The 461373-nt window shown below is 62.8% G+C and carries 390 protein-coding genes, 15 tRNA genes, 1 other RNA gene and 9 pseudogenes (1 of these 415 only partly in view); 226 read left to right on the plus strand and 189 right to left on the minus strand.

Features of this window, described 5'->3' with window-relative positions; all coding sequences use genetic code 11:
* Positions 1–72: 72 nt before the first annotated feature.
* The 4 genes from BM337_RS08335 to BM337_RS08345 form a co-directional block, all read right to left on the minus strand.
* Positions 73–555 carry a hypothetical protein gene (locus tag BM337_RS08335; RefSeq protein WP_089815915.1) on the minus strand — a complete coding sequence of 161 codons (483 nt, stop codon included), beginning with the start codon at positions 553–555 and terminating at the stop codon, positions 73–75.
* Positions 556–557: 2 nt separating this feature from the next.
* Positions 558–2588: an AAA family ATPase gene (locus tag BM337_RS08340; protein ID WP_089815917.1), complete on the minus strand. Its 2031-nt coding sequence runs from the start codon at positions 2586–2588 to the stop codon at positions 558–560.
* A complete protein-coding gene (locus tag BM337_RS21060; RefSeq protein ID WP_177227344.1) occupies positions 2588–2743 on the minus strand; it encodes a hypothetical protein in 156 nt (51 codons plus the stop codon). Before BM337_RS21060 ends, BM337_RS08340 begins: the two co-directional genes overlap by 1 nt.
* 102 nt (positions 2744–2845) lie before the next feature.
* The gene (locus BM337_RS08345) at positions 2846–4252 is read right to left on the minus strand and encodes a DEAD/DEAH box helicase family protein (RefSeq protein WP_089815919.1); all 1407 of its coding nucleotides are present in this window, start codon (positions 4250–4252) and stop codon (positions 2846–2848) included.
* A 134-nt stretch (positions 4253–4386) separates the two neighbouring features.
* Here BM337_RS08345 and BM337_RS08350 point away from each other — a divergent pair, with 134 nt between their 5' ends.
* Positions 4387–5910 (plus strand): hypothetical protein, encoded by a 1524-nt coding sequence (locus tag BM337_RS08350; protein WP_143117664.1) that lies wholly within the window; start codon positions 4387–4389, stop codon positions 5908–5910.
* A gap of 25 nt (positions 5911–5935) precedes the next feature.
* Here BM337_RS08350 and BM337_RS08355 read toward each other — a convergent pair whose 3' ends face one another.
* Positions 5936–6400, minus strand: coding sequence for a hypothetical protein (locus BM337_RS08355; protein ID WP_245778627.1), 465 nt, complete (start codon positions 6398–6400; stop codon positions 5936–5938).
* A 185-nt stretch (positions 6401–6585) separates the two neighbouring features.
* Here BM337_RS08355 and BM337_RS08360 point away from each other — a divergent pair, with 185 nt between their 5' ends.
* The 11 genes from BM337_RS08360 to BM337_RS08410 all read left to right on the plus strand — a co-directional run bounded on the left by BM337_RS08360 (position 6586) and on the right by BM337_RS08410 (position 25097).
* Positions 6586–7044 carry a 6-pyruvoyl trahydropterin synthase family protein gene (locus tag BM337_RS08360; RefSeq protein ID WP_089815926.1) on the plus strand — a complete coding sequence of 153 codons (459 nt, stop codon included), beginning with the start codon at positions 6586–6588 and terminating at the stop codon, positions 7042–7044.
* Between the two features lies 1 nt (position 7045).
* Positions 7046–7819: a 7-carboxy-7-deazaguanine synthase QueE gene (locus BM337_RS08365; RefSeq protein ID WP_089815929.1), complete on the plus strand. Its 774-nt coding sequence runs from the start codon at positions 7046–7048 to the stop codon at positions 7817–7819.
* A gap of 4 nt (positions 7820–7823) precedes the next feature.
* The gene (folE, locus tag BM337_RS08370) at positions 7824–8444 is read left to right on the plus strand and encodes a GTP cyclohydrolase I (protein WP_089815931.1); all 621 of its coding nucleotides are present in this window, start codon (positions 7824–7826) and stop codon (positions 8442–8444) included.
* An 8-nt stretch (positions 8445–8452) separates the two neighbouring features.
* Positions 8453–9151: a 7-cyano-7-deazaguanine synthase QueC gene (queC, locus tag BM337_RS08375; RefSeq protein ID WP_089815933.1), complete on the plus strand. Its 699-nt coding sequence runs from the start codon at positions 8453–8455 to the stop codon at positions 9149–9151.
* 284 nt (positions 9152–9435) lie between these two features.
* Entirely contained in the window at positions 9436–12612 is a 3177-nt protein-coding gene (locus BM337_RS08380; RefSeq protein ID WP_089815935.1) for a DEAD/DEAH box helicase, read from the plus strand.
* Between the two features lie 80 nt (positions 12613–12692).
* Entirely contained in the window at positions 12693–14699 is a 2007-nt protein-coding gene (locus tag BM337_RS08385) for a DUF5591 domain-containing protein (protein WP_177227347.1), read from the plus strand.
* Between the two features lie 257 nt (positions 14700–14956).
* Positions 14957–19741 (plus strand): DEAD/DEAH box helicase, encoded by a 4785-nt coding sequence (locus BM337_RS08390; protein WP_218155535.1) that lies wholly within the window; start codon positions 14957–14959, stop codon positions 19739–19741.
* Positions 19738–20655 (plus strand): hypothetical protein, encoded by a 918-nt coding sequence (locus BM337_RS08395; protein ID WP_218155536.1) that lies wholly within the window; start codon positions 19738–19740, stop codon positions 20653–20655. The genes BM337_RS08390 and BM337_RS08395 overlap by 4 nt, the downstream gene beginning before the upstream one ends.
* 5 nt (positions 20656–20660) lie before the next feature.
* A complete protein-coding gene (locus tag BM337_RS08400; RefSeq protein ID WP_089815937.1) occupies positions 20661–21494 on the plus strand; it encodes a hypothetical protein in 834 nt (277 codons plus the stop codon).
* Positions 21491–24406, plus strand: a complete 2916-nt coding sequence (locus BM337_RS08405; protein WP_218155537.1) for a hypothetical protein — start codon at positions 21491–21493, stop codon at positions 24404–24406. Before BM337_RS08400 ends, BM337_RS08405 begins: the two co-directional genes overlap by 4 nt.
* A gap of 49 nt (positions 24407–24455) precedes the next feature.
* On the plus strand, positions 24456–25097 hold the full coding sequence (locus tag BM337_RS08410; protein WP_089815939.1) for a hypothetical protein: 642 nt from the start codon (positions 24456–24458) through the stop codon (positions 25095–25097).
* Between the two features lies 1 nt (position 25098).
* Here BM337_RS08410 and BM337_RS08415 read toward each other — a convergent pair whose 3' ends face one another.
* The 3 genes from BM337_RS08415 to BM337_RS08425 are packed head-to-tail and all read right to left on the minus strand — an operon-like array spanning position 25099 to position 28354.
* Positions 25099–26658 (minus strand): ATP-binding protein, encoded by a 1560-nt coding sequence (locus tag BM337_RS08415; protein WP_089815940.1) that lies wholly within the window; start codon positions 26656–26658, stop codon positions 25099–25101.
* A complete protein-coding gene (locus BM337_RS08420) occupies positions 26658–27899 on the minus strand; it encodes a tRNA-guanine transglycosylase (RefSeq protein WP_218155538.1) in 1242 nt (413 codons plus the stop codon). Before BM337_RS08420 ends, BM337_RS08415 begins: the two co-directional genes overlap by 1 nt.
* A complete protein-coding gene (locus tag BM337_RS08425; RefSeq protein ID WP_089815942.1) occupies positions 27899–28354 on the minus strand; it encodes a DUF6884 domain-containing protein in 456 nt (151 codons plus the stop codon). Before BM337_RS08425 ends, BM337_RS08420 begins: the two co-directional genes overlap by 1 nt.
* Before the next feature lie 226 nt (positions 28355–28580).
* On the opposite strand from BM337_RS08425, the gene BM337_RS08430 reads away from it, so the two are divergent.
* Together BM337_RS08430 and BM337_RS08435 are read left to right on the plus strand one after the other, a co-directional pair.
* Positions 28581–32591: a DEAD/DEAH box helicase gene (locus tag BM337_RS08430; RefSeq protein ID WP_177227349.1), complete on the plus strand. Its 4011-nt coding sequence runs from the start codon at positions 28581–28583 to the stop codon at positions 32589–32591.
* The gene (locus tag BM337_RS08435) at positions 32581–33021 is read left to right on the plus strand and encodes a phospholipase D-like domain-containing protein (protein ID WP_089815946.1); all 441 of its coding nucleotides are present in this window, start codon (positions 32581–32583) and stop codon (positions 33019–33021) included. The genes BM337_RS08430 and BM337_RS08435 overlap by 11 nt, the downstream gene beginning before the upstream one ends.
* Before the next feature lie 377 nt (positions 33022–33398).
* On the opposite strand, the gene BM337_RS08440 is transcribed toward BM337_RS08435, so the two are convergent.
* Together BM337_RS08440 and BM337_RS08445 are read right to left on the minus strand one after the other, a co-directional pair.
* Positions 33399–34091, minus strand: coding sequence for a DUF8169 family protein (locus BM337_RS08440; RefSeq protein ID WP_143117666.1), 693 nt, complete (start codon positions 34089–34091; stop codon positions 33399–33401).
* A complete protein-coding gene (locus BM337_RS08445) occupies positions 34088–35203 on the minus strand; it encodes a DUF8098 family protein (RefSeq protein ID WP_089815950.1) in 1116 nt (371 codons plus the stop codon). Before BM337_RS08445 ends, BM337_RS08440 begins: the two co-directional genes overlap by 4 nt.
* Before the next feature lie 137 nt (positions 35204–35340).
* On the opposite strand from BM337_RS08445, the gene BM337_RS08450 reads away from it, so the two are divergent.
* Together BM337_RS08450 and BM337_RS08455 are read left to right on the plus strand one after the other, a co-directional pair.
* Positions 35341–35997 carry a hypothetical protein gene (locus BM337_RS08450; RefSeq protein WP_089815952.1) on the plus strand — a complete coding sequence of 219 codons (657 nt, stop codon included), beginning with the start codon at positions 35341–35343 and terminating at the stop codon, positions 35995–35997.
* Positions 35998–36308: 311 nt separating this feature from the next.
* Positions 36309–37244 (plus strand): transcription initiation factor IIB, encoded by a 936-nt coding sequence (locus tag BM337_RS08455; RefSeq protein WP_089815954.1) that lies wholly within the window; start codon positions 36309–36311, stop codon positions 37242–37244.
* Between the two features lie 53 nt (positions 37245–37297).
* On the opposite strand, the gene BM337_RS21820 is transcribed toward BM337_RS08455, so the two are convergent.
* The gene (locus BM337_RS21820) at positions 37298–40900 is read right to left on the minus strand and encodes an outer membrane protein assembly factor BamB family protein (protein ID WP_177227351.1); all 3603 of its coding nucleotides are present in this window, start codon (positions 40898–40900) and stop codon (positions 37298–37300) included.
* Positions 40901–41308: 408 nt separating this feature from the next.
* On the opposite strand from BM337_RS21820, the gene BM337_RS08465 reads away from it, so the two are divergent.
* Entirely contained in the window at positions 41309–41944 is a 636-nt protein-coding gene (locus tag BM337_RS08465; RefSeq protein WP_089815958.1) for a vWA domain-containing protein, read from the plus strand.
* Between the two features lie 539 nt (positions 41945–42483).
* The gene (locus BM337_RS08475; RefSeq protein ID WP_177227354.1) at positions 42484–47475 is read left to right on the plus strand and encodes a hypothetical protein; all 4992 of its coding nucleotides are present in this window, start codon (positions 42484–42486) and stop codon (positions 47473–47475) included.
* A gap of 11 nt (positions 47476–47486) precedes the next feature.
* On the opposite strand, the gene BM337_RS08480 is transcribed toward BM337_RS08475, so the two are convergent.
* Positions 47487–48767: a beta-alanine-activating enzyme beta-propeller domain-containing protein gene (locus tag BM337_RS08480; protein WP_089815964.1), complete on the minus strand. Its 1281-nt coding sequence runs from the start codon at positions 48765–48767 to the stop codon at positions 47487–47489.
* Between the two features lie 30 nt (positions 48768–48797).
* Positions 48798–49106, minus strand: a complete 309-nt coding sequence (locus BM337_RS21730) for a hypothetical protein (RefSeq protein WP_281244892.1) — start codon at positions 49104–49106, stop codon at positions 48798–48800.
* Between the two features lie 814 nt (positions 49107–49920).
* On the opposite strand from BM337_RS21730, the gene BM337_RS20510 reads away from it, so the two are divergent.
* The 4 genes and pseudogenes from BM337_RS20510 (at position 49921) to BM337_RS08500 (ending at position 53953) form a co-directional block, all read left to right on the plus strand.
* Complete coding sequence (locus BM337_RS20510; RefSeq protein WP_143117668.1) at positions 49921–50397, plus strand: hypothetical protein; 477 nt, start codon at positions 49921–49923, stop codon at positions 50395–50397.
* A 252-nt stretch (positions 50398–50649) separates the two neighbouring features.
* Positions 50650–51711, plus strand: a complete 1062-nt coding sequence (locus BM337_RS08495; RefSeq protein WP_089815970.1) for an outer membrane protein assembly factor BamB family protein — start codon at positions 50650–50652, stop codon at positions 51709–51711.
* A gap of 973 nt (positions 51712–52684) precedes the next feature.
* A pseudogene (locus tag BM337_RS21870) lies at positions 52685–52996 on the plus strand (hypothetical protein); the annotation flags it as partial.
* A 9-nt stretch (positions 52997–53005) separates the two neighbouring features.
* Complete coding sequence (locus BM337_RS08500; RefSeq protein ID WP_245778628.1) at positions 53006–53953, plus strand: outer membrane protein assembly factor BamB family protein; 948 nt, start codon at positions 53006–53008, stop codon at positions 53951–53953.
* 130 nt (positions 53954–54083) lie between these two features.
* On the opposite strand, the gene BM337_RS20515 is transcribed toward BM337_RS08500, so the two are convergent.
* Positions 54084–54821, minus strand: coding sequence for a DNA polymerase domain-containing protein (locus BM337_RS20515; protein WP_177227356.1), 738 nt, complete (start codon positions 54819–54821; stop codon positions 54084–54086).
* Positions 54822–55142: 321 nt separating this feature from the next.
* On the opposite strand from BM337_RS20515, the gene BM337_RS21550 reads away from it, so the two are divergent.
* Entirely contained in the window at positions 55143–56570 is a 1428-nt protein-coding gene (locus tag BM337_RS21550; protein WP_143117670.1) for a hypothetical protein, read from the plus strand.
* A gap of 128 nt (positions 56571–56698) precedes the next feature.
* Here BM337_RS21550 and BM337_RS08515 read toward each other — a convergent pair whose 3' ends face one another.
* On the minus strand, positions 56699–57283 hold the full coding sequence (locus BM337_RS08515) for a YdeI/OmpD-associated family protein (RefSeq protein ID WP_177227358.1): 585 nt from the start codon (positions 57281–57283) through the stop codon (positions 56699–56701).
* 483 nt (positions 57284–57766) lie between these two features.
* Between BM337_RS08515 and BM337_RS08520 the strand changes: the two genes are divergently transcribed.
* Positions 57767–58615, plus strand: coding sequence for a carbohydrate ABC transporter permease (locus BM337_RS08520; RefSeq protein ID WP_177227361.1), 849 nt, complete (start codon positions 57767–57769; stop codon positions 58613–58615).
* A 740-nt stretch (positions 58616–59355) separates the two neighbouring features.
* Here BM337_RS08520 and BM337_RS08525 read toward each other — a convergent pair.
* The 3 genes from BM337_RS08525 to BM337_RS08535 all read right to left on the minus strand — a co-directional run bounded on the left by BM337_RS08525 (position 59356) and on the right by BM337_RS08535 (position 62780).
* Positions 59356–60543, minus strand: a complete 1188-nt coding sequence (locus BM337_RS08525) for an AGE family epimerase/isomerase (RefSeq protein WP_218155539.1) — start codon at positions 60541–60543, stop codon at positions 59356–59358.
* A gap of 108 nt (positions 60544–60651) precedes the next feature.
* Positions 60652–61536, minus strand: coding sequence for an NAD-dependent epimerase/dehydratase family protein (locus BM337_RS08530; RefSeq protein WP_089815981.1), 885 nt, complete (start codon positions 61534–61536; stop codon positions 60652–60654).
* Between the two features lie 56 nt (positions 61537–61592).
* Positions 61593–62780 (minus strand): alpha/beta hydrolase, encoded by a 1188-nt coding sequence (locus tag BM337_RS08535; protein WP_218155540.1) that lies wholly within the window; start codon positions 62778–62780, stop codon positions 61593–61595.
* A 100-nt stretch (positions 62781–62880) separates the two neighbouring features.
* Here BM337_RS08535 and BM337_RS08540 point away from each other — a divergent pair, with 100 nt between their 5' ends.
* Complete coding sequence (locus BM337_RS08540; RefSeq protein ID WP_143117671.1) at positions 62881–64158, plus strand: glycoside hydrolase family 68 protein; 1278 nt, start codon at positions 62881–62883, stop codon at positions 64156–64158.
* Between the two features lie 60 nt (positions 64159–64218).
* On the opposite strand, the gene BM337_RS08545 is transcribed toward BM337_RS08540, so the two are convergent.
* Genes BM337_RS08545 through BM337_RS08560 form a run of 4 tightly spaced genes read right to left on the minus strand, consistent with a single transcriptional unit; the run spans position 64219 to position 68003 of the window.
* The gene (locus BM337_RS08545; protein WP_089815985.1) at positions 64219–64830 is read right to left on the minus strand and encodes a hypothetical protein; all 612 of its coding nucleotides are present in this window, start codon (positions 64828–64830) and stop codon (positions 64219–64221) included.
* Positions 64830–65690: a carbohydrate ABC transporter permease gene (locus BM337_RS08550; protein ID WP_089815987.1), complete on the minus strand. Its 861-nt coding sequence runs from the start codon at positions 65688–65690 to the stop codon at positions 64830–64832. The genes BM337_RS08545 and BM337_RS08550 overlap by 1 nt, the downstream gene beginning before the upstream one ends.
* Positions 65687–66592: a carbohydrate ABC transporter permease gene (locus BM337_RS08555; protein WP_089815989.1), complete on the minus strand. Its 906-nt coding sequence runs from the start codon at positions 66590–66592 to the stop codon at positions 65687–65689. The genes BM337_RS08550 and BM337_RS08555 overlap by 4 nt, the downstream gene beginning before the upstream one ends.
* A gap of 28 nt (positions 66593–66620) precedes the next feature.
* A complete protein-coding gene (locus tag BM337_RS08560; protein WP_177227363.1) occupies positions 66621–68003 on the minus strand; it encodes an extracellular solute-binding protein in 1383 nt (460 codons plus the stop codon).
* Between the two features lie 136 nt (positions 68004–68139).
* Here BM337_RS08560 and BM337_RS08565 point away from each other — a divergent pair, with 136 nt between their 5' ends.
* Complete coding sequence (locus BM337_RS08565) at positions 68140–69273, plus strand: ABC transporter ATP-binding protein (protein ID WP_089815993.1); 1134 nt, start codon at positions 68140–68142, stop codon at positions 69271–69273.
* Between the two features lie 79 nt (positions 69274–69352).
* Here the strand turns inward: BM337_RS08565 and BM337_RS08570 are convergent, their stop codons facing one another.
* Complete coding sequence (locus BM337_RS08570) at positions 69353–70420, minus strand: TrmB family transcriptional regulator (RefSeq protein WP_089815995.1); 1068 nt, start codon at positions 70418–70420, stop codon at positions 69353–69355.
* Between the two features lie 116 nt (positions 70421–70536).
* On the opposite strand from BM337_RS08570, the gene BM337_RS08575 reads away from it, so the two are divergent.
* A complete protein-coding gene (locus BM337_RS08575; protein ID WP_089815998.1) occupies positions 70537–71271 on the plus strand; it encodes an IclR family transcriptional regulator in 735 nt (244 codons plus the stop codon).
* A 1140-nt stretch (positions 71272–72411) separates the two neighbouring features.
* On the opposite strand, the gene BM337_RS08580 is transcribed toward BM337_RS08575, so the two are convergent.
* Positions 72412–72897, minus strand: a complete 486-nt coding sequence (locus BM337_RS08580; protein ID WP_089816000.1) for an ATP-binding protein — start codon at positions 72895–72897, stop codon at positions 72412–72414.
* A 383-nt stretch (positions 72898–73280) separates the two neighbouring features.
* On the opposite strand from BM337_RS08580, the gene BM337_RS08585 reads away from it, so the two are divergent.
* A complete protein-coding gene (locus BM337_RS08585) occupies positions 73281–74129 on the plus strand; it encodes an HFX_2341 family transcriptional regulator domain-containing protein (RefSeq protein WP_089816002.1) in 849 nt (282 codons plus the stop codon).
* 371 nt (positions 74130–74500) lie between these two features.
* Here BM337_RS08585 and BM337_RS08590 read toward each other — a convergent pair whose 3' ends face one another.
* The 7 genes from BM337_RS08590 to BM337_RS08620 all read right to left on the minus strand — a co-directional run bounded on the left by BM337_RS08590 (position 74501) and on the right by BM337_RS08620 (position 79317).
* Complete coding sequence (locus tag BM337_RS08590) at positions 74501–74704, minus strand: hypothetical protein (protein ID WP_089816004.1); 204 nt, start codon at positions 74702–74704, stop codon at positions 74501–74503.
* Between the two features lie 121 nt (positions 74705–74825).
* On the minus strand, positions 74826–75281 hold the full coding sequence (locus BM337_RS08595; RefSeq protein ID WP_089816005.1) for an SWIM zinc finger family protein: 456 nt from the start codon (positions 75279–75281) through the stop codon (positions 74826–74828).
* Between the two features lie 176 nt (positions 75282–75457).
* Positions 75458–76693 carry an MFS transporter gene (locus tag BM337_RS08600; RefSeq protein ID WP_089816007.1) on the minus strand — a complete coding sequence of 412 codons (1236 nt, stop codon included), beginning with the start codon at positions 76691–76693 and terminating at the stop codon, positions 75458–75460.
* 102 nt (positions 76694–76795) lie between these two features.
* Entirely contained in the window at positions 76796–77023 is a 228-nt protein-coding gene (locus tag BM337_RS08605; RefSeq protein ID WP_089817151.1) for a hypothetical protein, read from the minus strand.
* A 127-nt stretch (positions 77024–77150) separates the two neighbouring features.
* On the minus strand, positions 77151–77480 hold the full coding sequence (locus tag BM337_RS08610; protein WP_089816010.1) for a DUF7437 domain-containing protein: 330 nt from the start codon (positions 77478–77480) through the stop codon (positions 77151–77153).
* A 755-nt stretch (positions 77481–78235) separates the two neighbouring features.
* Positions 78236–78547 (minus strand): DUF7344 domain-containing protein, encoded by a 312-nt coding sequence (locus BM337_RS20520; protein ID WP_143117672.1) that lies wholly within the window; start codon positions 78545–78547, stop codon positions 78236–78238.
* Between the two features lie 107 nt (positions 78548–78654).
* Positions 78655–79317: a helix-turn-helix domain-containing protein gene (locus tag BM337_RS08620; protein WP_089816015.1), complete on the minus strand. Its 663-nt coding sequence runs from the start codon at positions 79315–79317 to the stop codon at positions 78655–78657.
* Positions 79318–79801: 484 nt separating this feature from the next.
* On the opposite strand from BM337_RS08620, the gene BM337_RS08625 reads away from it, so the two are divergent.
* Entirely contained in the window at positions 79802–81040 is a 1239-nt protein-coding gene (locus BM337_RS08625) for an alpha/beta hydrolase (RefSeq protein WP_177227366.1), read from the plus strand.
* A gap of 372 nt (positions 81041–81412) precedes the next feature.
* On the opposite strand, the gene BM337_RS08630 is transcribed toward BM337_RS08625, so the two are convergent.
* From BM337_RS08630 to BM337_RS08635, 3 genes are all read right to left on the minus strand, one after another.
* Complete coding sequence (locus BM337_RS08630) at positions 81413–81847, minus strand: DUF5518 domain-containing protein (protein WP_089816019.1); 435 nt, start codon at positions 81845–81847, stop codon at positions 81413–81415.
* Positions 81848–81948: 101 nt separating this feature from the next.
* Complete coding sequence (locus BM337_RS21825; protein WP_342713960.1) at positions 81949–82119, minus strand: DUF6735 family protein; 171 nt, start codon at positions 82117–82119, stop codon at positions 81949–81951.
* Positions 82120–82215: 96 nt separating this feature from the next.
* Positions 82216–83346 carry a sensor histidine kinase gene (locus BM337_RS08635; protein ID WP_089816021.1) on the minus strand — a complete coding sequence of 377 codons (1131 nt, stop codon included), beginning with the start codon at positions 83344–83346 and terminating at the stop codon, positions 82216–82218.
* A gap of 244 nt (positions 83347–83590) precedes the next feature.
* Between BM337_RS08635 and BM337_RS08640 the strand changes: the two genes are divergently transcribed.
* The 4 genes from BM337_RS08640 (at position 83591) to BM337_RS21065 (ending at position 85364) form a co-directional block, all read left to right on the plus strand.
* On the plus strand, positions 83591–83914 hold the full coding sequence (locus BM337_RS08640) for a hypothetical protein (protein ID WP_245778629.1): 324 nt from the start codon (positions 83591–83593) through the stop codon (positions 83912–83914).
* Positions 83907–84032 (plus strand): hypothetical protein, encoded by a 126-nt coding sequence (locus BM337_RS21735; RefSeq protein ID WP_281244893.1) that lies wholly within the window; start codon positions 83907–83909, stop codon positions 84030–84032. Before BM337_RS08640 ends, BM337_RS21735 begins: the two co-directional genes overlap by 8 nt.
* A gap of 9 nt (positions 84033–84041) precedes the next feature.
* Entirely contained in the window at positions 84042–84218 is a 177-nt protein-coding gene (locus BM337_RS08645; RefSeq protein WP_177227331.1) for a hypothetical protein, read from the plus strand.
* A gap of 1059 nt (positions 84219–85277) precedes the next feature.
* Positions 85278–85364 (plus strand) — tRNA-Ser (locus BM337_RS21065).
* A gap of 40 nt (positions 85365–85404) precedes the next feature.
* Here the strand turns inward: BM337_RS21065 and BM337_RS21875 are convergent.
* Positions 85405–85785, minus strand: coding sequence for a transposase (locus BM337_RS21875; RefSeq protein WP_394327763.1), 381 nt, complete (start codon positions 85783–85785; stop codon positions 85405–85407).
* Positions 85700–86470 carry an IS630 family transposase gene (locus tag BM337_RS08660; protein WP_089816030.1) on the minus strand — a complete coding sequence of 257 codons (771 nt, stop codon included), beginning with the start codon at positions 86468–86470 and terminating at the stop codon, positions 85700–85702. The genes BM337_RS21875 and BM337_RS08660 overlap by 86 nt, the downstream gene beginning before the upstream one ends.
* A 128-nt stretch (positions 86471–86598) precedes the next feature.
* Here BM337_RS08660 and BM337_RS21070 point away from each other — a divergent pair.
* The 15 genes from BM337_RS21070 to BM337_RS08730 all read left to right on the plus strand — a co-directional run bounded on the left by BM337_RS21070 (position 86599) and on the right by BM337_RS08730 (position 91283).
* Positions 86599–86680: transfer RNA gene (locus BM337_RS21070), tRNA-Ser, on the plus strand.
* A gap of 2 nt (positions 86681–86682) precedes the next feature.
* Positions 86683–86769 (plus strand) — tRNA-Ser (locus tag BM337_RS08665).
* 2 nt (positions 86770–86771) lie between these two features.
* Positions 86772–86853 (plus strand) — tRNA-Leu (locus BM337_RS08670).
* A 4-nt stretch (positions 86854–86857) separates the two neighbouring features.
* Positions 86858–86941: transfer RNA gene (locus BM337_RS08675), tRNA-Leu, on the plus strand.
* A 96-nt stretch (positions 86942–87037) separates the two neighbouring features.
* A tRNA-Leu gene (locus BM337_RS08680) sits at positions 87038–87120 on the plus strand.
* Between the two features lie 292 nt (positions 87121–87412).
* A tRNA-Tyr gene (locus BM337_RS08685) sits at positions 87413–87484 on the plus strand.
* 122 nt (positions 87485–87606) lie between these two features.
* Positions 87607–87679 (plus strand) — tRNA-Glu (locus BM337_RS08690).
* 3 nt (positions 87680–87682) lie between these two features.
* Positions 87683–87755 (plus strand) — tRNA-Val (locus BM337_RS21075).
* 79 nt (positions 87756–87834) lie between these two features.
* Positions 87835–87905, plus strand: a tRNA-Val gene (locus tag BM337_RS08695).
* Between the two features lie 148 nt (positions 87906–88053).
* A tRNA-Lys gene (locus BM337_RS08705) sits at positions 88054–88126 on the plus strand.
* 65 nt (positions 88127–88191) lie between these two features.
* Positions 88192–88264, plus strand: a tRNA-Glu gene (locus BM337_RS08710).
* A gap of 723 nt (positions 88265–88987) precedes the next feature.
* A tRNA-Arg gene (locus tag BM337_RS08715) sits at positions 88988–89062 on the plus strand.
* 251 nt (positions 89063–89313) lie between these two features.
* Positions 89314–90837, plus strand: a complete 1524-nt coding sequence (locus BM337_RS08720; RefSeq protein ID WP_089816032.1) for a TROVE domain-containing protein — start codon at positions 89314–89316, stop codon at positions 90835–90837.
* Positions 90838–90864: 27 nt separating this feature from the next.
* A tRNA-Gly gene (locus BM337_RS08725) sits at positions 90865–90939 on the plus strand.
* Positions 90940–90998: 59 nt separating this feature from the next.
* Positions 90999–91283 carry a hypothetical protein gene (locus tag BM337_RS08730; protein ID WP_089816034.1) on the plus strand — a complete coding sequence of 95 codons (285 nt, stop codon included), beginning with the start codon at positions 90999–91001 and terminating at the stop codon, positions 91281–91283.
* Positions 91284–91641: 358 nt separating this feature from the next.
* Here the strand turns inward: BM337_RS08730 and BM337_RS08735 are convergent, their stop codons facing one another.
* The gene (locus BM337_RS08735) at positions 91642–91944 is read right to left on the minus strand and encodes a DUF8065 family protein (RefSeq protein ID WP_218155541.1); all 303 of its coding nucleotides are present in this window, start codon (positions 91942–91944) and stop codon (positions 91642–91644) included.
* A gap of 427 nt (positions 91945–92371) precedes the next feature.
* Between BM337_RS08735 and BM337_RS08740 the strand changes: the two genes are divergently transcribed.
* The 8 genes from BM337_RS08740 to BM337_RS08775 all read left to right on the plus strand — a co-directional run bounded on the left by BM337_RS08740 (position 92372) and on the right by BM337_RS08775 (position 102708).
* Positions 92372–93265 carry a DUF8172 family protein gene (locus BM337_RS08740; RefSeq protein ID WP_089816037.1) on the plus strand — a complete coding sequence of 298 codons (894 nt, stop codon included), beginning with the start codon at positions 92372–92374 and terminating at the stop codon, positions 93263–93265.
* Positions 93266–93759: 494 nt separating this feature from the next.
* Positions 93760–94782 carry a DUF7961 domain-containing protein gene (locus BM337_RS08745; RefSeq protein ID WP_089816039.1) on the plus strand — a complete coding sequence of 341 codons (1023 nt, stop codon included), beginning with the start codon at positions 93760–93762 and terminating at the stop codon, positions 94780–94782.
* A 679-nt stretch (positions 94783–95461) separates the two neighbouring features.
* The gene (locus BM337_RS08750; protein ID WP_089817152.1) at positions 95462–95869 is read left to right on the plus strand and encodes a DUF7985 family protein; all 408 of its coding nucleotides are present in this window, start codon (positions 95462–95464) and stop codon (positions 95867–95869) included.
* Between the two features lie 322 nt (positions 95870–96191).
* Positions 96192–97607, plus strand: a complete 1416-nt coding sequence (locus tag BM337_RS08755) for a DUF8186 domain-containing protein (protein WP_218155543.1) — start codon at positions 96192–96194, stop codon at positions 97605–97607.
* Positions 97604–98416: a hypothetical protein gene (locus BM337_RS08760; protein ID WP_089816041.1), complete on the plus strand. Its 813-nt coding sequence runs from the start codon at positions 97604–97606 to the stop codon at positions 98414–98416. Before BM337_RS08755 ends, BM337_RS08760 begins: the two co-directional genes overlap by 4 nt.
* On the plus strand, positions 98413–99555 hold the full coding sequence (locus tag BM337_RS08765; protein WP_218155544.1) for a TrbL/VirB6 family protein: 1143 nt from the start codon (positions 98413–98415) through the stop codon (positions 99553–99555). The genes BM337_RS08760 and BM337_RS08765 overlap by 4 nt, the downstream gene beginning before the upstream one ends.
* Positions 99556–99557: 2 nt before the next feature.
* Positions 99558–100676, plus strand: a complete 1119-nt coding sequence (locus tag BM337_RS08770) for a TraC-like domain-containing protein (RefSeq protein WP_089816042.1) — start codon at positions 99558–99560, stop codon at positions 100674–100676.
* Positions 100669–102708, plus strand: coding sequence for a VirB4 family type IV secretion system protein (locus BM337_RS08775; RefSeq protein ID WP_218155545.1), 2040 nt, complete (start codon positions 100669–100671; stop codon positions 102706–102708). Before BM337_RS08770 ends, BM337_RS08775 begins: the two co-directional genes overlap by 8 nt.
* A 64-nt stretch (positions 102709–102772) precedes the next feature.
* Here BM337_RS08775 and BM337_RS20525 read toward each other — a convergent pair whose 3' ends face one another.
* Positions 102773–103963 carry a homing endonuclease associated repeat-containing protein gene (locus tag BM337_RS20525; RefSeq protein ID WP_143117673.1) on the minus strand — a complete coding sequence of 397 codons (1191 nt, stop codon included), beginning with the start codon at positions 103961–103963 and terminating at the stop codon, positions 102773–102775.
* A gap of 42 nt (positions 103964–104005) precedes the next feature.
* On the opposite strand from BM337_RS20525, the gene BM337_RS20530 reads away from it, so the two are divergent.
* Complete coding sequence (locus tag BM337_RS20530) at positions 104006–104443, plus strand: hypothetical protein (protein WP_143117674.1); 438 nt, start codon at positions 104006–104008, stop codon at positions 104441–104443.
* Between the two features lie 52 nt (positions 104444–104495).
* Here the strand turns inward: BM337_RS20530 and BM337_RS08785 are convergent, their stop codons facing one another.
* Positions 104496–105317, minus strand: a complete 822-nt coding sequence (locus BM337_RS08785; protein ID WP_089816047.1) for an IS5 family transposase — start codon at positions 105315–105317, stop codon at positions 104496–104498.
* Positions 105318–105321: 4 nt separating this feature from the next.
* Complete coding sequence (locus tag BM337_RS20535) at positions 105322–105753, minus strand: homing endonuclease associated repeat-containing protein (RefSeq protein WP_143117675.1); 432 nt, start codon at positions 105751–105753, stop codon at positions 105322–105324.
* Positions 105754–105865: 112 nt separating this feature from the next.
* Here BM337_RS20535 and BM337_RS08790 point away from each other — a divergent pair.
* From BM337_RS08790 to BM337_RS20540, 6 genes and pseudogenes are all read left to right on the plus strand, one after another.
* Positions 105866–106225 (plus strand): annotated as a pseudogene (locus BM337_RS08790) (VirB4 family type IV secretion system protein); the annotation flags it as partial.
* A gap of 203 nt (positions 106226–106428) precedes the next feature.
* Positions 106429–112824: a hypothetical protein gene (locus BM337_RS08795; protein ID WP_177227367.1), complete on the plus strand. Its 6396-nt coding sequence runs from the start codon at positions 106429–106431 to the stop codon at positions 112822–112824.
* On the plus strand, positions 112821–113156 hold the full coding sequence (locus BM337_RS21080; protein WP_177227369.1) for a DUF7957 family protein: 336 nt from the start codon (positions 112821–112823) through the stop codon (positions 113154–113156). Before BM337_RS08795 ends, BM337_RS21080 begins: the two co-directional genes overlap by 4 nt.
* 56 nt (positions 113157–113212) lie before the next feature.
* Entirely contained in the window at positions 113213–113569 is a 357-nt protein-coding gene (locus BM337_RS08800; RefSeq protein ID WP_089816051.1) for a hypothetical protein, read from the plus strand.
* A gap of 159 nt (positions 113570–113728) precedes the next feature.
* The gene (locus tag BM337_RS08805; RefSeq protein WP_089816053.1) at positions 113729–114679 is read left to right on the plus strand and encodes a hypothetical protein; all 951 of its coding nucleotides are present in this window, start codon (positions 113729–113731) and stop codon (positions 114677–114679) included.
* Positions 114676–115197 (plus strand): hypothetical protein, encoded by a 522-nt coding sequence (locus BM337_RS20540; protein ID WP_143117677.1) that lies wholly within the window; start codon positions 114676–114678, stop codon positions 115195–115197. The genes BM337_RS08805 and BM337_RS20540 overlap by 4 nt, the downstream gene beginning before the upstream one ends.
* 120 nt (positions 115198–115317) lie before the next feature.
* Here the strand turns inward: BM337_RS20540 and BM337_RS08810 are convergent, their stop codons facing one another.
* The 11 genes from BM337_RS08810 to BM337_RS08860 all read right to left on the minus strand — a co-directional run bounded on the left by BM337_RS08810 (position 115318) and on the right by BM337_RS08860 (position 125892).
* On the minus strand, positions 115318–117423 hold the full coding sequence (locus BM337_RS08810; protein WP_089816055.1) for a type B DNA-directed DNA polymerase: 2106 nt from the start codon (positions 117421–117423) through the stop codon (positions 115318–115320).
* 693 nt (positions 117424–118116) lie between these two features.
* Positions 118117–118905: an FxLYD domain-containing protein gene (locus tag BM337_RS08815; protein ID WP_089816057.1), complete on the minus strand. Its 789-nt coding sequence runs from the start codon at positions 118903–118905 to the stop codon at positions 118117–118119.
* A gap of 331 nt (positions 118906–119236) precedes the next feature.
* Positions 119237–120166: a transcription initiation factor IIB gene (locus tag BM337_RS08820; RefSeq protein ID WP_089816059.1), complete on the minus strand. Its 930-nt coding sequence runs from the start codon at positions 120164–120166 to the stop codon at positions 119237–119239.
* A gap of 118 nt (positions 120167–120284) precedes the next feature.
* Positions 120285–120743 carry an SWIM zinc finger family protein gene (locus BM337_RS08825; protein ID WP_089816061.1) on the minus strand — a complete coding sequence of 153 codons (459 nt, stop codon included), beginning with the start codon at positions 120741–120743 and terminating at the stop codon, positions 120285–120287.
* A gap of 388 nt (positions 120744–121131) precedes the next feature.
* Entirely contained in the window at positions 121132–122478 is a 1347-nt protein-coding gene (locus tag BM337_RS08830) for an RNA-guided endonuclease InsQ/TnpB family protein (protein WP_089816063.1), read from the minus strand.
* A 136-nt stretch (positions 122479–122614) separates the two neighbouring features.
* Entirely contained in the window at positions 122615–122860 is a 246-nt protein-coding gene (locus tag BM337_RS08835; RefSeq protein ID WP_089816065.1) for a hypothetical protein, read from the minus strand.
* A gap of 3 nt (positions 122861–122863) precedes the next feature.
* Positions 122864–123361 carry a DUF7342 family protein gene (locus tag BM337_RS08840; protein WP_089816067.1) on the minus strand — a complete coding sequence of 166 codons (498 nt, stop codon included), beginning with the start codon at positions 123359–123361 and terminating at the stop codon, positions 122864–122866.
* 47 nt (positions 123362–123408) lie between these two features.
* A complete protein-coding gene (locus tag BM337_RS08845) occupies positions 123409–123675 on the minus strand; it encodes a hypothetical protein (protein WP_089816069.1) in 267 nt (88 codons plus the stop codon).
* A gap of 138 nt (positions 123676–123813) precedes the next feature.
* Entirely contained in the window at positions 123814–124170 is a 357-nt protein-coding gene (locus BM337_RS08850; protein ID WP_089816071.1) for a MarR family transcriptional regulator, read from the minus strand.
* A 46-nt stretch (positions 124171–124216) separates the two neighbouring features.
* Positions 124217–125158: an ImmA/IrrE family metallo-endopeptidase gene (locus tag BM337_RS08855; protein WP_089816073.1), complete on the minus strand. Its 942-nt coding sequence runs from the start codon at positions 125156–125158 to the stop codon at positions 124217–124219.
* A 509-nt stretch (positions 125159–125667) separates the two neighbouring features.
* On the minus strand, positions 125668–125892 hold the full coding sequence (locus BM337_RS08860) for a hypothetical protein (RefSeq protein ID WP_089816075.1): 225 nt from the start codon (positions 125890–125892) through the stop codon (positions 125668–125670).
* A 429-nt stretch (positions 125893–126321) separates the two neighbouring features.
* On the opposite strand from BM337_RS08860, the gene BM337_RS08865 reads away from it, so the two are divergent.
* Positions 126322–127155, plus strand: a complete 834-nt coding sequence (locus tag BM337_RS08865; protein ID WP_089816077.1) for a hypothetical protein — start codon at positions 126322–126324, stop codon at positions 127153–127155.
* A gap of 9 nt (positions 127156–127164) precedes the next feature.
* On the opposite strand, the gene BM337_RS08870 is transcribed toward BM337_RS08865, so the two are convergent.
* The gene (locus BM337_RS08870) at positions 127165–127791 is read right to left on the minus strand and encodes a DUF6735 family protein (protein WP_089816079.1); all 627 of its coding nucleotides are present in this window, start codon (positions 127789–127791) and stop codon (positions 127165–127167) included.
* A gap of 485 nt (positions 127792–128276) precedes the next feature.
* On the opposite strand from BM337_RS08870, the gene BM337_RS20545 reads away from it, so the two are divergent.
* Positions 128277–129431: a hypothetical protein gene (locus tag BM337_RS20545; RefSeq protein ID WP_143117678.1), complete on the plus strand. Its 1155-nt coding sequence runs from the start codon at positions 128277–128279 to the stop codon at positions 129429–129431.
* Between the two features lie 338 nt (positions 129432–129769).
* Here the strand turns inward: BM337_RS20545 and BM337_RS08880 are convergent, their stop codons facing one another.
* On the minus strand, positions 129770–131008 hold the full coding sequence (locus tag BM337_RS08880) for a metallophosphoesterase family protein (protein WP_089816085.1): 1239 nt from the start codon (positions 131006–131008) through the stop codon (positions 129770–129772).
* Positions 131009–131189: 181 nt separating this feature from the next.
* Here BM337_RS08880 and BM337_RS08890 point away from each other — a divergent pair, with 181 nt between their 5' ends.
* The 7 genes from BM337_RS08890 (at position 131190) to BM337_RS08915 (ending at position 142177) form a co-directional block, all read left to right on the plus strand.
* The gene (locus BM337_RS08890) at positions 131190–131801 is read left to right on the plus strand and encodes a helix-turn-helix domain-containing protein (RefSeq protein ID WP_245778632.1); all 612 of its coding nucleotides are present in this window, start codon (positions 131190–131192) and stop codon (positions 131799–131801) included.
* A 765-nt stretch (positions 131802–132566) separates the two neighbouring features.
* Entirely contained in the window at positions 132567–132944 is a 378-nt protein-coding gene (locus BM337_RS21880; RefSeq protein ID WP_218155560.1) for a hypothetical protein, read from the plus strand.
* Positions 132945–133592: 648 nt separating this feature from the next.
* Positions 133593–134906, plus strand: coding sequence for a hypothetical protein (locus BM337_RS20550; protein ID WP_143117679.1), 1314 nt, complete (start codon positions 133593–133595; stop codon positions 134904–134906).
* 266 nt (positions 134907–135172) lie between these two features.
* On the plus strand, positions 135173–135958 hold the full coding sequence (locus BM337_RS08900; RefSeq protein ID WP_089816087.1) for an HhH-GPD family protein: 786 nt from the start codon (positions 135173–135175) through the stop codon (positions 135956–135958).
* A gap of 125 nt (positions 135959–136083) precedes the next feature.
* Complete coding sequence (locus BM337_RS08905) at positions 136084–139530, plus strand: helicase-related protein (protein WP_177227371.1); 3447 nt, start codon at positions 136084–136086, stop codon at positions 139528–139530.
* Positions 139527–141320 (plus strand): hypothetical protein, encoded by a 1794-nt coding sequence (locus BM337_RS08910; RefSeq protein ID WP_089816091.1) that lies wholly within the window; start codon positions 139527–139529, stop codon positions 141318–141320. The genes BM337_RS08905 and BM337_RS08910 overlap by 4 nt, the downstream gene beginning before the upstream one ends.
* Complete coding sequence (locus BM337_RS08915; protein WP_089816093.1) at positions 141320–142177, plus strand: phospholipase D-like domain-containing protein; 858 nt, start codon at positions 141320–141322, stop codon at positions 142175–142177. Before BM337_RS08910 ends, BM337_RS08915 begins: the two co-directional genes overlap by 1 nt.
* An 83-nt stretch (positions 142178–142260) precedes the next feature.
* Here the strand turns inward: BM337_RS08915 and BM337_RS08920 are convergent, their stop codons facing one another.
* The 3 genes from BM337_RS08920 to BM337_RS08930 are packed head-to-tail and all read right to left on the minus strand — an operon-like array spanning position 142261 to position 147151.
* The gene (locus tag BM337_RS08920) at positions 142261–143778 is read right to left on the minus strand and encodes a V-type ATP synthase subunit I (RefSeq protein ID WP_089816094.1); all 1518 of its coding nucleotides are present in this window, start codon (positions 143776–143778) and stop codon (positions 142261–142263) included.
* On the minus strand, positions 143775–145478 hold the full coding sequence (locus BM337_RS08925; protein WP_089816096.1) for a hypothetical protein: 1704 nt from the start codon (positions 145476–145478) through the stop codon (positions 143775–143777). Before BM337_RS08925 ends, BM337_RS08920 begins: the two co-directional genes overlap by 4 nt.
* Positions 145475–147151, minus strand: a complete 1677-nt coding sequence (locus tag BM337_RS08930) for a hypothetical protein (RefSeq protein WP_089816098.1) — start codon at positions 147149–147151, stop codon at positions 145475–145477. The genes BM337_RS08925 and BM337_RS08930 overlap by 4 nt, the downstream gene beginning before the upstream one ends.
* Positions 147152–147400: 249 nt before the next feature.
* On the opposite strand from BM337_RS08930, the gene BM337_RS08935 reads away from it, so the two are divergent.
* Both BM337_RS08935 and BM337_RS08940 read left to right on the plus strand, forming a co-directional pair.
* Positions 147401–151069, plus strand: a complete 3669-nt coding sequence (locus tag BM337_RS08935) for a hypothetical protein (RefSeq protein WP_089816100.1) — start codon at positions 147401–147403, stop codon at positions 151067–151069.
* A 146-nt stretch (positions 151070–151215) separates the two neighbouring features.
* Positions 151216–153444 (plus strand): DNA cytosine methyltransferase, encoded by a 2229-nt coding sequence (locus BM337_RS08940; RefSeq protein ID WP_089816103.1) that lies wholly within the window; start codon positions 151216–151218, stop codon positions 153442–153444.
* Between the two features lie 4 nt (positions 153445–153448).
* Here the strand turns inward: BM337_RS08940 and BM337_RS08945 are convergent, their stop codons facing one another.
* On the minus strand, positions 153449–154822 hold the full coding sequence (locus BM337_RS08945; RefSeq protein ID WP_089816105.1) for a DNA cytosine methyltransferase: 1374 nt from the start codon (positions 154820–154822) through the stop codon (positions 153449–153451).
* Between the two features lie 756 nt (positions 154823–155578).
* Between BM337_RS08945 and BM337_RS08950 the strand changes: the two genes are divergently transcribed.
* Genes BM337_RS08950 through BM337_RS21085 form a run of 3 tightly spaced genes read left to right on the plus strand, consistent with a single transcriptional unit; the run spans position 155579 to position 156898 of the window.
* Positions 155579–155824 (plus strand): hypothetical protein, encoded by a 246-nt coding sequence (locus BM337_RS08950; protein ID WP_089816107.1) that lies wholly within the window; start codon positions 155579–155581, stop codon positions 155822–155824.
* 22 nt (positions 155825–155846) lie between these two features.
* The gene (locus tag BM337_RS08955) at positions 155847–156737 is read left to right on the plus strand and encodes a tyrosine-type recombinase/integrase (RefSeq protein ID WP_089816110.1); all 891 of its coding nucleotides are present in this window, start codon (positions 155847–155849) and stop codon (positions 156735–156737) included.
* Positions 156734–156898, plus strand: coding sequence for a hypothetical protein (locus BM337_RS21085; RefSeq protein ID WP_177227373.1), 165 nt, complete (start codon positions 156734–156736; stop codon positions 156896–156898). Before BM337_RS08955 ends, BM337_RS21085 begins: the two co-directional genes overlap by 4 nt.
* Positions 156899–157260: 362 nt before the next feature.
* Here the strand turns inward: BM337_RS21085 and BM337_RS08960 are convergent, their stop codons facing one another.
* Entirely contained in the window at positions 157261–163938 is a 6678-nt protein-coding gene (locus BM337_RS08960; protein ID WP_143117680.1) for a sacsin N-terminal ATP-binding-like domain-containing protein, read from the minus strand.
* A gap of 48 nt (positions 163939–163986) precedes the next feature.
* On the opposite strand from BM337_RS08960, the gene BM337_RS08965 reads away from it, so the two are divergent.
* Together BM337_RS08965 and BM337_RS08970 are read left to right on the plus strand one after the other, a co-directional pair.
* Positions 163987–164454: a hypothetical protein gene (locus BM337_RS08965; protein ID WP_089816114.1), complete on the plus strand. Its 468-nt coding sequence runs from the start codon at positions 163987–163989 to the stop codon at positions 164452–164454.
* A gap of 428 nt (positions 164455–164882) precedes the next feature.
* Positions 164883–167456, plus strand: coding sequence for a DUF262 domain-containing protein (locus tag BM337_RS08970; RefSeq protein WP_089816116.1), 2574 nt, complete (start codon positions 164883–164885; stop codon positions 167454–167456).
* A gap of 252 nt (positions 167457–167708) precedes the next feature.
* Here the strand turns inward: BM337_RS08970 and BM337_RS08975 are convergent, their stop codons facing one another.
* On the minus strand, positions 167709–168707 hold the full coding sequence (locus BM337_RS08975) for a tyrosine-type recombinase/integrase (RefSeq protein WP_089816118.1): 999 nt from the start codon (positions 168705–168707) through the stop codon (positions 167709–167711).
* A 235-nt stretch (positions 168708–168942) separates the two neighbouring features.
* Positions 168943–169401: a hypothetical protein gene (locus BM337_RS21555; RefSeq protein WP_245778633.1), complete on the minus strand. Its 459-nt coding sequence runs from the start codon at positions 169399–169401 to the stop codon at positions 168943–168945.
* 123 nt (positions 169402–169524) lie between these two features.
* Between BM337_RS21555 and BM337_RS21560 the strand changes: the two genes are divergently transcribed.
* Positions 169525–169863 carry a hypothetical protein gene (locus tag BM337_RS21560; protein ID WP_245778634.1) on the plus strand — a complete coding sequence of 113 codons (339 nt, stop codon included), beginning with the start codon at positions 169525–169527 and terminating at the stop codon, positions 169861–169863.
* A 24-nt stretch (positions 169864–169887) separates the two neighbouring features.
* Here the strand turns inward: BM337_RS21560 and BM337_RS21885 are convergent.
* The 4 genes and pseudogenes from BM337_RS21885 to BM337_RS08990 form a co-directional block, all read right to left on the minus strand.
* Positions 169888–170094 (minus strand): annotated as a pseudogene (locus BM337_RS21885) (HNH endonuclease); the annotation flags it as partial.
* Positions 170095–170328: 234 nt separating this feature from the next.
* Positions 170329–170439 (minus strand): annotated as a pseudogene (locus BM337_RS21565) (DNA-binding protein); the annotation flags it as partial.
* 133 nt (positions 170440–170572) lie between these two features.
* Positions 170573–171538 (minus strand): homing endonuclease associated repeat-containing protein, encoded by a 966-nt coding sequence (locus BM337_RS21890; RefSeq protein WP_089816122.1) that lies wholly within the window; start codon positions 171536–171538, stop codon positions 170573–170575.
* A 201-nt stretch (positions 171539–171739) separates the two neighbouring features.
* Positions 171740–172579 (minus strand): DNA-binding protein, encoded by an 840-nt coding sequence (locus BM337_RS08990; RefSeq protein WP_089816123.1) that lies wholly within the window; start codon positions 172577–172579, stop codon positions 171740–171742.
* A gap of 721 nt (positions 172580–173300) precedes the next feature.
* Here BM337_RS08990 and prf1 point away from each other — a divergent pair.
* Positions 173301–174377, plus strand: a complete 1077-nt coding sequence (gene prf1 / locus BM337_RS08995) for a peptide chain release factor aRF-1 (protein WP_089816126.1) — start codon at positions 173301–173303, stop codon at positions 174375–174377.
* Between the two features lie 340 nt (positions 174378–174717).
* Here prf1 and BM337_RS09000 read toward each other — a convergent pair whose 3' ends face one another.
* Together BM337_RS09000 and tnpA are read right to left on the minus strand one after the other, a co-directional pair.
* The gene (locus BM337_RS09000; RefSeq protein WP_089816128.1) at positions 174718–175524 is read right to left on the minus strand and encodes a DUF1801 domain-containing protein; all 807 of its coding nucleotides are present in this window, start codon (positions 175522–175524) and stop codon (positions 174718–174720) included.
* Positions 175525–176729: 1205 nt separating this feature from the next.
* Positions 176730–177124, minus strand: a pseudogene (gene tnpA, locus BM337_RS09005) (IS200/IS605 family transposase); the annotation flags it as partial.
* 56 nt (positions 177125–177180) lie between these two features.
* Here tnpA and BM337_RS09010 point away from each other — a divergent pair.
* From BM337_RS09010 to BM337_RS09035, 6 genes are all read left to right on the plus strand, one after another.
* On the plus strand, positions 177181–177318 hold the full coding sequence (locus BM337_RS09010; RefSeq protein WP_083258760.1) for a plasmid partition protein ParG: 138 nt from the start codon (positions 177181–177183) through the stop codon (positions 177316–177318).
* Entirely contained in the window at positions 177315–178592 is a 1278-nt protein-coding gene (locus tag BM337_RS09015) for an RNA-guided endonuclease InsQ/TnpB family protein (RefSeq protein WP_089816130.1), read from the plus strand. Before BM337_RS09010 ends, BM337_RS09015 begins: the two co-directional genes overlap by 4 nt.
* 40 nt (positions 178593–178632) lie before the next feature.
* On the plus strand, positions 178633–179343 hold the full coding sequence (locus tag BM337_RS09020) for a DUF8172 family protein (RefSeq protein ID WP_089816132.1): 711 nt from the start codon (positions 178633–178635) through the stop codon (positions 179341–179343).
* 256 nt (positions 179344–179599) lie between these two features.
* Positions 179600–180826: an exodeoxyribonuclease VII large subunit gene (xseA, locus tag BM337_RS09025; protein WP_089816134.1), complete on the plus strand. Its 1227-nt coding sequence runs from the start codon at positions 179600–179602 to the stop codon at positions 180824–180826.
* Positions 180827–180834: 8 nt separating this feature from the next.
* Complete coding sequence (gene xseB, locus BM337_RS09030) at positions 180835–181017, plus strand: exodeoxyribonuclease VII small subunit (RefSeq protein WP_089816137.1); 183 nt, start codon at positions 180835–180837, stop codon at positions 181015–181017.
* A 90-nt stretch (positions 181018–181107) separates the two neighbouring features.
* Positions 181108–181611, plus strand: a complete 504-nt coding sequence (locus tag BM337_RS09035; protein WP_143117681.1) for a hypothetical protein — start codon at positions 181108–181110, stop codon at positions 181609–181611.
* An 85-nt stretch (positions 181612–181696) separates the two neighbouring features.
* Here BM337_RS09035 and BM337_RS09040 read toward each other — a convergent pair whose 3' ends face one another.
* Together BM337_RS09040 and BM337_RS09045 are read right to left on the minus strand one after the other, a co-directional pair.
* Positions 181697–182449 (minus strand): DUF429 domain-containing protein, encoded by a 753-nt coding sequence (locus BM337_RS09040; RefSeq protein ID WP_089816141.1) that lies wholly within the window; start codon positions 182447–182449, stop codon positions 181697–181699.
* Positions 182450–182542: 93 nt separating this feature from the next.
* On the minus strand, positions 182543–183235 hold the full coding sequence (locus BM337_RS09045) for an SOS response-associated peptidase (RefSeq protein ID WP_089816143.1): 693 nt from the start codon (positions 183233–183235) through the stop codon (positions 182543–182545).
* A 134-nt stretch (positions 183236–183369) separates the two neighbouring features.
* Here BM337_RS09045 and BM337_RS21895 point away from each other — a divergent pair, with 134 nt between their 5' ends.
* The 6 genes and pseudogenes from BM337_RS21895 (at position 183370) to BM337_RS09070 (ending at position 194596) form a co-directional block, all read left to right on the plus strand.
* The gene (locus BM337_RS21895) at positions 183370–184608 is read left to right on the plus strand and encodes a CAP domain-containing protein (RefSeq protein ID WP_089816145.1); all 1239 of its coding nucleotides are present in this window, start codon (positions 183370–183372) and stop codon (positions 184606–184608) included.
* A gap of 225 nt (positions 184609–184833) precedes the next feature.
* Positions 184834–188451, plus strand: a complete 3618-nt coding sequence (locus tag BM337_RS21575) for a type IV secretory system conjugative DNA transfer family protein (protein WP_089816148.1) — start codon at positions 184834–184836, stop codon at positions 188449–188451.
* Positions 188452–189412: 961 nt separating this feature from the next.
* Positions 189413–190534 (plus strand): hypothetical protein, encoded by a 1122-nt coding sequence (locus BM337_RS09060; RefSeq protein WP_089816150.1) that lies wholly within the window; start codon positions 189413–189415, stop codon positions 190532–190534.
* Between the two features lie 99 nt (positions 190535–190633).
* A complete protein-coding gene (locus BM337_RS09065; protein ID WP_143117682.1) occupies positions 190634–191851 on the plus strand; it encodes a hypothetical protein in 1218 nt (405 codons plus the stop codon).
* Positions 191852–192121: 270 nt separating this feature from the next.
* Positions 192122–192232, plus strand: a pseudogene (locus BM337_RS21900) (hypothetical protein); the annotation flags it as partial.
* A gap of 465 nt (positions 192233–192697) precedes the next feature.
* Entirely contained in the window at positions 192698–194596 is a 1899-nt protein-coding gene (locus BM337_RS09070) for an ABC transporter ATP-binding protein (RefSeq protein WP_089816154.1), read from the plus strand.
* A gap of 146 nt (positions 194597–194742) precedes the next feature.
* Here the strand turns inward: BM337_RS09070 and BM337_RS09075 are convergent, their stop codons facing one another.
* Positions 194743–195069, minus strand: a complete 327-nt coding sequence (locus BM337_RS09075) for a hypothetical protein (RefSeq protein WP_089816156.1) — start codon at positions 195067–195069, stop codon at positions 194743–194745.
* Between the two features lie 686 nt (positions 195070–195755).
* Between BM337_RS09075 and BM337_RS09080 the strand changes: the two genes are divergently transcribed.
* Entirely contained in the window at positions 195756–196091 is a 336-nt protein-coding gene (locus BM337_RS09080) for a hypothetical protein (protein WP_089816158.1), read from the plus strand.
* 113 nt (positions 196092–196204) lie between these two features.
* Here BM337_RS09080 and BM337_RS20560 read toward each other — a convergent pair whose 3' ends face one another.
* Complete coding sequence (locus BM337_RS20560) at positions 196205–196735, minus strand: hypothetical protein (protein WP_143117683.1); 531 nt, start codon at positions 196733–196735, stop codon at positions 196205–196207.
* A 127-nt stretch (positions 196736–196862) separates the two neighbouring features.
* On the minus strand, positions 196863–197654 hold the full coding sequence (locus tag BM337_RS09085) for an alpha/beta fold hydrolase (RefSeq protein WP_089816160.1): 792 nt from the start codon (positions 197652–197654) through the stop codon (positions 196863–196865).
* A 139-nt stretch (positions 197655–197793) separates the two neighbouring features.
* On the opposite strand from BM337_RS09085, the gene BM337_RS09090 reads away from it, so the two are divergent.
* The 4 genes and pseudogenes from BM337_RS09090 to BM337_RS21580 form a co-directional block, all read left to right on the plus strand.
* Complete coding sequence (locus tag BM337_RS09090) at positions 197794–198519, plus strand: helix-turn-helix domain-containing protein (RefSeq protein ID WP_089816162.1); 726 nt, start codon at positions 197794–197796, stop codon at positions 198517–198519.
* Positions 198520–198592: 73 nt separating this feature from the next.
* Entirely contained in the window at positions 198593–199393 is an 801-nt protein-coding gene (locus BM337_RS09095) for a DUF429 domain-containing protein (RefSeq protein WP_089816164.1), read from the plus strand.
* Between the two features lie 231 nt (positions 199394–199624).
* Positions 199625–201028: an outer membrane protein assembly factor BamB family protein gene (locus BM337_RS09100; RefSeq protein WP_089816166.1), complete on the plus strand. Its 1404-nt coding sequence runs from the start codon at positions 199625–199627 to the stop codon at positions 201026–201028.
* A 544-nt stretch (positions 201029–201572) separates the two neighbouring features.
* Positions 201573–201722, plus strand: a pseudogene (locus tag BM337_RS21580) (IS5/IS1182 family transposase); the annotation flags it as partial.
* Positions 201723–201762: 40 nt separating this feature from the next.
* Here BM337_RS21580 and BM337_RS09110 read toward each other — a convergent pair.
* Positions 201763–202761, minus strand: coding sequence for a zinc-binding dehydrogenase (locus tag BM337_RS09110; RefSeq protein ID WP_089816168.1), 999 nt, complete (start codon positions 202759–202761; stop codon positions 201763–201765).
* Between the two features lie 1884 nt (positions 202762–204645).
* On the opposite strand from BM337_RS09110, the gene BM337_RS21585 reads away from it, so the two are divergent.
* Entirely contained in the window at positions 204646–207081 is a 2436-nt protein-coding gene (locus BM337_RS21585) for a response regulator (RefSeq protein WP_245778636.1), read from the plus strand.
* A gap of 199 nt (positions 207082–207280) precedes the next feature.
* A complete protein-coding gene (locus BM337_RS21905) occupies positions 207281–207580 on the plus strand; it encodes a homing endonuclease associated repeat-containing protein (protein ID WP_394327764.1) in 300 nt (99 codons plus the stop codon).
* Between the two features lie 2 nt (positions 207581–207582).
* On the opposite strand, the gene BM337_RS09120 is transcribed toward BM337_RS21905, so the two are convergent.
* The 3 genes from BM337_RS09120 to BM337_RS09135 form a co-directional block, all read right to left on the minus strand.
* Positions 207583–207969 (minus strand): hypothetical protein, encoded by a 387-nt coding sequence (locus BM337_RS09120; protein WP_089816172.1) that lies wholly within the window; start codon positions 207967–207969, stop codon positions 207583–207585.
* Between the two features lie 237 nt (positions 207970–208206).
* A complete protein-coding gene (locus BM337_RS09125) occupies positions 208207–209424 on the minus strand; it encodes an MFS transporter (RefSeq protein ID WP_089816175.1) in 1218 nt (405 codons plus the stop codon).
* 337 nt (positions 209425–209761) lie between these two features.
* Positions 209762–211192, minus strand: a complete 1431-nt coding sequence (locus tag BM337_RS09135) for an FAD-binding oxidoreductase (protein WP_394327769.1) — start codon at positions 211190–211192, stop codon at positions 209762–209764.
* 563 nt (positions 211193–211755) lie between these two features.
* Here BM337_RS09135 and BM337_RS09140 point away from each other — a divergent pair.
* Entirely contained in the window at positions 211756–212127 is a 372-nt protein-coding gene (locus BM337_RS09140) for a hypothetical protein (RefSeq protein WP_089816181.1), read from the plus strand.
* A gap of 94 nt (positions 212128–212221) precedes the next feature.
* Here BM337_RS09140 and BM337_RS09145 read toward each other — a convergent pair whose 3' ends face one another.
* The gene (locus BM337_RS09145) at positions 212222–212785 is read right to left on the minus strand and encodes a DUF8130 domain-containing protein (RefSeq protein WP_089816183.1); all 564 of its coding nucleotides are present in this window, start codon (positions 212783–212785) and stop codon (positions 212222–212224) included.
* 249 nt (positions 212786–213034) lie between these two features.
* Here BM337_RS09145 and BM337_RS09150 point away from each other — a divergent pair, with 249 nt between their 5' ends.
* The 3 genes from BM337_RS09150 to BM337_RS09160 all read left to right on the plus strand — a co-directional run bounded on the left by BM337_RS09150 (position 213035) and on the right by BM337_RS09160 (position 215109).
* Positions 213035–213436, plus strand: coding sequence for a hypothetical protein (locus tag BM337_RS09150; RefSeq protein ID WP_089816185.1), 402 nt, complete (start codon positions 213035–213037; stop codon positions 213434–213436).
* A 132-nt stretch (positions 213437–213568) separates the two neighbouring features.
* Positions 213569–213880, plus strand: coding sequence for a hypothetical protein (locus BM337_RS09155; protein ID WP_089816187.1), 312 nt, complete (start codon positions 213569–213571; stop codon positions 213878–213880).
* A gap of 401 nt (positions 213881–214281) precedes the next feature.
* The gene (locus BM337_RS09160) at positions 214282–215109 is read left to right on the plus strand and encodes a DUF7979 domain-containing protein (RefSeq protein ID WP_089816189.1); all 828 of its coding nucleotides are present in this window, start codon (positions 214282–214284) and stop codon (positions 215107–215109) included.
* Between the two features lie 141 nt (positions 215110–215250).
* Here BM337_RS09160 and BM337_RS09165 read toward each other — a convergent pair whose 3' ends face one another.
* On the minus strand, positions 215251–216099 hold the full coding sequence (locus tag BM337_RS09165; RefSeq protein WP_245778637.1) for a hypothetical protein: 849 nt from the start codon (positions 216097–216099) through the stop codon (positions 215251–215253).
* A 107-nt stretch (positions 216100–216206) separates the two neighbouring features.
* Between BM337_RS09165 and BM337_RS21090 the strand changes: the two genes are divergently transcribed.
* The 11 genes from BM337_RS21090 (at position 216207) to BM337_RS21595 (ending at position 229370) form a co-directional block, all read left to right on the plus strand.
* Entirely contained in the window at positions 216207–221378 is a 5172-nt protein-coding gene (locus BM337_RS21090; protein WP_177227376.1) for a hypothetical protein, read from the plus strand.
* Positions 221375–221710, plus strand: coding sequence for a DUF7957 family protein (locus tag BM337_RS20565; RefSeq protein ID WP_143117684.1), 336 nt, complete (start codon positions 221375–221377; stop codon positions 221708–221710). The genes BM337_RS21090 and BM337_RS20565 overlap by 4 nt, the downstream gene beginning before the upstream one ends.
* A gap of 288 nt (positions 221711–221998) precedes the next feature.
* Positions 221999–222310 carry a hypothetical protein gene (locus BM337_RS09175; protein ID WP_177227378.1) on the plus strand — a complete coding sequence of 104 codons (312 nt, stop codon included), beginning with the start codon at positions 221999–222001 and terminating at the stop codon, positions 222308–222310.
* A gap of 320 nt (positions 222311–222630) precedes the next feature.
* Entirely contained in the window at positions 222631–223254 is a 624-nt protein-coding gene (locus BM337_RS09180; RefSeq protein WP_177227380.1) for a hypothetical protein, read from the plus strand.
* A complete protein-coding gene (locus tag BM337_RS09185) occupies positions 223251–224465 on the plus strand; it encodes a hypothetical protein (protein ID WP_218155547.1) in 1215 nt (404 codons plus the stop codon). Before BM337_RS09180 ends, BM337_RS09185 begins: the two co-directional genes overlap by 4 nt.
* A gap of 399 nt (positions 224466–224864) precedes the next feature.
* Positions 224865–225260 (plus strand): hypothetical protein, encoded by a 396-nt coding sequence (locus BM337_RS09190; RefSeq protein ID WP_089816195.1) that lies wholly within the window; start codon positions 224865–224867, stop codon positions 225258–225260.
* Entirely contained in the window at positions 225257–226135 is an 879-nt protein-coding gene (locus tag BM337_RS09195) for a hypothetical protein (protein WP_089816197.1), read from the plus strand. The genes BM337_RS09190 and BM337_RS09195 overlap by 4 nt, the downstream gene beginning before the upstream one ends.
* A gap of 13 nt (positions 226136–226148) precedes the next feature.
* Complete coding sequence (locus BM337_RS21590; RefSeq protein ID WP_245778638.1) at positions 226149–226886, plus strand: hypothetical protein; 738 nt, start codon at positions 226149–226151, stop codon at positions 226884–226886.
* Between the two features lie 130 nt (positions 226887–227016).
* Positions 227017–227958 carry a hypothetical protein gene (locus BM337_RS09205; RefSeq protein ID WP_089816199.1) on the plus strand — a complete coding sequence of 314 codons (942 nt, stop codon included), beginning with the start codon at positions 227017–227019 and terminating at the stop codon, positions 227956–227958.
* 49 nt (positions 227959–228007) lie between these two features.
* Complete coding sequence (locus BM337_RS21095; RefSeq protein WP_177227382.1) at positions 228008–228175, plus strand: hypothetical protein; 168 nt, start codon at positions 228008–228010, stop codon at positions 228173–228175.
* Position 228176: 1 nt separating this feature from the next.
* Positions 228177–229370 carry a hypothetical protein gene (locus BM337_RS21595; RefSeq protein WP_245778639.1) on the plus strand — a complete coding sequence of 398 codons (1194 nt, stop codon included), beginning with the start codon at positions 228177–228179 and terminating at the stop codon, positions 229368–229370.
* Positions 229371–229534: 164 nt separating this feature from the next.
* Here BM337_RS21595 and BM337_RS09215 read toward each other — a convergent pair whose 3' ends face one another.
* Together BM337_RS09215 and BM337_RS09220 are read right to left on the minus strand one after the other, a co-directional pair.
* A complete protein-coding gene (locus BM337_RS09215) occupies positions 229535–232192 on the minus strand; it encodes a heavy metal translocating P-type ATPase (protein WP_089816201.1) in 2658 nt (885 codons plus the stop codon).
* 86 nt (positions 232193–232278) lie between these two features.
* Positions 232279–232863, minus strand: coding sequence for an AsnC family transcriptional regulator (locus tag BM337_RS09220; RefSeq protein WP_089816203.1), 585 nt, complete (start codon positions 232861–232863; stop codon positions 232279–232281).
* 128 nt (positions 232864–232991) lie between these two features.
* Here BM337_RS09220 and BM337_RS09225 point away from each other — a divergent pair, with 128 nt between their 5' ends.
* Positions 232992–233189 (plus strand): heavy-metal-associated domain-containing protein, encoded by a 198-nt coding sequence (locus BM337_RS09225; protein ID WP_089816205.1) that lies wholly within the window; start codon positions 232992–232994, stop codon positions 233187–233189.
* A 133-nt stretch (positions 233190–233322) separates the two neighbouring features.
* Here the strand turns inward: BM337_RS09225 and BM337_RS09230 are convergent, their stop codons facing one another.
* From BM337_RS09230 to BM337_RS09240, 3 genes are read right to left on the minus strand one after another with little or no spacing between them, the layout of a single operon-like run.
* Complete coding sequence (locus BM337_RS09230) at positions 233323–233820, minus strand: hypothetical protein (protein WP_089816207.1); 498 nt, start codon at positions 233818–233820, stop codon at positions 233323–233325.
* Entirely contained in the window at positions 233817–235040 is a 1224-nt protein-coding gene (locus BM337_RS09235; protein ID WP_089816208.1) for a cell wall-binding repeat-containing protein, read from the minus strand. Before BM337_RS09235 ends, BM337_RS09230 begins: the two co-directional genes overlap by 4 nt.
* On the minus strand, positions 235037–236821 hold the full coding sequence (locus BM337_RS09240; RefSeq protein WP_143117685.1) for a DUF4396 domain-containing protein: 1785 nt from the start codon (positions 236819–236821) through the stop codon (positions 235037–235039). Before BM337_RS09240 ends, BM337_RS09235 begins: the two co-directional genes overlap by 4 nt.
* Before the next feature lie 359 nt (positions 236822–237180).
* Here BM337_RS09240 and BM337_RS09245 point away from each other — a divergent pair, with 359 nt between their 5' ends.
* Both BM337_RS09245 and BM337_RS09250 read left to right on the plus strand, forming a co-directional pair.
* The gene (locus BM337_RS09245; RefSeq protein ID WP_089816211.1) at positions 237181–237486 is read left to right on the plus strand and encodes a hypothetical protein; all 306 of its coding nucleotides are present in this window, start codon (positions 237181–237183) and stop codon (positions 237484–237486) included.
* Positions 237487–237488: 2 nt separating this feature from the next.
* A complete protein-coding gene (locus BM337_RS09250) occupies positions 237489–238097 on the plus strand; it encodes a hypothetical protein (RefSeq protein ID WP_089816213.1) in 609 nt (202 codons plus the stop codon).
* 32 nt (positions 238098–238129) lie between these two features.
* Here the strand turns inward: BM337_RS09250 and BM337_RS09255 are convergent, their stop codons facing one another.
* Entirely contained in the window at positions 238130–239206 is a 1077-nt protein-coding gene (locus tag BM337_RS09255; RefSeq protein ID WP_089816216.1) for a saccharopine dehydrogenase family protein, read from the minus strand.
* Between the two features lie 152 nt (positions 239207–239358).
* Here BM337_RS09255 and BM337_RS09260 point away from each other — a divergent pair, with 152 nt between their 5' ends.
* The 6 genes from BM337_RS09260 to BM337_RS09285 all read left to right on the plus strand — a co-directional run bounded on the left by BM337_RS09260 (position 239359) and on the right by BM337_RS09285 (position 248923).
* Positions 239359–240903 (plus strand): hypothetical protein, encoded by a 1545-nt coding sequence (locus BM337_RS09260; RefSeq protein WP_089816218.1) that lies wholly within the window; start codon positions 239359–239361, stop codon positions 240901–240903.
* A 97-nt stretch (positions 240904–241000) separates the two neighbouring features.
* The gene (locus BM337_RS09265; protein WP_089816220.1) at positions 241001–242161 is read left to right on the plus strand and encodes a DUF4382 domain-containing protein; all 1161 of its coding nucleotides are present in this window, start codon (positions 241001–241003) and stop codon (positions 242159–242161) included.
* A 97-nt stretch (positions 242162–242258) separates the two neighbouring features.
* On the plus strand, positions 242259–243500 hold the full coding sequence (locus tag BM337_RS09270) for a cation:proton antiporter domain-containing protein (protein WP_089816221.1): 1242 nt from the start codon (positions 242259–242261) through the stop codon (positions 243498–243500).
* Positions 243501–243588: 88 nt separating this feature from the next.
* Complete coding sequence (mutL, locus tag BM337_RS09275) at positions 243589–245775, plus strand: DNA mismatch repair endonuclease MutL (protein ID WP_089816224.1); 2187 nt, start codon at positions 243589–243591, stop codon at positions 245773–245775.
* 883 nt (positions 245776–246658) lie between these two features.
* Positions 246659–247612 (plus strand): sugar kinase, encoded by a 954-nt coding sequence (locus tag BM337_RS09280; protein ID WP_089816226.1) that lies wholly within the window; start codon positions 246659–246661, stop codon positions 247610–247612.
* Positions 247613–247711: 99 nt separating this feature from the next.
* Positions 247712–248923: a PGF-CTERM sorting domain-containing protein gene (locus tag BM337_RS09285; protein WP_089816228.1), complete on the plus strand. Its 1212-nt coding sequence runs from the start codon at positions 247712–247714 to the stop codon at positions 248921–248923.
* 372 nt (positions 248924–249295) lie between these two features.
* Here the strand turns inward: BM337_RS09285 and BM337_RS09290 are convergent, their stop codons facing one another.
* The 4 genes from BM337_RS09290 to BM337_RS09305 form a co-directional block, all read right to left on the minus strand.
* Positions 249296–249832: a PIN domain-containing protein gene (locus BM337_RS09290; RefSeq protein WP_089816230.1), complete on the minus strand. Its 537-nt coding sequence runs from the start codon at positions 249830–249832 to the stop codon at positions 249296–249298.
* The gene (locus BM337_RS09295; protein WP_245778640.1) at positions 249825–250454 is read right to left on the minus strand and encodes a DUF7437 domain-containing protein; all 630 of its coding nucleotides are present in this window, start codon (positions 250452–250454) and stop codon (positions 249825–249827) included. Before BM337_RS09295 ends, BM337_RS09290 begins: the two co-directional genes overlap by 8 nt.
* 137 nt (positions 250455–250591) lie before the next feature.
* Entirely contained in the window at positions 250592–251059 is a 468-nt protein-coding gene (locus BM337_RS09300; protein WP_089816232.1) for a GNAT family N-acetyltransferase, read from the minus strand.
* Between the two features lie 90 nt (positions 251060–251149).
* Positions 251150–251347, minus strand: a complete 198-nt coding sequence (locus tag BM337_RS09305) for a hypothetical protein (protein WP_089816234.1) — start codon at positions 251345–251347, stop codon at positions 251150–251152.
* Positions 251348–251473: 126 nt separating this feature from the next.
* Here BM337_RS09305 and ygfZ point away from each other — a divergent pair, with 126 nt between their 5' ends.
* Both ygfZ and BM337_RS09315 read left to right on the plus strand, forming a co-directional pair.
* Positions 251474–252559 carry a CAF17-like 4Fe-4S cluster assembly/insertion protein YgfZ gene (gene ygfZ / locus BM337_RS09310; protein ID WP_089816236.1) on the plus strand — a complete coding sequence of 362 codons (1086 nt, stop codon included), beginning with the start codon at positions 251474–251476 and terminating at the stop codon, positions 252557–252559.
* A 164-nt stretch (positions 252560–252723) separates the two neighbouring features.
* Positions 252724–253656 carry a phosphotransferase family protein gene (locus BM337_RS09315; RefSeq protein WP_089816238.1) on the plus strand — a complete coding sequence of 311 codons (933 nt, stop codon included), beginning with the start codon at positions 252724–252726 and terminating at the stop codon, positions 253654–253656.
* A 60-nt stretch (positions 253657–253716) separates the two neighbouring features.
* On the opposite strand, the gene BM337_RS09320 is transcribed toward BM337_RS09315, so the two are convergent.
* The 3 genes from BM337_RS09320 to BM337_RS09330 form a co-directional block, all read right to left on the minus strand.
* The gene (locus BM337_RS09320) at positions 253717–254163 is read right to left on the minus strand and encodes a DUF8100 family protein (RefSeq protein WP_089816240.1); all 447 of its coding nucleotides are present in this window, start codon (positions 254161–254163) and stop codon (positions 253717–253719) included.
* A gap of 180 nt (positions 254164–254343) precedes the next feature.
* Positions 254344–254661, minus strand: a complete 318-nt coding sequence (locus BM337_RS09325) for an AzlD family protein (RefSeq protein WP_089816242.1) — start codon at positions 254659–254661, stop codon at positions 254344–254346.
* Complete coding sequence (locus tag BM337_RS09330) at positions 254654–255406, minus strand: AzlC family ABC transporter permease (RefSeq protein ID WP_089816244.1); 753 nt, start codon at positions 255404–255406, stop codon at positions 254654–254656. Before BM337_RS09330 ends, BM337_RS09325 begins: the two co-directional genes overlap by 8 nt.
* A 356-nt stretch (positions 255407–255762) precedes the next feature.
* Here BM337_RS09330 and BM337_RS09335 point away from each other — a divergent pair, with 356 nt between their 5' ends.
* The 3 genes from BM337_RS09335 to BM337_RS09345 all read left to right on the plus strand — a co-directional run bounded on the left by BM337_RS09335 (position 255763) and on the right by BM337_RS09345 (position 258021).
* Positions 255763–256971 carry an outer membrane lipoprotein-sorting protein gene (locus BM337_RS09335; RefSeq protein ID WP_089817160.1) on the plus strand — a complete coding sequence of 403 codons (1209 nt, stop codon included), beginning with the start codon at positions 255763–255765 and terminating at the stop codon, positions 256969–256971.
* Positions 256972–257336: 365 nt separating this feature from the next.
* Positions 257337–257708 (plus strand): winged helix-turn-helix domain-containing protein, encoded by a 372-nt coding sequence (locus BM337_RS09340; RefSeq protein ID WP_089816246.1) that lies wholly within the window; start codon positions 257337–257339, stop codon positions 257706–257708.
* A gap of 1 nt (position 257709) precedes the next feature.
* Positions 257710–258021, plus strand: a complete 312-nt coding sequence (locus BM337_RS09345) for a DUF7521 family protein (RefSeq protein WP_089816248.1) — start codon at positions 257710–257712, stop codon at positions 258019–258021.
* 941 nt (positions 258022–258962) lie between these two features.
* On the opposite strand, the gene BM337_RS09350 is transcribed toward BM337_RS09345, so the two are convergent.
* From BM337_RS09350 to uvrA, 3 genes are all read right to left on the minus strand, one after another.
* On the minus strand, positions 258963–260048 hold the full coding sequence (locus tag BM337_RS09350; protein WP_089816250.1) for a geranylgeranyl reductase family protein: 1086 nt from the start codon (positions 260046–260048) through the stop codon (positions 258963–258965).
* 94 nt (positions 260049–260142) lie between these two features.
* Positions 260143–261189 (minus strand): WD40/YVTN/BNR-like repeat-containing protein, encoded by a 1047-nt coding sequence (locus BM337_RS09355; RefSeq protein WP_089816252.1) that lies wholly within the window; start codon positions 261187–261189, stop codon positions 260143–260145.
* Between the two features lie 210 nt (positions 261190–261399).
* Positions 261400–264387 (minus strand): excinuclease ABC subunit UvrA, encoded by a 2988-nt coding sequence (gene uvrA / locus BM337_RS09360; protein WP_089816254.1) that lies wholly within the window; start codon positions 264385–264387, stop codon positions 261400–261402.
* Positions 264388–264681: 294 nt separating this feature from the next.
* Here uvrA and BM337_RS09365 point away from each other — a divergent pair, with 294 nt between their 5' ends.
* Positions 264682–265275, plus strand: a complete 594-nt coding sequence (locus tag BM337_RS09365) for an LURP-one-related/scramblase family protein (protein WP_089816256.1) — start codon at positions 264682–264684, stop codon at positions 265273–265275.
* Between the two features lie 3 nt (positions 265276–265278).
* Here the strand turns inward: BM337_RS09365 and BM337_RS09370 are convergent, their stop codons facing one another.
* On the minus strand, positions 265279–266646 hold the full coding sequence (locus tag BM337_RS09370; RefSeq protein ID WP_089816258.1) for an APC family permease: 1368 nt from the start codon (positions 266644–266646) through the stop codon (positions 265279–265281).
* 114 nt (positions 266647–266760) lie between these two features.
* Here BM337_RS09370 and BM337_RS09375 point away from each other — a divergent pair, with 114 nt between their 5' ends.
* Positions 266761–266961 carry a hypothetical protein gene (locus tag BM337_RS09375; RefSeq protein WP_089816260.1) on the plus strand — a complete coding sequence of 67 codons (201 nt, stop codon included), beginning with the start codon at positions 266761–266763 and terminating at the stop codon, positions 266959–266961.
* Between the two features lie 28 nt (positions 266962–266989).
* Here the strand turns inward: BM337_RS09375 and BM337_RS09380 are convergent, their stop codons facing one another.
* Entirely contained in the window at positions 266990–267727 is a 738-nt protein-coding gene (locus BM337_RS09380; protein WP_089816262.1) for an SDR family NAD(P)-dependent oxidoreductase, read from the minus strand.
* 190 nt (positions 267728–267917) lie between these two features.
* Here BM337_RS09380 and BM337_RS09385 point away from each other — a divergent pair, with 190 nt between their 5' ends.
* The 8 genes from BM337_RS09385 (at position 267918) to BM337_RS09425 (ending at position 278785) form a co-directional block, all read left to right on the plus strand.
* Positions 267918–268310, plus strand: coding sequence for a ribonuclease HI family protein (locus BM337_RS09385; RefSeq protein WP_089816264.1), 393 nt, complete (start codon positions 267918–267920; stop codon positions 268308–268310).
* Between the two features lie 322 nt (positions 268311–268632).
* On the plus strand, positions 268633–274011 hold the full coding sequence (locus BM337_RS09390) for a vWA domain-containing protein (protein ID WP_089816267.1): 5379 nt from the start codon (positions 268633–268635) through the stop codon (positions 274009–274011).
* Between the two features lie 509 nt (positions 274012–274520).
* A complete protein-coding gene (locus tag BM337_RS20570) occupies positions 274521–275168 on the plus strand; it encodes a hypothetical protein (RefSeq protein ID WP_143117686.1) in 648 nt (215 codons plus the stop codon).
* Between the two features lie 195 nt (positions 275169–275363).
* Positions 275364–275819 (plus strand): hypothetical protein, encoded by a 456-nt coding sequence (locus BM337_RS09405; protein ID WP_177227386.1) that lies wholly within the window; start codon positions 275364–275366, stop codon positions 275817–275819.
* Between the two features lie 46 nt (positions 275820–275865).
* Entirely contained in the window at positions 275866–276507 is a 642-nt protein-coding gene (locus BM337_RS21600; protein ID WP_245778641.1) for a hypothetical protein, read from the plus strand.
* 252 nt (positions 276508–276759) lie between these two features.
* Entirely contained in the window at positions 276760–277290 is a 531-nt protein-coding gene (locus tag BM337_RS09415) for a hypothetical protein (RefSeq protein WP_089816274.1), read from the plus strand.
* Positions 277287–278465: an Imm49 family immunity protein gene (locus tag BM337_RS09420; protein WP_089816276.1), complete on the plus strand. Its 1179-nt coding sequence runs from the start codon at positions 277287–277289 to the stop codon at positions 278463–278465. Before BM337_RS09415 ends, BM337_RS09420 begins: the two co-directional genes overlap by 4 nt.
* Positions 278466–278572: 107 nt before the next feature.
* Positions 278573–278785 (plus strand): hypothetical protein, encoded by a 213-nt coding sequence (locus BM337_RS09425; protein WP_089816278.1) that lies wholly within the window; start codon positions 278573–278575, stop codon positions 278783–278785.
* 86 nt (positions 278786–278871) lie between these two features.
* Here the strand turns inward: BM337_RS09425 and BM337_RS09430 are convergent, their stop codons facing one another.
* The 3 genes from BM337_RS09430 to BM337_RS09455 all read right to left on the minus strand — a co-directional run bounded on the left by BM337_RS09430 (position 278872) and on the right by BM337_RS09455 (position 283487).
* Positions 278872–279588, minus strand: coding sequence for a ferredoxin--NADP reductase (locus BM337_RS09430; protein WP_089816280.1), 717 nt, complete (start codon positions 279586–279588; stop codon positions 278872–278874).
* A 125-nt stretch (positions 279589–279713) separates the two neighbouring features.
* A complete protein-coding gene (locus BM337_RS21100; protein ID WP_177227388.1) occupies positions 279714–282257 on the minus strand; it encodes a G8 domain-containing protein in 2544 nt (847 codons plus the stop codon).
* Positions 282258–282752: 495 nt separating this feature from the next.
* Positions 282753–283487, minus strand: coding sequence for a helix-turn-helix domain-containing protein (locus tag BM337_RS09455; protein WP_089816282.1), 735 nt, complete (start codon positions 283485–283487; stop codon positions 282753–282755).
* 89 nt (positions 283488–283576) lie between these two features.
* On the opposite strand from BM337_RS09455, the gene BM337_RS09460 reads away from it, so the two are divergent.
* Positions 283577–284689, plus strand: coding sequence for an MBL fold metallo-hydrolase (locus BM337_RS09460; protein WP_089816284.1), 1113 nt, complete (start codon positions 283577–283579; stop codon positions 284687–284689).
* Between the two features lie 3 nt (positions 284690–284692).
* Positions 284693–285982, plus strand: coding sequence for an MFS transporter (locus BM337_RS09465; protein WP_089816285.1), 1290 nt, complete (start codon positions 284693–284695; stop codon positions 285980–285982).
* Positions 285983–286710: 728 nt separating this feature from the next.
* Here BM337_RS09465 and BM337_RS20580 read toward each other — a convergent pair.
* Both BM337_RS20580 and BM337_RS09470 read right to left on the minus strand, forming a co-directional pair.
* Positions 286711–286914, minus strand: a complete 204-nt coding sequence (locus tag BM337_RS20580) for a hypothetical protein (RefSeq protein WP_143117687.1) — start codon at positions 286912–286914, stop codon at positions 286711–286713.
* Positions 286915–286998: 84 nt separating this feature from the next.
* Positions 286999–287892 (minus strand): outer membrane protein assembly factor BamB family protein, encoded by an 894-nt coding sequence (locus BM337_RS09470; protein WP_177227390.1) that lies wholly within the window; start codon positions 287890–287892, stop codon positions 286999–287001.
* A gap of 615 nt (positions 287893–288507) precedes the next feature.
* Between BM337_RS09470 and BM337_RS20585 the strand changes: the two genes are divergently transcribed.
* Positions 288508–288894, plus strand: coding sequence for a hypothetical protein (locus tag BM337_RS20585; RefSeq protein WP_143117688.1), 387 nt, complete (start codon positions 288508–288510; stop codon positions 288892–288894).
* A gap of 126 nt (positions 288895–289020) precedes the next feature.
* Here the strand turns inward: BM337_RS20585 and BM337_RS20590 are convergent, their stop codons facing one another.
* On the minus strand, positions 289021–289656 hold the full coding sequence (locus BM337_RS20590) for a hypothetical protein (protein WP_143117689.1): 636 nt from the start codon (positions 289654–289656) through the stop codon (positions 289021–289023).
* A 1579-nt stretch (positions 289657–291235) separates the two neighbouring features.
* Positions 291236–292174: a hypothetical protein gene (locus BM337_RS09475; RefSeq protein ID WP_089816289.1), complete on the minus strand. Its 939-nt coding sequence runs from the start codon at positions 292172–292174 to the stop codon at positions 291236–291238.
* A gap of 260 nt (positions 292175–292434) precedes the next feature.
* Here BM337_RS09475 and BM337_RS09480 point away from each other — a divergent pair, with 260 nt between their 5' ends.
* From BM337_RS09480 to BM337_RS09505, 6 genes are all read left to right on the plus strand, one after another.
* Positions 292435–292842, plus strand: a complete 408-nt coding sequence (locus tag BM337_RS09480; protein ID WP_089816291.1) for a hypothetical protein — start codon at positions 292435–292437, stop codon at positions 292840–292842.
* A 499-nt stretch (positions 292843–293341) separates the two neighbouring features.
* The gene (locus BM337_RS09485) at positions 293342–293929 is read left to right on the plus strand and encodes a hypothetical protein (RefSeq protein ID WP_089816293.1); all 588 of its coding nucleotides are present in this window, start codon (positions 293342–293344) and stop codon (positions 293927–293929) included.
* 18 nt (positions 293930–293947) lie between these two features.
* Positions 293948–294130: a hypothetical protein gene (locus BM337_RS09490; protein ID WP_089816295.1), complete on the plus strand. Its 183-nt coding sequence runs from the start codon at positions 293948–293950 to the stop codon at positions 294128–294130.
* Positions 294131–294427: 297 nt separating this feature from the next.
* Entirely contained in the window at positions 294428–295108 is a 681-nt protein-coding gene (locus BM337_RS09495; RefSeq protein ID WP_089816297.1) for a nucleotidyltransferase domain-containing protein, read from the plus strand.
* Complete coding sequence (locus BM337_RS09500) at positions 295101–295598, plus strand: DUF8154 family protein (protein ID WP_089816299.1); 498 nt, start codon at positions 295101–295103, stop codon at positions 295596–295598. Before BM337_RS09495 ends, BM337_RS09500 begins: the two co-directional genes overlap by 8 nt.
* A gap of 244 nt (positions 295599–295842) precedes the next feature.
* On the plus strand, positions 295843–296235 hold the full coding sequence (locus BM337_RS09505; RefSeq protein ID WP_089816301.1) for a hypothetical protein: 393 nt from the start codon (positions 295843–295845) through the stop codon (positions 296233–296235).
* Between the two features lie 556 nt (positions 296236–296791).
* Here the strand turns inward: BM337_RS09505 and BM337_RS20595 are convergent.
* The 9 genes from BM337_RS20595 to BM337_RS09545 form a co-directional block, all read right to left on the minus strand.
* A complete protein-coding gene (locus tag BM337_RS20595) occupies positions 296792–297826 on the minus strand; it encodes a hypothetical protein (RefSeq protein ID WP_143117690.1) in 1035 nt (344 codons plus the stop codon).
* A 264-nt stretch (positions 297827–298090) separates the two neighbouring features.
* Complete coding sequence (locus BM337_RS21615) at positions 298091–298327, minus strand: hypothetical protein (RefSeq protein ID WP_245778642.1); 237 nt, start codon at positions 298325–298327, stop codon at positions 298091–298093.
* Entirely contained in the window at positions 298324–299118 is a 795-nt protein-coding gene (locus BM337_RS09515) for a DUF7845 domain-containing protein (RefSeq protein WP_245778643.1), read from the minus strand. Before BM337_RS09515 ends, BM337_RS21615 begins: the two co-directional genes overlap by 4 nt.
* Before the next feature lie 374 nt (positions 299119–299492).
* Positions 299493–299564: transfer RNA gene (locus BM337_RS09520), tRNA-Ala, on the minus strand.
* Positions 299565–299703: 139 nt separating this feature from the next.
* A complete protein-coding gene (gene rpsJ, locus BM337_RS09525) occupies positions 299704–300015 on the minus strand; it encodes a 30S ribosomal protein S10 (protein WP_089816305.1) in 312 nt (103 codons plus the stop codon).
* The gene (gene tuf / locus BM337_RS09530) at positions 300015–301280 is read right to left on the minus strand and encodes a translation elongation factor EF-1 subunit alpha (protein WP_089816308.1); all 1266 of its coding nucleotides are present in this window, start codon (positions 301278–301280) and stop codon (positions 300015–300017) included. The genes rpsJ and tuf overlap by 1 nt, the downstream gene beginning before the upstream one ends.
* Before the next feature lie 167 nt (positions 301281–301447).
* Positions 301448–302077, minus strand: coding sequence for a class I SAM-dependent methyltransferase (locus tag BM337_RS09535; RefSeq protein WP_089816310.1), 630 nt, complete (start codon positions 302075–302077; stop codon positions 301448–301450).
* Positions 302078–302160: 83 nt separating this feature from the next.
* The gene (locus BM337_RS09540) at positions 302161–303114 is read right to left on the minus strand and encodes a homoserine dehydrogenase (RefSeq protein WP_089816312.1); all 954 of its coding nucleotides are present in this window, start codon (positions 303112–303114) and stop codon (positions 302161–302163) included.
* Complete coding sequence (locus BM337_RS09545; RefSeq protein ID WP_089816315.1) at positions 303111–303644, minus strand: amino acid-binding protein; 534 nt, start codon at positions 303642–303644, stop codon at positions 303111–303113. The genes BM337_RS09540 and BM337_RS09545 overlap by 4 nt, the downstream gene beginning before the upstream one ends.
* Before the next feature lie 218 nt (positions 303645–303862).
* Here BM337_RS09545 and BM337_RS09550 point away from each other — a divergent pair, with 218 nt between their 5' ends.
* Positions 303863–305965 (plus strand): CARDB domain-containing protein, encoded by a 2103-nt coding sequence (locus BM337_RS09550; protein ID WP_089816317.1) that lies wholly within the window; start codon positions 303863–303865, stop codon positions 305963–305965.
* A gap of 51 nt (positions 305966–306016) precedes the next feature.
* On the opposite strand, the gene katG is transcribed toward BM337_RS09550, so the two are convergent.
* Positions 306017–308164, minus strand: a complete 2148-nt coding sequence (gene katG, locus BM337_RS09555) for a catalase/peroxidase HPI (protein ID WP_089816319.1) — start codon at positions 308162–308164, stop codon at positions 306017–306019.
* Positions 308165–308428: 264 nt separating this feature from the next.
* Between katG and BM337_RS09560 the strand changes: the two genes are divergently transcribed.
* Entirely contained in the window at positions 308429–310207 is a 1779-nt protein-coding gene (locus BM337_RS09560; protein WP_089816321.1) for an EF-hand domain-containing protein, read from the plus strand.
* Between the two features lie 145 nt (positions 310208–310352).
* Here BM337_RS09560 and BM337_RS20600 read toward each other — a convergent pair whose 3' ends face one another.
* The 6 genes from BM337_RS20600 to BM337_RS09590 all read right to left on the minus strand — a co-directional run bounded on the left by BM337_RS20600 (position 310353) and on the right by BM337_RS09590 (position 317855).
* A complete protein-coding gene (locus BM337_RS20600) occupies positions 310353–312884 on the minus strand; it encodes a hypothetical protein (RefSeq protein WP_143117691.1) in 2532 nt (843 codons plus the stop codon).
* 162 nt (positions 312885–313046) lie between these two features.
* Entirely contained in the window at positions 313047–315233 is a 2187-nt protein-coding gene (locus BM337_RS09570) for an elongation factor EF-2 (protein ID WP_089816325.1), read from the minus strand.
* A gap of 331 nt (positions 315234–315564) precedes the next feature.
* The gene (locus BM337_RS09575; RefSeq protein WP_089816326.1) at positions 315565–315822 is read right to left on the minus strand and encodes a hypothetical protein; all 258 of its coding nucleotides are present in this window, start codon (positions 315820–315822) and stop codon (positions 315565–315567) included.
* A gap of 96 nt (positions 315823–315918) precedes the next feature.
* Positions 315919–316329, minus strand: a complete 411-nt coding sequence (locus BM337_RS09580) for a DUF4870 domain-containing protein (protein WP_177227393.1) — start codon at positions 316327–316329, stop codon at positions 315919–315921.
* Positions 316330–316617: 288 nt separating this feature from the next.
* Positions 316618–317388 (minus strand): creatininase family protein, encoded by a 771-nt coding sequence (locus BM337_RS09585; RefSeq protein ID WP_089816329.1) that lies wholly within the window; start codon positions 317386–317388, stop codon positions 316618–316620.
* A 128-nt stretch (positions 317389–317516) separates the two neighbouring features.
* Positions 317517–317855, minus strand: coding sequence for a DUF7853 family protein (locus BM337_RS09590; protein WP_089816331.1), 339 nt, complete (start codon positions 317853–317855; stop codon positions 317517–317519).
* Positions 317856–318202: 347 nt separating this feature from the next.
* On the opposite strand from BM337_RS09590, the gene BM337_RS09595 reads away from it, so the two are divergent.
* Positions 318203–318541, plus strand: a complete 339-nt coding sequence (locus BM337_RS09595) for an ArsR/SmtB family transcription factor (RefSeq protein WP_089816334.1) — start codon at positions 318203–318205, stop codon at positions 318539–318541.
* Positions 318538–319038 carry an SRPBCC domain-containing protein gene (locus BM337_RS09600; RefSeq protein WP_089816336.1) on the plus strand — a complete coding sequence of 167 codons (501 nt, stop codon included), beginning with the start codon at positions 318538–318540 and terminating at the stop codon, positions 319036–319038. Before BM337_RS09595 ends, BM337_RS09600 begins: the two co-directional genes overlap by 4 nt.
* An 89-nt stretch (positions 319039–319127) precedes the next feature.
* Here BM337_RS09600 and BM337_RS09605 read toward each other — a convergent pair whose 3' ends face one another.
* Both BM337_RS09605 and BM337_RS09610 read right to left on the minus strand, forming a co-directional pair.
* Positions 319128–319826 (minus strand): class I SAM-dependent methyltransferase, encoded by a 699-nt coding sequence (locus BM337_RS09605; RefSeq protein ID WP_089816338.1) that lies wholly within the window; start codon positions 319824–319826, stop codon positions 319128–319130.
* 156 nt (positions 319827–319982) lie between these two features.
* Complete coding sequence (locus tag BM337_RS09610; protein WP_218155550.1) at positions 319983–322064, minus strand: RecQ family ATP-dependent DNA helicase; 2082 nt, start codon at positions 322062–322064, stop codon at positions 319983–319985.
* A gap of 194 nt (positions 322065–322258) precedes the next feature.
* Between BM337_RS09610 and BM337_RS09615 the strand changes: the two genes are divergently transcribed.
* From BM337_RS09615 to BM337_RS09625, 4 genes are all read left to right on the plus strand, one after another.
* Complete coding sequence (locus tag BM337_RS09615) at positions 322259–322927, plus strand: ribonuclease HI family protein (RefSeq protein WP_089816340.1); 669 nt, start codon at positions 322259–322261, stop codon at positions 322925–322927.
* A gap of 135 nt (positions 322928–323062) precedes the next feature.
* A complete protein-coding gene (locus tag BM337_RS09620; protein ID WP_089816342.1) occupies positions 323063–323299 on the plus strand; it encodes a DdfA family disk-determining factor in 237 nt (78 codons plus the stop codon).
* Between the two features lie 179 nt (positions 323300–323478).
* Positions 323479–324033: a hypothetical protein gene (locus BM337_RS20605; RefSeq protein WP_143117693.1), complete on the plus strand. Its 555-nt coding sequence runs from the start codon at positions 323479–323481 to the stop codon at positions 324031–324033.
* A gap of 133 nt (positions 324034–324166) precedes the next feature.
* On the plus strand, positions 324167–324715 hold the full coding sequence (locus BM337_RS09625) for a hypothetical protein (RefSeq protein WP_143117694.1): 549 nt from the start codon (positions 324167–324169) through the stop codon (positions 324713–324715).
* A gap of 31 nt (positions 324716–324746) precedes the next feature.
* Here BM337_RS09625 and mutS (BM337_RS09630) read toward each other — a convergent pair whose 3' ends face one another.
* On the minus strand, positions 324747–327491 hold the full coding sequence (gene mutS / locus BM337_RS09630) for a DNA mismatch repair protein MutS (RefSeq protein WP_089816346.1): 2745 nt from the start codon (positions 327489–327491) through the stop codon (positions 324747–324749).
* A 186-nt stretch (positions 327492–327677) separates the two neighbouring features.
* Between mutS (BM337_RS09630) and BM337_RS09635 the strand changes: the two genes are divergently transcribed.
* Entirely contained in the window at positions 327678–329819 is a 2142-nt protein-coding gene (locus BM337_RS09635; RefSeq protein ID WP_089816348.1) for a hypothetical protein, read from the plus strand.
* 105 nt (positions 329820–329924) lie between these two features.
* On the opposite strand, the gene thiD is transcribed toward BM337_RS09635, so the two are convergent.
* Positions 329925–331277: a bifunctional hydroxymethylpyrimidine kinase/phosphomethylpyrimidine kinase gene (thiD, locus tag BM337_RS09640; protein WP_089816350.1), complete on the minus strand. Its 1353-nt coding sequence runs from the start codon at positions 331275–331277 to the stop codon at positions 329925–329927.
* A gap of 126 nt (positions 331278–331403) precedes the next feature.
* On the opposite strand from thiD, the gene BM337_RS21105 reads away from it, so the two are divergent.
* On the plus strand, positions 331404–331562 hold the full coding sequence (locus BM337_RS21105) for a DUF7331 family protein (RefSeq protein WP_177227395.1): 159 nt from the start codon (positions 331404–331406) through the stop codon (positions 331560–331562).
* 84 nt (positions 331563–331646) lie between these two features.
* On the opposite strand, the gene BM337_RS09645 is transcribed toward BM337_RS21105, so the two are convergent.
* Entirely contained in the window at positions 331647–332588 is a 942-nt protein-coding gene (locus tag BM337_RS09645) for a DMT family transporter (RefSeq protein ID WP_089816352.1), read from the minus strand.
* A 393-nt stretch (positions 332589–332981) separates the two neighbouring features.
* On the opposite strand from BM337_RS09645, the gene BM337_RS09650 reads away from it, so the two are divergent.
* Positions 332982–335264: a glycoside hydrolase family 3 N-terminal domain-containing protein gene (locus tag BM337_RS09650; RefSeq protein ID WP_089817164.1), complete on the plus strand. Its 2283-nt coding sequence runs from the start codon at positions 332982–332984 to the stop codon at positions 335262–335264.
* Between the two features lie 244 nt (positions 335265–335508).
* Here the strand turns inward: BM337_RS09650 and BM337_RS09655 are convergent, their stop codons facing one another.
* The 3 genes from BM337_RS09655 to BM337_RS09665 form a co-directional block, all read right to left on the minus strand.
* Positions 335509–336141: a DsbA family oxidoreductase gene (locus BM337_RS09655; RefSeq protein ID WP_089816354.1), complete on the minus strand. Its 633-nt coding sequence runs from the start codon at positions 336139–336141 to the stop codon at positions 335509–335511.
* 404 nt (positions 336142–336545) lie between these two features.
* Positions 336546–336878, minus strand: a complete 333-nt coding sequence (locus tag BM337_RS09660; protein ID WP_089816356.1) for a thioredoxin family protein — start codon at positions 336876–336878, stop codon at positions 336546–336548.
* A gap of 36 nt (positions 336879–336914) precedes the next feature.
* Complete coding sequence (locus BM337_RS09665) at positions 336915–337697, minus strand: DUF7847 domain-containing protein (protein ID WP_089816358.1); 783 nt, start codon at positions 337695–337697, stop codon at positions 336915–336917.
* Positions 337698–337842: 145 nt separating this feature from the next.
* Between BM337_RS09665 and mutS (BM337_RS09670) the strand changes: the two genes are divergently transcribed.
* Entirely contained in the window at positions 337843–340557 is a 2715-nt protein-coding gene (gene mutS / locus BM337_RS09670) for a DNA mismatch repair protein MutS (protein WP_089816360.1), read from the plus strand.
* A gap of 37 nt (positions 340558–340594) precedes the next feature.
* Here mutS (BM337_RS09670) and nucS read toward each other — a convergent pair whose 3' ends face one another.
* The 3 genes from nucS to BM337_RS09685 form a co-directional block, all read right to left on the minus strand.
* Positions 340595–341335 carry an endonuclease NucS gene (gene nucS / locus BM337_RS09675; RefSeq protein ID WP_089816362.1) on the minus strand — a complete coding sequence of 247 codons (741 nt, stop codon included), beginning with the start codon at positions 341333–341335 and terminating at the stop codon, positions 340595–340597.
* A 12-nt stretch (positions 341336–341347) separates the two neighbouring features.
* Positions 341348–341899 (minus strand): DUF6735 family protein, encoded by a 552-nt coding sequence (locus BM337_RS09680; protein ID WP_089816364.1) that lies wholly within the window; start codon positions 341897–341899, stop codon positions 341348–341350.
* A gap of 96 nt (positions 341900–341995) precedes the next feature.
* Positions 341996–342760 carry a hypothetical protein gene (locus BM337_RS09685; RefSeq protein ID WP_089816366.1) on the minus strand — a complete coding sequence of 255 codons (765 nt, stop codon included), beginning with the start codon at positions 342758–342760 and terminating at the stop codon, positions 341996–341998.
* A 97-nt stretch (positions 342761–342857) separates the two neighbouring features.
* Here BM337_RS09685 and BM337_RS09690 point away from each other — a divergent pair, with 97 nt between their 5' ends.
* The 5 genes from BM337_RS09690 (at position 342858) to BM337_RS09710 (ending at position 346293) form a co-directional block, all read left to right on the plus strand.
* Positions 342858–343967 (plus strand): aminopeptidase, encoded by a 1110-nt coding sequence (locus tag BM337_RS09690; RefSeq protein WP_089816368.1) that lies wholly within the window; start codon positions 342858–342860, stop codon positions 343965–343967.
* A gap of 43 nt (positions 343968–344010) precedes the next feature.
* Positions 344011–344427 carry a dCTP deaminase/dUTPase family protein gene (locus BM337_RS09695; protein WP_089816370.1) on the plus strand — a complete coding sequence of 139 codons (417 nt, stop codon included), beginning with the start codon at positions 344011–344013 and terminating at the stop codon, positions 344425–344427.
* A 74-nt stretch (positions 344428–344501) separates the two neighbouring features.
* Positions 344502–344891: a 30S ribosomal protein S6e gene (locus BM337_RS09700; protein ID WP_089816372.1), complete on the plus strand. Its 390-nt coding sequence runs from the start codon at positions 344502–344504 to the stop codon at positions 344889–344891.
* Position 344892: 1 nt separating this feature from the next.
* Positions 344893–345321, plus strand: a complete 429-nt coding sequence (locus tag BM337_RS09705) for a DUF7112 family protein (protein WP_089816374.1) — start codon at positions 344893–344895, stop codon at positions 345319–345321.
* 93 nt (positions 345322–345414) lie between these two features.
* Positions 345415–346293, plus strand: a complete 879-nt coding sequence (locus BM337_RS09710) for a CheF family chemotaxis protein (protein WP_089816376.1) — start codon at positions 345415–345417, stop codon at positions 346291–346293.
* A gap of 282 nt (positions 346294–346575) precedes the next feature.
* Here the strand turns inward: BM337_RS09710 and BM337_RS09715 are convergent, their stop codons facing one another.
* Complete coding sequence (locus BM337_RS09715) at positions 346576–347331, minus strand: class I SAM-dependent methyltransferase (RefSeq protein WP_089816378.1); 756 nt, start codon at positions 347329–347331, stop codon at positions 346576–346578.
* A 138-nt stretch (positions 347332–347469) separates the two neighbouring features.
* On the opposite strand from BM337_RS09715, the gene BM337_RS21110 reads away from it, so the two are divergent.
* Positions 347470–347628 carry a hypothetical protein gene (locus BM337_RS21110; protein ID WP_177227397.1) on the plus strand — a complete coding sequence of 53 codons (159 nt, stop codon included), beginning with the start codon at positions 347470–347472 and terminating at the stop codon, positions 347626–347628.
* 3 nt (positions 347629–347631) lie between these two features.
* Here BM337_RS21110 and BM337_RS09725 read toward each other — a convergent pair whose 3' ends face one another.
* Genes BM337_RS09725 through BM337_RS09745 form a run of 5 tightly spaced genes read right to left on the minus strand, consistent with a single transcriptional unit; the run spans position 347632 to position 353591 of the window.
* On the minus strand, positions 347632–348495 hold the full coding sequence (locus BM337_RS09725; protein WP_089816382.1) for a CheF family chemotaxis protein: 864 nt from the start codon (positions 348493–348495) through the stop codon (positions 347632–347634).
* Positions 348492–349718 carry a HEAT repeat domain-containing protein gene (locus tag BM337_RS09730; protein WP_089816385.1) on the minus strand — a complete coding sequence of 409 codons (1227 nt, stop codon included), beginning with the start codon at positions 349716–349718 and terminating at the stop codon, positions 348492–348494. The genes BM337_RS09725 and BM337_RS09730 overlap by 4 nt, the downstream gene beginning before the upstream one ends.
* On the minus strand, positions 349715–350524 hold the full coding sequence (locus tag BM337_RS09735) for a CheR family methyltransferase (protein WP_089816387.1): 810 nt from the start codon (positions 350522–350524) through the stop codon (positions 349715–349717). Before BM337_RS09735 ends, BM337_RS09730 begins: the two co-directional genes overlap by 4 nt.
* Positions 350521–352533, minus strand: a complete 2013-nt coding sequence (gene cheA, locus BM337_RS09740) for a chemotaxis protein CheA (RefSeq protein ID WP_089816390.1) — start codon at positions 352531–352533, stop codon at positions 350521–350523. Before cheA ends, BM337_RS09735 begins: the two co-directional genes overlap by 4 nt.
* Positions 352534–352535: 2 nt before the next feature.
* The gene (locus BM337_RS09745; RefSeq protein ID WP_089816392.1) at positions 352536–353591 is read right to left on the minus strand and encodes a protein-glutamate methylesterase/protein-glutamine glutaminase; all 1056 of its coding nucleotides are present in this window, start codon (positions 353589–353591) and stop codon (positions 352536–352538) included.
* A 188-nt stretch (positions 353592–353779) separates the two neighbouring features.
* Here BM337_RS09745 and BM337_RS09750 point away from each other — a divergent pair, with 188 nt between their 5' ends.
* The 17 genes from BM337_RS09750 (at position 353780) to flaJ (ending at position 369404) form a co-directional block, all read left to right on the plus strand.
* A complete protein-coding gene (locus BM337_RS09750) occupies positions 353780–354205 on the plus strand; it encodes a chemotaxis protein CheW (protein ID WP_089816395.1) in 426 nt (141 codons plus the stop codon).
* A 209-nt stretch (positions 354206–354414) separates the two neighbouring features.
* Positions 354415–355140 (plus strand): RAD55 family ATPase, encoded by a 726-nt coding sequence (locus BM337_RS09755; protein ID WP_089816397.1) that lies wholly within the window; start codon positions 354415–354417, stop codon positions 355138–355140.
* A 153-nt stretch (positions 355141–355293) separates the two neighbouring features.
* The gene (locus BM337_RS09760; protein WP_089816399.1) at positions 355294–355629 is read left to right on the plus strand and encodes an ArsR/SmtB family transcription factor; all 336 of its coding nucleotides are present in this window, start codon (positions 355294–355296) and stop codon (positions 355627–355629) included.
* A gap of 283 nt (positions 355630–355912) precedes the next feature.
* Positions 355913–356188, plus strand: a complete 276-nt coding sequence (locus tag BM337_RS09765; protein WP_089817165.1) for a DUF7521 family protein — start codon at positions 355913–355915, stop codon at positions 356186–356188.
* 267 nt (positions 356189–356455) lie between these two features.
* Complete coding sequence (locus tag BM337_RS09770; RefSeq protein ID WP_089816401.1) at positions 356456–357073, plus strand: archaellin/type IV pilin N-terminal domain-containing protein; 618 nt, start codon at positions 356456–356458, stop codon at positions 357071–357073.
* Between the two features lie 105 nt (positions 357074–357178).
* Entirely contained in the window at positions 357179–357739 is a 561-nt protein-coding gene (locus BM337_RS09775; RefSeq protein ID WP_089816404.1) for a DUF7500 family protein, read from the plus strand.
* Positions 357740–357787: 48 nt separating this feature from the next.
* Entirely contained in the window at positions 357788–358291 is a 504-nt protein-coding gene (locus BM337_RS09780) for a hypothetical protein (protein ID WP_089816407.1), read from the plus strand.
* A gap of 22 nt (positions 358292–358313) precedes the next feature.
* Positions 358314–360359: a hypothetical protein gene (locus BM337_RS21115; RefSeq protein ID WP_089816409.1), complete on the plus strand. Its 2046-nt coding sequence runs from the start codon at positions 358314–358316 to the stop codon at positions 360357–360359.
* A gap of 107 nt (positions 360360–360466) precedes the next feature.
* Complete coding sequence (cheY, locus tag BM337_RS09790) at positions 360467–360826, plus strand: chemotaxis protein CheY (protein WP_089816411.1); 360 nt, start codon at positions 360467–360469, stop codon at positions 360824–360826.
* Between the two features lies 1 nt (position 360827).
* Positions 360828–362042, plus strand: a complete 1215-nt coding sequence (locus tag BM337_RS09795) for a chemotaxis protein CheC (RefSeq protein ID WP_089816413.1) — start codon at positions 360828–360830, stop codon at positions 362040–362042.
* Entirely contained in the window at positions 362042–362560 is a 519-nt protein-coding gene (locus BM337_RS09800; RefSeq protein WP_089816415.1) for a chemotaxis protein CheD, read from the plus strand. The genes BM337_RS09795 and BM337_RS09800 overlap by 1 nt, the downstream gene beginning before the upstream one ends.
* Before the next feature lie 272 nt (positions 362561–362832).
* Positions 362833–364347 (plus strand): FlaD/FlaE family flagellar protein, encoded by a 1515-nt coding sequence (locus BM337_RS09805; RefSeq protein WP_089816416.1) that lies wholly within the window; start codon positions 362833–362835, stop codon positions 364345–364347.
* Positions 364331–364771, plus strand: a complete 441-nt coding sequence (locus tag BM337_RS09810; RefSeq protein ID WP_089816418.1) for an archaellum stator protein ArlF — start codon at positions 364331–364333, stop codon at positions 364769–364771. Before BM337_RS09805 ends, BM337_RS09810 begins: the two co-directional genes overlap by 17 nt.
* Position 364772: 1 nt before the next feature.
* The gene (locus BM337_RS09815; RefSeq protein WP_089816420.1) at positions 364773–365222 is read left to right on the plus strand and encodes an archaellum stator protein ArlG; all 450 of its coding nucleotides are present in this window, start codon (positions 364773–364775) and stop codon (positions 365220–365222) included.
* Positions 365219–365980, plus strand: a complete 762-nt coding sequence (locus BM337_RS09820; protein ID WP_089816422.1) for an archaellum protein ArlH — start codon at positions 365219–365221, stop codon at positions 365978–365980. Before BM337_RS09815 ends, BM337_RS09820 begins: the two co-directional genes overlap by 4 nt.
* Entirely contained in the window at positions 365980–367653 is a 1674-nt protein-coding gene (locus BM337_RS09825) for a type II/IV secretion system ATPase subunit (protein WP_089816423.1), read from the plus strand. Before BM337_RS09820 ends, BM337_RS09825 begins: the two co-directional genes overlap by 1 nt.
* 2 nt (positions 367654–367655) lie before the next feature.
* Positions 367656–369404, plus strand: coding sequence for an archaellar assembly protein FlaJ (gene flaJ, locus BM337_RS09830; RefSeq protein ID WP_089816426.1), 1749 nt, complete (start codon positions 367656–367658; stop codon positions 369402–369404).
* Between the two features lie 615 nt (positions 369405–370019).
* Here flaJ and BM337_RS09835 read toward each other — a convergent pair.
* Both BM337_RS09835 and BM337_RS09840 read right to left on the minus strand, forming a co-directional pair.
* Entirely contained in the window at positions 370020–370250 is a 231-nt protein-coding gene (locus BM337_RS09835) for a hypothetical protein (RefSeq protein ID WP_089816427.1), read from the minus strand.
* A 154-nt stretch (positions 370251–370404) separates the two neighbouring features.
* Positions 370405–370734: a nucleoside triphosphate pyrophosphohydrolase gene (locus BM337_RS09840; protein ID WP_089816429.1), complete on the minus strand. Its 330-nt coding sequence runs from the start codon at positions 370732–370734 to the stop codon at positions 370405–370407.
* 91 nt (positions 370735–370825) lie between these two features.
* On the opposite strand from BM337_RS09840, the gene BM337_RS09845 reads away from it, so the two are divergent.
* The 3 genes from BM337_RS09845 to BM337_RS09855 all read left to right on the plus strand — a co-directional run bounded on the left by BM337_RS09845 (position 370826) and on the right by BM337_RS09855 (position 374282).
* Positions 370826–372061 (plus strand): LEA/WHy family protein, encoded by a 1236-nt coding sequence (locus tag BM337_RS09845; protein WP_218155551.1) that lies wholly within the window; start codon positions 370826–370828, stop codon positions 372059–372061.
* A gap of 135 nt (positions 372062–372196) precedes the next feature.
* A complete protein-coding gene (locus BM337_RS09850) occupies positions 372197–372631 on the plus strand; it encodes a DUF5807 family protein (RefSeq protein ID WP_089816431.1) in 435 nt (144 codons plus the stop codon).
* 139 nt (positions 372632–372770) lie between these two features.
* Positions 372771–374282 (plus strand): hypothetical protein, encoded by a 1512-nt coding sequence (locus BM337_RS09855; protein WP_089816433.1) that lies wholly within the window; start codon positions 372771–372773, stop codon positions 374280–374282.
* Between the two features lie 35 nt (positions 374283–374317).
* On the opposite strand, the gene BM337_RS09860 is transcribed toward BM337_RS09855, so the two are convergent.
* The 6 genes from BM337_RS09860 to BM337_RS09890 form a co-directional block, all read right to left on the minus strand.
* Positions 374318–375511 carry a tubulin/FtsZ family protein gene (locus BM337_RS09860; protein ID WP_089816435.1) on the minus strand — a complete coding sequence of 398 codons (1194 nt, stop codon included), beginning with the start codon at positions 375509–375511 and terminating at the stop codon, positions 374318–374320.
* Between the two features lie 269 nt (positions 375512–375780).
* Positions 375781–376998 (minus strand): lipase family protein, encoded by a 1218-nt coding sequence (locus tag BM337_RS09865; protein WP_218155552.1) that lies wholly within the window; start codon positions 376996–376998, stop codon positions 375781–375783.
* 359 nt (positions 376999–377357) lie between these two features.
* On the minus strand, positions 377358–378449 hold the full coding sequence (locus BM337_RS09875; protein ID WP_089816439.1) for a DHH family phosphoesterase: 1092 nt from the start codon (positions 378447–378449) through the stop codon (positions 377358–377360).
* 61 nt (positions 378450–378510) lie between these two features.
* Positions 378511–378966 carry a universal stress protein gene (locus BM337_RS09880; protein ID WP_089816441.1) on the minus strand — a complete coding sequence of 152 codons (456 nt, stop codon included), beginning with the start codon at positions 378964–378966 and terminating at the stop codon, positions 378511–378513.
* A gap of 668 nt (positions 378967–379634) precedes the next feature.
* Positions 379635–380018, minus strand: coding sequence for a hypothetical protein (locus BM337_RS09885; RefSeq protein ID WP_089816443.1), 384 nt, complete (start codon positions 380016–380018; stop codon positions 379635–379637).
* Between the two features lie 67 nt (positions 380019–380085).
* Positions 380086–380994 carry an AEC family transporter gene (locus tag BM337_RS09890; protein ID WP_089816445.1) on the minus strand — a complete coding sequence of 303 codons (909 nt, stop codon included), beginning with the start codon at positions 380992–380994 and terminating at the stop codon, positions 380086–380088.
* A 118-nt stretch (positions 380995–381112) separates the two neighbouring features.
* Between BM337_RS09890 and BM337_RS09895 the strand changes: the two genes are divergently transcribed.
* Together BM337_RS09895 and thiE are read left to right on the plus strand one after the other, a co-directional pair.
* Positions 381113–381322, plus strand: a complete 210-nt coding sequence (locus BM337_RS09895) for a hypothetical protein (protein WP_089816447.1) — start codon at positions 381113–381115, stop codon at positions 381320–381322.
* 67 nt (positions 381323–381389) lie between these two features.
* Entirely contained in the window at positions 381390–382034 is a 645-nt protein-coding gene (gene thiE / locus BM337_RS09900) for a thiamine phosphate synthase (RefSeq protein WP_089816449.1), read from the plus strand.
* Between the two features lie 47 nt (positions 382035–382081).
* Here the strand turns inward: thiE and BM337_RS09905 are convergent, their stop codons facing one another.
* Positions 382082–382438 carry a MarR family transcriptional regulator gene (locus BM337_RS09905; RefSeq protein ID WP_089816451.1) on the minus strand — a complete coding sequence of 119 codons (357 nt, stop codon included), beginning with the start codon at positions 382436–382438 and terminating at the stop codon, positions 382082–382084.
* A gap of 212 nt (positions 382439–382650) precedes the next feature.
* Here BM337_RS09905 and BM337_RS09910 point away from each other — a divergent pair, with 212 nt between their 5' ends.
* The gene (locus tag BM337_RS09910; RefSeq protein ID WP_089816453.1) at positions 382651–383790 is read left to right on the plus strand and encodes a Fic family protein; all 1140 of its coding nucleotides are present in this window, start codon (positions 382651–382653) and stop codon (positions 383788–383790) included.
* A gap of 28 nt (positions 383791–383818) precedes the next feature.
* On the opposite strand, the gene BM337_RS09915 is transcribed toward BM337_RS09910, so the two are convergent.
* Genes BM337_RS09915 through BM337_RS09925 form a run of 3 tightly spaced genes read right to left on the minus strand, consistent with a single transcriptional unit; the run spans position 383819 to position 386144 of the window.
* Entirely contained in the window at positions 383819–384427 is a 609-nt protein-coding gene (locus BM337_RS09915) for a DUF8130 domain-containing protein (protein WP_089816455.1), read from the minus strand.
* Positions 384427–385221: an ABC transporter ATP-binding protein gene (locus BM337_RS09920; protein WP_089816456.1), complete on the minus strand. Its 795-nt coding sequence runs from the start codon at positions 385219–385221 to the stop codon at positions 384427–384429. The genes BM337_RS09915 and BM337_RS09920 overlap by 1 nt, the downstream gene beginning before the upstream one ends.
* The gene (locus BM337_RS09925) at positions 385218–386144 is read right to left on the minus strand and encodes an ABC transporter permease (protein ID WP_089816458.1); all 927 of its coding nucleotides are present in this window, start codon (positions 386142–386144) and stop codon (positions 385218–385220) included. The genes BM337_RS09920 and BM337_RS09925 overlap by 4 nt, the downstream gene beginning before the upstream one ends.
* Positions 386145–386335: 191 nt before the next feature.
* Here BM337_RS09925 and BM337_RS09930 point away from each other — a divergent pair, with 191 nt between their 5' ends.
* Positions 386336–388282 carry an ABC transporter ATP-binding protein gene (locus BM337_RS09930; RefSeq protein WP_089816460.1) on the plus strand — a complete coding sequence of 649 codons (1947 nt, stop codon included), beginning with the start codon at positions 386336–386338 and terminating at the stop codon, positions 388280–388282.
* 37 nt (positions 388283–388319) lie between these two features.
* On the opposite strand, the gene BM337_RS09935 is transcribed toward BM337_RS09930, so the two are convergent.
* A complete protein-coding gene (locus BM337_RS09935; protein WP_089816461.1) occupies positions 388320–388847 on the minus strand; it encodes a hypothetical protein in 528 nt (175 codons plus the stop codon).
* A 105-nt stretch (positions 388848–388952) separates the two neighbouring features.
* Here BM337_RS09935 and BM337_RS09940 point away from each other — a divergent pair, with 105 nt between their 5' ends.
* Positions 388953–389891 (plus strand): oxidoreductase, encoded by a 939-nt coding sequence (locus BM337_RS09940; protein WP_089816462.1) that lies wholly within the window; start codon positions 388953–388955, stop codon positions 389889–389891.
* 28 nt (positions 389892–389919) lie between these two features.
* Here the strand turns inward: BM337_RS09940 and BM337_RS09945 are convergent, their stop codons facing one another.
* Positions 389920–390225 carry a cupin domain-containing protein gene (locus tag BM337_RS09945; RefSeq protein WP_089816463.1) on the minus strand — a complete coding sequence of 102 codons (306 nt, stop codon included), beginning with the start codon at positions 390223–390225 and terminating at the stop codon, positions 389920–389922.
* A gap of 125 nt (positions 390226–390350) precedes the next feature.
* On the opposite strand from BM337_RS09945, the gene BM337_RS09950 reads away from it, so the two are divergent.
* Positions 390351–390830, plus strand: coding sequence for a metal-dependent hydrolase (locus BM337_RS09950; protein WP_089816464.1), 480 nt, complete (start codon positions 390351–390353; stop codon positions 390828–390830).
* A gap of 173 nt (positions 390831–391003) precedes the next feature.
* Here BM337_RS09950 and BM337_RS09955 read toward each other — a convergent pair whose 3' ends face one another.
* The 3 genes from BM337_RS09955 to BM337_RS09965 all read right to left on the minus strand — a co-directional run bounded on the left by BM337_RS09955 (position 391004) and on the right by BM337_RS09965 (position 394342).
* Positions 391004–392206, minus strand: a complete 1203-nt coding sequence (locus BM337_RS09955) for an ABC transporter substrate-binding protein (RefSeq protein WP_089816465.1) — start codon at positions 392204–392206, stop codon at positions 391004–391006.
* Positions 392207–392324: 118 nt separating this feature from the next.
* Entirely contained in the window at positions 392325–393188 is an 864-nt protein-coding gene (locus tag BM337_RS09960; protein ID WP_089816466.1) for an ABC transporter ATP-binding protein, read from the minus strand.
* Complete coding sequence (locus tag BM337_RS09965; protein ID WP_089816467.1) at positions 393188–394342, minus strand: FecCD family ABC transporter permease; 1155 nt, start codon at positions 394340–394342, stop codon at positions 393188–393190. Before BM337_RS09965 ends, BM337_RS09960 begins: the two co-directional genes overlap by 1 nt.
* 118 nt (positions 394343–394460) lie before the next feature.
* On the opposite strand from BM337_RS09965, the gene BM337_RS09970 reads away from it, so the two are divergent.
* Both BM337_RS09970 and BM337_RS09975 read left to right on the plus strand, forming a co-directional pair.
* The gene (locus tag BM337_RS09970) at positions 394461–395702 is read left to right on the plus strand and encodes an ABC transporter substrate-binding protein (protein ID WP_089816468.1); all 1242 of its coding nucleotides are present in this window, start codon (positions 394461–394463) and stop codon (positions 395700–395702) included.
* Entirely contained in the window at positions 395699–396928 is a 1230-nt protein-coding gene (locus BM337_RS09975) for an ABC transporter substrate-binding protein (RefSeq protein WP_089816469.1), read from the plus strand. The genes BM337_RS09970 and BM337_RS09975 overlap by 4 nt, the downstream gene beginning before the upstream one ends.
* A 30-nt stretch (positions 396929–396958) precedes the next feature.
* On the opposite strand, the gene BM337_RS09980 is transcribed toward BM337_RS09975, so the two are convergent.
* On the minus strand, positions 396959–397768 hold the full coding sequence (locus tag BM337_RS09980; protein ID WP_177227400.1) for a TrmB family transcriptional regulator: 810 nt from the start codon (positions 397766–397768) through the stop codon (positions 396959–396961).
* Positions 397769–397887: 119 nt separating this feature from the next.
* On the opposite strand from BM337_RS09980, the gene BM337_RS09985 reads away from it, so the two are divergent.
* Positions 397888–398226, plus strand: coding sequence for a DMT family transporter (locus tag BM337_RS09985; RefSeq protein ID WP_089816471.1), 339 nt, complete (start codon positions 397888–397890; stop codon positions 398224–398226).
* A 75-nt stretch (positions 398227–398301) separates the two neighbouring features.
* On the opposite strand, the gene BM337_RS21965 is transcribed toward BM337_RS09985, so the two are convergent.
* Positions 398302–398595: a DUF7837 family putative zinc-binding protein gene (locus BM337_RS21965; RefSeq protein ID WP_449271695.1), complete on the minus strand. Its 294-nt coding sequence runs from the start codon at positions 398593–398595 to the stop codon at positions 398302–398304.
* Between the two features lie 107 nt (positions 398596–398702).
* Between BM337_RS21965 and BM337_RS09995 the strand changes: the two genes are divergently transcribed.
* Both BM337_RS09995 and BM337_RS10000 read left to right on the plus strand, forming a co-directional pair.
* Positions 398703–399566 (plus strand): hypothetical protein, encoded by an 864-nt coding sequence (locus BM337_RS09995; RefSeq protein ID WP_143117695.1) that lies wholly within the window; start codon positions 398703–398705, stop codon positions 399564–399566.
* Between the two features lie 104 nt (positions 399567–399670).
* Positions 399671–400870 (plus strand): hypothetical protein, encoded by a 1200-nt coding sequence (locus tag BM337_RS10000; RefSeq protein WP_089816474.1) that lies wholly within the window; start codon positions 399671–399673, stop codon positions 400868–400870.
* Between the two features lie 33 nt (positions 400871–400903).
* On the opposite strand, the gene BM337_RS10005 is transcribed toward BM337_RS10000, so the two are convergent.
* Together BM337_RS10005 and BM337_RS10010 are read right to left on the minus strand one after the other, a co-directional pair.
* Positions 400904–401674, minus strand: coding sequence for an HAD-IIA family hydrolase (locus BM337_RS10005; RefSeq protein ID WP_089816475.1), 771 nt, complete (start codon positions 401672–401674; stop codon positions 400904–400906).
* 69 nt (positions 401675–401743) lie between these two features.
* Positions 401744–402985: an MBL fold metallo-hydrolase gene (locus BM337_RS10010; RefSeq protein ID WP_089816476.1), complete on the minus strand. Its 1242-nt coding sequence runs from the start codon at positions 402983–402985 to the stop codon at positions 401744–401746.
* 227 nt (positions 402986–403212) lie between these two features.
* Here BM337_RS10010 and BM337_RS10015 point away from each other — a divergent pair, with 227 nt between their 5' ends.
* The gene (locus BM337_RS10015) at positions 403213–404025 is read left to right on the plus strand and encodes an aldo/keto reductase (protein ID WP_089816477.1); all 813 of its coding nucleotides are present in this window, start codon (positions 403213–403215) and stop codon (positions 404023–404025) included.
* A gap of 32 nt (positions 404026–404057) precedes the next feature.
* Here the strand turns inward: BM337_RS10015 and BM337_RS10020 are convergent, their stop codons facing one another.
* Together BM337_RS10020 and BM337_RS10025 are read right to left on the minus strand one after the other, a co-directional pair.
* Positions 404058–405371 carry a hypothetical protein gene (locus BM337_RS10020; RefSeq protein ID WP_089816478.1) on the minus strand — a complete coding sequence of 438 codons (1314 nt, stop codon included), beginning with the start codon at positions 405369–405371 and terminating at the stop codon, positions 404058–404060.
* A complete protein-coding gene (locus BM337_RS10025; protein ID WP_089816479.1) occupies positions 405368–405979 on the minus strand; it encodes a hypothetical protein in 612 nt (203 codons plus the stop codon). The genes BM337_RS10020 and BM337_RS10025 overlap by 4 nt, the downstream gene beginning before the upstream one ends.
* Positions 405980–406133: 154 nt before the next feature.
* On the opposite strand from BM337_RS10025, the gene BM337_RS10030 reads away from it, so the two are divergent.
* From BM337_RS10030 to BM337_RS10050, 5 genes are all read left to right on the plus strand, one after another.
* A complete protein-coding gene (locus BM337_RS10030) occupies positions 406134–407570 on the plus strand; it encodes an MATE family efflux transporter (protein WP_089816480.1) in 1437 nt (478 codons plus the stop codon).
* Between the two features lie 96 nt (positions 407571–407666).
* Positions 407667–408182, plus strand: a complete 516-nt coding sequence (locus BM337_RS10035) for an LUD domain-containing protein (RefSeq protein WP_089816481.1) — start codon at positions 407667–407669, stop codon at positions 408180–408182.
* The gene (locus tag BM337_RS10040) at positions 408179–410422 is read left to right on the plus strand and encodes an LUD domain-containing protein (protein ID WP_245778644.1); all 2244 of its coding nucleotides are present in this window, start codon (positions 408179–408181) and stop codon (positions 410420–410422) included. Before BM337_RS10035 ends, BM337_RS10040 begins: the two co-directional genes overlap by 4 nt.
* A gap of 85 nt (positions 410423–410507) precedes the next feature.
* Positions 410508–410711, plus strand: a complete 204-nt coding sequence (locus tag BM337_RS10045; protein ID WP_089816482.1) for a hypothetical protein — start codon at positions 410508–410510, stop codon at positions 410709–410711.
* A gap of 56 nt (positions 410712–410767) precedes the next feature.
* Complete coding sequence (locus BM337_RS10050) at positions 410768–411616, plus strand: aldo/keto reductase (RefSeq protein WP_089816483.1); 849 nt, start codon at positions 410768–410770, stop codon at positions 411614–411616.
* A gap of 450 nt (positions 411617–412066) precedes the next feature.
* Here the strand turns inward: BM337_RS10050 and BM337_RS10055 are convergent, their stop codons facing one another.
* Positions 412067–412345: a WNWW family protein gene (locus BM337_RS10055; protein ID WP_089816484.1), complete on the minus strand. Its 279-nt coding sequence runs from the start codon at positions 412343–412345 to the stop codon at positions 412067–412069.
* Positions 412346–412514: 169 nt separating this feature from the next.
* Between BM337_RS10055 and BM337_RS10060 the strand changes: the two genes are divergently transcribed.
* Complete coding sequence (locus BM337_RS10060; protein ID WP_177227404.1) at positions 412515–413045, plus strand: VOC family protein; 531 nt, start codon at positions 412515–412517, stop codon at positions 413043–413045.
* A 75-nt stretch (positions 413046–413120) separates the two neighbouring features.
* Here the strand turns inward: BM337_RS10060 and rnpB are convergent.
* Positions 413121–413486: RNase P RNA component (gene rnpB, locus BM337_RS10065), an RNA gene on the minus strand.
* A 58-nt stretch (positions 413487–413544) separates the two neighbouring features.
* Positions 413545–413823, minus strand: a complete 279-nt coding sequence (locus BM337_RS10070) for a glutathione S-transferase N-terminal domain-containing protein (RefSeq protein ID WP_089816486.1) — start codon at positions 413821–413823, stop codon at positions 413545–413547.
* 254 nt (positions 413824–414077) lie between these two features.
* On the opposite strand from BM337_RS10070, the gene BM337_RS10075 reads away from it, so the two are divergent.
* Positions 414078–414902, plus strand: coding sequence for a hypothetical protein (locus tag BM337_RS10075; RefSeq protein ID WP_089816487.1), 825 nt, complete (start codon positions 414078–414080; stop codon positions 414900–414902).
* 29 nt (positions 414903–414931) lie between these two features.
* On the opposite strand, the gene BM337_RS10080 is transcribed toward BM337_RS10075, so the two are convergent.
* From BM337_RS10080 to BM337_RS10095, 4 genes are all read right to left on the minus strand, one after another.
* Entirely contained in the window at positions 414932–416089 is a 1158-nt protein-coding gene (locus tag BM337_RS10080; RefSeq protein WP_089816488.1) for a nicotinate phosphoribosyltransferase, read from the minus strand.
* A 55-nt stretch (positions 416090–416144) separates the two neighbouring features.
* Positions 416145–417581: an Hvo_1808 family surface protein gene (locus BM337_RS10085; RefSeq protein ID WP_089816489.1), complete on the minus strand. Its 1437-nt coding sequence runs from the start codon at positions 417579–417581 to the stop codon at positions 416145–416147.
* A gap of 73 nt (positions 417582–417654) precedes the next feature.
* Positions 417655–419007: an Hvo_1808 family surface protein gene (locus tag BM337_RS10090; RefSeq protein ID WP_089816490.1), complete on the minus strand. Its 1353-nt coding sequence runs from the start codon at positions 419005–419007 to the stop codon at positions 417655–417657.
* A complete protein-coding gene (locus BM337_RS10095) occupies positions 419000–420523 on the minus strand; it encodes an Hvo_1808 family surface protein (RefSeq protein WP_089816491.1) in 1524 nt (507 codons plus the stop codon). Before BM337_RS10095 ends, BM337_RS10090 begins: the two co-directional genes overlap by 8 nt.
* 128 nt (positions 420524–420651) lie before the next feature.
* Here BM337_RS10095 and BM337_RS10100 point away from each other — a divergent pair, with 128 nt between their 5' ends.
* Positions 420652–421245: a cysteine hydrolase family protein gene (locus BM337_RS10100; RefSeq protein WP_089816492.1), complete on the plus strand. Its 594-nt coding sequence runs from the start codon at positions 420652–420654 to the stop codon at positions 421243–421245.
* The gene (locus tag BM337_RS10105) at positions 421242–421721 is read left to right on the plus strand and encodes a DUF4385 family protein (RefSeq protein ID WP_089816493.1); all 480 of its coding nucleotides are present in this window, start codon (positions 421242–421244) and stop codon (positions 421719–421721) included. Before BM337_RS10100 ends, BM337_RS10105 begins: the two co-directional genes overlap by 4 nt.
* On the opposite strand, the gene BM337_RS10110 is transcribed toward BM337_RS10105, so the two are convergent.
* The gene (locus BM337_RS10110; protein WP_089816494.1) at positions 421706–422560 is read right to left on the minus strand and encodes a DUF8155 domain-containing protein; all 855 of its coding nucleotides are present in this window, start codon (positions 422558–422560) and stop codon (positions 421706–421708) included. The two genes, BM337_RS10105 and BM337_RS10110, sit on opposite strands and share 16 nt — an antisense overlap.
* Positions 422561–422753: 193 nt before the next feature.
* Between BM337_RS10110 and BM337_RS10115 the strand changes: the two genes are divergently transcribed.
* Positions 422754–423443: a lipoyl protein ligase domain-containing protein gene (locus tag BM337_RS10115; protein WP_089816495.1), complete on the plus strand. Its 690-nt coding sequence runs from the start codon at positions 422754–422756 to the stop codon at positions 423441–423443.
* A 129-nt stretch (positions 423444–423572) separates the two neighbouring features.
* Here BM337_RS10115 and BM337_RS10120 read toward each other — a convergent pair whose 3' ends face one another.
* A complete protein-coding gene (locus BM337_RS10120; protein ID WP_089816496.1) occupies positions 423573–423752 on the minus strand; it encodes a hypothetical protein in 180 nt (59 codons plus the stop codon).
* A 15-nt stretch (positions 423753–423767) separates the two neighbouring features.
* Complete coding sequence (locus BM337_RS10125) at positions 423768–424052, minus strand: DUF7123 family protein (RefSeq protein ID WP_089816497.1); 285 nt, start codon at positions 424050–424052, stop codon at positions 423768–423770.
* A 374-nt stretch (positions 424053–424426) separates the two neighbouring features.
* On the opposite strand from BM337_RS10125, the gene BM337_RS10130 reads away from it, so the two are divergent.
* On the plus strand, positions 424427–425716 hold the full coding sequence (locus tag BM337_RS10130; RefSeq protein WP_089816498.1) for a dihydroorotase: 1290 nt from the start codon (positions 424427–424429) through the stop codon (positions 425714–425716).
* 403 nt (positions 425717–426119) lie between these two features.
* Here BM337_RS10130 and BM337_RS10135 read toward each other — a convergent pair whose 3' ends face one another.
* A complete protein-coding gene (locus BM337_RS10135) occupies positions 426120–426617 on the minus strand; it encodes a hypothetical protein (RefSeq protein WP_177227407.1) in 498 nt (165 codons plus the stop codon).
* 124 nt (positions 426618–426741) lie between these two features.
* Here BM337_RS10135 and BM337_RS10140 point away from each other — a divergent pair, with 124 nt between their 5' ends.
* On the plus strand, positions 426742–428130 hold the full coding sequence (locus tag BM337_RS10140; protein ID WP_089816499.1) for an LVIVD repeat-containing protein: 1389 nt from the start codon (positions 426742–426744) through the stop codon (positions 428128–428130).
* Between the two features lie 62 nt (positions 428131–428192).
* Here the strand turns inward: BM337_RS10140 and BM337_RS10145 are convergent, their stop codons facing one another.
* From BM337_RS10145 to BM337_RS10160, 4 genes are all read right to left on the minus strand, one after another.
* Positions 428193–429041 (minus strand): DUF7504 family protein, encoded by an 849-nt coding sequence (locus tag BM337_RS10145; protein ID WP_089816500.1) that lies wholly within the window; start codon positions 429039–429041, stop codon positions 428193–428195.
* 261 nt (positions 429042–429302) lie between these two features.
* Positions 429303–430736 (minus strand): ribonuclease FAU-1 family protein, encoded by a 1434-nt coding sequence (locus BM337_RS10150; RefSeq protein WP_089816501.1) that lies wholly within the window; start codon positions 430734–430736, stop codon positions 429303–429305.
* On the minus strand, positions 430733–431107 hold the full coding sequence (locus tag BM337_RS10155; RefSeq protein ID WP_089816502.1) for a DUF7532 family protein: 375 nt from the start codon (positions 431105–431107) through the stop codon (positions 430733–430735). The genes BM337_RS10150 and BM337_RS10155 overlap by 4 nt, the downstream gene beginning before the upstream one ends.
* An 87-nt stretch (positions 431108–431194) precedes the next feature.
* Positions 431195–431350 (minus strand): preprotein translocase subunit Sec61beta, encoded by a 156-nt coding sequence (locus BM337_RS10160; RefSeq protein WP_089816503.1) that lies wholly within the window; start codon positions 431348–431350, stop codon positions 431195–431197.
* 223 nt (positions 431351–431573) lie between these two features.
* Between BM337_RS10160 and BM337_RS10165 the strand changes: the two genes are divergently transcribed.
* A complete protein-coding gene (locus tag BM337_RS10165; RefSeq protein WP_089816504.1) occupies positions 431574–431840 on the plus strand; it encodes a thioredoxin family protein in 267 nt (88 codons plus the stop codon).
* Positions 431841–431911: 71 nt separating this feature from the next.
* Here the strand turns inward: BM337_RS10165 and npdG are convergent, their stop codons facing one another.
* Positions 431912–432580, minus strand: a complete 669-nt coding sequence (npdG, locus tag BM337_RS10170) for an NADPH-dependent F420 reductase (protein WP_089816505.1) — start codon at positions 432578–432580, stop codon at positions 431912–431914.
* Positions 432581–432673: 93 nt separating this feature from the next.
* Between npdG and BM337_RS10175 the strand changes: the two genes are divergently transcribed.
* The gene (locus tag BM337_RS10175) at positions 432674–433588 is read left to right on the plus strand and encodes a winged helix-turn-helix domain-containing protein (protein ID WP_089816506.1); all 915 of its coding nucleotides are present in this window, start codon (positions 432674–432676) and stop codon (positions 433586–433588) included.
* Positions 433589–433727: 139 nt separating this feature from the next.
* The gene (locus tag BM337_RS10180) at positions 433728–433958 is read left to right on the plus strand and encodes a hypothetical protein (RefSeq protein WP_143117696.1); all 231 of its coding nucleotides are present in this window, start codon (positions 433728–433730) and stop codon (positions 433956–433958) included.
* 33 nt (positions 433959–433991) lie between these two features.
* Here BM337_RS10180 and BM337_RS10185 read toward each other — a convergent pair whose 3' ends face one another.
* Both BM337_RS10185 and BM337_RS10190 read right to left on the minus strand, forming a co-directional pair.
* Complete coding sequence (locus tag BM337_RS10185; RefSeq protein ID WP_089816508.1) at positions 433992–434858, minus strand: TIGR01548 family HAD-type hydrolase; 867 nt, start codon at positions 434856–434858, stop codon at positions 433992–433994.
* 732 nt (positions 434859–435590) lie between these two features.
* Positions 435591–436004: a UPF0146 family protein gene (locus BM337_RS10190; protein WP_089816509.1), complete on the minus strand. Its 414-nt coding sequence runs from the start codon at positions 436002–436004 to the stop codon at positions 435591–435593.
* 39 nt (positions 436005–436043) lie between these two features.
* Here BM337_RS10190 and BM337_RS10195 point away from each other — a divergent pair, with 39 nt between their 5' ends.
* Together BM337_RS10195 and BM337_RS10200 are read left to right on the plus strand one after the other, a co-directional pair.
* Complete coding sequence (locus tag BM337_RS10195) at positions 436044–436565, plus strand: archaemetzincin family Zn-dependent metalloprotease (RefSeq protein WP_089816510.1); 522 nt, start codon at positions 436044–436046, stop codon at positions 436563–436565.
* A 77-nt stretch (positions 436566–436642) separates the two neighbouring features.
* The gene (locus BM337_RS10200; RefSeq protein WP_089816511.1) at positions 436643–436849 is read left to right on the plus strand and encodes a hypothetical protein; all 207 of its coding nucleotides are present in this window, start codon (positions 436643–436645) and stop codon (positions 436847–436849) included.
* A 185-nt stretch (positions 436850–437034) separates the two neighbouring features.
* Here the strand turns inward: BM337_RS10200 and BM337_RS21120 are convergent, their stop codons facing one another.
* The 3 genes from BM337_RS21120 to BM337_RS10210 all read right to left on the minus strand — a co-directional run bounded on the left by BM337_RS21120 (position 437035) and on the right by BM337_RS10210 (position 439786).
* Positions 437035–437193, minus strand: coding sequence for a hypothetical protein (locus BM337_RS21120; RefSeq protein ID WP_177227409.1), 159 nt, complete (start codon positions 437191–437193; stop codon positions 437035–437037).
* A 462-nt stretch (positions 437194–437655) separates the two neighbouring features.
* Positions 437656–439485: a ribosome biogenesis/translation initiation ATPase RLI gene (locus BM337_RS10205; RefSeq protein WP_089816512.1), complete on the minus strand. Its 1830-nt coding sequence runs from the start codon at positions 439483–439485 to the stop codon at positions 437656–437658.
* A gap of 1 nt (position 439486) precedes the next feature.
* Positions 439487–439786 (minus strand): EMC6-like membrane protein, encoded by a 300-nt coding sequence (locus tag BM337_RS10210; protein WP_089816513.1) that lies wholly within the window; start codon positions 439784–439786, stop codon positions 439487–439489.
* A 187-nt stretch (positions 439787–439973) separates the two neighbouring features.
* Between BM337_RS10210 and BM337_RS10215 the strand changes: the two genes are divergently transcribed.
* The gene (locus tag BM337_RS10215) at positions 439974–440243 is read left to right on the plus strand and encodes a BglG family transcription antiterminator (protein ID WP_089817168.1); all 270 of its coding nucleotides are present in this window, start codon (positions 439974–439976) and stop codon (positions 440241–440243) included.
* Between the two features lie 13 nt (positions 440244–440256).
* Here the strand turns inward: BM337_RS10215 and BM337_RS10220 are convergent, their stop codons facing one another.
* Complete coding sequence (locus BM337_RS10220) at positions 440257–440766, minus strand: universal stress protein (RefSeq protein WP_089816514.1); 510 nt, start codon at positions 440764–440766, stop codon at positions 440257–440259.
* A gap of 163 nt (positions 440767–440929) precedes the next feature.
* On the opposite strand from BM337_RS10220, the gene BM337_RS10225 reads away from it, so the two are divergent.
* A complete protein-coding gene (locus tag BM337_RS10225) occupies positions 440930–441904 on the plus strand; it encodes an aldo/keto reductase (RefSeq protein ID WP_089816515.1) in 975 nt (324 codons plus the stop codon).
* Positions 441905–442085: 181 nt separating this feature from the next.
* Here the strand turns inward: BM337_RS10225 and BM337_RS20615 are convergent.
* Positions 442086–442446, minus strand: a pseudogene (locus tag BM337_RS20615) (ATPase); the annotation flags it as partial.
* A 732-nt stretch (positions 442447–443178) separates the two neighbouring features.
* Here BM337_RS20615 and BM337_RS10240 point away from each other — a divergent pair.
* Positions 443179–443373: a hypothetical protein gene (locus BM337_RS10240; protein ID WP_089816518.1), complete on the plus strand. Its 195-nt coding sequence runs from the start codon at positions 443179–443181 to the stop codon at positions 443371–443373.
* A 315-nt stretch (positions 443374–443688) separates the two neighbouring features.
* Here BM337_RS10240 and BM337_RS10245 read toward each other — a convergent pair.
* The 3 genes and pseudogenes from BM337_RS10245 to BM337_RS10255 form a co-directional block, all read right to left on the minus strand.
* Positions 443689–445604: pseudogene (locus tag BM337_RS10245) on the minus strand (ATPase, T2SS/T4P/T4SS family).
* Positions 445605–445726: 122 nt separating this feature from the next.
* Complete coding sequence (locus BM337_RS10250; RefSeq protein ID WP_218155553.1) at positions 445727–448360, minus strand: 5'-nucleotidase C-terminal domain-containing protein; 2634 nt, start codon at positions 448358–448360, stop codon at positions 445727–445729.
* 167 nt (positions 448361–448527) lie between these two features.
* A complete protein-coding gene (locus BM337_RS10255; RefSeq protein ID WP_089816519.1) occupies positions 448528–449535 on the minus strand; it encodes a DUF368 domain-containing protein in 1008 nt (335 codons plus the stop codon).
* 108 nt (positions 449536–449643) lie between these two features.
* Between BM337_RS10255 and BM337_RS10260 the strand changes: the two genes are divergently transcribed.
* Together BM337_RS10260 and BM337_RS10265 are read left to right on the plus strand one after the other, a co-directional pair.
* Positions 449644–450723 carry a M20 family metallopeptidase gene (locus BM337_RS10260; RefSeq protein ID WP_089816520.1) on the plus strand — a complete coding sequence of 360 codons (1080 nt, stop codon included), beginning with the start codon at positions 449644–449646 and terminating at the stop codon, positions 450721–450723.
* 24 nt (positions 450724–450747) lie between these two features.
* The gene (locus BM337_RS10265) at positions 450748–451305 is read left to right on the plus strand and encodes a hypothetical protein (protein WP_089816521.1); all 558 of its coding nucleotides are present in this window, start codon (positions 450748–450750) and stop codon (positions 451303–451305) included.
* A gap of 24 nt (positions 451306–451329) precedes the next feature.
* On the opposite strand, the gene BM337_RS10270 is transcribed toward BM337_RS10265, so the two are convergent.
* Complete coding sequence (locus BM337_RS10270) at positions 451330–451719, minus strand: RidA family protein (RefSeq protein WP_089816522.1); 390 nt, start codon at positions 451717–451719, stop codon at positions 451330–451332.
* 698 nt (positions 451720–452417) lie between these two features.
* On the opposite strand from BM337_RS10270, the gene BM337_RS10275 reads away from it, so the two are divergent.
* Positions 452418–453941: a carboxypeptidase M32 gene (locus tag BM337_RS10275; protein ID WP_089816523.1), complete on the plus strand. Its 1524-nt coding sequence runs from the start codon at positions 452418–452420 to the stop codon at positions 453939–453941.
* Between the two features lie 45 nt (positions 453942–453986).
* Here the strand turns inward: BM337_RS10275 and BM337_RS10280 are convergent, their stop codons facing one another.
* Positions 453987–454526 (minus strand): DUF21 domain-containing protein, encoded by a 540-nt coding sequence (locus BM337_RS10280; protein WP_089816524.1) that lies wholly within the window; start codon positions 454524–454526, stop codon positions 453987–453989.
* Between the two features lie 93 nt (positions 454527–454619).
* On the opposite strand from BM337_RS10280, the gene BM337_RS10285 reads away from it, so the two are divergent.
* The gene (locus BM337_RS10285) at positions 454620–455060 is read left to right on the plus strand and encodes a metal-dependent hydrolase (RefSeq protein WP_089816525.1); all 441 of its coding nucleotides are present in this window, start codon (positions 454620–454622) and stop codon (positions 455058–455060) included.
* Positions 455061–455093: 33 nt separating this feature from the next.
* Here the strand turns inward: BM337_RS10285 and BM337_RS10290 are convergent, their stop codons facing one another.
* Both BM337_RS10290 and BM337_RS10295 read right to left on the minus strand, forming a co-directional pair.
* Positions 455094–455408: a HalOD1 output domain-containing protein gene (locus BM337_RS10290; RefSeq protein WP_177227411.1), complete on the minus strand. Its 315-nt coding sequence runs from the start codon at positions 455406–455408 to the stop codon at positions 455094–455096.
* A 61-nt stretch (positions 455409–455469) separates the two neighbouring features.
* Positions 455470–456132 (minus strand): helix-turn-helix domain-containing protein, encoded by a 663-nt coding sequence (locus tag BM337_RS10295; protein WP_177227413.1) that lies wholly within the window; start codon positions 456130–456132, stop codon positions 455470–455472.
* A 124-nt stretch (positions 456133–456256) separates the two neighbouring features.
* On the opposite strand from BM337_RS10295, the gene ubaA reads away from it, so the two are divergent.
* Positions 456257–457066 (plus strand): SAMP-activating enzyme E1, encoded by an 810-nt coding sequence (gene ubaA, locus BM337_RS10300; protein ID WP_089816527.1) that lies wholly within the window; start codon positions 456257–456259, stop codon positions 457064–457066.
* Between the two features lie 30 nt (positions 457067–457096).
* On the opposite strand, the gene BM337_RS10305 is transcribed toward ubaA, so the two are convergent.
* Positions 457097–458020, minus strand: coding sequence for an ABC transporter substrate-binding protein (locus tag BM337_RS10305; RefSeq protein WP_089816528.1), 924 nt, complete (start codon positions 458018–458020; stop codon positions 457097–457099).
* A gap of 117 nt (positions 458021–458137) precedes the next feature.
* On the opposite strand from BM337_RS10305, the gene BM337_RS10310 reads away from it, so the two are divergent.
* From BM337_RS10310 to BM337_RS10320, 3 genes are all read left to right on the plus strand, one after another.
* The gene (locus BM337_RS10310; RefSeq protein WP_089816529.1) at positions 458138–459592 is read left to right on the plus strand and encodes an ABC transporter permease family protein; all 1455 of its coding nucleotides are present in this window, start codon (positions 458138–458140) and stop codon (positions 459590–459592) included.
* A gap of 86 nt (positions 459593–459678) precedes the next feature.
* A complete protein-coding gene (locus tag BM337_RS10315) occupies positions 459679–460464 on the plus strand; it encodes an ABC transporter ATP-binding protein (protein WP_089816530.1) in 786 nt (261 codons plus the stop codon).
* Positions 460461–461373, plus strand: partial view of a hypothetical protein gene (locus tag BM337_RS10320; RefSeq protein WP_143117697.1) — the 5' portion only. 710 nt of this gene lie beyond the right edge of the window; the window shows 913 of its 1623 coding nt (coding positions 1–913); the start codon lies at positions 460461–460463; the stop codon falls past the right edge of the window. The genes BM337_RS10315 and BM337_RS10320 overlap by 4 nt, the downstream gene beginning before the upstream one ends.

The raw sequence follows: 461373 nt of genomic DNA on the forward strand, positions 1-461373 counted from the left end.
AACGTCGCATTGCGGACGCCTGGCCGAACGTTGGTCTCTGTGACAGGCGGGTGCGTCTCCGGATGACTCTCCCTATTCATAGCCCATCATCTCGTCGTCGAACGAGTCGACGATGCTCTGGAGTTCGGTCTCGATTTCGTCTTCCTCGTCGTCCTCCTCCTTGGACTTGATGTAGTCGACGATCGCATCTGTCGGGTCGCCGGCGTTCTGACCGAACTTTTTCCTGGCGACTTCGAGCCCGCCAGCGGCGTACTGGGCGATGACGCGCTTGTGTTCGTCCGGATCCACGAGTGCCTCTGGCTCGCCCGTGTCCTGGTACGCGAGACAGGCTGCGATAGTGTGGTAGAGGTCGCGAGAATGGATGTTTTGCAGCCCGGCTTCGCTCTGGGTCTCGTCCGGGATTCCCTTGTAGTTCTCGCGCTTCACGTTCCCCTCGCGATATCCGAGGACAGCGAGGAACACGAGGACTTCGTAGTAGTGTTCGAACACCGCGTGTTCGTCGACGAGTTGTTCGTACAGTTCGCCCTGTTCGTACTGGATATTCGTCTTTGCCATCGTCAGTCACCTGCCTGAGCGGCCTGCTCGCCCTTGATTTGCGTCTGCGGACTCTTGTTCGTCCCCTCTCCATCGTCGAAGTCGAGCCAGTACTGCTCCCCGGCGATGTCGCTCATCTCCTCCTCGACGGGACCCTCCCACTGCGAGTCAGTGGCGAAGACGACGACTTGCGACGCCAGGGTCGGGAGGATACGACTCACTTCTCGTCGGTGGTCTTTGTCGAGTGCACCGAACGGCGAGTCCATGACGAGCGGGTAGATACCACCGGTGAAATACTCCGATTCGGAGCCCGCTTCGTAGCGCTTCTTGGCGATTTTGACCAGGCTTCCGACGAACGCCAGACTCGCGATCTGGCGTTCACCCGTCGACTTGTCGACTTCGACTTGCTGGTCTTCGACGGATTGCTGGATCTTCAGTTCGAACTCCTCCGTAATTTCGGCTTCGAGGTTCTTGCTCGCAATCTTGCCGAATGTATCGTTCACTTCCTGATTCGACCACGTTCGAACTTTATCCTTGAGTGCCTCGAAGTTGTTCGCGAGGTCGGTCTCGACGAGTTCTGCTGCACGCTGTCTGCGCCGTGCGAGCTGGGTCTCCGCCTGTTCGTCCTTCTGCTCGGCGATATCCGCTTCGAGCTCTTCGACGTCGGCTTCCTTCGAGGAAATCTGCTCTTCGATGCCTCCCCTGTCTGCGATGAGTTGCTCCTTTTCTTGCTGCTTGTTCTCTCGATCGGTTTCGAGGTCACTGATCGACTGCCCGCCGGGGGTGGTGGCGTCGAGTCCCTTGAGTTCGGAGCTGATCGACGAGATGCGTTCTTCGAGCCTGTCGATCTGTTCGTGTTTCTCCTGCCGGCGTTCGATAAGTTCGTCGACGTCGTCGAAGAACTCCGTGCGGCCATCGGTGAACTGCCTGAGGTGACCGACGACTCGGAGCGCGCCCTGCTCGACGCCGTCAGACGCAACCTCACCACGGAGGGAGGCGACGTGGTCGTACGGCTCTGAGTCGTGCTCGAGATCTCGACCACAGAGACACTGCTTGGCTTCGAGCAGTGAATTGAGGAAGTCGTCGCTCAGTTCCGAGGGGATGACGCCGTCTTTCCGGAGCTGGTCGATTTCCTGTGCAGATTCCCGGATCAGGGGCATCGCGAGCGGGATGAATCCGTTCTCCGTGATCGCCGCTTTGATCTGGGCGTTGATCTCGTCGACATCGTCTTCGAGACCGGTCACGTCTTCCCGGTACGCCTCTCGATTCTCCTGTAGCTGCGCGCTCTCGTCGAGACGTTCGAGCTTCTGGTCGATATCCGAGATTTCCGTTCCGACGCGTTCGATCGCGCGTTCCTTGTCCTTCTTTTTCCGCTGGAGGTCCTCGATGTCGGTTTCTGTCGCCTGCTTTTCGTCGATCAGCTCCCGGAGTTCTTCGCTGGCACTATCCTGAACCTGGGACTCGAATCGGTCGGCGACATCTCCGAGGTGTCGGGTGGCCCGTTCCAGAATCGTCAGCCCCATGATGTTCTGGATGGCCTCCTGGATACGGTCCTGGTTGTCGATTCCGGCCAGCTCGTCGATGTCCTCCCCATCGAAGAAGAACAGTTCGCTGAGTCGCTCCGGGATGATCTGGCTGAGGACCTCGCCGGGATTCTCCGGTCGATTGACGCCGCTGCCGTCGTCGTACTCGACGACGAGAGTCGGTTCGTTCAGGATGCCGTCGAAATCTGTCGGCGACTGCTTTTCGTACGTGGCCGTTCGCGTGGCGGTGTAGTCGGCGTCGTCGTGCGAGAACTCGAGTGTGACCGAGACGGTCACTTCGTCGCCAGGATCCGCCGCAGCCATCGCACCTTCGCTCGCGAGCCGTTCGGGACGTGTATCGAAATCGACCTCCTCGTAGAGGAGCCAGGTGAACGCATTCAGCAGCGTGGTCTTCCCTGAACCGTTCGACCCGTGAATGACCGTCACGTTCCGCGTCTCGCCGCGTGCGAACGAGATTTCCTCGTCGCGAAACTGCCGGAAATTCTGGAGTGAAAGTGTGTCTAACTTCATCAGTAGACTTCTTCTTCGACTATCTCCTCGATTTGATTGACAACACCGCGCGGATTATCGAGATTGAGTTTCTTCTTCTCGGCTGATAGGACCCGGTCGGTAATGCGGGCTATCGTTTCGTCCGGAATGGAGATGTCATCGTTGCTGTCCGTCATCACCCCACCCAGACGCTGTGCGTATTTATATCTTGTAACGCACCACCCGTTTACAGGTTGTCTCCGGTTTGTTCTGCGATTGATCAGCAGTTCCTGTAATTATCAACTGCCAAGCAGATCGTACTGTCGCTTGAGCCGTTGCAGAGATCCGTCAGTCGTCGGGACACCGTCCACTTCGGCGTCGGGATGATTGCGTGCGGCATCGGCGAACGTCGAGACGCGCTCGAGCTCCTTCTCCAGGAGGCGACGTTCGACGTCGAACTCACTGCCGGAGAGGAACGCAGGCTGGCCGTTGACGCTCGGGACGGTGATGAAATCGTGGATGACGGCGAAGTCCTTGCCCGGGTGAGTGCGGAGGATGCGTCCCCGGCGCTGGACGAACTGCCGTGGATTGCTGGTACTGGCCAGGATGTAGGCCGTCCGTGTCGCGGGGACGTCGACGCCCTCGTCGAGACAGCGAATCGAGGTGAGAACGTCGATACTGCCGTCGTCGAACCGGTCGAGCAGTCGTTCTCGATCTGCCTGCGACTCGCGGGCAGTGAATCGGTCGACGGTGAGGTCACTTTCCGATCGGATACGGTCCGTCGTCGCGTCGACGTGGCGCTGTCCCTCCCCTGATTCGATTCCCATCGATCCATCGCTACAATAGACGAGCGTGTGGTCGACCTCGCGCTCTCGTTCGAGGAGATCGACGAGCACGTCGAGTTTCTGCCGGGCAGTTCCCACCAGACGGGCGCGTTTAAATAGTGCTTGCTGGAGTGCGGGATTGTCCTCGAGAGCGACGTCGGACTGACCACCCGATAGTCGACCGATCTTCGCCGTGAGTCGTCTGTACTCCTCGAGCTCTTCGGCGTCGAACTCGACGATGTGTGGGATGTAGTAGTACTCACAAAGCGCCCCAGCCTCGATCGCCGCTGTGAGTCCGTACTCGAACACTGTCTCACCGAAGTACCGTTCGAGTACGCGCGTCCCCTCGTCGTCGTACCAGCGTTCTGGCGTCGCAGACAGGCCCAGTCGGAAGTCGAACGCCTGGGAGAGTCCCGTACGCATCTGTTCTGCGCCGAGGTGATGGACTTCGTCGGCGATCAGCATCATCGGTCCCCGACCCCTGCCGATGGTCTGCTGGGCAGGCTCCATCGAGAGCGTTCGATGCGTCGTTACGACGAAGCACAGCGACCGGGAGCCGTGATTGTATTCGAGCAGTTCGCGTTCGAGACGAGGCTGCCAGTTCTTTCGCGACTGATACGCCCGGACGGGCGTGATGCCGAATTCGTTCAGTTCCTCGGCCCACTGGTCGACGAGATGCTGGTACGGGACTGTGACGACGAGAAAGAGCCCTCGATCTATCGATTCGGCGACTCGTGACGCCGCGAGCAGTGCCGTGATGGTCTTCCCCGTCCCCGTCGCCATGTGGAGAATCCCCTGGCCGTCAGCGTTGACCCACTCCCTGATTGCTGTCCGCTGGTACTCTCGCGGTTCGATCCAGTCGGGTGGTTGGAGTTGGGGCATATTTCGTGGTCACCTGTGAGGGAAAGTCGCGTTCAGTCGCATCCAGGAACTCCAGAGACAACGCCGGATTTGATGCTACAATTCGGTTTTGCGACAGCTTTCATCTGGAGCAGGCTGCTCGGTTGATACACGTAGTGGCATTCCACTACTTGAATGTGCTTCTCCATCAGGGGTATCTCGATTCTGTCACAGCAAATACGGAACTCACGACGGTACCACTGACTCGTGCCGTTCTGTCGTTGATCAGTTTACAGAACGTGAGCGGGCCACAGACTCTATATACGAAGTCAGGAAACTCTCAACGAATGAGTTCGGATTCGGGGTTCCCGGTTTCGTTGCTCCTCGATGGGCCGCTGTTTCTGGACGAACTCGAGACCCAGCCGCAGCATTTTCGGCAGGAACACGATATCGATTCACTCAGGCTCGTACCCGCCAAGTCCGCCGCGACTGGTGTTCACACGGTCTACTTCAAACCGGAACACCGCCAGTGGGCGCTGGTCAGATTGCTGAAGCGGTATCGATGGCTCTTCGAGATACTGCTCCAGCGCGGTCTCTCCGGGGAGCACATGCTGCTACGACAGGGGTTCTCGACGGACGATCTTGATTTCTTTTACGACATTGTCCCTCAGCCTCCGGCCGAGTACAATCCCATCGTGTACGACATGCTCTGGCTCGTCGCGACCCACGATGAGTATCTCGCTCTCACCGAGGCCATGGCAGACCGCACGCGGTTCGTCCCGGAACGGCTCCTCCGTGAGACGTCCGGGATTTCGGCCGACGACAGTGGCTACTTCAGTCGGTTTCTCCGGAGCCACCTCATTAGCCGAACCGTGGATACGTCCCGGCCCGTAGACGAGCGAGCCGACCACACTGAAGGAGGGACTGCCGTCACTCCGGATGCGACGTACGAGGTGACTCCCGAGGGACGTGACGCGCTGGCAGGAATCCTCGCGGAGTACGAGCGGATCTTCGAACAGCGGGAGTTCGAGCCGTTGCTCATCAACCCGGAGCTCGATCCACACGAACATCTCAGGGAGTACGATCCCGGACCGGATGCACAGGCCCCGGACGTGTCGTTCGACGAAATGCAGGAAGAGGAGGGTATCCTCGGCGAGATTGCCGGTTCGTTCGCGCCGCTCGACGAGGAGTTCGGCTCGCCGGCCGAATCGACGGTGGACGAACCGGACGACGTAGCGCCAGAACCGGAACCAGTGGGCGACGATCGAGGTACCACCGCTGGTGGCCAAAGCGACACCTCGGGGAGGATGGTCGAACCAAGTCCCGAGAGACAAACCGGGACGTCTCGCGGACGGCAGGCGAATCAGACGGCCGAGTCCCCTGACGAAGATAGCCCCAGTAAGGCTGACGAGGTGGACAGGCAGGCGCTCGACGAACAGGTTCCGGATGAGACGTTCGTGGGCGAGTACACCCGGGAGGAGGTTCTGCGTGCCGCCGTGGCCGCTGCCAGGGAAATCCACGCTGGCGGACTCGTTCGAACCTCGGCGGTGAAATCGGCCGTCTGGGAAGCCGTCGAGACCGAGGGACGGAGCCGGACCGTCCTCTGGGAAGCTGTTCGTGACATCCTCATCACGATGGACGCGACACACGGGCGAGGCGGTGGCCACGTCTGGGCGTCGAACAGCACCACCGCCGAGTGAGAAGTGACACTCCCCCTCGACTGGGCTACGATTCCGGCTCGTCGTCCGAGATCAAGTTACTGATTCGCACCGCCGTCTCGTCAGCGATTTCCTCCCAGTTTTCCGGCCGGTCCGCACCACGTTTCGGTGGATCGAGCTCGAACTCGACTGGCCGGTAGGTGAGCTGGTCGATGGTCTCCGTCGCGATTCGACCGACGAACTCCGCGTTCTTTCGCTTCGACGAGACGCCGCCACGGGCCAACTGGTAGTACTCCGTAAAAATCTGGAACAGGACCACTGTCGTCCCCTCGACCGTCTCCTCGTCGAGGTGGCGGAAGAGCTTTGCAGCGTTGTCCGCCGGGTCGGCCCGGCGCCACTCCAGTTCCAGAAGGTACAGGTGAGAATCTGTCGTGCCTGCGACGTCGACTGGTGTCCCCGCAATGTGATATTCGGTTTCCCACTCGAGCTCGGGGTGCCGAACCGCAAGCTGGTCGCGGAGAGACGCTTGCACGGACGTCGCGAACGAGCCCATGAGCGGTTCCCGTCTAACACTCACAGTATTGGCCTTAGCAATTGGGGTCTCTAGCCCTAACCGGAGGCATCGTCGGCAGTTACTCTCCTCCCTGACCGTCTGTTCTGCTCCGAGGTCCCGTGGAACTGGGATAGCTTTATATCCTATCCAAGTAATGCCCGAATATGCCTATAGGAACACTCGAAGAATATGATGGGGGTGTGATCGCGGATTCAGGTGAGCGTGAACTGGTCGTCGGCGGTGACCGCCCGATACGGATCAGCGCAGGCCACCGGATTCAACACCACGACGGAAAGTGCAGTCGCCCCCACGGCCACAATTACGAGATATCCGTTCGCATCAGTGGAGAGCTAACGGAGGAAGGATGGATCGTCGACAAAGGTGATATTACCGACGTACTCTCCGAGTGGGACCACCGGTTCCTCCTCGAGGCAGGTGACCCGCTGATCGAGGCGATGGAAGCGAGCGGCGACGAGGATGCAGTGGTCGTGATCGATGCACCGCCGACGGCCGAAGTCATGGCAGTGACGCTCGAACGGGAACTGGAACGCCGCCTCCCCGAGACCGTCTCCGACGTCGGTGTGACAGTCAAGGAAACGAGCGAGCTCTGCGCCGGGCCCTAACATGCCGGTGAATGCAGACGCCACCGTCCCGGCAAACGAAGCGGAAGTCCAGGATGGGCTACCGATCAACGAGCTGTTCTACTCACTCCAGGGAGAGGGACGACTGGCTGGCGTCCCGTCCGTCTTCGTTCGGACCAGTGGCTGTAATCTGCGGTGCTGGTTCTGCGATTCCTACCACACCTCCTGGGAACCGACGCACGCCTGGATGGATATAGACGACGTGCTGGCGGAGGTTCGAAACCACGCCCAGGCGAACCACGTCGTGCTGACGGGCGGTGAGCCGATGATGCACGACCACAGTGTCGAGCTTCTCGAACGGCTCGACGAAGCGGGCTATCACACCACCGTCGAGACGAACGGAACGATCTACCGGGAGGCACCGATCGACCTCGCGAGTATCAGCCCGAAGCTCGCCTCGAGCACGCCGACCCCCGAACGGGACCCGAAGGGGGACGGTGCGTGGGAGGAACGACACGAGGACCGCCGGATCGACATCGAGGCACTCTCCCGGCTGGTCGAGACGTACGACTTCCAGCTGAAGTTCGTCGTGACCGACAGCACGGACATGCCGGAGATCGACGAGCTCGTCGAGCGCATCGACGACGCGACGGGCACGACAGTCCGGTCGACGGACGTCCTCCTCATGCCGGAAGGAGCGACCCGCGACCGCCTCGAAGAGACGCGTGAGACCGTCGCCGAACTGGCGATGGAACGTGGCTACCAGTTCACGCCGCGACTGCACGTCACGCTGTGGAACGACGCACCGGGGACCTGAATCCATGCGTGAGCACGTGACACCAGACGTCGACGAGCCACGACGGACAGAGAATCACCCATCAGAGACGGCCATCGACTGGGAACAGGCACAGGAAGGCGTGCGCCTCCTCCTCGACGCCGTCGGCGAGGACACCACGGAGGAGACGCTGATCGAGACGTGGTCCCGGCGCGTGCCTGCGGCGTTCGAAACCCTGACCGAGGGCGGCCGCGAGGCGGCGAAACCGTCGATGCAGACGTTCGAGACGGCCAGTGACGACTTCGTCGTGAAGACGGGGATTCCACTCTACAGTCTCTGTGAACACCACCTCCTCCCGTATTACGGGGAAGCGCACGTCGGCTACCGACCGGGGGATGCCGTCGTCGGTCTCTCGAAACTCTCCCGGTACGTCCGGTGGCAGTCACGAGAACTGACGATCCAGGAGGGTCTCACCAGCGACATCGCGACCGGCCTCGCCGAGGAAATCGGCGCAGAAGGCGTCGTCGTCGAACTCCACGCCACGCACCTCTGTGAGGCGATGCGCGGCGTCGAGACGGCGACGGAGACGGTGACCCGGTCCACTGTCGGCGCTCTGACCGACGACGAACAGCGACGATTCGACCAGCACGTCCGTACGACCGACTGAATCCGACGATGACACAGAACACCCGCGCTGTCGTCCTCGCATCTGGCGGGATGGACAGCGCCACGGCAGCCTACGAGGCACAGGCACAGGGCTACGACGAGCTATTTCTCCTCCACACGAGTTACGGCCAGCAGACGGAGGCCAGGGAACACGACTGCGCACAGGCGCTGGCAGCCCACGTCGAGGCGGCGGATTTCCTGCACATCGAGACGAGCCACCTGAGCGAGATCGGTGCCTCCTCACTGACGGACCAGGAGATGGAGGTCACTGACGCGGACATGGACAGCGACGAGATTCCGTCCTCGTACGTGCCGTTCCGGAACGCGAACCTCCTCTCGATGGCCGTCTCCTACGCCGAGGCCAACGAGTGCAGCGCCGTCTTCATCGGCGCACACTCGGAGGACTTCGCCGGGTATCCCGACTGTCGACCGGCGTTCTTCGACGCCTTCCAGCAGGTCGTCGACGTCGGGACGAAGCCAGCGACGTCGATTACGATGGAAGCGCCGTTCGTCGAGTGGTCGAAGACGGACATCGCCGAACGGGGACTCGAACTCGACGTTCCCTACGAGGACACCTGGAGTTGCTACCGTGCGGAAGCACCAGCCTGTGGCACCTGTGATTCGTGTGCCTTCCGACTCAGGGCGTTCCAGGAACTCGATGCACGCGACCCGATCGAGTACGCCGAGCGGCCGTCGTACGTGGAATAGAGCCTTCTACGATACCCATCTGGCCCCATACTATCTGGGGCTGAAATCACCCAAAACCGTCTGGCCCCCCGTTCACAATCAATCTCCAGCAGCGGACTGAGAAACCGGAATGAGCGTCATTGGCCACCGCGGTCCGCGTGAAACAGCCTCCGAGAGAAAGCATCTTTGTTCGCACATATCACCGTCTGTACTGACGCGAATCTATTTGTGAGGTCATAGGTAACAAGCGTCCATCACCCGTGTCAATCGCCCCCACAACTGAGCGACGCTTCGCCTCCTAACACATGGCAAACAGTAACAATATCGACATCGACGCCATCGTCAGTGGCAAGCAGGCGTTCAAAGCGGACCTGCTCAGTGACTTCGACAAGTCCCAGTGGCCGGACCGGATCGATTACGTCGCCCGCAAACTCACCGATGGGGAATACATCGTCAACCCGCAGGCGCAGAACCCCCGGTTTCTGACTGGCGGTGCCGACCTCGACAAAGCTGCGCGTGACTACTACCTCCGTGGCATTGGCGCGCTCACCGGAGATATCTCGCGCTCGACGGCGCTCCCGGACACGTTCGCTCTGGGCACTCTTCTCGTCGAATTCGCCGGGTTGCAAGCGGGGCTCGAGCACGTCGACCGACGTGACGTCCCGCCCGGTGAGATACTCTCGCGACTGATCACCCGCAATATACAGCGCCAGACGCGGGATCAGTCGGCGCAACTCGCACGCCAGCTGCGTGCCGACGCTGAAACGCCCCGTGAACTCGTCGCGGAACTCACCTCGGTTCCGGAAGTCGCACCGGTCGTCGAACAGGCGCTGCCTGACCCGGACGATGCCGACACGCTCACGACGCAGCTGGCAGAGCTGGACCTGACGACCGAGCTGTGGGACCACCAGCTGGAGAGCCTCGCGCTCTGGTTGCACCACGACACGAACGCGTACGTAGATATGGCCACGGCGACGGGAAAGACGGTGCTCGGACTCGCCGCCGTCGCACACGCCGTCGACTCGGGGTCGCTCCACCCTGCGGACCAGCAACGCCTCTCGGACATTTTCGACGGCGACCTCCCGGACCCACACCGTGACCGCCCGAACGACGTCCTCATCGTCACCACGGACGACTTGCTCGGCGTCCAGTGGGCGCGGCTGTTCCAGGACCACTGTCACACGCCGGCCGCGTTCACGCAGGTACGGGAGTCCGGTATCCGGCTGCCATGGGGCCACATCGACATCCGGTCGGCGCGGAACATGGAAGACGTCGACCCGAGCGACTACCGGCTGGCGATTTTCGACGAGGTGCACAACTACTCGACACGGGGTGGGTGGGGTGACCATCTGGTTTCGTTCATCGAGTCTTCGTGTCCCGTCCTCGCGATGACCGGCAGCGTCACCGAGCAACTCGAGTCGCTCGTCCAGCGGGCCGACCGGTCGTTCCCTCTGGTCTATCGCTACACGCACCAGCTCGCGCTCGCCGACGGCGTGATCCCAGACTTCGAGTGGACGCTGTCGTTCACCGAAGTGACCGACTCCGACTCGCTTTCGCAGTTCCGGGAGACGGCCAGCCATTTCGACGACGTCGTCGAGTACGACGCTGGGACGTACCACCTCGAGAACGACGCCCTGGCTGAAGCAGCGCCGGAACTTCCGAACGCCACCGTCGACGAGGTGGCTGGCGACTACGTCTCGGGGTCGGCACTCGCTGCCGGACTTCGCGACCACGGCGATGACGACATAGCGCCAACGAAGCAACTCGAGACACTCGCGAGTGGCATCGGCAACCGGACGATCCATCGGCTCAACCTCGACGCCGACCTCGCGGCAGTCGTCGAACTGGCAGAACAGGCACTTTCGGACGGCCGACCGGTACTCGTGCTGACCCGGTCCTACCGCGAGGCGAAGGAAATCTGGCAGGAACTGTACGACCAGCACGGCGATCGCGTCGTCCGACGACTCGACGCGGATCAGGACGCGGCGAAACAGGACTCTATCATCAGGTCGTTCGACGAGGCCGAAACCGACGAGAAAGCACTGATCGGTCCCGGGAAACGTATCGGACAGGGGAACGACATCAGGTCCGTCGAAGTCGGCATCAACATCGCCCGCCCGGGCAGTGGTGTGAACACGTCCCTCGTCCAGCGACTCGGTCGCCTGCTCCGTGACGCGGGCGGCAAGGAGACGGTCTCGTTCTATCACCTCGTCGGGGTACCGCCGGCCGACGCCACGATCGAACCCGACGGTGAATCGTTCGTCCGGACCATCGCGGAGTTCTTCGGCCAGGTGCTCGAACCCGACACCGACGGCATCCTCAAACAGCCTTCAGTGTCGATCGAGGACGACGTGGCGTCGGATATCGTCACGCTGGAACAACTCGGCGCGCCGAATGTCCGCGACGACCCGCGGGCAACCGCCATCGAGACGGCGTACGCGACAGCGATCGACGACCATCCTGACACCCCCACAGTCGCGACAGACTGGTTCGCCGCAGCCTTCGGCGATCAGACCGATCCCTCCAGGGTCACCGACGCGAGCACGGGGCGTGTCCGCCGGGAACCAGACGACGACTCCGGGTCCGGGCAACAGGAACCACCCGAGGGTGCCAGTTCGAGCGATGACGAGACGGATGACTCGTCGACGGGGCCCGAGTCAGGCGATGGTTCGGACGAGGTGGACGAGAGTGATGACGACGAGACGAATCTAACTGTCGAGGACAATCCATCGCCTCTGGCCGAGCACTACGACGCGTTCCGGAGTCTGGGTATCATCCACCGAGCGATCCGTGAATCGGCCAGGACTACCTTCCCCGAGACGGATCCCCAGCAGCGGTGGATGGACGATGCCCGTTCGATCATCACCGAACAGGGATGGGGCGACCAGGACACTGGCTACGGGAGACAGCAGATGGAACGGAGCCCGTTCAAAATCTCGGAGTACCGGGAAGCGTACGGCACGGAAGACCGGATCACTACGTTCGAGACGGTCGGGACTCAGACACTCTCGCCGGCGATAACGGCACTGCTGGACGAATCACTCGCCGAACTCGAGTCGTGGGTCGTCCCCGTCGCCCCGGAGAGTGGGGTGCCACTGCCAGTACTCGTCGAGTCCGAAGCGGAATTAGCGCAGGCGCGGGCCTTACTCGACGAATTCCCCGCGGAGCCTCCCGTCACTCTCGAGGATGCCTCGAACGATGAGACTACCAGTGGTAGTAGTGACGAGTCGGGTGAGGAGACGGACGGTAGCGATACGACTGGTGGACCGGAAGTCGGCTCCGAAGACGATACATCGACACCAGTCGAAGACGTGCGCGGCGTACCCGCCGCGGCGACGGAGGCGTTGCACGCTGCAGGCTACGATCAACTCGACGACCTCCGGAGAGCGACCGACGACGAACTCACCGCGATAGACGGGATTTCAGCACAGCGCGTCACGATGATTCGAGCAGCAGTCGGTCGGCAGCAGGACGATTCGTGACCCGCGAGAGGGTGATCATCCGGACTGCATCCCGGAGGCGAAGGACCTATCTGGGCCAATCGAGTACCGGTGTCTGATCTATGGCAGACTTCCGGGTGACGTCAGTCGGCGACGACGGCTATGGCCGGCTTGGAGAACTCGACGTTCCCCACGGACCGGTCGATACGCCGGCGCTCTTTCCCGTGGTCAGCCTTATCGGTGGCTCGACGACGAACTCGGGTGGCATCTGGTCCCGACTTCGCGAGAACCTCTTTGCGAACGACGAGCTGCAGGGGGTCATGTTCCAGGCGATGAGTTTCACGGACTTCGGCGTTTCTCCGAAGAACCTCAACGAACACTGGCGAACACAGCCGTTCCAGGAGTGGTACCCAGACCTCGATGCGCCGGTGTTCATCGACTCGGGGGGGTTCAAGCTGATGAACTCGAACACGTTCAGCGACGCCCCGACCGAAGGTGGCGACGAGAACGACTGGGGGCTCTACACCAACCCGGCGAGCATTCTTGGGCTCCAGCTCGATTTCGGTGCCGACATCATCGCGACGCTCGACTATCCGATTCCGCCAGACCTCAAAGAGGAAGAGAAGATGGAGCGGATGGAGCAGAGCATCGAGAGCGCCGTGGAGTGTCTGCGGATCATCGACGACCCATCCCTGTTGACCGCGGACAACAACGACAACGAGCGCGCGAGAGAACACCTCGAACGCCGCAAAGCCGAGGGGAACGAGCCCGGCGTGTACGTCGCCCTCCACGGCACCGACTTCGAGACGGTCAGCTGGTACGTCGGGAACTTCATCGAGGCAGTGGACGAGGCTGGTCTCAACCACGCCTTCGAGGGATTCGCTCTCGGGTCGCTCGTCCCCCTCCGGAGCAGTATGGACGTACTGGTCAAACTCATCCAGGGGGCGAAAGCGGCGATCCCGGAGGCACGTGCGGACGAGATTGGACTGCACGTCTTCGGAATCGGTGGCAAGCAGGTCTCCCTGCTGGCGCTCCTCGGCGTCGACTCGTTCGACTGTTCGAGCCACGTTCAGGCTGCGAAGTACAGGAAGTACGTCGTCCCCGGCGAGTGGGAGAACGTCGCGTTGGAGGACCTCCCGGCGTACATCGACGACGACGGCAACTTCCCCTGTGACATGCCCAACTGCACGCTCTGTGGCCCCGAGAGCGACGTCGCGAGTTACGAGGAGATGATGCACGTCCTGAACAGCGACATGGGCTACGACGAGCGCGAGGAGCGGAAAGCCAACGGCGAGTTCATCAAGAGCGACTACTACGCGCACCTGGCACGGCACAACTTCGAGGTGTACAACCAGGAACTGATGCGTGTGCGGGAGCAGATTCGGCAGGGAACGCTCCTGGACTACGTCGTCGAGGAGGCCAGGAAGGACGACGACATCAAAAAGGGTCTCAAGGAAGCGCAGTTGCACGACGACCGCGGACTGCAAGCAGACCTCGAGGAACGCGGTGCGTACGACCTCGTCGCGGGGATGGACCTCACGAGTGACCAGGCGAAGCTCTCGACGTTCGACGCCGGCGTCGACGAGGCGACCGAGAGTCGGACGATTTCGCTCAAACACAGTCCGCACGACTTCGACGTCCTGGCCCGCGAGTACGCACCACCGTCGGAGACAGACGTCCTCCTCGTCGTCCCGTGCAGTCAGCAAAAGCCCTACTCCGAATCGCGAACACACTCCGTGCTCTCGAAGAAATTAGGCGGACACCGGGAGAATACCCACAAGGTCACCGTCTCGGGGATGTACGGGCCCGTTCCGAAGGATTTCGAGGAGGAACAGCCGGTCCTCGAGTACGAGTACGTGCTCGCGAAAGAGGATGATGCCCAGATGGAACTCGTCACCGACCGACTCGTCGAGTTCCTCGACCGTTACGGCGACCAGTTCGACGAAATCGTCGGGTACGTGACGAGCAAGACCTATCGTGAAGTCATCGAAACTGCGTTCGACACGTACGGCCGCGGGACCGTCTTCCCCCGTGACCCCGAAGCGCTCCAGCTGACGGAGTTTTTCCGTTCGAGCAATATGCAGGAACTTCGTGAACACCTGGACCACGAACTCGCGACTGGGTCCTGAGAACCAGGTGTTAATTCTGTCGACGAGTTTCGTCGTTTCTGCAGACGGTTTACAATTTAAGTAGGTGAGGCGTCCTCAAGTGAGTGAGAGTTGCCCCACGGCTGTTCTCAGATACCAATGTTGGCTGTGGAACCACGAGGGACGATCGACCGGCCAGTCTGTTTCAGACGGATCTCCCGGTTCAGCACGCCGCCGCTGTGCCGGCCACGAGAACTAACTACCGGGGCAGTAGTACCATTTTCAACTCACCAAGCACGATGAACACACCAAGGGACCGGCTCGACAGGGCCGTCGACAGAGCGGCCGAAGTAACGTGGTGGAACCGGAATCTGACGAAGCTCACGGACGTCGACGGGATCGCGAACTCCCAGTCGTTCGTCGAAGACGACCTCGTCGAACGAAAGGGCCCGTACGTGGAGTACGTCGACGCCCCGGCGTTCCACGACCAGACTGCAGCCGAGTTCCTCTCCGATCTCGGCTATCATCAGGACATCGTCGCGGCGATCACGGCGAAGCTGTTCGGTGGCGACACCGACGGCTCGCTCTACCAGCACCAGGCCGAGACGATCGCGACGATCGACGCCAACGACGACGACAACATCCTCGCCGTGCCGACGGCGACGGGGAAGACGGAGTCGTTCTTCCTGCCGATCCTCGACCACTGTCTGTCGACCGACGAGGAAGGGCTGAAGGCGATCGTCCTGTACCCGATGAAGACGCTCGGCGTCGACCAGCTCAACCGGTTCGTCTCGTATCTCGACGAGATCAACCGCCGACGCGATCCGGAAGACCGGATCACGATCGGTATCTGGGACTCCGACACGCCCTCGCGGGTCGGGACGCGCGACCACGAAATCGAAGTCGGGTCGTACGTCCGGGGACTCGAGTGTCCACGCGAGGACGACAAGCTGAAAGTCCTCGGCGAGATGAACGTCGGGACCGACGACCACTCGTACCCGTGGCTTCGCGTGACTCGCGAGAGTATCCGCCAGGGTGTCGACATCCTCCTGACCGGGCCGGAGGCGCTGGACTACATGTTCGTCAGCGACAACCAGGAGACCCGGGGTATTCTGGGTGAACAGCCCGGAGACGTACCACTCAAGCACGTCGTCTTCGACGAGGCCCACGTCTGGAGTGGTATCCAGGGCGCAGCGGTTTCGCTGCTCTCCCAGCGTCTCAAGGCCTACTACGCGGACCGGGACCCACAGATCACGATGGTTTCCGCGACCGTCGACAATCCGACGGAACTGGCTGCGGACCTGACGGGGGCTGACGAGACAGCTATCAACACCGTCGAGTTCCGGGCGCGAGAGTTCGCGGCCCAGGGGACGCCCGACTTCGAGCGGCTGGCGCCGTGTACCATCGACGACCTCGTGACGACGCTCGCGCTCGTGCACGTCCTCGACGTCGACGCGGGAACGCTCTCGACGGAGTATGGCCTTGGAAATGCGGTGGAGACACTACAGACCGTGGGGCTGCTCACCCGGTCGTCGCCGCTATCACTGGGGAACGCGGCCGGCGACTGGGTGACAGGACCGATCGACCAGGCAGTGGCCCGGGCGACGGATTCGGACCCCGAGCGGTTCCCCGACGCCGAAGCCGTCGTCACGACAGACCGTGGCCAGACGCGCGTCGTCGACGCGGTGGTCGAAGCCAGTGGAATCCAGTCCGGCTGGTTCGAGTACGCCATGGCCAACGTCCCGGAGGTGGCCCGGTTCGCCGACTGGTTCGACGAGGAGACGACGGGCGTCGTGGGGTTCAAACACTACGACGCCCTCGTCGACCAGGTCGCCGAAACTGGCGTCGACGACCCGGAAGGAGTGCTCCAGTCTGTACTGGCGTTCGGCCGCCTCGCGGGCGTCGTCACCGAGAAGTACCACACCTTCCTCAAGCCGCCGTACAAGGTGTACTGGTGTCGCGACTGCGAGCGAGTGGCGCGGGACAGCCGGTGTCCCGACTGCGGTAGTGACCTGCTGGAGATGCAGTTCTGTCGACGGTGCCACCAGCCGTACGTCGAAATCGGGGCTGACGGGACTGTCGGAGACGGTGGCGTCTCTGGGCGCGACGCGTCGGCGGACTCGTCGTTCATCCCGGTCGGTGCTGACGCGAGTGGCGTCCCGTCGGGAGGTGACCGGTGTCCGGGCTGCAAGGGAACTCCCCAGCTCTCCGACGTCGGCGTCCCGACGCCGTCGTTGCTCTCGTACATGTTGACCGAGCTCTGCCGGGTCTCTCCGTCGAAGAAGACCCTGGTGTTCTCCGATTCGCGGAGTACGGCGGAGTCGGTCGGCGACCGAATCATCGACACGGAGTACGGGCTGATGGCCGAGACGCTCTACGTCGACGAACTCATCGACAGGGGCGGGCGGGCGGACAACTACGACCTCTTCCGAGCCGTCTCCGACCGACTCCGCGAAGAGTACTGGGACCCGCTCATCCAGAACGACGTCAACGAGGACGGGACGGCCTACAACTTCCTCCGGACGTTGCTCGACGACATCGAGGCCCACGCCATGCTGTCCAACTGTGATCACCTGCTGGACAGCGCCCTCGTCACGGCCGCGCCGGTGTACGAAACAGAGAATCTAGAAGCACTGCAGGTCGGTCACGCCCTGTACAAGCTGTTCGCGGGATCGTCGGCTCCTTCCTTCTCCAAGCAGCGGATGCAGTTCGCTGGCCTGACACGCGAAAAGGCCCTCGACCGGCTGGACTCTCGACTGGGCTACGACCGCTCGCTGATAGACCGGCATCTCGATTCGCAGCTGCGGACGTTGCTCGACGTCGGTGTCATCAGCGAACTGTCCTGGGACGAAGCCAGAGAGACCATCCAGTCGTCGTCGCAGTCCGAGGCCGTCAAACACGAGGTGTTCGACTTCATCGAGGCGGCCAGAGAGGAAGTCGTCGAGCGCGATCTGACTCCCGAGCCGGAGAGCGGTGTGTACACGCGCACGCCCAAGCGCGACGATAGTGACCTCGTCTTGCTACCACAGGCGGCGTTCTGTGCGGGGTGTTACCGTTCGTATCCCGTTACTGCCGATGGCGACGCTCCGACGACGTGTCTCCACTGCGACGCGGCGCTGGAAACGTATCAGCGGTTCCGTGAATCCGACGAGGGATTCGTCGCCGATCCGGGATACGCGACCGCCGCCAGCGACTGGGAATACGCGGTCGATCACTGGGCCTACGACATCACCCGGTTCATCCGGGATGGGGCGATTCCGGAGTACATCTCCGTCGGGATCCACAAAGGAAACATTCCGCATACCCTCCGCGGAGCGATCGAGGAAGGGTTCCGGAAGGACGACCCGGACGTGAACATCGTCAGCGCGACGCCGACCATGGAACTCGGCGTCGACATCGGCACACTGGACACGGTCGCCCAGGTGGGGATCCCACCGACGCTGACGAACTACGTCCAGCGGAGCGGGCGAACGGGACGAACCCGGGGAAGTTCCTCACTCGTGGTCACGGCCATCCGTGGCAATCATCCGGTCGATAGCCACTACTACGGGAATCTGGAGACGTTCCTCGGTGAGTTCGAACCGGTCCGGGTCCCGGATCCCTACGAGTTCGACGAGCTCCTCGCCAGCCACGTGGTCACGGAGACGTTCGCCTACCTCGCCCGGAACCCCCACGAGAGTAACGTCTTCCAGAAGATGTACCGCATCGACGAGCGCAAGGAGAATCTGGTCAACTTCATCAACTCGGTGACCAACCAGCTCGACATCCTCCGTGAGTTCATGCTCGACGAGCGGCGCGATGCCGTCGTTCGGCATATCGAGGACATCTTCGGCGAACGCGGCGTCGAACTGTTCGAGCAGGTGTTCGAGGGCGACGGCCCGCTCTCCCTCGACGACCGGATGGACAAGACGTTCTCGAAGCTGACCAGTATGTCCGGGGAGGGGGAGATGAACAAGTCGTTCACCGAGCAGAACGGCCGTCTGGACGGCTGGCTCAGCCGCCTCGGCTACCTGGCCAACTACCGGTCGTTCGGCCAGCAGTTCCCCGTCCGGTTCACCGGGGCCAACGACGGCATCCAGTTCGAAGGGTCGGGCCGGCTGTACGATATGTTCCCCGGCGAGGAGAACGACCTCGGATCGGTGCTCACGCTCCACGGGACGGACTACATCGTCGACGACGTCCACGGGACCGAGACGCCGTTGACGACCGTCACCGTCTGTGCGAACGACGAGTGCGAACGGCCTTTCCAGAGCTACGACGCCGACGGTACGACCTGTCCCCACTGCGAGGAGGAGATGGTCGAAACACCTGTCCACGGCGTGAGCTCCGTCGAGTGCAAGGCTGCCAAAGGAGGCCAGAAAGGCTACACCACACGCGGGCTCCGGTCGACGTTCATCGAGGAACCGACCGACGATGCAGCAATCAGGGTGGACGAGCGCCGGTCGGTCTTCGGGCTTGACGCGCGCCTCACCTACGGACAGCTCGAGGTGACCGACTTCGTCTACGCCTTCGAGCGGTGGCACACCAGGGGAAGCGACAAGGAAATTCTCCGATCTGAGGCCGTCATCGAGCGTGACGAGGCCGGCGGGTCGACAGGCAGTTCCTGGCAGGAACGCATGGCGGACGTCGAGGAGGAGATCTACCGCCCGGTGGGCCAGCAGTACTTCACGCAGGGGCTGACGATGCGTTTCGACGAAGCAGCCGTCCGAGAGCGCTACCAGGCCCTGGCTCACGATACCGTCTCCTGGCCCCAGGCGCTCGTCAGCCTCGAACAGGCCATGGAGAAGGCAATCGCCATCGTCGCCGAGTGCGACCGCGACGACTTCCGCGTGAAGGCGACGACCACGGGAACGGACGTCGTCGTGCACGTCGTCGACTCACGCCAGGGCGGCAACGGCATCACGTGGCAGGTCCTGGACCGACTCCAGGCCGTCGAACGCCGTGTCCGGGAGGTCGCCGACTGCGACCGGTGTAGCGATTACTGCGACGAGTGCCTCCTCCTGGCCCGGACGCCCGCGTACTACCTCGACAACGACCTGCTCGACAGGCGGACGCTGAGCGCCGTCGTCGGGGGCAGCCAGTGATTCGCGACCAGCTCCTCAACGAGGTCCAGGACGCCGCCATCGCGTGCCTGTACGACCCGAGAGAGAACTCGCGCTGGGGACTGCTCCGCGGGCTGCCAGCCCTCCACTACCTCGGCGTGGACGATTTCACCTACCCCACGTCGTGGTGCCAGTTCGGGCGCGGGGGCCGCCACCACGAACTCGACTACGACTACCACGTCGTCAGCAACGGCCTCGACATCCCCGACGACAATCCCGACTTCGGCGTCGTCACCAACCGGCACTACGAACACGAGACGCCGTACACGATCAAGTACCTCATCAACCGGTATTCGACGACCGATTCGATACTGTTCGTGCTCACGGACGACCGCCGGTTCCAGCCACAGGACTCGCTTCGACCGCTGTTCCAGGAACCGTTCGTCGATATGCTCGGCACCTACGCGTCCGTGTACGAGACGTTCGAGTCGGCATACGAAGACGCCGGGTGGCGGTTCCCGCTCTCCGACACGAAGAACGTCTTCGTGCAGGACAACGCTTCACTCTACACCGTCGTGACTGGCGAATCGCTCGCCGACACGACGGAACTGTTCGAGGTGCTGCCCGACGCCCCGTACCTGCCGCTGTATGATGCACTGAGCGACATCTTCGCTCGCCCGAGCGAGTACGGGTCGGTTCCTCTGGACGGTGACGGCGGGGTCCCGGAGCTAGTGCGATGGCTCAGGCGGCGCATCGAGTGGGACCGGGACACCGCAAGGGAGGTGGCGAACAACCTCAACGACGCCGTCGTCGCGGACGGCAGTACGTTCGACCCCGCGGCGGCCCGTCGGTCACCTGCGGTCCGCGAGGCGAAGACTGCCGCGAACGACCTCGAGCCGGCAAACTCGGCGATCGACCGTCGCTACGTGAACTGGCTCACGCGCTACGACCTTTGATACACATGAGTGAAGGATACATCCTCAACGCGTTGCAGACGCCGGCGCTGCTACGGCCGGTGTACGAAGCAGTACAGAACGGAAACGAAACTCAGTCGACGATCACAGCGGAAACTGGCCTCGACGACGACGCAGTCCAGCAGGCGACGACCGGCCTCCGGTACGTTCGGCTACTGGGCCAGGAGGACGGTGACTACTACGTCGTCGACCCGCCGTGGGCCATCGATGACCCGTCGCTTTCGTTTCGGATGGCCATCCTCCACAACCTCACCCAGGAGTGTACTCCTGGTGACTGGGGAACCCAGGCCGTCGTCCTCCTGAACTACCAGTACCTCCTCCAGCACGACGTCCAGTACTTCGTCACCGACGACGAGGTGCTCTACGATTCGATCAACGACTGGCACCGGACGGAGAAGAACTACGTCCCGACGTCGCAGAACGGGGAAATCGACCTCAACAAGAACAAGTTCGTCAACTGGGCACGCATCGTCTCGTACCTCGGACTGGTCCACAAGGCGCGCGGTCGCGAACACACGGTCTACCCCGACCCAGCCATCGTGGCGACCTCGATCGAGCTAGCTGTCGACGAGCTCGGCGCCGACGGCCGGGTCGGTATCACCGACTATCTCGGCTGGCTTCGGTCGAACCTCTTCCCGGTGGAACAGACGGCAGACGGTGACGTGCCCGCACCGCTGGCCCGTGTCCTGTACGAACTCGTCCGTGACGGTCGACTCCGGCTGGTTGAGTTCGGCGACGCCGGCACGGTCTCACTCGCCCGGACGCCGCGGCGTGATGGCATCGCCCCCGAGGCGAACACGATCGAGGTGGTGGCGGAATGAGCAACGCCGTCCAGCCACCTTCTGTTGACAGTCTGTGCCCGCATCTGGTGGACGTCGACGACCGGACGCTCCAGCAGCTCTTCAGCAAGGTCGCGGCAGTCCGTTCGCAGAACCGGGAGCTCTTCGACTTCACCCATCGCCGCATCGACGTCTATCGACGGACAGCAGGTCAGATGGAGGTCGTCTCGGAGGACGACGTCTACGACGAGTTCGAGGACGGTCGGATGAAGAACTTCGCCGTCGTCATCGAAGGCGAAGTCGGAACCGGGAAATCGGAGCTGTGTGCCTACCTGGCCCATCGGCTCCGGGACGACGGCCGACCGTTGCTTCACGTGGACAAGGAAGACGACCTGATGTCGTTGCTCAGCGAACGGATTCCCGAGTTCTACGAGGACCAGTTCGGGGAGGAGATGCCGGGCGCGGCGGACTTCAAACAGCTCCGGGACGACATCGCGTCCATCCCGCAGGTGGTCGCGACGAGCGCCGTCTCCAACACGATTCTCAACCTCGGGCAGCGCGGGTACGACGTCTCCATCACGGACGACCAGGCCGACGATATCGCGGAGTTCATCCGCGACAAGCTACAGCTGCTGGTCGAGGGTGGCCAGTACGCCACGGAGGTGACGTTCGTCACTGAACCGGAGTATCGACAGCACGAGTTCCTGCAGATATTCTCCGAGACACCGGTGGAAGAGGCGGTCGAGACGTACAACGAAGAGCTCTGGCGAGTCGTCCGCGACCGGTACGACACGGCGTCGCTCTCTGACGTCCTCAAGCGCGTCGGTGGGGAGTTCACCGACACGCGCCCGGTCATCGTCTTCGAAGACTTCTCGATTACGGCGATGGAGGCCGCGAAACTGTCCAGATTCATCGAGAGCGACTCGACGGAGAACACCTGGGACTTCATCGTCGCCGGGACGCGCGATTCCACCGGCCCGCTCCACACGCAGACCGCCGAAGACCGCTACGAGTTCTACCAGACCAACGAGACCAATTCCCAGAGCGTCCTCTTCCTGGACGAGGAAAGCGCGGTCGACTTCGCCAGACCGTACCTCGGGTACTTCAAGTCCTTCGACGATAGCGTCCGGTACGACCCCGAGACCGACCCGGGAACGTTCGACCTGCTCCCTGCTCCAGAGGGATCACGGTGTGCAAATTGCGGATTCTGCGACGAGGGCTTTCGCGACCTCTTCCCGTTCAACGAGCCGTTCCTCCGCCGGGTGTACCTCGGACTCGACGAAGAACGCCGCTCTCCGCGGGAGTACATCATGACCGTCTTCGACGTCCTGAGTGACTACTACTCGGGCAAGATTTCGGCCCCGTCGGACGCCGACGCGCTCAAGCCACTGGTGAACCGCATCTCCGTCGCCGACGTCGTTTACGAGGAGGCAGAAGCGTTCTCGCACCTCGCCCGGTGGTACGGTCGTCTCGACGACGCCGACGACACGATCGAAATCGACAGACCGTTCGCGGAAGCGTTCGGACTCGTCGGGACCGGAGATGGAACCGCGGAACTTCCCGGTCCTATCGAAGCGACCACCGACACCATCGTCGTCCCGTCGTCGGACGTCGCCGGCCACGGTAGGACGACTGGACGAGGCGGTGACGGTGGGGACGGTGGAGACGACGGTGGAGATGGAGGAACAGGCGGGTCTCCCACACAGACAGACCCGGTCGATGACGAGTTCGACGACAAGGCACCACTCCTGGAGTCGTGGCTGAACGCACCAGGGAAGTTCGCGGAGATAACCGTCTACCTGAAGCGGGGACTGGAAGACGCGATCGAACGACTGACCGACGGACACGCACTGTACGAGGGGACAGACCTCGAGTACAACCTCAGCAGCCAGAAACGACCGTTCGTGTTCTCGATCACCGAAGAACAGCCCGACGAGGACCAGATCAGCATCGACCCCGCCGAGTTCAGGCTCTCCGACCTGCGCAGTGTCCTCCGGTTCGGGATCGAACGCGAGGAAACGCCCCGGAGTGCCGACTACGAGGGACTGCTCGAAGCCTGTGGGACCCAGCTCACTGGGTATGCCCGTGCCTGGCGAACCAAGGTCCGACAGCGAAACCTGGAGGGTGAGAACATCCTCTACAAGAAACGGGCGAGGCACGACTTCGCGGACTTCGTCCTCGCGACGTACAGCTACGTCGTCCTGCTCGACTCGCCCTGGCGCTTCGTCACGGCCGAGTCAGTCGCTGACAGGTTTGGCGACGGCGAGTACGCCGTCGACGACGGAATCGATGCCTGGCTCCAGGAGAACCTCGACCACGAGGAGTACGGCGCCCTCTGTGATATCGTGGACGCCGGCGCCGAGTTCGAAGCGATGGTCGGTGAACTGTTCGGTATCAGCGGATCGGACCTCGACCGCCTCCGGGTCCGCCGCTGGTTCGACCGCCATTCTCCACGAGCCGTGCTTCGCTTACTCGGCCGGGGACAGATAGGCAACATCAGTTCCCGGGTGCGATTCAGCCGTGGAGCGAAACTCCGCATGCTGGCGAACACGGCGTACGATACCCGGAGTGCACTCGACGAACTCGAGCACCGGTACCAGCGCGACGTCGTCGACGACGTCACCGAGAACCTCGCCGACGTCCAGATCGAAGACGTGCGAGACACAGTCTCAAAGCTGGATACGTACGACGTGAGTCCGGACCTGATGGAGCCGCTCAAGCAGTTCGTACAACTGGAGCAGGCGGCGCTCGACGAGATGACGGCCGCGGCGGACACCGCATCGGACGTGTACGGGCGAGAGGCGTTCAACGCGATACAGGGGACTGTGGCGAGCATCAAGATCGCGAATGCGACGCCCTACGAACGGTATCAGGCCATTCAGCTCGATACCGGTGATGGGCCGGGAAGTATCGGCGAGGCGTTCACGGAGGTGGCAACCCACTATGTCGAGTAACTCATCGGAGAAAGGGGGAGCGGAACGATTCGAAGACCGGCTTTCGGCCATGTACGACCGTTACCGGCGCCAGCACCTCGAAGACGAACTCGACGAACTCGCCGCGACGATGGAGGCATCCCTGCTCCAGCAGGAACTCGCCGAGAGCTTCTTCGACGAATCCATCGACATCGACGCGGACATCAAGGCTGCTGTCGAGTCGACGGTGGACAAGCTCGACGACGAGCAGTACGACGCCGTCGCGGCCGATCTCGACGACCTCGCCGCACAGATCCAGCGTGCGGAGACACAGATCGCCAACCGGATCCAGCAACTCCGGATCGAGCGCCAGGATACGGCGACGGCGATGCGACGGCTGAACGAGCGAGTCGAACGAACCGACGGGGCGCAACTGGAGGCGCTGGAGTCCTTACTTCAGGACTGGAACTGGAAAGCGGAAATCTACGACGACTCCCACGAGTCGTTCGAAGCTCGGCGCCAGGCGGCTGCCGAGTACGGCGACAATATGAAGTTCATCTTCGAATCGCTCAAAGACGAGTTGTTCGGGGTGTACGAGGACACCGAACTCCGGCCGCTCGTCGACAAACTGCTCGACGACGACCGGTTAGACCTGGGCGCCCTGTCGACAGAAGAACGCCGCCAGCTCGCCGAATCCGACCTCGCCGATTACATCGAGTTGAAGCTCTCGTAGGTCAGTCGTCCGCGACGACGGCCTGTTTCTCCTGGAGCAACTCCTTCACTTCCAGAATCTCGATGTAGTGGCTTCCGTCCTTCACGTACGTCAGTGCGTCGTCGTCGAGTGCGAGTTCTACCTCACCGCCGATGTAGCCCGATCGAGCGAATTCCTCGAGGACCGTCGGGTCGCCGACGTCCCAGCAGAGGAGCAAGTCGACGTTCGACAGGGGAATCTCCTCCTCGAAGTGCTCGGTCGCCTGGAGATGGACCGCGGCATTCCGTAGTTTCCCGGACTGGCGCACGATCGCGTGGACGTCGGAGTTCGGCTCGAAGTCCTCGACGGTGACATCGAGTGCGCGGTCACCACTGGCAACCCGCTGGAGGGTGAGCAGCAGTTCGGCCCGGTTCGACGGGGTGGGGATATCCCGACTGTCGACGGTTTCACGCCGGTCCGTGAGCGTCGATTGCTGTGACTCCGCGCGTCGCTGTAACTCCCCCTCGCGCCGTGTTACCAGGTAGTCTTTGAACCACGGGTCCTGGGTCACTTTCGAGAGGTAGAACTCGACTTCCTCGGCGATCGCCCGATAGACGGGACTGGCCTTGTTCCGGATCGTCTCGCGGTTGGCCGAGAGTTCGAAGTCCTGGCAGTTGACCACGAAGAAGAAGTGGATGAACTCGTTGTCGTGGGAGATCGCTTCGTTGAGACGCTCGACTTTGATGTGGTCCTTGGCGAACCAGACGCCGAACTGGGCAGAGTGTCGACCATAGGTGGGGAACTCGTTTCGGGTCTCCTTACCGCCAACGACGCCGACGATCTGAATCGTCGTCGACCCCCCGTCGTAGTCGACTTCGAGTTCTCGTGCCGGGTAGTGCTTGCACATCCGTGCAGCCGGGAACTCACCGTCACTGGGCTCGCGTTGTTCGCTCGGCAGTTCCAGTTTGTTCGTCGTTGTCAGCTGATCCATCGAGTCGTCGATTTCCTCGTCCAGGTCGACCGTGATGTCCATCTCCTGGAAGTCGTCGTCGAAGAGGTACGCCGTCGACCCGGCGATGGTCTTCCACTTCAGGTAGTGTTCGATCTTGTTGTAGGTGAGCGACTCCGGGTCGAAGCCTTGCCCGGACCTGAAGTTCTGGATCTTGATGAGCGTACCAGGATTCTCGGCGCGGGTCGGCTGCTCGGTCAGCTCGTACTCCGGGAGTTCTCGCCGATTCAGCTTTGCCCACGGCGACTCCATCACCGCTCGCCGGTTGGTCCCGTCCTTGGCGGTGTTGACCTCGATCGCGTCGCTCTTGTAGAAAATCTTCGTACCGTGGCCCTTGTAGCCGATCGAGTCCGTCTTTCGTGAGTTGCCCAGATCGAAGAAAGACTCCAGGTCTCGTTCGTTCATCCCGTCGCCGTCGTCCTCGATGACGATGTCCGACCCGTGTGGTCGCGTTCGGATGCGGATGTCGACGGTTGTCGCGTTGGCGTCGTACGCGTTGGACAGCGATTCACGGATGACTTCGAGCGGGTCCTCGAAGTCGCTGGCGATCTCGAGAAACTCGTTTACCTTGTTGACTTTTGGTTCCTTTCTCATTAGAAGTACCCTCCGAGCGCGTCGTTGACGACCTGGTGTGCGTACTGGCGAATCCGTTTGTCACGGGCGACGTTCGATTCGATGTACTCGATCAGCGGTTCGGTCCGTCCCGTCTGGATACAGCGACGGATCTCACGCACCTCCCGCATATGGATGATGAGGTTGTGCATGGCGACCGGTCCGATCTCGTCCTTCCGGTACTCGGTTCCTTCCTTCCGCATCATTCCGACGAGCGTGTCGTTGTTACAGACCGGACAGTCACACGTCGAGAAGTCGACGTCGTCGACCGGTTCCGCCTCCATGAGCGACCGGCTGTACTTGCCGTTGATCGCGTGATACATGTACGTCATCGAATCGAACGAGTCGGCGCCGAGCGCGGCGAGCAACGGAATCGCTCGGCTGGAGATTCCGAGGACGTGGAGTGGCCGCCCCTCGAATCCCCAGTCTCGCATTATCTGTCGGCAGTCGGTGACGGCCGTGATGAGCGCGTCACGGTTGTCCTTCTTCGGGACGAGGCTGCCGAGGGCCACGCCGTCGAACGTCTCCTGGAGGACCTCGAGTGGGACGGCGTCCGTGATTTCGTCGAGGAAGGCGTCCATCATCGAGTAGTTGTACCCGTGGAGTGTGAGGTACCGGGCTCCCCCGAAGTCGGACGAAAGATCGACGAACTCGGCGATGTTGGCCCCGGTCTTGCGTGCCTTCTCGATTCGCGTGTCGTAGTCGTCGTCGGGTGCGATCGGGTGGTCGAGATTGACGATGATGTCCGCGCCCATCTTCTGTTGCATCTCGTAGATCGTTCGCTGGTCGATCTCGACCTCGAAGTCGCTCCCGTCGATTTCGTCGCTGTTGAGGAACTTGAACCCGCCCGAGTCGAGAAACAGCATTGCGGAGAGAGGCTCGAAGATATCACGCTCCTTGATCGGGACGGAGAGGTAGTCCTCGTAGCGCTCCCGGGAGATGTTGTAATCGGTCAGGGAGGCCACGGACGTCATGACGCCGTCGAAGTACTCGCTGTACTCCTCCCCGCCGACTCGATCTGCACCGATGAGGCACTCTTTGACGGTCCGGTGGACGCCGCCACCGAACACGCTCCGTTCCATCCCGCCCGCGTAGAAGTTCAACACCGGGAACAGCGTCGGCGTCTCGACCGTCGCGTTCGGTGTCGTCAACCGACCAGCGCGTGCCTGCCCGGCAGTCGCATTGACCGTATAGGTTACCTGGTTAGTAGTCGCTGGTTGCATTAGCTCCCCTCGATTCGGGCCGCGTCCTTTCCTCTGACAAATCGCTTCAGGGCCTGTCCCTTCTTGCCGAGGCCGTCGCCATCAATATACTGAACCGGGATGGGGATGGACTCGTCCTCGATGGCCTGCTGGTAGGTCTTTCCGGCGTTGACGACGATGGTGTCGTACCCCCCGGTAGCGACGCGTTCAGCCAGCGCATCGGTCACTTCCGGACGGAGTTCGGCAGCGCGGGCACGGTCCATTCGCCGGTCGTACACCTCGATTTCCTCGTTCCTGTCGAGAATCCCATACTTCGCGGACAGAATACAGACGTCGAGCCAGTCGACGAACGCCCCGTCATCTATCGCCTTCTTGAGTATTTTGTAGTAGTACCCGGAGTAGATATCGAACGCAGGGCCAGGGCTACGAGCCTGGTTTTTGGACTTTGAACAGGACTGTACGAGCAGCGTCGACATAGGCCTCCGTAGTCCCCCCGAGACCTTTAATGTTCGGACTATCGAAATTCACTCCCCAACTGGGGACGCGATAGCAGCAACAACTGTATTCATCACTGGCAAGACAAGGGTTAAGGCGTCCCATCAGATACCATATAGCAATCGCTACGCTTCTCGAATGAGATATATTGATCGGAATACTGATAGAAAACGCGTTCCCGACGACGTGGGCCCGCTTCTCCGGGGGATGCTAGCTAATCGACAGATCAGGTACGAGGGCCAGGACGAACCGCCGTTCGTGACGGACGCGCTCAAGTACGAGCGGGAACCGCAGGCCAGACGCCAGACGAGCGAGTACACGGACGGGAACCCGTTCGTCGAGTCGATTATCGACGTGTTCGGATTCGACCCGCTCGACTTCCAGGTCAACAGCTGGGAGACGGTCGATTACCTCGACGAGCAACGCCACGCTGACGGTGAGAGCAAGGCGGCCGTGTTCTCGGCACCGACGGGGTTCGGCAAGACCGAAGCCTTCCTCGGTCCGCTCTATCAGCTGCTCCGCGAGGATCGACAGGAATCCATCGCGATCGTCTATCCACGCCGGGCGCTGCTACAGGACCAGCTCGGGCGAATCCTCGAACACATCCACACCATCAAGACGGACCACGACGACACGCTCTCGGTCGGTTGCTACGTGGGGAACATGCCCTGGGAACGGTCGGACGTGGGGAACAAGGGCTTCTTCGAATCGACGGGTGGGAGACCCCGGTTCACGCTCTGTAACTGCTGGTGTGGGGAGGACGGGGAGTCCCACTCGTTCCGTCTCCACGGGACCAGCGAGTCCTACGTCCTCCGCTGTGAGAACGACCCCTCCCACGAGTTCACCGACCGCGAGCTGATCCTGTCACGGAAAGACCTCGCCCTGAACGGGAACGCGGACATCGTCCTCACCACGCTGGAATCCCTCGAGAACTTCGCCCACAAGCCACACTACTCGCTCGTCGACCGCTTCGACACGATCGTCCTCGACGAGGTCCACCTCTACACCGGCCTCCGTGGCGCACACGCGGCGAAGGTCATCCAGAACGTCGACGACATTTCCGACGACCCGCTGCTGTGGCTCGGGTCGAGCGCGACCATCGACGACCCCAAGCGCTTCGGCGGACAGATATTCGGCCGGTCTCCGGCAGACGTCGAGACGACGAGCCCGCCGCCGTCCGACTACGACGACGACCACGACGACTTCGAGCACTACTACTTCATGCTCGCTCCCGAGGACGGGCCCGGCGTCTCCTCGATGGCGCTCCAGCAATCGATGCTCCTGGGGCACACGATGCTCGAAGACGGGGAGGGACGACGGAGCAAACAACTCTCCTTCATCGACAGCATCTCCCAGATCAACCAGCAACGGGTCCAGCTCGACGACGCCGACCGCAAGAACGAGCTGTGGCAGTTCCACCGCGACAACGACGAGGAGGACTGGGACGGCGTCGCGTCGGACATGGACCACCGGTTCATCGACGAACCACTGTCGCTCATGTCGGTGTATTCTGAACAGGGGTTCGACAGCGAGACGGCCGCGAACAGCGATATCCTCCTCTCGACGAACTTCCTCGAGGTGGGCATCGACGTCGGGGACATCAAGATCATCACGCAACACCGGACGCCGTGGAACCTGTCGTCGTTCCTGCAGCGCGCCGGCCGGGCAGCCCGGAAACCGGGAATGGATTCACACATCGCGGTGTACCTGTCGAACCTCACCGGCGACGCAAACATGTTCTACCGGGCCGACCGGTTCCTCGGCTCCGACATCCGGACCCCGCTCAACACGGACAACCGCGTCGTCGAGTGGATGCACGACCGGTTCAATCGGTACTACGACCACGTCTCGTGGCTCGACGACCAGTTTATCCGGTTCGACGAACACAGGACGTTCCTCGAACGGTACCTGCAGACGGATCTGGGATACGACAGCTTCTACGAGATGCTCGTGGACCCACGATCCTTCTTCGAGGAGGAGTTCGGGATCGACGTCCCGAGTGAACCCATGCTCTCGAAGCCAGTCGTCGCCGACGTGCAGGACGCACTCGACTCGTACCTCGAGGCCCAGCACGAGACCGTGGCAGACGTCGAGGAGTACTTCGGAATGGAAGACGGGGAGATCGTCCGCGGGACTGACGCCGTCGGCCAGTACGTCCTCGAAGTCCAGGAACAGACGCTCCTCGTCATCAAGACCTTCGACGGACAGGTCTCCGGCTACGAACAACGGCTAGCGTCACGGGGTGGCAGTGGCTACGAGGACCTCGTCCAGGAACTGAACCAGCAGCTGGCCGAGGCGAAGAACCGCGCCCAGGTCGTTCCCTCCGGCGGGACGCACGACGTCGTCACCCACTTCTCGTCGCTACTGGCCGACCTGTTCGGTCTCACTGGGAAGCTGATGCAGTTGCGCAACCGGGTGAACAGCGTCGTCGACGAGGCGATCGCCCCGGTCAACCAGGGCCGTCTCGCGGACCTGAACGACGCCGTCACCCAGCTCGAAACGCTCAGCGAAGACGAGCGCATCGAGGACTACTATCGCCTCGAAAAGCAGGTCCACTACGTCCGGGAGACGCTCGACCAGTACGCCTCGTATCTCGACGGCAGCGACAAACCGTACAACTCGCTGTACAAGATCAAGGACCTCCTGCGGGCTGCCTACTACTTCGACCTCTACCTGCAGACCGAGGGCCGCCAGCTCGACGACGAAGTGTGGTTCGTCCCGCCGAGCTACTTCGACAGCTCCGGACAGTTCGTCTCCGTCTTCCGCGAAGACCAGCAGACGGACCGCCCGGAGGAGTCGATCGATTCGGTCGTGACGACCTACGCTCCGTACCGGTCGGAGTACCAGTCGCAGTCCGGGGTGATGCACGCGTTCCTGCCGAAGACGACCGTGACCGACGACGGCGTTGTCATGGACTACAAGGCCGACGTCACCGGCGAGAAGCACGAGGACGTCCTCGTGCCTGACACCCTCCAGCTCTCGGAGATGACGGACATCTCGGAGGAGAAGGCCCTCGAGATGGTCCAGTACTGTCCGGTGTGTTTCCAGGTTATCCCGGGCAATCTGGATCGGTGCCTCCGTCACGAGGAGCGCGAGTACGGGAAGATCCACTCCGAACCACACGTCGACACGTCGGTCATCGAGCGGACGCCAGTCGAATCGACGGGCGACCTGACGCTCGCCGACCTCGAAGCGAAGGTGTCACTGGAGAGCGTGACCCTGGAGATTACGCCTGGGAAATTCTACGGTCCCGACATCGGCGTCTCCTATGACAAGGACCAGGACCGGTTCACCCAGGAACTGGAGAGCCCCGAGATGCCGCTCGGGTTCACGACGCGAACACGCGGACTCGTCTACGATCTCACCCCGTTTCTCGACGGACTCGAGGAGAACGTCGGCGAGTACGTGCGACGATACAAGGACCTCGAAACGGGCGACCTCGAACATCTCGCCTACCACACGGCAGCCCACTTCTTCCTCCAGCTGGTCGCGGACATCAGTAGCGTCAACAGCCAGCGCGTCTTCTACGGCTTCGACCAGGACGAGGGTGAAGTGTACGTCTTCGAGCGGACAGAGGGCGGCCAGGGAATCGTCGACCTCGTCTACGACGAACTCGACACCGATCCGGGCAGCGTCCTGGAGTCGATAAACCGGCTGGCCTACAACGAGCAGGTGATCAGCGAACGCCTCTGGGCGTCCAGTGAATTCGTGGCCGATTTGCCGACCGCTACCACCGACACCGAGTCCATCCGGCCGATCATCGAGTCACATCTCGGAGTTCCCTTCGAGACAGTCGTCGACCGAGTGACCGAGGAGATTATCTCGACCATCGACCGTGCCCAGCAGTTCGCCACCGACGAGGATATCTCGACTGGCGACGCGTACAGCCTCAAGCACGTCGTCGCGAGTGCACAGGTCGCCGGTGAGGAGTTCCCGGCAGACGCAATCGCCACCCACGAGACGTCGCTCTCCGACGTCGACCGGGTCGAAACGGCGTTCCACTCGCCGGACATCGACGGTTGCGTCGAGAACCTGCACCTCACGGAGTGCATCGAAGCCGGTGACCAGAGTGAGACGCTCAGCTACGTCGTGCTCGAGGCCCTCCGGGCGCACCTGACGGAGTCCGTTCCCACTGAGGAGGCCACCGAAACGATGTTCGACCGCGAACGACCGCCAGGGGGTGAGATCGATGGTACGAGCGTTTTCCTTGACTTCTGACAGCCTGGGGTACTTCATCGGGTACACGCTCTTGCACGCCCGACGGGTCGTCATCGTCTCGCCGTGGCTGGGCAACGTCGACCTGCGGTTTCCGGTGAACGACCACCTCGAGAGCCGCCACACGAGTATGCTCGACGCGATCGACGCGCTGCCCGACACGGAGGTGACGCTCGTCATCCGCGAAGGGGAGCAGTACAACGACTTCGTACGCGACCGCTTGCCGGACGAGGTGACGCTCATCGAACTCGACGACCTCCACGCCAAGGTTGTCGTCTGCGACGAGTTCGCCTACCTGGGCTCCGCGAACATCACGAGGGGCGGGCTGACCGTCAACCGGGAGGTGTGCGAGATAATCGAGAACGAGTACGACGACGCCTTCGACTACGTGAGTGCGGAGCTCGACATCTCGGTACCCCGGTCGGATTCCTGATCCCGCTCCGTCTTCGTAGCGCCAGCCCAGGACCGTCTCACCACCCACGTACAGACGATCCATCGAACAGCGCCACTCGCCCCTCGAAAACCGGGCCGGGAGCGGCAACTATCCACCACCCAGACTCCGGCGCTTCCCCGCCCCGGTTACGCACCCGCCGACGTGCGTCGTGAGTCAGACGCCGCCGCGGGCGAGTCGTTTTCGCTTCTCGCGGTCCTCGTCGGAACTGTCGTTCCGGGAGTCGGCTTCGAGCTGTTCACCGCTACGGTCGCGCTTGATTTTCGCCATCTGTGGATCAACCCTGGTTCGCCCTCGCCGGGAGGGCACTGCACCCAGAGAACCGATCCCCCTTAAATCGATAATATCGACCGGTCCGCTCAGTCGCCCTGACCCGCTGGTGTCGTTCCCGCGAGCACGTGCTCCGGGAGCTGAATCTGCAGAGTCCACGCGGGGCCCTGCTCCTCGGTGAGCAACTCGTTGATCCGTGCCTCGTTCTGGATGATGTGGTCGCTGTCCCGGGTGACGAGGACACCGGAGCCGCCGTCGGCAGTCCAGGCGGCGGCGTCCGTGACGATTTTCGTGTCCGCGTCGTGGTTCAGGACGCCGTCCATGGCGAATCGCAGTTCGAGGGGCGGGATGGGATCAATCGTCTGGTCGGCGAGCAGTGATTCGAGGTACTCGACGCGACGCCCTGCCGCCCGGACGAAGGTCCGAAGGTCACGGAGAATCTCGCGTCGGTCACCCCGACCAGCGAGGTCCATCTGCAGGTTCCGGACGTGCTTCGCGTCGTTCCGCGCGAAGTAGACGTGCCTGTCGCCCGGGTCGTACTCTTCGATGTCGGCGTCCAGTTCCACGAGGTAGTCGACCATGTCCTCGTAGATGTCGCGGCGCCGCTCGGAGACCGCCCGCAGCTCATCGACGACGGACTCACTGACGACGACCGTCACCGACTCCGATTCGATCAGTTCGGTCTCGTCGGTACGTTCCCACTCGCGTTGAACGAAAGAGAGCAGGATACACGTGTCGGCGAACACCTCGCGTGCTGCCGGGGGACTGTGATCCGTGCTCATTCGATGTAATTGTCTGCGAGCGAGGTGATCGTCTCGGTCACGTCGTCGTCCGGCGGGCTGTAATCGGTGTAGTCGGGTATCAGTCCGGCCTGTGCGAGTTCTCGTTCGAACCGGTCGGCCTCCTGTTGCAGTTCGTCCTCGAAGTCTGCGAGTCGGTCCGTTCGCTCCGCTCGGAGCGACTCAACCGACGGCCCCGTCGCGGTCTCGCGAGAGATGTGGAGACACGGGAATCGCCAGACGTAGTAGAAGAAGAAGTCCTGCATCGACTGCACGGTGGCCACGTGCCCGGGTTCGAGGTCATCCGGTGAGCGGGTGGCCAGCATCAACAGTCCGTCCTCGATGAGGTCGGTTCCACGGACGAAGCCATCGAACGTCGACTGGAGTTCCTCAGAGGACTGGATAGAACAGTGAAGGTCCGAGATGTCGAGGCCGACATCGTCGACGAGTTCGTCGAGTGACTGCGTGGGTTGCTCGCCCTCGGTAATGGCTTTCACGACCGTTTCGACGTCGTGCAACCGCGTCCGGAGGTGCGTACTCTGGACGTAGAGGTCGCGATAGGCCGCGGGCGCGTGTTCGAGATAGAAGTTCTGGAGGAATCGCATCGTACGCTGGTACCACACGTCCGGGAGCGTCGCCTCGTAAAAATCGACAACGTCCGCGCGCCGGTCGCCGAGCCGGTCCGGTGACGGGTCAGTCTCGCCGGCGCTCTCGGGGGAGAAGAGTATCGGATCGAGAGTCTCGTCGTCCGCGGGGGAAGCCACTGAGTCGAGAAGGTCGTCGAAGCCGTCAGTCGCTGCCGCCGCCGAATCCGTGTCGCTGGGCGCTGCCGACTCGTCCGCATCGAGAGATGGCCCCGACGGTCCCGTGACGTCGTCGAACGAGGACCGCAGTCCAGCCGGCGTCGCCCCGTCGCCGGGCACGACCGCTCCGGCCAGGTACCAGCTGTGGGTGACCGGGAGGTCGAACTCGTCGATCGCGAGGTAGAGCAGCTTCTGTAGCTTGGTCTTGCTCGCGTAGGCAGGGTCGACGTCGTCCTGCCGACGCATCGCCTCGGCGATGCAGTCCAGCAGCTCGTCGACGAGCGCGCGTTCGGCGGCCGAGAGGTGTCCCATCTATTCGAGCCTCGGGGGAGTGTTAGGTCTAGAAGGACCGCTCGACGTTATATATCTTCATGGCTGTCGAGGTCAGGTAGTCGGTACGAAGCGAGGATATCAGTACGATTCAAGGCGACCCACGCGGACGTGTCGGTGTGTCCCCACCGATCAACGTCGCGTTCTGGACGACGTTCTACGAGACTGCCGAAGACCCCGACCGGACGTATCACGACGTCCTCGCCGGGACGGACGACGTCGTCGAGCGTGCGGCCCAGCTCTGGGACTGGAAGGACCTCAGCCGAGGTGTGGACTTCTCGGGTGTTCGGCCAGTGCTGGAATCTGGAGTTCTCGAACCGCTCCTCGAAGAAGAACCCGCGGACGCTGTCGAGACGCTCGGCAGTGAACTCGTCGACGCGGGGGCGCTCTCGAACGCGACAGTAGTGACGCCAGCGTTCCTCCTTCATCTCGCGGCGAGCGACCCCGATGCGTACTCGGCCAGCTTCCCCCTCTTCGACGTCCGGGTCTGGACGGCCTTCGTCTTCCTCACGGGTCGACGGTCGGGGACGGACACGCTTCCAGTGGGTGCGACCACGTCGGCGACGAAGTTCGGCGAGTACGTCGCGTTCTTCGAGCGCACGCTTCCCGATGGAATGGCAGGACGACGATACGAACGGGCACTGTTCCGGTTCGGGTCCTACATCAGCGGCCTCCCGGAAGAACAGGTAGGAGAGATCGCCGCACATCTCGACGACCTCGAGGGCGCGATCGACGGATACGCCCGCGATACAGACCGGTATCTCACGTCTCACTGACTGTGGTGCTATCGTAGTCCGTGGCCATCAGTCGAGTTATCGATTTAAGTGGGGACATCTCTCTGGACGCGTGAACGTCGGAATCGCCCATGCTCACCGATTGCACCACCGGAACAGCTAACATGGATCCGTGATATAGATCAGGTAGCTACGACCCGGCGGGAGACCGCTGGCCCGGATTGTTGGCACCGCCGTCAAAACTAACTCGCGTTCGCGTGGCCGTTCCTCGGCTGCTGTCCAGTACCGACAGGTCTCGGACAGCCCAGTCGGACTCGTCCGAGCAGCTGCGCGACGCACAGTTTTCCCAATCCATGTCCTCAGGCCAACAGTCCGTAGCGTGGCGTGTCGCATCCGAACGCACTTCGACCGACGAGCCGTCGGTCGTCGACGGCGAGGAGTCGTCGGCGAACGACTTCGATACCACGGCCGCCTGTGCCGAATGTGGTGCGCAGTCGTTCGCCCGGAGTGCCGCCAGCGAGTGGTACTGTGAAGCGTGTGGCGCCGTCCACACCGGGGCCGAAATCGAGTTCAGTGAACCCGGCTGGAAACCCCAGGAGGACCGCCGTACCGGCCCAGCCGTGTCCGTCTCGCGGGTAAGCGTCGGCACCAGGATTGGGGATGGTAGTGGCGCAGGAACCGGGTTCTGGGCCCGGTTCAACAACCGTCTCGACCACGCCGACGAGACACTCCGCCACGGGCTCCGTGAACTGCGGGCGCTTGCGACGTCGCTCGAAGCCACCGACTCCCTCGTCGATCAGGCAGCCTACCTGTTCCGCCAGGTCGCCGACGACGGCTTGCTCGTCGGCCACTCCATCGAGGCCATGGCCGCCGCCTGCGTCCACGTGACGGCGCGCGAGGACTACAACCCGTTCCCGCTGAAACAGATCGCCGACGCCTCACCGGTGGCGCTCGACGCTATCAGGAGCGCCGTGAGCAAACTCGTCCGCGAATACGACCGCCAGGTCGCGCCACCGCTCCCGAGTGCCTTCATCGCGCGATTTGCGTCGGAGACGTCGCTCCCGACGGCGGTCCGTCAGCGAGCGTCCGAACTCGCCGACGCAGTGATCGACGACGGCGCCCACGTCGGCCAGAGTCCGACGGGAATCGCTGCCGCCATTCTGTACGGCGCCGCACGGGAACACGGCGTCGAGGTGACCCAGTCGGAGCTGGCCGACGTCGCGTACGTGAGCGTGGTGACGCTCTCGCGTCACTGGCAGACGGTGCAAACCTACATCGAGGACGAGTAACTCCAGTCCGAACTTCCGTCCTCGGCCGGTCTCTGGCTGGTGAGTATGCGAATCTACATCAGTTCGTTATCGAACTCGGAAACGATCTCGTCCAGCACGGTCTCCCCTCCATCCGGTTCGTCTTCGCTCTCGTCGTTTGCATCCGCTTCCTCGTCCTCTTCCACCGCATCATCGAACTCGTCTTCTGGCTTCGTCTCGTCTTCGCTTCCTTCGGAGGACTCGTCATCTGGCGTCTCAATCATCTTCTCGTCTACAGCAGGGGCATCCGCCGAGAGCGGAGTAACCGTCGTGTCCCGTGAACTTGAGAGAGTAAGCATTGTCTCGCCGTTTCGTTCCCACTTGCGGAGACGCACTTCCGACAGCACGTACCACTCCCCAACGGCCCAGTCGAACTCGCAGTCGTGTTTCGCCCAGACATTGAACGTCGCCGCCGTCCCGGTGACGTCCTGTACAGAGAGTCGCGCGTCTTTCGTCTCGTCTGGGTTGTGGCGTTCAGTGACGTACACTGCTGTTTCACCGTGGAATCGACTTTCGTTGGGTAGTTCAGCGAGCGTGAAATAGCCGTCCAGAACGTCCTCGTGACTCGCCGTCTCCCCATCTGACCGGTCGTTTGCCTCTTGCTCCCCGGGCGTCGATTTCGAGTGTTCGCGAGAATCGTCCGAGTGGAGATCAGCAGCCTCGACGGCGGCTGCCCACGAACCGAAGTACGTCGAGTACTTCCCCGCGTTGTACGCTCCCTCACGGTTCATATCGCTGGATGTCGGTTCACCGTCGACGGCCTCGGCAACGTGTTCGAGTTCACTCAGGAGTTCGGCCTCGACACTGATGCCCGCCGCTTCGAGTGCGCCCTGCCAGGACTCGAACTCGGCAGTGACGTCACCCTGGTCCCAGTCCGTCCGGTCGAGGAACTCGTTTCGCTTCGGCATCCGTCCGAGTTCTGTTGCGACGTCGTCGATTGCCTCGAAAATTCGCTCCCGCTTGCTACGCTCGGTACCGACATCACTGTCAGGTGCTCGCTCTCGTTGCCACGCCTGCCGACGTTCGAGGTGGCCCCTCCCGGTCTCGGTGAGTCGATAGCCGTTGGATCGCTCGTCGAGTTCGAACTTGTCGACGAGCTCTTTCTCGGCGAGCGTATCGAGATTGGGGTACAGTCGACCGTGATTGATATCCTCGTCGTAGTACGTCTCCAGTTCGTCCCTGATCGCCAGTCCTTTGGCGTCCTCGTGACCAGCGATGACGACCAGCAGGTCGCGCTGGAACGCCGTGAGAACGGCGAATTCGGCCGTCGAGTGACTGTCGTCTCGCTGGTCATCTGTGGTATCGTCCATCTGTGGCTGGGTCTCGCGAGTTGCTTCCTGTCGCGATTGTTCGTAGGCGGTTACACGGGAGTCGAGCTCGGCAACTCGCCCGTCAAACGTCGCCGTCGCGATGCTCGATGCGGAGAGATGGTCACGAGCGTCGTCGAGCTTCGATTCGACCGTCTCACGAACGCCGTCCGGGTTTTCTGATCCCTCGATCGCTTCGTCGAGGAATGTCTCGCACTCATCGAGGAGCGACTCTATCCGCTGGGTAGCGTACTCCCTGTTCGCCGTTGCCTGGAGTTCGTCGATCCGGTTTTCCTGATGCTGTATCGAATCGGTCGAGAGATACGGGACGTCTCGGTCCATGAGTGTCTCGGACCGATCTCGTGCTTCGTCCAGTTTCGCGAGCGCGGGCTGCCACCGCTCGGCGTCGACGTCCTCCCGGGCCGCCTGGATCGAATCGTCGAGCTCGTCACGAGCCCCTAACCATTCGCGTACCTGTTCGATGTCGTCTCGCCGTGTGTCAATTCGATCTTGCAGTGATTCGATGCGCTCGGAGGGCAGCGAGTCGGATGGTGGCGCTAATCGATCCATCGCTTCCTGGATCTCTTGCTCTGCATCATCGAGCGCTTCTTCCGCATCGTCGACGTTCCCGTGGGAGAGATAGCCGTTTACACTTGCCAGGGATCGCTCGACTGCCTCACAGGATTCTTCGAGCGACAATTCGCGGGCCCGACGGATGGCCCCTTCGAGTGATTCCTGTTCGTCTCGTACCTTCTCCTGTAGCGGCTGAACTCTAGACGACGGTACTGGTTCGGGTACGGTACCGAGCTTCCCCATCAGCCGTTCCAGTTCCTGGTTTGCCCTTGCTCTCGCCTGCTCGGCGTTGTCTCGCTCGCCCGCTACCACCAGTTCCGTAATTTCGTCCTGCAATTCGTCGACTCGCTCCAGCGCCGATTCGACCTCGGCTTCGAGCGCCTGGATCTGTTCGTCTTCAGCACCCTCTCGTTCGGCGTTCTTCGGTCCCTTTTCGCTCGGTTCCTCTTCGTTTGGCTCTGTTTCCCGCTCGACCGTGACCCGAGGCCTACTAGTGCTACTGTCGTCTGGAGACTCGTCACTTCCCCGCAACAGGAGATACCCGACCAGAATTCCCCCGAGCCCCAGGCCAATGCCAAGGTCACCGACCGGGAGTATGTCGCCATCCACTCGCTGTCCAGATTCGTCAGCACCGGCATTTCCACGTGACTCGGCGTCCTGAAGTGGGACCGGAGACGAGCCGGGCGACGTAATCGCGTACACTCCCCCGTCGTCACTCCCGACGTACACCAACCCGCTCACGGCAGTTGGTGTCGAGACGATACTGTCGGCCGATTCGAATCGCCATCGCTCAGTCCCATTCTCCGCGTCCAGGGCGTACAGATACCCGTCCTCGCTCCCGACGTATACCGTCTGTCCGGCCACGATCGGAGACGCCTCGATCCCTGGACCCCAGAACGCGAACTGCCACGAACTGTTCGCGTCGAAGCGCCACTTCTCGATTCCAGAATCTGCGTAAAGTGCGATGACGTCACCGTTCTCCGCACCGACGTACACCAACTCCGTCGTCACTGCTGGTGACGTCACAATCCACGGTGTCGTCGTAAATTGCCACTGCGTACTTCCGGTGACAGGATCGAGGGCGTACACACGCCCCTGTGCCGTCTCGCCAGGGTCTGTTCCGGCTACGTAGACGGTATCGTTGGCGACGGTCACCGCAGGCACCCTGTCGATGACCCTGTCGACGCGCCACCGCTCCGGCCTGTCGAATCCGGTGGTGTCATCAGTGAGGTCGAAGGCGTAGATCGACCCGTCGTCACTGCCGACGTAGACGCTGGTGTCCGTTACCGCGGGCTGCGACAGCTCATCCCCGGACAGCGACGCTTCGGCCGAACGACGACCGTCGTCATCGAACGACAGGAGAGAGGTTCCACTCGTCGTGTAAATGTAATCCTGCCAGATGACCGGTGGCGAAACTGAGTCGCCGTCGAGGGGTGCCGACCACTGCTCCGTGCCTGACGTTGCATCGATGGCAACGAGCCTTCCGGCAGTCGTCGTCACGTAGACGGTCCCTTCGGCGACTACCGGCGAGGTCGGTGTTCCGTCCGCAAACTCGAAGGTCCAGTGCACTTCACCGGTGATTGCATCGAGAGCGACCAACTGCCTACCCTCCGTTCCAACGTAGACCCGATTGTCGACGACGACCGGTGACGTGCGGACGTTCGCGCCAGTCCGATGCTGCCAGAGTGCGGCCGGGTCTGCGGTCGGTCCGCTCTGGTCTGCCGCGAAGCCAGTGTTCGCCGCGTCGTACTGCACCATCGGAGAGCCACTGACGACGGGCGTTTCTGTGGCGTCCTCCTCCACCGACCCACTGACAGTACTGACACCGAGGCTGGTGCCTCCCGAGAACCCGAATAAACCAGCGCAACGAAGGATGTCACGCCGGGATTGTTCCGCCATTCGGGTAAGTCACTATCAGTATCCCATTTATATCCATTTCTTCCGAGAATACACGTAGCCATTTATTTCAAATGGTTTGGGGCGTGTCACAAGTCTACGATCTGTATTCACGGAAAATCCCGGCGCCTTGCTGCGACTGGACCCGATGTCCAGGGTCGCCTTGATCACACCGCTCCAGGTAGAGTCGGCATCTCGGCGACCGCAATAGAGGCGTTCTCCCGATCGGTTTCACATTCATAAGGGAACCCCGTCCTGAGCGGGTGGACCATGAAGACCCACGTCACCTTCGTTCTCGACTCCTCGGGCTCGATGTCGACCATCCGCGAAGACACCATCGGCGGCTACAACACGTTCCTCGAGGACCAGCGGGACGAGGAGGGCACGGCGACCGTCTCACTGTACGATTTCAACACGCACGTCAACCTCGTGTACGAGACCTGCCCGATCGAGGATGCTCCGGAGCTGGGTAGCGACAACTACACGCCTTCGGGGCAGACTGCGCTGCACGACGCGATATACCAGGCAATCACCGAAACAGCGGACCACTTCGCGTCCATGGGCGTCGAAGAGCGTCCGGACAACACCATCGTCGTCATCCTCACCGACGGGAAGGAGAACGCGTCCGAAACCCCGCAGCCACGGGTGCGAGAACAGATCGAGTACCGCCAGTCGGAGTTCGACTGGGAGTTCCTCTTCATCGGCGCGAATCAGGATGCGGCGCTCACCGCGGGCGGGATGGGCATCCATGGAGAGTACACACTGGACATGGCACACAGCGGCGACGGGGCAGAGGCTGCGTATGAATCTACGTCTGACCGAATCAGCAACGCACGGGAGGAAGGGTCAACTGGTGGGTTCGAGGCAGTGGATCGGGAACGGCAGGACGACGCGCGGGATTCGTAGAGGCCGACTAGCTCGATTCCGGGCCACTCTTCGAGATAATCCTCGAATTTCCGAACTTCGTCGGTACCAACAGCCCTGTGAGCTAGGTAGACGAGAAGCTCATATCCACTTCGGGGACGTGACCTATGCCCCCATCGGGGTCGCTCACTAGCCAACGTTTCGTGTCGCTGCTCGCGAGCCCGTCGGCGTCGACGGTGAATGGCGCCGCACCGAGATCAGTGCGTTGCCGACTGAGAAAGAGGTTATCGACTGCGGTCTGGGTCCACCAGTAGTGGATCCGCCACTGACGAATCAATCACGACACCTTCGGATCGGTTCCGAAACGATGGTGGGCATACGTAGGTGTATTCGCTGGGAACACGTCCTGAAATCGGGCGGACTACAGTCTCAAAACGAGCTTCAATCTGACGCATCGATATAGCTCAGTTGGAATCAGACCGATCACGCAAACCCGCGCTCCCACGTAACTGTTCCGCATTCACTAATCGCAATGCTCCGAATGGTTAAATAATGACCAGCTGAGCGTAACTTCAGCAACAATGGGTGGGCAATGGCGGAAGGTGGTAGCAGTAGCGCTTTCGATACTCGTCCTGACTGCGACGGCCGCTGGGCCGGCCGTTGGGTCGTTACAGACCCAGACCGGGACGGAATCGGTAGGGAACGCACCAACGATAGACGACAATCTGTCGCCGTTCGAGAAGAAACAGCGCGCGCTTGAGCTGACGAGGAATCTCGATCCAGAGCCGGGGATCCAGCAGGAATCGGCGGAGCGAGCACGACAGCATCTCCGGAACAGCAGTGCGAGTTACGAGTATCACGACCCCGTCCGGGTGAAAGACCCGATGACCTTCGAGCGGGACGCGAAAGTCGTCCGCAACCTCGCGAAGTTCGAGGGAACGAACTCAGCAGACACCGCTCACCGGTCCGCGAGGTTCGTCGTCGCTGCTGACGACGAATCGGCCGAACAGGCGATCGAAGATGCCCGGCGGGCGTACGAGGCGCGCAAGGACACGATGTCCAAGGGCGAGCGTCAGAGCACGAAAGCTCATATCAGTAACGCCGAGCGCGCCCTCGAAAAATCTCGCGCCGCCCAGGAACGTGCTTCACAGGGATCCCAGCAGTCACTCTCGTTCGCCGGGATCTCTCTCGACAGTGCGCTCTCGACGCTCTCCGTGCAGCAAGCGCCGAAGGCCAAGAAGGGTGGCAAGAACCCGGGGAAGGCCAAGGGCAAGAAAAAGAGCAACGGCAAGGACAAGACCAGCAAGAAAAACGACAGGGCCGAGAAGAAGAACGGGAACGGCGAGAAGAAGGGGAAGGCCAGGGGCACGCAGAAAGGTAAGGACAAAAAGAAGGGGAAGGACAAGCAGAAAGGCAAGGACAAAGCCGGTCCTGAGACACCGACCGAGTCCGAGACGACGCCAAGCCCCACGGCCACTGCGACGAGTACGCCGTCCGCGACGGAAGCAAACGACACCGCGACCGCTACCCCTCCTGCGTCCGAGGCGACCGCCACTGCGACCACAACCGCGACGGAGACACCTCGGAAGAACGTCCGCGGAAAGCAGGCGTTCAAGCACCGGGCCAACGCGCTCGTCAAGCTGAAGATCGCTCTGAAGCAGGCGAACCTGGCCCTCGAACGCATCGACGGGGCGAGCGAACCCCGTGTCGCCATCGAGTCCGAGATCGATCCGGTGTGGCAGGACGGCCAGCCCGACACGTACTACCTGACGGGGAACTACACCGACGTCGTCGTCGGGGAACCGGAACCCGTCACGGTCACCATCGGCAACCGGAGTCGGACGGTCGAAGTCATCTCGGCCTCGGACTCGTCGATGGCCAACCAGACGTTCCTCGTTGAGCTCAATCGGACCGAACGCGTCACCGAAATCGAGGTCCGAGCACCCGACGCCGAGAACGACCTGAACGGGACGGAATCGCTGTTACTCGACGGTGACGGATTACCCGAGCACGTCGAGCGGGAGGTAGGCTCGGATCCACTCGATCCAGACAGCGACGTCCGCGAACTTGACGGCGACCAGGCCGACGACGGCGTCCACGACGGTGCGGCTGTCGCGCGCAGCGACAAATTAGGCGGTATCGTCGAGAACGGGACGTTCCTGAAGCCCACGCCGATCGTCCTCGGCAAGGACACCGACGGTGACGGAATTAGCGACGAGCGAGAGCGCGAACTCGGACTCAACGCCTCGAACAACGACACCGACGGCGACGGAATCTCTGACCGCTACGAGACGAACGGCGGCGCCCACGTCGATACCGATGGGGACGGAGTACTGGACGCGCGCGATAACGACAGCGACGGCGACAATCTTCCCGATCATTTTGAGGAGCGCAACGACACGGACAGCGACCTGTTACACGACTATCGAGACAAGGACGATGACGACGATGGAATCCCGACGGCGACGGAATACAACGACTCGCGTGAGTTCCGGTACGACGTGGACTTCGATGGGGTGTACAACTGGCTCGAAGCCGACGCAGACAACGACTCCGTCGCAGACGGCGTCGAGGGGCGAACCGACGGGGACGGTGATGGTATCCCCGACTACCTCGACAACGACAGGGACATCGATGGGCTTCCTGACTGGTACGAACGGACAGTGACGGGCACCGACCCGGCTAACAATGACAGTGACGCCCAGTGGACTGCGCGCAATGAATCGGGGAATGAGATACTCGACGGTGCGGAGGACTTCGACCAGGACGGCGTGAACGCGTTCACGGAGTATCGGCTCGGTCTCGATCCACGGAACAACGACACCGACGGCGATGGGCTGGAGGATGGCTACGAGCGATCGCAACGGCTCCTCGACCCACGAGTCGCCGACACAGATGGTGATGGTGTCCCCGACGGTCAGGAAGACTTCGACGACGACGGGCTACGCAACATCCGAGAGCAGGCCCACAATACCTCGGTCGTCCGAAACGACACGGACGGTGACGGTCTCGACGACGGCGTCGAGGTCGATACCCATGGATCGGATCCGAGGGATCCTGACTCGGACGCCGACGGCCTGACTGATGGCGACGAGATAACCGTCGGGACCGATCCCCTCGATCCGGATACTGATGGTGATGGTGTCCTCGACGGAAACGAGACATTCACGACCGAGATGTCCGACGAGGAAACCGGCGCTTCCGTTACCATCACTGGCGACGGAAACGCTGCTCGCGGCGTTTCGATATCGTCGGCGTCGAACGAGTCGACGGGAAAGATGGGGACGAATCGCTCGGAACCTGTACGGAAGTCCGAGATAATCCACCTGCAGAACCGGACGAGTTTCGACGAAGCGAATGTGACGATACCGATCGCGGATTCGGTCAACGTCTCCGAAGCGGAGAATTTGACCGTCTACAAGTGGGATGCCGGGAGCGGGCGGATGCCCCAGCCCGTACCGACGACGATCGACGAGGAAAATCGGACCGCGACCGCGACGGTCCAGAACTTCTCGCACGTTCAGGTCGTGGACGGCCACGTCGCTGAGCAACTGTTCACTGTCGACCTCGATCCCAGTGATCTACCGTTCTACGACGACTTCGACAGGCTATGGGAGTGGGAGAAGTCCGGTGACGTTTCAAAGGGGTCGGTGAACGGCGTCTCTGGAGCGGTTCTCGTCAGTACGAACGACAAGGACGATGACGGGGCCGTGAACGAGAACGACAACTGTCCATCGACGGCGAATTCGGATCAGACCGATACCGACGGTGACGGCGACGGAGACGCCTGTGATCCCGACGACGATGGTGATGGCGTTTCTGATGGCGAGGACGCGGCACCGAAGGACCCAGACGTCGGCGATGGGGACGAGGGCAACGATGGCGACGACGGCGACGATAGCGGGAGTTGCTACCCACATCCCTCTAACTGCGTCGGCGACGACGACGGTGACGACTCGGACGACGGTGACGACTCGGACGACGGTGACGACTCGGACGACGGCGATGGTGGCGACGATAGCGGAAGCTGCTACCCATTACCCTCGAACTGCGTGGGCACGTCTTCGCTAACCGTCGCGAGTACCACGAACGTGATGAGTACGGTGACTGCGTCCGAGTCCTCGATAGAGCGAGAGGTTCAGGTCCCCGACGGCCAGACTGCGACGCTGCATACGCGAATCGCGGCGGAGTTAGACAGTTCGGATGCTCGCGTCGAAGTTGCCGTCGTCGACGATGGCCAGACCGAGGTGCTGCATAGCTGGAGCGGTGACAGGACCTTGGACGACGTGACGGTCACGGGGGAACTCTCCGAGTACGCCGGCGAATCGGTGACGGTCAAAGTGCGGATCGAGGGAGAATCGAGGGTCGCTATCGGTGATATCGCGACCACTAGATCCGATGACGATGATGGGCTGAGTACGTGGGAAGAAAGGGAACTCAGTGAACATAGTGCGCAATATCGCAAACCGAACGGCGATATTGCCACCAAAGACATCGCCCTCGATCCGACGGACCCGGATTCCGATGACGACGGTCTAGTTGACGGAAAAGAGATCGATCTCGTGGAAGACTGCCTCTTCCTCGGGATATATTGTAAGAACGTGCCAGATGTGTATGCTCATCCGAACGTAGAAAACAGTGATGGCGTCGGATATAACGATTCCCAAGAGTATGAAAACGGGAGTGAGGCTAGCGAGCCCGAGATCATTACAGCTGGCTTCTCCGTTCCGACGTTAACTGACCCGAACGACGGTACGACGAAACCGAAGACAGTCGATCAGCTTGAAGAGTGTTGTGGGATCGTCCGCAGATACGAAGGAGAAGGGAGGGGGAACGATCTAGTCTATAGTGCGAGTAAGAGCACGTTGGGTGGGTACTCTACGGAGAACTACCTCGTCGAGCAAATCCCGGTCATGATCTACGCGTCTGCAAACGAAGGGGCGCAAGAGAACTTCGACCTGTCCGAGATGGAGGTCGAACTCCACTGGGACAACGATTACGTCGAAAACGGGCACGTCTCCCTCGTTGGGACCCCGGATTACCAGCTAAGGCCGGGGGAATCAAAGGTGATTACAGTTAAGGTAGCTGTCCCGCAAACTAATCGGCAAGCCCTCGAGCCCGAGACGGTACAGAAGGCGCTGAATTTGTCTGTTTCGGTCGAAGGACTGGACGATACGCCAGCCGCACGCGGAGAGGGCAACGGAGAAAGTGCTTCGGTCGAGTACTCCACGCGCGGGAGCTATATTCTCGATGGAACGGCAACGACGATCAATGAGGTGAAGAACAAGTACGAAGAGGGGATCGAGATCTCGTTAGCGGTTGAAGGTGGCTTCGCGAAAGCAAAATCGAAAGGAGGCGGTATTGGGACCGTGGTGAGGTTTGCGGTCTACGAATATCTAGAAGGAAAGATCCGTGGAAAGCTCAACATGGAGAAACCGGATTCAAAGGATCTAGTACTGAAAGCGTCAGTGAAAGGGATGAGCTCATTCGCCGAAAAGATAGGTGAATACAAGGACGAACAGGTAACCGTAGAAGTACGGATGACGGGCCCGACTTTCATTCGGGCAAACTAGCGTGTTTCGAGTCACGTCCCTGACGTTCCGAATGCGTACACTTCGTCTCCACCGACGTAAACCGTTCTGTCGGTGACCGCAGGAGTCGTTACGACCCGTTCCATCCCGAGTCTCCATCGTTCAGTTCCAGAAGAAGCGTTCAACACGTGGAGGGAGCCGTCGTTGGTACCGACGGAGATGGCCTCGTCGGTGGCTAGCGGCGCCGAGTTGATCGAACTCTCGAACTGGTGTTCCCACTTTGTCTCTCCGGTCCCAGGGTGCAGGGCGTACATCCGGTTACCGGAGGGAGTTACGAAGACGGTATCGTCCGTCGCTGCCGGCGGAACGTACACGCCGTAGTCGACCGAAATCGCCCACTGACGCCGGCCGGAGAACCGATCCAGACAGTAAAAGCCGCCGTCGGTGTCCCCGACGTACATCACGTCGTCGGCGATTACCGGGGTGGTAGAAACCGGAGTACCAGTGCCGAACCGCCACGCAACGTCCCCAGTCGCAGTATCGATCGCGTACAGGTATCCGTCACCGCTACCGACGTAGACTCCGTTTCCGGCAAGTGCTGGTGAGCTATGAACGACACCGTCGGTGCGGTAGGCCCATCGCTGGTCGCCGGTGTCTGCTTCGAGGCAGTAGAGCCGGGTATCGTGGGAGCCGACGTAGAGCGCGTCTGAACCCACGATCGGTGAGGACAGGATCATGTCTTCGGTCGAGAACGCCCACCGTTTCGTCCCCGAGTCCGCATCGATGGCGTACACCGTCCCTCCTCTGCTCCCGACGTAGACGGTCCCTTCGTGAACCACAGGTGAGGACGTCACGGTCGCGTCCGTCGGATAGTGCCACTGGACCCCACCGTCCGATACGTCGATGGCCAGGACCCCGTCGTTCCCGATGAAGAGCGTTCCATCGACTATTGCAGGGGTGGATTCGAACAGTCCCGAGGAATCACGGGACCACTGCCGAGTCGGTTTCGTCTCCGGGAACGTGGCGTCGGGATTGTATCCCGTCCGCCGCCGATCGACGCGGTACGCGGGCTGGATCCCCTCGAGTGCAGGCAACGCCTTCGAAGCAGGTTCGATGGGTCTCGAAAGCTCTCGCCCCGTCTGCGTGGTTTCTGACTTCGAACCCCCACCATTCCTATCGGAGAGAAAACAACCCGAGAGGGACGTCGTCAACCCCAGAACGCCGCCGTAGATGGCTTCCCTTCGGGTAACGACTTCGAACATACCCAACGAGTGATTACCATACTCAAAGTATTTTCGTATGGGTACCCGGCGGAAGATCGGTCGTGGAAACATACAGGGCCCGTGAGCCCTGCTCTTCGGGCGTCACTCGTTGACGACGGCGCCCGCGAAGTAGTGGCGGATCCGGCCCTCGGTGGAGTCGGCGACTTTCACGAACTCGACGACGCGCTCGCCGGCGTCGAACTCGTCGCGTTCCACCACGACGGTCAGGGACTGCGCCCGGAGGTGGCCGAGGAACGCCTCGATCGGTCCGGGCGGGCCCCGGACCATCTGTCGCTCGCCGACCGTCTCGCTGTTCGGCGACCTCGCGGATGGTGTCGACGAACTGGAGCAGGATGGACTCGCCGAGGTCGTGAATGAGGAATGGACATGAGTACACCGTCCTTGGAGCAACTGTATCGCGAGAAGTGCCTAAGTTACTGTAAAGGACTGAGCAGATATATGAATCAGGAACCGAATTGGCTGCCCGTCACGCCACGGATCCAGCCAGTACAAAATAGGTTAATACGCAATAATAACTGTGTATATGACCGGATCCAGGGACTATGATAATCCACTTCATACGGAGGACATGGTAGAACATTCCGTTCAAAGAGAACTAGTAGCTTCTCGATCAAGTCCAGAGAGAAGGACGGGACCTGGCCAAGTATGGGCACATGAATATGACTGGGCCATCTGTAACCGTATCAAACTGAGCCCGATGTTCAGGTCTCACCCGAAAGTCGTAATCGGCGTCGTGCTCTTGGGAACTGCCCTGACAGTCGCCGCTGTACGAGTGATCGACGGATCGCCGAAAGAAGTCCCTGTGGAGCGCTTCGATGTAGCCTACGAAATCAAGACTAAAGAGACAAATAGCGACCTACGTGGTTATGAGAAGCCTGGAATTACAGGACCAAAGATTACCGTCTCTGGGTAAGTATCCATGAAACGAAGCCAATATGGCTGGGTTCTAGTGCTGGTCCTCTTTGTCGCGGTATCAGTAGTCGCAGTTATTCAAGTCGCTGCGGACTCTCCTGCCGAAACGGGGCCTGACTCACAGTTGCAGAATGACTTGGATCCGAGCGACACCGTCACGCACGCACTCGAGCGGACAGATGCGACGAGTCGAACTGAGCGCATCCGAATCGACAAGTACAGTCATTCGGGCGAAAACTCGATCTCGTTCTACCGAGTTGCCCGGTACGATCGGACACCACGACGCTACTCGATGACCCAACCGTACCACGGCGAGCTTCCCGCCGACCCCTCTCTAAGTACCTATATACAGGGCGAAACTGCGTGGCTCAAACAGGGCCGCGGCGGTGACTGGCGTAACCCGATCCAGGCACCGGTGTCGCAGGTACACCGATATCGAGGCGGGAACCTCTCGAATCAGTCCGTGAGCGTCGTCTCCCGAAATCGAACTCACGCCACGTACAACGTCAGCGGCCCACAGGCTGTGGAGATGGTCTATATTCGCGGGGTGAAGCACGTCTGCTGTCGGGACAATCCGGCGCAGATGACTGTTGACACGGAGACCGGACGACTGGAGAGACTGGTTATCTACAATGAGTTGGGGACCGAAGTGACGATCAGGTATTCGGGCTACGGGCGGACTGACGTTGAGCGGCCCCGAGACATTCCAGATGATCCGGTTCGGGTTTTCATCGCCGATTTCAGACGCGGCCCACTATTTCGAATGTGAAGGTGATCATCGCGACAATCACGTGTCATTGTCGGCCGTTCGAGCCATTAACTGTCTACGGGAGGACCAGAGATATCGAACGTCGGTGCGATTATCTTCTGAGGGGACGTCTTCTGTTTCTCGTGCCTATCTTGCTTCTCAGAACGAGATTCTAGATAGAATCCCAGAAGCTTTTGACGATGCCGAGAATGCACGGAGAGACACGAACCGAACTAGACGAGATGGACACCGATATGACAATCTACGGGTGACATGAATCGGCGAGAGTTCCTCAGTACGGCGGCGCTGGCGACGACACTCACAGCCGGCTGTTCGCGTGTCACTGGAGACGGTGATCGCGGTATCGAGTGGAAGATTGAGGTCGGCGACGCCCTTCCCGCCCAGATAGTCGGTAGCGACGACTCGGTGTACGTGGGGGCGGATTCGAAGATATACAGATTATCCGCCGCCACTGGGGAACCAAAGTGGATTTACGATGGTGCAGGGGATTCTTATCTTCGAGTGCACCTGCACGACGAAACCGTTTACGGCGGCTGGTTCCGGGACGGTGTCGTCGCTGTCGATGCTGAGTCGGGGAACCACCGATGGAGCGTCCAACCGTTGGACTCCGCCTCGGGGGTCACTGGACTTGGGTCCCATCCAGGCACTGACGCTATCTACTACAACGATCTCGACGGCGTCGCAGTGGCACTCGATCCGACAGATGGCGAACTCTTGTGGTACTATGATACCGGTGGGACGCTACGCGATGGGCCGGTAGTAACGCGCGACTCCGTATACGTTGCGAGTGAAGATGGTGTCCTGTACGCACTGGCCGCGGACACCGGTGAGAAGCGATGGCAGTACGACACCGGTAGCAAAAACGTGCTGGCCCCGACTGTCGCGAACGGCACGGTCTACGTGGGCCCCCAAGACGCCACACTGTACGCGGTCGATTCGAAAGATGGAACGGAGCGCTGGCAGTACTCGACCACCACGGAAAAGTGGCTTGCCCCGACGGTCGACGGCGACGTCGCGTACCTGGCGACGTTCGACGGCGACGTCGAGAAGATCGACTTGCAAACCCGTGAACGCATCTGGCACAACGGCGGGCAAGGCCGCTCTGTCGTGCCACCCGGTGTCGGTCCGGACAACGTCTACATCGGCGGCCCAAATAGGCTAGTCGGCATATCGAAATCGACCGGTGAGACGGTTTCCGTGGTAAAGACCGGGGAGATCGAACACTCGAGCTTCCACCAGACGCCTCTCGTGAGTACCGACCGAGTGATATCTGGGAATACCGGGGGATTCGTCTTTGCGACCCCACGGACCTAGCCAGGGTTACAATCCCACGTAACAACTGCCGAGGAGTAGCGCTGATAGATTCAGAGACAAAACCTCACTCGAAACGGCAATAGTAACGAACCAGTCACAAAACAAGATATTTTAGAACGACTATGTTCACAAAATCACACTCACGACGATACCTACTTTTGGCTCTCTTGCTCCTCCTTACAGCCGTGGCTGGTGTACGAATAGCAGATGTGGCCGATTCACATTCGGTTCCGGCGAAAACCGCGAGCAGTTCGACGGAGGCTGAAGCGCTTTCGGCGATTCATCGAACGGCCAACATGGATCACACTGTAAAAGGGCGGACGAGCGATAGCGCGAGCCCCACGGTAACGGAACATAAACTGCGCATTGATAATAGCCGAGAGAGGTATCTCATGGTGTTACAGGAGGTCAATTCGACCGGGAGTATTCAGTGGGCATCCGCTCAATTCGGAACAGAAGGGAGCGGGTGGACGAACGAAAACTACTCCGGCAGCGGGAACTGGCACGAAGCCCATTCGCTTCGATATACGGGCCCGATGTCGATCGTCGCACCAGCGCCCATCCGGCAAACTGAGCTATCTGTACTTTCCTCGAATCAGACGACGCTCGTGCTACAAGCCGGAAACGACACAGCAGTGAACTCAGCGGTGACCGGTGTGAGTGCTTTCGATCTCCCACAGTCATACAATTCCACGCTGACGATCGTCATCGACCGTCAGAACCAGACCCTCTCTCGGATTGCGGTCGACTCAGTTGGGGAAAAACAGAATAGATCGTTCAGGCTGGTGTATCGATACGTCGATGTCGGTGAAACACGCGTTGAAAGACCTCGCGGTACGCAATTCTCCATGAAGGAGATAATCGGAGATATTGTATATGGTTAAAACGGAACGAACCTTTTCTTTCGGGTGGGGATGCACTGCAACTACAGACGGACTATAGTACAGAATAACCAGTCACGAGGCAACTCTAAATGACAAAATGCCGGCGTAGAGCGTTCCTGGCAGCACTTGGCGGTACCGCGCTCGTCGCGCGGACAGTCGAGGCTGCGCCGTTGACGAGATCGTGGCCCGCTCCGTTAGCCGACCGCCAGAATTCCGGACATGCTTCGGTAGCCGCACCAGAGGGCACGCTCGGTGTCAATTGGCGCCAGTCGTTCGATTCACGTCCATATGTCGCCCCGGTTCCCTACGGGAGTAACTGCTACGTATCGACAGAGGATGGCCGCGTCGTAGCTCTCGAAACGGCGACAGGTACCGAACAGTGGTCGACGTCTCTCGGTGAGACGCCGTTCTTGTTCATCAATCCCACCGACCAGCGGCTGTTCTTTCCGACAGAACAGGGATCTATTTACTGTCTGGACAGAGCAACCGGAGAGCAAATCTGGCGCCGCGACATCGGCGGACCGATAGAGACGCCGTTACAGTTCGACGGGTCGCAGCTCTTCTTCGGAACGACAGCTACCGACGGCCCGGGAACAGTCCTGGCCCTCAATGCTGTGGACGGGACGCCTCGATGGGAATCGGCACTCCCGACGCTAACTAAGTCAGCTCCCGTTCTCTTCGGTGATTCGGTAATTGTGCGAGACCAATCTGGAGACGTGCTCGCTTTCGACCAGGAGACGGGAGACCAGCAATGGGACCGGACCTTCGAGACACATAGTCTTGGCTGGAGTTTCCAAGGACCGCTCGTGAAAAACGAACGCGTCTATACCTACGGCGTGGACACCACTGCGTCGCAGGACAACAGGCTCATCGCACTCGAGGCGACAGATGGAACGACCGCATGGCAACGGGAGATATCGGCCCCTGTCTCGATGCTGGCTTCCTCGCCAGATCATCTCTTCAGTGTGCACAGAGAGAGTCTCCACGCGGTCGCCCCGAGGGACGGCACGATTCGCTGGCGGCGAAAACTGACGGGGCAGTCCAACGTGCTCAGTGTGAACGGTGCTGTTTACGTCACGAACGCTAATTCAGTCACGGTGTACGACACAGAAGACGGGCGTGAAGTGAACCAATTCAAATTAGACGGACTGCTCCAGGGCTACGTCCCTAGGGGGAGGGGCGAGGAGTCCTTCGTCGGTAGACAACGCCCCGTACCCGGCGGGCTACTGGGGATGACAGAAGAAGCGATCTACGCACTCGGTGGAGGTCAGGGTGGACAGGATTCGCTCGGTCTGGCAGGTGGTTTTGGCGTCGCCGGTCTGTGTTTGTACGCGCTGCATCGCTGGCGTGATAGATAGTCAAGACAAAGCCACGAGAAGAATAGCTACACGGACATCCTCTCTGGCCGATTCGACGTTCACAAACAGTGATGATCGCCGGAGAGTATGTTATGGCGTAATTGACCCTACCGAACACCCAATCAAAGGATTACGAATAACTCGTCAATCGCGCGTTCTGTGTCTCTCGGAGGTAGCGTTTGATCCGTTCACGGTCCCAGTCCAGTGGTGAGAGAACACTCTCGGCCGCCCGGAAGAGCAGATCGACGTAGAACGCTTGGTCGTATTCGTCTGCTTCGAACGGAAGTCGGACTCGCTCACGACTTCGCTTCTCGTCGTCGACGACGACGTACTTGACGTCCTGGCCAGGTGAGCGCTCCATCCCGTGGTCCTGGTATCGCTGCAGGGCGTCGACGGTCCGATTCTGTTGCTGGTAGGCGTCGAGGGGTTTCGAAATGCGCGTCTGGATCGTTAGCTTCTCCGGGTCGACCGACCCACTTCGGACGTCGTTCAGGTGCCGAGCCAGTCGGTCGACGACTGGCTCCGGCTCGCGGTGCTCGTGGAGCGAATCGATGAGGTCACGCTGGACGTTTGCGATGTATTCGGGCGTCGAACGCTGGCGAAGCTCGATACCGCGGTACTTGTACTCGTCGCGGTCGGCGAACTTTCCGAAGTACTTCGTGAGGGCGCCACGCTGGCCGTCTTTGGTCGGGACAAAGCAGACCCACTCGAAGTCGTCCTCGTGTTCCAGGTCGATCTTTTGCTCACGAGAGATGACGTCATTCGTGTAGACGAGGGCTGTCCGGTCCGCGGTGAGGGCGTCGTCACGACCACGCTCGACGACGCCGAGCGCCTCGTCGCCGACCTTCGCTATGAAGCAGAGTCTCACGGCTACTACTCCGACGTCGAACTCAGGATCAGCGGTGAAGGGGAAAGCGAGACCATCCAGCTCGGAACCACGGGCGGTCGGACCACGACCGAACGCGTCGACGTCTCCGAGTACGCCGGCGAGACGGTCACGTTCCGCTTCGAGACCAGGGGTGCAAAGGCGTCCATCGACTCCTTCGACGTCCAGGCCGACACGGACGGCGACGGGATCTGGGACCACGTCGAGGACCAGACCTGGTACCACCCCAAGACCGGGAACCGGTTCACGACTGACGCCTACAGCGTCGACTCCGACGGCGACGGTCTCGACGACGACGAAGAGGTGCAGTTCGCCAAGCGCGGTGGTACGTGGGAAATCGTCGACTCTACGTCGGACCCCTCCAGGGTCGACTCCGACGGCGACGGACTAACGGACCGAGAGGAAGTGAACGGCTGGGAAATCCACATCATCGACGACCACGAGGATGCGAAGGAGTTCGTCGAAGCAGTCGGTGACGACTCGGCCGACCACACGGACTTCGTCAAAACGCCGACTGTCACGTCGGATCCGACCCAGCGACACTCAGACAATGACGGACTAAGTGACGCGATGGAGCAAGAACTGGGGACTGACCCAGACGAACCGAACACCGATGGCGATAATCTGGGCGACGGACAGGAACAGTCGGTCAACGCCGACCCCACGATGTTCGACGTCAACCCGCCGAAGCTGAATGTCATTTCGAAAAACATCTACCAGCCGTCCGCAGTAGATGGCGACGCCGAGAATCTCGGAAACGATTACGTTGGGAAGACGTTCTACGGCGTTCGATTTAGCACACAGGACTATTTCGGCTTGTCGAGTGCAAGGCTCACGCACAACGGAAAGGTCACGTGGGAGCGCACGCCAGAAGACCGGGAAGGCCACAGTTACGCCGCGTCCTATACGACCAACCAGATACAGACTGGCATCGATAGCTTGACCGGCGCGGCGACGCGCGTTGTCCTCGAAGACGCCCACGGCAACACGCGTTCGAAGGTCGTCTACGAGCGACAGACGGCCTACGTCCACATGGCCGAACAGGCCGGCTGGGAGAAGGATTCCGTCCGCATGGCCATCGCCCTGGGGATGGTGACCGGCTTCGGTGCTGGTGCCGGCCAGATGGCTGGCGCGGTCAAAGCAATGACCGACGACTTCGAGGCGTACGCGAAGTCTGTCGCACAGATCGTCGTGGTGCTCAAACAACGCGGTGTCGGTGGGACGCTCGAAGCGATGGCCGATGGCATGGAACGCCAGATGAAGCTCGCGAACCCCTACGACTTCAACGACCAGCGAGCGCTCTACGAGCACTTCCGGACGAACTACTACCTGGGGATGATCGCCTTCGAGGCGACGCTCACGCTCGCGGGGACTGCTGCCGTCAGTGCCGGGAAGAACAGCGCACGAGTTGCACAACTCGCAGACAAAGCGTCTGACACGCGCATCGCCGCCGCAGCGCCGTTCGCCTACAACGGCTACCGGACGGCGACGGCGCCAACTCGCTGGATGAAAGGAGCCATCGCTGGAGGACTCTCGAAAGGTGCAGGACTGACGATTCGGGGTGCGAACCGCGTCATCGATAGCTCGACCATCGGGAAGGCGCTGAAGAAAGAGGTCCTGTACCGACAGCTGGATGTCGATACGAGCGACCTGAGCAAGGTCGAGCAGGACGCGCTCAACAACTATCTCGACGAGACCGGTCGCGACGGCGTCTGGCTAGCAAACGAGTAAGAGATACAGGGCACGTACTGCACCACCATCTCCGGTGAGCAAAGTCGTAACGTAGTCCTCAACTGTGACGCGATGGAACACGAGAAGAAGAGGTTTGTTGAAGGACGGTTGCCTCCAAAAAGGCCCCATCACAGCCGCCGCTTGTTGTTCTCGTCGTACGCTCGGCGGTTCTGTGCCGCGAGTTCGACCGTTCGTTCGATGCGCCTTTGCTTGGTGTCGTCCGTCTTCGCCTCCTCGACGGCCGCGATGAAAGCGTGCTGGTCAGTGTTCGAGAAGTGCTGGAAGTTCTCCCAGGCGGTCTCGTTCTCACGCAGCGCTGCCTCGAGTTCGGCCGGGATTTCGTGGTCGTCGGCGAGCCGATAGGCAGCCGCCCACTCGCCCGACTCCTTCGCCGCTTCGACGAGTGCCATTCCGGCCGGGGTCATCTTCCCCGCCTCGACCATTGCCTCGACCCGCTCCGTGTTCGCCTTCGACCACTTGCTGTCGGGGTTCCTGGGCGTGAACCGACGGGTGTACGTCTCGTCGTCGATGCCCTTGATCAGGCCGTCGATCCACCCGAAGCAGAGCGCTTCCTCGACCGACTCGCCGTAGCCGATACCGGATCGCTCGGCGTCGGCCTTGTAGTAGCCGACCCACAACTCCTCGGCCGTGTCGTGGTGCGCTTCCAGCCAGGTACGGAACTCGTTGCGAGATGCGAAGAATAGTGGGTTCATAGTTCACGAGAGACACTGTGTGTCTATAATCCTACTCCGAACGTGAGCGCCAGTGGAAATCCTCAGAGGGGCCGGAGAACGCTCAGCTGGCCGAAAAGTGAGTCCCGAAAAGCCAGCCGTGAACGGTGATGGCCTCGACGACTGGCCTTCGTCGGTTGCCGGAAGGGTCACCAGCACCGTCCGGCATCTCCACTACTTCGTTTCGAACGGGTAACGTCACCACCATCCTGGTTAGGGTTGCTAACCAACTGTCTCGAAAAGCCCCGGCGCGATAGTAGGGGGGTCAAGGGGGATGGCTATCGATGGCCGGGGCATCCCATGCCAGTACTTGTGCCGGTACTAGCGTGAGAATGGTTCGTTTCGGTGTATATATCTCCTGCGGGCCAATTATCAGTTCGATCACTTCGAAGGCAGACGCGACCGACTCCCGTTCCACCCGATCGAACCAGTATGCTCTTGGTCGTCACGCCGCCGTTTACAGTCGTGAGCCGGACCGGAGGTACAGCGGACGCGACGGCCGGGATTCGCCAGCGCCTCGGTCCCGTCGCATTCCACTGTGTCGTCTGGTCGCTCGTCCTCGTCGTCCTCCTCCCCATCGTCTGGCCGGTGATGCTGTCGCTCAACGAGGTCCGCCCCGAGACGTTCTTCGACCGGGGACTCCGCTGGTGGCTCGACGGCGTCAGTTTCGGCGCGTTCCTGTACACGCTGTTTGGTACGGACGTCCCACGATATCTCTGGAACAGCGTCCTCGTGGCGACTGTCACCGGCGTCCTCAGTGCCGGCTTCGCCGTGACCGCCGCGTACGGCTACGACCGCTTCGACTTCGTCGGTCGTCGCGCTGCCATCGGGGCGCTCCTCCTCTTTCCGATGGTGCCGCCGACCATCGTCGCCATCCCGATCTACCTCCGCTTTCTCGACACGCCCCTCTTCGACACCCACGCCGGACTCGTCGTCGCCTACGTCGCGTTCACGCTCCCGTTCACGACGTGGCTCCTGATCCCCTACGTCTCTCAGATCCCCGAGTGGCTGGAGGAGGCGGCGATGGTCGACGGGTCGACCCGGGTCGGTGCGTTCGGGAGGGTATTCCTGCCGGTCGCCAAACCGGGACTCGCGGCGGCGTTCGTGCTCGCCTGGATGCTCGCGTACAACGAGTTCCTGTTCGCCGTGTTGCTCATCGACACCCCGGCCAGGCGCACCCTCCCGGTGGGGCTCACCTTCGAAGCCGTCCCGCCCGGCGTCGTCTCGGTAGTCGCCTCGATCCCGATGCTCGTGATCTTCGCCGTCCTCTGGTGGTTCTTCCTCCGTGGCGAGGTCAGACAGTACGGCAAGTGACGAGTTGACACTTCGTTCGACGCTCCACGTCCACGCATGGTCTTTTGCCGTGTGATCGTACCGGCCTCAGAAACGTACACGACGGCAAACGCGAACACACCCGTTCGCCGCTCGTAAAGCCGTCCGGAGTACCGAACGCAGCAACGTCCAGTCTAGTATCAGATTTCATGGCTATTTCGACATCTCCCTAACATTCTATATATTGTGGCTCGCACCGATCTGTTTGCACACGAACGCGAGACCGCCTCACTAGCTGCGGTGACTCGCTCACCGAAACGCCGTCGCTGGAAACGACAATCCGCGGTCCGACGCGGATACGACGGCCGCGAAGAATGGGTGGCCGTGTCCATGCACGGCCGCAAAAACGCATCTCGGTTTGCCGCATCAACGACACCTGGCCACTATTCACGAAACGACGCGTATTGCCCGAATATCTGACCTGGAGACGGCTCACTGATCGACTCCAGCACTGTCCGTACGCGGGTGCAACTCCTCAAAATCTCACTAGCAACGAAAGCACTGTAGATCCCATCGCAGGGCGTCGATATTGCGCCAGATTGCTGGATTGCCCATTCAGAGCGGTGAAACCGACCCCACCAAGAGAATCTGCATTCATTACAAATTTCGTATATAGATTGTATTCTGATAAATACGCGCAACGCAGTCCCCGGATCTCCGTGTCGTCAGCTGTTGGGGTCTCGTTTTTCGCCCACAGTATCGCCGTCGCCCACCCGGTGGCCCTAGCGAAGGACGTCGTAACACGCTCCGAGAGGGTGGTACCCAGTCTTCACTTCCGGCGTCGCATCGATCGCCTCGTTCTCGACCTGCCCATCGCGAGTCAGCTGGAAATACCAGTTGCCGTACTTCTGGTTGACGACTTTGTTCCACGCATAGTCCCAGATCCGGTCGTACCAGTCCCAGTACTGGTCGTCACCCGTACAGTCGGCGAGGCGAGCAGCGCCGGCAAAACCCTCGGCCAGCGGCCAGTAGTACTTGTCCCAGACGAGTGGCTCCCCCTCGCGGTCGAAGTTGTAGACGAACCCGCCGTACTCGTCGTCCCAGCCGTTCTCGACGGCGGCGTCGAAGAAGTGCCGGGCACGGTCTACGAGCCAGGCGTCGTCTCGGTGTTCAGAGAGGTGACACAGTAGCTTCGTCCACTCCAGCAGGTGTCCCGGCTGGTAGCCCCACGGTCGGAAGAGGTGCGCCGGTTCGTCGCGGTTGTAGTCCCAGTCGTGTGTCCAGTACTCGGTGTAATGCTCCCACAGCAGGCCGTCTCCTTCGTCTGTCAGTTCGAGCGCGAGGCGCTCTGCGATGCTGTAGGCCCGGTCTATGTACCGCTCGTCGCCGGTTGCCTCGTACGCGGCGATCAACGCTTCACACATGTGCATGTTGGCGTTCTGTCCGCGGTACGATTCGACCTCGTTCCACTCAGAATCGAGTTTCCCCTTGCAGAGGCTGTGCTGGTTCTCCCAGAAGTGCTCGTCGATGGTCTGGAACGTCGCCTCGAGGTGGTCCCCAGCGCGCGGAATCTCTGCTTTCGCAGCCGTCGACAGCGCGAACAGGACGAACGCGTGGCCGTAGGCAGTTCGCTGTGGGTCGTCGACTTCGCGGCCCGACAGGAGCCAGGGGTAGCCGCCGTCGTCCTGGCGGTGGGTTTCCAGCAGGAAGTCGACACCGTGATGGGCGGCCGAGTGACACCAGTCCGGGCCGTCGAGCATCTTTCCGACGCTGAAGTTGAAGACGAACCGGCACGTCGAGACGAGCAGCTTCGATTTCCCGTCGTAGACGTGGCCGTCGACGTCGCTCAACTGGGATACGTAGCCGCCGAAGCGGTGGTCGATACACGTCGGGTAGTAGAAGTTCAACAGGCCCCCGACGTGCTGTCTGAGCCACTTCTCGTCGCGGAATGTCGTCTGATACGATGGCACGTGAATACCCTCCGCATCGGCCTACAAAAGCATATCCCAGCCTGGTTTCTGGCAGCGACTCCTCGCCGGTTCGGGAGCCGACCAGGCGATCACCTGCCACGGAGGTGCTCAGTAGTCGCGCCAGCTCCGTTCCGGTGCCCAGTCCAGTAATTCGTCGGCCTTCGAGAGGTCGAACAGCGTCTCGTGACCCTCGAGGGGCTGCCGGATCTCCGCGTCCGGGTAGAACTCGTCGACGACGTCTTCGGTCGCTTCGTCGGCGGTGGTGTCTCCGGCGACGGCCCAGAACGACTCGTGGCCGACGTAGTCCGCCTCGACGGCCTTCCGGGCAATGGCGCAGGCGTCGTCGATGTGGACGTAGGAGAACATCACCTGTTCGTTCGACCACGGGTCGTCGTCGCGGAGTGTCTCCATCGAGCGGTCGGGTTCGGCGAAGTACTCGACCACTTCCTCCTCGTTCGGGACCCACGGATAGCGCAGGGTAGCGATGGTCGTCTCGCAGGTGGGACGACGGCCGAATCCGGCGGCGGTCACCTCCATGGCGTGCTTCGCGATGCCGTAACTATCGTCCGGCGTTCGGGGGTGGTCCGCATCGATAGGGAGGTACTCGACCTGGGGATCCCGTTGCTGGTGTTCGGCGCCCATCACGTTGATACTGGAGGCCAGACAGCAGGATTCGAGACCGAGCGACTCGCTGGCTTCGAGCACGTGCGTGGCCGACATGACGTTGCTCTCGTACGTGCGGAAGTCGGGGTTGCCGTAGGGATCCGGGATCGTTCCCATGTGGATGACGGCGTCCGCGTCGGCCTTCGCGAGGGCGCCGTAGGTCTCACCCGCGTCGAGCAGGTCCGTCGTGATATAGGTGTCCGAGACCTCCTCCCGTTGCTTTCCGCGGGCGATGTTCACCGTCTCGTACTCGTGGTCGTTGAGGTGCGCGAGGATCGCCCGGCCGATCTTCCCGTTGCCGCCGGTAACCGCTATCGTCGAGAGTGGCACGTCTATGCAACGCCGGGACTGGAACAAAACACTGACTATGACCGATTCGAGTCGTCTCAGTCGAACTGGTCCTGCAATCTCGTCGCGATCGCTTCGTATGCCTCGTGAGCGGGGTCCACCGCCACCGGATCCCCTATCATCGCGAAGAACCCGTGAACCATGGCTGGATAGTTGGTGAACGAGACCGGGACGTCGGCCTCCAGCAACTGTTCGGCGTACAGCGCTCCCGTGTCCCGAAGCGGATCGAACCCCGCCGTGAGAATCGTCGCTGGCGGGAGGCCGGAGAGGTCCGCCGCTTTTCGCGGCCAGGCGTAGTAATTCGCGTCGTCGATATCCGACTCCGTGTAACGGTCGTAGATAACGTCCATGATCTCCGCGGTCAGGCCGTACCCGTCCGAATTCTCCGTGTATGCCGGCGTAGTCTGGGCCGCTCCCATCGCAGGGTAGATCAGTACCTGATGCGCGATCGCTGGACCACCGCGGTCCCGGGCTACCAGTGCAGTCGCTGCGGCGAGATTGCCGCCGGCGCTGTCGCCCATAACGACTAGTCGTTCGGGATCTATCCCGGGGACGGTGGCTGTATCCGATACCCAGTTCAGCACGGCGTAGCAATCCTGGAGGCCGGCAGGAAACGGGTGTTCCGGTGCCAGTCGATACCCGACGCTGACGACGGGGTACCCTGTCTTCGTCGTCAGTGTCCGGCAGATCCGGTTGTGTGTCTCGATGCTTCCGGATATCCACCCACCGCCGTGGAGATACACGATCACCGGATCCGTCCCCGAGCGGTCGGTCCGTGAATCGTAGAGTCTGACTGGAATCTCCCCGTTCGGACCGGATACGGTTCGGTCTTCCACGTGTTCGACGGGAATATCGAGGTCTTTGCTCAGGGGACTCGTTTCGTCCATCTCGCGTATCTCTTCGAGCGACAGGTCCCGGTAGGACGGCCCGTCTTCGACGGACGTGTCCGCCAGGTAGTCCGCAATTGCGGGATGTACGGTATCGGCTCTCGATGCGTCGACCGCGTCGGAAGTTGGTGCTGGCGCCATGGATGTCTGTCCGTTGGGTCCGGTTCGCGTGCGCAGGTTCCGTTCGGGGCGTAAAATAATTTCGTACTCCGTGCACGGCCAGTTGGTCGGCTCCTGACCTCGTCTGGCTACTGTCGACGGATGTGCTCTCACCCCCGACTCTGTTCCGGTCTGCCGAAGGCATGTGCTGGAGAGCGAGCAACTGGCGATCCCAGTCACCGTCCGCCTGGAACTACCGTTCCGGCGATTTCCCAGAGTCGGGTATTTCCCAGAGTCGGGTAACGCAACACTTTACATAGGTTGGACTGGACTGAATCGTATGGTTGACCGCCCGTTGGGCGATGAGCGGGGCGTCCAGGGAGATCGCTCCTGTTCGTACTGGACACGCGAGCAGACGGAGTCGATTACCCGGGAAGCGACGAACGTCGCTCCGATCATCGATCCACCGCAGACGCGACTGGACGAGGATCTTCACATCTGGGACACGTGGCTACTGCGGGACCGGTACGGCGAGGTTACCACCGTCGACGGATGGCAGGTGGCGTTCTCGCTGACTGCCCCCGCGGATATGTTGCCGAGCGACCGCCACGACGTCGCGTCTATCCGGTACTTCTACTCACGCGACGGGAAGCAGTGGGAGTGTGGCGGTGAGTTGTTCGACGACGACGCCTATGGCCAGCGCCAGTGGTCTGGCTGCGCGCTGTACGACGATGGCGACCTGTACGTCTTCTACACCGCTGTCGGTCACAGCGACGACGTCGAAACGACAGACACGCAGCGAATCGCCGGGGCGACGACCGCCTCGGTCACGGCCGGGTCAGCGGAGGTAGTGATCGACGGACCGTGGACCCACGAAATTCTGCTGGAGCCCGACGGCAACTGGTACGAGACGGAAGACCAGTCCGGGGGACTGACCTACACGTTCAGAGATCCGTGGTTCTACGAGGACCCCGAGACGGGTGAACCCTGCCTGCTGTTCGAAGCGAACGCTCCCGTCACCGACGAGACGCCGGTCTGCGGCGACGATACAGCGGGCCGACAGTACAACGGCTGTGTCGGAGTCGCCGTCTCGCCGACGGGAGACCCCCTGGAGTGGGAACTCCGTGCGCCGCTCCTCGTTGGGGCCTGCGTCAACCACGAGCTCGAACGTCCACACGTCGTCCACCACGACGGCCACTACTACCTCTTCATCTCCACGCACAAACACAGGTTTGCGCCGGGGATACAGGGGTACGATGGGCTCTACGGATGGGTTGCAGCGTCACTCCACGGCCCGTACCGGCCGCTCAACGACTCTGGGCTCGTCGTGACGAATCCAGCGGACGCCCCGTTTCAGCTGTACTCGTGGATGGTCTACTCCCACGACGAGGAGTTGCTCGTCCACTCGTTCCTCAATTACCTCGACTTCGAGGGCGAGTCACTCGAAGCGATCGCCGAGCTCCCCGAGACTGAACAGACCCAGCGATTCGGCGGAACGCTCGGGCAGACGCTACGGGTTGGTGTCGACGGCGACCGTACCGAGATCCTGGGGACGCTCGACCACTGGCACCTGCCCACTGGCGACGAGTCACTGCCGGAACCCGTCGAAGATACCTGATTTTAGCTCGACGTGAGGCCAGCGGTTCGCCGTACTTCCTGACGAGAGCTCGGCCAGTGCCTACGATTCGGCGATCTCGTCTACAATTCTCACGTGGACCGAAAACGCGGTCCCGGCGAACAGGAGAACGAACGCGACCGTGAACGCGAGGGAGACGAGGAGAATCCCGAACGTCACGATTCCCATCGTCATCGCGACGGTTGGGTTCGCGGCGACCCAGTGGACGCCCGTTCGAAGCGCTGCTTCCCCATGCTGGCCGGTAGATAACGCGACGAACGTCGGTATCATCACCAGCGAGAGGTACAGCCCGACGTACAGCGTCACCAGGGCCAATCCGAGTTTGAGGGCTGTAAACCCGCCAGCGAGCGAGTAGAAGTACCCGGCCGAGAACCCGAGGAACAGCGGCGGCAGCAGGCCAAACACGGTCGCAGGAACGAACTGGCGTCTGACGACGCCGAGCACTCGACGGGGCTCGACGCGGTTTCGGTCCGAATCCAGGTTGCGGATCGCGGCGTAGACACCCAGCGTAACCGGACCGATGGTGACGACGAACAGGGACCCGATCGTCCAGCAGAGACTGAGTACGACGAGCCAGTAGATGTTGTCGTAGATGAACGCGCCCGTCCCTGACAGCCCGTTTTCGAGCCGGCTGGTGGACGCGTTCTCGACCATTATCCGGTCCCCGCCTGCATCTGGACGCTCGAGATGAGCTTGTCCTGGAAGAGCAGGAACACGACGAACAGGGGCAGCGAGATCACTGCCAGGCCCGCCATCAGGCGGTTCGCATCGTCAGCGTAGACACTCTGGAGCGTGGTCGCTCCGACGGGCAGCGTGTACGCCACGTCGTTGTTGAGGACGATCAGTGGCCAGAGGTACTGATTCCAGCTCCAGACGAACATGAAGAGAGCCAGAGCCGTGATCACCGACAGCGACAGTGGCAGGATGATCTGTGCGTAGATCCTGAACGTGGAGAAGCCGTCCATTCTGGCGGACTCTTCCAGTTCCTCCGGGATATCGCGGAAGAACTGTACCAGGAGGAAGACTCCCAGCGGCGTCGCGGTGAACGGGAGGATGATCGCCCAGTAGGAGTTCGTCCACCCCATCTGGGTGATCAACGTGAACAGCGGGATGATGTTCACGTGCGGTGGGACCATGAAGCTCGCGATGATGATGCCGAACAGGACCCGCTTTCCTGGCCAGTCGAGCCTCGTCAACGCGAACGCGACCGTCGAGTCGACGATCAGGACGAGCGTCGTCGTGATCGTCGAGATCACGAGCGTGTTCCAGATCCAGCGGTAAATCAGGTCGTGCCCGGTGAATATCTCGACCCAGTACTGGACGGTGATGCTACCGGGAATCCAGCTGAAGCCGAACAGCTGGTTGGACGGCGTCATCGAGAGGGTGAACATCCGGAACAGCGGAATTGCGAAGAGGAATGCCAGCCCGTACATCACCACGTACACGCCGATGCGGTAGAGCGTCTCGCGATCGAGCGAGAACCTCTCGACGGCCGAATCGAGCGCTGAACTCATTCGTCAACCCCCTGTCCAACGATGGCGTAGTTCAGGACCGAGACGCCGATCAGGATCAACAGGATGACGTACCCGACTGCCGCGCCGTACCCGAGATCGAACGTCTTGAAGCCGAGCTGGTAGAGGTAGTACACCAGCGTGATGGTGGCCTCGTTGGGTCCGCCGCTGGTCATCGTCTCGACCTGACCGAACACCTGAAACTGGAAGACTGTGCCCGCGATCAGGACGAAGATGATGGCGTTTTTCATCTGCGGGAGTGTGATGTCCCAGAACTGGCGCCACGGTCCGGCCCCGTCCAGCTGAGCGGCTTCGTAGAGCCGCTCCGGGACGTTCTGTCGCGAGGCGAGGAGGACCGCGAAGTAGAAGCCGGCCTGCCACCAGACGGTCAACAGCGATAGCGCGGGCAGTGCGAACGCCTGGTTCGTCAGGATCCCACCGACGAACCGCCCGAGATACACCGTGAACACGCCGTTGCTCGCGTAGAGCTGCAGCCAGAGGAATCCAACGATAGAGACCGTCATCACGTACGGGACGAAGTAGAAGAACTGGAGGACCTTCTTGCCCTTGATCCCGCGATTGATACCGAGGGCGATGATCATGCTCACTATCAGCAACGACGGGACGGTGAGCACGACGAACCACGCTGTGTTCTTCAGCGCCTTCCAGAACAGCGGGTCAGAGAGCAGCGTGACGTAGTTCTCGATACCGACGAACTCCGACTGGGCTGGCTGCAGGAGGTCCCACTCGAAGAAGCTCATGTAGAACCCCTTCACCAGGGGGTAGAGCAGGAACACACTGAACACGGCGACGTACGGTAACGCGAACAGGTAGCCGTGAAGGGTTTCACGGTCTACCCAGTCGGTTACACCGGAGGCGTCCCCAGTGGTCGATTTTACGTCCATTATTGGTCAATACTGTGTGTCCGTATTCTTAGTTCATCCGGTCGCGGATCGCCGTCGCGGACTTGGTGATCCCCTCCTGGGGTTCCACGTTTTGCGCGTAGATACTCGACAGCGAACCGCCGATCTCCGGGGCGTACAGGTTGATGTCGGCCCGCGGCTGGTATCGAAGCTGGTCGTTCGCCGCCATGTCGGCCAGCGTCTCGACGATCCCGTACTCGTCGTAGATCGGGTGACTCGTCACTTCGTCCGACTCGGCCACCTTCGGCGTCGGGGGCAGATGGCCGGCCTTCGTCGCCCAGACTGGGTTGTTCTGGGTGATGTACTCGACGAACTTGACCCGGGCCTTCTTCTCGGCGTTCGTGTGGCTCGGATTCGACGGGAAGAAGAACCCGTTGCTCTCACAGAACGTCTCCTTCGTTCCGCCGGCGAAGGCCCACGGTGGGTGGTACGTGAAGTCGAGCCCGTCGATGAACTCGTTGTTGTCGTTCTGGAGGCGGTTGGCCATCCAGTTCCCCATGAATCCCATCGCAGCCTGGTCGTTCTTGAACTCGTTAATCCGGACGTCCGTGTCCGAGAGGTCGTCCGTGTCGTCCCAGCCCTGCTCGCCCGTCACGGAATCGTAGAACTTGGCCGCCGCGAGCCCGGCATCCGTCTCGTGGAATACTGGGTTCCCGGTGCTCGGATCCCCGTTCTCGAACATGTTTCCACCCTGCTGTTTCACGAGAGAGAAGTAGACGCGGAATCCCTCGTACAGGTTGTCGTAGGTCTGCAGGAAGAAGGGCCGCTTGTCGGTGTTTTCTTTCACGGCGTTCGCGGCCTCTGCAAGCTCGTCGGGAGTCGACGGCGCCGCCGGCGCCCCCGCTTCTTCGAGAACGGTGTTGTTGGTCGCGAGCATCATCCCGTGGATGTCGATGGGGAGTGCAACAGTGTTCCCGCCCGCCGTGGCAGCGGGCTCGACGATGTCGTAGTACGGATCGAGTCCGTCCTGGAGGTAGTCGTCGATCGGGTCGAGGATTCCTTCCGAGTTGAAGTACGACGAGAACGACATCCAGTAGGACGCGACGTGGGGCGCGTTACCCGACGCTGCGGCCGTCGTGAGCTTCGTCGTCACCTCACCGAAGGGCACCGACTGGGTGTTCACGGTGATGTTCGGGTTCTCGTCCTCGAACTCCGAAATCAGCGTCTTCAGTTCGGAGGCTTCGGTCCCGCCGAACGATTCCCAGAACGTAATCTCGACGTCGCTTGCCGCGGTCGTCTTCGTGGCATCGCCGTTGGTTTCGCCGCCAGACCCGCCAGATCCATCGCCACCACCGTCCCCGCTACATCCTGCGAGGCCAGCGATACCCGCGACACCGAGTCCTTTGATGACGTTTCGACGACTACGTTTGCTAGTGGTTCCCTCTAGGGGCATGACTAACACTCTTTGTATGTCATATATAAACATTCCGCATCTTAGATCGTTGCAATAGTCGTTCTGGGTGGAGATCACCACTGTGTGACATAGATCTACACAACGTTAAAATAGGATAAGAGGATGCGCACTAGATATGGGTACCATCGACATCAACGAGGTACGAAAGATGTACGACTCGGAAGAAGGGAGTATCGTCGCGGTCGATGGGGTGTCGTTGTCCGTCGACGACGGTGAATTCGTCACGATCGTCGGTCCGTCGGGATCGGGGAAGTCGACGCTGTTGCGCATGCTAGCGGGGCTGGAATCGATTACGGACGGGACGATTTCGATCGACGGCAAGACGATCAACGATGTACCACCCCAGTACCGCGGCGTCGCGATGGTCTTTCAGGAATATGCCCTCTATCCACACATGAGCGTCCGGAAAAACATGGCCTACGGTCTCAAATTGACCACCGACCTCTCGACGGACGATATCGACCGCCGCGTCGAGGAGACCGCGGAGATGATGGGGATCGAAGACCTCCTGGAGAAGAAACCGGGCAACCTCTCCGGTGGGCAACAACAGCGCGTGGCGACTGGTCGGGCGATCGTCCGTGATCCAGAGGTGTTCCTGTTCGACGAGCCGCTCTCGAACCTGGACGCCAAGCTCCGGCTTCACATGCGCACGGAACTCCAGCGGCTCCAGGAAGACCTGAACACCACTTCGATCTACGTGACTCACGACCAGTCCGAAGCGATGACCATGAGCGACCGGATCGTGATTCTCGACGAGGGTGAGATCCAGCAGGTCGGGACTCCAGCGGAGGTGTACGCCTCCCCCAGTAACAGGTTCGTCGCGGACTTCATCGGCAGTCCGTCGATGAACTTCTTCGACGTGACGCTCGATGGGGATCGACTCGTCGGTGCCGACTTCGAATACACGGTGTCAGATGCGTTTCTCGACAGAGTCGACCAGAACCGGGACGCCAGCGACCTCGTCCTCGGTATCAGGCCCGAACACGTCGTCCTGGCCGACGACGGTCCCAACACGATCGAGGTCCAGCTGGACGTCCTCGAACACGAGGGGAGCGACAACTACCTCTACCTCGTCAACGAGGACACGGAGTGGACTGTCAGAGTCCCTGGTAACGAGATGGTCGAAGCCGGTGCGCACGTTGGGCTGGGGCTTCCAGAAGAGCACCTCCACCTGTTCGACCAGGAGACTGGCCGTCGTGTCCTTCGCAGAGAGGGCTCGATTCCCTCGGCGACGGCGCCTGCGGAGTGACCGTTCCGACACCCACCACCCGACTGCGGTCTTCTTCCATTCCCGGTTCTGCTTCGTGTCCCGTCACTCGAACGCCGCTTCACTCGATGCCGATTACGTCGATTTCGATCGCTCGAATGTCTTCGACGACTGCGCCATACCCACCGACGGTGTACTCGCCGTCGCCGGTCCGAATTCGCAGTGCGGCCTGGATGAACTGTTGGGCGAAGGTCGTGTCTCTCGTCGGGTAGACGTCCGTGTAGATGACGTCGACTACTTCGCCCTCCACTTCGACCATCTCGTGGCTCCGCAGGTCGACGCCGTTGACTCGCACTCTCACTGTTTCGTCCTCGGTGTGGAGCATCTCGAGGTCGCGGATGAGCTGCCGGACCGAGACGTACGTTTCCGGGTGACCGACCGACTCAGAGTAGAGTGTGTCCCACGGTTCCCACAGCTGGAGCTGAAAGAACCAGTGGAGAAACGACGTGAGGGTGTTGTCATCGACGACCAGCCCGTACTCGCCGTCTAACTCGTTGTCGATGGCGAGGACGGCGATGGACCCGTCGATGAGGGCGACGAACGGTCCGTTCGCTTCGCACCGACGAGCCTCCGTGGCGACACGAGAGAACATGTCGGGGAGGTCCTCCGTCGTGCTATCGGCCGGGTCGAAATTCAGGGCGATGCGAACCGTCACTCCTCGTTCGTGAATGGTACCGAGTACCGCTTCCATTTCGACGAGTTCAGCGGGCGACGCACAGATCTGCACGACGTGGTTCGCTTCACTGACGTAATCGATGGCTTTCTCGATCGTGCCCTTCTGCGTCTGGAAGACGCTGATATCGGTGTGTTCGATGCTCGGCCGGTCCCACACGTCCTCGAGTTCGTCCGCCGCATTTTCGAACCCGTCTGCCCACTCCCGGAGCTCCTCGACGGCCCGGTCGACGTTGGGGATACGTGCGCGAAGCGTATCCTGCTCGTACGTCTCGACGTACCCATCGGCAGCCAGGTCTCTGAGTACGTCGTACAACCGGGCCCTCGGGACGGAGCATATGTCCGTAAGATCCCCGACCGACGCATCGTGCAGCCGGAGCAGCCCCAGATACGCTTCGGCTTCGTATTCCGAGAACCCCGCCCGAGAAAGCACCGCCGTGAGTTCGTCGTCGTTCATACGGGGGGAAACACCTGGACTGATAAAAACTCCCCGTGAGTGCCGGGAAGCAGCCACCGATCCTACCTCGTTCACTCATTGCAAACGTTTATCCAGACAGCGGCTAATCCGCCAGTATGCCATCGAATCGGGTCATGGCGACCGAAACCGCCGTCGAGATACTCGAATCGCTCGCCAACCTCGAGTCTGCTGGCGTTACGGAACTCGCGGACGCCGTGGACGGCTCGAAGGGGAACGTCCACAAACACCTCAAGACGCTGGAAGCGGCCAACTTCGTCTGTGAGCGCAACGGCCGCTACGAGCTCGGACTCCGGTTCCTGGAGTTCGCGACGGCAGCAAAATGGAACGAGCGTATCTACCGGGTGAGCCGGCATCCCGTCGCCCAGCTCGCAAACAACACCGGGACGACGGCGACGCTCGTCGTCCCAGAGGGGTTCGACGGCGTCTATCTCCACACCGCCTCACAGAGTGGAAAAGCGGCGAAGAAACCAGTGGAGGGGCGCCGCGCGCCGCTCGACGAACTCACCACTGGACTCGCCATCCTCTCCCAGTATTCCCCAGACAGGCAGGAAGAAGCCATGTCTGCACTGTCACTGGCAGACGCGGAAGCGATGGATCTCAGGGACCAGCTAGACCGGATCCAACAACGCGGTATCGTCGTCCAGTCCGACGATTCGGAAATGGCAGCCATGGCTGCGCCAATTACTGTCGAAGACGGCCGTCCAGTTGGCGCGATCGGCCTCTGGCAACGGGAGTCAGATGGTGGAAACAAGCGCGTGGAATCCGATTTCGAGAAACTCGTCCGCAATGCGGCAGGGACGGTTTCGAATCGACTTTCGCTCAGTGAATGACTCGCTCGTTCACTGACTTAGAACGATATTGCAACAACCACTGCCATACCATAATTCAGGTTACACGACCCTGATCGGTTCGCGTATCAGCGCTTCAGGCACAACTCTTGACGACTGCGTTGTTACTACACCAGTACTCACATAGGTTTTGCCTGGAAACAGCCGGAGTTTGCAGACGTTCCCAGCGGGGGACGAAGCTGGCACGGTCGAGTCCACGGACAGTACCTCCTGGGACAGCAGCTAATATAACAACAGTAACCCTGTTATTCCTGTGGTACCACGAGACGGACCGGTAGCACATCCATCCGTCTTCAGGCGCGAGAGGAGGTCGATCGTCGTGGAACTCGTCCGATCCGAAGGTGTTGCCGTGGCGACAGTCTCCAGCTGGTGGTGATCTCCCGGTAGCAGCCGCCACTCGACCGGCGAATTGTGAAACATATACTGATTCAATGTATATAAGAAATTGAACCAATCGCCTGGTCGATTCTCGCAGTCCTATCCACGACTCTGGACGTGTAACTCGTCCGGGTGAGACAGTTGCGGCTCGCCACACTGCGGCCCCTTCGGTCGCATCAATCGCCAGAATTCCCCGGCTACTGTGTAGCTCCGTCGCCAGCCGGATGATCTCGGGCTATCGTGGCATCTCGAACATCTGCTGGTGCGTACTCACGGCCCCGAAATTGGGCATTTGAATCGTCCCTCGAACGAGAATTCGAGCAATATGCGACGTTCGATACAGGATGAGCAGGTGCCGTCGTTACTGCAGATCGAGAAGGGTCTTTTCGCTCGCAAATCGACACGGCCTCCCAGTCAGCGTCGCCGTCGTACCCTTCCAGGCCCGCCGGTTCTGGGCTTCGAGTGCAAGTTTTCTGGGCCTGCTTTTCTCCCGGCCTCGTGAAGTGGACTAGTTACGCGTGCACGACGAAACCGACTCGCACTATATCATATGAATTCAAACAATTTTCGATACATATAGAAACTATTACACTACTTCGAACGCCCTGATCCGGACTGTATTGCTCGTCTGAACAAGGCCGAACATGGGGGTGTACTCGACACACGTCGACGACACAAAGTTTCGCGATGAACCGGATTTCGGCTCTGGAGATTCGCTATTCGTCGTCAGTGACACAGCTCGTGTTACTCGATCTCGTCCCTCGCGATCCCGTCGTGGCCACACGTCGAACACCGTCCAGCGCTGAGGTCGACTCCCGTTCCGCAGTGCCTGCATTCCACCACTGTCTCACTATCGTTCTCTCGAAGGTACCGGACCAGCAGCAAGAGTCCGAACATCTTCCGCCGCCACGAACCGTCGAGCCTGTCCTGAAACTTCGCGACGATGTCGGGGCTCGGCGCTATCGCATCGAACGTCGCGAGCGTGAACTCGGTTGCGACGAACTCGCCGAGCAGGGCGGTGGCGAGCCACGACTTCCCGGTTCCGGTGGGCTCGTGCACCAGGACTCCGTGCGTCTGGACGACGCTGGCGGGCTCGACCAGCGGGTCGATGACCGCCGGTTCGAGGAGGGCGATATCGTCGACCAGTCCTGCCGTGTCGTCGAACGTCGTGATTGGAGGGCCACGAACGTCAGCGGGGACCGTCTGTCGGGCCGGCGTCGTCGGCGTCACTGGTCGCTTCGTCGCCCGATTCCTCGTCGGTCGGCGTGGCATCGCCCGTGGTGACTGTGTGGGACGTCCTCGATACTGCTTGTCGCCCTGTCCGCTACGTGTGTGCCACGCCGACTGGACGGGACGGCCCAGATGGCCGGACGAGCCCAGTAGCGGGGCGCACACGAGCTGGTTGCCTTGTCAGAGGGGCAGCCTGCCAGTCGTCCGTGGTACCGGACGACGGCATCAGTAGCTTCGCCGGGTGGGGAATTGAGGGTAAGTAACTGACTACGATGACTAGACTGACTAGCGGAGCCACCATGGGACGAGCTGTACATTGGATCGATGTTTGAGAGCGAGAGCAGAATCGTTATGTGAGTAACCAACCAGGATGACGACGATAGATGGAGAAGATACGGGAAGTCCACGTCGCGATGCTCTGGCGCGAAGTCGACCGGATACTCGAACCGGTGGCGGAGTACACGCCGGAGGTCGTCTACCTTCTGGAGCACGAACGCGACGACGTCACACACCCCGACTACCACGCTGACGTCCGCGAAACACTGGAGACGACGGTCCCCACCCTTCGAACGTGTCCGGTCGACCTGTTCGACATGTACGACGTGATGGGAGCCGTCACGACCATCGCCGACAGACACGCCCGCGACGAGGTCCGGGTGAACGTCACCAGCGGGACGAAACGATCGGCCGTCGGCGCGACGATGGCCTGCATGGACGAGGGGACGGACGCCACGTCCTACGTCGTCGACCCCGAGGAACGATCGGTCGGGGCCGAACAGCCGCTCACAGCCGGCTACGACGGGGCGGCACAACTCACGACCTACCAGATCGATTCCCCGACACCGGACCAGGTCGCCTCGCTGGCCATCATCGAAGCCCACGAGACCGACGCCAAGTCCGCGAAGAAACGCACCCTCCTGGAGGAGGGGATGCGCTACGGATTCGAATTCCTGGAAGGGACAGAGAGCCCGTCGAAAGGCGATTACAACGTCCTCAAGGCACGGATCACCGAACCGCTACGCGATCGATCGTATATCCAGATCGAAGAACGGGGCACGCGACACTACCTCACACTCACCGACGCCGGCCGCCAGACACTCCGCGCGTTCCGCCACCGGGCAGAGGACGTCATCCAGGACCTCGAGGAACGCCACGTCGCGAGTGATGGTGACTCGCTCGTCGAGTTCGAGTTAGACAATCCCGTCGGTCCCCTCTTCGAAGACAGCGCTTGACATCCTCTCCGCGCTAGAGCGCGAGGATTCACTGTTTATCGTCTCCCCGGTCGATTCGTCGAAGCCACGTTCGTAGATATCTCTCGAACTCATTCGTTATCGCGGGCACCCGTCTACAGGCCCCGCACCCATCAGGGGCCAGAAAAACACACGCGGCGCTGTCACGGTCTCGCTGTGGCTGGTAGTTCGGGAGACGACACCAGAAAGGGTGGATGGCAGCTGGTGGTACGCCCGCCGCTCACCGCGGTCGAGGCCCGCGCTGGTCGTGGCCGCCGACCGCCTGGCAGCGAGGACACGGCGCCGCACCGGGTTCGCTGGTCACGAAGGTGTGCTGGCAGCAGCAACACCGGAACTCGAAGGCGGGACTGCGTCTACTCGCCATCGTTGCTGGCGGCAATTTTGGCGCAATACTCGGTGGCTGCTTCGGCCGCGGAGTCGCCGACGCCGTCGACGTCGACACCAGTCTGTGTCGCTCGCCAGCGACCGTCGCGGAGTTCCTCCAGGATGACCGTCGTGAGATGGCGGCGTGACTGTCCGGACGACGTCGAGACCGCAGTGGATCGGTGTTCGGGCATACCAGTCGAACCATCGATAGGGGACCAAAAAGTGGCCAGCCTAGGGTGGGGTGGAAGTGAAACTGACCGCCGTCTATGGATCAGTCTGAAACAGGTGGCCGTCGAAGGAAAGAATCTCCTGTCAGTCTCGTCGGTTCCGGTTCGGCATCGGTCGTCTTCCTGTCCGGACGCATTCCCAACACGGAAAGTCGTCTGGGAGGGCATCGCAATCGCAGTCAGCAGGTTCGCCGATGTCGTCGAGTCGGGATTCCTCCAGAGGGGACTCACCGCGTTGCGGGCGCGTCCCGCCATCCGCGAGTAACTGCACATCATTCGCGAAATCGAGGACTGAACGCCGGATAGCGACTGCGACTCTGTGTTTGCACGCGTGCTCGTAGTTCGCATCGGCAGGACAGGTACAGTCCACCGGAAGGCCGTCCTCGATAGTGACGAGGTACTCGTGGTCCGCTGGGACGGCGTGGCTGGCGTTTCGAACGCGGACGTCCGAGTCCAGCAGTTCGAACTCGAAGGCCTCGTACTGGGCACGTTTGCGGACGCGATTCGATACCGACAGTTCGTCGAGCGGGTGTGGAGTCATGCGTTAATCCGCGAAGCCCGAATCGTGTGGCCCCGCACCCGTCAGGGGCCAGAAAAACGCCGCCGACGTGCGAGCGGTGAAACAGTGCAGTCGCTTCCAGAACGGGACATCGAGGAAGTAGGGTCCCCGGGACGCCCATCTCGGGAAGTCACTGGGTGACGACAGTGAATACGGCGTCAGGACCCGACACGCGGGAGAAAGTGGCCGGTCTCTCGCCTGACCCCGCCCAGGAGAATCGCGGCCGCGACCAGTGGCATGGCCGCACAGCAGAGATACACCGGCCAGAAGCCGACGACGTCGACGACCGGGAGTGTGACGATGGGCCCGAACCCGCCGCCGATGTCCCCGAAGACGTTGTTCGTCCCCACGGCACGGCCCATCTCGCCGTCGGCGACGAGGTCACCCAACAGGGCCATCAGCGGTCCGCTGGTCCCGCCCTGACCGAGGCCGACGCAGAAGCAGGCAAGGGCCAGCGTCGCGACCGAGTCCGCGAGCGCGAGCAGGACGAACCCGACCGACGTGACGGCCAGAAACAGGAGCAAGACCGGGACCCGGGACTGGGTCCGGTCGCTGACGGAGCCACCGACGTACATCGACAGCCCCGCCGTGACGACCGTGATGCCCATGAACAGGCCCGAGGAGCCCTGGGAATCGAAGCCGAAGACGCCGAGCTGGTTCTGGTCGATGAAGAGGACGAGCGTCGCGAACAGCGCGCCGACGTAGACGAACAGGACCGCGAAGTTCACCATCCCGACCGTGATCGCCGGGAGACTCGTGTTGACGTCCCACGGTCTGACCGACTGGTTCGCCTCGCCCTCGACGTGTGTCTCGGGCACGGTCGCGTACGCGACCACGCTGGCGAAGAACGCGAATCCGGTCGCGACGACGAACGCGACGACGTTCCCAGAGAGTTCGCTGACGAGCCCGCCGAGGACGACGCCCGCCGGGAACCCGAAGAGGACGCCACCCCTGATGAGCCCCATGTTCGACCCTCGCGAGCCACCGTCGCTGATGTCGTCGGCGATGGTGTACGCGGTCGCGAAGACGAGCGCGCTCCCGACGCCCCAGAGAAGCCGCGCCGCCATGAACCACGCTTCGGGGAGCGGCGCGACCATCGCGACGACGTACCCCGACGTGGCGATCCCCTGGACGAACATCCCGACGACGAACGGTGTTCGCGTCCCGAACCTGTCCACGAGGCTCCCGGCCGGCGCGTTCGCGAACAGCCGCGAGAACCGGTTCGCACTCAAGATGAGACCGACGAGAAACGGAGAGATGCCGAGCACGGCACCGAGGTTCGGCAAGATCGGGAAGATCACGCCGCCGCCGAAGCCGATGAAGAACGTGCTGACGATGACCGCTCCGAGGACGAGCCGGTCCCCGTCTTCCGCCCCCGGGAGCTGCGTATTCACGTTCGAGAGTACCGTTCCTGCGTCCCTTGAGCATGTCCATACCGATATTCCATCTCCAGTCCTCTGCCATCGCCTGCGCGGCCCAACTTTCCCGTCGCGTCGTTACTGTCGACCTTCAGAGACGGAGTCACGGCTCTCCAGGATTCGAGAGGATTCAGGGGATCGCCACGAACGAGGGACGTAGCCGTGTGTCTCGATCACGTCGGCGTAGCCCTGAAGCAGACCGACGAGGACGAGTTCGGGAATGTCGTCCGCTGCCTGGGCGGCGAGCCAGTGTTCGAGTGACTGTGCAACCTGTTCGAACTGCTCGTCGTCGAGGTCAGTCGTCATACGGAGTTTCGGGCGATGCCAGTGCAGGCTCGCCTGCACCCTTCGCAGGCGAGAGAAACTGACGTCAGAACGGTCGCGAAAACACGTAATGATCAGTGGTGGGAAACAGCGACCTCGTCACCCTCGATCACTCTAGCGACGACTCGTCGACCGCGGCGTCGAACGCTTCGAGGTGGGGCTCGTCCGACAGCGCTGGTTCGACAGACAGCACAATATCCCGGAGTTCCTGGAGGATGGTCTCCGCCTCAAGAACTGGAATGCCTTCCTCACGGGCCATCACACGTGCCGAAGTCCGCGAACGAACGTAATCACGGGCGTACTCGACGGCCGTTGCGAGGCCAGCGACGCCGTTTCGATCACGATAGAGGCGAATGTTCTCGTTGGACTTGGTCCGGGCGAGTGCGATCAGCAACGTCGGCGAGATCTGGTCTGTGTCACTCCCGTGCTCGAACGTCATCTCGATCTCCTGTATTATTCAGCTATTGACTTCCCTCAAACTAAAAGCTAGAGTCTCGTCGTTGGGTACAACGTTTCAGGGCCTGTTCTTCTAAGGTTCCCTCGATAGTGCCGAGAATTTGCTCTGCAGTCCGACCGATGCTGCCGATTCGAACGTGGATGACGTCCGTACCAGTATCCTTCCGAGGCCGAGAAAAGCTTACAATTTCATCATCGAAAGATGTCTGCATGCCTTCCATTTCGTCCCGTCCATCTGTGGGTGGTATCCTCCTGTTGGTACTGGTGAGTCTCGGTATAGAGTGGGCAACTCGACGCAGTACACTCTATCTTGACCACGAATTCTCGTTCGGTACCATTACCACGAGCGGCAGTGAGAGCATCGTGCTCGCGGTACCTCCCAGCATACTTTTCTTCCTCGGTGGATGCGCTTTCTTCTTCGCTTTTATACTCACAGAATCCTGGCAATCCATCGAGTGAGCATTCGGGATCGGACTGCGAACCTGAAACTCCCACCGCTCGGGATTCCTCCGTGATGACGCGGAGGAGCATGTCAATCGCTGATGAAACGCGCCGTGGGACGACCTGTAAACGACGGCCCCTCTGTTTCGACGTGTTTCTCTTTCTGTCAGTTCACGATGCCTTCCGCGTCCAGTTCTTCCGACGGGAAGTCGCGGAGCGCCAAGCGGAGTCTCGCGATGGCCTCATTGCCCGAGGGTGGGTCAGCATGCGGCACGTCAGTGGAGGTATCGATCACAGTCATGCTTCTGTCGGGAAGAGTTCCGAGCTATCTGTGAACCCGACCGCGTCGAAGGACTCTGAAAGGTTCACTGTCTCGTTTCGCGGGTCGTACTGGACGAGGCCGAACTCTTCCAGTTTCGGAACGTGGTTGTGATACAACGTCAGGTGGATCTTCTTCACCTCCTCGGGATCGACTTCGGATTTTGGAGCCTCCATTTCCAGGTGGGCAACGTCCGCGGCCAGATCAGCGAGTGCCAGCGGTTTCTCTGTGTCTCGCAGACAACGGAGGATGGAGCGGCGCCGTGAATGCGAGAGACACTCGTACAGCATAGAGATTTGCTCTTGCGTCTGTCGGGAAGTAGTCATCATCGATCCTATCGGTTCTTTCAGCAAGTTTCACAGGGTTGTATGCACCACCCAACTATGGATTGGCTCAGTTATTCGTCGTCGGGATGACTCACCGTCAGCGCGTTCGTAATCAGGCCTTTGTGTCCATTATGCAATCGTTTTGAAACCGCTTGCTGGGATATCCCCAGTTCGGTCGCCACGTCACTCATCGAACTCTTCTGGGGAAGGTCGTAATAGCCCAGATCGAGTGCCGTAACGAGCGTTTCCCGTTGCTTCGGCGTCAGGCCGTACTGGACGCTCGCCATCGGCTGTTTCTGTTCGTACAGGCGGCTGAGTTCGAATCGGATGCCGTTTTCCTCGCAGTAGTCCTGGAATTGCGAGACTTTCTTTCGGTTGTCGAACCGCAACTGGAGTTCCCATTGCTCGTCTCGCCCCGTCGCCTGGAGTATCGTCGCACCGATGTCCACGTACGCGTAGATGAGCGACTCGACGTTCTCCGTCCACTCGGCGCGGTAGAGGACGCTGCCTTCGATCCTGTCGACGAGTGTCGTATTCGCGACCGAGGAATCGTTCCGGAACGCATCCTCAAAGTCGGCTTGATCACCGCCGCTCACCCAGAAATACGGCATGATCTTGTCTTCCATCGTGGCGACGACGCGCTCGATCTCGACGACCATGTCCGGTGCGGTGGTCAACGCGTGGTGGAGGGCGAAGTCCTCGGACGGGACTGTGAACTCGGCGATAGTACTCATTGGCAAATATGTTCGACCGCTAACTAAAAGTCTCCGTCGAAACGGTCGGTGACTGTTTGTGTATCACCAGTATTGGCCGATAGATGGTCTCAGCCAGCCATCTATCGACGATTCTAGCGAATCCAACGATTCGATAAAATTTAGTGTGAAATGCCCGCATAGTAAGTACGCGTCTTTCCCCGTTTCGATGGAACAACTTCTCCTTCCTATCGTTCGAACCACGTCAAACTTGACGAGTTAGTCCCAAAATAGGACAATCTTTAATGCAATTTGACTGTAAAATGTGGATCGCATGCAAGGGAATGGTGACGAAAGCGAAGCGAACGGGCCTTCTACTCGGCGAACGTTCCTCGGAGCCCTCAGTGCGGCAGGAGTGTTCGGTTTGGCCCAGACGCCGGCTTCGGCGACAGGCAACCCGCGATCGGCTGCTCCACCGCGAGGTGATACGGACATCCCGTCGCTCGAGCCGACGAACGTCGAGCGGGTGAGCGAGTTGAGTGACCGGCTCCTGGAGTTCTCCTTCGAGAATCCACTCGTCGACCCGCCGCTCGAAACTGCGAACGTCCGGGTGTTACTCCCGGAGGGGTACGACGAGACAGACGAGACGTATCCGACGATTTACTTGCTCCACGGTGGTGGGAACTCGGCCGCGGCCTGGTCCGACCCGGACCTTAGCCCCGGCGAGATAGGCCCCGGCCCGGTACAGAACTACGTCGACGAGGACGTCGTCGTCGTCATGCCCGACGGGGGTGAAAACGGCTGGTACACTGACTGGTACAACGACGGTGACTTTGGCGCGCCGATGTGGGAGACGTTCCACGTCCACCAGCTCATCCCGTGGGCGGAGGACCGATTCCGACTCCGGTCGGAGCGAGGCGGCCGCGTCGTCGCTGGCCTCTCGATGGGGAGCGCCGGCGCGTTGCAGTACGCCGCTCGGTATCCCGACACGTTCGCCGGCGTGTACGCGTTTTCCGGTGGCCCGTTCCCGATCGAGCAGTTCCCGTCTGGCTCGACGTTCGTCGACGCCTATGGCGACCCGTCCGAACAGGAGACCAGGGTCCGCGGCCTCAATCCGAACGAGCTGACCGAGAACTATCGAAATCTCCGGCTCTACATGGCAGTCGGCAAGGCCGAGGGCGCAAGTGGGCCCGCTGCCGAAATCGAAGCGATAGCGTACGAGAACTTCCTGACATTCGTGGAGAACCTGGACGAGACCGGGATCGACTACACGTTCGACGTCTTCCCCGAGGGCGTCCACGACTGGCCCTACTGGCAAACGTACCTCAAGGGGGTTCTGCCGGATATGATGGACGTCTTCGCGAGCGAGCCAGTCGATCCCAGCGGTTTCACCCACGAGACGATACTGCGGAACGTCGACATCTGGGACTGGCAGATCGACCGGGCGGACACAAACCGGCAAACCGCGGAATTTCTCAGACTCGAAGACGTGACGTCGGACGGGCTGACGATCACTGGTCGCGGGAAGACGGTCGTCACGACGCCCGGCGACTACGAGTCCGGCCAGAAGTATCGGATCGATCGAGACGACGGCGCTGCGACCGTGCGACCGAGGATGGTCCGGGCCGACGAGGATGGCTCTCTCACCTTCACCGTTCACCTCGGTCCCGCGGCCGAAACGGGTAGCGACGTCGCCAATCAGCCCGAATCCGCGACGATCTCGATCGAACCGTTCGAGTGTGGTCGTTCGAACGGCCACGAATAAGGTCGGGCGCACCGATCTATCGTCTTACGGCTGGTGGAACCTGTGGTTTCTGTGTCCACTGCGGCCGGCTGCTAATCGCGCGTGCTCAGCTGGAATGTGGGAAGTCGACCGCCCCCGCACCCCTTCAGGGGCCGATACAATGCCGTCGTCGGAGCAGGGCTGAAAGATGGTGAGCGGGCCAGTTAGGCGGCTCTAGCAAGTCTACGGCCGAAACCTACGGCTCAGATGAACTTCGTTGTAGTCGTATACTGGGTCTGTCGGAATCGGTTTCTCCACTCTGCAACCAGTGGCCAGGTACCGATTCCACGGAAATGCGTCACGCCCCTTTCGCTACGTCCGTCCCTGTCTCGGGGAACTAGGAGACAGTCGTTCTCAGGTCTGGACTGTCGATGAAGCAGGTCCCGAACCGAGCTGCTGTGAGAGCCAGTTTCCTAGCGCTGCACTCAACGCACCTGCCAGGGCAACGAGCAATACTCCAATCGTGACTGCTGCGAGCAGCAGAACCGTCTGAACCACTCCGAACCACAGTGGCTGGTCGAACGTGGGAATCACAGCGCCGACAGTGGCAATGTTCCAGACGACGGGCAGCGAGGCAACCAGTCCTGTTCGAAGCCCCACCCGGTGCGCCATCTTCCTCCCGTCGACCGTCAGCACTCCTCCGATGAGTCCTGCCCAGAGGATGATGTTGTAGTCGAGTACCCCTGTCTCCGGAGCGTTGTTCAGTACGTACGCCGCTGAACCGAGGCCAGCGGGAAGGGCGTAAGCCCATGGATGGTCTGTTACGAAATTTCGGAGGGCACCAATCATATGGGTCAGTTGTCACAACGTCGATTCCTGGCATAAATGTGTGTGGTAGTCGATCACCGATGCGTCACCAGACGACGGCCGCCATCAATGGGACCTGATAGCTACTCGGTCGCTCGATGGACGTGGATCTCCGCGTCGTCGTGCACCCAGGCCTCGAGCTTCTCGATCATGTAGGTTCGTGCCTCATTCTCGTCGAAGACGTCCATGTCGAGCATGTCTCGCGTGATCGATTTCAATGCGCGAAGCCGACCACGAAAGACACCATCGTTCACATCTGAGGACTGTACGGGATGCGAGAAACGGCGACACCAACCCAATTCGTCACTAGAAGGTGGATTGCGTTTTCGGAAGGCAAATTGCGACTCCCCTCACTCGTGGTGGGGCTTCGAAACGGGAAACCGAAGCTCGAACGTCGTCCCCGCCTCGCCCGTCTCTATGAGGTCGATCGTCCCTCCATAACTCAGTGTGAGTTCTTTCACGAGGTGGAGACCGAGCCCATGGTCACCGATATCGGGCCGGGAAAACAACGTCTCCAGTTCGTCTTCGGGAATGCCACCGCCATTGTCCTGAATTACGACGCGTACAGACTCGTCACGCACCTCGGCGTCAACGGTAAGCACTAATCCTGACAAATTGTTGTGTTGCACAGCGTTTCCGAGGAGATTGCTCAAGATTCGGCCGAATACCTCGTCCGCCTCGATGTAGATATCGTCCGACACATCTGCCGCTACACTCACACCAGGATGTCGTTCTTCGGTCTTGGCGATTTCAGCTCGAATACTCTGAGAGAGGTTTACTGGTTCTAATTGCCGGTCGGCCTGAATGGTGCTGAGTAACGACCGCACTTCCTGAATGACGGTCGTCACTTCCTCTCCCTGTCGAAGAATTCGCTGCAATCGCTCGTCGGTCGGTTCGATCGGCTCGTCGGACTCGCGTAATAGCGATGCATTGCCGACGATAACCTGCGTCGAATTGAGCACTTCGTGGCGCAGGATACCGTTCATCTGGTCGACCAGGTCCCGCTGTTTTGCCATGTGTTCTGCGCGGAGCGTTTGCCGTTCCGCTGTCAGGGTGGTGAAGATAGAACGGGAGTGAGAGATTCCGAGCACGAGACCGACGGCGAGCCCTAACGTCAGGGCCCACCGGATCCAGTTCGTCACGACCCAGAGAGAGTCCGTCGGAAAGAAGGTCATCAGCCCGATGTTGAAGACGAGAAATCCAACCCCTCCAAGAATCCAGTACAGACCGATCCTCCGATGGTGTTCGACGGGGATCTCACTCGTTCGGAGCCACTGGCCGCCCCAGATCAACCCGAGGCAGGAGGGGACGATGGTAACGTGCCCGACGATGTACCGTGCCTGGAAAATCGTCGAAGAGCCAGATGTAAAGAGAACGACTGGTTCGAGTATCGACCACAAGAGAAGCAGGAACCCACTGGCACTGATAATCGTTGCCAGTAGAGTCTCAGATGTTTGGTTTTCCCAGTACTTGCCTTTCACTACCAATCTACTTGCATCTCGCAAGTAAATGGTTGGTGAGTGATTATCTGATTTGAGAATTGGCGTCGGTGAGAAACGGAAGATCCCTCTGGTGAGCAGCACCTCGTGTGTGGGACACCAGAGGAAACCCTGATGAGATTGTGTAGCACGAACGGACACCTCGAATCCGCCATTCCATTACGTCGAATTTTGGAATATTCTATGCGGCATGAGATACTATATCGGGGTAGACACGGAGGAACGGATGAGTCACAACGAGAGCAAGCACGTCCAGACGGAGTTGAGCGAGGACGAGTACGAACGGTTCCGAACGTTTGCAGAGGAACACGGCCTCTCCCTCGAAGAGGCCGGCCACGAGTCCGTGCTCGAGTGGATCGAACGCCAGCAGCAGGCCGATCCCAACGACCGGGCGTTTACCGTCCTCGACGAACTCGACTCGGATCGAGCCCGGAGACAGCACCGACGGACGCACGGACCGAGGACGACCTCGTCGACGAATGGCACGGGAGTGACGAGGCCTTCACGCTCGCCGACGACCCATCCTCCCAGACCTGATTCAGATGGCTGAGGCAGTCGAGACGCCGAACGGGACGGACACTGCGGAGCACTTTCGACCTGGTGGGATCCGCCACCAGGTCCTCGTCGGCCCGAAGTTCCTGTACGCCCTGTTCAATCCACAGGACTAGATGCACGTGGTGTCCCGGGCATTCATACACCTCGTGCGCGACGGCGAACTTCCGTATCGCCGGCTCGTCGTCAACGACCACATCGTCGACGAGGCCGCAACACGGCTCGAGAAACAGGCCTCGATGTCGAACGCGGTAACTACGCTCCCCTACCGTGCCCCCGATGGGTTAACTGTCCACGACTGACCGACGCGTGCCGCTGGTCCGTACTCGGGATGCTCACGAATAGACGGACCGTCCGATACCGTGGTTGTCGATGGATCCCAGGACGAACGTCGTGCGTTTGTGTACCATACCCTGGCTAATTTTAATATTCCACCCGCCGGGGGTGTAACTGAAGTCTTCGACACGACGAAGCAGGTGACTCCGATGACAAACGCTCGCCACAAACCGCGGACGGCCAGTTTGCCCCTGCCCGTAGCCGCGGGTCGCGTTCTCGGCGAGCTTCTACGTTCCCAGGACGCGGAGTCCCCGGATATCGACGGCTGGTCTGGTGAACGTCGCAAATCAGAATACGTCTACCAGGCCGGCAATGTCCGGTTACATCTGCCCGCATAACTCGGCCCCCACGCGGACTACCCGCCCGGGGTTGGGGAACACGGGCTCGCCGCCAGACCTCACCCAACCACAGTTCTGTCACTCTGGCACGGGCTGACTGGCCAGGGGAGGCCGCGGCGTTTGACCAGTTCGCTCGTGAGAATCGTGCGAACACGTAGCTCCTGACGCCAACGAGGCGTTCTGAGCTACGGCTACGCATTCGCCATCCACGACCAGCGACGGCTGTGCGCACCGATGGAACGGAGTTCCATCGAGACTCGCGAACGCCTCGCGTTCGCTCACAAGCCCTGGAGCCTCCGGGGGACTGCCGTGCTGGCGTGCCGACGTGGTGTAGTCCGGAAGACGGCGTCGATGCCTTCCGGCCGTAGCGAACACTTCGCGTTCGCTCAGTCCCAGCGTCGGCGTTCGACGGGAATACTCATCGAGGCAGGCACTATCCTGCCGGTTCGGCTCGTGCCGTTCCGGCAGTACTGGGCCCGGAAGGGTCTGTAACCTGCATGGTCCGATGTGGTATTCCCGACCGCTTCGGCGGTCGAAGTACGCCCCCACGCGACGGGAGAGTCTGCGAGCAATCGTTGCGCTCCCCTCGCGTACGCAGACGTATAGACATACAACCAACTTTGGGTCGATGGTCCAGCGGTCCACGATCCGTGCCTTGGATGCACGGGATCCTCGTCGACCCATCGAGCCGCGACTGGGTATCGGTGAACCCAACAGCCTGCTACGCTGTAGCCGGTTTCTCTCGGCATCCCGGTTCGAATCCGGGTTGCGGCGTCCCGCTGAGCGACAGCGAAGTGGTTCGAGAGAGCTTTAGTTACAGACACAACTTTTGAACGTCGAGGAAGCGGTCCATCCACGATTCGGCGAAGCTGAGTCGTTCAGCGATGGTTTCGAAACGGTCGACGATGAGACGGTGCCAGGTTTCGAGATCTGACGCTTCACGCGGTGAGAGGTCGCGCTTCAACGTTTTCCAGACCTGCTCGATTGGGTTTAAGTCGGGAGCGTAGCGCGGGAGCCGCACCCGGCGAATGTCGAGCCGATCTGCAACGTTGTCGACATAGTCAGCAAAATGAGACGAAAAGTTGTCGCAGATCAGAATGATTGGCCGGTCAGGGTTCTTCTCGCGGATCAGATCGAAAAAACTCCCCGACGGATTCTTTGGAGACGTCCGATTTGCATTCGGCGACACTCTCACCGTTGAGTGCGTAAAACCCGAGCGTCGGATCGTCGGTAGTTGCCGTCGGCGTTTCTTTACAAATCGTCGGCGAGCCGAAGGCCCAGAGTCGCTGACGGTTTTCCGTCGGTTGCGGCCAGGCTTCGTCGAGGAACCCGACGACGTAGCCGCCGTCCGGGACGGGTTCGTCGTTATGGAGTTCGTCGATCGCGTCCTGTAACCGTTCGGAGAGACGCTCTTCGGCGTCGTCCGGCCGGTCCGGATCTCGTGGCCGTGGTTTGGCGAAGTTCATTCCAAAATTACTGAGTAGTCGGTGAACGTGACGATCTGAATAGGTAACTCCAAACGCTTCTTCGATGAGCGTTTTGACCTCGCGCTTGGTCCACGGCTGGTCGGCTTCAAGCACGGATTTCAATTCGTCACGCTGTTCGTCGGAAAGCTTTGGCGGTCGACCGCCGCCAAAATCAGGGTCGAGACCGCCGATTCCGGCCTCGTTCCAACGATCCGCCCAGCGACCGGCGGTCGGTCGTGAGACACCGACGCGCCGTCCGGCCTCTTTTAAAGAATCGCCTTCGTAGAGATTCCTGATCAGGCACAAGCGCCGCACACGGCGTGGTTTTCCGGCTTCCTGAGCGTCATCGATCGCGGCGTCTAACTCGTCGGGCGAGAGGTGGCGTTCAACAGATTTGCGTCGATCGCCCGGCATACGTCAGTTTTCGAACGCTAGAGGTTCAAGGGTTTCGGCGGATACTATCGCTCTCTCGTCATCCCGAAAATCTTCGATTTTCGGACGACGGGGCTCGGAAGACGAGCGAAGCGAGTCTTCCTGAGCGAGGTGAGACAGGCAGACGGGTGACTGCGCTCGATTCGAAATCGAGAGCCGCGAGGCTTCTGGGTTCGACTCCCAGTCTCACCGTCGGCGGGATTCCCCTAGCCTGGCCAAGGGGCCGTGCTGGAACCACGGTGCCCGCACAGGGCACGGGCGTTCGAATCGCCCTTCCGCCGTTTCCGCGGTAGCCAAGTGGCCGAAGGCGGCGAGCTTAAGACTCGCTACGTAGGCATTCGAGGGTTCGAATCCCTCCCGCGGAACTGCACCGCCATGCCCGAGTGGCCCAAGGGGCACGGCTGAGGGCCGTGTGTGCGAAGGCACGCCCAGGTTCGACTCCTGGTGGCGGTATGCCGAGCGAAAGCGAGGCACACCTCGGAAGACGAGCGGAGCGAGTCTTCCGGCGGCATGCCGGCACATCACCGGCTTCGGAATCATCCCCTCTGCGTCGCCGTACTCAAGTGGTCAACGAGATGTGGCTCAGAACCACTGGCGTAGGTCCTACCCAGGTTCGAATCCTGGCGGCGACATTCGCACCGGCCGGTGCGCTGGAGTCACAACCAGCCACCTTCGATGGTGTCAGTACCGGAGAGATAGACGGCTGACAACGGTCGGTGCGTCCCTGTCGAATCGACCCCCTCACCAGCAGACTGGGTCGAGTGGGAGGGATACTTCGTCTGACACTTACAGACGGCGAGCGAGAGCTCCCAGTCCCGAGGGTGAGATGCCTCGGTGTAAGCCGGTGGAGCAATCCGTCGGCCAAACAACCCCCTCCCACGGTTTTCCCCAGTTCCAGTGAGGAGCGATGCTCTCGCATAGTTACTTCCCGTGGTCCAGTGGCCACGACGCCTCCCTGTAGAGGAGGAGACGCACGTTCAAATCGTGCCGGGGAGACTCGGCGCACACGCGTGCGCCAACTGGTATTGGATCAATCACGCCCTGTCGATACTAGATCGACTCCGCGAAGCGATTCGGTCCTCTCGCCGATGACCCCCGAAGTGGGCGAGGCTTGCAGTGCTCCTGTGGAGTAGTGGCCAAACTCACGGCCCTCTCAAGGCCGAGCCTCCGGTTCAAATCCGGACTGGAGCATGCTGGCAGGCGGTCCAGTGGAGTGGACGCGCCGCTGACTTCGGCGAGAGCGCAGGTTCGAGTCCTGCCCTGCCAATTTGGGTATGTAACTCTGGTGGTAGAGAGTCCGCTAATAGCGAAGTCGTCGAAGGTTCGAGTCCTCTCGCACCCATTCTGGACGCATGGTCCAAGGGCAGGACACCGCCCTCACAAGGCGGTAGTCGAGGTTCGAGTCCTCGTGCGTCCACTTGGACGGCACACACCGTCCAGCGTAGAGGCGCTATAGCCGAGAGAATCTCCACTTCTCTCATTCACAGATGCGCTAGTAGTCGGGTTTGGTCAGGACGCCGGCCTTCCAAGGCGGAAGCCCAGGTTCAACACCAGCCTAGATCAGTGGGCCTGGAGCCTATGAGGACAGGCACGCGGCTTTTAACCGCACGATAGCGGGTTCGAATCCCGTCGGGCCCTTCGAGTCGCGGTGGCAGAGTAGTTGAGCAATCTTCGCTGTCCAGCGGCAAGACGACTGCAGGAGTGCTCCCTTGGTGTAACTGGACAACACGCGGGCCTTTCGAGCCCGAACGCCGGGTTCGATTCCCGGAGGGAGTATTGGTGGAACGATGGCGAACCTTGGAGCAACCGGCTAGAACAGCTAGCGAATCCAAGTTCGGACATCGTTCCACCGAGTCTTCGAGGCGGTCCTTCGCCAGGATGTCGTCGAGGTGGCGAGATACTTCGTTTCCACTCTGGACACGGCCAGGCCAAGTCGGCCTGCGCCCTCGCCGCCAACTTTCCGGCGTCCTTGCGAACGATCGACCTGGCAGAACGCTGTAGCACGGTACGCTGACGGCGTCCTGATCGCCGCTGGACACGACCCAACTGGGTGGTCGTCGAGACGGAGCGTTCCTTCTATCAGGCATCTCAGTGGGTTCAAGTCCCATCGGTAGGCCGTCCGGTCTCTCGTTATGTCCGGACAAAGGGGTCAGTCCCTGACACCGGACACCGCTCCGTCGGTTTTCCGGCCACCCTTCACTCATCCACGGCGACCGTCGAGTCGGAGCGATACTCCAGTGGTCAACGCGGGTTCGAATCCCGCCGGGAGGCCGAACGGCCTGCTGTATCGTCCAGACAAAAGGAACGCCCCGACAATGGACACCGCTCTGGCGATTTTCCGGTCGCCGACATTCATCAACCAGGTGGCCGTCCATCTGGAGCGATACTTCGCCTGTGGAGCGAGAGATCTGGGTTCGAATCCCGGGAGCGGACCGACCGCTCTGGTGTAACTTGGTAGCACGCTATCGTTCGCTCCAGTAATTTTCCGGCCACCGTCCTGTCCCCGTAGCTCAGCCAGGACAGAGCACTGGCCTTCGAAGCCAGGTGTCGCACGTTCGAATCGTGCCGGGGACGTGTGCTGCGAGCGATAGCGAGCAGTCGAGTCCCACCAGGATTCGAACCCTGGAAGTCGCAGTCCCGGAACGGCGCTCTGCGCCGCATGCCCGGAACGTCTTCCTCTGGTTCGAATTCCGGAAGACGGCGACGCCGTCTTCCGGCCTTCGCGAAGCTTCTGCTTCGCTCAGTCCTGCCGGGGACGTCTACCGCTCACGAATGCCGTGAGCGGCCACCCTTCGGGGTCGCCTCTTGCGGCCCCGGTGATAGCAATGCGATTCAACGACACCACACAGACGGTCGCGGAGGCGACGCGAACCACCAACCACGAGGGCGGTGAAGCGTTCGACCCCGCCGACCCACGACTCGCCCTGTACAAGCGCACGATCAACCAGCTGCTGGAGGACTCGTATTACGAGGACGACGAGGAGCACCTCGATGCAGTCGTCGAACGGTTCGACGCGGCCGCGGACGAGGATCCCGAGTTCGTCCTGCAGCTCGCCGCCTACGCGCGCCAGGAGCTGTACCTGCGGGACGTTCCGCAGCTCCTGCTCGTGCTCGCCGCGAACGACGACCGGTTCAAGGACGACTCCGACGAGTCGCTGATCCGCGAGTGGGCGCCCGCCATCGTCCAGCGGATGGACGAGACGGCGACGGCGCTGGCCGTCCACGACGAACTGTTCGGCGGGACGGCACCGTGGCCGCTCCGGCGTGGGATCGAGGACGCCCTCGTCGGGATGGCCGACGCGTACACGCTCGGCAAGTACGAGCTCTCGCGGCACGAGGTCACGCTCCGGGACGTGTTCAACCGCGTCCACCCGACGCCCGTCGACGAGGAACAGGAAGTCCTGTTCGAGCGGTTCATGCGCGGTGATCTGGACGACTATCCGGACGTCGAGGCGCTGCCGTCGCCGAAGACCTGGGAGACGGTCGTCTCCGAGCGTGGGAACACGCAGGAGGCCTGGGAGACGCTAATCGAGGACGACGAGTACTCGCTGCCGATCTTCGCGTCGATCCGGAACCTGCGGAACATGCTCGAGACCGGCGTCGACGAGGAAGTCATCGTCGACCACCTCGACCTGGAGGCGGTGCGCCAGGCGCCGCTGTACCCGTTCCGGTACTACCAGGCCTACGAGGCCCTCCAGGATGCCGGGATCGACGCGCCCGACGTCGAGCGGTGGCTGGAGCAGGCCATCGACGTCTCCGTCGAGCACGTCCCCGACGGCCTCGGCGACACGTTCGTCGGCGTCGACCTCTCCGGGTCGATGGACATGGTGCTCTCGGAGCACAGCACGCTCCGGTACAAGGAGATCGGGGCGCTGTTCGGTGCGGTGCTGGCCGACCAGGGCGCCCGGGTCGGTGGGTTCGGTGACGACTTCCGCGAGGTGTCGATGCACGTCGACACGCCGATTCTCCAGCGCCAGGACGCCGTGCTCGGTATCGACGACGACGTCGGGAACTCGACGAACGGCTGGAAGGTACTGGAGTCCCTCCGCGAGGAGGCCATCGCCGTCGAGCGAGTCGTCCTGTTCACGGACATGCAGATCTGGGACTCGACGTACTTCGGAACCGACCGGACGGTTCGCGAGGAGTTCGAGGTGTACCGTGACGAGGTCGCCCCCGACGCGTCGCTGTACATGATCGACCTGGCGTCGTACGGCGACCTCGTGACCCCCGAGGGGTACGAGGGCGTCTACAACGTCTCGGGCTGGTCCGAGAACGTCCTCGAGTTCATCGAGCACGCGGAAGACACGACGCAGATCATCGACGAAATCGGTGCCGTCGAACCGACCTGAACGAGATCTCTTTCTTCGATTCGTCGCGCGTGAGTAGTGTAGCCTGGCCCATCACGCGGCCCTGCCACGGCCGAGACGAGCGTTCGAATCGCTCCTCGCGCATCCGAAGCGTCACTCGTCGGCTCTGTCCACGAACCCCGCTTCACTGGAGGTGAAACCACATGGCAATTTCCCACGATCGCACTGACTCGACAGCGACAGCTATCGTCTCGGTCCGGATCCCCAGCAGCGGGGACGACCTCACCACGGACGCGGAAAATCGTCTCGCCCGGACAGACGGCGTCGTGAGTGTCGCCGTCGACGGGTTGCGCGGACTCGAACCGGGGCTCTCGGCGACTGTCGTGACCGTCGAGGTGACGATAACGCTCCGCACAGACGTTGCCAGGGGTGAATTGCGAGAGCGGCTCGCTGCCGCCCCTGGCGTCGAGAACGTTAGCGTCCCGTAATCTGCCAGTCGAGGTCAACTCACGAAAGAGGAACGAAGAGGTGTAACAGTAGTCCTGGAGCGAGCGAAACCGACAGGACGCTTAGTTGTGCTCTTCAGAACCGGTCTTATCTACTGTTCCCATCGCGATATATTGCTCCTTGTTGGCGCGGATATGCTCGCGAATGACCGCAAGTGTCTCCTGGTCCATCTTACCAGTCCATAGAACGTGCCGTTATGTAGAACGTTTCCAACGCCATCACAGGCAATCGTATGATTGTAGAGTCTCGACGATTCGTGGACAGAGAGACGTGTTGGCAACGGCGATGAGCGCATCAGTGTCTGCAATTTCCGGATTCGTCCGTCGTCCCACCCACGTGCTAGCCCTGGAAAACGCCCTCAGTGTCGAGTTCAGTAGCCTCTTCGAATGCCTCTCGTTCCCGTTCAATCTCCTCGAGGCCGTCGCCGATGAGGATCTCTGCGACCGCCTCTGAAAGTTCACCTTGCTGATCTCGCCGATGGAGCGTGATTTTCTCTTCGTCTGAGAGGGTTTCCCGGAGCTTCTCCTGGAGCCCCCGTCGAGCAAGCTCGCTGGTGTTGATTCCACCGAGGCGCATCTGGTCGAGAACGTGGCTCGCACGTTTCTCTGCTGCCCCCCGGAACTGGATCTTGTCGTTCTCCATCCCTATCGTACCTTCCCATACTTACTCCATAGACATAGATGTTGTAACATGGCCTTCAGGTCGTGGCAACACTATCGTTCATCGGAGGAGAACATCTTTAGTATGCTTCCCAGGCAGGTGGCACCCCGACGAGTAGACAAGTAAAATTAGACGTCGGAATATTGCATTGCAAGTCTCACGGCAAGCCCCAATTCCAATCCTCGTATGAAATTTTGAATCACTCAGGAGCGCAGAGGGGAAACGGAAATAACCCCAATTTAGAGTCCTGGGCGTCTGTCTTCTGGAAGGTCGGTGTATTTCCGTACAACGGAGTTAGTAGTGGGAGACGAGTTCCTTCCGCGATGAATATCCCAACGGCTAGTATTGACCCTCACGCGATTTTCCGAGAGATACATGTTGAGGGGGCAACTATCCCGCTTAAAGCAAAATGGTCCACCGAATCGTCCACCAACACCATCCCCACGATATCCAGTATTCCTTGGAGGACGTAGCAACAGAAGCCTCGGCATTCGTCGACGACCTCACCGACGATTTGGAAGATTGCAAAGTCATCGGGTATCCGCTTCCCGCCGGGGAAGCATGGGTCCTGTATTCGCGTGGAACCTCTGGAACTGCTGAAGATATCTCTGCATCACTTGCTGCGGATGAAATGGGGGATACGCTATCGGAGATGGACTCGACGAGCAGAGTGATCGCTATTTGGCTGCTCAATTTCTTCGCCGAAATGCAAACCGAGGAGCGTGAATTAGGGAACTCACTCTCGATTTACAAGGAGCTTGAAATCGAGCGGGTTCCAGAGGCTGTCAACCAGATCGATTGGGACGGTTCGGTAACCGATGTTGCTGGACGCCTCATGTCGAATCTCGTCCTTCGTCACTCCCTCCCTAACGCGAACCATCGCACTGGGATCACGATGGCCCAGGCGTATCTCGAGGCCGCCGGCGCGAATTTCGAAATGCCATCGACGACAACTGAAGAGTACGAATGGAGAGCCTGGGTCCGGCCCTACATTCTCGAGTCAAAACGGATTCTGACCGTCCGCCGCCACAATCTGTACTTCAACACGCTTGCTGAGTTGGGATGTGAAGTCGTTCGTAGAAAGCATGATATCGATATTCCACTCACGGAATACGATTTGGATATGCACCATCACGAAGCCTGGACCGTCTATGCACAGATGCACGAAGAACATTGCATCGGTCTTGTCGAAGACATTGCTGCTCGTGGAGGGAGTTCTGAGCTTATCGACCGAGCAGCGCTCTCTGAGCAGGACTTCGTAGAGTTTCTACAGAATGAGAACGCCGATGGCAACGAGAAATAATCAGTCCTGGAGATGCGCGTTTGAGCGGGCGAGCTCACGAAGCCGCTCATTTTCTGGAATGTCGTACCGTTCATTGAGACATTGAACGGCTTCTCGAAGAGTCATCGTAGAAGAAACTAGGGATCGTACGCAAATAAACCTTCCCAACACCAGCTTCACTCCTGTTGTTTCCGCTGGAGTGATTCGTCGTCATCGAGAATTGATTGTCTCCTTGAAATGAGACTATCTATCGAGTTCCATTTGTATCATCACCGTTGTGAAACAGTGACAACAGACGTCGGTCGTAATAGTCAACGCCTGTTGAAGCGGCATCCTCACGCACTCACCCGGTGGTTCGAGGTACTCTGGGTCATGAATAATCGCGTGTCCTGTTACGTACGGCCATTCAGCCCCTGCGCCCCCGACCGAATTGTGCCTCTGTATTACTGTTTAGCTTTCTTTCGAGGACAGATCTCTGGTAAAGGTACTTGGTCGTGGTATAGAAAGCCCAGCCAATGTATCGGTTCACACCCGATGAAATCGATCACGAACGCGCTCACCACCAGGCAGTTATTCAGGGCGTCGACGACCTGGACGTCAAGCGGATCGGCAATCTCGGTGAGCTTGCGTTCGAGCAGTTCTGTCGCGAATACCTGCCCGTGGAGATGTGGGAGTGGAAGAACGAGGAGGCCATCAGGCGATGTAACCCCGAGAGCTTCTCCGGGCACGACTTCGAGGTGTTCGGATACAAGGTGGACGTGAAGTCGTCACGGGACGTTTCGGCGTTCTTGCCCGAGTCGCTCGTCGAGCGCGATCCAGACGACGACATTGTCGTGATGGTCTGGCATCGAGACAACGAGGACAGTCTCATGCTGCTCGGCTGGGAGCGCCTCGAGACGCTCAAGTCGAAGGTCGAATCGGAAGCCGAATACTCGGGTGAGGCACCGGCGAAACTCGACCATCTCGCAGCCCGTCCGATGAACGAGCTGATCGATCTCGGTCCGAATACCGCCCACATGAACCAGAAGCCAGAGAACCCGTTCAGTCCGGGTGACCGGGTGATGAAGGCTGGTGACGACGATCCCTCGGTCGGTGTCGTCGTAGAGGTGATGCCGCCGGAGAAGAACATCGGGGCCTACGGCCAGTCGATAGACGGTGAAGCAGTGAAAGTCGCATTCCCGAGCGCGCTCGATAACGGGCCTGCAGAGTGGCGGGAATACCACCCAGCGATTCTGGCGTCGTACTGCGACGACCAGGACATCAAACTCTGGACGTACAAGCACGAGAACCTGGCGTTCGCACCGAACCCATACGCGCCCGGGGACCGGGTGTTCAAGACCAGCCACGACGATCCGAACACGGCTATCGTCGTCGAGTGCTCAGCCGAGGCCATCGGTGATCAAGTTACGGTTGCGTACCTGGGAGACTTCGAGGAGGAGAGCATTTGGCCGGGAAAGTTAGCCGAACACTGTGCGGAGAATGGAATCAAATGCTACACGTACGAGCACGCTGAACTCGAATTTGTCGAGTCAATGTAGCAGGTATACGGTTCTACACCTACGAAGGCAGCTTAATCTTCACTAGTGTGGAAAAACACGTCCTCGTCGTCGCTGGACTGTGGAGAGGCGGTGTAATTGTGATTAGTCCAGATGGGATAGTCAAAACTAGTGCAAACGGGGCGGTGGGAGAGACAAGATGTCCAGGCCAGGGATACCAGACCACCGCCCTGTATGGGGCCGGCCGGTAACTGAATCGATACCGGCACTGGCAGATAGTTGGGACTGAATAAAGATCCAGAACATGGTTTCCAGATTGTGGAAATATGGCTTCCAATCTGGACCGAGGTCTCCCCAGAGTCCGACACACTGATCTGTTCGTCCGATTTCAGTCCCTGGAATGGTCAGGTGAATTGTGGCCTCCCTCCCGGAATATTCGCATAATATCTCGTTAAAAGTAATATAGAAACTACATATACATATCCGATAGTGTCGATGAGTTGAATGATGGCAGTAGGTGGGAAAGAGACTGACGGTGTCGTCCCTGGAGTTCCGTTGCAGCGAAACCGTACTGGTCTTGCGTCCGAGGGCGGCACTCAGCGGGTTCGTGACCGGATCAGGGTACAGTCTGTTTGGCCGATTGGTCGCGTCCGCGTGACTAATCGTGGCTGTCCGACTTCACCTGCCGACTGCTCAGGTCTACATTCGAATGGAAATAACGATGAAATCTAATTCTGACACAGCAAACCAAGAGGGTATCGAACAGCCGAACCGACGTGTGGGGCGTCGAGCGCTCTTCACGATCGTCGCCGTCTCGCTGATCGCCGCCGAACCGGCGCTGGCCCAGACCAGTGCCGTCTGTGAGGCAGACGGTCTTCCGGAGGTCATATCCGAGTTCTTCCAGCTGACGACCGGCATCGGCGTCATCGGCGCCGTCGCCGTCTGGCAAGGCGATTCACTCCTCGAGATGTTCACGGTGAGCCCGGACCAGCGCGAGCGACTGAAACGGCACAAGCGCGTCGCGCTGAAGTCCGTCGTCATCCTGCTGGGGCTGGGCCCGCTGTACACTGTCGCCGGGTCGATGATGGGCCTCCCACTCGCGGAGTGTGTCGACCTTGTCCCGTGGTAAGCCCGCGAGCGCGCAGTCCATTCACGCGGTCGCCATACTTGGCGTCGCGTTTTGCGTAGTCGGGAGTCTCCTCGCGACGACAGGGAGTGGTGCTCGACCACCAGCGACGCCAGACCCAGACGATAGTCCGCTGACCGCGAACGAGACGGCGACGCTCTGGTCGAAAGCTGGCGACGAGTGTCGACTCGACGAGACGGCAAACCGGTCGATGCAGGAACTATCGCGGTGTACCGACGTCACGTTCAAGGAACCACCAGATACCGCAGCAACGTGGACGCGGTCGGATTTCACGGACCTGTCTCCGGGTGACCGGTCGACGTCCGTGCATCCGCCCGACGCAGAGTTGACGGACAATCAATCGATCGTCGACGCGCACGCCAGCCTCTTCGCGGTCCAGCCGTCGACCCGTCTCCACCGGGAGCCCGGTGACGCGACGCTGTACGTCGCACCGGAAGGGACCGTTCGGGGGCTCGTCGACTACCGGGTTCGGTTACCGGGCAATCGGTCGGTAGGGAATCGCTCGGTCGAGTGGGGGGTCGCCGACCAGGGTGTGACAGAGGTTCGACTCCTGGCTGGCGACGACGTCGTCGCGAGGGCCGACGGGAGCCAGACGCCCGTCGTCGACTACGCGCTCGAGGACAGTGGGTCGACGACGCTGACACTCGAAGCCGACATCGAGGTCCAGCTCCAGGGAGAGGCCTCGGTTGGTGAAGGAAGTGCGGAGCGAAGCGGGTCGATAGCGCGGACCGACACGGTGACCGTCACCGACTCAATCGACGTGTCCGTCTACGACCTCGGCGCCTACAGCTACGAGGCGACGTACCCTAACGGCGATACCGGGCTGGCGATTCACCAGACCGCGCCGTGGCACGGGTTCGCCCTCGGTGGTGACGACGACGGACGCGTCCGGGGCGTCTGGCGATACTACACCGCCCGGGACACCGGCTGGGACGTCCTCAACGCTTCGTCCGCTGGAGGAACGACACAACGTGCTTCGGAGGCACTCCCCGTGTACGTGCACGCGTATCCCGCGCACGTCGGACCACGCGCTGAACCGATCCGTGATGGGCCGACGCTCGTCGATACGTGGGGCACTGGTCACGGATCGCCCGCCCCCTCGATGCACGAGAACGTCACCGTCGGGGTCGTCGACGGACCGTACAACCGAACCGACGGGCTGGCCGTGCGCCACGAGGATATCGACGCCGACGACATCGTCGTCAGTGGTATCGTCCGCAACGTCACGGCCAGGCCCAGCACGTTCGTCGGGCAGGAAACCCGGACGATCCGTCGGAGCAACCTCACAATCGAACGGATCGATACCGATGGTGATTCCGCGACACTCCGGATCGAACTTCGAGACGAAACGACGGGGGCCCCTATCGTCCTCGACAACCCCATCCTGGAGGAGCGCTCGGCCACGCCGATCGGGGTCCAACCCCGCGACGGGTACATCACCGTTGCTAATCAGCGCGTCCGAACGAACACTTCCGGGGTTGCCGTCGTTACGGTGGACGAACCGGGGTCGTACACGGCGACCTACGAACCGGAGTCCTGGCGAGCGAACGACCCTGCCTACGTGGGCGACAGCGACAGCGTCTCGTGGCATCCCCTGTGGGAACTCTCTGAGTGGCTCCGGCTGCTCTATCACGGGGCCGTCGCGTTGGCTCCGTTCCTCGTCGCACTGTACGCAGGGTATCGAATCAGCGCGTTTCTGCAGATCGACCAACATCCATGAGAGATAGTACTGACTCGATCGACCGACGTACTGCCATTCGAACACTCCTCGCGAGTAGCGCGATAGCTCTCGCAGGCTGTAACGATTCGAGCAGCATCGCACAGTCGAACCCGCTCACGAACGTCAGCGTAACCGACACGACGCTCGTCGTGGAGTTCGACGCCGACGCATCGATAGACGAGATAACTGTGATCCAGCCCGATGGCGAAGCGTTCGCCAGTCGGTCCGTCACGTCGGGGTCCTCGAAGGTGACTATCGACATCGGGACGCAGTACTCGCCAGGTGAGTACACCGTTCACGCCCTGGACGGCGAGGAGACGACCGGCGAGCGAACGCTCACCCTCAGTCCGGACGTCCAGATTACTGACCTCAAACTCGGGCGTAATCATCCAGACGAGATGTACGAGGATGCTAACGTCCTGGCTGTCCAAGCAGAGACTATTTTGACGGTTGAAAACACTGGTACAGGACCTAATTCGGTTACACAGTTATTGTTCGAAGGTGACGTTCCCCAGCCGACAAACAAAGATACAGACAAGAGCTGGATATACGACACGTCGTCCGGTGTCGGCGGAGATGTCGACAGAATCGTGATTCCACCAGGAGAATCAACTACGATTTACAGCACATCACGTCCGTTCACAGCAGCGAGTTCGAACGTATCGTGTAGTTCAGACGGAGAAGAGGGACAATTTACAGCAATCGTTCGCCTTGAAATCGGGAAGACGCTTCGGCAGCAGTATGACGTGGAATATACTGGTCAGGAATTGGTCGACTGCAACATTACAGTATCCGGCGCCGAGCAATGATGGATGTCTCACTCGTTGACGTTGGGATCGAGTGGTTCAAAGATATAATCGAAGCCGTAACGCGATGGTTCCAACAAGGGTTAGGTGATGGATATAGTGCCCTGACAAACGAACTCTTTGGCACACCAACCCCGGAGACCGATGGCCCATTCGTCTTCGGATCGCCGACGAATGAACCCTGGGTTGGGATTCACGACGCGCTCGTTGCTGGGGAGATAACAGCACTCTCGCTCCTGCTGCTGGTTGTTTGTGTCCAGGCACGACACACCATCTCGATCTTCAACCTCGGAACGACGTACGAGGCACGACGGACGAAGAAGGTCGCCTGGGCCGGCGCCTTCCTCATTTTCGCCTGGTACTGGATAGCCGCTGTCTCTCTGTACGTAGTAGATGCCCTCACAATTGCTCTAATACCAGAGCTAGGAGTATTGCTGAACGCGATGGTTGACTTCTTCGCTACCCCGATACCGAACCCTGTACTCGGACTCCTGATGGCTGGTATCGGCGGGTTCGCGATGTGGGTGCTCCAGGCGCTACTCTTCATCCGCGACGTCCTCCTGTTCGTCTTCATCTACGGGATGCCGATAGGGTTCGCGCTGGTGTACGGCAATCTCCCGGTCCTCTCGCGGATCGCGAAGTCGGTCTGCATGCGGTTCGTCCCACTCCTGATCATGCCAGTTCCGATAGCGCTCATCTTCTCCGGCTACGAGCTGGTGTTCCACGAGGGGACAAGCGCCACACTCGCACCGGGAGTCATCTTCCTCCAGCACTTCGTTGCTGTCTCGCTTCCCGTGCTATCAGTCATCGTCGTCTGGAAACTGTTCCAGTACGCCTCGCCACTCGCGACAAGCGCTGCTGGGACGGCCGCTAGGGCGACGTTCAAAGTCGGCGCTATCCTCGGGGCAGGGTACCTCGCAGGACCAAAGGTCGCAGGAACGGCGGCACGCTGGGGACCGAAAGTCGCCGCTGGGCAGGCCTTCGCACAACGGGTGGGTAATACGTCCAACGGGGAATCCCCGAAGTCTGAAAGTGCGAAGCCTGCTGGTGGAACGAAACAAGACTCGGTCGCGACGGACGCCTACGGGCAACAGGGCGTCGCGACCTATCGACGCACAGAGAACGATCCGGGGTACTACTGACGATGGCAGAAGACACAGAGCCCCAGCGACGAGTCATGAACGTCGTCGGCGAAGAGAGCCGTGTGCCAGTGCTCAACGTCCGCGAGGGAGACCTGCTGGTCATCGTTGGATTCCCGTTTGCGGGGTTCATGCTGGCCGCCACAATCGGCATTGACCTTCTCATCGTGCTGCTCTCTTTCTGCGGCCTCGTCATCGGAAGCACCGTACTGTTCGCGTCACCGGATCACATGACCGGGACGAGGTCGCTCGCAATTGCCTACCGGTATTACTGCAAGCGTCCACGGACGACCTACAGCGTTCCCGCCAGTCTCTCGGCCGAGGCCACCGAGGAGGCGAGAACCGCTTGTGACGGTGGCCTCGCCGACTACACGCCCTTCACGCCCGACGAACGAACGCAGGATCTGACGAACATCGAACGAGCGTGGCCAGGAACCGGTGCGGTACAGCGTTCGGACGGTGCGATGGAGCAGTTCATCGAACTCGATCCTGACAACATGGATTTCGCGATGTCCGGTGACTGGGCCGGGCTCCAGTCCATCGGCGAGTCCTTCGCCAACAACGAACTCGACTTTCGCCTGACGATGCACACGACCACACGCCCATTCCCGGCAGATCAATTGGTGGACAAGATCGACGACCGCCTCGACGACGACGACGTTTCGGACCGGCCAACGTTCGAGGCACTCCTCGAAGAGTACCGCGAATCACGTCCCGAGGATATCGAAGGGACCCAACAGTTGCACTACTATCTCGGCGTCGAGGTCGCCCCTTACGACGTCTACGAGCGAAACAGCGCGGAACCGACGCCCGCCGAGAAGCTCGCGAGACTCCCCGTGGTCGGCCTGCTGTTCACGCCGTTCGTCACCAGACGCGAACAGCTCACGGAGGCCGAACTCCGTGGGCGAATGCTCGAAGCACTCGACGAGCGATTGCGAACAGTCGAACGGGAACTCGTCAGTACGGCAAGCGACTGGTCGTCGCGTCGGCTCAGCACGGTAGAGGTGTTCGCGCTGGCAGTGGAGTTCTGGAACGGGACGACTGTGGATGAGGAGACGGCCGAATCGATGGTCCGGGAACGATCCGTCGTCGACAGCACACCACGGGAGGACGCCGATGTATAGTGGTTCGATCCGTCCGTGGCTGGAGTTCCCGACGCTCCAGCTCGGCGTCCCTGCGAGTGATCTCTCACTGCAAGCCGTCGCCGGGATTGGCATCGGTACGCTCCTGCTCGGTGTGGGCCTCGGCGTTGCCTGGCAACGTTGGCGACCGAGCGGGGACGACGAGGTCGACCTCTCACAGTTCGTCGACGAGCGTCTCTTCGAGGAGCCCGAGACAGCTGAACGAGTCCTCGACGACGTCGCCGACCGTCACCAGGACGTCATCGCTCCAACTGCTATCGAGTGGGATACGCGGACTGCCCGCATCGGCGACCGGTGGACCACGACACTATACATCGCCGACTGGCCGGATTACCCGAGTGATGGCTACCTGAGCGAACTGTTCTCGCTCACCGACGTCACGTTCGACTGCACGGTACACATCCAGCCCAAACAGCAGGAACGAGCGCGGACCGAACTCCAGCGCCGCGCCGAGGACCTCCAGGTCGACGCCGACATCGACCGCAGCCTCCGCAGCTCGTACCTTCAGAAACGGGCGAACGAGGCGAGTGCGACGTACACGGCCGTCGAGAACGGCCAGCAGGTGTTCTCACAGGCGATGTACATCACCGTCCGGGCCGAGACAGAAAGTAAATTGGAGACTGCCACCGAAGCGGTCCGGAGTCGGGTGAAGGAATCGCCCGCCGAACTCACGCCGAAGACGGCGATCTGCAAACAGGACCTGGCACTCCAGTCCGCCGCACCGATCGGACGGAATCCGTTCGGCCGGGACGCCATCGCACTGGGTGGTGCCGTCGGCGCGGTGCTTGCGTCGCCTCACAACCCGACGATTCTCGAAGCTGACGGCGTCGAGTTCGGCGTCCACCGGAACACCGACAGTCCCATCGTGATCGACCCGTTCGCCCGGGAGAACGGGTATGCGATGTTCACCATCGGCGACCCGGGATCGGGGAAGAGCTTCGGCGCCAAGCAAAACTTCGTCCGGTCGATCGCCCAGTCCGAGGATCGTATCGGGATCATCCTCGAACCGCTGAGTAACTGGGCCGGCGTCGCCGACGCCCTCGACGCCAGGCGAATCACCGTCGGTGGCAATATGGGCCTGAACCCGCTGGAGATCAAACCGACGCCAGACCACGTCCAGCAGCAACTCGGCGAGGACGCGAGCCCGTTCAAGGAGAAGAAAGACAGCGTGCTGAGTTTCCTGACGAACTACTTCGCGCTTCGCGGCGTGAATCTCGGTGATAGGCGTACGACGCTCGAACTCGCCCTCGACAGAGCCTACCGGGAGCAGGGAATTACCGAGGATATCGGGACGCACAGCAACGAGAGTCCGACCATGCGTGACGTGCTGGACGTGCTCGACGAGATGGTCGGCGACCCCGAGTCGTACGTGCTCCGGACCAACGAAGAGACTGACAAGCTCGTTACCGACGCGACGTGGTTGATCGACCAGCTCCGCCCGTTTGCCGAGGGTGGCCGGTACGAGAACCTCGGCCGCCCCACGGAGTTCGACATCCGTGACGAGCAGGTGATCTATCTCGACTTGGCTCAACAGGAAGGGAGCGTCGGCGACTCCACGAATCTCTTGATGCAGTTGTTGATCTCGCTGGTCTACGAACGCGCGAAAGAGACGGACCAGGAAGTGGTGTTCTATATTGATGAGTCTCGGTACTTATTAAGAGATTCCGCTAATCTCGCCTTCTTCGAGACGATCTTCCGCCATCACCGTCATTACGACTTATCGATCCGCCTGATAACTCAGACCGTCGATGAGTTCTTTGAACATTCAGAAGCCGAGATGATCCTTGATCAATGCGCGATCAAACAATTTCATCGCCTTGATGGTATGGACGAAGATTGGGCTAATGAGTTTGGAATGAACTACGCTCAGATGCGATTCGTCCAAAATGCTATTCCCGGGAACGACCGGGCTGGCTACTCAGAGGCACTCGTAAGCGTTGACGGGAAATGGCGTGGTATAGACATCCATGCCCTTCCCCAGGAACGTAACGTCATTGAGAACGATGCACAATAAGCTGAAAGCGCCATCAGTGAGGCAATAAATGCTGGGTCGAATGAAGATTAAATATGGCTTGTATTTAATCAGAATTGAGACTTCGACTGGGCTGTAAGACATTCGGCGGCAATCCAGGAACGTGATATTCTATTGTTTTGTGGCAGTCGGCACAAACAGTTAGAAGGTTGCGATCGGCATTGAACACAGCTGGATTTGTCGACTCTCTGGCGCCGCAGATATGATGGACATGAAGTCGCGTGTCGTTCTTTTCTAGATGCTCAGACTGCGTGACTCCACAGATAACACAAATATGCCCATTACGGTTACGTACTCGCTTACGACGCTTTTTCGTCCAGCCAATTCCGTAAATCGGATGATCAGTAAGGCGTCGTGTCTCGCTCGGAGAAAAACCGGTTGCCGCGAGTGCTTTGCGCCAACCTCCGAACTCTTGTTGATAAGGACGACGCGAAAATTCACCATGAGCATCCATCTCGGCGACAGTGGGAGCTTTACCCAAGTCTGCTGCAAGTCTTGTGAGCTCGTCCAGCAATTCTGTTCGGGGAATTGCCAGACGGTGGTTCCGATCGAGTTCTGCTGCTTGAATTGCGTTATTCCATGTTCCAAATACCCGTTGATATGCTCCTAAGGAAAATTGACCATGTTCCCTGTTTTGGCAGACAGTAGGTGGTTTTCCCAGATTTTCCTTCAATCTGTGTAGTTCATCAATCAACTCTTCCTCCTCAATACCACTCCGGTTGTGGACGTCAAATCCAGCGGCCTTCAAGGCATTATTCCAAGAACCGAATGTGCGCTCAAACGTTGCGGTACCATATCGTCCTTCTTTTGCTGCATCAGTGATCGTAGGTGCGTGGCCGAGAGTGTCGTTTAATCGATTTAATTCTTGAATTAGCTCTTCCTTGTCTACATTGCAGTGGCGATTTGGCTCAAGACCGACGGTTTTGAGAGCCTCGTTCCACCCCTTGAACTGGCCATAATATGTACCCGCTGAATAGCGAGAGCATGCGTCGAATTCCTCCCTTGTTGGGGTCTTGCCGAGGTCTTCAGCGACCCGTTTGAGTTCTGTCAGTAGTTGTTCCTTCGATATCGAACCAGGCCGATTTGGAGTCAATCCAATCTCTTGAAGGGCGTCGTTCCAGCATCCGAAACGTCGGATATATACAATTGAGCGGCTCTGTTGAAATCCTATTTGTTCTACACCTTTTCCGCTGAAACAGCCGTTAGTTAGAACTGCGAATTGATTAGCAACTTTCACTCAAATTAAAAAACTTATGCTTCCCTGTGTGACGTATTGCATATGGAGCGTTCATTCTCGCGTCGCCAAATCCTATCCACTATCGGTATAACAGGACTGGTCAGCCTGTCAGGATGTAGCGCGTTGTCTGGAACACGAACTGAACTGGCTGGTGTACAAGTCTTGAATCCGTATTATGGGACCGTAGATGTTGACCTCCGGATTGAGCAAGCTGACGAGATGGTCATAGAGGAAACCCTATCGGTCGTTCAAGAGGACGGTGCGGAAACAGTCGCTTGTTCGTGGGACCGCGACGGTGAAGAGCCAGTTATCGAAGCACGCCATGCAAACGACGGTGACTGGCAACAATTTGATCTCGCCGAAACCGACGAAGAGACAGTCCTTATCCAAGCCATCGTTCGACCTGAAGCTGGTGTGAGCTTCATTGTGACCGGTGAGGACGATGACTACTTTGTCGATGTGTGTGCTCAGGAAGAGTAGTTAGATAGAATATCTTAGACCAAGCGTTACGTCTATCACCTACATCTAACGTTCAGAGTGCCTTGTCGATGTTGTGAGTGAGACAGCCGACAACGAGTTCACGAAACTGCTTCCACCAGCGTCGTGAGCGAACGAATGCGCCATATTTCCGTTTAATGCGAGAATTTACCGTCTCGTTCTGACTACGTTGCCCGTAGAGGTCGGCGTCCAACCGGGAGTTCCAAGCCCTGTGGAGCGCGGAAAATTCTCGATGTTTGATGACCGGACGAACTCCATCTTCACGGGCTAACGCGCGAATCTTGTGGTCGTCGTATCCCTTGTCACCGAGGAGAATCGCTACTTCGTCGGTATTCCGCTTGATGAGCGACGGTGCGATTTGCGAGTCGTGTTTTCGTGTCGTCGTCACGTGTAAGTCGATAATCGCGTTCGACTTCGTGTCTACGAGAAGCGTGACTTTCAACTGCTGAATCGTCAACTTCGTTCGCTTCGTGTAGTGCTTTGAGGCGTGACTGCAGTCGAAGCCGGAGGCATCGATTCCGACGACACCGTTGGTCGGGAGAAGCGTGACTGAGAGATTAAGAAGAACACGCCATACAGCCATATCGAGTCGGTTGAACGCCTTACACAGCGTTGAGGGAGACGGGAGTTCATCAAGTTCAATTGCTCTCCGAATCCGGGGCATCTCGATAAGTTCGTCGAGAAGAGTCCGGTACGTCGTATTCTTCCGAACCTTGAGACAGAGGAGGACGATGTGTTGATGAAGTGTGTATCGCCGTTTCGAGAACTTCGAGGAGTAACGAGCGACAGCTCGCCGAGCCAAGTGCATCGTTTGCTCAACGAACCGGAGTAACCGTGACTTCGGGAGGGCTTCCATCCGGTTAGACTACCGGGCGAACCTGTAACTCTCTGAGGGTTTCAATAGAGCCAATTGAGCTAAACTCTCCACGTTCATCCATATCCTTCTGCCTGGGAGTGCGATCAATTTCATCCGCCAATTCTTGAAGGACTGAGAGCAGCTCCTCTTTCTCAATATTCGTCCTTTGAGCAGGTGTTATTCCGGCTGCAACCAGTCCCTTGTTCCATGACCCAAAAACTGAGGCAACAGTTGATTTGGAAGCCCAGTTACATTGCTCCATATCACAGCGTTTTGGGATTCGCTCTAGCCCTTCGCAAAGATTCTGAAGGCGACAAATGAGTGCTTCCTCCTTCTCACTGTCTGAGTGGGAGAGACCGAAATGTCCTCCACGACTGCGCGGAGTAGAAAATTCACCACCACAAACAGGGCACTCATATGTTTCTGCATCAGTCATTTTTCTCCCCTCGGCCGGTTAGTCCGAATTCACATGGTTTGTTGTCCATTTGTCATCACGCACTGCTTCCGTGATGACATAAAAACATCAGCGGCGATGGCTGGAGCACTCCATCACCCAAACCGTCGACGAGTTCTTCGAACACGCCGAATCCGAAGCCATCCTCGACCAGTGTGCCATCAAGCAGTTCCACCGCCTCGACGGGATGGACGAGACGTGGGCCGACGAGTTCGGCCTGAACTACGCACAGATGCGATTCGTCCAGAATGCCGTCCCCGGGAACGACCGCGCTGGTTACTCCGAGGCGCTCGTCGGCGTCGACGGCGAGTGGCGCGGTATCGAAATCAGTGCGTTACCGACCGAGAAAGAGGTTATCGACTACGAACCTGGCTCCCACGGTGGTGGCTCTACCAACGACGAATCGTTCACGACACCTACAGATCGGTTGCGAAACGATGGTGGGCATACGTAGTTGTCATCACCGAAACACGTCCTGAAATCTGGTGGATTAGAATCTCTAAACTAGCTTCAATCCGACCTCTCGATATAGCTCAGTCGGAGTCAAGAATCAGAACGAACATGTAAATCCGCACTCCCACATAACTGTTCCGCCTTCACTAATCGTAACGCTCCGAACAGTTAAATAATGGCCACCTGGGCGTAACTTCAGCAACCATGGGTGGGCAATCGCGGAAGGTGGTAGCAGTAGCGCTTTCGATACTCGTCCTGACGGCGACGGTGGCCGGACCGGCCGTCGGGTCGTTACAGACCCAGACCGGGACGGTTTCGGCAGGCAACGCACCGACGATAGACGAGAGTCTCTCGCCGTTCGAGCAGAAACAGCGCGCGCTGGAACTGACACGCGATCTGGACCCGCAGCCGGGGATCCAGGAAGAATCGGCCGAGCGTGCGCAAAAGTACCTCCGGAACAGCAGTGCGAGTTACGAGTATCACGACCCCGTCCGGGTGAAAGACCCGATGACGTTCGAGCGGGACGCGAAAGTCGTCCGTAATCTCGCGAAGTTCGAGGGAACGAGTTCGGCCGACACCGCGCACCGGTCCGCGAGGCTCGTCGTCTCGGCCGACGACGAGTCCGCCGAACAGGCGATCGAGGACGCTCGGCGGGCCTACGAGGCGCGCAAGGACACGATGTCGAAGGGCGAGCGCCAGAGTACCAAGGCGCACATCAGGAACGCCGAACGCGCCCTCGAAAAGTCCCGCGAGGCCCAGGAACGCGCGTCACAGGGATCCCAGCGGTCGCTTTCGTTCGCCGGAATCTCTCTCGACAGCACACTCTCGACGCTCTCCGTGCAGCAAGCTCCGAAGGGCAAGAAGGGTGGCAAGAACCCGGGGAAGGCGAAGGGCAAGCAGAAGGGGAACAAAAAGGGCAACGGCAAGGACAAGACCGGCAAGCAGAACGACAAAGCCGAGAAGAAGAACGGGAACGGCGAGAAGAAGGGGAAGGCCAAGGGCAAGCAGAAAGGGAAAGACAAGCAGAAAGGCACGGACAGGCAGAACGGTAACGGCAAGGCCAAAGGGAAAGACAAGCAGAAAGGCACGGACAGGCAGAACGGTAACGGCAAGGCCAAAGGGAAAGACAAGGGTGGCCCAGCGGCACCGCCCGAGTCCGAGACGACGCCGAGTCCCACGCCCACTGCGACTGCGACGAGTACGTCATCCGCGACGGAAGTGACCGAGACGAGAACAGAAGCGACCGCGACGGCTACTACAACCCCTACGCCTACCGCGACCGAGCCGGCTGAAACGGCGACCCAGACCGCGACGCCGACTGCGACGGAGACGCCACAGACTCGGGTCCGCGGAAAGAAAGCCTTCAGGCACCGGGCCAACGCGCTCGTCAAACTGAAGATCGCCCTGAAGCAGGCGAATCTGGCGCTCGAACGGATCGACGGGGCCAGTAAACCACGAGTCACTATCGAGTCGTCCATCGATCCGGTGTGGCAGGACGGCCAGCCCGACACGTACTACCTGACTGGCAACTACACCGACGTCGTCGTCGGCGACCCGGAACCCGTCACGGTCACCATCGGCAACCGGAGTCGGACCGTTGAGGTAGTTTCGGCCTCGGACTCGCCGATGGCCAACCAGACGTTCCTCGTCGAGGTCGACCGGACCGAACGGGTCACCGAAATCGAGGTGCGCGCACCCGACGGCGAGAACGACCTGAACGGGACCGAATCGCTCGCGCTCGACGGCGACGGATTGCCCGAACACGTCGAGCGGGAGGTGGGGTCAGATCCACTCGACCCTGACAGCGACGTCCGTGAACTCAACGGCGACCAGGCAGAGGACGGCGTCCACGACGGCGCGGCGCTCGCCCGGAGCGACGAATTAGGCGCTATTGTGGAAAACGGAACGTTCCTGAAGCCCACGCCGATCGTTCTGGGCAACGACACCGACGGTGACGGGATCGCGGATTCGCGGGAGCGGGCGCTCGGACTCAACGCCTCGAACAACGACACCGACGGTGACGGTATCTCTGACCGCTACGAGACCAACGGCGGTGCACACATCGATTCCGACGAAAACGGTGTCCTCGATGCACGTGACACCGACGCAGACGGCGACGGCGTGATCGACGCCTGGGAGTGGCGCGACGACGTCGACGACGATCTGGCGCCCGGCTACCGCGACCTGGACGACGACGGTGACGGTATCCCGACCGCCATCGAGAAGGCGAACGTCTCCGCCGACGCCTACGACGTCGACTTCGACGGCGTCTGGAACTGGCGGGACACGGACGCTGACGGTGACGGCATATCCGACGGCGAGGAGGGACTCGTCGACCACGACGGCGACGGCGTCCCGGCGTACCTCGACAACGACGCCGACAACGACGGGCTGCCCGACCCGTACGAACGGAACGTCACGCAGACCGATCCCGAGGCCGTCGACAGCGACTCGGCCCGAACCGGTGTGAACGAGGCCGACGACAACGTCACCGACGGGAACGAGGACTTCGACGACGACGGACTCGTCGCCTTCAACGAGTACCGGTTTGGAACGGACCCCTTCGAGAGCGATTCTGATGGGGACGGACTCAACGACGCCTTCGAGGTACGACTCCAGGGGCTCGATCCGCTCGACGCCGATTCGGACGGCGACGGCGTGACCGACGGCGCGGAGGACCCCGACAACGATACCCTCTCGAACGAACGCGAAGCGTCACTCGGGACGCATCCTCTTCACAACGACACGGATGCGGACGGGCTTCCAGACGGCACAGAAGTCGACCAGTACGGGACGAACGCGACGGATCCCGACACCGACGGCGACGGACTCTCCGACAGCGACGAACTCGCGGTCGGCACCGATCCGCTGGTCGCCGACACGGACGGCGACGGCGTCCGCGACGGCAACGAGACCTTCGAGACGACCGCGTCCGAGGAATCGACGGGCGTGTCGGTGACGGTCGCCGGCGAGGGCAATCTGGCGAAGAACGTCACGATATCGCCGACGCCCGAATATCACAACGGCACGGCGGCGAGCGCCGGCCCGACGGTCTACGTCGACGCTCGAAGCGATTCGGCCAACGGGACGATATCGCTCCCCGTCGCGGCGGACGCCGACGGCGAGAACGTCACCGTGTTCGCGCGCTCGGCCGACGCGAACGGAACCTGGAAAGCGGTCGAGACGACGGTCAACGAGAGTGCGGGTACCGCGACGGCGACGCTCGACTCGAACGCCTTCGTCACGGTGTTGAACGAGTCGGCCTGGAACGCCGGCACCAGCGAACCCGAGTTACCCGCGACGGACACCACCGCCAGCAACGTCACGTGCGGCGAGACGTGTGAACTCGGCGGTGGCTCGCTCGTCATCGGTGACGTCGGATCTACCACTCGGGGTGCGTCCGTCTCGAAGTCCGGATTCGGAGCAGGCTCTGGCGGCGTGTCGATCATGGGCGGACACCACCACCGTCAGGACCACGATTGTGACGGCATTCCCAACTACAGGGACAACGACATCGACCCCAGCCAGTGTGACGACGAGTCAGACGACGACTCGGACGGTTCTGGTGACGACTCGGACGATTCAGACGACGGTGGTTCGATTGGAACTCCCGGCGGGAATATGGACGATGACGGTGACGGCGTCCAGAACATGGACGACAACTGCGTGGCGGACCCGAATCCGGGACAGCAGGATCTTGATCTCGATGGACGAGGAGACGAGTGTGACGACGACATCGACGGCGACGGATTAGACAACGACGAAGATCCCGATCCGAGAGATCCGGACAACCCCTCCATGACAGACGAGGACGGGTTGGACGAAGACGAGGAGCAACAGTACGGAACGGACCCGACAGAACCCGACACCGACGGTGACGGACTCGATGACGGCGACGAGGTCTCGGGTGAGACGGACCCGCTCGACGCCGACACGGACGACGACGGCGTCGAGGACGGCGAAGACGGCTGTCCGACCACTAAAGGCGCCGCAGACAACGGCTGTCCCGTCGAGGGCGCGGGCATCGTCACGACGTCGTTCGACGAGGCCGAGCGCCTCGTCGCCGACCTGGCCTACGAAGCCGAGTCCTACGGGTACTACTCCGACGTCGAACTCACGATCAGCGGCGAGGGGTCGAGCGAGACCATCCAGCTCGGGAGCACGGCCGGTCGGACCACCACCGAGCGCATCGACGTCTCCGAGTACGCCGGCGAGACGGTCACGTTCCGCTTCGAGACGCGCGGGGCGCGGGCGTCCATCGACTCCTTCGACGTCCAGGCCGACGCGGACGGCGACGGCATCTGGAACCACGTCGAAGACCAGACCTGGTACCACCCCAAGACCGGGAACCGATTCACGACCGACGCCTACAGCGTCGACTCCGACGGCGACGGCCTCGACGACGACGAAGAGGTCCGCTTCGCTAAGCGCGGCGGCTCGTGGGAGATCGTCGACTCCACGTCGGACCCCTCCAGGGTCGACTCCGACGGTGACGGGCTGACGGACCGCGAGGAAATCGGTGAGCGCGAGATTCGCATCATCGACAGCAAGCGCGACGCCAAGCAGTTCATGGCCGCACTGGGTCAGGGTGGCGACACGTCCGCGTACGTCAGTTCCCCCGACGTCACGTCGGACCCGACCCGCGCGCATTCGGACCGCGACGGCCTCGACGACGCGACCGAGCGCGACCTCGGCACCGACCCGGAGAGAGAGGACACTGACACCGACGGCGTGGACGACGGCCGCGAGATGCAGATCGGCGAGGACCCGACGGTCCACGACTACCGCCCGCCGTCGCTGAACGTCCGCTACTCGTCCGTCTCCAGTTCACAGGGGAGCGCGAAGACGTTCTACAGAGTCGGCTTCGACGCGCAGGACTACTTCGGTCTCGCCCGCGTCGCGGTCAAACACAACGACAAGGTCAAGTTCGAGCGCACGCCGGGCGACGACGACGGCCACTCGTACAACGTCGAGTACAAGACGTTCCTGGCGCAGTCGCTCATCGACGCGACGAAAGGGGCGGCGACGCGGGTCGTCCTGAAAGACGCCCACGGGAACCAGCGGACGAAGGTCGTCATGCAGCGCGACGTCGCGTTCGTCCAGATCGCCGAGCAGTTCGGCGCGCCGATGGATTCCTCGGGCGTCGCGTACAGTCTGGGCCTGCTCTCTGGCGTGAGCGTCGGCGCTGGTCAGACCGCGGGGACGGTCAAAGCACTCGTCTCGGATCCGGTGGGGTACGCCGAGTCGATGGCGAAAATCGTCGAGGTGGTCGAGCACCTCGACCAGCCTGGCCGGCTCATCGAGGCGATGGCCGACGGGTTCGAACAGCAACAACGGCTCGCGAATCCCTACGACTTCGACGACGAGCGCGAACTGTACGAAGAGTTCCGGACGAGCTACTACACGGGGATGGTCGCGTTCGAAGTGCTGAAAACAGCGGCCGGCGCCTCGGCGACCAAGGCAGCGAAGAGTAGCTCGAAGCTGTCGAAACTGACGGACAAACTCAGCACGCCGAAACTCCGCAAAGCCGGGAAGCTGTTGATGAAAGGTCAGGACAAGCTTCACGCGCCCGGCCGGTACGCGAAAACGCGGCTCGTGATGAAGCTGTCCGACAGCGCAGAACTCACGTCGAGTGCGGCGCGGCGGGTCATCGACAGTTCGACTCTCGGAAAGACGCTACACAAGAAGTACCTCTACAAGCGGCTGGACGTCGACACGAGCGACCTGAGCGAGGCAGAGCAAGCGGCGCTGAACGACTATCTCGACGAGACCGGTCGCGACGGCGTCTGGCTGGCGAACAAGTACGACGACGAGTTCCGCGAGATGCTCACGCCGACCTGTCGCGTCGGCTCACTCCGTGCAGGGGCAGTTGGTGGTAGCTCGCTCGGCTCAGACCGGTTCCACAGTGTGGGCGGACCGCAGGCAACGCTCAGCGCTGGCAGTTGTGACCCAGACATCGACGGTCTCGACGCAGATGGCGCCCGCCGGATTCGAGAGCTGCAGAATCGCGGCGTGCTCGACGACGATGACGTCCGTCAGTTGCTGCAGGTGATCGACGAGGGCGCTGATATCGAGAAAGATGATGTTCGGACGGCGCTGAAGCGCGTCGAGATGTTGGATAGCGACGGACATGAAGTACTCGACTTCCAGCGTACTACTAAACTCAATGATAACTTCAAGGGCAGGCCGCCACACGAAGAAGGGAGCATCGCTATCGACGCAGATATCCAAGGGAACAAAGAACTGTATCGGGTGCGTAGTGGAGATGCAGATATTGATGGAAGCTGGTTAGTTGAAGAATCAGTGCTCAAACGGGCCAATACAGACGAAGATCTAATCGATCGTATGGCACTATTACCGAATGACTGGGATGTTGAGTATACACATGTCTCTAAACTCGAAACTTCAAAGATTAGTCGTAATGGGAAGTTGCGAGTGAGCACCGTAGGTAAAATGAAATCTAAATCAACTGGCGCCAAACGAAAAGGTCAGGCCACTCAATATCAGATCCGTGGTGTTGACTCTGACGATCTAAATGGATGGGGTCCCCACGGAAAGCTATCGCAGTACGTCAAAATGCACTACGAATACGATTCATGACTCAGGTTAATTATTCGGGAAAAACCGTCTATATTGACGGCACTGAAATAGAGATGCCATCTGAAGTAGTAAATACTGCTTCCGTTGATGGTATCGTCCTCGTCCACTGCCACAACGGTGAACTAGAACCGAGAAATGTCGTTGCTCTCGATTCGGACGGGAACCGCTTGTGGAGGATTCAGCCCCTAAAAAAAGAGGGGGAGGAGAGCGCCAGACGAGTTAATCATTTGACTGTAGCAGACGACTTCGTTCAAGTTCGTGATGGGCATGGGGATCGGTATCGCGTAGACCTAGAAACTGGTGACGTCGAATTCATCGGCTGGAGTCGATAGCCAGATTGGTGGAAACTCACCCGAGTCTTCTTGTCGCTGATGCCGTGATCAATACTATGTCAGGACCGTACGCCGAGAATTCCATCGTTATGGACATCGAGACGGGCCAAGTAGAGCCCTGCTTGCAGTTCGAACCCGATGGCCTTCCTGGGGACCAGTGGCTCCATCGGCGAGTGGAGTTCGAAGTCGATCTCGACCATGCAGGAGTCATCGACCGGTATGCTCTCCCGGAAAGTAACGAGTACGAGGTCCGGATCGTTGAAGTTCCACCGGGAGAGGAGTTACGACTCGGAGATGTCGCCGCGCTGCATGGTCGATCCGGTGGTGGAGATCTCGTCGAAGTGCTAGGACGTGACTCCATCCCGAAGGAGTGGGTCAATAATGTGATATTGCTCAGCGACTACATTGAGTAGTAACCAGACCACTAGCTCTGAAATCCCTTCTAAGAATCTACTTCGTCCTTTAGGACCACGTCGCAAGTCAAGACGAAGGCCGCCAAGAGCAGTCAGAAGCTGTCGAAACTGACGGACAAGGTCAGCACGCCGAAACTCCGGAAAGCCGGGAAGCTGCTGATGAAGGGCCGGGACAAGCTGCACGCGCCTGGCCGGTACGCGACCACGAAGCTCGCCAACGGACTGGCGACGGGCGGCAAGATGACTGTCGACAGCGCGTACCGGATGATGGGCGCGTCGAAGACGCTCGGTAGTAAACTCAAAACCCGCGAATTCCTCAAGAAGACGGACGCCGACGTCGAAGACCTTTCGTCGACGGAACAACGGCGGTTGGGCCGGCTGACTGCGCGCGCTGATGGTGGTAGAGTAGACCTCGATGCAGACGTTGCGAAACTCGGGGCCAAACACGATCTCGATACACAGACCGTCGCCCGGCTCCAGAGACTCACGGATGCGGGCGAAATCGATAACGCGGCCCGCCAGCGTCTGGACGAGTTACTTGATGAGGGCGAGATGGACAGTGACGACGTGCAAATGTTCGCTCAGGCACTTGAACTGAAAGACCAGTCTGCCTATCTGGATTCTGATCTGGATGCAAACAACGTGCTGTCGGTCGGAAAGAAGGGTGACTTGAGCGAGGCGAGGGTGATCGTAAAAGTCGATAGTGATGTTCGGTGGATGGAAGAAGGTGATATTGACGGGGGATGGGAGCATATCGTGGCACGTCATATTGAGGGAGAACACGAGATGGGTGATACAGGGGGAAGTGGAATATTCCCGACAGGCGAGACTGTAAAAGGACAAGAAATGCCCGAAACTATGTCTAATAAAGATGTTAAAAGACTGGTATTCAATTCGTTAAAAGATGGGGATGCTAGTCCTCACGGCCAGAAAACGAAATATTACTTTGAGCCATCCACAAATGGTTATCCAAGCAGTGGCATTGATAGCATGCGGGTGCTAGTTTACCCAGACGGTTCAGTCGAAACAGCGTTCCCCCTCAGTGGCCCGAAAGTGATGCGATACGTTCCGGGCCTGAATGGTGGGAAAGGAGGATTCGTAAACCCATGACTGGTTCGTCGCCTTCAAAGAGCGCATCAATCTCCTTTCACATCGACAGAGAATATCAACGGTTGGTCGAAAAGAATCAAAGCCCTGATACATGGTTGGGAACTTCGATTAGGGTCGGAGATACATTTGTCGTTGGGGATGAAAAATCAGGACCAAAGGGGTCTGGATGCGGAGTCGTCCTACAATTGCTGGAGTCAGTGCGTTCCATCCTCGAAGGAGAGAGATATATAGTTGAGTTTGAGAATGGTCCATCTTGGGTAGTTATCGAGCCTCAGGCCAACGGATCGGTTCAAATCACCCGGAGTGTGACTTGGGAAGGAACCACGAACCCAGACAAAAGACTCGAGATCGATACATCTCGGATCGTTACTGCGCAAGCATGGATACAAGCCGTACGAAAGTCTGCTCAGCAGTTTCATGAAGCCATCATCGATGAGTTTCCTGAACTCGCTGATAGCGATGAGATGGAACAGGTTCGTACTGAGATTGATGTTGTTGACGGTTTGAGTAACGGATAGCGTCTCTGCCTGTAGATAAGCATCGAAATGAGATATTCAGTCGGTGAATTCAGATCCAATTACTCGCGGTTGAGCAAATGGTTTTGCGAAATTGACCTCCTTGGATGCGCAGTCAAGGGATTACGAATAGCTCGTCAACCGCGCGTTCTGTGTATCCCGGAGGTAACGTTTGATCCGATCCCGATCCCACTCCAATGGTGAGAGAACGCTCTCGGCCGCCCGAAAGAGTAGTTTGGCATAGAATTCCGGGTCGTAGTCGTCGGCCTCGAACTGGAGTCGGACTCGCTCGCGACTGCGCTTGTCGTCGTCGACGACGACGTAGTGTATGTCCTGTCCTGGCGAACGCTCCATCCCGTGGTCCTCGTAGCGCTGCAGGGCGGCGACGGTTCGGTTCTGTTGCTGGTACGCGTTCAGGGGTTTCGAAACGCGCGTCTGGATCGTTAGCTTCTCCGGGTCAACCGACCCGCTCCGGAGTTCGTTCAGATGGCGAGCCAGTCGGTCGGCGACTGGCTCTGGCTCGCGGTGCTCGTCAAGCGTATCTACGAGGTCACGCTGGACGTCGGCGACGTACTCCGGTGTCGAGCGCTGGCGCAACTCGATACCGCGGTACTTGTACTCGTCGCGTCCGGCGACCTTGCCGAAGTACTTGGTCAGGGCGCCACGCTGGCCGTCTTTGGTCGGGACGAAGCAGACCCACTCGAAGTCGTCCTCGTGTTCGAGGTCAATCTCCTGTTCCCGGGAGATGACGTCGGTGAGTTCGTCGAGCGGTGCGTGATCGTCCTCCCGTGGTGTCACCCAGAGGCTGTCGACGATGCCGTGGACGACAGTCCAGCCACCGGCTTCCAGGACTTCCTTCGCATCGAGGATGATCTCTCTCGCGAAGGCGTTGATGGACTCGTGGACCTCGATCCGGCCGAACTTCGAGTTGCTGAAGCCCTGGTAACCGAAGCAGGTGACGAGGATCCACTTCAGCGCGTCCACGCGGTGTTCCAGTCGCCGTGCCTCCTCGGGGTCGTCGGTCTCGCGTATCCGTTGCTTGAGTGCGGCCCGGTCGTCGATGATCGGTTGGAGGACCGACGGAACGAACCCAGGCTCGTCGCAGACACTGTACCCCAGCCACGGGACATCGTCGCCGTCGTGGCACGTGCACCGGACGGTCTCCGGGCTGAGGTTGTGAACACACATGATGTTCGGGTACAGCGACGCGAAGTCGATCTCCACGACGTTCTCGTGAAACCCGACGTCGGGCTCGAAGGTGAACCCGCCACGGTCGGCGTCGTGGAGCGTCCGCATTGGTTTGAATGACTCCGCCTCCCAGGCGCGCCACGGGACGAGGACGTCCCACTCGAAGGCCTGGCGAATCTGGATCGCGGTGAAGATGTTGCCGATCGACCCCCACGCCGTCTCCTGGAGTGGCTTCCACGAGCGCTCGACCAAGTCGAGCATCCCTGGAAGGCGTCCCTCGCCCCAGAGAAAGCTGTTCGACCAGTCGACGATCGTCCGGCCGGGGACGTCGTACCGCGCTGCGGAGTGGCCGACGCGCCCGTAACTCTCGAACGTGCTCTCCGAGGCCAGCTGTTGATAGCCCGGGAGACGGCCTAACTGGAGGTCGACGCCGTTGTCCCTGGCAGCGTCGGAAAGCAGTGGGACGAGGTCGGCCGTCGAGAGAACGAGCACGTCAGGGTCGTGTTCCTCGATCTGCTGTGCGACGCCTTCGAGGACGGCCACCGAATTCTCCCCGATAGGCTCACCATTGCAGGTCAGCTTTGAGAGGTCGCGATTCGCCAATGCACGGTCGGACAGTGAGAGGGACAGCAGTCGGAGTTCCTCACTCGGGACCGGGCACGTCTCTGTCTCCAGGCAGTAGCGAAACTTCGGGCTGATGTCGATATTGAACAGTCGATACGTCCCTGGCCCTCCCTGCTCGGGTTCGTGGATCGTCCGGATCTCCCGGGCCAGCGTGTCGATCTCTGACGGGCGCTCCACGTCGACACGGAGGACCGCCGCTGGTTCGTCCGCACGGAGAGAAGTGAGACGGGCTTCGAATGCCGTCCGGACGACTTTCAAGTCCGAGGTGAGACGGTCATCCAGCCAGCCAAGTTTGTCGTCAGTCGCTCCAACGTAGAGTGACGGGGCGTAGGATCCGTCTCGCTCGACGACGGCATCTTCCCCGTTGCGGGACCACATACGAACAACGTCATCTTCGATATCGACTGCGAACACCATAGCTGCGACTGACTGGAGTTTACAATGTTAATGCCAGCCAAGGGTGTAGAGTGGAAGTGAAAGTGTATTCTCCCGCTGTGGGCACGTAGAGTAAGTCTTCTCACACCCATCAACGATCCGTCAGAATGATTTTCTTACCGAGAGGAGAAGTGATGGTTCCGGAGAAGGCAGCGCTCGACGAAGAGGATGTACGGAAAGGCACCAGCCCTGATAGGTGATGGCCTCAGCGGCTGGACCTGTGTGGGGTGGAGTGGAAACGCCGGATGAATCACAAATGACGTCCGGCAATTGTACTGCGAGGGGACGTTGTAAAAGCTGCCTGCCCATTCAGTTAGGTTTGTAAGCAATGTTACCCGAAAACCACCAGTCGTTGAGTCCGACCCCGCAACTGGTGTCGACTGGCAGCCAATGGAAGCCTCGGGCCCTGCGGCGAAACGGCCCACGTGCCGGCGCTCTGTTTCCGGCATCCTCCTCTTCACGGCATACAACCAAGTGCCACCTTCCAAGGTGATTAGGCGGGCGTCCAGAGGGACTACCCACGTCAGCGAAGCAGATGTGACTGCCAGCGCAATCGATGATCCCCACCGTTGCCCAGGGTACCACTGCCAGTCTTCAGGGCTGGACTGGCGACTACACATCTACTGAGAGGATTATTAAACACTGCACCTAGTCAGTGTCGTTTGCCCTCTCTGACTAGGTTTCGAACCGAAGCGTGTAGCCGGTCACGGCGGGATCTTCGGGCGCGTAGTAGGCCAGGCCAACCTCGAAGCGCCAAGTATCATCCGCAGCAAATCTTGAAATGATGGTCGACCCGCTCCCGTAGAAATATTCGTCACCGTGAAAGGCTACCTGGGCAGTGAGGAAGTCGATGGGCCCACCGGTCGTGTTCGTCACCTCACCGACGACGGTCGGCCCTGAGTCCACGAGTTCCACCCCGTTGAGCACCAGACCAAGCTCCTCGGCCGTGGGAAATACCTCACCACGCGTCGTGTCCGTAATACTGACGTCGGCTGTTTCGACTTGCTCCGGGCTGGAGTGCGAGATGAACACTCGCCAGGTCTCGCCGGCAGGCAACCACCCAGTATTCGTCGACCGGTCGGCGATGATGGTTCCCTGACGATCCCGGAATGTTGCCCCGATTTCAACGAACGACCACGGCTGGTCGGTGTGGTTGGCGACTTCGACCCAGACGCCAGCCATGGTCGAAAATTCCTCGTCGATCTCGACGTAATCGGTGGCGACGATCTCGAGGCCGCTACCCGTGACAGAGCCAGTCTCCGTGTCAGTAGCGAGTCCATCGTCGGCAGGAGTCTCCGTAGGACACTCCTCGAGGCTGGTCTCGTTTCCGGTCGTATTCGTGGTGGCGTTGCCAGTCCCGTTCTCGGTTGGAAGTCCGCCGTCGAGCTGTTGATTGCCGGTGGCGTAGCCAGTGACGCCGGCGGCGCCAGTGGCGAGAACAGTGAGGTAATCACGGCGTTGCATGCAGGATCTGACACGCGGTCCGCGTGTAGGCCCATCGCCCACCTAGTCGTTACATGTATGTCAGGTTTGCTCACTGGGCATATCTCGACGTCAATTGCTGATGGTTGCGAGAGGTGCGAGTGGAAACTTGTACAACTCTCTGCTATTCGAGCAACGATTCCAAAGTCTCCCGGACAATTACTCGATCTCGTACGTCGCGATCCCGTCGTGGCCACACGCCGAACACCGATCAGCACCGGGTTCGACTGCCGTTCCGCAATGCCTGCACTCCACCAGTGTTTCCCTATCGCTCCCGCTGAAATGCCGGACGAGTAACCAGAGTCCGAACATCCTATTTCCCCAGGAATGACCACAACGTGTCCCGGTGCTCACGCACCGTCGTCGGTGAGACGTCCGCCTCCTCGGCGAGTTCAAGCTGAATAACCTCAATCCCCTGCGTTGCCGCGGCGACGGCCACACAACTCGCTGCAAAGCCCGCGGGGTTGACGCCCGTCGCGAGACCTGCTTCCACCCCTTCTGTCGCGATTTCACGAGCACGCCGCTCTGTCCGGCAGGGCAGGTCGAACGCCGAGACGAGCCGCGGGATGTACTCCTGGGGCTGCTGTGGGGGGACAGGGAGGTCGAGTTCCCTGTTGAGGACCATGTACCCGTTGCTGACCTTCTCCCGTCCAACGGCAGCGACACTCGCGATCTCGTCTATGGTGCGCGGGACGTCGTTGATCCGACAGGCCGCGTAGACGCTACCCGCAGCGATCGATTCGATCGACCGTCCCATGAGGAGGTTGGCGTCCTGGGCCGTCCGGAACAGCGAACTCGCCTGTTCCTGGATGGATTTCGACAGGTCCAGTTGCGCAGTGAGTCGGTCGATCCCACCGAGTCCGTGTGCGAGGTTTCGTTCTCGCTTCGACCGGAACCTGGCGCGGTCGTGTTCCCGACGAAGCCTGGCGAGTTGCCGTCGCTTCTTGCCCGAGATTGCGTTCCCCCTGGCGTCGCGCTTGCGACCGATTTCCGTCGAGAGGCCCCGGTCGTGGCGCGTCACAGTACGGGGTCCGCCCGTCCGTCGCTTCTGTTCCTGGTCGCCTGGAAACGTCCGCGGCCCGCGCCTGTCGAGTCGGCATGCCTCGACGATCAGTCCGCAATCCTCGCAGCACTGCTCGCCGTCGATAGTGCGAAGGTCACCGTCGCAATCCGGACAGGCCGTCTCGTTCGTCTTGCCAGTCGATTCGTCGAAGCCACGTTCGTAGATGTCTCTCGAACTCATTCGTTATCGCGGGCACCTCTCTGCAGGCCCCGCACCCGTCAGGGGCCAGAAAAACACCCGCGGCGCAGTCGCGGTCTAACCGGGTCTGAATGATTCGCCAGTGAAGCGGAGATCGTCTTTATCGATCTCGTTCGTTCCGCGTCGGCATCGGCTGGTTGCCCGTCCGAACGCACTCCCAGCATGGGAAGTCGTCGGGGAGGAGGTCGCACTCGCAGTCGTCCGATTCTGGTGACTCGTTGAGCTGAATTTCAGCCTGCCCCGAATCATCGCGTTGTGGGCGTGTCCCACCATCAGCGAGCAACTGCACCTCGTTGGCGAGATCGAGGATTGGACGCCGTATCGCGACGGCGACTCTGTGCTTGCACGCGTTCTCGTAGTTCGCGTCAGCTGGACAGGTACAGTCCACCGGAAGTGCGTCCTCGATAGTGACGAGGTATTCGTGGTCGGCCGGAACGGCGTGACTGGCGTTGCGAACGCGGACGTCCGAGTCCAGCAGTTCGAACTCGAAGGCCTCGTACTGGGCGCGTTTGCGGACGCGGGTCGATACCGACAGTTCGTCGAGTGGCTGTGAAGTCATACGGAAATCCGCGAGGCCCGATTCGAGTGGCCCCGCACCCGTCAGGGGCCAGAAAAACACCTGCAGGAGCAGCGCAATCCGAGTCCTATTCGACGATGGCCGAGAGGGGAGGAGCTGCTACGGTGGGTTCGGCTGCTGCAAGTTCGAGACGTCGCCCGATTCGACTGCGTCCCGCCAGCACTGGAGGACGGCCAGCGTGACGAGCTGGACCTGTTCGACCTCGATGCAGGAGAGGACAGCGTCGTGGTCGGCTGCAGGCGGCTCGTGGAAGTGTTTCTCCGGACAGTCCGGCCGTGGATGGTAGTCGTAGCGGTAGTTGAACGCCTCACCCTCCGTATGACATCCTCCCCGTCCTGAACGACGAGGTTTCCTCTCGGATGTGGGAGTCTCAGCCTGTCTGAGTCTCCCCGGGGGCAACATTCCCGTCCCCGTGGACGGTACTCGGGTCTGTGCGCTGTTCTTTGGGACGGTGAGAGCGTGGTGGCTCCGACCAGGTGTGGTCGTCCCACTCGAACCGCACGGGCCGTGCCATCGGCCTGACTGCCTTGCTCGTGTGCCGCTTCAGGAACGTCTCTGATGCTGTAAGGTCGGCGTGCCCCTCGAACCCACATGGACAGGTGAGCGTGTCCCGATGCCGTGTCGTTCGGTCTGTCGAACCGCACTGGGGACACTCCTGGCTAGTCCAGGATTCCGACCGGACTTCTACTGTGATACCGTACTCTTCGGCGGTACAGGCCAGCCGCTCGGTGAATTGCTTGAACGCCCAGAAGTTGTGGGTCTTGGCGTTCGTCTCAACCGACCAGTGCGTCTCCAGTACGTCGGTCAAGCCGCCGATATACACTGTAGCGACGCCGTCCTCGTAGAGCCGTTCCAGTAGGTCACGGCACAACGCTTCTTGAGCGTGGTCGCGGCGACGGCTTCGCTTGCGGTACAGTCGCCGGATGCGTTTGCTACTGTATCTATCTTCTTCGAGTTTTGACTGCAATCGGGCGATTTCTCGTGTCGTCTCGCGAAAGCGGGTGAATAGGTCCCGGCCGTCGTACAGGAATTGCTGACCGGTTGTGGTGGTGCAGGCGACGAGGTTGTTTGCACCGATGTCTAGAGCGGCCGTCTCGTCGGCCAGTGGAGTGTCCCGGACGTCCTCAGAAACAGTCACGGGCTGTGAAGCTCGGACGGTGCTGTCAGTTTCGTCGTACCACAGGCCCAATCGACCCTGTTTTTCGTAGTCGGGCCAATTCGGGTCGCCAGCGATTTCGAGCCGGAGTCGTCCGGTGTGGTCGTACCGGTCTTTCAACTCGCTCCCGACCAGTATCTCGAGCCGAGAGCGCTCGCCCCATTCGACGGTATACGACGTGTTGCGAATGACGGTTTGGAGGGTTCGTCCGTCGTCCTCGTTCCCACGGAATCCCGGTGGTTCCGGGTGTTGCATGACCGACGTGTTCGACTCGTCGTGATACTGGTCTTTCAGACGGAAGAACCCGCGCCACGCTTCGCTGTTCTTGCGAATTACCTGTTGAGCCGTTGAGGCACCGAGAACGCCTTTGTACCGACCTTCGAGTCGGCCTGTATCGGCGTCCCAGACGTCGCCCTCGAACCCGTCTTCGTCGTTGTACCGCCTGAGGCGTGCGTAGTTGATCTCGTTCCAGAGAGCCGCAGAAGCGTCCAACAGGTCCACCAGCAGTTGCTCTCCACTTTCGGAGAGCGGGCGCACGGCAAACGTATTTGTTCGCTTCATCTGCCAACTGATGGGAGGAACGTTTGGAACGTAAATTCCACCCATCCGGAGTGAAAGTAAAACTGGTGATGGCCGGTGGAGACTCACGACTAGCAGTACTATGACGGTACCTCACAGGAGTGTACGCGATTCACACTCACCGTAAACGGTAGACCTCTCTCGCTATTGAAGGGTAGTGCGAATCCGTCCAGGTCACGTCGAACCGACCGGTCTCTGTTTGGATCCCCGCGTCCACGTGGAGATGCAGCGTCTCGGGATTGAGTTTGTTGTCGAAGCGGGTCTCGGTGACGAGTGGTTCGTGCCGTTGGGCTGTCCTCCGAACACCATCGAGAAGACGTCTGTCAGGACTCCCGACGTCGACTCGCTCCCAGTCGTCGACCATCGATTAGGCCTCGACAGTTCGGTGTGCCTCGCTCACCTGGAGTGCCGCCTTCGCAATCGCGAGGTTCTGCTTGGTCGAGCGCCACCGACCGACGTCGCCCCACCCAGGGTCTCCAGCCTCTAGTTCGAGGGCGAGCGTTTCTGGACTGTCGACGTCGTAGGTGTCGCGGTAGTCGTGGATCTCCTCCTTCATCTCCCGGATCCCCTGGATAAGTTCCTGCTGGGTCGTCGTCCGGCGAAGCTCCGCGATGCGCTCGTCGACGATCGTCCCCTCGTCGCGCTTGTACTTCGTCGTCCGACCGTCCTGCGTGGTGACGCCTCGCCCTTCCTCGACCAGTTCGTCGAGATACTTCCGCGTCGTCGGTTCGCTGGTCAGGGCCCGGTCGGCGATTTCACGGACCGTCTGGTACTCGGTCGTCTGTTCGAGAATCTCCTTGACGCGCTCCCGACTCGTCGTCGCCTCCTTCCACTGGGCTTTTGCCCGCTCGTTGACGTCGTCCATGTTCGTGTATTCGGCGCTGGTTCTAAAATATCTTTTCCAAGATAGCATTATTTTTCTTTGGAGGCGGTTTTCCTGCTGGTGTTCTGTTGCTGGCCTCCAGAGACGGGATCACAGCTATGCCGGATACGAGAGGATTCGCAGGATCCCCACGACCGAGGAACGTAGCCGTGTTCTTCGATCGAGTCGGCGTAGCCGCGAAGCAAGCCAACGAGAACGAGTTCCGGAACGTCGTCCGTGGCCTGGTCTCCGAGCCAGCATTCGAGTGACTGTGCAACCTGTTCGAACTGCTCGTCGTCGAGGTCGGTAGTTGCCATGAATACCTCGCAGGCGGCGAAAGGCAGCTAGCGCCTGCGCCCATCGCAGGCGCAAATAAACCTGCGAGCCACGTTCTACTGGTAGAGAAGCGTAGCGTCGGTCAGAGCTGGTCCAGGGGTTCGAGGTACGTCAGCAGCTCATCCGTCTACGCCGTCGACGACGGCGTGTTCCAACCACTCGTCCATGTCCTCTTCGCCGAACCGCTCGTTCGCAGTCCGGGTACTCTCGGCGAATCCAGCGTACGATGCGATGTCGTCCTCGCCAAGCGCCCAGTAATTCCCCTTGTGACGAACGAGGTCGCGGTCTTCGAGACGCGAGAGGACGACGCTGATACTGCCCTTCTTGACGCCCGTTCCCTCACAGATCTCGCTCTGGGTGAACGCCTGGTCCGGGTGCGAAGCGAGGAATCGCATGACTCGCTCGGCGTTTGTGGGACCGCTCTCGTGGAGTCGGTCCCCCGAGGTAGATTCGAAGGTGTCGATGTCGATGGGCATGTGTATTTCTTGTCGTGTGTTGTATTAGGCGTATTGGCGTATTTCTCTATTCACTGGAGCCTCGTTCTCCGTCGACTGCGTCGATGATCCGCTCGGCCGTCCGACTGATACGACCGAGTCGGTCGGTGATGGCATCGCTGTCGTCCCCGTCCCACGCTGCGAGGTAGAACGCAGAGTTGCTCGCGTCGAGGTCGAAGTGGCGACCGACCACGTAGGCGACGGCCTCAGCCTCGACCTCCCGCTTCGAGCGCTCCGTCGCGTCGTCGACGTCTCCGTGGAGAAGAGCGTGGGCGTATTCGTGGACCAGCGTCGTCGCCAGGTCGGCGTCGTTCTCGACCTCCTGGACTTCGACGACTGGTGCACCGCCGTCGGTGTCGTACTGACACACGCCCTTCGCGTCGCCATGTGACCACTCGTGCTTCGGAACGAGTCGAACGTCGATGCCGAGTTCCGTGGCTGCCTCGAGGAGCTCGGAGACGAGGTCACCGGCGTCGCCGGTCGCCTCGGTGTCGAGTTCAGGGAGGGACTCACCCTCCGTCTGCGAAATGTCGAAGACGGTCGTCGGCCGGAACCCGACGAGTCCCTTCGACCACTCCTCTGGTGCCGTCTCGTCGTACTCGCAGTCGATCTGCTCGTGATACGACGGCGCGTTCTCGCACTCCGGACACCGCGTCGTGACGATTGGCGCCCAGATCCAGATGGCCGACTCACCTTCCTTCACGTGTCGGTCGAACTCTGACTGCCAGGTGTGGTAGCCCGCGACTTTCGTCGCTTCGGGGCACTGTGCCTTGATGAGGAGCGTATTCCGGTACGAGTAGTAGTGGAACCGCGACTGGACGTCCAGCCACGCCTGGAACTGCTCGCTTGCCGCGGCCTCGTCGGTTAGATCTGCGAGGTCTTCGACCCACTCGGTGATCGTACTGTGCATCTCGTCGTCACGAGTCTCCTTATCGTCGAAGGAGACCCGCTGCTCTACTTGCGAACTCATTGTTAGAGTGCGAAGGCCTGAATGCCCCGCACCCCTCTCGGGGGACGATAAAACGCCGTTAGCGAAGCTGGGCTGGAAGTTGGTGAACAAGCCGGTTAGAACTCCCTAGTAAGTCTACGGACGGAACGATATGTCTCAGTTGAACCTGTTTTATGTGATAGTGTTTGGTGTGAAATACCCGTCCCGTGCGTATGCGAAAGGATTGATTCAGACAGGTGCAGTTAGAATATCTCCACCAGTTCGAAGAGCGAGTAAACGATGGCACTAACCCCGAACACGAGTCCGATGGTTCCTAATAGTTGATTCCGCGGTACGACAGTCGTTTGAGAAATAACCAATACGGCCATGAGCATGACGAGAACGGCCAACAGTCGATCTGTTCGATTGGACATACCACACCCATCCAACCTGTTCAATGTGAACTGTTCGATACTCCTATTGTATTGTTCGAGAGGCAGTCTCAACCAATAAGCCCCGAAAGAGCGGTGTTTGTGTCGATGACGAGGGGCCTACTGTCCTGCCAGCCGTTCTGCGACATTGCTATCGATCAACTCCGCGAGTTCGTCGACGTCTTCGTCGGTCAGTTCGCTGTCTGAGGTGAGCCGATTCATCATCTCGAGATCGTCGATTTTCTCCTCGAACGCACTGCGGGCGATTTCGGACCAGTTGATCTCGGGATGGTCCTCCATCTGTGCTTTGAGGTCGTCGTCGACGTTGATGGTTACTGTAGGCATGGTGATTCGCTCCTTGACTCAGACGAAGGTGCTATGACATATGTCTATTGTGGGGACTGTAATTTCTGTGTTCACTGCGTTCGGCTGCTAATTCTGACGTGATCAGCTGGAATGTGCGGGTTCGATCACCCCTCGCCCCTGTCGGGGGCGATAAAATAGCGTGGGAGGAGCCCGGACGCTCAAACGCTCGTTTGTGCCATGGGAAGTATATTTGCTGCCGATGGTGATGGATAGCTACAGACAGTCAGGCGCACCACAATGAAACAACGCCAGAATACGTTCCGAACGGCTTCGGCCGCCCAGGTAATGCCCCGGCGAACGCTATTAACGTCGACGGCCTCCCTGCTCCCAGTTGCCCTGGCCGGCTGCCAGACTGGGCCCGCAACCAGCGGTAACTTCGTTGACGAAGTCCCGACTGCCAGCTTTCAGATGAACCCCGTTACCGATGCCGAACTCCCGGAGAAGGTTCTCTACTCTCTCCAGTCGTATCCGGACGAGGATCGTGATGCAGCACTACTCAAGCGGATACGCGACGGTGGGGCGACGACTGAGGGGACGCGGCCCCCGCTCCCAGCTAACCGGCACATCGCGACCGACGATGCAGTGGTCGAACTGTCGAAAGAGGTCGTCGACGAGACGCCGGCGACGACGTACTCTGTCAAAGTCGACATCGTCCAGGATTCGATCCAGGACGATGAAGCGATCCGGTTCGCAGATCTGCCCGAGGTTGACCGAACTGTCTTTTCCGATAAGGGGCTCGCCGACGGCGACGTCGTCGGCATCGGGACGACGCTCCTGTATACCCACGAGGAACGCAAGCAGTCCGTCCTCGTTCCCGAGTCCGAGTACTCCTACATCGTCTGGGAGAACGGTGCCGAGGCCGAGTGGGTCGTCGACGACAGCTACGAGACGTCGCTGAAGACCTACGACTATTCGGCCAACGAGGTCGCCACGGCAGCGGCGTACGGCCAGGTGATGCGCGAGCGATTCGCATTCGAATTTGCTGACCTCTCCAGCGAGCAACGAGAGATCGTGGAGACGGCTATCAGCGACGAGCGATACGTCGTCGGACCTGATGAGACGCCGCCCGAGCCACTCGTTGACCTCGCCGACCAGTTTCGTCCACAGGAACAGGCCAAGGGCCTCGACGAATCCCGCGAAGACGGCCTGGGTGGGCCGTACATCGTCCGCTACGAGGGAGAGATCTACTGGACTACGTTCGACGTCAATGACGAATCGTTTGCAACGTCGACGCCGAGCTGAGTGAGGAAGTTACGTAGTGTCGCGGTGGACGTGGATCTCTGCGTCGTCGTGGACCCACGCCTGGAGTTTCTCGATCATGTACGTCCGTGCCTCGTCCTCGTCGAAGACGTCCCTGTCGAGCATGTCTCGCGTGATCGATCGCAATGCGCGAAGCCGACCACGAAGGATGCCATCGCCGACTGGTTCGCCGTCGTTCCACCGGACCGGGACGAGTGCACCGTTGCCGACAGTGGCACCCTCGTTCGTGCGATGGGCGACGTGATCCATCGCGAAGGAGAACGTCCGGTAGGCGGTGACGTCGAACTCTCGATCGACGACGTAGAACGCTTCGTGGGTGAGATAGTAGAGACGCTCCGCACAGATTGTTTCCAGCGTGAGGGCGATTGCGTTCGGTTCCATCTCGACCGGCGTCGCTCGGTACCGACCGCTGTCCACGGCGATACCGGCGCCGTCGGATTTGACTTCCAGCATCAGCTCCAGCCGGTTGCGCTGGTCGGAACTCGGGACTGTCCCGCCGAACGGCGTTTCGGCTGTGATGTCCGTCGCCAGCCGGAGTTTGTACGCGCCTTCGTGTGAGTAGTGCAAGTTGTATCGTCCGTCAGGTCGCTCGTACGCGACCAGTGCTCTGTGTGCCATGATGTGCTGCGGGATTGCCCCCGCACCCCTCGGGGGGCGATAAAACGACGGCGAGCACAGCTGTTGGAACAGTTCCTATTTCTGGAGACGGTGAAACATCATGAGATAGCGTAGCCTGACTGGACACCTCATTTCCAAAGTTCTACGATCGGGTTGATGAGACAAATTATACGGACCGTGATTTAGAGGAGCTATGGCCCCAGGTACAATCCCCCAGGAGGTTCTCTGTCTACGGCTCCAGAGATCAGGCTGGACTCAAACGTAATAGAATTGGTATATGTTCATGGCAATTCCGGGATATCGGTGCGTACTTTAATATACGGAGGAGGCTTCGCTTAGCCCAGTCAATGGGAATTCGTCGAGTCCTGAAAGCCCTCTTCAACTCATCGAGTACGTCTTCCTCGAATTCAATCAGTGCCGGCAAACCTCCGTTTTACCGCAAAGAACCAGCAGACACGATTAGTACATCTGACCGGGGAGAGCCTGTGCAATCCACACATCTGGACCGTGACAAACAGCCGGTGACCCATGTCGAGAATCTGGTTGTCGGTGATGGACGCGTCCGGCGTGATGCGATGATCGCTCTTGTTACAGCCGTTGAAGAGAGGCCCGAAGACGTTCTACCATGGCTTCCCGACTTGCTCAGAATCGTCGAAAATGGCGACCTTCAGGGGCGGGAGGAAGCAGCGATTGTTCTCGGGAAGGTAGCTGAATCACAGCCACATGAGATTGAGCCGCTGGCCAACCGTCTCGTCGACGTTTTGGATTCTGCCGATGAACGCGTGCAGGAGCAAATAGTTTGTATATTGACGAATGTGCATGTCGAATCACTTCCTGTAGACAGTTTAATAGAGATCTTCGAATCTGCTCAAACTGACGCATGCGCCGCAACGTCGATACTCGGAAATGTTGCACGCCAAGCGCCCGATTTGATGCCTTCCGAACGAGTGCGCAGGGCCGCGGTTGAAGACTCCCCCGAGCTAAGGGCTCGAGCGCTGTATCTCCTCTTCATCCTCAAAGCGATGGATCACGGGGATTCGGAGATTGGACATGACGAGTTTGAAGAACTGCTTACCGCCTACTCCAGTGAGACGTTAGACCGCTGGATTCGCGATTCCATAGGACGCCAGTATATTCAACTCCTTGGCGATCGAAACCATCCGAGGGAAAACCATCGACGTCTATCTGTATCAAGATTGCCCAACGAGTTGCGTATCAATGTAGAATTCGCGGACCCAGAGCTATTTGACGTATCCACGGTTAAGAATCAACTATCCGCAGAGTTTGCTGCCGAGGAGGTCACCATTGATGTATTTAAGGTGACCGAAGAGTCACAGCGGTCTACTGACGGACACAAGCAGGAAGGCTCGATTGCTACCGGGGGTGATCAGTCGGAACAGGAGAAGAACGATTCTCCGCAAAGCAGCCAGTCCTCATCCTCTAACCTAGATAGCACCGATCGAGCGTCGTCCCCTGAACAGACTCAAGATGCGCTACAGGCCAACTCTTCGGATGATTCAGTGAGTGATGCGCCTGCCGATTCCGAAGCTGAGAACGTCTCCCAGCGTGCGCAGGAGAGCATTGATTCACTTCTCGAAGAAACGTTTTCAGGTATAGACGAAGAAGACAGCGATTCGTAACCAGCGAGCCGCCGCAAACTCCGGTTGTACTAACGCACCACGTGAGGTTCTCCTGGGGACAGTAATGGCAACCGCTCCATCAACTAGCATTGTGTCAGGTCCCGATACGATATTGCTCATGATTAGCACCTTCTCCGACTTCGGCGCATGATAGTAGCCTGCCTGATGTGGCGCAAGACTGGGTCCGTAGGATTGGAGGAGATACCACGATCTCCAGGGCGAGGATATCCGTATGGGCGGCTGAGTATCGTAATACCCAGGCTCGACAACTGATCTCTAGATAAATCACCAGCCATAGACCGTGCTGATACCGGTGACCACTTCGTCACAATGGACAGTTAGAGCGTCCGTCGATCAACAGAAAAATTCCCGTTGCTCCCGATTCGAATGCGGTTATAGCCAGCCGGGCGGTCACCGAAATACGAACTGATCGGAATCGTCGGACCCGCGTAGGAAACAGTCACACCGTTGATTTCTGTCTGCCACTCTCCATCGAAGGGCGGGCTGTGTTCGTGCCCAAGGAGAATAACGTCGAGAGAAACGTTTTGCTCGCGGATATTTGCGATCAAATCTGGGAACGATATCGGCCCTGGACGCTGGTGGAGGCACAGTATATTCAGTTCTGACGTATTCCGGTGGTCCAGCTTAATGTCGTCTGGGGACCAATCATCGAGTGTATAGCTACCCTGGATTTCATCGAATCCAATACCAGTCGAATCCACACCGAACACTGTAACGGCCGAATTGCCGATCCGGTCACCGGCCGATGAACAATGGACCGTCGTTTCCGACCCGGTGGCCGATTCGAGCCTACTCATGGCGTCGCCCGCGTGGGGGATGTCGCCGCCAGTAGCGAGTCGATCGTGGTCCCCCAGAATGTAGTAGAAGGGAATCCCCTCCTCGGCGAGTGATTCGAGCGCAGCAACTGCCGTATCGAGTGTCTCCTGATCGACGTCGTGATCGAAGAGGTCCCCAGTGTGAATGACAGCATCTACCTCCTCGTCGATAGCCCTTTCGAGTACCGCTCGAAATCCTGCAAGACTGTCTGCATCGTCGACCCAGTGCGTATTGCCGCCTCCACCGGGTCTGGTACGGTTACGATATCCGAGGTGTGTATCGCTCACGTGAAAGATCGTCAGCGGCTGTTGTGGGACAGTAAACTCCTCGAGCAGATGGTTTTCGACATTGAGTCCTCTGTCGACTGGCCAGAGCGGAAGTCGTCGTCCCGTTCTCGGGGCACATGGAATATGGAACGTCTCGTCCTGGTCAACGATGCCGAGCCATTCGAGCGGTTGACGCTCTTCGGTCGTGAGTTGCTCGGTTTCGATTGTCGCAAACGTGTCCTCACACTGCTCTCGGTATTCGCCCATCGAGAACTGGTTTCGCGCCGCTGTCGCTGCACCGAACTCGCCACGACGCTCATTGATCAGTTCCGCGTATCGATGGAGGAGAGAGTCTGAATAACCGGTAATCGACTCACGGGCATCGGCGAGACGTGAGACGGCCGTATAGAGATTCGAGAGTCCCTCGTACGTGTCCGCAATCACGTCTGGTTCAATCGGGTCGCCGTTCGCCACTATCCATCAGTTTTCGAATCGGGTATTATCAACACCGCCGATCTGATTCCTGTCGGTCCAAATGTGCTTCTGGCCATTGAACTATATGAGCAGGTCTTCGATCGCCTGCCGACCGTGTGTACATTCGAATGGTAACCAGTATCATGTCGTTTGAATATGCTCGGAATGGTTACTCCTGTGTATGCGGATTCCGACCGGGGAGGAACTTCGAGACGCACGCACGGAACGTGGACTAACGCAAGCCGAACTCGCTGAACGGGCCGACGTTTCACAACCGCTCATCGCCCGGGTAGAATCCGAAGACGTCGACTCTAGGCTCGGAACACTCCACTCAATCGTCTCGGCACTCAACGGCTCGGAGACTGCTTTCGAACAGGAAGAGGTCGAGCTCGTGATGCCGTCGGCGCTAAAAGACGCCAGAAAGCAGGCGGGGTTCACCCAGGGAGAACTGGCAGAGGTCGCAGGCGTCTCGCAGCCCTTGATCTCCCGAATTGAGCGTGAGGACGTGAACCCGCGTGCTTCGACGCTCCGGTCGTTGTTTGACCATCTGGATCCGGTGTCCGAAACGATCGATGACGGACCGACAGATTCGCCGGGATGGGAATCCGATAACGAGATTCTCGCGGAGATCGAATCCCAATTCGACGCTCTGTATGACGATGACCGGTCCCCAGATTCTGGGAGTACGGACTCAGTGAACGAACTGAGCGAATGCCATAGCTGTGAAGTGGATCTAAGTGGGTATCCCAACCCGACCTTCTGTCCGCACTGCGGTTCCGAACTCGATAGCTGAGGTGACTATACCACGATTCTGGGGAAATCTGCTTCTAAGCCAGTTATCTCTATTTGAGATATGATATACTCCCCTTAGGTGTCTTGCTCAACAATCATGCATTTAATTCATCAAATCCGCCCGGACCCATACGGGGTACGTACGGTTTCTAACTCTCCGGAATATCGGCTTCTGACGTTCTGTGGGCACCGATTCTCGATCTTGGCCGCTATATAGCGGCGTCTCAAATCGACCGGACCCATGCATCCACTGAACGCGCCCCGCTGCCGTCCGGGGTTCCGCGTATTCGAAATCACTGCGGGTAAATAAAGATACGGGGGGTGAATTTTGGTGCATGGGTTCTGCGCGATTTAATTCATACATATCGTTAGCGACCGAATCAAAGAAAGCGTTTGCAGATCTCACTGGAATGTGACATATTACGCACGTCAGTTACTCCTCCTTGTTTTGGCGTAAAACCGTATGTTTGATTGAGGTGATAAGGCAATGAGTTATTTTGATGTATTTCCGCACAGCCGAATGAGCGGACGAATCCTGATCAACTCGGTTTAGAATGGGCACTGCAGGCCCTGGGCACGCGGCGTGACAACCCCTCATTTTGGCGGTTTCGAGCGGTGTAGCCGTTGGTTCAGAGCGGGCAGTAACCGGGACTCGTGGGATTCGCTTGATCGGAGAAGACCAACCATGAGTCTCGAACCAATCGACACAGAAACCGCACTCGAACTGTAACTCGTCGATAAGGAGAACGGACTCTCGGAGGCATCTCTGAAGGGGCACAGGTACCGGCTCGGTCACTTCGTCCGCTGGTGCAACGAGGTCGAGGACATCCAGAACCTCAATACACTCAACAGACGCCAACTCCACCGGTACCGGCTCTGGCGGCGAGACGACGGTGACCTAAACAAGGTAAGCGAGAAAATCCAGATGGACACGCTCCGCGTGTTCATCAGGTGGCTGGAGTCCATTGACGGCGTAAACCAAGACCTGAGTCAGAAGGTACTGTCGCCATCGATCACCCCTGATGAGAACTCCCGAGACGGGATGCTGGAAAGCGACCGCGCTTCGGAAATACTCGCACACCTAAGAAGTACGAGTACGCCAGTATCGAGCACGTCGCAATCGGACTCATGTGGCACACGATGATGCGTATCCGTACCATACATGCCCTCGACGTTGACGATTACGACTCAGACGAACAATCGGTAAAGGTTCGTCACCGACCAGAGGCCGGCACGCCGATAAAGAATCAGGGAGAAGGTGAACGGAGGTTCGCACTTTCGTACCAAGTCTGCGACCTCCTCGATGACTGTCTGGAAACCCAGCGACCGTCAGTCATCGACGAGTACGATCGGGAGCCACTGCTGGCATCCCGGCAGGGTCGAACGAACAAGACCACACTTCGCGCCTACGTCTACCGCTGGACGCGGCCATGCGCTTACAGCTCTGAGTGTCCACACGACCGCGCGGTCTTGGAGAGTGTGAAGCGATTGGTCACGATGCGGCACATGCGTGTCCGTCAAGCGGTTGCCAACACGCGATTCGTCGCGGAAGCATCACCTACAGTCTGAACAGTAATATGACGGACAAGGTGGTTAGTGATCGAGCGAACGTCAGTCAGAGAGTGATCGAACAGCATTATGACCGGCGCACCGAGCGAGAAAAGTGGAGTAACGCAGGGATTACTTAGATAATTTCTAGCGGTCTAGAGTACTATTCCTCTCTCGTTCTATATTGAGAAACCGATTATCGTTATACATTTGTCGCTCCTGCAACCTCGTTTAATCAGTCAACATGCAGGTCCCAGCATGGTTATCAATAGTTGCTGGGGCTGCAACTATTCTCGGGACAGTCATTGCGGTTCATAAGTTTGTCATTCGACGTCCGCGGCTTCAACTCGCCCCTGAATCAAATGATGGGGTTAGGATTAAGGAACAAGTAGCTGGGAACCTTTCTTTTAATCTAGCCAATAACGGATACAGCCACGCTGAGGACGTATATATAGAGATCTCGTTACCCTCGTGGAATTTTACTGAGGGGGATCCAAACAATAGCGGAATCTCATTTTCTGACTCAATGATCGATGTTGACCATGAGAAAGATGGTTATCTCGGTGCAACAGGGGAGCGCCACAGAATCTGGGTAACAAATATGCTCCACTCCAAATCCAGCTTTGACTTTATAACAGCCTCTGTTCGGCTTGAAGAGTTCCGAGAGTACACTGTGAGCTACCGTATTGGATGTCGATCATACAGCCCTAGGAAGGGGAAAATCACTATCCAGTCAAAGTACGATGGATTCGAAATTAAACACTACCCGCCGAGATTCTATCGTAGTTGGATTAGCCAATTTAGAACTACTATACGAGAGGGGGTGTCCTGGATACTACCTGATGCACTATCCATCGTTTATGCACAGATTGAAGAATCAGATGTTATCACCGTGAGAAAGTCCTTCTTTGAATCACAAGCTTTCCCAATTGTGATTGTTGACACACTATATCGAAATCGAAAACCCCTTTCAGTCAATCTCAAAGGCACGATATCGACCGATTCTGGTGATGTTCTGGGGACGCTCGAATTAACTGCAAACTCGGTTAATCCGGGGGACCGATGGGTAGCAACGCCTACCGATCTTCACAGCTACGCCTTAAGATCTTTACCTGCTACCTCAGATTATCCGGCATTTTCCAAAATGCCGCTACGTCTAGATCCCACCGTTCCACCATATCTACATAATCCTAAACACCAGATTTCCATCAGCTGGGAGGCAGAGATCGATCATCCTGAGAAGGGGGACATGCGTGGAATAGAGATTAATCAAAGTAGCCTTTCAGTCCAGGAATTCAGGGGTTCTACACATGCAAAACTATCTGTGGAGATTCAGAATGAGAACCACAGTTCAAAGTCATTCTTTGTGGTTGGGCGTTTGTATACCTCGACTGATCTCTTGATAGCTACCCCGTCGAAGCACATCGCTATGGATGCGCAAGAATCGAAGGAACTCCACATCTCTACTCGCTTGCCAGGATTTATACAACCGCCAGAAGATGTGGAGGTTGTCTTACAGAGAACACAGTCGTCTTCTGTAGAAGATTTCGATGTGTGAGATTTGGCTGAGTTATCATTGATATAATAATCAAGTCTACCTGATTTGAATGTTCTTGCGATGCGCTCAAGGGTTTAGTCGATTGTATCCCTTTGCGCCGGAATAGGGCCCTGTATGGTTTAAGCCGATATCCAAGCAGAATGAACCACAGATTGTTGCTTCTTCGAATGGCGTGAGTTCATCCGGTTTGAAGAGCGGTCTTGATCTCGATTAGGGATAGACACTAGCGAAGTCTTTTCCCGATATCGGACCCAATCATTATCCGGATGAAAGGTGGTCTGCCATTTGGCTACACCAGCGCCTCTGTAGCAGAAATTCGAGAGAATATCGATACTGAAGCAGCTGTAGTTTGCCTCAAAGACACCGCTGTTGACCACCCTCGTGTTCTCATAGAAGCGTTCATTGAATGCATCCCCGACCTCCTAAGTTGGCTTGAAACAAATGGGCGTGACTATCCTTGGCGCCAGACCACTGACCCTTGGAAAGTCTATAGCGCTGAAATTCTGCTCCAGCGAACTCGCGGGGATGCAGTCGCTGATATCTATGACGACTTCCAAGACCACTTCCCCACTCCTCGAGATCTCTATGAAGCCTCTGAAGAGGAGATCAGGGAAATGGTCCACTCGCTTGGCTTCGTAAACCACCGAACCCGGACCCTAAAGGAGATTGGCGAGCTTTTTGTTGAGGAGCATGCTGGGAAGGTCCCTGACTCTCTTGATGAGCTCACACGCCCCTGGCGAGCCGGAACCTACTCCGCCCGGGCCTGCCAACTTTTTGCCAGGGGAGAGCCGCTGGCCCTAGTTGACGCCAATTATTCACGTGTTATCGGACGGGTGCTGGGTTACCAGATGCCTGACCAACCGCACAAGAGCGACGATGTATACGAGTTAATGGAAGCACTGGTCCCCAAGGAGCCCGGGCTGGCACGAGCATTTAACTTTGCCATCCTTGATCTGGGGGCACTGATCTGTACCCCCCAGAATCCTAGATGCGAGACTTGTCCGCTCCAGAATGCCTGTGTATATGCCGGAAAACAACAGTTGACCGACTGAACCTTACGATTACAGATCGTTGAATCCAACGCTTACCTCTCGAAACCCGATAGACATCCCCACGGGGGCACCAAACAGCTAAGGGGAGGCCGAATAAATGAGATTTCAGACTATAAATGGTTCATATGCCAGACCGAGATCTGGGGCGTACCAAGGATCTCGAGCAGATTTCTTCACGGATAGTTTCCGAGGTCCGAAACCGGGCGACAGGCGGCCACTATGAGATCGGTGAGATACATGTGGGTAGCGCCCCGAAGAATACGTTCTTCTCGGGTTGTCTCTCCCCCGGGACAGAGGAGCTAGAGTTCGAGGATGACGACATCTATTCGAGGGCCTCTCCCAGTGCTCTCCATATGCTGATCCGCGTGGCGCCAAGCGTCAACGGCGCTGCATTCGCTATCGACCCTTCCTTCAGTGTATACGCCCGCGTCCATCCGCCAAGATATGCTGACGTCCAGACAACTGACCGCGGTTACTATCGCAAGTACAGCGTTGATGTAGAGCCGACCACTGTAAAGACACGCTCTCCAGAAGCGGGTGAAGAAGCAATCTCGGCCGACCTGGAGGACGCTGAGGAAGATATCTCCCAGGCATTGCAGAAGGCATTGGAAGCGGTTCGAGATGAAATGGCAGCGGATCCGCTACGCTACCGCCCGGAGTCGAATCAAGACGTTCGGGAAGCCATCGTCGAGGATCGGTTTGCTGCACAGTCTGAGTACGAAGAGTTCGTAGATGGAGTCGAGGGTAAGGCAGTGTATCCCGATATCAATCCGAGGATAGCTTTCGATCTGCGCGGGATCGATGACGGGGACCTACAACTCCGAGTGAGTCTAGAGAACAGGTCTGACGAACCCGAAAGCGGTCAGCTGGATGACGTTGACAACGGTATGTACGAATCCCGACTCCGGCTTTTACCGGAGGGTGGATCTAGATTTGATCATATCAATTTCACCCGTCTTCCGGAAGACTACCGCTACAATCGTGAGCTCCCGGGATATGGGGTAAATTGCTCGGTTGAGCAGCCCGAAGGGTCGGACGCCCTCGTTACAAATTGCATGCCGTCCCATGAGCAGAAGCGTTACATCCACAAGGAGCCCGATCGGGACGCTGCCCGGCCGCTGTTCGATCATCTGGCAGAGGACCCGTTGCCGGTCCTCCGAGCATTGCGCGATGAGATGAAAGAATACGATTCGGGGACCTGGAAGGATCGAATCGATGAACTGCGCGAGGGTGACGGGGATCTAGAAACAGCTCAGCAGAACCGCGAGGCCTTCCAAGAGGAGATCGCCCGCCTTGAAAGCGGGATCAAACTACTGGCCGAGCACGATGAGGCACTCCGCTCGTTCAAGCTGATGAACCGGACATTCGACCGAAAGGTTCTGCGGGAGGATGGTACACGAGACTACGATTCCTGGCGTCTCTTTCAGATTGTCTTCATCGTTGCCAATATCCGTGATATCGTCGCCCGGACTGATGAGTCCGTTCAGACCGATGCCCGAGAGGAAGTGAGCCTGATCTGGTTCCCGACTGGTGGCGGGAAAACGGAGGCATACCTCGGTCTGATGATCTTCAACATGCTGTTCGATCGTCTCCGAGGCAAGGCCTTCGGCGTCACCTCATTGATGCGCTACCCGCTCAGGCTGCTGAGTCTCCAGCAGTTCCAGCGCATCACTGAACTCATGATGTATGCCGATGAGGTCCGCCGTGAGCAATCTCTGGGTGGAGATCCGTTCGAGGTCGGTTATCTTACCGGGGGGACCGAGAACAAAATGCGGGACGTAATCGAAGAAGAGTTCGGTAGCAAGGCCGTCAGTTATAGCGACCAAGAGGGCAATCAGAAAAAAGTAGAAAATCTTGCGCAACGCTGGGAGTCTGACAATCTAAATAATATCTCGAAAGAAGAGTTCCGCGTTCTCAACCGTTGTCCGAAATGTGGAGGGGACGTAAGTCTCGAAGTCGACGCTAAAGAGGTTCAGATCAATCACATCTGTACGAACGAGTCGTGTACTTGGCACCGGCTCCCGGTCTATGTAGTGGACAACGAGATCTATCGAAAGCTTCCGACGCTGATCATCGGGACCCAGGACAAGCTGGCCGGGCTGGGATACGAACGCAAATTCCGACTTATGCTGGGCTATGCAAGTGAGGAGTGTCCTGAGCACGGCTACACCGACGGGACTGCCTGCACGGAGAAGTATTTCTGTACGGAGAGTGAGCAGACCCACACCAATCTTGATCCGGTCGATCCGGTTCCAGGTCTACAGATCCAAGACGAGCTACACCTGATCAAGGAAGAGCTGGGGACTTTCGAGAGTCACTACTGGGGAGCGATGAACAAAATCATCGAGTGGAGCGGAAACACATCTTCGAACGTTATCGCAGCAACCGCGACCATCGAGGAATTCGAAAACCAGATCAGGCACCTCTACAAAAAAGAAGGTTCACTGTTCCCTGCACCTGGCCCAGACTACAGGGAATCATTCTACGCCGGTGAGGATCCAGAGGAGGTTCAGCGCCATTTCATCGGGATTACACCTTGGAACCGGTCACACATCAATAGCATCATCAGCATCATACGAGCCCACGAGGAGGCCATCCAGACACTCAATCAAAACGCGGAGAAGATGGTGTCCGATCGGGACTACCGGACCCTGGATTCGGCCGGGGAGCTGCGGGAGATGCTCAGGTATTACGATACGGCTGTTAATTACGTCATCAGCAAGAAGGAAGGTGACAGGATCAACCAGTCTGTCAACACCCAGATCAACCCAGATCTGCAGTCAGCCGGATTCGAGCGGATAAACCAGCTCAGCCTGACCGGAGACAGCAGCTTCCAGGCGGTCTCGAGTATGCTGGATCGCTTCGAGTCCTTGGCCGATGACCCGTCGCTACAGGACCAAACAGAGGACCTGATTATCGCAACTAGCACTATCAGTCACGGAGTGGACCTGGACGTACTGAACTTCATGCTGTTTTTCGGAATGCCCAGACGTACCGCGGAATATATCCAGTCAAGCAGCCGTGTGGGCAGGAAGTATCCGGGCATCGTTATCGATTGCTTCCATCCCATCCGAGAACGCGATCGGAGTCACTTCCATTACTTCGACAAATACCACGAATACCAGGACCGACTTGTCGAGCCTGTCCCGGTAAACCGGCGGGCTAAATTTAGCATTCAGCGAACGCTTCCAGGTCTGTTCATGGCGTTGATTCTACAGCGCTACTACGGCGAGATCGAAGCTGAGTACGGTTCCCCGTACATGACTAGCAATGTGGCCAATGCCCACTCGAACGGCCTCATCACCCAGCAACAACTCATGGACGACTTGGACGATATCTATAGCGACTGGAATGGCGACAACGTATTCAGAGACGAGATAAGCCACCGCATCGAAACGTATCTGACCGCTATCGATAAACAGCAGAAGAAGTTCGTGAGCGATAGCCTCCCGGATGGAAACCGGCCAATGTGGAGCCTGCGAGACGTTGATGTCCCTGTCGACATCTTCACCAGTCGGGAGGAAGGAAAAATTGTTGATACGATTAACGCTGGCCGAGGTGATGGAGCATGAAGCGCGGCCTAAATCAGGTCCTGTTCCAGTTCATGCCGGGCAAAACTTTCGATAACCCCCAACATCAGATGATCGAAAAGGTAGCCCAGATCGGTGGCGAGGACATTAGCGACGAGGTCAACGATGAGCATCTCAAAAAACGGGTGTTTGCCGCAATCAATGAGTGGGAAGGTGGCAGCAGGGAGTACCTCACTAGAACTCTTGACAATTATTCGATCATCCAGCCTGAGGATGTGATCAGTGAGGTTTTCCCACTAATCCTGCGATGTGATAATTGCTATGCCGTTGAGAACTATTGGCGTCGGCGTGAGTCGCTCAAAAACGGCTCAGTAGCCTGCTCGAACTGCGAAAACTCCAGCCTTCATCAGCTCCATCACGTCCTGATCTGTGAGGAGTGTTCCGCCATCGAAGCGATGTCGGTGCCACCATGTGATGAACACGACTGGAACTATGTCAAGCTCGATGACAGTGCCGAGAGCTATCGTAATTTCCGATGGCGATGTGGCAAATGCGAGCAAGAGGGCAAGGAAGCGACCATTCGCTCTGGACTGTATAGTAATTGTGACGACTGCGGGAATACCCTTCAGCCAACAGTCCACCGGGCCTCACAGGCATATCGCACCCACCATCTGAAGCAGGTCGACATTAATTTCGAGTATGGCCTTTCGGAAGACGAAGAGAATCAGGCAATCTCCGACATCGCCCTTGGGGCGGCCTACGGAATCTACGACCACCCGGAAAACGAGATCTCCTTCTACCGGGACAAACAGGAGGGTGGAACAAACCAGATTGAGGAGCTTTTGGGCAGTGATATCGTTGATGAGGGGCAGAAAGAAAAGATACGCGACCAGTTCAGCGACGATCTTAAGGCTAGTGGCGAACTGACACAGATCCTGAACGAACTCGAGGAGATCCGCCTTACGAAACGGAACATCTCACGGAACCATTTCAACTACCTGCGAACCCTTGAAGAAATCAAGACGGAGACACTCGATGAACTGGATTCTGATGTCGGCGGACCGAGCCAAACATCAGCTGACGTGCTTGAACAATTCGGTGTTAGTGACCTTCGACTCACCAGCGAGTTCCCTATTCTGACGGCCGTATATGGGTACCACCGGACATTCGATGAACCAGAGGAAGACAGTCATCCCGCATTGCGAGCCTTCCCTTTCACCCAGGGTAAGGACACCATCCCGATATATGCCACTAGTTCCGATACTGAAGCAGTGTTCCTGACACTCGATCACCGACGGGTCGGGGAGTGGCTGGCAGCTAACGATCTTCTGGATGGCAGTATTGATGACCTCAGCGACCAAGAACTCCGGGCACTGATCCACGCGGAGATGGATCAGATGAAACCCTACCTTGATGTTGATGAGATGACTGAAGTATCTCGATATGTCCACGGCCTCTTGCACACACTGAGCCATCGCCTTATTGAAGAGGCAGCATTGCTCTCGGGGATCGAAGAGACGAGTCTGGCAGAGTTCCTTTTCCCCGAGGCGCTTTCGGTAGCAATCTATTCGAACCAGACCCATTCGTTTACAATTGGTGGCCTGTACACTTTGGCCGAACGGTCGTTAGAAGAATGGTTCGAGTCCGTCCAGCAGGAGTCCGAGCACTGTATCTATGATCCGATCTGCGGCGAGCAAGGGGCCAGCTGTCATGCCTGTACTCACATCAGTGAGATTGGTTGCCAGCACTTTAATCAGAACTTGAGCCGTGGATTCATCTTTGGGGGGACTAACCAGGAAATGCCTATAACAGGCTACTGGGACGATTTCTGATGGAGTTAGCCGACTTGCTTGCTCTTGAACAGAAGCTACGGCGTGAGGGAACGACAACCGAGACCCTTCTGGGGTACTGTCTGTACCTGAACGGGAAGGAAGTCGTGGCTCTTGGCCAGCGATTCCAGACGGAATTTGACATCAGTGATCGGCAGGCCTCGGATCTGATCGAGTGGTTGGAATATCTGGGTGTGGCTAGATTGGACGAACGGAACAATATCTCGTTTCAGAGTGACAGGCTCCGAGAACTTCTCACGCGGGTCGAGTGGCTCTTCGATGAGCATTCCCTCGACCAGCTTTCTCGAGCGACAGTTGAGAATCCCGACCAGGTCAGGCCAATCCTGAACGTCCCAGAAGAGACCGATTTTGATGTCGATTCGACCATCATCGGTTCGCTCATAGACCTGCTGGCCACTGCTGAGGACTCGGCGGTTGTCATGAACCCTTTTTACACACAGGTGGGCTTCGACCTGCTGCAGGAGGCACTGGTGGGCGTCCCGAAACGAGGGGCAAGCTTGACCCTTATGACACGTGATGTGTTGCAGGGGACTGGTGAGAACCGCAATTATGTCCGCCAGCTCGTCGAACAACTTGAATCCGTGGGGCGGTCTCACCACCTGTCAGTATATGAATTCAATAGTGAACTCCACAACACGGCGACGTTTCACGCCAAGGCTGTCATAGTTGATCGTCAGCAAGCGTACATCGGGAGTGCAAACATGACTGAGAGAAGTCTCCGGAACGCGATTGAGATGGGGACAATCATCGAAGGTAAGTCAGTTCCACCACTTGCAGATACTGTTGAACAAATGCTCACGTCGGATCTCTGGCTCGGTGTCGACTTGGATGACGTCTAGAGCAGCTCTAGACGCTTTGCTCCCCATTCCTCTCACTCTTCGTGTGTAAACTTTGAGTCTCAGTAGGTACGTCGGCTCTACAATCAGGTAATTGAAACGTTGATCTCGATCAGTCCGTTTTCGCACAACCCCTCCAGTGTTTCGACTGGGTCTGCCTCAATCTCCTCCTCGCATTCGGCCCTGATATTGGAGTACGACAGATCGGAGCTGGCTGCCGAGATCGTCAGCAGCTCCTCCAGCAGCTGGGCCTGTGGCTCTGGCAACTGCTCCCGGACTCTAGTCCTAATTTCGATGTAAGCATCGGCATAGCGATGCGAATACTCGAGGAGGGTATCAACATCCTTCTCACTGGCTGCACTTGTGAATAGGTCCGTGAAGTCCTCATCCAATTCGATGTCGAACTTGTCCTTAAGCCGTCTTGCAGTCTTGATCTTCCCGACCAATCTGGAGCGCAAAGCGGTGCGTTTGTCGCTTGCCCGCTCGAGACATTCGACCAACTCCGCTCCTGCGCTTTCTATTCCCTCGACGGAGATTGCCTCAAGGGCCCTTGATTGGCAATCTTGCGCCTCAGTGTAGAGGGTCTGGATTTTACTGGCAGCCTCCTCGAGCTCTTCAATCGCTGGCTCACCATCCGTGCTATACATCTCGACCGGGCTTTGCAGGATTTCAATTAACGCCTCTAGGCCGTCTCCTACAGTCTCTATCGCTGAGGCATATGATTTGAGAGAGGGATCTGTGCTCAATTCCTCAGCAAGCAGATCCAAGATTCGTGACTGCTCATATTCGATATCTTCGGGAATTCGTTCGTATTGAGTTTCTACCCGGGCCCACGCTTTGTCGATGTCATTCAGGGCCTCTTCGATGCGTTCGTGTCGATTGTCGACTAAGACTGCAACCTGCTGCAGGCCGTCCCGATCATCCACATCTTCTTTTAGCCCCTCGATCAGGACGGTCCAGATACGCTCGTTGAGTTCGTCTCCAATATCGAGGTCGTAATCAAGCGTCCAGTCGCCATGCCAGCCTTCCTCTAGCAATCGTAGAGCGTCACCGATATCGTCCAGATCAGACGGTGCGTTCGCGTCTGATATCGCTGTCCGCAGTAACTGATCTATGTCTCCCTGCAGTTTACCCAGGTCACCGCGGAGTTCGTCATGGGCGGTCTTTGCTGTACTGACCGCCTCTTCACAGGTATCAACATCGCTAATAATGACTTCTCTGAGCGACCGCTTCTCATTGCTGTCAAGCAGTTCAAGCCCGGTTGAAGCCAGCCAGCTGTCGATCTCCTCGACGACGGATTCGGCCTTTGGGTTGTCTAATACCTCCTGAATGTCTTTGTGAACCTCTCGAACCGCCTCAGTGAATGTCTCGATTTCGCACCCATCATCCAGCAACGCCTGCAGGTCGGTCCTGACCCCATTGTTGTATGTCTCCCGGATCTGGTCGACCTGGTCGGGTTCTAATTCCGAGTCTGAGCCCAGCGTGTCTGCGAGTTCATCACGGAGTTGCTCGGTTTCCTTCTCGAGTTCACTGTGTCGCCCGATTAGGGAGTCATAGTCCCTATCCTGCGAAAAATCCACTAGATCAGCAAGGGGTGCAGTCATTGTTCCTCCATCAGGCCATCGATCTCGATAAGTGTGTTCTGGACACTGTTCCTTTTCTGACCCATCTGTTCGAGTTTATCAACTGTTCCCCCGAACTGTTCAATCGGTTCACAGAGGGACTCAAGACGTTTTCGGCACTCAGATATCTGGGAGTCCCATTCGTCGAGCTTACTTTGAGGTGATCCATCCTCGTCGGTGAAATCAATCTCGGGAAGTTCATGCCGTAGCTGTACAATTTCTTCGTCCCATGCCTCCTCGAGATTCTCGGTCATTGTTGCTTGGTCAGGTACGTCAACCTCGACACCCGTTGCCTCGAGACGTTCATAGAGATCCAGTAGTTCCTCTACCTCCCGCTGACAGCGGGATTCGAGAGCTTCAATCTCCTCAAGGAGTTCATCGACGCGTGTTCGATGGTTAAATAGCGTCTCTCGGTACTGCTTCAGGTTGTACTCGAGCGTCGTGAAGACGCTTGTGCGCACGGCCCGATCAAAGCCAAAGAGGAACCTGATAATAAGTGAGTTCGTCTCGTCTACCAGCCTGACCAACTTCTCGTATGGATCCGCCCTGCCAGTGTCTACCTGAATTTTTGTGTCCTCGAACTCGTCGGCATGAGCCTCCAAGGATGTAAGCTCCCCGTGGAGCTGCTTGATCTCAGATTCAATGGACTCTTTCTGGGACTGATATGTCGAATTGACCGTATCACTGTTATTCTGGATTAGGCGCGTCCCATTGATCGCCCTTAGCAGGCGTTCAGCGATTTTGGTTGTATTACCCTGGAACTGGCTTGTGACAAGCCGTTCGACCCGCTGTTCGCTGCTGTAAAATGTTTCTAGAGGTGTATCTTCTCCGGCATCATCTTCGGAGTCATCGCTATCCTCATCTGTCACCCCGGTCTCGATGGGGATATCAGCCGTTTCATCGAGCAATCGCAGGAGACTGGATGTTGCACTCCGATTATACAAATTCCGTGCCGTGCGAAATTCGGAATTGTAGCTATCCTTGTTGATAAGATAGGATATCTTGATGATTCGACTGTACCCTGCGACACCCCCACTCCCGCCAGAGAGCATCTCGCTCTGATCGATCTTCTCCTCTCGGATGTACCTGAGCAGGCTTTCGACACCATTCTCGTCTTCCGTTGAGCCAGCAGCCAGCAAAAGAAAATCGAGGATTACCTGATCGGTCACCACGTCTTTTTCTAGCCGTTCGTTCATATCCCGAACGTCTGGGGTGTCCAGATCGACTGGGAAGAGATCCGCTAAATTCTCCTCGAAGCGCTCTGAGTGCTCTTCGAGTAAGGTTTGCATAGTTTCGATCAGGCGAGGAAGGTAATAATCAACTTTCCGTTCATCTTCGTCGGCGATATAATCTCCCGTTACGGTCTCCTCGAGAGGTTGATCGGGATCAGTCTCCAGTAGCGCATAGAGGAGACTCGTGGTGAAGGTATTCAGCCGCCGTTCGTCGACGCTGACCACGCTCAGCTGATTGATGTCGTAGCTCTTTCGGGCAGTCGGCTCCGTGTTCTCGATGATTTCGACCGCCTCATCTGTGGTCTCAGAAGCGTCCTCACCGAACAGGACGACCATGAATTGCTGGTTCGGGGTCAGTCCCTTCTCAGAGACTGTCTCCTCCAAGAAGGGATTGAGCAACTCACCAAGTTGATGTGCATCCGATGGAACCGGGTAGACGTATTCAGTCATCGCGGATCCTCCGACATGATATCGCCGAATTCGCTGAGACGTGCCCCCGGATTACCCATTGAACTCAGCAACTTCACTAGCTCGGAGAACTGTTCGGATTCGGTCCTAGCCGTCCCAGCAAATGTCAGCCGGGGATTCGTGATCAGGCTCGGGAACACTGCAACCAGCGAACCCATGGCTGGCCCGAGGTATCCATCGACCGACAGGTTCTCTTCCGACTGCTCGCTGAACAGTTCAAGAAAGTCACCGAATTCTCGGGATAGAGATGATTCATCCGAATTGTCAACATACTGTGCCAGCTCATAGAGGAAATCGATTGTCTCCTGATGTTCCTCGCCTGCCTCCTCGAGTGCGAGATCGTGGACTCGTTCGGCAAGGGGGGAGAGCATTCGGTCCTTGCAGACTTTTCCCTGCTGGAACGTGACTGTGGAAGCATCTCCAAAGACTATCTGGCCGCCCCCGTTGGCAATCGACTGGAGGAACCGATTGACGTATCTCCGGATCACTTGGTCGGAGACGTCGTACTCCTCGTAGCTGTCATGGGATTCGACCCCATTGAGGAACGCCCTAGTGACTGCCTCGATGTCTGTCAGCTCTTCGGCGAGCATCACCTTCGGGCTCATCCCCGACAACCGATCAATCCAATCATCATTCCCGAAAGTCTCTAGCTGCGTCGGTGCGGGTGTAAAAATACTATATGCGGTAAGATCACGAGCATCATGCCCGATATCCCCACAGTATACCTCCAGATCCTCAATTGAGAGAATACTGACCCGGGACATTGTGGTCCCTGGAATCTCCCCCAGGGTAGCGTATGAACCATCCACGTTGCCGGTATGGGATCTATATGCGTTCCTTGCCGTTTCGAGCCATCCGGGACGCCCACGTGACATCCACCATATGAAGTTTCGTTCAGTCACCGGGAGGTTCTCACCGAAAACTTCCTCGATGTTGTCGGGCTTGATAATCGGCAGCACTAGGGTGTCAACACGTCGGTACTCTGCTTCGCCGATCTCGTGGACGCTGGCATAGCCGAACCCTCCTATGAGATAGAACCGCGACTTTCCCGACTGAACCTTGTCGACCGTATCACGTAGCGGTCCGGTTGTAGACCGTATCATCTCCTCAAGTCGGTCGTAGCTCTCTTCCATCTCATCGACGATGAGTGTCACCTCTTCAGTTTGACTGGTAATATCTGCAAACTCTTCGACAGTCAGGCCGAGCTGGTCTGCATATTCCTTGACACCGGTGATGCGGCCAGAATCGAGCAATAGGAGGTCCCGGGTCAGTTCCTCGTCCTCCAGAATCCGTTTATGAATACGATCAAGTTCCCGCTTGACGAGAGTCTCGACTTCAGTGTGGAATTGTTCCTGGGAGATATTCTGGATCTCTTGGGGATATTCGATGTGTGTCGCGACGCTGTCAAGGAGCTCCCCAAGGGAGAGGAACAGCGCCGGCTGTCCAATCTCGCGGTAGGAATACTTGTAGAGATGGGTCAAAAGCTGGGTCTTCCCTGCACCGATCGCACCAACTACATACGAGGCGTTCGAGCCTGCTTGAGAAAACTCGGCGATATTGGCTTCGCCCCGCTCACGCCGATCGCGGTGGCGATCGGTCATATCTTCCCACTCGGTCTCAAGAGTGGGGGTGCGACGAACTCCGTTCTCGGACATCTGATAAGCCTCATGCTATCATGATACCTAAAAGATTCGCTACTCACCAGCGTTTTCTCGATAAATTCGGCATGATGCCTGCAGTAAATAATATTCTAGATCCTGGATCGGAAACTATTTGCACAGCCACGGTATATAAGGACCAACATAAATACCCTTCATCTAGCTTATTGCCGGCTAATCAACTGATGTCTGAACTTATCGTTTGGAACCTCGTCGCTTTCCTAGGTCAGGAAAAAGGGTCTTAAAATGAGCTCGGAGACTAATACGCGGATTTCACGGCTACTAGATCGCTATCGTGATCTGGAACCCGACCGACGCCAGCACATTATCAAGGAACTGGAGCGGTTTAGAAGACACCGTGTAGAGGGGCTTGTTCCGTATTTCGAGTCACTGGTAAAACTTCTCAGGTGGGAGTCTGGCCCCAACTCAGACCATCTGGCAAAGCTGCTGATTGACTGCCTCAGCGACCATCCTGATCGCATTGAGACGGAGACCTTAATTGCTGTTAGTGAACTCGCTTGCTCGCCGGAGCCGCCAGTTAGGGAACTCGGCCTTAAGGCGCTCAGGAGACTCTATGAACAAGACTCGGAAGCTATCGAGGCGCCGTTCACCTCCAGTGAAATAAGCGATTGGATGGATGAGGGGGCAGACAGGCGGGCGCTGGCCTATCGTATTCTGGGGGTGACTGTCGCTGACGACGCGGTCGAAAAGCTCGCTGATGCCTACAGTAATGAGGAATCCCTTGCCAAAAAGGCCTCTGAAGCAGCGCTAGAAGATATCGCGTCGATATCTACCTCGTGGCTGAATGGGCAGGATCCACTTGCCGGGGCCAAGAACTTGGAACACTTGGCACAACGAGTTCCGCAAATCGCCGTGGAACAAGAGGCAGCATTGCGAGAAGGATTGACTGCTGACTCGAAGTCAGTCGTCTCTCGCTGTGCAGCCGCCCTTATCAAGCTCGGTTACTCCGAGTATGGCGACCAACTTGATGCTGCAGCGCTGCTGGAGAGGCTATCAGATTTCGATCGAGTTGCGGCCGGTCGAGCCACTGGGGTTTGCATCGGGTCTCAGTCCGCTGTTGACCCCGACCCAGTTCAGCAACTACTGAACGGCATCGAGGCTAAACGGACCAGAGACAACCAACGAGTCCAGTTAGTGGCTCTCCTGGAAGTATCCAACCAAAAACCCGAGTCGGTCGCATCGTATGCAGACCGGCTCCGAGAGCTCAACAGCGGTATCACTGGTCAGGCGCGGAAATATTATATCGATCTGCTCGGGAACATCATCAGCCACTCAGAGAATGAGGGGGCTGTTGCCCCGTTATTGCTTGAAGAACTCAATAGCACGAATGACGAACGCGTAAAAATGGCCTGTAAGGAACTTTCGGAGACGAATCTCTATCCACTCCCACAGGTCGTCCACATGGCCCGCAACAGGGGAGAGGAGGAGATCAGCACCCCCGCCCACAAAATCTTCAAGCGAAGCCGACCGCCGACATTTGATGTCGCCGATCAGCTGGCCGTTGACAAAGCCGAGGGCAACTTGGAAGCACTGGAATCAAACCTGCGATATCAGACCGAGCCGGGTCGATGGGATCCGGTCTTGCTGCCGGCCTACGAGCGCCAGCGCCTTGCGACAGTCCGTGAACGGTTTCGGCAAGGGAAGGGCGGCTACACTCTCCTACCGCATGATGTCCCGGAGATGGGAATTCTGGCTGCTGCTGAACTCGCCCTGGAGGGACTCCACCATGATCGGATGTCCGTGGACATCGTGGTCTATTCGCCCGGGACATCAAATCTATGGGGAACCTTCAAAGACATCCAGATGGCGTTCCGTAAGTTCGGTCTGTGTTCGATACCCGGGATAACAACTGCAGCACGACCACTAGATGAGGTCGTAACCGTCTCCCGGGTGACCGATAGCGGGATCAAGCCATGGGGGGAACCGGCCTCCGATAACAAGATCATTCTCACCAAGTCGCTCATGGATATTGATTCGATCGACCCAGATGCAGTTGTCTGCAACTTCCTCGGGAGACGACCCAGCGAATTTGAGCCCCAGCTCGAGGAGGAAGACAACGTCCTCGAGTCCTATCCGGTGTTCAGTCTCTACCCATTCACCGCGAAGATCGAGGCTCCTGGGACTTGGCCAAAGTATGGCTATCCGGAGAGCATCCCGGAAGCCACCGAACAGCTACTTCCGGGGATCCCCGATCAGGCGGATTTCGGAAGATGCTCAACGTCAAGGTCGGTTAGTACCCCTGCCAGTAACGTCATCGAACAGTTGAGGCAGCTGGCGACCGATCGGTCACTAACAATTGAACGTCTCGAAACAGATGAAATCATCGGCCGGCTCAAAACCATGCATCGGCTGGCAATAGAGCTTGATGGCGATGAGACTGAACAGGTCGCGAGGGCCTTCAGAAAGCAGACCCGATTTGTTCAGAGCCTCCCAGTCCCGCTTGACACGTATGATGAATGGGTCCGTGAAGAATCAACAGGCAGGGGCCGATATGCCTCAGATCCATCGCACCAGCGGATTGATGACATGGACTCTCTAAAAGAAGACCCAGCCAGTGCGATGGTGCCTGGTGCAGTCTATGATTATCTGACCGAGCTTCGTGCATTGTTTAAAATTCTTCGCAGGGAGAACCCGACCTATACGCGCCTTCTCAGGGAAATCAGGGAACAGATTGATACAGAGGACCGACTCGCGGTGCTATTCCAGAAACGGTCCATGAAACAGGCCTTCGAATACGCATTGCTGAATGATATCGGGCAGACGGCGGGTGAGCTCAAAGACAGGGGTGTCTATATCCTCAGACCCGACGAGCTACGCAAAGTAGGAGAGGTCGACGATGTCATCATGACCAAGCCGCTGGCCCCATCACAGACACAGTTTTACATGGCTCCACTATTTAAGTCAATGCAGATCATCGTTTACGGGGAGAACACGTCTCAGTACGTAAGCAATGGTATTGAGGAACGCCTAGAGACTCTGCGAGCCCGCCGTGAATTGCCTGCCGATGCCGATTGGCCACGGCCGCCGGTAGTCGAGACAATATCAAATGACTCGAACTCGGACCTGCAGCTGGGATCCCAGGACGGATCTGACAGTGAACTCCGGCAGTCCGAAGACAACGGGGCCGTTGAAGAAATCTGGACACAGTTCGAACCAGTCGACCAGTCCGAAGCTGGATCTTCCGATGTCAATAACCCCTCCACTGCCCGGCCCAGCGCGGAAGAATCATGGAAAGTTCAGATTCTCACCGAGAGCGGGGTTGAACTCCTGAAACCCTCCACCGAGTCGATTCTGGTCGAACGGAACGAAGGGCCTCTCTCAGGCAATCAGTACGTCTGGACCACCGCTGGTGATCTGGAGCCAGGCGATAATTTCCTCGTGATTCCTGACGAGGTCCGCGATCAGGTTTTTGAAGAGGCTCTCGAGGCTGTATACGGTGATGACATGGGGGGAACTGATCTTGTTGATGGGCTCGAGATATGGTGGGAAACACTGCGAGACATCCATTCAGAGTACGATGATCTCGAGACGGTCTATACACTCCTCTCCCAGACCGAGCTCGAGAAATCGCGAGCTAACGTGGTTGAGTGGTTCCGGGCCGTCGAGCAAGCAGAGAAGCCACTTGACCTCCCGACGAATTCGGACTTCCGGATCGGCCCGAATAAGGTCAATGACATCAAGACGATTGGGAAGGCCTTCGACTATCAGGATCTATTAGAGAATGCAACGGCAATAGGACGAGCTATGCGCCTATCTCGGGGCGAGAGCCGGCCACAGGGTCAGGAACTCAATGAGTTGGTTATCTCGCAACTCCTGAACCCCAGCTCAGATTTCGCAAGAGACGTAACCGAATACTCAGCTGGGACGATCCGCCATGTCGGGAAACAATACTGAGATTTTTCTTAGAGGAAGATATTTCTACCTTCGGACACAAGCTCAACGAATTCTTGGCCATCCGGGCGAGTTCAACTACCGAGCATATGATGCCCTCACAATCACCAGCCAGCTTTTTATTAACCTAGCCAGGATAAGAGGGTACCATGGCAGAATCGTGGGATCTATCTCGAGATGACATTGCTGGGCTTACGGGGGTGTCAGAGTCAGAGCGAGTAGCCCAGTCTGGCGTTGTGTCCAGAAATATTGATTTCGTAATCGATGGACTGGCGGCAGAGGACTTGGCAGATACCAGCCGAACATCTTGTGGCTGTCCTGCAGCCACCCCGAAACTCCTCGCTCGTCGGAGGAGTACTGGATCGGAGGATAGTTTCCCGTGTTGTTATTCAACGATAGCGTCCGCTTGGACGGCCAGAGATGTAGCAAACAGCTGCTGTGATGATCCCCTGCATGGAAGTACTGATCCACTGGATAGCGTCGCAGCAGTCGTTATCGCGGATAATGATGTAGACCCCGCAGAGCGCTACCAAGAACACTGCTGGCGGAAACTTATTGACAGCCTCCGCAACGAATGCGGTGACTGGAACTCGATAGCTGATCTTAAACGACGCAGGCTCAATGTCATTCTGCAGGAAAATTCCGACGGCCGTGGCCTCAGTGTTGAACGATCCATCCGGCTACGCAAGTTCCTTGAGGCTGTCCAAGAGTACTCGCGCACAGATGGGGTCTCCCTGTCGGGATTACCGCGTCTGAGCTATGAGACACTGGTAGATGAATTCGCCTCATTTCCAGGCATCTCACGACGTGATGCCTGGTGGATCATGCTGACAGTCTATGAGAAGCCCGTCTGGCCCACTTCCCAGTACACAGATCAAGTACTCGTTGCACTCGGTCTCCTGTCCCCTGAGGAATATGCTATCGACAGTCCTCGACGCGAAGCGATTGAGGACCGATTCTCGGACCGACGTCTGCCTGTTCTCCATCGGTTGCTCGCTAGACACGGGATAGACGCAGGTATGGAGCCCTGTAGTGATTCGTGCACAATCAGGAAGTTCCTGCTCACCTACCGCCAAGAACGCCAGTCAGAGGCTCGATCGGGCAAGAAGGCTGTCGACCTCTTTGCCGGCGCCGGTGGGCTCTCAGCTGGGTTCAAGCAGGCCGGATTCGATATCCAATTTGCCGTCGACAAATCTGAATCAGCTACAGATACCTATCGCCTCAATCATCCGGAACTCCCGCACGAAAACGTGCATACTGGGGACATCAATGATGTCGTCGAGGAGGGTATTCTCACTGAGCTTGCCGAAGACACCGATGTCGTGATCGGTGGCCCGCCCTGCCAGGCCCTGTCGATTGCGGGCTATCGCTCTCGTCTTGCCAACGATGAGGATTACACCCTGCTCGAAGATTCACGGACAACTCTCTATCAGCAGTATATTGCTGCCATCGAGCAGCTCAACCCAGAAATTATCGTCATGGAAAACGTCGAGGGTATGATCTGCGAGGTTGGCGACTCGGAACTGAAGGTCTCAGAAATGGTCCTGGATGGGCTCGACGAGGCCGGTTATAATGCTAAACTTAGATTACTCGACTGCTCGGAGTTTGGTCTGCCACAGAACCGAGATCGAGTTATTGTCTTCGGTGTAAACCGAGAAGCCGATGTTGAGACGAGCCCTGGGGCGTTATTTAGTGCACTGTATGACAACCGGACCGAGGAGACAACGATCAGACAGGCACTGGCCGGCCTGCCAAGACTCGAACGGGGCGAGGGTGGCAAGATCATGATTGGGGCCAACAGAGGCCGACGGAGTGAGTATGTTAGCTGCGCTGGTATTTCTGTCCCCTCACACTTTACCTATAACCACCGCGCCAGGAGCCATCCAAAGCCGAAGGATCGCAAGCTCTTCGATGAGGTGATGGAGCCGGGCATGGACAGCGCCGATGTTGTGTACGGCACGGATCGAGGCGACCTCATAGACTATGACATCGGGACGGAGGACAATCCCCGGTTCACGGACAAATACCGGATGTTAGACTGGGAGGAGCCGTCCCCGACGATCGTTGCACACCTACAGAAGGATGCAAACGGGTTTATCCTGCCGGACTATCACCGGTACTACACCCACTCTAGCAAGGAATCCAAACCTGAACGCAATCGCGGACTAACACCGCGAGAGGCCGCTCGTATTCAGTCGTTCCCAGATGACTTCATCTTCTTGGGTGCGTTCACTGACTGGTTCCAGCAGATTGGTAATGCGGTTCCACCACTAATCGGCCAATTCGTTGGGAAAGTCCTTGCTGACGAATTGCGGCAAGAGTCGTCCGAGACAGCAGAAACACCGATCTATCGACCTCGCATTTCTACCGACGACTGACCTGCTATCTCTTCTGGTCCGTCCTATTAACGTCAAACAACTCTTCCAGTAGTGCTTTTCCAAGGACCTCTGCAAGGCGGGGTGGCACGGCATTGCCCACGATTTTGAACGCCTTGGTGAGGGGAACCGGGAATTCAAAAGAATCTCGGAACGATTGGAGTCGAGCTGCTTCTCTGACGGTCAGTGAGCGCGCTTCGCGGGGATGGATGAACATGTGACCGTCCTTTTCGAGATGGGCCACGATAGTTGAGGCCGGCTTTCGGGGATGTTGTTTCTTGTACTTATCCTCAAAGATATCTTGACGATAAGGCTGGAGGTCCTGACCAACGTCACCTATGTCCCACCCTACGCCCTCGCCGAGTAGCTTGTACAGTGAGAGATCATACATATTGTGACCTCGGGAGCGATGGTTTGTCAGTGCCTCGTCTCGGGATTCATCTACGTCCCGTGCCCATTCTTGGTACTCAGTCAGGGGTTCCATCTGGTATTCGGTGGCCTGTTCGGGAATTGCAAAGTTCGAGTCATCGGAAGTTGGGCCGCCAGGGCTGACCGGTGGTAGATCCAGAATGGCCTGACCGACTGTGATCCACGGAGACTTTCTGGGTTGCTCCGGAACAATTTCGTCGAAATCCGGAACATCACCACTAACGACCTCCTCCATCGTAGCCTGCACGGTCTCTTGTTCTTGACCTACTGTACCCGTCCGTTTTAGCTTTGTTTCGTTATCGTCTTCGGGCTCTCTGTGGGTCTGCCAGTGTTTGAGATTCGGGTTGTCCCTGTTCAGCCGGTTCCCGATAAAGAATGCCCGCTTACGTCGCTGCGGAACCCCATAGTCCGCTGCATCGACCACATAGACATCAACATTGTAGCCAATCGCCTCCATCTCGGAGACGATAACATCAGAAACGATCCGGCCCCCTGCGTTCTCCGAGTTGATGATCCCCGGGACATTTTCCATAATGAACGCCCCAGGGTCGTAATAATCCACGAAGCGAAGAAATTCTTGGTAGAGTTCATGACGATCATCCTCTTCAGGCGAAGTCCCCTCGACCGAGCCAATCTTGGATCTGCCAACGCGAGAGAAGGTAGGGCAGGGCGGGCCGCCAGCGATGAGATCGACGTCACTTGGCCCGATATCGAATCGCGCTACCTGCTCAGATGGTACCTTGTCGTCTTCAGCTAGTTCGATCCCCCCATCGGGATCGACATCCCGAATGTTTCGCTTGATAGCGACGCCATCGTGATTAGCTCGGTAGGTCTGGACGGCCTCCTCAGAATGGTCGATGCCCCATATCACATCGAATCCCGCGTCACTTAGCCCCTGTGAGAGACCGCCAGCGCCGCAGAACAGGTCTATCGCAACAGGTGTGTTACTCATAGGTATTCACTGAGACTGAGACAAATTTCGGGAGAGATGGCGATACGTTCCGCATTGATCTGACCTTCTTCTCACAGGGTCTCATATTTTCGGTTTGAGTTGGTACATCCAGCCGGGACACCCATCGACACAGACGTACTTTCTGCTTCGGACGCCTGCTCAGCGAGCAAATCGACCCGGCTACCAATAGGCAATCCCCGTCGTAACACACTGTTATGGCCCATATCTGCTGGAATGTCATTAATCTTCAGCGGAATGGAGAAATTTCAGACGTAGCAGGTTGTTACAGACGAATACCGCTCTACTCGGGTCACAACTATGCTTACTGTCACGAAAGCATCCAAAAGCGACCCTCAAATCAGAATTTCCCAATCATTGGGCCAACAATTAGGCGAAAAGGGTCGATCTGGGGAAATCGATGCTCCCAAAATCAGCGTATCACCGCGCGCCAGATTCGATCGGCGCAGAGATGCCCATTCTGTCAACCGAAACTTCAGTTCCGGAACAATATCGAGTGCTATTTCGCCAACTTTCCGCCATTGTTAGCCCTAACTCCTGTGACCGTTTGACCACCGGAGTTGGCGACGGGCGATCCGGATCGAAACCGGATCGCCATTTCTCTGTTGACGATTACGTACCCGGCCGCCAATTCGACTACCGGAATCTCCCATTCGAAACCCGCATTTTCGGCGTTTCACCATGCCATGCGCCAATTCTCGCCATCCTATTTATAGTAGGATACTCTCGGCGAAGTCGATGAAGACAGGCGAAACGGAAGCGTTCGCGACCCGGCTCCCCGCTGCGGAAGCGGCACGCGTGCGAGACGCGGTCGATCAGACTAGTCTCTCCAGGTCGGACCTCCTCGCACGGGCGCTTCGGTACTACGTCGCAGAGAACCCGGACGGGATCCCTGCTTTCCACTCGGGCGACTCGGATACGGGCCCGCTGGAACAGGCAGGCATCCTACCCGCGGAACCCGAGAGTGACCAGGCCGGATTCTAGGAGCCATAGCGCACCCAATCCAATGACCCAGGACGACCTCGAACCGCTCGCGCCGCGGGACGTCCTCGACTGGTACCTCGAGCACCGTCGAGACAGCCTGCGGACCGCTACGCGGCGGAAACACACCTCGGCCCTGGGCACGTTCGTCGACTGGACCGACGTGGTCGGTATCGACGACATGAACAACGTCGGCGGTCGCGATCGCATGCGGTTCAAGACCTGGCGGAAGAACGAGACCGACCTCGCGACGATCAGCCTCAACGGGAATCTCGCGATACTCCGGCGGTTCCTCCGCTTCTGCGAGCGGATCGATGCCGTCGCTGAGGGAGTGGCCGACCGTGTTCCGCTGCCCAACGTCCCGCCGGACGAGGAGGTCAGCACGGATGTCCCCGAGGACAACGAGGTCGAGGGAATTCGGTCGTACTTCCGGCAGTTCGAGTACGCCTCTCGGCGCCACGTCGAGTTTGAACTCATCGCCGAGATCGGCCTCCGCATGGGCGCGATCAGAGCCATTGACCTCGACGACTTCGACCCGGAGGGCCTGGTCATCCACCTTCGCCACCGGCACGAGGCGACGGAGGACTACGGCATGCCGCTCAAGAACGGATCCGACGGTGAGCGGATCGTCAACATCTCCGCCGAGCTTAGCGATTTCTTGGTCGACTACGTCGAGTACAACCGCCACGACGTCGTCAACGAGTACGGACGCGACGCCCTGTTCACCACGTCCGCCGGCAGGGTGTCGACGGCGACGATCCGCCGGGACTACTACAAGATGACCCGGCCTTGCACCTACTCGAACGACTGCCCGCATGACCGAGAGGCGTCGGACTGTGACGCCGCCAAGAACAAGCACGCGCCGCAGTGTCCATCGGGTTCACGACTCACCCGCTCCGCAAGTGGGCCATCGTGAACCAGCTCGACGCCGGCATGCCCAAAGAGCTCCTGAGCGACCGTGTGGACGTGTCGGTGCCCGTCCTGGACAAGCACTACGACCACCGGACCGAGGAGCAGAAGTCGAAACGCCGGCGTGAGGAGCTGACGAAGCACCTGGCCGAGTATTCGGACGCCTGATCGACGAACGGGTGGTTAGTCCCTTAGCTATTGAGTCCTGTTCATGGAATGGATCATATGCGTTTGATATCCATCACAATAGCCAAGTAATGTGGCCCATTCAAATCCATAGAAATTGACAGAATTTAGGTTCTGAATTCAGAATATGAATTTAGCACGGGAGCCGTGTTCAATTCACGTCGAGATATGGGACACACCTGTTCAGTAGACGTGCCGACCTCTCGCGTGAGGTTCTATATGTCGTCAGACTGGGGGACATTCTCGTATTTGCCTCCCAGAATCCGAGCCAATACCCGGTTCAATCCTATCGAGTGGAGATTATCTGAATTTTCTCCCGGTTTCACGACCAGCAACTGAGTCCCTCACCGGTATTCGAAGCCGACATAGAACGAGCCGCCACGGAGCTTCTCCCAATACGGGTCGCCATCGGAATCGAAGTCCGTGTACGCCACGAAGTCCGTGATATCGCGGAGTTCGATTCCGGAATCCCGAGTGTGCTGAGCATCCCAATTCGTCGGCAGTACCACTAACCGCAGTAGATAGCGGTCGACAGATTCGATACTGTCTTTTGCTCCGTGTTCGCCTAGTGTAGGACCAGGCCGCCTTGCCATTCGGAATTCGTTCCCGGTAAGCTTGATGCGCCCACTATCAGCACGATTCGGATGGACTGCCTTCACTTCGACTCGTCGCATCGAATCAGGCCTCCAGTCGGTGTCGGCGTCCACCGACATGGGGAGACCGGCGAACGGATCGATGTAATCGAAGCCGGGCCCCCGTTCTGCAGAGGTGTCGAACACCGCATGAAACGCACGGCGCGCCGGTTCAGAATCCTCAACCTCGGAAGCACAGAGATACCGCCTGAGCACCGACACAGTATCCTCCGAACTATTACCCGTCTCGAACTGGATGGTGAGCTTGTCGAGCGGCTTCAGCCGCCAGTTCTCGCAACTTCGCCAACGCTCCACTTCGTCGACGATAGCTTCTCTGCAGGTACTTGACGAGGTACGGAACCGGTCCCAGGCCCGGCTGAGACAAATGAGCTCAGCATCTCGACCACGGCCGTCTGAAATCTCTGCATTCTGGCGGCCGCTGGACTGTGTATCATTGATGCTTGGGGCCTGCATGTCGTCACCGGGTTCCTCTGGTTCAAATGTCGTGGACTCAACATTATCTTCGACGACGTCGTCGACTTCGTCGGCGTCGTTCGCCACCCAATCCAGGGTTTTCTTGCGGCGCTGGGATTGCTGGGACGGCGAACGCTGCCCCGCATCCTCACGTAGCGCTTCCTGGAGTACCTCTTGAATCTGGCCCTTGGCTTCCGATGGCGTTGCAACAGCGTCGATAAGGGACTCCACCTTCGAGAGGATGTCCTGGTCTGTGGTTATCGAAGCGTCCCTGAGTGCCTCATACCGGTCTTGGCACCACTGCTCGACCGCCTCAATGATTGCCATAGGGACGATGTCGTCGTTCGATGCTTCCGACTCGATATCGAGGAGTTCGACGACGAACTGTGACCGAATGGACTGAGGGAGCTTCTCGCCATTCGGCACGATCTCGCCCACAGTGTCGAACGCGGAGGGCGGAGTCGCTTCCTCCACGGCCTGGAGCGCGACGACGATGGCATCATCGTTGATACGGTCCCGCCGGTCGAGCTGCGAGAAGAACGCCTCTACCTTTTCAACTGCATCGAGATACAACCGCAACTCGTCTATATCGCGAGACCCTCGTAAGGTTCTCAGCGAACGCCACTCGTCTTCATCCAGTACCCTCTCCACTCCATCATACTCTCGGAGCAGCTGTGCAAGCTTCAGTTGCCGGGTGATATGGTCCTCTGCCGTTGCGGCTTCGATACACTGTTCCGGCGGCAACCCAACCGACTCAAGGACAGCCATCCACTCCTCGAGGAACGAGTGAGTGGAAGACTCGGGCGGGTTGGTCAATGCGTCGAGCGCCGCGCCGTGGTCGCCCACAATATCCGGTGGCGACGCCCCCGCATTTTGACTCCGAACGAGCGCCTCCAATGCCGAGTGAACCCGCTTGAGTTCCCGAGTCTCATAGTCTTCTCGACTTTTTTCGATTTGTTCGATCGTGTCCTTATACTCCGCTCTTCCAACTTCGATCCCCTTCATGAGGATGTTCTCGAAGACATCACCCAGCCCATAGTTGTCGAGAATCTGTTCAAGCGCATCCGCAGCTAAGTACCGCGGAATCTCTTCTACTTGCCGCCAATCATCCACTGCCTCGGAATCAGAGCCATCGCTAGGAGCGTGCTCTTCGATGGCTCGCCCGTAAACCGCGATACGAGACGGCACACGACCGTCTTCACTATCAGGAATCCATTCAGCAGAGTTCCGGCCGGCCGTGTCTTCGACGTCCGCGACGCCGAGTGGACGGCTGAATAGCTCATCTAACGTCTCGTACGTCTCTTCGACGTTTGGATTGGTCGCCTGCTCCTTGTAGCCTGCAACTAAGATTTCGTGGCGTTCGTTCAATGCCTGCTTCAAATCTTCTAACGCCTTATGTTCGGCGTTGGTCGGAAGGGTGTCGGCAGTCACGGATTCCAGCTCTGGGTTCTCTGACTGGACTGCGATTCCAAACGGCGGGGATGCAGACTCTGAATCATCAACTCCATCGCCGAGGATATCTGCGATGGCACTGGCTTCCTGTGCTGGCCGCTCGACGATTGCGACGGTCGCGTCCGGTGCCCGGTAGCGTTGGCGGGCGTACTGTCTAAGGTTCTCTTTGAAAATCGTAGGAACGATGTCCTGCGTCACCCCCGTGGAACCTGTTGACTCTCCCTTATCGCCGCTGATGGCAAAAACATAGGACTCGCCGTGCCACCGCACTGGCAGTCGAACTCCGAACTTCTTGATATCCCGGCGGATCCACTGGATTTGCTGGTCGTCATCGGAGACTCTGTGAGTAATGTGGGACATCGATTGCAGGCGTCGCATCAACGAATACACTGGATCGATGTACTTCGATGCCGACCATTCACCGACTAACGGCTGAAGTCGCTCCGTCCCAACTTCGAATCGGGTAGACTGGCAGTCCGTGTGCTCATTGACGAACCAGCTGAGTCGTTTCGCGGCTTCGGCAGGGGTCAGCGATTCGATAGGCCCGGCGGACAACTCGCCCAAGAGCCGTTGAACATCGGTTGCTTCGATTGGGTTTACTCCCGCGACAGAATCGTTCGCCTGGTTTGATACCTTCTTGACGTCTGCTCGGGGGAGATACTGAGCAGCACCCCTTGCATCTTGTTCGGTTATCAACTGCGTCGCTTCGAGTTCCGGACCAACATCCAATTCGAGGTCGCCTTCGATCGGCCAGAGTGGACTAGTCCGGAGCTGGGCCATCCCTAACGCCGGGATAGTGTGGTGAGGACTACCCAGTTGGTGACTGTAGTACGGCCCATTACACAACCAAGCCGTATCCGCAATCGTTTCCTCCATTTCCGGCCAGACGAGGACCACTGCATCCCGGAACGCGCGTTGCTGCGACGCTGCTAATTCATCGTTCAATTCCGAAAAGTACCACCACGTCGGAATCGCCAAGTCACTGTGCTTCTTGTCCCATCTATCGACTCCGTTCTTGAGCCATCCTTCCTGACATCTCCCAGAATGACTTGCGCTGAACACGGGATGGTGCTCGGCTTGCCAACATAGCTGTCGATAGGTTTCGAGAAGGGGTTCTGGCGGATCAATCTGGGTGTCAGCATCAATCTCCACGTTCGACGGGTCCTTTGTGAGTTCTTGTACTGTCTCCACTGATAATGCGCCGGTTCGCTGGTCGCTGTCGTCCAACCCTGGAAAGAGCCATCCCCACTCAATGTGGGGGCCGACCTGGACACCGAGGTGTAGCAGGAAATCAACGAGCCAGCGATCCTGGCCCTCGTCGTGGCTGTCGACTTTATCTCTAATCGGCTGCCACCGGTCATCCTCCGGTGGCGCTAAAACAGGCGTCGTCTGCGACCGGAACTGGTCCGCGTGCTCAATCGCGCCAGCCCAGCGCCGCAGCGCCTCTACTCGTTCGGCTACCGCGTCCTCGTTGTTGTCGACGAACGGGCTGTCAGGCTCCGGTTTCCCCTCCACCCGTGTCGCAACGTCTTCGAATTTTGCGGCCCAATTGACACCAAAGACCAAATCTTCTGCCCGGTGATACCCTCCGTCTTCAGCCGGCAAGGGAAGCGACCGGACGTACCGGCGTTCGAGGAACTCTGTGTTCTCCGGTTTGGTCGTGAGTGGCTCACCAGTCAACAGGTTCTCGACTTCATCGTAGCGGCGGTGATGATATGGTTCTGGAGCCAACCACTGCGCCGGGTTCGTATCGGCGATTCTCCGATACAGGTCCAAGAGGTACGCAATAACCGGGTCCGGTTCGTCAACAGGGTCGGCTGAATAGCCGCCCGCATCTGCAGCAATCCGGAGATAGAACCCGGCCGGACTCTCGAGTTTCCGGGTCCCCCACGCGTTATTGAAATTCGCCAACTCCCCTGCCCACTTTGCGACCGGAGGTATCACATATACCGGTAACTGTGATGGCGGTGCTGGAAGACGTGTGGTGGTGGATTCCTGGGCACCTCCCTCATCGGCAACTTCACGGCGAAACACGATGCGATCGTTTCGCCGGTGGCGTCCATCCTCGCTCTGTCCACGACTGGGTGACGCTCGAACCAGCCGAGTCACCTGTACGCCGGACTCTACTTGTCCGTCGGAGTCGTCGACTGCCTCTTGGCGTTCTGCCGGGAGTAACGGAACAGCGGCCGTACCTAAGTTCTGTGCGGCATCCGTGATATTGCTGTCATTGTCGTCTCCGTCGTCTGTCCGATGCCGGTCGAACGCGTCGATTACAGCAGCGAAATACTCAGTCGCCAAATCTGAATCGTCGACGTCAACGTGCCACCAGTCGGATGACCGGTCACGCACCGATTCCGTCGAATCGAGTCCACCTGCTTCACACAGAATCGTCACCCAATCTGGACCATCCTGGGTGTCTGGAAGTCGATCAATAACGTCAGATAGCCCGATTGCAGAGAGGATGCTGCGAACCCGAGATTGGCGACTTTCGGGGAGGGCGCCGTGCCACATTTCGCCGTTCGCAATCGAGGATTCTGTTGGGAGCGGTGCGGCGGCCGTGTCGAACGCGTCTTGACGCAGTACCTCGAACGCCGACAATCGTTCTGGCGCCAGCAATGTCTCCGTCGGCCGGAGCGTCCCACCAGCTGCCGCTGGAACCATCGGCGATTCCCGCAGCGCCGCTAATGTATCTTCGACGAATTCCCTGACAAGTCTTCCCGCAGCCTCGTCGTCGCGATCCGAGGCTGGCTCCGTCACCGGCGCCATGACCCACGGCATCCACTCGTGAAACAAGGGATGAGAATGCGAATACGTGCTGGATATCTCGTCCAGATCTGGGGGAGCAGCACAGTCTTCGGCAGCAGTGCCAATCAACTCTGGTAGTTTCTCGAGAAGGTCCTCGTTTTTGGCCTTGTCCGCGAGTTGCTGGCGGTCGAATCCAACTTCGAACGGGGCGTGGACGACGAACGGAAATGGTGTCGACGCCTCTGAAATCGGGTAATAGAGATGCAACGGCTCTGCTTGCTCTTCGTCGTCCCACCAGTCTGCTCCTGGTTGCGGCGCTTCACAGAGAACCCGGAGCTCCGAGGAGGCCTCCACATCGGCAGGCGTTGCAGTATCGCCGCCGAGCCACTCGTAGTCCTCTGGGTCAAGCGTCTCGGAGTACCGCCGAAACCAATGTGATTTGACGTTGCTCCCCGCATCACGCTCCTCAGTCACCCGCACGACCGAGCGCTGAACGTTCGAATCAGAATCGACAACCCCCTCGTCGGTCTCCAGAACTGAGAGCTTCCGCTGGTCTCGAAGCTCCAGGCCTTCAGTCGAAGAGTCGGTTCCGAATCTCAAGAATTCGATTTCCTCGATGTCCTCCAGAAGCACCAGTGTTGCAGCCGAAAACGACTCACACTCACGCCAGAGCTCGTCCTGTTGACTCGCCGATTCCGGCCCATCGAAGGTCGAGCTCTGGCGATTATCATCGAACTCGGCCGCTGCCGCCGAATCCTGTTGTTTGAGTTGCTCGTAGGTCCCGTCCAGTAAGCTGTTCCACAAGTCGTCATCATAATCGAGTTCGACGACACTCCGATACCGGCCGGCATGGGGGGTGAGTTGGTCTAATGCCGCATCGGTAACGTTGAGGGCTTCCCGTTCTGTGTCCCCCCCGTCAAGTAGCAACTCTGCAAGGTCGCGGCCAGGGCTCGCCGAGGTGAACCCATCAGTATCCGTGAATGGGTACCGGAATAGTGACAACCGCGGTAAATCCGCAAGTACCTGTGCTGGCTCCGGCGGCGTCGGTGGTTGGTCGGGCCGCTCGATCTCCAAGATTCTCTTAACATCCACGTTGTCGGAGACAGGTGCCTCAGAAGAATTCCGGAGTAACTCAGTAATAATCTGCTGGTATTCGCCGATCTCAGATGATTCAACTGCGTCCTCTATCTGTTGTCGGCGGTCGTCGTCGGAAAGAATCTGATTGTAGGCGTCCAGCAGCATCAGGACGCTGCGGCCTCTGGAGAACCGTGCCTCGATGCGATGGTTGTTCAGGACAGAGCGGATGGCGAACTGATCACCGCGCTGCAGAATCGATTTCAGTCCGACACCTTTCTCGCCGATGGCGCCCTTATCCCTGGCTTTCTTCGAGCGGCCGAGCCCCGTAACCGCCTCGAAGACACCTTCGTCGTGTAGTTGGAACGGGCGGCCCGTGTTCGCGACGAGGAGGGCCTCCGGCGTGACGAGTACTGCTACGGATTGGGTTTCGGGAGTCGTCTCGTCGTCGCGAATCGCGTCTCTTGCGTTCTGAATCAGTTCGAGGACTGTTCGGTTCTCGTGTGTGGCGGCGACAACCTGGTCACCGATTCCGAGATCGCCTTCCTTGCTCCACCGCGTTTCGTTAGTCAGTTCAGCAATTAGCTCACTGTTTTCGTCACTGCACTTGTCGGCAAGTTGTTCTGAAGGTGTGTTAGTACTCACGGAGATTCTATTCCTGATCACCAGACACTATCCGCTTTCCAATAAAATGTGGCGGCCGAATACGAAATCGAGAGTGTCGAAACTGATTTGGCCCCGTTTGGAACGGCTGATGTGTACTTCTGCGGCCAGCCATCCATCCTCGCTAGCACCAACGAGGACGGGCAGCACCAACTGATGGACCGGTTGCTCATGGACGCGCCCACTGATGTCCGCACCGACGAGGATATCCGGCGTCTCGAAGACTGCACCATCGGCGTGTATCGATCCCGTGATTGCGGCACCATCGAGCAGAAGCGGCACCTCAACGGTGGCCTTCGTAAGGACGACATCGTCATCGATGACCGCGCCTCAACCATCGATGGGCTCACCAGTCGCCGTCGTGGTGGTCTCGTCCTGAAGATCGAGGCTAGGAAGCCGTCCCCCCGCAAATACCAAGGCTGCATCGCTGTCCGTGAGTGTCTGCAGGAATTGATCGGTGATCCGTCTGTACTAAACGATTCGTCGTCGTCCGCCTAGCCGACCAGGACCTGATCCACCGGCCACGAAAAGAGCCCGTCGGCGACACCGCCTTCCACACTGTGCCGCTGTCCGGGGTACGAGGACTTTATCAAAACCATAATCTCGGTCGAGCAGAACACCAGTACAAAGCCTGCGAAGAGTGCGATGATCGGGTCGCGCGGTCAGGTTGAAGATTCTCCACATATCTGCGCTCAGGCAGGCGTGCAACCGCCGGCTGGCCCACGATACAAAAACCATAATGAGATGAGGCATCCAAAGGGGACTCGGTACCACTGAGCCGAACTATCAAAGGCGGCCGCTCGATAATCTTAGCTCGATGATTTCAGCACTGAGTTCCTATGTGCACTCCCTCTTGTAACCTATATGTAGCTATCCAATTATATTACCACCATTAGTTATTTCTCGTTGTCCAAGGAGTCTTACGTGTGACCCAGCTTTCTCAAGATCATCGATTGGAGGAGTTCGAAACCTCCTCGGGAACAATCCTCGAAGCATTAGATATTACTGACGAATCTTGGTTTCAAGTTATCAAAAATCGGTCCTTCAGAGTCCCGGAATACCAAAGAAATTACTCTTGGGGGGATACTCAACGAGACGAATTCTGGTCAACGTTAAAACGAAATTTTGTCGATCTTGGACCGCTTCCTTCTGATCTTGATGAGATGGATCTTTCAGGCCTGTACATGGGGGCAGTATACATCGCTGTTCCAGGACCGGAAGACGAGCAAGAAAAACTCGATATCGTCGATGGACAACAGCGTTTTGCTTCCTTCCAACTATTGATTAAGGCCCTCAATGACAACATCCTTAGTCTAAAAGAAGAGGCTCGAGATCAAGGAAAACATGATCTCGTTTCGGAGCTTACGGAGGTAGAGGTAAAACTCGAAAAGGGATACTCTGGGACCGAACCCTCAGTAAAACTGAATTCAGAAGACCGGGAATTTTTCGCAGCATTAGCAGCATATCCAGAAAACTGGTACATTGATGTCCGTGATTTTCTAGTTGACCAGATTGATAAACACCCAGACATAACAGGCAGAAACCGACCTAGGGCTAAGACTATTGAGGAACTCGCTGAGGCTATTCAAGAACCGATCCAATTCAACGGAGATGACAATCTCACAGACGATTCGGCATTTGAAGCCGATAAGGATGGAGACGAAGATGCGAAACTCGGGAAACACGTCCGGTTCCTCAATTCGCACGAACGAATGTTGGAGGCATACAGTGAAGCCTACGAGTTGATAGAGACTCTCCAAGATGAAGAGACAAATGGAGAGCTGGCTCAACGAGCTTATATTACGATGAACTTTTCCTCTTTCGTTCTTCATGCGATTGCGGTCGATCGGTGTTTAATTACGGAGCCGAACCCCGACCTGCGGCTTGACATTTTCCAATCGATAAACGACAAGGGGCTCGCATTACACGATGTAGACAAAATTAGAGCTCGAATCAAACACCGTCTAGTTGGCTCAGGATCAAGTGGGGTAATGGAGGAATGGCGGGAAACACTTGCTCGGTTTGATGGTGACAAAGATGATATTAAAGAGATGCTGAAGTACTTTGTCGCTGCAAAAGAAGACAGCGTGAATAAGATTTCGGAAGCAAACAATGCAGTCATGCAAGTCTTTGACCGGTCCACACCAGAGAGGTCGAATGTCACACCATTGCTGACGCAGGATAATGCTGAAAACCTCGTGACCGAAGTCTCAACGTATTCCAAGTACTATGATGATCTCTATCAGTGTGAGTTCAACCACTTTGACCGATCGATTGATGATAACAATCGGAAAGAAGTAAAACGGATACTCAACCGTGTAGGCAAAAAAATTGAAGCAGAACAGTGGCAGGCACTTGGTCCGTTTGTGTATATGATGGTAGACCAAGGTGCACCGGAGGACTATGACGAAGAAGATATTGGGAATTTCTTATTTGAGGTGTTTGATGCCATTGAGGTTCTTACCCTCCGGCAATCGATTAGCGACCACAGTGGGGAAGCTATCGAGGGAGTCTATGTCAACGCTGTCCAAAACTTCAATAATCGGTCTTCGGATCAATTCGACGCCACCAAGATTGTCTTAGACATTGTCGAGGATGCGAGCAATCAGACAGAGGACCTCTTCGAAGATGGAATGATTTATCATGCCGTAAAGAACCGTAATTGGACTTCTAGTGACCTAGGGCGGTGTATCCTTCAACGTACGACAAGTAGATATCTTAAGGAAGAAGATATGGGACTCGAGGTTCGAGACTACTCAGATGTCGATGTTGAGCACATTCTTCCACAAACACCTATCTCCGATGAGGCAGGGAGAAGTGCCTCAAGTTCGGAACCCGGGAAATATGCCTGGTTAGACTACTTCTTCCGGGTTAACGAGACTGATGAAGACTCACAGATCGCACAGGCTATAAAAGTACTAAAGGATCAAAGTATCTCGTCTCTACAGGCAAGCGATGTAGATTCGGACGATCTTGGAGATGAGGTTAACGAAGATGAGATACTAAACATCCAAGAGGAGGTATTCAAGCGATTCGTCGATGATATCGCAAATCTTCTAATTCTAGTTAATCAGGACAACCAAGAGTTAGGGAACAAACTTCTCTCCAAAAAATTACCTGTGTACTGGAGGGATACCTATATCAAAGTAATTATCAATGATTTCTTTAGCAATGAAGAGAATTCGCCGTTTATCGAATCGGAATATGTCAATCTTGATACGGGTGATGTCGACGAGATCAGGGGGGAGGATCACCTTTCCGACGATATTGCAGAGCAAGTGGATCGTTCGTGGACTTACGAAGTAATGTTTGAGCGTAAGGTGGACATGGTTCACCAGATATTGAAACGACTTACGTTCAATCTTGAGCCAGATAGCTCGGGTGGAGACAGAGATGAATCCGTTGGGGTCGACAAAAGCGAGTTCGATGGGCTCAGAGACCAAATTAAAGCTGCCGTAGACGATGATCGTGAACGGCGAATATCCCGTCGGAACTTCTAACATCATCTCTTATTAGAGAACAAAGGCACGATGGACACCGACGTCTACCTAACACCGAACAGGAAATAAGGATGGCTCGAGAACTTCCCGTCACCTGCTGGATTCCGTCATAGGTGGGTCAATCTCGACAATTGCGAGGCATCGACAAAATCGAGATCGGCGGCGAGTTGGATGGTGCTGGGCGAACGCCAGATCGAAGAAATTCTGACATAGAATCGATGAACCATTACTTATTTGCGGAGGAGCGGCCGGTTAGAGGTTCTCTAAGTATCCGCGCCGCTGTTCCAGTTTCACCTCCTCAGAACGCTTGTCGTAGTGCTTGTCGAGGATGTCGCGGCTGACGTTCATCCTGTCGCCGATGACCTCGACGGGGACGTCTTTGGTCAGTGCGTGCGTGATACTCCCGCGGCGGATCGCGTGTGGACTCACGGCTTCCCCGCACTTTTCGCTCTCCGTGCCAGCACATTCGGGACACGGTTCACCTCTGAAGCACGGTGAGGTCACGCGATAGACGCACCTCCGCATCGCGGTTTTCGAGAGGCGACCGTAGCGACTGGTAAACAGCGGCTCCCGGCCGGCGTCGTCGGTGTTCTCGATCCGAATGTTCTCGATGTACTGGGAGAGAACTTCCGCTAGATTCGACGTAATCGCGACGGGGCGCTCGCCGTTCGCGCCGTTCTTCAAGTGTGTCCCCTGGTCGGGCCGGTGAACGATCTCGATCGCTTCCTCTTCGAGGTGGAGGTCGCCGAGGTCGAGCGAGTTAGCACCGCCGAGTCGCATCCCGGTCTCCCAGAGCAACGCAAACAGGGCGTGGTCGAGCGACGCGTAGTTGAACGTCGAGAGGTGGTCTAGGATCTCCGAGGCCGGCTCGGACGACAGCGTCTCGTCTCGCCGCTCTTCCGCGGGCGTGACTCGCGGGACCATCACCTTGTCGTAGAGATTCGCGGCGACGGCTTCGATGGAGCCGGCCCACTTGAGGAATACCCTGATGGTACTCATCTGCTGATTCAGTGTGATCTTCGCGAGGTCGCCGGTGTCCTCCCGCCAAAGGCGGTATCGCTGAATGCTCCGGCCGGTCAGGGCGTTCATGTTGTCGATGTCGTTCAGGTCGCACCACTCGACGAACGGCTTCGTCCGGTAGCGGTGGGCCTGGACGGTCTTCACCGAGTACTGGCTCGCCTTGTGGTCGAGAAACAGTTCCTGTGCTTCGCGCGGTTCGATGGGTTCGAGATCTGTGGGGTTCGTGCTCATGGTAGTCACGGAACCCCGCGAAACAGGCTGGCGCGCGCGAACCCGGAAGTGAAGGGATCGTACGGGGTGGGAAGATGTCCCGCCCGGACCCACTCAGTTGACGGATGGACCTATTCTGATATATTGGCAGATAGCGGACTGAATTTGGTTCACGAGGTCAAAAAACAAGGCTCGCTGGGTCTCGTTACCTACTACGTATTAGCGTTCGTTATGCTGGGCTTGCAAGATTATTTAGTTACTCCCATCCGAATATGGATTCGTACTCAGCGTGTACATCGAGGATGCGCCGAACGCTCTCAGCCGGGTTCTTCGTGCGCAGCTCATCGAATTTTTGCACTTCTTCTCTGACTATACCGCGTGACACGTCGGCGTCGGACATCAGGAGCTCCACCCACACACGAGTCTCCTTGACTGAAAGTGAGTGCCCAGTTGCGATGATGCAATCATATGCGGCTCGGACATCGTCCGTTTTGTTGAACACTCTTTGCAGTTCAGCGATAGCTGAATACGAGAGTCCGTCTTCCTCATACTCCCGTTCAGGAAACATCTCGTAAACACTCTCTGAACGCTCGATTTGAAGGGCGCTTGCCCCCTTGACCTCAGTTTTCTCGGCAATCTCCTCGTAGGAGAGTCCGGACTTGACTCGAGCCCTGCGGAAGATCCGTCCCCACTCCCACTTCTGCGTGACGCCCATGTAATCGTCTTTGACCTCCTGAATTTGTTGCGCTAGTTGCTCAAATGAAACCTCTGCTGTGTCGTCGAATAAAGGGTCAGAATATTCTTGGTCCGTAGCCTGTCGAGTCTCTAAGGTCCTGTGATGGGTACAGCGTACTTGCTGCTGCCCGACATCTGTGACACTACAGTTGACAACGAGTGCTTCGTCTGGAGCCCCTTCAATACAAACACGCCGCCCATCTACGAGGCTCGTTTCACCGCTTCGCAGTCCACCGAAGGTCAACTGGTCACCTCTGTCGATGGAATCAAAGCCAAACAGTTTCTGATGCACCTTGATGAAGCGCACCCCTGGACCAAGGTCTTCAGTACTGGGAGTGATGAGCGATCGATCGCGAAACTGGTGGAAATATTCGTAGCCATAGGCAGAGTCGTCGTGCGCGACGATGATTTGGTGGTCGTCTTTGAGGCCCAACCAGCCTGAATCGAACCCCCAGTGACAGCGCCGGCACAGTAGCAATCCGTTCATCTCCCTATCTGGGCCTCCATGCTGGGCCGGGTGAATGTGTGCAGCTTCAGTCTCCGGGTGCCCAAACGGAGATTCGTGCCGTTGGCGGCATATCGCACAACGGTTCGAGTATAAGTCCCGAAGGTTCTGCCTCGTGTTGGAGGAGAACTCTTCTGAATACCTACTAACCGTCCAGTCTCCAGCCATACGCCACCCCAAGAACCCGACAGTTCATATATTGCTCGAGGACGTTCCCGACCGAATCACCAATCCCGCTACCACTTTGATGTATTGGTAGATAACGGAATTGCAATCCAAAGGAGGGGCTGCTCTAACTGTCGTGGCTGCGCGCGCAGCGGAGCGAGCACGGAGCGGAGGGCGGGGAGGTGGGGTCTGGGTCAGTCTGGCACAAGAAAAAAGAAACCGCGCTAGTCGCCTACTTCACCACTGTCCCCGTTCCGGGAAGTGGACTTCCGACCAGCCCGTGAGCGCTATCGAGCAACGGCCCTGGTACCAGTTCTTCGCTGCCGCCCTGAATCGCACCCGCTTTCCCTTCATGAATAATGGCTTGTCAGAACCTCCGCAAAAGGCGCTTGTAGAAACAGGAAATGGGTGAGTTGTTTCGGTAGACAACAGATTACGGATCAGAATTTCGACGAACTAGAGATCCGTAATCCAGTCTGTTTTAGAGATGTCGAGTGTCTGGTCGTAGAGGCGCGATCCGCTCCCAGATAATGTGGTGAACGGTACAGACCGTGACGAGATTGCTCAAGCTATTCGCTCGCTGGAAATCTACTGACCCACAAGACCGTTCGAAGCTGGCTAATGGTACGATGTGATGCACATGAATATCGTGTCCGAATCGCTCGATGTGTGACTCGCGGGTTGTGCTACATTCTGGGGTTTGACAAATGAAGTCATCTCGCTGGATCGCTTTCTCCCGTAGCCGATTCCAGTTCGGACCGTAGTACTGATTATCTCGGCCACCCCTCCAACGTGGATTATCCTCTCCTGAGGGCCATCCTCGGGGTTCGAACCCCGCCTCTCTCACAGCGTCGTGCCACCCATCAAATTCTCGAAAGTAGCCCCGAACAGAGTACTTGCCCCGGTCTTTCAGATCGTTCGTTGATGGGGGATGACCAAGAACATCTGAAAGTCGTCGGATTTCGGCCAAGAGGTCTTCTCGCGGAATCTGTTTGATCTTATTGGGCTTGTACCCAGCAGCCACTAGGGCATCATTCCACGAACCAAACTTCGACTGAGCAACGTCGACAGAATACTGTCCTTCGGAACTCATATCCGCTACCGTAGGGACCTGCCCCAGTTCTGCAGCTACCCTCTGAATCTCCTGGATTATATCATCTCGCGAGAGCTCATGATAATGGACAGGTGTTAACCCGGCAGCTCGGAGGCCGGCGTTCCACGAACCAAATCTCTTCCTTACTGTCATTGGTGAGTATCGACCTTCTCGATCCATATCCTCCGAAGTTGGAACCCGACCTATTTCGTCGAACAGACGCTGGACCTCGGCAATCAGTTCATCTCGTTCGATTTTGATCCGATGGCCGTTTTTGTGACCACCGAATTTCGCGGGTGTTTCGAACGTCTCTCCACAGATGTCACATTGATAGCGAGCATTTTCTGGCGTCATTTCATTCTCGAGGGCACGAAGTGACGCCCTCGGTCCTTGAGGGCGAGAAAAAACAGATGGCAGAACGAGCAACTGACCATTAAATCGGTTAACGGTTAGAGAAGATTATCCGGCAATATCCGGCTAACACTAACGAGAAACGACCTTCGCACTCCTCTACGGGAGAATGCGAATTCCAACCTTATGGGGGTGGTTCGTGACCTACCTCCACCACTGCCCCCGTTCCGGGAAATGTACTTCCGACCAGCCCGTAAGCGCTATCGAGCAACGGCCCTGGTACCAGTTCTTCGCTGCCGCCCTGAATCGGACGCGTTCACCTTCCTCGACCATCGGCTGCGCGCTCTTTTTCCAGCTGGTGAACTTGGTTCGTCCGCTCTCGTCTTCGATCAGCCCGACCTGCCGAATCGCTCGGGAGGAGGGTGTCCAAAGTTGGGTAACGCGCCCCTCAACGGTCACCTCGCTGCGATCGACGTTCTCTATCTGGTCGATCGGCACGATGACACCTGCTTCGTCGCGAATCAACTCGATTACCTCGACGACTGCGTCCAGGACGTCCATTCCATCTGCGATCCGCTCGGCTAACTGCCGCGATATCGCCGCTCTCGTCATACCACCGTGTTCCTCCGTCAACCTCGCCGCCTGCTCGTTCACCGTCGAGAGTTCCGCCTGTGTGAGTTCCGCCCGGGGATCTTTCCGGTCCGGGTCAGCCCACTGGTCCACGCCCGCTCGTCGATGCTCGAACTCCTGCCGTCGTTCCACGCTACCCGCCTTCGCCAGCTGACGCGATCGTCCTTCCCGGCTCGATTCTTGCCGACTGTCCCACCGCTCGTGGGTTCGTTCGATCTCCCACTCTCTCGCTGCCAGCTTCTCTTCCGCCGCCAGCGTCAACCCCGTCCGTCCAGCGTCCGGGTGATTCGTGTCGACCTTCCCCTGTTTCTCCTGTTCGACCGACCGCCGCAGTTCCGGCTCTTCGGAAACCGCATCGTCGGGCTCTCGTTGTTCAACCAATTCTTCAAGTCGAATGGCGTTGTTAGTGTTCATTGGAATCAGCCTGATTCCGAAGGCGCTCTGCGCCACCACCGCGATGCGACCACATCGCGGTTTTCCGACGTCGACGACCGACAGACACGTCTGCGCGTCTCGCTCGCGCCTTCGCGAGCGCCCCTGGGCGCGAGCGAGACGCGCTGTCGAGGCAGAACAAACCAGCCACGCGCGCCGACCCACCCGGAGCGAGCGGCCAGCACACAAGCCGGTTTCGCGTCCGTCGACCGCAGGGAGACGCAACCGAAAGCGCGCTTGGTGCTGGCGCGAGGGCACATTCACTTTAGCCCGGAACGGCGCGAAGCGCCGCACGCCCGGAATGGTCGGTCGCGAGCGACGCGGAGGGTGGCAGCGGCGAGCGGGGCGAGCCGTCAACCAACCCGACCAAACCACCCGATCCGCCGACCGACCAACCGCCGTCCTGGTGGACAGAAAGGGCGAGGCCGCCTCGGTCGTCCCCCGGCCCCGTAAGCACCGAAGCGAAGCGAGGAGCGCAGCGTGGGTCGCGGGATGCCGAGCGGCCGAGGGCTTTCGAGACGGTCTCGACCACCACAAATATTATTCCCAGCCATCACGAACACAGTCTATGCACCACACACCGCCGGTGCGACAGGTGACTGCGCGCACGACCAGCGCTTGCCTCGTTCTCTCGTAGCTCGTCACAGCGCCGGCGGGTGTATCGCCTTCACATCGAGTAGCGCCGCCGCTGTCACCGACCCACATGCAGACCACCGAGTACGAACTCCGCGACCGAATCGACCAGCTAGCCAACTACCGCGGCGAGGGCACCGAACTCGTCACCGTCGCTGTCCCGCCAGACAAGTCACTCCGAACAGTCCGCGAACGCATCGACCGCGAGCACGCACAGGCCGAGAACATCAAATCCGACCGGACACGAACCAACGTCCAGGACGCCCTCGGGCGGATCCGACGGCACCTCCAGGCATACGATCAAACACCACCGAACGGCCTCGTCGTCTACGCAGGCGTCGTCGACGATGAACTACAGGACGCCGTCTTCGACGACCTCGACCGGCCAGTCGACGTCTCGATCTACCGCTGTGCGGCCGAATTCGAGACCACACCGGTCGAACAGGCACTCACCCCGTCGACGGTGTACGGCCTGGTCGTCCTCGAGCGGGGTCGCGCCGCCTTGGGCCGCCTCGCCGGCGAGCGAATCGTCGACACTCGAACCATCGAGAGTCAGGTGATGGGCAAGTCCCGCGCGGGCGGCCAGAGCGCACAGCGGTTCGAACGCGAACGCGACCGCCAGAAACACGAGTTCTTCACGCAGGTCGCCGACGCCGTCGAAGGGACGTTCCGCGACGAGCCCACCGTCGATGGCCTCGTCCTCGGCGGCACGACGATCACCGTCGACGAGTTCCAGCGGGGGGACTATCTCCACCACGAGCTACGGGATCGCGTCCTGGGCGTCTATCCGGTCGAGTACGCGACCGAGCAGGGCCTTGCACAGCTTGTCGAGCGCGCTGAGGACGTACTATCCGATGCTGCATACCGACGGGAACGGGAAGCCCTCGACCGGTTCTTCACCGCACTCGGCCGGGATGGCGACGTCACCTACGGCACTGATGCAACGCGAACCGCTCTCGACTACGGCGCTGTCGACGTTCTCCTCGTCGCCGACGCACACCCACCCGAGACAATCCGCGAGCTGGAGGCAGCGACGACCGACCAGGGAGGTGAGTGTCTCGTCGTGTCGACCGATACGGACCGCGGTGCCCAGTTCGAGACCGCATTCGGGGGTCTCGGCGCACTCCTCCGGTTTCCGATCGACTAAGCTGAGAAGTACGGAACCGGCTGGTACAGCTGATGGACTTCTCCATCCTACCGCCGACCGGCACACCGCCCGGGTGGGACTGAAAGGGGCCGCGGGTTCGACCGGTCCCCGGACCCACAAGCACCGCAGGCACGAGGAGCGCAGTGCGGTCCGCGGACCGTCGAACACGCGGGGGCTTTCGAGAAGACAACCGTACTGTGAGACTGTGTCCGCCCGAATACACACGCACGAGCGCCCGCGCTGAGTCTCTCGACCAAGCCACGCCAGAAGACCTATCACCCGTTGCAGGCGAGCAGGGCGCTCGGCTACGAATCGCCGGGCCGCACCCACACGAGTGTCATCACCAGTTCATCCCTGGGTCGTCGGCGGCTTGCCGGACCCAGGAAGCGACCTGTGCTTCGTCGAGCGTATCTGTCTCCTCGATGTCGATAGCCTGCCTGTCCGGGGCCGTCCCGCTGGGCGGTTCGGGTTCGAGGTACGATTCGCACACGAATGTCAGTTTCACGTGTTTCGAGAACGCACTGAACGACGCGAACCAGCCCTGATCCTCGACGCCGTAGAACGGCTGGTGCCACTTCACGGCGCGGCGTACGTCGGGCACCTCGGATCGAACGATCTCGTCGAACTGTTCCGCAACATCACGCTTCCAGCCCGGCAGCGCAGCAATGTACGCCGTCACTGCCGCTCCCCCATCGGTGTCGTCCTTGCGCCGCGCCGCCTGGTACTGTTTGTCCCGTGTTTCCCACTCCTCCTGCGTCGGGATTTCGTTCGGTAGATCGATGTCCCCGAACTCCTCGTCGACGATGGTTCCCTCCCCTGCTCGGCCCGCTATCGCAGTCACGACGAGGACCGGGTCTGCCGCGTCGGGTGCAGCAAACAGGTCGAAGTCCAGCCGCACCGTCCCCCCTCGCCAGTGGCGAGCGAAGCCAACCCAGCCATCGGGATGGTCCTCACGGGTATCCTGCTCGACCCTGAAGAGACCCAGCAGGGCTGGAATGGCGTCGGCACCCCACTGGAGGCCGCGGTCCAGATCCGTAAATTGTACCCCGTCGTCGTGGTCGGCGTCGTAGGAGGGGGCCCTGATTGCTCGATTCGCCATCACGAGTTCGGAGACCCGCTCGGCCGTCAGTGGGCTGGATGCACTCATTATCTGTCTCTGATAGGCAGTATGGCAATATCAGCATTCGGTTGGTCGTGGGAGTGGTATCGCGCCGACGTATCAGCCCTCGCCGCCGGTCTCGAACATCTGTCTCTCTTCGGTGACGACGATGACGTCGTCGGGCGTCGCTCCTGGAACGCGTACGAGCACAGTCGACGATCTCGCAGGACGTCGCGTCTCTGTGAAACAGGGTCACGACTCGCGAACAGAGCGCACGACTGGCGAACGCGCCCCTACGCACAGCTCGGTACGCCGTCAGTACTTCACGATCGGCCACAGAGACCGGTAGAAGTGTTCTCTCGACTGTCTCGATCTGTGTGTGAAAGTTGAGACGCATCGTGGATGACTAATGATTCCCGATGCAATATCCCCGGTACAGACGATTGTGCACCTGCTTTCGGGCTCCTCTGGAGTCACTGCACGCCACTACGTCGGGCCCAGTTCCACGCGCCGAGAGGCGAGCATGCAAAATCGCAAGACTGTAGCCGATTGTGAAGCGCACATCCGGCACAGGACAGGACCAGGCCATCGCTTCGGTTGACCCACAGTCGTCGTGAAATGTCCCGTTCACTCCCTCGTAGACCCGTTGCAAGCCAGTTGTGACCGATGACTGGCTCTGCTACCCTCGTATCTGCCCACTCACACACGACCGGTATCTCCCGATGAGAGTTATTCTACCGGCCGAAATCACCGATCGTGAAAATACGGGGAGATACCAAGAGCCGGTTTCCAGCGCCGGGAAGCGATGACAGCTTCCCTCGATGGTCGTGGATCTCTGGAGTTGAAACGGGGGTCAGGGCCATGACGAGCTTCGCCACCATACCACGAACTTACGGCGCTCGCCGATCACATCCACCACGTCAAACGAGACTGAAAAGGGCCGCAAGGTGACTTTCGAAACCGAATAAGTCCGTTCAGCCACCGTGGACGGAGATTCATAAACGAACACGAATCATGCCGTCCCTGTCAGATGGGACACGTCTACTACCACCACCCGGGCGACAGGCGACACTCGCTCGACTTCGTCCACGACGACCCAGCTGTAGCGCTCACCAAAGTCGTCGGATACGACGATGACGTGACCGTGAAGGTCCGCTCCTACGATCACGACAGTGAGTTCTACGTGGTCTACAGGCGGAACAGGCCGAGTGCCTCGGGGCTTGACCCCGAGGGTGAAGGCCGTAAGCTCTGTAAACGTGTTCCGTTCGCTCGATGTACTGTTCACTCGTATCGGTCGAAACGTCACCAGCCGTCCCGACGTAGTACGATTCTTCCCAGAACCCACCGCCCCACAGGTATTCCTGTAACAGAGGTTCGTGCTGTTGCCACATCTCTCGTGCTGTAATGCTCTGACTGTCCGTACAATCTCACTGAGGGCGTGTTTGGGATGTGCCGACGAGAACAGGTGTACGTGGTCGGGTGAGATGTGTAACGACAGTATCTCGTAGTCGTACTTGTCACACACCGCTCGAAAACTCGATTCCAGTGAATCTTCGATCACACCCAGTATCGGGTCTCGATACTTCGGACACTACACGAAGTGGTAGTTGACGTTGTATACTGTGTGGTTTGACCATTTCTCGCCCATACAGACAGTACGTGGACAAGAATTAAGCATTTCAGTGAATAAGCAATACGTGTGAGATGACTAAACGACTCACTGTGGACTTCGAGGACGAGCTATACAAGGAGTTCTCGAAGCAATGTATCGACGCTGAGAAAACCAAGTCCGAAGTCGTGCGTGGACTCGTCCAAGACTGGCTCACCGAATCCGAAGAATGACCGACGTACAGACTCTCGTGAAGACGCTGGATTTCCAACTCAACATCCAGAGTGACAACGAAAGTCTGCTGGAAGACGCCACGCTCGAATCACGGTGGGCCTACAACGAAACCATCCGTCTCGCCAAGCAGGGCGTGGACTGGGACGAAATCCCCGGCCGTGTGGCCGATGACGCCGACCTCGTGAAAAACACTACACAACGTGTCGTAGCGAAGGCACTCGGCGCGATGGAAAACTACCACGAGTACGACGACTTCGGCCAGCCGAGCCACACCAAAGACGGCGCGTATCCGCTTCGAGCCAACTACGAAGAAGGCTACAACCTCACGCTTCGAGACGACGGAACCATGGAGTTCCGTATCAGTGCCAAACCGTACAAGCACGTCAAAGGCGTACTGGAGGGTGACGACACCCATCTCGACATTCTGCGGGCGGCACTCGCTGGTGACGAGTGGGCTATCGGGACAGCCGAAGCCCTGTTCCACGACGGAACGCCCGAGTTGCACGTCAATGTCACGAACACCGAGCGTACCGTCCGAGAGAAACAGGACTCTCGGACAGTCATCGGCGTGGACGTGAACGAAGACAACGTGGCACTGTCGGCACTGTCAGCAGAGGGCGTCGAGGATACGCTGGTCATTGATTTCCCCGAAATCAAGTTTGAGCGTCACCGCTACTTCACGATGCGAAAGCGGGTGCAGAACGCCGAGAAACCGAGTATGCACGATACGCTTGAAGGACGGGAAGAACGGTTCGTCCGTGACCGACTCCACAAGGTGAGCCGTCACATCGTGGAGTGGACCAAGCAGTTTGAGACACCGTGCGTCGTCTTTGAAGACCTCAAAGAGATGCGCGACAGTATCGACTACGGTACTCGGATGAACCGACGTTTGCACCACCTGCCGTTCCGTGCGCTCCAATACTACACATCGTACAAGGCCGCCTTCAAGGGTGTCCCAACAGCGTGGATTGACCCCGAGTACACGAGTCAACAGTGTCCGAGCTGTGGACACACGGAGCGAGCGAACCGCAACAGAAAGCGGTTCAAGTGTCGGTCGTGCCAGCATCAGGACCACGCCGACCGAAGTGCGAGTGTCAACATCGCTGTGAAAAGTATCGAGAAGCATCAAGACTGGAATGTGCCTACTCTCAACAACCTTCCCCAAGTTCGGAAGGTGCGACGGCAGGCATCGGGGGCCGTGGACGCCCCGACCGTGGCCTTGGATACCGCGAGAGGGCATCATCCCGATGGTATCCGAGGCGTGTCCGACTAATCCACGGGAAGCCTCGGGGCTTGACCCCGAGGCGGTTCACGTGGTCTACACCGCACAGGGGACGAGGGGGACCGTCGACAGTATCGACTTCGACCTAGGCGAAGCGCTCGCCGACATGGACGACGACAACAGAACGATCGTCGTTCGATTGCTCGAGATTTACGAGGCACTCGTCTCCCAAAACGAGGCGGAAGAAGGGGAGCCAGTGACAGCATACAAGAGCATCGACATCGAGGCACTCCCGAACGTCCTCGACCGGACAGCCTGGGAGGGATCAGCGACTCAGATCGCGGGACGTCTCGCGTCGAATCTCATCCTCACCCACCCACTCCCGAACGCGAACCATCGGACCGCAGTGGCACTCGTCCAGTTCTACCTCCGCCGGTTCGACGCGAGCTTCATGCTGCCAGAAACGGTCACCGGGACCGAGGAGTGGCACGCGTGGGTCGACGAGTACATTACCGACTCCAAGCGCCTGTTGACGGTCCGTCGAAACAACGTCCTCTTCAAACATCTGCGTCGGTTCGGAACGACGACGGTCGAACGAAAACACGGCGTCGAGATCGACCTGCCCGACTACGAACTCGACATGTATCCCAGCGAAGCCAAACAGATCTATGCCACGGAACACGAACACCTCTGGATAACGTTCGTGGAAGATGCCGTCGAGCGGGCCGAGAAACCGGAACTCCGTGACGCTCCTGGCCTGTCGAAAGCAGCATTCGCAGACGCTATTCGAGACCTGCGCTAAAAACCGGTCAGTCCTGCAGTGTTGCAACGACGCGGCCCGATTCCGCGGCGTCTTCGCTCCGCGACATCTCGTACTCAGTGAGTGCCGCTTCGAGCGCTTCGTCCAGTTGCATCGGTGGCTGCTAGTTACAGGCGCTGCCATTAAGCATTTGCGTCGGCCGTTTCGTCGGAAACCGTGTGCCCGTGTATCTGACGGGGTTGGTCGGCACGTCACTGACGGAACGATTTTTATAGCAGATTCGGCCAAGTACACGGCAATGGGCACCGAGTCGAGCGCCGACCCACCAACTGACCTCCAGAGTTACCACGATACGCTCGACTCGGAGAATATCACGTTCGTCGACGCCCTCAACGACGAGATCGCCGCGCTCGTCCAGAACGCACCGGACCTCGACTACGACTACGTCCTCGGGGACGTCTCGGGCTACGGCGTCTCCTCGAACGGCCACGGGCACTTCGACCTGGTCCACGAGAACGCCACCGTCCACTGCGTCGTCTACTCGTACAAACTCGACACGCTCGCCCTGGACGTCGACGACGGCACGCAGGTCGCGGTCAAGGGTGACCTCTCGTACTACGAAGCAGAGGGTCAGGTCTCCATCGTCGTCGACGACATCGTCGAGGTCGGCGAGGGAACCTACCAGCAGGTGTACGCGGAGAACAGACGGACACTCGAGGAGGACGGCCTGCTCGACCCCGACACGAAACAGCCGCTCCCCGAACTCCCAACCCGAATCGGCATCGCGACGAGCGCCGAGAGCGACGCCAGGACGGACGCCGTCACGTCCATTCACGAGCGCCACCCGGGCGTCGATATCGTCGTCCAGGGCACGAGCGTCCAGGGCGACGACGCGATGATGTCGATGATGAGCGCCATCAGCGAACTCGACGACGACGCGACCGTCGACCTGATCGTCCTCACACGAGGCGGTGGCGCCGACAAACACCTCCGGGTGTTCAACGAGACGCCGCTGTGCCGTGTCATCCACGGCACGGACACACCCATCGTCGTCGGCGTCGGCCACGAGAACGACCGCACCCTCGCCGACGAGGTCGCCGACCAGCGCGTCATGACGCCCACCGAGGTCGGCGAGGTCGTCCCGCGGAAGGACGACCTGAAGGACAACCTCGAGACGCTCTCGGACCGACTCGAAGACGCCTACGGACGAACGGTGACCAACCGCGTCGACGATTACGAACAGGCCCTCGACGGCGCGTACCAGCAGCTCGTCTCGGATCGACTCGCCCAGCTGTCCACCGACCTCGACCACGCGTTCGAGACAGTCACTCGGGAACGGCTCACCTCACTCCAGAACCGGCTCGACCACGCCCACGAGCAACGCAAACAACAGATCATCCACGAGCAGGAGACTGCGGAGGCAGTCGAGGCATACGAGACCGCCAGGCGCCGCCAGCGGATCGCCATCGCGGCGTTGGTACTCCTCCTGCTCCTGGCACTGGGCTACATCATCACCACCCTCTAATGACAACTATGACCGAGAACTCCATCGGCGAGAAGACGGAACGACTCGAAGCCATCATCACCCAGCTCGAAGACGGCGAGGTGTCGCTCGAACGGGCCAACGAACTCCACGAAGAGGGTCAGGAGCTACTGGAAGACCTGGATGGTGCCCTCGACATTGGAGACGGCACTGTCCTGGACACTGAATCCTGACTCTGGAGAGGTCACGGAAACGTACCGGTCAGCGCGGTCACACACAGACATCCAAGTATCTTGAACCACGACAGCGAGGCCAACACGACGATGACGATTTCGCTGAAGTACGACGCTGATCTCGAGGCCCTTGAGACCGGTCTCGACACCATCGTCTCCGAGATGTACTTGACGCGTATCGACGACCCACCAGGCGATGGCAAGCTCACGTTGGCGATGGATCGATTCCCGGTCGATGCAAGGTACTATCCCGCGAAGTTCACACTCACCGTTTCAGTTTCGCGGGACCGACACGGCGTCGACCGCTCACTCGAGGCCGAACAGTCACGGTTCGAGTCAGAAGGAGAAGTCGTTGCCACCGGATTCGGCGAACCGGAGCTGAAGCTATTCGACGTGGACACGGACGAACCACTGGGGTGGATCCGGGTCGACGCCGCCGAACTCCTGGAGTGGATCGATAACGAAGGAGACCGCTATTGCGTGACCGTCGAACTCGTCCACTGTCCCGAAACGGAGGGGTACGACGAGACCCAGCGAGACGAGCGACGGGCTCACTTCCAGCAAGAGGTCCAGCGGTTCGACGTCGACCTGTGAACGGCCTCCTCAGGTTGCTGTTGGACCAACCACGCCCAGATCAGATTCCCACTACTAAGCCCACCGACGTTCGTCGATGATCGACTCACTGGCTCGATGGGTCAAAATAGACGATTTCCATCGGAAGGCCCTCGCTATCTTCTGGTGGGCTCTCGGCAGCAACAGGAAGGAATCGCAGCGCGTCACCCGCTCGTGACGACATGACGGCCAGGCCCATCGCATCAAGCAAGTCGTCCCTGTTGGACGAGCGAAACCGTCGGCCCCACGCGTCGAGGTTCTCGATGTGTTCGTCGACGAGATCGGGATATGCTTCGTCGACGTCGTACTCGTCGAATTGTTTGAGGATTTCAATCCGGGCCTCGACGCCCGATTCAGACTGTTTGGACGACGCTCCGCCGACACCGCCATCAAGTTTCTCGAAACAGACCTCTGGGTGAGCTTCGCGAATCTGGCCCTTCGCCTCCGGATATTCCGACAGGAACGTGTCTACCTCACGGATGCGCGGCAGGATGCTCCATGCCTGGGTCGTCATCGACGAATCCGTCTCCTCTTTCGCCTTCTCGTATGATTCGTGCTCCAGGGCCTTGCGAGGTGGTGTCAAGAATACGCGTTGGTGCGCGTGGGAGAGGACCTCCTTCGCCTCCGTGTCACACGCTCGATGGTCGCCGACGTCAGGGAGTCCAATCGGAATATCGACCAGAATCCGGTCCGCACTCTCGTACTCACACCAGACGTCGAGGAACGAAGGAAGCACCATTGCGTCCCATCCATCGCCGTCGTTCCATCGTGCGCAGACCCACCCGTTCGAGCCCCAGTCAACACCGACATGTTCTGCCATAGTGGTGCCCTATCTGGGAAGGAATATAGCCCTGCTGTCAGAGGACGGAGGAATCACGCGACTGCGCACTAGTCATCCGTCTGAATTGCGCCGTTACGAGAACTCCCCAAGTCCAGTCTGTTCCGACTCGTCCTCTTCGATGATCCCAGCGTGGTCGTGAGATGGGTCGTTAACCGCAGTAGAGATGGGGTAGGCGTCGAGGTCGTCGCCGGGGTACAGCCGACACAGTTCCCGGCGTTCGTCGGGCCCGGCATCCAGCCAGTCCCGTTCGCGCGATTTTTCGAGGATGACCGGCATTCGATCGTGAATGGGTTCGACGACGTCGTTGGGTTCGGTCGTCAGTATCGTCACCGTGGCCAGCGACTCACCGTCGCCCTCCCAGCGCTCCCAGAGACCCGCCATCGCGAACGCAGGGTCGTCACCGTCGCGATAGATACGGTAGGGCCGCTTGCCACCGACGTCGCGCTCCTGCCACTCGTAGAAGCCCGTCGACGGGACGAGACACGGGCGGCGTTCCCAGGCCTCCCCGAACGAGCGTTTCTCTGCGGCCGTCTCCGATCGGGCGTTGATCATCCCCTGGTTCGGGTCGTCCGCCCAGGACGGGACGAGCCCCCACTGGAACTGGGCGATCGTCTCGGGGGCCTCGTTCGTGATGACTTCGAGGTCATCGCCAGGGGCGATGTTGAACCGTGGTCGGTAGTCCACCCCGCCGTCGGTGACGAGTTCGGCGCCGAAACGCTCCTCGAGGTCGTCGGGTTCGAGGAACAGGGAGGTACGCCCACACATTGTCTATATAGAGGGTATCCAGCGCACTAAGCATATCGGCCAGTCCACTTGATTTCGGATGGCAGCGGAGTAGGAGAGCAGAATATCGCCACAATCTACTTACCACACACTAGCAATAACTGGATCAGTCTCGGATGCCAGACTGTGAGTACTGCGGGACGAACGATGGGCTCACGCACGCCTGTAAGTACTGCAGTCGAAACTACTGTAGTGAGCACACGCTCCCGGAGAATCACGACTGCCCTGGACTCGATCAGACGACGACGTTGGGACCGGAGTTTCGTCAGGAAGGGACTGACCCCACAGCTGACCCCTCCAGTACGACTACCATCGGAGAGGCGAAGGATGAACACGATGGGACGAAATCTGCTGACTCTCGTTCACCCACGTATTCGAAGGGGCCTGACGTCGCACGGGACGGGAGTATTGCTGGACGAGCAACGGAGGAGACGACCGAAAGCAACGGTATTCTCAGCAGGATCCGAACGGTAACTGCTGGCGCCTTCGCCGGAAAGCGGTACAAGGGAGACTGTCCCAACTGTGGAAACTGGGTGACGAAACGGGGCACCCAGCGATTCACAGCCTGCGACGACTGCGGGTGGAAAGCAGGATTGCCGGGACTCCGAATCATCACTCACTGGCCGAACCGGTATCTGTGGAGGCGCAGGGCCACCCGATGGAGCAAACGGGCAGTACTGGGTTCTGTTCTGGTTGTCCTGCTCGCATTCCTCATCGGTGCAACCACCGGCACAGGGATCGCCCCCATCGATAACACGGCCGGTGATCTGGCCAGTTCGGCAGGCCTGGCAGGAGTCCTGAATTCATCCGCCCCTGCGACTCCAGATTCGAATCCAGCATCCTCTGATGGGATGGTCGAATCACAGTCTGGAGTCAATCGAACAGAAGTAGCGTACCAGATTCACCGGTTCGTTAACCGGGAGCGAGCCAGTCGAGGCCTCACTGAACTCCAGTTTAACGCCCAAATTCGGAAGGCTGCACGATATCACAGCGAAGATATGGCTACTGAGGGGTACTTCGCGCACGAATCACCAGCCGGTCACAGCTTCGAGGACCGATACGAACGGTTCGGGATCGATTGTAGCGTCCGTGTTTCCTCGAATACGAGGTCTGGCGGTGGTGAGAACATCGCCTACACCTATGCTTCGGCAGATATCGTAGCCGAAAGCGGAGCGAGCATCAACCACGATGGCAACGAAACGAAGATTGCCCGTGGCATCGTCACCCAGTGGATGAACTCCAGTGGCCACCGGGAAAACATCCTCCGCTCCTACTGGAACACGGAAGGGATCGGTGTGGCAGTCGCTGAAGAAGGAGGAGAGACACGCGTGTATGCCACACAGAATTTCTGCTGAGCTATTCGCCCAGATAGTAGCCTGTCCGCACCAACCCACGGGCCGGGACTGAAAGGGGCCGAGTGCTCACGAGGCGAGACCCGCCAAGCACCACAGCGAAGCGAGGAGCGCAGGTGCGGTCGCAGCCCGTGAGCGCGAGGGGGCTTTCCTGACGTCATCTTCAATTCGCCCCTTCTAGCAGGCAATTAATTCTAATCCCATACCACGCACGCCCATGCGAACGAAATGTCGCTGTGGAACAACGACGATGCCGAAGACACACCGCTCCCGGCTACGGACGACCGCACCTACCTCACGATCACGCCGGCCGAGAAACCACTCGACCCAAGCAATATCACATCGAGCTTCGAACGACTCCACCAGCTCGAAGCGCCAAAACCGGACAGCTGGCTCCCGGACTTTCTCGCCGGCGCCTCGAAACCGACCATCGAGTGGCTCCTGGTCGCGACCAAGAACGCCATCGACTACACGGTCAGCATCGACCCGCCCGAACTCACTGATGGCCTCGAACACGTCCTCCGGGACTGCTTCCCCACGTCGTACGAACTCACACGAACCGACGTCCATCCCGCTGTGGCACTCCTCTACGACGAACCCCCGACGACGGCCGTCGAGTTCTACGGCCACCCTGAACGAACGAGGGACTGGCAGACCCGACTCACGCCACTCCAGGACTTCCAGTCGAACGACAGTACGAACCACCGCATTCCATTGAGCGCCCTCGTCGCGACGCTCGCTACGGTCGATGCACCGACGGTCGTCCAGGTCCTCGTCCAGCCGTACCCGAACTGGACCCACGAAGCGACCTACCGGCAGCGGGATATCAAAGAGGGCACCGACACCAGGATCGGCCGACTCTCCCAGACCGTCGTGGGCATCGCCGAGGACTACGAACCCAGTTCCGACGAACGGCAACGACTCGACGAACTCGACGCCAAGAACGCCCGCCGCTCGTTCGTCGTCAACGTCCGGGCGCTCCAGTACGAGCACCCCGACACCGTCGCGACCGACCTCCAGTCCGCGTTCAGCCACGTCAGCAATACCACGTACGAGATATCCGGGAAACGGGCCGACGACCCAAGCTCGGTCCACGAGGCCCTCCAAGAACGAACCCTCCACCAGCCAGACTACGATAACAGACTCCCCTTCAAACGACCACAGAGCCGCGGCATCGTCGCCGACCCCGCAGAACTCGGGAGCTTCTGTCTCGTCGACGGGAGCGCCCTCACCGGCGAGGGCACACGCGCCATCGACCCGACGCACGGCGAACGTACTTCGATACCATCACCGCCAGCAAACCGACTCGCACGGTACCAGACCCACGGACTCACCCTTGGCAACCCGATTACACAGGACGGGACACCCACAGCAAACTCGGTCGCGCTCCCACCCGCCCTCCAGCCACTCCACACCGCCTGGTTCGGCAAAACCGGCTCCGGGAAATCCACCGCACTCACCACCGCCATCCTCGACAACCACGCCAAAACGAGCGGCGCGGACATCCTCATCGACCCGAAAGGGGACGGGATGCCCGCGGAGTACATGCGCGCCCACTACGAGCGCTTCGGGAACCTGGAGAACGTGATCTACTTCGACTGTGAACAGATCCTCCCAGCGTTCTCCTTCTTCGACATCCGCCAGGATCTGGAAGCCGGGATCGCCCGGATGAGTGCCGTCAACGACCGCGTCGAACACTACGTCGAGATCCTCGCCCAGATCATGGGTCCCGACCGGTTCCACCAGGCCGTCCGGTCGCCCGATATCATCCGCTACCTCACGAAGGCGATGTTCGACCCCGTCAGCGGCGACGACGCCTTCGCCCACCAGGACCTCCACGAGGCACTCAAGTTGATGCACGACCAGCAGCGCGCCCCGCCCGTCTCCGACGAGAACCTCGAACGCATGCTCGCCGGCGTCACGTCCAATCGAGCGCGCACGTTCGACGAAATCATGCAGGGCGTGGCGAACCGCATCGAGAAGATTCCTGTCGACCCGCGACTCGCCCGGATCTTCAACCACGTCCCGGAGGAGGGCGACCCGCACTTCGATTTCGATCAGGTCCTCGACGAGGACGTCGTCGTCATCGTCGACACGGGTGGGCTTCGGAGCGAGGCCCAGCGCGCCCTCGCCCTGGTCGTGCTCTCGAACCTCTGGAGCGCGCTGAAGCGACGGGCAAACCAGCAGAACGACAGCGGGGACGATCAACCCACCAACGCCGACGCAGAGGATGCACCGGACGACCTCCCGCTGGTCAACTGCTACGTCGAGGAGGCGTCGTCGGTCGCCGTCTCCGACCTCCTCTCGGAGCTGCTGGCCCAGTCACGCGGCTTCGGCTGTGCGATGACGCTGGCCATGCAGTTTCCCGCACAACTGCGTGAGGCAAGCCAGCGCGCCTACGACGAGGTGCTGAACAACGTCTCGACGGTCGTCACCGGGAACGTCGCCGTCGACGACCAGCTTGCCCGGCGCTTCACGACTGACGACATGACCACGACCGACGTCGGCAATCGCCTCCGGGCGCTCAAGCGAGGCGAGTGGCTGGTATCGCTGCCCGCTGGCTTCGACGAGACCGAACCCCGGCCGTTCCTCTGCCAGTCCGTCGACCCGCCCCGTGGCCACCCCGCCAGCGAGCGACCACCAGCCCGTGCGGGGTTCCAACAGGCACTCGAGGACGTTCACGAACGGGTGCAACGGGAGGCGGGCATCCGGCTGGTCGAACCCAGTACGGTCGACAGCGGCGATACTGACGGTGATTCTACCGGCGACGGTGACGACGAGCTCCAGCCCACCAGCGGCGGCGTGGTCCCCTCACCGCTCCAGACGACCCAGCGCATGCCACCCACCGTCGAATACCGCCCAGAGGTCGACGCCCTCCGGTGTACCGAGTGTCACAACCGCTACGACCCGAGCGTCGACGGCATGCGACGGGTTATCGAGTGCTGTTCGTCGCTGGCCGAAGTCGAGCGCGACGACGTTCCCATCTGCAATCTCAACCTCAAACTTACCCCGGAGGAGCGTGAGGACAACGAGTGGTCTGACCGCCAGCTCATGTTCCTCCAGGCCGTCTATAACGCCCAGCAACTCCGGTACGATCGGCTAGAGTACGACCTGCTGTCTGACTCGATGATTCGCCTGCGGGAGTACGTCGGCCTCGACGGTGACGATCTGGAAGCGCTCGTCGAGGCCAACCTGCTCAGCCACGACGGCGACCACCCACACCGCCTCTACACGGTGACGCCGTCGGGACGGAAGACCATCGGCGAGAGCTACCGCAAGGGCGTCGACTACGGCCACGGCCAGGGCGACCTGGAGGAGTCCAGCCTCCACGTCCTCCTGGTCGAGGTCGGCCGTCGCTATCTCGTCCAGGAGTTCGTGGAAGACTCGGAGTCACCCGTCGAGCGAGTGGTGCCGTACTACGAACTCGGTGAAGAAGATAGGACGATGCTCCCCGCGTCGGCAGCGATGGGCACGGACGAGTCGGAAGTGGAGGACGCCTTCGACGACTACGAGAGTCGCCGCCTTGACGTCGCCGGGCTTGACGACGACGGCGACGTGGTCGCTGCCGTCGAGGCCGAACGCATCAACAACGACGTCCACCGTGCCGTCCCGGAGGATTTCGACAAGATGGCCGACTGTGGCGTCGAGGAGGCTATCTGGATCGTCATGAACCAGACCGACGGGCACCAGGTTCTGTCGGCCCTCAACGACCCGCCAGAGGGGGAACCGCGGGTCGAGAAGACCTACAGCGACTCGACGCCGCCCCAGCAGTTCAAGATCGATGAACCCGGGTTGACGGGAATCTACCCGATTCGCTGGATGCTGAACGCAGTGGAGCAAGAATAAAGCGGTAGGACGGTACGCACAATTGTGGCCAGCGAAATGAGCGGTCGAATGCGATCTTCCAAACCTTCTCCCAGGCAGTGAGTGGCGTCGAGCGCCGATCTAGCGGGGTTTGTATCGCTCGATCGAGGGTCCAAATCGGTTCTAATGTCCGCAAGGAGGGTGGTGCAATTCTGCCGACAGAGAACTAGATGGTCGAATGCCGAGGAGTGTAGATCGTGTAGGCGCGAGTGGAACTGCAGGCGACGAGCGGTCGGTTCTGCGAGTGGAGCGAACTGATCCACTGAATACCCTACCCGGTTAAATCACCGAGTAGAAGCCGTCTGAAACAGGGTTTGTTGATTTGGGCCTCCGTTCGACGGTCACAGCCAGGAACAGGGGGTCGTTGACAGTCAGCTCAGCTTTTGACGGGTGGTGTAGGATCGATCTGACATACCATATTGTTCGAATTCAGCCGCCTCAACCGGCTCTAAACAAGGGTTTGTCGATTCGCCATCTCACGTGGAATTTGACCCTTCAATCGCGGTGTTTACGCCCATTTCGAAGCAATACTTGTCGTGAAAACGCCGGTTGAAGCGAACCCGAGATCGCCAGGCTGCAACCGATTATGAAAACTTCATCCCCGTGTTGTTGGCGCCAGGGCAATCTCCCCCCGTTTCTCGGATTGTTTCTCTCACCCTCTCTCGCCGGTGAAACAGCCGTCGTTTGTCTCCCCGATGGGGCTTTGGTGGGATATCTAGTTCTGTTTGTTGGAGTACTCTCTATGGCCCTCCCGGACGATTTGGCCGGTTATGAACGCCAGACTACCGGCCTAGAATGGTGGAAATGATTGCTTAGGCGGACTGAAGCTATTTCTCCAGATTTGTTGTACAGAGTAGTGCAATACCAATACCAATCAAGGATTGTTGGTATGACCCAGCGATATCAACCTTAGTTTGATTGACATTCATAATGCTGTAGATTCATGGAGATTTACCCAGAAACTGGATCTGATGATCTGTATGAAGCGGTCTCTCTAAAGAGTGAAGGCGAGATTCATTCGTTCCTTGAGAATCACGAGGGTGTTCAAATTGGAGGGATCGATGTCCTATACCTCCAGTCAGAACTCTCGACCCGAACAGGCGTACGCGGCGACCTGGTGGGAGTGGCCGAAACGGGCCATGTAGTCGTTATCGAACTCAAACAGGCAGGCGGAGGTCGAAAGGGGTCCCGCACAGCGCTCGTTCAAGCATTAGAGTACGCAGCGGACTTTCGTTCAAAGAGCTACCACGATGTCGCCGAGGAGTATGACAGGTTCACAAACGGGACAACCGAAAGTCTCCGGCAGGCACATGCTAATTACTTTGACCTGACCGATCCTCTTCGAGAGGTCGACTTTACCACGGCGACAGAACCACGTCTCCTCCTACTCGCAGAGGACTTCAAGGCGTCTGATATCGATGCCGCCGGCTACTTGCGAGATACTAACGATGTCGATATTACGTGTGTTCAGGTCACACCTTTCGAAATTGACGGGATGCGTCTCTATGGATTCGAGACCCGCTTGGAGAGCAAAACGGAGCCTTCGTTACCGTCACGCCGCGCCTCTGATGAATCGCTTCCCTGGCTCACGACTCAACTGGAGAAGGCGTACTACAAGCGATTCGGAGAGACATTTGAAATTGAGTCACCTGATCAGGCAACAGAACGAGAAGACTATTTCAAGGGCAACCGTTTTGTATCGGCAGCTCACCACCCAAATGACCTCCGCTACACGTTCAAAGTGCTCGTATTCGACGATTCTCCACGAGTGGAATATGGAGTTAGTCCAACTGGTCAAGAGCACATTGAGCGGATAATCGATGACCACCAAGAGGTGATTGATGGGAGTCATGCGTTCAAGGACACTCAGTGGAGACGAGTCCGAGGTAGCCAACCCCTCCAATCGACTCTTCGTGATTCCTCCCTTGATATTGTAGCGCCGGAGGTTTCCGAAACAATTGCTCGTGTCTTGTGGAATGACGACCAGTTCCAGTCAACGTTGGAATTGTTCTTTGATATGGTCGAGAAATGGCACCAAATCATAGACGACGAACTGGTTGCATGAGACAGTACCCTCGTGCTGAACCCGTTGGTTCCAATCAAAAGTGGAAAATGTCAACCAGTAGAAGCAGTTGAGGCGTCAATTTAAATAGTTGGTACGGTAGTGGGTAGTGACATCATGGCGAAAGCTGAAGAAGTGACCATCGATACCGGCACCTCGTCGCTAACGATCAAGGACCTCGAGATCGAAGATGCCGACGTCGTGGATTTTCTCTCGGATCGATCACCCCCAGAACGTGAAGAGTCGGTCCGGCGTGCAATACAGGTCGGCGTCACCGCGATGAAACTCATGGACACGACGCAGGATATCGAGTTCGTGGAACGTCGATTGTCGGACCTGGAGGGCAATCTCGAAGATGGAGTCGACGAGTTCCGGGAGGAACTCGAAGCGAAGGTCGGCGACGACGGTGAGCTGGAAGCAGTACTTCAGGAGCATATCGGTGAAGATGGGAAGCTGATCGACCACTTCGAGGAGGCGTTCGGCGAGGAGGGGCCCCTGAAGGAACGCCTCGACGAGGAGTTTGGCGAAGATGGTGAGAAGATACGTGCTGCGCTCGACCCCGACGTAGAAGGCACACCGACTAACCGATTACTGACGACGATCGAGCGGAAATTCGAGTCGCTTCACGAGAAGCTTGGAGAAGAGGAGAAACGCGAGGAGATACGGAGCGAGACGTACTACAAGGGAGAGGACTTCGAAGCGACCGTCGAGAATATTCTCGACGATATGGTTCGACAGACAAATGCGACTGTCGAGTTCACCGGGGATACCGAGGGTGCGATGGAAGGTCGGGACGTCGGAGACTTCGTAATCGAACTCGGTGAGACAGACCAGCGCATCGCGATTGAGGCGAAGACTACCTACCAGTCCACGTCAGGCATTAAGGACGAAATGGCCGACGTAATTCCCAATCGGGAAGCCGACTACGGGATTTACGTCGTCGACCAGCTGGATAACATCCCCGAGAAGAAGGTGGGGTGGTTCGAGGAGATAGACAACGATTTCGTCGTCATCGCACTGAGCGAGGGCGACGAGGACGAACCTGAGCCCGGATACCTGCGAATCGCCTACAACTGGGCGAGGCTTCGGGCACTCCAGTCACACGCCGATATCGGTGAGGAATTCGACGCCGAGCGGCTTCAATCAGAGCTCGACGAAATCGAGGAATCGGTCGGTCGATTCAGTACGATCAAGGGTCACTGCACAGAAATTGAGAAGTCCAGGAACAAGATCGAACAAGAGCTGTCTGAGATAGAGCGAGACATCAAAGAACGGCTCGGGGAGATTTCGGCAGAGTTGCACAAAGTTGGCTCCGACTGAAACTGCGCACGGACAGACCAACGGTCCATTTTCCGCGATACATCGTATCCTGTTGGTTGCTACTGTCGAGAAGCCGCTTGGGCGTGATAATAGACAGTACAGCGACCACACATGCGCCCCTTATATAGACCGATCCGGTAGTTCCCAGGCAGTTCTAGACGGAACCAGTTTCGACGCACACACCAAGGTGGACTGTGGCCTCGGCGACATCGGGACTGAGGTGCTCCTCACAGACCTCCGACAACTGGGCGAGGACCGGGCCGCACACCTAGAACGAGCGGCGTCGAAGCCGACGGCGAGTACTCCCTGCCGACCTACTACACATACTTCGAGAGCTTCAGAGCCGCCCTCGCTCAGGCTGACTTCTCTCAGGAGTCCTGACCACGACTCTCCGGGGACTCCTAGTCACGTTTCCCGGACTGAGTAGACGAACTCGGCCATCCAATTACGGAGATTGCTAACCACGGCGATTACCTAATTGAGAAGAGTCTAAATCTCTCAGACACGGCATTGAGTCCGAATTCCAGAAAGGACAAAGCTTATTTTCAATCTGTCAGATTATTCTGTCGTCTTCTGGCGGCCATAGCCGTGGCTCGATGCAGTGCTATGGCCGGCCGCCGCCCGTCAGCGGCTCAAACAGATGATACGGGACATCCGCTCGACTCGATCACTACTGGAGAAACGAGCGAAAAGAACCGGTCTCACGCGAGTGCAGCTGCGATCGCCGACCGGGCGATTATGGGCGCATTTGCTACAACAAACGCACGTTACTGCCACACACTCCAATCTGCGAGGGAGTAGCCAAACAGAAACGATCGTCATTGAGTACCGGCAACCCTCCGACGAATGACCAGGGAGGACCGTCACCCTGGCATTGGGACTGTGCACGAAGAGGAAGGCGGAGTTTCGGATCCACTCCTGGATTTGCTCAGACGATATGTACCAGGAAACGTCGGTGTCTTCTGCATCGCCGTCTGGACGACGATTCTCCATCAGCTCCTCACGCTCGTCCCACCGTATCTCCTCGGTGAGACACTCGACGCCTTCTTCACCCAACAGCGTACCTCGCTCTCGCTCGTACTCGTTCCACAAACGTGGATTCCGACTGGAACACGCGGCCAGTTCGTCTTTATCGCGGGGCTCTTCGTGGCGACCGCCCTGGCGACAGCAATCACGCAGGCAGTCCAGTTCGTGACCTTCCGCTGGTTCCAGCAATCAGTCCTTCACGATCTCCGGACGAATGCTTTCGACGCAACCCAGCGGCTCGATATGGCGTTCTTCGAGACCGAAGCAACGGGGAACGTTATGAGCGTCCTCAACAACGACGTCAACCAGTTACGAGACTTTCTCCTTGGCGGGCTCAGACAGTTCGTCGAGTCGACGACGTTACTGCTCGGACTCCTCGGCTTCATGATCGGGCTGCACTGGCAACTCACCGTGTTTTCGATGTCGTTTCTCCCCTTGATGCTCGGGCTGGTGTACGCCTATCAGCAGGCGATCGAACCGCGCTACGACGACCGTCGGTCGGCAGTTGGGAACTTGAATGCGCACGTCCAGAACGCGATCGACGGCATCGAGACGATCAAAACGTTCAGTACCGAGCATCGGGAGCGCTCAGAGCTTCAAACGCATTCCCGAACGTTCTGGCAGGCCGACTGGCGCGCAGCGAAGGTTTCAGGATTCTTTTACTCGACTCGACGACTCCTCACCGAAGTGATGTCGATCGCTATCGTCGTCGTCGGTGGATGGTGGGTGCTGTTCGGGCCACCACTCGCGTTTTCTGCCCCCCTCACGGCAGGCCTCTTCGTCACGTTCCTTTTCTACGGACGGCGGCTCGTCAAGGAGTCGTCACAGATTGGAGATCTAGTCGATACGTACACCGACGCAAGGGCGTCGGCTAAACGAGTGTTTGGCCTCATCCAATACCCGACGAAGATAACCAAATCAGCCGACGCAGAGCCACTGAGAAGCGTCGACGGGCACGTCGAATACGACGACGTGTCGTTCACGTACCCGAACGCCGATAGCGCGACGCTGAAAGACGTTAGTTTCGAAGCCCAGCCTGGCGAGTTTGTCGGACTCGTCGGACCGACGGGAGCCGGTAAATCGACCGCATTGAAACTCCTACTGCGGTTATATGACACCGACGACGGGACGATCACGATCGACGGTACCGACGTATCGACGACGACGGTAGCGAGTCTTCGCGAGGCAGTCGGGTACGTGAGTCAAGACCCGTTCTTGTTCGGGGGCACTGTCCGTGAGAATATCGCGTATAGTGCCCCAGACGCCAGTGAAGAGCGAGTTATTGACGCAGCCAAGCGTGCGAACGCCCACGGTTTCATCCGTACTCTTCCCGATGGGTACGATACAGACGTGGGCGAACGAGGTGTGAAACTCTCCGGCGGTCAGCGCCAGCGGATTACCATCGCTCGAGCGATTCTCAAGGAGCCACCAATCCTGATTCTCGACGAAGCGACCAGCCACGTCGACACTCAGACCGAGTTGCTGATTCAAGAGAGCCTTCGCGACCTTGTCGCTACACGGACGACGTTCGTGATCGCCCATCAACTCTCGACAATTCGAGAGGCAGATCAGTTGCTCGTGTTCCGTGATGGGCGGATCGTGGAATCGGGTGACCACGAAGCACTCGTCGAACAAGATGGATTGTACGCATCGCTCTGGAGGATTCATACCGGAGAAACGGCGGAGCTACCGGATCAGCTCCATCCACACGGCCGATAGCGACGAAGTAGATCTGCTACGATTTGAGGCGAGAGATCTCTCCATAACCTCACCCTCCCTTGATTTACCGGAAGTACGCTACTGCGCGCCAAGAGTGGTAGAGTCACATATGCATCGTACCGGGGGAAAATCCGATGGAGAGGCTATCAGGAGCATTCCACCCGATTGTCCTCGATGACTGCTGCCGTCAGTTTCGGTGAGAGCGTCAGCAGTTCGCGAACCTCCGCTTCCCGCTCACTGGCAGGCGTCTGTGTCATCTGAGGCGGTCTCTCCGGGGTGAACGTCCGCTGGTCGGTACCGGTACTCGCGGCCATCGCGACACTGTCGAGAGCGAGTGCAATTTGCCAGCCAGCGCAGGCCCACGAACGAGCACTACCGTCGACTGGGTACTCGGAGAACATGACCAGTACCTCGTAGCTCCCGCCATCGGGGCCGGTGTAGTAGCCTCGAATGCCATCGTTTCCACCGAGCACGGACCACTCGAAATCGCCAGTTCGCTCGAGTTCCCACCCGTCAGTCGATTCGGGAAGGTACGCTCGTGGAGATGGGTTTTCGGATGTAGGCGTGGAGGTTGCAGTCTCCGCCGTGGGCTCAGACGTCGTACTCGGTGGGTGATCCGATGGGGTACCGTCTGTATCCGATCCACGAAAGGTACACCCTGAGATCGGGATAGTGACGCTCAAAAGAGCCAGCACCCGTCGCCTGTTCATTGTCCACTGAAATCTATTCCAGCGATAAATGCTTTCTCTGCCTTTCTTCCAGAAAACATTCATATGGGAACCACTCACTCACCTGTAGAATGCCCTCTCTGACTCGTCGACGGCTACTCGCTGTTGCCACAGCAGGCCTCAGCACTTCAGTTACTGGCTGTCTGACCAGCGAGACGTCGCCAGCGAGTGAGACACCTGTCGGCGCCACGACTCAGACACAGACGGCGACGCCCACACCGCCGCCTACCCAGAAAACTGCGGTCCTCGATACGACTGCGACACCGATCGAAGATGGGCAGGCGAGTCCTGCCCCGTCCTGCCCTGACGGGTTGTATCCACTCGCCCCCAACTGGGTCGTCCATGGACCTGGTCCCCTCGGTGGATTTGAACTGAATATCGAGAACCGTTCACTAACCCCTGGAGGTACCCTCGTTGCTCACGTATCGAACGTGACCGACGAGCAACGAGAGACGGGGACAAAGACGAAGTACGACATCCAGTATCAAGGGAAGTCCGGGTGGCATTCCATCTTCGGAACGAAACGGGAACAGGTGGCGTACAATGACCTCGCCTATCGCCACAAACCGGGGGAGGGCCTCACGTGGAATCTCCCAGTGACGGCAGATGGCCTGACCGGGACATTCGAAAATGCGGCGGCCAATTATCACGTCTGTGGCCCTCTCGAACCCGGGACCTACAGGTTCGTCTACTGGGGGATCATGTCTGAGAAGTTAGAGAATAGAGGGTATGGCCTCGGCAGATCCTTTACTGTCTCCGGCGAGTAGCAATTCTGCATATCCGGGCCGCCCCATCGAGCGGTGAGCATGCCGAACGAGAGCGTCAGATCAAATAGACAGAGCACGAAGCGAAACTGGTAGATGGGAGTGGATTGCCGACTCTACCAGCACAGAACCGTCCCTGCCAGATCTCCGATACCAGACCGACGCTGTACCCGGCGCTCGGTCACTTCGTACAGTGCGACGCGGAGCGGCCTGTCGTAATGGATCGTTTCCGTGGTCTCGTTCCCGACCTTCCGATCCTCCGTCCAGCTGACCAGCCCGAGTACTTCCACCTGGTAGCTCGACTGAAGTTCAGTGCTTGGAGCCTCTAGCAACCGGTAGTCGAAGGAATTCTCTCTGTGTCCCCGTACCTCAGAGAAGTTCGCTGGCGAGACGTCGAGCGTCTCCTGGTATGCTCGTTCGACCTCGTATCCTGCTTGCTCCGCAACTTCCGCGGAGAGAGACTCTGGCTTCGGGAGTGCTGGTTTCTCGAACCCTGTTGCGATGGCAGCACAGGCTTCTGTCGGCGTCTCCGTCGCAGTCTGCGTGGTATTGCTGGACGTTGTATCTGGTGGATACGGCTCACTGGAGAGACATCCTGCGAGCGATATTGTGGATCCGATACCGGCCAGTAGGCGCCGTCTTCTCATACTCTCTCAGTCGGCCTATCAGAGGAGACCGGCATCTTTCCTGTGATACTGTCGACCTAAGAGCCGCGTCGCACTGGAGCCCTCAATTACGGTCGTAGTGACGCGCGGACTATAGCGAGCACGCCCGCTACGCCTGCAGGAACGCCTCGACTTCCGTCGCGACCACCGCTGGCGCTTTACTCGGCCCGCCGTGACTGATACCATCGAACTCCACGAGACGACTGTGGGGCAGCGCTTCGTGGACGTCCCGAGCACTCTCTCGCAGGAACTCCGGGCCGTCGGTCCCAGTCAGCACGAGTACGGGAGCGTCGACGGCGAGCCGGTCGGGAAGTCGGTACTGCTCGACGGCACGGTTCATCCGGAGCACTTCCTCGGCGAGGTCGACGCAGGCAGGCCAGGGTGGCCACGCGTCCAGCCACCCGTCGAGGTCGTCGATGCCGTCGGGATGTAACACCAGTTCGACGTAGCGCTTGACGGCCTCGTGGCGTTCGCCCCTCGCGATGAGTGACTCCATCCGGTCGGCGAGGTTGGCCTCGGCCCGGAAGCCCTCCGGAAGGATCGCCGGCTCGTAGGCGACGACCGCCGCAACCTCGGCAGCCGTCGCAGCCTCGATGGCCGTGAGCGCGCCGTAGGAGTGCCCGAAGAGGATCGGCTCACCGTCGACGGCGTCGACGAGCGTGTGGACGTACTCGACCTCGCGATCCAGTACCTCGTCGGCACTCGTCTCCCCTGGATCGTCGCGGCAGGTCCCAAAGCCTGGCCGCCGGGGGACGATCGTGGCGTAGTCGTCGAAGTGTGGCACGACTGGGTCCCAGTACTCGCTGGGTGCCATCCCGCCGTGGAGGAAGACCAACGGCTGGCCAGTCCCGCGTCGATCGAACGTTACCGTGGTCTCCTCGACAGTCTCGGTCGTTTGCATGCCTCTCTCCGTGGGAGCGCGAAGTGGCTAAGCCGTTCTCTCAGTGATGGGGCTCATTAAGTGGGGACGGACGTGGAGCGAGCAGGCACGACCGGCAAGGTTCGACACGCGTTTTTGCGCCGAAGGTGATCGAGGCGACATGGCTCTCGTCGCCGAATTCGACATCGACTGCGACGCCCTCCCGCTCGTGACGGTCGCAGCAGCAGTTCCAGCGGCGACGATCGTCCTCGACCTGCAGTTCAACCACGGCGACCGGCCCCTGTTTCTGGCTACCGTCACGGACGGCTCCGACACTGCCATCGAAACGGCACTCACCGAGGCACCGGACGTGCGAGAGTGGGCCCAGATCGGCCAGGCCGGGACCACGCGTCGCTATCAGCTAGTCCCCGCGCTCAGCTTCGAGGAGCAGCTCGGTGACCACGTCGACGACTTGCGAGGGCTCGAAGCACTCGCCACGGCCGAGGCCTACATCGAGCGAATCGAGGTGACCGTGGACGGGTGGCGACAGACCGGCTGGTTCGCGACCCGGGAGACGTTCGCCGAGTTTTCGACCTTCTGGCGCGAGAACGCGGGGTTCCGACTCCACCGTCTCAGCCGGGTTGGTGAGCCGGAATCGTCTGGTGAGGGGCTAACGGACTGCCAGCAAGAAGCACTCCGAACCGCGTACGAACGGGGCTACTTCGAGATTCCACGTCAGGCCTCGCTCGAAGACGTCGCCGCGGAACTGGGCATCTCTGCCTCCTCGGTGTCTGAACGACTACGACGAGCGCAGACGCAACTCATCCAGGAGACGGTCGCGACGACGTGGCCACCGCTTCCGGAGAGGGGCCGCGTCCCTCCGGCTCGTCCGAATGGACGCGATTGAGCCGGGACGGTCCGCAACGGTCAGCAGCCGTAATAGACACTGGAGCTAAATCCGATTACCAGCGATACAGTCCATGGCAGACGAGACCTGGACGCAGATCGGCGTCGACAGAGATGGGGGCAACTGGATCGCCGTTGGGTTTTCACCAGATGACGATATCGGAGCGGCCGTCTTCGACTCGATCGACGAGCTGTGGGCAGAACATGGCGACGACGCCGACAGAATCGTCGTCGACGTCCCGATCGGTCTCTGTGATCCAGACGATGCATCGTCTCCGTGCTGTAAGGAATCGGACGAAGAGTTATCGAGGCGATGTGACGACCTTGCGCGCGGCGTCATCGGGGGCCGTCACTCCTCCGTGTTCACAGCACCGTGTCGAGAGGTAGCACGCAAAGCCGACGACGGAGCATCGTACGAGGAAGTGAACGAAACGAACAAAGACCAGACGGGAAAGGGACTCACACAACAGGCCGCGAACATCGCAGACTGCATTATGGAAGTCGACGAGCTGCTTCAGGGAGAGGGCGACCAGGATATCCTCGTCGAAGGGCATCCGGAAGTGTGCTTTCGCGCCTTCGCTGACGAGGACCTCGCACACAGCAAGAAGACGGCCTCAGGAGTCGACGAACGGCTACGGTTACTCGAATCGACGACAGAGTACGGAGACTCCTCGTGGCGCGACCTGACCCGTGAACTGACTACAGAAGGATACAGTGTCGGGCTGGACGACTTGCTCGACGCCCTGGTCCTTGCAGTGACGGCTGTGGCTTCGGAAGACGAGTTCCAGACGTTACCCGAGGGCCCGCCAGAGGATACGACGGGACTCCCGATGCAGATGGTGTACCGGCGAGCAGAACCGTTCGACGTCGAGTAGTCGCGACACTCGATTAGAGGCCAACAGACCGGATCGCCTGCTGGATAGGCCTGTCGTCGCTGACGCGCCAGAACCCCTGTGGCCAGAACGACGCTTCGTCGACCGGATCGAGCCAGAGGTTCGTCATAGCGGCAGCTTGTGCGCGATGTATAAACGACTTGTCCGTCCCTCGCTCAAGCCATCGTTTCACCTATCCCCACGCTTACAACCGACTGCTGGGTTGGCAGGAGTATGACACGGTCCTCGAAATCGAGGGTGACGCGCCGGCAGCTCCTCCGTACCGCCGGCGCCACGGCCACGCTCTCCATCGCAGGCTGCGTTTCACAACCAGGCGACGAGCCGGAAGCGCCAGGACCAACGACGACTGCATCCGAGACGGCGTCGACGGGGACGCCTGAGCAGGCGTCGGAAACGTCGGCCAGGGTGAGCGGCGGCCAGACGCCGTGGCGCCAGTTCGGCCGAAACGCCCGGAATACGGGCTACGCGCCGGAGACGACCGGTCCGAGAACCGACCCGGCAATCGCGTGGCAGTTCGACGCCCAGACGCCCACCATGAACACCTCGCCCGTCGTCGACGACGGAACGGTGTACGTCGCCGGGAGTGGCGATCCGGGGTACGTCTACGCGGTCGACGTCCGATCGGGCGAGTCGACGTGGCGATTCGAACCCGCGGGCTACGTCTCGTCCTCGCTGGCGCTCGCCGACGACGTCCTGTTCTTCGGGACGTGGGGCAAGCGCTTCTACGCCGTCGACGCCCCGACCGGCGAGGAGCTGTGGTCGACCGAGGTGGGCCACCGGTTCGGGTCGTCCTCGCCGGTCGTCGTCGGCGGGACCGTCTACGTCGGCACCATCGGCGACGGGCCGCTCGTCGTCAGCGGTGACGAGGACGAAGAACAGTACGAGGCGTGTGCGTTACTCGCGCTGGACGCCGCGACCGGCGACGAACGGTGGCGATACGACGACTTCGGCGAGAAGGACAACGTCGACTCCTCGCCGGCCGTCGCGAACGGTCGCGTGTACTTCGGCGGCGACGACGGGGTGTACGCGCTCGACACCGACGACGGGTCGGTGGTGTGGGAGCGCCAGGTCGCGGTCCACTCGGATTCCTCGCCCGCCATCGCGGACGGCCTCGTCTACTACGGGGGACCATCGAACGGTGACGACGGACCGCCAGCGACGCTGTGGGCACTGGACGCAACGACCGGCGAGACCGAATGGACGGCTGGCATCGACGACGACAGTCTCCGGGCCTCCCCGGCCGTCGCCGACGGGACCGTCTACGTCCCGGCGTCCTCGATGCGACTCTGTCTCGATAGCGGCGGTGACGACGGCGATTGCGAAGGCGAGACGCTTGGACGCCTCTACGCCGTCGACGCGACGACCGGCGACCACCAGTGGCGTGCTCCAATCAAAACAGACACGCGGTCGTCACCGGCCGTCACGGACGACACGGTGTACGTGGGCTGTCGGAACGGCGTCTCGGCCGTGACCACCGACGGCGAACCGGCGTGGCGAATCGACTTCGAGAGTGAGGACGAGAACGCGCCATACGTCGACTCCTCGCCAGCAGTCTCGGACGACGTCGTCTGTATCGGAGCCTCTGACGGAACGCTCCGGGCGATAACGAGTTCGTGAGTGCCCCTGTCGCCACGGAGAGGTCAACTGGGGGACTGTCCGAGGGCCACAGCACGACGGCACCCCCCTGTCCGAGACGATGCGACGGTCCAAACGACCCGGACTGATCAAGCAACGGGGCGGGACTGAAAGGGGCCGAGTGCTCACGAGGCGAGACCCGCCAAGCACCACAGCGAAGCGAGGAGCGCAGGTGCGGTCGTAGCCCGTGAGCACGAGGGGGCTTTCCTGCCGTCATTAGCTTCAATTCCGTCATGAACCAGACCGACGGGCACGAGGTACTGTCTGCCCTCAACGACCCACCAGAAGGCGAACCGCGGGTCGAGAAAACCTACAGTGAATCCACGCCACCCAGCAGTTCACGATCGACGAGCCCGGATTGGCGGGAATCTACCCGATTCGGTGGATGCTGAACGCAGTGGAGTGAGAAAGAAGGGGTAGAAAAGTGTGCGAAATTGCGGCCGCTGAGCTGAGCTGTCGAAAGCGGTCCTGGCTCTGTTCTTACTCAGAAGTTGCGTCATTCATTCTGTGCGATGCGCTACATCTATATGGCCAAAGAGCGCTGTCTGAGACCGTCTTCTCGACGATCAAGCGGACGCTCGGCCACGCGGTGCGTGCCCGAGCGTAGTAGCGCGAATTTCGTGGGATCGTTTTGCTGTGTGCGGTCTACAACAGCAAGCGAACCGTAAAACAGTGAAATCAAACGCCGTCTGGCGATTCACCAGAGCCGACGACGCTCATTCGTTGACGAGCAGGATCTTCCCGCGGAAGTCGCCCGCTTCGCCGAGTCGGTGTGCGTCCGCGATGTCTTCGAAGGCGAACCGCTCGTCGACGTGGGGCTCGACGGCGCCGTCGTCGACGAGCGACGCGATGTCGGCGAGTTCCGCACCGATGCGCGCCTGTCGATCGCCGAGCAGCACCGGCAGGATGACGAGCACGACGCCGAGTTCGAGCGAGTTGGCGTGCAGCGCCGAGATGTCCTGGGTCGAACTCGACTCCGTCGTGACGACGGCGCCGAACGGTCGGACCGCCTCGAACGCCGTCTGCAGGTGGTCGTCGCCGACCGGGTCGAACACCACGTCGAAGCCGTCGCCGTCGGCGTACGCTTCGACGTACGCCTCGACGTCGGTCGCCGTGTAGTCGACGGTGTGGTCCGCGCCGAGTTTCTCGGCGAAGTCGCGCTTCTCCTCGGTCGAGCCCGTCGCCGTCACGTCCGCGCCGAACCATCTGCCGAGCTGGACGCCGATGTGGCCGACGCCGCCGCTGGCGCCGTAGACGAGCAGGTCGTCGTCGATGCCGACCGTCGCTTTGTCGGTGAGCAGTTCCCACGCAGTGAGTGCGACGACTGGGAGCGACGCGGCGTCCTCGAGCGGGATCGACTCCGGCGCGCGAGCGAACGTGCCGGCGTGCCCGACGACGTAGTCGGCAAGCGCGCCCTGCCGCCCCGCACCGCCGGGCATCCCGTACACCTCGTCGCCCGGCTCGAACTGTTCGACGTCCTCACCGACGGCGTCGACGACGCCGGAGACGTCGCAGTGGAGCGTCGCGGGAAACTCGGGTGTGAAGTCGGGGATCTCGCCCTGACGGATCTTGTAGTCGACGGGATTGAGGCTGGAGGCGGCGACGTCGACCCGGAGTTCGTCGGCAGCCGGCTCGGGGACCTCGCGGGTCGTTCGTTCGAAGACGTCGGGGTCGCCGTACGACTCGATCACGTACGCGGTCATCTCGGTGACCATGTCGTAACGGCGGGTCGCTGGAGGGGAATAATCGTCGGTCGTCGGACCGAGCGCACCCTCTCATAGTGGTGGTTGTAACTTTTTACCGGCGTTCGACGTGGCCGGTGCCGGCGAACACCGATAGACTCACTCCGTTCGTCTCTCGAGCCCGGCCTCACGCAGTTCGGCCGGACCCCGGTACGGGCTTACAACCACCACTATCAGTCTCCGGTGACTTTCGTGCGCTTGCCTCGCTGTGTGTGGCTCACACCAGCAAGCGATCGCTGAACCCGTGATATCACGCTACGGCTAGCGATTCACCACGGCCCAATGAAGCCACATTCGTCCTGTCCCGCAATTCGTTCTCGGAACCCTGGACACGGATCAGAACACCGTTCGTGAGTCGAGATTCGTAGACGAAATGCAAAATTTCCCTCGTCGATTGTATTTTGTCCCCTAATTAGTTGCTACCTCGAGTTTCGACCATTCCGTACTCACCGAGCATGAGTAATATGGAGTTTGGGCTGACTCGGCGTCCTCTGTCTTGCAGGACACGATGAATCGGATCTAGTACCGGTGAGAATCGATGTGGTCGATTCGTCACGCACCTCGACTGGCTGTCCAGCGAATATCTGTCTGAGAAGTAGCTCTCGACAGGACCGCGTTCTTCCAAACCTTCTTCCAGGCAGTGAGTGGCGTCGAGCGCCGATCTAGCTGGGTTTGTATCGCTCGATCGAGGGTCCAGGTCGGTTCTCACGTCCGCAAGGGGGGTGGTGCAACGCTATCGATATCGAACTGGGCGACAATTGCTGAGGGGAGGCGACTGTGAAGGCAAGAGTGGTACTGTAGGCGACGAAGCGCCGGTTCTGTGACTGGCCTGGAGAGAACCACTGGCTATTTCACCCGGTGAAATCACCGAGGAGAAGCCGTCTGAAACAGGGTTTGTCGATTCTCACTGCCATTCGACGGTCACAGCCCGAAGCAGGGGGTCGTTGGCTGTCAGTTCAGTCATCGCCAGGTTGTGTAGGACCGATCTGACACACTATATTACCCGAATTCGGCTGTCTCAACCAGTTCTAAACAAGGGTTTGTCGATTCGCCGTCTCACGCGGATTCGGGCCCGCAAATTGCGGTGTTTCCCCCCCATTTCGAAGCAATACTTGTCGTGAAAACGCCGGTTCGAGTGCCCTCGAAATCGCCAGGCTGCAACCGATTATGAAAATTTCACACCCGTTTTGTTGGCGCCGTGTGAATTTCCCGCCGATTCGCGCATTGTCCCTCTCACCCTCTCTCGCCGGTGCCACAGCCATCGTTTGGCTACTCGATGGGGTTTTGGCCGGGTATCTAGTTCCGTTTGTTGTCCCACTCTCTATGGCCCTCCCGGACGATTTGGCCGGTTATGACCACCCGATAAGCGACTGAGCACGTCCAAAGCAATCGCTTCGAGTCGCTCTCTCCCCTAGACCGGGTTTGTCAACACATCCAACCAGATCGTCGAGAGACAGTCTGACGGGCACCAGGTTCTGTCGGCACTCAACGACCCACCAGAAGGCGAACCGCGAGTCGAGAAAACCTACAGCGACTCGACGCCGCCCCAGCAGTTCACGACCGACGAACCTGGGTTAATTGGGATCTATCCGGTTCAGTGGGTACAGAACTAACTGGAGAGGAGTGAACGGATCGTCGCAATCGACGACGGCTTCGACTCGGCTCAGGTGCTGTTCCCAGCAGCGACGTCCGTTGATGTACGTGGACGGCGTGGGAACACTGTCCGTGTCGGGAGAGTCCGAGACACCAGTAGGTGCGACCAGACGAGGAAGTACGTCCAGGACACGGATCGGAGTATCAGATCTGCAAATGGGAGCATGCGGATTCATTACTGTGCTGCAAGTTGAACGTAGTATCATGGGCGACGAGATCTCGGTCCTCCACGTCGACGACGAGCCGGGGCTCGCCGAGATGGTGGGTGAATTTCTCGAACGCGAATCGGACAGGCTCACTGTCACCGCCGCAACGAGTGCGACCGGGGCACTCGAGAAGCTTGCAGACCACGACTTCGAGTGTATCATTTCCGACTACGAAATGCCAGGACGCGATGGCATCGAATTTCTCACCGACGTCCGCGAGGAGTACCCCGACCTCCCGTTCGTTCTCTATACGGGCAACGGGAGCGAGGAAATCGCTAGCGACGCCATCTCCACCGGCGCGACTGATTACCTCCAAAAGGAGTCCGGCACGGGTCAGTACGCAGTTCTCGCGAACAAGGTCACGAACGCCGTCGAACAGTACCGCACGCAACGCGACCAGGAGCGTCGCCACGAGCGGCGGAAACGACAGAGCGATGCGCTCCTCGATCTGACGACGGACGACGCCGTGACGACCGGTGATTTCGATCGAGCGATCGAGCGGATCACCGAGACCGCTGCTGCCGTGTTGGACATCTCGCGTATCAACGTCTGGTTCTTCGACGACGACCGGGAGACGCTCCAGTGTCTGGACCACTTCGATACGACGGCAGATAGTCACGCGGATGAAGGCGAACTCGTCGTGGAGGACTACCCCGAGTACGTCGAGACGGTGGAGTCGAATCGGGTGATCGTCGCTCCCGACGCGTTCGAGGACCACCGGACGGCAGAACTCGACGAGTACCTCCAAAAACACGACGTGCGGGCGTTACTGGACGCGACGATTCGTTCCGAAGGCGAACCTATCGGCGTGGTCTGTCACGAACACGTCGGTAGCACGCGAGAGTGGACCGAGGACGAAATCGAGTTCGCCACCAATATCGCCGATCTCGTCCACCGTGCGTGGCGAAATCGAGAGCACGTCCAGCGCACGTCCGAACTCGAGAAGACACAGGCCCGGTTTCGGGCGCTGACGGAAAACACGACGCACGCAGTCGTGACGATCGACGACGAGAGCACGATTCAGTACGTGACTGAGCCCATCGAGGATATTCTGGGATATCCGTCAGACGAACTGCTCCACGAGTCGTTGCTGACGATCCTGCCCGAACGATTTAGCGAAAACCACAGAGACGCCGTCACCCGGTATCTCCAGGACGGGACCAGGCGGTTGGAGTGGGACTCGATCGAACTTCCCGGACGCCACCGTGACGGCCACGAGGTTCCACTCGGGATCACGTTCGGGGAAGCGAGAATCGACGACGAACACCGGTTCACGGCCCTCATCAGAGACATCACCGAGCGAAAAGAGCGTGAACGCCGGCTCCGAGGACTCAACGAAACGGCGAACCGTCTCATGACGCCCGATACGCGTGAACGGGTCGCCGAGATCGGCGTCGAAGCGGCCGCCACGGTCCTCGGGCTGGATGCGAGCGCGATACAACTCTACGACGCGGAACAGGACGCGCTCGTCCCCGTGGCTGGAACCGACGCTGCCTACGAAATCGTGGGTGAACTGCCGACGTTCACCGAAGGAAACAGTATCGCCTGGCGTACCTACGAAAAGGGAGAAGTGCTCGCGCTCGACGACGTCCACGAAGATCCCGACGTCTACGATTCAGAGACGCCGATCAGGAGCGAACTCCACTTGCCCCTCGGCAGCCACGGTATCATGCTCGCCGGTTCGGAAACGCCCGAGGAATTCGACCAGCACGACATCGTCTTCGGTGAAATCCTCGCTGACGCCATCACTGCGGCACTGGAACAGGTCGAGCGAACCGAACAGCTGCGTGCTCGCGAACGGGAATTGAGCCGACAGAACGAGCGGTTAGAAACGTTCGCCAGCATCGTGAGTCACGACCTCCGAAATCCGTTGAACGTCGCAGCTGGTGAACTAGAACTGGCCCGCGAGGAGAACGAGAGCGACCACCTCGACGCGGTCGCCAGCGCACACGAACGCATGGACACGCTGATAAACGAATTGCTGACGTTGGCTCGACACGGCGAGGAAATACACGACATCGAATCGGTCGACCTGGCGGCCCTGACCGAGCGATGCTGGCAGAGTGTCGCCACTGCCGAGGCGACGCTTTCTATCGACACCGACCAACGGGTGCAAGCGGATCGAAGTCGCCTCAGGCAACTCTTCGAGAACCTCATCCGAAACGGGGTCGAACACGGTGGCGAGACGGTGACGATCACGGTCGGCCAGAGAGAAGACGGATTCTACGTGGAAGATGACGGCCCCGGCATCCCCGACCACGAACGTGACGACGTGTTCGAAGTGGGGTACTCGACGACCGCCGATGGGACCGGAATCGGGCTCGCGATAGTCGACCAGGTCGCCGATGCACATGGGTGGGACGTCCGTATGACCGACGGATCCGACGGCGGTACCAGATTCGAGATTACCGGCCTCTCCGAGCATCCGACGTAAGTATCCGGGACGCGGCTGTGAACGTTCACCGCTTTCAGGAGACCTCCTTCACGGTCGAAACGCGCCGAATGATACAGCCAACCGGGCGGGGCTTTCAGGTCGTTCGGAGCATCGACGTCATCGCTTTCATCGGGCGAAAATACACCCGTGGAACTGACGCAAAGCGGAATTCAATCCCAGCCCCGCAAATCCACGGCCGATGAGTCCCGCACGAATCCCCGATGGAACACTCGAAGTGGACCTCCATCGGTTGGGCGAGCAACTCGACCGGATTCCGCGGGCGCGAGCTGTCGAACCCGACGGCCAGTACTCCCTGCCGACTAACTACAACTACTTCGAGAGCTTCGGCGACGCGCTCGCACAGGCTGGCTTTTCGCCGAAATCGCGAGACCACAGTTCGAAGCACCAGGCAAAACCGATCGGAGTCGCATCGGGACAGACACTGTCTGGATTCTCACTGGTTTCGAGAGTCCCACAAGCAACGGTGCAGCAACGGTAGCGTCATGACTCACTCCGCAACTCGTCGAGGGAGATGAGGACGTAGAGGAGGCCAACGAGGCGTGTCCCCGTGTACACCCACGGCTTCCACTCGGGCGTCGACCCGGTAGTGTACGCTACTTTCCCTCCATAGTTCACGTAGGCGCGTGGGTAGAGAAGTGCGAGGAGACCGACGAGACCGAGGAATTTTTTGAATGCCGAATACGACTCGTTACTCCGCCACATCACCGCAAGGAAGACCAGACCTTCGAGACGGGCACCGGGCGTCACCCAGGGCCGCCAGTCACAGTCTTCGGAATTGTCGAGTGCGAGCCGTTCGGCGGTGGTAATGAGGGCTTCCGGAGCGAGAACCTCGATAGTGCAGATCGTGGTGAACAGTGGGCGAAGCATGCGTACAGGTTGGCGTTCAGGCGAGATAATACTACAGCACGGAATCTCCGAGGAGTCCGATACTGTAACAGGACGTCCGCTTCCGGGACGAGGGTGATACTCTCGAAGAAGCGATCGATGCGTTCGTCGATGGCCGTCGCGCGACCCGTTTTCCACCCCGTGTCGCGTTGCATACGGCGGACGGTGCACTTCTCTCGGTGCTCCCCGCGATGGGGGGAATGGATGCTGGAGCCAGCGTCATTCTCTCGGGAGTGTCGGGGAATTCGGGAGGAAGGGCGTCTGGCTCGCGACGAGGCCCGTGAGTACTGCCGCCCCGATCGCGAGTACGCCAGATACGATCAGGAGTGGGACGTACCCGAGGCCGCCAGTGCCGGCGAGACCGGCGAACGTGATGGGACCGGCGAATCGACCGAGAAACGTCGTACTGTTCCGCAGGCTGAACGCACCGGCTCGGTACGGCGGGTCGGTCCGGTCACTCAGCGCCGCATCGACGCTCGGCAAGAGCAACCCGACTCCAGCACCCGCAACGACGGCCGCGACGACGACGGCCCCGATCCACGTCGTGAGCGCGAAAATCAGGAATCCGGCGCCGTAGCACGCGAAGCCGATGGCGATCAGCTGGAGCGACGACAGCCGTCGAGCCAGCCGTCCACTCCCACTCGCGGCGACCATAGCGGTCGTTTCCGCGGTCAGGAGAACGACTCCGACGAGTACCGGGGTCAGGACGGACTCGAGGAGGAACGGGAGCGCGGTGAAGATGACGCCGAACGCGAGAAACTCCGTCAGGAAGGTTATCGCGAACAGTGCGAGCGTCGACGGGGTCGTAATAGCGACGACTGCATCCCTGAGATACCCGACGCCGCGACCCGGCGACGTTTGCACTGGCTCCTCGAGTGACAGAGAGACGAACAGCGCGACGGGAATCGCGGCGAAGTACGTGAGGAACGGGACGGACCAGCCGAGCGTCACGAGGAAGCCACCGAGGACGGGGAACAACGCAGCAGTAGCCGAGAGGACGGCGACGTTGACACCGAGGACGGCGGTCCGCTGGGGCCCGTCGAAGGAGTCTCCGATGATCGTCACGGTCGTGATGAAGATCGCAGCCGCGCCGGTCCCCTGTATCACTCGAAGCGCGAGTACGACCTCGAACGACGGGGCGAACGCGATCGCGCCACCGACGAGGCCGAACGTGCCGAGTCCGGCGACGAGCACGCGCTTGCGTCCGATGCGATCGGCGAGAACGCCCACGAACGGCGAGAGGACGATTCCGACCAGAAAGTAGCCGCTCACGAGCAAACTCGCCTGGGCCTCCGTCAGGGCGAAGGTATCACGGAACACCGGCAGGGTGGGGCTGATGAGCGGAACGCCGAGGGGGGCCAGGGCCGTACTCAGCAAGACGGCCTGGACGGTCCGGGATCGCCACGGCACGTCACTGCGATCCGAGACGTCGCTCATCGTGGCCTGACTGCCGGGACGGGACGAGTGCTCTCCGAGTCGCAGCGCGGCAAGTCGGCCAAGGGCCGCGCTTCGGCTAGCTGGCCTTCGACGAGTCGAAAGGGGACAATCTTGGGAGGCTCGCCGGTCTCGCCGGTCTCGCCGATCGCGCCGGACACGGTCAGACCCCAGATCTCGTTCCAGAAGCCGGGGGAGACACGGTTCCAGTCAGCCGACGCGCTTCGGGATTCCTCGACCGAGTACCGGGGCTTCGACCGAGCGAGGCGCACGTCGGCGTCACTCCTGCCGTCGGTATCGGACGCGTCCGAGGGACCCTCGGTCTGTGACTGACCGGGCATCAGTCGCTACCGCTCCGTGGCGCGACGTTCTGGTTGAACCGGAAGCGGTTCTCGGGGTCGTATTTGATCTTCACATCGACCAGCCGGTCGTAGTTGTCTCCGAACAGCGCCGTGGTCGGGTCCTCGCCGAGGCCGGGGAAATTCCCGTAGCGACCGGCGGCGACCGGCAGCTCCTCCAGTTCGGCGAGGCCCTCCCGCGCCCACTGGACGTTTTCGTCGTCGTCGTCCGGGTCCTCCCAGTTCGCCTCGAAGTTCACCATGAACGGCTTGTCGCGGTGCCAGAACGCGGTCGCCTCCTGCGGGACGTCGCTGACGGCGCCCCCGAGCGACCAGATGTCGATCGTGGACAGCGTCGACGGCGCCTCCTCGTTGTACCGGCGGACGACGTCCACGACTTCGTCGGACAGTTCCGTGAGATACGTCGACTTCCAGTAGTATCGCATCCCGTCCGGATAGTCCTCGTCGAGCATCGCCTGGAGGTCCTCGAAGGACGTTCGCCCGCTGAAATCGGCGATCGCCCTTTCGGTATCGAGTAGCGGGGCGTAGACGTCGGTCGCCTCGTCGAGGTCTCCCCGGTAGGACCCGAGAAATGCGAGCGCGGGTTCGCCCCACGACTCCTCGGGGAACTCATCCAGTTCGGGTACGTGGGCGGTAAACGGGAGCACACCCGCCGTTCGCGGTGCGGAGTCAGCCCAGTCGCGAAACCGGTCGAGCCACATCGCAGCGTCGTCGGCGTGATACCACACGAACGTCGCGTACACCTCGGGACCGACCTCGTGGAGGTCGTACTCGAAGGAGGTGACCACCCCGAAGTTGCCGCCACCGCCGCGGATGGCCCAGAACAGGTCCTCGTTGCGGTCCTCGCTCGCCGTCCGCACCTCGCCGTCCGCAGTCACGATATCGACCTCGGTCAGGTTGTCACAGGCAAGTCCGTGCTCTCTGGAGAGGTGCCCGTAGCCGCCGTTGAGCGTCAGGCCGGCGACGCCCGTCTCCGAGACGGCCCCGAGGGGCGTGGCCAGCCCGAACAACTGCGTCTCGTGGTCGACGTCGCCGAGGACTGCACCGCCCTCGACGCGGACCGTCCGATCCTCTCGGTCGACCCGAACGCCGTTCATCCGCGAGAGGTCGATCATCAGCCCGCCGTCGGAGACGGCGTTGCCCGCGACGTTGTGGCCGCCGCCGTGGATCGAGACGGCCAGGTCGTGCTCTCGGGCGAAGTCGACGGTCGCGACGACGTCTCTCGTTCCCGTACATCGCGCGATTACCGACGGCTTGCGGTCTATCATCCCGTTCCACACGGACCGAACCACGTCGTAGTCGTCGTCCGCCGGAAGGAGGATTTCCCCCCGGAGTTCCGTTCGCAACGTCTCCAGGTGCGCTTCGAGTTCAAATACGTCTCTGGTCGAGGGATACTCGCTCATCAAAGTTATTAACGAGATGACGTGAATTAGTGGTTGTTGCGCCGAACGGCCAACCGACGAACCAACTACTGGGAACTACGCTCCAGATGGTTGTTATTCGTCGCCGTCCGCCGTCGGGAGATCAGGCGACGTCGGGACGGAGTGACTCCTCGACGAGCGCCGGCGAGCGGGCGAGGAACGTGGGCGAGTCCGTCGACGCTTCCAGCGACAAATGTGTTCTCCGCCTTTTCCCAGAAAAGATACATAGAGGGAACCACCCACGTCCCCGTAGAATGCCCTCGCTGACTCGTCGGCGGCTGCTCGCTGTCGCCACAGCAGGCCTCGGCACGTCAGTTGCCGGCTGCTCGACGATCGACACGTCGCCACCGACTGAGTCGCCTGTCGACGCGTCTACCCCAACACAGACGGCGACGTCCACACCGTCGCCGTCCCGGACACCTGATACCCCCGACACGGCCGCGACGCCGATCGAAGACGGGCAGGCGAGTCCTGCCCCGTCCTGCACTGACGGGTACTATCCACTCGACCCCAACTGGGTCGTCCACGGGCCTGGCCCCCTCGGTGGGTTCGCCGTGAGTCTCGACACCCGCTCGATAGCACTGGGAGAGACCCTCGTTGCCCACGTGTCGAATGTCACTGACGAGCCACGGGAGACGGCGGTCAAGGAAAAATACGACGTCCAGTATCAGGCCGAAACCGGGTGGCATTCCATCTTCGGGACGGAGATGGAACAGCCGTTGTACAATGATCTCGCGTATCGCCACGAACCAGGAGAAGGATTCACCTGGGAACTGCGATTTACGAAAGAAGGCCTGGCAGGATACCACGTCTGCGACTCGCTCGATCCCGGGACCTACCGGTTCGTCTACTGGGGCATCACGGCCGAGAAACTCGAAAATCGAGGGTACGCTATCGGCATGCCGTTTGCTGTCTCGGCCGAGTGAGACCCTTGCGGTAGCGCCGAGAGCGAGGGGAATTGCCGACGGTTCATACTGTTCTGAGAGAACGGTCGTATGCGTGTTTTGTGTGTGGGACTGGTCAGGGTGCCTGAAGGATCTCTATTTCGACGTCTGCGGGCGTTCCGTTAATCTCGAAAGGCTCCTCGTCGCACCCCGAAAGCTCGTATCTTCCTTCGGCGATCGCTGTAGAGCGGTCACCGATCGAGGTGTCCTCCCGGAGCGTATACGTCGCAGCTAGCGAGTCTTCGGGTTGTATTATCGTACTGTATCCAGCGTTAGTCCAGAATTCGATCTGATACCCATCAGTCCGGATCTCGTTCGATCTGGTATATCTCTCGCTCCACAGCAAGAAAGCGGCGTCAGTGTCTACTGAATCAGCGACGAGTATTCCAAAGGGCATCGGTCCCCCCGACGAGACCGAGACGGTATCGTCGCCGGTGTTCGTGACTGTAATGTGAAGGTCAGCTAGGGCCTTCTCAGAAGTGACCTCCACGACATCAACGGTTAACGAGTAATCGTCGGAGGAGTCGTTACCAGCAACGTCGACATCCACACTGCTCTGTGGACCCTGACTGCCCGGCGTTCCGATGCACCCAGCAGCCAGGAGAGGCGGAGTTGCTTTCAGTAGGTCTCTCCGCCTCATTACTTGCGCTATCATATGAGTGATGGATTAAATATATTCTGTGTACCACTGCCCTCAATCAGGGAACATCGCCCCGATACCAGCCAGCACGCGCCGTCGTTTCATTCCGGATTGGTTCTTTTCTCCCGGTGAATCATTTGTCGGCAGTGGTTATTGTGGATTGGAAAGCTCGATAACCGGAGCCGACTATCCGCTCGACGTGCGTGTTTGGCAGAAAGTATTCATACTGGAGACAGGACGATTCCAATCATGCGCGAACGGTTGCTGATGGCGTTCTCTGCACTCTTTTTGCTCCTCCTCGTCACTGGCTGTATGGGGACGGTGACCCACGCATCGAGCGAACCGTCAGCAGATCATTCCGTGTATCTCGATAACCGTGGAAACGAAAGCGCAACGGTCGGCATCACGATCGTGAGAAATGCGACGGACGCGATCGTTCACGACTGGAGTTATCGAGTCGACCCTGGCGAGAGGCGAGCGGTCTACAACACCGACAGCGCGTCCCCCGACGGTATCGAGACCTTCGAAATCCACTGGGCCGTCCGAAACGAAACTGGGCAGGTAGCCGTCAGGACCAACCAGTGTTTCGGACACGCGTACGTGCTGATTCGAGAGGACGGTACCGCTGGATCGACCTACTCGGTTTGTTGAGTGGGGCTCTTCGCATAGCCGATTTCGAGATGCTACCGCCAATAGAACGGTCTGAATCGACCACAGACAACATTTGCGAATGAGACGTGGCTGTGGCTCGTCTATGAAAGGATTTTATCCGATCAAGTAGCAATGGCTGACATGAACGGTAGCTCTACGACAGTTCCTTCCGTTTCTATCCATCGAGCCGCCCTTCAGGGATATCTTCTCGTCTTACTCGGGTTCCTGTTCGTCATCGAGAACGCGCTATCGGTGCTTACGGCCAGTGTGTCCGGTGCCCACGTCAGCGGTCTCGTCCTCGGTCTCTTCGGAATCGGAGGGGGTGTACTCGGGTATTCCAGTCCCGAACGATTCCCTCGAGGGACCGAGCCCGCGCCGACCTATCTGTACGTTCTCGCTGGAGTAGCTACTGTTGCGTTCGTATTCTCGATACTCCTGATATAGTAGGGCCAGGACGACTATCTCGCTCTCTGTTTTGTATTTGTATGTACTGAGTGGGTGTGCATGGCTGTATTGGCCGATTCTGGAATCCTCCATTCGAAGAGGAGTCGTTGAGTCCCCCTGTTTTCTCCACGTCGTAGTCATCGTCGCTGGGAAGAGACACCAGGACGGGCACCAGCGAGTGCCTCACTTCCGCCCCCACAAAGCCCATTATCCTATTTCAGAAATCGACCGCTATGAAATCGAGACGGTCCCTCCTCGCAGCCGCAGCTCCGCTGTTGGTTGGCGGCTGCATCGGTGATTCTCCGGGGTCGAATCGGTCGGCGACGCCGACGTCCGAGACGGCCCAGCGCTCTCTATCACCGACTGACGAGTCCGAGACATCACCAGCAACCCCAGAGTGTATGCGTGGGTACAGGGTCTCCATTTCCCCGTTCGCACCGACCGAACAGCTCGTCACGGGATTTCGACCAGCACAGCAACGACTCGTCGATCGGATCGTTGCCGAAGACGGGGTCGTCCTCGAGACGTATGGCCAGCGACCGATACGGGACGAGCAATACACGCTCCGTGACGGCACGTACTACCGGATCGACTACCAACAGACTGGGTCGGAGTCGGTCCCGGCGAAGACGGCCGATCTCTCCTGGGAGAACGGCCGGGAGGCGCCCGAAGACGAAACCGTCCTCACCTACGCTGACCTCCCTGCGGTCGACCAGCACGCGCTCGAATACCTGGTGCTCGGACCGGAGTACTCACGCGAAGGGCTCCCCGAACAGGGACTGGGTGTCGGTGACAGCCCAGCGCCGTACCCACAGGGCACTGCAGACTCCGAACTCGTCGGGGCAGGGACGACGTGGGTCGAGTGGGACGGCCGTGCGTATCGAGTGACCATCTCGACCGAGGACAGGACGAACACCCGACGGACCTTCGACTACACCGCGACTCGCGTCGCGGACTCGACGGAGTCGTTCAGCGCGTACGTTACCGACCGGTATCTCACCGTTCTGGAGGATCTATCGACCGAAGAGCGGACGGTCCTCGAGGCGGCTATCGACGCTGGTGAGGACGGGGACTACGAGGACTGTAACGAACCCTCACCCGGCTACGAGCAACTGCGAGAACGGATGGACAGCATCTCCGACCTTCCAGACCCAGCCACCAACCACTGGTACGTTTCCTACGAGGGAGAGCGATACCTGCTCGAACTGTATAGTTTGACGCGAAGCTGAAAGAACGGTTGGCCCCGCCAATTCTACACGCCGTCGAGTTGGCAATCCACCATCTCTCGAGAGCGGATACTTCGATCACGGGGCAATCGACTACCAGTTTCGGGGCCTCGACAGGACGCGACCGCGAGAGACCCGAGAGCCCTAGAGCCAGTAGTAGACGAGTCCGGCGACGGCGACGACGAGGACGGCGCCGGCGAGCAAGAGTGTGGTCGGTGTACTCGACGGCGTGTCCGGTTCAGGCGTCACCGCACCGCCAGCCGTCGAGGTGTTCGTGGCGGTCGACGTCGGCGACGACGTGGCCGTCTCGTCCGGCGAATCGGTCTCGGTTCCGGCGTCACTCTCCGTCTCACTCTCCGTCGAATCGTCGTCGTCGGACGAATCATCGTCGGCAGTATCACCGTCCGACGAATCGCCGTCGGAGGAATCGTCGTCCGACGAGTCGCCGCCCGACGAACCGCCGCTTCCGGCCGACGAGTCCTCGTCGGTCTCCGTCGGGGTGGCGGTCGCCTGGTCGCCGACGACGAGCGTCCGACCCTGCGTCTCGCCGACCGTGTACGCCGACCCGTTCTCGTCGCCCAGCGCGCTCACGGACAGGGAGAGCCGGACGACACCGGCCTCGGCCGTCGCCACGGTGACCGTCGCGATACGGACGGGGCCGTCGTCGAGCGTCTCCATCCCGCTCGCGGCCAGCTGTGCGTCGCCACCACCGCTCGGGTGCTGGGAGTACGCCGGATCGCTGGGATAGGAGACGTTCTGGACGGTCGCGACGTCGGAGTCGTTCGTCGCGACCGTCGCGTCGAACGAGCCCACGCCGCCGCTGGCGTCCTCGACCACGACGTCGTAGGAGACAGTCGCACCCGGTTCGACCGCTTCTGACTCGGGCGAGAGCATGACGTCGGTCGTGCCGCTCGCCGCGACGGAACCAGAGAGGACGAGGACCACGAAGCAGAGACCGACCACCGATCCACCACCGGGGAGTGCGTCGAGCATAGTTCCCTTCTGAATGGAATATTGTTAAATACACGTGTTTCGAGGATTGGTTCAACTGGTGTCAGTAGATGGGTGTGAGAGAACGGGGTCAGGGACGGGTGGAACTAGTGAGTGAACGACGACAACCGGTGCTCGCGCTGGTGCTGGCCGCGTTGCTGGTGACCAGCGCCGTCGTGGCGGGGGTCCCCGGTGGGGCGCTGGCAGCGGGCAACGACGCGACGACAGACGGGACGGTCACCCCTGGCTCGGCGGGGAACGCGGGTCCCGGAGCGGGTGCCGGGAACAGTCCGACCGACAGCGTCGTTGGGTCGGCACAGCCGACGGACCCCGACGGCGACGGGAACTACGAGGACGTCAACGGCGACGGCACGTTCGACGTCGTCGACAGCCAGGCGCTACTCGCGCACCTGTCGTCGCCTGCCGTCCAGCGGAACGCCGCCAGCTACGACTTCACTGGCGACGGGCGCACGGACGTCAGCGACGTTCAGTGGCTCTACGTGCACGCGATCGATCCGGCGAGCGACGACGCCGACGGCGACGGGCTGAGCAACGAGGCGGAGATCGAACTCGGGACGAACGCCTTCGCCGCCGACACGGACGACGACGGCATCGACGACTGGACGGAGACGAACGGCGGCGACCCGGTCGACACCGACGGTGACGGAATCATCGACGCACGCGACGACGATAGCGACGGGGACCGGATCCCCGACCTCCGGGAGGGGACGAACGACACCGACGGCGACGGGACACCCGACTACCGGGACCCCGACGACGACGGTGACGGAATCCCGACCCGTGTCGAGGCCCTCGACGGGGCGAACTTCACGCACGACGTCGATTTCGACGGGACGGTCAACTGGCGCGACACCGACGCCGACGGCGACGGGACGCCCGACGGCGTCGAGGGGACGAACGACACCGACGGCGACGGGATGCCCGACTACCTGGACAACGACCGGGACAACGACGGGCTCCCGGACCACTACGAGCGTAACGTTACGGGCACCGACCCGACCAACAACGACAGCGACTCCAGCGAGGTCGCCTACGACGCCGCCGACAACGGCGTCATCGACGGGATGGAGGACTTCGACAACGACACGCTCGGTGCCTATCGCGAGTACACGATCGGAACCGATCCTTTCGTCGCGGACACGGACGGTGACGGGCTGAGCGACGGCTTCGAACACCGTCACGAGGCGTTCGACCCGCTCGCTGCCGACACGAACGACGACGGGGTCGAAGACGGCGCCGGCGACCTGGACGACGACGGGCTGGACAACGCCGGCGAGGACGCCCACGGAACCCTCGTCGACCACAACGACACGGACAGGGACGGACTCGAGGACGGCCGCGAGGTCGACCTCGGCACCGATCCGACGAAGGCGGACACGGACGACGACGGCCTGAACGACGCCGAGGAACTCGCCCTCGGGACCGACCCGCTGGACGAGGACACCGACGGTGACGGGACGCTCGACGGCGAGGAGACCTTCGAGACGACGGCGACGGAGAACGAGACGGGCGCGACGGTGACCATGCGCGGGAGCGGGTCTCTCGCGGACGACGTCACGGTCGAGCCGAAGCCCACGTACTTCGCGGACCAGTCGGCCAGCGCCGGGCCCACGGTCCACGTCGTCAACCGGACCGACTTCGAGAACGCGACGGTCACCCTCCCGGTCGATAGCGCGATTCCGGATTCGGCGTCAGAGAACCTCTCCGTCTACAAGTGGAACGGGTCGGCGAACGACACCTGGTCGCCCGTCGAGACGACCATCGAGAACGGGACGGCGAGTGCGACAGTGGAGTCGTTCTCTTACTTCACCGTGCTGGACACCGAGAAGTGGACCGGTGCGGTCACGCTCGACGAGACCACCCGGCCCATCTCGCTCAACGGGACGCGCAACGTCACGTGCAGCGAGGCGTGCGACGTCCAGAACGAGTCGACGCTCATCCTCGGCGGGGAGCCGACCGCACAGAAGATCACGGTCGAACAGGGCGACCGCAGTTTCGAGGTCGTCCCCCTGAGCAACGGCGAGCGGATCGAGGAGTTCTACGACTACGGCAACTCACAGATCAACTCGCCGCTCCCCATCTTCGAGAGCGACAAGAGTCAGCTGTTCTTCTGGTCGGGGCCGGAGGGGCTCAGTCTCGTGCTCCTGCACGACGAACCGAGTGACGGCTCCGGCGGCGCCGTCACGATGCGCTTCGACGGCCTGCCCCTGGGCCAGGGCAGCTGGGTGACGAAGGACGACCCGAACGACTTCGTCAGCGATACCCACGCCAACTGGCACTGGAACGTCAAACGGACCGACGGCGGTGCGTTCCGCGGTGGGCTCACGAACGAGAGCGTTACCATCGACCCGGCGTTCAACGACGCCGCCGAGGTGTCGCCACTCGACCCGGGGACACTCGAGGTGTGGCAGGTACTCACCGGTCGGGCGACCGACCCACGCAACGTCTCGCTGGACCAGGAGGAACCAGTCACCGTCCACGTCCCCGAGGCGCCCAGTTCGAACAGTTCCAGCGACACCGACGGCGACTCGGGGAGCGCCGCCTTCGACTACGACCTGAGCGACGGGACCGACAGCGTCGTGGTCGCCTACCAGACGGAGCAGACGAACGTCGCGCCCGGGGCGACCGTCGAGGTGACCGGCGCGAACGGCGAAACCGTCTCCGAAGATCTCAACATCGGGACCGTCGGGACTATCCAGGAAGCCGTCAACGTCTCCTCGCTGGCGGACGGGCCGGCGACGGTCAGGGTCCGCGCCGACGGCGTCAACCTCCGGGCGGAACTCGTCGGTCAGTCGACGTTCGACTCCGACGGCGACGGCATCCCCGACTCGATCGAAGAACAGACCTGGACGATGCCGAACGGGCCCGCGGAGACGTTCTCGACCGACCCCCACGACGCCGACACGGACGGTGACGGCGTCCCCGACGGCGAGGAGGTCCAGTTCACGCGAACGGTCGAAGACGGCGAACTCGTCGTCGAACCGGTCGTCCGGTCGAACCCGACGAAGACCGACACGGACGGCGACGGACTGACCGACCGCGAGGAACACGAGGGCTGGACGATCGGCGTCGCCCACGACCGAGGGCAGGCCGAGCGATACGCGAGCGCGAAAGCGGACTCCGACCGGAACGCGAACGCCGTCCTGACCGAGATCAACGTCACCTCGAACCCGCTCGTCGCGGATTCGGACGAGGACGGCGTCGGCGACTTCACGGAGTTCCGCGACGGCACGAACCCCAACGACGCGGACACCGACGCCGACGGGATTCCGGACGGCGAGGAGTACGCGGAGAACCTCGACCCGGCGATCCACGACCACGAGGCGCCGGCCGTCCACCCCTACTCCGTCGAGGCAGACAATTTCCAGCGGACCAGCTACACGGTCTCCCTGGGCGTCTCCGACCCGAGCGGCTTCACGACGGTCGCCTTCTACAAGAAGGGTAAGCGACAGACGGAGATCACGGCCGTCGACACCACCGCCGAGACCTACAGCGGCGTCGACATCACCGTCGACCGCGGGTTCTTCGATTCGATCTTCGCCGGGGCGAGCGGGCTGTTCCGCCCGACGACGGTCGACGTGGAGACGACCGACGTCCACGGCAACGAGCGGCGCCAGGCGATCAAGGGGCCGGACACGTTCGGCCAGGCCGCGCGCGCCTACGACACCATACCGATCGACGCGGGCGAGACCGGGTTCGTCGGGCTGATGAGCTTCTCCTCGGGAACGACGACGGTGCTCGGTGAGAGTATCGTCGGCATCGTCGAGATGGTGACCAACCCCGGGAAGTTCGTCGATCAGATGGTCCAGCTGGGCCAGATGATCCTCGACAACCCGGCCATCATCACGAAGCTCCCGGGGCTGATGGCCGACCAGATCCAGTCCCAGCACGAGACGCGCAACCCGTTCGACCGGGGTGACGAGCAGTACACCACCTTCGGTGGCGGCTGGTCGCTGGGATACGCAACCGGGACGGTTGCGCCGGCAGCGGCCTCGGGCGGCGGCAGCGTCGTCCAGAAGGGCCTGACCAAGTCGCGAAAACTCCAGCGACTCGTCGACGCCGCCGACTCCGCGACGCCGAGTCGCGTCCCGAACGGGGTGAAGCCGCACGTCCTGCGGGAGGCGGGCAAAGTCGACGACGCGCTGCCAGATACGAACGTCCGGACCGGCACACTGAGCGCGAAGCTCAACCGGATGCCCGGGCCCAAGCGGACCGAAGTCACCGAGCAGTTCGACGAACTCGACCCCCAGACGAAGCGGTATCTCGGCGAGACCGACGTCGACAATCCGGCGAGCAAATCGGCCGACCTGTTCCGCAACGCCGGGCCCGACGGACGCCGCGCGTTGAACGACCTCGCCGACACCGACCGTGAGGCCGCCGACGCGCTGCTGGAGATGGACGACGCGGCGACGCAACGGCGGTTCGTCAAGGCCTACCAGCATGATGAGGTCGATGCCGACGAACTCTCGACGGCATTGAGGCGGTACGACGAACTGGACGCCAGCGGCAAAGACGCAGCCGACGATTTGCTTGCGTCCACCGGTGACGACGGGTCGAAGTTGCTGGCCAACGCCGACGACGACACTGTCCGTATCCTCGCGGACGGTTCCGGTGACGTCGACCATTCCTTCCGCCGGGCAGTGGCTCGGGCAGCAGACAGCAATGCGATCGATTCCTACGCTCAACTGGACCGGGCAGTTCGACGATTCGATGATTTAGACGGTGACCGTGCAGACACGTTCCGTCGGCTAGCAGCAGACGATACGACGGGTGATTCTTGGCTTCGTGTCGCTGGTTCATCGGATATAGATAGCGACAGTGTCCGAAGAACGATCGACAGAGTCGAAGAAATCGAACACGGGTCCAGGGTCGAAAGATACAGAAAAGCCAGCGACGTTAATGATCGAGATTACGATTCGAGTACCGAAGATCCCTACACCGAGGGAAGTATTGTAGTCGAGTTCGAAACTACGGAAAAGATGAGGTTCGCCCGTGTCCACGGAGACTCGAATCAGGCTCGGTCCTGGATGTTCCGAGATCGAGGTGAAATCGAGGGGCTCTCTCCTGCCGAAATCAAAGAGAAGTATTCGCTACCAAATGAGCCGACATTTGTCTCTGACGTGGAGGTTCCTGAAGGGACGAGTGTGAGAACCGGTGATGTGGCTTCGAACTTCGGTGGCCGACAGGGTGCAACACAGTTCGAGCTGCTCGACCGACTCGATGCAAGTTCCTTCACCAACCCCAAGGAGTTGCCGCTATGACTGAAATTTCTGCGAGCGGGAATACTCTTCAGATTGGGAATCAGACTGTCGAATTTGAGTACGGTATTGATGATCTAGTGCAGCTAAACGGGATAATCGTGGTTCTGTTGAACATCCCGACTGGAGAAACGAATAACCGCAACGTCATTGGGCTTGATCAGAATGGCTCAATCCGTTGGCGAATCGAAGAACTAGATTCCGAGAGGACTGATAAACCATACGTCGAGATTGACATTACCAACGGTGAACTTGTTGCAGATAATTGGATGGGTGTTCAGGCAATTGTAGACATAGATACCGGTGCAGTCAAAGATACGAAACTAACGAAGTAGGTATCTCAGCTGTATTGGGACCCCGAGACGAGGCATATCGAAGGTACGTGCAAGGGAGATGGCGTTACGCATCTCTACAACCCGGATACCGGCAACAACGTTATTCTGGATCCAGATGGAAAATTCACCTTCGAGTGGAAGTGAGAAAATCCCGGAGACAGCACCTGATTCCACCGGAGACTTGAGTTAACCGCAGCGAGGAATTCGCTGCTGATCTATCTCAATTAAAGTCAGTTGGTTCGGATTGATACGCACAAGATACACTGGATCTGAAGGAAACGATATACCATGGACGATGACCAAATGATTCCGCTCGATCTCAGCGAGAGCGAGGCACTCGTGATGTTAGAATGGTTGGACCGGCTGGAAGAACCGGAGAATCTCGATGGTTTGCCTCCGTTTGAGTCTGCCGCACTGCGATTGCGCTGGGATCTAGAGGCCATGCTGGAGTCGGCGCATCCATACGTATTCGCCTCGGATTACGAGTCGCGACTTGAGACGGCAATCGACGAGGTTCGTGACGAAACTACCCCAGAGGACTGCGTCGAAGACGCGACACAGAGACGGCCGACTGCTGGGCCACCGACACCGGTTAACTGACGCCGCGGCGCGTCGGTCGAGATGGACGACGCTATATTCAGCGACATTTCGTCAAGGCGCACGAGCGAGGAGAGGTCTCGACCGACGAACTGTCGACGGTCGTCAAACGCTACGACAGTCTCGATGCCGACGAGAGGGCGCTCGCTCAGCAGTCGATGTCGCGATCCGGAGATGACGGTATCAGACTCCTGGAAACCGACGTCTGCAACAGTCCGTGTGACAGTCTCCTCAAATCCGTCGACGACTTCGCAGACGGTCGCTCCGAATTAGACGCTGATGAAAAGCGAAAGCTCGTCGACGCGTTCGAAGACTCTGACGGCGTGTCTGACGACGTTCCTGGCGGGGACCCAGAACAGGTACAGAACAATCTCGAGTATCTCGCCGACGAGGGGGTCGACGGGCTCGATGGCACCATCGGTGACATCTCGGGAGACCGAAACGGATACACCGGCCTCGCTGGCGAGGTCAAAACCGCAAAGCGCGTCGTTGAGAACCAGAACGACGCCGACGTGGAGATGCGAAGGGACGTCGATCCAGACGACATTGCCGACGAGGACATCCCCGACGGTCTGACGCGTTCAGACGACTTCAAAGCTGGAACCACCGACATCGACGTCAACGATAGGAACGGGGCCGCGTACGAATCGAAAAACAACGTCGAATTCACGCCGCTGTACGACGACATCAGCGCCTATCGATCAGTAGGCGACAAACTCGACGAGCTGCGACGGAAACTAAACACCATCGCAGCGAGTGGGCAAGACGAAATCGTCATCGTGATGCGAGAAGGTGAGCTAGAGTCCGAATACAGCGATGACGTCACCAATGCATTCCCCGAATCGGTACAGGCTGTCGAGAGACCGACTGACCTGGCCGATATGGTCGAGGACAACTTCGATGGCGTCAGTGTCGAGTTCAGAAGCTACGAGGAAGTAGGGTCATGAGAATGGAAGGCACGCTTTCCGTGTTGTTCTACAGGACTGAGCGGCTGGATCGCGAGGAACTGATCGACCCCACACTCTCCATCTGTGCGGAGCAGGGACTTTCGAGCGAAACACAGACGCCGTTGAATCCGAGGGAGATCACGGTCGACGACGAAAATAGAGTCACGGTCTACGACGATACGAGACAGGTGCGGTTGAACTTCGACATCGATAGTTGGAGCGGTCCGGTCGGATCGGTGCTCACGATCAGTACCGACGCTGAGGGTCTCGTTTCGGCCGAAGAGAGTCTAGATACGGAGTACACTGGATTCGCTCGCGACCTCGTCGAGACGATCCGTCGACTCACCGTGGAAATCGATCCGTACTACGTCTCCTCGTACAATACGTGGGTGATGAACGGGGAAACCGCCCCGACGCCGGAAGCCGTCTTGCCGCTGGAAACTCCGTTCGAGATAGAGCGACTCCCGTGGCTCGGCGTCTACTCGGAACCACTGATCGAACGCTTCGGGGGCAGGGAGCGCGTCCTCGCAACGCCGGCGTGGAAGGTCGAGGAGTTAGACAACGGTAGTATCCTCGTCATCACGACGCGGACGCCCTGGGAAGGTTATCACGAAAAACTGCCCGCCGATCGATATCTCCTCGACGGGGCGGACCGTGACCGTGCCACCGGCACCGACGAACAGACACCGCTCACAGACCCGTTCGCAGAACTCGAAAGCGGCGAGTTTGGCGCGGACGTCTGCGTCCACCGCGACGACATCGCGAGTGAGTTCGTCGACGAGGATCTTCGACTCGAGCGCGTTTACGTGGACGAGGCCAGGGACCTCCGCAGGACCGACGTCGACACGTTCGTTCGCAACGTCGTCGACGATGCCGCTGGCGAGACAGCCGACATCGTGGGACGGATGCTCGCAGACCTCCCTGCTGACGCGACGAGAGACGACCAGATGGTTTCTTCGCTGTTACACGGGGCAATTCCACCGTCGTTCGTTCGACTCGACGATCCCAACGACGAGAACGTCGTAACGAAGGTGATGGACCTCGACGTTGACACGAGCAAACACGACCTGCTCGTCTCGCTCGGCCGCGTCGCCCAGCAAGCCGACTTCACCAACGCCGACCTGGCGACAATGGAACGCGCACTCGACAATCTCCAGGACCTGGACGACGTTGATGGCATCGACGATTGGATCGAAGATGCACTCCTGTAGATCCCCTTTCTCACGATGATTCGGCGTCCTGCCCGGCTTCCGCCGAAAATTCGTGTTCTACCGGGATGGGGCTCTCGACTCAGTTTCCACTGGAAAGTGAAACGGTCGAAGTTCTGGAATCGCTCGTCGAGGACGACGCGGACGAGACAGTCCGTACCGCGGCACGGGAGACGCTCTCACGGATCCGAGACTGATACCGGCGTGGCTCGCCGTGGGTAGTCGCTGGGGTACGCGACCGGCACGGTCGCGCCGGCCGCGGCCTCGGGCGGTGGCAGCGTCGTCCAGAAGGGCCTAACCAAGTCACGCAAACTCCAGCGCCTCGTCGACGCCGCCGACTCCGCGACGCCGTCCAGAGTACCGAACGGGGTGAAACCGCACGTTCTCCGCAGCGCTGGCAAGGTGGACGACGCGCTGCCAGATACGAACGTCCGGACCGGCACACTGAGCGCGAAGCTCAACCGGATGCCCGAGCCCAAGCGGACCGAAGTCACCGAGCAGTTCGACGAACTCGACCCCCAGACGAAGCGGTATCTCGGCGAGACCGACGTCGACAATCCGGCGAGCAAATCGGCCGACCTGTTCCGCAACGCCGGGCCAGACGGTCGTCGCGCGTTGAACGACCTCGCAGACACCGACCGCGAGGCCGCCGACGCGCTGCTGGAGATAGACGACGCCGCGACGCAACGGCGGTTCGTCGAGGCGTACGAGCAAGGGGACGTCTCGACCGACTGTCGACAGCGGTCAAACGGTACGACGAACTGGACGCCAGTGGCACGGAGGATGCCGACGACGTGATCGCCACCATTGGCGACGACGGGGCCGACTTGCTCGCCAACGCCGACGGGGAAACCGTCCGTATCCTCATGGACGGCTCCGGCGACGTCGACCAGTCGTTCCGTCGCGCCGTTGCCCGCTCGGCCGACGGCGACAGCATCGACTCGTACACGCAACTCGATAGGGCCGTCGAGAAGGTCGATGACCTCGACGGTACGCGGCAGCGACGTGCGAAGCAGCTCGTCGCCGAGACGGACGGGGCTGGCGTCAAACTCGTCGACGAACTCGACGACGACGGACTCCGGCGGGTACTCGACCTCGAAATCGATTCGGCTGACAGGTTTCGAACCGCAGCGGCGCGAAAGGTCGACGCGGGTCACGCTGATGCCGACGACGTTGACAAATTTGCCAAACACGCCGACAACCTGGAGGGGGTCGATGGGCTGAATAGTGGTCCCTTCGATGACTTCGTCGAAGCTGGGGATCCGGGGAACGTCCAGGGAGCACTCAGAGAAGTTCGACGTGCCGACGAAATCGGGTCGGAGAACATCCGGCGGATGAGCCTCGAACTCAAAGACGGGAAACAGGTCAAGGGCGAGCTGGATATCCAACTGAAGTCGGGCCGGATAATCGAATCGAAGTCCTCGTTCGGATATCGAAGAGCCGAGGTTGATGATCAGTTCGAGAAGAAGCTGACGACCATGCGTGATCATCCGGACGCGACGTTCGACGGTAATACCCTCGAAATACGCGCAAGCAAGATCGGTGACCCAGACATGGTCGAAGCGAAGATTACAGAGTGGGAAACCAAGGTTGCCCAATCCAGTGATTGGAACAACGCCGATATCACGATCGAAGTAGTTGATGAGAGTACGAGTACCGTGATCACGGGATAACTCGAGGGACAACATGGAAGACTACGATTGGATACAAATTGCCTATCTACTTGAGACAGAGCCATCCGTCGAAACGTACGAATCCCTCTTCAGCAGGATCAACACACACCTCGACCGACCACCGCGGTCTGACGAGGTCGAAGTCGTCTACTGGGACGACGAAGACGAACGGAACGAAACCGCTGAGGAGTACGACGGGGCCGCACAGATCGCATCCGAATACCCGACAGTCAAAGTTTTACTGGAGACCACGTGGGACGATATTTCGATCGGATTCGAAAAACAGGGCGTGGGATTCCCGTCTTACGAATCAACCCCATTTCTTCGGTTCACGACGTGGATCTACACGCTCGAGGACACCGACGAGGAGGCGTATCAAGAAGAGGTCGAACAGTATCGACGCGAGTTTGCCGAAATCCACGCACTGGCGGCCGACGTCCTCGGCCCGAAGTGGGGATTCGGCCGTCGAGGCGGTCTCGCAATCGGTGAAAATGACTCGATCGAGGAACTAGCCTCGACGACCACGCCGCCACTCTACGAGTACAACGTCTTCCGCCCCGAAACGGTCGAGGAACTCGGACGCGAGCGTGTGCTCTCCGCGCCCGCCTGGTACGTCCAGGAATTAGATTCCGGTGGTGTGTTCCTGGCCGTTCGCGAACCACCCAAGCAGTGTTCGTCCACCACCGATGCATGTCTCGACGTGGCCGATCACCTCGGGATCCCGCTCGGCAAGATCGAACGGTACCACTGACCGGCCTCAGATTCGTTTTCCCCAGCCAACGAGAGCAAACGTCGTCCAGAAGGGCCTGACCAAGTCGCGAAAGCTCCAGCGACTCGTCGACGCCGCCGACTCCGCGACGCCGTCCAGAGTACCGAACGGGGTGAAACCACACGTCCTGCGGGAGGCGGACAAAGTCGACGACGCGCTGCCAGATACGAACGTCCGGACCGGCACACTGAGTGCGAAGCTCAACCGGATGCCAGGCCCGAAGCGGACCGAAGCCACCGAGCAGTTCGACGAACTCGACCCCCAGACGAAGCGGTATCTCGGCGACACCGACGTCGACGCTCCTGCGAGCAGGAGTGCTGACCTGTTCCGCAACGCGGGGCCTGGTGGCCGCAAAGCGCTCGACGACCTGGCAGAGACCGACCGTCGGGCGGCCGACGCGTTGGTGGAGATGGACGACGCCGCGACGCAACGGCGGTTCGTCACGGCGTACGATAGCGGCGATGTCGATGCCGACGAACTGTCGACGGCCGTCAAGCGCTACGACGATAGGAATGCCGAGGGGACGGAGTTCGCCGACGACGTCATCGCACAGACCGGAGACGATGGCGTCGACCTGCTGTCGACTGACGTCTGTAACAGTCCCTGCCACGGGACGATTCGCTCCGTCTACGAGTACACCAAGCAGTCAGACGGACTGGACGACAAGGAGGCCAAGGATCTCCTCAAAGCGTACGACGAGGCCGAGGACGTTACCACCGGTCCGGGAAGTAACGGTCCCGGGGAGGTCCAGGAAGCAGTGAATTCCCTCGACCAGAGAGACGTCGATGGCATCAGGGACGTCATGCGCCACACCCAAGGAAACGAGAAGGGGTACAAGGAGATAGCCGGCGAAACCGACGTCGCGAACAAGTTACTCGACGGTGACAACGGAATCGAGGCCGGGGACATCGAGATGCAGCGACCGATCCGTGACGTGGACGACGCTCCGATCACCAAGAGTGACGTCGACGTCGACGTCGATTCGGAACTCACCGTTAGGCAGGACGCTCGAATCCCCCGCGATCGAGTCCAAGCACCTCAGCGTCGGCGATAAAAGCGATTTCATCATCAGACAGGAGTCGAGGGATCTCAGGAACAAACTGATGACGCAGGCCGCGGACGGTGAAGACGAACTCGTCATCGTGACCACCGACGAGTACCTCGATCGCATGCGAGAACAAGGTATGCTCGGCGAGATACGGAACGGCGTCCACCAGCAGGATTCGGATGCGACGGTAGAGTTTACAACGTACGGGGACTTGGAGGGGTAGTATGTGGGACGGGACTGCTATCGCCGCGTTCTACGAACTCGAGCCAGACGCCGACGTCGTTGCTTCGGTTATCGACGCCTGTTCGGCCGCGGGCTTCGACGTCGAGCGTCTCGTAGCGAAGGACTGGCACGAAACGCAACGGGAGTCAGTGATCGTCCCCCACGATCAGGGGTCCATCAATCTGGAGGTGAACCACAGCGACGAACGTGGACCCGACGAACCAGCCGTCAGTCTCGGTCTGGGTTCGGCGATCTATCCGTCGTCGGTGGACGACGCGGTGGCGTACCAGCGGGAGATGGACGCCCTCTTCGAGTTGATCTGTCGGCTCGCAGCGAGTGTCGCTGCGGGGTACGTGGCGGTGTTCGACTCGGAGGGGCGGGCCATGGCAGTCGTGCCGACGAGTCGACCCATCGGGGACGCACTCGAGCAGCCACCGATCGTTGGAATCTACTCGGCGGACGTCCTCGACCAGTCCGGTGGGCTGGACGGGTTGTACGACTCGCCACCGTGGTACACGGCGACGCTCCCAACCGGACAGACCGTCGTCGTCGAGTCTGAGGCCCCCTGGGCCGACGGCGGGTGGCAGCCCCCGACCGAAGCCGAGTACCTGGAACGCGCCGCCTTCGGAGACGAGAGAGCCAGTGACGAGGTGGACAACCCAGATTCGCGTGGTCTGGCCGACCCGTTTGCAGCGCTCGGCCCGGGCGAGTACGGTGCCGACGTGTGCGTCCACCGCGAGGACATCTCACGGGCGTTTCCCAACGAGGACTTGCGCCTCGTACGGGTCCGCGTCGACGAGAACGGCGACCTCCGCCGACTCGACGGCGATACCTTCGTCCGGAACGTCGTCGACGACGACCCGAGTGACGACACCGCGTTCGTGAAACGGATGCTCGTTGACGTTCCAGCCGACGCAACCGAGGGTGACGCCATGGTTTCGGCATTGCTTCACGGATCTGTTCCGACCGATTTCGTCCGCCTCGACGGGCCCGACGACGAGAACGTCGTGACGAAAGTCATGGAACTCGACGTCGGCGCCAGCAAGTTCGAGTTGCTCGTCAGCCTCGGCCGCGTCGCGCAGCAAGACGACTTCACCAGTGCGGACCTCGCATCGATCGAGGGAGCGCTCGAGACACTCCAGCAACTCGAAGACACCGACGCCGTCGACCGGTACGTCCGCGAGAACTTCCTCTGAATCGATCGAACGCGATCCCCGGCCCAGATTCTCACCTCGTACCGGACGGCATCGCCGGGGTCGGTCGAGTGCAGGTTGTGGAAGCGGCGACGCCGCCGGCATCACCATCCGATGTGTCCGTCCCGGCAACGTTGACCGATTGGTCGTCCCCCACGCGATCGATCCTACCGGAACCGGCCGAGCAGTTCGTAGTCGTGGTCCGGCGTGTACCTGCGGAACAGCAGGCTGTTCGTCAGCACCGACACCGAGGAGACGGCCATCGCCGCCGCGGCCAGCACCGGCTGGAGCAGGCCCAGCGACGCCAGCGGGATGAGCGTCGTGTTGTATCCCAGCGCCCAGACGAGGTTCTGCTTGATCTTCTGGAGCGTGGCCTCCGAGATGCGGATGGCCTTCACGACGTCCTGCGGGTCGTCGCGCATGAGCGTGACGTCGGCTGCCTCGATGGCGACGTCGGTGCCGCTGCCGATGGCCGTCCCGACGTGGGCGACGGCGAGCGCTGGCGCGTCGTTGACGCCGTCGCCGACCATCATCGCCTTCCGGCCCTCGGACTGGATGGCCTCGACGGCGTCGGACTTGTCTTCGGGGAGGACCTCCGCCCGGACGTTGTCCGGGTCGATGCCGACCTGTTCGGCGACGGCGCGAGCCGTCCGTTCGTTGTCGCCGGTGATCATCATCACGTCGGTGCCGCGGTCCTGGAGTGCGGCGACGGCGTCCTTCGCGTTCTCCTTGACCGTGTCCGCGTCGGCGACGACGCCGACGAGCTCGCCGTCCGCGGCGACTAGCATCGCCGTCTTCCCCTCGCTCTCCAGCCGCTCCATCGTCTCGGCGGCGGGCGTGGGGTCGACGCCCGCGTCGCGCAGGAGCTTGCGGTTGCCGACGAGCACTTCCCGGCCCTCGACAGTCGCACGGATGCCGTGGCCGGGGACGTTCTCGAAGTCCTCGGCGTCGGGGACGTCGAGCCCGCGTTCCTCCGCGCCGTCGACGATGGCCCGCGCGAGGGGGTGTTCGCTACCGCTCTCCGCAGCGGCCGCCAGCCGGAGGACGTCGTCCCCGGAAAGCCGCTCTCGCGTGGCTAATTCGCCGCCGTCGGACCGTCGGTCCGACGAGGTCCCGCTCTCACCGCTCGCGGCACCACCGTCGGCGACGGCATCACCGCCGTCGGTGACTGCGTTCCCCTCCCCGTCGACGGCGACCACGTCGGTCAGCTCCATCGCGCCCTCGGTGAGCGTCCCGGTCTTGTCGAAGACGACGGTGTCGACGTCCTTCGCGCGTTCGAGGACGTCGCCGCCCTTGAACAGGACGCCGTTCTGGGCGCCGATAGTGGTCCCGACCATCGTGGCAGCGGGCGTCGCCAGCCCGAGCGCACAGGGACAGGCGATCAGGACCGCGGAGGCGAAGACGACGACGGCGAACTCGAAGACGGAGACGGTGCCACCGGCCACTGCGGGGCCGCCGGCGACCTGGCCCCACAGCGGGAGCCAGTCGACGAAGCCGGCGAGCGTCTCGGGGAAGAGGAACCAGACGACGCCCCAGAAGAGGGCGTTCGCGATGACCGCGGGGACGAAGTACGCCGAGATGCGGTCGGCGAGGTTCTGGATCTCGGGCTGGCGGGACTGGGCTGCCTTCACCGTCTCGACGATCTGCTGGAGGGCGGTGTCGGCGCCGACCTTCGTCGCTTCGACCACGAGCACGCCGTTCTCGTTGATGGTCGAGCCGACGACCTCGTCGCCCGCCGTCTTCTCGACAGGGACGGACTCGCCGGTGACCATCGACTCGTCGACGGCGGACTGGCCGTCGACGACGACGCCGTCCGTGGGAATCTGTTCGCCGGGGCGGACCTTCATCCGGTCGCCGACGGCGACGTCTTCGAGGGGAACCTCGCGTTCGGTTCCGTCCTCGTCGACGAGCGTCGCCGTCTCGGCCTCCATCTCCAGGAGCTTCCGGAGCGCGTCGCCGGCCTGGCCCTTTGAGCGGGCCTCCAGGTAGTTGCCCAGCGTGATGAACACCAGGATGAGCGCGGCGGTGTCGAAGTACGTCTCGCCGGCGATCAGGCCGAGCAGGACGGCGACGCTGTAGACGTACGCCGTCGAGGAGCCGAGCGCGATGAGGACGTCCATGTTGGCCCGGCCGTTCTTCACGAGCGCCTTGTAGGAGTTCACGTAGAACGGGCGCCCCAGCACGACCTGGACTGGGGTCGCGAGGAGGAAGCCGACCCACTCGAAGGCGAACCCGAAGACGGTCTCGGGCAGGAGCGTCCCGCCCAGCAGGAACTTGTCGGCGAGGAAGACCAGGAACGGCGCCGACAGGGCCGCGCCGAACAGCGTCAGCCGGCGCTGGCGCCGGATCTCCTCGTTGCGAGCGGCGTCGCGCCGTTCCTGGTCGGACTCGCCCGAGGCCGCCTCTTCCCGGACGGGGGAGTAGCCGGCGTCCTCGATTGCGTCGTACATCGCGTCCCGTGAGACGTCTTCGGGGTTGTACGCGACCTGGGCCTCGTCGGTCGCGTAGTTCACCTCGGCGTCGATGACGCCCGGGACGCTCTCGAGTGCCACCGCGTTCGTCTCGGCGCAGTTGGCACACGTCATGTCCGAGATGGCGATGGAGATGGTTGCCCGCTGGGGCTCGTAGCCGGCGTCCTCGACGGCGTCGTATATCTCGGCGAGCGAGACGACGTCGGGGTCGTACGTCACCGATCCCTCGTCGGTGGCGTAGTTGACGTTCGCCTCGCTGACCCCGTCGAGAGCCTCGACGGTGTCGGTTATCGTCGCCGAACAGTTCGCACAGCTCATGCCCTGGATCGCCAGGTGTGTGGTCCGCCGACTCATTGTGTAGTTGTACGGGACCCTCGTTTACCCCCTTTACTGACACGCGTCCAAAGTCCAGTCACTTACAGAATTTCGAATCCAAAGTGCTACGCGCCTTCTTCGAGGCGTTCGTACCGGTCCTCGAACCGGCCCTGGCACGACGGGCAACAGAAGTGGTACACCTGGCCGTCGACCCGCGTCGAGGAGCCCTCGCTGTCGACGGTGTTGCCGCACTCGGCGCAGGTGAGCGCGAACTCGGCGCCGTCGAGCGACGGGTGCCAGGAGACGTCGTCCATCAGCGTCACCGCGTAGTCGGCGCCGGCGTCGCCGAGCAGCCCGTCGACCCACTGGCGGACGTTCTCGACCTGTGCGCGGGCGTAGAACCACACCTCGCCGTCGGCGGTGACGAACACGTGCTCGACGGCGTTCGCCTCGCCGACCCGCTCGCGTAGCGCGTCGACGTCGGCGGCGCCGCGGACCTGGACGAACACCGGGACGCCGGCGTGTAGCTGCGACCGGTCGACGTCGACGGTGAACCGCTCGACGACGCCCGCCTCCCGGAGTCTGGTCACCCGGTCCGAGACCGCCGGCCCCGACAGACCGACCGCGTCGCCGATGTCGCTGAAGGGCCGCCGGGCGTCCTCGGCGAGGTACCGCAGGATCTCCACGTCCGTCTCGTCGAACTCTCGCATACACGGCGTTCGGGCCCGCGCGCCAATATATCGTCCGGTCGGAGTTCAGTTTCGAAAGTTACCGTCTCCGATCGCTTCGGAATCGAAGGAGAAACCCACAAAGCCGGGGCGTCCCTACCTGTACTCGTATGAGCGAAACTATCACCGTCGAAGGGATGTCCTGCGAACACTGCGAGCAGACCGTCGCGGAGGCGCTCGAGGGCGTCGACGGCGTGACCGACGTCTCCGTCGACCGCGAGGCCGAGACGGCGACGGTCGAGGGCGACGCCGACACCGGGTCGCTCGTCGCGGCCGTCGACGACGCCGGGTACGACGCCTCGGCCTGACTGACGCGGAGGTTTCACCGATCCCCCGGAACCGACGGCTGGCTACCGTCGTTCGCGGACCGGTGGGCCCGTTCGTCCGGGGATTTTGACGGTATCGTTCGATCGTTCGATAGCTGTCTGGGCGGGGGCAGGGTCACCCCGAGCCCGTCGCCCGCTCGCGCTGGGGGTGTTCGTGGTGTGTGACAGTTCCCGCGACGGCGGTCGCCCCCTCGTCGCGGAGCAGCGCGGTTATCTCGTCGACCCGGTGGTCGGGGACTGTGACGGCGACCCGGGGGTCGTCGGTGGACGGCGCCTCGCGGAACGTTCCGACGACTCCCCCGACGAACCCGCCGACGGCGACGCCGAGACCGAGTCCGAGGAAGACGAGCGCGTACGGGCCGGCGGTCATGATCGGGCTGATCCGCGGGACCCAGAACACGTTCGCCTCCAGGCCGAGCAGCAGGAGCGCCCCGACCAGGCCGCCGACCGCGGCGCCCCACCGGAGCCCTCGTTCCTCGGGCATCGTCGTGGTCGGGTCGAAGAAGGGGTTGTCGTACGCTGGCTCCTCGGGCTCGACGTCCGCCTCCCGGAGGGCGTCACTGGCCGACTGGCTCGCCGCTTCGTCCGCGAAGGTTGCGACGAGTCGCTTCATCCGTCACCACCTGGCTCCTGTAACAGGGCGTGGAGTCGCGCCTGGACCCGTGGGTCGATCTGGTCGGTGTCGCCGACGACCCAGCCGTGGTTGTACTTGCGGTCGTAGGGCGCCGCCTCGTGGGGGCGCGTGAGGTCCGAGAGGTACCGCTCGACGTTCGAGGGGACCGACCCCTGCTCGACGAGGAGCATCGGCCCGTGTTTCCCGCGGTGGCTCTCGACGCAGGCCGGCAGGGCGATCCGCCAGTGCTCGGGGTTCGCGAAGATGAAGTTGTGCCCGCTCTCGGCGATCCCCCAGCCGATCTTGCGAGGCCACTCGCCGAACACCCACCCCTGGTTCCGGCCGACGTCGCGGTACCCGGCGAAGGCGGTGCTGAGCGTGTAGGGGTCGCCGGCGTTCGGGATCCGCTGGACGTGGCCGAACTGCGCGAGGTCGCGGGCCACTCCCTCGTCGATGGCGTCTTCGTCGCCCAGCAGGTACACGTAGGCCTCGTCGAAACGCGCTTCCAGCTGTCGCCGCGTCGGTCGGGGGATCCGGTCGCCGTCGACGTAGAGGAAACCGTCGCCGCCGTGGGCGTTCCAGGACTGGGCCGGGATCGCCCGCCGCAGGTCGTCGAGGTCGGCGACGAAGACGGTGTCACGGTGGTTCGCGTGGACGGTGCTGAGGTACTGGTCGCCGTTGGCGGCGACCTCGACGGGCGTCTCACCACCGATCCGGCTCGTCTTCAGCCCCATGTCCCGGACGGTCTGCTCGACGTCGGCGGAGACGTAGCGCTCGCCGCCGACGAGGTACACCTGGACGTTCCCGTCGACGGTGACGCCCTCCGGGTGGAGCCGCTCGATCTCGGCGCGCGTCGCGGCCGGCAGCGAGTCGCGCTCCGTCAGCAGGACGGCGCCGTCGATCGGGTGGTGGATCACCGCGACGCCGGGGAGCGCGGCCGCCAGTTCGCTGTCGTTTATCAGGATCGCCGCCCCGGGTCGGGTGTGCTCGTTGATCGCGGTGTAGACCGTCTGGGTAATCGCCGCCGCGGTCTCGTAGTCGCTTCGACCGGCGAGCCGAGTAGTCATCGTCGTGGCGGTCCACTCGCCGAAGTCGTCGGACTCGGGACCCGCCTGGTTCTCGCGGCGCCCGGTCGCTGCCAGCGCCGCGCCAGCGACACCGGTCCCGACCGGCAGGGCCGCCAGGTCGCGCAGGAACGCGCGACGGCTCCGGTCGCTCACAGCGCACCACCCGGCTTGCGGCGCTGCCTGACGAGCCGGCCGTTGACCGGCATCGCGACGACGAACCCGACGAGCGTGGCGAACACCATCACGCCGAACCAGAGGATGTTGTCGTCGCCGGGCATCATCGGGAGGTTGAGCATCATCAGTCCCCACATGCCGCCCATCATGCCGATCGAGACGCTCGTCATGCTCACCGCGACGAGCTTCGCGCCCTCGCGGATCGCCTCGCCGGTGTCGAGCCCGCGGGAGTCCCTGAGCATCGGGACGTGGAAGATTAGCCACGAGACGAGGAAGGCGACGGCGTAGACGAGGACGATGAGCACCGTCATGGCGTTCCCCAGCCAGAACAGCGGGCCGTCGAGGACGACCATGGGGATGCCGACGTAGTTGAGCAGGAACGCCGTCGCGATCATCGTACTCGCGGCGAACCCGACGCCCATCGCCGTCGCCGTGGCCGCCCGGAGCCAGTACGGTCGGAGCACGCGCGGGCCGTCCTCCGTCTCGACGACCTGCCTGCCCCGGTAGGCGAGCCAGTAGAGGGCGAAGCCGAACGGGCCGAGCAGGAGCGTCGTCAGCGGCCACACCATCTTCGTCCAGCTGTTCGCCTCGGGAATGCGGTGGCGCACGTGCGCGAACACGAACGTCGTGCCGAGGAGGCTAAATCCCGCCCACACCGCCGCGACGGCCTCGAGCGGACTGAGCCCCGCCCCCTGGTGACGGTACTGCGTGATCTCGACCGCGTAGTCCAGCCGACCCTGGGAGACCCAGGAGACCTCGTCCGTCGTCCCCATGGCGAACACGTGGTTGAACGGTCCCTCCGCGGGCGTCGAGAACCACGCCGGCTGGGTCTGCCAGGCGTAGTTCTCGGTGACGGCCGGCAGGCTCCCGTCCTCGTGGACCAGCAGGACGGGGCCGGCCTTCCCCCACTGGAGGTTCGCCGCCGAGACCGCGTGGGCCGGTTCGCCGGGGTTCACCAGCACGAAGTTGTAGTAGCCGACCTTGTCGCGCTCGTGGATGCCCCAGCCGAAGTCGCGGGACTCGTCGCGGAACTCGGCGACTTCGACGGCGTGGGACTGGGGCGTCTGGCCGGCGACCCGGGTCCACTCGACGCCGAGGTTCGACAGCGCGTCGTCGCCGATCAGCGACGGCGGCGCGAGGACGTAGGCGTGAGACGCCCCGAGTTCGTCGATCGCTCGCCGGGTCGCGTCCGGGACGCCGTCGTCGTTCGCGTAGAGGATCGGGTCCCCGGAGTACGCGCTCCAGGCCGCGGCGGGCAGCGCCCACCGGGGCGCCCCGGAACTCACCACGACGACGTTGTTCGGGCTCACATCGTCGGCGCCGCCGCCGCGGGTCGCGAGGGCGGCGGCCGTCTCGGCGGGCGACTCGCCGGCGGCCGCCGCGTCGATCGTCGTGGCGTTCGTCCCGTTCGCGCTCCCCGGCGGCGCCGCGTCCCCGTAGAGGAGGACGGCGTCGTCGCTCGCGCGGAGGTGCGTGGCCGCCAGCGCGGTCCGCCAGTCACCGCCCGGAACCCTGACGACGGTCGAGTAGTTCAGGCCCGACCCGGGCGGTCGCGCCGCCCGCGCCGTGAGTTCGCTCTGTCGCGCCGGGTCGGCGACCGGGAACCTGGTCACGTCCTTCGTCTGTACCGTCGCGTACGAACCGTTCGGCGCCTCCCCGTAGTCGAACAGGGTCAGCGCGACGACGTACAGCGGTTGCGTCGCCACGAGGATCGTTACCAGCGCAGCGGTGCCGATCGCTATCGTCTTCCAGCGGTCCATGTCTGTGTCCCTCTCGTCAGTCGTTCCGCGGTGCGGGGTCGTGCGGGCGGCGGTTACGGCGGGGATCGGTACGGCGCCAGCGACGGGCAATCCGTCTCGACGAAGGGGCGCGAGCCGCATTGTTATTGAGCCGGGAGTCGGGCCGGACAACTAGTGAGCGGCCGGACCGGCCCGTCTAATCCGGGCGTAAATCCCGGGCGCCGGGCGTCGTACGTCCGCGGACGAGTTTGGCACGGGTTATTCGGCCGGTCCGGGCCCGACCCGGCGCGACCGCGAACGTGCAGTCAGTCGGTTCGGCGGTAGCGCGACGACCTGTCACCGACCGTGGATTAACAGAGGAGCGACGCGTACGTCGACGCGTGACCGATACCATCGTCCACGCCCTCGGGATTCCCTTCGCGACCGTCACCGGCGCGGCCGCGGGCGTCCTCGCAGTGCTGTCGTGGCAGCTCTTCCGCGAGTCCCCCTTCGGTCGGGCCGTCGCGCTCCTCTCGGTCGTCGCGTCCGTGATCACGTTCTACCACGTGTTGCTCCTCGCCCTCGGGTCCGAGACGTTCGTCCTGCAGGCGCTCCGGAGCGGCGTCAACACCGTTATCGCAGGCGTGCTCCTGCTGGTCGTTCACGAGCACCGACGCCTCCGGCGCGACCGGACGGCGGACCGATAGCGATGGCGCCGCTCACGGCGTTCCAGGCGTACAACCTCGTGATCGGCCTCGTCGTCGGGGCCGAACTCGTCTACCTGCTCCGCGCCGAATCTGCCGTCACGGGCTATCGCCGGTTCATGCTCGTCACCGTCTTCGGGGTCGTCACCTTCGTCGTGGCCGGCCCGGTCGCCGAGGTGCTCGCCCCGTCCCTGGTCCACTGGGTCCACGGCGTCGGCGCGCTCCTCGTCGTGCTGGGACTGTACAGTCCCGTCCGGAACGACCTCCGCACCGAAGGGTGGGCGCGCGTGCTGCTGTGTGACCCGTCCCAGATCCGTTCACCGGCAGACTGGATGCGGCCGATGGACGACGCCATCCTGGAACTGTTTCACTCCTCGGAGCTCGTTCTCACGCCCGCCGTCGTCGCGCTGAACATCGACCGCAGCCGGGAGGCGGTCAATCGCCGGCTGACCGCCCTGGCGGACCGTGACCTCGTCGAACGCGTCGAGCGGGGGAAGTACCGTCTGACGCCGCTCGGAGAGCAGTACCTCCGGGGACGGCTTCACGTGTCGATGCTGACTCGGCAGGGAAAGGAGTCGAATCGCCCAGAGCGTGAACCGCCAGCGGAGCGGTGATATACCCGCCGGAATCGACAGGTGGCGGGCGTTCAGGCCTTCACCGCGACCCGTTCCTCGCTCTCCTCGCGCCGGACGCCGTCGAAGGCGTAGACGAACTCGGGACCGAACGCCGAGGCCGGCGTCTGGAAGCCCGGCTCGACGGCGCCCTGGAGCGCCCGGCCAGCGGCCTCGACGGCGGTCGCCGCGGTCACGTCGTAGGTGTCGGGCGTCCGGAGACGCGCCGAGACCTGTCGGCCGTCCTCGTCGATAACTTCCCCGTAGATGCGGCTCTCGCTCCGTGCGCGCTCGGTGGCCGAGGGCCCCGAAACGGCGACGTCGACCAGTTGTTTCAGCACGCTTCGGACCGGCTTCGTCCCCAGCAACGGCGCGAGGCGGCGGGTTCGCACCATCACGTCGGCGGCGTACTCGGGCACCACGGCGTAGGTCTCGATGTTGGGGATGCCCGTCGTGTAGTAGGCCGTCGAGACGTCGCCCCACGGCACGGTGACGGCAGTCTCCGGCCCGGAACCGAAGTCGAACTCCCTGGTCTTCCAGGCCATCGGGACGTCCCGGAGCCGGCCCTGCTGGCGGACCACGCCGGGGCGTTTCAGCCCGTCGATCATCGACTTGACCGTCCCCGGCGAGAACGTGCCGAGGCCGTCGATGGCGAGCGTGAGGTGGGTGGCCTCCAGGTCCTCGTCGTGGAGCTGGGCGGCCAGGCAGTCCGTCGCGACGACGTCGAACCCCACCCCGGGCAGGGACGTGATCTCGGCCGCCGAAGCCTCGGCGTCCCGCTCGGCGATGGATTCGAGGACGTCCACGTTGCCCGCGATGTCGAGGTAGTCCGTCCCGGCGTCGAGACAGGCCGAGAGCATCGGCGTCGTCGTCGCCGAGAACGGCCCGGCGCAGTTCAACACGACGTCGACGTCGCGTACCTGCCCCTCGACGACCGGCGGGTGTTCGAGGCTGAACACCGCGTGGGCAAGGCCGAGGTCGCTCGCCAGCCGCTCGACCGGTTCCGCCCGTCGCCCGGCCAGGACGGGTTCGAGCCCCTGCCTGACCGCGTGGCGAGCGATCAGCCGCCCCGCGTAGCCGTACGCGCCGTAGATGAGCAGACCGTCTGTCATGGCGACTAGTCCGGGCGGTATCGCCCTAAACAGAGAGCCTGTATCTGCAGGCCGTTCCTGGTACCAGAGAGTCCACAGCCGGCGGCGATTCGTCGGTGAAATCCCGTCGAACCGACGTGAAAGCATTTACCGCTATCGTGCGCCCCACCGGTATGCGCAGACGAGCCCTCCTGGCCACAGTCGGCGCGTCCCTGGGCGCGGGCTGTTCGGCCCTCGTTCCGGGCGACGCCGAACGGTCGACCGAGACGGTGACCAGCGTCCCGGTGAACCACACCGCGACGGACGAGTCGACGACGCCCGGCGAGGAACGCGACGTCCCGCCGACCGACGCGCGGCAAGTGGTCGAACTCGAAACCGGGCCGCGGACCCTCGCGGTCGTCGGCAACGCGCCGGAGGACGGTCCGGTCGATCGCTACGGGCCCGACGACGGGGGACTCCGGGTCGGCTTCACCGAGACGGCGACGGCCGACGGGCCGGCGGTGCTCGAAGCGACGCTGCTGAACAACGCCGACTGGGAGAACACGTTCCAGCTGTGGAAGTTCCCGCCGTTCGGTGACCTCTCGCACACCCGGTTGCGCCGCCGGGGGATGGCGCGACGCTTCGAGGGCACTGTCCCGAACGACGTGGAAACTGGCCTCTACCTCGCACCGACCGCGAATCACGACCTCGTCGACGAGGTGGTGGAGCCCCGTCGCGGGCCCGAGGGGTACTGGCAGACGCCGGACGTCCCGCCGGAACTCCCGACGACGGTGACGCTCGAACCCGGTGAGTACGTCACCGGCGAGTACCACGTGCTCGGTCACTGGGACCGGGCCGGGTTCCCGACGGGGACCTACGCTTTCGGCAGCCACGAGTCGGGGCTGGTCCTGTCGGCGTGGGACGCGACGGCGCCGGGACCGACAGAGGACGCCCGGATTTCGGCGTCACTCCCGTCGCTGTCCGACCAGTTCGAGATCCCCTGGTTCCACGAGGCCGACGCGTCGGCGCTCGTCTACCTGGAACCGACCCGCGAGCGGGTCGCTGCGCCGGGCCGACTCTCTTTCCGCCTGGTGAACCGGACGCGGGGCCAAATCGGCGGCAACCCCTACCAGTGGGGACTGTACAAGCTCACCGACGGGTCCTGGCATCGGATCGCGCCCCGGGAGATCCCCATGCCCTACACCAGCGTCTCGCCGGGCGACGCCTACGGCTACACCCTGGCGCTGTTCCACGGCGACGGGTTCGAAGTCGACGACCAGGACGCCGACCTGGCCCGGAGCGTCGGGCGCCTCGGCGGCGGTCGGTACGCCTTCATCGGCGGCTTCCACCAGAGCGATCGCCGACCGCCGGCGGCCGCGTTCGACCTCGACGCGCCGACGGTCCCGCTGTCGGTGGCAGACGCGGCCACGCAGACCGAGGACGGCGGGGACGCCCTCGTCACGTTCCCGTCGTGGGGGGACGACGACCACCCGCCGGACGCCACGCTGACCGTGCGGCGGAGCGGGGACGACGCCGACGAGACGCTGATCCGTGAGGTGATCGCACGCGACAGGCTGGTCGCGCTGGAGACGGCGCTGGCGGCCATCGGCGACCGGGAGCGCGTCGTCGTCCGCGCCGACGACCACGCCGTCGAGAACGTGACGGGTTACGACTCGACGCGTCGCGTCTTCGACTTCGAGGGGACGACCTACGCGGCCGAGGCGAACCTCGACCCCTGACCGTTCCGGATGTCCCGGCGTCGGGCGTCCACTGTCCTGTCAGTACAGCCAGTACAACGGCCACAAGAGATACCCTTCCCTTTGAGAACGACAGTGTATGCGAGTTACTACGTTGCGGACGGTGGCGGTCGTCGCCGTCGTCGTCCTCGCCGGGTGTTCCGGCGTCGTGAGCCAGGGCGACCAGGCGACTCCCACTGCCCCCTCTTCTGCCGACGCATCGACCGCGAACCAGGGTTACTCGGTCTCCGTCGTCTCACAGACGAGCGGATCCGACGACGGCGTCGACTTCTACGTCAGCGACGAGGAGAACGCCATCGACGACTTCGCCCACCTGAACGTGACCATCACCCGCGTCGGGTTCCAGCGGGCCTCCGACGGCGACAACGAGAGCGATGGCGGGTGGGTCGAGCGCGACGTGGACAACCGCTCGGTCGACCTAACCCGGCTCAAGGGCGCCAACGCGACGCGGCTCACCACCGTCGACGCCCCGAACGGGAGCTACGACACGGTGTTCGCCTACGTCAGCGACGTGAACGGCACCCTCACTGACGGCGAACAGGTCCGGGTCAAACTGCCCAGCGAGAAACTGCAGATCCACAAGCCCTTCACCGTCGGCGACGGCGAGTCGGTCGACTTCGTCTTCGACATCGCCGTGCACAAGGCAGGCAACAGCGGCAAGTACGTTCTCAAGCCAGTCGTGGGCGAGTCCGGCACCGACGTGCCGATGACGTCGGTCGACGAGGACGACGATGACGAACGGGATGGAGTCCTCGACGTGAACTTCGTCGGGAACGTCACCCGCGGCGGTAACGCGACGCTCGAAGTGACGCGGAACGGAAGCGCCGTCGAGAACGCGACGGTGACCGTCGACGACGAGCAGGCCGGGACGACCGACGGGGACGGCCGACTCACGGTCGCCATCCCCGACGCCGACGAGGTCGAGATAACGGTCGAAGCCGGCGACGCGGAGACGGAACTCGAACTCGACTTCGAGCGCGAGGCCGACGCGGAAGAAGACGAGGAATCGGACGAAACCGAAGAAGCCGAAGACACTGAAGAAACCGAAGAGACGGAGGACGACGAGGCCGAAGGCGAGGCCGGCGACGACGACGAGACCGAAGAGACGGCGGAGGAAGACGAGTCCGAAGAGACGGCGGAGGACGATGACGACGGCGTCGACGACGACTCCGACGATGAGGACTCCGACGACGACGGCGACGACGACGCGACGGAAACCACCGCGTCGGGCGACAGCTAGGCCTCACCGTCGACAGGGCGGTCGGCCAGTCGGCGATCGCGGGACCGTCCTGTCAACGAGCTTTTAACCGTTTACTCGTCGTACGTTCCCGCACTGAATGAGCCGGTTGAACGTCGGGCTCGCGCTGATCGCGGGGCTGGTACTGGTACTGAGCCTCGGAACGGGATTGCTTCGAAGTCGCGGCTACCTGCCCTCCGAACAGATTCTCGCCGCGCTCTTCGGCGTCCTGGTCGGTCCGGCGGGGCTGGGACTGCTCTCGCTGACGGGGCTTGGCGACCCGCTCGTCGTCCTCGAACAGGTCGCGCGGCTGACGGTCGCCATCGCCGTCACCAGCATCGCCCTGCGCCTGCCACCGGACTACTACCGGGAGAATCTCCGCACGCTCGCCGTCGTGCTGGGACCAGTGATGGTGTTTATGTGGCTCGCGAGCGCGGCCGTCGCGTGGCTCTCACTGCCGGGATCGGTGTGGCTGGCGCTGCTGATCGGCGCCGTCGTCACGCCGACCGACCCGGTCCTGGCCAACGCCATCGTCGTCGGCCAGACGGCGACGGAGAACATCCCGGAGCGACTGCGGTACCTCCTGTCGAGCGAGGCGGGGATCAACGACGGCGCGGCCTACCCCTTCGTCTTCCTGCCGATATTCGTCATGCAACACCGGCCGGACGCGGCCGTCCTGGCGTGGGTCACGCGGACGCTGCTTTGGGAGGTGCTCGGCGCCGTCGTCCTCGGGGCGGCCATCGGCGCCGTCGTCGGTCGGGTCGAACGGTGGGCCAGTTCGGAGCAGTTCGTCGAGGACACCTCCGTGTTCACGGTGGTCGTGGCGATGACCTTCGCCGTGCTCGGGGTCGTCACGCTACTGGGTAGCGACGGCATCCTGGCGGTCTTCGTCGCCGGCGTCGCGTACAACTGGCAGGCCGACCCGAGCGACGAGGCCGACGCCCAGCGCGTCGAGGAGGTGTTCAACCGGCTGTTCACGCTCCCTATCTTCGTCTTCTTCGGGATGGCGATTCCCTGGGCCGCGTGGGCCGCCCTCGGCTGGGCGGGCGTCGGGCTCGTCGTCGGTGTCCTGCTGGTCCGGCGACTCCCCGCGTTCTGGGCGCTCCGGGGCGCGATAGACCCCCTCGACCGGCCGGCCGCCGCCCTCTTCGTCGGCTGGTTCGGCCCTATCGGCGTCGCCGCCGTCTTCTACGCGACGCTCGCTGTCCGCGAGACGGGATCGGAGCTGCCGTGGACTGCGGCGAGCCTCGTCGTGGCGGGGTCGCTGCTGGCCCACGGGCTGTCCGCGACGCCGCTGACCCACTGGTACGGCGGCGTCGACGGCGAGCACGAGTCCACGTAGGCTAGCTGGCGAGCACGACGGGCCGAGAGACCGCAGGCTAAAGTCGCTCGGCCGTATACGCCTCTCCAATGAAGGCAGGGACGGACCGATGACGGGGGACGTCGACGCCGACGACGGCCGGGAGTCGGACGACGGCGCGACTGCGTCCGCCATCCGCCAGCTCGACGACCAGACCGTCGAGCGCATCGCCGCCGGCGAGGTGGTCGAGCGCCCGGCCTCGGTCGTCAAGGAACTCGTCGAGAACAGCCTCGACGCCGACGCGAGCCGGGTCTCGGTCGCGGTCGAGGCGGGCGGCACCGAGGGCATCCGCATCACCGACGACGGCGTCGGAATGAGTCGCGAGGCGGTCGAGACCGCCGTCGAGAAACACACCACCTCCAAGATCAGCGACATCGCGGACCTGGAGGCCGGCGTCGCCACGCTGGGCTTCCGCGGCGAGGCGCTCCACGCCATCGGCGCGGTGTCGCGGGTGACTATCACCACGCGCCCGCGCGGCGAGGATACGGGGACCGAACTGGTGCTGGAGGGCGGCGAGGTGACGAGCGTCGGCCCCGCGGGCTGTCCGGAGGGAACCACCATCGAGGTGGCGGACCTGTTCTACAACGTTCCCGCCCGCCGGAAGTACCTCAAGCAGGCCAGCACGGAGTTCGCCCACGTCAACACCGTCGTGACGAGCTACGCGCTGGCCAACCCGGCCGTCGCCGTCTCGCTGGAACACGACGGCCGCGAGACGTTCGCGACGACGGGGCAGGGCGACCTGCAGGAGACCGTGATGTCCGTCTACGGCCGGGAGGTGGCCCGGTCCATGATCGCCGTGGAGAGCGACGATTCGGACCTCCCAGAGGGTCCCCTCGACGGCGTCTCGGGCCTTGTCAGCCACCCCGAGACGAACCGCGCCGGCCGCGAGTACCTCTCGACGTACGTCAACGGCCGCTACGTCCGGGCGAACGCGGTCAGGGAGGCCGTCGTCGACGCCTACGGCACCCAGCTCGCCCCCGACCGGTACCCCTTCGCCGTCCTCTTCCTCGACGTCGACCCCGGGACGGTGGACGTCAACGTCCACCCCCGAAAGATGGAGATCCGGTTCGCCGACGAGGCGGGGATGCGCGAACAGGTCGTGAGTGCCGTCGAAGGTGCCCTACTTCGCGAAGGCCTGATCCGTAGCGGCGCACCGCGCGGGCGGTCGGCGCCCGACCAGACCGAGATCGCACCCGAGCGGAGCGAGGACGGGAGCGAGGCGGACGGCGACGGTGCCGACGACCGGGGTTCGTCCGACCGCGGCGACTCCCGCCGGCTCTCCATCGACGCCGCCGACGTCAAGGAGGGCCAGAATGCGGGCGCGTCCGAACGCGAGCGCCCGTCCCGACCCACCGGCGACGACACCCCACAGCCGCCGACAGCGGACGCCGACGGCGGGACCGACGCATCAGTTTCGTCATCGTCGACCGGCCCGGAGCCGTCGACGCCAACTGACGCCGGGTCCGGGACCACGTCCAGCGACACCGACCTATCGAGCGACACCGACCCATCGAGCGACGCCGGCCGGTCGAGCGATACCGACCGATCCAGCGATCCGGTCCGCCCAAGCGACCCCTCACGGAAGTTCACTGGCGGGCGCCAGCAGCGCCGACTCGGCGGCGAGGAACCCACCGAGTCCTTCGACACGCTCCCGTCGATGCGCATCCTCGGCCAGCTCCACGAGACCTACGTCGTCGCCGAGACCGACGACGGCCTCGTCCTCGTCGACCAGCACGCCGCCGACGAGCGGATCAACTACGAGCGCCTCAAGGAGGCCTTCAGGGGGGAGACGACGACCCAGGCGCTGGCCGACCCCGTCGAACTGGAACTGACGGCCAGGGAGGCCGAACTGTTCGCCGACCGCGGCGAGGCGCTCTCCCGGCTGGGCTTCCACGCCAACCGGGTCGACGACCGCACCGTCGAAGTGACGACGGTCCCCGGCGTCGTCGCCGACGGCGCCGGCCCGGAACTCGTCCGGGACGCGCTGTCCGCGTTCGTCTCGGGCGAGGACGCGGCCGCCGAGACGGTCGAGGCCGCCGCCGACGAACTGTTGGGTGATCTGGCCTGCTACCCGTCGATCACCGGCAACACGTCGCTGACGGAAGGGTCGATCCGCGAGTTACTGGCCGCGCTGGACGAGTGCGAGAATCCGTACGCCTGTCCGCACGGACGGCCGGTGGTCATCGAACTCGACCGCGGCGAACTGGAAGACCGGTTCGAGCGCGACTATCCCGGTCATTCTGGACGGCGGGAATGAGTTTTTAGAATCGGTCGTTCTGGGTTCGCTTCGTACCAGTCTACTGCTGTAATACTGACAGCGGAACGCCCGTGCGTACTCTGGAGGAACTGCTGCTAACACTCCCACCAACAGAAGAAAGCCCTCGGCGCACGCTCTGGAGTTGGAATCAGGACCGCCAACAACCCGAAAGCCCTCGGCGCACGCTCTGGAGTTGGAATCAGGACCGCCAACAACCCGAAAGCCCTCGGCGCGCTCGACTCGCGCGGACCCGCTGCGCGCCGTCGGTGCTTGTGGGTCCGTGCTTCGCCGGAAGACTCGCTTCGCTCGTCTTCCGAGCCATCCGCTCGCTCCGCTCGCGGAGACGCCGACCGCGCCTCGCCGTTTCAGTCCGCCAGGGACTGCATCACTCGCGCCACGGAAGCGCTCGCGATTAAAGCCACCAGACCTCCCCGAATTCGCGCCGTCCGGCGCGAATCACGCTTCCTGCCCGCTCCGCAACCGCGCGGCGGTCGGCCGGGAGCGGAGCGGGCGCGAAGTGACCGCGTTTGCTCGAACGGCGCAGCCGTGAGAGCGCGTTTCATCGCGCGACCAGGGGGAGGGCAGGGCGGCGGTGCGGTCACCTGGTGGACTGAAAGGGCGAGGCTCGGTCGGGGAAGCCGGGACCCCTTAGCACCGCAACGAAGTGAGGAGCACAAGGTGGTCCCCGCGACCCGAGCGGGCCGAGGGCTTTCGGGTTGTTGTTGGATCTGTTGTCGACTCCAGAGAGCGGGCCGAGAAGCGTTCCTTCGGTCGTGAAATCCCAGTCGACACCACGTGAGTCACCAACCACAGCCTCACCCACCCCCAAATCACCCGTCGACACAGCCGTGTGAACTAAGCGGGGGGCTATCGATGGGCTCGTATGACACGTCTCGTCACCTTCGGTGAGACAGCCCTCCGCATCACGCCGCCGGGGCGCGAGCGCCTCGAAACCGCCACGGACGTCCGCCTGCGGGCGGACGGGACAGAGAGTAACGTCGCCGTCGCGGCGAGTCGTCTGGGGACGCCGTCGGTCTGGATCTCGAAGCTCCCGGACACGCCGCTGGGCAAGCGGGTTCAGTCGGAATTGCACGAACACGGACTCGACACCGACGTCGTGTGGGCCGAGGCGGACGCCGGGCGCCAGGGCCTCTCGTTCCACGAGATGGCGCGCAGCCCGCGCGAGGACGTCGCCATCCAGGACCGGGGCGACGTCGCGGCGGCGACGGTCACGCCGGGGGAACTCCCGATGACGAAGATAACGAGCGCCGACGCGGTGTTCGTCAGCGGGTCGACGATGGCGCTGTCGCCGAACGCGGCGGACACCGTCGAGGCCATCCTCCGGGCGGCCGGCGGGACGCGCGTCCTCGACCTGGACTTCGACCCCGGACTCTGGTCGGCCGACCGGGCCCGGCGGGCGTTCGAGGGGCTGCTCGACGCCGTCGACGTCCTGATCGCCAACGAGGAGGACGCCAAGACCATCTTCGAACGCTCTGGCAACCCGCGGGAGATCATCCACTCCATCGCGTCGGAGGGCGGCTTCGACGAGGTGGTCATCACCCGGAGCGAGCGGGGCGCCATCGCGGTCGACGACAACATCCTTCACGAGGTCGACGCCATCGAGACGGAACTGGTCGACGCGGCCGGCCAGCACGACGCGTTCGTCGGCGGGTTCCTCCACAGGCACCTCGCCGACGCGTCGACGGAGGACGCGCTGCGCCACGGCCTCGCCGCCGCGGCTATCACGCGGACCATTCCGGGGCCGATGACGACGATGTCGGCCGGCGAAGTGGAGCGGCTGGCGGCGGCGGCCGCTGACGACGGACGCGGGCACTGATCGGGCGGCGGGTACAGACTACCGAACGGGGACGCATCGGCCGAGGGACGGTGCTGATCGGACGGAAACCATTTATCCCAGGACACGTACCGGGTAGTTATGATACCGACACGCGTCCACGCGACGGTCGTTCTCGTGGCCGCACTCTGTCTCTCGGTGGGGGTACCGGCAGTCGTCGCGGGCCAGAGCAACGTAACGCTCACAGTGACGGTCGTCGACCAGGACGGCGACACCGTCAGCGACGTCGACATCTCGGCGACCTGGGACGACGGCGGCCCGGTCAACGAGACCACCCGTTCCAACGGCCAGGCCCTCGTCGACGTGCCCGAGGGCGCCAACGTCACCATCTCGGTCCACGACGAGGACTACGTCCGCAACACGCCGCTCGTCATCCAGGACGCCGAGACCGGAGAGGTCGACGTCGAGGTTGCCGAGGCCGGCTCGGCGACCGTCGAGGTCGTCGACGCCCAGGGCCCGGTCGGTGACGCGAAGGTCGAAATCTACGACGGCGACGACCGCATCGCCGACGGACGCACCGCCAGCGACGGCACCTTCGCCACGCGCGACATCGAACAGGGCGACTACGAGGTCCGTGTCCTGAAGGAGGGGTACCTCCGGAACGCGACCGACCTGACAGTCGACGGTGACGTCACCCACGAAGTCGAAGTCCAGCAGGACTCGCGGCTCCTCCAGGTCACCGTCCGCGACGACCACTACTCGCCGCCCCAGGCCGTCGCGAACGCGAGCGTGCGGGTCGGGGGCCGCGGCACGGTGACGACGCTCTCCAACGGCGAAGCGACCGTCCAGGTGCCGGTCAACGCCAACTACGATATCACCGTCACCAGGGACGGCTACGAGACCAACGAGACGTCGGTCCGCGTGCGCGAGGAGGCCGAATCGGCCAACCTCACCATCCAGCGCACCGACGCCATCAGCCTCGACGCCGCGAACGAGCGCGTCGTCGCCGGGGAGTCGGTCCGCGTGACCGTCACCGACGAGTACGGCGACCCCGTCTCCGGGGCCGACGTCGCCATCGACGGCGAGTCCGCCGGCACGACCAACGACGAGGGCGAACTCTCCGTCACGGTCGAGGGCGCCGGGACGCACAACCTCACCGCCACCAGCGGCGACCTCGAGGCCACCGCCAGCGTCGAGGGCGTCGGCGCCGACGGCGACGAGGCGACCGCCACCGCCTCGGCGACCGAGAACGAGACCGGTACCGAGACGTCCGACTTCAGCGGCCCCGGCTTCACCGTCGTGGGGGCGGTGGTCGCGCTGCTGGCGGCCGGGCTGCTGGCGCGCCGGGACTGAGAGAGAGCCGACTTCGAGAACTGGAGTTGGTTTTTCCGGGCCGTTTCCCCTGTACTGGCCGTTCTGTGGGTGTGCTTATTGAACAATGCTTATCGGTAGCTAAAATTACACTATTGCATGGGGAGTTTGGATGAATCAGATACGCGTATTGTTCTTACTACTGTAGCTATGATTATCGCTGGCGGAGCCATGCTGGTGATGATTGGGCAAGGTGATGGTGAGATCTGGGCTGTTATCGGTGCAGTCTGCTCTCTGATAGTGGGTGCAATAGGAGTATTTCAGCTGGTTTCTCGGCACCTCTGGACGTGAGTGGTACGTCTTTTCCCTGTATTTATCATCACTCCATCGACTCGCTGCCATCTTAGAGCGCTCTTACCGAATTTGCTCGATGGCATCCCAGATACTGAGTACTCGAATGCGCCCTTCGTAGTACGTATTGTCGATCACGCCGGAAATCGCTCTTTCGGCGTTCCGGTCGTCGATCAAGATACCGACGGAATCGTGCGCCGTCGAACCGAGAAGCTGTACAGCGGCCGCTGGAAGCTCCGAATCGGTCTTCCGCAACTCGTCCGGATCCGTCTGCTCGAACTTCGCCAGCCGTTCGTGAACCCGGTCCATGAGTTCGCCAGCGCGAGGCCCGTCGTGCATCCGTACTCCCGGTTCGACGGTGTCGATGACGGTGATCCACTCCGTCGTATCCGCTCGATCCACCCAGTCGATACTGATGTACCCGTGTTGTTCCGCGATTTCCTCCGTGACTCCTGGCGTCAAATACAGGTCGACGTCCTGTGCTCTGACGTACTGGATGAACGTCTGATACGGGGTCGAGTCTGTCCCGCCAATCGTTCGCAAAAAGCTCGTGTCGAGAACGAGGGCCGTCGGGAACGGCGAGGGATGTTCCTCACGCATCGGCGCGCTGGTACGGCCCCTGCTCGATCGCTCGGTCGTGAACGTCCACCTCGAACGCAATATCGCTGAGCGTCGGGTCGTGGTCTTTCACGACAGTGACGATCCGCTCGATCGCCTGGGTGACGGCGATGGCCTCCACGGCGGGCACGCCGAGTTCGTCTGCGACGCCACGGCGCGTCGTCTCACCCTGCAGGTACGCGAGCGTGGCCATGACCGCCGGGGCGAGTGCCGCTTTTCCGTGCCGGTCGACGAACAGTTCGAGGTCGTCGTCGACGCCGGTCGCCCCGTAGACCGCGATGATGGCGGGACCGAGTTCGAGGGTCGTTTCGTCAGTCCAGTCCCCACTCACCGGATCGGCACGCCAGAGCGAGGACCCGTCTTCGTACTCGTCCAGTTCTTCAGCGACGCCCAGTTCGGCGAGCGTATTCGCGTACTTGTAGGCAGTGCTCTTGGAGAATCCCTGGCGTTCACGGGCCGCCGTGACCGTCGTCGGAGAGTTGACCAGGAGGTCTGTGTAGAACCGCGCGAGGTCAGGCGTCCCCAGCAGCTCCTGGACGACGAAAAACCGGTGTGCGGTGTGTCCCGCGTCCGGTGGCTGGGTGGGGGATGGAGCGTTCGACATAGTCTATAGTACGCGAACTATGGTCTAAAGTGTTCTGGAGGTGTGTCGAACCAGGCGAGTATGAGTGGAACTTCGGGTAGCCCGGCCGAATCCTCGTATCTAACCCTGCAACTGGAACAATCATCTGGCTCCGGAGATCAGAGCCGTTTTTCCATGACGATTTCGTCGTAATCCCGGTAGTCGAGCGGGTAGTCGCCGGTCTCCTCGTACCCGCGGCTCCGGTACAGGGTGGGCAGGAAGGGATGCTCGCCGGGCGTGGTGAGCCACACCCGCTCGTACCCGTCCGCTCGCGCCGCGTCCTCCGCGTGGTCCAGCAACCGACCGCCGATGCCTTGCCCCTTCCACTCCTCGTGGACGCCGAACCGGCTGATCTTGACACGGTCCGGGTCTGTCTCCGTGACCCGTACACCGCCGACGATATCGCCGTCGACCCGCGCGACGAAGACGCGGTGGTCCCGTATCCAGTCGGCGACCTCGGTCACTTCGACGCTCTCCGCGCTGGCGGGGAAGCCGAGTTCGCGGTTCCGGGCGTAGGCGCTGTGGTACACCTCGGCGAGTTCCGGTGCGTCGTCCGGAGTGGCGCATCCGATCAGTGGGTCGCTCATCGTACACGGATCGTGGACCGATCGTCCTTCGATCACATCGCCGGGACTGTATCGGCTTCGGATTCGTCCATCGTGCGTCCTCCCGGCGGATTACCGGACGACCAGACCCACCAGACTGATCAGGAAGCCGGCGAGGCCGAACACCTCCAGTCCTCCGACAAATCCGCCGATGAGGGTGAGCTGGATGCCGAAGAGGATCAGCTTCACGCCCGTGATCGGTGAGGCCCACCCGGCGGCTCGCTTCGCCCGGAGCACGCGTTCGAGCTGACTGTCTGTGTCGGTTGACATGTGTGACGTGTCAGCGATAGCAACCAATACGCTTCTGGTATCGACGGTCGCCCGCCCGAAGCGCATTACCCGCCGACCGTCCCAGAGTACGTGGACTTATCCTTCCGAAGCGCCCATCGGGGACCAATGACCGTCATCGAGGACGTCCACGACGTCCACGGCGCGACGTACCGCGAGGTGGGTGGGCGACGCGTCGTCGACCACTACGGCCGGCCCGAGCGCGTCGTCCGCGCGGTGCGCAACGTCGTCGGCGTGATCGAGATGGGCTACGGCGTCGTCACGATAACCGGCGCGGACCGCGTCGACTTCGTCGACAACGCCGTCTCGAACTGCGTGCCGACGGCGGACGGCGAGGGCTGCTACGCACTCCTCCTCGATCCGCAGGGCGCCATCGAGACGGCAATGTACGTCTACAACGCCGGCGAGCGCCTGCTGATCTTCACCGCGCCGGACCGGGCCGAACCGCTCGTCGAGGACTGGCGGGAGAAGACGTTCATCCAGGACGTCGACATCGACCTCGCCACGGACGAGTTCGCCGTCTTCGGCGTCCACGGCCCCGAGGCGACGGAGAAGGTCGCCAGCGTGCTCAACGGCGCGGGCACGCCCGAAGCGCACCTCTCCTTTGTCCGCGGGACGATGGTCGACGCCGGCGTCACCGTGATCCGCGGCGACGGCCTGGCCGGTGAGGAGGGGTACGAGGTGGTCTGTGCCGCTGACGTCGCCAGCGACGTCTTCGACACGCTGGAGAACCGCGGGGTCAACGCCGCCCCCTTCGGCTACCGCACCTGGGAGACGCTCACACTCGAAGCCGGGACGCCGCTGTTCGAGACGGAGCTGCAGGGGAGAATCCCGAACGTCCTCGGCCTGCGCAACGCCGTCGACTTCGAGAAGGGCTGTTTCGTCGGCCAGGAGGTCGTCTCCCGCGTCGAGAACCGCGGCCAGCCCTCGACGCGGCTGGTCGGCCTGACCTGCGACGCCGTCCCGGACTTGGGCGCGGCGGTCTTTGCCGGCGACGCGTCCATCGGGGAGGTGACGCGAGCAGTGGAGAGTCCGACGCGCGAGGAGCCCATCGCCTTCGCCGCCGTGGACTACGACCTGCCGGACGAGGCGCTGACTGTTCGAGTGGACAGTGAGGAAGTGGAGGCCGAGCGAACCGACCTCCCGTTCGTCGAGGGCTCGGACGAGTCGGCGCGGCTGCCGCGGTACGAGTGAGTTGTTTCGCCGGACCGGCGCTTTCCCAGAGGACTTCGCTCACGAACGGCTGAAGAAGTACGACAAGCTTCAAATACAAATTCTTCGTAGGTACAACAGAATTCTTCCGGCCGGAGCCGCGGCGCTGTCCGGCCGGCGGCCGTCCGTCACGCGGCACGAAACCCATGACACGTGACGTCCACGACGTACTGGAATCGCATGCGAACAGCTATACCGTCCATCGGGTCCTCCACGACGTCCCGCCACACCGCGTCTACGAAGTAACTGTGGACGGCGTTCGAGCAGCCTGCAAGCTAGCTCGGGAACCACGAGCGACGCCTTCGATCGAAGCCCGCGTCATCGAGCACGCCGAGCGCGAAACCGACGTCCCTGTTCCCAACGTCCTCACCGTGGGCGACGGCTACTTCCTGACCGAGTGGTGTGACGACGCGCCGGACGACCAGGTCGCAGTCACGGAATCCGGAGCACGGGCCATGGGCGCCTCTCTTGCAACCCTCCACGCTCAAACCTCGTTCCAGAGTACCGGCCTGTTCGGGGGTTCCGACACGCTAGCAGTTCGATCGGAGGACACCTGGAGTGAGACGCTCAGGGAGAGACTCTCCGCCGTCCACGACGACCTGGCCGGGACCGGATACGAAGACGTCAGCGAGCGCGCGCTCGCGTTCGTCGATGATCATCGGACGTTCTTCGACGCCGCTGACGACGCGGTACTGGTTCACGGCGACTTCGTTCCGAGTCACGTCACGTTCGACCAGGACGAGGTCAGCCGCGTCGTGGACTGGGAACACGCGATAGCTGGCCCGGGCGAGTACGATTTCGCACGAACAGTCCTGCACGTCTTCGATAATCCGGCTCGTGAGAACGAGCGTCACAGCGAGGCGTTTCGTTCGGGATACGAGTCCGTTCGTGAACTCCCCGCCGGCTCCGACCTTCGGCGACGGGCCTACAAGGCACTGATCTTCGCCTTCGATATCAGACAGGGCTACGTGCAGGACCAGCGACCCGCTGAAGAACTGGAGCAGTTCAACGAGAGGTTCCGGGAGCTCGCGTTCCGCATCATCGACGACGTGGACGAGGCACTCGGCGGCAGGGATTGAGGGCCACGTCGTCGAACGTCCCACTCTTAATCTGACGGTCAAAAGGCCAATCAGCAGGGACTACGCGAGCGTCGCTTTGATCCGAGAAACACCGTAGATTCCAACGAGGATGGCGACTCGGCTCAGTAGATACACGATCGCGTACAGTACGCTCGTCACAGGGTGGTAGAAGAAGAGGACGAAGTACGTGCCGAACGTGACCGTAGTCCCAACGACTCTGGCCCCTGTCGAGTCGTTTAGTCTGTTAAAGTACTCACGACGTTGAACGAGATACGGGACGCCTGCACCGAGGATAACTGCCGGGATAGACCCGAGTAGTACAGCGAAAGTGGCCGACTCGGGAGTCGATCCGAGCGGAGCAATCCGAGTCGCGGCGACGAGGTAAAACATCAATCCAAACGCAATCGCGGTCAGTATCACCTGTACGATGCCCAAAACGAACGTCCTCGTCTCCGTGAGATCGACAGACTCGACGCCAGACTGCCTCGGTGTAGTCGAAGGGGCCATTGCGTTCGTGTAAGACAGTGATCAGTAAATCCTTGGCATTTCTTTCAGCGTTGGCCCACTACAAACAGCAAGGATGGAAGTGAACTGGGTGTAAGCGAGATGGCGGCTGTCGATATTTTGCAGATAATTCTCTGAAAGACAGCGACGAGGAATCGCGGGAACACAGGTCAAAGGAACGGCTCAAACCAGCGCGAACACCTGCCCCCTGAGCACCAGTACCGTCACGAACCCGACGATCAGCGACAGCAAGACGTTCTCGGTCCTGTAGGCGACCACCAGCACCACCCCGGCGGCGACCCAGGTCGCGGGGTCGCCGTCGACGAGTCGCGGTGCGAGAATCGCGACGATGATCCCGCCGGGGAGGGCCTCCAGGCCGGCCTCAGTTCGCTCGGAGATCTCGATCCGGTCGAGCACCCACATGCCGCCCGCCTTCGTGACGTAGGTGGCCAGCGCCATCGCGAAGATGGTCGCCACCGTCAGCGGGTCCAGGTCAATCACGGCGGATCACCGCCACGGCGCTGGCGGCCAGGCCGCCGAGCAGGATATACCACTCGCCGGGGAGAAAGCGAGCGCCGGCGAGGGCGACCCCAGCGGCGACTATCCACGGCGCCAGCGAGCGCTTGCCCGCCCACAGCGTCACCGCCAGGACGAGAAAGACGGCGGTGAGCACGAAGTCGAACCCCCAGCGGGCGGGGTCCTCGACCACGCCGCCGACGGTCGCGCCGAGGACGGTCGCCGCGACCCAGAACGTCCAGATGGCGAGGCCGCTTCCCAACAGGTACGCGCCCTGGGTGCCGCCGGAACGCAACTCTGCCATCGTCAGCGCCCAGTTCTCGTCGGCCATGAAGAAGAGGCTCCCGTAGGTCTCGCGCGGCGAGAGGTGGCGGAACCACGGCCGCAGCGAGGCGCCCATCAGCGCGTACCGGAGGTTGACGACGAACGTGGTGACGACCAGGGCGACGACGGGGACGGGGTACTCCCAGATCCCGACCGCGATGACCTGAGCGGCGCCGGCGAGCACTGTCGCGCTCATCAGCGTCGCCTCGGCGGTGCTCAGACCGGCCCGGCGGGCGAGCACGCCGAAGACGACGCCGTAGCCCGCGACGCCGAGCGCGATGGGGACGCAGGCGCGAAAGCCGTCGCGGACGCCGGCGAGCGAGAACGAGGGTGGGTCGTCTGTGTCCGGGCCCGACGCGGCGCTCTCGGCCGACGCTGGTCCGTCGTCGGGCCGCGACTCAGCCATCCTGAGACCTCCGGTCTGCGCGCATTCAGCTAGACGGATCGAGACGGTCGCGGGGTTTAGCCGCTATTGAACTTCGGTAGCAGTCCCCACGTTGGCGAGGTGACGAGGCAATCCAGGGTGGGACGAGTCGGAACGAGCGGTAGTACGGGTCGGATCCCGGTCGAGCAGGCCCGAGCACGGTCGAGCAGGGCGGAACCCGGAAGGAGCGAGCTGTCGCCCGGAAAGCGATCGACCGATTGCTCGATAGTAGCGTTTATTGCCGTGGCAGTGACCATTCCCGTAAGACGAGTGCCACGTGAATCGTGACCGTGGCGGGCGGGCCGTCCGACGTGCCCGTCTGTGCCCTCCAGATACCCATGGCAACCAAACGCCCATCCACCGAACGAGCCGTCCTCCTGGTCGCGGCGCTGGTCGCCCTCGCCGGCGTCGCCGGCAGCGCCTGGGTCGCCACCTCCGCGAGCGCGCCCGACCGCCCCCAGTTCGACGACGACGTCGCCGACCAGTACGACGCCATCCAGGGCGTCGAGGGTACCCGGACGACCACCATCGAGCGGAACGGAACCGTCGAGAGCACCCGGACGTACGCGGTCCAGTTGCGCCCCGACACCGGGGAGAAACGTCTCTCCCTCCGCGAGGGGCCCGAGAGCAGGTTCGGCACGCGGGTGTCGAACGGCTCGGTGCTGTGGCTCTACGAGCGCGAGACGCCCAACGTGACCAGGATCGAACTCGACGACGACCGCGCGTCGTCCCGTGGCGACACGATCGCGCGGCTGTTCGCCCGACTGAACGCGACCACTGGCGACGGGGAGACGCCGGCCGAACCGCCGACCGTCGAACCGTTGCCGGTCGTTCCCGAGTCCGCCGCCCAGTCCGGCGCCGCGACGGGCGTCGGCGGTGGTCCTCTCACCGTCAGCTACGGCGGGACCGACACCGTGGCGGACCGCGAGGTGTACGTCCTCCGCCTGACGCCGGTGAACGAATCGACCGACGCGAACTACGAGCAGACGCTGTGGCTGGACGCGGAGAACTACTTCCCCCTGAAACAGCGGACCGCGTGGACCCACGAAGGCCAGCGGACGGTCATGACCACGACGTACACCGACGTCGCGTTCGACCCGGGACTCGACGACGACACCTTCACCCCCGACATCCCCGAGAACGCGACCGTCCACAGCCCGGACACCGCCGAGACGACGACGTACCGGAGCGTCGGCGCGCTCAGGGAGGCGTCGGACGTCGCCGTCCCCGACCCGGTCGTCCCGCCGACCTACGAACTGACCTACGCCACGCAGACGAACGGTCGCGTCCAGGGCGTCGGGCTCCGGTACGCGAACCGGACCTCCGTGGTCAGCGTCGCGAAGTACAGCTTCACCTACGCTGACGAGGACGACGAGGGTGAGCTGACCATCGACGGCCGGCCAGCCACGCTCACCACGGGCCAGCGGGTGTCGCTGTCGTGGAACTGCGAGGACTACCGCTACACAGTCCGGGGAACCGGCATCTCGGCGGACGTCGTCGTCGACATCGGCGAGTCGGTCGGCTGTCCCGGTGCCGGCGGGCGATAGCCCGGTCCCGGGCGGCGCGACACCAGGGCGTCAGACGGTCGACTTCTGGGTCAGAAGTTCGGCGGGACGTTATATTATCGACCCCGTCGTGGACTGATCTGCAGCGGCACCAGCACGTCCCCGTCGCCTGTCGACCCCAGATCCCCGCTGCACGCGACCCAGCTGTCCCCGCTGGCGCTTCCCGAACGAATCAGCCGCCGTGACGGTACCGAACGCGTTGCCCACAGATGGTTCCCGTGAACACTCCTGTCGTCGGTCGACCGCCACGGCCCCCGGCCACTGCTGCGGGTCCGGCCCGGACCGGTAGCTTCCGACCCGGAAGCCGGGAGAACCTTTTATTTCGCGTCGCGTCGTTGGGTACCGACGTGAGCGAGGACGTGGCGCTGGGCGAGCTCCTGGACCTCCTCAGCGACGACTACGCCCGGGCCATCCTCGCGGTGACGAGTGTGCGACCGATGTCAGCCAAACAGATAGCCGAGGAGTGCGACATGTCCCAGCCCACGGTGTACCGCCGGGCCCAGCGGTTGACGGAGTTCGACCTCCTCGAGGAACAGACCCACGTCAGGACGGGCGGAAACGACTACAACGTCTACGCGGCGACCCTCTCGGAGTTTTCCATGCAACTGGCCGAGGGCTCGTTCGAGGCCACCGTCGAGTCCTCGCCCCCGCCCGCGTTCCCTGGCGACACCGAAGACGACACCGCGGACAGATTCACCAAGATGTGGGAGCACCTCTGACATGGTCGGCATATCGACCGCAGTCCAGTGGTTCGTCCTCGCGCTCGCCTTCGGGTCGACGGTCGTCGGCGGCTACGTCGGCTACCAGGCCTACCGCGGCTACCGCCGCCACCACAGCCGGACCATGCAGTACCTCTCGGTCGGCCTCTTCCTCCTGACGGCAGTGGCCTTCTCCACCGCGTTCGTCGGTTCCCTGCTCCTGCGACAGGGCGTCCTGCCGGAGTCACTCCAGCAGTCGCTCACGCTCCTGACGCGGACGTTCCAGTTCGTTGGCGTGCTCTTCATCGCGTACTCGCTCCATCGCAGAGGGTGAGCGAGTGGTTGCGGATACTGGCGACTCGGGCCCTCATGTCCCACTCAGCGAGTGATACGTGTCGGTCTGGATCTGGTCAGTGTAGGTGAACGAGTTATCGATCTGGGAGAACCGACCCGACGTCACTGAGTACGAACGCAAACACTTCGAAAGCCCTCGGCGGGCTCGCGGTCGCTCAGCGGGATACCCTCACTGCGTTCGGGTAGGGCCCGCTGAGCGACTGCCCGTCGGCGCGACCCCGCCTCGCCCTTTCAGTCCTCCAGGACCGCATAGCTCGCGCGGCCTCACTTCGTTCGGCTCGCGCTCGCGATTGGAACCACCGTCAGAGCAAGCTCTGACGAGCCTTGGCTCGCTCCGCTCGCCAAGACACCAACCCTCCCCGGATTCGGCGCGGACGCGCCGAATCACGCTTCCTACCACAACCGCCCGGCGGTCGGCCGGGAGCGCGGGCCCGAGCAACGCGAGGGACGCGCGACCCGGGGAACGGCAGGGCTGCGGTGGTGTACCTGGAGGACTGAAAGGGCGAGGCGGGCTGGACGAAGCACGAGCCCACAAGCACCGGAGCGAAGTGAGGAGCGCAGTGGTGCTCGCGCGAGTCCAGCGCGCCGAGGGCTTTCTGGGTGTTGGTGGTTTCCTTTCTTCCAGCACCAGACCCACAGAACCACCCACTCAACTCACAGCCCACGTTGACCAGGTGGTTCAGACGAACGTGTATCCGGAGAAGCGAAGCAGCGCAGTCACTCGTCAGGTAGCACAAAAGCGAAAGGTGAGACGGGATAGGGTCGTTCCCAGCCGTCTCGTCGCCCTGAATTGGTCCCCGCTGACGCTCCGGCCCTCCAAGACGGAGCGTCAAGTGAAAACCCACCGGCAATGGATATAAGAGTTGTGGCATTTCCCGAGCGGTCGGACCAGTCAGCGGTGCCTATCGGGGACGGATCCGCTCAGGATCGTGACAGGAGCGCTTTCAACTGGTCGGTCGAGAAGACGGACGTCGGCCGGTCCATGTGGACGCCGATCTCCCCCTCGAAGGCCTTCATCCCGACGCGCTGGAGGAGTTCGGGGAAGGAGTAGCCCGCGCGGACGACGTGGCCAAGCCGGATTTCGTTGCGGAGGTCGTCGCGCCACGCCGTCTCGTAGTCGTCGAGCGTCGCCGGGTCGTCGGGGTCGATGGTGCGCGCGGCGTGGTCGGCGGCGGTCATGCCGTAGAGGATGCCGCCGCCGGTGAAGGGCTTGGTCTGGGCGGCGGCGTCGCCGATCAGGAACGACCGGCGGCCGGTCACGCTGTCCGGCGGGCCGATGGGGATCAGCCCGGAACACCGGTTCTCGGTGTCGGCGCCGTACTCCGCGGTCAGGGCGTCGAAGCGCTCGCGGACGTCGTCGTTCGGTCCCATCGCCAGGCCGTACTCGACGCCGGCCTCGCCGCGCGGGATGCGCCAGGCGAAAAACTCCGGGACGGTGAGGTGGACGTCGACGAACTCGCCGTGGTCTGGCTCGGGGTCGAAGCCGAGCACGCCGTGGAGCAACTCGTCGGGTTCGGGCAGGTCGAGTTCGCGCCGGACGCGGGAGTTCGGGCCGTCGCAGCCGGCGACGAACTTCGCCTCGTGGGTCTCGACGCCGTCTGGGCCGCGCACCTCGACGCTCACGTGGTCCGTGTGCTCCTCGACGCCGACGACGGTGTGGTCCTCGCGGAGGTCGACGCCCGCGTCGCGGGCCGCCTCTGCCAGGAGCTTGTCCAGGCCGACGCGGTCGATGACGTTCGAGACCGGGTCGTCCTTGTAGAAGGGGTGGGCCTCGCTGTCGGCACCGCCGAGGTGGAAGCGCGCGCCGTACACCTCGTTCTGGAGCAACTCCTCGCGAGCGCCCTCGGGGGTGTACTCCCAGATGTCGGTGCTCACGTGGCCCGAACAGGCCAGGGGCTCGCCGACGGTGCCCTGCTCGAAGGCGAGTACGTCGTGCCCGGCCTCGCTGGCCCGGCGGGCGAACCGGGAACCGGCAGGGCCGCAGCCGACGACGACGAAATCGTGCATGTGCGAGACGTCGCGGGGACGGCCCAAATACCTTCTCCGTCGAGGCGGCGCCGGTCGTGCTCCCCGCGATATCCGGTCGGAATCGTCCGGCGTCTCAGCCGACCACGGCGAGGCCGCTTGGCACCTGTCGCCGGTACTCGCTCGGCCACGAGAGGGTACACAGCTCCCAGGCCCAGCCGTCGTCGCTGTGGTAGAGCCCCTGGTTCGTCAGGGCGTAGAAGCCGGTGGCGTGGGCGTCGAGGACGGCGCGGGCCAGCCCCTCCGGTCCGGGGAGGCCGTCCATCGCCTGCTCCCAGTGGACCCCGCCGGTATCGTCGGCGCCCCCGCCGTCGGCGTTCCCGTCGTCGGCGCTTTCGCTGCCACTCCCGCCGCCGGTCCGCCGGTAGACGTAGGACGTGCCGTCGGGGTCGTGCGCGGCGTAGGCGCCGCTGGCCGCGGACACCACGACCGCGTCGGGGTCGGCGGGGTCCACGGCCAGCCCCCAGACGTAGCGGTGCTCCAGGCCGTCCTGGGGGTAGTGCCACGAATCGCCGCCGTCGGTCGACTCGGCGTAGCCGTCGCCGGCCGCGGTGTACACCCGGTCCGGCGCTTCGGGATGGGTTCGGAGCGTGTGGTTGTCCCGCCGGCCGCCCTGGGGATGGTCGATCCAGCTCTCGCCGGCGTCGTCGGTACGGACGAGCGCGCCGGCCTCGATGGCCACGTAGAGCCGCTCGGGATCGTCGGGATGGACGGATATCCACCGGACGTGGTGGGTGTCCGGCCGCGGCGGGAACGACCAGCGCTCGGCCGAGGGCAGGTCGGCGACGCCGGGGCGCTCCTCCCACGACTCGCCGCCGTCGGTCGACCGATAGACGCGAGAGGGCTCCGTGCCGACCCAGACGGTGTCGGGGTCGTGCGGGCTGACGGTGACGGCCGTGACGCGGTCGCCCGGGTCGTGGACCGTCCGCCAGGCGTCCCCGCCGTCGGTGGAGCGCTGGAGCCCCTCGTCGACGGTGCCGACGAACACGCGCTCTGGCGCCGCGGAGCTCGCCGCGACGCACTCCAGGTCGTTGGTGACCAGCCGTTCGTGCTCGAGCCACTCGTCGCGCTCGCCGTCGACGACGAGGACCCGGTCGTCCAGGGCCGCGTAGAGGGTTGGCATGTGCTCGTGTAGGCGGGCTGCGATAAAGTGTGTTGGGCGGTCGCAGTGCCTCGACTGTCCGCACGGCCACACATTCTTGTAGTCCCTGGAGGACTGAAAGGGCGAGACGGGATCGACGAAGCACGACACGTCGAGTACCGAAGGGCAATGAGGCGCGCAGACTGAGGCGCGCTCGCCAGCGCGCGCCACCGCCGAGAAACCAGTCGTCAGTTAATCGTCAGCCGAGGGCGCGGCCATCTCGCGGTCGGCACGGGGGCCCTCCAGTTCCACGTCGGGGAGCAGGTCGCGCAGGTAGCGCCCGGTGTGGGAGTCCTCGGTCTGGGCGACCTCCTCGGGAGTTCCCTCGCCGACGATGTGGCCGCCCTTCTCGCCGCCCTCGGGGCCGAGGTCGACGACGTGGTCGGCGTTCTTCACCAGGTCGAGTTCGTGTTCGATGACGACGACGGTGTTGCCGTTGTCGGTGAGGCGGTGGAGGACGTCGATGAGTTTGCGCTCGTCCTCGGGGTGGAGCCCGGTGGTGGGCTCGTCCAGGAGGTACAGCGTCTCGCCGGAGTCCTTCTTGCCGAGTTCCTCGGCGAGTTTGACGCGCTGGGCCTCACCACCCGAGAGGGTGGTCGAGGGCTGGCCGAGCGTCATGTAACCCAGGCCGACGTCCTTGAGGAGTTTGAGCCGGCGGCGGATGCCGGTGTGGCCCTCGAAGAACTCGAAGGCCTCGGAGACCTCCATGTCCAGCACGTCGGCGATGGTGGCGTCCTTGTAGGTGACGTCGAGGGTCTCGTCGTTGTAGCGTGCGCCGTCGCACTCCTCGCAGGGGACGGAGACGTCCGAGAGGAAGTTCATCTCGATGGTGACGGTGCCCTGCCCGCCGCAGGCCTCACAGCGGCCGCCCTTGACGTTGAACGAGAAGCGACCCTTCTCGTAGCCCCGCTGCTTGGCGAGGCTGGTCTCGGCGAACAACTCGCGAATGTGGTCGAAGACGTTGGTGTAGGTCGCGGGGTTGGAGCGCGGGGTGCGGCCGATGGGCGACTGGTCGATGAGGCGGACCGTCTCGATCTGGTCCAGGCCCTCGATGGCGTCGTGTTCCCCGGGGTCGACGCTGGTGTTGTCGTTCATCTCGCGAGCGAGGCCCTTGTACAGCACGTCGTGCATCAGGGTGGACTTGCCCGAGCCTGAGACGCCCGTGATGGCGGTGAAGTTGCCCAGCGGGAGGTCCACGTCGAGGTCCTTGAGGTTGTGCTGGCGGGCGCCCTCGATAGTGATCGCGCCGTTCGACTCGCGCCGTTCGCTCGGCACCGGGATCGCCCGTTCGCCCGAGAGGTACTCGCCGGTGACGCTGTCGGGGTTCTCCATCAGCTCGTCGACGGGCTGGTTGGCGACGACCTCGCCGCCGCGCTTGCCCGGGCCGGGGCCCATGTCGACGACGGTGTCGGCCCGCCGCATCGTCTCGGTGTCGTGCTCGACGACGATCAGCGTGTTGCCGAGGTCGCGGAGCTCTTCGAGCGTGTTGAGCAGGCGGTCGTTGTCGCGCTGGTGGAGCCCGATGGATGGCTCGTCGAGGACGTACAGCACGCCCACCAGCCCCGACCCGATCTGGGTCGCCAGCCGGATGCGCTGGCTCTCCCCGCCCGAGAGCGTGGAGGCCTCCCGGTCCAGGGTGAGGTACTCCAGGCCGACCTCGCACATGAAGCCGAGGCGGGCGCGGATCTCCTTGAGGATCTCTTCGGCGATCTTGGTGTCCCGGGCGCCGAGGTTGGCCTCCAGGCCCTCGAAGTGTTCGAGCGCGTCGCCGATGGACATCCGGTTGACCTCGGTGATGGACGTTCCGTCCACGAGGACGGCCCGCGATTCGTCCTTCAGTCGGGTGCCGTCGCAGGACGGGCAGGCGGTGACGGCCATGTACTTCTCGATGTGGTCGCGGGTGCCGTCGGAGTCGGTCTCGACGTAGCGGCGTTCGAGGTTCGGGATGACGCCCTCGAAGCGCTTGGTCTTGCGCCGGGTGCCGTTCCGGGTGCTGCGGCTGAACTCGACCTGCCGGTCGGTGCCCCAGAGGAACTGTCGCTGGACGTCCTCGTCGATGTCCTCCCACGGCGTCGCGAGCAGGACGTCGAAGTGCTGGGCGACGGCGTCGAGGCGAGTGCGGTAGTACGACCGGTTGTAGCTCCAGGGCTCGAAGACGTTCTTGAGCGGCTTGGAGGGGTCCTGGACGACGAGGTCGGGATCGACCTCCTTGGCCTGGCCGATCCCCTCACACTCCGGGCACGCGCCGTGGGGGCTGTTGAAGGAGAAACTGCGCGTCTCTATCTCGGAGATGTCGATGCCGCAGTGCGTGCAGGCCAGTTCCTCGGAGAACTCGACGACGAGGCGGTTGGCGTCGTCGGCGTCGTCCGCGTCCTCGCCGTCGCCTTCGTCGTCGCCAGCGGCCAGGTCGCCTGTTCGCCGGGCGGTCGCGCCGCCGATCTCGACGTCCTCCGGTGCGTCGGGGAGGATCACCTTGATCACGCCTTCGGCCTCTTCGAGCGCCGTCTCGACGGAGTCGGTGATGCGGGAGCGCCGTTCCTCGCTGACCTTCACGCGGTCGACGACGACGTCGATGGTGTGGTCGTAGTTCTCGTCGAGTTCCGGCCGGTCCATCGTGAGGTCGTACTCCTCGCCGTCGACCTCGACGCGGGCGTAGCCGTCGGCGACGAGGTCGTCGAACAGGTCCTCGAAGGCGCCCTTCTGGTCGCGGACGACCGGGGCGGCGATCTTCGCCCGGGTTCCCTCGGGCAGTTCGAGCATTCGGCGGACCATGTTCTGGGCGCTCTGGGTGCCCACTTCGCGGCCACACTCCGGGCAGTGGGGCGTCCCGACGCGGGCGTACAGCAGGCGCAGGTAGTCGTGCAGTTCGGTGACGGTCCCGACCGTCGAGCGTGGGTTGTTGGCGGCGTTCTTCTGGTCGATGGAGATAGCCGGGGAGAGCCCCTCGACGGTCTCGACCTGCGGCTTGTCCATCTGGCCGAGGAAGTTCCGCGCGTACGCGGAGAGCGATTCGATGTAGCGTCGCTGGCCCTCGGCGTAGATCGTCTCGAAGGCGAGCGACGATTTCCCCGATCCGGACAGTCCCGTGACGACCGTCAGTTCCTCGCGGGGAATCTCGACATCGACGTCCTTGAGATTGTGTTCCTCGGCGCCGCGGACCTCGATGTACTCCTTTGTCATCTATGGCTCCCTTCGGCACTCGGCGAGTGAAACCCTGTCGGTTTCGCGGCACCGATGCCCGGGAGCCTGATCGAGCGAAATCGAGTCGGACGAGGGCGCTGGGCGGCGATTACGATCCCCGTCCAGCGCTCCCTTCGATCGCGCCCGGCGCTGGCGCGAAACCACCAGACTGCGCCGCTTTTCGACCGCCATATCGGCGCCACTTCGACAGATGACGACGGGCCCGACTCATTCGCCGAAATCGGCACGGGTTTTATATACTACTGCGAGAGGGGTACGGGCGAGGGATTCAGGATGGCAACAGGTACGCAACGCGACGTCATCGAAGGGGTCGACCTGACGGGGGACGAGTACACGGTCACGCAGAAACTGCTTCGCAACAAGTACAAGGTGTACGACGAGGACGGCGAGTTGATCCTCCGGGCGAAGCAGAAACTGTTCAAGATGAAAGAGGAGTTCCCGTTCACCGACCCGGACGGGGACGACGTCTTCGAGATCAAGGCCGAGAGCATCCTCGATCACGCGGGCGACTACACGCTGACCGAGGCCGACAGCGGCGACGCCATCGCCGTCCTCGACAAGAACTGGACGCTGCTCTCCCACAAGTGGAAGATCCGGGACCCGGACGACGAGCGCCTGCTCGCGAAGATCGAATCGCGGGGTGCGCTGCTGGAACTGGTCCGCAACCTTCCCTACATCGGGATCGTCACGGGGCTGATCCCCCACAAGTACTCCATCGAGGACACGGACGGCAACGACATCGGCGAGATCGCCGGCCAGCTCTCGCTGGCAGACACCTACGAGATCACCGTCGAGGACAGCGGCGACGCCGACAAGGAGGCGCTCGTCGCGTCGGCTATCGCCATCGACGCGCTGGAAGGCAACTGAGCCTCACTCAGTGGGCGCCACGATCAACTCCGGCGACCGCAGGTACCGGACGACGAAGACGCCCGTCAGCAACGCGACCGTGCCGAGCGACCAGAGGACGTTCGTCAGGCCGAGGCCGATCATCGCCACGCCGAGCGTGACGAACGCGACCCCCGCGAGGGCGTACCCGCCCGGCGCGCGGAAGCCGGGGTCGACGTCGGTCCGGTAGTATCGCAGGCCGACGAACGAGAGGAGGTTGATCGCGTAGGGAAGGCCGGTACCGACGATGGCCGAGACGACGAGCAACTGGAAGAAGTACTGAGGCACCGTCGCGAGCGCGCTGGCCAGCAGCGAGACGGCCGCCAGTCCCACCCACGGCACCTGGAACCGGTCGCTGACGGCGCCGAAGGGGCCGGGCAGGGTCCCGTTGCGCCCGAGCGCGAACAGCACCCGGCCGGCGCTCATCGTCCCGACGAGCATCGTCGTGAAGATGGCCACCAGCGCGGCGAAGGGGAGCAGGACGTCCCGCAACAGGGGGACCCCGAGGGCGGTGGCGGCGACCCCCAGCGGCGCCGTCACGGCGGAGTTACCCTCGACGAACGCCGACGGCGCGACCTGCCCGTGGAGGGCCACGAGCACCAGTCCGTAGAGGACGGTCGAGACCGCCAGCGACGCGACGATGGCGCGCGGAATCGTGCGTGTGGGCTCGCGAATCTCCTCGGCGCTGGCAGGGATGACCGTCCAGGCCCCGTAGGCGGTGATAGCCACCTGAACGGCGGCGAGGAACTGGACGGGACCGTCGAGGACGAACGGGCGGTAGTTCGCCGGGTCGGCCCGGGCCAGCCCCAGCGCGGCGAAGACGACGAGAATCGCCAGTAGCAGGGCGGCGAACACGAGATTGACGCGGCTGGTGACGCTCACGCCGAGTGCGTTGACCAGAAAACTCAGTGCGATGCCGGTCAGGGCGATGGGGACGGCGTGGCCGCTCGCCGCCGGAACGATCATCCCGACGTAGTCGGCGATGGCCAGCGCCGAGACGGTGATGCCGAACGCCCAGCCGACGCTGTAGGACACTCCCTCCAGGTAGCTGGCGAACGCGCGAACGACGCGGGACGGCCCGAGCGTCTCGTAGGGGAAGACGGCTGGCCCCCCGGCCTGTGGAAAGGCCAGCGACAGCTCGGTGTAACAGAGTGCGATGGTCGTCATCAGGACACCCGCACCCATCCAGGCGACGATCGCCGAGGGGCCGGTCAGTCGCCCGGTCGTCCCGGGGAAGACGAAGATTGCCGACCCGACCATCCCGCCGACGCTCAGCAGGACGCACTCCAGCAGCCCCAGTTGCCGTTCCAGCCCGGTCGACGCGTTCCCGACCGCCGGCGACTCCTCGGACATTCTGGTCCGACCTTCAGGCAGGGCCCACTTACCGTTTTCTGAATCCGATATGCATAACGGAATTGGAACGATCTCGACGGGTACCCCTTTCCGTGTCGCTGCAGTACCGCTGCTATGACCGACGAGAACCGCTCGCTGATCGCGAAACTGCTCGTGCCAGTGGGCACGCTGTACCTCGTCTCCCTCGCGCTCCAGCCGCCGCCGGCCCGGTGGGTCGGCCTGGGCTGTCTCGCCGTCGTCGTCCCGCTGCTCGTCGCCAGGGCGCTCGGCACGGTCGCGGGAATCGGGCCGTGGGCCGACGGTGAAGCCGACTGATGCCGGCGACCACCTCGGGCACCGAGCCTTACACCTTCTCGGGTAACCAGCCGCCGTCGACTTCGATATTCTCGCCGGAGACGTACGCCGCGTCGTCGCCGAGGAAGAACAGGACGGTGGCCGCGATGTCCTCGAAACTCGCCGGCCGGTCGCGGGGCAGGTCGGCGGGGAACTCGTCGGAGTTCTCGACGACGTACGGCGAGACGGCGTTGACGGTGATCCCGTCGTCGTCGGTGTCGCCGGCGAGCATCCGGGTGAACATCAGGACGCCCTTCTTGGCGACGAAGTACGGGAAGTTCTTCGGGCTGACCATGCTCTGCTCGGCAGAGGCGTAGCCGATGTTCACGATGCGACCCCACTCCTGATCGCGCATGCCGTCGAGTGCCCGCTTCGAGCAGAGGTAGGTTCCGGTGAGGTTCGTGTCCAGCACGAGATTCCAGGTGTCGAGGTCCATCTCGGCCCAGTGCTGAGGCGCGAAGGCGCCGACGTTGTTGACCAGGACGTCGACGGTCCCGAGTTCGTCCTCGACGGCGGCGAACATCCCGTCGACGCTGTCCGGGTCGGTGACGTCGCCCTGGACCGCCGTCGCCTCGACGCCCTTCTCGCGGGCGCTTTCGGCGACGTCCGCGGCGGCCTCGGCGCTACTGTGGAAGTTCACCGCCACGTCCGCGCCGCAGTCCGCGATGGCCAGGAGGAGCTCGCGACCGATGCCCTTCGCGCTGCCCGTCACGAGTGCGGTCCGTCCCGAGAGGTCTGGCGTGGTCATGGGCACTGGTTCGCCCGGAGCGCCCTTTAGGTTCGTGTTCTCCCGGGACCCGGTTCGGCCACGCCGGGCGGCAGGCGCCACCGCGTTCACACGAGAGCGGGCCCGCGAGTCCAGCGAGCACGCTCGACGGATACCCTCCCCGTCGCGCGAATACAGTGAGATATTTACGCCGTCGAAATAGGGTACCCGTATGACCACGATCGTCGAGTTCGACGGCGCGTCGCGCGGCAACCCTGGTCCGGCCGGTATCGGCTATCGCGTCCTCCCGGACGGCGACGGCGTCGAGGGTCACGAGTACATCGGCGAGGCCACCAACAACGAGGCCGAGTACACCGCGCTGATCCGCGGCCTGGAGAGCGCCCTCGAGAAGGGCTACACCGAGGTCATCGCCGAGGGCGACTCCCAGCTCGTCGTCCGCCAGGTACGGGGCCAGTACAACGTCGGCGCCGACAACCTGATTCCCCTGTACAAGGAGGCCCGCACCCTGGTCGAGGAGTTCGACGACTTCGAGATCCGCCACGTCAAGCGCTCGAAGAACGAGGGCGCCGACGACCTGGCGAACGAGGCCCTCGACCAGCGGTAACGGGCGCTCCGTGGACGGAGGAGCCGTGTCGTCGGGCCCGGGCGTCTCACGCCGGCGTGAGCGGTATTTCGTCCCCCGCTCGTCGGCGTATTGCTTCCGCCCGGACGCGGCGCTTCGATACCTGTCGCGTCGGGATTCCCAGGACGTGGACCGACTGTTCGAAGTCCTGAGCGGCGCCTCTGGCTCACGTACTGGGACTGCGCCTCCGCTGTAGCTGGCGCTGTGTCTTCCTCCCATTCGAACGACCAGCTCTGATTCCGACGCCAGAGAGTTGAAATTAGAAATCTATAAGTAATTAATTCGGATTGTGGATGGTAGAAAAATGGGTGGGGATGCTAACAGTATAGCTGGAGCGTCGAATCAGTTGCTCGCGGTCGCACTGGCCGTGTTGCTGCTCACGGGGACGGTCACGCCAGTCATCGCCGTCGAAACTGACCAGAGCGGAGTAGTCGGCGGTCTGGGCGAAGCGGGGAACGTCCAGGCGGCTAACGGGACCGTCCTGGGGACAGAAGCGGCCAACACGCTGTTCGAGGGCAGTCCGAGTCTCCAGAAGACGTGGGCCCGGACCCTGGTCCTGAACGGCACGCACGCACACGGCCACAACCGGGAGTCCCTGGAGCACCTTAACAGGTCGCTGGCGCACACGAGGGGGCCCAAGACAGTCGCCAACGCGAGCGCGTTCGAGCACGACGCGGCGGCCGTCGAATCGCTCGAACTCCACGGCGACCAGCGGCGACAGGAGATGGACGTCCTGGCGGCAGAGCTGGTCGTCTCGGCGGACAACGAGACCGCGGCCGAGCGCATCGAACACGCCCAGTGGGCGCTCAACCGGACGCGAGACAGGCTCCACACGGGCACCGAAAAGAGCTCGGCCGCACACATCCGCAACGCGGAACGGGCCCATCAGCGCGCCGCGAAGCACCTCGACGGAGCAGCGGCCGACGACATGGAAGCGCGCGCCGCGGCGATACGCCAGTACCGGGTCGCCTGGAAGCAGGCGACGAAGGCGCTGAACAGGATCGACGCGGCGACGGACCCCGTCGTCGTCATCGACACGCGCGGGGATCCACAGCGGAACGGCTCCGAACCGCTCACTGGTGAACTCCGCGGCCACGTCGTCGACGCGGATTCGTCGGATCTTTCGAACGCGACCGTGACCGTCGGTGACGAGCGGACGAAGACGGTCCCGATCAACGGCACCGGAACGCACGCGAACGCGACCTTCGCCGTCAACGTCACGCTCGAGGATCGGATCACCCGGGTCAACGTCTCCGTCGAAGAATCGGGAGCCTCCCACCGGAAATCGGGCAGGCCCGACCACGCCGGAAACAAAGGGAACAGCGAGAACAAGGACAAGAAGGACAAGGGCGAGAAGGACAAGGGCGAGAAGAACAGGGGCAAGCCCGACCACGCCCGGGGAGGCGGATCGAACGGTCACGCGGCTCCGAACGACGGTGCCGGAAACGTCGGGTACGACGTCGTTCGATTCGACGGCGACGGCCTCCCCGACACGTTCGAGACCGAAGTTCTCCACACGGATCCCCAGGATCCGGACAGCGACTCGCCGAAAGTCGCGGCCGACGTCGGTGACAACGGCGTCATCGACGGGCTGGAGGACTTCGACGGGGACAACGTCACCAACTATCACGAGGGGCGGTTCGGAACGGACCCGTTCGCGAGCGACACAGACGGCGACCGGCTCCCGGACAGGTTCGAGATCCAGTACGGGGCACTCGATCCGCGGCAGGCAGACACGAACGACGACGGCGTCCGTGACGACGAGTGGGACGTCGACGACGACGGCCTGACGAACCGCCAGGAGTACGAAGCGGGGACGAATCCGCAGGTCGCCGACGCGGACAGGGACGGGCTGAACGACTCCCGGGAGCTCGAGTTCGGGACGAACGCGACCGACCCGGACACCGACGACGACGGATTGCTGGACGGCGAGGAGGTCCGGCTCGGGACCGACCCGCTGTCACCCGACTCCGACGGTGACGGCGTGGTCGACGGCGACGCGACCTACACGACGACGACGTCGAACGAGACCCTCGGGGTGAACGTCTCGCTGTCCGGTGGGGGCGACGTCGCGAGCGGCGTCACTGTCGAGAACGGCTCCCAGGAGATGTTCGAACGCGACCAGATCCGCGACGCCCAGGTTTCCTCGATCGTCGACCTCGAATCGGAGCGTTCCTTCGACTCGGCCAACGTCACGTTCTCCTACGACGAGTCGGAGCTGGGCGAGACCAACGAGTCCGACCTGGTCGTCTTCCGGTACAACGAGTCGCTGAACCTGTTCGAACCGCTGAACAGCTCCGTCGACGCGGCCAACGACACCGTCACCGGCGAGACGGAACAGTTCTCCCGGTTCGTGGTGTTCGACGTCCGGAACTGGGCGGCGAACTACGCGGCAGAGCGACCGGAGGAGAGCGCCGGCGAGGACGAGATACAGCCCATCGACGTGACGTTCATCATCGACTCGTCGGGGTCGATGTCCGGGAACGATCCCCAGGAGTTCCGCAAGCAGGCGGCCAAAGAGTTCGTCGGGGCGCTCGTCGACGGTGACCGCGCCGGCGTCGTCGACTTCGACGGCGACGCACACGTCGACCAGGAACTGACGACGGACTTCGGCAAGGTCAACGTCTCTATCGAGCGCCTGGACGCCAACGGTGGGACGAACATCGGGGCCGGCGTCGGCGCCGCCAACGAGCACTTCGCCGACCGGAGCAACGACTCCCGCGCCCAGTTCGCCGTCCTGTTGACCGACGGGCAGGGCAGTGGCGGCCGCGCCGAGGCCGAGACGGCCGCCGAACGCGGGACGACCATCTACACCATCGGCTTCGGCGGCGCGGACGGGAACAAACTGCAGGACATCGCCCAGACCACGGGCGGGAACTACACCTACGTCGACAGCGCGAGCGACCTGCCCGACGTCTTCTCGCGCGTCGCCGACGACATCGGCGCCCAGGACACCGACGGGGACACGATTCCGGACGTGGCCGAGCGGCGTGGCGTCCCGACGAGCCTCGGCCTGGTCCAGACGGACCCGTACAACGACGACACGGACGGCGACGGGCTCAGTGACCGCGAGGAACTCGGACGGGCGACGAGCTTCGAGGAACTGACCGAGCGGCTCGATCCGAACAGTGACGCTTCGGCCGTCGAGCGGCGACAGGCCCGGAGCATCGTTCGGACGATGACGGAGGCGGGCTACAACCTCAGTAACGTCTCCACGAACATCTACCTCGATCCGACCAGCGACCCGACCGAGCGGGACACTGACGGGGATGGCGTGGACGACTACACGGAGACCACGGAGCCGACTGAGGTCCTCTGGACGGCCGACCGCGACGCGACCCGGCGCGTCCTCGAGGAGGGTGAGCCAGACGCCGACGCCATCGACGCCGCCTACGAGACGAACTCGGTGTACTCCGATCCGTGGCAGTCCGACACCGACGGCGACGGGCTCAACGATAGCCGGGAACGAGCACTGGCGACGGACCCGACCAGGGCGGACACCGACGGGGACGGCATCGACGACGAGACGGAGGTCGAGGGCACCGGCGACCCGACGCTGTACGACGTCCGGCCACCGGACATCGAGACAGACGAGTCCGGCTACTACATCCCGAAGGAGAGCCTCGACACGACCTACTGGGTCCAGGTCCGGATCGAAGACGACGCCGGCGTTGCGAGCGCGTCGCTCGTCAAGGGCGACAGCGTCGAGATGACGCGAGAGTTCGACGAGGACGACCCGTATCTCACCGACGACGGTACCACCGCGCTCGGAACGCTGGAGTACACCGACAAGGCCCTCACGACCGAGGAGGTCGACACCAGCAGCGTCGAATCGACGTTCGTCTCCTTCGGGAGCGCCGCCGTCGACGCGGTCGGCGACGTCTCCGAGACCGTCGGCGACGTCACCCTCGGTGCGACGGTGTACGTCCGGAGCACGGACGCGAACGACAACAGTCGCCGCGTCGTCGGCGTCCAGCGCGAGAACTTCTACGGCGCCATCGCGGGAGAGCTCTACACGGGAACGATATTCGACCACGGGACCGCCGGTTCGTTCGGGCTGGTCTCGGGCTTCTCCGCGAGCCTCGGTGTCGTGTTCGCGGACCTCGCGACGTTCATCGAGGACCCGACCGCGTTCGTCGACGGGATGGCGGCGATGTGGAACATCGTCTCCGAACAGGGATTCGACGTCCTCGGCCCGCTGATCGACGGGCTCATCCACCAGTTCGAGCAGAAACAGGCCCAGAACAACCCCTACGGCTCGCTGGAGGAGAAGGAGCATCCGGCGCTGTACGACACCTACGAGCGCAACTGGTACAAGGGGTACGCCATCGGGTTCGTCTCGAAGCTGGTGCTCAGCGCGGGCGTCGGCAAGGCCGCCAAGACGGCGATCAAGCAGACCGACACCGCCGGCGACATCGCTGACCGGCTCGCCGACACCCGGGCGCTCCGGGCTCTCTCGCGGATGAGCGACGCGAAGGAAGCGGGCAAAGCGCGCGTCGCAGCGCGGATTCTGCTGGCCAGTGACGACGCCAGCGAAGCGGTGATCAGCCAGGCAGATACCGCCGGCGCGGCGGTGCGACTGTGGCGCGTCCAGCGCGGGATGGACGCCGACGTGGACGCGCTGCCGGAGGCTCGGCAGGCGGAACTGGGTCGGATGCTCGCCCGTGGCGACGCCGACACGAGAAGCGCCGCACGGCGGCTGGACCAGGACGCGCTGGACGATCTGACAAGGCTTGACGTCGGTCCCAGAGTGCGGGCCGGGTTGGCGCCGAAGTACGCAGAGTTGGACGCCAATCGTCGCGCGGAGCTTGGCAAAATCATTCGAATTAAGGGAGACAGCGCTGCTGCAGGAGGTGCACGGCTTGATGATGCCTCGCTCAGAACGGTTATTGACGCAGATTACACGACGAGACAGAGAGCGGATGTCCTCGAAACTGTTGACGACGCAAATATCCATACGCTCGGGGAGACACCCGATGGTCGCGACCTTGCAGTCCGGTATCTCACTCGGAGCGGAGGCAGCGACGGTGACGTCCTCAGAGCAAACGTTTGCAACAGTCCGTGTGATAGTATTGCAGACTCGGTTACAGGGCTTGATCTCAGCGATGATCAAGAGGAATATCTACTGGCCAATCTTGATGCGTACGACAGGCGTCAGAGTGGTCATACACGTTCAGTGAGTGATGTCGAATCCGATCTAGAACGTCTGGCTCGCGAGGACGTCGACGGCCTCAGAGAAGCAATCGAACACGGTACCCGAAACAAGAATGACCCTGTCGAAATAACCCACGACGATCTATCTGCTCTTCAAGGATTGGATGGTGAGGTTGATGCAGCAACTAATATCCTGGACAACGAACGAACGGTGATAAAGTCACTTGACAATGATATTGACACGTCGAAAGGAACTACTGACGTCGACATCGATCTCGAAGACGGTACTGGAATCGAAGTGAAAAACAGAGATTACACCGAAATCCCCGAGTACGCGAAAGACAGTGAGATCGATGAACTGACCACGAAAATGGAGAAATACGCAGAAGTTCGAGATGATATTGTGATAGCAACTAAAGGCGATCCCCAGAGTTCAGATGTACTGCAGTCCGTAAAAGAAAATATTGAATCGGACTACCCTGACGCTGAGATTCAGATAATGCACATTGATGATCTAGACTCTCTGTAATCTAAACCATGTCAGACGATTCAATTTGGGTGTGCTACCATACCGATGCCGTGCCAGAGGATATCGTTAGTCAGATTCGTCCACGAGGGCAAGCTATCGGATTCACTATCTCGTCGCATCCAGATGACTCGGCAGATCAAATTACGCTAGAGTACGACGATGTCACGGACGTAAATATCAGATTCAATCGGGGGGACAACTGGGACTGGTCCGAACCCAGAATCCTCCTCACGTTCTCTACGATGTCGTTGGATACGAACGTCCAAGTAAATCAAAACAAGCGCACGCGCTCACTAGTACAAGACCGTGTCGAGGCGATATTAGGGCTAATAGAGGAGATCGTCCTCGTGACTCAACCGGAATATGTTTGGAGTATGTTGAATGTCGGACCAGAACCCGATAACGGATTACGACCTTCGGAGCGGCCGATCGCCAAGAGTATCTCACGGATGTTTTGGGTGACTGTATTCTCAAAATCTACGGTGGGTGAGTTAGGTGGTAGAGAACGTGTGCTAGAGGCTCCAGCCTGGATGGTGAAAGAGTTAGATAGCGGCCACGTAATGGTTGTTAAGACAGACAACCCAGTAGATCCAACCACCAGACCGTCGGTTTCAACCGATTCGTACCTGTTGGAGGGGAAAAGTCGCGAAGTACTCGAAGAAGACCAACAGGATATCGCCGATCCGTTTTTGCACCTCGATAACGGTGCACTGGGTACTGACGTCGTTATCCACCGAGAAAACGTCGAAGGCAATCTTACGAACGACGATATCCAGCTGGTCCGAGTTAAAGTCGAAGAGGATGCGCTCTGGGAACTCGATAGCGGGGAATTTCTCCGGCGGCGAATCGATCATCAAGGGGATCCGATTGGAGATCTACCCGATAAGATCGGTGTCGATGAAGAGCCATATCCACCGCTCATCCGCCTCAACGTTCCGCCTGAATTCGTGGAGCTTGATGCGCCCACTGACGAAAACGTCGTGACGAAAGTTCTGGAGATGGACATCGAGATTTCTAAATTGAAGATTCTCGCTAACTTGGCCGGCGCAGTGTCCGATGCTGAGGACCTCGCCGCGATCGAACCACTCGTCGATCAGTTACACAAACTGGATGACGTGAGCGGAATCGAACAAGTTATCGAGGAACGGATCCTCTAGTATGTCGTAATCTAGATGGCTCAAGTGCTGAAGAGGACTGACAGAACCTAGTTGTCAAATCGAGGCAAAAGTGACGACAGATACTGAAAAACGAGATACCAACCGAAGGTCCGGCGATGGTTTGGGAGATGGTATTTATGACCCAAACTCTTCAAGACGCGTGCATTCGTTCAATTGCTCGGACGGTGGCACATAATGGGCCGACGACTTACGACAGAACTCGATCCGTATGGTCCCCTCGCCGACAAGCGATATGAACGCGACCCACCAGTCATGGACGCGATCAAGATCGACGGGACACTTACGAAGCAAATCCTGCTCGTCTCTGAGGAACTCGGCGTCGATGGCGAGCGAATAGTTGAGTTACTCGGCGCGCCGCGAAACGGTGGCGCTCCGGAGCCGGAGCACGAAATTGCCGGTGCGCAGCAGGAGAAACTACGGGACCTGATCGCGGAGCTTCTGATCGAAATTGAGGACTACGTCGACCCAGACGAGGACATCGCCGAACTGGCAACCGAAGTCCATCCCAGAGACAAAGCCTTGGTCGAGCCGACCGACGACGTCTTCTTAGGCGTCTACGGGAAGTTGCGCAGTGTCAGAATACTGCACGATTTTGCCATCGAACACGACATCGAGCTCTCAATTGGATGACTGCTTGGAAAGTGCACGGAACGTCTCGTGAGATCATCGACTACCTATGAGTGACCGAATTGAGATCGATCTCCTCGTCGGAAAGGATGCTTCGCCCTCGTCGCTTGAGCCGTTACGTCGGTACGTAAACGAACAAGCTGGATTCGAGGCTGACTGGGGGAGGGATGACGAGTGTCTCTATATGATCGGTCAACGGGATGCGGGGTCATTTGGGGTCGACCTGATGTATCACGAACCGGACTCGTCGTGGTATACCCTTCCAGCAGAAGTAGCCGTCGCGATGGATGTGTCAGAAGATGACCTCGTGGGTCACGAAGACGGTCATGCACGAATCGAACTGTTGCTGTCAATGGTCGAAATGGTACATGCAGCGGTGGATGCCCGATATGCGTACGGGTTCGACACGAACCACGTCGGCAGCGTCGGCGAGGACTGGGGCCTGGACAAACCAATGACCGACGAGAGTCTCGCCGAGAACCGTATCGCCGAGATAAGCTGGCTGATGCTGTTCGGGCCCGAGATGGTCGCAGAGTACGGGCGGGAGTGGCTACTCCAGGCGCCGGCGTGGGAGCGGCGAGAACTGGACGACGGCGGTATCATGCTCGTCGCGAGCCCCGACCCCACGGACTACGAGACATTCACTGATGGACGCGAGCAGCTCCGTGAATACTTCGGGTTTGCCGAGTAAGTAACGACGCGGTACATTCGGCCCTCCGCCTCGGAATACGTCGCCTTCGAAGCGATTCTGTAGAACGGCGAGACAGCCCTGTAGTCACAAATTCGACGATCGGCTGGGAACGGGTCAGTTCCGGACCTGCTCCGCAGCGACGGCGACCAGAGCGCACTGAAAGCTACCGACGACCTCGACAGTATCACGGCCGTCAGACAGACCGACGGCGAACTGATCATCGAAGGCCAGAGACACGGCATCGACGTAGAGATGAGCTACCCCGGGGATGGGGAATCATTCTACACGAGCAACAGCGACTACTCGCTCGACGAAATCCGCGAGATGAATAACCAGGATATCGGTGCGGACGTCGTCGAAGAGGACATCGCGCCGGAACTCATCGAACGACGCGACGGGTGGGATGTCGTCTACGCGGAGCAGAAAGGCGGTACAGACGCCGGGATCGACGTCATCGCAAAGGATGCAGACGGCAACTACGTCATTACCGAGGTCAAGTTCACTGGAAAGAGTTCGACACCCGGCAAAGGGATGTTCGACTCCTTCCGGGGCGACCACCGGCAGATGGAGGACGAATGGATCCAAGACGCCTTCGACGATGAAATTGACGAGGGTAGCTTCGACGAATACACAGAAGTAAAAGGCGCAATCCGAAGTAATGATTACCGCAAAGAAGCAATCGTCGTGCAAGATGCTTCCTCGGGCAAGTCAATCACGAAAGGCCTCACGGATTTCGGATTCGACGATGTCACAGTCGTTAGGACGGGAGGTGTGACGAAGTGACGTTTACAGAAGCCGAGCTCAGGGAGTATATTCAGGATGCCCGAGCGGAACTCGACTTCAACACCGGTTTGTGGCGAGATGGTTCGGTTGCCATTGATGGCGTGACGAATATCACCCGCAACACCGGAAAACAGTACAACCGCCTCGCAACGGGTGCAGCATTGCTCGGAGTGGTACGTGACGCCCGCAACTGCTTCGGGGAGGCGGCGAGAATCTATCTCGAACAGATCCGTGCCACCCGCCTGCGGCGCGATATTCGTGAACGCATCCTCTGGGAAGGCGAACCGCGCGTGTTCTTCCGAGCGTTAAACGCCGGTTTACTCAGTCGAGATGAATCGCTCCTGACCGAAATCGCGACCGAGGCTATCGAGGTCGACGAAAGTTATCTCGACGAGTTCGCCTCGGATTATCCAGATAGTCCCGCGCAATACTACGATATGAAGGTTCACGCCGCACTCGTTCTCGGCGACGAGCGAGCGGCGACGTTCCTCGACGAGTTGCGCGATGTGCTTGATGTGATAACGGATAAGAGTCAGTACTGGGAGGTAATTCCCAGGTATTACCAGGCGCTCCTCGACGAATCTGCCTCAGCAACCGAAGCAGCGCTCAGAGAGCTACACGACTTTTTCGCGGGTGAGGAACCAGACCCGGACGACCCGAACAAGTACGTTCTGCACGATGTCTGTGCATATATCGTCCTTGCACGGCGGCACGGACTCGATGTCTCGATCGATTCTGACCGCCTCCCAGAGGTCTTACTCAAGGAGGATATTCCCCACGAAGACGTGGAACTCGACGTCGACTTTGGAAACGTGCAGGTCACGAGCGACGTCGGGCTGTTCGAACTGGAACGCGACGACGACGGTTCGCCCGTGATTGCCGGGCGGATCTACCACCCGGGCGGGCGAGAGGTAACCGCCGAGGACGTTCCGGAACGGGAGGCGGGTCAAGTTCTCTCCGACGAGTGGGTCGACGCGGCACTCGACGAGGCAGCGTGGCGAGACCACTACGCCGACGATCTGGTCGCCGACGCACAAGAGGCATTCGCAGACGGGTCACTGACACGAAAACTGGTCGTCGTGCAGGACCGGACCGACGAGCACCTGTTCGACGAGTCACTGACGACGCTGCCGATCGACGACATCGAGTTGCTGAAGGGTGCCGGTCGGCGGTAACGACGTCACGTCGGTCTGCGGTGGTTTTCTGCAAGTAACAGACCGACACCGCCGGCGACATCGCTGACCGGCTCGCCGACACCCGGGCGCTCCGGGCCCTCTCGCGGATGAGCGACGCGAAAGAGGCGGGCAAGGCTCGCGTCGCAGCGCGGATTCTGCTGGCCAGCGACGACGCCAGCGAAGCGGTGATCAGCCAGGCAGATACCGCCGGCGCGGCGGTTCGGTTGTGGCGCGTCCAGCGCAAGATGGACGCCGATGTGGACGCTGCCCGAAGCCAGACAGGCACGATTGGGCGAGACGCTGGCGCGGAGCGATGCTGATAGTCGGACCGCGATCAGGGGAATGGACCAGGACGCGCCGGACGACCTGACGAGTCTGGACGTCGAATCGAAGACCTAGATCCCGTCTACTCCTCAGCGGCGTCCGCCTCCCACCCCTCGGTGAAGATGCGCTCCTCGTCGGCGCCCTCGTCTTCCAGCAGGTCCGCCGTCTCGACGACCATCTGGGGGACGCCACAGACGTAGCAGTCGGCCGCGTCGAGGTCGACCGCGTCCAGCGCGTCGGGCAGGTGGTCCTGCACGTGGCCGGTTCGTCCCGGCCAGTCCTCCTCCGCCCGGGAGAGGACGTAGTCGACGGCGAGGTTCTCGTTCTCGGCACGAAGCTGGTCGAGGCTCTCGCGGAAGATGAGGTGGTCCTGGTCGCGCTCGCCGAAGACGAGGTGGGCCTGCCCCTCGCCCTCGCGCGCGTACTGTTTCACCATCGGGAAAATCGGCGTGATGCCGGTCCCCGTCGCGGCGAAGACGGCGTCACGGGCCGTCTCGCGGACGTAGAGGTTCCCGTCGACGGGGTCGATCTCGATCTCGTCGCCCGGCGAACGGTCGTGCATCCACACCGACGCCGTCCCGTCGTCGTAGCGCTTGATGGCCAGACAGATCTGGCCGGTCCCTGGCTGCGTGATGGCGGTGTAGGGCCGCTCGACTTCCTCGCCGTCGTCGTCCTGGAAGTGGATGTGGGTGTGCTGGCCCGGCCGGAACTCGAAGGTGTGGTCGTCGGCGACCAGCCTGAACTGCTTGACGTCGGGCGTCATCTGGTGGACGTCGGCTACCGTGACCGTGATCGTCATGTCACTCGGCTATACGTTTCGGGGAGGGAAAAGAGGTGGTCCGCTTCGGACCCGGCCGGCGGGGAACGAAACCCGGCCGAGTTCCCGTCAGTCTCCCCTGTCAGTCTCCCGCGTCCGGCACGCCGCTACTCGTCGGTGGTCCGCGCCGACGGCGTGAGGCGGCTGTTGTGCTCCAGTCTGACGTCGACGTAGTCGACGTTCGTGGTCGTCGGTGCCAGTTTCTCGTACTGGCCACCGTCGGTGGCGTCGTGGAGTGCCGGCCCCTCGAGGTTCGGGCCGCCGGTCTTGAAGCGCGTCGGCGGGGGCGCCACGTCGTTGTCCGTCGCGTCGCGACCGACGAACACGGTGTCCCTGGTCTCGGAGCCGCCCATCGCGAAGTGACCGATGTTGAAGTCGGCGATCACGCTGTCTTCGAGAATAGAGGTCTGGAACTCCGTCCAGACCCCCGAGTGCTCGCACTTGTAGGCGGTGAAGCCGGTGAGCAGGTCCTCCCGGTTCTTGGGGATCTCGTCGGGGTCGATCTCCATCGGTTCGAGCTGCATCATCAGCCCGATCCCCTGGCAGATGTGCTGGTAGTGTGACATCCGCCACGAGCGAAGGAGGGCGTCCTCGCCGACGTCGCCAGTGTAGCCATCGAGCTGCTTCTGGGGTCGAACCGAGTAGGAGTGGGCGACGTTGTCCTCGAAGGTTATCTCGAACTCGCTGGCGTCGAGTCCCACGTCCGACTCGTCGTGGCCGTCGTAGAAGAACCCCATCGCGCCGTAGCCGCCGGCGGCGTGGTTCCCCACGAGCTCGTTGCTGGGATTCGAGATCCAGAACGCGGCCGGTCGATAGCTGTTCTGTTGCTTCGGTCGCCGGCGGACGTCGCCCGGATTCTCCAGGTACCCACCGAAGGCCCGGTCGGACTCCCTGACGTTCTTCGTGAGGATAGCCAGGTTCTCCCGGAAGACGTTGCCCTCCTCCGCCGGGAGTCCCTCCTCGACGAGATAGGAGTGGTCGATAGTGTCGAAGACGACGTTGCCTTCGATCAGGACGTTGCCAGTGCCGTGGGCGTTGATCCCGCGCTGGAAGCTGTGCCAGACGCTGTTGTGCCTGATGTAGGAGCCGTCCTGGTCGTGGCCGTGGTGGAAGTGCAGCGGGTATCTGGCCTGGAGACCGGTCTGGCCCAGGCGGAACCCTTCGAGCCCCTCGATCCGGACCCGTCCGGGGTCGGCGAAGATGCCGTGGCCGCCGAAGCCGGGGGCGTACTCCGAGTCGACGCCCTGGTTCCGGTCGCGATAGCTGAGTTCGTCGCCGCGGAGTTCGACGTTGCGAGTGAGCAGGCCGACCTCGGCCCGCATGTCGAGTTCCGTGCCGGCGTGAGTCTCGACGGCGCCGTAGTGGTCGTGTTCCAGGGGTTCGTCCAGCGTCACCTGGGTCCCGTTGACCGACTCGACCGTCCGCCGTTCGGCTTGCCAGGGGTCGGAGCCGCTGGGGGCGATGGCGATCTGGTCGCCCGCCTCCCAGTCGACAGCGTCGGCGAGCGTGATCGTCTCCGCACCGGCGTCGGCGCTGGCGTCGAGTTGCGTCCAGTCGGTCTTCTCCCGGCTGGCGCCGTGGATCTCGATCGAGCCGCCGTCCCAGGTGCCGAGGAACTTCGTCCCGATGGCCATGTCGTCCTCGCCCCTGACGTTCCCGTGGCCGAGGCCGACAAGCGTGATCCGGACGTCGTGTTCGTAGGGCTCGTCCGCCGACCCGATGCGGATCAGCGAGTTCGACCCCTCGGCGAGCAGCCACGTCGTCGTGAGTTCAAGGTCGACGTCGGCGCTGCCGTGGCCGTCGTCGCCCGCGACGATGGAGCAGGCCTCGACCTCCTCCCAGACGTCGGCCTCCCCGGGTTCGTCGTCCTGGGTGTACCACTGGGCCTCCCAGTTCGCGCCGTCGTGGGAGACGACGTCCCCGGACGTGTAGGCGGCGTCGTGGGAGTCGACGGGCTGCCACCGGGGCGCACAGGCGGTCCCCTCCCCGTCGAACCGTCCGGAACTGTCACCGCTCTCCTCGAGTACCAGTTGGTTCGCCTCGTCACTCCCGTCACCGTCGGCGGTGCCCTCACACGGGCCGAGTTCTTCCCAGGGGCCCCACTGACTGGCGCCCGGTTCGTCACCTTCGGTCCACCACTGGGCTTCCCAGCGGGTCCCGTCGTAGGTGGCCCTGTCGCCCTCTCTGTAGACCGTTCCCGAGTCCCAGGGGGCCGGGCACGACGCCGCGTCGCCGGAATCGTCGCTTCCGCTGGTATCGGTACCGTCGTTGTCGCCGTCGCTGCCGGTACTACCGTCACTGCCGTCGTCACTGTCGCTGCTGCCGCCACTACCGCTGTTGTCGCCGCTGACGATCGAGTCGTCGGCGAACTCGAGGGTGCCGTTGACGAGGACGCCGTCCAGCGGTGGTGGGCTGGTGTCGAGCACGACGTGGTCGCCCTCCTCGATGGTCACCTGGTCCCCGGCTTCGGGGAGCGAGCCGTCCCAGGTCGCCGGGTCCGACCACCTGCTCGGTTCGCTCGCGGTCTGAGCCGAGGCTACGTTACTTCCGAGGGCGCCCGCTACGACGAGGCCGCCAGTCGCCTGGAGAAACCGTCGCCGTCCCAGCGCCCCACTTCGATCCGTCTCGTTCGATTTGCGTTCTCCTGTCATAGATTGCTCTCGTGAGTGTGTCCGCCGATTCGGGACACAGATTCTCGTCCGTCGCACTGCCCTCGCTCACTCACCGGTCTACCCGCGGCACCCGTCCAGAGCCCCGGGATCCAGGACGTGACCCCCCAGGACGGGCACGCCACCGGCCGTCCTGGATTTCATATCAGGCTTCGGTATAATAAATTCCAGCACTATAGATATTGCACGCAAACCTTTCCGCTGGCAATACACTTACCCCGGAACGACAGGCCGGTACGCGACGGTCGATACCCTGGACGATTCTGCTGGGCGAGTCCCCCAACCGTGGACCCGGTCGATCAGGTGGCGGCTCCCCCTCACGATCGGTCAGTGTGACGCCGACAGCGACCGGTTGGGAGTCGCGAGTGACCGTCGAACGAATCGACCAGTCCAGCGTCCGGAGAAACGCAGTGACGAACGCTCTACATATCCCGGAGCGACGCAACGTTTCCGCCCTCTGTCGGGAGCGGACGCCGTTCAGTCGGCGGCCCGTTCGGACTGACGCGTCTTCTCGACCTGCAGTGGGTCGGCCGACGACGCCGCGGTCACCAGTCGCAGGAACTGGCCGGCGTTCGTGAGGAGTTTGTTCTCCGCCTTCCGGAGGTGTTCTTCGTACGTCGACCGGGCGACGGCCGTCTGGTCGGCGAGGTCCCTGAGCGACGTCTTCCGCGGCTGCTCGTAGTAGCCGCTCTCGAGGGCCAGCCGGAGGGCCGCCAGCTGTCGGTCGGTCACCGTTTCGAACAACTGGTCGACCGGGGCCAGCATGCTGTGGGGGATCTGCTGTTCCGTGATGGCCGTCTTCGAGAGCACCTCGACGTCCCGGTCGGCCTCGAGGTCCCGAAAGAGGGCCTGTACGTCGGTCTCGTCGAACGCGATGACCGTGTAGTGTTCCCACCCCTGGCGGTGGATCGTCGGCGGCTGGTAGAGGCAGTTGTACTCCTCGAACCGTTCGATGATGGAGCCCTCGAGCGAACAGAGACAGGACTGCGTGACGACGTGGAGGCCGGACTCGTCGACCGATTCGTGGAGGATGGTTCCGAGCTGGTCGATCTCGTCGCGGAGCTCGTCGGTCGGGGACGCCGAGGAGGAGAGTTCGATCACCTGGCAGTCGCTCAGGTACCACTCGCGGATCGTGAGGTCCGGGTGGCGTTCCGAGATTTCTCGGTACGGACACTCGTGTTTGACCCGGAACGAGGCCTCGTAGAGGCTCATACGTGATCGAACGGTCCTGATAGAATTAAGGGTGCCGGTCATGTCCGGCACGAACTATATGCAGCTTCTTCGTCTACGAGGAACCACTGATGCCAGCAATCTCTCCAGACCGACTCGGTGACCGCTTGCGGACCGACGGCGACGACGTCGTCGTCCTCGATATTCGCCACGAACAGGCGTTCGAGGAGTGGCACGTTCCGGGCAGTATCAACGTCGACGCCTACGACGAACTGACCGCCGACCCCGAGTCGGCGAAGGACGCCCTCGCAGAGCTCCCCGAGGACGGCCAGATCGTCACCGTCTGCGCTGCGGGCGTCGTCTCCCAGACCGCGACTGACGTCCTCCGGGAGATGGGCTACGACGCCGTGACGCTCACGGACGGGATGAACGGCTGGAGTCGCGTCCACCGGCACGCGAGCGTTCCCGCTGACCTGGACGGCACGCTGATCCAGGTCGCCCGGCCGGGGAAAGGCTGCCTCTCGCACGTCCTCGTCTCCGACGGCGAGGCCGCCGTCTTCGACCCCTCGCACTACCTCGACGAGTACGAGGCGGTCCTCGACGAGCACGACGCCGAGCTCGTCGGCGTCTTCGATACGCACGCCCACGCCGACCACGTCTCCGGCGCCGCCGACCTCGCAGAGCGCCGCGGCGTTCCGTACTACCTCCACCCGAAGGACGCACTCGCCGTCGACGCCACTCCTCTGGCGGACGGGCAGGTCTTCGAGGTCGGAACCGTCGAAATCGAAGTCGTACACACCCCCGGACACAGCGAGGGGAGCATCTCGTTCGACGTCGGCGGTGCAGCGCTCCTGACGGGCGACACGCTCTTCCACGACAGCGTCGGGCGCGTCGAACTCGGCGTCGAAGCCGGGATCGAGGACTCAGATATCGAGCAGAACGCCGCCACGCTCTACGAGAGTCTCCAGCGCCTGCTGGCCCGGCCGGACGGCGCGCTCGTCCTTCCGGCCCACGATCCCGGCTCGCCCGAACCGCCGGTGACGGCGACGCTCGGTGAGGTCAGGGACCGGAACGCCGACCTCGGCCGCGACCGCGAGGAGTTCGTCGAGGCGCTCGCTTCGGACGTCCCGGACCACCCGCCGAACTTCGAGCGCGTCAAGCGAACGAACGTCGGCCAGGAGTCGGTGCCCGCCGACGAACTGGCCGAACTGGAACTTGGGCCGAACAACTGTGCCGCGGAGTAATCCATGAGTCAGGCCACCGAACTCAGACAGGGAATCCGCGAGCACCTCGGCCAGTTCTCACTCCACGTCCTGCTCGTGTTCGCGACCGGGCTGACCATCGGGTCCGAACGCGCCGTCGTCCCCGTCCTTGGCCGGGACGTCCTGGGCGTCGAGTCGCTGTTCGTCATCGGCTCGTTCGTCGTCTCGTTCGGGATCGTCAAGTCGGTCCTCAACCTCTACGCCGGGAAGTGGGGCGAGCGGTACGGCCGCAAACCCGTCCTCGTGCTCGGGTGGGCGACCGCGCTCCCGCTCCCGCTCGTCCTCGTCTTCGCCCCCAGCTGGGGCTGGATCACGGTCGGGAACGTCCTGCTCGGGATCAACCAGGCGCTGACCTGGAGCATGGCGATCAACGCCAAGATCGATCTGGCGGGTCCGGACCAGCGCGGCCTCGCGGTCGGTATCGACGAGGCGTTCGGGTACAGCGGCGTCGCCGTCGGCGCCTGGGTCACGGGCCTCATCGCCGGCCAGACCAGTCTCCGGCCCGAGCCGTTCTACTTCCTCGCCGCGGTCGTCGTACTGGCGTTCCTCGTCTCCGTCTTCCTGATCAGGGAGACGGTCCAGTACGCACAGGCCGAAGGCGACGACGACGACCACGACGCGAACCTCCCGTTCGACGAGGTGCTCAAGCGGGCGACCTACGGCGACAGGACGCTGTTCGCCGCGGCGCAGGCCGGCCACGTCGAGAACTTCGTGGACACGCTGTTCTGGATCGCCGTGCCGCTGTACCTCACGAGCCAGGGGCTGGGCATCGCCGCGGTCGGCGTCGTCGTCGGCGTCCACAGCGCGATGTACTTCCTCCAGATCGCGACCGGTGGGCTCGCGGACCGCATCGGTCGCCGCCCGCCCGTCGTCGCGGGGATGTTCCTCGCGGGCGGTGGCGTCCTCGGGATGGTACTCGTTGAGGGATACCTCCCGTGGGCTGCCCTGGCCGGCGTCTCCGGGCTGGGCATGGCGTTGCTGTATCCGAACCTGATGACGGTTCCCAGCGACGCCGCCCACCCGACGTGGCGGTCGGCCGGCATGGGCGTCTACCGGATGTGGCGCGACTCCGGCTACGCGGTCGGCGCGGTCCTGATCGGACTCTCCATGGAGTTCGTGAACGCCGAGGCCGCCTTCTACCTGACCGCCGCCCTGATGTTCGTCTCCGGCGCGGTCGTGTACGGCTGGATGGAGGAGACCCACCCCGACTTCGGGACGCACGAACCGCCCGCCCCCGCGCCAGACCCATCGGCCCGGACAGTGGCCGAGGACTGATCAGAAGTGAGGGGCTGTCGTCACGTCGCCCGCGAGGACGGGATTCGGCTGTGGTGCGAGGGCGACTGGTGATTCGTCGGTTCCCAGCTACGATGCCCGTTGGGGCACGTGAACCGCGTTAATGCGACGTCCTAGAAGGGAAGTGACGGCGCTCTACCGTTACCACGAGTCACGCCCGTAGGGGTGTCGAACTGGCGGAGCGCCCGTCGGAGGTTTCTCGAACCGGGTGTCCAGCAGTCGCGCCAGCGACGAATAATTGGTCGCTGGTGGGTCTCGCTTGAATGCGCCGGGGCACAATCTGGTACCTGTTAATTGGCGTGGATACGCCCCTGCTCACTCCCCGGTGGCTCTAATGAAATCCTGAGCAGTGGTTCAGCAAAGCGCTCTCTTGGTCAATACAGGGAAAAGACGTACCACTCACGTCCAGAGGTGCCGAGTAACCAGCTGAAATACTCCTATTGCACCCACTATCAGAGAGCAGACTGCACCGATAACAGCCCAAATCCCACCATCACCTTGCCCAATCATCACCAGCATGGCTCCGCCAGCGATAATCATAGCTACGGTAGTAAGAACAATACGCGTATCTGATTCATCCAAACTTCCCATGCAATAGTGTAATTTTAGCTACCGATAAGTTTTGTTCAATAGGCACTTGTAGAGTACGGTTGATTCAACTATTCGTGGCTGGAATCATCGGCTCTGAGTCGGGTAATACGGGCCGTACACTAATCAGGCCGACGAGATTGGACGACTGTTGCGGCTCCAGAGACGACGAGAAGGAGGGCGCCTCCAATCGCAATCAAGTTGACTGGTCTCTTCTGCAGACCTGATCCAAACGGGTTCTGAAATGCACCAGTGATTCCGTGAAGTACAAGACCGACTCCGCCAAGAATGAGGGTTCCAATTCCCCACTTGAGTTGCCTGTTCATACGCGGGATTTACTGTCAGTCGGTTTATAAAGATTGGTTCAAAGAACCAGGGTTTGATTCGCACGTATAGCTCCAGAACGATGACTAAGCAAGTTCGGAGAGCGTCGTGCCAATAGTAGCGTACACGCGCTCACCGACGAGACTGACCCCAGCCCTGTTCGGTACAGCGGACTCGAATGTGACCGTCCAGAGTACCTCGCCCGACGTCGTATCGTAGGCACGGACCTTTCCTGCGGAAAACTCGTCGCCATCACGTACCTGTCCGACAACAACGAGCGTTTCCTCACTCACGACCGGTGCATATGCGTACCAGTCAGTCTCGTCCTCCCAGAGCGTTTCCCCAGTTGTGAGATCGAGCGCGACGACCCGACCGGACTGGAGTCCGTCGGTGCCGACCGCGGTGTACCCCCTGTCACCGACGACGGCAGGCGTCGCCACGTCCATTCCCAAGTTGCGTGGCTCCCACAATCGCTCACCGTTCTCCGTATCGTACGCACCGACGACGCCCCCATTGGGCGGGACGTCGTACGTGCCGACGAGGAGCCGCCCGTTAGCGACAGCTGGTTGATGAACCTGACCGGGGATCCACTCTCCCGTCCACAGTCGCTTGGGTCCAGCGGACAGCGGACGGTCAACTCCGGACCGTTCTGCGTAGGCGACGACGCCGTCTGACGCACCCGCCGTGTACAATCTCCCACCTTCGAGTGCCGGCATCATCCCATCTACGTGCCAGTCTTTCGTACCGGATTGGATGGCGAGAACGTTCCGCGAGGGAGTTCCGACGTACACCTCCGTCGGTCCGACGGTCAACGAACTCGGACGACGATCGCGGAGCATGTACCGGTTCGTTTCGGTGGTTCCGTCGTAGCTGACGACGGCGTAGCGGGATTCGCTTTCGTCGGTCTGCTGAACTGCGTGGAGCGTCCCGCCTGGACCGAGCCCAGCGTGTCGAACCGTGGCGTCGGTGACGGTTGTCACAGCGCCGATTTCCCGTGGGTACGACGCGAGGCTCGATCCGTACAGGACGATGCGAGAACTGCCAACGAGAGGACGAACGGGCGATTCGACGGACGTGAGGGCCCGACGCGTCGGCGCTTGGCGAGGAGGACTCGCGTGAGGATTGTGGGCGGTGTTCGCCGCATCGTATCGAAGGAGGGGCCACGTATCCTGTGCAGGTGCCCAGGCGTCGAAACTGGCTTCCGGGGCACCGCGGAGGAGTCGGTGTCCACCGTACCCACCAACAGCGAGGGCGGCCCCGGCCCCGAGGAGCTGACGCCGGGTAATGGAGGTCATACGTTCCATTTATTCCACTACCGTAAGAACTTGAAGGATGCCACACGATGAGTGGCTTCCTCCGGAAGCTGCTTAGAGAACTGGACGGGGCGACTTAGAAGGAATCAGTGGCTCAGTTGTTCACCGCAAAATTGGAACGAGCAAGACTAACTTCGGTCGTCGTGTGAACAATTGGTGCGTCCAATTACTCAGCTACCATGTATGATATTGGTCAATTTACCATGTCTTTCCAGGGTCATTTAATCGGGATCGGACAGTAGAGGGCAATGTACTTACCACAGTCGTTGATTTATCGATAGTATGCGTCGCCGCCAAGTACTTCGCGCCAGTTCCGCTCTCATAGCGGCTGGTCTTCCAGCCATTACTGGCTGTCTGGGTTTCGGCACCCAGGCAACTGCGCCAATCAAACTCAACAATGACACCACCTCAGAAGTGTTCTTTCGAGTCAATACAGAAACGTTGGATGGGGAATTTTGGCGGGAGATAGAAGTCACCATCCCAGACAATGGTTTCAAGAATGATCCATGGTTCAAAGAGATGTTCGTTGACGAGGGTGACTACACAGTTAAGATCATGACTACCGACGAAACTGCTGAAACCCAGGTAACCCATCCATCCAATGAGTGGGACTATCTCTCAATTTCGGCAAACTCGTCCGGCATCTCAATTCAGAAATTCGAGCAATAAGCATGTAGTGAATTCGGTCGATTCACCCCCTCTTCTGCGTAATATCCGCCTGAACTCCATCGTACAGACGAGATTGGTATCACTTTGGTCAACGCTCTCAGCACCTGCAAGCCCCTCAACTACGGTCTACTCACTGGAGCTGTCTCGACAGTAAATAGTCTGTGTGCCTGTGACGGAGACTGAACGGAGCGATCCAACGTCGTAGAGAGTCGGCGCCTCGATATCAGCGCGGACGGCCATTTCAGTGGTCAGATGGTAAACCCCGGTGACCGGATTATCATAGAGGGCACCCTGTTGTACTGAGAGTTCTCCTTCGACACCGACGAGAAACCCGTCAGTCGTCTCTTCAGAAAGGTCGTTGTCGGCGCGCGGGTCGACGGATAACTCCTGTGTGTCCGAATTCGCCTCGGTATCGAGGTATGAGTTGAATTGGTAGACCGCTTCGAAATCAGTAGCATACGCTTCAGCTGACGCCGCTGTGACCGATTGTGGGTACTGTGGGTAATCTTTAGTTTGCAGTCCTGCTGTCGGCTCAGGTCGTGGTAGGTCTGAGACGGTACACTCCTTCGGAGACGGCGTTTCGAACGGAAGTCCGGTCTTGCTCTCCGTTAGGGATACTGTTGGAGAGGCCGTTGACTGGTTTTCCGTCGTGGTCTCCGGAGTGTCCATCGATGTTGAATTCGGAGAACTGGTCTCACGGGAAGTACATCCTGCGATTGAGAGCGTTGAACCGAGAAGGGCCAAAACGTGTCGTCGATTCATTATATGGTGGCATTCTCTCTCTTTATAAATGCTTTTTTGCGGCTAATGTAGTATAGACGATTTAGAATACTGGACAATTCAGTAGGTCTTCTCCGGAATTGTAATACCGCGATCGGCGAGTACAGACGGAGCACGAGCTGAAGCATCACACCCGAACCAGAAGTCACAGCCAGTGAATCTACAAAACTTATGTGAGTGGTGCAGCGGTTTGTAGAACTCTCCTCGGCGAATCTAAGGCAGTAAACAGGAGTTCATAATCGGCCAGATCGTCCGGGAGGAACACTGGAGCAGACGCTCGATTGGAACTAGGAAACGAGAGATCGTGCGGATGAGCAATCGGAGGAACAGAGAAAGTTGCAGCACGAAGGCTGAGCTGGGTGGAACCGAAATTGGGCGAGTGAAAGAGGGCCAACGAAACAGGGCCTGAAAGTTTCATAATCGGTTGCAGTCTGGTGGTTTTGGGATCGGGACTGAGTGGCCAGATTGGCCTGCAATCGAGGTGATGGCCCGAGACAGAACGCGGTCGAGATGACTACTATCGAGTTGGCCTGGAAACGACCCAGTGACAGTCGAAGAACGAAAATTGGCAGTCGAGTGGCTTAGAGGGGTTAAATCGTACGAATTGAAAGTTGAACGAAGGTACGAGTCGCGTGGACTGCGTTGGAGACAAGTGGCGTCTCAACGGACCGACGACGTCAACTCAACGCCCGTTCGAACCGGGCGACAAAACCTTCATAATCGGTTGCAGTCTTGCGATTGCGCGACTCACGCACGGGTACGTTCGGTCGTCGTCGACTGCGCATCGAGCGGGCCGAGCGGCAGTCCCGATATGGGTGAGTGGCCAGCGATCGATAGAGAATACGAACGGAGGCTAGTAGCTCGACAGGGAGAGACTCAGAATCCGTTCGAGCGCCCCTGAAGGTCGACATTTGTCCGGACATTCAGATATGAAACGGGGCGTGGAATCACTCGATCGACCAGGCTTCACCATTCGACAGTCGCCCCCCTGTGACCTGCTTGAACCCCAACTCTTGGAAGTGAGTTCGGAATTTTGGGTGGATCATCCCGGCGAATCGAGCGAGACGGTGATTTCCCGGCTCAAATTTTCATAATCGGCTTCCGTCCGGCGATTTCTCTGAATTCTGCGCGGCGCTTATTCCCAGATTAACGACCCCAAAAAACCGTGTTTGACGGCCTCTATCCGACTACTGGCATTTCCTGCTTTCGTCACCATTCGGTCCCTTGGAGATTTTGCTCCTAGTTTGGATCGCTTCCTGCACTTGGTGCCCCTTGCGGACGATTTGACCGATTATGAAACGGCGATTAACAACGGAGTAGCCCTTAGATCAGTGTTCGGAGCTACTGAGACACTAATAGTGGTTTTGGAAGTGTGTTTCTCTGTCTTTGCCGATTACCAGTGTGCGAGAGGACTGAGAAGCCAGTACTAAATACGGAGGAAGGGGGGACCACGGTAACCGAAGAGTTGTCCAGTCGCTGCTAAGAACCGCCTGCTGAATACAGAGTGTGTCAAAAACAGCGTAGAATCTAATCGAGAACATTCCTCTCTGTGGGCTGGTCGTCAGTCGCCCCCACTGAACTGCTTGAAGTTCTCAATGGTGACGGCGATGGCGTCCCGATCTGGGACGTCACGGACCGCGTATGCCGTTGGATAGGTCCCGGCCGTGGCATATGTCTCGGGCTGGGCAATTCCTCGCCGGTCAGTGTCCGAGTGCTCTCGGAAGTACTTCCGAGTGATCATCGGCTCTACGAACGTCAGTTCCGCAGTCCCATCGTCGTCGGGGTCGTAGGCGCCCCAGATGAGTGTGTTCGAGAACTCCCCACCGTTCATCTCGGGAACAGTAGCGTCGACCATGTGTTCACCCATATCGGTGATTACTCGTTCCTCGACGATTGGTCCCCGGCCGTATCCATCGGGAATGTACGTACTCGGAAGGTCGTAGGTCGGTGCGGCTGGCCCGACGATGGCGTCGACGGTGTCGGTCGGGAGCATGTGGAAGTGGATGTCGAAGTGGGGCACTTCCCATGCCATCGGTGGTGGGTGTCCCTCCGGATTCCAGTTGAGCCCGAGGAAGGTGAAGGGCGTCGACGGCGTTTGCGGAAACGGGATGAAGAATTCCTGTGACCACTTGTGGTGGATGACCACCGATTCGCCGTCAGGTCCGTACTTGGTTGTGTACCGCTGAGCGCCAGACTGTTCAAGTTCTGCGGCCGACGGAAGCCCCTCGAGGGCGGATCGATCCATCAATAGTCCGTGATACTTTGGCCGTCCTGACGGTGTGGCGGTGGTGAACGTCCGCACCTCACCGTTACCCAGGTTCACAGGAGTTCCCCACTCGGTAATGCCGTTCGGTGGGAACGTATCGCCTGCGTCCGCGCTCGCCAGTCCACTCGTGCCAATAACGGCACCCGTTGTAGCCACTGTCGCAAGAAATCGTCGTCTTCCAATGTGATTCCGGTGAATACCAGCTCCCAGTTCCCGCGTGTTCTCTCGCGTCATTGTTGGGCGGAAATGAGAGTGTGAACCACCCAACACTTCCTGTAGTAGTGGTACATGGCAGGTAAGATAACCGTATCGAACGACTATGTATCTCGATGCGCTACTTTACTGGTCTTTGACCAGAGAAATCACAGTGAATACGGCCTATTCAAGCGATTTGGAGGGTGCCGGAGATGTCGTGGTCGACTGCGGCGGGTGGGTCACGGATTGAGTGGTCGCTTCAGGAAATTTACTTCCCAGTGCCAGCTGTGGCCGGACGTGTGCAACGCCGCCACGTCCTCCTCGGTGCGACTGCCACGTTATCCGGCCTCACTGGCTGTATTTCCCCGTTCACGTCCGATGGCTCCCTCAGAGACGTGAATGTCGAACTCCGGAATGCGGACGATCGGGCACGGACGTTCCACCTCGCGCTCGAAACCGAAGCTGGCGTGCTGGACTGGGAATCGTACCGCGTCGACGTGGGCACCGACGACGAAGTGACGATGACGCCGGACAGAGACGTCTCTCCAGTCGCGTTACACGGAGTCGTCGAGAATTTCGCGGCGAGCGTCGATATCCTAGGCGTTGACGACCTCGACGAGGACTACTGCCTCCAGTTCCATTTTTGGTATGCACATCCCAGCGACGAGAGCCCACAGTTAGCGCAGGTCGCTGACACCGAATGCTGACCATGGACGCGATCTACCGATAGATCCGCGCATGGATTGAGTAGTTGCTTCAGCTCGAATCGGACCGGTATCTGATTCGTCGCAAGTTGAGTGTATGACGTCCATACGACCAGTTCTGAGCAAATACGATCGTTGAGCCGAGCGCGTTCTCAACAAATCGAGCGTCGATGCACGACGGCACTACACGTAGAGAGAGCACAGGACAGTAATAGCGAAACTGAGCCCGCTCATTACGTACGGAATCCATTTGCGTACACTGATCAGGTGAACGCGACTTTCCCGACGCCGGCGCCCCTATCGACCCGATGGTTGAGCGCATTGAACGACAGCTCTCGGTGAGCGGCTAGCACGTCGACACGCTGATCCAGAAGGCCAACACCAGGGGCTCGTCGACGTCACGTCCGACGGAGAGCGTATCGACCTGACGCCCGAGGGCCGCGAACAGCTGTGGGATTCTGGCCAATCGGGCAACGCCGGGAAGATCGGCCATCAGGCGCCAATGGAGTACATCGCACGTGGACTCAGCGCCCTCGGGTACCACGTCCGCGTCCCGCGCCAGACGGGCGACGAGATGCCCGACCTCGTGGCCGAGGTCCCGATCGAGACTGGCGGGGCGACGCTCGAAGAGGCCAAACAGAACCGGGAGCAGCTGCTCGACGACTATCCGGGTATCTTCGCACTCAGTGGCGAGCAGGACATTGCCGTCGAGTTCGAGAAGGCGACCCGTTCGGCGCCGGCACAGATCGGCGACAACCTGGGGAAGGGCGTCGAGAACGGCGACCACGTCCTGTTCGTCGTGAACGCCGACGACGACGGCTTCGCCGACGGTGCACGCCAGATATCGGACAAGCTCGCCGACCCGATGCTGACCTACACGAAGGCCCGCACCCCGAACGACGCCGACCGTCGGTACCACCACTGCGACTACAGGTGCACCTCGTCAGCGGAGGGAGACAGCTACGTCGCGCTGCCGGGAGACGCCACGTATCAGTGGGTCGACGACGGCGACTCGGCAGTCGTCCTGCGCAACTCAGACGGAGACGAGTACGCGAGATTCGATTCGATCGGCGACTGGCTTGACCGCTGACTGGCCGATTTCCCGGTGATGTACGAAGTCAGTGACGACGGCTATGCCGACGTCCGGGGAGATGAGAACACGATTTCGAAGACGCAGTTCCGGGAGGAGTACACGCCCGTCAGTTCGCCGTATCTACCGCGAGAGGAGTTTCAGGGCGAACTCCCGTCACCTGGCACCTGGGATATCGCCGTGCTCCCCCAACGATTCTGAGCTCCCACTGCAGTACTACGATGCGGACGAGGACACCTGCTATCCGCTTCCAGACCTTGCTAGCTCGGGTGCGTCAAAGGCCGATACTGTGGCCGAGAGTTCGCCGGTGCCAGCCGAAGAAATCGAGGACGATGACGATCTGTGGCCAAATCACGTCTAGAACGCCCCTGACTCCATCGTCACATCGGTGCAGCCGTATTCGACCGACATCGTCGCCACGACCGTCTCGCCAGCGCAGGAACTTTTACTGTCGCCAGCCCTTTATACCTCGTTGCATAAGATCACACAGTGTCTGAAATGACGAAACGAGGCATAACTGTCTGTATCGATGTCGTGCCAGGCGATGATACAGGCCTCTTTCGTAGCGAGGCAGCCGACGAGATACTCCGTCTGCTTGTCGATGCTCACGAGACCGAATTTACGATTGCCGAACTCGTCGATGCAACGGGCGCGGCGCGCTCAACAGTCTGGCGAGCGGTTAATCTCCTCGAAAGTACCGGTGCAGTCCGCGTGCGAGAGACGGCCCAACGAAACTACGTTGGAATCGACCCGGATCGCCTCCACAAAGACGACCCCATTCTTGCTATCCCACAGTCGGAATTCCACGATCCGATTCGCTTGTTTGTCGAACGAGTCCGACAGGCCGTCACCGACACCGATGACGTCAATGACGTCCTGGGTATCGTGGTCTTCGGAAGCGTCGCTCGTGGTGAAGCCGATCGGCAGAGTGACCTCGACCTGTTCGTCATCGTCGACGGTGACCGGACGAAAGCACGACAGCTCGTAACGGATATCGTCGCGGACCTCCGCGACCGACGATTCGACGGAGACCGATTCGACTACGAGCCGTACGTCGAATCCGCTGAAAGTGCACGTCGAGCCGGTTCGAAACTTCGGGAAATCTTCGATGAGGGAATCACGGTCTACGGTGACGACCGGCTTCAGACGATTCGAAAGGAGGTCTTCGCCGATGAGTAGTACGCGTATCGAACAATACATCGACGACGTCCAAGCAGCGTTCGACCGCCGGCCAGCACAAATCGAATCCGGGCTCGACGTCGACGACGCGTCTCTCCTCCAGCTTCGGAAGGCGTGCCGGCTGCTCGCCGGCGCCGCATCCCTCCGCGATGAAGGCTACTACACACTGGTCATCGAGGCATCGTTCGTTGCCATCGAACGGACAGTCGAGTTTCGGCTCCTCGAGCGTGGAACGATGGAGCCTGCCGACCTCCCTGGAACCCACCCCGGCGTCTACCGGGAAGCAGCTTCAATTGGGATCTTCGCTGAATCCACCGCCGAGGATCTTGCAGACCTCTGGCGTGAACACCGAGCAAAGACGTATTACCAGGACGGACTTGCTGCAGCGGATCGCGCAGAGAAAATGTATGCACTCGCCACTGAGGTTCACGCCTTCATCGTCGGCCGGTCCACACGGGGCCACGAGTGTTTCTGTGATCGAGACGGCTGAGTCCCGACTCCGTTTCGAGCCTCTTGTTTAGACACTATGTTCAGTGAAACAGCCAGTAAGTAGGGTTACACACTTAACGAGGCTCGTGCGTCTGCAATAACCGAGAAGCCGCTGAGCGTACTTTACAGGGAGTGGCAATCTACGTGGATTTCTTCGTGGCTGTCGAATCCATATGATTCCAAGTGCCGGTGGCACTGAGAACGTGACTGTACGCTTTTCATTGCGGGGCGTGTTGGCTCGGTAAATGTCAGTGATTCCGCGGGAGTGGGGTGAGCCGGATTCTCGGCCAGGCTTCTACTACGACCTCTTCTGGATAGGACTGGCGGTCGTCGTACTCGGCGTGCTCGCGTACTGGGAGCCGTTCTCGATCACTGTCTCGAGTACGCCACGACGACTTGCCGGTGCGACAATCCTCGGAGTGTTTCTCGGCATTGCCGTTACGTACGGCTCGTTCGTGAACGAGCGGTTCCAACGACTCTGGGCAGATTTTCGCATCCGGTTCGCCGGTCTCTTCGTACTCATTATGGTCGGCCAGATCGGATTTGCTGTCGCTCCCATGCGGACGGTACTCACGATGCTAGCGACATTTCTCACACTCATTCAACTTCGCGTCGCCGTCTATCTCCGTACCCGGTGAGTACCACAGCTAATCGCCAAATGGTTCGCCTGAATTGACCGAAGAGACTCAATCCCTCGGGGCAGGTTCTCACCACCTGATTTGTAGTGAAACAGCCGCTCAGTAGATGTGCGTATCGACCGGCAGTGACTTGTCAATCTGACGTATCGTTATTTACTATGGATGGGAATGGACCGAATGTCAAAGTGGTGTTTGCTGGGGTTCAAATGACACTGATTGCAATTGTCTTACTCTTACTGGATCAAACGATCGATACTCTTTCTGGAGCCGCTCTCCTTCTTGCCGCAGTTGGAACTATTGCTGTCAGTCTCGGTATCAAGTGGTAAATTCAGTATCTTAACTGAACTAGACTGCATCAATTATATTCAAACGTTTCAGACGAATATGGTCGAAGCGCTACGTACTCTGTTGGGATTTGCTGAATTCAGCTGCAGTCTTCGCTACCAGATTCTGAAGTATGGACTGGCAGCGGGCGGATCTGCGGCCATCGCCGGCCTCGCGCTAGCAAACGGACTGTGCATTGTGTGACGGTGTGGCAGCGATAGATACAGTCAATTTACGAGTCAGCCAGCGAATCAATAATCCCTTGTATCTCATTGAGGGATTCTACAAGTTGTGTGAGTTCGTCTCTGTTGTGAACAAGCGTTTTATTCGCATGCATCACCCGGTTTCTGAACTCCCGTATATTATCCATTGTCTCCCGAAATTCCTCCTCTAATTGGAATCCTGTGGCAGACAGCAGTCTGTTTGAATTGGAAATAATATCTGCCATGTCTGACAGGCCTAAAAACTCGGAAATATGGACTTCAGTTTCTGTCCCCTTGTTTTCCCGCCAATTTTTCACTGCAATTCCGGTTATAGCCGAGGCCAAGTTTGCAGACTTCGGGTATTCTTCTTTGATGAGTTCAGCCAATTCTCCAGCAAAAAGTGCAAAATAGGGGAAAAGGGCATCCTTTGTTCGCTTCTTATTAATGTCTGAAATTGTAACTAAACCAAATCGGTTCGGATATGTAGAAAGTAAATCGTCTGCAGCTTCTGGATATTCCTGTCGCAGGGCATACGGGGATTTATAACTGATTTCGTGATCCTCTTCGTGTTCAGACCGTGCGAGTTCTTCGGGCTCAAAGTCTATTTCTTCCTTGTCATATACTTCAAACGTCAGATCGCCTAAGTCATCGGAGATTAAGAATGGATAATCTATCAAAAGTGAAAGCCCCTTAAGCAGTTCAGTGTGTGCTGAGACAACCATCTCTTCCGGCAGAGCATGGTACTGGTCATTTTCTACGTCAAAATATTCTTTCTCGGAGATTAGTGGAATGAAGTTTTGGCCCCTTGCTTTGTATTTGTATAGGTTATTATCTAGATCAGATTTGGTATCTACATCAGTTATTTCAGCAATCTCGTTAAGATGAATTGTTGATACCTGATCAATCGAAGTCGTATGTCGCGCTACAACATACATTTCCTCTACTTCGCAAACGGTTTCAGAAGGAGGAAATCCAACAATTTCAGGATTGCCATCAAGAGCTTCCTTATCAAATGGGATTCGAATATATGGATTCCCATCATCTTCCAGGTCCTGATATTCCATTGTCTCGGTAGTATCTAATCCCCAAAGTAATCATAACTTGGATTTCTCTCAGCAGCAGGGCTGTGTATTTTGATGATGTGGCCTTAGCCACACCCCTAATGCGGAATGGAACCCCCCGGGTTGGGTTCCCAAGCGCGAGACTCACGACTCCTGGAGCTGACCGCGACGGTCGCGACGTCGATCGGCGCTCGCGCGACGAGAAAGAGGCGACAATTGCGTGATTTCCGGGGTGCTGCACAGTGATGCCTCTATCCAGGCCGGGCGTTACCCGGTGTTCAGGAACTGCCACGCCTGGCCCACGCTGCCATCGTAGAACCGAACTCGTGCCTGTCGGAACCGCTCTTCTGGCATCCCGGCGTCTTTCCAGACACGGAAACCCTCGCAGATCGCCTTCGACGCGTTCGTGACGTCGGCACCGTCGAAGCGGAGCGTCATCTGCGCATCGCGAGTATCCGAGACGTCGACGCCGTGGCGAGCAGCCCACGCGATGAACGAACTCATCGTCTCCTCGAGTCCCGCTCTACGGCTTCCACGGCCTTCGCCGTCGTCTCTGCAGCCCGCTGGACGCTCTCACGCGCCTCGCTGACGGCCGCGTGAACCATCTCGGCGACGTAGTCTGACCGGAGCGAGACGTCGGCGTACTCGTGGTCAACGAGGTCGCTCATGTCCCGCAACGCTCGGCGAACGCTCTCGACGTGGCGGTCGTTCTGGAAAGCAATGTCCTTCGGTGCCACCTGCCCACCGTCGGTGACGAGCGTCTCCAGAGTCTCCCACTGCACCGGGGAGAGCCCGTCGGCCAGGTGGCGAACGACGACGCTCTCCTGGGCCTGCTCGACACGGGTCAGGCCGAGTCCGATCCGGTCCGGCCCGGTCTCGTCGACCTCCGGAGTGAAGTACGCGTCTTCGACGAACGGATCATTACCGCCTCCAGACGGTGCGACGTCCAGGCCGGCGTCGGCCAACACTGACAGAACGGTCTGGTCCAGCTCCCGCCGGAGCTGATCCAGGTAAGCCCATCGTACGGTCTCGTCGCGCTCCAGCTGCGACACCTGAAGTGAAGCGCCGACCTTCGGGTGCGCCAGTGGATGATCGTCCGGGACGGCCAGTGCCTCGCGGGCGTAGTAGTGCTTCACCTCTTTCGGCAGCGCGTGGTCGGGGAACGCCTCGCGGATGCGCCGGCTATCCAGCGTCGCGGTGTGATAGTACCCTGGTAGGGACCGGCCCTGCTCGTCGTCGTCGTTCTGGACGACCTTGCGGTACCCACGCCGGTCGCTCTCCAGCAGGTGACCCATCGACGCTATCGGTTCGACGAGGGAATGAGACGAAGCGAGGGAATAGAAGTGAGGGGACTCGTCGGGACTGAGCGAACGCGAAGCGTTCGCGAAGGTCGACGAGTCCATTGACTGACCGAGCGAAGCGAGGGAAGGAAATGGACTCGTCGGAAGACTCACTTCGTTCGTCTTCTCGGTCGCGGTCGTTTCACTCCCGCGACCTCGGATTTGAACCCGGAACCAGACGTTCCGGGCGTGCGGCCTCACTCCGTTCGGCCGTTCCGGGGCTGCGACTGGTAGGGCTTCAAATCCCGACTCGAACATCACTACAGTACGGCTCACGGCCGCGAGCACACGCTACGCGGTGCTCGCGGAGGAGTTCGCCGCAAAAGTAGTGGACTCGTCGGGATTTGAACCCGAGGCCTCTTCCTTGCGAAGGAAGCGATCTACCACTGATCTACGAGCCCGCGTGAGCCACTCGAACGCGGACGTGAATAAGTCCTGCGCGTGAGAGTGGCGTTCGAGAGTCGGTCACACGCCCCGTGGCGTGCGAACGGTGAAACGTCGAACGCGGCGTCGTGGGTCCGGTGGACCCGGTCTCTCAGTTCAGTCCTCCAGGACGATCTCGATCGAGACGTCGTTGGGGACCTGGATCCGCATCAGCTGGCGCAGGGCGCGTTCGTCGGCGTCGATGTCGATGAGACGCTTGTGGACGCGCATCTCCCAGTGTTCCCACGTCGCGGTCCCCTCGCCGTCGGGGGACTTGCGGGTGGGTACTTCGAGCGTCTTGGTCGGCAGCGGCACCGGCCCGGAGAGCTCGACGCCCGTCTTGTTGGCGATCTCGCTGACGTCGTCGGTGATGTCGTCGAGGTCCTCGGGGTTGGTGCCCGCCAGACGGACGCGTGCTTGCTGGGGCATTATCGCTCGTCGACGGACAGGACCTTGCCGGCGGCGATGGTCTGGCCCATGTCACGGATGGCGAAGCTTCCGAGTTCCGGAATCTCGCCCGACGGCTCGATGCTGAGCGGCTTTTGCGGTCGGATGGTGACGACCGCGGCGTCGCCGTTCTGGATGAAGTCGGGGTTCTCCTCGGCGACCTCGCCGGAGGAGGGGTCGATCTTCTGGTCGATGGACTCGACCGTACACGCGACCTGTGCGGTGTGGGCGTGGAAGACCGGCGTGTAGCCCGCGGTGATGACCGAGGGGTGCTGCATCACGACGATCTGGGCCTGGAAGGTGTCGGCGACCGTCGGCGGGTCGTCGGCGGGGCCACAGACGTCACCGCGGCGGATGTCGTCCTTGCCGATGCCGCGGACGTTGAATCCGACGTTGTCACCGGGGCCTGCCTCGGGCACCTCTTCGTGGTGCATCTCGATGGTCTTGACCTCGCCACCGACGTCCGAGGGCTGGAAGGAGACGTTGTCTCCGACGTTGAGCATCCCCGTCTCGACTCGACCGACCGGGACCGTCCCGATGCCGTCGATGGTGTAGACGTCCTGGATGGGGAGACGCAGCGGGGCGTCCGTCGGCGGCTCGGGCTCGGGCAGGTCGTTAAGGGCCTCGAGCAGGATGTCGCCGTCGTACCAGTCCGTGTTCTCCGAGCGCTCGGCGATGTTGTCGCCCTCGAAGGCGGAGATCGGGATGAAGCTGGCGTCCTCGGTGTCGAAGCGGACCTGGTTGAGGAGGTCCTTGACTTCCTCGACGACCGAGTTGTAGTCGTCCTCGGAGTAGTCGACGAGGTCCATCTTGTTGACGCCGACGATGAGTTCGCCGATGCCCAGGGTGCGGGCCAGGAACACGTGCTCCTGGGTCTGGGGCGCGACGCCGTCGTCGGCCGCGACGACGAGCACGGCGTTGTCCGCCTGGCTCGCGCCGGTGATCATGTTCTTGACGAAGTCGCGGTGGCCAGGACAGTCGACGATGGTGAACTCGTACTCGTCGGTGGTGAACTCCTGGTGGGCGATGTCGATGGTGACACCGCGCTCTCGCTCTTCGGCGAGGTTGTCCATGACGTAGGCGAACTCGAAGCCGCCCTTGCCCTTCTCCTCGGCTTCTTCCTTGTGCTGTTCGATGACGTGCTCGGGGACGGACCCTGTCTCGTACAGGAGCCGGCCGACGAGCGTACTCTTTCCGTGGTCGACGTGGCCGATGATGGCCAGGTTCTGGTGTCGGGTATCGCTCATTGGTTATCTCACGCGCAGAGGCGCTATACCGGAATCTTTACGCGGTGGTTCATAAAACGATTTCGAAGTCGCCCGTAGGCCATCCCGGCGCCTTCTTGCGATCTGGCACGGAGTGACACGGATCGGGTACCGATCCCGCGCGCTCGGTCCGACCCGGCACGGTCGGGTCAGCGCTCGTCGGTCGGACGCACGATGGCGACCGTGTAGAGGCCACCGAGAACAGGCGTTCGCGTCTCGACGTCGAGACCAGTCCCGTCGAGCAGCGGTTCGAGCCGGCGATTCAGGTCCGAGAACAGGAACCGGGCGACCGGATTGAGGGCGCGCCGGAAGAGCGACGGCTCAGCCTCGGCCGACAGGAACTTGTCGAACACCGACGCGCGGCCATCGGGGGCGAGGACGCGCGCGACCTCTGCCACGACCCGCCGCGGTTCGGGAACCACCGCGAGCACGAGGTGGAGAACCACTGCGTCGAAGGCGTCGTCCGCGAAGGGGAGCGACCGGGCGTCGGCGACCCGCGCGTCGACGTCGATCCCCAGTTCCGCCGCCCGCTCCTCGGTTCGCCGCACCATCGCGGGTGTGACGTCGATCGCGGAGATCTCGATGCCGGCCAGGAGGTACGGGAGGTCTGCGCCCGTGCCACAGCCGACGAGCAGGACCCGGTCGCCGGGTTCGACGTCCAGGGCGTCGAGCGCCCGCTCGCGCCCCCGTTCGAGCGGTTTCGCCACCCAGTCGTATACGGGCGCGTACACGCGGTATCGGGTCCGGTTCCACCAGTCCGTCTCCTCGTTCCCGTCCATCTACGGGCTCCGTCGGCGTCGACGGGCGTAGCTCTTCGGGACGAGGGACAGCGAGAAGGGACGCGGCAGCCGCGGGCAGCGAACTACTCCGGCAGGCGGCCGACGTCGGCCAGTACCGCCGTGGCGGTCTCCGGGCCGCCGGCGCCCCGGCCCGAGACGTTGAGCCGGCCGGCGTGTTCGGTCTCAAGCTGGACGATGTTCCGGGTGCCCGACACTGCGAGCGCGGCGTTCTCGGGGACGAGTCGGGGGCCGACGCGCACGGCCCCGCTCTCGGCGACTTCGCCGATGAGGCGCACGGTTCGGCCGTCCTCTTTCGCCAGGTCGATGGCGCTGCCGGGCACGTCGACGATGCCGTCCACCTCGGCGTCGTCCAGGCTGTACTCGCGCTCACCCTGGGCGAGGACGTTGGCGACGATGACGCACTTCAGCGCGGCGTCGGTGCCGTCGACGTCGAACGTCGGGTCGGCCTCCGCCACACCGAGGTCCTGGGCCTCGGCGAGCACGTGCTCGTAGCCCAGCCCGTCCGCGCCCATCCGCGAGAGGATGAAGTTCGCCGTCCCGTTGAGGACGCCGCGGGCCGCGGTGATGTGGTCCGGGCCGAAGTCGTCGATGGTCGAGAGCACCGGCATGGCGCCGCCGACGGTAGCCTCGAACAGCACCGACCCGTCGCTGTCTGCCTCCAGGTCCCGGAGGTCGCCGTACCGCTCGGCGACCGGGCCCTTGTTCGCCAGGACGGCGTGACGGTCCCGTTCGAGCGCGGTCCGGACGTGGTCGAAGCCGGGCTGGGCGTCGCCCAGTGTCGTCGGCGTCGCCTCGACGAGGACGTCGTACTCGCCGTCGAGGACGTCGCTCGGGTCCGCGCTCCCGACGACGCCCTCCTGGGCTTTCGACGCGAGCGCCGCGTCGACGTCGATGCCGTCGGCGTCGGCGGCCGCACTTCCGGAGTCGGCCAGACCAGTCACCGTGTGGCCGTACTCGCCGGCCAGTTCCGCCACGGAGGTGCCGACCGCGCCGGCACCGAGGATGGCGACCTTCACGCGTCACCACCCGCCGTGAGCGGCTCGACGACACACAGGTCCTTGCTGGCCGCGATGTCCCGGATGGCAGCCAGCGTATCCTCGGCAGCGTCTGCCTCGGTGGCCAGGCGCAGGCGCGCGCTGGAGACGTCGTCGGTCCCCTCGGGCGCGGACAGCGAGAGGTCCGTGACCGTGGCGTTGCCGGACTGGTGGATCTGGGACAGCGTGTCCGACAGGTCCGTCTCGACCAGGTGGCCAGACAGCACGACCGTCAGTGCCTCGCCGTAGCGGTCCGCGCCGGCCTGGATGATGGTGAACTCCTCGGCCTTCAGCGCCTCGACGATGGTCTCGAAGCGCTCGGGCGTCGCCTCCAGGTCCACCTCCACGGGGATGTGCCCGCGCGGGGTGAGGTTGCCGCGCTCGTGGAAGATAGAGAGGAGGTTGCCCCCGTTGTCCGCGATGGGGTGGAGCGCCCGCAACAGCTCGCCCGGCTCGTCGACCAGTTCGAGCCGTATCGTGTACGCGTTCACCTCGTCGGACGAGTCGCTCATCGACCGCTCACCTCCCGCCGCGTGCGTTCGCTCATTGTGGCGAACCACTGGTTCGGACTATAAGAATCCTCCACTTCCGCTGCAGGCCCCAGGCGTCCGCAGTCGGCCGGAACCGTCCGCCGTCCGGCCTCGAGCGGCGCGACAGTGCTCGTCGGAATCGAACACCAGCGGTGGCCCGAGCCACAACCGTGAAGTCCCGCCGCCCAAATCGTTTCCCGATGACCTGCGGACCCACTCGCCCGGTCGCCGCCGTCCTCCTCGTTCTCCTCGTCGCGGGGTCGGCCGCCGGAGCGACCGTGACGGGCCCACTCCCCGACGAATCGGGCCCGGGCCCCGCGACTGGCGTCCACTTCGACGCGGCGGCGGCCGGCCACGGCCCCGTGCGTGGCGACGCCGCGGCGGCGACCGACGGGAGCACCATCCACCTGGACCAGACGCTCCACCGCCTCCCGGACCGCCCCGGCGAGTACGAGGCCGACAACCGGTATCGGCTCCCCGACCACGCCGTGAAGCTCGAAGTGACGGTTCCGGAGAGGGCGACCGGGTTCCGGACTGATGGGTTCACTGCCGAGGGGGACAACACCTACGCCTGGGACGGCGAGACCGAGGACCCCCGGCTCCGCTTCCGGATGCCGGCCAACAGGACCGTGGACCGGGACGACCCCCTCTCGGGTCCGGGCAGCTACCTCTTCGTGGACACGGGCGAGTGGGGCATCGTCCAGCGACCGCCGCTGGGTCACTCGTGGGGCTGGCGCGGCTCGCCGTCGGTCACGTTCGACCGCTCACTTTCGGCGAGCCCCGGCGCCGCCGGCTCCGACGTCGCCTACCTGGGTGAGTACGAGGAATACGAGCACGCGGCCCACGGCCAGCGATTCAGGCTCGTCGTCCCGGCCGAGGCCGACCTGGCCGAGAACCGCTCGGCCGTCTTCGGGACGCTCGCGAACGCCTCCGACGGGATCCGCGTCGGCGACCGCGACGACGAGGTGTTCCTGATCGCCGCGCCGACGACCGACGTCCGGTGGGGCGCTCGCGGGGTCCAGACCGGTGACGCCGACGCGTGGGTCCGCGATCTCGAACGGGTCGACGACGTCGAGAACGTCTGGGTCCACGAGTACGTCCACACGCGCCAGGCCTACGAGACGACCGAGGGCGTCCGCTGGTTCACCGAGGCGTCGGCGAGCTACTACGCAGCGCTGCACGCGTTCGAACAGGAGCGGGTCGGCTTCCGGACCTTCCAGAGTCGACTCGAACGGGGAACGGACCCTCGCCACGAGTCCGCCGTCCTCACAGACCGGAGCACCTGGCAGTACAACCCCGACTACTACGTCGGCCCGCTCGTCCTCGGCGACCTCGACCGGCGGACGCGCGCGGCCAGCGACAGCGAGCGCGCGCTCCACACCGTCTTCGCCCGGCTGAACGACGCCGACGGGACCGTGGACGCCGGGCAGTTCTACGAGTACGTGGCCGACGCGGGCGGCACGGACGACGCCGACCTCACGCGGCGCTACGCGGAGACGACCGAACGACCGACGGTCTGGAACGTCTCCACCCACCAGGCGGTCTTCGGTCCCGTCCCGGCCCAGATCGAGTACGAGATCGCCACGACCGACGACGGGGAGGACGCCGTCCGCGCGAGGGGTCCCTACCGGAACCGAACCCTCCGGACGCCCTACGTCCTCGTCCCCGGCGAGCAGCTATCGGTCGACGTGAACGTCGCGAACAGCGGCGGCACGGCCGGCGACTACGACGTTCGCCTCCGTGACGGCGAGACGACGCTGGACCGGAAAACCGGTCGGATCGCGGCCGGCAACGCGACCACCGTCACCGTCAACAACACCTTCGACGCGCCCGGGAACTACGAACTCCGGGTCGGCGGCGAGCGGCTCTCGGTGAACGTCTGGGAGCCCGCTGCGGCCGAGGTGACCGGCCTCCGAACCGACAGCGGCGAGGGCGTCCGGCCCGGCGAGTCGGTCACCGTGGCGGTGACGGTGCGCAACGACGCCGGCTGGCCGGGCGAGCGCGACGTCCGCGTGACGGCCGCGGACACTACCACTGGCGGCCGGACCGGTGACGACTGGACCGTGGCCGAGCAGACAGTCAGGCTCGACGCCGAGAGCGAACGGACCGTGACTGCCACTGTCACCTTCGACGAGCCCGGAACCTACCGGCTGGGGGTCGCCGACAGCAACGTCACGTCACAGACCGTGAGTGTCGCCGCAGACCGCGGACCGGATCCAGATACAGGCCCGCTACCCGCCACCCTCGTCGTCGTGGCCGTCCTGGTCGCGGTGTTCGTCGCGGCGCTGCTAGCGAGGCGGTGAAAGCGCCGAAAGAGAGAAATCGAAAAGAGCGTTCAGGCGCCGACGTCCGCGCTACTCCAGGTCGAACCGGTCGTGCTTCATGACGTCGCTCCACGTCTCCACGAAGTCGTGCACGAACTTCTCCTCGGCATCCTCGCTGCCGTAGACCTCGGAGATGGCGCGGAGCCGGGAGTTCGAGCCGAAGACGAGGTCGACGCGGGAGGCTTCCCACTCGAGTTCGCCCGTCTGGCGGTCGCGGAGTTCGTAGACGTCCTCGGCGTCGTCGGACTCCTCCCACTCCAGGCCCATGTCGAGCAGGGTGTCGAAGAAGTCGTTCGTCAGCGTCCCCGGCCGGTCGGTGAGGACGCCCAGGTCCGAGTCCTGGTAGGTCGCGCCAAGCGCGCGCAGCCCGCCGACCAGGACCGTCATCTCCGCGGCGGTCAGGTCCAGCAGGTCCGCCTTGTCGACCAGCAGGTCCTCTGGCGGCTGGTCGTGGTCGCCGCCGTAGTAGTTGCGGAACCCGTCGGCTTTCGGCTTGAGCGCCTCGAAGCTCTCGGGGTCGGTCTGTTCCTGCGTGGCGTCGGTGCGGCCCGGTTCGAAGGGGACCTCGACGTCGTAGCCGGCGTCGGCGGCGGCCTGCTCGACGGCGACGTTGCCGCCCAGCACGATGAGGTCCGCCAGCGAGACACGGACGTCGTCGGACCGGGACTCGTTGAAGTCGGCCTGGATGCCCTCCAGGGTCTCCAGGACGGTCGCGAGCTGGTCGGGCTCGTTGACCTCCCAATTCCGCTGCGGTTCGAGTCGGATGCGGGCGCCGTTGGCGCCGCCGCGCTTGTCGCTGTCGCGGTACGTCGACGCCGAGGCCCAGGCGGTCTTGACGAGCTGGGACCGGGACAGGTCCGACTCGAGGATCGCCTCCTCGAGCTCGGCGACCGCTTCGTCGCCGATCAGGTCGTAGTCGGCCTCGGGGAGCGGGTCCTGCCACAGCATCTCCTCGTCGGGGACCTCGGGACCGACGAGCCGGGACGGCGGGCCCATGTCGCGGTGGAGCAGCTTGTACCACGCCTTCGCGAAGGCCTCCTGGAACTCGGCGGGGTTCTCGCGGAAGCGCTCGATAATCTCGCGGAACTCGGGGTCACGCTTGAGCGCCAGGTCCGTCGTCATCATCATCGGCGCGTGCTTCTTCGAGGGGTCGTGGGCGTCCGGGACGGTCTGTTTGTCCTCGGCGTCGACGGGCTCCCACTGGTTGGCGCCGGCGGGGCTCTCGGTCAGCTCCCACTCGTTGTCCAGCAGCGTATCGAGGAAGGAGGTGTCCCACATCGTCGGCGTGCTGTTCCAGGCGCCCTCGATGCCGCTGGTGACCGTGTCCGGGCCCTTGCCGGAGTCGGTCCAGCCGAGGCTCTGGTCCTCGATGGGAGCGGCTTCGGGCTCGGGGCCCATGTCGTCGGTGTCGCGGGCGCCGTGGGACTTGCCGAACGTGTGGCCACCGGCGATGAGCGCGGCGGTCTCCTCGTCGTTCATCGCCATGCGCCCGAACGAATCCCGAATTCGCTCGGCCGACCCGAGCGGGTCGGGCTCGCCGTCCGGGCCCTCGGGGTTCACGTAGATAAGTCCCATCACGGTGGCGCCGAGGGGGTCTTCGAGGTTCCCCTCGTCGTCGAAGCGTTCCGAACCCTCCCACTCGGTCTCGGGGCCCCAGTAGACGGCCTCGTCGGGCTTGAAGTCGTCCTCGCGCCCGCCGGCGAAGCCGAACGTCTCGAAGCCCATCGACTCCAGGGCGACGTTCCCTGTCAGGACGATCAGGTCGGCCCACGAGAGCTTCCGGCCGTACTTTCGCTTGACCGGCTCCAGTAGCCGTCGCGCCTTGTCCAGGTTGACGTTGTCGGGCCAGCTGTTGAGGGGTGCGAAGCGCTGTGTGCCGCCCGTCGCGCCCCCGCGGCCGTCGGTCGTCCGGTACGTGCCAGCGCTGTGCCAGGCCATCCGGATGAACAGCGGGCCATAGTGGCCGTAGTCGGCGGGCCACCAGTCCTGGGACGTCGTCATCACGTCCTCGATGTCCGCCTTCACCGCCTCGTAGTCGAGGTCCGAGAACGCCTCGGCGTAGTCGAAGTCCTCCTCCAGGGGACTCAGGTCGGCAGCGTTGTCGTCGAGAATGTCCAGGTTCAGCTTGTCGGGCCACCACTCGTGGCTCTTCCGGTGTGGGGGTCTGTCGTCGCTCATTGATGGGAACGTGGGTGAAACACAGAGATTGATCGACAAAAGTCTTGATTTAGCACGTGCCAACTCCCGGTTCGAAACCGGACGCCCGTGGTATCGGGTGTCGTCGATACGGGCGAGCGGTGGTCGCCCGACCAGGACGACGTGTACAGGACCGACACTGGTACTTTCGATGAAATAAAGTATTTATTTTCCCACGTCGGTGTGCATTTATGGGGCAGATGGGCTGGGGAGTCGAACCGATTCGAGGACGGACAGGTGAGAGAGATGGCGCGTGAAGGCCGGGAACGGGACGGACGTCGCAGGGAGCTGGGCCGGCGGTCGTTTCTCAACCACGTCGGTGTCGGTGCCCTGGGGGTCGGTGTCGGCGTCGGTATCGACGGCTTCGGTTCCGGACGGGCGAGGCAGGAGTCGGACCCGCTGCCGTGGACAGCGACGTTCGAACGAGCAGATGGGACCACCGACCACGACGGCGAATCGGCCTGGCACGTCGAATCCGCCGACAGCCACCCGTCGTTCGCCGTCCGGTCGGGAGCGCTGACCGCGACGGAGACGGCGGGCGACGCGCGGTGGCTGTCCGAACCAATCGACGTCTCGGGCGCCGACGCGGTGGACGTGGCGGTTGAACTACGCGGGAGCGGTCCGCTCTGGGGCGGCCCAGCACCGGTCGTCGGCACCGACCCACCGACGGATCCGGACGCCGATGGGATATACGAGGACGTCACCGGCGACGGCCGGCTTGACGACGAGGACGTGGGGGCGCTGTTCGAGGCGCTCGACGACGAGAACGTGACCGACGACGCGGCCGCCTTCGACGGCAACTGTAACGGTCGCGTCGACTACAACGACGTCGTCCGACTGGCGAGGGCCGCGAACGGGACGGCCGACCGTGCCCACCAGGGCGACTGCGGCCGGCCCGCGGACGAACTGGCGGTCTCCTACGTGCTCGACGGCGTCGAGACGGTCGTCGCGACGTTCTCAGACGACGCCTCGGCCGACGGCGAGACCGTCTCTGCGACCGGGCTCACCGGCCAGACCCTGCGCGTCGTCGTCACCGCACGCACCACCGACCCGGCGACGGCCTACCACGTCGACGCCGTCGAGGTGACCGCGACGGGTGACGACGGCGGGCAGGAGGACGGGAGTCAGGACGAAGGCGGCCAGCATGACGGGGACGAGGGAACCGATGGAGCGGCCGACCCGACGCTGTTCTACGAGGACTTCGAGAGCGGGTCGATGGCCGACGAGGAGACCCTCGCGCTGGAGTCCAACGAGTCCGGGTTCGTCTGGCATGGCAACAACCGGACGGCCGTCGTCGAGGACGAGTGGCCCGACGGCGGCCGCGTCGTCTGGCACAACGAGCCCAGAGACGAGTTCGTCGAGGGCGCGGACTACCGGACCCGCGACGGCAGCAGGTCGCTGCGATTCCGGTATCCACCCGAGGAGAGCTGGGCCGAACAGCGCTTCACGATGAACCGGGAGGGGACGGGCTACGACGAGGTCTGGATCGGCTACTGGATCCGCGTCCCGCACAACTTCTCGCACGCCAGCGGCAGCGGCAGCCCTTCCAACAACAAGTGGCTCGCCGTCTGGATGGACGGGTACTCCCAGAAGGGCACCGGGGCGACGGCCGTGTTCAACACCTGGTCGTCGTTCGACCACGAGGAGGGCGCGGCGCGGGCGACGATATCGGCCTCAAACGCCGGCGGTGCCGGCCACCACCGCGGCATCGACGACTTCATCCTCCCATCCCGGGATCGGGGCCGGTGGATGTACACCGTCCACCGGCTGGTGACGAGTTCGGAACGTGGTGCCGCCGACGGGACCGCCCACTGGTGGCGCCGGTGGGAGGACGCCGAGGAGTTCGAACTCGTCAAGGAGGTGACCGACTACGTCTTCGACCCGCCGTCCGACCCCGAGAAGCCGCAGGGGTGGAACAAGGGGTACCTCATGGGGTGGACGAACCCGAACTACGCCGAGGAGACGGAGTTCCTGATAGACCAGTTCGCCCTCTCGACGGAGCCGCTGGTCGACGACCTCCCCTGAGTTTGGGGTTTGTTTACAGGTGTTCGGGGCGTACTATGACGCTCACCATGCGTGTCGATTGTAGGAAAGACGGTAATACGGCAAAACCAGAGACGATAGTCGAACTTAGATATAGATTGAGTCAAATAGTTTTCTGAGCGATTTTTCAAACTGGCAAAATATCCTCCTCTAAAAATGAACGTAGGTCTGGGATATTAATGCCACTGTCAACTATTTTCTCATTTAGCCGTTCAAACAACTCTTCAGCCTCATCCTCATTTAGATGAACGTAAAAATCCCGGTCGACGTTCTGATGGTACATCTTCCCACCATTCAGTGTTAGGTAAAGCTCCTCGTGGAAAATGTGGAGGTTATTCTTTAATGCTTCTATATTCTCATTGTATGCTTTATGCAGATATAGCAAGAAGTTAGAATGCATAAGTACAGGCACACCATCCCAGCTTCGCATTCGATTTAACTTATTTGCACCCACCGCTCCGAAATTTCCCGGTGCAGCATTTGTTATGACGATAAAATTCTGAAATACTGTATCTGATCTCTTTACTTCATCACTTTTGTATATGCGAAGGGCGTAATCACTAAGTGTTCCAGCTTCTTTTGAATCCATGGCAATATCTGTCTTTGATGTGAATTTAGCATCGAAGGCAAATGAGCGGAAATACGTTTTGTCCCCTTTGAAAAATGTCAGTTCTCCAAACCCATCAGGTTGATTTCCACGCCGTTTAGACCCCCATTGCTGAAGAGTTGGAATGATCTGGTTCAGGATGTGGAATGCATCTTGTTCAAATTCCTCACCCCGATGGTCATCAGGATTTTCTATAACATTCTTTATGTTATTAAATGAATCGAGAGCATTGTCAGAAGCTTGTTTCTCTGCATTTCGAACGACCTCTTCAAACCTAGCTGATATATAATCGTCTGGGAGAGAACCGTACAAGTCCTGGTTTATTAACTCACTTAAATCAACGATATTGGCCGTTGTTTCTTTGATAAGGGTTTCATCAATGGTTTTTCCTGGATTTACTACCAAAATTGGGTGGATACTCTTCCTTAGATATTTTATAGTGCCTGCAGTGAGATTCGTTTCTTGATTATTTATTAAGACCCGAACGAGACTTTTTCCATTACCGATCTGGATCAATTTGAATTCATTTCCATATATTTTCTCTCTCTTGACACCATGATACGAAAGGCCCTCATTTTCAAGCTTATCCTTTAAATACTTACGGACGCCAGAGGTAGACAAACCCAATTCAAATGATGTGTCAAATACTTTTAACTCATTTCCACAATTGGGACAACCGTCATTATATTTTCGCTTATAGAAGTTCTCGCACCCGATACACTGTCTTCGCTCTAATTCCGACTTGTTTAATACCTTAATCTCCCCAACCAAAGAGGTTAGCAAATCGTCATCTTTGACATATTTTGTTTGCCAATATCCCATCCCCTTTAACATTTGAGAGATCAAATCGGTTCGATCGCGAGTGATCCAATAAAGAGGAATTTTTTGATTTAGTGGTAGTCCAAACTGTTCTTTGAAGGCCGTTTTCACTTCATCCGATTTCAATTCTGATCTGGTTTTTATATTAGCATTTAACCGGACAAATGACTGATCAAGATTTCTCTCAATCCTCACACTCACATCTACTCCTTCATGGCTAAACCATAGTTTTTTGATGTTAGCAATATTGACGTTAACGATCTCTTGGCCAAGACGGTTAACCACAGGTCGAACTTCTTTTCTGGCAGACTTGTTGGAAAGTGATAACGGTACTGAAGGTTGAGTGTTCGTATCACGGAAATCAATTGACAAAATTTTGATTTTATCTGGCTCGTTATTTTCAGGTTTTTCTAGTTCTTCCTCGAAACGTGTTTTTGACAATTCAGTCTCGTCATCTACGATGTCAGCATCAGTTGTAAGAATTGAGAATATCTCTTCAGCCTTTGTCAACAATGTATCTCGGATCCCCTTACTACGGGTACTAATAACCAAGTGGGCAGCATCTTCTTTGACTTCTAAAAATACATAACGAAGATCTCGCCTACGTTGCGGGCCAGTGACATCTGGTTTTTCGACATCTGAAGCCTGTCGTGATATTGCAAAAAGGGTTGAATTGTCAAAAGGAAGTTTGTTTTTATCCTGGTATTCAAAATTTTCCGCTCTTGTATTTCTGGCCAAGGTCATTCGGAGACCTCTTACATTGTCCTCAAACCGGGACACGTAGTCGTCTGGTAGTGAATTCTTGATCTTATACCTTGATTTGTGTTTTGAATCCAGCCACTCACTATAAAGATGGACATGATAGAGATAATCGTCTTCGCCATCCAGTATGGTAGATAGAACATGATGATATCCCCGTTCACTGGCGATGACATCTCCAGACTTTTCAGCCATCTCTTCAACAGCCAATAGCTTGTCATTTAAGAAACGGTGGAGTGTGAAGAGAAATATAGATTTGTCACCACTATCGAGTGTCTCAGAAATGAATCCTCCTTCAGACATATCAACATCGCAGAATTTACACATCAATTCTAAAGTATCGGCATCAGTATCATCCAATTGGGCCTGGAATTTACTACGATAAGTCTCCGCCCATTTACCTTTGAACTTTCTAAAATCGCTGGGAACGCGTTCTAGTAAGGATTTAACAGAGGAGTCTTCGATTTGTGTCACTATGGCTGTGATATGTCCGCATATTAATTACATTAACGGCGATTTCAGCTAATGGGGTTAGTTGAGAGGATCTGAAATATTCAAAGCTCTAACTTTACATCATCAAATTGGTAGAGCTTCTTCGAAACGGTCCTTATTCTACGAAACTGAAAAGGGATCGACTTAGAAGTAGTCGATGGCGGGGTGAAGCTCCTGCTTCATCCCCTTGCGCTCGCGGATCTCGGAGATCTTGTCGGGCTGGAGGTTGTCGGCCATGACCTGGAAGCCGGCGTTCTCGGTGTTCCAGGAGGCACGACCCTCGGTCGCAGAGCGGATGTCGCTGGAGAAGCCGATCATCTCGTCGACAGGCGCGATGCCCTCGACGACCATCAGGTCGCCTTCCTGGTACATGTCGTCGACGCGGCCACGGCGACCCTGGATCTCGCCGCTGGCGGCGCCCATGTGGTCGTTGGGGACGTCGATACGGACGTCCTGGATCGGTTCGAGGAGTCGGATCTCCGCGTCGATGAGCGCGTTGTGGACGGCCTCGCGCATCGCGGGGATGACCTGTGCCGGGCCGCGGTGGATGGCGTCCTCGTGGAGGCGGGCGTCGTGGAGACGGAGGAGCGCGCCCTGGACGGGCTCGGCGGCGAGCGGGCCGTCGTCGAGTGCGTCCTCGAGGCCCTCGATGAGGAGCTCCATCGTCTCGTTGAGGTGCTGGATACCCTTCGTCTGGTCGACGAGGACGTTGGTCCCGTGGATGTGCTCGATGTCCTGGGAGGTCTCCTTGTCCATGCCGGCCTCCTGGAGCGCTTCACGGCGCTCGAGTTCGGGCATGTCCATGGAGGCCTCGCCCTTCTTGATCGTCTCGACGATCTCGTCGTCCATCGGCTCGATGCTGATGTAGAACCGGTTGTGGCGGTTCGGCGAGATGCCCTCGACTTCGCGGGAGGGCTGCTGTGGCGCCTCGCGGTAGACGACGATGGGCTCACCGGTGTTGATCGGGATGCCCTGGTTGCGCTCGATGCGCTGGCCGATGACTTCGAGGTGGAGTTCACCCTGGCCGGAGATGAGGTGCTCGCCGGTGTCCTCGTTGATCTCGATCTGGATGGTGGGGTCCTCCTTGGCGACTTGCTGGAGCGTCTCGATGAGCTTCGGCAGGTCGTCCATGTTCTGTGCCTCGACGGACTTCGTGATGACGGGCTCCGAGATGTGCTCGATGGACTCGAAGGGGGTCATCTCGACGGAGGAGACCGTGGAGCCGGCGATGGCGTCCTTGAGGCCGGTGACGGCGGCGATGTTGCCGGCGGGAACGCGGTCCACTTCCTCGCGCTCGCCACCCATGTAGATGCCGACGCTCTGGACGCGGTTGGTCCCGACGGTCCCGGAGACGTAGAGGTCCTGGCCCTTCTCCAGCGTGCCGGAGAAGACGCGGCCCGCGGCGATCTCGCCCGCGTGGGGGTCGACGCCGATGTCGGTGACCATCAGAACGACCTCGCCGTCCTCGTCGACGAGACGCATCGTGTCGGCGAGTTCGGAGTCGGCGTCGCCACGCCAGATGCGCGGGATACGCATGGGCTGGGCGTCGATGGGGTTCGGGAAGTGCTCACAGACCATGTCGAGCACGACGTCCGAGAGCGGCGTCTTCTCGTGGAGCTTCTGGCGCTCGTCGGCGCGTTCGAGCTCCATGATCTCGGCGAAGTCCATCCCGGTGCGCTGCATCGAGGGCATCGAGACGCCCCACTTGTAGAGGGCGGACCCGAAGCCGACGGTGCCCTCCTCGACGGAGACGGTCCAGTCCTCGATGTCGTCCATCTCCTCGGTCATGCCGCGGATGAGCTCGTTGACGTCGTCGATGACGTTGAGCAGGCGCCGCTGCATCTCCTCGGGGCCCTCCTGGAGCTCCGAGATGAGGCGGTCGACCTTGTTGATGAACAGCGTCGGCTTGACGCCCTCGCGGAGCGCCTGTCGCAGGACGGTCTCGGTCTGGGGCATGGCGCCCTCGACGGCGTCGACGACCACGAGCGCACCGTCGACGGCGCGCATCGCGCGGGTGACGTCGCCACCGAAGTCGACGTGGCCCGGCGTGTCGATGAGGTTGATGAGGTGGTTGTCGCCCTCGTACTCGTGGGTCATCGAGACGTTGGCCGCGTCGATGGTGATACCGCGTTCCTGCTCGTCCTCCTCGGTGTCCATCGCGAGTTGCTCCCCGGCGGTCTCGTCGGAGATCATGCCCGCACCGGCCAGGAGGTTGTCAGTCAGCGTCGTCTTCCCGTGGTCGACGTGAGCGGCGATGGCGATGTTCCGGATGTGCTCCGGGTTGTCCATCAGTGTCTCACATTCTTCAACGATCTTTTTTCGTCGGCCCATTATACGGCAGGCTATCAGTAGCAGGGGCAAAAGGGTGCTGTTTCGATTTGCGTGCGACAGGGTGGAGCACGCAAATCGAAGCTCGTCAGGGAGCGAACGTCGTGAGCGGACTGACGGTGTTTCCACTTGCGTGCGACAGGGTGGAGCACGCAAGTGGATGCTCGATAGACGGCGAGCGGTAGCGAGCCGTCTATCGGTGTTTCCACGTGGGCGTGCTACTTGTACGCGCCCACGTGGAAGCTCGTTGGAGCCGACCGGTAGGGAAGGCTCCAACGGCGTTTCGACGGGAGTGCGACAGAGTTGAGCAAGAACGTCGAAGGGAGAAGCAGCGTTACTCGGGACGGAGCTGGTCGAGCGGCAGGCACGTGCCGTCGTCGGTCCGGGGTACCTCGCTCGCCAGCTTCGCCTCGTCGTCGGGGTCGACGTCGAGGACGTCCTGGACGCGGACGTTGGGCTGGCTGCTCCGGACGCCGATGAGGGTCAGCGAGAGGTGGCCGTCGGTCCGGCCGCCGGCGACCGTGACCTCCTCGACGTCGTCGTCCAGCGAGACCGTCGTCCACCCGTCTGGTTTCCGCACCCGGAGGTCCATACAGGTGGTCTCCCGTCGTGAGTGAAGATTCCATCGGCCGGACGGTGCGGTCGGACCTGATACGTTCGGACCGTCCGCAGTTCGCCACGTCGGCGCTCAGGAGATCACGTCGACCGTCAGCGGGTAGTCGTACACCTCGTCGTTGCTCGCCCGGACCACGGCGATACCGGTGAGGACAAGCCACGCGATGCCGACGATGGGGAAGACGACCAGTCCGAGGCCGACGAAGATGGACAGCGCGGAGACGGTCAACAGCACCGTCCACGTGATCTGGAAGTTGATCGCCTGCTTCCCGTTCTCGTCGACGAACGGCCCTTCGTCTTTTTTGATCGCCCACACGAGCAGGGGGCCGAAGACGTTCGCGAGGGGGATGGCCAGTCCGACGAACCCCATCGCGTGGACGATGATCGCCCACGTCCGTTCGTCGTCGCTCACCTCGGCCTCGACGTCTGCTTCCCCGTGGCTCTCGTCGACGGAGACTGCCTCGTCACTGGGTTCCGTTGCCATAGTCGATACGTATCTTCGAGGAATCATAAACCCGGGGCTACCGATCGGCCGTTCCGGACGACACGTCATTCAATCAATTCGATTTATTATTATAATTTGTCCATACTACCTAACAAGTTAGCGTGCTCGACTATGCACAGTCGGTGAGCCATCACCGACGTCGGGCGCAGTCCCGTCAGCCAACCACCACCTGCCCCCGACGTTCCAGTCGCCGGGGTCGCCCCGGCTAGAGATATTTGGGTGATATCCGCCGCTCGACGTCGGTCGCGGAACCGGTGAAGCCATCTTCTAGACGTGGTCTCTCGGCAGCAAGTCCTCGAATGCCTGGTCGGCGAGCCAGTCGGCGAGGTGGACCAGCTGTTCCGTCGCGGCATCGAACAGCTGTTCGCCTTTCTCGGCGGTCGCGTCCGTCTGGTCGCCGAGGACGCCGTTGTCCGTGTTGTCGGCCGCGTCGTAGAACGTTCGGGAGCCGTGTCGCATCATCTCGGCGTCGTCCACGCTCGTCATGCCACCGTCGCGCGCGTCGGCCAGTCGGTCCTCGTGGACCAGCGCCGAGTCGAGGTACTGGATCATCGCCGTCTCCTTGGGGCCGCCGTGTGGCCCGTTCTGTTCGAACAGGTCGTCGACGAGGTCCGGGATGCTCTCGTCCCACATCCACTCGATTCCGTAGGCCACCTCCTCCTGTCGGAGGCGCGCCCCGACCTCACGGAGGTGGGGGACGTTCCCGCCGTGTGCGTTCACGTAGACGACGCGGTCGATACCGTGATACGTGAGATTTCGGGTGAGCGAGGCGACGTACTCGCGGAACACCGATGGCTCGACCCACATCGTGCCGTGGAACTGCCGGTGGTGACCGCTGACGCCAACGGTGATGGTGGGCGTACAGAGATACCCGGTCCGTTCGGCGACCTCGCGGGCGAAGGCTTCCGCGATGAGGTGGTCCGTGGCCTCCGGCAAGTGAGGCCCGTGCTGTTCCGTCGAACCGAGCGGGATCAGCGCCAGTGACTCGGTTTCGAAGTAGTCCTCGAGGTCAGGCCATGCGACGTCTCCGAGATACATCGTACCAGACACTGACGACCGGTCAGCCCATACGTTACCCGGTCGGATACAGTGCTGGCCGTCTCCAGGCTGGCCACTGCCTTCGAACAGGTCTGGCCCAGTCTGTCAGGTGGCCCCCACCGCTCGAATCACGCCTCTGCCGCACCCCGCTCCTCGAGGAGGGCGGTGAGGTGGTGCAAGAGCCCTTCCAGTCGCGAGCGTTCGAGTTCCCACCACGACGTCGAGTGGTGATACTCCGCGACGACCGATCGCATCGCCTCGAGCTCCGTCGTCGTGACGCTCGTCTCGCCGGCGTCGAGCGTCTCGAACGCGTCGAACACCGCCACCGGTGGCGGGTCGATTCCGGTCGGATCGTCTGCTCTCGCTTCCCGCTCGAGGCGGTCCAGAAGCACGTGGTGGAGCGTCCAGCGGGACTCCCGGTCCAGGGATAGCGAGACCGCTGGCGGGTCGTGGGCGTTGTCTGGCATGGCGGTGACTATAGCGACGGTAAGTATTGTTGCTTGTTAACTCTTACCACGGCCGGTGACAGATCTTCGCACACCTTGTCTGGACGAGAAACGGGCGATAGTAACCGAGAGACGTGAGTACCAGTCGTCGTGTCGGTTGGAAGCCCGTACCGACGTTCGACGTGGACGGTCCCGTGCTCGTGTTGACCGGGACCGACGGGCCTGATCTCCTCCGGGAGAGCGCCTGTGACGTTCTCCGAGTCCAGCGTGTCGTGGTAGCTCTTGAGGGCAGTTTGTGGGTCGGTGCTCGGCTCGCTCCCCACATTCAACGGAGTGGTTAAGTATTGTCGAACCTAACATTCAACTGGATGGTTGAACGACAGCACGACGACCTGAACCTCGACGCCGTCTTTCAGGCGCTCTCGCACCCGACTCGACGGGCGCTCATCGAGCAGCTCGCCGGAGGACCGAAGCGCGTCTCCGCGCTCGCGGAGCCCCACGACGTCTCGCTGGCGGCGGTGTCGAAGCACCTGCAGGCCCTGGAGGACGCGGGACTCGTCGAGGTCGAAGAAGACGGGCGAGTCCGTCGGTGTCACCTGGACGCCGCGCCGCTGGGCGAGGCCTTCGGCTGGTTGACCCGCTACCGCGTCTTCTGGGAGGACCGATTCGACGCGCTGGCCGACCATCTGGAGTCTGACGACCAATGACAGACGACAACAGCGGAAGCGAGCCGACGACGAACAGCGAACAGAACGACACCCGCAGTATGACCGTGAGCCGCGTCATCGAAGCATCGCCCGAACGAGTGTACAACGCGTTCCTCGATCCCGACGAACTCGCCCAGTGGTTGCCCCCGACCGGCTTCTCGGGGGAGGTCCACCACCTAGAGCCCGAGGAAGGCGGGACGTACCGGATGACGTTCACGGGCGAGACAGAGGAATTCGCCGAGTACGATTCGACCTTCGGCGGCACTTACCTGGAGCTGGTTCCGGGTGAACGCATCGTCTATACGGACGAATTCGAAACCGACGAACCGAGCATGGCCGGCGAGATGACCGTGACGGTCACCTTCGAGGACGTCCCCGACGGGACCGAGATCACCGTCCACCACGAGGGATTCCCCGAGGGCGCCTCACCGAGCGACGCCAACGAGGGATGGACCGACTCGCTCGGAAACCTCGCAAACGTCGTCGAGGTGGCCTAAACACCCGGAAAACTCCGGAAGGTGCCGTCTCCGGAACGCGAACCGCTCTGACGGTCTGTCCAGCATTCCTCACGGAACGGCGGTTCTGATTACGAATGGCCGGGCCACTCGCAGACGTACTCCGCGTAGAACTCTCCATCGTACGTGGATTCGAGGATGTCGAAGCCGACCCGCTCGAGCATGGCTTCGAGCACGAATCCGTACGTGCTGTACTCCTCCCGGAAGTGAACGTACAGCGCTTCGTCGGTGAACTCCGTCGTCCGTTTCTTCTCTTCGAGCCAGGCCTCGATGTCGTGGACGCTGTCGTCCGGATCGAACGAGAAGACGAAGTCACGCAGGCGGAAGATGCCACCCGCTTCGAGCGTGTTCCCGACGTTCTTCAGCGCCTCGACCTTCCAGAAATCCGGGAGATGGTGGAGCGCGTCCTTCGAGACGGCGAACGACGCCGGGTCGCCCCGGTGGTCGTAGCTCAGGAATCCGTCGTGGACGGTCTCGACGTTCTCTACGTCCTTGGCGTCGATCCGTTCGTCGACCAGTTCGAGCATCGGTTCGGAGACGTCGACCGCGACGACGCGGTCACAGTGTCGTGCGACCGCGAGTGGAGACACGCCCGTTCCAGTGCCGAAATCGACGACTGTGTCCTCGTGGGAGAGGCCGAACTCCCGCAGCACGTCTATCTCTCCCGATGGATCGAAGGGCATCTTCTCGTCGACGCGGGATACCTCACCCGAGTCGAGGTGTTCCGACCCGGCGTGCTGTTTTTCGTCGATCGTCCAGCCACGTTCCATACTGGCCGTTCTGACGAGTCAATCTACCAACAATCTGCTGGTGGTATGTGAGCCTGTACCGGGGGCCGGCCCTGCCCGGTCGTGTGACGACTGGTCGCGGTCCCCGATTGTGATCGCTTTTCGGAAGAGGTGGCGAAAACCAGTACGGACCCGGTACTACCACCGGTTCCGCTCGGCGAGTGCGAAGGGATAGACCGGGCCGCTCCCGGCGTCACGGAGGACGAACGACGCTTCCGTCGACGACCACCGCGACCCGACGGTCTCGTCGACCAGCAACACGGGGCCGGATCGAACGGATTCAGTCACTGCAAACGCTCCCTCGACGTTCCAGCGCTGCTGGTAGGAGTTCGCCAGTTCGTGCTGTGGGCGCATCTCGCCGACCCGCTCGATTACCGGGAGGTAGTCCAGCCCGAGCTCGCTGGCGATCCGCCGGGCGAGGTCGTCGACTCGCTGCTCGTCGGTCGGTGACGGCACGGCGGTGACCCAGGTCGGTGCCGGTGACGGGTCCCACTCCAGGTCGACGTGCCGGACCGCCGCGTCGATCAGCTCCTGGTCGTACGTGCCGCCGTCGTCCTGTGCTCGACGCACCAGTTCGCCGTAACCCGGATCGCCGTAGACAGACAGGACGCGCCCCGGTTCGGGTTTGCGGTCCTCGGCGATTTTCGACCGGCCGTCCGCGTCGGGCACGTAGTATCGCGGGGATATCTCGTCCCACGATTCGGCACGGTAGTGGTCGACGGCAGCACTCACGAGTTCCTCGTCGTCGACAGACGCCGGACGGAACGGCCCGGCACAGTTGGCACAGTGGCCACAGTCCGTCTCGAGTGACCCGTCGAGTTCGTCGTCGATGAACCGCGTCAGGCACTCGTCCGTCTGGGTGAATTCCTGGATGCGTGCCAGCTCCTCCCGGCGGTGCTCGGTGACCGACTCGATGCGCTCGTGGTCGTACGTCCAGTCGGCCGAAGTCCGCGTGAACCCGTCGTCGACGCGGATGATCGCGTTGTCCACTCGCAGGATATCGAGACACTGGGAGGTGGCCTTCCACGAGAGGTTCGTCTCTTTCAGGAGTTCGTACTTGTACAGCGGTTCGTCACTGCCCCCCAGCGTCGAGAGGACCGTCTCGAAGTCCTGGGGTTCCGGAAACGCCTGTTCGATGAAGTACTCCGCGACCCGGTCGTCCTCCTCGCCGGAGAGCAGTATGGCGAAGGCCTCGTCCAGGCCGCGACCGGCGCGGCCGACCTCCTGGTAGTACCGGATGAGGTTCGGCGGTCGCTGGAAGTGGATCACCCAGCCCAGGTCGGGTTTGTTGAACCCCATCCCAAGGGCGTTCGTCGCGACCAGTCCGTCCACGTCGTTGTCCATCAGTCGGTCTTCCAGTTCACGACGGCGGTCGCCGTCCATCCCGCCGTGGTACGGTTCGACGTCGAGGCCGCGGGCGTTCAACCACGCCGTGACCGTCTCGACCTCGTCGGTCGTCAGGCAGTAGACGATGCCGGACGACGGCAGGTCCGGGACGTTCTCGGCGAGCCAGGCCAGCCGGCGTGACCGCGACCCGATATCGACGGTCTGGAGCCGCAGAGAGTCACGGACGAGGTCGCCGCGGACGGCCCGGAGGTCGGGCACCTGGTCCGTGACGTCGTCGACCACGCGGTCGTTGGCGGTCGCCGTCGTCGCCGCGACGGGGATGTGGTCCGGGAGTTCCTGCAGGATGCGCTTGATTCGCCGGTAATCCGGCCGGAAGTCGTGGCCCCAGTCGGAGATGCAGTGGGCCTCGTCGACGACGAGCATGCCGAACTCCTCGTCCATCGCCACCAGGACGTCTTCCTGGAACTCGGTGTTCGCCAGGCGTTCCGGCGAGATCAACAGGATGTCACACTCCCCGTCGACGACGGCTTCCTTCGCCTCGGTCCACTCCTCGGTGTTGTTCGAGTTTATCGTCCGGGCTTCGAGGCCGAGCTGTGCTTCGGCGTCCTGGATCTGGTTGTGCATCAACGCCAGTAGCGGGCTGACGATGAGCGTCGGGCCCGCTCCCTGCTCGCGGAGCAGTTTCGTCGCGATGAAGTAGACGGTGCTCTTGCCCCAGCCGGTCCGCTGGACGAGCAGCAATCGCTCCCCGTCGACGACCAGGCTCTCGATCGCGTCCAGTTGATCGGGCCGGAATTCGGCGTCCGGCCCGATGCTCCGTTCGAGCAGCGCCTGGGCGCGCTCCCGGATCCCCTCTCTCGAATTGAGTGCCACAGGCGTGTTCACAGCGTAATCGTACAAAAACGCTCGCCGGAGGTGGGAGGGGGGCAGAACCCTCACTGAGCGAGATCACCTGAAGGGATTATCCCGTTCGACCACCGAGGGATCCTCGTGAAGCGGCGCGATCATTCGACGATCCGATCCGGGAGCGATGGTCCGAGGGGCTGGAACCGAGAGGGGCCAGAGACGTGACCGACGAACCCGGCCCGGTCGAACCCCTCCCGGTCGAACACCTCTCGCCAGTCGCCACGCTCGTCGACGAGGTGCTCGCGAGCGTCGGCTACGAGATGGCGGCTGCCACGGACGCCATCGACGACGCCGTCCCAGGCTACGGCGGCCTGTTCGACCCCACGACGGACCGGGACGAGTTGCGTCGCGCGCTCGAAGGCCTGCTGGCGTCAGGCCTCACCCGGCCGCCCGTTCAGGAGGTGACGGGCGACGGCTTCGTCCTCTACGTCGATGGGAGTTCGCGCGGCAACCCCGGTCCCGCGGGTGCGGGCGCCGTCGTCATGGACGCCGACGAAGTCCCGCTCGCCCGCCTCGGCCGGCCCGTGGGCTCCCGGACGGGGAACAACACCGCCGAGTACGTCGCCCTCCAGCTCGGCCTCGCCGAACTACTGGCCCGCTACGAACCACGGACGCTGGAGGTCCGCATCGACTCGATGACGGTCGTTCGGGACGTCTGGGGCGGCGACGACCCGACGGAACCGGGCGTCGAGGCCTACAGCGACGCCGTCGCGACGGCGCTGTCGAACGTTCCGGACCACCGGTACACACACCTGGCCGACAGCGACCCGAACCCCGCCGACGCGCTGGCGACGGTGGGCGCCGATATCGCGGCGATGGGTCCCGGATAGGAGACCACTCACGAAACGAGTGGCACCAGATCGGGACGAGACCCACAACGATTAGCCGTGAACTGCACATGGACGAGATACGCACCTAATATTTGAGGGTGTACTGACTTCATCCCACAGACATCATTATCAATTATGAATGTGGTATCGGAGGTAATCGAAGCCGTCGCAGATTCGAAGGGGGTGGATCCGATGGAACTGCCACCACTGAACGAGTCGATAGATCCGGACGCCCTCGAGACCCTCTGGGACCGGGACGCGGCGAACGGTGTCGTGATATTCGAGTACGCGGACACGAGAATTCGGGTCTTCTCCGAAGGTGCAATTATGATTAGTGATTCGGTGGGAGAGGTATTCACCGACAATCGGTAATCGTTCGAGACTCCACCGGCCTCGGCATCGCTCGTTACTATCCCCCATGCGGTCGGTATTTCCTCGCCTGAAGTCGGAGGAGACCAACGTCAGCTCGTACGGTCTGCGCCCGCGACGGGTGGACTTCTCGAGTGCTTCAGTAGTAGCATTAATGACAGCCTCGTCTCACCATCGTCTATATGAAACGTCGAAAAGTGCTTTCGGTACTGCTTGGCGGTGGCGCGACAGCCGCTCTCGGTGGCGTCGCGGTGTTCGAGCCTGACCTGATTACGGGCCCGCCACGAACGCAGGGTGACCCGATTTCACTTGGCAAACACCACAACCCAGGGAACGTGACCGAGTATTACCCCTCGAATCAGTCAGTGACGTACCGGCTCCAGGGAACCGAGAATCTTACCGAAACGATTCCATTTACCGAATGGGCGAAAACACAGAGTGAGACGATCGCTGCCAACGCTGTATTACAGGCGATACACTCTCGTTTCGACGACGAAGTCACTGGTATTTCGATTCACAGGTCCAGACAGTACCTGGAGAAAGCTCTCCGTGTGCTGTATGTTCTCAATGGCGATGGAATGCCAGAGATGGAAGCACCAAACGTTCCGTTCGAGGCGATTCTAGAACGGGCGCCGTCGACGGTCGACCTCACGGTCGTCTTGGAGGGGAACGAGTACGAGGCCGAATACCCCGTCGTCGCCGAGCGCGTAACGCTCGATCTAGTCGACTTCAACTGACCTCGCCGTCTCGCTTCCCGAGTTTCGCCTGCCACTGTGGCTGCAGTGAAACCTTTCTTTGAACGTGAGGAGATCATATAATCTACAATTCTAATACAACAATAATATCCAATCAGGGGCTATTATCGCCGATATGAAACGGCGAAAATTACTTTCGCTAATTGGCGGTGGCGGAGTGCTCGCTACTCTCGGTGGCGTCGCGGCGTTCAAGCCGGACCTGATTACGGGCCCGCCACGAACGCAGGGTGACCCGATTTCACTTGGCGAGCGCCACCAGATGGATAACGTGATCGAGTACCATTCGTCGAACCACACTGTAACACACCTTGGTCCGGGTAGCCACCCACGAATCGAGACGAATTCGTTTCGCAAGTGGGCGAAAATGCAGAGCGAGACGGTCGCCAAAAATGCCGTTCTGGACGCGTTGAAATCACGATTCGACGGCGAAGTTACCGGGATAAATATGATTCAGTCGAGGCATTACCTGGAGGAGGCGATCTGCATTTTCTATATTTTGAATGCCGGTCAATTGCAAGATATGGAAGCCCCGAACGTCCCGTTCGAGGCGATTCTAGAACGGGCGCCGAAGAAGGTTGATCTCACCCTCGTGCTGGAGGGGAACGAGTACGAAGCGGAATACCCCGTCGTCGCCAGGCGACATACGGTCGATCTAATTATGTGAGCCGTCACCTACGCCGGTCGATCCATCGCCCTCAACTGACCTCGCCGTCTCGCTCCCCGAGTTTCTCCTGCCACTCCTGGACCTTCGCCATCAGTTCGACGGGCGGCGTCTCGTTGACGTCGACGTCGTCGAGTTCGTCGAGGATCGCTTCTGTCTCGGGATCGAGCGACTGGCCGCCCGAGTCGCTCGCGGGCGCTTCCTTCTGGCTCCCGTCGGTCGCGATCTGTTGTCCGGTGGCGCTCGTCTCCCCGGCGTTCAACTCGCCCGACCCGAGGTCGAAGACGACCTGCGTCGACTCCTTGCCGTCGCTCCGGTCGCCGCCCTGGACCTCGATCGCTTTCTCCTCGCGGAGCCTGTCGAGGACGTCCCGCGAGCGGTCGACGACGGGCTCGGGGACACCGGCAAGATCCGCGACGTGGACCCCGTACGAGCGATTCGTCGGGCCGTCACGCACAGTCCTGAGGAACGTCACCTCGCCGTCGGACTCGTCGGCGGCGACGTGGACGTTCTCGACCTTCGGGAGCTTCTCGCCGAGCGAGGTGAGTTCGTGGTAGTGGGTCGCGAACAGCGTCTTCGCCTGGATCTGGTTGGCGAGATACTCCGTCGCGGCCCAGGCGATGGAGATGCCGTCGTACGTCGCCGTCCCGCGGCCCACCTCGTCCAGAATCACGAGCGAGTCGTCGGTGGCCGAGTGGAGGATGTTCGAGAGCTCCTGCATCTCGACCATGAACGTCGAGCGGCCCTGGGCGAGTTCGTCCAGCGCGCCGACGCGAGTGTAGATACCGTCGACCAGGCCGACGCGCGCCGACCGCGCGGGGACGAAGCTCCCGACCTGGGCGAGCAGCGTGATGAGCGCCGCCTGGCGCATGTAGGTCGACTTCCCGGACATGTTGGGACCGGTGACGATCAGGAACTGGCGCTCCTCGTCCAGTCGAAGGTCGTTCGGGACGAACTCGGTGGTCTGCTCGACGACCGGGTGGCGGCCACCCTGGACGTCGAGTTCGCGGCCGTCGGAGAGGTCGGGCCGGGTCCAGTCGTTGCGGACGGCGTGGGTCGCGAGACTCGCCAGCGCGTCGAGTTCGGCGAGCGCCCGGCCGACGTCCTGGAGCAACTCTGCGCGGGCGGCGACACGCTCCCGGAGTTCCTCGAACAGTTCGTACTCCATGTCGTGGCGGCGCTCCTCCAGCCGGAGGACCTCCCGCTCGCGCTCCTGCAGTTCCGGGATGGTGTAGCGCTCGGAGTTCTTCAGCGTCTTGATGGCGTCGTACTCCTCGGGCACCTGGTCGGTCTCGGACTTGCCGACCTGGATGTAGTAGCCGTCGGTCTTGTTGCGGTCGACGGAGAGGTGGGTGATGCCGGTCCGCCCTTTCTCCCGTTCCGGCAGGGTGTCGATCCACTCCAGGGCTTCCTCGTGACTCGCGACGAGGTCGTCCAGGTCGTCGTCGTAGCCCGTCCGGAAGAGCCCGCCCTGGGTGACGGTCCCCGGCGGCTCCTCGACGAGCGCATCGTCGATTTCGCCGGCCAGGGCGCCGACCGCCTCGCGGTCGAGTCGCGAGAGCACGTCGACGAGGGGCGACTCAGCGAGGCGGTCGGTCCGGTCGACCAGGTCGGTGACGGCGTCCAGCAGCGCGAGCGTTTCGCCGACGGAGCGCAGGTCCCTGGCGTCGGCGCTGCCCGAGACGGCCTTCGAGGCCAGCCGTTCCAGGTCGTACACCGGGTCGAGAGTCTCGCGTAGCTCCTCGCGGGCCATCGCCGCCTCGGCGAGTGCGGCGACGGACTGCTGCCGGCGAGCGAGTTCGCCCCGGTCGCGGCGGGGCCGCTGGATCCACTGGCGCAGCAGGCGCGCGCCGGCGGACGTGACGGTGTGGTCGAGCGTGTCGAACAGCGAGCCGTCGCCCTCGCCCTGCATCGTCTCGGTGAGTTCGAGGTTGCGCTGGGTCGTCGCGTCGAGGTCGACGTGGTCCGTCGCACCGTAGGCCTGGAGCCGCGTCACCGACGCCAGCGTGCCCACGCCGGTCTCCTCGACGTAGGAGAGGACGGCGCCCGCGGCCCTGATCGCGGCGTCGTTCCCCTCGACGCCGACGCTCTCCAGGGTCTCTTTGCCGAAGTGCTCGCGCACGCGGTGGCGAGAGCGGGCCGGGGCGAAGGACTCGGCAGAGTGTAGCGTCAGCGACGCGTCAGTGCGCTCGCGCACCTGGTCGAGGAAGTCGTCGTCGGCGCGCAACTCGGGCCCGGGCAACACCTCCGCCGGGTCGAACTTGTACAGCTCCGTCTGGGCGGTCGCTGCGGCGTCCTCGCCGTCCAGTTCGGTGACGTGGAACTGGCCGGTCGTCACGTCGGCGAACGCGAGGCCGTAGGAGTCGCCGGCGGTCCCGTCGCTCCGTCGCGCGCCGCCACCCTCCTCTCGGACGACGGCCGCGAGGTACTGGGCGGCGTCGTCCGTCGTTTCGAGGAGCGTCCCAGGCGTGACGACGCGGGTTATCTCCCTGGCGTGGCCGTCCTCGGTCTCGTGCTGGTCGGCGACGGCGACCCGGTAGCCCCGCTCGACCAGCGCGGAGACGTACGGCGTGAGTTCGGTGAGGGGGACGCCGGCCATCGGATAGGACGAGCCGTGGGAGGACTTCTGGGAGACGGTGAGGTCGAGTTCGTCCGCGACGAGTTCGGCGTCGTCGGCGAAGAACTCGTAGAAGTCCCCACACTGCATCGCCAGCACGTCCGCGTCGGTGCTCTCCTTCAGCGCGAGGAACTCCCCGACGATGCCCGTCGCCTCGGTCATACCCACCCGTGCGTGCGTGGGCGGCATAGGGGTTGTGGGTCCGCCTCGGCGGTGACGGGCGGTGCGGAGGCGTGCGCGTCGCTCGAATCGTTCCGGGCCCGTTTTCGGAGCGACTCCCCGGAATCGGCCGTCTCGCGCGGAAAACACGGATCAGGTATTTCACCTCCCAGTTGCTAACGGATCCCAATGCGCCTGGCGCGCCGCGCCGTGCTCGTCCTCGTGTTCGCGTCGGTCCTGTTGACCGGCGCGGTCGCTCCGGCCGTGGCGAGTGGCGACGTCGCGCCGCGCCAGGACAGCTCCGGCCCGGCCCAGATCGGCTTCCAGAGCGACGACGGAACGACTATCAACGCGACCCAGGAGTTCGCGCTGACGCCGTCGACACCCGGTGAGGTGTCGGTCGAGCTGGAGTATACAATCTCCAGCGGCGTGGTCTCGCTCCACACCGAACTCCCCGACGACGCCGAAGTGACCGAAACAGACGGCTTCGTCCGTGACGGCTGGCGCGAGTACCGCTGGGACGAGACGACGAGCACTCCCTCGATCACGTACACGATTCCGGTCAACGAGTCGCTGAACGAGACGGGGCCCGATGGGACCGACGGAGACCTGGTCGCCGTCGACGCGGGCGACTGGGCCCTGTTCCAGCGCCCGCCCGTCACGACCGACTGGACCCGCTACTCGTCGGCGGGCCCCGTCGCGTACGACCGGACGTCGACGACCGCGGGCCCGGGCGCGACGGGGGAGTGGCTGGTCTACCTCGGCGAACACGAGACGTACGAGCGGACTGCCAGCGACCAGCGGTTCAGACTCGTCGTCCCCGCGAACGCGAGCATGCGCGACGCGCCCCGGTCGGTACTCGACTCGCTGGCCGACGCCTCGGACGCGCTGCGCGTCGGTGACCGCGACGACGAGGTGTTCGTCGTCGCCGCCCCGACCGACGGCGTCCAGTGGGGCGTCCGCGGCTACCAGACGGGCGAATCCGACCTCTGGGTCCGCGACGTCGAACCGGTCGACAGCGCCGAGAACCCGTGGGTCCACGAGTACGTCCACACCCGCCAGGACTTCGCCCTCGACCCGGAGATGCGCTGGTTCCGCGAGGCCTCGGCCAGTTACTACGCGGCGCTGTTGACCTACGAGCAGGGACGCGTCCCCTACGACGCGTTCAGCCAGCGGATCGGCACCGGTGCGAACAGCTCCTACGCCGACGCCGTCCTCGCCAACCAGTCGACGTGGCAATCGGCTCCCGACTACGACAAGGGCGCGCTCGTCGCCGGGCAACTGGACCGGCAGATTCGCAACACGCGCGACCAGGAACGGACGCTCCAGACGGTCGTCCAGGCGATGAACGCCGAATCGGGTCCGGTTTCGCTGTCGGACTTCCTGGCGGCCCTCGGTGAACACGGCGACGACGAGATCGTTGACGCGGCCACCCGGTACGCCGAGGAGCCCGCGAACGTCACGATGTGGGACCAGCCTGCACACGTCATGGCCTTCGGCGACCCACCCGCCCGCATCGGCTTCCAGCTCCCCGGCGACGGCAACGACGCAGCCTACCGGGTCGAGGGGAGCTACCGGAACGCGACCATCGAGGCGAGTGACGGTCCAGTGGTCGTCGTGCCCGGCGAACGGCTCCGGGTCGGGACCGTGGTCGAGAACGCCGGCGGGCGGGCGGGGAACTTCACCGCCCGGCTGGCAGTGAACGGGAGCGTCGTCGACCAGGCCAACGGCTCGGTCGCGCCCAACGAGACGGTCGTGCTGGGCCTGAACCACACGTTCGACGAGCCAGGGACGTACGAACTCGCGGTCGGGGGCGACGAACGGACCGTCGAGGTCAGAGAGCCCGCCGAGGGCCGGGTCACCGACGTCACGGTGACCTCCCGGGAGGTGATGAAAGGCGAGTCCGTCCAGATGCGCGCCAGGGTCCAGAACGACGCTTCCGTCCCCGCCGAGACGTCGGTCGTGTTCCGCCGGGACGACGGCCTGGCCGTCGCGGAGACGGTCCGTCTGGCCCCCGACTCCGCCGGCTGGGTCGACGCGAGCGTCCCGATGTCGCGGACCGGGGCCACGACCGTGCGCGTCGACGGTGCCGGGGAGGTGACAGTCGCCGTTCGCGCGCCCCCGGTGCAGACGACGGTCGGCGAGAACGCGACGGACTCGACCACCGACTCGCCCACTACGGTGACGACCGCCACGCAGACCCACTCGAGGACGGCGACCCCGACCGACACGCCCGGCTCGACCAGTTCGGGGCTCGGCACTGAGGCGCTCGCGGTCACGCTGACGGTGGCGCTCGTCGCGACGCTGGCGGTGCTCCGCGAGCGCCGGTGACGAGGCCCCTGGGACGGCGAACAGTCTTAGTGGTGGGTGTAACTTTTCACCGGTGTCGTCGGCCCAGTCGCGACGACAACCGGTACTCGATTACGACCACCACTATCAGTCCCGGTCCTCGACCGCGTCGAGCAGCCGTTCGGTCCGGTCGACGAGCGAGCCGGCGTCCGGCGCGAGCAGCGTGACTCCGGTCTCGTCTCGCGTCGGATCCACGACGGCGACGGGCGGGGCGTCGTCGTCAGCCGTGGCGTCGCTGACCCGCCGTGCGAGCGGTCGGTCCGTCCCGTCGGTGTCACCGACTTCGGCGGCTAGCTCGACGACTGGCTCGTCGAACTCGGCGAGCGCCCGGTCGAGCGCCGGAGAGCGACGGCACTCGAGTGCGAACCGGGTCGCCGGGGCCACCTCGCGGACGGCCAGGACCAGGGACGCGAGCCGACCGCCGGCTCCGAAGCGAACGCCGCGGTTGGGTCGCAGTCCGTCCCGCGTTCGACCGATGCCGCCCTCGACGGCCGCGACGTCCCGGGGCGATTCGGCGTAGGGCGTCGTGCCGGCGACGTTCGTCCCGTCGGCCGGAACCAGTGCTCTCGGCGCCCGGTCGACGAGCAGGCCGACGACGCGCTCGACGGCCTCGACGGTCTCGCCGCGGGCCGCCTCGTTCCGCGCCTCGACGAGGTGGTGGACCGACCCGGGTCCCTCGCCGACGTCGACGCCGTAGCGGACCGCCGCGGCCAGCAGGGAGACGCCGTCGCCCACGGCGCTCGGCAGGTCGTCGCCGTGGGCCAGTCGCGTCGCCACGGCGCTGGAGAGCGTACAGCCCGAGCCGTGGGTCGCGGTAGTGTCGACCCGGTCGTGCCGGAAGCTGTGGGTCGTCTCCTCGGTGACGAGCACGTCGACGACGTCGTCGCCGGGGACGTGCCCGCCCTTGACGAGCGCGGCGTCGGCGCCCATCCCGACCAGTGTCTCCCCGGCCTCCCGGGCGGCGTCGACGTCGGTCACTTCGACGCCTGTCAGCACCTCGGCCTCGTCGGCGTTGGGCGTCACGAGCGTCGCCGCGGCGACGAGGTCCTCGTAGGCCGACTCCGCCGCGGGTTCGAGCAGGCGGTCGCCCGACGCGGCGACCATCACCGGGTCGACGACGAGGTTCGGCAACCGGTCGGCGTACTCGACGACGGTCTCGACCACCTCGGTCCGGCCGAGCATCCCGGTCTTCACCGCGGCGACGTCGAAGTCAGAGAGGACAGCGTCGATCTGGGCCTCGATCTCGGGGATCGGGAGTCCGTGAGTCCCCTGGACGCCGCGCGTGTTCTGGGCCGTGACGCTCGTGATGGCGCTCGTCCCGAACGCGCCGCCGGCCTCGATGGTCTTCAGGTCTGCCTGTATCCCCGCGCCGCCGCCCGAGTCGCTCCCCGCGATCGTGAGAACGACCGGGGGCCGGACGGGTGCGGATCGTCGTGTCATACTGATCCTCTGGGACCACTGGGTGGTAAGCGGTGGTGGTTCTCTCCGGTGGCCGACGGTCCGGATCGGTCGTCGTCCGAGGGTTTACACGCTCGAAGCCCCTAGCCCGTGTGCGGCCCTCCCACAATGAGTGAGGACGAAAACACGGACGACGCCCAGTACGGCTTCTTCAAGACGGACGATGGGGACACGGTCCTCTACGACCGGAACAACCCGGAAGCGTGGATCCAGTCGACGTTCTCGGTAGCGGTCGGCGCGACGGCCGAGACAGAGACGAGGGCTTGATCCGCAACCCGCGGTGAGCGACGAGACGGGACGGGCGCTGTGACCCGGTTCTCGACGACATTTTCCGGAACAGCCCGTGACCTGCTAGCCCAGCGCGATGATCGTCACGCCGACGACGGCGAGGCCGGCGGCGACGAGACGGATCCGGAAGTGCTCCTCGCCCAGCAGCAGCCCGCCCAGCACGACCGCGACGACGGCCTGCGTGTTGACGATCGGTGAGGCGACGCTGGCCGGAAGCGCGCCGAAGGCGTACATAGCGACGTGGTTCGCCGTCGCGAGTAGCAGTCCGGTCGCGGCGAACTTCGGGAGGTCCCCGCGGACGTCGACGCGCACCTTCTCCGTCACCGTGGCGGTGCCACCGTCGGCTGCGGTCGACGACGAGTCGAGCGCCGCCGACGGCCAGTTCCGGGCCGCGATGGGGGCCAGCGAGGCGGTCAGCGTGGCGAACAGCACGACGACGAACGTCTGTGGCGGGACAGAGAGTTCCTGCATCAGCGTCCGCTTGCCGACGTCGACGACCGCGAAGGAGGCCGCGGAGGCCAGCGCGAACTGCGCCGGCCTGGCCGAGACCGCCCGTTGCAGCGGTTCGAGCAGTTCGCCGGGGCGGTAGTTCGCGACGTAGATGGCGATCGTCGCGACGACGACGCCGACTACCTGGAGCGTCGAGAGGTACTGGTCGAGCAGGAGGACCTCCAGCGGCAGGACGAACACCGGGATGACCTTGCTGATGGGGGCGACGTAGGAGACGGCGCCGACCGCGATGGCCCGGAAGAAGGTGAGGTTCCCCACCAGCGTGAACCCGACCGTGGCCGCGAGGACGAGGACGCCGGTTCGACCGAAGCCGGCCGGGAAGAAGCTTCCGTCGACGGTCACCAGCGCGACCGGGACGTACCAGCCGAGCGCGAAGGCGAACGCGAGGAAGACGTACACCGTCGCCGGGTACGCGCTGAAGTACCGCTTGATCACGAAGAGGTAGCTCCCGAACAGGAACGCCGAGACGACGGCGAACAGGAGGCCCAGAGACACGACCGAACGTCTGCGATCGATCCTCAAGAGCGTCCCGTTTGGGGTGCCGTGTGCGGAACGGTGACGATCGACACTGTACGCCGGACGCGGGGAACCGGGCCACGGGAGCGCGTTCCGAGAGCGCGGGCCGGGTGCGCGCGAGAAGCTGGCAACCAGGTGACGAGCGACTGTGGCCGATTCCTGTTCAGTTATCACGAACGGCTTCGCGCGATTTCGGAACGTTCGAGCGCGGCCGTTCGGTTCCGTGGAACGAAAAGTGGTAGTCGACTGAGAAATCGCCGAAGGGTTTAGCACCTCAACCACGACGGGTCGGCTGTGACAGCGACGGACAACCCACCCTATCGCGACGCATCGCTGCCCGTCGAGCGGCGGGTCGACGACCTCCTCGACCGAATGACCCTCGAGGAGAAGGTCGCCCAGCTGACCGCCGTGCCGGCCCGGTACATGGCGCTGGACGAGAGTGCTGCCGAGAGCGCCGTCCACCTGCTGGACGAGGACGGGAACATCAACCGCGACAACGCCCGCGAACTGATCGGGGACGGCGTAGGCCACTTCACTCGCCTCGGTGGCGGCGGTAGCCTCGAACCCGAACGGGCCGCCGAAGTGACCAACGAACTCCAGGAGATGGTCCAGGAGGAGACCCGCCTGGGCATCCCGGCGGTCCCCCACGAGGAGTGTCTGAGCGGCTACATGGGCCCCGACGGTACCACCTACCCGCAGGGCATCGGCCTGGCGAGCACGTGGAACCCCGACCTGGTCGAGGAGATGACCACGCGCATCCGCGAGCAGTTGCAGGCCATCGGCACCGTCCACGCGCTCTCGCCGGTGCTCGACGTCGGCCGCGACCCCCGCTGGGGCCGCACCGAGGAGACCTTCGGCGAGGACGAGTACCTCGTCGCGGAGATGGCCAGCGCGTACGTCCGCGGGCTCCAGGGCGAGGACCCCACCGAGGGCATCTCCGCGACGGTCAAGCACTTCGCCGGCCACGCCGTCGGCGAGGGTGCAAAGAACCGTTCGTCGGTCCAGATCGGCGAGCGTGAACTCCGCGAGGTCCATCTGTTCCCCTTCGAGGCGGCCATCCGCGAGACCGGCGCCGAGTCGGTGATGAACGCCTACCACGACATCGACGGCGTCCCCTGCGCGAAGGACCGCTCGCTCCTGACGGGCATCCTGCGCGAGGAGTGGGGCTTCGACGGCACCGTCGTCTCGGACTACTTCAGCGTCCGCTACCTCGACGACGAACACGGCGTCGCCGCCGACCACTACGAGGCCGGTATCCAGGCCCTCGAGGCCGGCATGGACGTCGAACTCCCGCAGGTCGCCGCCTACGACAAGCTGGTCGACGCCGTCGAGAACGGCGACCTCGCCGAGGAGACGGTCGACGTCGCCGCCCGGCGCGTCCTCCGCCAGAAGGTCGAGAAGGGCGTCCTCGACGACCCGTTCGTGGACGTCGATTCGGTCTCCGAGGAGTTCGGCCCCGACGCCGACCGCGACTATGCCCGCAAGCTCGGGCGCGAGTCCGTCACGCTCCTGAAGAACGCCGACGACCTGCTCCCGCTCGTGGGCGAGGAGGACGTCGCCGTCGTCGGCCCGAAAGCCGACACCCCCGAGGGCCAGCTGGGCGACTACGCCTACGCGGCCCACTACCCCGAGCGCGACGCGAACCGCGAGGTTGTCACGCCGCTCGACGCCCTCGAGGAGCGCCTGGGCGACCAGGTCACCTACGCCGAGGGCTGCACCACGACCGGGCCCGCGACGGAGGGCTTCGAGGACGCCGTCGCCGCCGCGGAGGACTCGGACGTCGCCGTCGCCTTCGTCGGCACCCGCTCGGCCATCGCCTTCAGCGATCCCGAGGCCGACATGGTCGAACAGCCGGACGTCCCGACCAGCGGCGAGGGCGCGGACGTCACCGACCTCCAGCTCCCCGGCGTCCAGCAGGAGCTCGTCGAGGAACTTCACGACACGGACACGCCGCTCGTCGTCGTCCAGGTCACCGGCAAACCCCACGCCATCGAGTGGATCGACGACAACGTGCCTGCAATCCTCCAGGCCTGGCTCCCCGGCGAGGAGGGCGGCCACGGCATCGCCGACGTGCTGCTTGGCGACCACAACCCGAGCGGGCGACTCCCGCTCTCGGTGCCCAAGAACGTCGGCCAGCTGCCCGTCTACTACAGCCGCAAGCCCAACAGCCGGAACGAGAACCACGTCTACACGGACGAGGACCCGCTCTACCCGTTCGGCCACGGGCTGAGCTACACCGAGTTCGAGTACGGCGAGGTCTCCCTCTCGGAGACGGAGGTCGGCCCCGCCGACACCGTCACCGCCAGCGTCACCGTCGAGAACACGGGTGACGTGGCCGGCCACGAAGTCGTCCAGCTGTACACCCACCAGGACAACCCGAGCCTGGCCCGCCCGGTCCAGGAACTACGGGGCTTCGAGCGCGTCCACCTCGAACCCGGCGAGTCCGCGACCGTGACCGTCACGCTCTCGACCGCGCAACTGGCCTTCCACGACACGGACATGGACCTGGTCGTCGAACCCGACACCTACGAGGTCCGCGTCGGCAGTTCCGCCGCCGACATCGAGTCGACCGCGACCTTCGACGTCGTCGGCGAGCGCTACGAGGTCCCCTCCAGCGGGCGCGCGTACTTCAGCGACTCCAGCGTCGAGGAGTAATCAAATCTAGTCAGTCGATTTTCTTTCTTCGCAATTCGAATAGCGACAGCCACTGTTCGATAGCGACTGCGACAATTAGCGGTGGGTGGGACATCGAAAGGGGCCGACCGGTCGTCGAGCGAAAACCACCAAGCACGGCCGCAGGCCGCGCGCAGGTGCGTTCGGAGCCGACGAGCGGGAGGGGGCTTTCGGGGCTGTTGCTGGAAGTGGTGTTCCCGTTAGTCGTGGCAACTCCAGTCTTAGTCTACACTCCTTCGACCAGTCGTTCGAACTGTTCGGGCGGAATCGCCCCTCTCGCGCTGTACTGGTCGTAGACGAACGTCGGGATACCGGTCACACCGGCGTCCTGGGCGGCGTCGAAGCGCTCGCGCAGGCGCTCGTCCCACTCGCTCGTGAGTGCCGAATCGACGACGCCCTCGTCCAGGTCGACGTCCACTACGAGGTCCCGCAGGACCTCGGGATCGCCGATGTCGAGGCCCTCCTGCCAGTGGGCGTCGAAGAGGCGCTCGTGGAGGCGGAGGAACGCCTCTTCACCGAGCTCTTCCCGAACGTACAGCGCCACCTGCTGGGCGTTCCAGGAGTCGACCTCCATCGAGGCCTCGACGTTCATCTCGACGTCGTACTCCTCTTTGAGCTGGCGGACGTTCTCGCGGGCCTTCTCGAAGTACTCCTCGTCCTTCCCGTCGTCGACGTCGCTGTCGATGCTCCCGTCGGGATTGCGCTTGTACCCGCGCAGGTCGTAGAGGTGCCACTGGACCTCGGGTGGGTCGTCTTTCGACTCGAGGTACTGTTCCATCGCCGCCTTGCCGAGGTAGCAAAAGGGACAGACGTAGTCCGAGAAGACGATCAGTTCGTCCTCCTGGGCCTGTGTGCTCATGGGCTTCGTTTTGGTCTGGGGCCTGAAAAGCTGTCACGTGACGCGCGGGTAACCGGGATGACGAGAGAGAATGAACTGCGACGGCGCTGCAGAATCAACCATCGAGAGCAGCTTGAAAGCCCCCTCCCGCTCGGATCGGGAGGCTCGCTGTCGTTCGAGAGAGCTTCGCTCTCTCGTGATGACGAAAGGCGCAAAGCGCCTTTCGAACCACGCTCCTCGGCCTGGCGGCCTGCGGTGCTTGCATCGCCTGCCTTCCCCGAGCGGAAGGTCGGCGGAGCCGACCTTCTATAACCTGGCGGCTGCGCCGCCAGGCGGTCGGCCCCTTTCAGTCCCGCCCGCTGCGGAAGTCAGTCGGCCGCAACATAGTGGTTAGTTCCCTCGCCTTCGAACCTCTGTGGTCGCTCCTACTCGCCGATTAACTCCAGCAGGTCGTCGGCCGGGACGAACCCGTCCTCTCGGGTGTCGACGAGGTCGCCGTCCTCGAAGTAGAGGAGTTTGGGGACCGAGCGGACGTCGTACTCCTCGACCAGCGGCGGGTCGTCGCGAGGATTCATCGTGGCGACGGCGACGTCGGCGCTGCGGGCGACGCCGCTCAGGACGGGCTCCATCGACTGGCAGATGCCGCAGCCGTCGGTGTAGAACTCCACGAGCACGCGGTCGTGGTTCGCGAGGAAGTCGTCGAGTTCGGTCTGCGAGTCGAGCGGGACAGGGCGGTCCAGTTCCTCGGCTGTTGTCATACCCAATGGTAGGGGATCGAGCGGGGTAAAGCTGTCTCAGGCCGGGGTCGACGGCGTATCGGGGGTGGTGGTGGACTCGCCACCGTCGAGGTCGCCGGCGTCGCCGCGGAGGAGGTTGAACGCGCTGGCGAGGACGGCGAGTGTGTACAGCGACACCGGGATGGTGATGACCAGTTGCGCGACGCTGAGGACCGCCTGGCTGATGCCCGCGAACGCGACCACGAACGAACCGATGGTGAGGACTATCCACAGTGCGAAGCTCAGGCCGACGATGACCGCGCCGAGCGCGAACAGGGCGAACCGGTCCCCTTCGGTGAGCCGCCAGCTCTTGCGCATGGCCGCAACGAAGTTATCGCCCTCGACGACGATGAAGACCTGCATGAACGCCAGCGCGACCATCAGGAAGACGCCGGGGACGACGAGCAGGACCAGTCCGATGAACACTGCGATGCCGTAGACGATACCGCCGACGACGAGGTTCAGGAGCGCGAACAGGACGCCGCCGGTGAGGTGTTCGCTTCGGACGGACTGGCGCTCGTCGGCGACGAACGTCCGGATCGTGACGATGGGGAGGTACAGTAACAGGACGCCAGATAGTGCGAGGAGAGCGCCGGCGACTGAGAGCGGGAGATCGAGCGCGAGCCCTGTGGCCCCCGTCATTGGGGCCCCATTCTGGGCGGCGTACGCTCGAATGGTGCTCATCACACTCACCAGGTAGACCCCGTTCACGACGAGGTACGCGGCGATCAGTATCGCGCCGGCCCTGCTGGCGGTCTTCGCGAATCCGTCTTTGAGCGCTGTTCCTATCGGGAGGGACATTGTACTACGGGGTCTATCGAGAGAGGGTTTGTACCTTCCTCCCGTTTTCTGACTCAGAAACTCGGCCGCACCCGGGCGCTGGGACGGCGGACGGTCCCCGACCGAGCCCAAAGGGTATTTGACCGACGGCCGCCCCAACCGAACCATGGACGCGGCGCTGGGGCCACCCGAGAAGATGGCCGAGAACGCCGACGAGCTGACGCCGATGATGAGCCAGTACTTCGAGCTCTGCGAGCGCTACGACGATTCGCTCGTCCTCTTTCAGGTCGGCGACTTTTATGAGGCGTTCGAGGCCGCAGCCGAAAAAGTCGCCCGCCTCTGTGAGATTACCCTCACCAAGCGGGAGGACTCGACGGGCCAGTACGCGATGGCGGGCATCCCCATCGACAACGCCGAGAGCTACGTCGAGACGCTGCTGGACGCGGGCTACCGGGTCGCCGTCGCCGACCAGGTCGAGGACCCCGACGAGGTCAGCGGCGTGGTCGAGCGGGCTGTCACCCGGATCATCACTCCTGGCACACTCACTGAAGACGCCCTGCTCCGCTCGCCGGACAACAACTACGTCGCGGCGCTGACGACGGACTCCAGAAGATTCGGTCTCGCCCTGCTGGACGTCTCGACGGGCGACTTCTACGCGACGAGCGCGAACGACGTCGACGCTATCGCCGACGAGGTCGGTCGGTTCGCCCCCGCGGAGGCCATCGTCGGGCCGAACGTCGCGGGGGCCACCGACGCGGACGACGTCTTCGGCCCGGCGTGCATGGTGACGCCGTACGACGAGCACGTCTTCGAGCGCGACGTGGCCGGCGAGCGCGTGGGGTCGTACTTCGGCGATCCCGACTCGCTGCTGGCCGACGACGTGGAGGTCCGGGCCTGCGGCGCGTTGCTGGAGTACGCTGAGTACACCCGCGGCGGCCAGAGCGGGACGGCAGACGAGATCGCGGAGACGGCGACCGGCCACGGCCGTCTCGACTACCTCAACCACCTCACGCGGTACGACCCGCGCGAGTACATGCTGCTCGACGCCGTCGCCCTCGACAGCCTCGAACTGTTCGAGCGCCGGTCGGTCCGGGGTCACGAGGGCCGCACGCTCGTGGACACGCTCGACGAGACCGCCTGCGCACTCGGACGCCGACAGCTCAACGACTGGATACGCCGGCCGCTGCTCGACGAGGAGCGGATCGAGGGCCGTCACGCGGCCGTCGAGGAACTCGTCGGCGACGTGCAGACGCGCGAGCGACTCCGTGACTTACTCACCGACGTCTACGACCTGGAACGATTGATATCCAGGGTCTCGCGTGGTCGAGCGAACGCCCGCGACCTGCGCTCGCTGGCCGCGACGCTGGGCGTCGTGCCCGAGGTGAAGGCCGCTATCGCCGACGCCGAGAGCGACCTGCTCGCCGACCTCCACGAGACGCTCGACCCGCTCACCGCGGTCCGCGAGGAGATAGAGCACGCCATCCGCGAGGACCCGCCGCAGGAAGTGACGGAGGGCAACGTCGTCAAACCTGGCTACGACGAGACGCTGGACGACCTGCGCGAGACCGAGCGGTCGGGCAAGCAGTGGATCGCCGACCTGCAGGCCGACGAACGCGAGCGCACCGGCATCGAATCGCTGAAGGTCGACCACCACGCCGTCCACGGCTACTACATCGAGGTGACCGACGCGAACGCCGACCTCGTGCCAGAGGACTACCAGCGCCGCCAGACCCTGAAGAACGCCGAGCGGTACGTGACGCCCGAACTCAAAGACCGGGAAGACGAAATCTTCCGGGCCGAACAACGGGCCGACGACCGCGAGTACGAGCTATTTCGGCAGGTCCGGGACGACGTCGCCGCCGAGTCCGAGCGCGTCCAGGCGCTCGCCGACAGGCTGGCGACGCTGGACGTCCTGGTTGCCTTCGGCGAGGTGGCCGCGAACCACGACTACTGCCGGCCGTCGGTGGGCGGCGAGGCCATCGACGTCGAGGGCGGACGCCACCCCGTCGTCGAGCGCGCGGAGGACTCGTTCGTCCCGAACGACGCCCGGTTCACGCCCGACCAGCGTTTCGCGGTCATCACCGGTCCCAACATGAGCGGGAAGTCGACGTACATGCGCCAGGTCGCGCTGACCTGCGTGCTCGCGCAGGCCGGGAGCTTCGTCCCGGCGCGGTCGGCCGCCCTCCCCGTCGTCGACCGCGTGTTCACCCGCGTCGGTGCCAGCGACGACATCGCCGGCGGGCGCTCGACGTTCATGATCGAGATGACCGAGCTCGCTGACATCCTGTCGGGCGCCACCGAGGATTCGCTCATCCTGCTGGACGAGGTGGGGCGGGGAACCTCCACCGCTGACGGCCTGGCCATCGCCCGCGCCGTCACCGAGCACGTCCACGACGAGATCGGCGCCTACACCCTCTTCGCGACCCACCACCACGAGTTGACTGCGGCGGCCGACGACCTCACGGGCGTGTTCACGCTCCACTTCGAGACGCGCCAGGTCGACGGCGAGGTGGTCTTCGAGCACCGGGTCGCACCGGGTGCGGCGGCCGCCTCTTACGGCGTCGAGGTGGCGAAGATGGCGGGCATCCCCGACGCCGTCGTCGACCGCTCGCGGACGCTACTGGACGACGAACGGGCCGCCGACTCGGTTTCCGACGCCGCCACTGTCGGTGGCGACCCGGCGACGAACGGGCACGGCGTGACATCGGACCAGGAGAGCGCCGACTACGGGGCCAAGGACGAACCCGACGACCAGTCACCGGCCGCGCCGACGGACGACGCCCGTCTCTCCAAGGAACTCCGCGACCTCGACGTCGCGACGATGACACCGCTGGAGGCGATGAACGCGCTCGCGGAACTGAAAGAACGGGTCGACGACTGAGAAGCGGCCGGGGGGCGAACTCCGACCCATCGGTCGCTCACTCGGCCGTCGGTTCGAGCGCGACGAACTCCATTCCCTTCTCGGCGAGGAGTTCGCGCGCCCGGTCGGTGATAGAAGGCGCGACGAGAATTCCACGAATCGCCGCGTCGTCGTGCAGGTCGCGTTCCAGCGCGCCGACGTAGCGGTCGACCTGGCCGACGGCGTCCGGGCCGACCCGGCGGCGCTTCAGTTCGACGACGACGGTCCGGCCGTCCGCGTCCTCGCCGTAGATGTCGACGGCGCCGGCTGGGGTGTTCCGTTCGGTCGAGAGCGGCGTGAACTCCGGTTCGACCAGGTCCGGGTCGTCGAGGATGCGCTGGCGGAGGTCCTCCTCGGTCCCAGTGAGCGAGAGGTCGGTCGGGTCGGTGACGTCGAAGCTCGCGGCGTGAGTCACCTCCTCGAAGGTGACGGTCAGTTCCTCCTCCGGCGCAGGACGCTCGCTGCGGACGACGACGTGGCCCTCGTCGAGGAATACCTCGTGGTCGCATCCCGGCGGCTGCCAATTGACGGGCTGTTGCCCCTCGTCGGTGTGGACCAGCGCGGAGCCGTCGGGCTTCAGCATGACGTGGCGGTCGCCGGGACCGAGCGTGCTGGCCGCTCGTCCCTCGTAGTCGACGGTGCAGCGACCGAACAGCGTCACCATCGCGCCCCGGTCGAGGCCGCGCTGAGCGATAGCCTGCGCTTCCTCGGCCGTGGGGTGAGTGGTCGACTGAACCGGCGTGCCGTCGGCAGTCGTCACACGACAGGATAGTCACCCGTCGCGTAAAAATGACGCGTCGTCCGGCGGGTACAGCGTTCCCTGTACCGACAGCGCCCGGCGGAGCGTCGCTCGCGCCGACTCCGGAGTGAGCGTCCCGTCGGCGACGGCCGCCGAGAGCCGGGACCTGGTCTCGACGTACCAGCCCCGGAGCGTCTCGGGGTCGTCGTCCGGGTCGACCAGCACGAGGTCGTTTCCGACCCCCGTCGGGTCGAGCGAACAGACCAGGTAGGCCGTCGCCTCGAAAGACTGGGAGACGCGGACCAGTGATTCGTAGCTTCCGTCGACGGCATCGAGCACGTCGACAGCGCTCACTCCGACGTCGAGCGGGCGGGGGTCCACGCGCGTCGTGACCGGTGGCTCGTAGCCGTTCCGTCGCTCGACGCCGAGGTCGGTCGCGACGTCGTCCGTGTCGGAGGGAGGAGCGGGGCCGCCCAGCGGCGACGTCGGGCCGATGGCGGCGTCGAGGCGTTCTCCCCAGTGGGCGTAGCGGAGAGTGAACGTCCCGTCTGGCTGGCGGTAGGCGACGAGTGCACGGTGGCCCATCGGTGGGCGCCGCTGGCCCCCTCATCCGCCAAAAAGGTCGGCACGGATCCCTGGGGGCTGCCCGTTGGAAACCCGGGTCCCGCCCGGCGATTCACTCTATCGATCCTGACTTGCCGATCCGACCGTCGCCGCCGTCTCGTTCGCCTCGGACTCGGTTTCGGGGCGCTCGGGGAGCGTATCGTAGGTCCCGTCGTCGTCACCGTCTCGCCAGTGGCCGGCGACGAACTCGCCGTCGTAGGTGACGACGACGGTGTACTCGTCGGGCTGGGCGATGTGGATCGTGGCGTTGTACTGAATCTCTGGGTGGCACGTCGCCCCGGTCTCGGTCGGCGTCGGCGTGGGAGTGACTTCGGTCGAAGTGGCCGTTCCGTTGGATCCGGTCCCGTTACTCTCCGTCTCGTTTGCCGCCGTCGACGTGGGGGTCGGTGCTGCCGTCGTCTGATTCGCGCTGGACCCGTTCGTCGCAGTTCCGTTCACCGGTGTCGAGGTCGGGGTGGCTGTCTCGGGCCTCGGCGTCTCGGTCGGAGTCGCTTCCGGCGTCTCCGACGTTATCTCGAGGAGATACCGCTGGGGACCGAACTCCTCGAAGGAGGCCGAAACCGTCGTGTCGTTGCTGGCGACCGGGAGCGACCGGTTGAGGACGAGCGCTTCGCCACCACTGATGTCCTCTCTGACCGCGGACCCGCTCGTCGTGTTCGGGTCGCCACAGTACACGTCGGTCGTCTCGAACGAGGCCAGCGTGGCGCCGCCGATGCCCTCGGAGTCGCCACCGAAGGCGGCCGGGAAGGAGAGCGCGAGGGCGACGGCGGCGCCGACCAGCACGAGGCCGAGGAACAGCACGAGGACGTGGTCGCTGTCCATGTTCGCTAGCAGTCCGCGCGCCGGATAAGTACACGCACCGTACTGGGAGACGGGGCGGTGACGCTGGGGTTTTGACGCCGGCGACCGACGTCGTCGTATGGACGAGCGAATCAGGGAACACGCCGAGGTACTGGTCGAGTGGAGCGCCCGCGTCGACCCGGGGGACGACGTCGTCCTCTCGGTGGGCGAGGGCGCTCACGACCTGGCCGTTGCCGTAGCCGAGCGACTGGGCGACCGGGGCGCGAACGTGGTGACTACGTACAGTTCCAGCGAGGTAACCCGCGCATACCTCCGGGCCCACGAGGGCGGGTTCGAGTCCGACCCGGACTACGAGCGAGCGCTCTACGAACGGGCGGACGTCGTCCTCGCGCTGAAAGGGACCAACAACACCGCCGGCGCGGCCGACGTGCCCGCAGATCGCCGGCAGGCCTACTCGCGCGCCCGGCAGGGGATCCGTGAGGCGCGCCTGGACACCGACTGGGTGTCGACCCAGCACCCGACCAGGGCGATGGCCCAGCAGGCCGGGATGAGTTACGAGGCCTACCGGGAGTTCGTCTACGACGCCACGCTGCGGGACTGGGCGTCCCTCGCCGACGAGATGGCCCGGCTCAAGGACGTCTTCGACCACGGCAACGAAGTGCGTATCGTGCGCGAGAGCCCGAACGCAACGACCGACCTCTCGATGTCCATCGAGGGCCGGACCGCGGTCAACTCCGCCGCGTCGGTGGCCTACGACTCCCACAACCTTCCCTCGGGCGAGGTGTTCACCGCGCCCCACGCCACCGAGGGCGAGGTGACCTTCGACGTCCCGATGACGGTCAACGGCTCCCAGGTCCGGGACGTCCGCCTCGTCTTCGAGGACGGGGTCGTCACCGACTACGAGGCCGCCCGTGGGGAGTCTGTCATCGGGGACGTGCTGGATACCGACGACGGCGCGAAACGCCTGGGTGAACTCGGCGTCGGGATGAACCGCGGTATCGACCGCATCACCGACAACATCCTCTTCGACGAGAAGATGGGCGGGACGGTCCACCTGGCGCTGGGCCGGGCCTACGACGCCTGTCTCCCCGAGGGAGAGGCCGGCAACGACAGCGCCGTCCACGTCGACCTGATCACCGACCTGCGGGAGAACGGGCGCCTGCTCGTCGACGACGAACCAGTCCTGGTGAACGGCAAATTCCGGTGGGAGGACGGGTTCGAGGCCTGAAGACTGGCCGAGCTTTTTCAGGAACCCACCCGACTCACCGCACATGTACGAGCAGTACGTCGGCGACGTCGTCTACGAGGAGACCCAGGCCCGGGAGGAGGGGTTCGACCTCACCGTCGCCAGCGTCCACGAGATCGTCGAACCCGGTCGCGTCGACTTCGGGGGCGGCGAACTCGAACCGGCCGAGACGACTCCCCACGACAGCGAGAAACGAAATCCGGACGACGACTACGAGTGGTGGACGCTACGCGAGGGGCAGTACCTGGTCGAGTACAACGAGTCGCTGACCGGCGAGGCGACGGTGACGGTCCAGTCCCGGACTGAACTGCTCGAACGCGGCGTCTCGCATCCCACCCTGCGCGTCGACGAGTTGCCGCGGGTCCCGATTTCGGTGGGCGGCGCCGGGATCAGGATCAAGGAGAACGCGCGACTCTCGACCATCGTCGACGCCGAGACGTAGCCGGAGACCGCGGCGCCGGAGGGGGCCGACGACGGTTCGACGGGCTTTTTAAGCGCGGCCGGTACGGATCCCGTATGGCAGAATTTACGGTCGCGGTCGCCGACCCCGAGAGCGGCCAGACGCACCAGCTAGACGTGGACGGACAGGACGCCAACCGCTTCATCGGCAAGGACATCGGCGAGGACGTCGACGGCGGCGCAGTCGGGCTCGACGGCTACACGCTGGAGATCTCCGGCGGCTCCGACGACGCAGGCCGACCGATGCGCGGCGACGTCCGCGGTTCGGACCTCAAGTCCATCCTCACCGACGGCGGCGTCGGCTTCAACCCCGAACGCGACGGCGAGCGCAAGCGCATCACCGTCCGCGGCCGCGAGGTCAGCGACGCGACGGCCCAGATCAACGCCCGCATCAGCGCTCGCGGCGACGAGTCCGTCGAGGACCTGCTCGGCGGCGACGACGAGTAACGTGGCCGACCGCCTGCCGAGCGACCACGACGCCGTCGAGACCCACCGCGCGACGGTCTCGCAGGTCGGCCGAATGGGTCGCCCGCAGGTCGCAGTCCCCGACTCCGTCGCGGTCGACGAGGGCGAGGTTTTTCGCGTCGTCCTGGACGGCGAGGAGTACCACGGCCGCGTCGAGACGACCCTCGACGGCGACCGGGTGATCCGCCGCGCCGCGGACAACGCCCGTCTCGTCCGCGAGGGCGAGGGTGAGAACCGCCTCGCCGAGTGGTTCGACGGCGTCGACGTCGCCTTCGGCGACTCGGTCCACTTCGACGTCGTCACCGGGGGCCACAAGTACGGCCTCCGGTCGCCCGGCGAACGCGTCGTCTACACCGCGACGGACGGCCTGGACTCGTCGCTGGCGGACATCGCCCGCAACCTCGAGGAGTAGCGACCCGTTATCGCCGCAGAATCGCGTTCTCTCGTTTGATACTCGCACGAAACGCTCAAGATTACCGCTGCTGTAGCTGATTCCATCGCCAGGATGTCGGAGTCCATCATCGCTGATTTCGTCGGCAAATTCAACGCCGAGGTGCTGACGCGCGCCGAACCCGTCAAGGGCCGCGTCCTCCTCAGCCAGAAGCGACTGGTTCTCGCCGCCAAGGAAGACGACAAGCTGACGATCCCGCTCTCCAGCATCTTCGACGTCGCCGTCGGCCACATCCCGCCCGACCTCGGGGACTTCTTCGACTCGACGGTGACCGTCGCCTTCGAGCGCGGCAACGCCCGCCACGTCGCCGTCGTCGAGGCCGACGACGACAAGATCTCGAAATTCTCGACGGTGCTGTTCAAGGCCATCCTCAACGGCACCGAGACGACCGTCAAGGAACGCGCCCGCGTCGGTGGGCGGGTCACCAGCGAGGAGTACACCACCGCGAAGCTGTTCCTCAAGCCTGGTACGGTGGAGTTCCGCAGACCCGAGGGCTCCTTCGAGGTCTCGCTGAAGACCGTCACCGACTTCCAGCGCTCTACTCGCGAGATCGCGGGCTCGAACCGCCCGGCGCTGACCTTCCGACACATGAAAGACGGCACCGCGATCACCACCGAGGCCGCCCTGGCCTCGCCGCGGAAGATGGCCATCCTCGGTCGGTTCCTCCGCCTCGAGTACAGCGACCTCATGCAGGAACTCCAGGACGTCGAACTCACCTCGGACAAGACGGAGATCCTCGTCGCCATGTACTCCACGGGCGACCTCGACGGGATGCCGCTGGCCAACATCGTCAGCGCCGAGGCCTCCGAAGTGACCATGCTCCTCCAGGACATGGAGGAGGAGGGACTCCTCCAGGACTCCGCCGACGGCCCGACACTCACGCCGACGGGTGAGGTCGTCGCCAGCCGGCACCTGGAGGACGTCAATGACTAACGACCTTTTTTCGTGGGGGGAATCGCGCTCGCCTCCGGCGAGTGCTCAACCCCCCACAAAAAACGCCCTCAGACGCGCTTCGCGCGTCTGATGGGCTCGCAAGTGCGGAGCACTTGCGAACGTCGTCCTGCGGTCGCGGCGCGACCGCAGGGCTCGTCGGAGCGAAGCTCCGACGGCGATGAAAAAAGGCCGGACGTCTCGCTCACTTCGTTCGCTCGCGTCCGGTGAAACCGCGCTCGCTCCGCTCGCGCGGTATGCTTGGCACTGACCGCAGAGACTTGTTCAGACCGACTTCTCCATCGTCCATACCTGCGTCGTATCCCCGTCCTCGATCGGTTCACCGTCGAAGCCGCCTGCCACGTCCCACGAGTCGAACGGGGAAATGCGGGCCAGGAGTTCCAGTTCGCGCTTCGGGAGGAAGGTCAGCTGGAGCCGTTCCTCGAACACCAGTTCCTCGTCCCGGTGGAGTTCGTTCTCGACGGAGAACCACTGTTCGACCTCGTCGGTGATCTGCGTCCGCGTCCGGAACGTGTGTGGTTCCCCGTCGAACTCGACGTCCTCGGACTGCCACTCGCCGTATTCCTCGCAGACGAGGTCGAAGCTCGGGACGAAGACGTCGAAGACGAACTGACCACCGGGGGCGAGAGCGTCGTACACTGACTCCAGGGCGCCGAGCTGATCGTCGGCGGTGCGGAGGTGCTGCACGCTGTTGAAGGGGCAGTAGATCAGGTCGTACTCCCGGTCGACTGTGAATTCCGTCATGTCGGCCTGCCAGACCGACGGTTCGAGTCCCTCGTCGTCGACTTTCTCCCGGAGGACGTCGAGAACGTCAGAAGAGAGATCGATACCGTCGACGTCGACGCCGGCACGGAGCAGTTCCAGATAGACCCGGCCGGTGCCGCAGGCGAGTTCGAGAGCCGGACCGTCGACGGATTTCGCTCGTTCGCGGTAGAATCCGGCGTCGTCGCGGTCGGAGACAGACACCTGTCGGTCGTAGAGCCGTGCCGCGTCGCCTCGATAGCCGGTGTCGTCGGCCATGGCGAGTGCGTCGCGGACAGCCGCAAAAGCGTTTCTCCACGCGTGACACGCTGGGACACACTGCAGTGGGGCCGGTCCAGAACCAGCCTTCCGCGGATGAGTCGTTATTTATACTTGGATAGTGCGATCGAAATTATCGTGACCGAAACACAGTTCGACCAGCTCCGTCGGATCCAGTTCCTGCTCGTCGTGCTGATTACGCTGGTTGCCGTAGATGTGGCTGGTCCGGTATTCGGCGTTCTGACGACGGCGTTCGTCGTTCTGCTGCTCGCAGTGGATCCGATGTTTACGTCGTAGAAACTACTGGTCGGCCATCGCGTCGCTCGCGACGGACCGGCCACGGGCCTCTAGCTGGACCTCCTTCCGGACCCGCACGGCTTCCAGGATGTCGTTCTCGACGAGGCGCTGGAAGGTCTCCTCGACCTGGTCGACGTCCATGCCGACGAAGGATGGGATCTGGAACGGCGAGACGCCGGAGTACAGCGCCATCAGCACCTCGTTCTCGGCCTGGGAGAGGTCGACGTCGGTCTGGGTGGCGGCCTCGCCGCGGCGGACGAACGACTCCAGGACGGCGACGGTCTGGCCGCCGCCGGAGACGTGCGTCTCGACGCTGGTGCCGTCGATGGTATGTTCGACCTCGACGGCGCGCCGTTTCTTCCCGCGGACGGTCTTCTCGGCGCGCTCGACGGTCCCGACGTCGTCGACCAGCAGTTCGACGAACGTGCCGTTCGCGAGCGCCAGGTTGACGGCGTCGTCCTCGGTGGATAGTCGCCCCTTCTCCCAGCCCGTGTCCTGGACGACGCCGCCCTCGACGGCGGGGTGTTTGACGAGGACGACGGACTGGTCCAGCATTGCGCTGTAGAGTTTCCGCTCGAACTCCTCGACGTCCCTGGGTGCGATCAGGGTGACGTTCGACCCGACCTGGAGGGAGAGATACCCCGATACCTTGGCGATGGCCTCGTTGACGTTGGTGCCGGACTTGACGCCGCTGACCTCCGAGAGCGCGATGGTGCGCTTGCCCTCGTTGCTCACGAGGACGAGCCGTTTGTTCGAGAGGATCAGCCGGCCGTTCACCCAGTCGACCTCGTTGCGCTTGCGGCCGTCGACGACGACCTGGACGAACTTCCCGGTGGAGTCGGCGAGTTTCTGTTCCCCGTCGCTCATCGGCGACCACCGAGTTTGGAGATGGCGGAGAACGCCCGCTTCCGGATCGTCTCGTGTTCGGTGTCGTCGATGATGGCGTCCAGCGCTTCGCGGGAACGCTCTCCGCCGACCTTCCCGAGCGTGAAGATGGCCTGGGCACGTACCTCCGGGTCCCGGTCGCCGTCGGTGACGATGTCGAGCAGCGGGTCCTCGACCTTCTCGCCACCGAGTTCGGCGAGGCTGGTCGCGGCGAACTGCCGGAGCATCTGGTCGTCCTCGCCGAGCGCCGTCACGAGGGCGTCGATGACGCGCCGTCGTTCCTCCTCGCCCGTGACGCGTCCGAGCAACCAGGCGGTGTTGCGCCGCTGGGCCTCCTGCGTGCTCTCTTCGAGAATCTCGACCAGCGGGACGACGACGCTGGCGTCGTCGGTCTGGGAGAGCTTCTCGACGACCGTCTCGCGGATGTCGTGGCTCCGCTCGGTCGGGACGTTCGACAGCAACTCGACGAGCGAGTACACCGCGGTTCGACGGACCGTCGGGGAGTCGTCGGTCAGTGCGGCCACCAGGTAGTCGACGGGGCGGTCGTTCTCGAAGCTGCCGAAGCCGCTTACGGCGATCTGGCGGACCCGGTCGCTGTCGTCCTGGTACAGCGGGAGCAGCGCCTGGAGCGCCTGGCGGTTGCCGATGCTTCCCAGCGCGTCGGCGGCCTCTCGCCGGACCTCGGCGGACCGGTCGGTCAGGAGCTCCTCCAGGGGACTCGTCGCCCGCGGATCGGCTATCTTGCCGCAGGCGCGGGCCGCACGCGCCCGGACCCGCGAGTCGGGGTCGTCGAAGCAGTCCGTCAGCTTGCCGACGGCCTCGGCCTGTTCGAGCTGGCCGAGCCCGTTCGCCGCGGCCATCCGCAGTTCCGGCACGTCGGCGCCGAGGGCCCTGACGAACGCCTTGGCCTTCACCCAGTCGGCGCCCTCCCGGTCGAAGTCGACGCCGGCCACGTCGCCGATGAGCTGCTCGATGGCGTCGCCGCCGAGTTCGTCGAGGGAGTCGACCGCCTTCGCGGCGACGTCGTCGTTCTCGTCCTGGGCCGCCCGGACGAGCGCGTTGACGACGTCTCGCCGGTCGTCGTGGTCGGGGAAGTTCCGCAGGAGTTCCGCGCCCCGGGCGCGCACCCGGTCGTTGTCGCTCTCGCGGATCACGCGGATGAGTTCCTGGACGTCCCCGGTCCGTTCGAGTTCGTAGAGGCTCATGTTTTCCGGTAGATCCGGTGCTGTTTGTCCACCGCTTCGAAGGAGTCACGGCAGGCCGCCGGCAGCGTCTCGGTCATGCCGATCATGAGGTAGCCGCCCTCGCGAAGCGAGTCGCGGATGGTCTCGAAGATGGGGACCTTGTACTCCGAATCGATGTAGATCAGGAGGTTCCGGCAGAACACCAGATCGAAGTCCCGCTTGGGCTCGCCGCGGATGAGGTCGTGTTGCTCGAACTCGACCATCCGCCTGACCCGCTCGCGGACGGTGAAGGAGTCCTCGTCCCGGTCGATGTACTCGGCGTAGTCGTCGAGCGGTTCGAGCTCCTCCGCGATGTCCGTCGTCTTCGACGTCTCGTAGCTGGCCGCCCGGGCCTCCCGCAGGATGTCGGCGTTGATGTCCGTCCCGAGTATGGAAATTCGGCTGGCGTCGATCTGGGGGTCGTCCAGCGCGAGCATCGCGGCGGAGTACGGTTCGCGGCCGTCCGCCGCGGGGGCGCTCCAGAGTTTGACGCTCCGGTGCTCGTCGGTGAGTTCTCGCAACACTGGTCGGAGGTGCTCCCAGGCATCCGGGTTCCGGAAGAAGCCGGTGACGTTGATCGATAGCGAGTCCAGGAGCTCCTCGTGTTCGCCCTCGTCGCGTTCGAGCAATCGCTGGTAGGTCGCGTAGGAGTCGCTGTTCGTCCGGCGCATCCGCGCGGTGATGCGCCTGTCGAGGTACGCGTCGTTGTAGAAGTCCGACTGGAACTCCAGTTCGGACTCGATGTAGCCCAGCAGTTTCCGGAACGTGCGGTCGTCGTCCGCGCTCATAGGGTAACCACGTCGAGGATGTGGACGATGTTGCCGTCGCCGAGCACCGCCGTCCCGGAGAGCCCGGCCGTCCCGCTGAGGATCCCTTCCAGTGGCTTGACGACGACCTCTTCCTGACTGTTGACGGAGTCGCAGTGGAGCGCCACCTGGCGCTCGGACTCTCGAACCCGGACGAGCATGCCGTCCCCGTTCTTCGTCTCGCCGGGGACGTCGAACGTCTCGCCGAGCTGGATGATCGGGTAGATCTCGTCGTTGTGCTTGATGACCTCGCGGCCGTTGACGTGCTTGACGTCGTTCGAGCGGGTGATCTCGTCGACGTTCTTCAGCGGGATGCCGTACTCCTCGTCGCCGACCTGGACGAACAGCACCTTCACGATGGCCATCGTCACGGGGAGCCGGAGCGACACCGTCGTCCCCTCGCCGGGCGTCGAGTCGACGCTGACCGACCCGTCGAGCTGCGTGACGGTGTCGTGGACGACGTCCATCCCGACGCCGCGACCGCTGGTGTCGGTGATCTCCTCGGCCGTCGAAAAGCCGGGGTGGAACACGAGGTCGTAGATGGCCGAGTCGCTCATGGTCTCCAGTTCGTCCGCCGACCGGACGCCCTTCTCGATGGCCTTGGCCTCGATGGCCTCCACATCGAGACCCGCGCCGTCGTCGGCCACCTCGATGATGACGTGGTCGCGTTCGCGCGACGCACGAAGTTCGATCTGGCCGGTTCGGGGCTTGCCCGCGGCCTCACGCTCCGCTGGCGATTCGATCCCGTGGTCGACCGAGTTCCGCAGGATGTGCATCAACGGGTCGGAGATCTCGGTGAGGATCGTCCGGTCGAGTTCGATGTCCTCGCCCTCGATGGTGAACTCGATCTCCTTGTCCAGCTCGCGCGAGAGGTCCCGGACCAGTCGCGGGAACTTCCCAACGACCTTCTTCAGCGGGATGAGTCGCATGTCCATCACCGTGTTCTGGAGGTTCGCGGTGATCTTGTCGAGTTCGTTGAGGTTCTCGCCGGCGGCCGTCAGGTCGTCCTCGTCGATGGCCCGCCGGAGCTTGATCCGGCTGGTGACGAGTTGTTCGACCAGGCCGTGGAGGTCGTCGAGCTGGTCGACGTCCACGCGGACGGACTTGATCTCGTCGACCTTGTGGTCCGCGGTGGCGTCGGCGTCGGCAGTTCCGGTGTCAGCGTCGGCGCTGTCGGACTGCTGGGCCGCGACGTCGTCGGTGACGTCGGTCACGTCGAAGGATTCGATCTTCCCGACCTCGTCGAGGACCGCGGCGGCGGTGTCCGCGTCCTCGGCCGCGACGAAGCAGGCGAACTCGTCGTCGAACTCGCCGTTCTCGACGGCTTCTCGGTCGGGCGAACAGGCCAGAATTTCGAGTGAGTCTTCGATCCCTTCGAGCGCGAGCATCGAGTCGACGCCGGCCATCTCCGAGTCACCGATGTCGACGGACGCCCGGACGACCCGGCCGTCCACGCTCTCGGGATCGATGGCCGGCAACGCGTCGGCGTCGACGGTGTCGCCGGTCTCACCAGACGCCGAGTCGGCCGACCCCGCGTCGGCTGTGTCGCCGCCGGCGGTGACGCCGCCGGTCGTGTCGATCTCTGCCGCGTCGTCTCCCTCGACGGCCTCGACGCCCTCGTCGAGGACGGTCCGGAGTTCGGCGACGATCGGGTCCGTGTCGACGTCGGCCTCGCCCTCGTCCTCGATGCCGGAGACGATGGCTTCGATCTGGTCGACGCCGGCGAAGATCAGGTCCATCACCTCGGGCGTGACTGCCATCTGGTCCTGGCGCATCTCGTCGAGCAGGTCCTCGATGGCGTGGGCCAGGTCGGCCCCGTCGTCGAAGCCCATCGCCCCGAAGTTCCCCTTGAGGGTGTGGGCCCGCCGGAAGATGTCCTCCATCGCCTCGGTGTCCGACGGATCGGACTCGAGATCGAGCAGGGAGTTGTTCAACGCCGTGATCGCCTCTTCGCTCTCGCGGATAAACGCGTCTAGATACTGGTCGTCCATGGTCAGGTTACCTCCCGCGTGATCGCGTCGACGACGCCCGCGGAGACGTCACCGATGGGCAGGACGCTGTCGACACAGCCCGTCTCGACGGCCCGTTTCGGCATGCCGTAGACGGCGGACGTGGCCTCGTCCTGGGCCACCGTGTGCCCGCCGGTCTCCTTGATCCGACAGATCCCGTCGGCGCCGTCCTCGCCCATGCCGGTGAGGATCACGCCGACGAGCACGTCGTCGACGGTCGCCGCCGCCGTCTCCATCGTCACGTCGACGGCCGGCCGGACGCTGTTGACCGGCGGGTCGTCGGTGAGTTTGACGCGAAGTCGGCCGTTCCGGTAGTTCTTCACGCGCATGTGGCTGTCGCCGGCGGCGACGAGCGCCTCGCCGCCGCCGATCCGGGCCCCGTCGGTCGCCTCGCGGACGTCGTACGCACTCCGGGCGTCGATGCGCTCGGCGAACCGCCCGGTGAACCCCTCGGGCATGTGCTGGACGACGAGGACCCGCAGGTCCGCGTCCAGCGGCAGTTCCGAGAGCACGCGCTCGACCATCTTCGGTCCGCCCGTCGAGGAGCCGATGATGACCGTCGGGTCGGCCGCGTACGATGCGGCGGTGCCGGTCTCGGCGTGCGACCGGGACTCGTCCCCGTGACTTCGGGCGACGTCGACCTGGGCGACCGTCGTCACGATCTCGACGAGCTGGTCTCTCAGGCGCGACATCTCCATCGACACCTCGCCGCCGGGCTTGGTGAAGAAGTCCACTGCCCCCTTGTCGAGGGCCTCGAACGTCACGTCGGCGTTCTCGTCGGTGTGGGCCGACAGCATCACGACCGGCGTCGGGGAGTCGGCCATGATCCGTTCGACCGCCTCGATGCCGTTCATCTCCGGCATCTCGACGTCCATCGTGACGACGTCCGGTCGGTGGTCCCTGACGGCGTCGACGGCCTCCCGGCCGTTGCGCGCCTCGGCGACGACCTCGAGGCCGCCCGTCTCGAGGATGTCCGAGATGACGCTCCGCATGAAGTGGGAGTCGTCTGCGACGACGACGCTGGTACGACCACCGGTCATCGTCACCGACGACCCCCAGTGAGCACGGTCGACCGGACGGTCCTGGACGGATGCATTCGTACACCGAAGTCGGTCGGGGAACCGAAATAAAGACTCCGCCTACGTAATCAACTTTGATAGTCCGGAAGCCATCTTTAAGTCTCCCTGCGGGCTCTCCTCGGTACAGCAATCGAGCGGTTCAGGATACCATGTCAGGAACGAAGGGCCAGGTGCTCGAATTCGAACTGGGCGAGGAAACGTACTGCGTCAGCATCGACTACGTCACCGAGATCGTCGACGTCGGCGACCTGACGCAGGTACCGAACGCACCGAAACACGTCGAGGGCGTGATGGACCTGCGCGGGCGGACGACGTCCATCGTCAATCCGAAGACGATCTTCGACATCGACGGGGACGGCGCCGAACAGCGCGTCGTCGTCTTCGACCCCTCTATCGTCGCCGACCAGTCCGCCGCAGGCTGGCTCGTCGACGAGGTTTACCAGGTCGTCCAGGTCGACCCCGAGAACGTCGACGCCTCGCCCGGCCAGGGGAGCGGCGGATCGATACGCGGCGTCGTCAAGCGGGACGACGAGTTCGTCATCTGGGTCGACCCCGCGGCGGTTCACGCCGCCTGATAGTGGTGGTTGTAAGCCCGTACCGGCGTTCGACGTGGCCGGTGCCGGCGAACGCCGGTAAAAAGTTACAACCACCACTATGACTGTCTGATCCGCCGGCTCCGCCCGCGAACGCGCGACTCACCGCGTCCGACCATGAACAAGACTTTTTAACTCACCCGACACACCTCTACGCAATCCCCGAGTTGCGCGCTGTTACCGATTCAACTATGATAGAGCTCACAAAGACCGGCATCGACGGCCTCGACGAAATTCTCAACGGCGGTATCGTGAAGAACTCGACGACCCTGGTCAGCGGGAACCCCGGTGCCGGGAAGTCGATCCTCGGCCTCCAGTTCATCTACAACGGCGTCGACCAGTTCGACGAGAAGGGCATCTACCTCTCCTTCGAGGAGAACGAGAAGGACCTGCGCGAGGCCGCCGAATCGATCGGCTTCGACAAGTGGCCAGACTACGTCGAGAGCGGCGACATCAAGGTGTACGACAAGCAAGTGCTCCTCCGCGAGAACGACTTTTCCTCCTCGCTGGAACTCCTGCTCGACGACCTCGAGGACGACGAGTACGACCGGCTCGTGCTCGATTCGCTCGCGATGTTCGAACTGTTCTTCGAGACCGAGCGGGAGAAGCGCACCTACCTGCTGAAGTTCACCGACATCCTCCGGGAGAACGAGCTGACGACGCTGATGACCAACGAGCAGGGCGCCGTCTTCCCCGATACCGAGATCGGTCTGGAGAACTACCTCACCGACGGCAACATCTACCTCATCCAGACGCCGACGGACTCGGGCGTCAACCGCTACCTCTGGGTGGCGAAGATGCGCAAGCAGAACATCGAGACGGACATCTACCCGATGGAGATCGACTGGGGCGGCATCAACGTCCACGAGAACGCGAGCGCCTTCTCCATGATGGGTGAGGGCGACTCTCCGATATAGGGTCTCTAACCGGTTATTAATTGGAAAAACGGGACGTATCGGTCTCCTAATCTGGCCATGGGAAGGACTCGCGCCGAAGCGGCCATCCGCCAGTATCGGGCGGTATCACCGGCGATAGCTTTATAGTAGACAGAATATATCATTTGATAACCGATGGCTTCAGTGGATATTTTGCAAACGCTCGGGAACAAATACAGTGCCGAGATTCTCGACGCCACGGACGAGCCAGCCTCCGCCCAGGAACTCAGCGACGAACTCGGCATCCCGATCGCCACGTGTTACCGACGCATCGACGAGCTCACGGAACACGACCTCCTGGAACTGCACGACAACATCCTCTCGGACGACCGCCGGCGGATCAAGGTGTACCGACGGAACGTCGAGGAGGTCCGCGTCGACTTCGACGAGGAGCTGACGGTCCACATCGAGGAACGGACGGAAGTGACGAACAAGCTCGACGAGGCCTGGCGGACCCTCTCCGAGAGCTAAGCAGCCGCTCACGGCACCCGTATCGGGCGCTTGAGGAGGCTGGCACTCTCCAGGATATCCACCTCGCATCGTTTTTCATCTCTCCTCGCTCGTTTCTCGCGCGCGTACGCGCGGAAACTACATAAAATAAACAAGGACAATCGTGCCACGTCGGCAAGGCCGTCCCACCTCCGCCGGGTGAGTTTTCGACCCGCCCGAACGGAACCCTGTCTCCGATTATCACGCGGGATATTTTCGAGGGTGGATTTAATACTGGTAGTTCGAAACCAACTATTCAATGCCGATGATAGAAACGCTCTACGCGATATCCACGCTCGTCTTCGTCGTGGCGGGCCTCACGATGGTGGGGATGGCGATGCGGGCCTACGTCCAGACGTCTCGCCGCGCTATGTTGCACCTCTCGCTGGGCTTCTCGCTGGCCGTCGCCGGGGCGGCCGCGACCATGATCAGCGCGTTCATCACCGACTTCGACGGGGCCCGATCCCTGCTGTTCGTCAACAGCGGGCTCACGACCTTCGGGTACCTCTTCGTGATGTACAGCCTCGTCACGTACGACTGACTCTCGTCGACCGAACCGTCTCGACCTGACACAGCCAGACAGCCCGCCCCCTTCTCAGATATCGATCTTCGGAACGACAGAACCAGCCAATTCTGAATGGCTGTTTGAGACGTTCTATCGTCTATTATCGCTCGCTGATCCAAAGTTGGACACCACCACTATTTGTTATCATCCTCAATAACTGGCCAGATACCCTTATTAGGGGAAAGTAGAGAGTTGATAGCAGAGTCCGGACGGCATCGCGCCCCGGACGCATACGAGATAACCATGTTCGAGAAAATCGCAAACAACGAAGACCGAGGTCAGGTCGGTATCGGCACCCTCATCGTGTTCATCGCGATGGTGCTGGTCGCCGCGATCGCCGCGGGCGTCCTCATCAATACCGCCGGCTTCCTCCAGAGTAGCGCAGAAGAAACAGGCCAGCAGTCCAGTTCGCAGGTCACTGACCGGCTGCAGGTCGTGAGTACTGTTGGGTCAGTTGCTGACAATAGCGGCGACCCCGTCATCTCCGAAGTCGAGATCACTGTCAAACGTGCTCCCGGTGCCGATAACGTTGACCTCGAAACTACCATCGCTCAGTGGGTCGACAGCTCTTCTACGGCCGACCTGACCTGGGACGAAACCACTTCTGGTAATTACGACGCAGCTACGAACTTCACGAGTAGTACGTTCCAGGACGACGACAGCTCTATCAGCGAGAGTAACGTCCTAAACGACCCTGCTGACCGTGCGGTGCTCACCTTCAGCGCGGCAGACATCTCGAGCCCCGGTATCGACGAGGGTGAGACGGTCACCATCAAGCTGAACACCCAGTCCGGTGGTACGACCACCGCGACCATCAGCGCACCCGAGACGCTCTCCGGCAAGTCCACGGTCGCGCTGTAAACTGACGCCGCAGCTTTTCCGTTTTTTCACGTCACCCGATAGCACCAGCTGTAGCGCGCTCGAACGGGCGACGGAATTATAGCGGTGTATCACACACTGTAAGGCATGGCATCAGGGGAGGACAAACCGAACCCGGAGGATGGCCGCATCCTCTCCCCCGAAGAGCTCGACATCGACGACGACGAGCACGTCGAGCAGATCGACGACGGGCGGTACGTCGTCTCCCCGAACGTCCGGACCGACTCGACGGCGTCGGTCTCCCAGTCCGACCAGTCGCCCGACCGACCACGGGACGAATCCAGGACGCGGCCGGAGTTCACCGACACGTCGGTCCACCAGTGGCTCCACGAGAATCTCGAGGACACCAACTCGCAGTACGGCTTCGACGTCACGGCGAAGTTCGACGGGACGGTGAGCCAGCAGCAGCTGGTCTCGAACGACATCGTCACCGTCTTCGAGAGCCTGATGCTGTGGTACGCGCGCCAGGTCGACGCCGACACGCCGGTCGAGGAGGTGCTCGGTATCCTCCTCAGCGAGTCCAACGTTCCCGTGAAGTATCCGCCTTCTAGCGTTCAGAGTCTCGTCCGGACCGAGGGCCTCTCCCCCGAGGACTCCATCGCCGACCTCCTCGCGGCAGTCGGGGAGGACGGCGGTGTTCAACGCTGAGAATTGGGGCCGAACCTTTTAGCGCGTCTCCGGGTACCCTCTGACAAGATGGCGAGTTTGCGGAGCCTGGAGTGGGGTGTGGTCGGCCTGATCGTCCTCGCGCTCGTCGCGTCGAGCGCCGGGCTCGGGAGCGACGGCGTGGCCAGCGTCACTACGGCCGGGACGACGTCGGCAGTCGTGGGCGACGGAACGGCGGAAGTTTCGGTAGTATCGCTGCCAGGCGAGCGTCTGCGAATCGACGACGGCCGGTTCGGGACTGGTGTACAGTACCTCCGGATCCCCAACATCCGTATTCGTGTTGACGACGTCGACGGCGACCCGCGGCTCGTCTACCGCGTCGAGCTACCGGCGCTGGACGTCGACGAGGCGACGACGAAGTCCCTCACTGACCGGGACGGCCAGACGGTCACGGTCCGGGGCGTCGACCAGGCGTTCGATCCCGGCGACGTCACGGCTGACCGGTACGACGCGAGGGTCACCGTCAGGGTCCAGAGCTTCGAGGTCGACGAGACGGTCGCCTCGGTAAACGAAAGCGTGGCGGTGGAGCGATGATCGGCGTCGTGGTGGTGGCACGATGACCGACGTCGTAGCGGCAGTCGACCGGCATCTTGCGGACGAGCGCGACTGGCCTTCGTTCGCACACGACGTCGGCCGCGTCGCGTTCGGCGACCGGACCGGACTGGCGCTCTGGCTCGGGATGGTCCTCGCCCTGGGGCTGACCTGGCGCGTCGGCTTCTTCATCTCTGATTCGTACGCCATCGCGAACGCCCTGTTCAACGTCGCCGACGGCCGCCTGGCGATCACCGAGATCCAGTACTCGCTGACGCTGGGCTCCCAGCCCGGTCTGCACGAGTCCGGGGGTCGGCTCTACGGCCGGAACTACGGGCAGGTCTTCCTGGCGCTGCCGGTGGTCTGGGCACTCCAGGCGGCGACCGTTCTCGCACCGTTACATCTCGTCCTGGCCGCTGGCTGGAGTCTGTCTGTCCTCGCGCTCGCTCGTCAGGTCGCGACGCTCCTCGACCGGCCGAGCGTGCGAGGCGTCGGAATCGTGGTGGCGCTCGCGGCGTTCGGCGTGAACGTCCTCTCGCCCACGCCGCTCCACCCGGACCTGCTCCACCTGGTCGCATTGCAACTGAGCACGCTCCTGGCGGCCGCCTTCGGCGGCGTCCTGTTCTACCGGCTCGTCGGGGTGTTCCACCACCGGCGCGTGGCCGTCGCCGCAGGCGTCGCCGTCGTACTGGCCTTCCCCATCGGCTTCTGGGCGTCCATCCCCAAGCGCCACGTCCTGGTGGCGACGCTGCTGATCGGGTCGGTGTTCTGTTTCGCCCGGAGTCGCCAGGCAACCGGGCGGCGAGCCGACGTCGCCCTCGCGAGCGCGTACGTGTTCGTCTCCCTGGTCGCCTGGGTCCACGCGTTCGAGGGCCTCTTCGCGTTGCTTGCGCTCGGAACCGTCGACCTGCTCACTGGCGGGATCCGAGACCGGAAGCAACTCGCCGTCATCGCCTGTGGACTGATCGTCGGTCTCGCGCCGATGTTCATCACCAACCTCCTCATCGCGGGGAACCCGCTCGAACCGCCACGGATGCTGCCGAACCAGGGATCCGGTGGCGTCGAGCTGGCACCGTCTGGTGAGGTGCTCTCCACCGGTGGTGGGGGCGGCACATCGGGTGGTGGCAGCGGAGATCTGCTGGGCTCAGGTGGCGGAGGCGGGGGGAGTGAGGCAGGGGGCAGTGGTGGCTCCGGCGACGGCGACAGTTCGGGCGGCGGTGGCGGAAACCCACTCAGCGTTCTCGCTCCACTGCTGGCGCCGTTACTCGGCCCGCTCCAGGGTGCCGTCGACAATATCGGTTTCATCCTCGGGTTCGTCGTGTTGACGGTCAAATCCGGCCTTGCGGTCCTGTCGGAACCGGACCGCCTCTGGCACGTCTTCGGCCGGAGCGGCCGAATCCCCGGACTTAGGCACTGGATAAACCACCACGAGATGATCGACCTCACGGTCCTCGAGAGCGCGCCGCTGCTGGGTGGTCTCCTCGCGCTCCCCGCGGTGGTCTATCGGTCCGTCGTGGACCGGTCCGCGGAACGCAAGATTCCGCTGCCCTGGACGCTCTCGCCCCGCCGGCAGACGGACCTGCTCGTCGTCGCGCTCGGCGTGTTGCTGACGGTTATCTACCTGTCGCGGTTGCCGCTCTTCTCGATGATAACTGTCCGTTACATCGTCTACGCGTTGCCGTTCGGGCTGTACGGGGTCGTCAGGCTCCCGCCGGTCCACGAGGCGATAGCGCAGGCACCGAGACGGACCGGTGGGACGTACGTAGTGACGGTCGTCGGCGGTACCGCGGCGATCGTGGGTGTCCTCGCGTTCGCGGACGTCGCCGTCGGCGAGGCGATGCAGTTCCACGCGCTCGTCAACCTGGGAGCCGCTGGTCTCCTCGCGCTGACGGTTGGCGCCCGGGCATTCGTGCCGGTTCGGGTCCGGAGCAGGTGGGTGGCGACTGCTCTGGGCGTCACCGCAGGCGCGACGACGGCGTTCCTCTTCCTGGCGGGGGTCGAGTACTTCCAGTATGGCCAGTACGCGCTCGGTATCGCCCGGGAACTCTCGACAGCGGTCCCGCTGTTCTGAACGGGCCTGGTGTGGCCCGTTCGCCGCCGCCGTCGATCGAATATCAGCGCCGATAATTTAGAGGAAGAGTTTATCTGGATGATCACGGTATCCGATTAGTGATAGGCATGCCAGAGGTACTGATCGCGGACGATTCGGAGTTTATGCGCAATCTCCTCCGGGAGATTCTCGAAGAGGACCACACCATCGTCGGAGAGGTCGAGAACGGCGTCGAGGCCGTCGAGGTGTACAAAGAACAGACGCCTGACCTGGTGATGATGGACATCGTGATGCCCATCCGGGACGGCATCGAGGCCACCGACGACATCAAGAGTTCCAACCCCGACGCCAACGTCATCATGTGCACGAGCGTCGGGCAGGAAGAGAAGATGAAGGAGGCGGTCCGGGCCGGCGCCGACGGCTACATCACCAAGCCCTTCCAGAAACCCAGTGTGATAGAGGCCATCGAGGACGTCGTCCCTTCGTGAGATGAGAGTCGACATCCAATCGCTGGGGACGTTCAACCAGCTCGCACACGAGGGGGCCACGCAGGCGACCGAGTCGCTGTCGCAGTTGACTGGTATCGACGCCGTCGTGGACATCACGAAGATCACGCTGATGAGCCGCGCCGACGTCGGCGAGGAACTGGGAGACGACGAGTTCGTCGGCGTCCAGTTCGACTTCGACGGCGCGCTGCAGGGCCAGACGGTGCTGGTGTTCGAGTCCGGTTCGGTCGGGACGCTGATCGAAGCACTCGTCCCCGGCGGCGCCGACGGCGAGATGGCCCGGAGTGGCGTCGCGGAGATCGGCAACATCATGATGAGCGGGTTCATCGACGGCTGGGCCGACTACCTGGAGGCGACTATCGACCACAGCCCGCCCCAGTACATCGAACGGACTGGTGCCGACGTCCTTCCCGAGCCGCCCGCGAACGAGGATGGCGAACAGATCTTCGTGTTCAAATCGTCCATCGAGTGGGTCGGGGAGTCGGTGAGCTTCTACATCTACATGCTGCCGGAGTACGACCCGCTGGCGGGCCTGATGAGCGAACTCGGTGACCCCGGGCAAGACGCCATCCCCGTGGACAAGCTCGAAGTGTTCAACGACATGACCACGCAGGGAACGGAGAAGGCAGCCCAGAACGTGGAGATGATGACGGGCATCGAGACGACGGCGGAGGTCACCCAGATCAGTTTCGCGGCCATCGAGGACGTCCCCAGACAGATCGGGACGGAGACGTACGTCGGGACGGTCGTCGAGTTCACCGGGACCCCCAGCGGCTACCTGATGGTGCTGTTCGACGAGGTGTCGGCGCGGAACGTCGCCGACGCGCTCATGCCGACCGACGCCGAGGGGACGGACCTCACCGAAGCACACAAGTCGGCCATCGAAGAACTAGGAAATATCATGACAAGTGGGTTCGTCGACGGCTGGGCCAACGTCCTCCAGACGTCAGTCGAACACACGCCCCCGGAACTGGTCCACGACATGGGCCGGGCCATCGTCGACCCGCTCGCGGCCCAGGTCGGCCAGCACCAGGAACACGCGTTCATCATCGACTCGACGATGAAGACCGACGAGATCGAGTTCCAGAGCGAGATCCACGCGCTCCCGAACGAGGCCGAACTGCGGGCTGCCCTGGAGGCCCTCGACGTCGACCGCGCAGACGAGACAGAGGCGGACGCCGAACAGCTCTTCAAATGATGAAGGTATACGACGGGAGTACCACCGGTGGAAGCACCGAGATGCCGGCCGAGCAGAAGAAGGTCGGCATCGCGGAGTTCGAGGTGACCACCAGCGGGGCCGTGCTGACCACCAGCGGGCTCGGATCGTGTATCGGCGTCGCGCTGTACGACGGGACGGCCGAGGTCGCCGGGCTCGTCCACGTCATGTTGCCGACTGCAGAGAACACCGACGGGAACCGGGCGAAGTTCGCCGACACGGGCGTCGAGGTGCTCGTCGAGGCGATGGAGGACCGCGGCGCCGACCGCCGTCGCATCACGGCGAAGGTCGCTGGCGGGAGCGACATGCTCGACTTCTCGGAGAACGGCTCCTCCATCGGGTCCCGGAACCTCGATAGCGTCCGGGAGACGCTCGCGACGTTTTCGATCCCGATCGAGGGCGAGGACGTCGGCGGCGACCACGGCCGCTCGCTCAAACTCGAGGCGGCCACGGGCGACCTGGTCGTCAAGAGTGCGAGCCAGGACTCGACCACGCTGTAGCCGCTGAGAATCCTGGCTGGCGGGGATTCCGTAGGACGACTCTTCGTCTCGGCTGTAACGCTCCTGCAAGGTCTACCGGGCGCGGCCGCTCCCGATGGTGCCGGTTTCTCTCGACGATTCGGTACGGCCCGCGTTTCAGAGCGGCCGGATGCCGTCCGTCTGCCGCCCGTCAGACCCATCAGGGATAGTTGATGAATATCCGGCGAGTATATTATCAGGATTGATACGACGGCCGGAATGTTGAAGGGTAGGAGGTAGCATTGTAGTGGATAATGAGTAGTACCGCGATTGTCCCGGCACTACAGGTGGCTGTCCCCGGGGGGACCGCTATCGCGCCCGCCATTATCATCTTGCTAACGAGCGGGCTCGTCGGGATGAGTATCAAGAACATGTTCGACTCCATCCTCTCCGACGAGGACGACGGCGACGCTGCCGGCGGGGACGAGATGGCCGACGGCGGTGGGCTGATGGCCGAAGACGGCGACGGCGACGACGACTTCGGCGACCTCGGCGGTCTCGGTGGCGACGAGGGTGGAGACGAGCTGGACGGCTTCGGCGGTGACGAGTTCGGCGACATGGACGACGCGGCCGGCGCGGACACCGACGAACTCGAACACCGCCTCGACGAACTGGAGAACGAGGTCGGGTCGCTGTCCTCGACGGTCAGCACGGTCCGGACGGAGAACGAGCAGATCAGCGAGTCCGTCGACGAAGTCCAGGAGAACGTGCGGAAACTGCTGGACATCTACGAGATGGTCACTCGCGGTGTGAACCCCTTCGCCGACGACATCGAGGCCGGGATGGGCGGCGGCATGGGCGGGGAGAGTTCCTTCGGCCTCTTCGACGACGGCGACGACGGCGGGAACGAGGAGGAGGACATCGACGACGGCATCGCCAACGCCGACGCCGAGGGCTTCTTCGACGAGGACCTGGTCGAGGACGACGCCGACGCCGGCGACAGCGTCGACGACATGTTCGGCGACGACGGCGGCGACGACGCCTTCGAGGACGACGGCGGCAGCTTCGACGAGGAGTTCGAGGACGACTTCGACGACGACGGCGGCGACGGCGGCGACGGCGGCAAGTCGTTCCAGGAGCTCAAGGACGAGTACGACTCCGGCGACGCCGAGTGGGCAGACGGCGAAGCCCCCGACGACGAGGGTGGCGACGACTTCGACGATGGCCTCGAGGGCGACGAGCTGTTCGAGGAGGACGACTTCGAGGACGAGAGCGACGACGACGGCCTGGAAGGCGACGAACTGTTCGAGGACGACGGCTTCGAGGACGAGGAGTTCGGCGACGTCGTCGACGAATCGACGGCCGACGACGAGCCGACCGCGCCAGAAGCGGAACCGGGCGCTGGCACCGACCAGCCCAGCGCGACGGACCAGTCGGCCGAGACGGCGACCGAATCGGAGACCGCTGCTACGGCGGATTCGGCCGCGACTGACGGCGGGAAGCCCTACCTCGCCACGCTGCCGTCGGGCTTCGCCAGCGACCTCATCGTCGTCGAGTGGCTGGAGTTCCTGCTCCAGCAGGCCGGCCACCGCGAGGCCGCCCGCGCCATCGACTACTACGAGACGATCGACTGGATCGACGAGGACGTCGCGGCCGACCTGCAGGAGGTCCTGCGCGGCTTCGACGACGTGGGCGGCGGCGACGGCGGCCTGACCATCGACCACCACACACGCAGTCTCCAGTACATCAGCCAGCTCGACGACGACAGCGGCCAGGCGGTCGCCCTGTCGAAACTCGTGGGTGGAGGTGCCGATGGGCTTCAGCGTTAGCGGCTCGGCGGCGATCATCTTCGCGGCGATGTTCGTCGGCTTCGGCATGTTCCACTCGGCCACCGTCAACGGGTTCGAGACGGTCTCGGACGCCCAGGAAGACCGGACCGACCGGACCCTGGTCCAGCAGAACACGGAGATCGAGATCTGGTCGGCCACCTGGGACAGCGGGGCCGGCGAGCTCACGGTTCGCGCGAACAACACCGGATCGACGGAGCTGTCGGTCGACGACGTCGACCTGCTGGCGGACAACGCCTACGTCAGCGGGTACGCCACGTCGGTCGACGGGGACGGTGCGACGAACCTCTGGCTCTCCCAGGAGACCCTGGCGATCACCGTGACGAGCCTCGACAGCGACCCGGGCCGGATCAAGCTGGTCACCGGGCCCGGCGTGTCCGCGACGCGAACGACGGAGGTGGCCTGACGTGGCGAGCGTCTCCGCCTCCCACCTGATCCTGTTCATCGCGAGCATGGTCATCGCCGCCAGCGTCGCCGGCGTGTTCACCGACACGGTCGGGCGCCTCGGACAGGCGATATCCGACCAGGGTCTGGACGTCTCCGAGAACGTCCGGACCGACGTCGAGATCATCTCCGACGCCGGCAGCGACGCCGTCTACGACGACGCGACCGGCAACATCACGCTCCACGTCAAAAACACCGGTTCGGAGACGTTACCGCCGCGGGCGGACCGGATCGACCTGTTCGTCAACGGCGTCTTCGAGACGGACGCCGAGGCGACGCTGATCGGGGGCGGCGACCAGTGGCGCCCCGGCGACGTGGTGCGACTCGACATCGACCACCCGCTCGACAGCGGCGACCACCGGGTGAAGCTGATCGTCAACGCGGACGAGGAGGTGTTTAAATTCCGAACATGAGTGTCGCACGCAACGACCTGTTCTCGCTCGGACTGGACGACCACGACCGACTGAACGCCGAACTCGGCGGCGGTATCCCGCCGGGGAGCATCATCCTCGTCGAGGGTGACTACGGAGCCGGGAAGTCGGCCATCAGCCAGCGGTTCGCCTACGGCCTCTGCGAGGAGGGCAACGACGTGACGATGCTCTCGACGGAGCTGACCGTCGGGAGCTTCCTCGACCAGATGCACTCGCTGTCCTACGACGTCGTCGACCACGTCCTCAACGAGAATCTGCTCTTCCTCCACGCCGACATCGGCGACGGAAACACCTTCTCGGGCACCGAGGAGGAGGGTGAACGGAAACAGCTCCTCAAGCGGCTGATGGAGGCCAAGGTGATGTGGGAGTCGGACGTTATCATCGTCGACACGTTCGACTCCATCCTCCGGAACGACCCCAAGTTCGAGGCGCTGGTCCGGCAGAACGACGAGCGCCAGGCGGCCCTGGAGATCATCTCCTTTTTCAGGGACATCATCTCGCGGGGCAAGTGCGTGATGCTCACCGTCGACCCGTCGACGCTGGCCGAAGAGGCCATCGGGCCGTTCCGGGCCATCGCCGACGTCTTCCTCGAACTGGAGATGGTGGAGGTGGGCAACGACGTTCGCCGGCAGATCAGCGTCAAGCGCTTCGCCGGCATGGGCGAACAGGTCGGAGACAGCGTCGGATACTCCGTTCGCTCGGGGACCGGCATCGTCATCGAATCACGGAGTGTGGCCTGATGACGGACCACGGACGACCGAAACCGTCGGACGAACTGCGGCAGGTGGCCGCGCGGCGCCCGCACCTGCGGGACCACCTCAAGAAGTTCAAACAGATCACCGGCGAGTTCCCCAAGTACATCGAGGAGGCCGACAGCAAGTACGAGTCCCACCGGCCGAACGTCCTCTATCCGGTCGGTGGCCCGATCTACTGTCACATCTACGGCGACCTGGGCCAGGAGATGAAGTACTACGCCATCGAACCGGAGCTGGACCAGGACGAGCAGGTCGTCTTCCAGAAGGTCCGCAACAAGCTGCTGGAGAAGTCGGTGACGAAGGCCGCCCCCCAGAGTGAGGCCGAGTACGACGACCGCATCGAGGAACTGCTCCAGGACTCGACGAAGGTCCGCGAGGAGAGCGGCAACAGCGGCGTCCTCACCCGGCTCGCCAACCTGGGCGCCGTCGGTAAGGTGGAGGTCGACGAGCGCACCTACGAGAACATCCTCTACCGGCTCAACCGCGACATCGTCGGCCTCGGCCCGCTGGAACCGGTGATGCGCGACCCGGCGAACGAGGACATCCACGTCATCGGCCGCCAGGAGTGCCACGTCGACCACGAGGTGTACGGCATGCTGGAGACCACCGTCGAGTGGCCCAGCGACCAGGCCTTCGACCAGTGGCTCCGGAACATGGGCGAACGCATCGGCGACCCCGTCTCCGACTCCGACCCCATCGTCGACTCGACCCTGCCCGACGGCTCGCGTCTCAGCCTGATCTACTCCGACGACGTCTCGCTGAAGGGGCCCTCCCTGACTATTCGCCAGGGCGTCGAGACGCCGCTCTCCATCTTCCAGATTACCAAGTGGATGACGCTCTCGCCGGAACTGGCGGCGTACCTCTGGCTCTGCCTGGAGAACGAGCAGACGGTGTTCGTCGTCGGGGAGACGGCCTCGGGGAAGACGACGACGCTGAACTCCATCATGTCGTTCATCCCCTCGGACTCGAAGATATACACCGCGGAGGACACCGCCGAGGTGCTGCCGCCCCACAACACCTGGCAGCAACTGCTGACCCGGGAGGGCGAGGACGAGGGGACCAGCGTCGACATGTTCGACCTCGTCGCCGCCGCACTCCGGTCCCGTCCAGACTACATCATCGTGGGTGAGGTCCGTGGCGAGGAAGGTCGCATGGCGTTCCAGGCGGCCCAGACTGGCCACCCGGTCATGCTGACGTTCCACGCGAGCGACATCGTCTCGATGATCCAGCGCTTCACCGGCGAACCGATCAACGTCCCCGAGACGTTCATGGACGTCGCCGACGTCGCGCTGTTCCAGAACCGCGTCAAGCAGGGCGACAAGGTCCTGCGCCGCGTCACCTCGGTCCAGGAGATCGAGGGCTACTCCAAGGAGATGGACGGGGTCGTCACCCGCCAGGCGTTCTACTGGGACCCCGTCGAGGACGAGATCGTCTTCCAGGGGATGAACAACTCCTTCGTCCTCGAAGAGCAGATCGCGACGCTGCTGGGCTACGAGGACACGCGTGACATCTACAACGAGTTGCAGTTCCGCGCGAGCATCATCGAGCGGGCCATCCAGGAGAACATCCTCGGCTACCACGAGGTGAACGAGCTCATCGAGAACTTCCAGCGGGACGGCGTCGAGGGCCTCCCGTTCACCATCGCCAGACCCGACTGACGATGGCGTCGAGCCAGGCCGATAACAGACTCCCGACGACGATCACCGAGACGATAGCCTCGCTCGTCGACTCCTACGGGAAGATGCACATCCCCCTGGAGCGATATCTCTTCTTCATCCTGCTCCCGTCGGGGGTGTTCTTCGCCCTCTCGGTGGTCGTGGCGGCGCTCGTGGACCTGCCGCTGATGATCCGGCTCCCCATTCCATTGCTGGGCTTCCTGGCGATGGGGACCGCCGTCATCTACCCGAAGATACTGCTCTCACAGCGGCGCCAGCAGCTGAACGACCGGTTCCACCTCATGGTGACCCACATGACGGTCCTGGCGACGACGAAGATCGACCGGATGGAGGTGTTCCGCACGCTTGCCCGCGAGGAGGAGTACGGCGAACTGGCGAACGAGATGCACCGCATCGTCCAGCTGGTCGACACCTGGAACCAGAGCCTCGACGACGCCTGTCGCCGCCGCGCCAAGGAGGTCCCCTCCGACGCCGTCTCGGACTTCTTCGACCGCCTGGGGTACACCCTCGGCGCCGGCCAGTCACTGGAGGACTACCTCGTCGGCGAGCAAGAGCAGATCATCCAGAACTACTCGACGGTGTACGAGGGGACCATGGACAACCTGGAGGTGATGAAGGACCTCTACCTGTCGATGGTCCTCTCGATGACGTTCGCGCTCGTGTTCGCCGTCGTCCTCCCCGTCCTGACGGGGACGAACCCGACGATGACCGTCAGCGCCGTCATCGTGATGTACATCTTCGTCCAGTCGGGTTTCTACCTCGCCATCCGGTCGATGGCCCCCTACGACCCGCTGTGGTTCCACCCCGAGAAGTACCCCTCGCCCGCCCAGGAGCGCATCGACAAGGCGACCTACGTCGGCCTGGGGCTGTGTGCCGTCCTCGCGTTCGTCTCCATCGGCGGCATGTTCGGGCTCTCGCCGCTGACGCTGGAGCACGTCTTCTTCTTCATGGACGACGTCCCCATCCCGCTCCATCCGGTCGTCCCCATCACGCCGCTGTTGATCCCCGGCATCGTCGTCCGCCAGGAGGAACAGCGGATCAAGAGCCGCGACGACGAGTTCCCGAGCTTCATCCGCGCGCTGGGGGCGACGGAAGGCGCCAAGCAGTCGACGACGTCGAAGGTGTTGAAGTCACTCCGGAAGAAGGACTTCGGCCCGCTGACGGAGAACCTCGACCACCTCTACAAGCGACTCAACATGCGGATCGAGCCCGAGGGCGCGTGGCGGTACTTTACCGCCGACTGCCGCTCGTACCTCATCCAGACGTTCTCGGAGATGTACCTCGTCGGGCGCTCGATGGGTGGCTCGCCCAAGATGCTCGGCGAACTCATCGCCAAGAACATGAGCGAGGTGCAACAGCTCCGGAAACAGCGCCAGCAGGCGACGGTCCAGCTCGTCGGGCTCCTCTACGGTATCACCGCCGCCTCGACGTTCGCCTTCTTCATCGGTCTCCAGGTCGTCAACATCCTCTCTGAGATGACGCTGGGCCTCGACTCCACTGCCAACTTCGACGCCGGGTCGCTCATCCACACCGAGGTGTACAACATCCCCCTCATCGAGTTCCTGCTGGTCGTCATCATCATGTTCGGCGCGATGCTGTCGGCCCTGATGATCCGGACCGTCGACGGCGGCCACAAGCTCAACACCTACATCCACTTCGTCCTGCTCGCCTGGATCGGCGCGGTCATCTCGATCATGACGAAGTGGCTGGTCACGCAGTTCCTCGCGATCTGACCGACTTCGGGTGGATTCTGTTCGATCAGTTCGTCTGTGAATTGCTCGAGTGGTTCTCGGTTAAGCTAGTGAAAAGAACAGCGACAACACGACCCGGAAAGCCCTCGGCGCGCTCCGGTCCCGCGGCCCACCTGCGCTCCTCGCTGCGCTCCGGTGCTTGGTGGACCGGGGTTCCCGGACCGCACCTCGCCCTTTCAGTCCTCCGAGGCCCGCACAGCACCGCAGCCCCGCCCTCCCCCTGGTCGCGGCATAAACGCCGCTTCCGGCCGGGCGGTTGCGGAGCGGTCAGGAAGCGTGACCCGGAGCGGACGCGACGGGTCCGGGGAGGTGTGGGGAGTCAATCGTGAGCGCGTTTTATCGCGCGAGCGAGGCTGGACCTGGCGGACTGAAAGGGCGAGGTGCGGTCGCGTGGGCTGAGACGGGCCCTATCCGAGCGACGGAGGAGCGAGGATATCCCGCGCAGCCCGCGTCGAGCGCGCCGAGGGCTTTCGACGTGTTCGCGGTAGCGTCAGTCACGTCTCTCTGAACACAGCCGAACGATACGTAGCTCACCTACACTGATCGCATCCACACTCCCGAAGAAAATCGCACTGTCAGACCGTCTCGATACCCTGGTCACCGGCGCTGGGCGTCGGCCGTCGTGTCGTGGGCGGTCGGGTCGTTGCCCATCCAGAGCGCGATGGCGCCGATGCCGGCGAGGATGGCGAGGGCGGCCGTCAGCCCGACGGTGAGTGGCCACTCCAGGGCCGCCATCGATTCACCGATCGCCAGCAACCCGAGGATGATGAATCCCAGGAGCGAGAACCAGCCGAACCAGCCGATGTGGTTGTCAGTGTTGGTGGACATTGCGGGTGGCAGTTGGGGCCGCAGGCCCATATATTGTCGGATAGTCAACTATTCGACCACTGTCCGGCGGTCTCTGGGTCGGTGTCGGCGAGTAGCCGGACGCCAGCGGCGTGGAACTGATCATCGCGGCCGCGCCCCGCGTTTCGAACCGGACTCACTCGTCGCCCGACGACCGCCGGACCGATTCGAGCACGACTCCTTCCTCGAACTCGCCGCGTTCGGCCGCTTTCGCCCGACGGATATCCGCGAGTTCTGTCGACGAGGACCCGCAGGCCTCGGCGAGTGCGTCGACCACTGCCAGCACGTCCGCGAGCTCTTCGACGTCGCCGCTCTCGTGGAACTCCGCCACTTCCTCGTCCAGTTTGTCCTGGAGGCGCTCGCGGTACGCCTCACCTTCGACGACGCGGGTCACCGGCTCGTCGCCGTCGGCCCGGATCAGCTCTGGAATCCCGTCGCGGACGAGTTTGTCGTACGTCTCGCGCATACGGGCCAGTCGCCGTCCCGCCACATCTGTCGTTCGGTCGACTGTTTCCGAGCCGCAAGGCTAAGGCCCGTTCGCGGGAGACACCTCATCCATGGCACTGGGACGAATCGTCGCGATACTGCTTGGCAGCAAACTCCGCGTGGTCGCGGTGGGCCTCGGACTGCTCGTCGCCGTCGCCGGGGCCGGCGCGGCCGCGGGGATTCTCGGGGCGCCGAGCGTCGCCGGCATTGAGAACCACTTCGGCGACGTGAACGAGACGACCACCGACGTCCACACCGACATCGTCGTGTCCAACCCCAACCCCGTCGGCGTGCAACTCGGCGGGACGACGGTCGACTACGCCGTCGAGATGAACGGCATCACGATGGCCACGGGCACCAAGGCGGGCGTCGGCGTCGAGACGGGCAACTCCACCGTCAACGCCACCTCGCGCCTCCACAACGACCGGATCCCCGAGTGGTGGGTGAGCCACCTCCAGAACGGGGAGACGACGGCGCTGACCGTCGACGCCGACGTCCACTCCTCGATGGTCGGCCAGTCCTTCGGGGCGCCGTCGGTCGAGCGCGAGATAGAGACGGACATCAGTTCCTCGTTCGACTCGACGGAGACTCAGCCGATCGACGCGAACCAGCCGCTCGTGAGCGACCCCGTGCTCTACCTCAACGAGACCGAGGGCGAGTGGGGCGAGGTGACCGAGGCGGAGACGCCCATCGTGATGGCGTTCACTCTCTACAACCCGAAGGACTACCCCATCAGCGCCTCTTCCATCGGCTACGACGTCACGATGAATGGCCTGGCCGTCGGCGAGGGCCAGACTGACCGCTCGGTCACTATCCCGCCGGGCGAGACGCGGACCATCGAGGCGACGACGGTCATCGACAACGGCCTCCTCGACGAGTGGTGGGTCTCCCACCTCGAACGCAACCAGGTCACCGACCTGGAGATCCAGTTCTACGCCCGCTTCGACCTCTCGGCGGCCGGTGCCGGTGATATCCGCGTCCCGCTCGACAGCGTGACCCACGAGATCGAGACCGACATGTTCGGCAACAAGGACGAGTATCCGACCGGCAGTGCCGAGAACGCCAGCGCCAGTGACGGCGACGCGTCCAGCGACGCCGGGGGCGAGGAGTCCACGCGGACGCCGACGCCGGACGGAACGGACGGCGACTCGACGGCGACCGACGACGGCGACATCCTCTCCGGCGGTGACGACGAGACCGAACCCGGCTCCGCATCGCCGACGTCGACGGCGACGGAGACGCCGACCGAGACGGACACTGCGACCGACGACGGTGGGGACGGCGGCGTCCTCGGCGTCACGTTCTGACTGGTCCGCCGTCACGCTCTGACCGGTCCGCCGTCACGCTCTGACGGGTCCACCCGACGTCCTCCGACCAGTCTCCCGCTGCCCGCGCCCGCCCGAGCCGCGAAACTTTTCACTGCGTCCGTGTTTCTCTCCGGTATGAGCAAACGCGAGGAGTTTCTCGCCGGGGAGCGCGTCGAGGACATCGCCTTCTTCCTCCACGAGGACAGCGTCGGCAACGTCGACGCCCTCTCGGAGTACGCCGAACAGGTCGGGGACGGCCTCGTCCTCGTACTGGACGGCGACCAGGGCCGCAGCGCGTTCCAGTCCGCGACCGGGCTGGACCCGATGGCGCTGGCCAAGCGGGCGATGGGCACCGACGGTGAGATCGACCGGGACCTGACCGGCGGCGTCTGTCCGAACGCCGACGGGGAGTCCGCCGAGGACCACGTCGTCAAGTTCGTCTTCGCCTTCGCCGAGGAACAGAACGAGGAGGTCGGCGGTATCTACGAGCGAGGCGACGTCGTCCACTCGTACGCGGTGTGTACCTGCGGCGAGGCCTACTCGGAGAAGTGGGTCGTCGGCGAGGAGTGAGGAAAGCCACGAGCAACGTCGGCGTTACGACGTGGCAAGTACAGGACAACCTTATCTCCGAGCGGTGCGCTCTGTCGTCGCTTTCCGTCCCAGTATCCCGGTGGTAACAATCACTCCGGCAGCGTAACTGTCGAGTGACATGTCCGCCAGTGCCAGGTGGGACGGCTTCAGCGGCGCGCTTATCCTGTGGACCGTCCTCGGGCTCCTGGCAGTCTTGCTCATCCTAGTCGGCCTCGCGTTCGAGGCACTCTCGCTGACCTGGGACGCGGACGTCAGCCCTGCGCTCGCCGGGGTCTCCCTCGTGCTCCTCGCGTACCTCCTCGTCGCGCTGGCGTGGGGTCTCCAGGTCCTCGCTCGCTACCGTTCCCGACCTCGGCCGTACAAGCGTCACCGCGTCCTCGAGCAGGAACTGACCGGGCTGATCGAGACGTACCGCTGTGACCTCGACGTCTATCGGGTGAAAGTCAAGCTGATCGACGACGAGAAGACCCGGGAGCGACTCTCCCGTCGGCTCGACGGGCTCGAGCGACTGCTCGTCCCAGACGAAGACCAGGCGGCCCCCCGCGACGGTCGTGACCGGCGGTGGGGCGACGCGAGTTCGCAGGTGGCGAACCACCAGTACCTCGCGGCGTTCCGCTCGATCTACCGATACGAACGGGGGCTGATCACGCTCGCCAAGGCCCTCGACGACGCGGGGGCTGAACCGGAGCGGAGCTACCTCACGGAGATCGTCGACCAGTACCGGGACCAGGCTGTGCAGTACCCCGACCGCGACGGCCGACGACGGCTCGTGAACCTTCTGCGTATCTCCAGCGACGACCCCGGGGCCACCGGCAGCATCTCCCCCTACCTGCGGGCCGCCAGACGCCTCCACCGGTACTACGAGGAGCGCCTCGCCGAACAGTTGAAGATGAAGCGGTTACTCGGGCGGTTACTCGGTGTCTTCGGGTTCCTCTTCGGGCTGGCCGTCACCGTGCCCATCGCACTCGTCGTGCTGGTCGTGCTCGCCCCGACGCTCCTCGTCAACTCCGGCGTCGCGCCGACGCTCGGTACGGAACTGGTCGCGTTCGTCGGCGACGTCGCGAGCGTCGTCGGTCCCACCGTCGACTCTGGCGTACCGACCTTCGACACGCCGACCGGTGAGACGGTGACGGTCGTCCAGAACGGGACCGTCCGGGAGTTCGACGGGGCGACCGGGCCCGGCGGACGGACGGCCGTGGTCGTCTCCCCGACGCCGTCGACGCTCGCGTCCACCGCCGCCCGCCTGCTCTGGTTCCCCGTCGCGGCGGCACTGGGCGTCCTCGGTGCGACGATGAACCTCGTCTGGCGGTCGGGTTCGGAGGCGGGGTTCTTCGACGTGAACCTCGAACTGGGACGGCTCACCGTCCCCGACGACGTCTTACTCGAGGAGTTCGTCCGGGTCAGACTCCTCTGGGGCGGTATCGCCGCGGTACTTCTGACGCTGTTCCTCGGTCTCCAGGAGAACACCCAGCTGCCCGCGTCCCTCCTGTTCCTGACTGCCTTCTTCGCCGGATTCTCGGAGCAGTTCCTCAAGGAGGGACTCGACAAGTTCCAGAAGTCCACGCTCGAACGCGTCGAGACACGGGTCCGACTTCCCGACGACGACCAGTGCACGCCGCCGCCGGAGTAGGTTCCCGCGGATCGGGCACCGACGGCGCGTTTCGCTCAGAACAGCGACGTGAGTTCTTCGGCGCCGTCGTGGACGAGTTGCTGGAGGTTCTCCTCGCTCCGGGCGTCGCGCTGTGCGATGTTGTCCTGTGCCTCGATAGCGACCTGCTGGAGTTCCTTGAACCGGGGGACGTGGTGGACGCCGGAGAGCAGGACCAGGCTCGCGACGGTGTCCGACGACGGGAGGGGGTAGTCGCCGCCGCGGACCTCCATCGACCCGGTCTCCTCCTCGAGCCACTGGCGGCCCCGCTCGATGCCCTTTCGGTCGAGGTGTTCCGGCGGGCCGCCGACGACCACGAGCGACTTCTCCGCGCCCTGAATATCACACGGGAGCGTGAGCCGACCGAGCGCGGCCTTGCGGACCAGCGCCGTGATGCGGTTGGTCGTGTTCGCGCTGTCGAGGCCATCGTCGCTGCCGCGGTCGCTCAGCCGGTCACTGCCCACGCGCGCGAGCAACCCGCCCTGTGCCGACCGCTCGACGTCCTCGGCGGCGTAGCCCACCGTGGAGACGCCGCCGCCCGAGAGCGTGTTGATGATCTCCGAGGAGTCGACGACGCTCTCGGCCACTTCGGCGTTGCCGTCGACCTCGCCCGCCGCGAACAGCATCCCGAAGCGGGTGGCTATCTCCTCGTTTATCGCCTCGAAGCCGCCGCGCATCGACTCGCCGGTCTTGCGCCAGGCGTCGTTGTCGAACACGAGGAGGTTGTCCACCTCGCGGACGAACGTCTGGAACGAGCGCGCGGCGTTGAGGGTGTAGATGCCGCCCTCGTCCTGCCCGGGGAGGATACCCAGGCCGTACACCGGCTCGGTGTAGATGTGCTTGAGGTGCTTGGCCAGCACCGGTGCGCCGCCGCTGCCGGTGCCCCCGCCGAGGCCGGCCACGACGAGGAACGCGTCGACCTCGTGGACCGGAATGTCGTCGAGGGCGCCCTGAATCTCGTCGAGGTCCGCCTCGGCTATCTCGGCGCCGAGTTCGTTGTCCGCGCCGACGCCGTGGCCCTTCACGCGCGACTGCCCGATCAGGACCCGGTTGTCCTCGGGGACGTGCTCCAGCCCCTGGAGGTCGACCGACGCGGTGTTGACCGCGACGGGGTCGGTGAAGACGTCCACCCCGGTCCGCTGCTCGTACTCGACGAATCGGTCGACGATCTTTCCGCCTGCCTGCCCGAAGCCGATGAGTGCCAGTTTCATGGTTGGAAGTTCCGGGGGCGCGTTCGCGCTCGACCCCTCGTCGTGTGGTGAGGAATCCCGAACTCACCGTCGACAGCCCCCGCGTCACTCCGTCCGACGCGCTACCTGGGCATTGTTATCCACTCTCTTACCGGCTTACTCCAGCTATTCATCACACCATCACCGAGAATAGTACAGACCTTGTGCCACGTGGAGTCTGCTACCGTCCCATTGATTCACACGTCACAGTCACGCACCGCGGTGGGCGGGGCAGACGCCGTGGTTCGAGGTTACGGCGCCGGCGCCCGCTCGGTCACGCTGTTGCCCGCCTCGTCGGTGACGGTCAGTTCGACGACGTCTTTCCACCAGGAGAGCGTGTCGAGCTCGTGACGGCCCTCGGCCGTCGTGCCCGAGACGTCGGAAGTGGCACTATCGAGCGTCCTGCCGGCGTAGCTACGGAGCGTCGATTCGACCGTGGCGAGGTCACCGTCCGCGTCAGAGACGGCCCACTCGACGTCGGGGTCGTTGCCGAAACCCTCCTCCGAGACGTCGAACGTGTCGATGGTAGGCCCGGTCTCGGTGGGCGGTTCGGGCGGGGTCTCGGTTGGCGACTCGGTATCGGTCGGCGACCCGGTCTCGGTCTCCGTCGGGGTGTCCGTCGGTGACGTCGTTTCGGTCGGGGTCTCCGTGGGCGTGCCGTCGTCTCCCCCGGAGACGTAGTTGTCGACGATCGCTTGCACGCACCCGGTGCTCGCCTTGTACGAGGTGTGGCCAACGACCGAATCGCTCACGTCGACGTCGACGTAGTTCGACGGCAGTGCCCCCGCCGAACAGCTCGCGGGCCCGCTACCGAGGCGGGCGATGCCGTCGTTCGTCGAGTAGTAGTTCCCGACGGACTCGGCGGCGCTCTCGATGGCGTCGTGAAACCCCGACCCCTCGCAGGGTGCGTCGGACGCCGCGTACGAGCCTATCGTGTCGGCGTTGGCCACCGTGAAACGACCCTCCGCCCCGGCGAGGAACTCGAAGGTGACGATGCCCCCCATCGAGTGGCCCAGGACGCGGACCGTCGTCCCGGGGTTCTCCTTGAGGTACGCCGCCATCCAGTCGGCGAAGACGCCGCCCTGGTCGCGCGCGTTCGTCAGTGCGCCGATGGGGCCACCGCTGTCGTCCCAGGTCACGGCCGTCACCGTCTCGGTGTTCCCGACCTCCCGCAGCGTTCCCTGTAGCCGCCTGGCCCCGGTGACGCTGAACGACGAGGCCGAGTAGCCGTGGACGTTGAAGACGACCTCGTCCTCTCCCTGTGGCGCGGCCGCGACCGGCGGCACGCCGTCCCGCAGGTCCAGTTCGCGTATCTCGTCGGAGTCGGCTGCGCCCGGGCTCGTCGCCGCGCGGAGCCCGACGGCGCTACCGACGGCTATCCCGGCGTTTTTGAGCAGGTCCCGCCGCGAACGGCCCTCTGACGATTCCCCATTTCCCCTGTCGCCGTCGTCGTTTCGGTACGCTACCATGTGTTCTCGACCGCTCGTCGGAGCGGTGTGGCCGTTGTTTGGCGGCGGTTGTGATTATTATTACACTGTTAATGTCACTCAATAAAGGGGCGGATCACTCCCGACGGCACTGACAGTATACTCGGTATCGCTCTGTATCGACACCTTCCTCCGCTTCCTCCGGTTCGAGCCGGAGGAAGGCGTCGACTATCGCCTGTTTCGCCACCGCACCGCGCGTCGACCAGTGGTGCGCAACCACCTTTTTCTTCGTCGGGTCGCTCGCCCCGTTCGCGACCACTCCTCGAAAAACGTGGGCGAAAAAGACGCGAACGGCGCAGCCGTTCGCGGGAAACCGCTCGCTTCGCTCGCGGTATGCTTGGCTATCGCTCGGTGTCGACGCCCTCGTCCTCTTCGGGTTCCAGCCGAAGAAACGCGTCGACGATGGCTTGCTTCGCAACGGCTCCCCGAGTCGACCAGTGGTGGGCGTAGTCGAGCATGTCGTCGTAGATGTCGGGCTTGCAGCCGGCGGCGCGGGGATGGCCGCCGCCGTTGACCTGCCCGGCCACCTCGTGGGCGCGCTCGAAGTTCTCGGTGCCGCGGATGGAGGCCGAGCCGGCGGGCTTGACGATGACGGCGGCGTCGGCGCCCTGCTCGCGGAGCGCCTCGGCGACCTCGTTCTGGGAGCAACGGCCGTAGGTGACGCCGACGGTCCACTCGCCGACGTCGCGGAGTTCGGCGCGCTGGACGGCCTTCTCGATGAGCGCTTCCTTCTCGACGCGCTTCTCGGCGAGGAACTCGTGGATCTCCGCGGAGAGGTCCGGACCGTGTTCGAGGACGGACTCGATGTACTCCTCGGGTTCGGACCAGTACGAGAGGTCCGCCAGGTCGTCGCTGCGCTCGTCCTCGCGGATCCACAGGTCGTGGTCGCGGGTGACGGCGGCGAGTTCGGCAAACTGCTCGCTGAATTCGTGGTCCAGTTCCGCGAGCACGACGTCGGCGGTACACACCTCGTCGGAGTCGCCGACGACGCGTTCGACGCCCTGGTCGTCGACGAACTCTGCGAGTTCGGGGTCCCACTGGTGGTGGTCGTACCACCGAACGTCTTCGACGCGGTCGACCAGGTCCGGCAGCGCCGCGACGTCGTACTCGCTGTCGGGACACAGGTCACAGACCACGACGGTCGCGTCGGGTTCGGCGTACTCGGCGGCCCACTCCAGGCTCTCCTCGATCTCGTGCGGTCCGGCGGGGACGAGTTGTCCCTCGCCGAAGGCCTCGCGGACCAGCGCGACGCAGGCCAGGCCGTCCGAATCTGGGTCGGCGATGACCACGACGCCCGCGTCCGTTAGCGACTCCGCCGCTTCGCGTTCGGCTTCCTCTTCCTCGACCGAGTCGGGCGTGAAAAAGCCCGCGCCGGGGAGGATCGACTTCCGCTCGATAGAGAGGCGCTCGTCGTCGATGAGCCAGTCGTCCATACGCCGACGAACGGCGCGGTGGCAATGAAGCCTCGGAATGACGGTCGATGCGGGAGGCTCCTCACTCCTCCGCGGCGGCGCCTTCCAGCTGTCGAACGGTCAGCACGGGCGGCCCGGACCGTCGGACGACGCCCTCGGCGACGCTCCCCAGCAAAAATCCGTGGTCGTCGTGGCGCCCGCGCGTGCCCGTGACGACGACGTCGGCCTCCTGGTCGGTGGCGTACTGGCAAATCTCGTCGACGGGGTCGCCCTCGCGGACGGCCGTGACGACGTCGCCCTTCTCGGCCGTCTCGTCTGCCGTCTCGCGAACGAACGTCAGCGCACGCCCGCCAGCGGTCGCCAGCGCGCGTTCGAGGTCGTCCCTGACCTCGTCGGGCGAGGCCGCCACCTCGCCGGCGTCGACGACATAGAGGGCGTGGACCGACGCGTCGAACCGCTCGGCCAGGTCCAGGGCCGCCTCCACGGCCCGTTTGGCGCTGGCCGACCCGTCCGTCGCGATGAGTACCGTCTCGAACATGCAGGAGGGTTGCGCGGGACCCGGCTTAAACTCCCGGGAGAACGCTCGGGAGTCTCTGGTGTGTGGAGCGGGAAGGTTCTCGCTGTAGCGGTTCGGATCTCCGCAGGGACGGCAACAGACGATAACACCTCGAAAGCCTCGGCGTGCTCGACTCGCGCGAACCCGCTGCGCGCCTCACTCCGTTCGGTGCTTGCGGGTTCGGGCTTCGCCGAGCCCACCTCGCCCTTTCAGTCCTCCAGGACTCTATTGCTCGCGCCACGGAGGCGCTCGCGATTACAACCACCAGACCTCCCCGGTCGCGCCTTGCTCACGGCTGGCGCCGTTCGCGGTGAGGTGGCGCTGACGCGCCACCCTCGCGGCGCGACACGCTTCCTGACCGCTCCGCAACCGCATGGCCGGGAGCGCGTTTCATCGCGCGACCAGGGGAAGGGCAGGGCTGCGGTGCGGTTTCCTGGAGGACTGAAAGGGCGAGGCGGGCTCCGGGAACCCCGGACCGATAAGCACCGCAGCGTAGCGAGGAGCGCAGTCGGTTCGCGGGACCGGAGCGCGCCGAGGGCTTTCTGGGTGTCGTCGTTCATCGTTCCGACTTCAGCGAGTGTTCAGAACTATCATCGAAACGCCGCTCTAGAGAAACGATCAGATCGACGAACCCTCTTCCCCCGAAGATTTCACACGAATGGAACGCCGACGACGCCCCAGTCGCCCAGGAGCGGGGCGAGGAAGAACCGGGCGACCAGCACCGAGACCCAGGCGACGAAGGCGATGGCGGCGGCCTCCACCCAGTCGGTGTCGTACTGGACGGCGATGACCGTGAGGTAGACGGCCAGTCCCAGGAGGGTCCCGAGGATGCTGCCGATGTGGAACGGAATCCAGCCGACGACGAGCGTCGCGACCAGCCAGCCGAGCGCGCCGAACACCGCCGTCCACACGGCGGTCCGGAAGTCGCCCTTGCCGACGACGAGCTGGGCGGCGACGAAGATGGCCAGCCCGCCGACGAGCAGGCCGACGACGAACGTCACTATCGAGCCGAGTACTGTCGCGATAATTTCCATGTAGATACGTGCGCGGGCCAGCTATACGAAACTATGGACTGGCGACTGCCCATCGCAACTGGGCCGGTCACACCAGCAACTGGAGCGCGACGCCGAGCGTGCCCACCGAGACGACGGTGGTCGCGAAGACGGCGACGGAGGCGAACTCCGCGTCGCCGCCGAGTTCGCTCGCGTAGATGAACGTCGAGACGGCGGTGGGGGCGCCGAACATGACGACCGCGGCGTTGCGGGTGAGCGGGTCCGCCCCGAGCGCCGTGAACGCGACGAAGGCGAAGACGGGCATCAGGAACACCTTGAGGCCGACGACGCCGCCCAGCGCCTGCCAGTCCGAGTCGGGCATGCGCATCTCCAGGGCCGAGCCGACGAGGACGAGCGCGAGTGGGAGGGCCAGGTCGGAGAGCCAGCCCAGTCCGGTCTGGGCCGCATCGGGCACCGACAGCGAGTAGACGGAGGCGATCAAGCCGAGCGCGAGGGCGATCAGGACGGGGTTGGTCGCGAGGCTCCGGAGTTCGCTACCCAGGGAGGCCTCCGCGTCGTTCATCGAGACGAGCAGGAGGACGGTGAGGGGCACCTGCGTCAGCGCGCCGATGCCGAGGATGATGCTCCCTCGGCCCGCCGCGGCGCTGCCGAGCGTGACGGCCACGAGCGGCAGCCCCAGGAAGCCGAAGTTGCTGTGGTAGGACTGCACCATCGCGATGCTCCGGGTCGAGCGCGGGTCGGTCCGGCGGTGGACCAGCCAGCTGGCCCCGACGACGGCGAACAGGACGACCCACAGCCCCGCGAGCAGTTCCGGCGACAGTAGCGTTCCCAGCGGCTGGTCGTACGTCGAGAGGAAGATCAGCGCAGGGAGCGTCACGTAGAAGGCGACGGCGTTGAGCCGATCCCGCCGGGTCGCCTCCAGCAGTCCGACGTGGCGGGCGGCCAGACCGACGGCCAGCAACGAGAGCATGTAGAGAAGGCGGACGCCCAGATCCATGTGCTCCCATCTGGGAGTCCCGGTCTTGTCCCTTGCCCTTCCGTCCGGATCCGGTCGGCCAGTTGAGGAGTTCCCGCCTGCCTCCCCGCTTTTCCCGCTCGCGCCCCTACTGGCGGGTATGCCCGCGCGACGTGACCGCGACGACGCCGTCGCCGACCAGCTCGAACGCGTCGCCAGTTTGGTCCGCGACGGCGAGGCGACCATCTACGGCTACGACGTCGAGTACGACCCCATCCCCCACGAGTCGGGTTCGATCTCGTATCCCGGCGGCTGGCTCGAGTTCCGCATCGAACACGACGACGACGAGCAGGTCCGCCGCGAGGAGTGACCCTCTCGACCACGGAAGCGAGCCGCCGAAGCGCAAGAGTGAGAACCCGGCCCGCCGACCCCTCGCTATGGTCGACTGGTCCGTCTACCTCGTCACCGAGCAGCGCGCCTCGGCCGGCCGCTCGACGCCCGAAATCGTCGCAAGCGCCCTCGACGGCGGCGTCGGTGTCGTCCAGCTCCGCGACAAGGCCCTGCCGGTCCGCGACCGACTCGCCGTCGGTCGTGAGGTCAGGGAACTCACCCGCGACGCCGGCGTCCCGCTGATCGTCAACGACCGCGTCGACCTGGCCCAGGCCATCGACGCCGACGGCGTCCACCTCGGCGACGACGACCTGCCGGTCGAAGTCGCTCGTGAGATTCTCGGCGAGGACGCCATCATCGGCCGCTCGGCGTCGTTCGTCGAGGACGCCATCGCCGCCGAGGGCACCGGCGCGGACTACCTCGGCGTCGGGTCCGTCTACGCCACCGAGTCGAAAGCGGACGTCCCCGACGACGAGTACGCCGTCGGACCGGAGCGCGTGCGCGCCATCGCCGACGCCGTCTCGATTCCCGTCGTCGGCATCGGCGGAATCACCGCCGACAACGCCGCCGAAGTCGCGGCCGCCGGCGCCGACGGCGTGGCGGTCATCTCGGCGATCACGAAGGCGGAAGATCCCGAAACGGCGACAGTGGCGTTGCGAGACGCCGTCGACGGCGGGCGAAACCGGGAGTGAGTCGCCGAGGTCTCGGTCGATCAGGAGATGTCCCTATCCGATACGCCTCACTCGCGGTTCTCGCGCGGATCGACCGCATGTTCCTGCCACTCGTCGTAATCGAACGACCCGGCCTCGTGACTCACCGCGACGACCTCTGCGTGTTTCGCCGACGAATCGAGACCACGGACGTGATCGCTGACTCGCCAGTAGGTTCCTTTGAGGTCGACTCGACCGCTCTCTCTAAGCCGTACTAACGCCGGTCCGACGGAGTCGCTAGCGACTCCCGTCTCTTTCGCGATTTCCGACTGGGTGAACGCCTCGTCTGCGTGCCCCTCGAGATAGGTGAGGATTTCGTGCGCGTTCGGCCCCGACTCCGGACCGTCGTCGTCGAGTTCGTCGAATCGGTCCGTGCTAATTGGCATGGGCTGGCTATGTCATTCGTGTTTGCCGTCCTAAGCGATTTTGTTACTTCGAGATGACGGCTATTCGCCTGACGGCTAACTACGAGCCCGCGGATCACCCGACTGGTGAGACTTCGGCCCGCAGATCTAACTTCTACCGTCGCCAACTCACCCACAGTTAACCAAAGGCCGAAACGGTTAACTAACAAGCCGTCCAGCGGACTCGTAGTTAGATGGACCCCGCCGACTTCACTGCAGGACCGGGCCGCATCGACGACCACGAGGGCTTGCCCTGTTACACGCCGGCGAGCCTGCCGCCGGACCTCGAGTACACCGAGGACCTGCTCGCCGTCTACGGCGACGCCCAGTACGCACTCGGCCGGCTGGCCACGCTGGCCCGGGACATCGACAACCCGAACCTGCTCATCGCACCCTTCGTCCACCGCGAGGCGGCGATGAGTTCCCAGGTCGAGGGGACGAACGTCACCATCTCGGACATCTACCAGCACGAGGTGGGCGCCGAGCCCAGCCGGTCGGCGGCGGAACTCGACGACGTCCGCGAGGCGTACAACTACGTCGACGCGGTGACCCAGGGGTTCGAGAGACTCGACGACGGCGGGTCTATCGAGGTAGACCTGATCTGTGACCTCCACGAGACGCTGATGGGGTCGGTCCGCGGCGGCGAGGAGCGACCCGGCGAACTACGAGAGGTCCCCGTCTACATCGGTGCCCGCGACGGCACCCCCGAGGACGCCAACTTCATCCCGGCGAACCCGGACCTGGTGCCCCTCCTGCTCGACCAGCTCTTTTCCTACGTCGGCCGCGGTGAGTACCCGCCGCTGATCGACGTCGCGCTGACCCACTACCAGTTCGAGACCATCCACCCGTTCCGCGACGGCAACGGCCGGATGGGGCGGCTGCTCATCATGCTCCAGCTGTACGATTCGGGCCTGCTGCCGGGGCCGTACCTCTACCTGTCGGCCTACTTCAAGCGCTTCGGCGACCAGTACCGCGAGAAGCTCCTGGCGGTGAGCCAGGACGGCGCCTGGGAGGAGTGGATCACCTTCGTCCTCGACGCCATCGCCGAGCAGGCCATCGACGGCTACGACTGCGGCATCGAACTGACCGAGTTGCGCGAGGAGTACCGCGAGCAGTTCCCGAGTTCGCCGACGGCGCGGGCGCTCGTCGACTACTGCTTCGAACAGCCCTACCTCACCGGCCCGCGCGCCGTCGAGGCCACGGGCCGCTCGAAGCCCGCCGTCTACGACGCCATCGAGAAGCTGGAGTCGGCGGGCATCGTCGAGGAGACGACCGGCAAGCAGCGCAACAAGGTTTACGAGGCGCCCGAGATACTGGCCGTCGTGCAGGGGTGAACACGGCGGGCGTCACAGTCCGGATGCGCTAGGGAAGCACCGACTGGGCTTCGAGCGTGACCGTCACGTCGGGAGCGAAGTCGGTCCAGTCACCGCCCTCCGGGTCCGTTCCCGGTGGGGCGTATCGCAGGATGTGCTCCTCGAATTTGGCCCGGAGCCGATACGTTCCGGGCTGGATCAGGCCGTCGCCGTGGAGGACGTACCGTTCGGTGACCGACTCGTCGGCAGGGATCGGACGGACGAGCGGTTCCTGGGAGACGCTCATCCCGCTGGGCTTTACCTCGATGCGGTCGGTCTCGCCGTACCGGTCCGAGAGGAGGCGCGTATCGACGGGCCCGTGTTCCGTCTCCGTTTCGACGGCCAGGACCCCGAGCGGCCAGACGCCGGTGTTGCGCACGGCGACGGCGTCGTCCCCTCCGTTCCGTAGCGTAAACGACAGGGCACCGGGGCTATCGACGGTGATGGACGGGCTCTCGACGGCGACGTCCAGCGAGAGCGGGTGGTCCGCAGGCGACGCGCCCGAGGCGCCGGTCACCTGGTACTCCGTCTCACCACCGATACAGCCGGCGAGCCCCGCGAGTGCTCCGGCGGCGCCGGCGAGGTAGGCGCGACGTCGCATCGGCGTCCGGTCGTCCATCACTGCACACCTCCTTCGGGAGCGTCCCCGGCGATGGAAGCAGACTCGTCCCGTGGCGCAGCCGAACGGACGCCGTCCTCGGTCAGTTCGACGAACACGTCCTCGACCGCCGCGTCCGCGTCGAGGTCGAGCCGCTCGCGGAACCCGGCGAGCGTCCCCTCGTCGACGAGCGTTCCGTGGTGGAGGATGCCGAGCCGGTCGCAGACGAGTTCGACCTGGCCGAGGACGTGGCTGGAGAAGAAGACGGTCGCGCCGCGGTCGGTCTCCTCGGCGACGACGTCGCGGACGAGGGCGACGCCGTGGGGGTCCAGCCCGGTGAACGGCTCGTCGAGTATCAGCAGGTCGGGGTCGCCGACCAGGGCCATCGCGAGTGCGAGCCGCTGTTCCATCCCCTGCGAGAACTCCCCGGCCGGCCGGTCGACGGCGTCGCTCAGGCCGACGCGCGTCAGCAGCGCCTCGGGGTCGTCGTCGCTCCGCTTGGTATCGATCACCAGGCGGAGGTGGCGCCGCGCCGAGAGGTCGTCGTACGTGTCGTAGCGGTCCGGGAGGATGCCGACGCGGTCGTGGAGCGCGACCACGTCGTCCCAGGGGTCCAGCCCGAGGACGGTCGCGCTCCCGTCGGTCGGCCGGACGTAGTTCAGCAGCAGGTTGATCGTCGTCGACTTGCCCGCACCGTTGGGTCCGAGGAACCCGTACACTTCGCCAGACTCGACGGTGAGGTCGAGGCCGTCGAGGGCGACTGTCGACCCGTATCGTTTGGTCAGTCCGTCGGTCTCGATGGCCGGCGTCGTCACGCCAGGTCACCCCGTTCGAAGCGGTACCGGGCGAGCCAGAGGGGGACCACCAGCCACGCCAGCAGGACGACGACACCACCGACCTCGTGGAGGGAGAGCGGGACCGACGCCCCGGTGAACGCAGTCTCGACCACGTAGCCGTTGACGCTGTGTCCGGTCGCGACCTTGGTCGCGACGGTAGTGAACAGCTCACCCCCGTTCCCTGCCCCCAGAATCCAGTTCGTCAGCGTCAGGTAGGCCCGGTCCGGCGAGAGCCGGAGGAGGCCGAACAGCAGGGCGTCCGCGGGCGGGTCGTAGGGATTGACGGCGCGCCCGGTCAGGGACGAGTACGCTGCGACGGCGAGTTGCGACCACAGCAGGACGAACGCCAGGAAGTAGCCGACGACGACGCCGCTGGCGCGGACGGAGCTCGTCGTCACTGCCGAGACGGCCGTCGCGATGGCCACGAGGACGGCGAGGTAGAGGAACGTCGCCAGCAGGACGCCGAGGAACGCGAGCGGCGAGAACAGCCCGTAGCGGAACGCGCCCACGCCGCCCAGCAGGACCGCCGGGACGGTCACCGGGAGGACGAAGCCGGCGGTCCGGCCGACGGTCTTGGCGACGAGGACGTCGGTCCTGGTCAGGGGCAACCCGAGGGCGAACTTCAGGCTGCCCGACGTTCGCTCGCCGACGACCGACCCGTAGCTCAGGACGAGCACGCCCAGCGGGACGAGCGTCGTGACGCCGACCTGGACGAACCCGACGCTCATCGACGGGCCGAGGTGCTCCCAGCCCAGGTACGTCGGTCGCCAGCCGAAGACGAACACGAAGACGGCGAGGAGCCAGGTGCCTTTCGAGGTGAGGACGGTGCGCGCCTCCTTGCGCGCGAGCGGAACCCACCGGGGGAGGGACGAAAGCGGGAGGGCGGCGAGCGGGCGGGACATGGACGGCCGTGCGGAGGTAATGAAAATAGATTTACCGATCGGGATTGCGCACGAAACCCTCCGTCTGGTGCACGACGTTCGTGGCGGACGTCGCTGCGACGAGACCGGCGTCCCGAGTGCCCTGTTCGGGCGACACCGCGACCGAACGGGTTTCCAAGAGATTATGTACACTGACTCGATAGTCAGTCTCCATGGCCGCCGACGAGGAGACGCCGTTCGACCGGTACCGCCAGCGCATCGATAGACCGCTGGTCCGGCTCTTCAGAGAGTACGGGCTCGAACGAAAGCGCTGGTTGATCGTCGGCCTGTTCGCCAACCTCGTCGCCCAGGCCGCGTCGCTGCTCCCGCCGGTGGTGCTCGGCGCGGCCATCGACGCCGTGTTCGGCGAGAGCGACACGGCCTACCAGCTCCCGCTCGTCCCGACGTCGTTGCTCCCCCAGCAGCAGGTCGAGCAGTTCTGGTTCTCAGTGATCCTCATCGCCGGCGCCTTCCTGACGACGGCGGTGTTCACCTGGATATACGGCGTCGTCGCCAACTTCTTCGCCCACGGCGTGATGCACAACGTCCGCTCGGACAGCTTCGAGAAGATGATCCGGCTGGACGCCGCCTTCTTCGACGACAAGCAGACCGGCGAGGTGATGTCCATCCTCTCGAACGACGCCTCGAACCTCGAACTGTTCCTCGACGACGCGCTGATGAACGGCGTCCGACTGGTCGTGATGGTGTTCGGTATCGCCGCTATCCTCTTCCTGCTGAATCCCCAGCTCGCCGTGGTCACGCTCCTCGGGCTCCCGCTGATGGTCGCCTTTACCTGGTGGTTCATGCGCGTCATCGAGCCCCGGTACGAGGACCGCCAGTCCGCCGTCGCGACGTTCAACACCCGCATCGAGAACGGGATCAGCGGCGTCGAACTCGCCAAGGCCACCTCCAGCGAGGAGTACGAGTCCGGCCGCGTCCGGGACGCCTCGCGGGGCGTCTTCGAGTCCATCATGGAGGTGCTGAAACTCGCGTACTTCTACCGGCCCGGGATGGAACTGCTCGCCGGCCTCTCCTTCGCCATCACCTTCGTCGTCGGGGGCTACTGGCTGCTCGCCGACGGATTTGGCCCCTTCACGAGCGAACTCAGCGTCGGGGTCTTCATCACGTTCGTGTTCATGACCCAGCGGTTCGTCTCGCCCCTGGCCGAAGTCTCCAGCATCGTCGACCAGGTCCAGAACGCCCGCGTCTCGGCCTCGCGCGTCTTCGGCCTGTACGATATTCCAGTCCGTATCGAGGATTCTGAGGACGCCGTTCCCCTCGAAAGTCCGGCGGGCCACGTCGAGTACGAGGACGTCTCCTTCGCCTACCCGGACTTCCTGGCCCGCGCCGAGGGCGAGGACGACCGGACGGCGGCGGCGACCGGGACGGCCCAGGCTGACGGTGGGGCCGTCCTCGAATCGACCGGCGACGAGGCGGAGTACGTCATCGAGGACGTCTCCGTCGAGGCCCAGCCCGGCGAGACGGTCGCCTTCGTCGGCTCGACCGGTGCCGGCAAGTCGACGCTGTGTCGCCTGCTGCTGCGACTGTACGACCTCAACGAGGGCGCGGTGCGCGTCGACGGAACGGACGTCCGGGAGATCGAACTGGCGAGTCTGCGGACCCACGTCGGCTACGTCTCCCAGGACGCCTTCCTCTTCGACGGCACCATCGGCGACAACATCCGCTACGGCCGCTTCGAGGCGAGCATGGACGACGTGCGCGACGCCGCCCGTGCCGCGGAGGCCCACGAGTTCATCTCCGAACTCCCCGAGGGCTACGACACCCGCGTCGGCGAGCGTGGCGTGAAACTCTCTGGCGGGCAGCGCCAGCGCATCGCCATCGCCCGCGTCGTCCTGCAGGACCCCGCGATTCTGGTGCTGGACGAGGCGACGAGCGACGTCGACACCGACACCGAACAGCGCATCCAGTCGTCGCTCGACGCACTCACCGAGGACCGGACCACGTTCGTCGTCGCCCACCGCCTCTCGACGGTGGTCGGGGCCGACCAGATCGTCGTCCTCGAGGACGGCCAGGTCGTCGAGCGCGGCGCCCACGAGGAACTCGTCGACAGCGGTGGCCGCTACGCCGAACTCTGGGGCGCTCAGACCGGCGGACACTGACCGTGGCCGCTCCCGCAGACGTCGCCCGGCCGCCCGCTCAACCGGCCAGCGCCGGGGACCGCTCTTTCACCGTCGCGTAGCCCGCGCCGAGGACGGCGCCGTAGACGACGTGGCCGGCGGCGAAGACGCCCGCCGGAACGAGGCCGCCGAACGAGGGGCCGGAGACGAGGGCGAGCTGTTCCGCCGCCGCGTTCGCGACCCACGGTAACTCGAAGATGAACGGGAGGATCGAGATGGAGACGGCGGCGATGGTTATTCCGTAGGTTATCCCGAGGAGGGTGTACTCCCGGACGCCGAACTCCGCGATGAAGCCCTGGACCGCGGGGTAGGCCACGATGACGGCGAACAGCGCCCCGTAGACGGCGGCGATGGCCAGGTGGACGACCCAGCCGACGGCGACCGACGAGACGCCTGCGATGGTAGCCAGCACCGGCAGCAGGTCCGTGCCGAACTGGAGCAGGAACCCCATCGGCAGGCCGGCGGCGAACCCACTGACGAGACCGGCACCGACGGCGCGGGCCTCCAGGCCCAGCAGGCCGCGCTCTTCGGCGCGGGCGTGGTCCATCGGCCGGCGCTTGGGCCGTCGGGGGCAAAAACGGGCTGCCTGCGATGGCAGCCCGAGGGGACAGAGCCGGTAGTTTTCTCACCCGTCGAACCGAACGTTCGGTCGATGAGCGACGACTGGACTGCCGACGACGTGCCGGCGATGGACGGGGAGGTCGTGATAGTGACCGGCGCCAACAGCGGCATCGGCTACGAGGCGGCGCGAGTGTTCGCCGACCGAGGAGCGACGGTCGTCATGGCCTGTCGGTCCGTCGACCGGGGCGAGCGCGCGGCCGGCGAGATACGGGCAGACGTCCCCGACGCCGACCTGGACGTCCGGGAGTGTGACCTGGGCGACCTGTCCGCCGTCACCGACTTCGCGAACGTGTTTACGGACGACTACGACGAACTACGCGTCCTCTGTAACAACGCCGGCGTGATGGCCATCCCCCGGTCGGAGACGGCCGACGGCTTCGAGACCCAGTTCGGCGTGAACCACCTCGGCCACTTCGCGCTGACGGGCCACCTGCTCGACGCGCTCGCCGACACGCCGGGTGAGTCCCGCGTCGTCACCCAGTCTAGCGGTGTCCACGAGCGGGGAACGATAGACTTCGAGGACCTCCAACACGAGAAATCCTACGACAAGTGGGCGGCTTACGCCCAGAGCAAGCTGGCGAACGTGCTGTTCGGCTACGAACTCGACGACCGCCTGGGCGAACACGGCGTCGACGGCGTCACCAGCGTCGTCTGCCACCCCGGCTACGCCGACACCAACCTCCAGATTCGGACCGGCGAGGCCTCGGGGTCGACGCTCCGGCTCTGGGCGATGAAAGCTGCCAACTACGTCTTCGCCCAGCCAGCCGAGATGGGGGCGCTGCCGATGCTGTTCGCCGCAACGTCCGAGGAGGTCATCGGTGGCGAGTACGTCGGTCCGGTCGGCCTGTTCGACATGCGCGGCCACCCCGGCTTCCAGCGCTCGAGCGAGGAGTCCTACGACCAGGCCGTCGCCGAACGGCTCTGGGACGTCTCGGAAGATCTGACCGGCGTCGCGTACGACTTCGGGTGACCGTCTGGCCGACGAACGGGCAGGCCCCTCAGTACTCCGGCGGGACGTAGAGGTTCAGCGACTCGAACGGTTCGTCGCCGTCGGTCGCCAGTTCGTGGGTCTCGCCGGCCTCGATGACGACGAGGTCGCCAGCGGTGATCGAGACGGGTTCCCCGTCGACAGTCGCCGTGGCCGCCCCGGAGACCGCGTAGAGCCACTGGTCGCTCTCCCGGTGGTAGTTGTCGGGCCCGCCAGTCGACTGACCGGGATCGAGCGTCATCACGGCCGCCTGGGCGTCGCTGGTCGTCAGCAGCACGTCGAACCAGTCGTCGGATTCGAGGGTCGTTCGTTTCACGCTGGTCGGTTCGTGCCGCGTTGGGCAATGAATTTCGGGTCCCAGGTCCGACGGCCCGTCGGTGCCACCCGGCGACCGGACCAGTCCCGAATAATTGACGTACCCCGGCGGCGCAGTCACCGCCGATGAACGAACGCGGGCACGTCGAAAACGCCGTCCTGTTGAGCGTCGGCATCGCGGTCATCCTCGAAGGTGAACTGGCGATCCCGACTGTCGAGGCGCTCCTCGCCGTCGGCGTCCCGGTCACGCTCGGTGCACTCTTTCCCGACATCGACACCAGCTTCGGGACCCACCGCAAGACCTTCCACAACCTCGCGACCCTCGGGGCGTTCGTCGCTTTCCCCGTCTTCTTCGGTAACCTCCACTACGTCTGGATCGGTGTCGCGACCCACTACGTGCTGGACATGCTGGGCAACATCCGCGGGATGGCCCTGTTCTACCCCTACCCCGAGGAGTACGACATCCCGGTGGGCGTGGCCGTCTCCAGCAAGTGGTCGGACGCGGTCACCCTCGCGGTCACGGCGTTCGAACTGGCCGTCATCGCGGCCGTCGTCCACTACGACCTCCACCAGCCAGTGCTGGAGGCGGTGGCGCCGTACGTCTGAGGCGCGGAGCGCCGGCACTGCTCTGGGCCGGCCGTCACTGGTCGACGCTGACCGACGCCGGCCGCCGCTGGCCGACGCCGGCCGGCGCTGGTCGACGTCGGGTCGGCGGAAAAGGGACGTCCGGTCGACAGTGACCGGACTGGATCACGGCAGGTCGGCGGGTCGGTGACGGCTCAGAAGTCGCCGTTGACGACGTCCGAAACGCGCTGGCGGTCGAACAGTTCTCCGTCGTGGTCGTACAGGGTCGCGGCGAGGCGCTCGGTGACCACGAGGTTGGTGATCGGCCCCTGGTACAGCGGCCCGGCCTGGTAGACGTCGCCGTTCTGGACGGCGGTGAGGTCGCCGGCGACGTCGTGGTCCTGCATGTACGAGACGACGGTGTCACGGAACTCGTCGGCGGTCTTCGTCTCCTGGCCACGGAGGAGGAGGGCTGGCGGGTCGACCTCCAGTAGCGTCTCGTAGTCGATGGCGCCCCGGCTGGTGTGGAAGTCCTTGACGTCCGTCTCCGCGAGGGCGTCTTTCACGCCGAGGTCGCGGAGGTGTTTGAAGCTCGTCCCCGGACCGATCGTGTAGGGGTAGAACGTCTCGGGCTGGTCGCCGGCGCCCCAGACGACCGCCGCCGACGGTCGCTCGCTGCGTGTGGGCACGACCGGCGCGAGCGCGTTCTGGAACTCCTCGTGGACCGACTCGAACGCCTCGTAGCGGTCGGTCTCCTGGAACACCGCTGCGAGTTTCTCGAAGGCCTCCATGAGGGAGTAATAGCGGTACTCGCTGTGCCAGGTGTACCCCGTCGAGAAGATGCTGTTGCCGAAGAACGGGCCGATCTGTTCGCTCACCTCGTCGACGTCGGTCTGATCCCAGCCGTCGAAGCGGTTCTGCAGGAAGTTGGGGTCGATTATGTGAACGTCGCCGTCGAGTTCGTAGAACTGCTCCTTGCCCACGCTGCCCTGCTGGGAGAGCGTCGCCATGTTGCTCTTGTCGACGCTGACGTCCGGAATCTCGTCGTAGTAGTGGGTGTGGTACCGACTCGGCAGCCAGAGGCCTTTCGGGGGCTCCTGTCCGAGTGCGATGCCCATGTCCGCCCAGCTTCCGTTGTTAGCGACCCACGTCTCGGGCACCGACTCGAAGGTCACCTCGCCCATCGGCTCGATGGCGACCGAGTAGCTCGACTCCGCCGCCGTCGTGGTCTCCGACGGCGTGCCCGAGTCGGTCCCGGACGTGCCGTCCGTCTCGTTCTCCGCGTTCATCTCGGTCTCTCCATCCGTCGACCGGGCGCCGCTCTCGTCCTGGCTACAGCCCGCGAGTCCGCCGACGGCTGCCAGGGCGGCGCTGGTCCGGAGTACGTTCCGTCTAGTCCGTCGCGTGTCGTCGCTCATCACAATTTAGGTTCGCCTAAAATTGTAAAACAGTGTCGATCCGGACCACGTCGACGCGCCGTCCTCCGGAGACGAGGTCCGCCACCCGCCACCCGCCGCCAGCATCCGCCGCTCGTCGTCAGTTCCGGTCGTCGGGGAGCGCGCGCCTGGGCAACACCTGCAACTCCGGTTCGTACTCGACGGTGGCCTCGACGCCGAAGACGTCGGCCAGCAACTGCTCGGTGACGACGTCCTCTGGCGGGCCCCAGTCGTACAGTTGCCCGTCGCGCAGCGCGATGAGGTAGTCGGCGAACCGGGCCGCCTGGGCGACGTCGTGGAGGACGACGGCGACGGTGACGTCGGTCCGCTCGTTGAGCTGGCGGACGGTCTCGAGCACCTTGAACTGGTTGTGCAGGTCCAGGAAGGTAGTGGGTTCGTCGAGCAGCAGGACGTCGGTGTCCTGGGCGAGCACCATCGCGATCCAGGCGAGCTGTTTCTGGCCGCCCGAGAGCTGGCCGACCTCGGAGTTCCGGAGGTGCTGGACGCCGGCCATCTCCAGGGCCCGCTCGACGGCCTCGCGGTCGGCCTCGGTGACGCTCTCGAAGAACCCCCGGTGAGGGTACCGGCCGTGGTAGGCCAGGTCCTCGACGGTGATGGTGCCTGGCGACTCGTTCTCCTGGGAGAGGACGCCCAGCGCGCGTGCCAGCTCCTTGTCGCCGAACGAGTCGACGCTGTCGCCCCAGAGCCTGACGTCGCCCTGGTCTGGCGCGAGGTGGTTCGAGAGCCCCTTCAGCAGCGTGCTCTTCCCGCTGCCGTTGGGCCCGACCAGGGCCGTCACCGCGCCCTCGGGGACGTCCAGGCGCGCGACGTCGACGATGGTCTCCTCGGCCGAGGGGTAGCTCAGCTGTAGTTCGTCGGCGACGACCGCGCTCTCGACGGCGACGTCGTTGGTGTCAGTGATCCGGTCGTGGTCACTCTCGTGGGCGGCGTCTCGCTGTGCCATCAGAGGTCACCCATGGTCTCCTGTTTGCGCATCAGGTAGAGGAAGTACGGCCCGCCGACGACGCCGGTGACGACGCCGACGGGGATCTGGATCGGGCTCAGCGCCAGCCTGGCGCCGACGTCGGCGACGACGAGCAGCGCCGGCCCGGCGAACACGCAGCCGATCACGAGCCGGCGGTAGTCGCTCCCGAGGACGATGCGGACGACGTGGGGGACGACGAGCCCGAAGAAGCCGATGATGCCGGCGACGGCGATCGCGGTGCTGGCCGCGAGGATCGCGACGCCGGAGAGCATGAAGCGGACGCGCTCGACGCGCATCCCGAGCGACTGGGCCGTCCGCTCGCCCAGCAGGAGGACGTTGAGCTGTCTCGCGCCGGCGACGGCCAGCAGGATCGCGATGGTCGCGGGGACGATAGCGAGGCGGACCTGCTCCCAGCCCGTGCCCGTGAGCGAGCCGGTGATCCAGGCCAGCGCCGACTGGACGACGCCGAGGTCGTCGGCGAAGAAGAACAGGCCGCGCTGGAGCGACTGGAACACCATGTTGACGATGACGCCGGCGAGGACGAGCCTGACCGGGCTGGTCCCGCCCTTCCAGGCGATGCCGTAGACGAGGAGGAAGGCGATGGTCCCGCCCAGCGCGGCCAGTAGCGGGAGCAGCGACGTCGTGTTGAACGTGAACGTGCCGAACAGGAGCGGAATCGCGATCGTCACGCTCGGGAAGACGACGAGGGTCAGCAGGACCGTCAGTCCGGCCCCGGAACTGACGCCGAGCACGTACGGGCTAGCGAGTTCGTTGCGCGTCACGGCCTGGAAGATGGCGCCCGAGACAGCCAGCGACGCGCCGACGATGGCGGCGACGAAGACGCGGGGCAGCCGAATGTTCCAGACGATCAGGCTCCGGCGGTTCATCTCCGGGAGTTCGGTCCCGAACACGAACGCCTCCCAGGCGTTCGGGTTGAAGATGACCTGCGGGTTGAACACCGCGCGCCAGGCCTGTTCGATGGTCATCGTGAACGCCCCGAAGCTGACCTGGATCAGCCCTGCGAAGACGGTGACGGCCGTACACGCGAGACAGAAGACGACGAGATCGCCGGTGAGCCAGCCGCGATCCTCCGCAGTGTCCGAGACTGGGGCCTCCGAGTGCGCACCGGCCATGTTGAGTTTAGGTACGCCTAATCTCTGTGTTAACAGTTTTGATCCGGACCGGATCGTCACCGATTAGGTCTGCCTAAAAACCGGTAGCTCTTTAGTCCTTTAGGCAGCCCTAAATCGTATGCGAGACCTGACAGACAACACTCGTCGACGGTTCCTGACCGGCGCGAGCGTCGCGCTCGGGACGGCCATCGCCGGCTGTAGCCAGGGTGGCGCCGACGACGCGACGACGCCGACGGCGGACGACACCGTGAACGGCGAGACGACGACCGAAACCGGGACCGACGCTCCATCGTCGACCGAAAGCTCGTTCACCGCATCGTTGTCGCCGGCGGGCGAGGTCGCCTTCGACGCAGTCCCAGAGAACGTCTTCACCGTCTTCCCGCAGTACCTCGACATGGCCGTCGCACTGGGCCACGGCGACGCGGTGAACTCGGTGTACGTCCCCGAGATGTCGGGGACGACGATGAACCACTACTACCACCACCTCGACGGCGTCTCCGTCGAGTGGGAAGGACTCCAGGACCCGCTCAGTGACGGCCTCCCGAAGGAACTCCTCTACGAACTGAACAGCGACGTCCACCTCGCCGACCCCGCGTGGGCGTCGGCCCAGGATGGCTGGAGCCAGTCCGACGTCGACGAGGTCGACACCCAGCTCGCGCCCTGGTTCGGGAACTTCTACAGCGGGACCAACGAGTCGCCGCCGGAAGGGGACGACGACTACCAGTACTACACGCTGTGGGAGCTGTTCGGCGCCGTCGCCGACGTGTTTCAGGAGCGCGAACGCTACGAGGCGCTCGCTCAGGTCCACACCGACCTCGTCTCGACGATCCAGGCTGACCTCCCGCCGGAGGAGGAGCGGCCCACCGCGGTCCGGGTGACGCTCTCGCGTGACGGCGAGTCGTTCTGGACCTACCACCTCAACGAGCCCGGCTACTGGCTGGCCGACACCCGTCCGCTGGGGGCCCGGGACGCCTTCGCCGAGGAGGACTGGGGCGGCCTGTGGGGGACCGTCGACTACGAGGCGATGCTGGAGGCCGACCCGGACGTCGTCCTCCACCTCTGGGGGATGACGCCCAACTACAGCATGGCCGACACGCGGGAGAAACTCGAATCCAACTCCGCGGGCCAGACGCTCACCGCCGTCGAGAACGACCGCGTCTACCCGGCCGGGATGCGCTACCAGGGCCCGATCATGAACCTCTTCCAGATAGAGATGGGCGCCAAACAGCTCTATCCCGACGTCTTCGGCGAGTGGCCCGACTACGAGGACGGCGAGCACTACCCCGAGATTCCCCAAGCGGAGCAGTTGTTCGACCGCCAGCGGGTCGCCGATATCGTGACGGGGGCGTTCGACGAATGAGCGACGACGACGTCGACGCGACCGGTTCACTGACGCGACGAGAGACGATCGAGTACGGCGGCGCGGTCGTCGCCGGCGGCCTGCTGGCCGGCTGTTCGGGCAGCGAGTCCGCGCCCGCGACCGACGACACCGCGACCGGCGACACCTCCGCGGCGACCGGGACGGCGACGGAAACGACCACCGAAGGCAGTTCGTACTCGGTTACCATGTCGCCCGTGGGCGAGGTCACCTTCGAGTCGCCGCCGGAGACCGTCTTCACGCGGCTCACTCACCACGCCGACATGGCGTTCGCGCTCGGCCACGGGGACGACGTCACGGCGATGCACGCGCCGGACTACTACGACGGGCTCTGGAACCAGTACGTCGAACGGCTCCCCGGCGTCACACTGGACTGGGCCGGGCTGTACTCCTCCTGGAAACCGAGCAAGGAAAAGCTGTACGAACTCGACAGCGACGTCCACCTCGCCGACCCCGCGTGGATCGCCCAGCTCGACAAGTGGGATCAGTCAGACATCGACGAAATCGCGGAGAACGTCTCTCCGTGGTTCGGCAACTCGCTCAGCGACATCCACCGCGAACCGACCGGCGAGTGGGCCGACGACTACGAGTACTACGGCCTGTGGGAGCAGTTCGAACTCGTCGCCGAGGCGTTCCGCGAGCGAGCGCGCTACGAGGAACTCGCCGCCGTGCGCGAGGAACTCCGCTCGACGATCGACGCCGACCTTCCGGCCGAGTCCGAGCGCCCGACGGCGGTCATGATCGCCGCCGCCGACATCGAGGAGATATACACGTACACGATGAACACGCCGGGATTCCTGACGGCACACACCCGTCCGCTCGGGCCCCGCGACGCCTTCGACGGGAACGTCGAGAGCAACTCCGTGGTCGACTTCGAGGCGCTCCTGGACGCGGACCCCGATGTCGTCCTCCACCTCGGCGGGATGGAACCGGGCACGAACATGGCCGAGCGCCGCGTCGCATTCGAGGACGACCCGGTCGCGTCGGAGATCACTGCCGTGAAGAACGGCCGCGTCTACGCCCAGGGCGCCCGCTACCAGGGACCGATCCTGAACCTCTTCCAGCTGGAGATGACGGCCAAACAGCTCTACCCCGACGTCTTCGGCGAGTGGCCGACCTACGAGGAGGGCCCGTATCCCGAGATCCCCGAGGACGAGCAGCTGTTCGACCGCCAGCGAGTCGCCGACGCGATCAACGGCGAGTTCTGAAGGTGCTGGCTCGCGCTCCTGGCGGACCGCTCAGTCGTCGCCGGCGACTGCGGGCTCGACCGGCTCGGCGGCCGCCCACGCCTCGCGAAACCTGCCCTCGAGCCGGTCGGCGAGGTCGTCGTCACGGACCAGCACCGCTCCCAGTCGCTCGCCGTCGGTGAACGGCGTCGGGACGCTGAGATACACCGCATCGCGATCGAGCACGTCGTACGTGAGGTTGATCCCGGTCGTCGTTCGGACCGCGAAGTCGGGCGCGTCGGCGACGGCTCGTGCCAGCTGGTCGCTCGGCGTCCGGTCGATCAGTGCGGGCGTCGTCAACAGTTTCACCTCCAGGCCGGTCCGGACCAGGTCCGCGTAGGCGTCTATCTCGTCCCGGTAGGCCTCCAGCGCGGCGCCCTCGTACGGTGCGGCGACGACAGACAGCAGCGACGCCTCGGCGGCGTCGAACTGCTCGCCCATCCCGGCGACGGCGTCCTCGCTCCCGAGCGGAATCGGCCAGAAGCGACTCTCGCTCGGGACCGCGGTCGAGAGTTCGGCGCTCACGTCCGCCGCTAGCTGTTCGTACCTGGCCCGTTCGTCCCGGAGGTCGGCGCGGCGTTCGTCGAGGAGCCGGTCGACTGCCTCGTCCGGGTCGGCCGCCGCGTACTGTCGCGGTTCGGCCCCCGCCCGGACCTCGACGAGGTCGCGGGCCGCCAGCGCGTTCAGCACGTCGTAGACGCGTCCTTTCGGTACGTCGCTGGTCTCCGAGACCTGCTGTGCCGTCGCGGGGCCGAGCGTGAGCAGGGCGCGATAGGCCTGCTCCTCGTAGCTGGAGAGGCCGAGTTCCGTCAGGTCGCTCATCGACACCATCGGCTCGGCGCAGTGACAAGAGTCTGTCCAACCAGAAGTTATCAGAAAACAGACCTGAAGTGCCAGTCCGTTTGAAACCGGTTTTCCACTGTCCCGGAGACCGGTCCTGCATGCACCCGTACCTCGCGCTCGCACTGGCCATCGCGTCGGAACTCGCCGGAACGACCGCGCTGAAGTACTCCGACGGGTTCACGAATCCCCTCCCGAGCGCCGTCGTCCTCCTCGGCTATCTGGGCGCGTTCTACTTGCTCAGCCTCGCGCTCCAGGACCTGGACCTTGGGCTGGTCTACGCGACGTGGGCCGCCATCGGCATCGTCGGCTCCGTCGGCATCGGCGTCGCCCTGTTCGAGGAGTCCCTCGACCTGGCCGGCGTCGTCGGCGTCGCGCTGGTCGTCGTCGGCGTCGTCGTCCTCAACGTCTTCTCGGAGGCGTACACGCCGGTCCACTGAGCTCTCGGAGACTGGTCTGGGGCCGACGCCGTCGCTCGTGGCGGTTCGGTCGCGAAAGGGAACGGAGACGCCGGGTCAGGCGGGCTCGGGGTGGACCACGTCGTCGCACGTGGGACACTCCGCGAAGGCCGACCGACCGTCGGTCGTCTCGTACTCGATCAGGAGTCGATGCGTTGGCACGGCCTCGCCACACCGCGGGCACGTGCCGGCAGCCGATGAAGACGTAGACACCGAAATCACCTTGTCGGAGGACTGGAGCGTGTTGTATGATTGGGGAACGTTCTCGCCCTCCACCAGTAGCTCTCGCCGGGATGGGTATAATACTCGGCCAAGCGCGGTGAAAGTGTAATCGACAGGTGGTACCGGCATCCCGGAAAACGGGGCGTTGCCACCGCGTCCCTCCTCACCGTTCGACACGATACGGGCCCTTATGGTTGGGTTTCACCAATGTCTGTCACGACCGGGTGTGGTACGCTATGGGTGTGGATAACCGCGGGTGTCGCGAGCAGGAGGACCGCCGGAGTGGCATCTCTCGGCGGAAGCTTCTCGCCGGTAGTTTAGCGACTATCGGTGCGAGTTCGAACCTCGTGACCGCGACGACGAAAGCGGAGTTTCAGAGCACCGGTTCCGCCTCGGGTGACGTCCAGGTCGCAGAACTCAACGTGGCGCTGCAGGATAACAGTCGCTTCTTGGCCGGTGTTCAGTACCAGATTATCTATCAGGTGGTGATGGAGACGGGATACGATGGAATCGAGATAACGGTGGACAACACGTCGGGCGATTCGTCGACGTACACGCGGGACGTGAGCGACGGGCAGGAAGGAGTGATTCAGCACACTGCCGACGCGGGAGCGTATTTCGACACGTTCGAGTTCACGTTCGAAGTGAGCGTCGCCGGAGCCGGAGATTCGAACCCGGTCCTGACGGAAGCCCTCACTGATTCGCCAGACGGAACGAATCCGCCGGGAGACGACATGGGTGGGTCAGACGACCCGACCCTCGAATCGTTTACCGTGATGGATCTGAGTAACGGCGACGACGGGACCCGATACGACGTCTCGTATCAGGTCGCCGACGCCGGCGGGTTCGACGGCGAGGTTCAGGTTCACATCGAGAGTACCAACGGGTTCTTCGGGTTCCTGTTTCCCGAGGGAAACCAGACGATGTCGAACGATTCTGTCGGTAGCGGTACCGTGTCGTACCCGAACGACGGCGAAACCTATCCCCGGTGGGGGCCGTTTGGCATCACTGTCGAAGTCGTCAAGGACAACGGCATCGTCGTCGATTCGGGGACCGTTACCGACGAGCCCGACGGGAACGGAACGTCCTGGAGTTCGTAGTTGAGTCAGCCGTCGACTAGGTTAGCCAGTTGACCCGTTCAGGTATCGGCCACGTCGCTTATATATCAGAATCACTCTCCATTTAGTAGCGAGTTCGCCGCACCATGGGTGGGAAGAAACGCCGATCCGAGGCCGAGAAGCCTGGCGGGAGCGGTATCTCTCGGCGGAAGTTCGTCGCCGGGAGCCTGTTCCTCGTCGGCGGGAGTTCGATGCTGGTCGACGGCGAAACCACGGCGTCCTTTCGAGACAGCCTTTCTGCGAGCGGAACGGTCGCCGTCGACGGCGATCCGACGCTGAACTATCAGATTCAGGACGAATCCAAGAATAACAACGCGGAGTATCAGATCGCGTTCCAGGTCAAGTGGGTTTCTAACTTCGATCGGATCGAAGTCGAGGTCGAAAACATTGACAATCCAAACATTAGTGGAGACACGTTTACGCGCGCCGAATTAGAGGGGACGATCTCCTATCCCAGGGATGGGGGCAGTGATGGCGGGGCAATGGGAGAGCGTTATCAATTTACATTCCGAGTGTACAGGCAGGGGACCAATGACCCGATTATTACGAAGCAGACGACCGATGAAGCGGGCGGGAGCGGCTCTAGCAGTGGAGAGTTCGGCAACACGAACAGTCCACAGTTAGACTGGGTCCTCGTGGAGGATACAACCAAGAACAACAACGGTGAGTACACCGCTTATTACGAGGTTTCAAACCTTGATAGCTTTGGGCAAGTTCGAGCACGGTTTCGTGACACCAACAATAGCGCGGCTACGAACACCGACCTGAGCCAGGACTCTCCCACGGGGAGCCTCAGTTACAACGAAGGGGGGACTGAAGGCGACTCGTTCGAGATAACCATCGAGGTTGAGAACCAGAGCGGACTTGTTGTCGACGACGTTGTAATTAACGACGATGCCGATGGAAGCGACCCATCGGGATACGGTGATCCGACTCGTCCCGACAGCCCAAAACTCGAGTCGTTCACCCTCACCGATACCACTCAGAACAACACTACCAACTATACAGTCTCCTACGAAACATCAAACACCGATCGATTCGGTGGTGCCAGAGTCACATTTGAGGACACACAGAAGGAATCCGCTACGGAAATCAAGACCACCGGCTCAAATGAACCGAATGGCACTGTCGAGTACAGTTCTGGTGGAACAGAGGATCACCGCTTCGAAGTCACCGTGGAAATTCTTGAAACACGTAATGGAACAACGTTCGCAATCGATTCTGGCACTCTCGAAGATACCGCGGACGGGGGTGCCACAATGAAGTGGCCCGAGGACGCTAACTGAGGACCCCATTTAGTCTGCATCACGTCCTCCAGTCTACGTGAACAGCGTCGCGAGACTCTCGACAGTCGTTACGGGACTCACCTCGACACCGTCCAGATCCCCCGCGTCCACGTCCCCACCAGTCCCGGTCACCAGAACCGCGTCGATACCGGCGGCCTCGGCGCCCACCAGGTCGGCCTGCGGGTTGTCGCCGACCATCACCGTCCGCTCGGGCGACAGTCCTTCCATCGCGATCTCGAACAGTCGGGGTTCTGGCTTGCCGACGACGGTCGCCGCGGCGCCGGTGGCGGCCTCGATGGCCGCGACGGTGGCGCCGGTCCCGGGCGCGATACCGTCCGACGTTGGGTACCAGCCGTCGGCGTTGGCAGCGACGAGGGACGCACCTTCCTCGTATATCAGCTGGGTCGCCTGCTTGATATCGGCGTAGGCGACCGTGTCGTCGTGGCCGACCACGACGGCGTCGACGGCCTCGTCGCGGACGGCGATGCCGTGGGCTCGAATCATCTCGGCGAACCCTTCGCCCCCGACGAGCGAGACCGACTCGATGCCCTGCTCGGCGAGGTACTCCGCAGTCGCCCAGGCGGCGCTGACGACGTCTTCCGGATCGGCCTCGATTCCGAATCCCTGGAGGTCCTCGACGAGGGTCTCGCGGCGGGCTCTGGAGTTGTTGGTCACGAATCGGACGGATTTTCCACGCTCACGGAGTTCCTGAATCGCGTCGACCGCGCCGGGGACTGGCGAGTCGCCGACGTGGACCACGCCGTCCATGTCGACGAGGAACGCGTCGTACTGGTCGACGAGCATCTACTCCGGTGAACGGGAGCGACGACAAAGAGTGAACCGACCGAGCGGCGTGCCGGCGGCCGGCACGGTTCAGAGAGTCACCGTCTCCCCCAGCACCGGGGCCGTCGCGTCGAACCCGTCTTCCCGCAACTCCGCGGCGAAGGCCGCGGTCCGGTCGCCGTGGTTGAGGAGCACCGGCGTGTCGCGATAGGAATCCAGGAAGGTGAGCAGGCCCTCGCGGTCCGCGTGCGCGGAGAAGTCGTACAGTTCGACCTGGGCGCTGACGGGCAGCCGCCGGCCGTCGATTTCGGCGCTCCCGGTGTCCAGCAGGTCCCGGCCCGGCGTCCCCTCGACCTGGTAGCCCGTCATCGCTATCTTGTTCACCGGATGTTCCCGAATCGCCGGGACGTAGGTCATCGCCGGGCCGCCGGACAACATACCAGAGGTGGTGATGATGACCGTGTTTTGCTCCGCAATTCGCCGGCGCTGCCCGTCTCGGCCGTCGACGAAGCGGGCGTGAGATGTCGCCCGCTGGAGCGCGTCGGCGTCCCGGAGGAACTCGGGGTGGCGACGGAGGAGTTCGGTGACTCTCGTTCCCATCCCGTCGACGTAGCACTCGACGTCGTGGGCTGCACAGACGAGCATCATCTCCTGGGTTCGGCCGATGGCGAAGGCGGGAACGACGACGGTCCCGCCCTCCCAGATGGTCGTCTGGAGTGATTCGACGAACCGCCGTTCGACGCTGTCGCGGTCTTCGTGGGTGACGTCGGAGTACGTCGACTCGCAGACGACGGCGTCGGCCGCGGGGCGGGACGTCGTGCCCGCGACGAGTCGCTGATTATCTGTGTGGAAGTCGCCGGTGTAGAGCAGGCGCGTGTCGCCGTCGTCGACGAGGACGTGCGCGCTCCCGGGGATGTGGCCCGCGTCGAAGAAGGTCACCTCGTAGCCGGCGACGGCGAATGATTCTGCCTCCCCGTAACCGTGGGTGTGGGAGACCTGGCTCATCCGCCGGACGTCGGTCACGGTGAAGGGGCACTGCATCGTCCCGCCGTGGAGTTTGAGGGTGTCCTCGGCCAGCGTCGTCGCCAGGTCCCGCGTCGGCGGCGTCCAGTGAATCTCGGGCAGATCCTGGCCCCGGGACATGAGCGACGGCACCGCCCCGGCGTGGTCCAGGTGGCCGTGCGAGACGACGACGGCGTCGGGGTCTACGTCCCCGACGGGGTACTGCGGGGGCGACTCGCTGGCCATCCCGTAGTCGAGCACCAGCGAGTCGTCGACCAGGACGGCGCTCCGACCGATCTCGTCGGCCCCGCCCAGGAACTGGACCTCCATCGACCGTTCGTGGTCGCTCCAGGGGTTTTCCTCCGTCGATTCTCTGATCTTGCGTGTACAGTGTGCTCACTGCAACCACTATCGGCAACAGTTAGAAAGCCCCCGGCCCCTTTCAGTCCCACCCTCGTGGTTGAGTCAGTCAGGTTATTTTCCGGTGGATGCCCGGTTAGCGTGAATCGAACCCCGCCACGGCACGCCCTTTTCACGACGGAGTGCCAACTTCTCGCATGGAGTACGAGACCGTTCGCGGCGTCCAGGTGCCGGCCGTCGGCCTCGGGACCTACCAGCTTCAGGGTCGGGCGGGGATCCGGGCCGTGAAGCGCGCGCTCGACCTGGGCTATCGCCACCTCGACACCGCGGAGCTGTACGAGAACGAGACGGTAGTCGGGACGGCGCTCGGGGAGTCCTCGGTCGACCGCGAGGCGGTGTTCCTGACGACGAAAGTGTGGAAGACCAACCTCGCCCGCGACGACGCGCTGGCCTCCGGCCGCCGGAGCGCCGAGAAGCTCGGGGTAGACACCATCGACCTCCTGCTGATCCACGCGCCGAGCGGTTCCGTTCCCATCACCGAGACCATCGGGGCGATGAACGACCTCCAGTCCGAGGGGACGGTCCGCCACGTCGGCGTGAGCAACTTCTCGGTCGACCAGTTGCGGACGGCGATGGAGGCTTCCGAGACGCCGATCCTCACCAACCAGGTCGAGTACAGCCCCTACGAGGACCAGTCGGCGCTCCTCGAGTTCTGCATCGAGCACGACGTCCTGCTGACGGCCTACAGCCCGCTGGCCAAGGGGAGGGTCGCGAAGGACGGCACGCTCACGGAGATCGGCGAGCGCCACGGGAAGACGGGCGCGCAGGTCGCGCTCCGGTGGCTCGTCCAGCAGCCGAAGGTCGTCACCATCCCGAAGGCCGGCGGCGAGGACCACCTCCGGGAGAACATCGACGTCTTCGACTTCGCGCTCACCGACGACGAGATGACGACGGTGGCGGAACTCGGCGGCGGTCCGATCGACAGGATCCGTTCGCTGCTCAATCTCTGAGCGGGCGTTCCGACGCTCGGAGGATCGCCCCCCTAGTCCGGGCCGGTTGCCTGCAGTCGCTCGGCGACGAACGCCGTCGCCGCCGGGACCGCCCGGGCCTGGGCCTCGGCGTGGAGGGCCTGAACGAACGCCTGCTCCGGTCCGCCGTAGTGCTCTCGGACGTGCACTGCGGCACCCCGGAGCGACAGCAGCGCTGGCTCGGCGATGTCGACGGCCAGCGCCTGCGGCTCGACGTCCCACGCGGCTTCGAGCGCGCCTCTCGCCCCGTCGACTGCCGCCTCGATATCGTCGACGGACGGGTACTCCCGGTAGTGCCCGCCCTCGATGGCGTCGACGACGGCTTCCAGCGCGCCGGCGGCGACGAATCCGTGTCCGGCCGCGAGGACCGCCGTCGCGGGGTCGTGGCGCTGGCGCGCCGCTTCCGCCTGCTCGCTCCGCCACTCGACCGTCCGCGAGGTGTCCCTGAACAGCGTCTCGGCCGGCGTGTCTGACAGGTCACCGTCGAACACCTCGTCCGGTTCGACGTCGACGTACTCCTCCAGATCGCTCGCGGTTCGCGAGAGGGAGCGACCGAGCCGCGCCGCGGCGCCCGCGAGGTGCTGTCGGTGCCTGACGTCGTCGTCAACGCCGCTGCGGTACTGCTCGCGCAGTCGAACGGCGTCGATCGCGACGGCCATCGCCCCGTCGACGGTCCCGACGACGTCGCCGGCCTGGAAGACCGACTTGCCAGGGTCTGCCGGGAACGGGGCCCTCGTGTGTAACTGCCTGCGGCACGTCTGTACGTAGTCCTCGAGGGTCGCGTGGACGACCACGGCTTCGACCGGGTCTGTCGCCCGGTACGCCCAGTCGGCCTCGAACGCGGCCAGTCGCGACCTGGCGCGCTCGCGCAACGCGCGGACGTCGCTCCGGCCTATCTCACCGGTCGCTGCCAGGTGCGTCCCCATGACCGTGGCCGCCTCCTCCCGGCGGTTCCGCCACGTCTCCAGCCGGCTCCGCGGGCGCCCGGACGCGTCCTCGTTCAGGGCCGACGCGGCCGCTTCCCGGTCCTCGGCTACCTGCGAGGCGATGACGCCGTTCGGGTAGCCGGGCTCGTCGGGGACGGCGTCGACGTACTCGCGTGCGCGGTCGCGGTGGTGGTGCTGGAGCGCCGCCGGGATACCGACCGGGAAGGCGTCGGGTTCGAGCACGTCCTCGACGGACGCGACCGCCCGTTCGACGGCCTCTCTGTCGTAGTCGGGGCGCTCGTCGGTCTCGTCGCCGAACTCGGAGAGCCCGGAACAGCCGGCCAGCGCCGCGAGCCCGGCGCCGCATCCGGTGAGGAGCTTCCGCCGCGTCGGATCCGTCATCGGCCATCACTCCCGTTCGCGAGGGTGACGTTGGCGTCGAACGGTTCGGGCCGTGGCGGCCGGGAGCACGAACTGCTCATCCCCGACCCCATGCCGCTGTACTCGTCGCCGGTGAACGGGAGCCTGATGGCGTAGCCGGCGGTGTGCTCTGCGTCGGCGTCGCACTCGACGTCGACGGGCCGCAGGTCGCGACAGAACTGCGCGCTGGGACCGGTCCGGTCGACCGTGACGTGCCTGAGTTCAACGGTGTAACACGCCGGGACCGACTGTGCGAAGATGTAGATCGACCGCTCCTCGAAGTCGGTGTCGGCGCTGAACTCGCGGAGCGTCCGGGCCGCCGGCACGTCGGCGAAGGTCAGTTCCGCGAGGTCCTCCGTGCTCTTCAGGTGGTCGTAGCCACCGGCGTGCCCGTCCGGGAACTCGTCGCGACGGGTGAATAGAGCCGCGCCGTCCTCGTCGCGGACCCGTTCGATCTCGTAGTCCGTGACGCGTCGTTCGAACTGGTTGGGCGATACGTCGCTGCTGTCGGTCCCCCGACACCCGGCCAGCGCGACCGCGAGGCCGCCGGCCAGCGTCGAGAGGGTCTGCCGTCGGGACCAGTCGGGCATTGGCGTGGGTCGCTCCCGCGAGTGCAAACCTCTTTCCACTCGGCTGCAGGGTGTCGACCGCGCATTCTCGCCTCTGATACCGGCGTCTGCGTCCTGTGCGCCGTCTAACCGGCAAATTTATGGTTAGTAACGGAAACGATACCGGCAACTACCAGTGTTCTCGCTCAATCCCGTCCGGCTCGCGCTCGGCCTCGTCGGGGCCGTGCTCGTCCGGGTGGGGCTCATCGAACGCGAGCGGGTCGAACACTCGCTCGACCTGGCGTCTCCCCGCATCGTCACCGGCCTCGCCAGGATGTCGAAGTCGACGGCCGACGTCGCGATGGTCGGGATAGCGCTCGGTCCGGCTGCCATCGCGGGCGTGGGCTACGCCGCCCCGTTCTGGGGAATCGCGTTCGCGCTCGGCGGCGGTGTCGCAGGCGGGACCATCGGCCTCGTCTCCCAGCGCTTCGGCGCCGGTGCGCACGAGGAACTCGCCCAGTCAGTGAAGGTGAGCGTGCTGCTCGCCGTGGCTATCACGCTCCCCATCACGCTGCTGTTCGCCCTGGTTCCGGGCGTCCTGGTCGACCTGATCGGCTCCGGCGAGTCGGCGACCGCCTTCGGGACGGACTACCTCCGCGTCGTCAGCGTCGGCGTCCCGTTCGCGGCGCTCAACCTCGTCGGCAGCCGGACGCTGGTCGGCGCCGACGACGCCTGGTCGCCGATGGTCCTGCGTGGCGGGGGCGCCGTCGTCAACATCGTCGTCAACGCCGTCCTCATCTTCGGGCTGGGGATGGGCGTCGTCGGGGCGGCCATCGGCACCGTCGTCGCGAACGTCCTCGTGACCGCGGGGTTCGCCGCCGGTCTCGCCCGCGGGCGCCTGCCCGGCGTCGGCGAGTTGCCCGTCCGAATACCGCTCTCCGGCCCGCACCTCGACCGCGATCTCCTCGCGAACCTGCGCGAGATATCGACACCGCTCATCGCCACCAACCTCGCCCGCAGCGGCGGACAGTTCCCGAAGATTTTCATCGTCGGGCTGTTCGGGCCGAACGTCGTCGCGGCCTACGTCGTCGCCATGCGCGTCCGCGGGCTCATGGATACCCCTAACTGGGGGTTCAGCATGGCCTCGTCCAGCCTCGTGGGCCAGGCGCTGGGCCAGGACGACGAACGCGAGGCCGGCGCGTGGGCCAGCGATATCATGCGGTTCTCGCTGGCCGCCTACGCCCTCATCGCCGTCGGGGTCCTCGTCTTCGTCGACCCCATCGCCCGGGTGTTCGTCGACGAGCCGGCCATCCTCCCGCTCGTGACGACGTTCCTCACCGTCGCCGCGGTGAGCATCCTCTTCAACGGGGTCTACGGCGCGTCGACGGGTCCACTGCGGGCGAGCGGGGACACCCGCTGGCCGATGTACGCCCAGCTGGCCGGTCTCTACCTGTTCACGCTCCCGGTCGCCTACCTCGGCGCCGTGACATCGATCGGAATCGCGGCGCTGTACGCGGCCATCGTCCTGGAGATGGCCGTCCCCGCGGCGATAACGTACTACCGCTACCGCAGCGACACCTGGAAAGTCGTCAGCCGCGACTACCGCCCCGACGCCGCCGCGACGACCGACTAGGGCGGCCGTCTCCCGGCCGCCCCTTCCGTGCCGGTGCTCCGCCGGATTCGCCGCCGCACGCGTTAAGTGACCGAACCACCATGTGACACCAGAACAGTGGCCACTTCGCTCACCAGTTTCGAGGACGCGCTGATCGACCACGACTGCCAGGTCACCCGGACGACGGTCGAGGAGTTCGACGCGGCTCTCGGGGACGCCCTTCGGGAGCCGGCTGTCGGAGTGCCCCTGGACGACCCTGCGCTGTCCCTGCCCGCCGCCGTCGAGACGAACCCGACGCCCGCCCAGTTGCAGGCCGCCGCCAGCGGCGTCACCCCGGTCGCCTTCGCCGTCGCCGACCGCGGGACGGTCGCGATACCCTCGACGGCGAACGGCGTCGAGCCCGTCAGCCTCTATCCCGACTGCCACGTCGCCGTCGTCCGCGCGGAACAGGTCGTCCCCGACACCGACGCCGCCTTCGACGAACTCGGGCCAGCGCTGGCCGACGAGCGCGACTCGATAATCATGGCGACTGGCCCGAGCGCGACGGGCGACATGGGCGCGCTCGTCACGGGCGTCCACGGGCCGAGCGAGGTCCACGTGGTCGTGGTCGACCCGGAGGTGAGCCAGTCGTGAGCAGGTCCGACGACCGGCAGTCCAAGGCGGCTCACATCCGTCACCTGCTGTCGACCGAGTCCGAGACCATCCACGAGAACACCGGCCACATGAACAGCGAACGGTACCGGGCCATCGAGGGGTTCGACTACGACACCCTTCGAGACGAGGCCCGGGCGATCAAGGAGGACGCCATCGCCCGCCTCCCCGACCTCGTCGAGCAGGTGAAAGCGTCGGTCGAGGAGAACGGCGGCACCGTCTACGTCGCCGACGACGCCGAGGACGCCAACCGCTACGTCGAGGTCGTCATGGCCGACCGCGACGCCGAGACGCTGATCAAGAGCAAGTCGATGACGACCGAGGAACTGGACCTCAACGACCACCTCGGCGAGGCCGGCTACGACGTCTTCGAGACCGACCTGGGCGAGTTCGTCATCCAGGTCGCCGAGGAGGCGCCCTCCCACATCGTCGGCCCCGGCCTGCACAAGTCCAGCGAGGAGATAGCCGACCTCTTCAACGCCCACTTCGACCCAGACGAAGAGCTGGCGACGGCCCAGGACCTGACCCGTTTCGCCCGCAACTACCTCGGCGAGCGCATCCGCGAAGCGGACGTCGGGATGACGGGTGCGAACTTCGTCGTCGCCGAGAGCGGGACTCTCGCGCTGGTCACCAACGAGGGCAACGCCCGCAAGTGCGCCGTGACGCCCGATACCCACGTCGCCGTCGCCGGCGTCGAGAAGATCGTTCCGACCGTGGCGGATCTGCAGCCCTTCTCGCAGATCATCGCCAGGGCCGCGACTGGCCAGGACGTCCCGCAGTACTTCTCGTTGCTGACGCCGCCGGTCGACTCGCCGACGCTCGACTTCGACGAGCCCGACGTGCCCATCACCGAGCAGTCAGCGAGTGGAGCGGGGGCGGACGGCGACGGAGACGGCGACGGGAGCGACGACCGGGAGTTCCACCTCGTCCTCGTCGACAACGGCCGCTTCGCCATGCGCGAGGACGACGAGCTACGCGAGACGCTGTACTGCATCCGCTGTGGCGCCTGCGCCAACTCCTGTTCGAACTTCCAGCACGTCGGCGGCCACGCCTTCGGCGGCGAGACCTACACCGGCGGCATCGCCACTGGCTGGGAGGCCGGCGTCCACGGCCTCGACAGCGCCGGCGAGTTCAACGACCTCTGTACGGGCTGTACCCGCTGTGTCGACGCCTGCCCGGTGAACATCGACATCCCGTGGATCAACACGGTGGTCCGCGACCGCCTCAATCGCGACGAGGCGCCCTCCGAGTTCGACTTTCTCGTCGAGGGACTCACGCCCGACGAGGAACCGGGCGGGCTGGATCCCCAGAAGCGCCTGTTCGGCAACGTCGACACGCTGGCGAAACTGGGGTCGGCCACGGCGCCGGTCTCGAACTGGCTGGCGCGCACGCGCCCGGCCCGCCTGGTGATGGAACGGGTCGCCGGCGTCGACCCACGGCGCGACCTGCCGGCGTTCCGCCGGGACACGTTGCGAAAGTGGGCCGCGAACCGGCAGACGGCGGCGCCCGCCGACGCAGAGCGGGAAGTGGTGCTGTACCCCGACCTCTACACGAACTACGTCCAGGTCGAGCGCGGGAAGGCGGCGGTCAGGGTGCTCGAATCGCTGGGCTGTGCGGTCCACGTGCCGGATATCCCCGCCTCCGGCCGCGCGCCGCTGTCCCAGGGGATGGTGTCGACCGCGCGCGAGCGGGCCGAGTCGGTCAGCGAGGCGCTGGGTCCCCACCTCGACGCCGGCCGCGACGTCGTCGTGGTCGAGCCCAGCGACGCCGCGCTGTTCCGCCGCGAGTACGAGCGCCTGCTGCCCGAGAGCGAGTTCGACCGAATCGCCAGTGGGACCTACGAGATACTGGAGTACGTCTACGGCCTGCTGGAGAACGGCGCCGACGCCGACGCGCTGGCCGCCGGCGAGGGGCGGGCCGTCTCCTACCACAGCCACTGCCAGCAGCGGACGATGGATCTCGCGGTGTACACCGAGGCGGTCCTGTCGGACCGCGGATTCGCGGTCCGGACCTCCGACCAGGAGTGCTGCGGGATGGCGGGGAGCTTCGGCTACAAGAGCCAGTACTACGAACTGAGCGTCTCCGTGGGTGCGGAACTCGCCGACCAGTTCGCCGACGCGGACAACGTCGTCGCCTCGGGCACCTCCTGCATGGAGCAACTCGACGACCTGCTGGGGCCGACGCGCCATCCCGTCGAACTACTCGACCCGGCCGCCGAGTAGCGCCGTGGGCCGCCGGCAGCCCGTCGGGCCCAAACCACTTTGGGTATACCCCTATCGTACGCAGCGGCGTACCTGTCGACGTCCAATGTCTGACGTTACGCGCCGCCCCGTCGACCGGCACACGTCCCAGCTGACGGTCGGAGCGCTCGCGTTCCTGAGTGCGGGACTCTCGGTCGCGATTTACGTGGTGAGTGGCGAGTGGCCGGCCGGGTTCTGGGGCCTCGAAGCCGTCCTCTTCGTCGTCCTCGGAATCGTCCTCGTCGGGTACAGCCTCGCGGCTCGGCTGTAGCCGACGGATCGCCCGGTGACCAACGCTCAAGGGCGTCCAGCGCCTCGTCTCCAGTGATGGCTACCGAGAACCAGAGCGACACGTTCGACGTCGGCGGGGAGTTGACCGTCCACCGGCTTGGCTTCGGCGCGATGCGGCTCACAGGGGAGGACATCATCGGCCCGCCCGAGGACGAGGACGAGGCACGCGACGTCCTCCGCAGGGCGGACGAACTGGGCGTGGACATCGTCGACACTGCGGACTCCTACGGCCCTGGGGTCTCCGAGCGCCTCATCGGCGAGGCGCTGGACACCGACCGCGACGACCTCGTCGTCGCGACCAAGGCCGGACTCCTCCGGAACACCGACGGCGACTGGAAACCCCACGGCGACCCTGATTACATTCGCAACGCGGTGCTCGCCAGTCTGGACCGCCTGGGAACGGACCAGATCGACCTGTACCAGTTCCACCGCCCCGACCCGGACACTCCCTTCGAGGACTCCGTCCAGACCTTCGCCGAACTGAAGGACGATGGGCTGGTGAACCACGTCGGCCTCTCGAACGTCTCCGTCGAACAACTGGAGACCGCCCGCGACATCGTCGATATCGCCACGGTTCAGAACGAGTACAACGTCGGCAACAGGGAATCGGAGGACGTCCTCGAGGCCTGCGAGGAGTACGGCATCGGCTTCATCCCGTGGTTCCCGCTCGGCGCCGGCGACCTCGGCGAGAAGGAGGAGGCCGTCGCGGACGTCGCCGAGAGCCACGACGCGACCGAGTACCAGATCGCGCTCGCCTGGTTGCTCCACCACTCCGACGTCGTCCTGCCCATCCCCGGAACCTCCAGTATCGACCACCTGGAGGAGAACGTCGCCGCCTCGGCTATCGACCTCTCCGCCGACGAGGTGGCCCGGTTAACCGAGTGACGGCGACGTCACTGACTTGTTAGCAACCGTTCATGTTACGGTATCGCATATCACATAAACATTCATTATGGTAGGGCGCGAATCACAACGTGTATGGCGACACGCCAGTCGACATCGACGTATCACACGTGCAGCTGTGGTGAACGATTCGACACCACGGACGAGCTCCTCGAGCACGCACGGGACGAACACGGGCTGTCGGTATTCTAGGACGGCTGGCGGGTGGAAGGTTCCGACCGCAGGGAGGAACCTTCGGACGCGTGAACGGCGACCAGCGGGAGCCGTGAACAGGGGGGCGCGCGAAGCGCGCCCCCGGACATGCGAGCGGGGAGCGGATGCGACCCGCGAGCAGGAAGGTTCCGACCGCAGTGAGGAACCTTCGGACGCGTGATCTTTGAAGCGACGTCTCTGGTCAGTTCGTGGTCGACTGCCGTAGATCGGTGCGACGGCCTACTCGACAAGGTCCTGGCGGACGTGGAAGCGCTCGTACCCGCCGTGGGAGAGGTCGAGCGCGTTCATCCACCAGTTCCACCGCTGGGCGAGCGAGTGGTCGTCGGGGGCGTCGGCGAGGTTCGCCAGCACGTCGTCGACGGTCAGGTCGAAACCGAAGTCCTCGGTGATGCGCTCGGAGTCGGCCAGGTCCTGGACCTGGCGGGCGACGACGCGGCGCGTCTCCTCGTCGGCGTCGTACCGGTCGGCGAACTCCGATTCGAGGCGCTGGCGGTCCACACGTCATTCAGGGCGCGGATCGTAATCAACGTGTGGGAACCGATGGCAGTGCGGAGTGGCCCGGACGAAGCGGACGTCCGGAGCGCGTCTAGCCCACTGAAATCGAGTTGGGGAGTATCCTTGCATAGCAGGGCCCACATCTATTCGCGTCCACGCCGACCGCTCGGACGTGAGCGACCAGAAACCGCCATCACGAGATATCGGTCTCGACACGGTCAATCACTTCGGCGTCGGCGTCAGCGACCTCGACGAGTCGGTCGAGTTCTACACCGCGCTGTCGGGCAACGAGCCCGCCGCTCGCGGCACGTGGTCGAGCGAAGGTCTTGGCGACGCCGTCGGCGTCGACGGCACGTCGACCATCGACTGGGCTGCGATCCACCTCGGGAACGCCAACATCGACCTCCTGGAAGTCCAGGAGCCCCCGCAGGACGACGAGGAGTACCAGATGTCGGGCTACGGCGGCCTCCACGCCTGCTTCGAGGTGGAGGACCTCCCGTCCGTCTACGACCGGATGGAGGAGGCGGGTATCGAGTTCAGGGGTCCCTGGCACGAGGTGACCAGGGAGGTAGACGACACCGACGAGGGCGTCGGCTCTATCGTGGCGTACTTCGACGGGCCCGACGGCGAGCACCTCGAACTGATCCAGCCCTCGGGGCCGTTCCGCCGAGAGGGGATGCCCCAGCAAAGCCCCTCGCTCTAGTCGGCTGTTGGCCGGTGGTGTGGGAATCCGGCCCAAATCGGGGCGACGGAGCGTCGCCACTCACGAATCGAGAGCGGCTGAGGGGAGTAAGCCCCCTTCTGTTCGGCCCGGCATTCGGCTGAGCGTCCGCGCCCACGCGCCCGACGGCGCGGGAACCGGGCTACCTGTCGGCGCGGACTTGCACCGGTGAGGATTCGCCGTTCCATCCGTTCTCCGCGATCAGTCCTCGGTGGGTTAGCTCCCCGTCTCTTATCGGCCGAAGCCGCGTCGGTCCGGGTTCGCGCACCTCATCGGTCCCGCGGAGCGGTCTCGTTTCTGTTCCATAGCCGACGGTCTCCCGCCCCGGACTTGCGTCCGGTCACCTGCCCGGCTGGTGGGGGGACTTTCCTCATCGCCCTTGCGCGGTGCGGTCCGGGCGACGGAGGCCGGGCTCCCTCTGCCGACTACTGCTAGCGAATCCGGGAGAATAAGGCGTTCGGTCCGGCGCACGCCCGAGATGTCACTCCCGTCGCGACCCCGCGTAGCGGTCTTCGAGGTAGTCGACGATCTCGTCGCTCCCCAGGTGGTTCTTCCCGTGCTGGTGGTCGACGAGGAAGGGAATCTGGTCCTCGCCCGAGATGTTCTCCATCTCGGCCTGGACCTGCTCGTTCAGGACGTCACCGCCTTCGTCGCCCGGGCGGCGGGGGTTGTGCGCGACGAAGGAGAGTCCGAGGTCGGTCATCGTCTCGCGCACCTTCTCCGAGTGGGGACAGCCCTCGGCCTGGTAGAGTTCGAGCATGGCAGTAGAGCGTACGGCCGAACGGCCCTTTGGCGTGTTCGCCGGGTGGCCGTCAACTACTCCGGTTCGTCGGGATCCGTCGCCGTCTCTAGACGGTCGATAAGTCCCGATCGGTGGCCGAGACCACTCGATCTCGGCGTTCTTCGTGGGTATTGCGGGCGTCGCGGCCACACCTGAGCCCCTCACCTTAGCTGGCGTTTATTCCCGCGAAACCGTCTTCGGGGTATAACCGTCGTCCGGCGGGAGGGTGGACTATGGACGAGAAGCGTCAGTTCACCCGACGCGGAGCCGTGCGAACGATCGGTGGCGTCGCGCTGGCCGGCCTCGCTGGTTGCGGTGCGTTCGGCGACGGCACCGCCGACGAACCGACGGACGCGTCGTCCGGTTCCCCCACAGACGCCGAGGCGACGACCGATACGGCGACCGAAAGTGGAACGCCGTCACGGAGCGAGACCGAAGGTGGAACGCCGTCACAGAGCGAGACCGAGAGTGGAACCCAGGACGGCGGCAACGGACACACGGAGAGTACGCCGTCGGTCGACGTGACGTTCGTCGAGAACCCGACGCAGGTCCACGGCACGCTCGTGGAGGCAACGTCCGCCCCCGACGACGAGGTGCTCGTCGGCTTCCGCCTCGAAGACTCCTCGTTACCGTTCACGACGGAGGTCTACCCCGCGGCCGAGGACGCCACGATCCACGACACCGAGACCTACGACACGCAGGACCTCTCGGACGTGCCCCTCGTTCCGGATCAACCCGAGGCGCTACCGACCGTCGACACCGAGCACGAGGACGTCCACTACGGGACGACGCCGGTCGGCGAAGCGCTCGCAGTGACCCTCGTCGCGCGGCACGACGGCGACCGCGACCTCGACTGGAGCGCGTGGGAGCGGACCGGGCATCCGTACGACGGGCACCGGGAGACGGACCCGTACCTCTCGGTGGCCTGCTACTGCGGCGGCGAGAACTACACCGCACCGGCGGGCGGCACCTGGGCCCGCGTCATCGCGGTCACGCCGACCGACCGCGTCGAGGCCGGCACGACCGTCGCCCTGAACTGGACGTCGAGCCGGCTATAGGCCCGCTCTTTCACACCCACTCGTCGCTTTCACACCCACTCGTCGCCGAACCCGACCCGTTCGGCGTCTTCTCGGGCCCGATCGGCCGCCTCGTCGACGTCGAACTCCCGGACGATTTCGCCGTCGCGGATCAGCGGTTCGAGCAGCGCTTCGCCGTTCTCCGGTCCCTCCCGACTCGCGAGGCCGACGTGGTGACCGCCGTCGGGCGTGCGGTACACCTCTTTCTTCCCCGTCAGCTTCCCGCGCTTGGCCGCGGGCTCGCCGTCGAGTTCGACGATGTCGAGCGCGAAGTCCAGCGGGTCGGCGTTACTGACGTGGCTCCCGACGCCGAACCCCTCGACGACGTCCCGGAGGTCGCGAAGTTCCGCCGGGCCGAGGCCGCCGCTGGCGAAGATGCCGACGTCGTCGTGGCCGTGGGCGTCGAGCGTCCAGCGCACCTCCCGCAGGATGTGGCGGAAGTCGCCCCGGCGGGACCCCGTCGTGTCGATGCGGATGCTGTCCAGGTCGTCGATGGTCGCGGCCGCCCGGAGCGACTCGTCCACCTCGTCGGAGTAGGTGTCACACAGCGCGACGCGGGGGACGTCCGGTCCGACGCCCTCGTCGAAGGCGGTCCAGGCCGCCTCCTGGTTCCCACGCCCGAAGGCGATTACGAGCGCGTGGGGCATCGTCCCGCTTGCCTCCTTCCCGATGATCTCCCCGGCAGCGACGTTGGAGATGCCGTCGAGGCCGCCGATCAGCGCCGAGCGCTCGACGACGGCGCCAAGCGACGGGTGGACGTGCCGCGATCCGAAGCTCAGCACCTGCGAGTCGGGGGCGGCCTGTCTGACTTCGAGCGCACTCGTCGCGATGCCCGTGGCGTGGGAGAGGAATCCGAGGAGGGCGGTTTCGAGCCGACAGAACTCCAGGTACTCGCCCTCGATTCGCATGACTGGGCCGCCGTCGAACAGCCGCCCCTCTCGGACGGCGTCGACGTCCACGTCGTACCCGGCGAGGAGGTTTGCGGCGTCCTCGACTCCTGCGAGGAGATTCCACTCGCCCGTCGGGAACTGGTCGGCCGTCACCTCCGCGACGACGTCCGGATTCTTGCCCGCGTGTTCCAGCGCCTCGACCGTCCGGTCGAAGTAGGCGTCGGTCGCCCGCCCCTCCGCGATGGCCTCGGGCGGCACGACGTCGAATGCCTGGTCCATACCGCCGTTTTGCCCCCCTGCGAGAAAAAAGGAACCTACTCGGGAGTTCTCTCAGTCACTCGTCCACTGGCGCGTGAATCTCGGACAGGTCCTCACGAGCGGGCGCGTTCACGATGGTGACGGTCGTCCCGTCCCGACTCACGTGGAAGGCGTCGCCGTAGGGGTCTGACCCGGGGACGACGTACACCGACTGGTCCGCGCTCGCGTTGGCGCGGTCCGCGAGGACGGACCGGTAGGCGTCGTCGAACTCCCGGGCGTCTTGCTCGGTGTCCCACTCCAGTTTCCAGACGTAGCCGTAGGCCTCCGAGTCGCTGGTCTCGTTCGCGCCGGCGGTCCCGTTGTGATAGGGAACCAGGGCATCACCCGCCCAGCCGGCGGAGGGGGCCCTGGAGTAGTTCCGGGTCCCGTTCAGGGCGTCGTTGTCGTAGAAGGTCACGTAGAGAATCGACTCGCCAAGCGTCTGGGCCTCGGGCTCGTGGTCGAAGCGAGACCACTCGTCGGTCGAGCGGTCCTCGACGGTGACGTTGACGGGCGCCTCGTCGGGGTACTTCTCGGGGTGGATCACCTGCTCGGTGCTGGCCGGGTAGTTCTCGTGGAGGTCGTTCACGGCGTCCCAGCCGCCGTCGTCGTGGACGCCCTCGACGAACTCGGGGCCGAGCTGGTAGGGCTGGGCGAACGTCAGCAGGTAACCCTGGTCGACGTCGAGACCGCCGTCGTTCTCACAGCCCGGGAGGAGTTCGCAGACGAGCAGCTCGCTGAGGTCGACGACGTCGTCGAAGGCGTCCATGTTGGCCGCCGCCCCGGCACAGGACCAGTTCTCGCCACAGCGGTCGACGTAGCGGGACTCGACCGCTTCGGCGTCGCCCTCGATGACCATCGTCCGGGCGCGCGAGCGGTCGCGGACCGCGGGATCTCCGGAGAGGTCGAACTGCTGGTCCTGGACGGCGTGGGTGAGTTCGTGGGCCAGCGTCGCCGCGTCGAGGGATTCGTTCCCCACGACGACGATCTCGTCCGACGCGGGGTCGTAGTAGCCGGCGACGGCCTCCGAGGAGACGCTCTGGCGAGCCTCGGACGGCGAGGTGTCCTCTCCGAGGATGAGCGCGGCCTCCCACACCTGGGCGTGGTAGGCCTCGTGGCGCGTCGAGAGGCTGTGACCGCCCGTCCCGCGCTCGCGGTGTTCGGCCCGGCTCACCAGCTCGACGGAGACGTCGTCCTCGAACTCCAGGCCGCGGATCACCTCGATGCGGGCCATCGTCCGCGCGGCCACGGCCTCGATCTCGGACTCGTTGTAGCCGTCGCTCTCGTTGATCGACACCGGGTCGTCGTGCCAGTAGCCGTCCTCCCAGCCGAGCCGGTCCGACTCGGGGTCCGGTCGTTCGACGTGGGTGACGCCGTCGCCGCCGTCCGTGCCGGACTGGCAGCCAGCCAGCGCGAGGAGGACGGCGAGGCAACACAGGAGCAGGAATCGCTTCGTCGGGCGTGGCGGGCGCATTCGCTAGGTGTCTCGGCGGACTCTTCAAAAAAGTTTCATCATTCCGGCGAGCGGACTCGTCAGAACCCGCGGCTCACCCGCTGCTCCTGCTGTGAATGTCGGACAGTTCCGCACGAGACGGTGCGTTGACGATGGTCACGCGCTGGCCGTCCCGGACGACGCGGAAGGCATCGCCGTAGGGGTCGGACTCGGGCAGGACGTAGACGTTCTCGCCCGGTCGTTCCGCGGCGCGCCCCTCCAGGATGGACCGGTAGGCCGACTCGAACTGGCGGGCGTCCCGCTCGGTGTCCCACCGGGTCTCCCAGACGTAGCCGTAGCCCGCGGCGTCGGCTCCGTCGCCGGAGCCGTTGTGGTAGGGCACCAGCGCGTCACCGGCCCAGCCGGCAGACGGCCGACTCTCGTACTCGTACACCTCGTCGCGCGGAACCTCGGCCTCACCGTGGACGGTGAGCATCCCGTAGATGGACGCCTCGCCGACTGTATCCGCCACCGGGTCGTGGTCGAAGCGGGACCACTCGTCTGAGGAGCGGTCGGGGACGGTGACGTTCGCCGGCTGTTCGCCGGGGTACTTTTCGGGGTGAATCACCTGCTCCGTGCTGTTGGGCGGCGTGTCGTAGAGCTCGGTCACGGCGTCCCAGCCGCCCGACTGGCGGACCTGGGCGACGAATTCCGGCCCCGTCGCGTAGGGCTGGTAGATGACCAGGAAGACCCCGTCGGTGGCCTGGCCGCCGCCCGATGCCCCTCTCGGCGGCTTCTCCAGGCACTGCCAGCGGCCGCTGTCGCAGCGATTCCTGTACTGCGCCTGCACGTAGTTCGCCTCGCCCTCGGTGACTGACTGGCTGGCGAGTTGCCGGTCCTGCGTCGGCGGACTCCCGGCGAGGCCGCCCTCCTGGTCCTGTAGCGCGTGGACGAGTTCGTGGGCCAGCGTCCCCCGGTCGATGGTCGGCGTCTCCGAGTCGCTGACGATGACGATGCTGTCGTTGGCCGGGGCGTAGTAGCCCTGGACGGAGCTGTTGAACGTGTCGCCGAAGGCGTTCTCGACCTGGCGGTCCTCGCCCACGAGGAGCAGCCCCTCCCAGACCTGCTCGTTCCAGGGGTCACCCGAGACGCCGAGTCCGGTCGAACGGTTGCGGTACTCGTCGCGACTGATCACCTCCAGGGTGACGTTGCCCTCGAACTCCAGCCCGCGGATCTGTTCGACGCGGGCCATCGTCCGGGCGAGGACGGCCTCGCGCTCGCTCTCGTTGAGGCCGTCCTCGGTCGTCACCGAGATCGATTCGTCGTACCAGTAGCCGTTCTCCCAGCCGATCTGGTCGGTGGCGGGGTCCTGTTCGAGCGGCTGGTGGAGGGCGGTGTCGATACCGCTACAGCCCGCCAGGATGGCCAGGACGGCGACGCCGACGAGCACCACCACCCCCCTACGCATCGTGGACCTCCGAGAGCCCGTCGCGGTCGGGCGCGTTGACGACGGTCACCGTGTCGCCGCGCTGGCGGATCCGGACGGCGTCGGCGAACTGACTATCGCGTATCTCCCAGACGTTGTCGCCGACCCGCTCGCCGCCCCAGTGCTTGACCACGGCGGTCCACGAGGAGGCGAACTCGCGGGCCTCGTCCGGGCTCTCCCACTTCGTCCGCCAGACGTAGCCGAGTTCGCCGGCGTCGTTCTCGTAGACGTACATCTTGCCGCCCGCCCAGCCCGCCGCCGCGCCGACGTCGTAGTCGAAGGGGTCCCGGGAGTCGACGCTGCCGTTGGCCCGGTAGTTGATGACGTCCGTCGGCCGGACGACCGCCGCGTCGTTGTACTCGTCCGCGAGCGTGTACGCGAGCGTGGCGGCGATGGCCGACTGGCCGGGGACGGCGTAGTTCGGCCGGTTCGGCGGCTCGACGCGCTCCCACTGGTCGCTCGACCGGTCGCGCAGTTCGACGTCGGCCGGCTCCCACTCGGGGTACCGGTCGGGGTAGATGACCTCGGGCGAGCCGTCGGGCCGGTCCTCGTATGCGTCGTTCACGGCATCCCAGCCACCATCGTCGTACAGCGACTCGACGAAGCCGGGGCCGTCGCTGTAGGGGAAGTACATGAGGACCTGGATGCCGAGGTGGCCGGGCGCGCCGTCGGATTGCTCGCCGGCGTCTTCACTCCCTTCCCCGCCTCCTTCATCGTCGCCGTTCTCGGTGTCGCCCAGACACTCCCACGCCTCGCCGCAGTGGGATTGGTATCGCCGTTCCGCGAACGACGCGTCGCCCTCGATCAGCCCGTTGCGGCCTTGGTGGGCGTCGCGGGTCCGCACCGGGTCGGCCGCCAGGTCGAAGTGCTGGTCCTGGAGGGCGTGGACGAGTTCGTGGGCCAGCGTCCCCTCGCCGTCGAGCCGGGGCGTCTCGCTCTCGGAGACGACGACGATCTCGTCGCGCGAGGGGCTGTAGTAGCCCAGCACGCTCTCGCCGCGGGTCGACTCCTGGGTCTCGATGGAGTCGTCGCGCTCGCCGACGAGGAAGAGCGCCTCGAACTTCGCGTTGTCGAAGCGCGTCAGCGCCTCGCTGTGGTTCCCGCCCGACTCGTTCCGGTACTCCGTCCGGTCGATGACGGTCACCGGGACGTCCTCCTCGAACTCCAGCCCGCGGACGAGTTCCATCCGGGCCATCGACCGCGCGACGACGGCGTCGAGTTCGCTCTCGTTGTAGCCGTCCCCGGGCGTCACGGCGACGGACTCGTTGTGCCAGTAGCCGTTCTCCCAGCCGAGCCGGTCGCTCTCGGGGTCCTCGGGCACCTCGCCACCGGTTGGGATCCGGTCGTTTCCGGTGGAATCGGCCGACGAAGCGCTATCGGTCGTCGTGGGTCTGTCGCCAGGCTCGGTGCCGGAGTCGGCACCCGGCGACCCGGGGAAGCCCGGCGCCTGGCAGCCGGCGAGGACGAGCAAGAGAGCGAGCAGGACGGCACGCAGCATTGACGGATGGTGGGGACCCACGCTCAAAAAGGGCGCGCAGTCACCTTCCAGCCGCGGCGTCGTGCGTCCGGGTACTCGCCCGCGCTCGCGGCGCAACGCTGTTTGGGTTCCGCGTCGAATCGTCGCGTATGACCCAGTTCGACCCCGACAACACCGCCGTGGTCGTCGTCGACATGCAGAACGGCTTCTGTCACCCCGACGGTAGCCTCTACGCGCCCGGCAGCGAGGACGCTATCGAACCCTGCGTCGACCTCGTGGAGCGCGCCCGCGAGGCCGGCGCCAGCGTCGTCTTCACCCGGGACGTCCACCCACCCGAACAGTTCGAGGATTCGCACTACTACGACGAGTTCGAGCGCTGGGGCGAGCACGTCCTCGAAGGGTCCTGGGAGGCCGAACTGGTCGCGGAGCTGGAGCCGCGAACGGATCACGACGAGGAACTCGTCGTCGTCAAGCACACCTACGACGCCTTCTACGAGACGCAGCTCGAGGGATGGCTCGACGCCCACGGCATCGACGACCTCCTCTTTAGCGGCACGCTCGCGAACGTCTGCGTCCTCCACACCGCCGGCAGTGCCGGTCTTCGGGACTACCACCCGGTGCTGGTCGAGGACCCCATCGGCTACATCGAGCAAGCCCACCACGAGTACGCGCTGGACCACGCCGACTGGTTGTTCGGCGACGTGGTGGCCCTGGAGGACGTGGCGTTCGAGACCGACCGATGAACGACGTCGTCCGGGGTGACGTCGGAGAAGTCGACGACGGCCCGGAGTACGACGTGAACTTTCGCGACGAGCCCGGCCGGTACCGTCACACCCCCGACGAGCGCGGCGTCTTCAAGGTCGAACCGTACAAGTCCGAACTGTTGCCGCGCTGGGCCATCACCGACCTGGCGGCGGCCGAAGAGGCCGCAACCGCCATCCACGACCGGTACTGCGAGTACCGCGACGCCGACGATTTCGTCGGCATGGACGTCGCGCGCAAGTACCTCCAGATGGGATGGACGCGAGCGATGCGCTACGCGAAGTACCCGGGTGGCCGGAAGTACGAGGACGGCGAGGAGCGCGAACCCCAGGAGTGGTACGACGAGGAGAAACGAGAGATCGCGCTGGTCTACCGCGACGCGCTCGACGCGGTGCGCGAGGACGACGCGTACGAGCGCCTGCAGGCGGCCCACTGCGAGCGCTACGGCGAGGAGTGATCGACGACCGAGACGGTCACCGCCTCGCCCACCGTGAGGTCCACCGCCTCACCGACGAGTTTCACGCCGAAGGAGTCACGGGCACAGAACAGGGCGATGCCGGTCACCGGGTCGCCGTTTGCGAGAACATCGACGTCGTGCCAGTCGACGTTGCGCCCTCTCGCCGTCCCGACCTCGTTTCCCGCGACGGCAACCCGGCTACCGTCGTGGCCGAACAGCAGTCCGCCGCTGTCGTAGTGGGACAGGCCACCGTCGAGGACGCCGGCGTCCGAGCCAGCACCGAGTCCGTTTGCCAACCCGACGAATCGCTCGCCAGGCGCCGGATGCGCCGGTTCATCGAGGCGCGCCCACGTATCGCCCGTCTCGACCACCGTCCCGGTGCCGTCCCAGGGAAGCGGTTCGACGTCGACGGCGACCGTCAGGCGCTCCGAACCGCTTGCGCGGTAGTGATCCACCCCCGAATCGCGAAACTCCAGGTGGACGTGGTTCGGAACCCACGGGGCGAAGAAGCCAGCCCGAACCAGGCGACCCAGCGGGTCCCCGAACCCAACGCTGTCTCCCGGTTCTACGGTCGGATCGACGTGGAGGATCCTGGCGACGTACTCGCCAGTGTCCACCAGCACGAGCCAGTCGTGCTCGGCGGCGTAGGCCTTCGGCGGCGCCCGCACGCGCTTCACGTCCACGATCTCGCCAGCGACTGGTGATGGTGCCGTCTCGCCCTCGGGATACAGGTCGATAGCGCGCCCGTCGTCGTGGGCGACGAACGGCGAGTTGTAGAGCGAGAACCGTTGGTACTGGTCCAGAACCTCGGTGTGGAGCGTCACCGGCGACTCGGGCATCTACCCCCCAGTCGGTCCTGGCCGGGCTTCAACCTCCCGACGCCGAGGGTTCAAGTACGAACACGGGGCCAGTCCGGACCATGTCCTGACCAGTGACGCGGCGCGTCCGCGGGTGCGTGGACCAGCGCGTCGCGACGCCGGGAGTCCACCTGCACGCCACATCTGTTTTGCCGGTCGCGCGGGAAGCGTGGGTATGCGCCTGCTCCGCGGTCGGGCGAGTGACCCCGAGACCGACCAGCGGCGCACCCGCGAGATGGTCGACGCCGTCGCCGACAGCGACGCTCCGGCCCTCAGAGTCTGGACGCCCTCTCGCCAGGTCGTCTTCGGCCGGCGCGACCGCCGCAGCGACGGCTACGAGCGGGCCAGGGAACTCGTACTACAGCGGGACTTCGCCGTCCGCGAACGCGAGGTCGGGGGCCGGGCAGTCGCCTACACCGGGACGACCGTCGCGTTCGCGCTCGCCGAACCCGTCGACGACCACCGGCGCGGTATCGGTGCCCGGTACGACCGCGCGCTCGACGCGCTCCAGAGCGCCCTCGCCGACCGCGGAATCTCCGCCGAACGTGGCGAACCACCGGACTCGTTCTGTCCGGGAAGCCACTCCCTGCAGACGGACGACGGCAAAGTCGCCGGCGTCGCTCAGCGCGTCCGCCAGGACGTCGCCGTCGTGGCTGGGGTGGTCGTCGTGAGCGACGCCGCGACAGTCGCCGACGTTCTCGACCCCGTCTACGACGCGCTCGGCGTGCCCTTCGATCCGGCGAACGTCGGAAGTCTGGCCGCGGCGACTGACGGCGAACCCACTCCGGAGAGAGTGGTCGACGCCGTCGGGAGGGCGTTCACCGGGGAGTCGGAGACTGGCTCCGACGCTGTCCGGGGGAGGTAGGCTCGGTCGACGGACTTCCCGTACTCGGGAAGCGCGAAAATGCCGTCGGGGCCGTGGAGGGGCTTTGGAGGGCCGTCAGCAAGGGGCCGTGGAGGGACTGCGAGCAACCCGCGAGAGACGAGACGGTGTTCAGTCCCGTTCGAAGGCTCGAATCGCGTTCCGTACCTCTTCGTCGGTCGCTTCGCTCCGCTCGTCCGACCGCGACGAGACGAGGCGCAGGTACTCCGCGAGCGTCGATCGGACGCGCGTACCGAGCCCTTCGTCTCGGGGGGTCTCGACGACGGATTCGTGGAGGGTGGACGGGGACATAGCCATTCTAGCACCTCAGGCAGACTGCGTGCGCGTCACGCGCCAGGTGGTCGCGCTCGTGTAGGACCACTTCTCGATTTCGAGGTCGGGCGCGGACTCCTGCAGCCGGATCATCAGCTGGCCGATCGCCTGGGGCGACAGGTCGACGTCGTCGGCGATGAACTTGCCCTTGACGTAGAGTTCACCCTGGTTTGCGGTCTCTTCGGCCAGATACGCACGCAGGCGCTCGGCCTTGGAGTCACTCTCGGCGCAGTCGGCGGGCGATTCCTCGACAGCCGCGGGGGGTGCTGTTGCGCTCATTGGCTTCGGTCACCACTTGCACCCAGTGGGTGTTATATACGCGAGTCGCTTTGCTCTATTTAGCGACTGCCCGGAACAATTAATCCGATTTCGGCGCTCGAATTCGTTTCATCCCCATTTTACGACTGGCTGAGACCGCCCGAGATTCTTTACGATACGATCTGACGCGCTCTCTCAGTTTACGGGGAACGTCCGTTCGATGGACAGAAAAATTCACGACGGCCGACACGATCGCGGTGAGGCACACGCTACAGGAGACGCTTGACGACCGTTCGCGAGCGAACGCGCGTAAACTGTTCTCGGTGCGTGGGCACACCACCGTCCGCGGTCGCGACTCCGAAACACGTAGGTCTGGCCACCGAGGAGCCAACCGTATGCTCATCCGGAACGCGACACTCCCAGACAAGTCCGAGCGCGACGTCCGCGTCGAGGGCGAGACCATCGCCGCCGTCGAATCGGCCCTCGAACCCCACGACGACGAGCGCGTCGTCGAAGCACGGGGCAAGCGACTCTTCCCGGGGATGATCGACGTCCACGTCCACTTTCGCCAGCCCGGCTACTCGCACAAGGAGACGTGGGCGTCGGGGTCCCGCTCCGCTGCAGCGGGCGGCGTCACTACCGTCGTCGACCAGCCCAACACAGACCCGCCGACGATCGACGCCGACGCGGTCGCGGAGAAGGAATCGCTCGCCGGCGAATCGGTCGTCGACTACGGCATCAACGGCGGCGTCACCGAATCGTGGGACCCCGACGGCCTCCTCGACCAGCCGCTGTTCGCCCTTGGCGAGGTGTTTCTCGCCGACTCGACGGGCGACATGGGCATCGACGCCGACCTGTTCGAGGACGCGCTGGTGAGAGCCACCGAGAGGGGTCGGGCCGTCACCGTCCACGCCGAGGACGCGACGCTCTTCAATCAGGACGCGAAAGAGCGCGACGACGCCGACGCCTGGAGCGCGTTCCGGACCACCGAGGCCGAGGAAGCCGCCGTCGAACGGGCCTGCGGCGTGGCCAGCGAGCACGACGCTACCATCCACGTCGCGCATACGAGCACGCCCGAGGGGATCGATATCGCCGCCGACGCGGGGATGACCTGCGAGGTGACGCCCCACCACCTGTTCCTCTCGCGCGACGACCTGGCGGAACTCGGGACGTTCGGCCGGATGAACCCGCCGCTCCGGAGCGAGGAGCGACGTGCAGCGGTGTACGAACGCGTCGCCGACGGGACCGTCGACATGATCGCGACAGACCACGCGCCCCACACGCGCGAGGAGAAGGACGCCGCCATCTGGGACGCGCCCTCGGGCGTCCCCGGCGTCGAGACGGCGCTCCCGCTCCTCCTCGAAGAAGCCAGGCAGGGGAACCTCTCCTACGAGCGCGTCCGCGACCTCACCGCGGCGAATCCAGCCGACGTGTTCGACCTGCCGCGGAAGGGAACCATCGAGGAAGGCGCCGACGCCGACCTCGTCCTCGTCGACCCGGACGACGCTCGGAAGATTCGTGGGGAGGACATGCACACCAAGATCGACTGGACGCCGTTCGAGGGCTTCACCGGCGTGTTCCCGGAGTGGACGATGGTTCGAGGCGAGGTCGTCTACGAACGGGACCCGGCGAGCGGCGACGAGACGTTCGCCGACCACCAGGGCGAGAACGTTCGTGAGCGGTAGAACTACTGTGTTGATCAGTCCGGATCGAGACGACCACGAGAACTAGAAACAAAACCCCGAAAGCCCCCTCCCGCTCGGGTCGGGGGCCCGCGACTGCGCTCCTCGCTCACTCCGTTCGCTCCGGTGCTTGTCGGGGCCGCCTTCCCCGAGCGGTCGGCCCCTTTCATTCCCGCCCGTTTCTCCTGACGAACCAGCCGAAGTGGGTGGACTGAAAGGGGCGGTCGGCTGAACGAACCCCGACGACGCGAGCACCGCAGCGGAGCGAGGAGCGCAGCGAGTCGCGGGAGTTCAGCCGACCGGGGCTTTCGGCCTGTTGATTAGAGTTGCAGGTGCCGCCTCAGTACCGACCGATCAACACAGTAGTTGCCTCCCGCACAGAGGTAGCTAACGGGAAAGCGCACCCTCACTCCGATTCCTCTTCGGCACGCCCCTTCCAGGCCTTCTCCTGGGCGCGTTCGGCGACGTGGCGGTCGCCGTCGGCGAGACGCTCGCGCGCTCGCTCCTCGAGCGTCTCGGCGTCGTCGAGCAGGCCGGCCTGGAACGTCTCCAGCACGTCGTAGGACCAGCGGTCGTCGAGCACGCCGCAGGGGAGAAAGTCGTCGCGGAGTTCGTCCGCCAGTTCGTCTTCACCCTGGTCGCGCAGCAACGCCTCGGCGGCGGCGAAGTGGTCCATCGCGTGACCGGTGTTGTGGTGGAAGGCGACGAGGTGGCCGTGTGCGCGGTGGAACCACTCCAGGCCGAGTTCGACGCGGTGGAGGGCCTCGACGGCGGGGTCATCGGAGTGAGGGGACTCGGCGACGCGCTGCTGGTCGTCGACTTTCGTCGGGTTCCCGGTGTGGGCGGCGTCTTCGGCGGCGGTTCGGTCGTCGGCTCGCGGTCCCTCGGTCGGATCTGACGCCATGTCCCACAGTTGGGCGCCGGGACACCTCTGTCTGTCGCTCGTATCACACTGGACACACGTTCGTCGGCACGGTCCGCTGCAGACGAGCGCAACGTTTCTACGTTCGGACGCCCCACTGTGGGACATGCATCGCCGGTCGTTCCTCCGGGCTGCGTGTGGAAGCGCCGTCCTCGGGAGCGTCGGAACTGCCAGCGCACACCCGAAAGGCTCTGGCGGGGGGCAGGGGACGCCGGTCTCCGAGACGCCGACGGGACCGGACCCGCTCGGATCGCTCCGCCTCGCGGGCGCCAAGGAGGCGGTCGTCCGGGACGGAACGACCGTCTTCCTGGCGACGACTGACGGGTTCGCCGTCGTCGACGTGAGCGACCCGGCCGACCTGGCCGTCGCCTACAGTTCCGACGCCGTTCTCGACGACCACGAACACGGCCCCATGCGACAGATCTGGGACGTGAAGGTCGACGGCGACTGTCTGCTCGTGGTTGGCCCGGCCAACGGCGGCGTCGACGCCGTCCACGCCGCCGTCGTCTACGACGTCGGGGACCCGACCGAACCGGACCGCGTCGCCGTCCACGAGACGGACTACCCCATCCACAACGCCTTCCTCGCCGACGGCGTCGCCTACCTGACGGCAAACGACTTCGAATCGAACTGGCTCGTCACCGTCGACGCCGACTCGGGCGAGGAGTTCGGCCGGTGGTCGTTGCTTGACCACGACGAGGCCTGGGGTGACGTCGAACCGGTTATGCGCGTCCTCCACGACGTCTGGGTCGCCGACGACATCGCCTACCTCGCCCACTGGGACGCCGGCACCTGGATTCTGGACGTGTCGGACCCGGCCAGCCCTGAGTTTCTCTCTCGCGTCCGCGGTCGGCCGGTCGAGGAACTCGCCGCCGTGGCGAACACCTCGGAGGAAGCGACGGCGCTGCCCGGCAACGACCACTTCGTCACCGTCGACGAGAGCGGGACGCTGCTCGGTGTCGGCGTGGAGTCGTGGGCCGTCGAAGACGGTGCGGACGTCGGCCCAGGCGGCATCCACCTCTACGACGTCTCCGACCCGACAGACCCGCGCGAACGGGCAACGATCGACCCGCCGCCGTCGCCCGACCCGACCCGGTCGGGCGTCTGGACGACGGCCCACAACTTCGAACTCGCCGACGGCCGGTGCTACTCCTCGTGGTACCAGGGTGGCGTGAAGGTCCACGACGTCTCCGAGCCGTCGACGCCGCGGGAGCTGTTTCACTGGCGCGACGGGAGCCAGACGAAGTTCTGGACGGCCCAGCGGGGCGTGCCCGGCGAGTTCTTCCTCGCCAGCAGCTGGGAGTCCCCCGGTGACGAGGACGGCGCCGGCGGGCTGTACGTCTTCCCGGACCCGGCACCGGCTGAACCGGCGACGGAGTCGGGGGCGACAGACTCGGCCGGAGACGGCGGCATCGGCTCGCTCGTCGGTCTCGGCGCGCTCACCGGCGCCGGCCTCGGTGCGCTGGGGTTCAGCGCCTGGCGCGCTCGGCGATAGCTGCGGCTCGGTCCGTCAGCTGTCGGGCGACAGAACGTCTGGAAGCGACTGCGGAGCGGCGGTTACTGGACGGTCCAGTCACCGTCCTCGGCGACGACGACGCGACTGTCGAACAGGTCGGTTACCGCCGACACCGTCTCCTCGCCGAACGGTTCCGGGTCGAAGTGGTAGTGTGCGACTGCGTCCGCCGTGGCCATCCGGTCGGTAGTCGCACGGAGGAACTCCAGCGCCTGCTCCCGGGGCGTAGTCTGGAGTAACCTGGTCACCGAATCGAAGCAGACGACGAGCTGTCGGTCGCTCGCCGCCAGTGATCCCAGGCGCTCCGTAATCGTCGCCGCCAGCTCCGGGAGGTCGCTCGCGTCCGGGATGTACGAGAATGATTCGAGGCGCCCACTCGCCGCTCCCCGGGTGGTCGCGGCGGCCGACGACCGGGGGAAGTCCCCCAGGTTGATCGCGGCGGTGTCTGCCGGTCGTTCGTCCATGTACTGTTCCCAGGCGGAGACGCGACGATCGAAGGATTCCGCGTGCAACACTCCCAGCAGGTTCTCCTGGTCATACGGCGCGACGGACAGGAGGTCCACGCAGGCCTCGTGGGAGTGTGAGTGCGTCGTCAGGAGGACGTTTGCCGCCCCGTCGATCGACTCGTGGATGAACGCGTCGGGCGTCGTGTCGGCGACGTAGATGTCGCCGGCGGAGGTCACCTCGACCTCGAGGTCGTCGACCGTGAACGAGACGGAAACGCTGCTCGATTCGGACACCAGCGTGTCCAGGGCGTCCGGGTCGACCACGCGTCCGAGGGGTTCCAGTTCGAGGGCGTCTCGCCCCTTCACGAACTGGATCGCCTCCAGTACTCCACCGAACGGATCCGCGTCGTCGATCCTGAAGTGGTACGTCTCTGTGTCGGCGTCCATCAGTGTGTGCTTCCCTTCGGTGTCATTGCGATGTCGGTGCGAGACCGTATCCCACTGAACAGAACATGCGGTCTCGGATATATAACTATTTACTGGATATGCCCGCCCGGTGATGCGTTTGACAGTTTTCAACGCGACCTTTCACCGACCGGCCGGCGCCTCCTCGCAACCACCCGGTGACCTCGTCAGGGGAAGCTGACGAGTTTGGCTGCGGGCCAGTCGGTCGTCCCATCCCGGTCGGCGGTCTCGGCACCCTCCGGGTCACGACTCGCTCCCGCCGAGCCCGTGGACGAGTGACGCCGCGACGTTCCGGGCCTTCTCCGCGAGCGCCTCGGAGACGTGGCCGGCCTCGACCGCGTCGTCGAGTTCGTCGTCGTCGACGCGCTCGACCGTCCCGTCGGCGTGTTTCACCACGTCGACGTGGAGGTCGACGTAGCGGACTTGCCCGGGGAACACCTCGACTGGGGTACAGACGTTGACGTACGTCCCGCGGCGCTCGCCCTCGGCCCCCTCGTAGGTTGTCGGGTACCACCAGCGGCCCTCCGTGACCTTGGTGATGGCGACGTCGCCGGCCTGTCGATCGACGCCGAGGCCGTCGTACTGGCCGCCCGGCGTCATCTCCCGCCGGAGCGTCACCGTCCCGTCCGCCTCGACCGAGTCGACGGCCGCCTCGCCGAGCGTGAACAGGCGGCCGTCGGGCTTCCCGTGGGCGATGTCCACGGTGTCGCCGGCCTGCGGCCCGAACTGTCGCGCCACCGCCGCGAAGGGGAAGTCGCTCTCGCCGGTGTCGACGTCCTCGTCGTCGACGAGCGCCTCGACCAGGTCGACCGCCCCCGAGGCGCTGTTCGTCCCCGCCTTCGTCCGGTGGTGGCCCGGCATCGTCGTCGTCACCTCGCGGCGGACCTCGTCGAGCGCGAACCGGCTCTCGCGGCCGAACCACACCCAGGTCGTCGCCTCGTCGGTGAGGTAGCGATGGGGCGCGACGGCGGCCGGGTCGGGTGCGTCCCCGTCGGCGGGTTCGGCCCCGCTGGCGAGCGCATCGTCGACGGTAGCGGCCCGTTCGTTCAGCGTCTCGAGCGCGTCCGAGAGCGCGTCGAGGTCCGCGTCGTCGCTCGCCGCGTCCCACCGAGCGCCCCAGCCCTGGCGGGGGTCCGTCGGGAGGATGTCCGCGAGCGCGGGGCCGTTGGTCGCCGCCGTCCCACCGCGGACCAGCGTCGCCAGCGACCCCTGGACGCGCATCGTCGCGTCGAGCACCGTGCGGTCGTCGCCCCACGGCGGCGTCGGTTCGGTCACCTGGACGCGCAGGCGGTCGCCGTCGTCGACCCGTTCCGGGCTGTTCGAGTAGGGGAGGAACCCCTGTGCCCCGTCGCCCAGGTCGACGACGGCGCCGCTTCTGCGGGTATCGACGACTTCGCCGGCGAAGACGGCGCCCCGGGGCGTCGGGTCAGCCCAGGCCAGCGCGTCGCGGCCGAGCGACTGGAGGTCGTCGGCCACCTGCGCGACCGTCTCCTCGTCGCCGACGACGCCGACGCCCTGCCGATCGTCCGTCGTCGAGACCACGGCGTCGGCCTGTTCGGGCGGGAACTCGGCGTCGAAGCGCTCGCGGATGGGGTCCGAGGCCTGGACGACGCCCGGGTCGTCCCGAAATAGTTCCGTCAGCGCCGTCGCGTAGATGCCACGCACCTGGACCGTCATAGCGCCTCGCGCTCCGCGGCGAAGCGCACCCGCCCGTCGACCGTCGGCCCGAGGGTGAGTTCGACCACGCCCTCGGAGAGGACGCGCCCGGCCTCGACCGGGACCCCCCAGCTGTCGAAGCGGAGATATCCCCGGATGTCGTCGGCGTGGGTGAACAGGTCGAGGTAATCGACGGTGTGCTCCTGGACGTCGCTCGAACTGTGGGCGACGTCCATGTCGGAGTAGACGGTCTCCCGATCCGCGAAGAACGCTTCCAGTTCGGCGGCGGCCTCGTCGGTCAGTTCGACGACGGTCTCCGAGGCGGCGTCGATCTCGTCGGTCGAGAGGCCCGCCTCGCGCAACGCCTGCTGTTCGCGCTGGGTGAAGTGCATACCGACCGTTCGGATTCGAACCGTGAAAACGGTTGTACTGTCGGCCGAACTCGCGCGACGATCCGTCGTCGCGACGGCGCCCGCCGTTCAGAAGGTGTTCAGGATGAGGACGAGGAACCCGAACATCGCGCCGAAGGCGACGATGGTCCGGGGGTCGATTCGGATTGTGTTGCGGTCTTCCGCGTCGAAGTACCGGACCAGGCCGGCACTGGACATCAGCCCGCCGCCGTCGTTGCTGCTCATGCTATTTGCTGGACCCCGCGTCGGAGTAAGCCTTTCCCTTTCGCGACCGGTCGACGCCGGCGTGGCGACGGCCCCGCTTCCGCCGGCACCGACGCGCCGAAGCCGCCAGCGCAGCACTCCTGTCGGCGAACCACCAGAAGGCGGACGCGCCGGTCACCCGCGTGTCGACTGCTCGGTGAAAATCCTTATCTGGCCCGCACGGTTAGCTTTGGGCGAACCAGCAATGACAGTCACGCTCAAGGACTTTTACGCCGACTGGTGTGGCCCCTGCAAGACCCAGGACCCGATCCTGGAGGACCTCGAAGAGGACTGGGGCGACGTCGAATTCGAGAAGATCAACGTCGACGAGGAGCAGGACGTCGCCAACGAGTACCAGGTGCGCTCGCTGCCCACGCTCATCGTCGAGAACGACGACGGCATCGTCGAACGGTTCGTCGGCGTCACACAGCACGACGACCTCGAGACGGCGCTCGACCAGGCGAACGCATAACTCGGTTGCTTCGTTTTCGTTTCGGCTCCACCGGCGAGTGACGACTATCGAAATCGGGGCCGGACCGCTTCCTACCGGAACTCGACGCCCAGGTCGTGCATCCCGTCGTTGTGGCGGGCAACGTTGATGAGCAGCGGCGTCACGCACTCGACTTCCGCGGCGTTGGCGAGCGGGCCGCCGTCGAGTGGGCGGAGGCCTTCGATGTCGTCGGCCAGGGCCATCACCGTCTCCTTGGCGTCGTGGTCGTCGCCGACGACGATGGTGTCCCACTCGACGTCGGCGTCCAGATCCGCCAGGCGGCCCGCCGCGAGGTTGTGGAAGGCGCCGACGACGGGGACGTCGTCTGGGGCGGCGCGGGCGGCCAGCGCGGTGACGCTGCCGGCGCCGGGCCGGTTGTAGTGGAAGCCCGCCTCGTCGCGTTTCATCCCGACGGCCGGGGAGACGAGAACGTTCCCTTCCTCCAGCGCGTCGGCGACGGCCTCGACGGTGTCGGTGAGGTGGTAGGCGGGGACCGCCGCCACGACGACGTCGGCCCGTTCGGCCGCCGAGCGGTTGTCGGTGCCGTCGACGGTCGCGTCGGCGCCGCGACTGTCGAGTTCGGTCTCGTACTCGTCGGCCTTCGCCGCCGCGCGGTCGGCCTCGCGCGATCCGATAACGACCTCGTGGGTCGAGTCCATCGCCCAGCGCAACGCCAGTCCCTCGCCGATGTCGCCGGTGCCCCCGAGCAAGGCAATTTGCATAGCTATTGGGTGGGCCGAGCGCCGAATAAACGTTGTTACTGGTCGCGTCGCGCCCACCAAGGCTTTTGACGGCCGGGGGATAACTGTCGAGGCATGAGCAGGGCCGACACCATCCTGGAGTGCGAGGACTGCGTGGCCCCCGCCGACGCCTTCGCGCTCGTCAGCGACGAGACGCGACTGTCCATCCTGGAGGCGCTCTGGCGCCTCGACGACCCGGTCCGGTTCTCCGAACTCCGGAGCGAGGTGGGCGTCCGCGACAGCGCGCAGTTCAACTACCACCTGAACAAACTGACCGACCAGTTCGTCCGCAAGGTCGAGGCGTCCGCGGACGGCGACGGAGCCGCCAGTGGCACCGAACCCGCCGGCTACGAACTCCGAACCGCCGGCGAGCGCATCGTCCAGGCCATCCTCGCCGGGTCGTTCACCGAACACCCGCGCCGGGAGATCGCCATCGACGACCCGTGCACCCAGTGCGGGTCGGAACTCGCGGCCCGCTACGACGACGAGGTGCTCGCCATCGACTGCCCCGACTGCGGGCACGGCCACGGCGAGTACCCGTTCCCGCCCGGCGGGCTCCACGACCGCTCCGACGCGGAGATTCTGGAAGCGTTCGACCAGCGCGTGCGCCACCTCCACTGCCTCGCCAAGGACGGCGTCTGCCCGGAGTGTTCCGGCCGCATGAACACGACCATCGAGCGCGCGGGTGAGTGCTGTCTGGGCACCTCGCTGCGGGCCGACCACGTCTGCGAGCAGTGCAACCACCAGCTCTGCTCGGCGGTGGGCCTGGGGCTGCTGGACCACTCCGCCGTCGTCTCGTTCTACGGCGACCACGACGTCGCACTCTCGGAGACGCCCTACTGGCGACTGGAGTGGTGCGTCGACGACGAATCGGTCACCGTCCTCGAGGAGAACCCCTGGACCATCCGCATCGACATCAGCGAGAACGAGGAGACGCTCCGGGTCACCGTCGACGGCGACCTCTCCGTCGTCGACACCGAACGGGTCTGAGCCGCGGCCCGCCGCGACGTTTTTCGCCGGTTCGCCACCCGCTTCTATCAGACCTGTTACTCGAACGCAGTTCAGTAACTCGCGCTACAAAAATATCATTCAGATTATAGTTATGCCGTCGGCGACCCGAGATCCACCTGTGATGAGGATCCCGACGCCGACCCACCTCGACCCGACGCCGTGCGACGGATCGACGCTCGAATGCCTCGCCTGCGGGATGGCCGTCGTGGCCGTCTTCCCCCTCGCGCTGTGGGCCGTCGCCAACCCGATCGTCGCCGCAGTCGTCACGGCGACTGCCGTCGTCGCGCTGGTGACGCTGTCCGGTCTGGCGCGAACCGGCGCGCTCTGGTTCGACGGCGAGAAGATGTAGCGCCCGAACCGTCGACCGATTTTTCCTGACTGGTCACTCCAGCAGGTCCGGCAGGTCGTTGACCGACTCGACGACGGCGGCGGCGCCGGCCCCGCTGTACTTGCGCCGGCCGTCGTCACCCGTCAGCCCGCCGGTCAGCACCCCGACGCCGTAGTACACACGGTCGTCGTCCGCGGCGTCGGCGTTGACTGCCGTCCGGATGTCGTCCAGCGTGTCGCCGGCGAACGCCACCCGCTCGGCGCCGAAGCGCTCGGCGACTGTCCGGAGCGCGTGCGGGTGGGGCTTGCCCTCCTCCCAGTCGTCCATCGTGAACCGGTACTCGTCGTCGACGGACAGGCCCACACGGTCCATCGCGATGTCCGCCTCTGCGGCGGGTCGGCCGGTGACGACGCCGACGTCGTAGCGCTCGTGCAGCGCCTCGATCGTCTCGGGCTCGACCAGCACCGGCTCGTCGTTGACGAACCCCGCCGTCTCCATCTCGGGCTCACCCCCCTCCAGTTCGCGATACAGGTCGCTTCCCAGGTACAGCTGCTGGAACACGTCCCGGAGCCGCTCGGGGTCCCAGGCGTCGAAGACGGCCTCGACGGCGGATTCGTCTAGCGACTCCCGAATCACTGCCTCTGCCGCGTCCAGTCCACCGCCGTGCTCTGCGATGCCGTCGGTGAACTCGTCGATATCGTGGTCCATTCCTTCGCGCGACCCGAGCAGGTACAGCGCCGCCGCGTAGGTGAGCTCCCAGTCGTCGTTGAACCCGCCCGCGTCCTTGAACTGCTGGATGGCTTCCTTGGGGATGGTCTCGCCGTACACCGATTCCAGAGACTCGACGATCGCCCGCCGGTAGGAGTCCGCCACGTCCACCAGCACGCCGTCGATGTCCAGCACGACCGCGTCTACGTTCATGTGGGTGACTCGTGGTTGCGGGTCCTCAATTCCTTTCCCCTTCTTCTTCGCCGTATTTCTCGTCGGTCGAGGTCGCGTTCTTTCGCGAGTAGTCGGTACAGAGAGGTCCTAGCTGTAACGATTGGGTTTGTTCGGGCGCTTGGTGGTGCTATTGACGACCGCAACAGGTCGAAAGCCCTCGGCGCGCTCGCCTCGCGCGACCCACGCTGCGCGCCTCCCTCCGGTCGGTGCTTGCGGGGTCGGGCTTCGGCCACCGCGCCTCGCCCTTTCAGTCCACCAGGTCCTGCCTCGCTCACGCGGCCTCACTCCGTTCGGCACGCGTTCACGATTGAGTCCGCCAAACCTCCCCGGTCGCTCGCCGTCCGGCGAGCGATACGCTTCCTGACCGCTCCGCACCCGCCCGGCCGGGAGCGCGTTTCATCGCGCGACCAGGGGAAGGGCAGGGTTGCGGTGCTGTGCGGGCCTCGGAGTCCTCGTGAGCGAAGCGAACGAGGGCTCGTCAGAGCTTGCTCTGACGGTGGACTGAAAGGGCGAGGCGGGGTGGAGGAAGCACGGACCCGCAAGCACGCGAGGAACGAGCGCGCGCAGCGTGGTCCGCGCGACTCCAGGCCGCCGAGGGCTTTCGACGTGTTGTTCCCACAGTTCCTTCCAGCACTCAAATCACAGAACCACCAGTTACAGAAGCACCTTGAACAGAACACACAGGTTCGACCCGGGCAGGACTTCGGTCACTCAGCCCCGGCGGTTACCCGGGACCCCCTCCTTCGCGACGAACAGTGTCTCGCCCTCGGGAAGGGTCTCCCGGTCGACAGAAATCGAAGGCTGGTCGCTGCCGAGCGTCGTGAACAGGAAGTCCGCGTCGAATTCACGAGCCACGTCCCACGCGGGTCGATGGAGCTCCGGCGGCAGGTTGAGCCCGTACACGCACTCCGCATCAGCGTACACTGACTTCTCGGGCTCGGTCACGTCGTCTTTCACAAACCCCACCCCGTCGGGAACTGCACGCTCGACCACGTCGGTGGCGGTCACCACACAGCCCCGTTCGACCAGCGCTGTGGCGACCTCGGGCTGGCGACCCACGCCGACCTCGACCAGCCGGTCGAAATTCTTCAACCGGTCGACAAGGGCCTCACGTGCGGTGGTCATGGCGGGATGTTTATGCCACACCCATGCATATGCGTTCCTATGCACGTCGATATCGTGCCGGTGGGTGACGTCCCCGCGACGGTCAAGCGCGAGGCCTCGGACGGCCTGCGTTCCGTCTACGACTGCGATGTCTCCATGCACGAGCCCCGTTCTATCCCTGCCGGTGCGCACGACGAATCCCGGGACCAGTACCGGGCAGAAGAGTTCATCGACCTGGCACAGCGGGTGGGCAAGGGCGACAAGAACATCGCCATCACCGGCAAGGACCTGTACTACCGCCGGCGCAACTACGTCTTCGGCCTCGCGTACCTCTCGGGCAGTGGCAGCGTCATCTCCACCTACCGCCTCCAGACGTCCTCCGACGGTGGCTTCTCCAACCGCTCGGCGAGCGACATCTTCGCCGACCGCGTCCGCAAGGAAGTCATCCACGAGATCGGCCACACCATCGGCCTCGAACACTGCGACAACAAGCGCTGCGTGATGAACTTCTCGCCCACGGTCAGACAGGTCGACGTCAAGGAACCGTCGCTGTGTGGCTCCTGCCAGCGAGACGTGATCTGAGCGTCGCCGCGTCCGTTCAGATGCCAAATCTATTAGGCATCAACGGTATCCTCTGTGTGCCTCTATACCAAGGTGCGATGAGTGAAAGTCATTCCACAACCAGGGTCGACGAACTGAGCGACATCTTCGTATCAGTGACGGGGGACGACTCGGTGACGGAGGTCCAGGAGGAGGTCCACAGCGACCGCGAACTCCCCGCCGACGAGGCAGTCGACGTCGACGACGGCCTCGAGGACGCGGTCGCCGGCGCAGAGACGGGCAGCACCTCGGACCCGGCCGCCTGAGAACGCTTTTTCGAGACCGACCGTCTACTTTCCGCCGACCACCCGCTTCTCACTGCCCACCGCTCACCCGCTCCTTACTGCCCACCGCTCACCCACTATCTACCGCCCACCAGCCACCAGCGACGAGTCTCGGCGACGACTCGCCGGCCGCCGCTTCACCCGCACCTGACTCCCGGGCGCACGGCTCACTCTTCGACGACCGTCAGTTCGAGCGTGTGGCCCGACTCCGTGCCGTGCATCTCGACGGTCTCGTACGGATTCTCACCGTCCGCCGGGGTGACCACCTTCGAGAACTCGCACTCGGTACACTCGATCCGCATCGTCGGTGTATCGTTGGATGACATGGGTGGACTGGTTCCGCCGTGATCCGCGGGGCACTGGCCTTCTCTCTCACGAACGCACCGACACTGCAGTGCGTAGACGGCCAGGACCGATGGGGGTCTCCGTCTACAACCTGTCACTCCATGCTAATAACGGCGTCCATCGGACCGACGTCCGCTGGTTCCGGGCGCTATAGCAAAGACGTTGCACGGTGGAAAGTGATGGCTCACGGCTCGTTTCACTCGCCGTTCGCCAGTAAGTTGGCGCTCACTCCGTTCGCGCCAACCTCGCCTCGCGTGTCGCTCCCTGCGCCCTCACGGGTCGTCCCTCCCCGTTCGAGCAACCGCGGGCGCTTCGCGCCCGCTCCGGTCGCTCCCGCTGGGCACTTAGCTGATTCCCCACTGCGTTCGGAACCAGCCCCCCTCACGGCTCGTTTCACTCGCCGTTCGGTGTTAAGGTGGTTCCTCACTGCGTTCGGAACCACCCTAGGGCGCGTAGTAATACTCCCCATCCCGCTTTTGCTGCCGGTCCAACTGACTCCCGGGCTTGTTGATACGCGGCCGGGAGGTCCGCTCGTCGCGCCGGAAGGTCACGTCCAAATTAGCGAGGAACTCGTTCATGCCCTCGCGCATCCCCACGGGGGGACTGGCCTGCCCGTGGTGGGCGGGCTCGCCGTCGAAGACGAGCAGGCGGTCCGACAGCAGGTCGATCATGTAGATGTCGTGGTCGATGACCATCGCCGTGGCGTCGTGGTTCTCGGCGTAGCGCCGGATGGCCGAGGTCGCGAGCACGCGCTGTTCGACGTCGAGGTGGGCCGACGGCTCGTCCAGGAGGTACAGATCGGCGTCCTTCGACAGGCAGGCGGCGATGGCGACGCGCTGGCGCTCCCCGCCGGAGAGGTCGTCGAGGTTCTGCTCCATGATGGAACTGAGCTGGAGCGGCTGGGAGATTTCGGTGTTCCAGTACGACGAACCGAAGTCGTCGGTGATCGAGGCGAGGAACGCGTCGACACGCATCGGCTGGTCGATCTCGATGTACTGGGGCTTGTAGGCGATGTCGAGTTCGGTGTCGATCTCGCCCTCGTCCGGTTCGAGCCGGCCGGCGAGCATCTTGGCGAACGTCGACTTCCCGATGCCGTTCGGGCCGACGACGCCCAGGACCTCGCTCTCGCGAATCGATCCGCCCTCGACTTCGAGGGAGAACTCGCCCTCGCCGTAGGACTTGACGAGGTCGGGGTACTCGATGACGACGTCGCCGGTCGAACTCGTGCGCGGGGCGTGCTCCTCGAACTCGATCTCCGTCTGGCGGATGCGCATGTTCTCGTTGTCGAGGTAGCCACCGAGGTACTCGTTGATCCCGCCCTTGGTCGACTTCGGGCTGGTGATGATACCGTAGGCGCCGGGCTCACCGTAGGCGACGTGGAGCGCGTCCGTCAGCAGGTCCAGAATCGCCAGGTCGTGCTCGACGACCAGCATCGAGCGGTCCTCGTCCTCGGCGAGTTCCTGGATGAGCTGTGCGGCGGTCATCCGCTGGCCGATGTCGAGGTACGGCGTTATCTCGTCGAGGAAGTAGAAGTCGGCGTCGCGGGCCAGCGTCGCCACGAGGGCGACGCGCTGCAGCTCGCCGCCGGAGAGGTTGTCGATGTGGTTGTCCAGCACCGGCTCGATGCCGACGCGTTCGACGAGGTCGTCGAGCGCGCCGCGTTCGTCCGTCGCTTCGAGCAGGTCCCGCGTGGGGCCGTCGAACTGGTCGGGGATCTGGTCGACGTACTGGGGCTTGCGCGCGACGGTCACGTCGCCCTCGCGGAGGTCCTCCAGGTAGTTCTGGAGCTCCGTCCCGCGGTAGCGGTCCAGCACTTCGTCCCATGACGGCTCCTCGCCGTACTTGCCGAGGTTCGGGGCCAGCTCGTCGGCGAGGATGTGGACGGCCGTCGTCTTCCCGATACCGTTCGGACCGAGGATGCCCGTGACGCGCCCTTCCTGGGGCGCGGGCAGGCCGTACAGCGCGAAGGAGTTCTCGCCGAAGCGGTGGACCGGCTCGTCGTTGAGTTCCTGCGGGAGGTTGATGATCTCGATGGCGTCGAACGGGCACTTCTCGACGCAGATCCCGCAGGTCTCGCCAAGACAGATCTCCTCGGAGATGCGGACCTGGTCGGGACTGCCCTCGAAGTCCTCGCCCTCCTCGTACGTGTCGCCGCGCTTGACGATGCACTCCTTGCCCGTCCGGTTGGGCGGGCAGAAGTTCATACACTCGTAGTTACAGCGGTCGGGCTGGCACCTGTCCAGGTCCACGACCGCGATGCTGTCGTCCGCCATCTTAGAGTGCAGACGCCAGGAGGATGCCCCACGAGACGAACCACAGCGCGAAGGTCATGAACGCGACGTAGACCTTGTCCTTCGTCCCGAGGCCGTCGTATTCGATCCCGAGCACGTGCAGGATGGGGAACTGGACGAGGATCGCGATCGCGAGGACCCCGATGCCGATCTGGCTCTTCGGGTCACCCCCGGCGACCGCGTTGGACGCGACGCCAGCCGCGAGCCCCGCCACCGCGGCTATCGTCGTGACCGTGAGCCCGCGCATGTGCGCGCTCATCTCGTCGACCGTTTCCGTAGCCATGGTGGTATCTCGGCTACGAGGCACCAAAAGCCGCCCGATCCGTGTGAGTGGCGGGGACCCGGTCGGGACTCACATCACCGTCGAAACACGAATCCCCCGACGACGGGATACACGATCACCCACTCGCGACGGGTTCACCGCCCTGACTCCTCAATCTTTATGGAGCCTGCGCCTCTCCGACCAGATGATGACTGATTCCGACGGGGAGGCCATCGCTGACCTTCCACCGAGCGCGAAGCTCGTCTACAAGGTTCTGGAGTACGACGGCCCGCTCACTCAGAAGGGCATCGTCCAGGAGTCGATGCTCTCGGCGCGGACCGTTCGCTACGCCCTCGAACGCCTCGACGAAGTCGGCGTGATCGAGGAGGACGTCTACTTCGCCGACGCCCGCCAGAACCTCTACGAGATCGTCGAACCGGACGAGGCCGAACAGGCCGACGCCGCGGTTTCGGACTGATCCCCCGGCTCTCTCAGACTGCTTCTTCTACTTTCACGCCGCCGCAGCTGTTGCACTTGGGTATCTCGGTCTCGGTGTAGTAGCGTTCGCCACACGACGCACAGACGAAGGTGGGGGCGCCAGCGACGTCGTCGCCGGTGATGGTCACCGGCAGGTCCGCCCCGAGCGTCACCGCCTGGCTGACGCTGCCGAACAGGAGCGCGCCGACCCGTGACCGCTTTCGCCCGCCCATGACGATGGCGTCGGCGCGGAAATCCTCGGCCGCGTCGAGGATCTCGTCGACGGGGTCGCCCGCCGCGCTCTCCCGTCTCACGGCGATTTCCCGATCCTCGAGTATCTCCCTGGCACGCTTGCCCGCAGTGAGTTGCGTCGGCGTCGTGTCGTCGTCGCGCTCGTCGTCGTCGAAGACGTGCAAGAGCACCACTTCCACGCTCTCGGCCGCGTCGGGAAGCGTCGTCACGGCACGGGCCTGAGAGGCCGCCCGTTCCTCGTTCGTGTCGATGGGCACCAGTGCGCGGTACATACGATACGTTGGCGTGTGACACACTTCGTTATACAGCGGGGTCGCGAGAGTAACGTATCGTTAGCGACTCAGGCGGGCCACGCTCACGTCATCGCCCGCCACCGCGCTTACCGCCGCCGCGGAGTGTGGTACGTTTACGGGACAGCCGGTGTAAGGGTAGCCCATGGAAACGACTCCACTCGGAGCGACCGGTGAACGGGTCAGTGCGCTGTGTCTCGGAACGATGTACTTCGGCTCCAGCGTCGACCGGGAGACCTCGTTCGACATCCTCGACCGCTACTACGAGGCCGGCGGTCGCTTCCTCGACACCGCGAACATCTACGCGACGTGGGTCGACGGCTACGACGAACCCGAGAGCGAACCTCTCGTCGGGGAGTGGCTCGACGATTGCGACGTGCGCGCGGAGATGACCGTCGCCACCAAGGTCGGCTTCGGCTACGGCGACGTCGACCGGGAACTCGATCCCGAGACGATCCGCCAGGAGGTAGAGCGGAGTCGCGAGCGCCTCGGCGTCGACACCATCGACCTCCTCTACGCGCACGTCGACGACCCCGCGACGCCCCAGACCGACGTGATGGGCACGTTCGCCGATATCGTCGACGACGGCGCCGTCCGGCACCTCGGCGCGAGTAACTTCCCCGCCTGGCGGATCGCCCGCGCCAACCGCATCGCAGCCGAGCGCGACTGGCCCCGCTTCGAGTGCGTCCAGCCCCGCTTTTCCTACCTGATCCCCGACCGCGACGCCGACTTCGACGCCCAGCTCCCGACGACGGACGAACTCGTCGACTACTGCGACCAGGCCGACCTCACCGTCCTCCCCTACTCGCCGACGCTCCGGGGCTGCTACGGCCGCGACGACCGCTCGATCCCCGAGGGCTACGTCCGTACCGAGAACCGCCTGAAGGTGCGCCTCGTCTCGGAACTCGCCGAGCGAAAGGGCGTCGACGGCAACGCCGTCGCCCTGGCCTGGATGGTCGGCCGCGACCAACCGACGGTCCCCGTCGTCGGCTGTAGCTCGGTCGACCAGCTCGAACAGAACCTCGCCGCGCTGGACGTCTCCTTCACCGACGAAGAGCAGCGCCGCCTCGACGCCATCGAGTCCTACGGCTTCGACGAGTGGGATCTGCGCGAGGCGTAAAAACGACAGCCGGTCAGTAACCTCTCGCCGTTACGACGGGACGACGGTGATCGTCTTCCCCGACCTTTTTCTTCGTCGGGGCCGCTTCGCGACCCGCTCCTCGAAAAACGTCGATGAAAAAGGCCGGCCTCACTCCGTTCGGCCGGTGAAACCACTCGCTTCGCTCGCGGTACGCTCGCCGTTACGACGGCACCACGGTGATCGCCTTGCCGCGGTCGATGGCCTGCTCCATCTCCTCGGCGATGGCGCTGCCCGGGAGATCTGGATCTCGCCGCCCCGACTGACCGTCGCGGTGAAGAGGTACTCGCCGTCGGCCTGGACCTCGACGGTGTCGCCGGCGTGGCCGTCCATCGGGACGACGACGTGGCGGGAGGTGATCTCTGGGGTGACGATTTCGCCGGGCTGGCCGTTGGCTAAGGCTCCGTCACCGGAGCTGCTCCCGCCGCCTTTGCCCGAAGCATTGCCTCCGGAGACGGTTTTCTCGGAGAGCGTGGGGCGTCGTTGTCGATGCCGAGGCGGTTCTTGACATCGGTGATACGACCGCGTCTGGGAGGCGAACGTCTTCGGCTCGATTACCGGGACGGTCAGTCACGACGGTGATCTCAGCTTTACTGCGAAAGAGGACATCAATAACGTGACCGACATGCGCAGTCCGGACCTAGATGAGGACACTGAAGGCGTGACGATCAGCTTCGACGATACCCAGTACCGGACGGCGCCGCCCGGAAACAACCCGGCCAAGCTGTTCGCCTCCGAGGGGGACGGCCGTCTCCAGCTGCAGCTGCGCCAACAGAACAAGTCCTACGGGACTGTCCGGTGTGAATACGGCCATACCTGGATCGTTGGGGGACCTATAGAACCCGGATAACTTGTCGCTCTCAGTGTCGGGCCCTCTCAGCTATAACATCGGATGCGGCGGCGACGCCTGGTCGCTCGGTAAGTCCGTCGACAGGTAAGGCGCCGCATCTGCTGGCGCCCGCTGGACTGCGCCGACTCCGCCTGGCGTCCTGCTCCACACCAAGTGGCCGCCAGTGCTACGGTGAACACTCGTTCCGCTCTATGTGTACACCTCTGGCGGGCACGTGTTGCCACTCCACCCCAGAGGTCCCTTTTCATTGCTTCTATCGGCGCGTTCGGTATTCGAAGCGCTGCCGCGTCACTGAGCCGATGTGGCTCGTTCCGTGCCGTAGCTCCACTGATCATCGTGTCGAAAGAAAAACAACTTGTACTATCGTGGCAACCTTCTTATCCACATGAACGCACGCTATCGCTCGATGCGACTCGCCGACGCGGTTGGGCTGTTCCTCCTGGCAGCGATCTTTCTCACTCAAGGAGTGCAGCGACTCCCGGACTGGGCGTTGCTGGGTGTCGCAATTGTCGCGTTCCTTACACTCCTTCTCTCTGGGGCCGTGATCGTCTACACCATCACGGTGAACTGCAGCCGGTTGTTGGCCTGGTTCTCCGGGTAACCGAATCAGTGAAAAGTCCGCCACTCGGTGAGGTGGTTTCGGGGTTCATTCAGTCGTCGCGGAATCCTCGCTCACTGATTCATAGCGGGCGTCTTCGTTCTTATAGACGATCTCCTCCCGCTTGCGACCTACTCGCCTACGACGGCACGACCGTGATCGCCTTCTCGCGGTCGATTGCCTGCGCCACGACCTTTTTCATCGTCGGGCGTGCTCGCTTCCCTCGCACACTACTCCTCGAAAAACGTCGATGAAAAAGGCCGGCCTCACTCCGTTCGGCCGGTGAAACCACTCGCTTCGCTCGCGGTACGCTCGCCGTTACGACGGCACCACGGTGATCGCCTTGCCGCGGTCGATGGCCTGCTCCATCTCCTCGGCGATGGCGCTGCCCGGGAGATCTGGATCTCGCCGCCCCGACTGACCGTCGCGGTGAAGAGGTACTCGCCGTCGGCCTGGACCTCGACGGTGTCGCCGGCGTGGCCGTCCATCGGGACGACGACGTGGCGGGAGGTGATCTCGGGGGTGACGATTTCGCCGGGCTGGCCGGTGGCTGCACCGCCATCGCCACCACCGCCGCTGCTTCCCGAGTTTCCGCCGGCGGAAGCGGGCTTCTCGTCGAGCGTGCGGACGTCGATGTCGATGCCCAGCCTGTTCTCGACGTCGGTGATGCGGCCGCCGCCCTTGCCGATGACCTGGGAGATGTCGTTCTCCTCGACCCAGACGACAGCGGTGTCCGGGCTCTTGAGGTCGACCTCGACGTGGCCGTGGGCGATGGAGCGGATCTCCCGTTCGATCTCCTGTTTGGCGATGCGGTCGACGCCGGAGTCTTTGCCAGGCCCGCTGTCGCCGTCGGCGTTCTCGCCGAGCGGGACGGTGACGACCTGGCGGTTGAACGTGTAGATCTCGTAGGCGGGCTGGCCGGTCTCGAAGTCGCGGATGAGGATGACGGGGCGCGCGAGGTCCTCCTCCATCAGGCCCTCGGGGACCTTGACCTCCGTGGTCACGTCGTAGACGGTGTGGACCTCGCCGGCCTCGATGTAGATGACCGTGTCGACGACCTGCGGGATGAGGCCGAGTTCGACGCGGCCGATGAGGCGCTGGAGCGCGTCGATGGCACGCGTCGCGTGGACGACGCCGACCATCCCGACGCCCGCGAGTCGCATGTCCGAGAACACCTCGAAGTCGTCGGTCTTCCGGACCTCGTCGTAGATGGTGTAGTCCGGCCGGACCATCAGCAGGGAGTCGGCGGTCTTGGCCATCGACCCGCCCAGCGCGGTGTACTGGGTGATCTCCGGGCCGACCTGGAGGTCCCGTGGCTTCTCCATCGTCTTGACGGCGTAGTCGGCCTCGGTGAGGAACTCGGCGACGGCCTGGGCGAACGTCGACTTCCCGGCGCCGGGGGCCCCGGCGATGAGGACGCCGCGCTGGTGGTCGGTGAGGCGCTCGCGCAGTTCGTCGGCGTGCTCGTAGTCGTCCATGTCCGTCTTGACGATGGGACGGACGGCGGTGATCTCCGTCGCATCGGAGAACGGCGGTCGCGCGATGGCGATCCGGAAGTCCCGGAACTGGACGATGGTCATCCCCGGTTCGTCGAGTTCGACGAACCCCTCCGGGCTGGACCGGGCGCCGTCCTCGACGTCGGCGACGTATTCTTTGATCTCCGTCTCCGTGACCACGTCGTCACGGATGGTTTGGTAGTGCATGTCGCCGATGGAGCCGCGCTTGGCCATCGGTCTGGCACCGACTTTGAGGTGGAGACTCATCGTCCCCTCGTCGAAGAAGTTCTCTATCTGCAGGCGTTCGACGTCACGCCCGCGGGGTTCGACGTACTCGACGGTGATCCCCTTCGAGCGAGCGACCTGGGCCTGCACGTCGTCGCTCGTGAACAGCGTCGCGTCCTCCTTCTGGGCGACGTCGCGGATGAGCGCGTCTATCTCGCCTTCGCCGGCGTCGCGCTTCTCCAGCGCGTCCGGTCGGCGACCGACGTACTCGACGTCGATCTCGCCGGCCTCGTCCAGGTCGACCAGCCGCTGGAGCTCCTCGAGCCCCTCCCAGCCGGTCTCGCGGCCGTCGTTGGCCTGCGATTCGAGTTCGCCGACGACCGCCTCCGGGATGATGACGGTCGCGCCGGCGAACCCCTTGCCGCTCGCGGCCGACTCGGCGTCGGCGTCGGCTTCGATCTGCTCGGACACGCGGCCGTCGATGACCACGCTCGTGTCCGGAACGATGTTCATGCCTAGTTGGAGCGGTCGTGCGGTGATAAGAGTCCGGATACAGGACGGACGCGAGCGGCGTCCGCGGTACCGGCCGAAGAGGATACCCGGACGGACCGGGTCCGGGCGAGCGCCGGAGCGCGCTACAGCGCCTCGTACAGCGTGACGACGTCTTCGTAGTCGACGCGGCCGTTGCCGTTGAAGTCGTACGCGCTGTGGTGGTCCTCGACGACGCCCGACTCGATGTGTTCGAAGAGTGTGACGACGTCGTCGTAGTCCAGCCGACCGTTGCCGTTGAGGTCTTCGAAGGTCCCGTCGTGGTCGTGGTCGGCGGGCGACCGTCCGGACACCACGGGCGGCGGGCCCGTCGTCACGGTGCCGTTCCGCGTCGCGACGTCGAGGGCCGTCCCGTTCTCGCCGTCCAGCGCGTCGACGCGGACGGTGACGTTCGTCGTCCCCGCCGATTCGCCGGCGACTGTCAGGGTCGCGAGCGTCGCGTCCGTGGCTCCCGGCTGGACCGCGCCGTCGAGGTCTGCGAACCGGACGACGGCACCGTCGTCGGTGACGTTCGGCCCGGCGGTCAGCCCGAAGGCGTCGCCGGCGCTGGCGTCGGTGACCGTCGCGACCGAGGGGTCCGACACCGACACGGCAACCTGTCCCCCGGAGAGGCCGTCGGGGAGCGACGACGCGTTCACCGCGACCGTCGCCGTCTCGCCCTCGCTGACCGAGACGGACGAGATCTCGAGGGTCGCCGCCGCGTCGTCCGGCGCGTCTTCGCCGGTACCGTCTCCACCGTCGTCGCCGTCCTCACCGGATGGAACTGCCCCGTTGAGGACGGCCTGGTCGCGGTAGACCAGTGAGTCGCCGTGCTCGGCGTCGTCGTACGCGCCGTACAGCTGGACGTCGTCGCTGTTCGCTCGCAGCGCCTCGAACGCGGTGGCGTCGAAGCGGGCGGTGAGATTCCCGTCACCGAGCGAGATCGACTCCGCGGAGAGGACCGCCGACGTCTCGTTCTCCAGACGGAACGTCGACTCGGTGGGGTTCGTGACTGCGTCTGGAACCGCGAACCTGACCGCGACCGTCCCGTTCGTGGCGTTCGCCGCGTCCTCGACGACCGTCCCGGTGCCGAGTTCACGGTCGACGCGGCGGATCCGGTCCTCGCCGTCGCGCTCGACCGGTGAGGTGTGGTTCACGTAGTTCGCGGCGGCGGTCCCGTAGAGGGTGTAGTCGGTACCGACCGTGGGTCGGTCGGCCAGCGACCAGCCGTAGCGGTCCTCGAAGCTCCAGTCCGCCATGTAGGAGTTGACCGTCACGGCGTAGGTGGCGTTCTCGCGCAGCGGCTCGCCGTCGACCGCGACGTCGCGGACGAGGGGACCGCTTCCCTCGCGGGTCGCGAACTCGTAGGTGACGCCGCTGACCTGGAGCGACGGCTCGGCGCCGTACTGCTGACCCTCCTCGGAGTCGAGGGTGATCACCTGACTGGCCAGGAGTTCCCGGAGCTGTTCACCGGTGAGTTCCTTCGTGACGAGGTAGTTCCCGAAGGGTAGCGAGGTGTAGACGTCGTCGTAGGTGACCGGCCCCGGCTCCATCACGAAGTCGCCGCGGATGCCGCCGGCGTTCGTCACCGCCACTTCAGCGCCCGTCTCGTTGCGGAAAGCGTCGGTGACGAGGTTCCCCCAGGCGGTCTCGTCGTGGTAGTTCGACGAGAACGTCGAGTCGAGTGGGACGTTCGTCCGGCCGACCCGCTTCGAGAGCTGATCGCTGCGGGCCTCGGCCACGACGTCCCGCGCCGTCTCGTCGACGGACGCGTCGTCGGTGACCTCGACGATGCGGCCGCTCTCCATCCTGACCGAGTCCTCGGTCACCGTGAGGTTCAGTTCGCCGACGTACTCGCCGCGGGCGGTCGCCTCGGTGATGACAGTCCCCGACGTCTCCCGGGGCGGGTAGTCGATCTCGTCGTCGCCCGTGACGATGACGTCGATATTCTCCGTCTCGCGGGCGAGTTCCTTCGAATCGGGGACGCCGATGTGGGCCGCGGCGACGACCACGTCGACGTCCTCCTCGGTCTTTAGCTTCGTCGCGATGCGACCGCCGACCTCGCTGTAGTCGGCGACGCGGTAGCCGTGTTCCTCGAAGTCGACCGCCGTCTTGGGTTCGATGGCCTCGTCGACGAGGCCGACGACGCCGACGCGGACGCCGTCGCGCTCGACGATGGTGTAGTTCTCCGTCCCCGGAATCGTCTCGCCGTCCTCGCGGACGACGTTCGCGGCCAGCCAGGGGAACTCCGAGGCCTCGCTGTAGTTCTCGACCGGTTCGAAGCCGTAGTCGAGGTCGTGATTCCCGACGACTTCGGCGTCCGGGTTCGCGACGTTGAGCGTCCGGACCGGCACGCGCCACTGGCTCACCGGCGAGAGCGAACTGGGACTGACCTGGTCGCCGCCGCCGACGACCACGGTCGGGTTGTCGTGGGCGGCGCGCCGTTCGTGCAGCGTCCCGACGAACCGTCCCATCGCGTCTGGGTCAGAGGCCGCCGTCTGGACGTCGTTGTACGAGAGAATCGTCAGCGTCGTTGCGTTCCGGCTCGCACTGCTTTCGATGGTGGTATCCTGGGCCGTGTTCCCTGCGGACGCGAGGTTCTTACCCGCGTTTCCTGCGGTTTGTTGCGTCGTGGCAGCCCCGACCGAGACCGCGCCGAGCGGCGTGGCGGCGACCACGAGAATCACTGCGACGAGAGCGACGAGCGTCCGTCGACCGGACCGGGTTCCCGTTCGTGTCACGACTCACCGGAGATGTTCTCGGCACCGGAAAGAGTTTGTATAATAGGTATACTTGCGAAACCAATGGTCGCGTACTCACGGGGTACTGATCAATAGCCGATCAGAGCGATACGTTCGGCCGGGGGTAGAGGCGGCGTGACCGAGGCAGCGCGATCCAGGTTCGACCCTCAGACCGCGTCGAGGTCGATGTCGACGGCGTACCAGTCCAGCACGAGGACGATGACGGCGCCGACGGCGGCGGCACCGCCGAAGAGCAACAGCGTCTCCTGGTTCCAGGCGTAGCCCTTCTGTCCGATCTGGAAGACCGGTGCGCGGAGCGCACCGACGACGAGGGCGACGAGGAAGGCCAGCGTCGCCCCGTGGTTGGCGTCGAGCGCGCGCCTGATGATCCGGGCGATCGTCAGGACGCCGATCAGCCCGCCGACGATGAAGGCCACGACGACGCTGCCGGAACCGACGACGTCGGCCGGGGAGCCGCCACTCACGAGCCCGGTGAGCGCACCGAGAAACGCGTGCAACTGCGCCGAGAGGTACGCGTGCAGCCCGAGGATGACGAGCATCAGCGACCCCGAGATGCCGGGGAGGATCATCGCGCTGACCGAGAACGCGCCGGCGACGAACACGACGAGGAGGCTGCTATCGCCGCCGCCCGAGTTGATCCCAGACGCGAGGAAGGCTACGGCGAACCCCGCGACGGCGGCGGCTATCTCGTCGGTTCCCTCGATGTCGATGGCACGGAGCAGGATGACCGCGGAGGCGGCGATGAGGCCGAAGAAGAAACCCAGGAGTTCTCGCGGGTGGTACTCGTTAGCCCAATCGACCACGCCGGTGACGGCGATGACGGCGGTGAAGATGCCGCCCAGCAGGGCGATGAGGAACCAGCCGTCGACGTCCTCCCAGACGTCGAGCGCCTGCGGTATCGAGACGCCGCCGCGAATCGGAAGCAAGGCGGTGACGCCCCGGACGAACCGCTGCGGGGTGACGGCGGTCACCGCGGTGATGAGCCGTTCGTAGATGCCGGCGATGAGCGCGATGGTCCCGCCGGAGACGCCCGGCACGGCGTCGGCGGATCCCATGAACAGGCCGATGACGTACACGCGCAGCCATTCTCGGAGGGGCGGGACGGAGCCACGCACAGTGTAGTCCTCTGTGGCGTGGTCGGAGGGGGTACTCATTGGGTTTACGTTCGCCTATCGTCGGGAAGTCCTTTTTGGGAGGCGGTGGGTCGACGGGCCCGCGAGTGACCCGGCCACACTTTTTGCCGTCGGGGGTGACGATGGCGTATGGACGTCGCAGACCTCACGCGGGAACTGGTCTCCATCCCGAGTCACGAGGACGAGACTGCCGCGGGGGACTTCGTCGAGAGCTGGCTCCGCGAGCAGACCGCGGCCGCCGTCGAACGGGACGAGGACGGCAACGTCTTCGCGCGCGTGGGCGAGGGCGAGACGACGCTCGCGCTGGCGGGCCACCACGACGTGGTCCCGCCGGACGACTCGCAGGTCGACGCTGATGGATCTTACGTCGTCGAACGGCGAGATGGTCGCCTCTACGGTCGGGGAACCGCCGACATGAAGGGCTGCGTCGCCGCGGCGATGTGCGCGTTGCGGGACGTCGACCCTGCCGCCCTCGGCTGCGAACTCGTCTTCGTCTCCTTCGTCGCCGAGGAAGCGGGCTGTCTGGGTTCCGAAGCGGCGGTCGATGACGGCTTCGCGCCGGACTACGCCGTCGTCGGCGAGGGATCGACGGGGTACTCCGCAGCGGGTGTCACCGACGTCGCCGTGGCTCACAAGGGCCGTCGAGGAAGCACTATCACCGCCCACGGCACCGCCGCCCACGCCAGCGAGCCCGAGTCGGGGGAGAACGCCATCTACCGAGCCAGCGACGCCGTCGACGTCGTGCGCGACCTGGAGTTTCCGTCGACGGACGTCATGGGTCACGAGGTGGCCGGGAGCGTCGCCGTCACTGAAATCGACGGCGGGTCGGCCTGGAACGTCGTCCCCGAGCGCTGCGAGGTGACCGTCGACGAGCGGACGGTCCCGGGCGAGCGTGCCCCAATCGAGCGCGTCGAGGAGCTACCAGGCGTCGAGTGGACCGTCGACCAGGACCTCCCGCCGATGGCCTGCGAGGACGCGGCCTTTGCAGACCTGGTGCTGGGCGTCGCCGCCGACTCGCAGGACGGCACGCCCGAACACGTCGTCAAGCCCCACGCCACCGACGCCGGGAACCTCGCCCGGGCGGGCACCGACTGCGTCGTCGTCGGCGCGGCAGAGCCGGGCGAGGCCCACACCGCCGACGAGAGCGTCTCGCTGGACGTGCTCGAACGGTGCTACCGGATCTACCGCAGCGTCGCGGAACGACTGTAGATGGTCTCCCCGCGAGCGGTTCTAATGCGAGCCCTGACGGCCACAGGCGCCACTGTCGGGCTCTGCCAGACCTACGCCCTCCCCTTCGCGTGGAACGTCGGCCCCCCTGGTCGCTGGTGGGAACCCGTGCGGAGGAGTGCTTCGCGATTGTTGGGTGCGGCGCTCGACTACCGCGCCGGTCCGCGTCCCATCACCGAGGGGGAGTACGCCGGCACTTATCCGGGCGACCGCGGCGAGTTCGAGGAACTGCTCTGGCGGGAGGGGTTCGTCCGCAATCCGTTCTCGCGGCTGAAGGTCCGCGAGGACGGCCCCGAGGTCGGCTCGTGGGTGACTCGTGACTCGCCCCTGGCGGACAGACAGCTCCACCTCATGCTGTTCCCGGGCGAGGACGGCGTCGACGTCTACGCCCACGAGGAGATATCGAGCGTCAACCCGCTGCTCGGCCCGGCGCACTTCGACGGCGCGGACCAGCGTGTCGCGCTTGGCGTCACGCTGGCGCGGGAGCGGTTTTCGCTCGAGACGCGTCGGCCGTGGGTCGAACCGCCCGAGGGCGCCTGGGACGAGAGCCCCGACGTCGCGTGAGCCGGCCCTGCTGGGAGTATCGCCTCAGTCAGCGACTATCGCCGTCGCCTCTATCTCGACGAGCAGCTCTGGCTCGACCAGCGCCGACACCTCGTACATGCTCGTCGCCGGGCGAATCTCGCCGAAGGCCTCCCCGTGGGCCCGCCCGACCGCGTCGTAGTGGTCGACGTCGGTGACGAACATTCTGGTCCGGACGACGTCGGTGAGGGCGGCGTCGACGTCGGCCAGCGCGGACTCGATGTTTTCGATGGCCTGACTGGCCTGGGCGTACGGGTCGCCGATGCCGACGATTTCACCCGCCTCGTCCGTCGCCGTCGTTCCCGAAACTTCGATCCGGTCGCCGACGCGGACGGCCCGCGAGTATCCCACTTCCTCCTCCCACTGGGTGCCGCTGGAGACGGTCTGGCGTGTCACGTTCGGAGGTGTGTCGGGTCGGCTCATGAAGATTGGTGTGGTCAATGTAGGTGAGCTACGTATCGTTCGGCTGTGTTCAGAGAGACGTGACTGACGCTACCGCGAACACGTCGAAAGCCCTCGGCGCGCTCGACGCGGGCTGCGCGGGATATCCTCGCTCCTCCGTCGCTCGGATAGGGCCCGTCTCAGCCCACGCGACCGCACCTCGCCCTTTCAGTCCTCCAGGCACAGTATTGCTCGCGCGATAAAACGCGCTCGCGATTATTACCACCAACCCTCCCCGGATTCGCGCCGTCCGGCGCGAATCACGCTTCCTTCAGCAACTGCGCGGCGGCCGGCCGGGAGCACGTGCCCGAACGAATGTGAGGGTCGTGCGACCAGGGGATGGGCAGGGCTGCGGTGCTGTACTGGCCCTGGTGGACTGAAAGGGCGAGGCGGGCTGCGGGAACCCGGGCGAAGCAAGCACCGCAGGCGGAGCCGAGGAGCGCAGCGAGCCCCGGGACCGCAGCCCGCCGAGGGCTTTCTGGGTGGTAGCGGTCTCCTTTCTTCCAGCACTATCCCACCCAAACACCCGAGCAATTCACACTCACAGGGACCAGAAACGTCGACGAAACACCGACCAGAAGAACACCTCGACAACTGTCACCATCACACTCGCGAGCGCGGCAGTTTTACCGCGCCCCGTCCAATCACGGGCCATGACGACAGACGCCGAGTCAGAGTCGGACACAGACGCCGACGCACCGGGCACCTACGAGCGCTTCGAGAAGCACGTCAAACGCTACCACTACGTCGGGGACGCTGGCGGGGTCCTCCAGTGGGACCAGGAGGTGATGATGCCCGACGAGGGGACGCCCGCCCGCGCAAAGCAACTCTCGACGCTGTCGACTGTCTCGCACGAGATGCTCACCGACGACGACCTGTCGGGGTGGCTCGACGAACTCGACGGACAGAATCTCGACGAGGGCCAGCGGGCCAACGTTCGGGAGACCCGCCGGGAACACGAGCGCGCGGTGAAGGTCCCCTCGGACCTCGTCGAGCGGATCTCCGAGACCACCTCGAACGCGCTGCCCGTCTGGAAGGAGGCCAAGGCGGAGGACGACTTCGACGCCTACGCCGACACCCTCGAAGAGATCATCCAGCTCAAGCGGGAGTACGCCGAGGCCATCGACTCGGACCGGGACCCCTACGAGGTGCTGTTCGAGGAGTACGAACCCTACCTCGGCCTGGACACCGCCGAACAGATCCTCGAACGCCTGCGCGACGAACTCGTCCCGCTGATCGACGACATCGACGACAGCGACGTCGAACTCGCCGACCCGTTCTCGGGGGCGTACGACGAGGCCGACCAGGAGGAACTCGTCCGGGCCGCCCTCGACACGCTGGGCTACGACTGGGACCGCGGCCGCCTCGACACCGCGCCCCATCCCTTCTCCACTGGGACGCAGTTCGACGCCCGCGTGACGACGCGGTTCCAGGCCGAGGACCCGCTCGACGCCGTCGGGTCGACGATTCACGAGTTCGGCCACGCGACGTACACCCAGGGCCTGCCCCGCGAGCACTACGGCACGCCGCTGGGCGACTCCCGTGACCTCTCCGTCCACGAGTCGCAGTCGCGCCTGTGGGAGAACCACGTCGGCCGATCCCGGCCGTTCTGGGAGCTCTTTGCCGACACCGTCGACGACCATCTGGGAGTCGACGCGGCACCTGGTGCGTTCTACGAGGCCGCGAACACCGTCCACCCGGACAACCTGATCCGGGTCGAGGCGGACGAGTTGACGTATCACATGCACATCGTCCTGCGCTTCGAGATCGAGCGCGACCTCATCCACGGCGACCTCGACGTCGAGGAAGTGCCGCAGGTGTGGAACGAGAAGATGGAAGAGTACCTCGGCGTTCGCCCGGACACCGACAGCGAGGGCTGCCTGCAGGACATCCACTGGACCCACGGCTCCTTCGGCTACTTCCCGACGTATTCGCTGGGCTCCGTGCTGGCCGCGCAACTCTACGCCGCCGCCGAGGACGACCTCGGTAGCCTCGACGGCCAGATCCGCGAGGGCAACTTCGACCCGATCCACGACTGGCTCACCGAGAACGTCCACGCCCACGGCAGCCGCTACACGACGGACGACCTGATCCGGGAGGCGACTGGCGAGGAGTTCACCGCCGACTACTTCCTCGACTACGCCGACGCGAAGTACCGCGAGCTGTACGACTGCTGAGAACGGACCCCGACGTTCGCCGTCCGTGCGGACTCGCCCGTTCGCTCAATCGCCGTCCGGTTCGTCGTCCGTGTACGGTCGTTCGATGCCGGCGTCGACGCCGAGGACGCCGCTGGCCCGGCGCGTCAGCCCGTCGAAGACGATCACGAGCGGGAGCAGGAGGAGGCCGACGACGCGGATGGGGCGCGCCACGGCCAGCGACACCTTCTCGGCGTTGCCCAGCCCGTACGCCTTCGGCAGGATTTCTCCGAACAGCAGGACGGTGAAGCTCGCGCCGATGGTGGCCGCGGCCACCGCCTGTCCCGCGGGCAACCGGTCGACCAGGACGACCGTGATGATGCTGGAGATGGCCACGTTCACGACGTTGTTCCCGACGAGCAGCGTGACGAGCAGGCGGTGGGGGTCCTCGCGGAGGCGAGCCAGCGTCTCGCTCCGCCGGTCCGGCGCACTCTCCCGCGTGGCGTCGGTGTCCGCCTCCGCGGACAGCGAGAAGATGGCGATCTCGCTGCTCGAGAAGAAGGCGCTACACCCGAGCAGAACCGCCACGGCCCCGACCGCCAGCCAGGTCGTCTCGAGGAGAGTCATGACTGGTGGTCACGGTCCGGCGGCAAAGGACTGGTGCTGTCGCGCAGGACATTGGACCGTAGACCTTTGGCGTCCGCCCGCGAACGCTCGCGCGTGCCGGTCGACCTGCCAGTCGGTGACCACGCCGCCTTCCTCTGGATGGCTGTCGCCACACACGCGCTCGTGGGATACACCCTCGGGAAAGTGCTCGTCGACGAACCGGCCTGGGGCCTGCTGGGCGGCGTCGCCGCCGACCTCGACCTGCTCTTCCCGCTGGCGTGGCAGCCGCCGCTGGTCCACCGGGGCGTCACGCACACCGTTCTCGCGGCCGCCCTCCTGACGCTACTGGTCGCACGCTGGCGCCGGTCTGCCGGCCTGGCCGTTGGTACCGCCTACGCCTCCCAACTGGCCATCGATGCGACGACGCCCGCGGGCATCCCGCTCCTGTATCCCATCACGACGGCTCGCGTGGGCGTCGAACTCGGCGGTCACTCCCGTTCGGCGACGGTACTCCTCTGGGCTGGCTGCCTCGCGGCGCTGTATCGGTGGCAGTGAGACGCGAGAACCGGTGGGCGGGACCTGTGGTCGTTAGTCGACCGTCACACAGACGGTCTCCCCGCCGCGAACAGTGACCAGGTGGTCCGCGTACGAGAACTCGATGGAGACGGTGTCTCCGGGGCCGGCACACCCGGATTCGACGATACAATCGAGCGCCTCGGGGTCGATGCTCTCTGCGAGCGGTTCGAGCGAGTCAGTTCTTGCGCCCGCCCCGACGGGGTCGAGCCCGGACGCCGCAGCGACGGCACGCACGACGGCGAGTGAGGGCGTCTCGTCCGGTCTAACTCGGCACGTCGTGGTTCCGTCTGTCAGTTCAGCGGCTGGATCGTTACAATCAACAGTCATCTACTACCGCTGGATACGTCCCACAGGCACGAATGGGTGCGTGTTGTTCCAGGTCAACCCTTTAAGTGCTACTCCTCCCGAGTGTGTGTTCCAGCAGGTTCTTCTCTCCGCGGCGGAGCAGGGTCGATACCGCCTGTCCCGAGACGTCGAGTGCTGCGGCGATCTCGCTCACTGAAGTCTCACGGGGAACCTCGAAGTAGCCCAGTTCCAGTGCCTTGCTCAGCGCCTCGTACTGGGATTCGGTCAACCCGTACTCCGTTCCACCACTCGCGTCCTCAGACGTTCCGTCCTCGTACAGCCGGGTCAACTGAAATCCGACGCCCCGATCCCCGCAGGCCTCCGCGTAGGCCCGCAACGCCTCGCGCGAAGGCACCCGAGCGACGAACCGCATGCCGTCAGCCGAGACAGTCAGGTCGAGGATGACGATGTCCGCCTCGGCGGCGGCCAGGTACGTCGAGACGTCCTGGCCCGTCTCCGAGAGCGTGAGCCGGTAGAGCCGACGGTCCTCGGTGCGAGTGAGGTGCCGGAACGACCGGACCGTCTCGTCGGTCGCCACCGCCGCCTCGAACCCGGGGAGGTGTCGTTCCGCCACCCACACGAGAAATCTGAGTCGCTCGTCGGGAATCGACCGTATCTCCTCGAGTCGTAACTCCGCGTCGTCGAGTTCGGCGACCGTCGCCGAGAGGATGGGTGTGGCGAGGACGCCTTCGCCGACGAGTGCCATTGGCGACTCTGTGCCTGCCACTCTAAAGCCGGTTGTGGCCAGTTGCGTACGCCGTAGACGGCAATCGTCGGCATCGACGCCACGGACCCACACCCCTTTTGGCCCTCGACAGCGACGCTCACGCATGGTCGACCTCGACGCCACGCAGCTCGACCGCTACTCGCGTCACGTCATCATGGACGACGTGGGGCCGGCGGGCCAGGAAGCCCTGCTCGAGGCGAGCGTTCTCGTCGTCGGTGCGGGCGGACTGGGGTCGCCGGTCCTGCAGTACCTCGCGGCCGCCGGCGTCGGCACCCTGGGAATCGTCGACGACGACGTCGTCGAGCGCTCCAACCTCCAGCGCCAGGTGATCCACGGCGACGCGGACGTCGGCCGGCCGAAGGTCGAGAGCGCCCGCGAGTTCGTCGCCGACCTGAACCCCGACGTCACCGTCGAGACGTACGAGACGCGCTTCGACAGCGACAACGCCGCCGATCTCGTCGGACAGCACGACCTCGTCGTCGACGCCTCGGACAACTTCCCGACGCGCTTCCTGGTCAGCGACGCCTGCACCGTCGCCGGCGTTCCGTTCTTCCACGGCGCCGTCTACCGCTTCGAGGGGCAGGTCACCACCTTCTCCGGCGACGGACCGTGCTACCGGTGTCTGTTCCCCGAGGCCCCGCCGGAGGGCGCCGTGCCCGACTGTTCGACCGCCGGCGTGCTCGGCGTGCTCCCCGGCACCGTCGGCTGTCTCCAGGCGACGGAGGTCGTCAAGTGGGTCGTCGGCGAGGGCGAGTCGCTGGAGGGCCGCCTGCTGGCCTTCGACGCCTCGGCGATGTCGTTCGACGAAGTGCCGGTCAATCGAAACCCCGACTGCCCGGTCTGCGGCGACGACCCCAGCGTGAACTCCGTCGATGGCGTCTCCTACGAGGGCCGCTGCTCGCTGTCGGATTGACCGGCGAGCGACGCAGGCCGCCCCCACTAACTACCGTTGCGCCGTCGCCAGCGACTGCACCGCGTCCGCCGGGGGCCGGTCGAACCTCTCTGGATGGATCAGCGCCGCCAGGAACTCCAGCGTGTCGACGAGGCGCGGTCCCGACCGGTTGACGTAGTGGTGGCCGTCGACGAGGTGGACCCGGCCCTCCTGGACCGCGCTCAATTCGCCCCATCCCGGTCGGTCGGTCACGTCGGCGAGGTTCTCACGGGTCTGGTCCAGGTCGAAGCCGCAGGGCGCGACGACGAGCACCTCGGGGTCGTACTCGCGGACCTCCATCCACTCACGCGGGCGTGAGTGTGCACCGGCGTCTTCCATGTCGTACGCTCCGCCCGCTTTCTCGACCATCTCGGGAACCCAGTGGCCCGCGACCATCACGGGGTCGAGCCAGTCGAGCACCGCGACGCGGGGACTTTCGTCGTCGCCCGCGGACGCCTCGGCCGCCGTCTCCTCGACCGCCTCGACGCGGTCGCGTAGGCTCGCGACCAGTCCGGCGGCGGCCTCGCGCTCACCGAGGGCGTCGCCGAAGCGCTCGATGGTGTCGAACAGGTCAGCCAGGCTGTGAACGTCCATCGTCAGCACCTCGGCGTCGAGTCCCAGGTCGGCGACGGCCTCCTCGACGAGGACGTGGTCGACCGCGCAGACGTCGCAGACGCCCTGGGTGACGATCAGGTCCGGGTCGACGGCAGCGAGGGCGTCCTTATCGACCGCATAAACACCGTCGCTCGCCTCCGCCTCGGCCACCTGATCGTTTATCTCGGCGCTGGAGGCCTCCGGATCGACGCGGGAGCGGTTGACCGACGGCAACGCCGCGGCCTCCGGCGGGTAGTCGCACTCGTGCGAGACGCCCACGGGTTCGACGCCGAGCGCGTACGCGATTTCGGTGGCTGAGGGAAGCAGCGTGACTACGCGCATACGTGGGAGTGAGGCGGCCGCGGTCAAAAGCGCTCCCGTCGCGACCCCTCCGGTGTGATCGTTCTATCCGCGAGCCGATGGGGGAAATATTATCCGTCGCGGTCGTGGACGGCTGCTATGGACCGCCCAGATCCGTCCTCGTTCGTGGTCTCCATCCTCCGCGGCGTCGGGGTCGCGGCCTGGACGTGGGTCGCCTTCGCCGCAGTGTCGGCCACCATCCTCGTCCGGGTGGACGACGAGATGCAGGCCGCACTCGACGGCGCGGTTTCCTCGTCCTTCGTCGAGTCGTTCCTCGGCGTGCTGACCTTCGACTTCGGCCTGTCGATCTTGTACCAGGAGCCGGCGATCGACATAGTGTCTACCGCCCTGCCGACGACGCTTCTGCTCCTCGGACAGGTCGCAGTCGTGGCGGCCGTCCTCGGCGGCGCGCTCGTCGCGCTCTCGCGGAACGGCCCCGGCGCTCGCCGGCTCGTGGAGGTGTTCGGGTACCTCGGCGCGTTCCCGGTGCCCGTCGTCCTGTTCGGCTGCTACGCGCTAGGTACCTCGACCGGATGGGCGTGGCTCTCGCCCGGTGCAGGTGGCTCCCTCGGAAACTGGCTCGAAGCGACCGCCCTGGCCCTTCCCATCGCCGCCGTGACCGGTCGAGTCGTCGTCCGTGAGCCCCGAAACCGCGGCTGGCTGATCGACGCCTGGCTCTTCGGGATGTGGATCCTGGGAACGGTCGTCTTCGTGGAGAGAGCGGCCGAAATCCCCGGCCTGGGATACTTCTACATGGATGCGAACAGGGCTTTCGACGTCCCCCTCACCTTCGCGATCGGGGCGGCGCTCGTCCTGCTCGGTCTCGTCGGCGTCGTCGCCCGCGAACTCGCGGTCTCCGCCGGGTCGAGCGACCGGTTCGGAAGCGCGGACGCGGGACCCGGCCCCGCTGTGCCCGACGGCGGTACAGGCGTCAGCGACCTTGACACCGTTCTCCGGGACGATCGGCGCGTCCAGGCCGGTCTCGCCGGCTTCGGCGTGTTCCTGGCTATCGGCGTCGTCGGCAGCGTCCTGCTGGATCCGGTGCCAGTCGGGCAAATACCGCAGTCACCGATCCGTGCGACGGTCGAGGCCCTCGGCGTCGTCACGTTCGCAGCGGTCGGCGTGGCGACCGTCGCCAGCGTCCTCGGCGTCGCGTTCGGCCTGCTCTCGGCCCGCGTTCGGTACGGTCGGGCCGCGACGGCGCTCACCGTCGGGCTCGCGGCGAACGTCTCGTTTTTCGTCTGGATGCAGTTCGCACGGGCTGCGATCGACCTGCCGCTGCCGGACTCGGTCTGGCTCGGGGTCGCCGTCACGCCACCGGTCGCGCTGGTCGCGAGGCGGAAACTGGCCGGTCGTGCGGGGATACCCGTCGCGGCCCTGTGGCGCCCTCTCGGCGTCGCCGTGACCGGCGCTGCCGTGGCGGCTCTCGTCGTCGTCCAGATCCAACTGGTGGGCAGTGCGAGCGGACACGTTCTCGAACCTCCCACTGGAGTCGCGGTCGGGCTCCCGGTCCTCTCGTTGTTTCTGCTCGGCGAGGGGCTCCGGCGTCGGTGATCGGCGGATGAGCCGACGACCCGACCGCCGTCGGCCCCATCCCCTCCACGCGAAGACATTTGGGCCTGGCAGGCGCCTCGTCTAGCATGTGTCCGCCGGCAATCGCGACCGAGGGGCTCCGCAAGGAGTTCGACGACGCGGTCGCGGTGCGCGACCTCGATCTGTCGATCCCACGGGGGGAAATCTACGGGTTTCTCGGGCCGAACGGGGCGGGAAAGACGACGACGCTGCGGATGCTCACGACGTTGACGACGCCGACGGCGGGGACGGCTCACATCGCCGGCGAATCGGTCGGCGACCGGGCGGCCGTCGTCGAGCACCTCGGCTTCCTGCCGGAGCAACCGCCGGTGTACGGCGAGTTGACGGGCCGAGAGCAACTGGAGTACGTCGCCGGGCTGCGGGACGTCGACGACTGGGACCACGTCGAGGACCTGCTGGAGCGCTTCGACCTCGCCGGCGACGCCGACCGGCGCGTCGAGGCGTACTCGAAGGGGATGAAACAGAAGCTCGGGCTGGTCCAGGCGCTACTGCACCGGCCCGACGTCCTCTTCCTCGACGAGCCGACCAGCGGGCTAGACCCACGGGCGGCCCGGACCGTCAGGGACGTCATCGCCGAGGTGGCCCGCGAGGAGACGACCATCTTCCTCTCGACGCACATCCTCCCGGTCGTCGAGGAACTCGCCGATACGGTAGGCGTGCTCTCGGACGGCCGCCTCGTCACCGAGGGCAGCCCCGCGGAGCTGACCCGCCGCGCCGAAGACGGTGCCGAGGCCGGTGACGGCTCGCTAGAGGACGTCTTCCTCGACGTGACTGCCGAGGCGCCGTCGGGGGACAGCGCGGTCGAAGCGGACGCGCCAGGCACCCAGCGATGAGCCGGCGGCCGAGCGGCCGTCACGCCGCTCTCGTCGCCCGGGTGGAGCTCCGCCGGAGCTGGCGCAATCTCACCGACACGAGGCGCGGGCTGCTTATGCTGACTGCCGGTGGTATCGTTCTGCCGCTGTACGGGCTGGGACTGGGCGCCGGTGCGTTCTTCTTCGGTGGCGCGCTCGTGGACGGATCGTTCTCGCTCGCCCGTCCGATCGTCGGTGCCGCGCTCGCCGGGCTGACTGGGCTCGTATTCGCCGTGACCGTCCAGCGGGCGATCAAGCACACCGGCGAACCCGACGCCCCCGACGGGCTGTTGACGACCGCGCCGTACCGGGACGTCCTCGCGGGGCTCCTGCTGGCCGAGTTCGTGCGCATCGGCGCCACGGGATTCTTCCCGGTCACGGGAATCGTCGTGGGGTTCGGGCTGGGGACCGGCTCGGTCCTGGCCGGGACGGTCCTGCTCGCGCTCCTCTTCGCGCTGGCGGTCGCCGGGCTGCTCGCGGGATACGCGCTCGGCCTCGTCGCGAAGTACGTCGCGGGTCGGTCCGAGTTCGTCTCGCGCCACCGCGCCGGTATTGGGCTCGTGCTCTCGGTGGGCGTCCCGGTGGCGTACATCTCGCTGAACGCCGTGCCGGCGGTCCAGTACGCCGCGTTCCGGGCCGCCGCGGCGACCCCGTTCGCGTGGTACGCCGACGTGACGTTCCTCGCCGTCCCGGAGATGGCGGCGCGACCGCTGCCCGTGGTCGGTGGCGTCGCCTCGCTGTTCGTCGGTATCCCGGTGATCGTCGTCGCCGTCGACGTGCTCGCCGAGCGGGTGTGGTACCTGGACCGGGTCCAGCCAGACCACGCGTTCGACCCGCGGGCGACGACGCTGTCGGACCGGCTACTCGCCGGTCGCGTCCCCCGCCAGACGC

Origin of the sequence: Halomicrobium zhouii (genome assembly GCF_900114435.1) — an archaeon.
GTDB lineage: Archaea > Halobacteriota > Halobacteria > Halobacteriales > Haloarculaceae > Halomicrobium > Halomicrobium zhouii.

What these genes read in the sequence shown, in the direction of transcription:
- BM337_RS21820 (WP_177227351.1), bottom strand. Translation starts at nt 40,900, where the DNA reads ATGGTGCAGTACGACGCGGCGAACACTGGCTTCGCGGCAGACCAGAGC.
- BM337_RS09430 (WP_089816280.1), bottom strand. Translation starts at nt 279,588, where the DNA reads ATGACGATCACGGTCACGGTAGCCGACGTCCACCAGATGACGCCCGAC.
- BM337_RS09835 (WP_089816427.1), bottom strand. Translation starts at nt 370,250, where the DNA reads ATGTCCACCAACACTGACAACCACATCGGCTGGTTCGGCTGGTTCTCG.
- BM337_RS09810 (WP_089816418.1), top strand. Translation starts at nt 364,331, where the DNA reads ATGGGCTTCAGCGTTAGCGGCTCGGCGGCGATCATCTTCGCGGCGATG.
- BM337_RS10295 (WP_177227413.1), bottom strand. Translation starts at nt 456,132, where the DNA reads ATGGCACTCGTCGGCGAAGGCGTCCTCGCCACACCCATCCTCTCGGCG.
- BM337_RS09980 (WP_177227400.1), bottom strand. Translation starts at nt 397,768, where the DNA reads ATGAGCGACCTGACGGAACTCGGCCTCTCCAGCTACGAGGAGCAGGCC.
- BM337_RS09690 (WP_089816368.1), top strand. Translation starts at nt 342,858, where the DNA reads ATGGACGAGCGAATCAGGGAACACGCCGAGGTACTGGTCGAGTGGAGC.
- BM337_RS10005 (WP_089816475.1), bottom strand. Translation starts at nt 401,674, where the DNA reads ATGCTCGTCGACCAGTACGACGCGTTCCTCGTCGACATGGACGGCGTG.
- BM337_RS10020 (WP_089816478.1), bottom strand. Translation starts at nt 405,371, where the DNA reads ATGACGGATCCGACGCGGCGGAAGCTCCTCACCGGATGCGGCGCCGGG.
- npdG (WP_089816505.1), bottom strand. Translation starts at nt 432,580, where the DNA reads ATGCAAATTGCCTTGCTCGGGGGCACCGGCGACATCGGCGAGGGACTG.
- BM337_RS08390 (WP_218155535.1), top strand. Translation starts at nt 14,957, where the DNA reads ATGAACACACCAAGGGACCGGCTCGACAGGGCCGTCGACAGAGCGGCC.
- BM337_RS09875 (WP_089816439.1), bottom strand. Translation starts at nt 378,449, where the DNA reads ATGGACGACTGGCTCATCGACGACGAGCGCCTCTCTATCGAGCGGAAG.
- BM337_RS09385 (WP_089816264.1), top strand. Translation starts at nt 267,918, where the DNA reads ATGACCACGATCGTCGAGTTCGACGGCGCGTCGCGCGGCAACCCTGGT.
- BM337_RS08830 (WP_089816063.1), bottom strand. Translation starts at nt 122,478, where the DNA reads ATGAAGCGAACAAATACGTTTGCCGTGCGCCCGCTCTCCGAAAGTGGA.
- BM337_RS09390 (WP_089816267.1), top strand. Translation starts at nt 268,633, where the DNA reads ATGGGTGGGGATGCTAACAGTATAGCTGGAGCGTCGAATCAGTTGCTC.
- BM337_RS09895 (WP_089816447.1), top strand. Translation starts at nt 381,113, where the DNA reads ATGCCCGCGCGACGTGACCGCGACGACGCCGTCGCCGACCAGCTCGAA.
- BM337_RS08410 (WP_089815939.1), top strand. Translation starts at nt 24,456, where the DNA reads ATGTACGACCGTTACCGGCGCCAGCACCTCGAAGACGAACTCGACGAA.
- BM337_RS09960 (WP_089816466.1), bottom strand. Translation starts at nt 393,188, where the DNA reads ATGGCACAGCGAGACGCCGCCCACGAGAGTGACCACGACCGGATCACT.
- BM337_RS09220 (WP_089816203.1), bottom strand. Translation starts at nt 232,863, where the DNA reads ATGCGAGAGTTCGACGAGACGGACGTGGAGATCCTGCGGTACCTCGCC.
- BM337_RS09700 (WP_089816372.1), top strand. Translation starts at nt 344,502, where the DNA reads ATGGCAGAATTTACGGTCGCGGTCGCCGACCCCGAGAGCGGCCAGACG.
- BM337_RS08720 (WP_089816032.1), top strand. Translation starts at nt 89,314, where the DNA reads ATGCGATTCAACGACACCACACAGACGGTCGCGGAGGCGACGCGAACC.
- BM337_RS10135 (WP_177227407.1), bottom strand. Translation starts at nt 426,617, where the DNA reads ATGGCGTCAGATCCGACCGAGGGACCGCGAGCCGACGACCGAACCGCC.
- BM337_RS10215 (WP_089817168.1), top strand. Translation starts at nt 439,974, where the DNA reads ATGACTGATTCCGACGGGGAGGCCATCGCTGACCTTCCACCGAGCGCG.
- BM337_RS08785 (WP_089816047.1), bottom strand. Translation starts at nt 105,317, where the DNA reads ATGGAAGCCCTCCCGAAGTCACGGTTACTCCGGTTCGTTGAGCAAACG.
- BM337_RS09265 (WP_089816220.1), top strand. Translation starts at nt 241,001, where the DNA reads ATGCGAGTTACTACGTTGCGGACGGTGGCGGTCGTCGCCGTCGTCGTC.
- BM337_RS09840 (WP_089816429.1), bottom strand. Translation starts at nt 370,734, where the DNA reads ATGCGCGAGACGTACGACAAACTCGTCCGCGACGGGATTCCAGAGCTG.
- BM337_RS09935 (WP_089816461.1), bottom strand. Translation starts at nt 388,847, where the DNA reads ATGGACCACGCCCGCGCCGAAGAGCGCGGCCTGCTGGGCCTGGAGGCC.
- BM337_RS09655 (WP_089816354.1), bottom strand. Translation starts at nt 336,141, where the DNA reads ATGAGCACACAGGCCCAGGAGGACGAACTGATCGTCTTCTCGGACTAC.
- BM337_RS08480 (WP_089815964.1), bottom strand. Translation starts at nt 48,767, where the DNA reads ATGTTTCCACGACCGATCTTCCGCCGGGTACCCATACGAAAATACTTT.
- BM337_RS08910 (WP_089816091.1), top strand. Translation starts at nt 139,527, where the DNA reads ATGAAGCGCGGCCTAAATCAGGTCCTGTTCCAGTTCATGCCGGGCAAA.
- BM337_RS08545 (WP_089815985.1), bottom strand. Translation starts at nt 64,830, where the DNA reads ATGGTCGAGAACGCGTCCACCAGCCGGCTCGAAAACGGGCTGTCAGGG.
- BM337_RS09665 (WP_089816358.1), bottom strand. Translation starts at nt 337,697, where the DNA reads ATGTCCCTCCCGATAGGAACAGCGCTCAAAGACGGATTCGCGAAGACC.
- BM337_RS09600 (WP_089816336.1), top strand. Translation starts at nt 318,538, where the DNA reads ATGACAGACGACAACAGCGGAAGCGAGCCGACGACGAACAGCGAACAG.
- BM337_RS10255 (WP_089816519.1), bottom strand. Translation starts at nt 449,535, where the DNA reads ATGAGTACCCCCTCCGACCACGCCACAGAGGACTACACTGTGCGTGGC.
- BM337_RS09295 (WP_245778640.1), bottom strand. Translation starts at nt 250,454, where the DNA reads ATGTCGAACGCTCCATCCCCCACCCAGCCACCGGACGCGGGACACACC.
- katG (WP_089816319.1), bottom strand. Translation starts at nt 308,164, where the DNA reads ATGAGCGACGACAGACCCCCACACCGGAAGAGCCACGAGTGGTGGCCC.
- BM337_RS10175 (WP_089816506.1), top strand. Translation starts at nt 432,674, where the DNA reads ATGAGCAGGGCCGACACCATCCTGGAGTGCGAGGACTGCGTGGCCCCC.
- BM337_RS08440 (WP_143117666.1), bottom strand. Translation starts at nt 34,091, where the DNA reads ATGAGCACGGATCACAGTCCCCCGGCAGCACGCGAGGTGTTCGCCGAC.
- BM337_RS08730 (WP_089816034.1), top strand. Translation starts at nt 90,999, where the DNA reads ATGGCAATTTCCCACGATCGCACTGACTCGACAGCGACAGCTATCGTC.
- BM337_RS09490 (WP_089816295.1), top strand. Translation starts at nt 293,948, where the DNA reads ATGTACGAAGTCAGTGACGACGGCTATGCCGACGTCCGGGGAGATGAG.
- BM337_RS09955 (WP_089816465.1), bottom strand. Translation starts at nt 392,206, where the DNA reads ATGAGCGACGACACGCGACGGACTAGACGGAACGTACTCCGGACCAGC.
- BM337_RS21965 (WP_449271695.1), bottom strand. Translation starts at nt 398,595, where the DNA reads ATGCCGGTACCACCTGTCGATTACACTTTCACCGCGCTTGGCCGAGTA.
- BM337_RS09725 (WP_089816382.1), bottom strand. Translation starts at nt 348,495, where the DNA reads ATGAGCGACGGGGAACAGAAACTCGCCGACTCCACCGGGAAGTTCGTC.
- BM337_RS08900 (WP_089816087.1), top strand. Translation starts at nt 135,173, where the DNA reads ATGAAAGGTGGTCTGCCATTTGGCTACACCAGCGCCTCTGTAGCAGAA.
- BM337_RS09820 (WP_089816422.1), top strand. Translation starts at nt 365,219, where the DNA reads ATGAGTGTCGCACGCAACGACCTGTTCTCGCTCGGACTGGACGACCAC.
- BM337_RS09735 (WP_089816387.1), bottom strand. Translation starts at nt 350,524, where the DNA reads ATGAGCGCGGACGACGACCGCACGTTCCGGAAACTGCTGGGCTACATC.
- BM337_RS09460 (WP_089816284.1), top strand. Translation starts at nt 283,577, where the DNA reads ATGCCAGCAATCTCTCCAGACCGACTCGGTGACCGCTTGCGGACCGAC.
- BM337_RS08745 (WP_089816039.1), top strand. Translation starts at nt 93,760, where the DNA reads ATGTATCGGTTCACACCCGATGAAATCGATCACGAACGCGCTCACCAC.
- BM337_RS09570 (WP_089816325.1), bottom strand. Translation starts at nt 315,233, where the DNA reads ATGGGCCGACGAAAAAAGATCGTTGAAGAATGTGAGACACTGATGGAC.
- BM337_RS08865 (WP_089816077.1), top strand. Translation starts at nt 126,322, where the DNA reads ATGAACCCCGTTACCGATGCCGAACTCCCGGAGAAGGTTCTCTACTCT.
- BM337_RS09755 (WP_089816397.1), top strand. Translation starts at nt 354,415, where the DNA reads ATGATAGAGCTCACAAAGACCGGCATCGACGGCCTCGACGAAATTCTC.
- BM337_RS08775 (WP_218155545.1), top strand. Translation starts at nt 100,669, where the DNA reads ATGTATAGTGGTTCGATCCGTCCGTGGCTGGAGTTCCCGACGCTCCAG.
- BM337_RS10280 (WP_089816524.1), bottom strand. Translation starts at nt 454,526, where the DNA reads ATGACTCTCCTCGAGACGACCTGGCTGGCGGTCGGGGCCGTGGCGGTT.
- BM337_RS10210 (WP_089816513.1), bottom strand. Translation starts at nt 439,786, where the DNA reads ATGGCTACGGAAACGGTCGACGAGATGAGCGCGCACATGCGCGGGCTC.
- BM337_RS21120 (WP_177227409.1), bottom strand. Translation starts at nt 437,193, where the DNA reads ATGTCATCCAACGATACACCGACGATGCGGATCGAGTGTACCGAGTGC.
- BM337_RS10185 (WP_089816508.1), bottom strand. Translation starts at nt 434,858, where the DNA reads ATGAACGTAGACGCGGTCGTGCTGGACATCGACGGCGTGCTGGTGGAC.
- BM337_RS10200 (WP_089816511.1), top strand. Translation starts at nt 436,643, where the DNA reads ATGAGTGAAAGTCATTCCACAACCAGGGTCGACGAACTGAGCGACATC.
- BM337_RS09415 (WP_089816274.1), top strand. Translation starts at nt 276,760, where the DNA reads ATGAGCTACCCCGGGGATGGGGAATCATTCTACACGAGCAACAGCGAC.
- BM337_RS10265 (WP_089816521.1), top strand. Translation starts at nt 450,748, where the DNA reads ATGCGAGCCCTGACGGCCACAGGCGCCACTGTCGGGCTCTGCCAGACC.
- BM337_RS09375 (WP_089816260.1), top strand. Translation starts at nt 266,761, where the DNA reads ATGACCGACGAGAACCGCTCGCTGATCGCGAAACTGCTCGTGCCAGTG.
- BM337_RS09620 (WP_089816342.1), top strand. Translation starts at nt 323,063, where the DNA reads ATGAATGTGGTATCGGAGGTAATCGAAGCCGTCGCAGATTCGAAGGGG.
- BM337_RS21735 (WP_281244893.1), top strand. Translation starts at nt 83,907, where the DNA reads ATGGCTGAGGCAGTCGAGACGCCGAACGGGACGGACACTGCGGAGCAC.
- BM337_RS09865 (WP_218155552.1), bottom strand. Translation starts at nt 376,998, where the DNA reads ATGGTAGCGTACCGAAACGACGACGGCGACAGGGGAAATGGGGAATCG.
- BM337_RS09285 (WP_089816228.1), top strand. Translation starts at nt 247,712, where the DNA reads ATGATACCGACACGCGTCCACGCGACGGTCGTTCTCGTGGCCGCACTC.
- ygfZ (WP_089816236.1), top strand. Translation starts at nt 251,474, where the DNA reads ATGACCGTCATCGAGGACGTCCACGACGTCCACGGCGCGACGTACCGC.
- BM337_RS09930 (WP_089816460.1), top strand. Translation starts at nt 386,336, where the DNA reads ATGGCCGCCGACGAGGAGACGCCGTTCGACCGGTACCGCCAGCGCATC.
- BM337_RS09280 (WP_089816226.1), top strand. Translation starts at nt 246,659, where the DNA reads ATGACACGTCTCGTCACCTTCGGTGAGACAGCCCTCCGCATCACGCCG.
- BM337_RS09425 (WP_089816278.1), top strand. Translation starts at nt 278,573, where the DNA reads ATGAGCGACGCGAAAGAGGCGGGCAAGGCTCGCGTCGCAGCGCGGATT.
- BM337_RS21895 (WP_089816145.1), top strand. Translation starts at nt 183,370, where the DNA reads ATGCCAGACTGTGAGTACTGCGGGACGAACGATGGGCTCACGCACGCC.
- mutS (WP_089816346.1), bottom strand. Translation starts at nt 327,491, where the DNA reads ATGACCGAGGCGACGGGCATCGTCGGGGAGTTCCTCGCGCTGAAGGAG.
- BM337_RS21890 (WP_089816122.1), bottom strand. Translation starts at nt 171,538, where the DNA reads ATGACGCCAGAAAATGCTCGCTATCAATGTGACATCTGTGGAGAGACG.
- BM337_RS08765 (WP_218155544.1), top strand. Translation starts at nt 98,413, where the DNA reads ATGATGGATGTCTCACTCGTTGACGTTGGGATCGAGTGGTTCAAAGAT.
- mutS (WP_089816360.1), top strand. Translation starts at nt 337,843, where the DNA reads ATGGACGCGGCGCTGGGGCCACCCGAGAAGATGGCCGAGAACGCCGAC.
- BM337_RS08955 (WP_089816110.1), top strand. Translation starts at nt 155,847, where the DNA reads ATGACCCAGGACGACCTCGAACCGCTCGCGCCGCGGGACGTCCTCGAC.
- BM337_RS09800 (WP_089816415.1), top strand. Translation starts at nt 362,042, where the DNA reads ATGAAGGTATACGACGGGAGTACCACCGGTGGAAGCACCGAGATGCCG.
- BM337_RS08915 (WP_089816093.1), top strand. Translation starts at nt 141,320, where the DNA reads ATGGAGTTAGCCGACTTGCTTGCTCTTGAACAGAAGCTACGGCGTGAG.
- BM337_RS08890 (WP_245778632.1), top strand. Translation starts at nt 131,190, where the DNA reads ATGCGGATTCCGACCGGGGAGGAACTTCGAGACGCACGCACGGAACGT.
- BM337_RS21615 (WP_245778642.1), bottom strand. Translation starts at nt 298,327, where the DNA reads ATGAGTTCGTTCATCGCGTGGGCTGCTCGCCACGGCGTCGACGTCTCG.
- BM337_RS09905 (WP_089816451.1), bottom strand. Translation starts at nt 382,438, where the DNA reads ATGCCAATTAGCACGGACCGATTCGACGAACTCGACGACGACGGTCCG.
- BM337_RS08495 (WP_089815970.1), top strand. Translation starts at nt 50,650, where the DNA reads ATGAATCGGCGAGAGTTCCTCAGTACGGCGGCGCTGGCGACGACACTC.
- BM337_RS09315 (WP_089816238.1), top strand. Translation starts at nt 252,724, where the DNA reads ATGACACGTGACGTCCACGACGTACTGGAATCGCATGCGAACAGCTAT.
- BM337_RS09335 (WP_089817160.1), top strand. Translation starts at nt 255,763, where the DNA reads ATGGCAACCAAACGCCCATCCACCGAACGAGCCGTCCTCCTGGTCGCG.
- BM337_RS09680 (WP_089816364.1), bottom strand. Translation starts at nt 341,899, where the DNA reads ATGGGCCACCGTGCACTCGTCGCCTACCGCCAGCCAGACGGGACGTTC.
- BM337_RS09230 (WP_089816207.1), bottom strand. Translation starts at nt 233,820, where the DNA reads ATGAAGCGACTCGTCGCAACCTTCGCGGACGAAGCGGCGAGCCAGTCG.
- BM337_RS09890 (WP_089816445.1), bottom strand. Translation starts at nt 380,994, where the DNA reads ATGGATCTGGGCGTCCGCCTTCTCTACATGCTCTCGTTGCTGGCCGTC.
- BM337_RS09545 (WP_089816315.1), bottom strand. Translation starts at nt 303,644, where the DNA reads ATGAGCGACTCGTCCGACGAGGTGAACGCGTACACGATACGGCTCGAA.
- BM337_RS09850 (WP_089816431.1), top strand. Translation starts at nt 372,197, where the DNA reads ATGAGCAAACGCGAGGAGTTTCTCGCCGGGGAGCGCGTCGAGGACATC.
- BM337_RS09770 (WP_089816401.1), top strand. Translation starts at nt 356,456, where the DNA reads ATGTTCGAGAAAATCGCAAACAACGAAGACCGAGGTCAGGTCGGTATC.
- BM337_RS09270 (WP_089816221.1), top strand. Translation starts at nt 242,259, where the DNA reads ATGAGCCGGTTGAACGTCGGGCTCGCGCTGATCGCGGGGCTGGTACTG.
- BM337_RS09715 (WP_089816378.1), bottom strand. Translation starts at nt 347,331, where the DNA reads ATGGCCGACGACACCGGCTATCGAGGCGACGCGGCACGGCTCTACGAC.
- BM337_RS09485 (WP_089816293.1), top strand. Translation starts at nt 293,342, where the DNA reads ATGGAGTACATCGCACGTGGACTCAGCGCCCTCGGGTACCACGTCCGC.
- BM337_RS09120 (WP_089816172.1), bottom strand. Translation starts at nt 207,969, where the DNA reads ATGCTTCGCCCACTGTTCACCACGATCTGCACTATCGAGGTTCTCGCT.
- BM337_RS08850 (WP_089816071.1), bottom strand. Translation starts at nt 124,170, where the DNA reads ATGCCCATCGACATCGACACCTTCGAATCTACCTCGGGGGACCGACTC.
- BM337_RS08430 (WP_177227349.1), top strand. Translation starts at nt 28,581, where the DNA reads ATGCTAGCTAATCGACAGATCAGGTACGAGGGCCAGGACGAACCGCCG.
- BM337_RS20585 (WP_143117688.1), top strand. Translation starts at nt 288,508, where the DNA reads ATGCGTCGCCGCCAAGTACTTCGCGCCAGTTCCGCTCTCATAGCGGCT.
- BM337_RS20520 (WP_143117672.1), bottom strand. Translation starts at nt 78,547, where the DNA reads ATGCTGTACGAGTGTCTCTCGCATTCACGGCGCCGCTCCATCCTCCGT.
- BM337_RS08735 (WP_218155541.1), bottom strand. Translation starts at nt 91,944, where the DNA reads ATGGAGAACGACAAGATCCAGTTCCGGGGGGCAGCAGAGAAACGTGCG.
- BM337_RS09305 (WP_089816234.1), bottom strand. Translation starts at nt 251,347, where the DNA reads ATGTCAACCGACACAGACAGTCAGCTCGAACGCGTGCTCCGGGCGAAG.
- BM337_RS10310 (WP_089816529.1), top strand. Translation starts at nt 458,138, where the DNA reads ATGGACCGCCCAGATCCGTCCTCGTTCGTGGTCTCCATCCTCCGCGGC.
- BM337_RS10080 (WP_089816488.1), bottom strand. Translation starts at nt 416,089, where the DNA reads ATGGACCAGGCATTCGACGTCGTGCCGCCCGAGGCCATCGCGGAGGGG.
- BM337_RS08630 (WP_089816019.1), bottom strand. Translation starts at nt 81,847, where the DNA reads ATGATTGGTGCCCTCCGAAATTTCGTAACAGACCATCCATGGGCTTAC.
- BM337_RS09070 (WP_089816154.1), top strand. Translation starts at nt 192,698, where the DNA reads ATGACCAGGGAGGACCGTCACCCTGGCATTGGGACTGTGCACGAAGAG.
- BM337_RS09255 (WP_089816216.1), bottom strand. Translation starts at nt 239,206, where the DNA reads ATGACAGACGGTCTGCTCATCTACGGCGCGTACGGCTACGCGGGGCGG.
- BM337_RS08770 (WP_089816042.1), top strand. Translation starts at nt 99,558, where the DNA reads ATGGCAGAAGACACAGAGCCCCAGCGACGAGTCATGAACGTCGTCGGC.
- BM337_RS09215 (WP_089816201.1), bottom strand. Translation starts at nt 232,192, where the DNA reads ATGAGTCGGCGGACCACACACCTGGCGATCCAGGGCATGAGCTGTGCG.
- BM337_RS09250 (WP_089816213.1), top strand. Translation starts at nt 237,489, where the DNA reads ATGGCGCCGCTCACGGCGTTCCAGGCGTACAACCTCGTGATCGGCCTC.
- BM337_RS09185 (WP_218155547.1), top strand. Translation starts at nt 223,251, where the DNA reads ATGAGAATGGAAGGCACGCTTTCCGTGTTGTTCTACAGGACTGAGCGG.
- BM337_RS08605 (WP_089817151.1), bottom strand. Translation starts at nt 77,023, where the DNA reads ATGACGACTGACCTCGACGACGAGCAGTTCGAACAGGTTGCACAGTCA.
- BM337_RS08925 (WP_089816096.1), bottom strand. Translation starts at nt 145,478, where the DNA reads ATGACTGAATACGTCTACCCGGTTCCATCGGATGCACATCAACTTGGT.
- BM337_RS09625 (WP_143117694.1), top strand. Translation starts at nt 324,167, where the DNA reads ATGAAACGGCGAAAATTACTTTCGCTAATTGGCGGTGGCGGAGTGCTC.
- cheY (WP_089816411.1), top strand. Translation starts at nt 360,467, where the DNA reads ATGCCAGAGGTACTGATCGCGGACGATTCGGAGTTTATGCGCAATCTC.
- BM337_RS21905 (WP_394327764.1), top strand. Translation starts at nt 207,281, where the DNA reads ATGAGTCCCGCACGAATCCCCGATGGAACACTCGAAGTGGACCTCCAT.
- BM337_RS09590 (WP_089816331.1), bottom strand. Translation starts at nt 317,855, where the DNA reads ATGCCAGACAACGCCCACGACCCGCCAGCGGTCTCGCTATCCCTGGAC.
- BM337_RS08570 (WP_089815995.1), bottom strand. Translation starts at nt 70,420, where the DNA reads ATGAACGACGACGAACTCACGGCGGTGCTTTCTCGGGCGGGGTTCTCG.
- BM337_RS09040 (WP_089816141.1), bottom strand. Translation starts at nt 182,449, where the DNA reads ATGGCAGAACATGTCGGTGTTGACTGGGGCTCGAACGGGTGGGTCTGC.
- BM337_RS09370 (WP_089816258.1), bottom strand. Translation starts at nt 266,646, where the DNA reads ATGTCCGAGGAGTCGCCGGCGGTCGGGAACGCGTCGACCGGGCTGGAA.
- BM337_RS09750 (WP_089816395.1), top strand. Translation starts at nt 353,780, where the DNA reads ATGTCAGGAACGAAGGGCCAGGTGCTCGAATTCGAACTGGGCGAGGAA.
- BM337_RS08835 (WP_089816065.1), bottom strand. Translation starts at nt 122,860, where the DNA reads ATGGTCGACGACTGGGAGCGAGTCGACGTCGGGAGTCCTGACAGACGT.
- BM337_RS20540 (WP_143117677.1), top strand. Translation starts at nt 114,676, where the DNA reads ATGACTGGTTCGTCGCCTTCAAAGAGCGCATCAATCTCCTTTCACATC.
- BM337_RS08400 (WP_089815937.1), top strand. Translation starts at nt 20,661, where the DNA reads ATGAGTGAAGGATACATCCTCAACGCGTTGCAGACGCCGGCGCTGCTA.
- BM337_RS08640 (WP_245778629.1), top strand. Translation starts at nt 83,591, where the DNA reads ATGAGTCACAACGAGAGCAAGCACGTCCAGACGGAGTTGAGCGAGGAC.
- BM337_RS10130 (WP_089816498.1), top strand. Translation starts at nt 424,427, where the DNA reads ATGCTCATCCGGAACGCGACACTCCCAGACAAGTCCGAGCGCGACGTC.
- BM337_RS09145 (WP_089816183.1), bottom strand. Translation starts at nt 212,785, where the DNA reads ATGAGGCGGAGAGACCTACTGAAAGCAACTCCGCCTCTCCTGGCTGCT.
- BM337_RS09150 (WP_089816185.1), top strand. Translation starts at nt 213,035, where the DNA reads ATGCGCGAACGGTTGCTGATGGCGTTCTCTGCACTCTTTTTGCTCCTC.
- BM337_RS10315 (WP_089816530.1), top strand. Translation starts at nt 459,679, where the DNA reads ATGTGTCCGCCGGCAATCGCGACCGAGGGGCTCCGCAAGGAGTTCGAC.
- BM337_RS08565 (WP_089815993.1), top strand. Translation starts at nt 68,140, where the DNA reads ATGGGTACCATCGACATCAACGAGGTACGAAAGATGTACGACTCGGAA.
- BM337_RS20565 (WP_143117684.1), top strand. Translation starts at nt 221,375, where the DNA reads ATGACTGAAATTTCTGCGAGCGGGAATACTCTTCAGATTGGGAATCAG.
- BM337_RS21080 (WP_177227369.1), top strand. Translation starts at nt 112,821, where the DNA reads ATGACTCAGGTTAATTATTCGGGAAAAACCGTCTATATTGACGGCACT.
- thiE (WP_089816449.1), top strand. Translation starts at nt 381,390, where the DNA reads ATGGTCGACTGGTCCGTCTACCTCGTCACCGAGCAGCGCGCCTCGGCC.
- BM337_RS09605 (WP_089816338.1), bottom strand. Translation starts at nt 319,826, where the DNA reads ATGGAACGTGGCTGGACGATCGACGAAAAACAGCACGCCGGGTCGGAA.
- BM337_RS10225 (WP_089816515.1), top strand. Translation starts at nt 440,930, where the DNA reads ATGGAAACGACTCCACTCGGAGCGACCGGTGAACGGGTCAGTGCGCTG.
- BM337_RS09845 (WP_218155551.1), top strand. Translation starts at nt 370,826, where the DNA reads ATGGCACTGGGACGAATCGTCGCGATACTGCTTGGCAGCAAACTCCGC.
- BM337_RS08560 (WP_177227363.1), bottom strand. Translation starts at nt 68,003, where the DNA reads ATGCCCCTAGAGGGAACCACTAGCAAACGTAGTCGTCGAAACGTCATC.
- BM337_RS09290 (WP_089816230.1), bottom strand. Translation starts at nt 249,832, where the DNA reads ATGCGTGAGGAACATCCCTCGCCGTTCCCGACGGCCCTCGTTCTCGAC.
- BM337_RS10015 (WP_089816477.1), top strand. Translation starts at nt 403,213, where the DNA reads ATGGAGTACGAGACCGTTCGCGGCGTCCAGGTGCCGGCCGTCGGCCTC.
- BM337_RS09650 (WP_089817164.1), top strand. Translation starts at nt 332,982, where the DNA reads ATGACCCTCGAGGAGAAGGTCGCCCAGCTGACCGCCGTGCCGGCCCGG.
- BM337_RS08575 (WP_089815998.1), top strand. Translation starts at nt 70,537, where the DNA reads ATGCCATCGAATCGGGTCATGGCGACCGAAACCGCCGTCGAGATACTC.
- BM337_RS09795 (WP_089816413.1), top strand. Translation starts at nt 360,828, where the DNA reads ATGAGAGTCGACATCCAATCGCTGGGGACGTTCAACCAGCTCGCACAC.
- BM337_RS09560 (WP_089816321.1), top strand. Translation starts at nt 308,429, where the DNA reads ATGGCGCGTGAAGGCCGGGAACGGGACGGACGTCGCAGGGAGCTGGGC.
- BM337_RS08515 (WP_177227358.1), bottom strand. Translation starts at nt 57,283, where the DNA reads ATGAACCCACTATTCTTCGCATCTCGCAACGAGTTCCGTACCTGGCTG.
- BM337_RS10220 (WP_089816514.1), bottom strand. Translation starts at nt 440,766, where the DNA reads ATGTACCGCGCACTGGTGCCCATCGACACGAACGAGGAACGGGCGGCC.
- BM337_RS09155 (WP_089816187.1), top strand. Translation starts at nt 213,569, where the DNA reads ATGGCTGACATGAACGGTAGCTCTACGACAGTTCCTTCCGTTTCTATC.
- BM337_RS10145 (WP_089816500.1), bottom strand. Translation starts at nt 429,041, where the DNA reads ATGGACGCCGACACAGAGACGTACCACTTCAGGATCGACGACGCGGAT.
- BM337_RS09035 (WP_143117681.1), top strand. Translation starts at nt 181,108, where the DNA reads ATGACGATTTCGCTGAAGTACGACGCTGATCTCGAGGCCCTTGAGACC.
- BM337_RS09345 (WP_089816248.1), top strand. Translation starts at nt 257,710, where the DNA reads ATGGTCGGCATATCGACCGCAGTCCAGTGGTTCGTCCTCGCGCTCGCC.
- BM337_RS09380 (WP_089816262.1), bottom strand. Translation starts at nt 267,727, where the DNA reads ATGACCACGCCAGACCTCTCGGGACGGACCGCACTCGTGACGGGCAGC.
- BM337_RS09110 (WP_089816168.1), bottom strand. Translation starts at nt 202,761, where the DNA reads ATGGTCACCGAGATGACCGCGTACGTGATCGAGTCGTACGGCGACCCC.
- BM337_RS21095 (WP_177227382.1), top strand. Translation starts at nt 228,008, where the DNA reads ATGACGCAGGCCGCGGACGGTGAAGACGAACTCGTCATCGTGACCACC.
- BM337_RS09000 (WP_089816128.1), bottom strand. Translation starts at nt 175,524, where the DNA reads ATGAGTGCATCCAGCCCACTGACGGCCGAGCGGGTCTCCGAACTCGTG.
- BM337_RS09765 (WP_089817165.1), top strand. Translation starts at nt 355,913, where the DNA reads ATGATAGAAACGCTCTACGCGATATCCACGCTCGTCTTCGTCGTGGCG.
- BM337_RS09535 (WP_089816310.1), bottom strand. Translation starts at nt 302,077, where the DNA reads ATGGACGGGAACGAGGAGACGGACTGGTGGAACCGGACCCGATACCGC.
- flaJ (WP_089816426.1), top strand. Translation starts at nt 367,656, where the DNA reads ATGGCGTCGAGCCAGGCCGATAACAGACTCCCGACGACGATCACCGAG.
- BM337_RS08820 (WP_089816059.1), bottom strand. Translation starts at nt 120,166, where the DNA reads ATGAGTTCGAGAGACATCTACGAACGTGGCTTCGACGAATCGACTGGC.
- BM337_RS09965 (WP_089816467.1), bottom strand. Translation starts at nt 394,342, where the DNA reads ATGGCCGGTGCGCACTCGGAGGCCCCAGTCTCGGACACTGCGGAGGAT.
- BM337_RS08380 (WP_089815935.1), top strand. Translation starts at nt 9,436, where the DNA reads ATGGCAAACAGTAACAATATCGACATCGACGCCATCGTCAGTGGCAAG.
- BM337_RS09745 (WP_089816392.1), bottom strand. Translation starts at nt 353,591, where the DNA reads ATGACCGGTGGTCGTACCAGCGTCGTCGTCGCAGACGACTCCCACTTC.
- BM337_RS08385 (WP_177227347.1), top strand. Translation starts at nt 12,693, where the DNA reads ATGGCAGACTTCCGGGTGACGTCAGTCGGCGACGACGGCTATGGCCGG.
- BM337_RS09405 (WP_177227386.1), top strand. Translation starts at nt 275,364, where the DNA reads ATGGGCCGACGACTTACGACAGAACTCGATCCGTATGGTCCCCTCGCC.
- BM337_RS09660 (WP_089816356.1), bottom strand. Translation starts at nt 336,878, where the DNA reads ATGACAACAGCCGAGGAACTGGACCGCCCTGTCCCGCTCGACTCGCAG.
- BM337_RS09580 (WP_177227393.1), bottom strand. Translation starts at nt 316,329, where the DNA reads ATGGCAACGGAACCCAGTGACGAGGCAGTCTCCGTCGACGAGAGCCAC.
- BM337_RS21060 (WP_177227344.1), bottom strand. Translation starts at nt 2,743, where the DNA reads ATGACGGACAGCAACGATGACATCTCCATTCCGGACGAAACGATAGCC.
- BM337_RS09730 (WP_089816385.1), bottom strand. Translation starts at nt 349,718, where the DNA reads ATGAGCCTCTACGAACTCGAACGGACCGGGGACGTCCAGGAACTCATC.
- BM337_RS10125 (WP_089816497.1), bottom strand. Translation starts at nt 424,052, where the DNA reads ATGAGCGCAACAGCACCCCCCGCGGCTGTCGAGGAATCGCCCGCCGAC.
- BM337_RS21585 (WP_245778636.1), top strand. Translation starts at nt 204,646, where the DNA reads ATGGGCGACGAGATCTCGGTCCTCCACGTCGACGACGAGCCGGGGCTC.
- BM337_RS09825 (WP_089816423.1), top strand. Translation starts at nt 365,980, where the DNA reads ATGACGGACCACGGACGACCGAAACCGTCGGACGAACTGCGGCAGGTG.
- cheA (WP_089816390.1), bottom strand. Translation starts at nt 352,533, where the DNA reads ATGGACGACCAGTATCTAGACGCGTTTATCCGCGAGAGCGAAGAGGCG.
- uvrA (WP_089816254.1), bottom strand. Translation starts at nt 264,387, where the DNA reads ATGACAAAGGAGTACATCGAGGTCCGCGGCGCCGAGGAACACAATCTC.
- BM337_RS21590 (WP_245778638.1), top strand. Translation starts at nt 226,149, where the DNA reads ATGGAAGACTACGATTGGATACAAATTGCCTATCTACTTGAGACAGAG.
- BM337_RS08540 (WP_143117671.1), top strand. Translation starts at nt 62,881, where the DNA reads ATGGTTGACCGCCCGTTGGGCGATGAGCGGGGCGTCCAGGGAGATCGC.
- BM337_RS09160 (WP_089816189.1), top strand. Translation starts at nt 214,282, where the DNA reads ATGCGTGGGTACAGGGTCTCCATTTCCCCGTTCGCACCGACCGAACAG.
- BM337_RS08340 (WP_089815917.1), bottom strand. Translation starts at nt 2,588, where the DNA reads ATGAAGTTAGACACACTTTCACTCCAGAATTTCCGGCAGTTTCGCGAC.
- BM337_RS09015 (WP_089816130.1), top strand. Translation starts at nt 177,315, where the DNA reads ATGACCGACGTACAGACTCTCGTGAAGACGCTGGATTTCCAACTCAAC.
- BM337_RS08815 (WP_089816057.1), bottom strand. Translation starts at nt 118,905, where the DNA reads ATGCAACGCCGTGATTACCTCACTGTTCTCGCCACTGGCGCCGCCGGC.
- BM337_RS08935 (WP_089816100.1), top strand. Translation starts at nt 147,401, where the DNA reads ATGAGCTCGGAGACTAATACGCGGATTTCACGGCTACTAGATCGCTAT.
- BM337_RS10150 (WP_089816501.1), bottom strand. Translation starts at nt 430,736, where the DNA reads ATGACGGTCCAGGTGCGTGGCATCTACGCGACGGCGCTGACGGAACTA.
- BM337_RS08610 (WP_089816010.1), bottom strand. Translation starts at nt 77,480, where the DNA reads ATGACGTTCGAGCACGGGAGTGACACAGACCAGATCTCGCCGACGTTG.
- BM337_RS09515 (WP_245778643.1), bottom strand. Translation starts at nt 299,118, where the DNA reads ATGGGTCACCTGCTGGAGAGCGACCGGCGTGGGTACCGCAAGGTCGTC.
- BM337_RS09970 (WP_089816468.1), top strand. Translation starts at nt 394,461, where the DNA reads ATGCGAGACCTGACAGACAACACTCGTCGACGGTTCCTGACCGGCGCG.
- BM337_RS10240 (WP_089816518.1), top strand. Translation starts at nt 443,179, where the DNA reads ATGCGACTCGCCGACGCGGTTGGGCTGTTCCTCCTGGCAGCGATCTTT.
- BM337_RS08595 (WP_089816005.1), bottom strand. Translation starts at nt 75,281, where the DNA reads ATGACTCCACACCCGCTCGACGAACTGTCGGTATCGAATCGCGTCCGC.
- BM337_RS21115 (WP_089816409.1), top strand. Translation starts at nt 358,314, where the DNA reads ATGACCGACGTCGTAGCGGCAGTCGACCGGCATCTTGCGGACGAGCGC.
- BM337_RS09940 (WP_089816462.1), top strand. Translation starts at nt 388,953, where the DNA reads ATGAGCGACGACTGGACTGCCGACGACGTGCCGGCGATGGACGGGGAG.
- BM337_RS09240 (WP_143117685.1), bottom strand. Translation starts at nt 236,821, where the DNA reads ATGGACCGCTGGAAGACGATAGCGATCGGCACCGCTGCGCTGGTAACG.
- BM337_RS09915 (WP_089816455.1), bottom strand. Translation starts at nt 384,427, where the DNA reads ATGGACGACCGGACGCCGATGCGACGTCGCGCCTACCTCGCCGGCGCC.
- BM337_RS21555 (WP_245778633.1), bottom strand. Translation starts at nt 169,401, where the DNA reads ATGGGCGTCACGCAGAAGTGGGAGTGGGGACGGATCTTCCGCAGGGCT.
- BM337_RS09860 (WP_089816435.1), bottom strand. Translation starts at nt 375,511, where the DNA reads ATGAAACTGGCACTCATCGGCTTCGGGCAGGCAGGCGGAAAGATCGTC.
- BM337_RS09330 (WP_089816244.1), bottom strand. Translation starts at nt 255,406, where the DNA reads ATGGCTGAGTCGCGGCCCGACGACGGACCAGCGTCGGCCGAGAGCGCC.
- BM337_RS08425 (WP_089815942.1), bottom strand. Translation starts at nt 28,354, where the DNA reads ATGTCGACGCTGCTCGTACAGTCCTGTTCAAAGTCCAAAAACCAGGCT.
- BM337_RS08845 (WP_089816069.1), bottom strand. Translation starts at nt 123,675, where the DNA reads ATGGCAACTACCGACCTCGACGACGAGCAGTTCGAACAGGTTGCACAG.
- BM337_RS09125 (WP_089816175.1), bottom strand. Translation starts at nt 209,424, where the DNA reads ATGAGCGACGTCTCGGATCGCAGTGACGTGCCGTGGCGATCCCGGACC.
- BM337_RS20595 (WP_143117690.1), bottom strand. Translation starts at nt 297,826, where the DNA reads ATGGAATATCAGGACCTGGAAGATGATGGGAATCCATATATTCGAATC.
- BM337_RS08590 (WP_089816004.1), bottom strand. Translation starts at nt 74,704, where the DNA reads ATGCCCGAACACCGATCCACTGCGGTCTCGACGTCGTCCGGACAGTCA.
- BM337_RS21100 (WP_177227388.1), bottom strand. Translation starts at nt 282,257, where the DNA reads ATGACAGGAGAACGCAAATCGAACGAGACGGATCGAAGTGGGGCGCTG.
- BM337_RS10120 (WP_089816496.1), bottom strand. Translation starts at nt 423,752, where the DNA reads ATGTCCCCGTCCACCCTCCACGAATCCGTCGTCGAGACCCCCCGAGAC.
- BM337_RS20580 (WP_143117687.1), bottom strand. Translation starts at nt 286,914, where the DNA reads ATGAACAGGCAACTCAAGTGGGGAATTGGAACCCTCATTCTTGGCGGA.
- BM337_RS09355 (WP_089816252.1), bottom strand. Translation starts at nt 261,189, where the DNA reads ATGCCAACCCTCTACGCGGCCCTGGACGACCGGGTCCTCGTCGTCGAC.
- BM337_RS10160 (WP_089816503.1), bottom strand. Translation starts at nt 431,350, where the DNA reads ATGAGCAGCAACGACGGCGGCGGGCTGATGTCCAGTGCCGGCCTGGTC.
- BM337_RS09085 (WP_089816160.1), bottom strand. Translation starts at nt 197,654, where the DNA reads ATGCAAACGACCGAGACTGTCGAGGAGACCACGGTAACGTTCGATCGA.
- BM337_RS10290 (WP_177227411.1), bottom strand. Translation starts at nt 455,408, where the DNA reads ATGACTGTTGATTGTAACGATCCAGCCGCTGAACTGACAGACGGAACC.
- BM337_RS09880 (WP_089816441.1), bottom strand. Translation starts at nt 378,966, where the DNA reads ATGTTCGAGACGGTACTCATCGCGACGGACGGGTCGGCCAGCGCCAAA.
- BM337_RS09635 (WP_089816348.1), top strand. Translation starts at nt 327,678, where the DNA reads ATGCGCCTGGCGCGCCGCGCCGTGCTCGTCCTCGTGTTCGCGTCGGTC.
- BM337_RS09175 (WP_177227378.1), top strand. Translation starts at nt 221,999, where the DNA reads ATGGACGATGACCAAATGATTCCGCTCGATCTCAGCGAGAGCGAGGCA.
- BM337_RS20550 (WP_143117679.1), top strand. Translation starts at nt 133,593, where the DNA reads ATGCAGGTCCCAGCATGGTTATCAATAGTTGCTGGGGCTGCAACTATT.
- BM337_RS20605 (WP_143117693.1), top strand. Translation starts at nt 323,479, where the DNA reads ATGAAACGTCGAAAAGTGCTTTCGGTACTGCTTGGCGGTGGCGCGACA.
- BM337_RS09550 (WP_089816317.1), top strand. Translation starts at nt 303,863, where the DNA reads ATGACCTGCGGACCCACTCGCCCGGTCGCCGCCGTCCTCCTCGTTCTC.
- BM337_RS08475 (WP_177227354.1), top strand. Translation starts at nt 42,484, where the DNA reads ATGGGTGGGCAATGGCGGAAGGTGGTAGCAGTAGCGCTTTCGATACTC.
- BM337_RS09500 (WP_089816299.1), top strand. Translation starts at nt 295,101, where the DNA reads ATGAGTAGTACGCGTATCGAACAATACATCGACGACGTCCAAGCAGCG.
- BM337_RS20510 (WP_143117668.1), top strand. Translation starts at nt 49,921, where the DNA reads ATGACCCAACCGTACCACGGCGAGCTTCCCGCCGACCCCTCTCTAAGT.
- BM337_RS09060 (WP_089816150.1), top strand. Translation starts at nt 189,413, where the DNA reads ATGGAGATTTACCCAGAAACTGGATCTGATGATCTGTATGAAGCGGTC.
- BM337_RS10115 (WP_089816495.1), top strand. Translation starts at nt 422,754, where the DNA reads ATGCGCCTGCTCCGCGGTCGGGCGAGTGACCCCGAGACCGACCAGCGG.
- BM337_RS08860 (WP_089816075.1), bottom strand. Translation starts at nt 125,892, where the DNA reads ATGCCTACAGTAACCATCAACGTCGACGACGACCTCAAAGCACAGATG.
- BM337_RS10165 (WP_089816504.1), top strand. Translation starts at nt 431,574, where the DNA reads ATGACAGTCACGCTCAAGGACTTTTACGCCGACTGGTGTGGCCCCTGC.
- BM337_RS09495 (WP_089816297.1), top strand. Translation starts at nt 294,428, where the DNA reads ATGACGAAACGAGGCATAACTGTCTGTATCGATGTCGTGCCAGGCGAT.
- BM337_RS09695 (WP_089816370.1), top strand. Translation starts at nt 344,011, where the DNA reads ATGTACGAGCAGTACGTCGGCGACGTCGTCTACGAGGAGACCCAGGCC.
- BM337_RS08800 (WP_089816051.1), top strand. Translation starts at nt 113,213, where the DNA reads ATGTCAGGACCGTACGCCGAGAATTCCATCGTTATGGACATCGAGACG.
- BM337_RS08345 (WP_089815919.1), bottom strand. Translation starts at nt 4,252, where the DNA reads ATGCCCCAACTCCAACCACCCGACTGGATCGAACCGCGAGAGTACCAG.
- BM337_RS09165 (WP_245778637.1), bottom strand. Translation starts at nt 216,099, where the DNA reads ATGCTCGACGCACTCCCCGGTGGTGGATCGGTGGTCGGTCTCTGCTTC.
- BM337_RS08585 (WP_089816002.1), top strand. Translation starts at nt 73,281, where the DNA reads ATGGAGAAGATACGGGAAGTCCACGTCGCGATGCTCTGGCGCGAAGTC.
- BM337_RS08335 (WP_089815915.1), bottom strand. Translation starts at nt 555, where the DNA reads ATGGCAAAGACGAATATCCAGTACGAACAGGGCGAACTGTACGAACAA.
- BM337_RS08555 (WP_089815989.1), bottom strand. Translation starts at nt 66,592, where the DNA reads ATGGACGTAAAATCGACCACTGGGGACGCCTCCGGTGTAACCGACTGG.
- BM337_RS10070 (WP_089816486.1), bottom strand. Translation starts at nt 413,823, where the DNA reads ATGCTCGAACTCTACCAGGCCGAGGGCTGTCCCCACTCGGAGAAGGTG.
- BM337_RS09300 (WP_089816232.1), bottom strand. Translation starts at nt 251,059, where the DNA reads ATGAGCGACCCACTGATCGGATGCGCCACTCCGGACGACGCACCGGAA.
- BM337_RS08855 (WP_089816073.1), bottom strand. Translation starts at nt 125,158, where the DNA reads ATGAGTTCGCAAGTAGAGCAGCGGGTCTCCTTCGACGATAAGGAGACT.
- BM337_RS08465 (WP_089815958.1), top strand. Translation starts at nt 41,309, where the DNA reads ATGAAGACCCACGTCACCTTCGTTCTCGACTCCTCGGGCTCGATGTCG.
- BM337_RS10075 (WP_089816487.1), top strand. Translation starts at nt 414,078, where the DNA reads ATGGACGAGAAGCGTCAGTTCACCCGACGCGGAGCCGTGCGAACGATC.
- BM337_RS09045 (WP_089816143.1), bottom strand. Translation starts at nt 183,235, where the DNA reads ATGTGTGGGCGTACCTCCCTGTTCCTCGAACCCGACGACCTCGAGGAG.
- BM337_RS09320 (WP_089816240.1), bottom strand. Translation starts at nt 254,163, where the DNA reads ATGGCCCCTTCGACTACACCGAGGCAGTCTGGCGTCGAGTCTGTCGAT.
- BM337_RS10305 (WP_089816528.1), bottom strand. Translation starts at nt 458,020, where the DNA reads ATGCGCGTAGTCACGCTGCTTCCCTCAGCCACCGAAATCGCGTACGCG.
- BM337_RS08825 (WP_089816061.1), bottom strand. Translation starts at nt 120,743, where the DNA reads ATGACTTCACAGCCACTCGACGAACTGTCGGTATCGACCCGCGTCCGC.
- BM337_RS10205 (WP_089816512.1), bottom strand. Translation starts at nt 439,485, where the DNA reads ATGGCGGACGACAGCATCGCGGTCGTGGACCTGGACAGGTGCCAGCCC.
- BM337_RS10140 (WP_089816499.1), top strand. Translation starts at nt 426,742, where the DNA reads ATGCATCGCCGGTCGTTCCTCCGGGCTGCGTGTGGAAGCGCCGTCCTC.
- BM337_RS08620 (WP_089816015.1), bottom strand. Translation starts at nt 79,317, where the DNA reads ATGAGTACTATCGCCGAGTTCACAGTCCCGTCCGAGGACTTCGCCCTC.
- BM337_RS08905 (WP_177227371.1), top strand. Translation starts at nt 136,084, where the DNA reads ATGCCAGACCGAGATCTGGGGCGTACCAAGGATCTCGAGCAGATTTCT.
- BM337_RS10260 (WP_089816520.1), top strand. Translation starts at nt 449,644, where the DNA reads ATGGACGTCGCAGACCTCACGCGGGAACTGGTCTCCATCCCGAGTCAC.
- BM337_RS21560 (WP_245778634.1), top strand. Translation starts at nt 169,525, where the DNA reads ATGGGTACAGCGTACTTGCTGCTGCCCGACATCTGTGACACTACAGTT.
- tuf (WP_089816308.1), bottom strand. Translation starts at nt 301,280, where the DNA reads ATGAGCGATACCCGACACCAGAACCTGGCCATCATCGGCCACGTCGAC.
- BM337_RS08990 (WP_089816123.1), bottom strand. Translation starts at nt 172,579, where the DNA reads ATGAACACTAACAACGCCATTCGACTTGAAGAATTGGTTGAACAACGA.
- BM337_RS10000 (WP_089816474.1), top strand. Translation starts at nt 399,671, where the DNA reads ATGGGTGGGAAGAAACGCCGATCCGAGGCCGAGAAGCCTGGCGGGAGC.
- BM337_RS09585 (WP_089816329.1), bottom strand. Translation starts at nt 317,388, where the DNA reads ATGTATCTCGGAGACGTCGCATGGCCTGACCTCGAGGACTACTTCGAA.
- BM337_RS08365 (WP_089815929.1), top strand. Translation starts at nt 7,046, where the DNA reads ATGCCGGTGAATGCAGACGCCACCGTCCCGGCAAACGAAGCGGAAGTC.
- BM337_RS08420 (WP_218155538.1), bottom strand. Translation starts at nt 27,899, where the DNA reads ATGCAACCAGCGACTACTAACCAGGTAACCTATACGGTCAATGCGACT.
- xseB (WP_089816137.1), top strand. Translation starts at nt 180,835, where the DNA reads ATGACCGAGAACTCCATCGGCGAGAAGACGGAACGACTCGAAGCCATC.
- BM337_RS10095 (WP_089816491.1), bottom strand. Translation starts at nt 420,523, where the DNA reads ATGCTGCGTGCCGTCCTGCTCGCTCTCTTGCTCGTCCTCGCCGGCTGC.
- BM337_RS08930 (WP_089816098.1), bottom strand. Translation starts at nt 147,151, where the DNA reads ATGTCCGAGAACGGAGTTCGTCGCACCCCCACTCTTGAGACCGAGTGG.
- BM337_RS09225 (WP_089816205.1), top strand. Translation starts at nt 232,992, where the DNA reads ATGAGCGAAACTATCACCGTCGAAGGGATGTCCTGCGAACACTGCGAG.
- BM337_RS09685 (WP_089816366.1), bottom strand. Translation starts at nt 342,760, where the DNA reads ATGGACAGCGACCACGTCCTCGTGCTGTTCCTCGGCCTCGTGCTGGTC.
- BM337_RS08740 (WP_089816037.1), top strand. Translation starts at nt 92,372, where the DNA reads ATGGTCCACCGAATCGTCCACCAACACCATCCCCACGATATCCAGTAT.
- BM337_RS08920 (WP_089816094.1), bottom strand. Translation starts at nt 143,778, where the DNA reads ATGACTGCACCCCTTGCTGATCTAGTGGATTTTTCGCAGGATAGGGAC.
- BM337_RS08415 (WP_089815940.1), bottom strand. Translation starts at nt 26,658, where the DNA reads ATGAGAAAGGAACCAAAAGTCAACAAGGTAAACGAGTTTCTCGAGATC.
- BM337_RS08660 (WP_089816030.1), bottom strand. Translation starts at nt 86,470, where the DNA reads ATGCCGGGCGATCGACGCAAATCTGTTGAACGCCACCTCTCGCCCGAC.
- rpsJ (WP_089816305.1), bottom strand. Translation starts at nt 300,015, where the DNA reads ATGCCCCAGCAAGCACGCGTCCGTCTGGCGGGCACCAACCCCGAGGAC.
- BM337_RS09100 (WP_089816166.1), top strand. Translation starts at nt 199,625, where the DNA reads ATGACACGGTCCTCGAAATCGAGGGTGACGCGCCGGCAGCTCCTCCGT.
- BM337_RS09975 (WP_089816469.1), top strand. Translation starts at nt 395,699, where the DNA reads ATGAGCGACGACGACGTCGACGCGACCGGTTCACTGACGCGACGAGAG.
- queC (WP_089815933.1), top strand. Translation starts at nt 8,453, where the DNA reads ATGACACAGAACACCCGCGCTGTCGTCCTCGCATCTGGCGGGATGGAC.
- BM337_RS09910 (WP_089816453.1), top strand. Translation starts at nt 382,651, where the DNA reads ATGGACCCCGCCGACTTCACTGCAGGACCGGGCCGCATCGACGACCAC.
- mutL (WP_089816224.1), top strand. Translation starts at nt 243,589, where the DNA reads ATGACGGGGGACGTCGACGCCGACGACGGCCGGGAGTCGGACGACGGC.
- BM337_RS08975 (WP_089816118.1), bottom strand. Translation starts at nt 168,707, where the DNA reads ATGAGCACGAACCCCACAGATCTCGAACCCATCGAACCGCGCGAAGCA.
- BM337_RS08455 (WP_089815954.1), top strand. Translation starts at nt 36,309, where the DNA reads ATGTCCTCAGGCCAACAGTCCGTAGCGTGGCGTGTCGCATCCGAACGC.
- BM337_RS10085 (WP_089816489.1), bottom strand. Translation starts at nt 417,581, where the DNA reads ATGCGCCCGCCACGCCCGACGAAGCGATTCCTGCTCCTGTGTTGCCTC.
- BM337_RS09595 (WP_089816334.1), top strand. Translation starts at nt 318,203, where the DNA reads ATGGTTGAACGACAGCACGACGACCTGAACCTCGACGCCGTCTTTCAG.
- BM337_RS09365 (WP_089816256.1), top strand. Translation starts at nt 264,682, where the DNA reads ATGGCAACAGGTACGCAACGCGACGTCATCGAAGGGGTCGACCTGACG.
- BM337_RS08550 (WP_089815987.1), bottom strand. Translation starts at nt 65,690, where the DNA reads ATGAGTTCAGCGCTCGATTCGGCCGTCGAGAGGTTCTCGCTCGATCGC.
- BM337_RS09805 (WP_089816416.1), top strand. Translation starts at nt 362,833, where the DNA reads ATGAGTAGTACCGCGATTGTCCCGGCACTACAGGTGGCTGTCCCCGGG.
- BM337_RS08810 (WP_089816055.1), bottom strand. Translation starts at nt 117,423, where the DNA reads ATGGTGTTCGCAGTCGATATCGAAGATGACGTTGTTCGTATGTGGTCC.
- BM337_RS20560 (WP_143117683.1), bottom strand. Translation starts at nt 196,735, where the DNA reads ATGAGAAGACGGCGCCTACTGGCCGGTATCGGATCCACAATATCGCTC.
- BM337_RS10195 (WP_089816510.1), top strand. Translation starts at nt 436,044, where the DNA reads ATGCACGTCGATATCGTGCCGGTGGGTGACGTCCCCGCGACGGTCAAG.
- BM337_RS21105 (WP_177227395.1), top strand. Translation starts at nt 331,404, where the DNA reads ATGAGTGAGGACGAAAACACGGACGACGCCCAGTACGGCTTCTTCAAG.
- thiD (WP_089816350.1), bottom strand. Translation starts at nt 331,277, where the DNA reads ATGACACGACGATCCGCACCCGTCCGGCCCCCGGTCGTTCTCACGATC.
- BM337_RS09885 (WP_089816443.1), bottom strand. Translation starts at nt 380,018, where the DNA reads ATGGAAATTATCGCGACAGTACTCGGCTCGATAGTGACGTTCGTCGTC.
- BM337_RS09775 (WP_089816404.1), top strand. Translation starts at nt 357,179, where the DNA reads ATGGCATCAGGGGAGGACAAACCGAACCCGGAGGATGGCCGCATCCTC.
- BM337_RS09465 (WP_089816285.1), top strand. Translation starts at nt 284,693, where the DNA reads ATGAGTCAGGCCACCGAACTCAGACAGGGAATCCGCGAGCACCTCGGC.
- BM337_RS10275 (WP_089816523.1), top strand. Translation starts at nt 452,418, where the DNA reads ATGACGACAGACGCCGAGTCAGAGTCGGACACAGACGCCGACGCACCG.
- BM337_RS09995 (WP_143117695.1), top strand. Translation starts at nt 398,703, where the DNA reads ATGGGTGTGGATAACCGCGGGTGTCGCGAGCAGGAGGACCGCCGGAGT.
- xseA (WP_089816134.1), top strand. Translation starts at nt 179,600, where the DNA reads ATGGGCACCGAGTCGAGCGCCGACCCACCAACTGACCTCCAGAGTTAC.
- ubaA (WP_089816527.1), top strand. Translation starts at nt 456,257, where the DNA reads ATGGTCGACCTCGACGCCACGCAGCTCGACCGCTACTCGCGTCACGTC.
- BM337_RS09455 (WP_089816282.1), bottom strand. Translation starts at nt 283,487, where the DNA reads ATGAGCCTCTACGAGGCCTCGTTCCGGGTCAAACACGAGTGTCCGTAC.
- BM337_RS09855 (WP_089816433.1), top strand. Translation starts at nt 372,771, where the DNA reads ATGTCCGCCAGTGCCAGGTGGGACGGCTTCAGCGGCGCGCTTATCCTG.
- BM337_RS10155 (WP_089816502.1), bottom strand. Translation starts at nt 431,107, where the DNA reads ATGCACTTCACCCAGCGCGAACAGCAGGCGTTGCGCGAGGCGGGCCTC.
- BM337_RS08840 (WP_089816067.1), bottom strand. Translation starts at nt 123,361, where the DNA reads ATGGACGACGTCAACGAGCGGGCAAAAGCCCAGTGGAAGGAGGCGACG.
- BM337_RS21600 (WP_245778641.1), top strand. Translation starts at nt 275,866, where the DNA reads ATGAGTGACCGAATTGAGATCGATCTCCTCGTCGGAAAGGATGCTTCG.
- BM337_RS08360 (WP_089815926.1), top strand. Translation starts at nt 6,586, where the DNA reads ATGCCTATAGGAACACTCGAAGAATATGATGGGGGTGTGATCGCGGAT.
- BM337_RS10105 (WP_089816493.1), top strand. Translation starts at nt 421,242, where the DNA reads ATGAACGACGTCGTCCGGGGTGACGTCGGAGAAGTCGACGACGGCCCG.
- prf1 (WP_089816126.1), top strand. Translation starts at nt 173,301, where the DNA reads ATGCAGACCACCGAGTACGAACTCCGCGACCGAATCGACCAGCTAGCC.
- BM337_RS09505 (WP_089816301.1), top strand. Translation starts at nt 295,843, where the DNA reads ATGTCAGTGATTCCGCGGGAGTGGGGTGAGCCGGATTCTCGGCCAGGC.
- BM337_RS09090 (WP_089816162.1), top strand. Translation starts at nt 197,794, where the DNA reads ATGGCTCTCGTCGCCGAATTCGACATCGACTGCGACGCCCTCCCGCTC.
- BM337_RS21575 (WP_089816148.1), top strand. Translation starts at nt 184,834, where the DNA reads ATGTCGCTGTGGAACAACGACGATGCCGAAGACACACCGCTCCCGGCT.
- BM337_RS08795 (WP_177227367.1), top strand. Translation starts at nt 106,429, where the DNA reads ATGGGTGGGCAATCGCGGAAGGTGGTAGCAGTAGCGCTTTCGATACTC.
- BM337_RS08750 (WP_089817152.1), top strand. Translation starts at nt 95,462, where the DNA reads ATGAAATCTAATTCTGACACAGCAAACCAAGAGGGTATCGAACAGCCG.
- BM337_RS09950 (WP_089816464.1), top strand. Translation starts at nt 390,351, where the DNA reads ATGAACGAACGCGGGCACGTCGAAAACGCCGTCCTGTTGAGCGTCGGC.
- BM337_RS08945 (WP_089816105.1), bottom strand. Translation starts at nt 154,822, where the DNA reads ATGAGTAACACACCTGTTGCGATAGACCTGTTCTGCGGCGCTGGCGGT.
- BM337_RS09010 (WP_083258760.1), top strand. Translation starts at nt 177,181, where the DNA reads ATGACTAAACGACTCACTGTGGACTTCGAGGACGAGCTATACAAGGAG.
- BM337_RS08760 (WP_089816041.1), top strand. Translation starts at nt 97,604, where the DNA reads ATGAGAGATAGTACTGACTCGATCGACCGACGTACTGCCATTCGAACA.
- BM337_RS08445 (WP_089815950.1), bottom strand. Translation starts at nt 35,203, where the DNA reads ATGGGACACCTCTCGGCCGCCGAACGCGCGCTCGTCGACGAGCTGCTG.
- BM337_RS21595 (WP_245778639.1), top strand. Translation starts at nt 228,177, where the DNA reads ATGTGGGACGGGACTGCTATCGCCGCGTTCTACGAACTCGAGCCAGAC.
- BM337_RS09575 (WP_089816326.1), bottom strand. Translation starts at nt 315,822, where the DNA reads ATGGACCTCCGGGTGCGGAAACCAGACGGGTGGACGACGGTCTCGCTG.
- BM337_RS08950 (WP_089816107.1), top strand. Translation starts at nt 155,579, where the DNA reads ATGAAGACAGGCGAAACGGAAGCGTTCGCGACCCGGCTCCCCGCTGCG.
- BM337_RS20535 (WP_143117675.1), bottom strand. Translation starts at nt 105,753, where the DNA reads ATGACTGATGCAGAAACATATGAGTGCCCTGTTTGTGGTGGTGAATTT.
- BM337_RS10045 (WP_089816482.1), top strand. Translation starts at nt 410,508, where the DNA reads ATGTCTGACGTTACGCGCCGCCCCGTCGACCGGCACACGTCCCAGCTG.
- BM337_RS08870 (WP_089816079.1), bottom strand. Translation starts at nt 127,791, where the DNA reads ATGGCACACAGAGCACTGGTCGCGTACGAGCGACCTGACGGACGATAC.
- BM337_RS10050 (WP_089816483.1), top strand. Translation starts at nt 410,768, where the DNA reads ATGGCTACCGAGAACCAGAGCGACACGTTCGACGTCGGCGGGGAGTTG.
- BM337_RS20530 (WP_143117674.1), top strand. Translation starts at nt 104,006, where the DNA reads ATGGAGCGTTCATTCTCGCGTCGCCAAATCCTATCCACTATCGGTATA.
- BM337_RS09475 (WP_089816289.1), bottom strand. Translation starts at nt 292,174, where the DNA reads ATGACGCGAGAGAACACGCGGGAACTGGGAGCTGGTATTCACCGGAAT.
- BM337_RS10010 (WP_089816476.1), bottom strand. Translation starts at nt 402,985, where the DNA reads ATGGAGGTCCAGTTCCTGGGCGGGGCCGACGAGATCGGTCGGAGCGCC.
- BM337_RS09760 (WP_089816399.1), top strand. Translation starts at nt 355,294, where the DNA reads ATGGCTTCAGTGGATATTTTGCAAACGCTCGGGAACAAATACAGTGCC.
- BM337_RS08940 (WP_089816103.1), top strand. Translation starts at nt 151,216, where the DNA reads ATGGCAGAATCGTGGGATCTATCTCGAGATGACATTGCTGGGCTTACG.
- BM337_RS09925 (WP_089816458.1), bottom strand. Translation starts at nt 386,144, where the DNA reads ATGTCCCGCCCGCTCGCCGCCCTCCCGCTTTCGTCCCTCCCCCGGTGG.
- BM337_RS10100 (WP_089816492.1), top strand. Translation starts at nt 420,652, where the DNA reads ATGACCCAGTTCGACCCCGACAACACCGCCGTGGTCGTCGTCGACATG.
- BM337_RS09985 (WP_089816471.1), top strand. Translation starts at nt 397,888, where the DNA reads ATGCACCCGTACCTCGCGCTCGCACTGGCCATCGCGTCGGAACTCGCC.
- BM337_RS08805 (WP_089816053.1), top strand. Translation starts at nt 113,729, where the DNA reads ATGAAGGGCCGGGACAAGCTGCACGCGCCTGGCCGGTACGCGACCACG.
- BM337_RS08405 (WP_218155537.1), top strand. Translation starts at nt 21,491, where the DNA reads ATGAGCAACGCCGTCCAGCCACCTTCTGTTGACAGTCTGTGCCCGCAT.
- BM337_RS10025 (WP_089816479.1), bottom strand. Translation starts at nt 405,979, where the DNA reads ATGCCCGACTGGTCCCGACGGCAGACCCTCTCGACGCTGGCCGGCGGC.
- BM337_RS09260 (WP_089816218.1), top strand. Translation starts at nt 239,359, where the DNA reads ATGCGCAGACGAGCCCTCCTGGCCACAGTCGGCGCGTCCCTGGGCGCG.
- BM337_RS09780 (WP_089816407.1), top strand. Translation starts at nt 357,788, where the DNA reads ATGGCGAGTTTGCGGAGCCTGGAGTGGGGTGTGGTCGGCCTGATCGTC.
- BM337_RS20590 (WP_143117689.1), bottom strand. Translation starts at nt 289,656, where the DNA reads ATGAATCGACGACACGTTTTGGCCCTTCTCGGTTCAACGCTCTCAATC.
- BM337_RS09350 (WP_089816250.1), bottom strand. Translation starts at nt 260,048, where the DNA reads ATGCACGATTTCGTCGTCGTCGGCTGCGGCCCTGCCGGTTCCCGGTTC.
- folE (WP_089815931.1), top strand. Translation starts at nt 7,824, where the DNA reads ATGCGTGAGCACGTGACACCAGACGTCGACGAGCCACGACGGACAGAG.
- BM337_RS09095 (WP_089816164.1), top strand. Translation starts at nt 198,593, where the DNA reads ATGGCAGACGAGACCTGGACGCAGATCGGCGTCGACAGAGATGGGGGC.
- BM337_RS09710 (WP_089816376.1), top strand. Translation starts at nt 345,415, where the DNA reads ATGTCGGAGTCCATCATCGCTGATTTCGTCGGCAAATTCAACGCCGAG.
- BM337_RS10190 (WP_089816509.1), bottom strand. Translation starts at nt 436,004, where the DNA reads ATGACCACCGCACGTGAGGCCCTTGTCGACCGGTTGAAGAATTTCGAC.
- BM337_RS10090 (WP_089816490.1), bottom strand. Translation starts at nt 419,007, where the DNA reads ATGCGTAGGGGGGTGGTGGTGCTCGTCGGCGTCGCCGTCCTGGCCATC.
- BM337_RS10110 (WP_089816494.1), bottom strand. Translation starts at nt 422,560, where the DNA reads ATGCCCGAGTCGCCGGTGACGCTCCACACCGAGGTTCTGGACCAGTAC.